This is a genomic window from Mycobacterium branderi (genome assembly GCF_010728725.1).
Taxonomy (GTDB): Bacteria; Actinomycetota; Actinomycetes; order Mycobacteriales; family Mycobacteriaceae; genus Mycobacterium; species Mycobacterium branderi.
Map to the genome: position 1 here is coordinate 268,325 of NZ_AP022606.1, position 450,668 is coordinate 718,992.

At 67.3% G+C, this 450,668-nt stretch carries 459 protein-coding genes, 4 tRNA genes, 9 pseudogenes and 3 riboswitches (2 of these 475 running past the window's edge); of the genes and pseudogenes, 194 read left to right on the top strand and 278 right to left on the bottom strand.

All coding sequences use genetic code 11. The features are described from left to right. The 6 genes from G6N47_RS01575 to G6N47_RS01600 form a co-directional block, all read right to left on the bottom strand. Positions 1-116: the beginning of a type II toxin-antitoxin system death-on-curing family toxin gene (locus G6N47_RS01575; protein ID WP_083129901.1), read on the bottom strand. 268 nt of this gene lie to the left of the window's left edge; 116 of the gene's 384 nt are visible here — the first part of the coding sequence; its start codon is at positions 114-116; the stop codon falls past the left edge of the window. Then, a complete protein-coding gene (locus G6N47_RS01580; RefSeq protein ID WP_083130468.1) occupies positions 113-319 on the bottom strand; it encodes a CopG family transcriptional regulator in 207 nt (68 codons plus the stop codon). The genes G6N47_RS01575 and G6N47_RS01580 overlap by 4 nt, the downstream gene beginning before the upstream one ends. Positions 320-394: 75 nt before the next feature. Next, positions 395-1,684 carry a fatty acid desaturase family protein gene (locus G6N47_RS01585; protein ID WP_083129902.1) on the bottom strand — a complete coding sequence of 430 codons (1,290 nt, stop codon included), beginning with the start codon at positions 1,682-1,684 and terminating at the stop codon, positions 395-397. An 81-nt stretch (positions 1,685-1,765) separates the two neighbouring features. Further along, positions 1,766-2,902: a ferredoxin reductase gene (locus tag G6N47_RS01590; RefSeq protein ID WP_083129903.1), complete on the bottom strand. Its 1,137-nt coding sequence runs from the start codon at positions 2,900-2,902 to the stop codon at positions 1,766-1,768. A 44-nt stretch (positions 2,903-2,946) separates the two neighbouring features. Then, on the bottom strand, positions 2,947-3,450 hold the full coding sequence (locus G6N47_RS01595) for a DUF6912 family protein (protein WP_083129904.1): 504 nt from the start codon (positions 3,448-3,450) through the stop codon (positions 2,947-2,949). After that, positions 3,451-4,866, bottom strand: a complete 1,416-nt coding sequence (locus G6N47_RS01600) for a WS/DGAT/MGAT family O-acyltransferase (RefSeq protein WP_083129905.1) — start codon at positions 4,864-4,866, stop codon at positions 3,451-3,453. It abuts the gene before it with no gap. A 170-nt stretch (positions 4,867-5,036) separates the two neighbouring features. On the opposite strand from G6N47_RS01600, the gene G6N47_RS01605 reads away from it, so the two are divergent. Beyond that, on the top strand, positions 5,037-5,516 hold the full coding sequence (locus G6N47_RS01605) for an Rv3235 family protein (RefSeq protein ID WP_083129906.1): 480 nt from the start codon (positions 5,037-5,039) through the stop codon (positions 5,514-5,516). A gap of 5 nt (positions 5,517-5,521) precedes the next feature. Here the strand turns inward: G6N47_RS01605 and G6N47_RS01610 are convergent, their stop codons facing one another. The 21 genes from G6N47_RS01610 to G6N47_RS01705 form a co-directional block, all read right to left on the bottom strand. Further along, the gene (locus G6N47_RS01610) at positions 5,522-6,679 is read right to left on the bottom strand and encodes a cation:proton antiporter (protein WP_083129907.1); all 1,158 of its coding nucleotides are present in this window, start codon (positions 6,677-6,679) and stop codon (positions 5,522-5,524) included. 3 nt (positions 6,680-6,682) lie between these two features. Continuing rightward, entirely contained in the window at positions 6,683-7,165 is a 483-nt protein-coding gene (locus G6N47_RS01615) for a cation:proton antiporter regulatory subunit (protein ID WP_083129908.1), read from the bottom strand. Between the two features lie 6 nt (positions 7,166-7,171). After that, entirely contained in the window at positions 7,172-9,988 is a 2,817-nt protein-coding gene (gene secA / locus G6N47_RS01620; RefSeq protein ID WP_083129909.1) for a preprotein translocase subunit SecA, read from the bottom strand. A gap of 128 nt (positions 9,989-10,116) precedes the next feature. After that, positions 10,117-10,764, bottom strand: coding sequence for a ribosome hibernation-promoting factor, HPF/YfiA family (gene hpf, locus G6N47_RS01625; protein WP_083130469.1), 648 nt, complete (start codon positions 10,762-10,764; stop codon positions 10,117-10,119). 277 nt (positions 10,765-11,041) lie between these two features. Continuing rightward, entirely contained in the window at positions 11,042-11,677 is a 636-nt protein-coding gene (locus G6N47_RS01630) for a ComF family protein (RefSeq protein WP_083129910.1), read from the bottom strand. Positions 11,678-12,293: 616 nt separating this feature from the next. Then, complete coding sequence (locus G6N47_RS01635) at positions 12,294-13,334, bottom strand: tetratricopeptide repeat protein (protein WP_083129911.1); 1,041 nt, start codon at positions 13,332-13,334, stop codon at positions 12,294-12,296. Further along, on the bottom strand, positions 13,331-14,557 hold the full coding sequence (locus G6N47_RS01640; RefSeq protein ID WP_083129912.1) for an AAA family ATPase: 1,227 nt from the start codon (positions 14,555-14,557) through the stop codon (positions 13,331-13,333). The genes G6N47_RS01635 and G6N47_RS01640 overlap by 4 nt, the downstream gene beginning before the upstream one ends. Positions 14,558-14,704: 147 nt before the next feature. Next, positions 14,705-15,259, bottom strand: coding sequence for a hypothetical protein (locus G6N47_RS01645; protein ID WP_139799308.1), 555 nt, complete (start codon positions 15,257-15,259; stop codon positions 14,705-14,707). A gap of 187 nt (positions 15,260-15,446) precedes the next feature. Next, positions 15,447-15,710, bottom strand: coding sequence for a hypothetical protein (locus G6N47_RS30130; RefSeq protein WP_083129913.1), 264 nt, complete (start codon positions 15,708-15,710; stop codon positions 15,447-15,449). Further along, a complete protein-coding gene (locus G6N47_RS01650) occupies positions 15,707-18,454 on the bottom strand; it encodes a WXG100-like domain-containing protein (protein ID WP_083129914.1) in 2,748 nt (915 codons plus the stop codon). Before G6N47_RS01650 ends, G6N47_RS30130 begins: the two co-directional genes overlap by 4 nt. Before the next feature lie 6 nt (positions 18,455-18,460). Beyond that, complete coding sequence (locus G6N47_RS01655) at positions 18,461-18,748, bottom strand: WXG100 family type VII secretion target (RefSeq protein ID WP_083129915.1); 288 nt, start codon at positions 18,746-18,748, stop codon at positions 18,461-18,463. A gap of 2 nt (positions 18,749-18,750) precedes the next feature. Continuing rightward, positions 18,751-19,053 carry a WXG100 family type VII secretion target gene (locus G6N47_RS01660; RefSeq protein ID WP_083129916.1) on the bottom strand — a complete coding sequence of 101 codons (303 nt, stop codon included), beginning with the start codon at positions 19,051-19,053 and terminating at the stop codon, positions 18,751-18,753. Between the two features lie 172 nt (positions 19,054-19,225). Further along, complete coding sequence (locus tag G6N47_RS01665; RefSeq protein ID WP_083129917.1) at positions 19,226-19,447, bottom strand: antitoxin; 222 nt, start codon at positions 19,445-19,447, stop codon at positions 19,226-19,228. Positions 19,448-19,466: 19 nt separating this feature from the next. Beyond that, positions 19,467-21,224 carry an MtrAB system accessory lipoprotein LpqB gene (lpqB, locus tag G6N47_RS01670; protein ID WP_083130470.1) on the bottom strand — a complete coding sequence of 586 codons (1,758 nt, stop codon included), beginning with the start codon at positions 21,222-21,224 and terminating at the stop codon, positions 19,467-19,469. Further along, complete coding sequence (mtrB, locus tag G6N47_RS01675) at positions 21,224-22,882, bottom strand: MtrAB system histidine kinase MtrB (protein ID WP_083129918.1); 1,659 nt, start codon at positions 22,880-22,882, stop codon at positions 21,224-21,226. The genes lpqB and mtrB overlap by 1 nt, the downstream gene beginning before the upstream one ends. Beyond that, the gene (gene mtrA, locus G6N47_RS01680; RefSeq protein WP_015354856.1) at positions 22,879-23,565 is read right to left on the bottom strand and encodes a two-component system response regulator MtrA; all 687 of its coding nucleotides are present in this window, start codon (positions 23,563-23,565) and stop codon (positions 22,879-22,881) included. Before mtrA ends, mtrB begins: the two co-directional genes overlap by 4 nt. Positions 23,566-23,589: 24 nt before the next feature. Continuing rightward, positions 23,590-24,240 (bottom strand): dTMP kinase, encoded by a 651-nt coding sequence (locus G6N47_RS01685; RefSeq protein ID WP_083129919.1) that lies wholly within the window; start codon positions 24,238-24,240, stop codon positions 23,590-23,592. Positions 24,241-24,283: 43 nt separating this feature from the next. Further along, positions 24,284-24,574: a WXG100 family type VII secretion target gene (locus G6N47_RS01690; RefSeq protein WP_083130471.1), complete on the bottom strand. Its 291-nt coding sequence runs from the start codon at positions 24,572-24,574 to the stop codon at positions 24,284-24,286. Positions 24,575-24,592: 18 nt separating this feature from the next. After that, the gene (gene esxG, locus G6N47_RS01695) at positions 24,593-24,886 is read right to left on the bottom strand and encodes a type VII secretion system protein EsxG (RefSeq protein ID WP_083130472.1); all 294 of its coding nucleotides are present in this window, start codon (positions 24,884-24,886) and stop codon (positions 24,593-24,595) included. Positions 24,887-24,889: 3 nt separating this feature from the next. Then, positions 24,890-26,470 carry a PPE family protein gene (locus G6N47_RS01700; protein ID WP_083129920.1) on the bottom strand — a complete coding sequence of 527 codons (1,581 nt, stop codon included), beginning with the start codon at positions 26,468-26,470 and terminating at the stop codon, positions 24,890-24,892. Beyond that, on the bottom strand, positions 26,467-26,778 hold the full coding sequence (locus G6N47_RS01705; protein ID WP_083129921.1) for a PE family protein: 312 nt from the start codon (positions 26,776-26,778) through the stop codon (positions 26,467-26,469). Before G6N47_RS01705 ends, G6N47_RS01700 begins: the two co-directional genes overlap by 4 nt. 126 nt (positions 26,779-26,904) lie before the next feature. Here G6N47_RS01705 and G6N47_RS01710 point away from each other — a divergent pair, with 126 nt between their 5' ends. Continuing rightward, on the top strand, positions 26,905-27,645 hold the full coding sequence (locus tag G6N47_RS01710; protein WP_163659520.1) for a DUF2275 domain-containing protein: 741 nt from the start codon (positions 26,905-26,907) through the stop codon (positions 27,643-27,645). Positions 27,646-27,687: 42 nt separating this feature from the next. Then, positions 27,688-28,242: an RNA polymerase sigma factor SigC gene (gene sigC, locus G6N47_RS01715; RefSeq protein ID WP_083129923.1), complete on the top strand. Its 555-nt coding sequence runs from the start codon at positions 27,688-27,690 to the stop codon at positions 28,240-28,242. 4 nt (positions 28,243-28,246) lie between these two features. Here sigC and ahcY read toward each other — a convergent pair whose 3' ends face one another. The 11 genes from ahcY to G6N47_RS01770 form a co-directional block, all read right to left on the bottom strand. Beyond that, positions 28,247-29,719: an adenosylhomocysteinase gene (gene ahcY, locus G6N47_RS01720; RefSeq protein ID WP_083129924.1), complete on the bottom strand. Its 1,473-nt coding sequence runs from the start codon at positions 29,717-29,719 to the stop codon at positions 28,247-28,249. 133 nt (positions 29,720-29,852) lie between these two features. Next, a complete protein-coding gene (alkX, locus tag G6N47_RS01725) occupies positions 29,853-30,479 on the bottom strand; it encodes a TetR family transcriptional regulator AlkX (RefSeq protein ID WP_163659522.1) in 627 nt (208 codons plus the stop codon). Next, a complete protein-coding gene (locus G6N47_RS01730) occupies positions 30,476-30,658 on the bottom strand; it encodes a rubredoxin (protein WP_083129926.1) in 183 nt (60 codons plus the stop codon). Before G6N47_RS01730 ends, alkX begins: the two co-directional genes overlap by 4 nt. Further along, positions 30,655-30,828, bottom strand: coding sequence for a rubredoxin (locus G6N47_RS01735; protein WP_083129927.1), 174 nt, complete (start codon positions 30,826-30,828; stop codon positions 30,655-30,657). Before G6N47_RS01735 ends, G6N47_RS01730 begins: the two co-directional genes overlap by 4 nt. After that, positions 30,828-32,039, bottom strand: a complete 1,212-nt coding sequence (locus G6N47_RS01740) for an alkane 1-monooxygenase (RefSeq protein WP_083129928.1) — start codon at positions 32,037-32,039, stop codon at positions 30,828-30,830. The genes G6N47_RS01735 and G6N47_RS01740 overlap by 1 nt, the downstream gene beginning before the upstream one ends. Before the next feature lie 96 nt (positions 32,040-32,135). Further along, the gene (locus G6N47_RS01745; protein WP_083129929.1) at positions 32,136-33,626 is read right to left on the bottom strand and encodes an amino acid permease; all 1,491 of its coding nucleotides are present in this window, start codon (positions 33,624-33,626) and stop codon (positions 32,136-32,138) included. A gap of 49 nt (positions 33,627-33,675) precedes the next feature. After that, on the bottom strand, positions 33,676-34,596 hold the full coding sequence (locus G6N47_RS01750) for a cation diffusion facilitator family transporter (RefSeq protein WP_083129930.1): 921 nt from the start codon (positions 34,594-34,596) through the stop codon (positions 33,676-33,678). After that, a complete protein-coding gene (manA, locus tag G6N47_RS01755) occupies positions 34,593-35,819 on the bottom strand; it encodes a mannose-6-phosphate isomerase, class I (RefSeq protein WP_083129931.1) in 1,227 nt (408 codons plus the stop codon). The genes G6N47_RS01750 and manA overlap by 4 nt, the downstream gene beginning before the upstream one ends. 9 nt (positions 35,820-35,828) lie before the next feature. Then, positions 35,829-36,836 (bottom strand): TobH protein, encoded by a 1,008-nt coding sequence (locus G6N47_RS01760; protein WP_276036689.1) that lies wholly within the window; start codon positions 36,834-36,836, stop codon positions 35,829-35,831. Between the two features lie 65 nt (positions 36,837-36,901). Continuing rightward, complete coding sequence (locus G6N47_RS01765; RefSeq protein WP_083129932.1) at positions 36,902-38,302, bottom strand: phosphomannomutase/phosphoglucomutase; 1,401 nt, start codon at positions 38,300-38,302, stop codon at positions 36,902-36,904. A gap of 79 nt (positions 38,303-38,381) precedes the next feature. After that, positions 38,382-38,807, bottom strand: coding sequence for a DUF3499 domain-containing protein (locus G6N47_RS01770; RefSeq protein ID WP_197945462.1), 426 nt, complete (start codon positions 38,805-38,807; stop codon positions 38,382-38,384). Between the two features lie 152 nt (positions 38,808-38,959). On the opposite strand from G6N47_RS01770, the gene G6N47_RS01775 reads away from it, so the two are divergent. Next, positions 38,960-39,382, top strand: coding sequence for a metallopeptidase family protein (locus G6N47_RS01775; RefSeq protein WP_083129934.1), 423 nt, complete (start codon positions 38,960-38,962; stop codon positions 39,380-39,382). Between the two features lie 66 nt (positions 39,383-39,448). On the opposite strand, the gene G6N47_RS01780 is transcribed toward G6N47_RS01775, so the two are convergent. Next, complete coding sequence (locus G6N47_RS01780) at positions 39,449-39,790, bottom strand: WhiB family transcriptional regulator (RefSeq protein ID WP_083130474.1); 342 nt, start codon at positions 39,788-39,790, stop codon at positions 39,449-39,451. A gap of 292 nt (positions 39,791-40,082) precedes the next feature. On the opposite strand from G6N47_RS01780, the gene cofD reads away from it, so the two are divergent. Genes cofD through G6N47_RS01795 form a run of 3 tightly spaced genes read left to right on the top strand, consistent with a single transcriptional unit; the run spans position 40,083 to position 42,945 of the window. Beyond that, complete coding sequence (gene cofD, locus G6N47_RS01785; protein ID WP_083129935.1) at positions 40,083-41,072, top strand: 2-phospho-L-lactate transferase; 990 nt, start codon at positions 40,083-40,085, stop codon at positions 41,070-41,072. Continuing rightward, positions 41,069-42,409, top strand: a complete 1,341-nt coding sequence (locus G6N47_RS01790; RefSeq protein WP_083129936.1) for a coenzyme F420-0:L-glutamate ligase — start codon at positions 41,069-41,071, stop codon at positions 42,407-42,409. The genes cofD and G6N47_RS01790 overlap by 4 nt, the downstream gene beginning before the upstream one ends. After that, the gene (locus G6N47_RS01795; RefSeq protein WP_083129937.1) at positions 42,406-42,945 is read left to right on the top strand and encodes an NUDIX domain-containing protein; all 540 of its coding nucleotides are present in this window, start codon (positions 42,406-42,408) and stop codon (positions 42,943-42,945) included. Before G6N47_RS01790 ends, G6N47_RS01795 begins: the two co-directional genes overlap by 4 nt. A gap of 46 nt (positions 42,946-42,991) precedes the next feature. Here G6N47_RS01795 and manB read toward each other — a convergent pair whose 3' ends face one another. Genes manB through rfbD form a run of 3 tightly spaced genes read right to left on the bottom strand, consistent with a single transcriptional unit; the run spans position 42,992 to position 45,769 of the window. Next, the gene (gene manB / locus G6N47_RS01800; RefSeq protein ID WP_083129938.1) at positions 42,992-44,059 is read right to left on the bottom strand and encodes a mannose-1-phosphate guanylyltransferase; all 1,068 of its coding nucleotides are present in this window, start codon (positions 44,057-44,059) and stop codon (positions 42,992-42,994) included. Beyond that, positions 44,059-44,901 (bottom strand): glycosyltransferase family 2 protein, encoded by an 843-nt coding sequence (locus G6N47_RS01805; protein WP_163659761.1) that lies wholly within the window; start codon positions 44,899-44,901, stop codon positions 44,059-44,061. The genes manB and G6N47_RS01805 overlap by 1 nt, the downstream gene beginning before the upstream one ends. Positions 44,902-44,911: 10 nt before the next feature. Then, a complete protein-coding gene (gene rfbD / locus G6N47_RS01810; protein ID WP_232080098.1) occupies positions 44,912-45,769 on the bottom strand; it encodes a dTDP-4-dehydrorhamnose reductase in 858 nt (285 codons plus the stop codon). A gap of 67 nt (positions 45,770-45,836) precedes the next feature. Here rfbD and G6N47_RS01815 point away from each other — a divergent pair, with 67 nt between their 5' ends. From G6N47_RS01815 to G6N47_RS01860, 10 genes are all read left to right on the top strand, one after another. Further along, positions 45,837-47,306: an LCP family protein gene (locus tag G6N47_RS01815; RefSeq protein ID WP_139799311.1), complete on the top strand. Its 1,470-nt coding sequence runs from the start codon at positions 45,837-45,839 to the stop codon at positions 47,304-47,306. A gap of 25 nt (positions 47,307-47,331) precedes the next feature. Continuing rightward, the gene (locus tag G6N47_RS01820) at positions 47,332-48,012 is read left to right on the top strand and encodes a TIGR03089 family protein (protein ID WP_083129942.1); all 681 of its coding nucleotides are present in this window, start codon (positions 47,332-47,334) and stop codon (positions 48,010-48,012) included. 155 nt (positions 48,013-48,167) lie between these two features. Next, positions 48,168-48,449, top strand: coding sequence for a DUF1490 family protein (locus tag G6N47_RS01825; RefSeq protein WP_045381500.1), 282 nt, complete (start codon positions 48,168-48,170; stop codon positions 48,447-48,449). Between the two features lie 31 nt (positions 48,450-48,480). Continuing rightward, complete coding sequence (gene ctpC, locus G6N47_RS01830; protein WP_083130475.1) at positions 48,481-50,577, top strand: manganese-exporting P-type ATPase CtpC; 2,097 nt, start codon at positions 48,481-48,483, stop codon at positions 50,575-50,577. 46 nt (positions 50,578-50,623) lie between these two features. Next, positions 50,624-51,397 carry a GAF and ANTAR domain-containing protein gene (locus G6N47_RS01835; RefSeq protein WP_083129943.1) on the top strand — a complete coding sequence of 258 codons (774 nt, stop codon included), beginning with the start codon at positions 50,624-50,626 and terminating at the stop codon, positions 51,395-51,397. Between the two features lie 26 nt (positions 51,398-51,423). Then, positions 51,424-51,601: riboswitch (cobalamin riboswitch) on the top strand. Positions 51,602-51,638: 37 nt separating this feature from the next. Further along, the gene (locus G6N47_RS01840) at positions 51,639-52,724 is read left to right on the top strand and encodes an ABC transporter substrate-binding protein (RefSeq protein WP_083129944.1); all 1,086 of its coding nucleotides are present in this window, start codon (positions 51,639-51,641) and stop codon (positions 52,722-52,724) included. Then, positions 52,721-53,737 (top strand): FecCD family ABC transporter permease, encoded by a 1,017-nt coding sequence (locus tag G6N47_RS01845; protein ID WP_083129945.1) that lies wholly within the window; start codon positions 52,721-52,723, stop codon positions 53,735-53,737. The genes G6N47_RS01840 and G6N47_RS01845 overlap by 4 nt, the downstream gene beginning before the upstream one ends. Next, positions 53,734-55,356: an ATP-binding cassette domain-containing protein gene (locus tag G6N47_RS01850; protein WP_083129946.1), complete on the top strand. Its 1,623-nt coding sequence runs from the start codon at positions 53,734-53,736 to the stop codon at positions 55,354-55,356. The genes G6N47_RS01845 and G6N47_RS01850 overlap by 4 nt, the downstream gene beginning before the upstream one ends. Continuing rightward, positions 55,353-55,913, top strand: a complete 561-nt coding sequence (locus G6N47_RS01855) for a DUF7676 family protein (RefSeq protein ID WP_083129947.1) — start codon at positions 55,353-55,355, stop codon at positions 55,911-55,913. The genes G6N47_RS01850 and G6N47_RS01855 overlap by 4 nt, the downstream gene beginning before the upstream one ends. Next, entirely contained in the window at positions 55,910-57,550 is a 1,641-nt protein-coding gene (locus G6N47_RS01860; protein WP_083129948.1) for a PPE family protein, read from the top strand. The genes G6N47_RS01855 and G6N47_RS01860 overlap by 4 nt, the downstream gene beginning before the upstream one ends. Positions 57,551-57,553: 3 nt before the next feature. On the opposite strand, the gene G6N47_RS01865 is transcribed toward G6N47_RS01860, so the two are convergent. Next, entirely contained in the window at positions 57,554-58,120 is a 567-nt protein-coding gene (locus G6N47_RS01865) for a cation transporter (protein ID WP_139799368.1), read from the bottom strand. A 132-nt stretch (positions 58,121-58,252) separates the two neighbouring features. On the opposite strand from G6N47_RS01865, the gene G6N47_RS01870 reads away from it, so the two are divergent. From G6N47_RS01870 to G6N47_RS30135, 7 genes are all read left to right on the top strand, one after another. Further along, positions 58,253-59,155, top strand: coding sequence for a class I SAM-dependent methyltransferase (locus G6N47_RS01870; RefSeq protein WP_083130476.1), 903 nt, complete (start codon positions 58,253-58,255; stop codon positions 59,153-59,155). Then, positions 59,152-60,321, top strand: coding sequence for a CoA transferase (locus tag G6N47_RS01875; RefSeq protein ID WP_083129950.1), 1,170 nt, complete (start codon positions 59,152-59,154; stop codon positions 60,319-60,321). The genes G6N47_RS01870 and G6N47_RS01875 overlap by 4 nt, the downstream gene beginning before the upstream one ends. Positions 60,322-60,488: 167 nt before the next feature. Continuing rightward, a complete protein-coding gene (gene lpqS, locus G6N47_RS01880; RefSeq protein ID WP_083129951.1) occupies positions 60,489-60,842 on the top strand; it encodes a putative copper homeostasis (lipo)protein LpqS in 354 nt (117 codons plus the stop codon). 89 nt (positions 60,843-60,931) lie between these two features. Beyond that, positions 60,932-62,062 carry a PPE family protein gene (locus tag G6N47_RS01885; RefSeq protein ID WP_083130477.1) on the top strand — a complete coding sequence of 377 codons (1,131 nt, stop codon included), beginning with the start codon at positions 60,932-60,934 and terminating at the stop codon, positions 62,060-62,062. Between the two features lie 103 nt (positions 62,063-62,165). Further along, complete coding sequence (locus tag G6N47_RS01890) at positions 62,166-63,587, top strand: HNH endonuclease signature motif containing protein (protein ID WP_232080099.1); 1,422 nt, start codon at positions 62,166-62,168, stop codon at positions 63,585-63,587. Then, on the top strand, positions 63,554-63,700 hold the full coding sequence (locus G6N47_RS29495; RefSeq protein WP_232080100.1) for a hypothetical protein: 147 nt from the start codon (positions 63,554-63,556) through the stop codon (positions 63,698-63,700). The genes G6N47_RS01890 and G6N47_RS29495 overlap by 34 nt, the downstream gene beginning before the upstream one ends. An 86-nt stretch (positions 63,701-63,786) precedes the next feature. Next, positions 63,787-64,182 carry a hypothetical protein gene (locus G6N47_RS30135; protein WP_083129952.1) on the top strand — a complete coding sequence of 132 codons (396 nt, stop codon included), beginning with the start codon at positions 63,787-63,789 and terminating at the stop codon, positions 64,180-64,182. Between the two features lie 24 nt (positions 64,183-64,206). Here the strand turns inward: G6N47_RS30135 and G6N47_RS01900 are convergent, their stop codons facing one another. The 3 genes from G6N47_RS01900 to G6N47_RS01910 are packed head-to-tail and all read right to left on the bottom strand — an operon-like array spanning position 64,207 to position 67,066. Continuing rightward, positions 64,207-65,376 carry an acyl-CoA dehydrogenase gene (locus G6N47_RS01900; protein WP_083129953.1) on the bottom strand — a complete coding sequence of 390 codons (1,170 nt, stop codon included), beginning with the start codon at positions 65,374-65,376 and terminating at the stop codon, positions 64,207-64,209. A gap of 15 nt (positions 65,377-65,391) precedes the next feature. Beyond that, positions 65,392-65,895: a 5-(carboxyamino)imidazole ribonucleotide mutase gene (gene purE, locus G6N47_RS01905; protein ID WP_083129954.1), complete on the bottom strand. Its 504-nt coding sequence runs from the start codon at positions 65,893-65,895 to the stop codon at positions 65,392-65,394. Next, positions 65,888-67,066, bottom strand: a complete 1,179-nt coding sequence (locus tag G6N47_RS01910) for a 5-(carboxyamino)imidazole ribonucleotide synthase (RefSeq protein WP_163659764.1) — start codon at positions 67,064-67,066, stop codon at positions 65,888-65,890. Before G6N47_RS01910 ends, purE begins: the two co-directional genes overlap by 8 nt. Before the next feature lie 132 nt (positions 67,067-67,198). Between G6N47_RS01910 and G6N47_RS01915 the strand changes: the two genes are divergently transcribed. Continuing rightward, the gene (locus G6N47_RS01915; RefSeq protein ID WP_083130478.1) at positions 67,199-67,852 is read left to right on the top strand and encodes a GtrA family protein; all 654 of its coding nucleotides are present in this window, start codon (positions 67,199-67,201) and stop codon (positions 67,850-67,852) included. Here G6N47_RS01915 and G6N47_RS01920 read toward each other — a convergent pair. Both G6N47_RS01920 and G6N47_RS01925 read right to left on the bottom strand, forming a co-directional pair. Then, complete coding sequence (locus G6N47_RS01920; protein WP_083129956.1) at positions 67,807-68,325, bottom strand: PH domain-containing protein; 519 nt, start codon at positions 68,323-68,325, stop codon at positions 67,807-67,809. The two genes, G6N47_RS01915 and G6N47_RS01920, sit on opposite strands and share 46 nt — an antisense overlap. 9 nt (positions 68,326-68,334) lie before the next feature. Next, entirely contained in the window at positions 68,335-69,141 is an 807-nt protein-coding gene (locus G6N47_RS01925; protein ID WP_083129957.1) for a biotin--[acetyl-CoA-carboxylase] ligase, read from the bottom strand. Between the two features lie 68 nt (positions 69,142-69,209). On the opposite strand from G6N47_RS01925, the gene G6N47_RS01930 reads away from it, so the two are divergent. The 9 genes and pseudogenes from G6N47_RS01930 (at position 69,210) to G6N47_RS01970 (ending at position 76,080) form a co-directional block, all read left to right on the top strand. Further along, positions 69,210-70,850, top strand: a complete 1,641-nt coding sequence (locus G6N47_RS01930; protein WP_083129958.1) for an acyl-CoA carboxylase subunit beta — start codon at positions 69,210-69,212, stop codon at positions 70,848-70,850. A 17-nt stretch (positions 70,851-70,867) separates the two neighbouring features. Continuing rightward, positions 70,868-71,077, top strand: a pseudogene (locus G6N47_RS01935) (acyl-CoA carboxylase subunit epsilon); the annotation flags it as partial. Then, complete coding sequence (locus G6N47_RS01940) at positions 71,074-71,703, top strand: Maf family protein (protein WP_083129960.1); 630 nt, start codon at positions 71,074-71,076, stop codon at positions 71,701-71,703. The pseudogene G6N47_RS01935 and the gene G6N47_RS01940, both read left to right, overlap by 4 nt. 88 nt (positions 71,704-71,791) lie before the next feature. Then, entirely contained in the window at positions 71,792-72,019 is a 228-nt protein-coding gene (locus G6N47_RS01945; protein WP_232080101.1) for a hypothetical protein, read from the top strand. Positions 72,020-72,100: 81 nt separating this feature from the next. Continuing rightward, entirely contained in the window at positions 72,101-72,985 is an 885-nt protein-coding gene (locus G6N47_RS01950; protein ID WP_083129961.1) for a sulfurtransferase, read from the top strand. Next, a complete protein-coding gene (locus tag G6N47_RS01955; protein ID WP_083129962.1) occupies positions 72,982-73,398 on the top strand; it encodes a SufE family protein in 417 nt (138 codons plus the stop codon). Before G6N47_RS01950 ends, G6N47_RS01955 begins: the two co-directional genes overlap by 4 nt. Before the next feature lie 58 nt (positions 73,399-73,456). Beyond that, positions 73,457-75,253 carry an acetyl/propionyl/methylcrotonyl-CoA carboxylase subunit alpha gene (locus tag G6N47_RS01960; RefSeq protein WP_083129963.1) on the top strand — a complete coding sequence of 599 codons (1,797 nt, stop codon included), beginning with the start codon at positions 73,457-73,459 and terminating at the stop codon, positions 75,251-75,253. Between the two features lie 43 nt (positions 75,254-75,296). Further along, positions 75,297-75,509 (top strand): hypothetical protein, encoded by a 213-nt coding sequence (locus tag G6N47_RS01965; protein ID WP_232080102.1) that lies wholly within the window; start codon positions 75,297-75,299, stop codon positions 75,507-75,509. Between the two features lie 127 nt (positions 75,510-75,636). Then, a complete protein-coding gene (locus tag G6N47_RS01970; protein WP_372517493.1) occupies positions 75,637-76,080 on the top strand; it encodes an STAS domain-containing protein in 444 nt (147 codons plus the stop codon). Here G6N47_RS01970 and G6N47_RS01975 read toward each other — a convergent pair. Next, complete coding sequence (locus G6N47_RS01975; protein WP_083129966.1) at positions 76,051-76,839, bottom strand: RNA polymerase sigma factor SigF; 789 nt, start codon at positions 76,837-76,839, stop codon at positions 76,051-76,053. The genes G6N47_RS01970 and G6N47_RS01975 overlap by 30 nt on opposite strands. Then, positions 76,836-77,273 carry an ATP-binding protein gene (locus G6N47_RS01980; protein ID WP_083129967.1) on the bottom strand — a complete coding sequence of 146 codons (438 nt, stop codon included), beginning with the start codon at positions 77,271-77,273 and terminating at the stop codon, positions 76,836-76,838. Before G6N47_RS01980 ends, G6N47_RS01975 begins: the two co-directional genes overlap by 4 nt. 104 nt (positions 77,274-77,377) lie before the next feature. Here G6N47_RS01980 and G6N47_RS29125 point away from each other — a divergent pair, with 104 nt between their 5' ends. From G6N47_RS29125 to usfY, 4 genes are all read left to right on the top strand, one after another. Next, entirely contained in the window at positions 77,378-77,527 is a 150-nt protein-coding gene (locus G6N47_RS29125; protein WP_169717232.1) for a hypothetical protein, read from the top strand. A 94-nt stretch (positions 77,528-77,621) separates the two neighbouring features. Then, positions 77,622-77,810 (top strand): hypothetical protein, encoded by a 189-nt coding sequence (locus G6N47_RS01985; protein WP_083129968.1) that lies wholly within the window; start codon positions 77,622-77,624, stop codon positions 77,808-77,810. 25 nt (positions 77,811-77,835) lie between these two features. Continuing rightward, positions 77,836-78,216, top strand: coding sequence for a phage holin family protein (locus G6N47_RS01990; protein ID WP_083129969.1), 381 nt, complete (start codon positions 77,836-77,838; stop codon positions 78,214-78,216). A gap of 41 nt (positions 78,217-78,257) precedes the next feature. After that, complete coding sequence (gene usfY / locus G6N47_RS01995) at positions 78,258-78,551, top strand: protein UsfY (protein ID WP_232080103.1); 294 nt, start codon at positions 78,258-78,260, stop codon at positions 78,549-78,551. Here usfY and G6N47_RS02000 read toward each other — a convergent pair. From G6N47_RS02000 to G6N47_RS02010, 3 genes are all read right to left on the bottom strand, one after another. Then, a complete protein-coding gene (locus G6N47_RS02000; RefSeq protein ID WP_083129970.1) occupies positions 78,540-78,926 on the bottom strand; it encodes a hypothetical protein in 387 nt (128 codons plus the stop codon). The genes usfY and G6N47_RS02000 overlap by 12 nt on opposite strands. A gap of 87 nt (positions 78,927-79,013) precedes the next feature. Beyond that, positions 79,014-80,372, bottom strand: coding sequence for an L-lysine 6-transaminase (lat, locus tag G6N47_RS02005; RefSeq protein ID WP_083129971.1), 1,359 nt, complete (start codon positions 80,370-80,372; stop codon positions 79,014-79,016). 52 nt (positions 80,373-80,424) lie between these two features. After that, positions 80,425-80,871 (bottom strand): Lrp/AsnC family transcriptional regulator, encoded by a 447-nt coding sequence (locus G6N47_RS02010; protein WP_083129972.1) that lies wholly within the window; start codon positions 80,869-80,871, stop codon positions 80,425-80,427. A 19-nt stretch (positions 80,872-80,890) separates the two neighbouring features. Between G6N47_RS02010 and hglS the strand changes: the two genes are divergently transcribed. Both hglS and amaB read left to right on the top strand, forming a co-directional pair. Then, entirely contained in the window at positions 80,891-82,129 is a 1,239-nt protein-coding gene (hglS, locus tag G6N47_RS02015) for a 2-oxoadipate dioxygenase/decarboxylase (protein ID WP_083129973.1), read from the top strand. Further along, complete coding sequence (gene amaB, locus G6N47_RS02020; protein ID WP_083129974.1) at positions 82,126-83,640, top strand: L-piperidine-6-carboxylate dehydrogenase; 1,515 nt, start codon at positions 82,126-82,128, stop codon at positions 83,638-83,640. The genes hglS and amaB overlap by 4 nt, the downstream gene beginning before the upstream one ends. On the opposite strand, the gene G6N47_RS02025 is transcribed toward amaB, so the two are convergent. Both G6N47_RS02025 and G6N47_RS02030 read right to left on the bottom strand, forming a co-directional pair. Then, positions 83,633-84,310 carry a phosphodiesterase gene (locus G6N47_RS02025; protein WP_139799370.1) on the bottom strand — a complete coding sequence of 226 codons (678 nt, stop codon included), beginning with the start codon at positions 84,308-84,310 and terminating at the stop codon, positions 83,633-83,635. The two genes, amaB and G6N47_RS02025, sit on opposite strands and share 8 nt — an antisense overlap. A 5-nt stretch (positions 84,311-84,315) precedes the next feature. Continuing rightward, complete coding sequence (locus G6N47_RS02030; RefSeq protein WP_083129976.1) at positions 84,316-86,424, bottom strand: catalase; 2,109 nt, start codon at positions 86,422-86,424, stop codon at positions 84,316-84,318. A 195-nt stretch (positions 86,425-86,619) separates the two neighbouring features. On the opposite strand from G6N47_RS02030, the gene G6N47_RS02035 reads away from it, so the two are divergent. The 5 genes from G6N47_RS02035 (at position 86,620) to G6N47_RS02055 (ending at position 93,636) form a co-directional block, all read left to right on the top strand. Further along, positions 86,620-87,276, top strand: coding sequence for a TetR/AcrR family transcriptional regulator (locus G6N47_RS02035; RefSeq protein ID WP_083129977.1), 657 nt, complete (start codon positions 86,620-86,622; stop codon positions 87,274-87,276). Positions 87,277-87,352: 76 nt separating this feature from the next. After that, the gene (locus tag G6N47_RS02040) at positions 87,353-88,015 is read left to right on the top strand and encodes a TetR/AcrR family transcriptional regulator (protein ID WP_083129978.1); all 663 of its coding nucleotides are present in this window, start codon (positions 87,353-87,355) and stop codon (positions 88,013-88,015) included. A 28-nt stretch (positions 88,016-88,043) separates the two neighbouring features. Continuing rightward, on the top strand, positions 88,044-92,528 hold the full coding sequence (locus G6N47_RS02045) for an ATP-dependent helicase (RefSeq protein ID WP_083129979.1): 4,485 nt from the start codon (positions 88,044-88,046) through the stop codon (positions 92,526-92,528). Beyond that, the gene (gene nei2, locus G6N47_RS02050) at positions 92,528-93,277 is read left to right on the top strand and encodes an endonuclease VIII Nei2 (protein ID WP_083129980.1); all 750 of its coding nucleotides are present in this window, start codon (positions 92,528-92,530) and stop codon (positions 93,275-93,277) included. Before G6N47_RS02045 ends, nei2 begins: the two co-directional genes overlap by 1 nt. 44 nt (positions 93,278-93,321) lie before the next feature. Then, positions 93,322-93,636 carry a DUF732 domain-containing protein gene (locus G6N47_RS02055; protein WP_083129981.1) on the top strand — a complete coding sequence of 105 codons (315 nt, stop codon included), beginning with the start codon at positions 93,322-93,324 and terminating at the stop codon, positions 93,634-93,636. Positions 93,637-93,647: 11 nt separating this feature from the next. Here G6N47_RS02055 and G6N47_RS02060 read toward each other — a convergent pair whose 3' ends face one another. From G6N47_RS02060 to G6N47_RS02085, 6 genes are all read right to left on the bottom strand, one after another. Further along, on the bottom strand, positions 93,648-94,685 hold the full coding sequence (locus G6N47_RS02060) for a PPE family protein (protein WP_083129982.1): 1,038 nt from the start codon (positions 94,683-94,685) through the stop codon (positions 93,648-93,650). Positions 94,686-94,771: 86 nt separating this feature from the next. Further along, positions 94,772-95,857 (bottom strand): phosphate ABC transporter substrate-binding protein PstS, encoded by a 1,086-nt coding sequence (gene pstS, locus G6N47_RS02065; protein WP_083129983.1) that lies wholly within the window; start codon positions 95,855-95,857, stop codon positions 94,772-94,774. Positions 95,858-95,962: 105 nt separating this feature from the next. After that, positions 95,963-96,886: a pseudouridine-5'-phosphate glycosidase gene (locus G6N47_RS02070; protein WP_163659524.1), complete on the bottom strand. Its 924-nt coding sequence runs from the start codon at positions 96,884-96,886 to the stop codon at positions 95,963-95,965. A gap of 163 nt (positions 96,887-97,049) precedes the next feature. Beyond that, the gene (locus G6N47_RS02075; protein ID WP_232080104.1) at positions 97,050-97,931 is read right to left on the bottom strand and encodes a pseudouridine synthase; all 882 of its coding nucleotides are present in this window, start codon (positions 97,929-97,931) and stop codon (positions 97,050-97,052) included. After that, entirely contained in the window at positions 97,928-99,661 is a 1,734-nt protein-coding gene (locus tag G6N47_RS02080; RefSeq protein ID WP_083129986.1) for a glycerol-3-phosphate dehydrogenase/oxidase, read from the bottom strand. The genes G6N47_RS02075 and G6N47_RS02080 overlap by 4 nt, the downstream gene beginning before the upstream one ends. Positions 99,662-99,713: 52 nt before the next feature. Continuing rightward, complete coding sequence (locus G6N47_RS02085; RefSeq protein ID WP_083129987.1) at positions 99,714-101,120, bottom strand: NAD(P)H-quinone dehydrogenase; 1,407 nt, start codon at positions 101,118-101,120, stop codon at positions 99,714-99,716. Between the two features lie 129 nt (positions 101,121-101,249). On the opposite strand from G6N47_RS02085, the gene G6N47_RS02090 reads away from it, so the two are divergent. Then, on the top strand, positions 101,250-101,723 hold the full coding sequence (locus tag G6N47_RS02090) for a gamma-glutamylcyclotransferase (protein ID WP_083129988.1): 474 nt from the start codon (positions 101,250-101,252) through the stop codon (positions 101,721-101,723). 16 nt (positions 101,724-101,739) lie between these two features. Here the strand turns inward: G6N47_RS02090 and G6N47_RS02095 are convergent, their stop codons facing one another. Next, positions 101,740-102,909 carry an amidohydrolase gene (locus G6N47_RS02095; RefSeq protein WP_083129989.1) on the bottom strand — a complete coding sequence of 390 codons (1,170 nt, stop codon included), beginning with the start codon at positions 102,907-102,909 and terminating at the stop codon, positions 101,740-101,742. Further along, positions 102,906-104,090, bottom strand: coding sequence for a M20 family metallopeptidase (locus tag G6N47_RS02100; protein WP_083129990.1), 1,185 nt, complete (start codon positions 104,088-104,090; stop codon positions 102,906-102,908). The genes G6N47_RS02095 and G6N47_RS02100 overlap by 4 nt, the downstream gene beginning before the upstream one ends. Positions 104,091-104,121: 31 nt before the next feature. On the opposite strand from G6N47_RS02100, the gene G6N47_RS02105 reads away from it, so the two are divergent. Further along, a complete protein-coding gene (locus tag G6N47_RS02105) occupies positions 104,122-104,919 on the top strand; it encodes a purine-nucleoside phosphorylase (RefSeq protein ID WP_232080296.1) in 798 nt (265 codons plus the stop codon). Continuing rightward, a complete protein-coding gene (locus G6N47_RS02110; RefSeq protein ID WP_083129992.1) occupies positions 104,916-106,508 on the top strand; it encodes a phospho-sugar mutase in 1,593 nt (530 codons plus the stop codon). Before G6N47_RS02105 ends, G6N47_RS02110 begins: the two co-directional genes overlap by 4 nt. On the opposite strand, the gene upp is transcribed toward G6N47_RS02110, so the two are convergent. Further along, positions 106,454-107,077 carry a uracil phosphoribosyltransferase gene (gene upp, locus G6N47_RS02115; RefSeq protein ID WP_083129993.1) on the bottom strand — a complete coding sequence of 208 codons (624 nt, stop codon included), beginning with the start codon at positions 107,075-107,077 and terminating at the stop codon, positions 106,454-106,456. The genes G6N47_RS02110 and upp overlap by 55 nt on opposite strands. Positions 107,078-107,126: 49 nt before the next feature. Here upp and G6N47_RS02120 point away from each other — a divergent pair, with 49 nt between their 5' ends. Both G6N47_RS02120 and satS read left to right on the top strand, forming a co-directional pair. After that, the gene (locus G6N47_RS02120; protein ID WP_083129994.1) at positions 107,127-108,023 is read left to right on the top strand and encodes an alkaline phosphatase family protein; all 897 of its coding nucleotides are present in this window, start codon (positions 107,127-107,129) and stop codon (positions 108,021-108,023) included. Between the two features lie 32 nt (positions 108,024-108,055). After that, positions 108,056-109,315, top strand: coding sequence for a protein export chaperone SatS (satS, locus tag G6N47_RS02125; RefSeq protein ID WP_083129995.1), 1,260 nt, complete (start codon positions 108,056-108,058; stop codon positions 109,313-109,315). A gap of 33 nt (positions 109,316-109,348) precedes the next feature. Here satS and G6N47_RS02130 read toward each other — a convergent pair whose 3' ends face one another. After that, complete coding sequence (locus tag G6N47_RS02130) at positions 109,349-110,128, bottom strand: ABC transporter permease (RefSeq protein ID WP_083129996.1); 780 nt, start codon at positions 110,126-110,128, stop codon at positions 109,349-109,351. Beyond that, the gene (locus G6N47_RS02135) at positions 110,125-110,793 is read right to left on the bottom strand and encodes an ABC transporter ATP-binding protein (RefSeq protein ID WP_232080105.1); all 669 of its coding nucleotides are present in this window, start codon (positions 110,791-110,793) and stop codon (positions 110,125-110,127) included. Before G6N47_RS02135 ends, G6N47_RS02130 begins: the two co-directional genes overlap by 4 nt. 203 nt (positions 110,794-110,996) lie before the next feature. On the opposite strand from G6N47_RS02135, the gene G6N47_RS02140 reads away from it, so the two are divergent. Further along, positions 110,997-112,319: a multicopper oxidase family protein gene (locus G6N47_RS02140; RefSeq protein ID WP_232080106.1), complete on the top strand. Its 1,323-nt coding sequence runs from the start codon at positions 110,997-110,999 to the stop codon at positions 112,317-112,319. A gap of 9 nt (positions 112,320-112,328) precedes the next feature. Here G6N47_RS02140 and G6N47_RS02145 read toward each other — a convergent pair whose 3' ends face one another. From G6N47_RS02145 to G6N47_RS02155, 3 genes are read right to left on the bottom strand one after another with little or no spacing between them, the layout of a single operon-like run. After that, on the bottom strand, positions 112,329-113,417 hold the full coding sequence (locus tag G6N47_RS02145) for an adenosine deaminase (protein WP_083129998.1): 1,089 nt from the start codon (positions 113,415-113,417) through the stop codon (positions 112,329-112,331). Then, positions 113,414-114,685, bottom strand: a complete 1,272-nt coding sequence (locus G6N47_RS02150; protein ID WP_083129999.1) for a thymidine phosphorylase — start codon at positions 114,683-114,685, stop codon at positions 113,414-113,416. The genes G6N47_RS02145 and G6N47_RS02150 overlap by 4 nt, the downstream gene beginning before the upstream one ends. Then, positions 114,682-115,077, bottom strand: a complete 396-nt coding sequence (locus G6N47_RS02155) for a cytidine deaminase (protein ID WP_083130000.1) — start codon at positions 115,075-115,077, stop codon at positions 114,682-114,684. The genes G6N47_RS02150 and G6N47_RS02155 overlap by 4 nt, the downstream gene beginning before the upstream one ends. A 306-nt stretch (positions 115,078-115,383) precedes the next feature. Between G6N47_RS02155 and sdhC the strand changes: the two genes are divergently transcribed. The 9 genes and pseudogenes from sdhC to G6N47_RS02195 all read left to right on the top strand — a co-directional run bounded on the left by sdhC (position 115,384) and on the right by G6N47_RS02195 (position 121,768). After that, on the top strand, positions 115,384-115,722 hold the full coding sequence (gene sdhC, locus G6N47_RS02160) for a succinate dehydrogenase, cytochrome b556 subunit (protein WP_232080297.1): 339 nt from the start codon (positions 115,384-115,386) through the stop codon (positions 115,720-115,722). Further along, the gene (locus G6N47_RS02165) at positions 115,719-116,186 is read left to right on the top strand and encodes a succinate dehydrogenase hydrophobic membrane anchor subunit (RefSeq protein WP_083130002.1); all 468 of its coding nucleotides are present in this window, start codon (positions 115,719-115,721) and stop codon (positions 116,184-116,186) included. Before sdhC ends, G6N47_RS02165 begins: the two co-directional genes overlap by 4 nt. Further along, complete coding sequence (sdhA, locus tag G6N47_RS02170; RefSeq protein WP_083130003.1) at positions 116,183-117,937, top strand: succinate dehydrogenase flavoprotein subunit; 1,755 nt, start codon at positions 116,183-116,185, stop codon at positions 117,935-117,937. Before G6N47_RS02165 ends, sdhA begins: the two co-directional genes overlap by 4 nt. Further along, positions 117,937-118,719 (top strand): succinate dehydrogenase iron-sulfur subunit, encoded by a 783-nt coding sequence (locus G6N47_RS02175; protein WP_083130004.1) that lies wholly within the window; start codon positions 117,937-117,939, stop codon positions 118,717-118,719. Before sdhA ends, G6N47_RS02175 begins: the two co-directional genes overlap by 1 nt. Before the next feature lie 10 nt (positions 118,720-118,729). Then, positions 118,730-119,341, top strand: a pseudogene (locus G6N47_RS02180) (carboxymuconolactone decarboxylase family protein); the annotation flags it as partial. A 34-nt stretch (positions 119,342-119,375) separates the two neighbouring features. Beyond that, the gene (locus G6N47_RS02185) at positions 119,376-120,137 is read left to right on the top strand and encodes an AraC family transcriptional regulator (RefSeq protein WP_163659530.1); all 762 of its coding nucleotides are present in this window, start codon (positions 119,376-119,378) and stop codon (positions 120,135-120,137) included. 46 nt (positions 120,138-120,183) lie between these two features. Next, positions 120,184-120,423: a class I SAM-dependent methyltransferase gene (locus G6N47_RS29380; protein ID WP_197945464.1), complete on the top strand. Its 240-nt coding sequence runs from the start codon at positions 120,184-120,186 to the stop codon at positions 120,421-120,423. Further along, entirely contained in the window at positions 120,423-120,710 is a 288-nt protein-coding gene (locus tag G6N47_RS29385) for a methyltransferase domain-containing protein (RefSeq protein ID WP_197945465.1), read from the top strand. Before G6N47_RS29380 ends, G6N47_RS29385 begins: the two co-directional genes overlap by 1 nt. Next, positions 120,695-121,768 (top strand): alpha/beta hydrolase, encoded by a 1,074-nt coding sequence (locus G6N47_RS02195; RefSeq protein WP_083130007.1) that lies wholly within the window; start codon positions 120,695-120,697, stop codon positions 121,766-121,768. Before G6N47_RS29385 ends, G6N47_RS02195 begins: the two co-directional genes overlap by 16 nt. A gap of 2 nt (positions 121,769-121,770) precedes the next feature. Here the strand turns inward: G6N47_RS02195 and G6N47_RS02200 are convergent, their stop codons facing one another. After that, a complete protein-coding gene (locus tag G6N47_RS02200; protein ID WP_179966421.1) occupies positions 121,771-122,229 on the bottom strand; it encodes a PPOX class F420-dependent oxidoreductase in 459 nt (152 codons plus the stop codon). Between the two features lie 13 nt (positions 122,230-122,242). Then, on the bottom strand, positions 122,243-123,166 hold the full coding sequence (locus G6N47_RS02205; RefSeq protein ID WP_083130009.1) for a sigma-70 family RNA polymerase sigma factor: 924 nt from the start codon (positions 123,164-123,166) through the stop codon (positions 122,243-122,245). Between the two features lie 26 nt (positions 123,167-123,192). Here G6N47_RS02205 and G6N47_RS02210 point away from each other — a divergent pair. The 8 genes and pseudogenes from G6N47_RS02210 to nagA form a co-directional block, all read left to right on the top strand. Next, a pseudogene (locus G6N47_RS02210) lies at positions 123,193-124,542 on the top strand (aspartate aminotransferase family protein); the annotation flags it as partial. A 30-nt stretch (positions 124,543-124,572) separates the two neighbouring features. Then, positions 124,573-125,583 carry an SMP-30/gluconolactonase/LRE family protein gene (locus tag G6N47_RS02215; protein ID WP_083130481.1) on the top strand — a complete coding sequence of 337 codons (1,011 nt, stop codon included), beginning with the start codon at positions 124,573-124,575 and terminating at the stop codon, positions 125,581-125,583. A gap of 83 nt (positions 125,584-125,666) precedes the next feature. Further along, positions 125,667-126,884 carry a D-alanyl-D-alanine carboxypeptidase family protein gene (locus G6N47_RS02220; RefSeq protein ID WP_083130011.1) on the top strand — a complete coding sequence of 406 codons (1,218 nt, stop codon included), beginning with the start codon at positions 125,667-125,669 and terminating at the stop codon, positions 126,882-126,884. After that, positions 126,884-127,120 (top strand): hypothetical protein, encoded by a 237-nt coding sequence (locus G6N47_RS02225; protein ID WP_139799313.1) that lies wholly within the window; start codon positions 126,884-126,886, stop codon positions 127,118-127,120. The genes G6N47_RS02220 and G6N47_RS02225 overlap by 1 nt, the downstream gene beginning before the upstream one ends. A gap of 10 nt (positions 127,121-127,130) precedes the next feature. After that, positions 127,131-127,469 (top strand): hypothetical protein, encoded by a 339-nt coding sequence (locus G6N47_RS02230; RefSeq protein WP_083130013.1) that lies wholly within the window; start codon positions 127,131-127,133, stop codon positions 127,467-127,469. A 51-nt stretch (positions 127,470-127,520) separates the two neighbouring features. Next, positions 127,521-127,667 (top strand): hypothetical protein, encoded by a 147-nt coding sequence (locus G6N47_RS02235; protein WP_163659445.1) that lies wholly within the window; start codon positions 127,521-127,523, stop codon positions 127,665-127,667. Further along, on the top strand, positions 127,640-129,028 hold the full coding sequence (locus G6N47_RS02240; protein WP_139799314.1) for a sugar porter family MFS transporter: 1,389 nt from the start codon (positions 127,640-127,642) through the stop codon (positions 129,026-129,028). The genes G6N47_RS02235 and G6N47_RS02240 overlap by 28 nt, the downstream gene beginning before the upstream one ends. Further along, positions 129,019-130,131 (top strand): N-acetylglucosamine-6-phosphate deacetylase, encoded by a 1,113-nt coding sequence (nagA, locus tag G6N47_RS02245; protein ID WP_083130015.1) that lies wholly within the window; start codon positions 129,019-129,021, stop codon positions 130,129-130,131. The genes G6N47_RS02240 and nagA overlap by 10 nt, the downstream gene beginning before the upstream one ends. Here nagA and G6N47_RS02250 read toward each other — a convergent pair. Beyond that, positions 130,087-130,662: a methyltransferase family protein gene (locus tag G6N47_RS02250; protein ID WP_083130016.1), complete on the bottom strand. Its 576-nt coding sequence runs from the start codon at positions 130,660-130,662 to the stop codon at positions 130,087-130,089. The two genes, nagA and G6N47_RS02250, sit on opposite strands and share 45 nt — an antisense overlap. Before the next feature lie 90 nt (positions 130,663-130,752). Between G6N47_RS02250 and G6N47_RS02255 the strand changes: the two genes are divergently transcribed. The 3 genes from G6N47_RS02255 (at position 130,753) to G6N47_RS02265 (ending at position 132,203) form a co-directional block, all read left to right on the top strand. After that, complete coding sequence (locus G6N47_RS02255) at positions 130,753-131,346, top strand: TetR/AcrR family transcriptional regulator (RefSeq protein WP_083130482.1); 594 nt, start codon at positions 130,753-130,755, stop codon at positions 131,344-131,346. A gap of 73 nt (positions 131,347-131,419) precedes the next feature. Next, positions 131,420-131,797 carry a nuclear transport factor 2 family protein gene (locus G6N47_RS02260; protein WP_083130017.1) on the top strand — a complete coding sequence of 126 codons (378 nt, stop codon included), beginning with the start codon at positions 131,420-131,422 and terminating at the stop codon, positions 131,795-131,797. A gap of 16 nt (positions 131,798-131,813) precedes the next feature. After that, positions 131,814-131,877, top strand: a riboswitch (guanidine-III (ykkC-III) riboswitch). An 11-nt stretch (positions 131,878-131,888) separates the two neighbouring features. Then, positions 131,889-132,203: a DMT family transporter gene (locus G6N47_RS02265; RefSeq protein ID WP_083130018.1), complete on the top strand. Its 315-nt coding sequence runs from the start codon at positions 131,889-131,891 to the stop codon at positions 132,201-132,203. Here G6N47_RS02265 and yhjD read toward each other — a convergent pair. Together yhjD and trpS are read right to left on the bottom strand one after the other, a co-directional pair. Then, positions 132,200-133,204, bottom strand: coding sequence for an inner membrane protein YhjD (gene yhjD / locus G6N47_RS02270; RefSeq protein WP_083130019.1), 1,005 nt, complete (start codon positions 133,202-133,204; stop codon positions 132,200-132,202). The genes G6N47_RS02265 and yhjD overlap by 4 nt on opposite strands. Beyond that, entirely contained in the window at positions 133,201-134,220 is a 1,020-nt protein-coding gene (trpS, locus tag G6N47_RS02275) for a tryptophan--tRNA ligase (RefSeq protein ID WP_083130020.1), read from the bottom strand. Before trpS ends, yhjD begins: the two co-directional genes overlap by 4 nt. An 82-nt stretch (positions 134,221-134,302) precedes the next feature. Here trpS and G6N47_RS02280 point away from each other — a divergent pair, with 82 nt between their 5' ends. Next, positions 134,303-135,136, top strand: a complete 834-nt coding sequence (locus tag G6N47_RS02280) for an alpha/beta fold hydrolase (RefSeq protein ID WP_083130483.1) — start codon at positions 134,303-134,305, stop codon at positions 135,134-135,136. A gap of 68 nt (positions 135,137-135,204) precedes the next feature. Here G6N47_RS02280 and G6N47_RS02285 read toward each other — a convergent pair whose 3' ends face one another. Together G6N47_RS02285 and G6N47_RS02290 are read right to left on the bottom strand one after the other, a co-directional pair. After that, a complete protein-coding gene (locus tag G6N47_RS02285; RefSeq protein ID WP_083130484.1) occupies positions 135,205-136,422 on the bottom strand; it encodes an NADP-dependent isocitrate dehydrogenase in 1,218 nt (405 codons plus the stop codon). A 35-nt stretch (positions 136,423-136,457) separates the two neighbouring features. Continuing rightward, positions 136,458-138,692, bottom strand: coding sequence for an NADP-dependent isocitrate dehydrogenase (locus tag G6N47_RS02290; RefSeq protein ID WP_163659532.1), 2,235 nt, complete (start codon positions 138,690-138,692; stop codon positions 136,458-136,460). A gap of 243 nt (positions 138,693-138,935) precedes the next feature. Beyond that, positions 138,936-139,057: riboswitch (SAM riboswitch) on the top strand. Positions 139,058-139,224: 167 nt separating this feature from the next. On the opposite strand from G6N47_RS02290, the gene G6N47_RS02295 reads away from it, so the two are divergent. Genes G6N47_RS02295 through G6N47_RS02305 form a run of 3 tightly spaced genes read left to right on the top strand, consistent with a single transcriptional unit; the run spans position 139,225 to position 142,432 of the window. Then, positions 139,225-140,577: a bifunctional o-acetylhomoserine/o-acetylserine sulfhydrylase gene (locus G6N47_RS02295; RefSeq protein WP_083130021.1), complete on the top strand. Its 1,353-nt coding sequence runs from the start codon at positions 139,225-139,227 to the stop codon at positions 140,575-140,577. An 11-nt stretch (positions 140,578-140,588) separates the two neighbouring features. Then, positions 140,589-141,704: a homoserine O-acetyltransferase MetX gene (gene metX, locus G6N47_RS02300; RefSeq protein ID WP_083130022.1), complete on the top strand. Its 1,116-nt coding sequence runs from the start codon at positions 140,589-140,591 to the stop codon at positions 141,702-141,704. Continuing rightward, positions 141,701-142,432 carry a class I SAM-dependent methyltransferase gene (locus G6N47_RS02305; protein ID WP_083130023.1) on the top strand — a complete coding sequence of 244 codons (732 nt, stop codon included), beginning with the start codon at positions 141,701-141,703 and terminating at the stop codon, positions 142,430-142,432. The genes metX and G6N47_RS02305 overlap by 4 nt, the downstream gene beginning before the upstream one ends. Positions 142,433-142,497: 65 nt before the next feature. Here G6N47_RS02305 and G6N47_RS02310 read toward each other — a convergent pair whose 3' ends face one another. Beyond that, positions 142,498-143,937 carry an FAD-binding oxidoreductase gene (locus G6N47_RS02310; protein WP_083130486.1) on the bottom strand — a complete coding sequence of 480 codons (1,440 nt, stop codon included), beginning with the start codon at positions 143,935-143,937 and terminating at the stop codon, positions 142,498-142,500. A 159-nt stretch (positions 143,938-144,096) separates the two neighbouring features. On the opposite strand from G6N47_RS02310, the gene G6N47_RS02315 reads away from it, so the two are divergent. Then, positions 144,097-144,468 (top strand): DUF732 domain-containing protein, encoded by a 372-nt coding sequence (locus tag G6N47_RS02315; RefSeq protein WP_083130024.1) that lies wholly within the window; start codon positions 144,097-144,099, stop codon positions 144,466-144,468. Here the strand turns inward: G6N47_RS02315 and G6N47_RS02320 are convergent. Together G6N47_RS02320 and G6N47_RS02325 are read right to left on the bottom strand one after the other, a co-directional pair. Beyond that, the gene (locus G6N47_RS02320) at positions 144,465-144,746 is read right to left on the bottom strand and encodes a DUF3017 domain-containing protein (RefSeq protein WP_083130025.1); all 282 of its coding nucleotides are present in this window, start codon (positions 144,744-144,746) and stop codon (positions 144,465-144,467) included. The two genes, G6N47_RS02315 and G6N47_RS02320, sit on opposite strands and share 4 nt — an antisense overlap. Further along, positions 144,743-145,591, bottom strand: a complete 849-nt coding sequence (locus tag G6N47_RS02325) for a bifunctional methylenetetrahydrofolate dehydrogenase/methenyltetrahydrofolate cyclohydrolase (protein ID WP_083130487.1) — start codon at positions 145,589-145,591, stop codon at positions 144,743-144,745. Before G6N47_RS02325 ends, G6N47_RS02320 begins: the two co-directional genes overlap by 4 nt. 39 nt (positions 145,592-145,630) lie before the next feature. On the opposite strand from G6N47_RS02325, the gene G6N47_RS02330 reads away from it, so the two are divergent. Together G6N47_RS02330 and G6N47_RS02335 are read left to right on the top strand one after the other, a co-directional pair. Beyond that, entirely contained in the window at positions 145,631-146,818 is a 1,188-nt protein-coding gene (locus G6N47_RS02330; protein WP_083130026.1) for an NADH:flavin oxidoreductase, read from the top strand. A 73-nt stretch (positions 146,819-146,891) separates the two neighbouring features. After that, on the top strand, positions 146,892-149,498 hold the full coding sequence (locus tag G6N47_RS02335; RefSeq protein ID WP_083130027.1) for an ATP-binding cassette domain-containing protein: 2,607 nt from the start codon (positions 146,892-146,894) through the stop codon (positions 149,496-149,498). A 3-nt stretch (positions 149,499-149,501) separates the two neighbouring features. On the opposite strand, the gene G6N47_RS02340 is transcribed toward G6N47_RS02335, so the two are convergent. From G6N47_RS02340 to G6N47_RS02355, 4 genes are read right to left on the bottom strand one after another with little or no spacing between them, the layout of a single operon-like run. Then, a complete protein-coding gene (locus G6N47_RS02340; RefSeq protein ID WP_045374643.1) occupies positions 149,502-150,083 on the bottom strand; it encodes a GTP-binding protein in 582 nt (193 codons plus the stop codon). Next, positions 150,064-150,435: a DUF742 domain-containing protein gene (locus G6N47_RS02345; protein ID WP_083130028.1), complete on the bottom strand. Its 372-nt coding sequence runs from the start codon at positions 150,433-150,435 to the stop codon at positions 150,064-150,066. The genes G6N47_RS02340 and G6N47_RS02345 overlap by 20 nt, the downstream gene beginning before the upstream one ends. A 17-nt stretch (positions 150,436-150,452) precedes the next feature. Beyond that, on the bottom strand, positions 150,453-150,869 hold the full coding sequence (locus G6N47_RS02350) for a roadblock/LC7 domain-containing protein (RefSeq protein WP_083130029.1): 417 nt from the start codon (positions 150,867-150,869) through the stop codon (positions 150,453-150,455). Beyond that, a complete protein-coding gene (locus tag G6N47_RS02355; protein ID WP_083130030.1) occupies positions 150,866-153,583 on the bottom strand; it encodes an ATP-binding protein in 2,718 nt (905 codons plus the stop codon). Before G6N47_RS02355 ends, G6N47_RS02350 begins: the two co-directional genes overlap by 4 nt. Before the next feature lie 253 nt (positions 153,584-153,836). Between G6N47_RS02355 and G6N47_RS02360 the strand changes: the two genes are divergently transcribed. Beyond that, the gene (locus tag G6N47_RS02360) at positions 153,837-154,298 is read left to right on the top strand and encodes a tRNA (cytidine(34)-2'-O)-methyltransferase (protein WP_083130031.1); all 462 of its coding nucleotides are present in this window, start codon (positions 153,837-153,839) and stop codon (positions 154,296-154,298) included. A 3-nt stretch (positions 154,299-154,301) separates the two neighbouring features. Here G6N47_RS02360 and G6N47_RS02365 read toward each other — a convergent pair whose 3' ends face one another. Next, positions 154,302-154,943, bottom strand: a complete 642-nt coding sequence (locus tag G6N47_RS02365; RefSeq protein ID WP_083130032.1) for a nitroreductase family protein — start codon at positions 154,941-154,943, stop codon at positions 154,302-154,304. Positions 154,944-155,018: 75 nt separating this feature from the next. Further along, entirely contained in the window at positions 155,019-158,300 is a 3,282-nt protein-coding gene (locus G6N47_RS02370) for an error-prone DNA polymerase (RefSeq protein ID WP_083130033.1), read from the bottom strand. Positions 158,301-158,497: 197 nt separating this feature from the next. Between G6N47_RS02370 and G6N47_RS02375 the strand changes: the two genes are divergently transcribed. Further along, on the top strand, positions 158,498-159,886 hold the full coding sequence (locus tag G6N47_RS02375) for a WS/DGAT/MGAT family O-acyltransferase (protein ID WP_083130034.1): 1,389 nt from the start codon (positions 158,498-158,500) through the stop codon (positions 159,884-159,886). Here G6N47_RS02375 and G6N47_RS02380 read toward each other — a convergent pair whose 3' ends face one another. Further along, positions 159,887-160,753, bottom strand: a complete 867-nt coding sequence (locus G6N47_RS02380; protein WP_083130035.1) for a universal stress protein — start codon at positions 160,751-160,753, stop codon at positions 159,887-159,889. It abuts the gene before it with no gap. Between the two features lie 50 nt (positions 160,754-160,803). On the opposite strand from G6N47_RS02380, the gene otsB reads away from it, so the two are divergent. Both otsB and G6N47_RS02390 read left to right on the top strand, forming a co-directional pair. Beyond that, on the top strand, positions 160,804-161,910 hold the full coding sequence (gene otsB / locus G6N47_RS02385) for a trehalose-phosphatase (RefSeq protein WP_083130036.1): 1,107 nt from the start codon (positions 160,804-160,806) through the stop codon (positions 161,908-161,910). Further along, positions 161,907-163,067 (top strand): serine hydrolase domain-containing protein, encoded by a 1,161-nt coding sequence (locus G6N47_RS02390; RefSeq protein WP_083130037.1) that lies wholly within the window; start codon positions 161,907-161,909, stop codon positions 163,065-163,067. The genes otsB and G6N47_RS02390 overlap by 4 nt, the downstream gene beginning before the upstream one ends. Before the next feature lies 1 nt (position 163,068). On the opposite strand, the gene G6N47_RS02395 is transcribed toward G6N47_RS02390, so the two are convergent. Continuing rightward, positions 163,069-163,242: a hypothetical protein gene (locus tag G6N47_RS02395; protein WP_163659447.1), complete on the bottom strand. Its 174-nt coding sequence runs from the start codon at positions 163,240-163,242 to the stop codon at positions 163,069-163,071. Positions 163,243-163,271: 29 nt separating this feature from the next. Continuing rightward, positions 163,272-164,144: a MaoC/PaaZ C-terminal domain-containing protein gene (locus G6N47_RS02400; protein WP_083130038.1), complete on the bottom strand. Its 873-nt coding sequence runs from the start codon at positions 164,142-164,144 to the stop codon at positions 163,272-163,274. Positions 164,145-164,221: 77 nt separating this feature from the next. Between G6N47_RS02400 and G6N47_RS02405 the strand changes: the two genes are divergently transcribed. The 4 genes from G6N47_RS02405 (at position 164,222) to G6N47_RS02420 (ending at position 168,638) form a co-directional block, all read left to right on the top strand. Continuing rightward, positions 164,222-164,926 (top strand): histidine phosphatase family protein, encoded by a 705-nt coding sequence (locus tag G6N47_RS02405; protein ID WP_083130039.1) that lies wholly within the window; start codon positions 164,222-164,224, stop codon positions 164,924-164,926. Between the two features lie 64 nt (positions 164,927-164,990). Beyond that, entirely contained in the window at positions 164,991-166,991 is a 2,001-nt protein-coding gene (locus G6N47_RS02410; protein ID WP_083130040.1) for an SDR family oxidoreductase, read from the top strand. Positions 166,992-167,040: 49 nt separating this feature from the next. Beyond that, complete coding sequence (locus tag G6N47_RS02415) at positions 167,041-167,685, top strand: 2OG-Fe dioxygenase family protein (RefSeq protein ID WP_179966423.1); 645 nt, start codon at positions 167,041-167,043, stop codon at positions 167,683-167,685. Continuing rightward, positions 167,682-168,638: a nucleoside hydrolase gene (locus G6N47_RS02420; protein ID WP_083130041.1), complete on the top strand. Its 957-nt coding sequence runs from the start codon at positions 167,682-167,684 to the stop codon at positions 168,636-168,638. The genes G6N47_RS02415 and G6N47_RS02420 overlap by 4 nt, the downstream gene beginning before the upstream one ends. A 58-nt stretch (positions 168,639-168,696) precedes the next feature. Here the strand turns inward: G6N47_RS02420 and G6N47_RS02425 are convergent, their stop codons facing one another. The 3 genes from G6N47_RS02425 to guaA form a co-directional block, all read right to left on the bottom strand. Continuing rightward, positions 168,697-170,262, bottom strand: a complete 1,566-nt coding sequence (locus tag G6N47_RS02425; protein ID WP_083130042.1) for a DNA polymerase Y family protein — start codon at positions 170,260-170,262, stop codon at positions 168,697-168,699. Next, positions 170,262-170,885 (bottom strand): hypothetical protein, encoded by a 624-nt coding sequence (locus G6N47_RS02430; RefSeq protein WP_083130043.1) that lies wholly within the window; start codon positions 170,883-170,885, stop codon positions 170,262-170,264. The genes G6N47_RS02425 and G6N47_RS02430 overlap by 1 nt, the downstream gene beginning before the upstream one ends. 163 nt (positions 170,886-171,048) lie before the next feature. Beyond that, entirely contained in the window at positions 171,049-172,602 is a 1,554-nt protein-coding gene (gene guaA, locus G6N47_RS02435) for a glutamine-hydrolyzing GMP synthase (RefSeq protein ID WP_083130044.1), read from the bottom strand. 46 nt (positions 172,603-172,648) lie between these two features. On the opposite strand from guaA, the gene G6N47_RS02440 reads away from it, so the two are divergent. Together G6N47_RS02440 and G6N47_RS02445 are read left to right on the top strand one after the other, a co-directional pair. Next, positions 172,649-173,407: a beta-phosphoglucomutase family hydrolase gene (locus tag G6N47_RS02440; RefSeq protein WP_179966424.1), complete on the top strand. Its 759-nt coding sequence runs from the start codon at positions 172,649-172,651 to the stop codon at positions 173,405-173,407. Positions 173,408-173,416: 9 nt separating this feature from the next. After that, positions 173,417-175,806: pseudogene (locus G6N47_RS02445) on the top strand (glycoside hydrolase family 65 protein). Positions 175,807-175,810: 4 nt separating this feature from the next. On the opposite strand, the gene G6N47_RS02450 reads toward G6N47_RS02445, so the two are convergent. After that, positions 175,811-176,374: a TetR/AcrR family transcriptional regulator gene (locus tag G6N47_RS02450; RefSeq protein ID WP_083130046.1), complete on the bottom strand. Its 564-nt coding sequence runs from the start codon at positions 176,372-176,374 to the stop codon at positions 175,811-175,813. Positions 176,375-176,442: 68 nt separating this feature from the next. On the opposite strand from G6N47_RS02450, the gene G6N47_RS02455 reads away from it, so the two are divergent. After that, positions 176,443-177,321, top strand: a complete 879-nt coding sequence (locus G6N47_RS02455) for a TauD/TfdA dioxygenase family protein (protein WP_083130047.1) — start codon at positions 176,443-176,445, stop codon at positions 177,319-177,321. Here G6N47_RS02455 and G6N47_RS02460 read toward each other — a convergent pair. From G6N47_RS02460 to guaB, 3 genes are read right to left on the bottom strand one after another with little or no spacing between them, the layout of a single operon-like run. After that, positions 177,318-179,054 carry a GMC oxidoreductase gene (locus G6N47_RS02460; RefSeq protein ID WP_083130048.1) on the bottom strand — a complete coding sequence of 579 codons (1,737 nt, stop codon included), beginning with the start codon at positions 179,052-179,054 and terminating at the stop codon, positions 177,318-177,320. The genes G6N47_RS02455 and G6N47_RS02460 overlap by 4 nt on opposite strands. 16 nt (positions 179,055-179,070) lie before the next feature. Further along, positions 179,071-180,198, bottom strand: coding sequence for a GuaB3 family IMP dehydrogenase-related protein (locus tag G6N47_RS02465; RefSeq protein ID WP_179966425.1), 1,128 nt, complete (start codon positions 180,196-180,198; stop codon positions 179,071-179,073). A gap of 20 nt (positions 180,199-180,218) precedes the next feature. Next, entirely contained in the window at positions 180,219-181,784 is a 1,566-nt protein-coding gene (guaB, locus tag G6N47_RS02470; RefSeq protein WP_372517494.1) for an IMP dehydrogenase, read from the bottom strand. A 130-nt stretch (positions 181,785-181,914) separates the two neighbouring features. On the opposite strand from guaB, the gene G6N47_RS02475 reads away from it, so the two are divergent. Next, positions 181,915-182,328, top strand: coding sequence for a DUF5319 domain-containing protein (locus tag G6N47_RS02475; RefSeq protein ID WP_045384891.1), 414 nt, complete (start codon positions 181,915-181,917; stop codon positions 182,326-182,328). Position 182,329: 1 nt separating this feature from the next. On the opposite strand, the gene G6N47_RS02480 is transcribed toward G6N47_RS02475, so the two are convergent. From G6N47_RS02480 to G6N47_RS02500, 5 genes are all read right to left on the bottom strand, one after another. Further along, on the bottom strand, positions 182,330-182,779 hold the full coding sequence (locus G6N47_RS02480) for a type II toxin-antitoxin system VapC family toxin (RefSeq protein ID WP_232080107.1): 450 nt from the start codon (positions 182,777-182,779) through the stop codon (positions 182,330-182,332). Then, positions 182,748-182,978 (bottom strand): CopG family transcriptional regulator, encoded by a 231-nt coding sequence (locus G6N47_RS02485; RefSeq protein ID WP_083130050.1) that lies wholly within the window; start codon positions 182,976-182,978, stop codon positions 182,748-182,750. Before G6N47_RS02485 ends, G6N47_RS02480 begins: the two co-directional genes overlap by 32 nt. A 61-nt stretch (positions 182,979-183,039) precedes the next feature. After that, positions 183,040-183,945, bottom strand: coding sequence for an anti-sigma-D factor RsdA (locus tag G6N47_RS02490; protein WP_083130051.1), 906 nt, complete (start codon positions 183,943-183,945; stop codon positions 183,040-183,042). Then, positions 183,938-184,516: a sigma-70 family RNA polymerase sigma factor gene (locus tag G6N47_RS02495; protein WP_083130491.1), complete on the bottom strand. Its 579-nt coding sequence runs from the start codon at positions 184,514-184,516 to the stop codon at positions 183,938-183,940. The genes G6N47_RS02490 and G6N47_RS02495 overlap by 8 nt, the downstream gene beginning before the upstream one ends. An 88-nt stretch (positions 184,517-184,604) precedes the next feature. Further along, positions 184,605-185,423, bottom strand: a complete 819-nt coding sequence (locus G6N47_RS02500; protein WP_083130052.1) for a tetratricopeptide repeat protein — start codon at positions 185,421-185,423, stop codon at positions 184,605-184,607. 342 nt (positions 185,424-185,765) lie between these two features. Here G6N47_RS02500 and G6N47_RS02505 point away from each other — a divergent pair, with 342 nt between their 5' ends. Beyond that, positions 185,766-186,074 (top strand): WhiB family transcriptional regulator, encoded by a 309-nt coding sequence (locus G6N47_RS02505; RefSeq protein ID WP_083130053.1) that lies wholly within the window; start codon positions 185,766-185,768, stop codon positions 186,072-186,074. Here the strand turns inward: G6N47_RS02505 and G6N47_RS02510 are convergent. Next, a complete protein-coding gene (locus tag G6N47_RS02510) occupies positions 186,071-187,600 on the bottom strand; it encodes an adenylate/guanylate cyclase domain-containing protein (protein ID WP_083130054.1) in 1,530 nt (509 codons plus the stop codon). The two genes, G6N47_RS02505 and G6N47_RS02510, sit on opposite strands and share 4 nt — an antisense overlap. A 114-nt stretch (positions 187,601-187,714) precedes the next feature. Here G6N47_RS02510 and G6N47_RS02515 point away from each other — a divergent pair, with 114 nt between their 5' ends. The 6 genes and pseudogenes from G6N47_RS02515 to G6N47_RS02540 all read left to right on the top strand — a co-directional run bounded on the left by G6N47_RS02515 (position 187,715) and on the right by G6N47_RS02540 (position 191,281). Continuing rightward, positions 187,715-188,029: a DUF732 domain-containing protein gene (locus tag G6N47_RS02515; protein WP_139799315.1), complete on the top strand. Its 315-nt coding sequence runs from the start codon at positions 187,715-187,717 to the stop codon at positions 188,027-188,029. Between the two features lie 48 nt (positions 188,030-188,077). Then, positions 188,078-188,728 (top strand): DUF1345 domain-containing protein, encoded by a 651-nt coding sequence (locus G6N47_RS02520; protein ID WP_083130056.1) that lies wholly within the window; start codon positions 188,078-188,080, stop codon positions 188,726-188,728. A gap of 19 nt (positions 188,729-188,747) precedes the next feature. Continuing rightward, entirely contained in the window at positions 188,748-189,509 is a 762-nt protein-coding gene (locus G6N47_RS02525; RefSeq protein WP_083130057.1) for an SDR family oxidoreductase, read from the top strand. Positions 189,510-189,625: 116 nt separating this feature from the next. After that, positions 189,626-189,989 (top strand): annotated as a pseudogene (locus G6N47_RS30140) (superoxide dismutase family protein); the annotation flags it as partial. Positions 189,990-190,083: 94 nt separating this feature from the next. Continuing rightward, the gene (locus tag G6N47_RS02535; protein WP_139799316.1) at positions 190,084-190,491 is read left to right on the top strand and encodes a hypothetical protein; all 408 of its coding nucleotides are present in this window, start codon (positions 190,084-190,086) and stop codon (positions 190,489-190,491) included. 328 nt (positions 190,492-190,819) lie between these two features. Further along, on the top strand, positions 190,820-191,281 hold the full coding sequence (locus G6N47_RS02540; RefSeq protein ID WP_083130058.1) for a DUF6941 family protein: 462 nt from the start codon (positions 190,820-190,822) through the stop codon (positions 191,279-191,281). Between the two features lie 62 nt (positions 191,282-191,343). On the opposite strand, the gene G6N47_RS29505 is transcribed toward G6N47_RS02540, so the two are convergent. The 4 genes and pseudogenes from G6N47_RS29505 to groES form a co-directional block, all read right to left on the bottom strand. Further along, positions 191,344-191,553, bottom strand: a complete 210-nt coding sequence (locus tag G6N47_RS29505; RefSeq protein WP_232080298.1) for a hypothetical protein — start codon at positions 191,551-191,553, stop codon at positions 191,344-191,346. A gap of 165 nt (positions 191,554-191,718) precedes the next feature. Further along, positions 191,719-191,790, bottom strand: a pseudogene (locus G6N47_RS29510) (hypothetical protein); the annotation flags it as partial. Between the two features lie 118 nt (positions 191,791-191,908). After that, complete coding sequence (gene groL / locus G6N47_RS02550) at positions 191,909-193,525, bottom strand: chaperonin GroEL (RefSeq protein ID WP_083130060.1); 1,617 nt, start codon at positions 193,523-193,525, stop codon at positions 191,909-191,911. A gap of 84 nt (positions 193,526-193,609) precedes the next feature. Next, positions 193,610-193,912 carry a co-chaperone GroES gene (gene groES / locus G6N47_RS02555; protein ID WP_045384501.1) on the bottom strand — a complete coding sequence of 101 codons (303 nt, stop codon included), beginning with the start codon at positions 193,910-193,912 and terminating at the stop codon, positions 193,610-193,612. 283 nt (positions 193,913-194,195) lie between these two features. On the opposite strand from groES, the gene G6N47_RS02560 reads away from it, so the two are divergent. Further along, a complete protein-coding gene (locus G6N47_RS02560; RefSeq protein WP_083130061.1) occupies positions 194,196-194,819 on the top strand; it encodes a C39 family peptidase in 624 nt (207 codons plus the stop codon). On the opposite strand, the gene tsaD is transcribed toward G6N47_RS02560, so the two are convergent. From tsaD to G6N47_RS02595, 8 genes and pseudogenes are all read right to left on the bottom strand, one after another. Further along, on the bottom strand, positions 194,816-195,838 hold the full coding sequence (tsaD, locus tag G6N47_RS02565) for a tRNA (adenosine(37)-N6)-threonylcarbamoyltransferase complex transferase subunit TsaD (protein WP_083130062.1): 1,023 nt from the start codon (positions 195,836-195,838) through the stop codon (positions 194,816-194,818). The genes G6N47_RS02560 and tsaD overlap by 4 nt on opposite strands. Beyond that, positions 195,835-196,266, bottom strand: a complete 432-nt coding sequence (rimI, locus tag G6N47_RS29515) for a ribosomal protein S18-alanine N-acetyltransferase (RefSeq protein ID WP_372517514.1) — start codon at positions 196,264-196,266, stop codon at positions 195,835-195,837. Before rimI ends, tsaD begins: the two co-directional genes overlap by 4 nt. A gap of 9 nt (positions 196,267-196,275) precedes the next feature. Continuing rightward, positions 196,276-196,908, bottom strand: a pseudogene (gene tsaB / locus G6N47_RS29520) (tRNA (adenosine(37)-N6)-threonylcarbamoyltransferase complex dimerization subunit type 1 TsaB); the annotation flags it as partial. Beyond that, on the bottom strand, positions 196,884-197,375 hold the full coding sequence (tsaE, locus tag G6N47_RS02575; RefSeq protein ID WP_139799372.1) for a tRNA (adenosine(37)-N6)-threonylcarbamoyltransferase complex ATPase subunit type 1 TsaE: 492 nt from the start codon (positions 197,373-197,375) through the stop codon (positions 196,884-196,886). The pseudogene tsaB and the gene tsaE, both read right to left, overlap by 25 nt. Before the next feature lie 19 nt (positions 197,376-197,394). Next, positions 197,395-198,495 (bottom strand): alpha/beta fold hydrolase, encoded by a 1,101-nt coding sequence (locus G6N47_RS02580; protein ID WP_083130063.1) that lies wholly within the window; start codon positions 198,493-198,495, stop codon positions 197,395-197,397. Continuing rightward, positions 198,492-199,649, bottom strand: a complete 1,158-nt coding sequence (gene alr, locus G6N47_RS02585; protein ID WP_139799317.1) for an alanine racemase — start codon at positions 199,647-199,649, stop codon at positions 198,492-198,494. The genes G6N47_RS02580 and alr overlap by 4 nt, the downstream gene beginning before the upstream one ends. 48 nt (positions 199,650-199,697) lie before the next feature. After that, complete coding sequence (locus G6N47_RS02590; RefSeq protein ID WP_139799318.1) at positions 199,698-201,083, bottom strand: glutamate decarboxylase; 1,386 nt, start codon at positions 201,081-201,083, stop codon at positions 199,698-199,700. A 5-nt stretch (positions 201,084-201,088) separates the two neighbouring features. Then, a complete protein-coding gene (locus G6N47_RS02595; RefSeq protein WP_083130065.1) occupies positions 201,089-202,504 on the bottom strand; it encodes an NAD(P)H-hydrate dehydratase in 1,416 nt (471 codons plus the stop codon). 109 nt (positions 202,505-202,613) lie between these two features. On the opposite strand from G6N47_RS02595, the gene G6N47_RS02600 reads away from it, so the two are divergent. Next, entirely contained in the window at positions 202,614-203,540 is a 927-nt protein-coding gene (locus G6N47_RS02600; protein WP_083130066.1) for a class I SAM-dependent methyltransferase, read from the top strand. Here G6N47_RS02600 and G6N47_RS02605 read toward each other — a convergent pair. Genes G6N47_RS02605 through G6N47_RS02615 form a run of 3 tightly spaced genes read right to left on the bottom strand, consistent with a single transcriptional unit; the run spans position 203,516 to position 204,875 of the window. Next, on the bottom strand, positions 203,516-204,145 hold the full coding sequence (locus G6N47_RS02605) for a rhomboid-like protein (protein WP_372517495.1): 630 nt from the start codon (positions 204,143-204,145) through the stop codon (positions 203,516-203,518). The genes G6N47_RS02600 and G6N47_RS02605 overlap by 25 nt on opposite strands. Then, entirely contained in the window at positions 204,142-204,525 is a 384-nt protein-coding gene (locus tag G6N47_RS02610; RefSeq protein WP_083130068.1) for a type II toxin-antitoxin system VapC family toxin, read from the bottom strand. The genes G6N47_RS02605 and G6N47_RS02610 overlap by 4 nt, the downstream gene beginning before the upstream one ends. Beyond that, the gene (locus G6N47_RS02615) at positions 204,522-204,875 is read right to left on the bottom strand and encodes a type II toxin-antitoxin system Phd/YefM family antitoxin (protein ID WP_083130069.1); all 354 of its coding nucleotides are present in this window, start codon (positions 204,873-204,875) and stop codon (positions 204,522-204,524) included. Before G6N47_RS02615 ends, G6N47_RS02610 begins: the two co-directional genes overlap by 4 nt. 109 nt (positions 204,876-204,984) lie before the next feature. Here G6N47_RS02615 and G6N47_RS02620 point away from each other — a divergent pair, with 109 nt between their 5' ends. After that, positions 204,985-206,922 carry a flavin-containing monooxygenase gene (locus tag G6N47_RS02620; protein ID WP_083130070.1) on the top strand — a complete coding sequence of 646 codons (1,938 nt, stop codon included), beginning with the start codon at positions 204,985-204,987 and terminating at the stop codon, positions 206,920-206,922. After that, on the top strand, positions 206,919-207,656 hold the full coding sequence (locus G6N47_RS02625; protein ID WP_083130071.1) for an SDR family NAD(P)-dependent oxidoreductase: 738 nt from the start codon (positions 206,919-206,921) through the stop codon (positions 207,654-207,656). The genes G6N47_RS02620 and G6N47_RS02625 overlap by 4 nt, the downstream gene beginning before the upstream one ends. On the opposite strand, the gene G6N47_RS02630 is transcribed toward G6N47_RS02625, so the two are convergent. Together G6N47_RS02630 and glmS are read right to left on the bottom strand one after the other, a co-directional pair. Further along, on the bottom strand, positions 207,637-208,269 hold the full coding sequence (locus G6N47_RS02630; protein ID WP_083130072.1) for a rhomboid-like protein: 633 nt from the start codon (positions 208,267-208,269) through the stop codon (positions 207,637-207,639). The two genes, G6N47_RS02625 and G6N47_RS02630, sit on opposite strands and share 20 nt — an antisense overlap. Before the next feature lie 85 nt (positions 208,270-208,354). Further along, positions 208,355-210,220 carry a glutamine--fructose-6-phosphate transaminase (isomerizing) gene (glmS, locus tag G6N47_RS02635; protein ID WP_083130073.1) on the bottom strand — a complete coding sequence of 622 codons (1,866 nt, stop codon included), beginning with the start codon at positions 210,218-210,220 and terminating at the stop codon, positions 208,355-208,357. A gap of 80 nt (positions 210,221-210,300) precedes the next feature. Between glmS and G6N47_RS02640 the strand changes: the two genes are divergently transcribed. The 3 genes from G6N47_RS02640 to G6N47_RS02650 all read left to right on the top strand — a co-directional run bounded on the left by G6N47_RS02640 (position 210,301) and on the right by G6N47_RS02650 (position 212,841). Next, positions 210,301-210,828: a nitroreductase/quinone reductase family protein gene (locus G6N47_RS02640; protein ID WP_083130074.1), complete on the top strand. Its 528-nt coding sequence runs from the start codon at positions 210,301-210,303 to the stop codon at positions 210,826-210,828. 95 nt (positions 210,829-210,923) lie between these two features. Beyond that, entirely contained in the window at positions 210,924-211,763 is an 840-nt protein-coding gene (locus G6N47_RS02645; RefSeq protein ID WP_083130495.1) for a dienelactone hydrolase family protein, read from the top strand. A 37-nt stretch (positions 211,764-211,800) separates the two neighbouring features. Continuing rightward, positions 211,801-212,841, top strand: coding sequence for an LLM class F420-dependent oxidoreductase (locus G6N47_RS02650; protein ID WP_083130075.1), 1,041 nt, complete (start codon positions 211,801-211,803; stop codon positions 212,839-212,841). Positions 212,842-212,851: 10 nt separating this feature from the next. Here G6N47_RS02650 and G6N47_RS02655 read toward each other — a convergent pair whose 3' ends face one another. From G6N47_RS02655 to rplM, 5 genes are all read right to left on the bottom strand, one after another. Then, positions 212,852-214,207 carry a hypothetical protein gene (locus G6N47_RS02655; RefSeq protein ID WP_083130076.1) on the bottom strand — a complete coding sequence of 452 codons (1,356 nt, stop codon included), beginning with the start codon at positions 214,205-214,207 and terminating at the stop codon, positions 212,852-212,854. A 4-nt stretch (positions 214,208-214,211) separates the two neighbouring features. Beyond that, positions 214,212-214,508: a type VII secretion target gene (locus G6N47_RS02660; RefSeq protein ID WP_083130077.1), complete on the bottom strand. Its 297-nt coding sequence runs from the start codon at positions 214,506-214,508 to the stop codon at positions 214,212-214,214. 38 nt (positions 214,509-214,546) lie between these two features. Then, on the bottom strand, positions 214,547-215,884 hold the full coding sequence (gene glmM / locus G6N47_RS02665; protein ID WP_083130078.1) for a phosphoglucosamine mutase: 1,338 nt from the start codon (positions 215,882-215,884) through the stop codon (positions 214,547-214,549). A gap of 98 nt (positions 215,885-215,982) precedes the next feature. Beyond that, the gene (gene rpsI / locus G6N47_RS02670) at positions 215,983-216,453 is read right to left on the bottom strand and encodes a 30S ribosomal protein S9 (protein ID WP_083130079.1); all 471 of its coding nucleotides are present in this window, start codon (positions 216,451-216,453) and stop codon (positions 215,983-215,985) included. Continuing rightward, positions 216,450-216,893 carry a 50S ribosomal protein L13 gene (gene rplM, locus G6N47_RS02675; protein WP_045384511.1) on the bottom strand — a complete coding sequence of 148 codons (444 nt, stop codon included), beginning with the start codon at positions 216,891-216,893 and terminating at the stop codon, positions 216,450-216,452. The genes rpsI and rplM overlap by 4 nt, the downstream gene beginning before the upstream one ends. A gap of 233 nt (positions 216,894-217,126) precedes the next feature. Between rplM and G6N47_RS02680 the strand changes: the two genes are divergently transcribed. Genes G6N47_RS02680 through G6N47_RS02695 form a run of 4 tightly spaced genes read left to right on the top strand, consistent with a single transcriptional unit; the run spans position 217,127 to position 220,245 of the window. After that, on the top strand, positions 217,127-217,450 hold the full coding sequence (locus G6N47_RS02680) for a DUF2563 family protein (RefSeq protein ID WP_163659536.1): 324 nt from the start codon (positions 217,127-217,129) through the stop codon (positions 217,448-217,450). 9 nt (positions 217,451-217,459) lie between these two features. Then, a complete protein-coding gene (locus tag G6N47_RS02685; RefSeq protein ID WP_083130081.1) occupies positions 217,460-219,043 on the top strand; it encodes a putative alpha/beta hydrolase in 1,584 nt (527 codons plus the stop codon). A 4-nt stretch (positions 219,044-219,047) separates the two neighbouring features. Next, complete coding sequence (locus G6N47_RS02690) at positions 219,048-219,743, top strand: hypothetical protein (RefSeq protein ID WP_211281492.1); 696 nt, start codon at positions 219,048-219,050, stop codon at positions 219,741-219,743. 28 nt (positions 219,744-219,771) lie between these two features. Beyond that, positions 219,772-220,245, top strand: a complete 474-nt coding sequence (locus tag G6N47_RS02695; protein WP_139799321.1) for a hypothetical protein — start codon at positions 219,772-219,774, stop codon at positions 220,243-220,245. A gap of 66 nt (positions 220,246-220,311) precedes the next feature. Here the strand turns inward: G6N47_RS02695 and G6N47_RS02700 are convergent, their stop codons facing one another. The 4 genes from G6N47_RS02700 to eccCa all read right to left on the bottom strand — a co-directional run bounded on the left by G6N47_RS02700 (position 220,312) and on the right by eccCa (position 225,829). Continuing rightward, positions 220,312-220,608, bottom strand: coding sequence for a WXG100 family type VII secretion target (locus G6N47_RS02700; RefSeq protein WP_083130083.1), 297 nt, complete (start codon positions 220,606-220,608; stop codon positions 220,312-220,314). 3 nt (positions 220,609-220,611) lie between these two features. Further along, positions 220,612-220,923 (bottom strand): WXG100 family type VII secretion target, encoded by a 312-nt coding sequence (locus G6N47_RS02705; RefSeq protein ID WP_264007077.1) that lies wholly within the window; start codon positions 220,921-220,923, stop codon positions 220,612-220,614. Between the two features lie 92 nt (positions 220,924-221,015). After that, entirely contained in the window at positions 221,016-222,191 is a 1,176-nt protein-coding gene (locus G6N47_RS02710) for a type VII secretion-associated protein (protein ID WP_083130084.1), read from the bottom strand. Further along, positions 222,188-225,829: a type VII secretion protein EccCa gene (eccCa, locus tag G6N47_RS02715; protein ID WP_083130085.1), complete on the bottom strand. Its 3,642-nt coding sequence runs from the start codon at positions 225,827-225,829 to the stop codon at positions 222,188-222,190. The genes G6N47_RS02710 and eccCa overlap by 4 nt, the downstream gene beginning before the upstream one ends. A gap of 93 nt (positions 225,830-225,922) precedes the next feature. Here eccCa and eccD point away from each other — a divergent pair, with 93 nt between their 5' ends. Continuing rightward, entirely contained in the window at positions 225,923-227,257 is a 1,335-nt protein-coding gene (eccD, locus tag G6N47_RS02720) for a type VII secretion integral membrane protein EccD (RefSeq protein ID WP_163659538.1), read from the top strand. Beyond that, the gene (mycP, locus tag G6N47_RS02725; RefSeq protein WP_083130087.1) at positions 227,254-228,612 is read left to right on the top strand and encodes a type VII secretion-associated serine protease mycosin; all 1,359 of its coding nucleotides are present in this window, start codon (positions 227,254-227,256) and stop codon (positions 228,610-228,612) included. Before eccD ends, mycP begins: the two co-directional genes overlap by 4 nt. Here mycP and eccB read toward each other — a convergent pair. Next, positions 228,580-229,929, bottom strand: a complete 1,350-nt coding sequence (eccB, locus tag G6N47_RS02730) for a type VII secretion protein EccB (protein ID WP_083130088.1) — start codon at positions 229,927-229,929, stop codon at positions 228,580-228,582. The two genes, mycP and eccB, sit on opposite strands and share 33 nt — an antisense overlap. A 166-nt stretch (positions 229,930-230,095) precedes the next feature. On the opposite strand from eccB, the gene G6N47_RS02735 reads away from it, so the two are divergent. Next, a complete protein-coding gene (locus tag G6N47_RS02735; protein WP_083130497.1) occupies positions 230,096-230,752 on the top strand; it encodes a cutinase family protein in 657 nt (218 codons plus the stop codon). 18 nt (positions 230,753-230,770) lie between these two features. Beyond that, complete coding sequence (locus G6N47_RS02740) at positions 230,771-231,427, top strand: cutinase family protein (protein WP_083130089.1); 657 nt, start codon at positions 230,771-230,773, stop codon at positions 231,425-231,427. A gap of 3 nt (positions 231,428-231,430) precedes the next feature. On the opposite strand, the gene truA is transcribed toward G6N47_RS02740, so the two are convergent. From truA to infA, 8 genes are all read right to left on the bottom strand, one after another. Further along, positions 231,431-232,294, bottom strand: a complete 864-nt coding sequence (truA, locus tag G6N47_RS02745) for a tRNA pseudouridine(38-40) synthase TruA (protein WP_372517496.1) — start codon at positions 232,292-232,294, stop codon at positions 231,431-231,433. 13 nt (positions 232,295-232,307) lie between these two features. Further along, complete coding sequence (gene rplQ / locus G6N47_RS02750; RefSeq protein WP_083130091.1) at positions 232,308-232,844, bottom strand: 50S ribosomal protein L17; 537 nt, start codon at positions 232,842-232,844, stop codon at positions 232,308-232,310. 30 nt (positions 232,845-232,874) lie between these two features. Then, positions 232,875-233,918, bottom strand: coding sequence for a DNA-directed RNA polymerase subunit alpha (locus G6N47_RS02755; protein ID WP_083130092.1), 1,044 nt, complete (start codon positions 233,916-233,918; stop codon positions 232,875-232,877). Between the two features lie 76 nt (positions 233,919-233,994). Then, complete coding sequence (gene rpsD, locus G6N47_RS02760; protein ID WP_083130093.1) at positions 233,995-234,600, bottom strand: 30S ribosomal protein S4; 606 nt, start codon at positions 234,598-234,600, stop codon at positions 233,995-233,997. A gap of 2 nt (positions 234,601-234,602) precedes the next feature. Beyond that, complete coding sequence (rpsK, locus tag G6N47_RS02765; RefSeq protein WP_083130094.1) at positions 234,603-235,016, bottom strand: 30S ribosomal protein S11; 414 nt, start codon at positions 235,014-235,016, stop codon at positions 234,603-234,605. 3 nt (positions 235,017-235,019) lie between these two features. After that, positions 235,020-235,394, bottom strand: coding sequence for a 30S ribosomal protein S13 (rpsM, locus tag G6N47_RS02770; RefSeq protein ID WP_045384535.1), 375 nt, complete (start codon positions 235,392-235,394; stop codon positions 235,020-235,022). A gap of 151 nt (positions 235,395-235,545) precedes the next feature. Next, positions 235,546-235,659, bottom strand: coding sequence for a 50S ribosomal protein L36 (gene rpmJ / locus G6N47_RS02775; RefSeq protein ID WP_003879483.1), 114 nt, complete (start codon positions 235,657-235,659; stop codon positions 235,546-235,548). A gap of 52 nt (positions 235,660-235,711) precedes the next feature. Next, positions 235,712-235,933: a translation initiation factor IF-1 gene (gene infA / locus G6N47_RS02780; protein WP_003418601.1), complete on the bottom strand. Its 222-nt coding sequence runs from the start codon at positions 235,931-235,933 to the stop codon at positions 235,712-235,714. A gap of 238 nt (positions 235,934-236,171) precedes the next feature. Between infA and G6N47_RS02785 the strand changes: the two genes are divergently transcribed. The 4 genes from G6N47_RS02785 to rfbC are packed head-to-tail and all read left to right on the top strand — an operon-like array spanning position 236,172 to position 239,521. Next, complete coding sequence (locus tag G6N47_RS02785; protein WP_083130095.1) at positions 236,172-237,023, top strand: LLM class F420-dependent oxidoreductase; 852 nt, start codon at positions 236,172-236,174, stop codon at positions 237,021-237,023. Between the two features lie 13 nt (positions 237,024-237,036). Beyond that, entirely contained in the window at positions 237,037-237,897 is an 861-nt protein-coding gene (locus G6N47_RS02790; protein WP_083130096.1) for an LLM class F420-dependent oxidoreductase, read from the top strand. Between the two features lie 26 nt (positions 237,898-237,923). Further along, on the top strand, positions 237,924-238,919 hold the full coding sequence (rfbB, locus tag G6N47_RS02795; protein WP_083130097.1) for a dTDP-glucose 4,6-dehydratase: 996 nt from the start codon (positions 237,924-237,926) through the stop codon (positions 238,917-238,919). Beyond that, entirely contained in the window at positions 238,916-239,521 is a 606-nt protein-coding gene (rfbC, locus tag G6N47_RS02800; RefSeq protein WP_083130098.1) for a dTDP-4-dehydrorhamnose 3,5-epimerase, read from the top strand. The genes rfbB and rfbC overlap by 4 nt, the downstream gene beginning before the upstream one ends. Here the strand turns inward: rfbC and G6N47_RS02805 are convergent. Beyond that, entirely contained in the window at positions 239,518-240,285 is a 768-nt protein-coding gene (locus G6N47_RS02805) for a DUF2127 domain-containing protein (RefSeq protein WP_083130099.1), read from the bottom strand. The genes rfbC and G6N47_RS02805 overlap by 4 nt on opposite strands. Before the next feature lie 50 nt (positions 240,286-240,335). On the opposite strand from G6N47_RS02805, the gene G6N47_RS02810 reads away from it, so the two are divergent. After that, positions 240,336-241,142, top strand: a complete 807-nt coding sequence (locus G6N47_RS02810; protein ID WP_083130100.1) for an SDR family oxidoreductase — start codon at positions 240,336-240,338, stop codon at positions 241,140-241,142. Here G6N47_RS02810 and G6N47_RS02815 read toward each other — a convergent pair. The 8 genes from G6N47_RS02815 to G6N47_RS02850 form a co-directional block, all read right to left on the bottom strand. Beyond that, positions 241,036-242,202: a methyltransferase gene (locus tag G6N47_RS02815; RefSeq protein WP_169717233.1), complete on the bottom strand. Its 1,167-nt coding sequence runs from the start codon at positions 242,200-242,202 to the stop codon at positions 241,036-241,038. The two genes, G6N47_RS02810 and G6N47_RS02815, sit on opposite strands and share 107 nt — an antisense overlap. Further along, positions 242,199-243,386 (bottom strand): FAD-dependent oxidoreductase, encoded by a 1,188-nt coding sequence (locus G6N47_RS02820; protein ID WP_083130101.1) that lies wholly within the window; start codon positions 243,384-243,386, stop codon positions 242,199-242,201. The genes G6N47_RS02815 and G6N47_RS02820 overlap by 4 nt, the downstream gene beginning before the upstream one ends. A gap of 168 nt (positions 243,387-243,554) precedes the next feature. Then, positions 243,555-245,216: a sulfatase-like hydrolase/transferase gene (locus tag G6N47_RS02825; RefSeq protein WP_083130102.1), complete on the bottom strand. Its 1,662-nt coding sequence runs from the start codon at positions 245,214-245,216 to the stop codon at positions 243,555-243,557. Between the two features lie 8 nt (positions 245,217-245,224). Next, positions 245,225-245,611, bottom strand: a complete 387-nt coding sequence (locus tag G6N47_RS02830; RefSeq protein WP_179966356.1) for a hypothetical protein — start codon at positions 245,609-245,611, stop codon at positions 245,225-245,227. Then, the gene (locus G6N47_RS02835; RefSeq protein WP_083130103.1) at positions 245,608-246,537 is read right to left on the bottom strand and encodes a metallophosphoesterase family protein; all 930 of its coding nucleotides are present in this window, start codon (positions 246,535-246,537) and stop codon (positions 245,608-245,610) included. Before G6N47_RS02835 ends, G6N47_RS02830 begins: the two co-directional genes overlap by 4 nt. Continuing rightward, entirely contained in the window at positions 246,534-246,965 is a 432-nt protein-coding gene (locus G6N47_RS02840) for a cupredoxin domain-containing protein (protein ID WP_083130104.1), read from the bottom strand. The genes G6N47_RS02835 and G6N47_RS02840 overlap by 4 nt, the downstream gene beginning before the upstream one ends. Before the next feature lie 51 nt (positions 246,966-247,016). Continuing rightward, entirely contained in the window at positions 247,017-247,697 is a 681-nt protein-coding gene (locus G6N47_RS02845) for a QcrA and Rieske domain-containing protein (RefSeq protein ID WP_083130105.1), read from the bottom strand. Beyond that, on the bottom strand, positions 247,694-248,233 hold the full coding sequence (locus G6N47_RS02850) for an RNA polymerase sigma factor (RefSeq protein ID WP_083130106.1): 540 nt from the start codon (positions 248,231-248,233) through the stop codon (positions 247,694-247,696). The genes G6N47_RS02845 and G6N47_RS02850 overlap by 4 nt, the downstream gene beginning before the upstream one ends. Before the next feature lie 145 nt (positions 248,234-248,378). Here G6N47_RS02850 and G6N47_RS02855 point away from each other — a divergent pair, with 145 nt between their 5' ends. The 3 genes from G6N47_RS02855 to mmsB are packed head-to-tail and all read left to right on the top strand — an operon-like array spanning position 248,379 to position 251,946. Then, entirely contained in the window at positions 248,379-249,899 is a 1,521-nt protein-coding gene (locus G6N47_RS02855; RefSeq protein WP_083130107.1) for a CoA-acylating methylmalonate-semialdehyde dehydrogenase, read from the top strand. A gap of 4 nt (positions 249,900-249,903) precedes the next feature. Then, the gene (locus tag G6N47_RS02860; protein ID WP_083130108.1) at positions 249,904-251,064 is read left to right on the top strand and encodes an acyl-CoA dehydrogenase family protein; all 1,161 of its coding nucleotides are present in this window, start codon (positions 249,904-249,906) and stop codon (positions 251,062-251,064) included. Positions 251,065-251,076: 12 nt separating this feature from the next. Continuing rightward, entirely contained in the window at positions 251,077-251,946 is an 870-nt protein-coding gene (gene mmsB, locus G6N47_RS02865) for a 3-hydroxyisobutyrate dehydrogenase (RefSeq protein WP_083130109.1), read from the top strand. 26 nt (positions 251,947-251,972) lie between these two features. On the opposite strand, the gene G6N47_RS02870 is transcribed toward mmsB, so the two are convergent. Then, the gene (locus G6N47_RS02870; protein ID WP_083130110.1) at positions 251,973-252,536 is read right to left on the bottom strand and encodes an HAD family hydrolase; all 564 of its coding nucleotides are present in this window, start codon (positions 252,534-252,536) and stop codon (positions 251,973-251,975) included. Positions 252,537-252,666: 130 nt separating this feature from the next. On the opposite strand from G6N47_RS02870, the gene G6N47_RS02875 reads away from it, so the two are divergent. Together G6N47_RS02875 and G6N47_RS02880 are read left to right on the top strand one after the other, a co-directional pair. Beyond that, on the top strand, positions 252,667-253,317 hold the full coding sequence (locus G6N47_RS02875; RefSeq protein ID WP_083130111.1) for a response regulator: 651 nt from the start codon (positions 252,667-252,669) through the stop codon (positions 253,315-253,317). Then, entirely contained in the window at positions 253,314-254,534 is a 1,221-nt protein-coding gene (locus tag G6N47_RS02880) for a GAF domain-containing sensor histidine kinase (protein WP_083130112.1), read from the top strand. Before G6N47_RS02875 ends, G6N47_RS02880 begins: the two co-directional genes overlap by 4 nt. Before the next feature lie 10 nt (positions 254,535-254,544). Here the strand turns inward: G6N47_RS02880 and G6N47_RS02885 are convergent, their stop codons facing one another. The 14 genes from G6N47_RS02885 to secY form a co-directional block, all read right to left on the bottom strand. Beyond that, on the bottom strand, positions 254,545-255,051 hold the full coding sequence (locus tag G6N47_RS02885; RefSeq protein ID WP_083130113.1) for a MarR family winged helix-turn-helix transcriptional regulator: 507 nt from the start codon (positions 255,049-255,051) through the stop codon (positions 254,545-254,547). Positions 255,052-255,085: 34 nt separating this feature from the next. Then, positions 255,086-256,117 (bottom strand): pyridoxal phosphate-dependent aminotransferase, encoded by a 1,032-nt coding sequence (locus G6N47_RS02890; RefSeq protein ID WP_083130114.1) that lies wholly within the window; start codon positions 256,115-256,117, stop codon positions 255,086-255,088. Continuing rightward, the gene (locus G6N47_RS02895) at positions 256,117-257,142 is read right to left on the bottom strand and encodes a 3-oxoacyl-ACP synthase III family protein (protein ID WP_083130115.1); all 1,026 of its coding nucleotides are present in this window, start codon (positions 257,140-257,142) and stop codon (positions 256,117-256,119) included. The genes G6N47_RS02890 and G6N47_RS02895 overlap by 1 nt, the downstream gene beginning before the upstream one ends. Continuing rightward, positions 257,139-257,774: an SRPBCC family protein gene (locus G6N47_RS02900; RefSeq protein ID WP_083130116.1), complete on the bottom strand. Its 636-nt coding sequence runs from the start codon at positions 257,772-257,774 to the stop codon at positions 257,139-257,141. Before G6N47_RS02900 ends, G6N47_RS02895 begins: the two co-directional genes overlap by 4 nt. Further along, positions 257,755-259,461, bottom strand: a complete 1,707-nt coding sequence (locus G6N47_RS02905) for a thiamine pyrophosphate-binding protein (protein ID WP_083130117.1) — start codon at positions 259,459-259,461, stop codon at positions 257,755-257,757. Before G6N47_RS02905 ends, G6N47_RS02900 begins: the two co-directional genes overlap by 20 nt. 48 nt (positions 259,462-259,509) lie before the next feature. After that, positions 259,510-260,283, bottom strand: coding sequence for an anti-sigma factor family protein (locus G6N47_RS02910; RefSeq protein ID WP_083130118.1), 774 nt, complete (start codon positions 260,281-260,283; stop codon positions 259,510-259,512). Continuing rightward, positions 260,280-260,819, bottom strand: a complete 540-nt coding sequence (locus G6N47_RS02915) for a sigma-70 family RNA polymerase sigma factor (RefSeq protein WP_083130119.1) — start codon at positions 260,817-260,819, stop codon at positions 260,280-260,282. Before G6N47_RS02915 ends, G6N47_RS02910 begins: the two co-directional genes overlap by 4 nt. A gap of 26 nt (positions 260,820-260,845) precedes the next feature. Continuing rightward, complete coding sequence (locus tag G6N47_RS02920) at positions 260,846-262,501, bottom strand: carotenoid oxygenase family protein (RefSeq protein ID WP_083130120.1); 1,656 nt, start codon at positions 262,499-262,501, stop codon at positions 260,846-260,848. Further along, positions 262,498-262,728, bottom strand: a complete 231-nt coding sequence (locus tag G6N47_RS02925; RefSeq protein ID WP_083130121.1) for a sigma factor-like helix-turn-helix DNA-binding protein — start codon at positions 262,726-262,728, stop codon at positions 262,498-262,500. The genes G6N47_RS02920 and G6N47_RS02925 overlap by 4 nt, the downstream gene beginning before the upstream one ends. Before the next feature lie 78 nt (positions 262,729-262,806). Then, positions 262,807-264,183 (bottom strand): FAD-binding oxidoreductase, encoded by a 1,377-nt coding sequence (locus G6N47_RS02930; RefSeq protein WP_083130122.1) that lies wholly within the window; start codon positions 264,181-264,183, stop codon positions 262,807-262,809. Continuing rightward, positions 264,180-265,370, bottom strand: a complete 1,191-nt coding sequence (locus tag G6N47_RS02935) for a flavin-containing monooxygenase (RefSeq protein ID WP_232080110.1) — start codon at positions 265,368-265,370, stop codon at positions 264,180-264,182. The genes G6N47_RS02930 and G6N47_RS02935 overlap by 4 nt, the downstream gene beginning before the upstream one ends. Before the next feature lie 56 nt (positions 265,371-265,426). Beyond that, a complete protein-coding gene (gene map, locus G6N47_RS02940; RefSeq protein WP_083130123.1) occupies positions 265,427-266,242 on the bottom strand; it encodes a type I methionyl aminopeptidase in 816 nt (271 codons plus the stop codon). A gap of 2 nt (positions 266,243-266,244) precedes the next feature. After that, positions 266,245-266,796, bottom strand: coding sequence for an adenylate kinase (locus G6N47_RS02945; protein WP_083130124.1), 552 nt, complete (start codon positions 266,794-266,796; stop codon positions 266,245-266,247). After that, positions 266,793-268,118 (bottom strand): preprotein translocase subunit SecY, encoded by a 1,326-nt coding sequence (secY, locus tag G6N47_RS02950; protein ID WP_045373430.1) that lies wholly within the window; start codon positions 268,116-268,118, stop codon positions 266,793-266,795. Before secY ends, G6N47_RS02945 begins: the two co-directional genes overlap by 4 nt. A gap of 218 nt (positions 268,119-268,336) precedes the next feature. Between secY and G6N47_RS02955 the strand changes: the two genes are divergently transcribed. Next, positions 268,337-269,266, top strand: a complete 930-nt coding sequence (locus tag G6N47_RS02955) for an SAM-dependent methyltransferase (protein WP_083130125.1) — start codon at positions 268,337-268,339, stop codon at positions 269,264-269,266. Then, entirely contained in the window at positions 269,263-270,168 is a 906-nt protein-coding gene (locus G6N47_RS02960) for a class I SAM-dependent methyltransferase (RefSeq protein ID WP_083130126.1), read from the top strand. The genes G6N47_RS02955 and G6N47_RS02960 overlap by 4 nt, the downstream gene beginning before the upstream one ends. A gap of 225 nt (positions 270,169-270,393) precedes the next feature. Here G6N47_RS02960 and G6N47_RS02965 read toward each other — a convergent pair whose 3' ends face one another. Next, a complete protein-coding gene (locus G6N47_RS02965; protein WP_083130127.1) occupies positions 270,394-271,740 on the bottom strand; it encodes a xylulokinase in 1,347 nt (448 codons plus the stop codon). A 21-nt stretch (positions 271,741-271,761) separates the two neighbouring features. On the opposite strand from G6N47_RS02965, the gene G6N47_RS02970 reads away from it, so the two are divergent. Then, a complete protein-coding gene (locus G6N47_RS02970; RefSeq protein ID WP_083130128.1) occupies positions 271,762-272,742 on the top strand; it encodes an NAD(P)-dependent oxidoreductase in 981 nt (326 codons plus the stop codon). Further along, positions 272,739-273,395: an L-fuculose-phosphate aldolase gene (locus tag G6N47_RS02975; RefSeq protein ID WP_083130129.1), complete on the top strand. Its 657-nt coding sequence runs from the start codon at positions 272,739-272,741 to the stop codon at positions 273,393-273,395. Before G6N47_RS02970 ends, G6N47_RS02975 begins: the two co-directional genes overlap by 4 nt. Positions 273,396-273,526: 131 nt before the next feature. Here the strand turns inward: G6N47_RS02975 and G6N47_RS02980 are convergent, their stop codons facing one another. Then, positions 273,527-274,378: a helix-turn-helix transcriptional regulator gene (locus G6N47_RS02980; protein WP_083130130.1), complete on the bottom strand. Its 852-nt coding sequence runs from the start codon at positions 274,376-274,378 to the stop codon at positions 273,527-273,529. A 72-nt stretch (positions 274,379-274,450) separates the two neighbouring features. On the opposite strand from G6N47_RS02980, the gene G6N47_RS02985 reads away from it, so the two are divergent. Next, on the top strand, positions 274,451-275,122 hold the full coding sequence (locus G6N47_RS02985; protein ID WP_083130131.1) for a class I SAM-dependent methyltransferase: 672 nt from the start codon (positions 274,451-274,453) through the stop codon (positions 275,120-275,122). On the opposite strand, the gene G6N47_RS02990 is transcribed toward G6N47_RS02985, so the two are convergent. Both G6N47_RS02990 and G6N47_RS02995 read right to left on the bottom strand, forming a co-directional pair. Next, positions 275,095-276,321, bottom strand: coding sequence for a zinc-dependent alcohol dehydrogenase (locus G6N47_RS02990; protein WP_083130132.1), 1,227 nt, complete (start codon positions 276,319-276,321; stop codon positions 275,095-275,097). The two genes, G6N47_RS02985 and G6N47_RS02990, sit on opposite strands and share 28 nt — an antisense overlap. Next, entirely contained in the window at positions 276,318-277,094 is a 777-nt protein-coding gene (locus G6N47_RS02995; RefSeq protein WP_083130133.1) for an SDR family NAD(P)-dependent oxidoreductase, read from the bottom strand. Before G6N47_RS02995 ends, G6N47_RS02990 begins: the two co-directional genes overlap by 4 nt. Positions 277,095-277,213: 119 nt before the next feature. On the opposite strand from G6N47_RS02995, the gene G6N47_RS03000 reads away from it, so the two are divergent. Genes G6N47_RS03000 through G6N47_RS03010 form a run of 3 tightly spaced genes read left to right on the top strand, consistent with a single transcriptional unit; the run spans position 277,214 to position 279,973 of the window. Next, positions 277,214-278,134, top strand: coding sequence for a class I SAM-dependent methyltransferase (locus G6N47_RS03000; protein ID WP_083130134.1), 921 nt, complete (start codon positions 277,214-277,216; stop codon positions 278,132-278,134). A gap of 11 nt (positions 278,135-278,145) precedes the next feature. Next, positions 278,146-279,051, top strand: coding sequence for a class I SAM-dependent methyltransferase (locus tag G6N47_RS03005; protein ID WP_169717234.1), 906 nt, complete (start codon positions 278,146-278,148; stop codon positions 279,049-279,051). A 7-nt stretch (positions 279,052-279,058) separates the two neighbouring features. Beyond that, positions 279,059-279,973 (top strand): class I SAM-dependent methyltransferase, encoded by a 915-nt coding sequence (locus tag G6N47_RS03010; RefSeq protein WP_083130135.1) that lies wholly within the window; start codon positions 279,059-279,061, stop codon positions 279,971-279,973. Here the strand turns inward: G6N47_RS03010 and sppA are convergent. Further along, positions 279,970-281,757, bottom strand: a complete 1,788-nt coding sequence (gene sppA / locus G6N47_RS03015; RefSeq protein ID WP_083130136.1) for a signal peptide peptidase SppA — start codon at positions 281,755-281,757, stop codon at positions 279,970-279,972. The genes G6N47_RS03010 and sppA overlap by 4 nt on opposite strands. 39 nt (positions 281,758-281,796) lie before the next feature. On the opposite strand from sppA, the gene G6N47_RS03020 reads away from it, so the two are divergent. Genes G6N47_RS03020 through G6N47_RS03030 form a run of 3 tightly spaced genes read left to right on the top strand, consistent with a single transcriptional unit; the run spans position 281,797 to position 284,631 of the window. Further along, complete coding sequence (locus tag G6N47_RS03020; protein WP_083130137.1) at positions 281,797-282,720, top strand: LLM class flavin-dependent oxidoreductase; 924 nt, start codon at positions 281,797-281,799, stop codon at positions 282,718-282,720. 8 nt (positions 282,721-282,728) lie between these two features. Then, on the top strand, positions 282,729-283,361 hold the full coding sequence (locus G6N47_RS03025) for an NUDIX hydrolase (protein ID WP_083130502.1): 633 nt from the start codon (positions 282,729-282,731) through the stop codon (positions 283,359-283,361). A 40-nt stretch (positions 283,362-283,401) separates the two neighbouring features. Then, positions 283,402-284,631 (top strand): serine hydrolase domain-containing protein, encoded by a 1,230-nt coding sequence (locus tag G6N47_RS03030; RefSeq protein WP_083130138.1) that lies wholly within the window; start codon positions 283,402-283,404, stop codon positions 284,629-284,631. Positions 284,632-284,691: 60 nt separating this feature from the next. Here G6N47_RS03030 and rplO read toward each other — a convergent pair whose 3' ends face one another. From rplO to rplN, 10 genes are all read right to left on the bottom strand, one after another. Beyond that, positions 284,692-285,132 (bottom strand): 50S ribosomal protein L15, encoded by a 441-nt coding sequence (rplO, locus tag G6N47_RS03035; protein ID WP_083130139.1) that lies wholly within the window; start codon positions 285,130-285,132, stop codon positions 284,692-284,694. After that, a complete protein-coding gene (gene rpmD, locus G6N47_RS03040) occupies positions 285,132-285,311 on the bottom strand; it encodes a 50S ribosomal protein L30 (RefSeq protein WP_083130140.1) in 180 nt (59 codons plus the stop codon). Before rpmD ends, rplO begins: the two co-directional genes overlap by 1 nt. Positions 285,312-285,314: 3 nt before the next feature. Beyond that, entirely contained in the window at positions 285,315-286,007 is a 693-nt protein-coding gene (gene rpsE / locus G6N47_RS03045; RefSeq protein ID WP_139799323.1) for a 30S ribosomal protein S5, read from the bottom strand. Positions 286,008-286,026: 19 nt separating this feature from the next. Continuing rightward, entirely contained in the window at positions 286,027-286,395 is a 369-nt protein-coding gene (rplR, locus tag G6N47_RS03050) for a 50S ribosomal protein L18 (protein WP_139799376.1), read from the bottom strand. Between the two features lie 35 nt (positions 286,396-286,430). Continuing rightward, on the bottom strand, positions 286,431-286,970 hold the full coding sequence (rplF, locus tag G6N47_RS03055; protein WP_083130143.1) for a 50S ribosomal protein L6: 540 nt from the start codon (positions 286,968-286,970) through the stop codon (positions 286,431-286,433). 9 nt (positions 286,971-286,979) lie between these two features. Next, positions 286,980-287,378 carry a 30S ribosomal protein S8 gene (gene rpsH / locus G6N47_RS03060; RefSeq protein WP_045373380.1) on the bottom strand — a complete coding sequence of 133 codons (399 nt, stop codon included), beginning with the start codon at positions 287,376-287,378 and terminating at the stop codon, positions 286,980-286,982. 67 nt (positions 287,379-287,445) lie between these two features. Further along, positions 287,446-287,631: a type Z 30S ribosomal protein S14 gene (locus G6N47_RS03065; RefSeq protein ID WP_003920619.1), complete on the bottom strand. Its 186-nt coding sequence runs from the start codon at positions 287,629-287,631 to the stop codon at positions 287,446-287,448. A gap of 4 nt (positions 287,632-287,635) precedes the next feature. Further along, on the bottom strand, positions 287,636-288,199 hold the full coding sequence (rplE, locus tag G6N47_RS03070) for a 50S ribosomal protein L5 (protein ID WP_083130144.1): 564 nt from the start codon (positions 288,197-288,199) through the stop codon (positions 287,636-287,638). A gap of 2 nt (positions 288,200-288,201) precedes the next feature. Continuing rightward, on the bottom strand, positions 288,202-288,519 hold the full coding sequence (gene rplX, locus G6N47_RS03075) for a 50S ribosomal protein L24 (protein WP_062541324.1): 318 nt from the start codon (positions 288,517-288,519) through the stop codon (positions 288,202-288,204). After that, entirely contained in the window at positions 288,520-288,888 is a 369-nt protein-coding gene (gene rplN, locus G6N47_RS03080; RefSeq protein WP_045373371.1) for a 50S ribosomal protein L14, read from the bottom strand. Positions 288,889-289,217: 329 nt separating this feature from the next. Between rplN and G6N47_RS03085 the strand changes: the two genes are divergently transcribed. Continuing rightward, the gene (locus G6N47_RS03085; RefSeq protein ID WP_083130145.1) at positions 289,218-291,008 is read left to right on the top strand and encodes a fatty acyl-AMP ligase; all 1,791 of its coding nucleotides are present in this window, start codon (positions 289,218-289,220) and stop codon (positions 291,006-291,008) included. On the opposite strand, the gene G6N47_RS03090 is transcribed toward G6N47_RS03085, so the two are convergent. Both G6N47_RS03090 and G6N47_RS03095 read right to left on the bottom strand, forming a co-directional pair. Further along, entirely contained in the window at positions 291,009-291,848 is an 840-nt protein-coding gene (locus tag G6N47_RS03090; RefSeq protein ID WP_083130503.1) for a formylglycine-generating enzyme family protein, read from the bottom strand. It abuts the gene before it with no gap. 40 nt (positions 291,849-291,888) lie between these two features. Then, entirely contained in the window at positions 291,889-294,240 is a 2,352-nt protein-coding gene (locus G6N47_RS03095) for an arylsulfatase (protein ID WP_083130146.1), read from the bottom strand. A 76-nt stretch (positions 294,241-294,316) separates the two neighbouring features. Between G6N47_RS03095 and G6N47_RS03100 the strand changes: the two genes are divergently transcribed. Then, a complete protein-coding gene (locus G6N47_RS03100; RefSeq protein WP_197945466.1) occupies positions 294,317-295,420 on the top strand; it encodes a CapA family protein in 1,104 nt (367 codons plus the stop codon). A 10-nt stretch (positions 295,421-295,430) separates the two neighbouring features. Here G6N47_RS03100 and G6N47_RS03105 read toward each other — a convergent pair whose 3' ends face one another. From G6N47_RS03105 to rpsJ, 12 genes are read right to left on the bottom strand one after another with little or no spacing between them, the layout of a single operon-like run. After that, positions 295,431-295,997, bottom strand: a complete 567-nt coding sequence (locus G6N47_RS03105) for an MBL fold metallo-hydrolase (RefSeq protein WP_083130147.1) — start codon at positions 295,995-295,997, stop codon at positions 295,431-295,433. Between the two features lie 45 nt (positions 295,998-296,042). Further along, the gene (gene rpsQ, locus G6N47_RS03110; protein ID WP_083130148.1) at positions 296,043-296,423 is read right to left on the bottom strand and encodes a 30S ribosomal protein S17; all 381 of its coding nucleotides are present in this window, start codon (positions 296,421-296,423) and stop codon (positions 296,043-296,045) included. Then, on the bottom strand, positions 296,423-296,656 hold the full coding sequence (gene rpmC, locus G6N47_RS03115; protein WP_083130149.1) for a 50S ribosomal protein L29: 234 nt from the start codon (positions 296,654-296,656) through the stop codon (positions 296,423-296,425). Before rpmC ends, rpsQ begins: the two co-directional genes overlap by 1 nt. Then, positions 296,656-297,072 carry a 50S ribosomal protein L16 gene (gene rplP, locus G6N47_RS03120; RefSeq protein ID WP_045373361.1) on the bottom strand — a complete coding sequence of 139 codons (417 nt, stop codon included), beginning with the start codon at positions 297,070-297,072 and terminating at the stop codon, positions 296,656-296,658. The genes rpmC and rplP overlap by 1 nt, the downstream gene beginning before the upstream one ends. Positions 297,073-297,075: 3 nt before the next feature. Further along, positions 297,076-297,915 carry a 30S ribosomal protein S3 gene (gene rpsC, locus G6N47_RS03125; RefSeq protein ID WP_083130150.1) on the bottom strand — a complete coding sequence of 280 codons (840 nt, stop codon included), beginning with the start codon at positions 297,913-297,915 and terminating at the stop codon, positions 297,076-297,078. After that, complete coding sequence (rplV, locus tag G6N47_RS03130) at positions 297,915-298,487, bottom strand: 50S ribosomal protein L22 (RefSeq protein WP_083130151.1); 573 nt, start codon at positions 298,485-298,487, stop codon at positions 297,915-297,917. Before rplV ends, rpsC begins: the two co-directional genes overlap by 1 nt. After that, a complete protein-coding gene (gene rpsS, locus G6N47_RS03135; RefSeq protein ID WP_045373356.1) occupies positions 298,484-298,765 on the bottom strand; it encodes a 30S ribosomal protein S19 in 282 nt (93 codons plus the stop codon). The genes rplV and rpsS overlap by 4 nt, the downstream gene beginning before the upstream one ends. 12 nt (positions 298,766-298,777) lie before the next feature. Beyond that, on the bottom strand, positions 298,778-299,620 hold the full coding sequence (rplB, locus tag G6N47_RS03140; protein WP_062540362.1) for a 50S ribosomal protein L2: 843 nt from the start codon (positions 299,618-299,620) through the stop codon (positions 298,778-298,780). A gap of 21 nt (positions 299,621-299,641) precedes the next feature. Then, the gene (rplW, locus tag G6N47_RS03145) at positions 299,642-299,944 is read right to left on the bottom strand and encodes a 50S ribosomal protein L23 (RefSeq protein WP_083130152.1); all 303 of its coding nucleotides are present in this window, start codon (positions 299,942-299,944) and stop codon (positions 299,642-299,644) included. Continuing rightward, entirely contained in the window at positions 299,944-300,594 is a 651-nt protein-coding gene (gene rplD / locus G6N47_RS03150; protein ID WP_083130153.1) for a 50S ribosomal protein L4, read from the bottom strand. The genes rplW and rplD overlap by 1 nt, the downstream gene beginning before the upstream one ends. Next, on the bottom strand, positions 300,594-301,247 hold the full coding sequence (gene rplC / locus G6N47_RS03155) for a 50S ribosomal protein L3 (protein WP_083130154.1): 654 nt from the start codon (positions 301,245-301,247) through the stop codon (positions 300,594-300,596). The genes rplD and rplC overlap by 1 nt, the downstream gene beginning before the upstream one ends. 14 nt (positions 301,248-301,261) lie before the next feature. Then, positions 301,262-301,567 (bottom strand): 30S ribosomal protein S10, encoded by a 306-nt coding sequence (rpsJ, locus tag G6N47_RS03160; protein ID WP_003873519.1) that lies wholly within the window; start codon positions 301,565-301,567, stop codon positions 301,262-301,264. 123 nt (positions 301,568-301,690) lie between these two features. Here rpsJ and G6N47_RS30145 point away from each other — a divergent pair, with 123 nt between their 5' ends. Beyond that, positions 301,691-301,876 carry a hypothetical protein gene (locus tag G6N47_RS30145; protein ID WP_083130155.1) on the top strand — a complete coding sequence of 62 codons (186 nt, stop codon included), beginning with the start codon at positions 301,691-301,693 and terminating at the stop codon, positions 301,874-301,876. A 57-nt stretch (positions 301,877-301,933) separates the two neighbouring features. Continuing rightward, positions 301,934-302,410 carry a hotdog fold domain-containing protein gene (locus G6N47_RS03165; RefSeq protein ID WP_083130156.1) on the top strand — a complete coding sequence of 159 codons (477 nt, stop codon included), beginning with the start codon at positions 301,934-301,936 and terminating at the stop codon, positions 302,408-302,410. Between the two features lie 6 nt (positions 302,411-302,416). Here the strand turns inward: G6N47_RS03165 and G6N47_RS03170 are convergent, their stop codons facing one another. After that, positions 302,417-304,048 carry a carboxylesterase/lipase family protein gene (locus G6N47_RS03170; RefSeq protein ID WP_139799324.1) on the bottom strand — a complete coding sequence of 544 codons (1,632 nt, stop codon included), beginning with the start codon at positions 304,046-304,048 and terminating at the stop codon, positions 302,417-302,419. A gap of 95 nt (positions 304,049-304,143) precedes the next feature. Here G6N47_RS03170 and G6N47_RS03175 point away from each other — a divergent pair, with 95 nt between their 5' ends. Then, positions 304,144-305,394, top strand: a complete 1,251-nt coding sequence (locus G6N47_RS03175) for a cytochrome P450 (RefSeq protein WP_083130157.1) — start codon at positions 304,144-304,146, stop codon at positions 305,392-305,394. Here the strand turns inward: G6N47_RS03175 and G6N47_RS03180 are convergent. Further along, entirely contained in the window at positions 305,360-305,971 is a 612-nt protein-coding gene (locus G6N47_RS03180) for a TetR/AcrR family transcriptional regulator (RefSeq protein ID WP_264007078.1), read from the bottom strand. The genes G6N47_RS03175 and G6N47_RS03180 overlap by 35 nt on opposite strands. Before the next feature lie 140 nt (positions 305,972-306,111). On the opposite strand from G6N47_RS03180, the gene G6N47_RS03185 reads away from it, so the two are divergent. Continuing rightward, a complete protein-coding gene (locus tag G6N47_RS03185; protein WP_083130159.1) occupies positions 306,112-307,710 on the top strand; it encodes an MFS transporter in 1,599 nt (532 codons plus the stop codon). On the opposite strand, the gene mftG is transcribed toward G6N47_RS03185, so the two are convergent. The 7 genes from mftG to mftA all read right to left on the bottom strand — a co-directional run bounded on the left by mftG (position 307,673) and on the right by mftA (position 314,140). Next, entirely contained in the window at positions 307,673-309,106 is a 1,434-nt protein-coding gene (gene mftG / locus G6N47_RS03190) for a mycofactocin dehydrogenase MftG (protein WP_179966357.1), read from the bottom strand. The genes G6N47_RS03185 and mftG overlap by 38 nt on opposite strands. A gap of 7 nt (positions 309,107-309,113) precedes the next feature. Continuing rightward, positions 309,114-310,526: a mycofactocin biosynthesis glycosyltransferase MftF gene (gene mftF, locus G6N47_RS03195; RefSeq protein ID WP_083130161.1), complete on the bottom strand. Its 1,413-nt coding sequence runs from the start codon at positions 310,524-310,526 to the stop codon at positions 309,114-309,116. After that, positions 310,523-311,269: a mycofactocin biosynthesis peptidyl-dipeptidase MftE gene (gene mftE, locus G6N47_RS03200; protein ID WP_083130162.1), complete on the bottom strand. Its 747-nt coding sequence runs from the start codon at positions 311,267-311,269 to the stop codon at positions 310,523-310,525. Before mftE ends, mftF begins: the two co-directional genes overlap by 4 nt. 132 nt (positions 311,270-311,401) lie before the next feature. Then, positions 311,402-312,613 carry a pre-mycofactocin synthase MftD gene (gene mftD, locus G6N47_RS03205; RefSeq protein WP_083130163.1) on the bottom strand — a complete coding sequence of 404 codons (1,212 nt, stop codon included), beginning with the start codon at positions 312,611-312,613 and terminating at the stop codon, positions 311,402-311,404. Beyond that, positions 312,586-313,755 carry a mycofactocin radical SAM maturase gene (gene mftC, locus G6N47_RS03210; protein WP_083130164.1) on the bottom strand — a complete coding sequence of 390 codons (1,170 nt, stop codon included), beginning with the start codon at positions 313,753-313,755 and terminating at the stop codon, positions 312,586-312,588. The genes mftD and mftC overlap by 28 nt, the downstream gene beginning before the upstream one ends. Further along, positions 313,752-314,060: a mycofactocin biosynthesis chaperone MftB gene (mftB, locus tag G6N47_RS03215; protein ID WP_139799325.1), complete on the bottom strand. Its 309-nt coding sequence runs from the start codon at positions 314,058-314,060 to the stop codon at positions 313,752-313,754. Before mftB ends, mftC begins: the two co-directional genes overlap by 4 nt. Next, positions 314,045-314,140: a mycofactocin precursor MftA gene (gene mftA, locus G6N47_RS03220; RefSeq protein WP_139799378.1), complete on the bottom strand. Its 96-nt coding sequence runs from the start codon at positions 314,138-314,140 to the stop codon at positions 314,045-314,047. The genes mftB and mftA overlap by 16 nt, the downstream gene beginning before the upstream one ends. A 78-nt stretch (positions 314,141-314,218) precedes the next feature. On the opposite strand from mftA, the gene mftR reads away from it, so the two are divergent. Both mftR and G6N47_RS03230 read left to right on the top strand, forming a co-directional pair. Continuing rightward, positions 314,219-314,815, top strand: a complete 597-nt coding sequence (mftR, locus tag G6N47_RS03225; RefSeq protein WP_163659540.1) for a mycofactocin system transcriptional regulator — start codon at positions 314,219-314,221, stop codon at positions 314,813-314,815. Continuing rightward, positions 314,812-315,861: a DUF2332 domain-containing protein gene (locus G6N47_RS03230; protein WP_083130166.1), complete on the top strand. Its 1,050-nt coding sequence runs from the start codon at positions 314,812-314,814 to the stop codon at positions 315,859-315,861. Before mftR ends, G6N47_RS03230 begins: the two co-directional genes overlap by 4 nt. Before the next feature lie 25 nt (positions 315,862-315,886). Here G6N47_RS03230 and G6N47_RS03235 read toward each other — a convergent pair whose 3' ends face one another. Both G6N47_RS03235 and G6N47_RS03240 read right to left on the bottom strand, forming a co-directional pair. After that, positions 315,887-317,065 carry an NAD(P)/FAD-dependent oxidoreductase gene (locus G6N47_RS03235; protein ID WP_083130507.1) on the bottom strand — a complete coding sequence of 393 codons (1,179 nt, stop codon included), beginning with the start codon at positions 317,063-317,065 and terminating at the stop codon, positions 315,887-315,889. Between the two features lie 59 nt (positions 317,066-317,124). Next, a complete protein-coding gene (locus G6N47_RS03240; protein ID WP_083130167.1) occupies positions 317,125-317,670 on the bottom strand; it encodes a TetR/AcrR family transcriptional regulator in 546 nt (181 codons plus the stop codon). Between the two features lie 188 nt (positions 317,671-317,858). Here G6N47_RS03240 and G6N47_RS03245 point away from each other — a divergent pair, with 188 nt between their 5' ends. Then, complete coding sequence (locus G6N47_RS03245) at positions 317,859-319,079, top strand: cytochrome P450 (protein WP_083130168.1); 1,221 nt, start codon at positions 317,859-317,861, stop codon at positions 319,077-319,079. Positions 319,080-319,085: 6 nt separating this feature from the next. Here the strand turns inward: G6N47_RS03245 and G6N47_RS03250 are convergent, their stop codons facing one another. The 7 genes from G6N47_RS03250 to G6N47_RS03280 all read right to left on the bottom strand — a co-directional run bounded on the left by G6N47_RS03250 (position 319,086) and on the right by G6N47_RS03280 (position 326,216). Then, entirely contained in the window at positions 319,086-319,904 is an 819-nt protein-coding gene (locus tag G6N47_RS03250; protein WP_083130508.1) for a mycofactocin-coupled SDR family oxidoreductase, read from the bottom strand. Positions 319,905-319,984: 80 nt separating this feature from the next. Then, complete coding sequence (locus tag G6N47_RS03255) at positions 319,985-320,812, bottom strand: SHOCT domain-containing protein (protein ID WP_083130169.1); 828 nt, start codon at positions 320,810-320,812, stop codon at positions 319,985-319,987. An 86-nt stretch (positions 320,813-320,898) separates the two neighbouring features. Then, positions 320,899-322,089 (bottom strand): elongation factor Tu, encoded by a 1,191-nt coding sequence (tuf, locus tag G6N47_RS03260; RefSeq protein ID WP_045382598.1) that lies wholly within the window; start codon positions 322,087-322,089, stop codon positions 320,899-320,901. A gap of 213 nt (positions 322,090-322,302) precedes the next feature. Continuing rightward, positions 322,303-324,408: an elongation factor G gene (gene fusA / locus G6N47_RS03265; RefSeq protein WP_083130170.1), complete on the bottom strand. Its 2,106-nt coding sequence runs from the start codon at positions 324,406-324,408 to the stop codon at positions 322,303-322,305. 82 nt (positions 324,409-324,490) lie between these two features. After that, entirely contained in the window at positions 324,491-324,961 is a 471-nt protein-coding gene (gene rpsG / locus G6N47_RS03270; protein WP_045382601.1) for a 30S ribosomal protein S7, read from the bottom strand. Further along, on the bottom strand, positions 324,961-325,335 hold the full coding sequence (gene rpsL / locus G6N47_RS03275; RefSeq protein WP_003879423.1) for a 30S ribosomal protein S12: 375 nt from the start codon (positions 325,333-325,335) through the stop codon (positions 324,961-324,963). The genes rpsG and rpsL overlap by 1 nt, the downstream gene beginning before the upstream one ends. Positions 325,336-325,580: 245 nt before the next feature. Next, positions 325,581-326,216, bottom strand: a complete 636-nt coding sequence (locus G6N47_RS03280) for a TetR/AcrR family transcriptional regulator (RefSeq protein ID WP_083130171.1) — start codon at positions 326,214-326,216, stop codon at positions 325,581-325,583. 156 nt (positions 326,217-326,372) lie between these two features. Here G6N47_RS03280 and G6N47_RS03285 point away from each other — a divergent pair, with 156 nt between their 5' ends. Then, a complete protein-coding gene (locus G6N47_RS03285) occupies positions 326,373-326,747 on the top strand; it encodes a DUF3060 domain-containing protein (protein WP_083130172.1) in 375 nt (124 codons plus the stop codon). Positions 326,748-326,785: 38 nt separating this feature from the next. Continuing rightward, on the top strand, positions 326,786-327,190 hold the full coding sequence (locus G6N47_RS03290) for a DUF3060 domain-containing protein (protein ID WP_083130509.1): 405 nt from the start codon (positions 326,786-326,788) through the stop codon (positions 327,188-327,190). 11 nt (positions 327,191-327,201) lie between these two features. On the opposite strand, the gene G6N47_RS03295 is transcribed toward G6N47_RS03290, so the two are convergent. The 10 genes from G6N47_RS03295 to G6N47_RS03340 all read right to left on the bottom strand — a co-directional run bounded on the left by G6N47_RS03295 (position 327,202) and on the right by G6N47_RS03340 (position 343,563). Then, positions 327,202-327,966, bottom strand: coding sequence for a crotonase/enoyl-CoA hydratase family protein (locus G6N47_RS03295; RefSeq protein ID WP_083130173.1), 765 nt, complete (start codon positions 327,964-327,966; stop codon positions 327,202-327,204). Next, entirely contained in the window at positions 327,963-328,685 is a 723-nt protein-coding gene (locus G6N47_RS03300) for a PaaX family transcriptional regulator C-terminal domain-containing protein (protein ID WP_083130174.1), read from the bottom strand. The genes G6N47_RS03295 and G6N47_RS03300 overlap by 4 nt, the downstream gene beginning before the upstream one ends. 2 nt (positions 328,686-328,687) lie before the next feature. Beyond that, positions 328,688-329,626 carry a crotonase/enoyl-CoA hydratase family protein gene (locus G6N47_RS03305; RefSeq protein ID WP_083130175.1) on the bottom strand — a complete coding sequence of 313 codons (939 nt, stop codon included), beginning with the start codon at positions 329,624-329,626 and terminating at the stop codon, positions 328,688-328,690. Then, positions 329,623-331,251: an acyl-CoA dehydrogenase family protein gene (locus tag G6N47_RS03310; RefSeq protein ID WP_083130176.1), complete on the bottom strand. Its 1,629-nt coding sequence runs from the start codon at positions 331,249-331,251 to the stop codon at positions 329,623-329,625. Before G6N47_RS03310 ends, G6N47_RS03305 begins: the two co-directional genes overlap by 4 nt. Positions 331,252-331,298: 47 nt before the next feature. Continuing rightward, positions 331,299-332,138 (bottom strand): extracellular catalytic domain type 1 short-chain-length polyhydroxyalkanoate depolymerase, encoded by an 840-nt coding sequence (locus tag G6N47_RS03315; protein ID WP_083130177.1) that lies wholly within the window; start codon positions 332,136-332,138, stop codon positions 331,299-331,301. Between the two features lie 2 nt (positions 332,139-332,140). After that, positions 332,141-332,893 carry a deoxyribonuclease IV gene (locus G6N47_RS03320; RefSeq protein WP_083130178.1) on the bottom strand — a complete coding sequence of 251 codons (753 nt, stop codon included), beginning with the start codon at positions 332,891-332,893 and terminating at the stop codon, positions 332,141-332,143. Positions 332,894-332,992: 99 nt separating this feature from the next. Continuing rightward, positions 332,993-336,943 carry a DNA-directed RNA polymerase subunit beta' gene (locus G6N47_RS03325; protein ID WP_083130179.1) on the bottom strand — a complete coding sequence of 1,317 codons (3,951 nt, stop codon included), beginning with the start codon at positions 336,941-336,943 and terminating at the stop codon, positions 332,993-332,995. Between the two features lie 36 nt (positions 336,944-336,979). Further along, positions 336,980-340,468, bottom strand: coding sequence for a DNA-directed RNA polymerase subunit beta (gene rpoB / locus G6N47_RS03330; protein ID WP_372517497.1), 3,489 nt, complete (start codon positions 340,466-340,468; stop codon positions 336,980-336,982). Between the two features lie 402 nt (positions 340,469-340,870). Then, positions 340,871-341,947 carry an ABC transporter ATP-binding protein gene (locus G6N47_RS03335; RefSeq protein WP_083130181.1) on the bottom strand — a complete coding sequence of 359 codons (1,077 nt, stop codon included), beginning with the start codon at positions 341,945-341,947 and terminating at the stop codon, positions 340,871-340,873. A gap of 116 nt (positions 341,948-342,063) precedes the next feature. Beyond that, entirely contained in the window at positions 342,064-343,563 is a 1,500-nt protein-coding gene (locus G6N47_RS03340; RefSeq protein ID WP_083130182.1) for a carotenoid oxygenase family protein, read from the bottom strand. 61 nt (positions 343,564-343,624) lie between these two features. Between G6N47_RS03340 and G6N47_RS03345 the strand changes: the two genes are divergently transcribed. Then, the gene (locus tag G6N47_RS03345; protein ID WP_083130183.1) at positions 343,625-344,326 is read left to right on the top strand and encodes a TetR/AcrR family transcriptional regulator; all 702 of its coding nucleotides are present in this window, start codon (positions 343,625-343,627) and stop codon (positions 344,324-344,326) included. 29 nt (positions 344,327-344,355) lie between these two features. Here the strand turns inward: G6N47_RS03345 and rplL are convergent, their stop codons facing one another. The 3 genes from rplL to G6N47_RS03360 all read right to left on the bottom strand — a co-directional run bounded on the left by rplL (position 344,356) and on the right by G6N47_RS03360 (position 345,915). After that, positions 344,356-344,748, bottom strand: coding sequence for a 50S ribosomal protein L7/L12 (gene rplL / locus G6N47_RS03350; RefSeq protein WP_045385028.1), 393 nt, complete (start codon positions 344,746-344,748; stop codon positions 344,356-344,358). A 29-nt stretch (positions 344,749-344,777) separates the two neighbouring features. Continuing rightward, positions 344,778-345,308, bottom strand: a complete 531-nt coding sequence (gene rplJ, locus G6N47_RS03355; RefSeq protein ID WP_083130184.1) for a 50S ribosomal protein L10 — start codon at positions 345,306-345,308, stop codon at positions 344,778-344,780. A gap of 187 nt (positions 345,309-345,495) precedes the next feature. Continuing rightward, positions 345,496-345,915, bottom strand: a complete 420-nt coding sequence (locus tag G6N47_RS03360; protein WP_083130185.1) for a DUF1772 domain-containing protein — start codon at positions 345,913-345,915, stop codon at positions 345,496-345,498. Positions 345,916-345,972: 57 nt separating this feature from the next. Between G6N47_RS03360 and G6N47_RS03365 the strand changes: the two genes are divergently transcribed. Beyond that, positions 345,973-346,410: a winged helix-turn-helix transcriptional regulator gene (locus G6N47_RS03365; protein ID WP_232080111.1), complete on the top strand. Its 438-nt coding sequence runs from the start codon at positions 345,973-345,975 to the stop codon at positions 346,408-346,410. On the opposite strand, the gene G6N47_RS03370 is transcribed toward G6N47_RS03365, so the two are convergent. The 4 genes from G6N47_RS03370 to G6N47_RS03385 are packed head-to-tail and all read right to left on the bottom strand — an operon-like array spanning position 346,311 to position 352,712. Further along, a complete protein-coding gene (locus tag G6N47_RS03370) occupies positions 346,311-347,195 on the bottom strand; it encodes an ROK family protein (RefSeq protein ID WP_083130187.1) in 885 nt (294 codons plus the stop codon). The genes G6N47_RS03365 and G6N47_RS03370 overlap by 100 nt on opposite strands. A 7-nt stretch (positions 347,196-347,202) precedes the next feature. Next, positions 347,203-347,808, bottom strand: a complete 606-nt coding sequence (locus tag G6N47_RS03375) for a DUF7158 domain-containing protein (RefSeq protein ID WP_083130188.1) — start codon at positions 347,806-347,808, stop codon at positions 347,203-347,205. Beyond that, the gene (locus G6N47_RS03380) at positions 347,805-351,923 is read right to left on the bottom strand and encodes a glycoside hydrolase family 38 N-terminal domain-containing protein (RefSeq protein WP_083130189.1); all 4,119 of its coding nucleotides are present in this window, start codon (positions 351,921-351,923) and stop codon (positions 347,805-347,807) included. The genes G6N47_RS03375 and G6N47_RS03380 overlap by 4 nt, the downstream gene beginning before the upstream one ends. A 9-nt stretch (positions 351,924-351,932) precedes the next feature. Beyond that, positions 351,933-352,712: an endonuclease/exonuclease/phosphatase family protein gene (locus tag G6N47_RS03385; protein ID WP_083130190.1), complete on the bottom strand. Its 780-nt coding sequence runs from the start codon at positions 352,710-352,712 to the stop codon at positions 351,933-351,935. Between the two features lie 18 nt (positions 352,713-352,730). Here G6N47_RS03385 and G6N47_RS03390 point away from each other — a divergent pair, with 18 nt between their 5' ends. From G6N47_RS03390 to G6N47_RS03430, 9 genes are all read left to right on the top strand, one after another. Then, the gene (locus G6N47_RS03390) at positions 352,731-353,285 is read left to right on the top strand and encodes a nucleotidyltransferase (RefSeq protein ID WP_083130191.1); all 555 of its coding nucleotides are present in this window, start codon (positions 352,731-352,733) and stop codon (positions 353,283-353,285) included. Between the two features lie 13 nt (positions 353,286-353,298). After that, the gene (locus G6N47_RS03395) at positions 353,299-353,901 is read left to right on the top strand and encodes a DinB family protein (protein WP_083130510.1); all 603 of its coding nucleotides are present in this window, start codon (positions 353,299-353,301) and stop codon (positions 353,899-353,901) included. Next, complete coding sequence (locus G6N47_RS03400) at positions 353,888-354,793, top strand: alpha/beta fold hydrolase (protein WP_083130192.1); 906 nt, start codon at positions 353,888-353,890, stop codon at positions 354,791-354,793. Before G6N47_RS03395 ends, G6N47_RS03400 begins: the two co-directional genes overlap by 14 nt. Positions 354,794-354,892: 99 nt before the next feature. Beyond that, positions 354,893-356,239 carry an ABC1 kinase family protein gene (locus G6N47_RS03405; RefSeq protein ID WP_083130193.1) on the top strand — a complete coding sequence of 449 codons (1,347 nt, stop codon included), beginning with the start codon at positions 354,893-354,895 and terminating at the stop codon, positions 356,237-356,239. Further along, a complete protein-coding gene (locus G6N47_RS03410; RefSeq protein ID WP_083130194.1) occupies positions 356,239-357,138 on the top strand; it encodes an alpha/beta fold hydrolase in 900 nt (299 codons plus the stop codon). The genes G6N47_RS03405 and G6N47_RS03410 overlap by 1 nt, the downstream gene beginning before the upstream one ends. 127 nt (positions 357,139-357,265) lie before the next feature. Continuing rightward, positions 357,266-358,129, top strand: coding sequence for a cyclopropane mycolic acid synthase family methyltransferase (locus G6N47_RS03415; protein WP_083130195.1), 864 nt, complete (start codon positions 357,266-357,268; stop codon positions 358,127-358,129). 56 nt (positions 358,130-358,185) lie between these two features. Then, complete coding sequence (mmaA4, locus tag G6N47_RS03420; protein ID WP_372517498.1) at positions 358,186-359,109, top strand: hydroxymycolate synthase MmaA4; 924 nt, start codon at positions 358,186-358,188, stop codon at positions 359,107-359,109. 86 nt (positions 359,110-359,195) lie between these two features. Further along, positions 359,196-359,894: a YciI family protein gene (locus G6N47_RS03425; RefSeq protein ID WP_083130196.1), complete on the top strand. Its 699-nt coding sequence runs from the start codon at positions 359,196-359,198 to the stop codon at positions 359,892-359,894. A gap of 3 nt (positions 359,895-359,897) precedes the next feature. Next, positions 359,898-361,190 carry an RNA polymerase sigma factor gene (locus tag G6N47_RS03430; protein WP_083130197.1) on the top strand — a complete coding sequence of 431 codons (1,293 nt, stop codon included), beginning with the start codon at positions 359,898-359,900 and terminating at the stop codon, positions 361,188-361,190. Here the strand turns inward: G6N47_RS03430 and rplA are convergent. From rplA to G6N47_RS03490, 12 genes are all read right to left on the bottom strand, one after another. Continuing rightward, entirely contained in the window at positions 361,177-361,884 is a 708-nt protein-coding gene (gene rplA, locus G6N47_RS03435) for a 50S ribosomal protein L1 (RefSeq protein WP_083130198.1), read from the bottom strand. The genes G6N47_RS03430 and rplA overlap by 14 nt on opposite strands. 59 nt (positions 361,885-361,943) lie before the next feature. Further along, positions 361,944-362,372 (bottom strand): 50S ribosomal protein L11, encoded by a 429-nt coding sequence (gene rplK, locus G6N47_RS03440; protein WP_045377452.1) that lies wholly within the window; start codon positions 362,370-362,372, stop codon positions 361,944-361,946. A 21-nt stretch (positions 362,373-362,393) separates the two neighbouring features. After that, a complete protein-coding gene (gene nusG, locus G6N47_RS03445; protein WP_083130199.1) occupies positions 362,394-363,110 on the bottom strand; it encodes a transcription termination/antitermination protein NusG in 717 nt (238 codons plus the stop codon). Between the two features lie 31 nt (positions 363,111-363,141). Next, positions 363,142-363,564 carry a preprotein translocase subunit SecE gene (secE, locus tag G6N47_RS03450; RefSeq protein WP_083130200.1) on the bottom strand — a complete coding sequence of 141 codons (423 nt, stop codon included), beginning with the start codon at positions 363,562-363,564 and terminating at the stop codon, positions 363,142-363,144. Between the two features lie 64 nt (positions 363,565-363,628). Next, a tRNA-Trp gene (locus G6N47_RS03455) sits at positions 363,629-363,701 on the bottom strand. Positions 363,702-363,834: 133 nt separating this feature from the next. Next, complete coding sequence (gene hadC / locus G6N47_RS03460; protein ID WP_083130201.1) at positions 363,835-364,335, bottom strand: (3R)-hydroxyacyl-ACP dehydratase subunit HadC; 501 nt, start codon at positions 364,333-364,335, stop codon at positions 363,835-363,837. A 2-nt stretch (positions 364,336-364,337) separates the two neighbouring features. After that, positions 364,338-364,766, bottom strand: coding sequence for a (3R)-hydroxyacyl-ACP dehydratase subunit HadB (hadB, locus tag G6N47_RS03465; protein WP_083130202.1), 429 nt, complete (start codon positions 364,764-364,766; stop codon positions 364,338-364,340). Beyond that, the gene (gene hadA, locus G6N47_RS03470) at positions 364,753-365,229 is read right to left on the bottom strand and encodes a (3R)-hydroxyacyl-ACP dehydratase subunit HadA (protein ID WP_083130203.1); all 477 of its coding nucleotides are present in this window, start codon (positions 365,227-365,229) and stop codon (positions 364,753-364,755) included. Before hadA ends, hadB begins: the two co-directional genes overlap by 14 nt. 12 nt (positions 365,230-365,241) lie before the next feature. Further along, positions 365,242-365,409 (bottom strand): 50S ribosomal protein L33, encoded by a 168-nt coding sequence (gene rpmG, locus G6N47_RS03475; RefSeq protein WP_003898538.1) that lies wholly within the window; start codon positions 365,407-365,409, stop codon positions 365,242-365,244. 35 nt (positions 365,410-365,444) lie between these two features. After that, positions 365,445-365,518: transfer RNA gene (locus tag G6N47_RS03480), tRNA-Met, on the bottom strand. A 15-nt stretch (positions 365,519-365,533) separates the two neighbouring features. Further along, positions 365,534-365,606: transfer RNA gene (locus tag G6N47_RS03485), tRNA-Thr, on the bottom strand. A 114-nt stretch (positions 365,607-365,720) separates the two neighbouring features. Beyond that, complete coding sequence (locus G6N47_RS03490; RefSeq protein WP_083130204.1) at positions 365,721-365,939, bottom strand: type II toxin-antitoxin system VapB family antitoxin; 219 nt, start codon at positions 365,937-365,939, stop codon at positions 365,721-365,723. 104 nt (positions 365,940-366,043) lie between these two features. Here G6N47_RS03490 and G6N47_RS03495 point away from each other — a divergent pair, with 104 nt between their 5' ends. The 5 genes from G6N47_RS03495 to G6N47_RS03515 all read left to right on the top strand — a co-directional run bounded on the left by G6N47_RS03495 (position 366,044) and on the right by G6N47_RS03515 (position 371,285). After that, the gene (locus G6N47_RS03495) at positions 366,044-366,760 is read left to right on the top strand and encodes an MBL fold metallo-hydrolase (RefSeq protein WP_083130205.1); all 717 of its coding nucleotides are present in this window, start codon (positions 366,044-366,046) and stop codon (positions 366,758-366,760) included. A gap of 61 nt (positions 366,761-366,821) precedes the next feature. After that, entirely contained in the window at positions 366,822-367,649 is an 828-nt protein-coding gene (locus G6N47_RS03500) for a hypothetical protein (RefSeq protein WP_083130206.1), read from the top strand. Positions 367,650-367,675: 26 nt separating this feature from the next. Next, positions 367,676-368,371, top strand: a complete 696-nt coding sequence (locus tag G6N47_RS03505) for a crotonase/enoyl-CoA hydratase family protein (RefSeq protein WP_083130207.1) — start codon at positions 367,676-367,678, stop codon at positions 368,369-368,371. 92 nt (positions 368,372-368,463) lie between these two features. Beyond that, positions 368,464-370,809: a molybdopterin oxidoreductase family protein gene (locus tag G6N47_RS03510; protein WP_083130208.1), complete on the top strand. Its 2,346-nt coding sequence runs from the start codon at positions 368,464-368,466 to the stop codon at positions 370,807-370,809. Then, entirely contained in the window at positions 370,806-371,285 is a 480-nt protein-coding gene (locus tag G6N47_RS03515; protein ID WP_083130209.1) for a hypothetical protein, read from the top strand. The genes G6N47_RS03510 and G6N47_RS03515 overlap by 4 nt, the downstream gene beginning before the upstream one ends. Here the strand turns inward: G6N47_RS03515 and G6N47_RS03520 are convergent. Genes G6N47_RS03520 through G6N47_RS03535 form a run of 4 tightly spaced genes read right to left on the bottom strand, consistent with a single transcriptional unit; the run spans position 371,282 to position 374,021 of the window. Beyond that, the gene (locus G6N47_RS03520; protein ID WP_083130210.1) at positions 371,282-372,277 is read right to left on the bottom strand and encodes a patatin-like phospholipase family protein; all 996 of its coding nucleotides are present in this window, start codon (positions 372,275-372,277) and stop codon (positions 371,282-371,284) included. The genes G6N47_RS03515 and G6N47_RS03520 overlap by 4 nt on opposite strands. Beyond that, positions 372,278-372,733: a cyanase gene (gene cynS / locus G6N47_RS03525; RefSeq protein ID WP_443677615.1), complete on the bottom strand. Its 456-nt coding sequence runs from the start codon at positions 372,731-372,733 to the stop codon at positions 372,278-372,280. A gap of 17 nt (positions 372,734-372,750) precedes the next feature. Continuing rightward, a complete protein-coding gene (locus G6N47_RS03530) occupies positions 372,751-373,500 on the bottom strand; it encodes a class I SAM-dependent methyltransferase (RefSeq protein WP_083130512.1) in 750 nt (249 codons plus the stop codon). A 5-nt stretch (positions 373,501-373,505) separates the two neighbouring features. Next, the gene (locus G6N47_RS03535; protein ID WP_083130212.1) at positions 373,506-374,021 is read right to left on the bottom strand and encodes a nitroreductase family protein; all 516 of its coding nucleotides are present in this window, start codon (positions 374,019-374,021) and stop codon (positions 373,506-373,508) included. 46 nt (positions 374,022-374,067) lie between these two features. Here G6N47_RS03535 and recC point away from each other — a divergent pair, with 46 nt between their 5' ends. From recC to G6N47_RS03555, 4 genes are all read left to right on the top strand, one after another. Then, positions 374,068-377,313, top strand: a complete 3,246-nt coding sequence (gene recC / locus G6N47_RS03540; RefSeq protein WP_083130213.1) for an exodeoxyribonuclease V subunit gamma — start codon at positions 374,068-374,070, stop codon at positions 377,311-377,313. Beyond that, complete coding sequence (gene recB / locus G6N47_RS03545; RefSeq protein ID WP_083130214.1) at positions 377,313-380,564, top strand: exodeoxyribonuclease V subunit beta; 3,252 nt, start codon at positions 377,313-377,315, stop codon at positions 380,562-380,564. Before recC ends, recB begins: the two co-directional genes overlap by 1 nt. Beyond that, positions 380,561-382,270 (top strand): exodeoxyribonuclease V subunit alpha, encoded by a 1,710-nt coding sequence (recD, locus tag G6N47_RS03550; protein ID WP_083130215.1) that lies wholly within the window; start codon positions 380,561-380,563, stop codon positions 382,268-382,270. The genes recB and recD overlap by 4 nt, the downstream gene beginning before the upstream one ends. A 106-nt stretch (positions 382,271-382,376) precedes the next feature. Next, the gene (locus G6N47_RS03555; RefSeq protein ID WP_083130216.1) at positions 382,377-383,174 is read left to right on the top strand and encodes an SDR family NAD(P)-dependent oxidoreductase; all 798 of its coding nucleotides are present in this window, start codon (positions 382,377-382,379) and stop codon (positions 383,172-383,174) included. On the opposite strand, the gene G6N47_RS03560 is transcribed toward G6N47_RS03555, so the two are convergent. Both G6N47_RS03560 and G6N47_RS03565 read right to left on the bottom strand, forming a co-directional pair. Further along, complete coding sequence (locus G6N47_RS03560) at positions 383,171-384,730, bottom strand: B12-binding domain-containing radical SAM protein (RefSeq protein WP_083130513.1); 1,560 nt, start codon at positions 384,728-384,730, stop codon at positions 383,171-383,173. The genes G6N47_RS03555 and G6N47_RS03560 overlap by 4 nt on opposite strands. Positions 384,731-384,783: 53 nt before the next feature. Beyond that, positions 384,784-385,380, bottom strand: coding sequence for a TIGR03086 family metal-binding protein (locus G6N47_RS03565; RefSeq protein ID WP_232080112.1), 597 nt, complete (start codon positions 385,378-385,380; stop codon positions 384,784-384,786). 54 nt (positions 385,381-385,434) lie between these two features. Here G6N47_RS03565 and G6N47_RS03570 point away from each other — a divergent pair, with 54 nt between their 5' ends. From G6N47_RS03570 to G6N47_RS03580, 3 genes are read left to right on the top strand one after another with little or no spacing between them, the layout of a single operon-like run. Continuing rightward, positions 385,435-385,707 (top strand): type II toxin-antitoxin system Phd/YefM family antitoxin, encoded by a 273-nt coding sequence (locus G6N47_RS03570; RefSeq protein ID WP_179966358.1) that lies wholly within the window; start codon positions 385,435-385,437, stop codon positions 385,705-385,707. Next, the gene (locus G6N47_RS03575) at positions 385,707-386,108 is read left to right on the top strand and encodes a type II toxin-antitoxin system VapC family toxin (RefSeq protein ID WP_083130218.1); all 402 of its coding nucleotides are present in this window, start codon (positions 385,707-385,709) and stop codon (positions 386,106-386,108) included. Before G6N47_RS03570 ends, G6N47_RS03575 begins: the two co-directional genes overlap by 1 nt. After that, a complete protein-coding gene (locus G6N47_RS03580; protein ID WP_083130219.1) occupies positions 386,105-386,944 on the top strand; it encodes an NYN domain-containing protein in 840 nt (279 codons plus the stop codon). Before G6N47_RS03575 ends, G6N47_RS03580 begins: the two co-directional genes overlap by 4 nt. Here G6N47_RS03580 and G6N47_RS03585 read toward each other — a convergent pair. Continuing rightward, positions 386,941-387,876 (bottom strand): class I SAM-dependent methyltransferase, encoded by a 936-nt coding sequence (locus G6N47_RS03585; protein WP_083130220.1) that lies wholly within the window; start codon positions 387,874-387,876, stop codon positions 386,941-386,943. The genes G6N47_RS03580 and G6N47_RS03585 overlap by 4 nt on opposite strands. A gap of 44 nt (positions 387,877-387,920) precedes the next feature. Here G6N47_RS03585 and G6N47_RS03590 point away from each other — a divergent pair, with 44 nt between their 5' ends. Beyond that, a complete protein-coding gene (locus G6N47_RS03590) occupies positions 387,921-388,628 on the top strand; it encodes a TVP38/TMEM64 family protein (protein ID WP_083130221.1) in 708 nt (235 codons plus the stop codon). 263 nt (positions 388,629-388,891) lie between these two features. Here the strand turns inward: G6N47_RS03590 and G6N47_RS03595 are convergent, their stop codons facing one another. Next, positions 388,892-389,230, bottom strand: a complete 339-nt coding sequence (locus G6N47_RS03595; RefSeq protein WP_139799327.1) for a hypothetical protein — start codon at positions 389,228-389,230, stop codon at positions 388,892-388,894. Then, on the bottom strand, positions 389,218-389,397 hold the full coding sequence (locus G6N47_RS03600) for a hypothetical protein (protein WP_083130223.1): 180 nt from the start codon (positions 389,395-389,397) through the stop codon (positions 389,218-389,220). The genes G6N47_RS03595 and G6N47_RS03600 overlap by 13 nt, the downstream gene beginning before the upstream one ends. 308 nt (positions 389,398-389,705) lie before the next feature. Between G6N47_RS03600 and G6N47_RS03605 the strand changes: the two genes are divergently transcribed. Further along, positions 389,706-392,237: an SEC-C metal-binding domain-containing protein gene (locus G6N47_RS03605; RefSeq protein ID WP_083130515.1), complete on the top strand. Its 2,532-nt coding sequence runs from the start codon at positions 389,706-389,708 to the stop codon at positions 392,235-392,237. Positions 392,238-392,270: 33 nt separating this feature from the next. Here G6N47_RS03605 and vapC read toward each other — a convergent pair whose 3' ends face one another. Further along, complete coding sequence (gene vapC / locus G6N47_RS03610) at positions 392,271-392,669, bottom strand: type II toxin-antitoxin system VapC family toxin (protein WP_083130224.1); 399 nt, start codon at positions 392,667-392,669, stop codon at positions 392,271-392,273. Further along, positions 392,666-392,863 carry a type II toxin-antitoxin system VapB family antitoxin gene (locus tag G6N47_RS03615; RefSeq protein ID WP_083130225.1) on the bottom strand — a complete coding sequence of 66 codons (198 nt, stop codon included), beginning with the start codon at positions 392,861-392,863 and terminating at the stop codon, positions 392,666-392,668. The genes vapC and G6N47_RS03615 overlap by 4 nt, the downstream gene beginning before the upstream one ends. A gap of 328 nt (positions 392,864-393,191) precedes the next feature. Between G6N47_RS03615 and G6N47_RS03620 the strand changes: the two genes are divergently transcribed. Further along, positions 393,192-393,626 carry a hypothetical protein gene (locus G6N47_RS03620; RefSeq protein WP_083130226.1) on the top strand — a complete coding sequence of 145 codons (435 nt, stop codon included), beginning with the start codon at positions 393,192-393,194 and terminating at the stop codon, positions 393,624-393,626. A 15-nt stretch (positions 393,627-393,641) separates the two neighbouring features. Here G6N47_RS03620 and G6N47_RS03625 read toward each other — a convergent pair whose 3' ends face one another. The 4 genes from G6N47_RS03625 to G6N47_RS03640 are packed head-to-tail and all read right to left on the bottom strand — an operon-like array spanning position 393,642 to position 397,401. Next, the gene (locus G6N47_RS03625; protein ID WP_083130227.1) at positions 393,642-395,072 is read right to left on the bottom strand and encodes a serine hydrolase domain-containing protein; all 1,431 of its coding nucleotides are present in this window, start codon (positions 395,070-395,072) and stop codon (positions 393,642-393,644) included. Next, a complete protein-coding gene (locus G6N47_RS03630) occupies positions 395,069-396,745 on the bottom strand; it encodes a patatin-like phospholipase family protein (RefSeq protein WP_083130228.1) in 1,677 nt (558 codons plus the stop codon). The genes G6N47_RS03625 and G6N47_RS03630 overlap by 4 nt, the downstream gene beginning before the upstream one ends. Before the next feature lie 5 nt (positions 396,746-396,750). Then, complete coding sequence (locus G6N47_RS03635) at positions 396,751-397,155, bottom strand: PIN domain-containing protein (RefSeq protein WP_083130229.1); 405 nt, start codon at positions 397,153-397,155, stop codon at positions 396,751-396,753. 3 nt (positions 397,156-397,158) lie between these two features. Next, positions 397,159-397,401: a type II toxin-antitoxin system Phd/YefM family antitoxin gene (locus tag G6N47_RS03640; protein WP_083130230.1), complete on the bottom strand. Its 243-nt coding sequence runs from the start codon at positions 397,399-397,401 to the stop codon at positions 397,159-397,161. Between the two features lie 61 nt (positions 397,402-397,462). Here G6N47_RS03640 and G6N47_RS03645 point away from each other — a divergent pair, with 61 nt between their 5' ends. Both G6N47_RS03645 and G6N47_RS03650 read left to right on the top strand, forming a co-directional pair. Further along, positions 397,463-398,614 carry an FIST signal transduction protein gene (locus G6N47_RS03645; RefSeq protein WP_083130231.1) on the top strand — a complete coding sequence of 384 codons (1,152 nt, stop codon included), beginning with the start codon at positions 397,463-397,465 and terminating at the stop codon, positions 398,612-398,614. A gap of 158 nt (positions 398,615-398,772) precedes the next feature. Next, complete coding sequence (locus G6N47_RS03650) at positions 398,773-399,066, top strand: hypothetical protein (RefSeq protein ID WP_139799328.1); 294 nt, start codon at positions 398,773-398,775, stop codon at positions 399,064-399,066. Between the two features lie 444 nt (positions 399,067-399,510). Here the strand turns inward: G6N47_RS03650 and murQ are convergent, their stop codons facing one another. Both murQ and G6N47_RS30265 read right to left on the bottom strand, forming a co-directional pair. Further along, the gene (gene murQ, locus G6N47_RS30260; protein ID WP_372517515.1) at positions 399,511-400,413 is read right to left on the bottom strand and encodes an N-acetylmuramic acid 6-phosphate etherase; all 903 of its coding nucleotides are present in this window, start codon (positions 400,411-400,413) and stop codon (positions 399,511-399,513) included. A gap of 87 nt (positions 400,414-400,500) precedes the next feature. Beyond that, positions 400,501-401,238 (bottom strand): annotated as a pseudogene (locus G6N47_RS30265) (BadF/BadG/BcrA/BcrD ATPase family protein); the annotation flags it as partial. Between the two features lie 67 nt (positions 401,239-401,305). On the opposite strand from G6N47_RS30265, the gene G6N47_RS03660 reads away from it, so the two are divergent. Together G6N47_RS03660 and G6N47_RS03665 are read left to right on the top strand one after the other, a co-directional pair. Continuing rightward, entirely contained in the window at positions 401,306-403,456 is a 2,151-nt protein-coding gene (locus G6N47_RS03660) for an McrB family protein (protein WP_083130234.1), read from the top strand. Positions 403,457-403,458: 2 nt separating this feature from the next. Continuing rightward, the gene (locus G6N47_RS03665) at positions 403,459-405,732 is read left to right on the top strand and encodes a DUF2357 domain-containing protein (protein ID WP_083130235.1); all 2,274 of its coding nucleotides are present in this window, start codon (positions 403,459-403,461) and stop codon (positions 405,730-405,732) included. 177 nt (positions 405,733-405,909) lie between these two features. On the opposite strand, the gene G6N47_RS03670 is transcribed toward G6N47_RS03665, so the two are convergent. The 8 genes and pseudogenes from G6N47_RS03670 to G6N47_RS03705 form a co-directional block, all read right to left on the bottom strand. Continuing rightward, on the bottom strand, positions 405,910-407,886 hold the full coding sequence (locus tag G6N47_RS03670) for a DUF2075 domain-containing protein (protein ID WP_332108275.1): 1,977 nt from the start codon (positions 407,884-407,886) through the stop codon (positions 405,910-405,912). A gap of 412 nt (positions 407,887-408,298) precedes the next feature. Further along, complete coding sequence (locus G6N47_RS03675; RefSeq protein ID WP_163659542.1) at positions 408,299-408,925, bottom strand: response regulator; 627 nt, start codon at positions 408,923-408,925, stop codon at positions 408,299-408,301. 215 nt (positions 408,926-409,140) lie between these two features. Continuing rightward, positions 409,141-410,211, bottom strand: a complete 1,071-nt coding sequence (gene hxsC, locus G6N47_RS03680; protein WP_232080114.1) for a His-Xaa-Ser system radical SAM maturase HxsC — start codon at positions 410,209-410,211, stop codon at positions 409,141-409,143. Between the two features lie 86 nt (positions 410,212-410,297). Beyond that, complete coding sequence (gene hxsB / locus G6N47_RS03685; RefSeq protein WP_083130238.1) at positions 410,298-411,752, bottom strand: His-Xaa-Ser system radical SAM maturase HxsB; 1,455 nt, start codon at positions 411,750-411,752, stop codon at positions 410,298-410,300. A 3-nt stretch (positions 411,753-411,755) separates the two neighbouring features. After that, positions 411,756-412,046, bottom strand: a complete 291-nt coding sequence (locus G6N47_RS03690) for a hypothetical protein (protein ID WP_163659544.1) — start codon at positions 412,044-412,046, stop codon at positions 411,756-411,758. A 90-nt stretch (positions 412,047-412,136) separates the two neighbouring features. Next, complete coding sequence (gene hxsA2, locus G6N47_RS03695; RefSeq protein WP_083130240.1) at positions 412,137-412,751, bottom strand: His-Xaa-Ser repeat protein HxsA2; 615 nt, start codon at positions 412,749-412,751, stop codon at positions 412,137-412,139. Positions 412,752-413,263: 512 nt separating this feature from the next. Continuing rightward, a pseudogene (locus G6N47_RS03700) lies at positions 413,264-415,542 on the bottom strand (GH92 family glycosyl hydrolase); the annotation flags it as partial. A 232-nt stretch (positions 415,543-415,774) separates the two neighbouring features. Further along, complete coding sequence (locus G6N47_RS03705; protein WP_139799330.1) at positions 415,775-416,161, bottom strand: hypothetical protein; 387 nt, start codon at positions 416,159-416,161, stop codon at positions 415,775-415,777. 276 nt (positions 416,162-416,437) lie between these two features. Between G6N47_RS03705 and G6N47_RS03710 the strand changes: the two genes are divergently transcribed. Next, complete coding sequence (locus G6N47_RS03710) at positions 416,438-417,103, top strand: helix-turn-helix domain-containing protein (RefSeq protein WP_139799331.1); 666 nt, start codon at positions 416,438-416,440, stop codon at positions 417,101-417,103. Then, a complete protein-coding gene (locus G6N47_RS03715; RefSeq protein WP_139799332.1) occupies positions 417,096-417,599 on the top strand; it encodes a hypothetical protein in 504 nt (167 codons plus the stop codon). The genes G6N47_RS03710 and G6N47_RS03715 overlap by 8 nt, the downstream gene beginning before the upstream one ends. Before the next feature lie 26 nt (positions 417,600-417,625). On the opposite strand, the gene G6N47_RS03720 is transcribed toward G6N47_RS03715, so the two are convergent. From G6N47_RS03720 to G6N47_RS03735, 4 genes are read right to left on the bottom strand one after another with little or no spacing between them, the layout of a single operon-like run. Continuing rightward, positions 417,626-417,934, bottom strand: coding sequence for a type II toxin-antitoxin system PemK/MazF family toxin (locus tag G6N47_RS03720; RefSeq protein ID WP_083130242.1), 309 nt, complete (start codon positions 417,932-417,934; stop codon positions 417,626-417,628). Then, positions 417,921-418,166: a ribbon-helix-helix domain-containing protein gene (locus tag G6N47_RS03725; RefSeq protein ID WP_083130519.1), complete on the bottom strand. Its 246-nt coding sequence runs from the start codon at positions 418,164-418,166 to the stop codon at positions 417,921-417,923. The genes G6N47_RS03720 and G6N47_RS03725 overlap by 14 nt, the downstream gene beginning before the upstream one ends. A 60-nt stretch (positions 418,167-418,226) precedes the next feature. Continuing rightward, a complete protein-coding gene (gene hepT / locus G6N47_RS03730) occupies positions 418,227-418,640 on the bottom strand; it encodes a type VII toxin-antitoxin system HepT family RNase toxin (protein ID WP_083130243.1) in 414 nt (137 codons plus the stop codon). Then, the gene (locus tag G6N47_RS03735; RefSeq protein WP_083130244.1) at positions 418,630-419,010 is read right to left on the bottom strand and encodes a nucleotidyltransferase domain-containing protein; all 381 of its coding nucleotides are present in this window, start codon (positions 419,008-419,010) and stop codon (positions 418,630-418,632) included. Before G6N47_RS03735 ends, hepT begins: the two co-directional genes overlap by 11 nt. Before the next feature lie 83 nt (positions 419,011-419,093). On the opposite strand from G6N47_RS03735, the gene tpx reads away from it, so the two are divergent. Beyond that, the gene (tpx, locus tag G6N47_RS03740) at positions 419,094-419,588 is read left to right on the top strand and encodes a thiol peroxidase (RefSeq protein WP_083130520.1); all 495 of its coding nucleotides are present in this window, start codon (positions 419,094-419,096) and stop codon (positions 419,586-419,588) included. A 3-nt stretch (positions 419,589-419,591) separates the two neighbouring features. On the opposite strand, the gene G6N47_RS03745 is transcribed toward tpx, so the two are convergent. Beyond that, entirely contained in the window at positions 419,592-420,158 is a 567-nt protein-coding gene (locus G6N47_RS03745; RefSeq protein WP_232080115.1) for a hypothetical protein, read from the bottom strand. A 345-nt stretch (positions 420,159-420,503) separates the two neighbouring features. Here G6N47_RS03745 and G6N47_RS03750 point away from each other — a divergent pair, with 345 nt between their 5' ends. Next, a complete protein-coding gene (locus tag G6N47_RS03750) occupies positions 420,504-422,870 on the top strand; it encodes a lysylphosphatidylglycerol synthase transmembrane domain-containing protein (RefSeq protein WP_083130245.1) in 2,367 nt (788 codons plus the stop codon). A gap of 4 nt (positions 422,871-422,874) precedes the next feature. Here G6N47_RS03750 and G6N47_RS03755 read toward each other — a convergent pair whose 3' ends face one another. Further along, a complete protein-coding gene (locus G6N47_RS03755) occupies positions 422,875-423,813 on the bottom strand; it encodes a class I SAM-dependent methyltransferase (protein WP_083130246.1) in 939 nt (312 codons plus the stop codon). A 68-nt stretch (positions 423,814-423,881) separates the two neighbouring features. Here G6N47_RS03755 and G6N47_RS03760 point away from each other — a divergent pair, with 68 nt between their 5' ends. From G6N47_RS03760 to G6N47_RS03775, 4 genes are read left to right on the top strand one after another with little or no spacing between them, the layout of a single operon-like run. Further along, positions 423,882-424,397 carry a hypothetical protein gene (locus G6N47_RS03760; RefSeq protein ID WP_083130247.1) on the top strand — a complete coding sequence of 172 codons (516 nt, stop codon included), beginning with the start codon at positions 423,882-423,884 and terminating at the stop codon, positions 424,395-424,397. Then, entirely contained in the window at positions 424,390-425,016 is a 627-nt protein-coding gene (locus G6N47_RS03765; RefSeq protein ID WP_139799333.1) for an RES domain-containing protein, read from the top strand. The genes G6N47_RS03760 and G6N47_RS03765 overlap by 8 nt, the downstream gene beginning before the upstream one ends. A gap of 32 nt (positions 425,017-425,048) precedes the next feature. Then, positions 425,049-425,534: a hypothetical protein gene (locus G6N47_RS03770; protein ID WP_083130248.1), complete on the top strand. Its 486-nt coding sequence runs from the start codon at positions 425,049-425,051 to the stop codon at positions 425,532-425,534. 15 nt (positions 425,535-425,549) lie between these two features. Then, the gene (locus G6N47_RS03775; protein WP_083130249.1) at positions 425,550-426,029 is read left to right on the top strand and encodes a hypothetical protein; all 480 of its coding nucleotides are present in this window, start codon (positions 425,550-425,552) and stop codon (positions 426,027-426,029) included. On the opposite strand, the gene G6N47_RS03780 is transcribed toward G6N47_RS03775, so the two are convergent. From G6N47_RS03780 to galT, 4 genes are all read right to left on the bottom strand, one after another. Beyond that, a complete protein-coding gene (locus G6N47_RS03780; RefSeq protein ID WP_083130522.1) occupies positions 426,026-426,772 on the bottom strand; it encodes a Mut7-C RNAse domain-containing protein in 747 nt (248 codons plus the stop codon). The two genes, G6N47_RS03775 and G6N47_RS03780, sit on opposite strands and share 4 nt — an antisense overlap. 115 nt (positions 426,773-426,887) lie before the next feature. Beyond that, positions 426,888-427,253, bottom strand: coding sequence for a hypothetical protein (locus G6N47_RS03785; RefSeq protein WP_083130523.1), 366 nt, complete (start codon positions 427,251-427,253; stop codon positions 426,888-426,890). A 202-nt stretch (positions 427,254-427,455) separates the two neighbouring features. Then, positions 427,456-428,541: a galactokinase gene (locus G6N47_RS03790; protein WP_083130250.1), complete on the bottom strand. Its 1,086-nt coding sequence runs from the start codon at positions 428,539-428,541 to the stop codon at positions 427,456-427,458. Continuing rightward, positions 428,538-429,614: a galactose-1-phosphate uridylyltransferase gene (gene galT / locus G6N47_RS03795; RefSeq protein WP_232080116.1), complete on the bottom strand. Its 1,077-nt coding sequence runs from the start codon at positions 429,612-429,614 to the stop codon at positions 428,538-428,540. The genes G6N47_RS03790 and galT overlap by 4 nt, the downstream gene beginning before the upstream one ends. A 119-nt stretch (positions 429,615-429,733) precedes the next feature. Here galT and G6N47_RS03800 point away from each other — a divergent pair, with 119 nt between their 5' ends. Further along, a complete protein-coding gene (locus tag G6N47_RS03800; protein WP_083130525.1) occupies positions 429,734-431,788 on the top strand; it encodes an FUSC family protein in 2,055 nt (684 codons plus the stop codon). On the opposite strand, the gene G6N47_RS03805 is transcribed toward G6N47_RS03800, so the two are convergent. Beyond that, positions 431,763-432,563 carry a glycoside hydrolase family 16 protein gene (locus tag G6N47_RS03805; protein ID WP_083130251.1) on the bottom strand — a complete coding sequence of 267 codons (801 nt, stop codon included), beginning with the start codon at positions 432,561-432,563 and terminating at the stop codon, positions 431,763-431,765. The two genes, G6N47_RS03800 and G6N47_RS03805, sit on opposite strands and share 26 nt — an antisense overlap. Before the next feature lie 132 nt (positions 432,564-432,695). Here G6N47_RS03805 and G6N47_RS03810 point away from each other — a divergent pair, with 132 nt between their 5' ends. Both G6N47_RS03810 and G6N47_RS03815 read left to right on the top strand, forming a co-directional pair. Continuing rightward, positions 432,696-435,881, top strand: coding sequence for an ATP-binding protein (locus tag G6N47_RS03810; RefSeq protein WP_083130252.1), 3,186 nt, complete (start codon positions 432,696-432,698; stop codon positions 435,879-435,881). Next, complete coding sequence (locus G6N47_RS03815; protein ID WP_083130253.1) at positions 435,878-437,581, top strand: hydroxysqualene dehydroxylase; 1,704 nt, start codon at positions 435,878-435,880, stop codon at positions 437,579-437,581. The genes G6N47_RS03810 and G6N47_RS03815 overlap by 4 nt, the downstream gene beginning before the upstream one ends. A 1-nt stretch (position 437,582) precedes the next feature. Here the strand turns inward: G6N47_RS03815 and G6N47_RS03820 are convergent, their stop codons facing one another. After that, a complete protein-coding gene (locus tag G6N47_RS03820) occupies positions 437,583-438,428 on the bottom strand; it encodes a DUF5995 family protein (RefSeq protein ID WP_083130254.1) in 846 nt (281 codons plus the stop codon). A 70-nt stretch (positions 438,429-438,498) separates the two neighbouring features. Next, positions 438,499-438,581: transfer RNA gene (locus G6N47_RS03825), tRNA-Tyr, on the bottom strand. An 80-nt stretch (positions 438,582-438,661) separates the two neighbouring features. Between G6N47_RS03825 and G6N47_RS03830 the strand changes: the two genes are divergently transcribed. From G6N47_RS03830 to G6N47_RS03845, 4 genes are all read left to right on the top strand, one after another. Next, positions 438,662-439,153, top strand: coding sequence for a YajQ family cyclic di-GMP-binding protein (locus G6N47_RS03830; protein ID WP_062540027.1), 492 nt, complete (start codon positions 438,662-438,664; stop codon positions 439,151-439,153). 11 nt (positions 439,154-439,164) lie between these two features. Next, positions 439,165-439,614: a hypothetical protein gene (locus G6N47_RS03835; protein WP_083130255.1), complete on the top strand. Its 450-nt coding sequence runs from the start codon at positions 439,165-439,167 to the stop codon at positions 439,612-439,614. 91 nt (positions 439,615-439,705) lie between these two features. Then, positions 439,706-441,217, top strand: coding sequence for a flavin-containing monooxygenase (locus tag G6N47_RS03840; protein ID WP_083130256.1), 1,512 nt, complete (start codon positions 439,706-439,708; stop codon positions 441,215-441,217). Between the two features lie 32 nt (positions 441,218-441,249). After that, positions 441,250-441,555, top strand: a complete 306-nt coding sequence (locus G6N47_RS03845) for a hypothetical protein (RefSeq protein ID WP_083130257.1) — start codon at positions 441,250-441,252, stop codon at positions 441,553-441,555. 2 nt (positions 441,556-441,557) lie between these two features. Here G6N47_RS03845 and G6N47_RS03850 read toward each other — a convergent pair whose 3' ends face one another. Together G6N47_RS03850 and G6N47_RS03855 are read right to left on the bottom strand one after the other, a co-directional pair. Beyond that, positions 441,558-442,016 carry a hypothetical protein gene (locus tag G6N47_RS03850; RefSeq protein WP_232080117.1) on the bottom strand — a complete coding sequence of 153 codons (459 nt, stop codon included), beginning with the start codon at positions 442,014-442,016 and terminating at the stop codon, positions 441,558-441,560. 70 nt (positions 442,017-442,086) lie between these two features. Further along, complete coding sequence (locus G6N47_RS03855) at positions 442,087-443,958, bottom strand: alpha/beta hydrolase (protein ID WP_232080118.1); 1,872 nt, start codon at positions 443,956-443,958, stop codon at positions 442,087-442,089. Positions 443,959-444,088: 130 nt separating this feature from the next. On the opposite strand from G6N47_RS03855, the gene G6N47_RS03860 reads away from it, so the two are divergent. Both G6N47_RS03860 and G6N47_RS03865 read left to right on the top strand, forming a co-directional pair. Next, the gene (locus G6N47_RS03860) at positions 444,089-445,111 is read left to right on the top strand and encodes an NAD(P)H-dependent glycerol-3-phosphate dehydrogenase (protein ID WP_083130259.1); all 1,023 of its coding nucleotides are present in this window, start codon (positions 444,089-444,091) and stop codon (positions 445,109-445,111) included. Between the two features lie 813 nt (positions 445,112-445,924). Next, a complete protein-coding gene (locus G6N47_RS03865; RefSeq protein ID WP_083130260.1) occupies positions 445,925-446,638 on the top strand; it encodes a YoaK family protein in 714 nt (237 codons plus the stop codon). Between the two features lie 7 nt (positions 446,639-446,645). Here the strand turns inward: G6N47_RS03865 and htpX are convergent, their stop codons facing one another. Both htpX and grcC1 read right to left on the bottom strand, forming a co-directional pair. Further along, positions 446,646-447,509 carry a zinc metalloprotease HtpX gene (gene htpX, locus G6N47_RS03870; protein WP_083130261.1) on the bottom strand — a complete coding sequence of 288 codons (864 nt, stop codon included), beginning with the start codon at positions 447,507-447,509 and terminating at the stop codon, positions 446,646-446,648. A 69-nt stretch (positions 447,510-447,578) separates the two neighbouring features. Then, the gene (gene grcC1 / locus G6N47_RS03875; protein WP_083130528.1) at positions 447,579-448,586 is read right to left on the bottom strand and encodes a nonaprenyl/(2E,6E)-farnesyl/geranylgeranyl diphosphat synthase; all 1,008 of its coding nucleotides are present in this window, start codon (positions 448,584-448,586) and stop codon (positions 447,579-447,581) included. A gap of 15 nt (positions 448,587-448,601) precedes the next feature. Between grcC1 and menJ the strand changes: the two genes are divergently transcribed. From menJ to G6N47_RS03890, 3 genes are all read left to right on the top strand, one after another. Beyond that, positions 448,602-449,828 carry a menaquinone reductase gene (gene menJ, locus G6N47_RS03880; RefSeq protein ID WP_139799334.1) on the top strand — a complete coding sequence of 409 codons (1,227 nt, stop codon included), beginning with the start codon at positions 448,602-448,604 and terminating at the stop codon, positions 449,826-449,828. 94 nt (positions 449,829-449,922) lie between these two features. Beyond that, positions 449,923-450,606: a class I SAM-dependent methyltransferase gene (locus G6N47_RS03885; RefSeq protein ID WP_083130262.1), complete on the top strand. Its 684-nt coding sequence runs from the start codon at positions 449,923-449,925 to the stop codon at positions 450,604-450,606. Positions 450,607-450,610: 4 nt separating this feature from the next. After that, a protein-coding gene (locus tag G6N47_RS03890; RefSeq protein WP_083130263.1) for a nitroreductase family deazaflavin-dependent oxidoreductase crosses the window boundary here: on the top strand, positions 450,611-450,668 show its 5' portion. 386 nt of this gene lie beyond the right edge of the window; only the first 58 of its 444 coding nucleotides appear in the window; its start codon is at positions 450,611-450,613; its stop codon lies beyond the right edge, outside the window.

The following is a 450,668-nucleotide window of genomic DNA, read 5'->3' on the forward strand; positions in this document are numbered from 1 at the left end:
GCCCGGGGCCGCGCCAGAGCTGACTCAAGCAAGCCGTAGTCTCCGACGACGACATCCGCGCCGAGGGCCCCGCGAGCAATGTCCAACACGTCGTCGAGGTCTAGATATTCGGTCACGCGTCCTTGAGGCGCTCCAGGACTCCGGCTTCCTCACGCACGACACGCTCCAGTGCCGAGGCAACCTTCGCCTTGTGCGCCCGCCGCGCGATGTACTCGTCGATGGCCGACAACGCGACCGACTGCATCGACCGCCCCTCTGCGGCGGCCTGCCTGCGCAGCGCTTCCGTCTGCTCAGCACTGGTACGCAGCGTCATACCCATGACCGACATGATACCAGATTGATACCGCAGCCCGGCGGTAACTATCGCGAGCCGAGCGTGCGCAAAGCCGGCTTGTTACGCGGCGTGTCGACCGGGACGCACGCCAGAGGGGCCAGAAGAAGCAGCGCGCTTGTTGCGGCGCCAGCCCCGCACCGTGGCGATCGCGGTCTTCAGGCCGCGGCGCCGGCCCGTGGCCGGGTCGGTGCCGCCGAAGCCCTCGAGCCCGGTGAACATCCGCTCGCTGCGCGTCTCCGGCGCGTTGTCGGCGGTGTCGCGCAGATACTTGTCGGGCAGTGAGAGCTTGGCGATCGTGCGCCACGTCTTGGCGTACTGCAACAGGAACGGGCCCGTCGTGTAGGGCAGGTCGTACTTGTCGCAGACCTCGCGCACCCGCACTGAGATCTCGGCGAGCCGGTTGCTCGGCAGATCGGGATACAGATGATGCTCGATCTGGTGGCACAGGTTGCCGCTCATGAACCGCATCACCGGCCCGGCGTGGAAGTTGGCGCTGCCGAGCATCTGCCGCAGATACCACTGACCCTTGGTCTCGCCGATCATGTCGGTCTTGGTGAATTTCTCTGCGCCGTCAGGGAAATGGCCGCAGAAGATCACCGCATTGGACCACAGATTGCGGATCACATTAGCCGTCAGGTTGGCCGTCAACGTGGACCGGTACGTCGCGCCGGGCGACAGCGAAGTCAACGCCGGGAAGGCAACGTAGTCCTTGAATACCTGGCGACCGGCCTTGGCCAAGAACTCGTCTATCCGCTGGCGGGCTTCCTCGTTATCCATCCGGCGCTTGACGATCTTGCCGATCTCCACATGCTGCAAGCCGACGCCCCATTCGAAGAGGACGGCGAGCAGGGTGTTGTACACCAGGTTGAAGAGGTTGAAGCGTTTCCAGGGCTGATCGCGGGTCACCCGCAGCAGCCCGTAGCCCACGTCGTCGTCCATGCCCAGGATGTTGGCGTACTTGTGGTGCACGAAGTTGTGGGTGTAGCGCCAGTGCTTCGACGACCCCGTCATGTCCCATTCCCACGTAGAGGAGTGGATCTCCGGGTCGTTCATCCAGTCCCACTGGCCGTGCATGACGTTGTGGCCGATCTCCATGTTCTCGACGATCTTGGCCACCGCGAGCGCGCTAGCGCCGGCCCACCAGGCCGACCGCCGCTTGCTGCCCAGCAGCAGCACGCGGCCGGCGACCTCCAGCGCGCGCTGAAAGGCGATGGTGCGACGGATGTAGCGGGCGTCGCGCTCGCCGCGCGAGTCTTCGATGTCCTGGCGGATGGCATCCAGCTCGGCGGCCAGATTCTCGACGTCGGTATCCGTCAAATGCGCGAATACGTCGATATCGGTGATTGCCATAGTCCTGCCTTCCCGCAGTCCTGCAGTCGCTGACCTACGTTATCGTAACCTACGAAACCGTAGGTTACCTGTGAGTAGCAGTTAAATTTCGAGTACACAATCGCCGGACGCCGCCGAAATACAGGTCTGCACCCGGGTTCCGGGTTCGTGTTCGGCGCCGGTTCGCAGGTCGCGGACGTGGCCGTCCACCAGCGCCACCACACAGGACTGACAGATGCCCATCCGGCAGCCGAACGGCATCTGCACGCCCGCCCGCTCGCCGGCATCCATCAGCGACGTCGCCGCGTCGGCGACCGCGGTCTTCCCGCTTTTCGCGAAGGTGACCTTCCCGCCCGCCCCCGCCGGCGCGGCGCGTGACACCGCGAACCGCTCGAGGTGCAACCGGTCGGCGATGCCGGCCGCCGACCAGACGCGCTCGGCGGCGTTGAGCATCGCTTCGGGCCCGCACGCCCAGGTCTGCCGGTCGCGCCAGTCGGCCACCTCGTCGTCGAGGCGGCTCAGGTCGAGCCGGCCCTGGCTGCGCGTGGTGCGCACCCGCAGCTGGTAGCCCGCCTGGACGCGGGCCAGCTGCTCGAGCTCGGCGGCGAACAACACGTCGGCGGCGGTGGGCGCCGAATGCAGGTGGACGACGTCGGTGATCTGGTCGCGGCGCACCAGCGTGCGCAGCATCGACATCACCGGGGTGATGCCCGACCCCGCGGTGAGGAACAGCACGGCCGGCGGCGCCGGATCGGGCATCACGAAGTTGCCCTGCGGCGCGGCCAGTCGCACGATCGTGCCGGGCGCGACGCCGGCCACCAGGTGGGTGGACAGGAAGCCCTCGGGCATCGCCTTGACGGTGATGGTCACGGTGCGCTCGCGGGTCACCGGGCTGGACGTCAGCGAGTAGGACCGCCACCGCCAGCGCCCGTCGACCAGCAGCCCGATCCCGATGAATTGGCCGGGCTGATAGTCGAAGGAAAATCCCCAGCCCGGCTTGATGACCAGCGTCGCTGAGTCCTCGGTCTCGCGGCGGACTTCCAGGATGCGGCCGCGCAGTTCCCGCGCCGACCACAGCGGATTGGCGAGATGCAGGTAGTCGTCGGGCAGCAGCGGGGTGGTGATCTGGGCGGCCAGCTGGCGCAATGCGTGGCGGACAGGATGCCGGTAGGTGCGAATGACGCTCGGACGTTGGGTGTCGACGACGTCGGCGGACGGCCTGGAGATCTTCTTGCTCATCGACAACCTACGCTACCGTAACCTACGCCCCCGTATCCAGTGCTTCAGAGCAGTTCGAGCAGGAACGGCAGCTCCTGGGTGGCGTACCAGGCCAGATCGTGGTCCTGGGCATCGCCGACCGCCAGCTCGGCGTCCTCGTCGCCGAGGTCGGCCGCATCGATGACCTCGATGGCCCTGGTCACGTCCGGCTCCGCGGCGGCGTTGTCGACGAACGCGGCCACCACGTCGTCGATGGCCACCGGCGCGCCGAGACGAACCACGGCGTCGTCGAGATCCGGCCGCAGCGTGACGGCTCCAGCGTCCTTGACGTCGGCGACCAGTACCGCACGCCGCGGCGGCAGCTCGTCGGTCGCGGTGGACAGCAACCGCAGCGATGCCAGTGCCGCATCGCGCAGGGCGACCTCACCGAGTTCGTCGTCGTCGCCCTCGGCGTAGGCCTCGCGCAGCGACGGCGTCACGGCGAACGCGGTGCCGTTGACCGGCCACAGCGACCGGTCCGCGACCAGTCGCTGCAGCATGGCCAGGGTGGCCGGGATGTACACCCGCATCTACTGCGCCGCTTCCAGCAGTTCGTCGAGCGATTCACTCAGCAGGCCCGGCAGCACGTCGACGTCGCTCATCGCGTCCCGGTCGGCGTTGATGCCGAAATACAGCATGCCGTTGTACGACGTGACCCCGATCGCCAGCACCTGCTTGTTCAGCAGCGGCGGCACCGCGTAGGTCTCCAGCAGCTTGGCACCGGCAACGTACATCTGTGCCTGGGCACCCGGCGCGTTGGTGATCAACAGGTTGAACGCCCGCCCGCCGAAGCTGGGCAGGCTGGTGGCGACCCGGATGCCCATCGCATGCAGGGTGGGCGGAGCGAAACCCGACAACGTCACGATGCTGCGGGCGTCGACCAGGTTGCCCGCGACCGGACTCGATTCGGTGGCGTGCGCGATCTGAGACAGCCGCACCACGGCGTTGCCCTCCCCGACCGGCAGGTCGACCAAAAACGGCGCCACCTCACTGATGGCCTGACCCGGGCCGGCCAAGTCGAACGATTCGTCGACGTACACCGACAGCGGAGCCATCGCGCGCACCGTCGCTGTCGGCGCCACCGCCTCGCCGCGGGACAGCAGCCAGTTGCGCAACGCGCCGGTGATCACGGCCAGCACCACGTCGTTGACGTCGCACTCGTAGCGGGCCCGCACCATCCGGTAGTCCTCCAGGCGTCCGCGCGCGACCGTGAACCGGCGGTTGCGCGACACCGTGGTGTTGAGCGGGCTGCTGGGCGCCCTGCCGCGCGCGAGTGTGCGGGCCACGTCTAACGCACGGCGCCCGACGTCGACCAGTTGCTCGGAATTGGTTGCCAGCTCGATGATTCCGGACCGGACCGCCTGCAGCTGCACGCCGGGACGGATAGCCCACTCGCCGACGGCGCCCAGCAGCAGCCGGGCAGTGCCGGGTTCGCGGGCCGGCACCCAGATGTCCTCGGGAAACGGCGGCGGGCGCCGCGTCCGGTCGGCGATGACGTGGCCGATCTCCAGCGCGCCCAGCCCGTTGATCAGCGCCTGATGCGACTTGGTGTACAGCGCGATGCGGTTCTTGGTCAGCCCCTCGACGAGGTACATCTCCCACAGCGGCCGCGACTTGTCGAGCGGTCGGGCGGCCAGCCGGGCGATCAGTTCGTGCAGCTGCTCGTCGCTGCCCGGCGACGGCAGGGCCGAGCGCCGAACGTGGTAGGTGATGTCGAAGTCGCGGTCGTCGATCCATACCGGACGGGCCAGGCCCATGGTGACTTCGCGGACCTTCTGCCGGTACCGCGGTACCTGCGGCAGCCGCTGCTCGATGGTGGCCAGCAGCGTCTCGTAGCTCAACCCGGCCCGCGGCCGGCGCAGGATCGCCAGCGACCCGACGTACATCGGGGTTGCCGTGTTCTCCAGCCGATAGAAGGAGGCGTCCGATGGGGACAGTCGCCTCACGTCCGGACTCCCTTGCGAATTCGCCGATATCGTCGCTCACGGTAACCGCCGCGCGGGTGCCTGTGCAGGGCGGGTACGCGGACGCGGCACTTGTGCGATGATCGTCACAGTCCTGCCACTCTCCAGCAGGCCTGTCCGGTTGTGCCCGTGCGACATCCCTGGAGAGTGCTGTGCAAAGTGTCCGGCCCGTCGTCGACTACGAACCGCCACCGCGAGACGTCCGGCAATGCCGGCCACCGTTGGTCAGCGCCTTGCGGCGCCCGAATACCCGTCCGCCGCAAGTGTTTCCGGCACGACCGCAGGCGACGAGCGTGCCCCCGCAGATGCGGCAGGCCGCGATTTTCGCCGACGCGGCGCTGCGTCGCGTCTTGGAAGTCATGGGCCGCCGCCGCCCGGCGGCGCAGCTGCTGGGCCTGCTGGACAGCGGTCTCGTCGACTCGGTGCTGGCCGCCACCCGGGCCACGGCCGGTCGGCTTGCTGCCCACGACGGCGCGGCGGTGTTGCGACGGCTGCGGGTGCAGGCGGTGGGCCCGGCCGCGGCCGAGGTGTTCGGAACCTACAGCCGCGGGCACCGCGTGCACGCCGTCGCCTGCCGGGTGGAGCGGCAGCCCGACAGCCGGTGGCTGGTGGTGGCGCTGCACATCGGCTAATTCCGTTACGCCGCAGCGCGTGCGGCCGCCGGCACCGGTCCGCCGGTGAACCGTGTCACCAGCGGGCCGACGATCGCCATCACGAACACGTACGACGTGGCCAGCGCCGCCATGCCGGGGATCGACGAGCCGACCAAGCCGATGATGATCAGCGAGAACTCACCGCGGGCGATCAGCGCCGTACCGGCGCGCAGCTGACCCCGTCGCGCCACCCCGTCGCGCCGGGCGGCGAACACTCCGGTGGCCAGCTTGGTGGCCGAGGTGACGGCGGCCAGCGCCAGTGCCACCGGAAGCATCGGCAGCAGGTGTTCCGGGTCCACCGTGAGCCCGACCCCCAGGAAGAAAATCGCGGCGAACAGGTCACGCAGCGGCCCGAGCACGCGGCGCGCCCGCGAGGCGGTCTCACCGGTCAGCGTGAGGCCGACCAGAAATGCGCCGACGGCCGCCGACGCGTGCACGGATTCGGCCACCGCCGCCACCATCAGCGTGATGCCGAGCACCCGCAGCACCAGCTGTTCGGAATCCGGGTGAGTCACCAGCCGGCCGACGTGATGGCCCCAGCGGTAGGACGCGGTGAATGCCACCGCCAGCGCGGCGATCGCTACCGCCATGCCGCCCAGCGCGTGCAGCCAGGAGCCGCCCGATGCCAGCACCGCGAACAGCGGCAGGTAGCCCGCCATCGCGAAGTCCTCGAGCACCAGCACCGACAGCACCGCCGGGGTCTCGCGGTTACCGACCCGGTGCAAGTCCTCCAGCAGCCGCGCGATCACCCCCGACGACGACACGGAGGTGACGCCGGCCAGCGCCAGGATGCCGACTCCGCCGAATCCCAGCAGCCAGCCCGCCACCGCGCCGGGCGCGGCGTTGAGCACGACGTCGACGGCGGCCGACGGCAGATGCCGGCGTAGGCTGCTGGCGAATTCGACCGCCGAGAATTCCAGCCCCAGCGTGAGCATCAGCAGCACGACCCCGATTGGGGCGCCCGTTGTGATGAAGTCACTGGCCGCGGCGACCTGCGCGATGCCGCCGTTGCCGAGAAAGAGTCCGGTCACCAAATACACCGGTATCGGCGACAACGCGAAGCGCCGCGATACCGCGCCCAAAACGGCGAGCAGGGTGAGGATGACGCCGAGTTCTAGCAGCGGCGCCACCGAAACCTGCATGGCTCAGCCCTTATCGACGATCTGCTCGACCGCGCCGATGCCGTCCTCGGTGCCGATGACCACCAGGACGTCCCGCGCCCGCAGGATCTCGGCCGGCCCCGGCGAGGCGAGCACCTCCTCGTTGCGGACGATCGCGACGATCGATGCCCCGGTGCGGGTGCGGGCCTGGGTGTCCCCGAGCGGACGGTCCACGAACGGGCTGCCCGGCGCGATGTGCACCTGACCGGCTTCCAGGCCGGGCACTTCGCGGGTGAGTTCGGTGAACCGCTCGGCGATCCGCGGGGCGCCCAGGATCTGAGCGACGGCGTCGGCCTCTTCGTCGGTGAGGCTGAAGACCGGCTGGGCCTGGTCGGGGTCGTCGCGCGCGTACAGGACGATCTCGAAGTCGCCGCTGCGCCGCGCGACGATGCCGATCCTGTCGCCGTCGCGGTTGGTGAACTCGTAGCGCAGACCGATGCCGGGCAGCAGCACCTCTTTGACGTCCACGACTACCTACCGGCGCTTGGTCGATTTGGGTGGTTTGGCCCCCCGGCCTTGCCGGCGCGCGGCCTCGCGCCGTTCGCGGCGACTGGCGCCGGCCGTCACCTTCTGCGCCCCGCCGCCGTTGTGCTGCACCTGCGCCGAGCCGTCCTCGGCCGGACCGGAGTAGGTCAGCGCGCGCGAGTGGTCTTCAATTCCCTTGGCGCGCAAGGCACTTGGCGCTGCCTGCCGCGGCTCGGCGCGCTGCTGGGCGCTGGCCGCCGCGGCGGTGGCGAACTCCGCCAAATCTTCCGGCTCGGCCACCGGGGCCACCTCCGGCGGCGGCACCGCTTCGACGGTGACGTTGAACAGGAAGCCGACCGACTCCTCTTTGAGGCCCTCGAGCATCCCGACGAACATGTCGTAGCCCTCGCGCTGGTATTCGACCAGCGGGTCACGCTGGGCCATCGCCCGCAGCCCGATGCCCTCCTTGAGGTAGTCCATCTCGTACAGGTGCTCGCGCCACTTGCGGTCGATGACGTTGAGCAGCACGTTGCGCTCCAGCTGGCGCATGGCGCCGGGACCGGCGAGCTCCTCGAGCTCGGCTTCCCGCGCGGCGTAAGCCCTTTCGGCGTCTTTGATCAGCGCGTCGAGCAACTCCTCGCGGGTCAGCTCGCCGGGCTCGCCCTCGGCGTCGGGGTCGAACAGGTCCTTGTGGTCGATCCCCACCGGGTACAGCGTCTTGAGCGCCTCCCACAGCTTGGCCAGATCCCAGTCCTCGGCGTAGCCCTCGGCGGTGGCGCCGTTGACGTAGGCGGTGATCACGTCGACGAGCATGTCGTGGGCCTGCTCCTGCAGGTTCTCGCCCTCGAGGATGCGGCGACGCTCGGCGTAGATCACCTTGCGCTGCTGGTTCATCACCTCGTCGTATTTGAGGACGTTCTTTCTGACCTCGAAGTTCTGCTGCTCGACTTGGGTCTGGGCGCTCTTGATCGCCCGGGTCACCATCTTGGCCTCGATCGGCACGTCGTCGGGCAGGTTGAGCCGGGTCAGCAGCGACTCCAGCGCCGCGCCGTTGAAGCGGCGCATCAACTCGTCGCCCAGCGACAGATAGAAGCGGGACTCGCCGGGGTCGCCCTGGCGGCCGGAGCGGCCGCGCAGCTGGTTGTCGATGCGGCGGGCCTCGTGCCGCTCGGTGCCCAGCACGTAGAGTCCACCGGCCTCGATGACCTGCTTGGCCTCCTCGGCGGCCTCGGCCTTGACCTGAGGCAGGGTTTCGTGCCAAGCGGCTTCGTATTCGTCGGGCGTCTCCACCGGGTCCAGGCCCTGCTCGCGCAGCCGCTTGTCGGTGAGGAAGTCGACGTTGCCGCCCAGCACGATGTCGGTGCCGCGGCCGGCCATGTTGGTGGCGACGGTGACCGCGCCGCGCCGGCCCGCCTCGGCGACGATGCCGGCCTCCTGCTCGTGGTACTTGGCGTTGAGCACGTTGTGCGGGATGCGTTTCTTGGTGAGCAGCCGCGACAGATACTCCGAGCGCTCGACGCTGGTGGTGCCGATCAGCACCGGCTGGCCCTTTTCGTAGCGCTCGGCGATGTCGTCGGCGACGGCGAGGTACTTGGCTTCCTCGGTCTTGTAGATCAGGTCGGACTGGTCGGTGCGGATCATCGGCTTGTTGGTGGGGATCGGCACCACGCCGAGCTTGTAGATCTCGTGCAGCTCGGCCGCCTCGGTCTGGGCGGTACCAGTCATCCCGGCCAGCTTGTCGTAGAGGCGGAAGTAGTTCTGCAGGGTGATCGTGGCCAACGTCTGGTTTTCGGCCTTGATCTCGACGTGCTCCTTGGCCTCGATGGCCTGGTGCATGCCCTCGTTGTAGCGACGGCCGTAGAGCACGCGTCCGGTGAACTCGTCGACGATGAGGACTTCGCCGTCGCGGACGATGTAGTCCTTGTCGCGCTGGAACAGCTCCTTGGCCTTGATCGCGTTGTTGAGGTAGCTGACCAGCGGCGAGTTGGCGGCCTCGTAGAGGTTGTCGATGCCGAGCTGGTCCTCGACGAACTCGACGCCGAGCTCGTGCACGCCGATGGTGCGCTTGCGCAGGTCGACCTCGTAGTGGACGTCCTTTTCCATCAGCGGCGCCAACCGGGCGAACTCGGTGTACCAATTGGAGCTGCCGTCGGCGGGCCCGGAGATGATCAGCGGGGTGCGGGCCTCGTCGATCAGGATGGAGTCGACCTCGTCGACGATCGCGAAGTTGTGCCCGCGCTGGACGCACTCGTCGAGCGAATGCGCCATGTTGTCGCGCAGGTAGTCGAAGCCGAATTCGTTGTTGGTGCCGTAGGTGATGTCGGCGTTGTAGGCGACGCGACGCTCGTCGGGGGTCATCTGGGCGAGGATCACCCCGACGTCGAGGCCGAGGAAGCGGTGCACGCGACCCATCCATTCGCTGTCGCGCTTGGCCAGGTAGTCGTTGACGGTGACGATGTGCACGCCCTTGCCGCCGATGCCGTTGAGGTAGGCCGGCAGCACCGAGGTCAGCGTCTTACCTTCACCAGTCTTCATCTCGGCGACGTTGCCGAAGTGCAGCGCCGCCGCGCCCATCACCTGCACGTCGAACGGCCGCTGGTCGAGCACCCGCCAGGCCGCCTCGCGGGCCACCGCGAAGGCTTCGGGCAGCAGGTCGTCGAGGCTTTCCCCGTCGGCGTGGCGCTTCTTGAACTCGTCGGTCTTGGCCCGCAGCTCGGCGTCGGTGAGCTTTTCGACGTCGTCGGACAACGTGCCTACATAGTCGGCGACCCGCTTGAGGCGCTTGACCATGCGACCTTCGCCAAGGCGCAGCAACTTACTCAGCACAGCTTTGTCCCTTGTGGGTAGGAGTCTTTGGCGACCCCCATCCTAGGTGACGTCGCTCTTTGGACGCCGTAGCGGCGACCGCAAGCGCGGCATTGCCGGGCGCAGCGGGTCGGCGCCATCAGACCCCGTCAGGCCAGCCGGATCAGCCCGTAGTCGTAGGCATGCCGACGGTAGACCACGCTGGCCTTGTCCGTCTCCTTGTCGTGGAAGAGAAAAAAGTCGTGGCCGACGAGCTCCATCTGCGAGAGCGCGTCGTCGACGGTCATCGGGGTGGCCGGGTGCTCCTTGACGCGCACGATGCGGCCGGGCTCGTGGTAGCCGTCGGCTTCGGGTGCCGGTTCAGTGCTCGTGGCCGGCGCCGGCGGTGGCACGGCCGCGGTGGCCGCCGCTACCGATACGGGGGTCTTGTCGCCGTAGTGGACCTTGCGGCGGTCCTTGACGCGACGCAGCCGGTTCTCGAGCTTGTCGACCGCGGACTCGAATGCGGCGTAGAAACTGTTGGCGCACGCCTCGCCGCGCACCACCGGGCCGCGGCCGCGGGCGCTGATCTCGACGCGTTGACACGATTTGCGCTGGCGCCGGTTGGGCGCGTGTTTGAGCTCGACATCGAACAGATAGATGGAGCGGTCGAATCGCTCTAGGCGAGCGAGTTTCTGCGAGACGTAGACGCGGTAGTGGTCGGGAATTTCGACGTTGCGGCCTTTGACGACGACCTCCGCACGCGGCGTGGGCTCGTCGGGCTCGTCGGTGTCCGCCAGCAGCTGGCCGGAATCCACGGTTTGCCTTGACATTCTGGACAACTCGTTTCTCTCGCGTCGCACGCGCCAGGCGTGCCCGGCTTTCAGATACACACGCCGACGGGGTTCGCATGGTGCCGTGGTCGCCCGCCGGTGCAAGGTGTCGAGAACTCACCCCCTACCGTTATCGGTGTCGTGGCGCCTCGATCTACTCGAAAAGCGCCGCCGTGAGGCGTTCACGGGTGCTTGATCCCGACCGTAGCCGGGGCCAGGAGCAAGTGCCAGTACTTTCCTGTTGCGAGTTCTTCACGATCTGTTACGCCGCCGCTACGGCCAGCACGGCGGCCACTTGGATGCCCGACGCGTGCAGGATGCGGACCGACTCGCATGCGGTTGCGCCGGTGGTGACGATGTCGTCGACGAGCAGTACTTCTTGTTGGATTTGTGCTCGCCGGGTCAGCACGACCCGGCCGGCGATGTTGCGCTCGCGCTCGGCCGTGCCGAGGCCGGCCGAGTCGCGGGCGAGGGCCTTCATCCTCAGCGCCGGCGCCACCGTGATCTCGGGGTGGTTTTGCACCGCGGCCGTGGCCATGCGGGTGACGGGGTCGCCGCCGCGTTTTCGGGCTGCGGCGCGGCGAGTCGGTGCCGGGACGATCGTCAGCGGCACGTCGAGCAGGCCCCAGGTGATGAGGCGATGGATGCCGAGGGCCAGGGCGTGTGAGAGCGGCTTGATCAGGTCGGTGCGGCCGCGGTCTTTCATCGCGACGATCGCGTTGCGGCGGGCACCGGCGTAACGGCCGAGCGCGAACACCGGCACCTGCGGGTCGACGCGCGGCGTTACGACGTGGGGCTGCTCCAGAGTTGGCGCGAGTTCGTTGGCGCAGGCGTCGCACCAGCGGGTCTTTGGCGCTCCGCAGCCGCCGCACTGCAGCGGCAGCACAAGATCGAGCATGGCTGCAGTGTGGCCGACAGGGGTGACAGGCGCGCGTCTAAACGGGGCGCACGATACGGAAATCGAACTCGCCGCTGTGTTGGCTTACGGCCGCTGGCGGGCTCAACTGGCTCGAAGTATGGCCGGAACTGGTGGAAGCCGCGCTGGCCAGGCGGCCAAGAATGCCCAGCAAGCCCAACACAAGCAGGACAGTGCCGATAGCAATCAGTGCCGTGCCCGGTGAAGCTCCGGGACGAGGGGGCGGAGGGTAGCCCTGATATGGCGTTGGAGGGTAGGGCATTTGGGGCTGTTGAGGCTGGTATGGGTAGCCACTGCCCGGCGGTGGTGGCTGCTGCGGCCACGGGCCGGGCTGGTACGGATAGCTGCTACCTCCTCCCGGCACTCCCGGAGGGGGCGGGTAGCCCGGCGGATACGGGCCCGGCTGCATTCGACTGCGCGAGCGCTGCTGCAACCCGATGATCAGCATCACCAAGCCTGCCAAAGGGATTCCGAACAGCCCGATCAGGTACCCGACCTGAACAGCGGCGTCTCGCTCGGCGAGGAATGTGACCACCACGCCGAGATTCTAGAGTGGGCCGAACGAATTCTGTTACGGAACCGTAGGAGGCCAAGGCACTCAGGTCCTCGTCCTCAGACCGATCGCAAAAAGAAGCAGACCGGCAAACATCACCATCAGGCCCGGGGCAATTATCCACCGAGAACCGTCAAAGACAGTCGCCCACGTCCCACACACCGCAGCGACGAGCGCGTGAAAGACGCGCGCGGCAGCAATAGTCCGATCGCGCAACACCGAAACCAACACCCGACGAGGTATCTCGCGAAGCAGCCGCGCCAGTAAGACGATCAGCGCGGTGGTCGCGATCCCACTGACCACTCGGTTCGCCGCGGTTGGTTCACCGTAGCTGTGGTCGTTTCCCACACTGGTGACAGTCCAGCCCACGATCGTTGCGATGGCGGTCAATCGCCTCGTTGCCCTCGCGAGGGCCAGACCAATGTTTCTGCGCGCAAGGTCGCCGAGCGAGGGGTCGAGTCCGGCGGCGCCGAGGAAACCACGCAACGCTCGCCGGAACTTGCCGCGCTTAAGCCGGTTGACAGCAATGTTGTTGACTGCTTCGGCGTTAGTGGAATCCAGTGAGAGCACTTCGCGATAGACCGCGGTGGATTCGTCTATTCGGCCCAGACCATTAAGGATCACGCCGCGCAAGACCAGCGCGTCGACATACGTAGGGTCGAGCCGCAGGGATTCATCGATAGCCTGCAGGGCAGAGCAAAGTTGGCGTCCTTGATATAAGAGTCGGGCGTAGACGTAGTGTTCGAGCGGCTCATTCGGATGGGCAATGACGGCGCGCCAGGCCACCCATAGTGCGTCGTAACGCCGCCCGAGGCCGTCGAGTGCCAACGCATAAATCCGCATGGCAAGCTCGTCATCCGGTGCGATGGATAGGGCGGCGTAGGCGCTCTGCGCGGCGCTCGCATAGCTTTTGAGCAGTAGTTCAGTCTGGGCGTAATGCGCCAGCAAGTCCGGATCGTTGGGGTTCGCCGACAAGTAGCGCTGCGCGATTTCGCGTGCACGCTCGTACTTGCGGGTGTCGATATAGGCCCGGATTATATGGATGGCCTCATTCGTCTCACCGCCGACCGCAGCGTCCGCGGTCACCGAAACTTCCTGCGGCGCAGGTACTTTGCGAGTTCGTCATAGGTTCCGTCGTTGTTCGCGAACTCGACGACGTTTCGGGCAGTCTCGAACCAGGGTCCAGTGCTGGCCTTGATCTGGCCGATCGCCGTGTCCACATCCGTCATAGTCACCGGACGGACTTCTCCGCTGCGAATGGAGTCGGCCATCGCGAATTGGGTTGCGGTGTCGCAGACATAGGCAAGATCTGCTCCCGAAAATCCGTCGGTGCGGCTTGCAATCGACTTGAGATCTATCCCTGACAGAGGCCGGTCTTTTAAGTGAACACGGACGATCCCGGCTCGGGCTTCGGCATCGGGCAGACCGACAAAACACATGCGGTCGAATCGACCTGGCCTCCGCAGCGCGGGATCAACGTCCCATGGGGCGTTCGTCGCACCAAGCACATACACACCCTCATTGCTGGACGTTGCCGAATCCAACTCTTCGAGTAAGCAGTTGACTATGGTGCGTAGGCCAGTGCTGTTGCTTAACCCGGAACGTCTGTGCCCCAAAGCATCTACTTCATCGAAGAACAGCACACAGGGGGTGTTGCGGCGAGCGGTGTCGAACACCGCGCGGACGGCACGCTCGCTGTCGCCGAACCAGTGGTGCATGACGTCGGCAATGCCTACTTGGTAAAAGTTGGCCCCCAGCTCTCCCGCGATAGCTTTGGCGATGTAGGTCTTGCCGCACCCAGGGGGCCCGTACAGCAGCAGTCCGCCGCGAGCGGAAACCTTGTATGCCTTCATCAGCTCCGGGTTGCGGATTGGGCCCAGCAGCGACAGCTCGAGCTGGCGTTTGACGTCGGCCATACCCGCGACATCGGCGAGACTGACCCCGCTGCGATGCACTCCTTCGAAGTCGTCTTCGGCGACGACATCGGCGGGCGCTTCGACAAACGCCGGCTGAACAATGTCGGCAACCTCTTTTTCTGCGCTGGACCAGTCGAAGCTTGCCGCCGATGGTTTTTCCTCTGCTGGAGTTCCGGCCGATGCCGAGGCCAACGCGGCGCTGCACTGCTGCAGGATGGCCAGCGCCTTCGCGTTTCCGGCCTCCTGTGCCAATGCCGCGCTGCAATGCCCCAGGGCCTCGGCATAGCGGCCTTGATCGGCCAGCAAGCCGGCCAGATGCAAGCGCAACTCGATCACATCGGGGCTACGGTCCACCGCAGTAGACAACTCTCGGATGACCGGGTCCTCGTCCACTGGTATCTCCTGACGTATTCGCGATCCTGCTGGCTCGATCGTAAGAGACGCACGCGCGTGTCAGGCTCGGCAATCAGGCGTGAGTGGACCCCAGCTCGGGAGTCTCGAACCAGCGTCGCGCAGACGGCTGACGTAGCCCAGAACCTATTACAGCCGCGAGGTTACCGATTCTGGCATCCCCTCCAAGAGCAATGCATCAAGCTCGTCATAGGACAATGGAAGCAACCGGTTTTCTGGCTGAACACTCCCAGCTTCCAGCACAAAGTATCTGCTTGGGTCGTCTTTCAATTCGTATTTCGACACGTAGGTATCGAGCGAAATCTGTTCTACCCGCGGGTCGAGCCCCTCGGCACGCCATGCCTGTCCGACAGAAGGGAGGCGAAGAGCCACCCGCGCCCCCACCGCCGACTTCAAAATAATGTATTTACCAGCGTCTTCCAAATGGGAAAAGAATGCGAGGAGGCTTTCAGCTGGCTCATTGCGGTGTTCGGTAGTAGCCCGAAGGACTTGATACCCCGTATCTTTGGGATCGAGAATATAAGCGGTCCAGCCCTCGTAGGGATAGCCGGACCGGAAGTTCAGCCTCCTGTTCTCCCATTCCGGCTCATCTGGAGCGGGTTGGCCGGCATTGGAATAGATCCGTCGCCATTTCTCGTATCGGCTGATCAGTTCTGCGAGATCGTCGCGTGAATCAGAAGTCATTGTAGCCCCTCCTGGCGTGGGGTCGCTTCTGGCTGGTCAATCGTGCCCCCGTCCAGTAACACCTCGACCGGTGCTGGATAGCCTGCGGTTTTGTCGATGACAGCCCGTGGAATCCTATTTCCCCACGAATGCCAGAGAATGTGCAGCAGCAAAGTTCATCGTGGTGCTCGACGGGTCATGCAACGCGCTACCTAGGAGTTCCTCTATCCCTCCCCGGTTCGTAAACGAGCAGATCGTCGTGCTCACGACGACGACAAGCCTCTGCAAATTCGAACGCTAAGTCTTGGTTTCTTAGGAAGCTTTCATATTGAGCGTCGTCGATCCAATAGAATTCGATGTAGTCAACCATGGCATTCGATATCGGAATCCCAAGGTAATGTCTACCGGATTCTTCTTCATTTCCAAGCCAATATCTCCCTTCTCTGGAGAAGTAAGTCTTCTCGAATCTCATTCATTTCCTCCCGGGTCTCGGAAATCTTCTATTATTAGATCTTCCGGCGGCACTTTCGATCCGTCGATGACCGCTTCAGGCATTCCGTGGGGCAAGAAACCGCCGGGGATCCAGTAATCATTGGCGCCGGCTTCATTACCCGATGGCATTCGCAAGCTATAGTGCTGTGGGTCGGAGATATCGACGCGAATTACGTTATCCTTTAAGTAACCGTTTGGTAGCCCAAGCGCTTGTTCGAGTGCGGTTGAGTCGCCCTTGGTTGCCTCCATAAGAGCATCAATTTCACTCGTCGGAAAAACAAAGCTTGTTCCGTCGACCTGCCCTATACCGAAGTCTTCAAAAGTATCTTTCAGCATAAAGCGAGTCGCGCCGTCATTGAATTTTTCCAAATGTCGCTCTATGTACTCAGGCGACAAGTATTCAGAAGGATCGGGCCGGGTGCCCTTATCCATCGCGAGGATTTCGTCACGTTTCTCATCGCTTAGCCCAGTTGATGATGTGTCGTCAGAATGCGATCCGCCGTGACCGCCGCCGTCGCCCCCGTGGCCGTCGCCAGCGTCACCTTGGCCACCTCCGTGGCTGTCACCGCCGCTACCACCGGCGGCATCTCCGCCGCCGTGATCACCACCACCGCTGTGACCACCTCCACTACCAGCACCGCCGCCATGGCCGCCACCGCTGCCACCGCCGCCGTGGCCATCGCCACCGCCGGCGTGGCCGCCACCTCCGCCTGGTCCCCCGGGATCGTGCGGTGGCGGTTCGGGCGGGTGCGCCCCGCCGGGGTATGAGTCGGGAATCGTTTCGTGCGCAGGGGACATCGGAGCACCCTCCGGCGCATGCGCGCTGGCAAGCGTCGGTTGGCCCGCGTACGCGTCAGTAGTCGCGGGCATGCTCGGAGCCGCGGCCGGCACATGCTCGCCCGACGCCGCAGCCGAACCCACCGGCACTGGTTCGTGAACACCACCGCCGGGGGTGGCGCTTGCCGGTGCGGTGTGGTCGGCTGCCGCCATCGGTACAGGTTCATGCGCGCCTCCACCGGGCGCGGCGGCTGCAGCTGGCGGGTGCCCGCCAGGAGGGCCAGATCCAGGCGGAGCGGTCACCTCGTTGCCGAGTGAACCATGTGGCACGTCGCCGCTAGGGGGAGGTGGAGTGCCATCGACCGGCGGTCGCCCCGCGGCTGCGCTGCCGCTCCCCGCACCTGCTCCCGGCGCTTGGGCGGGCGCCGACTCGGCCGGCCGTACCGACGGCCCCGGCTCTGGTGGTCGTACGGGCGGAGCAGGGGCTGCTACTTCGCTGGGCTTGACGTCGATCGAGTTGAGATCGCGCGCAATGCTCGAACCTTTTGCGGCAACTCCGGATTCCGTTCCGGCACCGAGGATTCCCTCACCTGCGCGTGCCGCTTGACTTTCGGCCCGAGCCGCTTGCGCCGCTTCGTCGGCGACCTTGCCGGCTTCGGCCCCTGCCTTGGCTTCCCCCGCACCGGGAATCAAGAACTGCGCGATAGTACCGCCGACGTACCCCGCTCCCCGCAACGGATGATCGCTGGTCCAGTCCTTCGCGTCGACCATGCCCTTGGCCATGTCGAGCTTCTGATCGAGGAAGCCTTTAGGATCATGGGCAAATTGCATCGCTTGCTCCGCAAACGCGTTGACTGCCATTGCGGGGTTGGCCATGGCCGCGAGCTTGGCGAGGTCTTTCGGATGGGTAGCCAAATCCTCCAGGCTGCCGACAGTGCTCACAACGCTCTTGACGCCACCCTCGGCCAAGTCGAGATCGGCGGTGAACACGCCGCCCACGAAGCCGCCGACGTCATCGCCCAGGTAGTAAGTGAACTCCTTTTGTGCCCAGTTCTCGAATTCCGTTGTCAGATTGTCGAGTTCGTTCATCGCGCCCTGAAACAGCGTCGAAACGCTGTCCGCCTCACGATTGAGGGTATGCAGAATCTCCTTGATGTCGTTGGCGATCTGCTTGATGTCGTCGATCGGGTTGTGCCCAGTGAAGAATCCCACTACCTCTTGAGCCATTCCCGACGGGCTCAGCTTGTGCAATAAGTCGCGGATCGCGTTCTGTGACGACTCAACCTCGCCCGCAAAGGAATCCAGCGACGACGCGATCGATTCGCATTGCTTGCCGAAGCCGCCCACACCGGAACTCATTTTCGTCACCGCTTCGGTGATCTTTGACAGTTCGGGGATGTCGTGGCCCGACAAGTCGGCAGAGCAGGCCCCGACCGCCGCGGTCATGCCCGACACCGCCGAACCGAAGTTCCGCCAGGCGGCCGCCGCAGCCCGCAATGTCGCCGGGTTGCCATCCGGCCATGGACTGCCCACGAACTGTCGGACCACCGCCCACAACATCGGTTCGCCGACCGCGGGTCCGAACGGATTGGGCATCGTCGGACCCGAGAACTTCGGCGGCTCACCCGGCGGCGGCACCGACGGCTCGGCTCCCCCGACGGTCGAGGCCGCCTCGCTATGCGCATAGTTCGACGCCGAGACCTCGATGCCGTAGCCGATCTTGCGGCATGCATTCACCGCCGCCTCAGCCGCCGAAAACAATGCCTGCCCACCTTGGCGATAGCTCAGCGCGAACGCCTTGCCGGCGGGGTCGTCGCCACACATTTGACCCGACGACGACAACGCCGACTCCAGCGCTTGCACCGCCGCCGCTAAGGCGTCGCCCTTTTCTGCGAGGTTCTTACCGTCGCCGGCAAGCCGGACCGGATCGACCTCATAGCCACCCACGAGGGGTCAGCCCCAGTTGCGGATATTCGTTTGTATTGCGCCGTGGTAATTCTCATGCGCGCCGACGGCGATACGACGCAGATCGGCCAACGCCTGGCGCATCTCCTGCGCACCTTCGGACCATCGCTGCTGCGCGGCGGCCTGAGCTTGTCCGCCGGCGCCGTCCCATGCCACGCCCAGCGACCGCTCCGCCGCTGTCACGTGAGCCAGCTTGTCTTCCATATGCTGCTCGAACTCCGACATCTGGTCTGCCGCCGCCAACAACGCCGCCGGATCGACCCGAAACGCACTCACGGCTACACCCCCGCCCCGTCGATGCCGGCGGCCCCGGCCTGATCAGTCTGCGCATACCGCGACGCAGCATCGGCCAACAAGGCCGACATCGTCGTCAGTCCCTGTAGCACTTTTGACGCGCCCTCATGCCATTCACGCCACACCGCTCCATACGACGACGACGCCTCGCCGGTCCAGGAACCACCCAGCAATTTGCCGACTTCGTCGTCAATGGACCCCAGACCCGCACGCAACTCCTGCGCCACCGCACCGAACTCTGCAGAGGCGTGAGTCAGCTGCTCCGGGGTCACCCGCAATTCGGACATCGCACCTCCCCTGAACGAACGACCATAAAACGCTACCCCACCCGCAAGACCCCGAGTGATACTAATTTTCGCATGTCAGCGCGATCTAGGTCACGGGATCGGGCTGCTCTATTAGGCGTGAAGTATCGCATTTGGAATAGCCCCGCGAGCGCCGCCGATGCGCCGCAGACGATCATCGCCTAGGGCGTTCGGCCTGCACATCGCCAGCCAGCGCGGTGGGATCAATGTCCAAGTCGGGCAACGCTCCCAACAGAGCAGGATTGTCTGCACGACGGGAAGCCTCCGCAAGTTCCTGGACTGCTATGGCGGACACCGACGTGTTGGCACGGGCGCCCAGCCGCTCTAACCGCTCGATGACGTCGTCGGGCACATTTCTGAGATATAAGTTTTTCATCCCGCCATCCGCCTCGACTCTAACCCGGCAACACCGGCACAGCGCCGCCGACCATGAACGGCGCGACGCCCAACCAGCCCTGCGGGCCTTCGGCGCCGGAGCCCGACAGCTGCAACACCCCACGCGGATCGGCGACGTAAACCGTCGACGGGTTGGCTGCGATCGTCGACACCGGAAGCTGCAAATTGCCGCTCGGCGCATCGGAATTCACCCCGTCGAGGTTCACATACGACACCGGATGCTGGGCGTCGGTGCGGCTCACCGCCAAGTCGTCGCCGGTGCGCCAGGACAACGACACTACCGATGAGCCCAGCCCGAAGCCCAGTCGCCGCGGGAAGGTCAGCGCGAACTGGCCGGCCTGCGTCTGCTCGATGCTGGCGAGAATCACCTGCCCCTCGATGACCATCGCGGCCCGCGTCCCGTCGCGAGACAGCTGCAGCTCGGTGATCGCGCCCGGGAAACGGCTCGACACCGCAGCCGAATCCACCGGCATGCGCGCAGGCTGCCCCGACGCCGTCTCCTGAATCGCGCGCAGCACGTTGTTGCCGTCGGCCACTACCCACACCGCGTCGTCCAGCGACCAGCTGGGCCGCGAAAGGCTGTGTCCGTCAGCGGCTTGCACGGCCTCGCCGCCCAGATCGCCGATCCACAACGACGCCTCCGCGTCGGGCGCGCCCGGCCGCAGCGTCACCACGGACGCCGCCCGGTGCCCGTTGCGCGACAGTGCCGCCGCGCTCTGGTTCGTCGGGCGGCCGAACGCGCCCGCGACCGGAGCCGAACGCTGCCCGTCCAGCGACACCATCGCCCCGCCGACCAGCGCGTGCACACCTGCCGCCGCGCCCTCGTCCACCCCCGGGTCGGTGGCGGCGACATCGGAGGCCTTCCACCCGTCGGCGAACCGGTCGTCCAGCGCAGCGCCGTCGGCGTTGATCACATAAGGGCCCTTGATGTCTGCCCGGGCCAGCGTCCAAATGATCTGCGCCGCAAGCAGTTGCCGACTGTGCGGGTCGGTGACCGTCGGCGCCTCCAACTCGATCCGAGCCCCGCCGTAGCCGCGACCCACACCGGTTTTACCGCCGTCGGCGCGAGTCACCGGACCGCGCAACCGCACCGGCGGGCCGAGCATGTTGTGCACGGCTTTCCCGATCTCCGGACGCGGTCCGGCGATCAGCTTGGAAACCAGCTCGGTGGCCAACTGATCCGGATCGGACACCGCGACGTAGCGCGGATCGGGAACCAGGGTCTTGCCGGTGGGGTCGGCGAAGTACAGCGTGTTGCGCTTATAGGTTGCCTGGAATTGCTGCCAGTCCAAGAACACTCCGTTGGGCAGGCGGTCGATGCGCCAGCCGCCGGGCGTCTTGACCAACTCGATCGGGCCTGGGTCGGGCAGCACGCCCTCGGCGGTCTCGAACACCCCCATATCCGACAGCGAACCCAGGATGTCGGCCCTCATCGACACCGAAACCCGGTCGGTGCCACGGGTTTCCACGAATACCACGTGGTCGATCAGCAACGCGCTGCCGGCGTCGTCCCAGCCGTTGGATGCCTTTTGCGTCAGGAACTGGCGGGCGGCCAGGTGCCGGTTGGCGGGATCCGCTGTGGCCTTGAGGAATTCGCGCAGCAGCAGATCGGGGTCCATCCCCGGTGTCGGTTTGGGCAGGTTCGACGGCGCAGGACGCTCGACGGTGCCGATGGCCTGCGGCGCCGATGAGCTGGGCACGCCGGCGCAGCCCCCCAAGACGGCCACGGCGAACAGCAGCGCGGCCAGCCGCCGCATCACGCGCCCCTCTCCGCGTGCTCGCGCTGGCGGACCTGACGCTCGTTGCGGTCGCGGTCAACGGGTTTCATCGGCAGCGGGCTGGTGGTGACCTTGTGTCCGCGCACAAGCGGAAGCGTCAGCCGGAAGCATGCGCCCTTGCCGGGTTCGCCCCACGCCTCCAGCCTGCCCTGGTGAAGCCGCGCATCCTCGACGCTGATCGCCAAACCCAGTCCGGTGCCGCCGGATCGGCGCACCCGTGACGGGTCCGAGCGCCAGAACCGGCTGAACACCAGCTTCTCCTCGCCGGGCCGCAGCCCAACTCCGTAGTCGCGCACCGTGACTGCGACGGTGTCCTCGTCCGCGGCCATCCGGATCCGCACCGGCTTGCGCTCGGCGTGGTCGATGGCGTTGGCGATCAGGTTGCGCAGGATGCGCTCGACGCGACGGGAGTCGACCTCGGCGATCACCTCCTCGGGCGGCATGTCGACGATCAGCTTGACGCCGGCGTCCTCGGCCAGATGCCCGACGTTGCCCAGCGCGCTGTTCACTGTCGAACGCAAATCGACTGCCTCGACGGACAATTCGGCCACACCGGCGTCGTGGCGGGAGATCTCCAGCAGATCGTTGAGCAGCGTCTCGAACCGGTCGAGCTCGTTGACCATCAATTCGGTGGAGCGCCGCAGCGCGGGATCGAGGTCCTCACTGTGGTCATAGATCAAGTCGGCCGCCATGCGCACGGTGGTCAGCGGTGTGCGCAACTCGTGGCTGACGTCGGAAGTGAACCGGCGCTGCAGGTTACCGAACTCCTCCAGTTGCGCGATCTGCCGCGACAGGCTTTCGGCCATGTCGTTGAACGACACCGCCAGCCGGGCCATGTCGTCCTCGCCGCGCACCGGCATCCGCTCGGACAGGTGGCCTTCGGCGAATCGCTCGGCGGTTCGCGCGGCCGCCCGCACCGGCACCACCACCTGCCGGGAGACCAGCAGCGCAATGCCGGCCAGCAGCACCAGCAGCACCACGCCGCCGGTGGTCATGGTGCCGCGCACCAGCGCGATGGTGCTTTGCTCGTTGGCCAACGGGAAAACCAGGTACAACTCCAGGTTGGTCACCCGCGACGACGCCGGGCTGCCGATCACCAATGCCGGGCCGGAGAAGCCCTCGGTGTGTACGGTCGCGTACTGGTAGGCCACCTGCCCGGCCTTGACGAATTCGCGCAGCGCCGTCGGCAGCTGGTCGACAGGCCCGGCGGCGGCCGCGGGCCGAGGACCGTAGCCCGGCACCACCAGCACCGCGTCGAACGCCCCGGCCGTCCCGGCGCCCGACGTCGGGTCGGTCTTCGACGTCAACGTGTTGCGGGCCAGCTGCAGGCTGGAGTCCAGCGAGCGCGCCTCCTCGCCGCTGACGATGCCGCTGACCGTGGTGCGGGCCCGCTCGATCTGTTCGATGGCCGCACGGACCTTCACGTCGAGCACCCGGTTGGTGACCTGGCTGGTCAGCACGAAGCCGAGCGCCAAGATGACGGCGAGGGACATTCCGAGAGTCAGTGCCACCACCCGCAGTTGCAGCGAACGGCGCCAGGCGACGGCTATGGCTCGACTCAACGCACTCATGCCCCGCATCAGTGGGCCAGACAGGCCCCAACGACCGCGAATGCGTCGCCGCGAGCCCCAGATCACGGGGGTCCGGCCTTGTATCCCACTCCTCGAACGGTCAGGACAACGGTCGGGTTCTCCGGGTCTTTTTCGACCTTGGCCCGCAGACGCTGGACATGCACGTTCACCAAGCGGGTGTCCGCTGGGTGACGGTATCCCCACACCTGTTCGAGCAGCACATCACGAGTAAACACCTGGCGGGGTTTGCGTGCCAGCGCCACCAGCAGGTCGAATTCCAGCGGTGTCAGCGAGATCTGCTCGCCGTTGCGAGTGACCTTGTGGGCCGGGACGTCGATGTCGACGTCGGCGATGGACAGCATCTCGGCCGGCTCGTCGTCGTTGCGGCGCAGCCGTGCCCGCACCCGGGCCACCAGCTCCTTGGGTTTGAATGGCTTCATGATGTAGTCGTCGGCACCCGACTCCAGGCCCAGCACCACGTCGACCGTGTCGGTCTTGGCGGTGAGCATGACGATCGGCACGCCGGAGTCCGCGCGCAGCACCCGGCACACGTCGATGCCGTTCATCCCGGGCAGCATCAGGTCCAGCAGCACCAGGTCGGGGCGCAGCTCGCGCACTGCGGTGAGCGCCTGGGTGCCGTCACCGATGACCGCGGTGTCGAAACCTTCGCCGCGCAGCACGATGGTGAGCATCTCGGCCAGCGAAGCGTCGTCGTCGACGACGAGAATCCTTTGCCTCATGGTGTCCATGGTGTCACCAGTTCGCGACAAAACTCAGTTCCCACACCCGTGTTTCTTCCAGTTCAGCCGGGCAGCAAGCTCCGCGGGGTCGACGTCGGCGTCCACCACCAGCCAGCGCCCGCCCCACCCGGCGGCGGCCAGGCCGGCGTACACGGCGCCGGTTCGCTGCTGCAAATCGTCGTCGCGCTCATAGGCATCGCGGGCGCGACCGGCTTCCTGATCAGCCCGCTGCCGCGCGCGCTGGCCGGCCAGTTCGGCCGAAACATCAAGCAGCACTTGATAATCCGGCCTAGGCAGGCCCAACCGCCGGTATTCCATCTCATACACCCAGCCCGCCACTTCCCCGTCGGCGCCCTGGTGGAGCCGGGCCGCGCTGTAGGCGGCGTTGGATGCCACGTAGCGATCCAGGATGACGACGTCGTGGTCGCGGCACAGCTCGCGGATGTGCTCGACGGCGCCGGCGCGATCCAGCGCGAACAGCATCGCCATCGCATAGACCGACGACGCGAGGTCGCCATGCTGCCCGTGCAGCGCCTCGTGCGCGACGTCCGCGGCCACCGACTGCCCATAGCGCGGGAACGCGCACGCGGCCACCGATTTGCCGGCCGCCTCGAATGCTGCCCGCAGGCCGTTCGACAGCGTCCGTTTGCCGGCGCCGTCGACGCCTTCAATCGCGATCAGCACGGCGCGAGCCTATCCCCCCGAGCGCCGGTCGGCCGTTAGCCCGTCAGCCGCCCCATTTGGCGGCTTCGGCTTGGTCGCGGGCCAGCATCGAGACGGTGTTGGTCTCGTGGGTGCCGGCCATCGCGTGATAGGCCCGCACCAGATCGGCCATCGCCTGATTCCACTGCGCCTGCCACGCCTGATACGTCATCCCGGTATCGCCCTGCCAGGCCGCCGACAACGCGGCCTGCTCGGACGCGATATCGGCCCCCAGGCCCTGCATCGTGGCCGCATAGGAGGCCATGTCCCCGGCATGCGCCAGCATCGCCGGGTAGTTGTACATAATCTGCGACACCTGCATTAACCCCTTCCCTTAGAACCCGGTGTAGGTGGACGCCGCGGCGGCATCGGCGGCCACATAGGTGCCCGCCGCATCACCCAAATTGGCCTGCGCGATATCCAGCAGCGCGTTCACCTTCGCCGCCACCTCCACAAACCGGGCATGGGCAGCCTGAAACGCCGCCGCCGATTCTCCGACATGAAACGCCTGCGCCGAGACCGCTTCCTGCTCGGCCTGACCGATCGTCGAGCGCATCAACCCCGCCTTAGCCGCAAACGCCGACTGCGACGCCACCAACTGCGGAATATGAGCATCCAACAAACTCATCACTTACTTCCTTTCCTCATCAACCACCCAACTACCCGGCACCATGGGAACCCTTGGGCCACCACCGAACTCATCACCACCCAACCTCGCCAACCCCCGCTCCACAGCATCACCACGCACCGTCCCGGCAAAACCCAACGGCCCCGCCCCCTGCTCGGAGGCCACCGTCGGCTCGTAGTCCATGTATTCGTAGCGGTGGCCACGATCCATCGCCGCCGACCGGCGCCGCCGGGCCCGCGCCTGCTCGCGAGCCGACCCGGCTGCCGGCGCCGCAGCATCGACGTCCTCCGACGACGATTCCTTGGTCCCCCGACGCGCGCGACTGCTGGCGCTGCTTTGCGCGGGCAACCCCGCCGCGTTCACCGCGTAAAAGCCTTCGGTCATTCCCGTGGTCGGACCGAAGCCGACTTCCGGGCCACCACCGGCCGGTCCCCCACCGCTCGGCATGGCCGAACTGGGCGTCGCAGTGCTCGACGTCGTCGGGGCGTTGCTCACGCTTGATTCCACACCGGTCGCCGTTGAGAACGCCGGCGCGGATCCCATTGGCGTCGGGATGGCCGCGGCCGCCGGCATGTCCGCTGCCGGAGGGACCGCGACGCCGGCGACGCCTGTGACTCCGGCCAGCCCCGCCAATCCCGCCAGCCCGGCGGCAGCGGCGCCGGCGACCGCCGGAAAAGCGGCCATCATCAAAGCCGGGGCCGTCTGCGCAAGGGCAAGAACGAGCATCAAATTATGGAAGACGAACCACGCGAGTGCCGAGGCGAGGGCTGGTGAGATTCCGGGGATTTGTGAAAAGAACGGCAAAATTGAATTGACGAATCCCATCGGGTCGATGGGATAGCCATTGGGAAAGAACAGCTTAGCCAGGGGATCGGCGAAGCCCATGTTGTAGTTGGTTATCAGCTGCGCAAGCTGGTCCTGCCACGACGAACCACTGGTCGCCGCCTGCTGGGTAGCCGAGGCGTCCGCGCTGTTGAGCTGCGAACCGGATTGCGAGGCGGGGGCCATGGCGGCCGATTGCGTTGTGGCAGCGGTGGCTTCACCGCCCGGCGCGACGATCTGCGGCGCCGGCACCGTCGGGGGGACGGCGGCCAGAGCCGATCCGGCAACGGCCTGATAGGTGCTCATCGTGGTGGCCGCCTGAACCCACATCCGCACGTAGTCGGCTTCGTTGAGCGCAATCGGGATGGTATTGATCCCGAAGAAGTTGGTCGCGACCAACGCCGCGTGCACAGCGTGATTCGCCGCGAGCTCGCCCAGCGTGGGCATCGCGGCCAGCGCGGTGGTGTAGGCACCGGCGGCGGTCTGGTGCATGGTCGCCGCGACCGTGCTCTTCTCGGCACTGTCCAGCAGCCAGCTCAGGTACGGGCCGTGCGCCGCCACATACTTTTCCGCGGTCGGGCCTTCCCACGCCGCCTGGGCCCCGGCCAGCACTGTGGTGAGTTCGTCTGCGGCCGAAGCGTATTCGGCGCTCAACGACGACCACGCCCCGCCTGCTGCCAACAGTGACCCCGGCCCCGGGCCGCTGCTCAGCAGCGTCGAGTGCACCTCCGGCGGGAAGGCCATCCAGATGGGCGCCGTCATAGGCCGCCGGCAACCGCGTACGACGACGCGGCGGCCGCGTCACCGGTGACGTAGCTGGCGGCGGCCTGGCCGACACCGGCACCGGACCGGCTCAGCTCCTCCACGCCCTGCGCGGCCGCGACGCCATGCTCGTTGCCGGACGCGCTGAAACCCACAGCCGTCTGCAGCGACACCGGATCGACGGCGGGCGGCAGCACCGCCGAAATCAGCGGCGCCGCACCGGCCTCCGCAGCGGCAAGCCGCGCTGTCAACGCTTCCACCGCAGCGCTGGCCGCGGTCAGGCCCTCGGGAACAACTCGCAGGGACACAGATACCTCTTCCGGTTGATCGTGCGTACCTACAAGTGGTCGGGCCGCGACGCGAATTAGTTCCCGGGGTTGTCGCGCGGCGACCCGCCCTTTGTGCGGGGCCCGGGAATGCGCGACGATACAGCGATGCGGTGTGAGGTTGCGCGCGAAGCGCTGTCGGCGAGGTTGGATGGTGAGGCTGCGCACGTGCCGGCCCAGCGGGTTGACGCCCATCTGGGTTCGTGTCACGAGTGCCGCGCCTGGCTGATCGGAGTGGCGGTGCAGACCCGCCGGCTGTCCTCGGTCGAGGCGCGCCGGGCACCGAACTTGGTCGAACAGATCATGGCGAGCGCCGGTGTGGCGGGGCAGCCGCCGTATCGCCGCTGGCTGCGGGATCTGGCGTCGGACTACCGGCGGTGCGGGCTGATTGTCGTGGGGGTGGTTCAGGTTGCGTTGGCGTTGGCTCAAATCGCCGGAATCGACTTCGGCCTGGTGTCCCACCACGCGCATGGCGCTGCGACGGGGGCACACCTGCTGCACGAGTCCACGGCGTGGTTCCTGGCGTTGGGCGTGGCGATGATTGCCGCCGGCATCTGGACCGCGGCGGCAGTCGGTGTCGCGGCGATCGCCGGCGCGTTCGCGGTGGCGCTGCTGGGCTACGTGGCCGTCGACGCCTGCACCGGACAGGTCACCGCGGCGCGCATCGCCAGCCACGTACCGATGCTGATCGGCTTGGTGTTCGCGTTGCTGGTGGCCCGCGAACGGGTCGGGTCGGCCAAGCCGGAGGCCGACGACGGCGTCGAAGCAACCGAGTTGGTGCTGACCCCACGCGCGCCGGCTGCTCGGCGCCGCGCCCATCTGTGGCCCGTCAACCGCTCCGCCGCCTGACCGTGCGATCTACGACAGTGCGTCGTACTAAGGTGGGTGGTCATGACCGCGCGTAGCGACGACGAGGCCCTTACCGCGCTCGCCCTCGCCGCTGCACGTGGAAACGCCGGGGCGCTCGAGACATTCATCAAAGCCACCCAACAGGACGTGTGGCGGTTTGTCGCCTACCTGTCCGACGGATCCCACGCCGACGATCTGACCCAGGAGACGTTTCTGCGGGCCATCGGCGCCATCCGGCGATTCTCCGGACGCTCCAGCGCCCGGACCTGGCTGCTGTCCATCGCGCGCCGCGTCGTCGCCGACCACGTGCGCCACGCCCAGGCCCGGCCGCGGACCGCGCACGGCGCCGATCCCGAGCAGCTGCTCAACCGCGACCGGCCCACCCGCGGATTCGAAGACGTCGTGGAAGTCACGACGATGATCGCCAACCTCACCGCCGACCAGCGCGAGGCGCTGCTGCTCACCCAGCTACTGGGTTTGTCGTACGCCGACGCCGCCGCGGTGTGCGGGTGTCCGGTGGGCACCATCCGGTCCCGCGTCGCCCGCGCCCGCGGCGCGCTGCTGGCCGGACTCGACGTCGACGAGGCGACCGGCTAGCAGTTCAGTAGCGGTAGTGGTCCGGCTTGTAAGGACCCTCGACGTCGACGCCGATGTACTCGGCCTGGTCCTTGGTCAGCTTGGTCAGCTGACCGCCCAGCGCCTCGACGTGGATGCGGGCCACCTTCTCGTCGAGGTGCTTGGGCAGCCGGTAGACCTCGTTGTCGTACTCGTCGTTCTTGGTCCACAACTCGATCTGGGCGATCACCTGGTTGGAGAAGCTGTTGCTCATCACGAACGACGGGTGGCCGGTGGCGTTGCCGAGGTTGAGCAGCCGGCCCTCGGATAACACGATGATCGACTTGCCGGTGTCGGGGAACGTCCACTGGTCGACCTGCGGCTTGATGTTCAGCTTGGTGGCGCCCGAGCGCTCCAGCGCCGCCATCTGGATCTCGTTGTCGAAGTGGCCGATGTTGCCGAGGATCGCCTGGTCCTTCATCGCCTTCATGTGCTCGAGCGTGATGATGTCCTTGTTGCCGGTCGCGGTGACGACGATGTCGGCTTCGGCGATGGCCTCCTCGACGGTCTTGACGTCGTAGCCCTCCATCAGCGCCTGCAGCGCGTTGATCGGGTCGATCTCGGTGACAGTCACCCGGGCGCCCTGGCCGGCCAACGATTCCGCGCAGCCCTTGCCGACGTCGCCGTAACCACACACCAGCGCCTTCTTGCCGCCGATCAGCACGTCGGTGCCGCGGTTGATGCCGTCGATCAGCGAGTGCCGGCAGCCGTATTTGTTGTCGAACTTGGACTTGGTCACCGAGTCGTTGACGTTGATCGCCGGGAACGCCAGATCACCGGCGGCGGCGAATTGGTAGAGCCGCAGCACACCGGTCGTCGTCTCCTCGGTGACGCCCTTGACCGACTCGGCGATCTTGGTCCACTTGGTCTTGTCGGACTCGAAGCCCTCGCGCAGCCGGTTCAGGAAGATCTTCCACTCGGCGGAGTCGTCCTCCTCGGCGGGCGGCACCACACCGGCCTTCTCATACTGCATGCCCCGCAACACCATCATCGTGGCGTCGCCGCCGTCGTCGAGGATCATGTTGGCCGGCTCGCCCGGCCAGGTCAGCGCCTGCTCGGCCGCCCACCAGTACTCCTCGAGCGTCTCGCCCTTCCACGCGAACACCGAGGTGCCCTTGGGCTCCTCGGGTGTGCCGTGCGGTCCGACGACCACCGCGGCAGCGGCGTGGTCCTGGGTGGAGAAGATGTTGCAGCTCGCCCATCGAACTTCGGCACCGAGGCTTGTCAAAGTCTCGATCAGCACCGCGGTCTGCACGGTCATGTGCAGCGACCCGGAAATGCGGGCGCCCTTCAGCGGCTGCACCTCCGCGTATTCGCGGCGCAGCGACATCAGGCCCGGCATCTCGTGCTCGGCCAGCCGGATCTCCTTGCGACCGAAGTCCGCCAACGACAGGTCGGCGACCTTGTATTCGATGCCGTTGCGCACGTCGGTGCTCAGCGCGTTCTCGGTGGTCGTCATCTCGGGCGCACTCCTCATCGGTCAACTAGTTAGCTTGCATACACATTAGTCCCCGATGCGGCGGGCGTGCGATGCCGGGTCAGGGGGCTCGGCTGATTACCCGCCTCCTCCTCGGCCGCACGCGGCCGCATCGTCACCGGGTGTCGATCACACCGTAGCGTTCGACGGCGGGCGTCATCAGCCGCGCAAGATCGGCGGCGACGTCGTGGTCGGCCTCGGGCGGCATCGACACGTAGCTCATCGCCAGCCGCACGATCGCGCGCGCGATGATGCCTGCGTCGTCGTCGCTGGCCTTGACCCAGCTGTGCTGGAACGTGTTGGTCAACCGCTCCGAGCAGTGAGTGATGATCGGCCCGCTGTCGGTGGTGATCAGCTGCAGCAGGTCGGGCTTGGCGACCCCGGTGAGCAGCGAGATCACCAGCGGGTCGGCGGCCGACTCGGTGAAGAACATCCGGAAGCCCTGCAGGAAGGCGGCGTAGACGTCGCCGACGTTGGAGTAGATGGCGTCGTCGACGGCGTCCACCAGCCGATCGGCCAGCCGCAGCGCGTAGCCCTGCGCCAGGCCTTGCCGGGAGCCGAATTCGTTGTAGATGGTCTGCCGGCTGATGCCCGCGGCGCGAGCGACGTCGGCCAGCGTGATCGCCGACCAGTCACGGCTCAGCAGCAGCTCGCGCGTGGCGTCGAGTACCGAATCGCGCAGTAGGACCCGCGAAGCCTCGGCATACGGGACCCGTTTCACATGCGCGAGAGTACTGGTCACGAACGCGCGACTTCTACCATCTCGAAGTCGGACTTTGCCGCGCCGCAGTCCGGGCAGCTCCAGTCGTCGGGGATGTCGTCCCAGCGGGTGCCGGGCGCGATGCCGTCTTCCGGCCAGCCCTTGGCCTCGTCGTACTCGAAGCCACACTGGACACAGACGAACAGCTTGTAGTCCGTCATTGGGTTACTCCTATAGGTTCGAAGTCGATCTTCTCGCGGACCCCGCAGTCCGGGCAGCACCAGTCGTCGGGGATCTGCTCCCAGCTTGTGCCGGCCGGAAAGCCTTCCCGCGCATTGCCTTTGGACTCGTCGTAGACGTAGTCGCAGACCGGGCAGCGGTACGACGACATCACGCCACCGCCCCGTAGCGGGCCAGCACCCGGTCGCGGACGCGCGGGTGGATGTTGGCTCGTGTGATGTCGCCGTCGTAGTGGGCCAGCACGCGGTGATCCATCAGCCTGCGCCACAGCGGCGGCAGGTAGGTCAGCCCAATCAACGACGCGTAGCCGCTGGGCAGGTTCGGTGCGCCGTCCATGCTGCGCAGCGTCTGGTAGCGCCGGGTCGGGTTGGCGTGGTGGTCGCTGTGCCGCTGCAGGTGGTACAGGAACAGGTTGGTGACCAGGTGGTCGGAGTTCCAGCTGTGCTGCGGCGTGCAGCGCTCGTAGCGGCCGTTGGCGGTCTTCTGCCGCAGCAGGCCGTAGTGCTCGAGATAGTTCACCGACTCCAGCAGCGAGAAGCCGTAGACGGCCTGGATGATCACGAACGGGATCAGCGCCGGGCCGAACACCGCGATCAGCACCGCCCAGAACACCACCGACATCGCCCAGGCGTTGAGCACGTCGTTGGAGGGGTGCCACGGGCTCTTGTTGAGCCGGCGCAACCGCTGGGCTTCGAGGTTCCACGCCGAGCGCAGGCTACCAATGACGCTGCGCGGGAAGAACTCCCAGAACGTTTCACCGAACCGCGCCGACGCCGGGTCCTCCGGGGTGGCCACCCGCACGTGATGCCCGCGGTTGTGCTCGATGTAGAAGTGGCCGTAGCAGGTCTGCGCCAGCGTGATCTTCGACAGCCACCGTTCCAGCGTTTCCTTCTTGTGGCCCATCTCATGCGCGGTGTTGATGCCGATGCCGCCCATCGCGCCGATCGAGAGCGCCAGCCCGATCTTGGCCGGCCAGCCCAGCGGCCCGTCGTAGCCGAGCCAGCTCAGGTCCGACGCAATGAACAGGTAGGCACCCAGGACGACGCTGATGTATTGGAACGGGATGTAGATGTAGGTGCAGTAGCGGTAGTACTTGTCGTTCTCGAGGCGCTCCATCACCTCGTCGGGCGGGTTTTGCCCGTCGGGCCCGTAGCGCAGGTCCAGCAGCGGTAACAGCACGTAGACCAGGAACGGACCGATCCAGAACAGCGCCTGCGACGCGGTGTGCCAGCCTGCCTGATTCATCGCCCACACGATCGGCAGCATCAGCAGCACCGCCGTCGGGGCGATCAAGCCGAGGAGCCACAGATGGCGCTTCTTGTCTCGCCACACCGCGGTGTCGGGGCTCGTCGTGGTGGTCATGTAGCAACCTCCGTTGTGAGTCACAGCACGTTGGAGTTGACAATATCGACGTTTGCGTCTCGTGTCTAGACATATGATGGCAATTTGTAAAGAAGGTCAGGAAGCAACCTGGACGACAGGCTGCTCGTCGGCCCGCCCCGCCAACACCGAGTGGCGGCGGCCATAGCCGTAGTAGATGGCGATGCCGACGACCATCCACACGCCGAACCGGATCCAGGTCACCCCGGTCAGGTTGAGCATCAGCCACAGGCACGCACACACCGACGCGATCGGCAGCAGCGGCACCCACGGCGCGCGAAAGCCCCGCGGCAGGTCCGGGCGGGTGCGGCGCAGGATGATCACGCCGGCGGACACCAGGACGAACGCGAACAGCGTTCCGACGTTGACCATCTCTTCCAGCTTGGCCATCGGGAACACCGACGCCGCCAGCGCCACCAACACCGCGACCAGCACGGTGATCCGCACAGGCGTGCCGCGCGAGCTGGTCTGCGCCAGCAGGCGAGGCAACAGCCCGTCGCGCGACATCGCGAACAGCACCCGGCACTGGCCGAGCATCAGCACCATCACCACCGTGGTCAGCCCGGCCAGCGCGCCGATCGAGATGACGCCGGACGCCCAATGCACCCCGTTCGCCGCGAACGCGGTGGCCAGGTTCGCGTGCTTGCCGCCGGGGCGGTCCCGAAGCGCGGTGTAGGGCACCATCCCCGACAGCACGACCGACACTGCGACGTAGAGCACGGTGACGATGCCCAGGGTGGCAAGGATTCCGCGCGGCACGTCGCGTTGGGGATGCTTGGTTTCCTCGGCCATGGTGGCGACGATGTCAAACCCGATGAACGCGAAGAACACGATCGACGCCCCGGCCAGCACGCCGAACCAGCCGTAGTGGCTGGTGTGCGCCCCCGTCATCAGCGACAGCACCGACTGGTCGACGCCGGTTCCTGCGTGGTCGGCCTCCGGCGCCGGGATGAACGGCGAGTAGTTGTCGGCCTTGACGTAGAAGGCGCCGACGAGCACCACCAGCGCCACCACCGACACCTTGATCGCGGTAACCACCGCAGAAAAATGCGCCGACAACCTGGTGCCCAGCGCCAGCAGCGTCGCTACCAGCGCCACAATCAGCAATGCACCCCAGTCGAGCTGGAAGGACTCGAAAGTGATTGTGCCCCTGGTGATTCCGAACATTGTGTCGAGGTAGCTGGACCACCCCTTGGCCACCACCGCCGCGCCGATGGCCAACTCGAGCACCAGGTTCCACCCGATCACCCACGCCAGGAACTCCCCGAACGTGGCGTAGGAAAAGGTGTAGGCACTGCCCGCCACCGGCAGCGTCGAGGCGAACTCCGCGTAGCACACCGCGGCCAGCCCGCAGGTGATCGCCGCGATCAGAAACGAGATCCAGATGGCCGGGCCGGTGATGTTGCCGGCGGTCGAGGCCGTAACCGTGAAGATCCCGGCGCCGATCACCACCGACACACCGAACACGGTCAGGTGCCACCAGCTGAGGTTCTTGTGCAGCCGGCTGTCCGGTTCGTCGGTGTCGGCAATCGACTGCTCGACGGATTTGATGCGCCAACGATCGGCCATGTCCCGGGACAGTACCGACTACCGGGCCGATACGCGCGCCGGCGCGGGGCTAGCGGATCAGCGTGCGATCCAGGTCGGGCTCGAGGTAGATCACCCGGGCGGCCGGCACCGCCGCGCGGATGTTGGCCTCGGCGGCGTCGATGGTGGCCGCCACAGTGGCCAGCTCGACCTGTGGGCCCACCGCGATCTTGGCGCCCACCAGCATCTCGTCGGGGCCCAGATACTGCGTGCGCAAATGGATCAGGCGATCGACATGTTCGGTGTTCTCCAGCGCCGCCCGGATGGCGTCGACTTCCGCGGTGGTGGCGCTCTCCCCGATCAGCAGGCTGTGCATCTCGACCATCAGGATGGTCGCGATCGCGCCGAGCAGCAGACCGATGGCGATAGTGCCGACGCCGTCCCAGACCGGGTTGGCGGTGACCGTCGTCAAGCCGACGCCGACGAGCGCGAACACCAATCCGATCAGCGCGCCGGTGTCCTCCAGCAGCACCACCGGCAGCTCGGGATTGCGGGAGTTGCGGATGAACCGCCACCAGCTGCCGCTACCCTTCAGCGGCCGAGACTCAACCACCGCCGTGCGAAAACTGAACGCCTCCAACGTGATTGCCACCACCAGGATCGCCAGTGCCACGACCGGAGACGTCAGCTCGGCGGGGTGGACGATCTTGTGGTAGCCCTCGTAGAGGGCGAACACCGCGCCGAGAGTGAACAACACCAGCGCCACCACGAACGACCAGAAGTAGCGGCTGCGGCCGTAGCCGAACGGGTGCAGCGCGTCGGCCTGTCTGCGCGCCGCGCGCTGACCGAACAGCAACAGCGCCTGGTTGGAGGTGTCGGCCACCGAGTGCACCGCCTCGGCGAGCATCGACGAACTCCCGGTGACCACAAAGCCGACGAACTTGGCGGCGGCAATGCCGGCGTTGGCGGCCAGCGCGGCCAGGATCGCGCGAGTACTGCTGCTGGTGCTCACAGGCCGACGGTGGCCCGGAACAACTTCGTCGGCTGATGCGCCACCAGCCGGATCGGCCCGTCGTCGGCGGCCACCCAGGCCGCAGCGCCGCGCTCGAGGGTCAGCGTCCCGGATTTTCCGTGCACGGTGGTGGCACCCTCGGTACAGAGCAGGATCTGCGGCCCATCATGCCGCGACGGCGCGTCCACCTCGTGGCCGACCTGCTCCCCGTCGATCCTCAGCACGCACACCGCGAACTCGTCAGTCGGGGTGTCGTAGACCAGCCCCAGACCGTCGCGGTGTGTCGGCGGGCGCAACTGGTCCTCGGTGGTGGGGGTGAAGTCCAGCACGCGCAGCAGCTCCGGCACGTCGACGTGCTTGGGCGTCAGGCCGCCGCGTAACACGTTGTCGGAGTTGGCCATAACCTCCAGCGCGACGCCGCGCAAGTAGGTGTGCAGGTTGCCGGCGGCCAGGAAGATCGCCTCACCGGGGGCCAGGCTGATGCGGTTGAGCAACAACGCCGCCAGCACACCGGCGTCGCCGGGATAGCGCTCACCCAGCTCCAGCACCGTCCTGGCTTCGGCCGCGAATTCCGTTGCGCCGCAAGTGATGTAGTTAATCGCGCCGTCGATGACGGCGGGGACCAGCACGTCGATGTCGGGCTGCGGGGCGGTGATCCAGGTAGTGAACAGCGCGCGCAGCCCGTCGGCGTCGGACTGGTCGTTGAGCAGATGGATGAACGGATCCAGGTCGGAGACAGCCAGCGCGCGCAGCAGCTCGACGGTGCGGGCCGCCGGGCGGAATCCGGCCAGCGCCTCGAACGGCTGCAGCGCCACCAGCAGTTCGGGTTTGTGACTCTTGTCGCGGTAGTTGCGCACCGGCGAGTTGACAGGGATGCCCAGCCGCTCCTCGCGCAGGTAACCCTCGGCGGCCTGCGCGGCGCTGGGATGCGCCTGCAGCGACAACGGCTCGTCGGCGGCAAGCACTTTCACCAGGAACGGCAGCCTGTCACCGAATCGGGAACGAGTCGCCGAACCGAGCTGGCCGTCCGGGTCGGCGAGCAGCGCGTCCAGCAACGACGTTTCGCCACCGGCGGTCTCCAACAACGCCGGATCGGCCGGATGCGCGCCGAACCAGAGTTCGGCTTCGGGGTGAGCGGCCGGGACCGGTCGCCCGGTGAATTCGGCGATGGCCGTACGCGATCCCCAGGCGTACGTCCGTATCGCTCCGCGTAGCAGTTCCACGTCTGTTGTCTATCCCCGCACCAGCCGCAAATAAACGGCGGCCATCTCCAGTCGAACGGCCAATATTGCCAGTTGCTGCTCGGCCCGCTGCGCACCGACCTGGCCGGCGGCGCCGACGGACACATCGGGCACGTCCTCGGCGCCGACGATGTCGACGTCGTCGAGCGGCGCGACCCTGGCGGCGACGACAGTCCGGTCGGCGGCCAGGGTCAGCGCCAGCACCCGCAGCCGCTCCGGCAGCGGGCCGTCGATCGCCTCGTCGTGAAACAGCGCATCCGCCGCATCGCCGAACGACGGCGTGGCGCGCAGCGCCACCAGCGCGTCGGCAAGGCCGGTGGCCGCCACCACCTGATGGCCGAGCCGCAGCAGCGCCGACGAGCCGTGCCGGGCCAGCGCCAGCGTCGCGGCGCAGTCGCCGGCCAGCACGACGCTGCGCCCCGTCATCCGTTGGGCCAGCGCCTTGGCCGGATTGGTGAACACTTCACGTCCGGCGCTGTTGCGCAATGCCTCGGCGTCCAGCTCGTCGGCCAGCACACCGAGATCCGTCCGCAGTTTGGGGTCGACGCTTTCCAGCGCGGCCAGCCCGGCGGCCAGGTAGCGGGTTAGGGCGAACTCGTCGGGCACGCGCATCCGCGGCTCCAGCACCGCGACCCGCCCGGCCGTGCTGTCGCGCAACGGTCCTTCGTAGGGTGCCGCGACGACCACCCGAGCGCCGCGGCGGACCCCGGTGGCGGCGGCGCCAACCAGCGCCGGATCGCCCGGGTCGTCGCCGGCGACGATCAGCACGTCGAGCGCGCCGATCCACGGCGGCGCCTCGGCGGCGACCACGATCGGCGCGGCAGCTGTGCCGCCGAGCGTCGCGGCCAGCATGGTGCCGGCGGTTTCGGCGGCGCCGCGGCCGCTCACCCAGATCAGCGTGCGGGGGGTGTCCCCGCCGACGGGGTCAAGGGCGCCCTCGTCGGACGCGGCGGCGGTGGCCCGCACCTGCGCGCCGGCCATCGACGCGGCCCGCAGCATCCCGTCGCGGTCGGCGGCGATCAGGGCGTCGGTGTCGTCGAGGTCGATGGTGGCGTGGATGGCGTTCACGTGACTGCCTGTGTCAGCCCGGCTGTTTCGGCTCGAATTGTTGCACTGATCTGCTGGACCACCGCGTCGACGTCCTCGGTGCAGCGTCCTTCCACGTTGAGCCGAAGCAGCGGCTCGGTGTTGGAGCTGCGCAGGTTGAACCAGCTTCCGTCGCCGAGGTCGACGGTCACTCCGTCCAGATGGTCGATGGAGTGAATGCGGCTGCCGAACGACTTCAGCACCGCTTCGGTGGCCGAGGCGGCGTCGGCGACGGTGAAGTTGATCTCGCCGGAGGATTCGTAGCGCTGGTAGTCGGCGGTGAGCTCGGACAGCGGCCGGTCTTGCTCGCCGAGCGCGGCCAGCACGTACAGCGCGGCCAGCATCCCGGAGTCGGCGCCCCAGAAGTCGCGGAAGTAGTAGTGCGCGGAGTGCTCGCCGCCGAAGATCGCCCCGGTGTCGGCCATCAACGCCTTGATGTAGGAGTGCCCGACGCGAGAGCGCACCGGTGTGCCGCCGCGTTCGACCACCAGTTCCGGCACCGCGCGGGAGGTGATCAGGTTGTGGATCACGGTCGCGCCGATCTCCCGTTGCAGTTCCCGGGCGGCCACCAGCGCGGTCACCGTCGACGGCGACACGGGCCGGCCGCGCTCGTCGACCACGAAGCAGCGATCGGCATCGCCGTCGAAAGCCAGCCCGATATCCGCGCCGCTCTGCTGCACGTAGGCCTGCAGGTCTTTGAGGTTCGCCGGGTCCAGCGGGTTGGCCTCGTGGTTGGGAAACGAGCCGTCGAGCTCGAAGTACAACGGCAGCAGCGTGATCGACTCGATCGCACCGAGCACCGCCGGCGCGGTGTGGCCGGCCATTCCGTTGCCGGCGTCGACGGCCACTTTGAGCGGACGCAGCGACGACAGGTCCACCAGCGAGCGCAGGAATTGGCCGTAGTCGGCGAGCACATCCTGGTCGGCGATGCTGCCCGTCGGCCCGTCGTAGCCCGGCACGCCGGCGATCAAGTCGTCGCGGATGGTGCTCAACCCGGAGTCGGCGCCGACGGGCTTGGCGCCCGCCCGGCACAGCTTGATGCCGTTGTAGGCGGCCGGGTTGTGGCTGGCGGTGAACATCGCGCCCGGGCAGTCGAGCAGCCCGGATGCGAAGTAGAGCTGGTCGGTGGATGCCAGGCCGATCCGGATCACGTCGAGCCCCTGCCCGGTGACCCCGGACGCGAAGGCTGCGGCCAACGCCGGCGAACTGTCCCGCATGTCGTGGCCGAGGACTACCCGCCCGGCGCCCTCGTCACGCATCAGCCTTGCGAACGCGGCGCCGACGTCGGCGGCAAACGTCTCGTCGATCTCGTCGCCGACGACGCCTCGCACGTCATAAGCCTTGATCACACGGTTGACAGCCGCGGCGGGCCGAGACATGACAAAGCTCCTGACTATCGGGACTGTTGGTGGTCAGCCTAATGGTTTTGAGGGGACCGGCTGACAGCTAAGCAGGCTTCTACTCGGCGGGGTCGGGCAGCACCCGCAGATGGCCGCGGCGGCGGCCGGTGCCGGCGGGGCGCGGTGCGGCCGGGGTCAGCACGGCGCCGCTGGGACTGGGGACCGGGGTCGCGTCGGGGTCGGCAAAGCCGTTGACCGGTGGTCCGGCGGGGACCGCGGCGCGGCCCTCGCGCACCGCCTCGGCCAGCGCGACCAGATCGTCGTCGTCGGACGGGACGGACAGCGGGCCGGAGTGGCGGACGAGCTCCCAACCCCGCGGCGCGGTGATGCGACCGGCGTGGCTGACGCACAAGTCCCAGGAGTGCGGCTCGCGGGCGGTGGCGAGCGGGCCGATCACCGCGGTGGAGTCGGAGTAGACGAACGTCAGCGTTGCCACCGCGTAGTGCGGGCACCCGGGCCGACAGCAGCGACGCGGAACATTCACGATCGAGAGGCTATCGTGCGCAAACGTCCTCGCATCGGGTGACACGCGCATTGGTCCGGGCTGCGATGTGCAACCGTTACCATCGGCGCGTGAGCGATTCGCGCAGCTCTGGGCGCTCGATGCGCAGATCTGCGTCGCGGCGGGGGCGCGAGATGCGCGGTCCGCTGCTGCCGCCGACGGTGCCAGGATGGCGCAGCCGCGCCGAGCGTTTCGACATGGCAGTGCTGGAGGCCTACGAGCCGATCGAGCAGCGCTGGGCCGACCGGTTGTCCGGGCTCGACGTGGCCGTCGACGAGATCCCGCGGATCTCGGCCCGCGATCCCGACAGCGTGCAATGGCCGCCCGAGGTGATTGCCGACGGGCCGATCGCGCTGGCCCGGTTGATCCCCGCGGGAGTGGACGTGCGCGGTAATGCCACGCGGGCGCGGATCGTGTTGTTCCGCAAGCCGATCGAGCGGCGCGCCAAGGACACCATCGAACTCGCCGAATTGCTGCACGAAATTCTGGTGGCTGAGGTGGCCACGTATTTGGACGTCGAACCCTCGGTCATCGACCCGACGATCGACGACGACTGACGCGCGGGCGATCGCAAGCGCGGCGCAGCCGGGCGCGGCGGGTCGCCCGCTGACTAAGCCTGCGCGTTAGACGATGCCGCGCTTGAGGCGACGGCGTTCCCGTTCGGAAAGCCCGCCCCAGATGCCGAACCGCTCGTCGTGCGCCAGTGCGTACTCCAGGCACTCGGTGCGCACCTCGCAGCCCAGGCAGATCTTCTTCGCCTCCCGGGTGGAGCCGCCCTTCTCGGGGAAGAACGCCTCGGGATCGGTCTGCGCGCACAGCGCGCGGTCTTGCCATTGGTCGGCGCTAACCGGCGCCGGCTCAAAGACTTCCGGCACTTCGGGTGCGCTGGGCACCAAACTCAAGTGGGGTCGAGCTGCGGCCCCCGCCGTCGCCGCGCCGGTATTGGTGTGCGGTGTGCTTCCCATCAGGCCCCGTAGGTGCTCATAGGACATGCTCCGCCTCCTCACCTGATTTCGTTGATTCGTGAAACTCGCCCACTGTTTTGATGTGCGGCCATCTCAATTCGAACAGATGATCGAATCTCGGTCTGCGACACCGAATCCGGCCGGCCAACCGGGAAATGACACTGATGAGATTACACACGTGTTATCAGCCGTGGTCAAGCGATTGGGAAGATTTCCATACCATCTCGTGACCGTTTTTTGACGGCACTGCCGCCAATTCGGCCCTCGGCGTGTCGGCGTAGGGTCGTCGGATGTGAAGGTCACGGTTCTGGTCGGCGGGGTCGGCGGCGCCCGCTTTCTTCTCGGCGTGCAGCACCTGCTGGGCTTGGGCCAATTCGCGGCCGAGGGCGCGGCCGGCGATCACGAGCTGACGGCGGTGGTCAACATCGGCGACGACGCTTGGATGCACGGCGTGCGGATCTGCCCTGACCTGGACACCTGCATGTACACCCTGGGCGGCGGGGTCGACCCGCAGCGCGGCTGGGGTCATCGCGACGAATCCTGGCACGCCAAGGAGGAACTGGCCCGCTACGGCATGCAGCCCGACTGGTTCGAGCTCGGCGACCGCGACTTGGCGACCCACCTGGTGCGCACCCAGATGCTGCGGGCCGGCTACCCGCTCACGCAGATCACCGCCGCACTCTGTGACCGCTGGCAGCCCGGAGCACGCCTCCTGCCGGCCAGCGACGACCGATGCGAAACCCACGTTGTCATCACCGATCCCGCCGACGGCAACCAGCGCGCGATCCACTTCCAGGAGTGGTGGGTGCGCTATCGCGCGCAAGTTCCGACCCACAGCTTCGCCTATATCGGGGCCGAAAACGCCCATGCCACAACGGACGTGCTCGACGCCATCGCCGACGCCGACGTCATCATGGTGGCGCCGTCGAATCCGGTGGTGAGCATCGGTGCCATCCTGGCCATCCCCGGAATCCGCGGCGCACTGCGATCGGCGGATGCGCCCGTCGTCGGCTACTCCCCGATCATCGACGGAAAACCGTTGCGCGGCATGGCTCAGGAATGTCTTTCCGTGATCGGTGTGGAATCCACCGCCGAGGCGGTCGGCCGGCATTACGGCGCACGGTCGGGCACCGGCATCCTGGACTGCTGGCTGGTCCACGAGGGCGACCACGCCGACATCGACGGCATGACAGTGCGATCGGTACCGCTGCTGATGACCGATCCGAACGCGACGGCCAAGATGGTCAGCGCCGGACTGGAGCTCGCGGGCGTCGCAGCGTGAGCGAACACGGCACCGCGGCAGCGGTCGAGATCCTGCCCGTCACCGGCCTTCCCGAATTCCGTCCCGGCGACAACCTGGGCAACGCCATCGCCGAGGCCGCGCCGTGGCTGCGTGACGGCGACGTGGTGGTGGTCACCAGCAAGGTGGTGTCCAAATGCGAGGGCCGGCTGGTGGCCGCCCCCCACGACCCGCAGGCGCGGGATACGTTGCGGCGAAAGCTCGTCGACGCCGAGGCGGTCCGGGTACTTGCCCGCAAGGGTCGCACGCTGATCACCGAGAACCGGCTCGGGTTGGTGCAGGCAGCCGCCGGGGTAGACGGTTCGAACGTCGGGGTGACCGAATTGGCGCTGCTGCCAACAGATCCCGACGCCAGCGCCGCCGCGCTGCGTGCCGCGCTGCGCGAGCGGCTGGGCGTCACCGTCGCGGTGGTGATCACCGACACGATGGGCCGGGCGTGGCGCAACGGACAGACCGACGTGGCCGTCGGCTCGGCCGGCCTGGAAGTGCTGCACGGTTATGCCGGGGCGGTCGACGCCCACGGCAACGAACTGATCGTCACCGAGATCGCCGTCGCGGACGAGGTCGCCGCGGCGGCCGATCTGGTCAAGGGCAAACTCACGGGGATCCCGGTGGCCGTGGTTCGCGGATTGCCGGCGTCCGACGATGGTTCGACGGCACGGCAACTGGTGCGTTCGGGCACCGAGGACCTGTTCTGGCTCGGCACCGCCGAGGCAGTGGAACTGGGCCGCCGCCAGGCTCAGCTGCTGCGCCGATCGGTGCGCCAGTTCGCCGACGAGCCGGTGCCGCACGATCTCGTCGAGGACGCGGTGGCCGAGGCGTTGACCGCACCGGCCCCGCACCACACCCGGCCGGTTCGGTTCGTGTGGCTGCAGACTCCCGCGGTGCGCACCCGGTTGCTGGATCGCATGCGTGAGAAGTGGCGCGCCGACCTCGCCGGTGACGGCAGGTCGGCCGACGCGATCGAACGGCGGGTGGCTCGCGGCCAAATCCTTTACGATGCACCGGAAGTCGTCATCCCGATGCTGGTACCCGAAGGCGCGCACAGCTATCCCGACGCCGCCCGCACCGACGCCGAGCACACCATGTTCACCGTCGCGGTGGGCGCGGCGGTGCAGGCGCTGTTGGTCGCGCTCGCGGTCCGCGGCGTGGGCAGCTGCTGGATCGGTTCGACGATCTTCGCCGCCGACCTGGTCCGCGACGAGCTGGGGCTGCCGGCCGATTGGGAACCGTTGGGCGCCATCGCGATTGGCTATCCGACGCAACGCCAGGAGCCCAAAGACCCGGTGCCGGTGACCGACTTGCTGGTGCGCAAGTGAGCGTCCGGGAGTCGGCGATTGCGCTGCTGTCCGACTGGCAGGCCCCGGATCCGGCTCAGGATTCGGTGCGCCACGCCGTATTGGCGTTCCTGCTTGCCCGCGACGATGCCTGCCGCCGCGAGTGCGTGCCCGGTCACGTCACCGCCTCGGCCCTGGTGCTCGACGACGCCGGCGCCCGGGTGCTGCTCACCCTGCATCCGCGGCTGGGCCGTTGGGTCCAGCTCGGCGGGCACTGCGACGACGGCGACGACGACATCGCGGCGGCAGCGCTGCGGGAGGCCACCGAAGAGTCGGGTGTCGCGGGTCTGCGGCTCGCCGAGTTGGCGGCCATCCATGTCCATCCCGTGACGTGCTCGCTGGGTGTGCCGACCCGCCACCTCGACCTGCAGTTCGTCGCGCACGCCCCGCCGGGTGCGCAGATCGTGATCAGCGACGAGTCGACGGATTTGCAGTGGTGGCCGGTCGATGCGCTACCCGAAAGCGCCGACGATGCGCTGGCTTACTTGGTCGCCCGCGCGTCGAGTGCGGACTTGTGACACGCGTTCGTCGAAAAACCGTGCCTCAAGCCCACATTCGGCGCAACTAGACGTCGCTCGAGTAGCGGATTCCGCCGTCGGGAATCGAGACGCCGGGCCAGACCCGCGCGCCGCGCAGTAGCTCGCAGCGGGCGCCGATGTCGGCGCCGTCGCCGATCACGCCGTCGCGGATCAGCGCCCGCGGGCCGATCCGCGCGCCGAAGCCGATGATCGAACGCTCGATCACCGAGCCGGCCTCGACCTTCACCCCGTCGAAGATGACCGCACCGTCGAGCCGTGCGCCGGGCCCGATCTCGGCGCCGCGCCCGACCACCGTCCCGCCGATCAACACCGCGCCCGGGGAGACCGCCGCTCCGTCGTGCACCAACTGCTCGCCGCGCTGCCCGCGCAGGGCCGGCGACGGCGCAATGCCGCGCACCAGATCCGCCGAGCCGCGCACGAAGTCCTCCGGCGTGCCCATGTCCCGCCAGTAGCTGGTGTCGACGTATCCGCACACCTTGACCCCGTCGGACAGCAGCGCCGGGAACACCTCGCGTTCGACCGAGACCTCCCGGCCCCGCGGTATCCGGTCGATGATCTCGCGGGAGAACACGTAGCAGCCGGCGTTGATCTGGTCGGTGGGCGGATCCTGCGTCTTCTCCAAAAACGCTGTGACCCTGCCGTTTTCGGTCGGCACGCAGCCGAAGGCGCGCGGGTCGCCGACGCGCACCAGATGCAGCGTCAAGTCGGCCCCATTGGAGCGGTGGTAGTCGAGCAGCTGCCCCAGATCGGCCCCGGAGAGCACGTCGCCGTTGAACACCATCACCGTGTCGTGGCGCAACCGGCCGGAGACGTTGGCGATTCCGCCGCCGGTGCCCAGCGGGTGCTCTTCGGTGACGTATTCGATCTGCAGCCCCAGTTTGGAACCGTCGCCGAACTCCGCCTCGAACACCGCCGGCTGATACGACGTGCTCAGGATCACGTGCTCGATGCCGGCGGCGGCGATGCGCGACAACAGATGCGTGACGAACGGCAACCCGGCGGTGGGCAGCATCGGCTTGGGCGCGGACAGCGTCAACGGCCGCAACCGGGTGCCCTTGCCGCCGACCAGCACGACGGCGTCTACTGGTGCCACTACCGCCGCCTTTCTGCGCTGCGCACCATCAGGCGCGCCCGGATCGCCAAACCGGCGCGAAACGACCACCGCAACGGCGCCCGCCACCACCCGGAATGCCGGTCGGCGAGGAAGGTGTAGGTGCTGTTGTGGTGGGCGATCAGGTTGCGCGCCGACTGGCGACCCGTGGCGTGCCCCTTGTGGTGCAGGACTTCCGCCGACGGCACATACACGTTGAGCCAGCCTGCTCGGCCCAGCCGGTCGCCGAGATCAACGTCTTCCATGTACATGAAGTAGCGCTCGTCGAAGCCGCCGATCTGGTCGAACGCCGCCCGGCGCACCAGCAGGCACGACCCGGACAGCCAGCCCACCGGCCGCTCGCTGGGTTCCAGCCGCTCCTGGCGATACGCCGTCGACCAGGGATTGCTCTTCCACAGCTGGCCCAGGACGGCGTGCATGCCGCCGCGAACCAGGCTCGGCAGGTGGCGCGCCGACGGGTACACCGACCCATCAGGATCGCGGATCAGCGGGCCCAGCGTCGCCGCTCGCGGCCAGCGGGCCGCCGCGTCCAGCAGCGCGTCGATGCTGCCGGGCCCCCACTGCACGTCGGGGTTTGCCACCACGACCCATTCGTCAGCCTCCGGAAGCTGCGCAACCGCCCGGTTGACCGCGCTGCCATAGCCCAGGTTGGCGCCCGTGGAGAACAGCCGAACGTTCGGGTAGCGCTCGACGGCCGCCTCCGGCGCCCCGTCGGTGGAGCCGTTGTCGGCCATCAGGACGCTCAGCGGCCGCTCGGTGGCCAGCGACAGCGAGGCCAGGAAGCGGTCCAGGTGCGGGCCCGGCGAATAGGTCACCGTCACCACCGGCAGGACGTCACTCACGCATAGAGGGTAGCGACAACGCTTCGGCCAGCGCGTCGCGCCACGGCCGCAACGGCGTCAGCCCCGCCTCGGTCGAGACTCGGGCGCCCAGCGCCGAATAGTGAGGCCGGGGCGCCGGCCGCGGCTTCTTGTCGCTGCTGATCGGCCGCACCCGCTCCGGGTCGGCTCCCACACCGGCGAACACCGCGCGGGCCTGCTCGAACCGGCTGACCGCGCCCGCGTTGGCGGCATGCAGCACGGGCGCGCGCACGCCGTCGTCGACCACCTGCAGCAACGCGTCGGCCAGGTCGCCGACGTAGGTCGGTGAGCCGGTTTGGTCGTCGACAACCTCGACAGGCCCGTCCCCGGCGGCCAGTCGGCGCATGGCGGCGACGAAGTCGTTGCCGGTGCCGCCGGTGTAGACCCAGGCGGTGCGGACCACGATGGCCTCCGGCAGCGTTTTGCGGACGGCCACTTCGCCGGACAGTTTGCTACGCCCGTACACGCTCAGCGGCCCGGTTTCGTCGTCGGGCTCGTAGGGGCGGCGGGCCGAGCCGTCGAACACGTAGTCGGTGGAGATGTGGATCAGCCCCGCGCCTACGTCCGCGCAGACCCGCGCGATGTGTTCCGGGCCCTCGGCGTTGACCGCATGCGCTCTGGCCTCGTCGCTTTCCGCGCCGTCGACGTTGGTGTAGGCGGCGCAATTGACCACCACGTCGCCGCCTCGGATGATCCGCTCGGCGGCGCCGGGGTCGGTGATGTCCCACTGCGACGACGTCAGCGCCAGCACGTCGCGCCCCTGCCGGGCCGCCTTGGCCGCCAGAACGCTGCCGAGCTGTCCGCCGGCGCCGGTGATCACGAGCCTCTGCATGATCTTGAGTCTGGCACGCCGACGCATGCAGCTACCGGCGATACCGCTGTGACACAAGTAGTCTGAAGTGATGCCTGCGCAACGTGTGGTTCGTGTGGTTGCCACCGTGGCGGCCGTGGCCGTCGTGCTCGGTACCGGGGTGGCGTGGAGCCAGGTCCGCTCGTTCGAGGACGGGATCTACCACATGTTCGCCCCGTCGCTGGGCCAGGGCGGCGACGACGGCGCCGTCGACATCCTGCTGGTCGGCATGGACAGCCGCACCGACGCGCACGGCAACCCGCTGTCGGCCGAGGAACTGGCGGCCCTGCGGGCCGGCGACGAGGTGGCCACCAACACCGACACGATCATCCTGGTGCGCATCCCCAACAACGGGAAGTCGGCCACCGCGATCTCGATCCCGCGCGACACCTATGTCTCGGCACCGGGGTTGGGCAAGACCAAGATCAACGGCGTCTACGGACAGGTGAAGGAGGAGAAGCGGGTCAGCCTCGTCGAATCCGGCGTCGACCCCGCCCAAGCCGAGGCGCGCGGCACCGAAGCCGGCCGGGAGGCGCTGATCAAGACGGTCGCCGACCTCACTGGCGTCACCGTCGACCACTACGCCGAGATCGGCCTGCTGGGTTTCGCGTTGATCACCGACGCCCTCGGCGGCGTCAACGTCTGCCTCAAAGAGGCCGTGTACGAGCCACTTTCGGGCGCCGACTTTCCGGCCGGCTGGCAAAAGCTCAACGGCCCGCAGGCGCTGAGCTTTGTCCGCCAGCGCCACGATCTGCCCCGCGGCGACCTGGACCGGGTGGTGCGCCAGCAGGTGGTAATGGCCTCGCTGGCCCATCAGGTGATCTCGGGCAAGACGCTGTCGAGCCCGGCGACCCTGGAGCGGCTGCAGGGCGCCATCCAGCGCTCGGTGGTGCTGTCGTCCGGTTGGGACATCATGGATTTCGTGAAGCAGCTGCAGAAGCTGGCCGCCGGCAACGTCGCGTTCGCCACCATCCCGGTGCTCGACGAAGCCGGCTGGAGCGACGACGGTATGCACAGTGTGGTGCGGGTCGATCCGCACCAGGTGCAGGAGTGGGTCGGCGGCCTGCTGCACGACCAGGCGGAGGGCAAGACCGAGGAGATCGCCTACACGCCGGCCAAGACCACCGCGAGTGTCTTCAACGACACCGACATCAACGGGCTGGCCTCTGCGGTGTCGCAAGTGTTGAGCGCCAAGGGTTTTGCCGCCGGAACCGTCGGCAACAACGAAGGCGCGCACGTGACGGGCAGTCAGGTGCAGGCCGCCAAGGCCGACGACCTGGGCGCGCAGGCGGTGGCCAAAGACCTCGGCGGGCTGCCCGTCGTCGCCGACGCGTCGGTGCCGGCCGGCACGGTGCGGGTGGTGCTGGCCAACGACTACACCGGCCCGGGATCCGGGCTCGACGGCGGCGCCTCGCCGATGGCGGTGTCGTCGAATGCCGGCGGGGTCTCGAATCCCGACGCTCCCCCGCCGTCGCCGATCCTGACCGCGGGCACGGACAAACCGGAGTGTGTCAATTAACCTCAGCCAAGCGGTTCTCGACCCGATGCTGCGCGCCGACCCGGTCGGCCCGCGCATCACCTACTACGACGACGCCACCGGCGAGCGCATCGAGCTCTCCGCGGTGACGCTGGCCAACTGGGCCGCCAAGACCGGCAACCTGCTGCGCGACGAGCTCGGCGCGGGGTCCGGCAGCCGGGTGGCGGTACTGCTGCCGACCCACTGGCAGACCGCCGCGGTGCTGTTCGGGGTGTGGTGGATCGGCGCCGAAGTCCTGCTCGGCGGCTCCTGGGACGCCGACGTCGCGTTGTGCACCAAGGCGCGCCTGGACGAGGCCGACGCGACCGGCGCCGCCGAGGTGGCAGTGTTGTCGCTCGACCCGTTCGGCCGCCCCGCACCCGACCTGCCGGTCGGAGTCACCGATTACGCGACCGCGGTGCGGGTCCACGGCGACCAGATCGCCGCCGAACCCAACCCCGGTCCCGCGCTCGCCGGCCGCTCGGTCGACGAGTTGCTCGCCGACTGCGAAATCTCCGCAGCTACAAGAGGTTTGACGTCCACCGACCGGGTGCTTTCGTCGGTGTCGTGGGACCGGCCTCCCGGGCTGGTCGACGGGCTGCTGGCGGTGTTGGCGGTGGGCGCGTCGCTGGTACAGGTGGCCAACCCCGATCCGGCGGGGCAGCAGCGCCGGATCGAGACTGAGAAAATCACGCGCGTTTTCGACTAGCGCCCGCCGAACGTGGGGGGTATGGACGAACAGTGGCCGGTTTGTGTGCATACCCCCACGCTCGGCGCGCCGCCCACCCGCCAATCCATATTGGTATCGCAATATTTCTATGTTAGCGTCGAGTGCGAATCGACCTAAAGGAATGGAGTGTGGCGATGGTGGTGCACGGGCTACTCGCAAAGGCGGCCGGGACGGTCGTCACCGGGCTGGTCGGAGTAAGCGCCTACGAAGTGCTGCGCAAAGCCGTGCGCTCGGCTCCGATGCACAATGCGGCGGTGACCGCGACGGAGTGGAGCCTGCGCGGAACCCGGCGCGCCGAGGAAGCTGCGGAGTCCGCCCGGCTCAAGCTCGCCGACGTGGTGGCCGAGGCGCGCGAACGCATCGGCGAGGAGGCCCCGCCGCCCGCCGTCGGAGGCAACCACGACCACGAGCACTGACGTGCACGTCGTTTCCGACGCGGCCGGGCGGATGCGGGTAAAAGTCCCCTGGGTCCGTTCGAATTCGCGGCGCGCGGTCGCGGTCGAAGAGGCCGTCGACAAGCAAAACGGTGTGCGCACAGTGCACGCCTATCCGCACACCGGGTCGGTGGTCGTGTGGTATTCACCGAAGCGCTGCGACCGCTCCGCGGTCCTGGACGCCATCAAGTCAGCCGAACACGTTGCGGCCGAACTGATTCCCGCGCGCACGCCACGCTCGTCGGATGTCCGCAACGCCGAGGTGCTGCGCATGGTGATCGGCGGCGCGGCGCTGGCGCTGCTGGGGGTGCGCCGCTACATCTTCCAGCGCCCGCCGCTGCTCGGCCCGACGGGTCAGCTCGTGGCGACCGGCGCGACGGTGTTCATGGGCTACCCGTTCCTGCGCGGCGCGCTGCGCTCGCTGCGGTCCGGGCGCGCCGGCACCGACGCGTTGGTCACCGCGGCGACGGTGGCCAGCCTGGTGCTGCGCGAGAACGTGGTCGCGCTGACGGTGCTGTGGCTGCTGAACATCGGTGAGTACCTTCAGGATCTGACGCTGCGACGGACCCGGCGGGCCATCTCCGACCTGCTGCGCGGCACCGCCGACACGGCATGGATCCGCCTCGACGAGGGCAACGAGGTCCAGGTGCCTATGGACACCGTGCAGGTCGGCGACGAGGTGGTGGTGCACGACCACGTGGCGATACCGGTCGACGGCCAGGTGGTCGACGGCGAGGCGATTGTCGACCAGTCCGCGATCACGGGCGAGACGCTGCCGGTCAGCATCATCACCGGCGCACGGGTGCACGCCGGTTCGGTGGTACTGCGCGGGCGGCTGGTGGTGCGCGCCAGCGCCGTCGGCAACGAAACCACCATCGGCCGCATCATCGCCAGAGTCGAAGAGGCCCAACATGATCGGGCACCGATTCAGACCGTCGGCGAGAACTTCTCCCGTCGCTTCGTTCCCATTTCGTTCGTCGTCTCGGCGATCACCCTGGCGATCACCGGCGACGTCCGGCGCGCGATGACCATGCTGCTGATCGCGTGCCCGTGCGCGGTGGGGCTTGCAACGCCGACCGCGATCAGCGCCGCGATCGGCAACGGCGCCCGCCGGGGCATCCTGATCAAGGGCGGTTCGCACCTCGAGCAGGCCGGCCGGGTGGACGCCATCGTGTTCGACAAGACCGGGACGCTGACCGTCGGGCGTCCTGTGGTTACGAATATCATTGCACTGCACAAGGATTGGCAGCCTGAGCAGGTGCTTGCCTACGCGGCCAGCTCGGAACTGCATTCGCGGCATCCGCTGGCCGAGGCGGTGATCCGCTCGACCGAGGAACGCCGCATCATCATCCCGCCGCACGAGGAATGCGAAGTACTGGTGGGCCTGGGCATGCGGACGTGGGCCGACGGGCGGACGCTGCTGCTGGGCAGCCCGTCGCTGCTGCAGTCGGAAGACGTCGAGGTGTCCCCCGAGGCCGCGGAGTGGGTGGACAAGCTGCGGCGCCAGGCCGAGACGCCGCTGCTGCTGGCGGTGGACGGCACGCTGGTCGGGCTGATCAGCCTGCGCGACGAGGTTCGCGCCGAGGCGCGCCAAGTGCTGAAGCAGCTGCGCGCCAACGGGATCCGTCGCATCGTCATGCTCACCGGTGACCATCCGGAGATCGCCAAGGTGGTGGCGGCCGAGCTGGCCATCGACGAGTGGCGCGCCGAGGTGCTGCCCGAGGACAAGCTCGAAGTGGTACGCCAGCTCCAGGCAGACGGCCACGTCGTCGGGATGGTCGGTGACGGCATCAACGACGCGCCCGCGCTGGCGGCCGCCGACATCGGGATCGCGATGGGGTTGGCCGGGACCGACGTGGCGGTCGAAACCGCCGACGTGGCGCTGGCCAACGACGACCTGCAGCGCCTGCTCGACGTGCGGGACCTGGGTGCGCGTGCGGTCGAGGTGATCCGGGAGAACTACGGCATGTCGATCGCCGTGAACGCGGCAGGGCTGCTGATCGGCGCCGGCGGCGCGTTGTCGCCGGTGCTGGCGGCGATCCTGCACAACGCGTCGTCGGTGGCCGTGGTGGCCAACAGCTCACGGCTGATCCGCTACCGGATCGCATAGCGGCGATCCGATCCGCAACGCCGGGGGAAGCACGTACCCTGGGCCGATGAACGAGCAGCTTCATTCGCTCTCCCGCGAGTTGGCCGAAGTGGGCCGACTGGTCGACGACGACGACGTCGTCAGTGTCGTCGACCGGATGGTCAGGCGTGCGGTGCGCACAATTCCCGGCTGCGAGCACGCCACGGTCACCGTGGAGGTTGCGCCGGGCAAACTCGAGACAGTCGCCGGCGGCGAAATCGCCTCGCTGGCACACCATCCCGACGAGCCTCGCCCATGGGAAGGCCCGATCCTGGACGCGATCCGCTACCGCGAGCCGCGGCGGGTCGAGGACGCCGAGACCGAGCAACGCTGGGCGGGATTCGCCGAGCGGATGCGCAGCGCCGGTTTTCGCAGTTGCCTCGCGTTGCCGTTGCCTGCGTTTCGCCGGCCGTCGGTGGGATGCACGCTGTTCTCGCCTCGTCCCAACCAATTCACCCAGCACGTCATGGATTTGGTGATGCTCTTCGCGTTGCACGCCGGCGCCACCGTCGACAACGCCGCGCTCTATGACGACTCCCGCCGCCTGGTCGACCACCTGCATGCCGCGCTGGCCACCCGCGATCTGATCGGTCAGGCGAAGGGGCTGCTGATGCGTCACTACTCGTGCGACTCCGATGACGCGTTCGACCGGCTGCGGCAAGCCTCGCAACACCACAACGTCAAGCTGCGCCACCTGGCCGCCGAGCTGGTCGGGGCTCAAGAGCAGGGCCGGCTCGAGCCGCTGGTGAACCGGTGGTTCGCCACTGGCGAGGAGCCCAGCGTGGCGGCCACCGCGACCTGACCGCGCGCCGCCGTCGGCCACGTGCGAACGGCATGCAACAATGTCGCCCGTAAGGCGATGACGATGCAGGAAGCCGGTGCGAATCCGGCGCGGTCCCGCCACTGTCATCGGGGAGCGACCCTCACACGCCACGGCCCGCGGGTTGGAAGGCGAGGCGAGCAGCGATCCGAGAGCCAGGAGACTCGCGTCATCGCGTCCTGCGACCCGGGGCGGTGTACCCCGAGAGAGCTGACCGACGTCCGTGTCCCGCGTGTCATGGGCGGCCCTCGCCGCTGCCATTGCCTTGGCGCTGCTTCCGTGCGCCTGCGCTTCGCCTGCCGATACCAGCGGCCCACGCCGGAGCTGCATCACCGAATTCGACCCGGGCACCGATTACTTCCCGGATAAGTCGACGGTCACCGACGCCACCAACTTCACGCTCAGCTACCACCGCAGCTATCAGGTCCTGACCGTCAAGCAGCCCTACCCCAACGCCTCTCCCGAGTCGTACGTGCTCGTGCGCTGCGGCGCCCCGGCCCCGCAGCTGACCGGCGAGCTGGCCCACGCGCGGCAGATCACGGTGCCGGTCCCCAGCCTGTACGCGGCGTCGACCACCCACCTGGGCATGCTCGCCGAGCTCGACCAGACCGACGTGGTCAGCGGTGTCGCCGCCGCGCAGGTCGATGTCGAGGCCGTGGTCGCCGCGCGGCCCGGCGTGCTGGTGACCGCGGGCACCGACGACCCGGGCTACGCCAGACTGCGCGACGCCGGCATCGACGTGCTGGCCGACGCCGAATGGCTGGAGGCCACCCCGTTGGGCCGCGCCGAGTGGGTCAAGGTGTTCGCCGCGCTGACCGGCACCGAGAAGAAGGCGGGCAAACTGTACGGCAAGCTGCGCGACGACTACGGCACGATCGCCGAAAAGGCCTCCACCGCAAGGCCTGTCGAGGTGCTGTCCGGAACCATGCATCAGGGCACCTGGTCGATGCCCGGCGGCGGTGGCTACGCCGGGCAGCTCATCGCGGACGCCGGCGGCAGCTACCCGTGGGCCGGCGACTCCAGAACCGGCAGCCTGCAGTTGAACTTCGAATCGGTGTATGCCAAAGCCGGCCACGCGCCGCGTTGGCTGGTCACCAGCGACTGGAAAACTCTCGACGACGCGCTGGCGGCCGACATCCGGTACGGCCAGCTGACCGCGGTCCGCGAAGGCCAGGTGTGGTCGGCGAGCACCGACTACTGGGAGCGCGGTGTGGTCCGCCCGGATCTGGTGCTGGCCGATCTGGTGGCGATCCTGCATCCCGAACTCGACCCGGACCACCGGTTCGTGTTCTACCGGAAGCTGACATGAGCCGGGCCGCAGCGGTGTTGACCGCATTGGCCGGCGGGGTGGTCGTGCTGGGTCTGCTGGGACTAGCGCTCGGGCCGGTGCGGGTGCCGCTGGCCGACACCACCCGGATTCTCCTCGGCGCGGCGCCGTCCGATCCGCGCTGGCAGGTGATCGTCGCCGACATGCGGCTACCGCGAGCACTCACCGCGATCGCGGCCGGCGCCGGCCTCGGGGTCGCGGGGCTGCAGATGCAGACGCTGTTTCGCAACACGCTCGCCGACCCGTACGTGCTGGGCGTGAGTTCCGGCGCAAGCCTGGGCGTCGCGGTCGTGGTGATGGCCACCGGAACTGGTTTTTCCTGCGGTGGCCGGGCGGGCGTCGTCGTTGCCGCCGCGCTGGGGGCGGCGCTGGTGCTGGCTGTCGTTCTGCTGCTCGCGCGCCGGGTGCGTTCGGCGGCCAGCCTGCTGCTGATCGGGGTGATGGTCGGCGCGTTCGGCACCGCGATCGTCAGTGTCCTGCTGGCCTACGCCGATCCGCAGCGGGTCCAGCAGTACTTGCTTTGGGGGCTGGGCAGTTTCGCGGGCACCGGCTGGGCCGACCTGCGGCTGCTGTTGCCGCTCGTGGCAGTGGGGCTTGCGGCGTGCGCGCTGACGGTGCGTCCCTTGAACGCGCTGCTGCTCGGCGAGGGTTACGCCCGCACGATGGGCATCGACGTGCGACGGGTGCGGTTGATCACCGTGGCGTCGGGTTCGCTGCTGGCGGGGGCGACGACGGCGTTCTGCGGACCGATCGCGTTTCTGGGGCTGGCCGTACCGCACGTGACCCGGCTGGCGCTGGGCACCTCCGATCACCGACTCGTGCTGCCGGGTGTGGTGCTGACGGGCGCCGCGGTCGCGCTGGGATGCGGGATCGTCAGCCAGGTTCCGGGCCGCGACGCGGTGCTTCCGCTCAATGCGGTCACCGCGCTGATCGGGGCGCCGATCGTCGTCGCCGTGCTGCTGCGCAGCCGTCGCGGTGTGGGGATGGCGCCGTGATCGAATTGCGTGATCTGGCAATCGGTTACCGCAGCCGGGTGGTCGCGGCGGGCCTGCAGGGCCGGGCGAGCCGCGGCGAGCTCACCGTGCTGTTGGGCCCCAACGGCTGCGGCAAGTCCACGCTGATCCGTACCCTGTGCGGGCTGCAGCCGGCGCTCGACGGGCTGGTCCTGCTCGACGGCGACGACCTCGCCCGGGCGGGGTCCGGCGGGCTGGCCCGGCGGGTGGCGGTCGTGCTGACCGACCGGATCGAGCCCGGGCTGCTGTCGGCGCGGGAACTGGTTGGGCTGGGCCGCATTCCGCATCTGGGTGTCACCGGCCGGCTGACCCGGGCCGATCACGCCGTCGTCGACTGGGCGCTAACGGCGGTGGGCGCAGCGCATTTGGCCGAGCGGCCCGCCGCCGAACTCTCCGACGGCGAACGGCAGCGCGTGCTGACCGCTCGCGCGCTCGCCCAGCAACCGTCGGTACTGATCCTCGACGAGCCGACCGCCTTTCTCGACGTGCCGTCGCGCGCCGGCCTGGTCGAGGTGCTGCGTGCCCTGGCCCGCGACCACGGTCTGGCAGTCGTGATGTCCACGCACGACCTCGAATTGGCGCTGCGCGTCGCCGACCGGGTGTGGCTGCTGGGTCCTGACGGCACGCTGATCGACGCCATCCCGGAGGAACACCTGTTGTCCGGCCGCATCGACGAGCTGTTCGCGCTGCGGGACAACGGCGGACGGGCGGCGCGTGTCACCGCGCCGGATCCGTTGCGCAGCGCGCTGTACCGGATGCTCGCCCGGGAAGGTTGGGGCACAAGAGAACCCGCTGAGCTCGTCGTCACGGCAGCCGAGCCTGAGCGGATCACCGTACGCGCCGCCGGGTTTGCCGCGTCGACAACACTGAGCAGCCTGCCGGCGCTGCTTCGCGAGATTCCGCCGAGCACCCACCGGGCCGTACCGGAGTCGCAAACCACGGCGATGCTGACCGAATTGTCCACCGTCAGCCAGTATTTCGCGGTCGGCGTGGGGCCGGTCGATGGCGGTTGGCGGCCGCTGCAGCGGCTCTACACCGACACAGACTCGCTCGACGGGATCGTGCGCCGGGTGCAGGCGCGCATCGACGCCTCGGAGCACCGGGTCGCGGCCTCGACGCTGTTCCTAGGTTTCGCCGCTCGGCTGTGGTCGATCGGGCTCGGCGCGGTGGCCGGGTATGGGCTGCTGCCCGACCTTTTCCCCGGGCAGTTGCTGTTCCGGGAGACCGACGGGCAGATCCGGCTGCACCTCGAGCGCCCCGTCGCATGGCAGGGCGACGACCTCGAGCCGTTGCTGGCCGACACGGTCCTCGACGCGCACCTGGCCCCGCTGGCGGCGGCGTTGCGTCGGCTCGGCCCACTCTCGGACAAGGTGCTGCGCGGCAACTCGGCAGCGGCCCTGCTGGGCGCCGCGCGGGTCTTCGGCCGCGAGTCCGGCCGGCGCCTGGCTCACAGGTTGTGTTCTGACGAAAGACTCTCGGGCGCAATCTGTTTCGACGACGACGGCTACCGCCGTAACAGCTGCTGTCTGTACTACCGCACACCCGGTGGCGGGCTGTGCAGCGAATGCGTGCTCACGCGTGACAGAAAGGATGCGTCATGACCCAGACCGCCAGCCCGCCCGTCGTCGAGACCGAAGGCGGAGGGCGAGAACAGATCTGGCCGTTGCCCACCGACGAGCAGCGGCTCCTCGACCTGATCCACCTGTGCTTCGACGAGTACTGGGACGACATCTGGTTCGGTGTCCTGATCGAAGGTGCGGCCTGGGAGGTGGCGGCACCCTGCCCGCCCAAGCGCATCTCGATGTACGACGGGTACGCCACGGTCGACTTCGGCCGCTGGCACTTCCATCTGTGCATCGGCGAGCACACGGCGAGCGGGCCCGAGCTCGGCCGGATCCGGAAGTGTTCGCGGGCCGAGATGTATCGCCGGCTCGGCAGCGACGGATACCCCACGTCGTGGGGCGTGCGGCTCTACAACGGGCGCGACGAACAAATGATGACGCTGATGCTGCCGAATCCGTTTCTGACCAACGACCAGCAGATCCGCGACGAGCCCGCATGGGGCCAACTGGAGCTGTGGGACCGGCTGCGCGCCACCTACCTCGGGCTGGGCCCTGACCCGCTTGACCGCGCCGGCAAGGGATTTCGGCACGGATGACCGCACCCATCTGGATGGCCTCACCCCCGGAGGTGCATTCGACGCTGCTGCGCAGCGGCCCGGGCCCGGGCTCGTTGCTGGCAGCCGCGGGGGCATGGAACTCGCTGAGCACCGCGTACGCGGAGACGGCCGAGGAACTCACGGCGGTGTTGGACGCCGTGCGGGCCGGGGCGTGGGACGGCCCGACGGCCGAGGCCTATGTGGCCGCCCATGCGCCGTATCTGGCGTGGCTGATGCAGGCCAGCGCCGACAGCGCCGTCACGGCCGCGCAACACGAAACCGCGGCCGCGGCCTACACCAGCGCCCTGGCGACCATGCCGACGCTGGCCGAATTGGCCGCCAACCACGCCGCCCACGCGGTGCTGGTCGCGACGAATTTCTTTGGTATCAACACGATTCCGATCGCACTGAACGAAGCCGACTATGTGCGGATGTGGATTCAGGCCGCCACGGTGATGGCCACGTACCAGAGCGTCACCACCGCCGCGGTGAGCACCACGCCCGCCACCACCGCGGCGCCGGCAATCATGAAAACCGATGCGGCCGCGACGTCGTCCGACGCGCCGTCGGGCACCGACGACTTGTCTGCGATCGAGCAATTCCTGGACCAGATCGGATATACCGACTTCTACAACAACTTTCTGGAACCGCTGGCCAACCTGTTCTCGTCGCTGGCCTACCTTTATCCGGAGTTTCCCTGGCTCCCGGTGACCGGCAATCCGCTTTTTCACCTCAGCCCGACCAACATCGCGTGGTTTCTGGCCGTTCCGCTCGACCCGGGTTCGTATGCTGCGATTCTGGCCGGCAACTTCGCGACCAACGCGGCCGAGATCGCGGCGGCGTTGGCTACCGGAAACCCCGGAACTGTGCTCATCACACTGGGATTCGTCACTGTCGAGGCTATCGGCTTTACCGTGACCGACACCATCCAGTTGCTTCACTACCTGATCCAACAGACCGTCACACTGATCCCGGTCATTCTGCCGCTGGCCGCCGCCTCCGTGGTTCCGCTGGGCGCCGCTCCAGGTGCGGCGGGCGGCGTCGTGGGCTTGGCGGGGTTGGCTGGGTTGGCCGGTCTTTCTCCTCCCACCGTGGCGCCGGTTGCGCCGCCGCCTGTTGCGGCGCTCGCGCCGAGCATGCCTTCGGCCCCCGCTCCGGCTCCCGCCCCCGCACCAGCTCCGGCGTCGGCGCCCGCGGCTGCCCCCGCGCCACCTGCGCCCGGCGCCCCTCCGCCGACGCCGTCGCCGCCGACGCTGAACACGATGCACGCCTTCGGCTACATGGTTGGTGGCCTGAGCGCAGATGCCCGGCGAGCGGCCAGTACCCGTTCGCGCCAGAGGAAAGCGCCGGATCCCTACACCGCTGCGGCGCCGGTGGCCGCCGCCACGCCGGAGGAGGAGGCGCAGGCGCGTCGGCGACGGCGGGTGAAGGTCAGCCAGCTCGGCCGCGGCTACGAGTACATGGACCTCGAAGCGGACGAGCCGTTGGAGTCCGATCGGGGCGCGGGAAGCCTCGGCTTCGCCGGAACCGTCCGCAAGCAGACCGCCAGCGCGGCGGGATTGACCCGGCTGTCCGACGACTTCGGCGGAGGCCCGCGCATGCCGATGATGCCGGGCACGTGGGACCCCGAGGGTTGACGGTCAGCAGGCGCAGTTCTCGCCGCGCCAGGAGCGGACGCCCTGCCACACTGCGACGACGGCAACGGCCAGCCCGATCGCGGGGTCAAGCCACCAGCCGCCGGGCCACCACGCAGTCACCACCAGGCCGAGCATGACTGCGGCGGCCTGTGCTCCGCACAGGTAGTTCTGGGTGCCTTCGCCGGCGGTGGCCGCCGACCCCAACCGCACGGCCAGGATGTGCTTGGCCCGGCCGAGCGTCGGCATCAGGAGCAGGGCGAGCGCCGTCAAGGCAATCCCGATCACCGAGGTGTCGGCGTGGCGCTCGTCGAAAAGGTGGTGCAGGGATTCCGCGGCGATGTAGGGGGCGGTCAGCCAGAACGACAACGCGACGCCGCGCTGGGCGCGTCGTTCGGCGGTGTCGGACAGGGTGCGCCGGCCGCTGAACCGCCACACCACCATCGCACTCGCCAGCCCCTCCGGGGCGCTGCCCAGCGCCCAGCCGGTCAGCGCGATCGATCCGACCGCCAGGCCCTGCCATAACCCCACGACACCCTCGGCGAGCATCGCGACCAGGCTGACCCAGGCCAGCCGTCGCGCCCACCGGGCCCGTCGATGCCACGTCTCGTCGCGCGTGCAGCAGGTGTGGTCGACGAGACCGACGGGATCGTGGGAGTGAGAGACGGTCACCAGGCGATCGTAGAGGTCGTTACGCTGCTGAGCATGTCACGTACCGACAACGACACGTGGGACCTGGCAACAAGCGTCGGCGCCACCGCCACGATGGTGGCCGCGGGACGGGCCCGTGCCACCAGGGCCGGACTCATCGACGACCGGTTCGCCGAGCCGCTTGTTAGGGCGGTGGGCGTGGACTTCTTCACCCGGTGGGCCGCCGGCGAACTCGACGCCGCGGAGGTCGACATTCCCGGCCACGCGTGGGGCATGCAGCCGATGACCGACCTGCTGACCGTGCGCACCCGCTTTATCGACAGCTTTGTCGCCGACGCCGCGGCGGCCGGCGTCCGCCAGACGGTCATCTTGGCCTCGGGGCTGGATGCGCGCGGCTACCGGTTGTCGTGGCCCGCCGATATGACGGTCTACGAGATCGATCAGCCACAGGTCCTCGAATTCAAGGCCAGCACTGTGGCCGAGCTTGGCGCCGAGCCGACCACCGAGCTGCGCGCGGTCCCGATCGACCTGCGCCACGACTGGCCGGCCGCGCTGCGGGAGGCCGGGTTCGACGTGCGGCGGCCCGCCGCCTGGATCGCCGAGGGTCTGCTGGCGTTCCTGCCGCCGGAGGCTCAGGATCGCTTGCTGGACAACATCACCGCGCTCAGCGCCGAAGGCAGCCGGCTGGTCGCGGAGATTTTCCTGAATTCCCCGGAGTCCCTACAGGTGATGCATACCGCAGCGCAGAAATGGTACGAGCATGGTTTGGACGCCCGCATCGACGACCTGTGGTACGCCGGCGGGCGTCACGACGTGGCAACCTATCTGGACGAGCGAGGCTGGCGCACCACGCGCACGCTGGCCAGTCAGTTGTTGTCCGACAACGGTTTACCGATCCCGCCGCGCAGCGACGCCGAATCCGCCGAGAACTACTACTGCACCGCAGTTCGCTCGTGAATGCCAACGGCCCCAAGCCCCTCGACGGTTTCCGGGTGCTCGATTTCACCCAGAACGTGGCGGGCCCGCTCGCGGGGCAGGTGCTGGCCGACCTGGGCGCCGAGGTCATCAAGGTGGAGGCGCCGGGCGGAGAAGCCGCCCGGCAGATCACCTCCGTCCTGCCGGGACGCCCGCCGCTTGCGACGTACTTTCTGCCCAACAACCGCGGCAAGAAATCGGTCGCGGTTGACTTGACCACCGACGAAGGCAAGCAGCAGATACTGCGGTTGGCCGACACCGCCGACGTGGTCCTCGAAGGCTTCCGGCCGGGCGTGATGGAAAGGCTGGGGCTGGGCCCGAGCGAATTGCAGTCGCGCAACCCGCGATTGGTCTATGCGCGGTTGTCGGCGTTCGGCGGCAACGGTCCGCACGGTGACCGGCCGGGCGTCGACTTGATGGTGGCCGCCGAGGCCGGCATGACCACGGGCATGCGCACGCCCGACGGCAAGCCGCAGATCATCCCGTTCCAGCTGGTCGACAACGCCAGCGGACATGTGCTCGCCCAGGCAATCCTGGCCGCGCTGCTCAACCGTGAGCGCCACGGCGTGGCCGATGTCGTCACCGTCGCCATGTACGACGTCGCGGTGAGTCTTCAGGTCAACCAGTTGACTGTGCACCTGAACCGGACCGGCGGTGACCAGCCGCCGAAGCCCAAGGGGCGCAAGAGCGTTGGTTTCGCCACCCAACCGTCGGACGCGTTCCGGACGGCCGACGGCTACGTCGTCATCAGCGCATACATACCCAAGCACTGGGAGCTGCTGTGCCGAACGATCGACCGCCCTGATCTGCTCGATGACGAGCGGTTCGCCGACCAGCGTTCGCGGTCGATCAACTACTGCGAGCTGAGCGACGAACTCGAGTCGACGCTTTCTACGAAGACGTCGGCGGAGTGGGTGGAGTTGTTGCGCCGCAACGGCTTAATGGCATGCCTGCCGTACACCTGGAAGCAGGTCGTCGGCACCCCGCTGTTCGCGGAGAACGAACTGGCGCTTGAGATCGGCCGCGGCGACGACGCCGTCACGCTGATCCGCACTCCGGCCCGCTATTCGACGTTCACCGCCGCGGCGACCGATCCGCCACCGAAAGTGGGCGAACACAACGCCGAGTTCCTCACGGGCATCGATTAAATGAACAGCCGGTAGCCGGCCGGTGTCGTGGTGCTATGAACCGCTGCTCGATAAATATGAGCGCACATAGAATTGCGGTCGGCGAAAAATGGCCGCTGACGTGCTGTTATAGTTTCGCCACTGTGACTTTCAGCGACCGACCCAGACCACCAGGGTGGCAGTCTGCCGTGGCCGTCGTTGTCGCGATCTGCACCCTGGTTGGCGTTATCGGTTACGGGCTGGTGCAATTCGAGTTCGCGTCGTCCGCTCCGCCGTCATCGGTGTCACTGATTGCCGACGACGTCGAGCGCGCGGAGACGGACCACGATTCGTCGCCTGTCGCCCAAAAGGCGTTCGACGCCGTGGCGCTGCACCGCGCGCTACCACCGCGGCTGCGTTCGACGTCGCTGTGGCGGTGGACTGCGCTGTCGATCTCCTTGCAGGCAGCGTGGTCCCGGTTCGGCGTGACCCATCCAGGTGCGCCCCCGACTTTCCTTGCCGGGCAACAACTCTTGACTCACTTCTGCATCGCGCGCCGCTGATCGGTCGGCATTCGCCCGCTTGATCCGAATGCTCGTCTGCTTTGTGCAGCCACGAGCCGCTACCTCATGTCTTTTTCAAGGAGAAATCCATGGTCTTCGACTTTGGCTCATTACCGCCCGAAATCAACTCGGCGCGAATGTATTTAGGCTCCGGTTCGGGATCCATGCTGGCCGCCGCCGCAGCCTGGGACCAGCTGGCCGCTGAGTTGCACACTGCGGCCGCGGGCTACCGGTCGGTCGTCTTGCAACTCGCCGACGGGCCGTGGCTCGGGTCGGCGTCGGCGTCGATGGGGGCGGCTGTCGCGCCGTACGTCGAATGGATGCGCACGACCGCGAAGCTGGCCGAACAGGCCGGGGCTCAGGCCAGAGCCGCCGCGGGCGCTTACGAGTCGGCACGCGCGACGACGGTGCCACCGCTAGTGATCGCCGCCAACCGCGCGCTGCAGGCGTCGCTGGTGGCCACCAACGTCTTGGGGCAGAACACCCCTGCGATCGCGGCCACCGAATCCCACTACAGCGAGATGTGGGCCCAAGATGCCGCGACGATGTACGCCTATGCGGGCGCGTCCGCCGCGGCTTCCAAGGTGACGCCCTTCACGCCGCCTCCGCCTTCGACCAACCCGGCGGAAACACAGGCGGCCCTGTCGCGGTTGACGTCGGCCATCCCAATCACGTTGCAAGAGGCTGCATCTCCCTCGCGCGTGTGGGAGAACCTGGAGGAGATGTGGACGACGATCACGATGGATCCGCACTTCTGGTCCAGGACGGGTTCGACGATCACGTCGGTGATTTCGACCGGAAAGTCGCTGATGCCTGCGGCCAAGGCTGCCGAAACCGGCGCCAAGGCGTCCGGCTCACTGCTGGGCGGAGGGCTGGGCTCGCTGCTGAGCAGTAGTGCTGGCGCGGCGGGCTCGGCCGGCTGGGCAGGGGCGGCCGGACCGAGCGTCGCGGCGAGCCTTGGCCGGGCCGCGTCGATCGGGGCGCTGTCGGTGCCGCAGAGTTGGGCCGCGGTCGTGCCGGCGACGAATTCGGTTGCCGCGGCGTTGCCCACGGGCTCGGGCGGTTGGAACGCCGTGCCCGTCAGTGGCCCGGCGGGACCGGCCGGTGTGCCCGTCATGCCGATCACCGGAATGGCTGGCCACGGCGCCGGACGTCTGGCTGATGCTGCGCGGTTCCTGCCGCGCCCCAACATGCTTCCGCGCTGGCCGGCCGGCGGGTGAGTTTGGCCGGGCGACCTGTGGACAAAGTCGCGACTGTGGATAACCCAGGCCGGAACACTTCGGACGGGAGCTCGCGTCGGCGGCGGAGGGTAGGGTCGCTCGTATGTTCGATAATTCGCTGCCTGGTCTGGAGGCGCTCGAGTGTGCGGATGACGCGATGGTGGTGGCGGCGATCGCGGGGTGGGCGCGGGTGGAGGCCGCGGCGGCGGCGCGACGTCTGGCCGCGATCGGTGAGCTGGTCGAGCGGCGGGTGCACGGCGGGTCGCCCGAGGCTGGACGGTGGTCGTGTGACAACTGGGATGCGATGGCCGCTGAAGTCGCTGCCGCCCAGGGCCTTAGCCATGGCATGGCCTCGGGTCAGATGTATTTGGCGGTGGCCTTGCGTGACCGGTTGCCCCGAGTGGCGGCGTTGTTCGCCGACGGCATGATCGGCTATGGGCTGGTGCGCACGATTGCCTGGCATACCGATTTGATCAAGGACCCCGAGGCGCTGCGGCTCGTCGATAAGAGCCTGGCCGAGGACGCGGTGCGCTTTGGGCCGCTGTCGGCGAACAAGACGGTCCAGGCCATCGAGGCGATCGTCGACCAGTATGACCCGGGGGCGCTGCGCCGCACCCGTGCCAACGCGCGCAGCCGTGATGTGGTCATCGACTCGGCCGATCAGGAGTCGGGCACTGCGCCGATGTGGGGGCGGTTGTTCGCAGCAGATGCCGCGGTGTTGGATCGGCGGCTGATGCAGATGGCGCACGAGGTCTGCGATGACGATCCGCGCACCCTCGCGCAGCGCCGCGCCGATGCGTTGGGGGCGTTGGCTGCCGGTGTTGAGCGGTTGGCGTGCGGCTGCGGCAATGCTGATTGCCCGGCCGCTGGCGAGGGTGCCGAGCGGTCGGCCAACGTGGTAATCCACGTGGTGGCACAGGAATCGGCGGTGCAGGCGCAGGTCGATCCGCATCTGTCGGGGCAGCCCGCCCCTGCCCCGCTCGGGCCCGACGAACCACTGTCTGGGCCTCCTGAACCCGAGCCCGACGTGCCTGCGGTGAGGTTGCCGCCCGCCGTGCTCACCAGCGGCGCGGTGGTCCCCCCGGCGCTGCTGGCCGAGCTGATCCGAAATGGTGCCAAGCTTGAGCCGCTGTGGCACCCCGGCGACACCGCGCCGGAGTCGGGATATCGGCCCTCGGCGGCGCTACAGCGGTTTGTGCGCTGCCGGGACATGACGTGCCGATTCCCCAATTGTGATCGTCCGGCGGAATTTTGCGACCTCGACCACACCGTGCCCTACCCGCTCGGGCCGACGCATGCCTCCAACATCAAATGCCTATGCCGAAAACACCACTTGCTCAAGACTTTTTGGACTGCGTGGCATGACGAGCAATACCCGGATGGCACCGTGGTGTGGACTTCGCCGACCGGGCAGAAATACACCACTCGCCCGGGCAGCCGCCTGTTGTTCCCCAGCCTGTGCCTGCCCACCGGCCAATTGCCTTCTGCCCAATGCCGATGCAACCACCCGGCGAGCGCGGGGTGATGATGCCGTTACGCCGGCGAACACGCCAGCAAGACCGCGCCAAACGCATCGACGCCGAACGCGCACTCAACGCCGCCCACATCGCCGAACGCAACCAACCACCACCATTCTGACGGGATAGCCGATAACCGATGCGACGCAGTAGCTGCGGGCGCACAATCATCGTCAGCACGAACCCGCGCCGGAAGGGGCCAAGGCCATGTCACATTCCCGCGTCGTCACTAGGAGGATCGCTGCGGCGCTGGTGGCGGGTGGCCTCGCGGTGGTCGGTTTGGGGCTGGCAGGCACCGCAGGTGCGACCTGGGGCCCATTCACGTGGTGTCCAGGACAGTCGATGGATTCGCCGAGTGGACCCAATGTTCCCCGCGCCGTCGCCCAGAACTACGTCTGGGACATGAATGTGTGCCACACGTGGTACAGAGTCCCCGACGGGTGGGGCAATGTTCCTCGCATCGCCCTCAATGGGCAACAGACGCTACAGAGTTCGAATGTTTGGGACGGCGACAATCCACCGGGTGACAATCCCGGCAACGTGAATTGCGGCCTGATGTGGTGCCCCAACCCCGGGGGCCTCGATCCAGGCTTCCACGGATAGACGTCCGTCAGAACCTGTAACGCCTCAGCGCAGTAACGCCCGCGCCATCACCACGCGCTGAATCTGGTTGGTGCCCTCGTAGATCTGGGTGATCTTGGCGTCGCGCATGAAGCGTTCGACCGGGAAGTCGATCGTGTACCCGGCGCCGCCGAAGAGCTGTACGGCGTCGACGGTGACCTCCATCGCCACATCGGAGGCAAAGCATTTCGATGCCGCCGAGATGAACCCTAGGTTGGGCTCGCCGCGCTCAGCCCGGGCCGCCGCGGTGTAGACCATCAGCCGGGCCGCCTCCACCTTCATCGCCATGTCGGCGAGCATGAACTGCACGCCCTGGAATGTGCTGATCGACTCGCCGAATTGCTTGCGGCCCTTGGTGTATTCGATCGCCGCATCCAACGCACCCTGCGCGATGCCGACCGCCTGTGCGCCGATCGTCGGGCGGGTGTGGTCCAACGTCGCCAGCGCGGTCTTGAACCCGGTTCCGGGCTCGCCGATGATGCGGTCACCCGGAATGCGGCAGTTCTCGAAATACAGCTCGGTGGTCGGCGAGCCCTTGATGCCCAATTTCTTTTCCTTGGGCCCCACCGAGAACCCCTCGTCGTCCTTGTGCACCACGAACGCCGAAATCCCATTGGCGCCCTTGTCCGGATCGGTCACCGCCATCACCGTGTACCAGGTCGACTTGCCGCCGTTGGTGATCCAGCTCTTGGCGCCGTTGAGAATCCAGTCGTCACCGTCGGCGACGGCCCGCGTGCGCATCGACGCCGCATCACTGCCGGACTCCCGCTCCGAGAGCGCATACGACGCCATCGCCCCCTCGGTGGCCAGCGTCGGCAGCACCTGCTTTTTGAGCTCCTCCGACCCCCGCATGATCAGGCCCATGGTGCCCAGCTTGTTCACGGCCGGAATCAACGACGCGGACGCGTCGACGCGTGCCACTTCCTCGATCACGATGCAGGTCGCCACCGAGTCCGCACCCTGACCGCCATACTCCTCAGGCACATGCACCGCGTTGAATCCCGACGCGTTCAGCGCCGCCAACGCCTCCTCGGGAAAGCGCGGCGTCTCGTCTACCTCCGCGGCATACGGAGCGATCTCTTTTTCCGCCAGCGCCCGAATCGCCGCCCGCAGCTCCTCGTGCTCCTCGGGCAGCTTGAACAGATCAAACGACGGATTTCCACCCCACCCCGCCATCTCGGCCTCCTCCTATTACTCGCCGGTAACTTTACCGCGCAGCGCGTCGTCCTTGGCCAGCACCGACTCGGCCAGCTGATCCTGGAAGGCCACCACCCGGCTCCGCAGCGCCGAGTCGGATGCGCCCAGGATCCGCACCGCCAGCAGGCCGGCATTGCGGGCCCCGCCGATCGACACGGTGGCCACCGGCACCCCGGCCGGCATCTGCACGATCGACAGCAGCGAGTCCAGCCCGTCGAGCCGGGCCAACGGCACCGGAACCCCGATCACCGGCAGGGGCGTGGCCGAGGCGACCATGCCCGGCAGATGCGCGGCCCCACCGGCCCCGGCGATGATCACCTCGATGCCGCGGTCGGCCGCCCCCCGCGCGTAGTCGAGCATCCGGCCCGGCGTGCGGTGCGCCGAGACCACCCCGACCTCGAACGGAACGTCGAATTCGGCCAGCGCATGGGCGGCGTCCTGCATCACCGACCAGTCGCTGTCGCTGCCCATGATCACGCCGACTCTCGGTTCAGCCATGCGGGTCCCATCCGTCGGTCCACTGCCCATGCGACAACCAGTGTGCCGCCAGCGCGGCTCGCTCACGCAGCTTCGCCAGCTGCTCGCGGTCCTCGGCCCGGAAGTGCCCGAGGAAGTTGACGTGCCCGATCTTGCGGCCCGGCCGTTCGCCCTTGCCGTAGAGATGGACGCGAGCCTCGGGCATCCGCGCGAACAGGTGGTGCAGCCGCTCGTCGACTGTCATCGTCGGCGTCTGCGCGGCGCCCAGCACGTTGGCCATCACCGTCACCGGCACGGTGGCGTCCGTGTCGCCGAGCGGGTAGTCCAGCACCGCGCGCACGTGCTGCTCGAACTGGCTGGTGCGGGCGCCGTCCATGGTCCAGTGCCCGGAGTTGTGCGGCCGCATCGCCAGCTCGTTGACCACGAGGTCGCCGTCGACCGTTTCGAACAACTCGACCGCCAGCACGCCCACCACGCCCAGCTCCCCCGCCAATCGCAACGCCAGCTGCTGCGCCCCGGCGCCGACCTCGTCGCGCAGCTCCGGCGCGGGCGCGATCACCTGCACGCAGATCCCGTCGCGCTGCACGGTCTCGACGACCGGCCACGCCGCGCCCTGCCCGAACGGCGAGCGTGCCACCAGCGCGGACAACTCGCGGCGCAGGTTCACCTGCTCCTCGGCCATCACCGGCACCCCATCCGCCAGGAAGGCGGCCGCGATCTCGCGGGCGTGCTCGGGGTCGCGGGCCATGCGCACCCCGCGCCCGTCGTAACCGCCGCGCACGGCCTTCACGACGACGGGCCCGCCGACCCGCAACGCAAAGGCGTCCAGCTCGTCGACGGTCCGGATCTCGGCGTAGCGGGGCACCGGGATGCCGAGCGCATCCAACCTTCGCCGCATCACCAGCTTGTCCTGGGCATGCACCAGGGCTTCCGGGGGCGGCGCCACCGTGACGCCCTCGGCCACCAGCTTCTCCAGCAGCTCCGACGGCACGTGCTCGTGGTCGAACGTCAGCACGTTGGCCCCGGCCGCGACCCGGCGCAGGTCCTCGAGATCGGTATGCGAGCCGATCACCACGTCCGCACAGACCTGGGCGGCCGACTCGTCGGCGTTGGCGGCCAGCACCCGAAGGGTTTGGCCCAGCGCAATCGCGGCCTGGTGGGTCATCCGGGCGAGCTGGCCGCCGCCGACCATTGCGACCACCGGAGCAGCGGTGGGTGTACTCGTCACGCCAAATATGGTGTCATGGCCCGCCGACCGGGGTATTTAGCGGCGGTGACACCGATGCTTCGCGGAGGCAAGCGTCAATACGTACACTGCGACACTGTGTCCTTTGCCGATGCCACGATCGAGCGACTGCCCTCGCTGATCCGGCCTTATGCGGAACGCCACCACGAACTGATCAAGTTCGTCATCGTCGGCGCCACCACCTTCGTCATCGACTCGGCGATCTTCTACACGCTCAAGCTGACCATCCTGGAGCCCAAGCCGGTGACCGCCAAGGTCATCGCCGGCATCGTCGCGGTCATCGCGTCCTACATCCTGAACCGGGAATGGAGCTTCCGGCACCGCGGCGGTCGCGAGCGCCACCACGAGGCGCTGCTGTTCTTCGCGTTCAGCGGAGTCGGCGTGCTGCTGTCCATGGCGCCGCTGTGGTTCTCCAGCTACATCCTGCAGTTGCGGGTGCCGACGGTGTCGCTAACCGTGGAGAACATCGCCGACTTCATCTCGGCCTACATCATCGGCAACCTGCTGCAGATGGCGTTCCGGTTCTGGGCGTTCCGCCGCTGGGTGTTCCCCGACGAGTTCGGCCGCACTTCGGAGAAGGCGCTGGAGTCGGCGCTGACCGCGGGCGGAATCGCCGAAGCCATGGAGGACAACATCGAAGGCGGCGGCACCGTCACGCTGATGCGGGCGTGGCGGTCACGCCGGTCTCAGCTGGACGACTCCTCCGAGCCCAGGGTGTCGAAAACCTCGTGATACAGCAGCGCGTGGACTTGCTCCACGCGCGGAATATCGTTGAATTCCAACGGATCTTGTGACGCCGACTCGATGATCAGCGTCCCGGTCCGCAAGATCCGGTCGACGATGCGGTGCCGGAACTCGACGCTGTTGATCCGCGCCAGCGGGATGTCGATACCGCTGCGGGTCAGCAGTCCGTGCCGAAACATCACCCGCCGGTCGGTGATCACGAAATGCGTTGTGAGCCAGTCCAGGAAAGGCCACAGCGTCAGCCAGCCGACGACGACGAGCCAGACGGCCGAGATCACCGCGTAGACCACGTTTTTGGTGGTGGGATTCCAGTCGGTGGTGTTGACGACGGCCGACCCGAACGACGCCAGCCCGGTCGCCAGGACGAGCACGACGACGGCGCCAATCAGCCGCTTCCAGTGCGGATGGCGATGCAGCACAACCTGTTCGCCGCCGGCCAGCACATTGTCGGGATAGGGCACGGCTGCACTCTAAACGCCGGGCCGCAGATGGGTGATGTCTCCGGCCGAAACCGTCTCGACCTGCCCGCCGGTGTCGATGCAGAGTCGGCCCAGCTCGTCGATGGCCTGCGCGACGCCGACGACCTCGTGGTCGCCGGGCAGGATCGCCCGCACCCGGGTGCCCAGTGTCAGGCTGTGGTGCTGGTAGTCGGCGAACAGCGCCGGGTCGGCGCCTCCCGCGGTACGCCACGCGTCGATGCGGGCGGCCAATTCGCGAAGGATCCGGTGCGCCAACGCATTTCGATCGATAGCCGACGACCCCAGCATGAGCAGCGAGGTGGCCACCGGGTCGGGTGCCTCGTCGGCGGTCAGCGTCACGTTGAGGCCCAGGCCGACGACGATCACCGGCGCCGGTGCCGCGACTTCGGCGAGGATGCCGGCCAGCTTCCCATCGCCGACCACCACGTCGTTGGGCCACTTCAGCCCGGCGCTGATCCCGGCGACCGCGGCCAGCGCGTCGACCACGGCGACACCTGTGGCCAGCGGCAGCCAGCCCCATCCCGACCGGGGCACCGATGCTCCGCCCACTCCGACGGACAACGCGATCTGCGCGCGCGGCGGCGCCAGCCAGTGCCGGCCGTGCCGGCCCCGGCCGGTGGTCTGGTACTCGGCCATGAGCACGGCGCCGTCGATGTCCTCGCCGTCGCTCGCCCGGGCCAGCAGGTCGGCGTTGGTGGAGCCGGTTTCGTCGACCACGTCGAGCCGACGCCACGGCAGTCCGGGCCCGATCAGCCCGTCGCTGATGACCGCCGCGTCCAACGGAGCCCTGGGATCCATGGACACTCAGCCTAAGACGACGTACTGGATTGGGATCGGAATCTAAGGAACCGCTAAGCTCGACAGCCATGACAAGCGTTTCGGATGCCCATGTCGAAGCCAAGGCCGAGCACGAGATCGACATCCACACCACCGCGGGCAAACTGGCGGAACTGCGCAAGCGGACCGAGGAGACGCTGCACCCGGTTGGTGAGGTTGCCGTCGAGAAGGTGCACGCCAAGGGCAAGCTGACCGCCCGCGAGCGCATCTACGCGCTGCTCGACGAGGACTCGTTCGTCGAACTCGACGCACTCGCCAAGCACCGCAGCACCAACTTCGGGCTGGACCAAAAGCGACCGCTCGGCGACGGCGTGGTCACCGGCTACGGCACCATCGACGGCCGCGACGTGTGCATCTTCAGCCAGGACGTCACCGTGTTCGGCGGCAGCCTCGGCGAGGTGTACGGCGAGAAGATCGTCAAGGTGCAGGACCTGGCGATCAAGACCGGCCGCCCGCTGATCGGCATCAACGACGGCGCCGGCGCCCGCATCCAGGAGGGTGTGGTCTCGCTGGGCCTCTACAGCAAGATCTTCCACAACAACATCCTGGCGTCCGGGGTGATCCCGCAGATCTCGCTGATCATGGGCGCGGCCGCGGGCGGGCACGTCTACTCCCCCGCGCTGACCGACTTCGTCGTGATGGTCGACCAGACCAGCCAGATGTTCATCACCGGCCCGGACGTGATCAAGACCGTCACCGGCGAGGACGTCACGATGGAGGAGCTCGGCGGCGCCCACACCCACATGGCCAAGTCCGGTACTGCGCACTACGTCGCCTCCGGCGAGCAGGACGCGTTCGAGTACGTCCGCGAGTTGCTGAGCTACCTGCCGCCCAACAACTTCACCGACCCGCCGCGCTACCCCGTGCCGGTCCCGGAGGGCGCTATCGAGGACAACCTGACCGACGAGGACCTCGAGCTGGACACGCTGATTCCAGACTCGGCGAACCAGCCCTACGACATGCACGAGGTCATCACCCGCATCCTCGACGACGACGAGTTCCTCGAGGTGCAAGCGGGCTACGCCCAGAACGTCGTGATCGGGTTCGGCCGCATCGAGGGCCGGCCGGTCGGCATCGTCGCCAACCAGCCCACCCACTTCGCCGGTTGCCTGGACATCAACGCCTCGGAGAAGGCGGCCCGGTTCGTGCGGACCTGCGACTGCTTCAACATCCCGATCGTCATGCTGGTCGACGTCCCGGGCTTCCTGCCGGGCACCGACCAGGAATACAACGGCATCATCCGGCGCGGCGCGAAGCTGCTCTACGCCTACGGCGAGGCCACGGTCCCCAAGATCACCGTGATCACCCGCAAGGCCTACGGCGGCGCGTACTGCGTGATGGGTTCGAAAGACATGGGCGCCGACGTGTGCGTGGCCTGGCCGACGGCGCAGATCGCGGTGATGGGTGCCTCCGGCGCGGTCGGGTTCGTGTACCGCCAGCAGCTCGCCGAGGCCGCCAAGAAGGGCGAGGACGTGGACGCGCTGCGGCTGCAGCTGCAGCAGGAGTACGAGGACACCCTGGTCAACCCGTACATCGCCGCGGAGCGCGGTTACGTCGACGCGGTTATCCCGCCGTCGCACACCCGCGGCTACGTCGGGACGGCGCTGCGGCTGCTGGAGCGCAAGATCGCTCAGCTGCCGCCGAAGAAGCACGGGAACATTCCGCTGTGACAGATCAGCACGAGACCCACGAACCGCACATCGAGGTGCTCAAGGGCAACCCGACCGACGAGGAGCTGGCCGCGCTGATCGCGGTGCTGGGCAGCGCTGCCGGCGGCGGGGGCGAAACACACCAGCCCGAGCGCACGCGCTGGGGGTTGCCCGTCGACAGGCTGCGCTACCCCGTGTTCAGCTGGCAGCGGATCACGCTGCAGGAACGGACGCACATGCGGCGATGACCCGCCTCGTGCTGGCGTCAGCCTCCCCGGGCCGCCTGCGGGTGCTGCGCCAAGCCGGTGTCGACCCGCTGGTCGTGGTCTCCGGAGTCGACGAGGACGCGGTCATCGCGACACTGGGACCGAACGCCGCGCCGGCCGAGGTCGTCTGCACGTTGGCTCAGGCCAAAGCCAACCAGGTAGTGGTCGGCCTTGATCCGTCCATCGCATCGGATTGCGTTGTCATTGGCTGTGATTCGATGCTGGAGGTCGACGGCGAGCTGGTGGGCAAGCCCGGCACCGCGGATGCTGCACGGCGGCAATGGCATTCGATGGGTGGGCGGTCCGGGCACTTGCACACTGGACATTGCGTGCTGCGGGTGGACGGCGGCGCGGTGAGCGGATGTGAAGTCGAATCAGCCACTACCACAGTGCATTTTGCCAACCCGACGGAAGCAGACCTGCAGGCCTACGTCGCCAGCGGCGAACCGCTGCAGGTGGCGGGCGGGTTCACGATCGACGGGCTGGGCGGCTGGTTCGTCGACGGCGTCGAGGGCGACCCGTCGAACGTCATCGGGCTGAGCCTGCCGCTGCTGCGGCGCATGCTGGGCCGCGTCGGAGTCTCCCCCGCCGCCTTGTGGACCTGCTGATTGCCGGCCGCAACCGTGACCTAACTGCAATCTGGCGCGCCCGCCGCGGTTGCCGGCTTCGGCCGCAAACCACCCGCACACTGGGCCGATGCCAGTCGAAGAAACCATGTGGGACGTCGGCGTCCCGCGCGACATCGACCGCTACGACACCGAACGCCTTCGCGCCGCACTCGCCGACGTCGTCCGCAACCAGCTCTCACCCGGCAAGCGCCTCCTGCGAGTGGTCGCCTGGAGCCCCAACGGCGGCGCGCTGTTCCGGCCCAAGCCGGGCACCCGCCGCTTCGCGGTGGCGTACGAGGTCGCGCTGGGCATCTGACATCCTCCGTGGTGATCGCAAGCGCGGCGAAGCCGGGCGCAGCGGGTCACCACATAGTTTCCTGGCGGTAGGCTCGATACCGTGCCGCTACCAGCAGATCCCAGCCCCAGCCTGCAGTCCTACGCCCACCCGGAACGGTTGGTCACCGCCGACTGGCTGGCCGGCAATATGGGCAAGCCCGGCCTGGTCATCGTCGAATCCGACGAGGACGTACTGCTTTACGACGTCGGCCACATCCCCGGCGCGGTCAAGATCGACTGGCATACCGACCTCAACGACCCGCGGGTGCGCGACTACATCAACGGCGAGCAGTTCGCCGACCTGATGAACCGCAAGGGCATCTCGCGCGATGACACCGTGGTGATCTACGGCGACAAGAGCAACTGGTGGGCCGCGTATGCGCTGTGGGTCTTCACGCTGTTCGGCCACCCGGATGTCCGGCTGCTCAACGGCGGTCGCGACCTGTGGCTCTCCGAGGGCCGGGAGACGACGCTCGAGGTCCCGACCAAGACCTCGACCGGCTACCCCGTCGTCGAGCGCAACGACGCACCGATTCGCGCGTTCAAGGACGACGTACTGGCCATCCTGGGCTCCGAACCGTTGATCGACGTGCGCTCCCCCGACGAGTACACCGGCAAGCGCACCCACATGCCCGACTACCCCGAGGAGGGTGCGCTGCGCGCCGGACACATCCCGACGGCGGTGCACATCCCGTGGGCCAAGGCCGCCGACGACTCCGGCCGGTTCCGGGCCCGTGAGGAGCTCGAGCAGCTTTACGGGTTCATCAAGCCCGACGACAAGACCATCGTGTACTGCCGCATCGGCGAGCGGTCCAGCCACACCTGGTTCGTGCTGACCCATCTGCTCGGCATACCGGGCGTGCGCAACTACGACGGCTCGTGGACCGAGTGGGGCAACACCGTGCGGGTGCCGATCGTGGCAGGTGACCAGCCAGGAACTGTATGAGCATGCCCGCGCCGCTGGCCGAGGTGGTGTCCGACTTCGCCGAAGTCGAAGGCCAGGACAAGCTGCAGCTGCTGCTGGAGTTCGCCAACGAGCTGCCGCCGCTGCCGGCCGACCTGCAAGAAGCAGCGATGGAGCCGGTACCCGAATGCCAGACTCCGCTGTTTTTGCACGTCGACGCCACCGATCCGCAGCGGGTGCGGTTGCACTTTTCCGCGCCGGCCGAGTCCCCCACCACCCGCGGATTCGCCTCGATCCTGGCCACCGGGCTCGACGAGCAACCCGCCGCCGACATCCTCGCGGTGCCGGAGGACTTCTACACCGATCTCGGCCTGGCGGCGCTGATCAGCCCGCTGCGGCTGCGCGGCATGTCGGCGATCCTGGCCCGGATCAAACGACACCTGCGCGAGCCTTAGACTCTCACCGACAGACTTGTAAGAGAATTTCTTAGAGAAAGCCATCAAGGGAGGCGCAGTGCCTAGTCACGCCAGCTCGAAGATCGCCAAGGTCCTCGTCGCCAATCGCGGTGAGATCGCGGTCCGGGTGATCCGGGCGGCCAGGGACGCCGGCTACCCCAGCGTGGCGGTGTACGCCGAGCCCGACGCCGACGCGCCGCACGTACGGCTGGCCGACGAGGCGTTCGCGCTGGGTGGTCAGACCTCGGCCGAGTCCTACCTGGACTTCGGCAAGCTCCTCGAGGCCGCCGAGAAGTCCGGCGCCAACGCGATCCACCCCGGCTACGGATTCCTTTCCGAGAACGCCGACTTCGCCCAGGCCGTCATCGACGCCGGGCTGATCTGGATCGGGCCCAGCCCGCAGTCGATCCGCGACCTCGGTGACAAGGTCACTGCCCGGCACATCGCCGCCCGCGCGCAGGCGCCGCTGGTGCCCGGCACCCCCGACCCGGTCAAGGACGCCGACGAGGTGGTGGCGTTCGCCAAGGAATACGGCGTGCCGATCGCGATCAAGGCCGCGTTCGGCGGCGGCGGCAAGGGCATGAAGGTGGCCCGCACCCTCGAGGAGATCCCCGAGCTCTACGAGTCGGCGGTGCGCGAGGCGACCGCTGCGTTCGGCCGCGGCGAGTGCTTCGTCGAGCGCTACCTCGACAAGCCCCGCCACGTCGAGGCTCAGGTGATCGCCGACCAGCACGGCAACGTCGTCGTCGCCGGCACCCGGGACTGCTCGCTGCAGCGCCGTTACCAGAAGCTGGTCGAGGAAGCGCCGGCGCCGTTCTTGACTGACGCGCAGCGCAAGGAAATCCACGAGTCGGCCAAGCGGATCTGCAAAGAGGCGCACTACTACGGCGCCGGGACCGTGGAATTCCTCGTCGGCCAGGATGGGCTGATCTCGTTCCTGGAGGTGAACACCCGGCTGCAGGTCGAGCACCCGGTCACCGAGGAGACCGCCGGCGTCGACCTGGTGTTGCAGCAGTTCAGGATCGCCAACGGCGAGAAGCTCGACATCACCGAGGACCCCACCCCGCGCGGGCACGCCATCGAGTTCCGCATCAACGGCGAGGACGCCGGGCGCGGCTTTTTGCCCGCTCCCGGACCGGTCAGGAAGTTCGAGCCGCCGTCTGGCCCGGGTGTGCGGCTGGACTCCGGGGTGGAAACCGGCTCGGTGATCGGCGGGCAGTTCGACTCGATGCTGGCCAAGCTGATCGTCCACGGCGGCACCCGGGAAGAGGCGCTGGCCCGGGCCCGTCGCGCTCTGGACGAATTCCACGTCGAGGGCCTGGCCACCGTGATCCCGTTCCACCGCGCCATCGTGCGTGACCCGGCTTTCATCGGCGACGGCAACGGCTTCTCGGTGCACACCCGCTGGATCGAGACCGAGTGGAACAACACGATCGAGCCCTTCACCGGCGGCGAGCCGCTCGACGAAGAGGACGCCCGTCCGCGGCAGAAGGTGGTCGTCGAGGTCGGCGGCCGCCGCCTCGAGGTGTCGCTGCCGGCCGACCTGGCGTTGTCCAACGGCAGCGGCGGCGACGCGGCCGGGGTCATCCGCAAAAAGCCCAAGCCGCGCAAGCGGGGCGCGCTGGCCGGCGCCGCCGCGTCGGGTGACGCCGTGACCGCGCCCATGCAGGGCACCGTGGTCAAGGTTGCCGTCGAAGAGGGGCAGGAGGTCACCGCCGGCGACCTGGTCGTGGTCCTGGAGGCGATGAAGATGGAGAACCCGGTCACGGCACACAAGGACGGCGTCATCACCGGCTTGGCTGTGGAGGCCGGCGCCGCGATCACCCAGGGCACGGTGCTCGCGGAGATCAAGTAGGCGCGCGCTGGAGCCGGTCCAGATCAACGCGGGCGGGTGGTATTTGCTCCCGCGCGACGACGCCGACCGCTACGGGTGGTCGGTGTGCGAGGCGACGACGGGCGAACCGCAGGCCGATGTGACGCTTGACCCGGTCACCGGCGAGATCACCACCCGCGCCCGCGACGGCCATGACGACGCCGCGGCCGCGGCCGCCGAGGCGGTGCAGCGATTTGCTGTCGCATTGGGGATGCAAACCGGGTCGGCGCAGGAGTAAGGTCGAATCTGGTTGAGTTCACAGCCGCCCGGAAGAACGTCAATGACGTGCGGGGAGGCTTCCAACCAGTTCCCCGCCACGAGGGGCCACCGCTTGACGTGATCCACAGCACGACACTCGTTGACTGATGGAGTCACCAATGTCTACAACTGCAGGATTTGCGGCCACCGCATTTCCGTCTCAACCGTGGGAAAGCCACACCGCCCGTTTCACTGCTCACCGCGGCGCGACGGCGGCTGTGGTCAGCGCGAGCGGCGAGCTCGACGCATCCAACGCGAATCAACTCGCCGACTACGTAGTGCGCTGCGCTGCTTCTACCAAGTCACTGGTCGTGGACCTGAGCGGCGTGGAATTCTTTGGCACCGCTGGTTTTTCGGCGTTGCACACGATCAATGTCCGGTGCGCCGGCGCCGACGTGCGCTGGGCCGTGGTACCCAGTCACGCGGTCTCCCGGCTGCTGCGGATCTGCGATCCGGACAAGACGCTGCCGATCGCGGAGTCGGTGACCGAGGGGTTGGCCGACAACGAAGAGCCGCGTCGCCTACTCCAGCTGATCGCGCAGTCGCGTTAGCGATTTCGCCAGCAAGCGGGACACATGCATCTGTGAGATGCCAACCCGCTCGGCAATCTGCGTCTGCGTCATCGACTCGAAGAACCTGAGCACCAACACCGTTCGCTCGCGCTCGGGCAGCGCGTCCAGCAGCGGGCGCAGCGCCTCGCGGTTCTCGATCCGCTCCAGGCCGGCGTCCACATCACCGAGCGTGTCGGCGATGGCGCGGGCGTCTTCGTCGCCGCTACCGCCACCGCTGTCGATGGACAAGGTGTTGTAGGAGCTGCCCGCCACCAGACCCTCGATCACCTCGGTCCGGTCCATGTCGAGCTCGTCGGCCAGCTCCGACGCCGTGGGCGCCCGGCCGAGCCGCTGGGACAGGTCGGCGGTGGCAGTGCCCAGCCGCAGATGCAGTTCCTTGAGTCGGCGCGGCACCTTGACCGACCAGCTGTTGTCGCGGAAGTGGCGGCGAACCTCCCCCATGATCGTGGGCACCGCGAACGAGACGAAGTCCGATCCGGCGTCGACGTCGAAGCGCACGACGGCGTTGACCAGCCCGACCCGGGCTACCTGGACCAAGTCGTCGCGCGGTTCGCCGCGGCCCTCGAAGCGGCGGGCGATGTGGTCGGCCAGCGGCAGGCAGCGCTCCACGATCTTGTCGCGCTGACGCTGGAACTCCGGTGAATCGGCCGACAGGCTGGCCAACTCACGGAACATATCCGGAACGTCGGCGTATTCATTGGGCCGCGACCCCGAACCGCCGACAGCTCGCGCTGTCACCTGGCAGAGCCCGCCCGTCGCGTCGTCAAGGTGATGCCGAATACGCCACCGGACCCTTCGGGGCCGCGACCGTCGTGGAAGGTCTGGACGTCGTCGGTCAGCGAGGTCAGCACATGCCAGCTGAAACTGCCGGGCGTCACCACATCGGAGGTCTGGCAGGCAGCCGAGGCTTGCACCACCAATTCGCGCTCGCGCGGGTCGACCACCACAACCAGCGTCGCGTCCGGGGCCGCGGAGCGGATCAGCCGGGTACACACCTCGTCGACCGCCAGCCTCAGGTCGGCCACCGCATCGAAATCAAGGTCCTCGAAGGCACCGACCGCGCCGACCAGAGTGCGCAGCATCGCCAGATTCTCCAGCCGGGCGGCCACCCGAAACTCGATGGCACGGTCGCCTCGTTGCTGGGCGTTACCTGATGCTTCGGTAGCGGTCATCTGGCCTCCCGGCAATATTTGACTGAGACTACCCCCGCGTTCGAGCCGGTTAGTCATGAGCGCCCGCCGGTTAGTCGCGAGCACCGCCGGGTATTCCACCCGCCATGGAGGAGGCCGACACCACGGAAGTTCGCCGCACGCGACGACTTCGGCGCGCCGCGGTGATCGCGGTGATCACGCTGCTCGTCGTGGTCTTGGTGGCGATCGGGATCTACGTGATCGCGTTTGTGATTCTGGCCCCGATGCTCGGCTAGCCGGGGTGCTGCGCCGTTGCCGGCTGCTGTTGACGTCATCATTGTGTAGACCTGATACCCCTTCGCCGCGGCGAGCGAAACCCAGGAGTGTGCGATGGACAACCGCGATCCCCTGTCCGACGAGGTTCCCGTCGCCGACGCCGTCGAGCAGGAGCAGGAAACCACGCCCGAACCCGAGGTGCCCGAGGTGGAGATTCCACCGATCGAGACCAATGCCTCGGACTGGCAGGAGCAGCGTCAGGAGGTTGCCGACGAGGACGACCGCGACTTCTACCGCGAGTGAGCCCTCCCAGACCTACGCTGGTGCTATGACGCAAATTCTGGTGCGGGCGGTCGTGGTCATGGTGTCGTGGGCGATCGGGCTGCTGGTGGCCGCGTGGGTTGTTCCCGGTGTGGCCGTGTCGGCGTCGGGATTCATTGTCGCCGTAGCGCTTTTCTCGATCGCGCAGGCGCTGCTGTCTGCGTTGATCTTGAAGTTGCCCCATGCCTATGCGTCGCTGGTGCTCGGCGGCACCGGCCTGGTGTTGACGGTTGCCGCGCTGGGTCTGGCCGCGGCGTGGACCGACGGGTTGAGTTTCCGCGACATCGCCTCCTTCGCCGCGGCGACGGTCGTGGTGTGGCTGGTGACCACGATCGGCGCGATTTGCCTTCCCGAGGTGTTTGCCCGCACAGACGTAGGCCCTGTCTGAGTAGCATTTGTGTCACCTGGTCCGACGACGGAGGAGAGCTGATGGGCGACACGCATCACAATCCGACGGATCCATTCCGGACCACCCAGCCGCACGCCGGCATCACGATGAAAGACAACTTGTTCTGGCCCGGGTTCATCCTGCTCGCCGTCGCCATCGCCGGGATGATCAGCACGGTGGCCGTCGCCGCCTACCGACATTACGAGTGGCTCTCGGCAACCGTCGCGATCGCCGTGCTCGGAACGATCGCCGGAGCGCTGTGGTTTGTCATCGAACTACGCCGGGTGGCTCGCATAGAGCAGCAGTGGAAGTCCCGGCAGTCCTCAGCCAGCTAAGGCCGGACCCGCGATCGGCGGGGCGCCCATCGTCAGCGTGAGCAGCATCAGCATCAACAGGAACCATCCCGCGCCCTGCCACGCCCACCAGGTGCCCTCGTCCCGCCAAATGCGGTAGGTGCGGACGAATGCCCACAGCCCACCGGCCAACAAAATGGCCGGAGCACCGAACGCCAGCAACGTGCGCTGCGGCGCGCCGCAGGCCGCCGTGTCGACAGCCATCACACCGTTGCAGGTGCTGACCCATAGCGCCGCAACGATCAAAAACGCCACTCCGGCGACGCCAGCCAGCACAGCGAACCGCACGGCCGACTGGACGTCGCGGTCCTGAAGACCCAGGTGGTCGCCACCTGAGCGCTGACGTGGTTTTTGCATCTGCGAACCTCTATCTTGCTTTCGGCTGCTTTTTGATGCATCGGCAAACCGGCGACTTGGGTTACATCGCCGGGCCTAGACCCGACCTCAGCGAGCTTGCCGGGGGTATACCCGATGGTAGAAGGCGGTAAACACGTCGCGGACGGCGTCCAGCGCCTCGTTGATCTCGGCACGCGAGACGGTCAGCGCCGGCCGGAAGCGCACGCCGTCGGCCCCGCTGGGCAGCACGATCACCCCGCGTTGCCACAGCTCGCGGATCACCTCGTCGCGCTCGGCGGCGCCGGGCAGGCTGAACGCGCACATAAGGCCACGGCCACGGACGTCGAGCATGGCCGCGGGGAAGTCGGCGGCGAGTTCGTCGAGCCCTGACCGCAAGTACCGGCCCTGGGCGGCGGCGTTGGCGAACAGCTGCTCGGATTCGATCACCTCCAGCACGCGGCGCGCCCGGACCATGTCGGTGAGGTTGCCGCCCCACGTGGAGTTGAGCCGGGAGTTGACCGCGAACACATTGTCGGCGACCTCGTCGACGCGCCGTCCGGCCATCACCCCGCACACCTGGGTCTTCTTCCCGAACGCGACGATATCCGGCGCGACGCCCAATTGCTGGTAGGCCCAAGCGGTTCCGGTCAGCCCGCAGCCGGTCTGCACCTCGTCGAAAATCAGCAGGGCGTCGTGCTCGTCGCACAGTGCGCGCATGGCGGCAAAGAACTCCGGGCGGAAGTGACGGTCGCCGCCTTCGCCCTGAATCGGCTCGGCGATGAAGCAGGCGATGTCGTGCGGATGGGCTTCGAAAGCCTTGCGGGCCTGGCGAAGCGACTCGGCTTCGGCCGCAACCACATCGGTGTCCACGCGGATCACCGGCGCGTCGATACGCGGCCAGTCGAATTTCGGGAAGCGCGCCACGTTAAGCGGGTTGTGGGTGTTGGTCAACGACAGCGTGTAGCCGCTGCGGCCGTGAAACGCCCCGCGCAGGTGCAGAACCCGGGTGCCGAGCGCGGGGCCGATGCCGCGCGCCTCGTTGTGCCGGCTCTTCCAGTCGAAGGCGATTTTCAGCGCGTTCTCCACCGCCAGGGCACCGCCGTCGATGAAAAACAGGTGCGGCAGCGCCGGATCGCCCAGCACCCGCACGAAGGTCTCGACGAAGCGGGCCATCGGCACCGAGTACACGTCGGAGTTGCTCGGTTTGTTGATCGCGGCGTGTGCGAGTTCGGCGACGAAGTCGTCGTCGGCGGCCAGCGCCGGGTGGTTCATGCCCAGCGCCGACGACGACACGAACGTGAACATGTCCAGGTAGCGCCGGCCGGTGCGGGCGTCGACCAGATACGAGCCGGTTGAGCGCTCCAAATCGAGCACCAGGTCGAAGCCGCCGAGCTGGATGCTGCGGCCCAGCACGTCGAGGACGCGGTCGGGCTGCAGCTGTTCGTCGGTGGGCGCCAGCACGGTCATGCCCCGATTTTAGCAATATGTTTACGTTTTCAAGCGGGCCACACCGTAAGAGTTACGGCACAAACTGCCTGCTAGTGTAAAAAGTGCGTAGAATGATCGTGCTTCGCGTCCGAACGTTGGCCGTGGTCCGGATCCGCTGTAGGAGGTCCTCCAACGCCCGCGCGGACTCGACACGGACCAGCAGGATGTAGCTCTCCTCGCCGGCCACCGAGTGACACGACTCGATCGCCTCGATGTGTTCGAGGCGGGCGGGCGCATCATCGGGTTGGGAGGGATCGAGAGGAGTGATGGCCACGAACGCCGACAGCAGGTGCCCGACCGCTTCGGGGTCGACCCGTGCCGAGTACCCGGTCACCACGCCGCGCTCCTGGAGGCGACGCACCCGCGACTGGACCGCCGACACCGACAGGCCGGCGGTGGCGGCCAGGTCCGAGAGCGTCGCGCGCCCGTCGGCGACCAGCTCGCGCACCAGGGTCCGGTCGATGTCGTCGAGAGCCATGGCCGGACGATAGCCGACGATGAGTGCTGCGAAAAAGCTTGCGGCCTGGCAGCTGCGGGAGCGATTCGCCGCCGGGTTGTCGGCGATGTACGGCCGCGAGGTGCCGGCCTATCCGACGTTGGTGCAGGTCAGCACCCAGGTCAACCGGGAATACGTGAAGCGGCATCGCGATGCCGAACGTCTGGGGTCGTTCGACCGGGTGACCGCCGAGCGGCACGGGGCGATCCGGGTCGGCACGCCGGCCGAGTTGGCCGCCGTCGCCGACCTGTTCGGCGCGTTCGGCATGGTCCCGGTGGGCTACTACGACCTGCGTGAGGCGGCGTCGCCGGTTCCGGTGGTATCCACGGCCTTTCGACCGGTCGATGCAGAAGAGTTGGCGCGCAACCCGTTTCGGGTGTTCACGTCGATGCTGGCGCTGCGGGATGCGCGGTTCTTCAACACCGGCCTGCGTACGAGGGTGCAGGAATTCCTGGCGCGGCGGCAGTTGTTCGACCCGGCGTTGATCGCTAAGGCGCGCGTGATCGCCGCCGAGGGCGGATGCTTGGCAGGCGAGGCGGACGAGTTCGTCGGGCAGGCGGTGGCGGCGTTCGCACTGTCGCGCGAGCCCATCGACAAGTCGTGGTACGACGAGCTGTCTCGAGTGTCGGCGGTGGCCGCCGACATCGCCGGGGTGGGCTCCACGCACATCAACCACCTCACGCCGCGGGTGCTCGACATCGACGAGTTGTACCGGCGGATGACGGCGTGCGGTATCGCGATGATCGACGCGATCCAGGGACCGCCGCGCACCGACGGGCCGCAGGTGTTGTTGCGCCAGACGTCGTTTCGCGCGCTGGCCGAACCACGGCGGTTCCGCTGCGACGACGGCTCTGTTGTCGACGGCACTGTGCGGGTGCGCTTCGGCGAGGTCGAGGCCCGCGGGGTGGCGCTGACACCGAAAGGTCGCGAACGCTACGACGCCGCAATGGGGAGCGACGACCCGGCAGCGGTGTGGGGCCAGTACTTCCCGTCGACCGACGAGGAGATGGCCGCCCAGGGACTGGCCTACTATCGCGGCGGCGACCCGGCCAAACCCGTTGTCTACGAAGACTTCCTACCGGCATCGGCGGCCGGCATCTTCCGGTCCAACCTGGACCGCGACGCGTCGACCTGTGACGCCTCCGACGACTCCGGCTACAGCATGGACTGGATGGCCGGCTCGATCGGCCGGCATATCCATGACCCTTACACCCTCTACGACGAGGAGACCGCCGCATGAGCTTGCCCACCGCCGACGAACTGCGCACGCGGGTGCGCCACGCGCTGGGCGCGATCGGCGCTGACGTCGCGCTCGGGGAGCCGGGCGGGCACGGCCTGCCGGCCGGTACGCCGATCACGGGCGACGTGCTGTTCACCGTCGACTCGGCTGCCGACGCCGACAGCGCGATCAGCGCTGCGGCGCAGGCGTTTTCGGTATGGCGGGCCACCCCGGCGCCGGTGCGCGGCGCCCTGGTGGCCCGGCTCGGCGAGCTGCTCACCGCGCACAAGGAGGAGCTGGCCACGCTGGTCACCGTCGAGGTCGGCAAGATCACCGCCGAGGCGGCCGGCGAGGTGCAGGAGATGATCGACGTCTGCCAGTTCGCGGTCGGGCTTTCGCGTCAGCTCTACGGCCGTGTCATCGCATCGGAACGGCCGGGGCACCGGCTGCTGGAGACCTGGCATCCGCTGGGGGTGGTCGGCGTGATCACCGCGTTCAACTTTCCGGTCGCGGTGTGGGCGTGGAATACCGCGGTGGCGCTGGTGTGCGGCGACACCGTGGTGTGGAAGCCGTCGGAGTTGACGCCGTTGACGGCGCTGGCCTGTCAGGCGCTGCTCGAGCGGGCAGCCCGTGATGTCGGTGCGCCTTCCGGGGTGAGCGGTCTGGTGCTGGGTGATCGCGAGGTCGGCGAGCAGCTGGTTGACGACGAGCGGGTCGCGCTGGTGTCGGCGACGGGCTCGGTGCGGATGGGCCGCGAGGTCGGGCCGCGGGTGGCGTCGCGGTTCGGCCGGGCGCTGCTGGAGCTGGGCGGCAACAACGCAGCGATCGTCACGCCGTCGGCCGACCTGGATTTGGCGTTGCGCGCCATCGTGTTTGCCGCCGCCGGCACCGCCGGGCAGCGCTGCACCAGCCTGCGCCGGCTGATCGTGCATCGCTCGGTGGCCGACGACGTGGTGGGCCGCATCGCGGCGGCGTACCGGCAGCTGCCGATCGGCGACCCCTCGGCGCACGGCACACTGGTCGGCCCGCTGATCCACGAGACCGCCTACCGCGACATGGTGGGCGCGCTGGAGCGGGCCCGCGCCGACGGCGGGCAGGTAACGGGCGGTGAGCGCCACCATCTCGGCCCGGAAAGCGCCTACTACGTCGCGCCGGCGCAGGTGCGGATGCCGGCGCAGACGGCGATCGTGGCCACCGAGACGTTCGCGCCGATTCTCTACGTGCTGACCTACGACGATCTCGAACACGCGATAGCGTTGAACAACGGAGTGCCGCAAGGTCTTTCGTCGGCGATCTTCACCACCGACATGCGCGAGGCGGAACGCTTCATCGACGGCTCGGACTGCGGCATCACCAACGTCAACATCGGTACCTCCGGCGCCGAGATCGGCGGCGCTTTCGGCGGCGAGAAGCACACCGGCGGCGGCCGGGAGTCCGGCTCGGATGCGTGGAAGGGCTACATGCGTCGCGCCACCAACACCGTCAACTACTCCGACGAGCTGCCGCTGGCCCAAGGCGTGCAGTTCACCTAGCTTCGCGGCCCTGCCGGCTGCGCCCATAGGCGCCGCGCCGCAACTCGCTCAGCCAGGCCGGTGCCAGCCCGACGTCCACCGGACTGTGGATGGTGGGGTCGAACACAAGGTCGCGCGTTTCGTCGCCGGCCAGCAGGCGATTGAGCGTGAGCTGGCCCAGCATCTCGAAACATCCTGTTCCGCAGGCTTGGTCGACTGCGAACAGCAGTCCTCCGTCGTCGACCTGGTTGCGGACGCTGTCCAGCGACACCCCGGCGTCGGGAATTCCGGTGACCAGCCGGGCCCGGATCCACCAGTAGCTCTGCTCGTAGCGAAGCGGCATCAGGCTGGACAGCGTCACACCCGACCACGACGTCACCGGCCGCAACCCGACACGGGTGAGCAGCCTGTCACCGGTGGACGCCAACAGCACGTCCCAGCCGGTCGGCGGGTAGGAGGATGCCGGCATCTTCCAGGCCAGGCCGACGATGTCGGGCAGCGCACCCGGAGTCCCAATACCTTTGGAGATCCGGGCAACCACCTCGCTGGAGGTGATCGGCAGCCCCTGCCCTGGCGGGGCCCACCGCTCGATCCAGCCGCCGGCGAACACCCCGTCGGGGTGAAACACCCGGCGGCCGCGAAGCGCCGCCGCCCACCGAAATGGCGTGGTGACCAGGTCGGAGAACGCGATGGTCATCAGGCCGGCACCGAATCGGTTTCGCGGTCCCAGGCACGGTGCTTGGCAAGCGCGGCCGCGAACGCCGCGAAGAAGTCGTCGGAAAGGTCGTCCGCGGCTGCTGTCGTCGTCACAACGCCATGGGAGTCAACAACTTTCGCGTTCTCGGCGGTCTGCTCGGCGATCCCGGCTTTCGGCAGTAACTCGACTCCGGCGCCGAAGGCGCCGACCGGCTTGAGGTGCTTGTACGCCTCGGTGACGAAATGCATGGCGTCGCCGTCCGCGGCGAGTGCCTTGATGGCGTCCGGCCCGCACGGCACCACCACCGCGTCGTAGAGCACCGACGCCACGCTGTTGATGGCGCGGTCGACGGCAATCTCACCGCCCGAGCCGCCCGACAGGCTGCCGCCGCCGACCGGAGCCAGCACCTCCGGGATGGCGCCGCGCTGCCGCATCGCCCGGATGAGCCGGTCCGTGCCCGCCACGTCCACTCCGTCGGCGGCCAGCACCGCGATCTTGCGGCTCTCGATGCTGTCGGTGGCGGTGTTGAGTTGCGAAAGCGCCGGCGAGGCAGGCATTTTGTCGTCGACGGGCGCTTCGTCGGGCACCGGCAGCCCGAGTTGTCCCGCGACCTGCGCGGCCAGGTCGTGGTCAACCATGTTCAGCTGTTCGACCACCCGCGCCCGGATCTCGACGGTTTCCACGTGGCCGAGCTCGAACGCGTAGGCGGCCACGATGTGTTTGGCCTCGACCGGCGACATGCTCTTCCAGAACATCCGGGCCTGACTGTAGTAATCCTGAAAACTCTTGGCGCGCTGGCGAATCTTGTGCCCGTCCACCTTCTGGGTGTAATGGCGGAACACATCCTCGTCCGCCAGTGCCGGGCAGCCGCCGCCCAGCGAGTTCTTGTAGTAGCTCGACTTGCCTTTCGGAATGGCGATTTGGCCGTAGCCGTCGTGCTGGTTGGTGCGCACCTCGGCCACCGGCCGGTTGACAGGCAACTGAGCGAAGTTCGGCCCGCCCAGGCGGATCAACTGGGTGTCCAGGTAGGAGAAATTGCGGAACTGCAACAGCGGGTCGTTGGTGAAGTCGATGCCGGGAACCACGTTGGCGGTGTGGAACGCCACCTGCTCGGTTTCGGCGAAGAAGTTGTCCGGGTTGCGGTTGAGCACCATCTTGCCCACCGGTCGGACCGGAACCTGTTCTTCCGGAATGATTTTCGTGGCGTCGAGCAGGTCGAAGTCGAAGTTGAACTCGTCACTTTCCGGTACCAACTGCACACCCAACTCCCATTCGGGGTACTGGCCGGCCTCGATGGAATCCCACAGGTCGCGGCGGTTGAAGTCGGGGTCCTTGCCGGCAACCTTCTGGCATTCGTCCCAGACCAGGGAGTGCACACCGAGGCGCGGCTTCCAGTGGAATTTCACAAACGTGCCTTCGCCTTTGGCGTTGACCAGACGGAAGGTGTGTACGCCGAAGCCCTGCATCATCCGGTAGCTGCGCGGCAACGACCGATCCGACATCAGCCACATGATGGTGTGCAGCGTTTCCGGCTGCAGCGACACGAAGTCCCACAGCGTGTCGTGCGCGGACTGGGCCTGCGGAATCTCGTTGTGCGGCTCGGGTTTGACGGCGTGCACGAAGTCGGGGAACTTGATCCCGTCCTGGATGAAGAACACCGGAAAGTTGTTGCCGACGAGGTCGTAGTTGCCCTGGTCGGTGTAGAACTTGGTGGCGAAACCCCGCACGTCGCGCACCGTGTCCGCGGATCCGCGCGAGCCCGCCACCGTCGAGAACCGCACGAACACCGGCGTCTGCTTACCGGGCGTCGTCAGGAATTTCGCGACGGTGTAGTCGGCAAGCGAGTCGTCGTACGGCTCGAAATAGCCGTAAGCGCCGGCACCGCGGGCGTGCACCACGCGTTCGGGGATGCGCTCGTGGTCGAAGTGGGTGATCTTTTCCCGGGCGTGGAAATCCTCCAGCAGGGTGGGCCCGCGCTCGCCGATGCTCAGCGCGTCGTCGGTGTGGTCGACCCGAACACCTTGCTGTGTCGTCAGGTAGCCGGTGTCCCGTTCGACGCGGTAGTCGTCGAGCTGCTGCTGCTTCGGATTTGCGTTCTTGTCAGCCATTGCGTCCCTTCCCGGAATAGGAATCCCAGGCCTGAGTACCCAAGTGGGCCTTAGGCAAACGGCGCATGCTCACCGCCGCGGCCGGGTTTGCTCGCCGGGACCGCGTTATTGACGGACACGTAACCCGAGCAAACGGGCTGAACCTTGGCGACTATCTGAAGCCAGCGAAATCGGTGTGGAAGTACCATCGAGCGCATGCGAACGCCTAGGCGCCGGTTATCTCCTGACGACCGGCGATCAGAGTTGCTGGCGCTTGGCGCGGAGGTCTTCGGTCAGCGACCTTACGACGAGGTCCGCATCGACGAGATCGCCGAACGCGCGGGGGTCTCGCGCGCGCTGATGTACCACTACTTCCCGGACAAGCGGGCATTCTTCGCCGCGGTGGTCAAGGCGCAGGCCGATCAGCTGTTCGAGACCAGCCATAACCTGCCGTCGCCCGGCCAGTCGCTGTTCGAGGAGGTGCGGACCGGCGTGCTGGCCTACATGCAGTACCACCAGGAGCATCCGCACGCGGCCTGGGCCGCCTATGTCGGGCTCGGTCGTTCCGACCCGGTGCTGCTCGGCATCGACGACGAGGCCAAGGATCGCCAGATGGAGCACATCATGCGGCGCATCCTCGAGGTGGAGGGCCCGGACCACAAGCTCGAACCGGACGTCGAGCGGGATTTGCGGGTCATGGTCCACGGCTGGTTGGCCCTCACCTTCGAGGTGTGCCGGCAGCGGATCATCCACCCGTCCACCGACGCCGGCCACCTCGCCGACGCCTGCGCGCATGCGTTGCTCGACGCGGTCGCCCGCGTGCCCGGGATCCCCGAGCGGCTCGCCAAAGCGGTGGCGCCCGACCAGCGCTGAGTGCCCGCCCGAGGTTTGCCAGTTGAGGCCACGCTAATTCGGCAAACGTTCAACAGCTTCGACGTAGCATCGCAATATGGCAGGGCGCAGGCGTCGGTTGTCCCCGGATGACCGGCGCTCGGAGTTGCTGGCGCTGGGGTCGCAGGCCTTCGGCGAGCGCCCCTACGACGACGTCCGCATCGACGAGATCGCCGAACGCGCCGGGGTGTCCCGCGCCTTGATGTATCACTACTTCCCCGACAAGCGCGCGTTTTTCGCGGCCGTCGTCAAGCACGAGGCCGAGCAGCTGTACGCCGCGACCGAGAATCCGCCAGACCCGGGGGGCACGCTGTTCGAGCGGGTGCGCGCCGGTGTGCTGGCGTACGTGGACTACCACCAGAACCATCCGCACGCGGCCTGGGCGGTGTATGTGCGGGCCGGCCGCTACGACCCGGTTCTGGTCGAAATCGACGACGAGGCCAAGAACCGCCAGATGCAGCGCATCATGGGTGCTGCCTCCGCGCTGGTGCCGGGAGGGCTCAGCAACGGATTTGCGCCGGCGGTCGAGCGTGACCTGCGGGCGGCGGTGTTCGGCTGGCTGTCGTTCACCTTCGAGATGTGCCGGCAGCGGATCATGGACCCGTCGATCGACGCGAACTACCTCGGCGACACCTGCGCGCATGCGCTGCTGGATGCGATCGGCCGGGTCCCCGACATTCCCGCCGAGCTGGCCGCGGCGGTCGCGCCGGAGCGACGGTGATGTCGGTGCCTGTTGGCACCATGGTCAGATGAGCTCGGATCCGCTCGCACGGTTCAGCGCCGTCACCCGCGACTGGTTCGCCGGGACCTTCGCGGCGCCGACGCCCGCGCAGGCCGAGGCCTGGGCGGCCATCGCCGACGGCCACCACACCTTGGTGATCGCGCCGACGGGCTCCGGCAAGACGCTGGCCGCGTTCCTGTGGGCCATCGACCAGTTGGCCGGGTCCGCCGACCGCGGGCCGGGTACCCGGGTGCTCTACGTGTCGCCGCTGAAGGCGCTGGCCGTCGACGTCGAGCGCAACCTGCGCGCCCCGCTGGCCGGCATGACCCGGGTGGCCGAGCGACGGGGGCTGCCGGTCCCGCAGATCAGCATCGGGCTGCGATCGGGCGACACTCCGCCTGCGCGCCGTCGCCAGCTCGTCAGCACGCCGCCCGACGTCCTGATCACCACCCCCGAGTCGCTGTTTTTGATGCTGACGTCGGCGGCGCGGCAAACCCTGGCCGGCGTGCAGACGGTGATCGTCGACGAGGTGCACGCCATCGCCGGCAACAAGCGCGGCGCTCACCTGGCGCTGTCGCTGGAGCGGCTGGACTCGCTGACCGAGCGGCCGGCCCAGCGGATCGGGCTGTCGGCCACCGTGCGCCCGCCCGAGGAGGTGGCCCGGTTTCTGGCCGGTGCGGCCCCGGCGACCATCGTGTCTCCGCCGGCCGCCAAGACCTTCGAGCTGTCGGTGCAGGTTCCGGTCCCCGACATGACCAACCTGGCCGACAACACCATCTGGCCCGACGTCGAGGCCCGGCTGGTCGATCTGATCGAGGCGCACAACTCGACCATCGTGTTCGCCAACTCGCGCCGCCTGGCGGAGCGACTTACCGCGCGGCTCAACGAGATTCACGCCGAAGTCTGGGGCGACGGGTTGACGGCCGGGCCCAACCCGCAAGTCGCCGGCGGCGCGCCGGCACAACTGCTGGGCAGCGGTCAAAGCTACGGCGCGCCGACCCTCCTGGCGCGCGCCCACCACGGCTCGGTGAGCAAGGAGCAGCGCGCCGCGGTCGAGGAGGACCTGAAAAGCGGGCGACTCAAAGCGGTGGTCGCGACGTCGAGCCTGGAGCTGGGCATCGATATGGGCGCGGTCGACCTGGTGATCCAGGTGGAGGCGCCGCCGTCGGTGGCCAGCGGCCTGCAGCGCATCGGCCGGGCCGGGCACCAGGTCGGCGAAATCTCCCGGGGGGTGGTGTTCCCCAAGCACCGAACCGATTTGATCGGTTGCGCGGTCACCGTGCAGCGCATGCTCGACGGCCAGATCGAGACAATGCGGGTACCCACCAATCCGCTGGACATCCTCGCCCAGCACACCGTGGCGGCGGCCGCGCTCGAGCCGCTCGACGCCGACCGCTGGTTCGACACCGTGCGGCGCAGCGCGCCGTTCGCGACGCTGCCGCGCAGCGCGTTCGAGGCGGTGCTGGACCTGCTGGCCGGCAAATACCCGTCCACCGAGTTCGCCGAGCTGCGCCCGCGGCTGGTCTACGACCGCGACTCCGGGACGTTGACGGCGCGGCCGGGCGCACAGCGGCTGGCGGTCACCTCCGGCGGCTCGATCCCCGACCGCGGGCTGTTCACCGTGTGGCTGGCCACCGAAAAGCCTTCGCGCGTCGGGGAACTCGACGAGGAGATGGTCTACGAGTCGCGGCCCGGCGACGTGATCTCGTTGGGGGCCACCAGCTGGCGGATCACCGAGATCACCCACGACCGGGTGCTGGTGATCCCGGCACCGGGCCAACCGGCCCGCCTTCCGTTCTGGCGCGGCGACGACGTCGGTCGTCCCGCCGAGCTGGGCGCCGCGCTCGGTGCGTTCACCGGCGAACTAGCCGGCTTGGACCGGGTGTCATTCGAAAAGCGTTGCACAGAACTGGGTTTCAACGACTACGCGACCGAGAATCTGCGTCGGCTGCTGGAGGATCAGCGCGCCGCCACCACCGTCGTGCCCACCGACACCAACCTGGTGGTCGAGCGGTTTCGCGACGAGCTGGGCGACTGGCGGGTGATCCTGCACTCGCCCTACGGGCTGCGGGTTCACGGCCCGCTGGCGCTGGCGGTCAGTCGCCGGCTGGCCGAACGCTACGGCATCGACGAGAAACCCACCGCCTCCGACGACGGCATCGTGGTGCGCCTGCCCGACACCGATGCCGCCGAGCCGCCGGGCGCCGAGCTTTTCGTGTTCGACCCCGACGAGATCGACCCGATCGTCACCGCAGAGGTGGGCGGTTCGGCGCTGTTTGCGTCGCGGTTCCGGGAATGCGCGGCACGTGCCCTGCTGCTGCCGCGCCGCCATCCGGGCAAGCGCTCGCCGCTGTGGCACCAACGGCAGCGCGCGGCGCAATTGCTCGACGTGGCACGCAAATATCCCGACTTCCCGATCGTGCTGGAGACCATCCGGGAATGTCTGCAGGACGTGTACGACGTGCCGATGCTGGCCGAGCTAATGGGGAGGATCGCCCAGCGCCGGGTGCGGGTGGCCGAGGCCGAGACCGCGACGCCGTCGCCGTTCGCGGCCTCGTTGCTGTTCGGCTATGTGGGGGCCTTCATGTACGAGGGCGACAGCCCGCTGGCCGAACGCCGCGCCGCCGCACTGTCGCTGGATGCCACGCTGCTGGCCGAGCTGCTGGGCCGGGTCGAGTTGCGCGAGTTGCTCGACCCGGAGGTCGTGGCCGCCACGGCCCGGCAGTTGCAGCACCTGTCGGCAGACCGGGTGGCCCGCGACGCCGAGGCCGTCGCCGACCTGCTGCGGCTGTTGGGCCCGCTGACCCAAGAGGAGGTCGCCGCCCGGGCCGGCGGCGCCGATGTCGGCGGCTGGCTGGAGGGACTGCGCGCGGCCAAACGCGCGCTGACGGCGTCGTTCGCCGGACAGACCTGGTGGGTGGCCGTCGAGGACATCGGCCGGCTGCGCGACGGCGTCGGGGTGGCGGTGCCGGTCGGGGTGCCCGCGAGCTTCACCGATGCGGTCGCCGACCCGCTGGGCGAGTTGCTCGGCCGCTACGCGCGTACCCATGGCCCGTTCACCACCGCCGAGGCGGCCGCGCGGTTCGGTCTGGGCCTGCGGGTGGCCGGCGACGTGCTGGGCCGGCTAGCCGCTGACGGGCGGCTGGTGCGCGGCGAGTTCACCGTGGATGGGGACCAGTGGTGCGACGTCGAGGTGCTGCGGATTTTGCGGCGCCGCTCGCTGGCGGCGCTGCGCGCCCAAGTGGAGCCGGTCAGCACGGCCGCCTACGCGCGGTTCCTGCCGGCCTGGCAGCACGTCGGCTCGCCGGACAATGCGGGCATTGACGGGCTGGCCACGGTGATCGATCAGCTCGCCGGTGTGCCGCTGCCTGCGTCGGCGATCGAGCGGCTGGTGCTGGCGCCGCGGGTGCGGGACTACTCGCCCGCCATGCTCGACGAGCTGCTGGCTTCCGGGGAGGTGATCTGGTCGGGCGCCGGGTCGATCTCGGGTTCGGACGGCTGGATCGCTTTCCATGCGGCCGAGTCGGCGCCGTTGACTCTTCAGCCCGGGACCGAGATCGACTTCACCGACGCCCACCGCGCCATCCTGGACACCCTGGCCGGCGGCGGCGCGTTCTTCTTCCGCCAATTGGCTACCGACATCCCGGAGGGCGAACTGAAAGCCGCGCTGTGGGAACTGATTTGGGCCGGCTGGGTCACCGGTGACACGTTCGCGCCGGTGCGGGCGGTGCTCGGCGGCGGCCCGGGCACCCGCAAGCGGTCCAGCCCGGCGCATCGGCATCGCCGCGCGCCCCGGCTGAGCCGCTACAGCGTCGCTCACGCGGCCACCCGCGCCACCGACGCGACGGTGGCCGGCCGCTGGTCGGCGCTGCCGGCACCCGAGCCGGATTCCACGCTGCGCGCCCACTATCAGGCCGAGCTGCTGCTGGGCCGCCACGGCGTGCTGACCCGGGGCGCGGTCGCCGCCGAGGCGGTTCCCGGCGGGTTCGCCACGCTGTACAAGGTGCTGACGGCGTTCGAGGACGCCGGCCGCTGCCAGCGGGGCTACTTCGTGGAGTCCTTGGGCGGCGCGCAGTTCGCCGTCGCCTCGACGGTCGACCGGCTGCGCAGCTACCTCGACGGTGTGGACCCACAGCGGCCCGCCTACCAGGCGGTGACGCTGGCCGCCGCCGATCCGGCCAACCCGTACGGCGCCGCGCTGCCCTGGCCGCCCACCGACGGCGCGGCCCGGCCCGGCCGCAAGGCCGGGGCGCTGGTGGTGTTGGTGGACGGTGCGTTGGCCTGGTTTGTGGAACGCGGCGGCCGGACGCTGATGAGCTTCACCGACGACCCCGAAGCGGCCAATGCCGCGGCCGCGGCGCTGGCCGATCTGGTCGGTGCCGGACGCGCCGAGTCGATCCTGGTCGAGCGAGTCAACGGCGTACCGGTGCTGCAGTTGCAGGATTCACCGGTGCACGGGGCGCTCACCGCCGCCGGTTTCGCGCGCACACCCCGCGGGTTGCGGTTGCGGTAATGCCCGAGGGCGACACCGTCTGGCACACTGCCGCCGTCCTGCGCGACGCGCTGGCCGGAAAGACGCTGACCCGCTGCGACATCCGGGTGCCGCGGTATGCGACCGTCGACCTGACCGGGCAAACGGTCGACGAGGTGCTCAGCCGGGGCAAGCACCTGTTCGTCCGGGCCGGGCCGGCCAGCATCCACTCGCATCTGAAGATGGACGGCAGCTGGCGGGTCGGTCGCCATCGTGTCGATCATCGGGCACGAATCATCCTGGAAGCTGGCGGTATTCGGGCTGTCGGCATCGATCTCGGTGTGCTGGAGATCCTCGACCGGGAACACGACCAGGACGTGGTGGCACATCTGGGCCCCGACCTGTTGGGCGACGACTGGGATCCGCAGGTCGCGGCGGCCAATCTGACGGCCGACCCGCACCGGCCGCTCGCCGAGACGCTGCTGGACCAGCGGGTGATGGCAGGCATCGGCAACGTCTACTGCAACGAACTGTGTTTCGTCACCGGCCTTCGGCCCACCGCCCCGGTCAGCGCCGTCGCCAACCCGCAGCGGCTGGTCGCTCGGGCCAGAGACATGTTGTGGGCCAATCGTTCCCGGTGGGCGCGCTGCACCACCGGCGACACCCGCCCCGGACGCCAGCTCTGGGTGTACGGGCGGGCGGGACTGGGCTGCCGTCGCTGCGACACCCCGATCGCCCACGACCAGACCGGCGAGCGGGTTGCCTACTGGTGTCCAACCTGCCAACGCTGAATGACCAAGTCGCCCACACGGTTCTGGCATGCGATGATCCTCCCGTGCGTTCGCCACGGTCCGCGCGGCTTGTCCTCGCGGTTGCGCTAGTTGGCCTTGGAGGCCTGGCCGCTCCGACTGCGCATGCCGACGCCGTCGACGTCAACTTCCTGTCGGCGCTGAAGTCCAAGGACATCAACTTCGCGTCACCGCAAGCCGCGATCATCGCCGGTCACGAGGTATGCGATGAACTCGATCTCGGCAGGCAGAAAAGCGATGTCGCCTCCGACGTGATGAACAACAGCAATCTCGACGGCTACCACGCCGGGTTTTTCGTCGGCGCCAGCGTCGGAGCGTTCTGCCCGAGGCATGCCGGGTAGCGCTGAGCCGCTCACCCCGCCGACGGCGGTCGATGGATCACCGTGCCCTTGAGCTCCAAGCCGTATTCGAGATCGTCGTACTTCTGCTGTTTGCGCTTGCGCCAGCCACTGCCCGCCGACACCGGCGGCGGCATGATCGGCGGCAGCATGGGCAACCCGGATTCGCCTGCGGGAAGCGGTGACGCTGCTGACGCCAGTTGCACCGGCGCTTGGGAGGCCGGCAACAGCCCCACCACAGCGGGCGGTGCAGTCAGCTTGCCCATCGACACTCCGACACCGATCGCCGCCGTGGGCTCCGCTGAGAGTCCGGCGGCGCCCAACGAACCCAGCGATGGCACCAGAGCGGCCTCGCCCTCCGCGAGGCCCTGGCCGATCTCACTGCCCATGCCCTGCAGCGCCTGGGCCGACGTGTTCTGCGCCAGGTAGCTGAGCAGGTTGATGGGAAATCCGGACGAGATGAACTGATTGGCATAGGTATTCGCCAGCCCGAACCAGCCGCTGTTGGGGTCGAAGTCGGTGGCCGACGCCGCGGTAATAGAGGGCGGCGATGCGAATTGCGGCAACGCGGTGGCTTGTGCCGAAGCGGCCTGATAGCGACCGATCGCCGTCGAGTTGTTCGCCCACATCACCTGGTACTGGTCTTCGGTTTCGGCGATAGCCGGAAGGTTGGTCCCGAACCTGTTGGTAGCCAACAACTCCGCCAGGCGCGTCCTGTTGGCACTGACCTGTGCGGTGGGAACGACGGCCGCGCGAACAGAGTTGTATGCCGTCGCCGCGGCCTGCGCCGAAACGGCCAATTGCTGACACTGCTGCGCGGTGGTGCGAAGCCAGGACAGGTAGGGCTCGACAGCTCCGACCATCGCTGTCGCGGACGGGCCGTGCCACGCCGAAGTCAGTGACGACACTGCGGCAGCGTAGTTCTCGGCCGAATCTTCCAGGTGGGCGCCAAGGCGCTGCCACGCTGTGGAGGCCTCGACCAGCGACTGCGCACCCGGCCCGGAGTGGATCAGCGCGGACGTGACTTCCGGGGGCGCCGTCAGGAACTCCATGACGCAAAACTTCAGCTACCGTGGAAAAACTTTCGGAACATCGCGTTGACGAGAGTGAAAAGAACCCTGGAACATTGCGCGCCGGATCACGAGACAGCGTTGACCGCCGTCGACAATCGCGGCTTGAACTCTTCGGGAATCGGGATATATCCCTTGCCTGCCAGATCATTCTGGCCGGGGCCCAGCGCGCTATGCAGGAACGCCTTGACTGCCGTACCCGCCGCCGGATCCGAATACCGTGAGCAGACGATCTCGTAGGTCGCCTGCACGACGGGATACGAGCCTGGCTGGTTTGGCCGGTAGAACGAAATCGTGTCGAGCGCTAAGTCGTTGCCCTCCTTGACGAACCAGGCTGCTGAGATCGTCTTTCCCACCGACTCCGGGCTGATCGCTACCGGCTCAGGACCGGCCGACGTGACGACCTTGGCCACGTTGAGGTGCTGAGCCTGGGCGAACGACCATTCGATGTAGGTGATCGACCCTTCAGTGCCTTTGACGGCCGCGGCGGCGCCGTCGCTGCCGACGGCGCCCTCGCCCACACCGCCGTTGAACTTCTTTCCGGCTCCGTTACCCCAGGTGCCGTTGGACGCCGTGTCGAGATACCTCTGGAAGTTATCCGTGGTGCCGGACTCGTCGCTGCGGAACACGACCCGGATAGGTTCTGCCGGCAACGCGACTCCCAAGTTGAGCATCTGGATTGCGGCGTCGTTCCAGGTTGTAATTTGACCGTTGAAGATCTGGGCCGCCGTCGGACCGTCGAGGTTCAACGAAGGCAAGCCGTTGACGTTGTACGCGATGGCGATGGGGCCGAACACCATCGGCAGGTTCCACGCCGGCGAGCCGCACCGCTGCTGCGCCTTGGTGTATTCGCCTTTGCTCAGCGGCGAGTCGGAGCCACCGAAATCCGTTTGGCCGCTTAGAAATTCGCTGATCCCGACGCCGGACCCGGTGGCCGTGTATGTCAGCGACTGCCCCGGACAGGACCGTTCGAAAGCCGCGACAAACGTTGTCATTGCGTTTTCCTGGGCGCTGGACCCACTGGCCTTCAGAGTCGGCTTGCCGCCGCAGCCCAATTTCCCTTCGGCCGCATGGTTGTCACCGCCGCATGCCGACACCATCGCCGCACCGGTGGCCAACACGCACATTGCGACACCAAAACGATTGACTCTCAAAGAATTCCTTCGGCGATCTAGGCGACGGGCCGAGAGCGATGGTAGTAAGACCGCCCATCGCTGGGCATCGCCGTACTCAAGATTCAGCCACTGTTTGTGACCTGGCTACTGTCTCGACAGCGCGTAGGCAACGGCCACCTCGGCCGCCAGCGCAGCGTTGTCGGCGATCAGCTGCTGGTTGACCGCGACGCTGCGTCCACCGGTCAGCTCTTCGACCAGCGCCAAGACGGCCGGTGTCACCGCCTGACCGGTCACCCCGGCCCGCGCGACGCGGCCGACCGCCTCGGCGAGTACGGGCTCGATGTCCAGTTCGGGCTGCGGCGGCCGCCCCAGCAGCAGCCCGGACGGGCAGCCCAGCTTCCAGTGAAGGGCGGCGATTCGCGCGGCGTCGACGACACCGTCGACGCGTGCAGCCACAGGTGGGCCGCCCGCGCCGCGGTAGAAAACCGGAAGAGTGTCAGTGCGCCAACCCAGCACCGGCACGCTGAGCGTCTCGAGCAGCTCGGCCGTCGCGGGGACGTCGAGGATGGCCTTGGCACCCGACGACACCACCATGGTCGGCGTGCGGGCCAGCTCTACCAGGTCACTGGAGATGTCGAGGCTGTCGGCGAAGCCGCGATGCACGCCGCCGATGCCGCCGGTGCCCATGAACCGGACACCGAGGACGCGGCAGATGGCCAGGGTGCCGCCGACTGTGGTGGCGCCCAGCACGCCCTGGGCCACACACGCCGCGAGGTCGCGGGCGCCCGCCTTGCGTGCCGCCGTCCCGGCCTCGGCGAAGCGCTGAAGCTCGGCGGCGCTCAGGCCGGCCCGGACCTGTCCGTCCGCAATGCCGACGGTGCACGGCACCGCCCCGGCGGCGCGAACTCGCTGCTCGGCCTGCTGCGCGGCCACCAGGCCGCGTCCATCCGAGAAGCCGTGCGAGACCAGCGTGGTCTCCAGCGCAACGACAGGACGACCCGACGACAGCGCGTCGGCAACCTCAACGGCCACCCGCAGCACACCCTGGAGGCCGGCATCCGATCTCATGCCGTCCATCTTGCGGGAATAGAACCTGCGCGGCGGCTGTTGCACATGCGCGTGTTAACTCTGCAGAACCGCGTCAGCTTCACGGGCACATTGCGCACCGTCGCGCACGCCATGGCGCACGGCGTCGCCCGCAGGCCGGTACGCGACGACGCACACCGGACGGCTAGCGCAGCGACGCGGAATTCTGCACCGCCGCGGATCCTGCAGCGAGGTCTCGAGCGCTGCTGACGAACCGACGGCAAGTACCCGTGATCGGGTCGTCGAATTCGAGCGTGTGTGCCAGCAGCTGTAACGGTCGGCTGAAGTCGTCGGGCGCGACGTCAATGACCTTGGGATACAGCGGGTCTCCGATAATCGGCACACCCAGCGACGCCATGTGCACCCGCAGCTGATGTGTGCGCCCGGTTTTCGGTGTCAGCCGGTACAGGCCGTCACCGAGCGGCTCGACCAATGTTTCGGCGTTGGGCACGCCGGCTTCCTCGACCGCCTGTAAACAGCCGCGGCGCTTGACGATTCGGCTGCGCACCGTCAGCGGCAGCGTGACCGAAGCTACCCCGGCCGACCGGGCCAGATACGTCTTGCGCACCGCGCGGCGGGCGAACAGCGTCTGGTAAGCGCCGCGCAGCTCACGGCGGGTGGTGAACAGCAGCACGCCAGCGGTCAACCGGTCCAGCCGGTGAACTGGTGACAGCTCTGGCAGCTCGAGTTCGCGGCGCAACCGCACCAGCGCCGTCTGCGCGACGTGCCGGCCGCGCGGCATGGTGGCCAGAAAATGGGGCTTGTCGACGACCACGATGTCGTCGTCGCGGTGAAGCACCGGAATATCAAAAGGGACCGGAACTTCCTCACGCAGTTCGCGGTACAGGTAGACGAACGAACCCGCGGGCAGCGCCGTCGTCTCGTCGACCGGGGTGCCGTCGGCGTCGACGACCTCCCGTGGCCGCACGCCGAACCGGGAATTCAGCTCTGCCAATACGGGTCCGCCGCGTAACCGCACCCGCGCCGGCCCCAGCCCGTCGCGCACCGGCAATGGTGCCGGTCTCACGTTAAGGGCACCGGCTCGAGGATTTCGGCGCGGGCCTCGGGAGCGGCGGCCCGCAGCGCGTCGGCCGACGCGTCGTCGGGCTGGGCCTGCGAGAGTATCTCCGCTTCCACCCGCGCGGTGTAGGTCTCGACCTCCCGGTCGATGTCGGCGGACGTCCAGCCCAGAATCGGCGCGACGACCTCGGCCACCTCACGCGCGCAGTCGACGCCCCGATGCGGGTATTCGATGGAGATCCGCATCCGGCGGGCCAGGATGTCCTCGAGGTGCAGCCCACCTTCGGCGGCAGCGGCGTATGCGGCCTCGACCCGCAGGTACACCGGCGCCGCAGCGATCGGGTTCAGCAGGTCCGGACGGCCATCCGCCATCGTCAGCACCTCGCCGATCAGCGAGCCGTAGCGGTCCAGCAGGTGGCGCACCCGATAGGGGTGCAGGCCGTGCAGATCGCCGACATGCTCGGCCTGATTGACCAGCGCGAAGTAGCCGTCGGCGCCCAGCAGCCGCACCTTCTCGGTGATCGACGGCGCCACCCGGGCCGGAACATATTGCGCCGCAGCGTCAATCGCGTCGGCCGCCATCACCCGGTACGTGGTGTACTTGCCGCCGGCGATGGCGACCAGACCGGGAGCGGGCACGGCCACCGCGTGCTCGCGGGACAGCTTCGAGGTGTCGTCGCTCTCCCCGGCCAACAACGGCCGCAGCCCGGCGTACACGCCGTCGATGTCGGCGTGGGTCAACGGGGTGGTCAGCACCGTGTTGACCGTGCCGAGGATGTAGTCGATGTCGGCCTTGGTGGCCGCCGGGTGGGCCAGGTCGAGATTCCAGTCCGTGTCGGTGGTGCCGATGATCCAGTGGCTGCCCCACGGGATGACGAACATCACCGAGCGCTCGGTGCGCAGGATGATCGCGACGTCGCTGACGATGCGGTCGCGGGGCACCACGACGTGCACGCCCTTGGAGGCGCGGACCTGAAATCGCCCGCGCTGCTTGGACAATGCCTGAATCTCGTCGGTCCACACCCCGGTCGCGTTGACCACCACATGACCGCGCACGTCGGTGACCGCGCCGTCCTCGGAGTCACGCACCCGCACCCCGGTCACCCGGTCTCCGTCGCGCAGCAACGCGATCACCTGAGTCGACGAACGCACCACCGCGCCGTAATGCGCGGCGGTGCGCGCCACGGTCATGGTGTGGCGGGCGTCGTCGACCACGGTGTCGTAGTAGCGGATCCCGCCGATCAGCGAGCTGCGCCGCAGCCCGGGGCACAGCCGCAAAGCGCCTGCGCGTGTTAAATGCTTTTGCGCCGGAACGGATTTCGCGCCGCCAAGCTGGTCGTAGAGGAAGATGCCGGCCGCCACGTAGGGGCGCTCCCACCACCGCTTGGTCAACGGATACAAAAACGGCAGCGGCTTGACCAGATGCGGCGCCAGCGTCGTCAACGACAGCTCGCGCTCGTAGAGCGCCTCGCGGACAAGACCGAACTCCAGCTGCTCGAGATAGCGCAGCCCGCCGTGAAACATCTTCGACGAGCGACTCGAGGTGCCCGAGGCGTAGTCGCGGGCCTCGACCATCGCGACCTTGAGCCCGCGGGTGGCGGCATCCAGCGCGCAGCCGGAACCCACCACGCCACCGCCGATGACCACGACGTCGAATTGCTCGGCGCCGAGTCGCTCCCAGGCGGAGGCGCGTTGCGCCGGCCCCAGCGATGAAGCCGGCCAGAACCGATCGCTCACGGCGCAGGACTCCTGTTACTCGTCGGTAGCACTGGCCTAAGGCTACCGGCAGCTAGTCCAGATCGTCGTGCGCCATCAACCGCCGGGCCGCCTCGGTGATCGAACCCGACAGCGACGGATAGACCACCAGCGTGCGCGCCAACTGGTTGACGGTGATGCGGTTCTGCACGGCCACGGCGATCGGCAGGATCAGCTCCGAGGCGATCGGCGCGACCACCACGCCGCCGATCACCACGCCGGTGGCCTGCCGGCAGAACAGCTTGACGAAACCGTGCCGCAGCTCCGACATCTTGGCCCGCGCGTTGGTGCGCAGCGGCAGCATGATCGTGCGGGCCAGCACCGATCCGTTGTCGATGGCCGATTGCGGCACCCCGACCGCGGCAATCTCCGGCCGGGTGAACACCGCGGCGGCGACCGTGCGCAGCCGGATCGGTGTGACGGCCTCCCCCAGCGCGTGCCACATCGCGATCCGGCCCTGCATCGCCGCGACCGATGCCAGCGGCAGCAAACCCGTGCAGTCGCCGGCCGCGTAGATGCCGGGCACCGATGTGCGTGACACCCGGTCGACGGTCAGATAGTTGCCGCGGCCGAGCTCGATGCCGACCCGCTCCAGGCCGAGGCCGGCGGTGTTGGGCGTCGACCCGATCGTCATCAGGGCATGGCTGCCCTCGACTGTGCGGCCGTCGGTCATGGTCACCAGCACCCCGCCCTCGGTGCGGGTGACCGAGTCGGCGCGGGCATTCTTGACCAGCTTGACGCCGCGTTCGGCGAACGACTCCTCCAGCACCAGCGCGGCGTCGGCGTCTTCGTAGGGCAGCACCCGGTCCCGGCTGGCCACCACGGTCACCTCGACACCGAGTTCGGTGTAGGCGTTGACGAACTCGGCGCCGGTCACCCCGGAGCCGACCACGATCAGGTGATCGGGCAGCGAGTCGAGGTCGTAGAGCTGCCGCCAGGTCAGGATGCGCTCGTCGTCGGGCTGCGCCGACGGCAGGATCCGCGGGCTGGCGCCGGTCGCGATCAGCACCACGTCGGCGTCGAGCTCGGTGGTGGCGCCGTCGTCGGCGGTGACCTTGATGCAGTGCCGGGCCAGGCCGGGGCTGGTGTCGACCAGCTCGCCCCTGCCCGCGATCACCTCGACGCCCATGGACAGCAGCTGCGCGGTGATGTCGGCGGACTGCTCGGCGGCCAGCGTCTTGACCCGCTGGTGGATTTCCGGCAGCGAGATCTTGGCGTCGTCGATGTCGATGTCGAACCCGAGGCGGGCGGCGCGGCGCAACTCGGTGCGCAGCCCGGTCGAGGCGATGAACGTCTTGGACGGCACGCAGTCGGCCAGCACGGCCGCGCCGCCGATGCCGTCGGAGTCGACGACGGTGACCTGAGCATCGCGCGCGGCGGCCACCAGCGCCGCCTCGTAGCCGGCCGGTCCTCCCCCGATGATCACGATGCGGGTCGCCACGATCCCTAACCTAGCGGCGATCGCAAGCGCGGCGGAGCCGGGCGCTGGGGGCGCCCCCAGCCGCGCAGCGGCGAGGGGGACGGGTCGGCGCGCGATAATTTAGCCTGGCGTGGCGTTTAAGCTTTCCCCGTGCCGCTCTACGCCGCGTACGGGTCGAACATGCATCCCGAGCAGATGCTGCAGCGGGCACCACACTCGCCGATGGCCGGCACCGGCTGGTTGCACGGCTGGCGGCTGACGTTCGGCGGCGAGGACATCGGCTGGGAAGGCGCGCTGGCCACCGTCGTCGAAGACCCGAACTCGAAGGTGTTCGTCGTGCTCTATGACGTCACGCCGGCCGACGAGAAGAACCTCGACCGCTGGGAAGGGTCTGAGCTGGGAATCCACAAGAAGATCCGGTGCCGGGTGGAGCGATTGTCGTCGGACACCACAACCGATCCGGTGCTCGCATGGCTGTATGTGGTGGACGCGTGGGAAGGCGGCCTGCCGTCGGCGCACTACCTGGGCGTGATGGCCGACGCCGCCGAAATCGCCGGCGCGCCAGAAGAATACGTGCACGACCTGCGTACCCGCCCGGCCCGCAACATCGGCCCCGGCACCTAACCCCTTGCCGCAGACCCTAAAGGGAACCGGCCTGCTCGACGATGTTGACCATCACCCGCACCCCGATCGCCAGGGCCCGCTCGTCGAGGTCGAACGTCGGCTGGTGCAGGTCCAGCTGCGGCCCGTGACCTGACCACACGCCAAGCCGGGCCATCGCGCCGGGGACCTCCTCCAGATACCAGGAGAAGTCCTCGCCGCCGCCGGACTGCCGGGTGTCAGCGAGCACGTCGGGGCCGACGGCCTCGATGGCGTGCGCCAGGATCCGCGTCGACACCTCCTCGTTGACCACCGGCGGAACCCCGCGGTGGTAGGCCAGCGTGTACTCGACACCGAGCGGCGCCAGCAGCGAGGACACGGCCTCGCGGATGATTCCTTCCAAGCTCTGCCAGGTTTCCCGGCTGGCGGTGCGCACGGTGCCGGCCAGCACGCCGGTCTGCGGGATGGCGTTGGCGGCCACGCCGGCATTGACCGCGCCCCACACCAGCACCGTGCTCTTGCGCGGGTCGATGCGCCGCGACAACACACCGGGCACGCCGGTGATCAGCGTGCCGATGCCGTAGACCAGGTCGGCGGTCAGGTGCGGCCGCGAGGTGTGCCCGCCGGGCGAATGCAGGGTGATCTCGAGCCGGTCGGCCGCCGACGTGATGGGGCCGGGTTTGACCGCGACCCGCCCGACCGCCAGCCGCGGGTCGCAGTGCAGCGCGAAGATCCGGGTCACCCCGGCCAGCGCGCCCGCGGCGATCGCGTCGATCGCACCGCCGGGCATCAGCTCCTCGGCGGCCTGGAAGATCAGCCGCACGCCGACCGGCAGCTCGGGCACCGACGCCAGCGACAGCGCGGTGCCCAGCAGGATCGCAGTGTGCGCGTCGTGCCCGCACGCGTGGGCGACATTCGGCATCGTCGACTCGTACGGCGCGCCGGTCCGCTCGGCCATCGGCAGCGCGTCCATGTCGGCCCGCAACGCAATCCGCGGCTCGTGTTCGGGACCGAAATCACAAGTCAACCCCGTCCCGCCGGGCAGCACCTTGGGGTTGAGGCCGGCATCGGCCAATCGCTCGGCGACAAACTGCGTAGTCGCGAACTCCTGGCGACCCAGCTCCGGGTAGCGGTGGATATGCCGGCGCCACTCGACCAGGTCGTCGTGGTGGGCGGCCAGCCAGGACTCGGCGGCATCGATCAGGCTCATGACGCCGCCCGCAACTCACGCGCCGCGAGCACCCGGTCGCGTTGCTCCGGCGACTCGGCCAGGTGAACGACCGTGCGCGCCAACATGATTGCGCCGTCGACCACGGCCTGATCCGCACTGGGCCCGACCGCGGCCGCGGTGAAGGCGGGCTGGTGCAGTACCGCGCCGTCGGCGTCGACGGCGACCAGCGGATGGATTCCGGGCAGCAGCTGGGTGACGTTGCCCATGTCGGTGCTGCCCACCGGAAGCGCCGCCTCGAGCTGTTCGTCAACCGGGGTGCGCCCCAGCCGGGCCATCTCGTCGCGCACGGTCCCGGCCAGCCACGGGTCGGGCTTGAGCGCCTCGTACGTCGGCTCGAAGTGGCCGACGTCGTAGTCGCAGCCGGTGGCCACCGCGCCGGCCAGGAAGCAGTCGCCCACCCGCGCTTCCAGATCGCCCAGCAGCGACGAGTCGGGGGCGCGCAGCGCGTACTGCAGTTCGGTGTGCGCCGGGATCACGTTGCTGGCCTGCCCGCCGTCGGTGACGATGCCGTGCACCTGCTGGCCCGGCACCAGCTGCTGGCGTAGCAACCCGATGGCCACCTGCGCGACGGTGGCCGCGTCGGCGGCGTTGACCCCGAGAAACGGCGCGGCCGACGCGTGTGCCTCCCGGCCGGTGTAGCTCACCCGGATTCCCGCCAGCGCCAGCGAGCGGGCGGCCGCAATGTCCAGCGGCCCGGGATGGATCATCACCGCGGCCGCGACGTCGTCGAACACTCCGGCGTTGAGCAGCAAGACTTTTCCGCCGCCGGACTCCTCGGCGGGGGTGCCGATCAGCGCGACGGTCAGCCCGAGCTCGTCGGCGACCTCGGCCAACGCCAGCGCGGTGCCGACCGCCGACGCGGCGATGATGTTGTGGCCGCAGGCGTGTCCGATCTCGGGCAGCGCGTCATACTCGGCGCACACGCCGATAACCAGCGGGCCGCTGCCGAAGTCGGCGCGAAACGCGGTGCCCAAACCACCGGCGGCGGCGGTGATCTCGAAGCCACGCTCGGCGACCAGCGCCTGCGTCTTGGCGCAGCTGCGGTGCTCGTCGAACGCCAGCTCAGGTTCGGCGTGGATTGCGTGGGACAACGCGACCAGGTCGCTGCCACGGCGCCGCACCGCATTCTCGACGGCATCCAATGCGGTGGCTGTGGGCATTCTCGCAGTATCTCACCGGTTAGGCTGCCGCATTGTGACTGGTCCCGATGCCCTTGCGCAACGGGCGGCCGAGCTCATCGCCGAGGGCACCGGCGTCGCCGACCACGATGTCGCGGTCGTGCTCGGGTCGGGGTGGGCGCCGGCCGTCGCCGCGCTGGGCTCGCCCACCGCGGTGTTGCCGATGGCCGAGCTGCCCGGGTTCACTCCGCCCACCGCCGTCGGGCACACCGGTCAGGTGCTGTCGGTGCCGGTCGGTGAACACCGGGTGCTGGTGCTGGCGGGCCGCATTCATGCCTACGAGGGCCACGACCTGCTGCACGTCGTGCATCCGGTGCGAGCGGCGTGTGCGGCCGGGGCGCGCCTCGTCGTGCTGACCAACGCGGCCGGCGGGCTGCGCGACGACTTCGAGGTCGGCCAGCCGGTGCTGATCAGCGACCACCTCAACCTGACCGCGCGCTCGCCGCTGGTCGGGCCGCAGTTCGTGGACCTGGTGGACGCGTACTCGCCGCGGCTGCGGGCGCTGGCCCGTGAGGTCGACCCCGGGCTAATCGAAGGCGTGTACGCCGGCCTGCCGGGCCCGCACTACGAGACGCCGGCCGAGATCCGGATGCTGCGGGTGCTGGGCGCCGACCTGGTGGGTATGTCGACGGTGCACGAGACGATCGCGGCCCGGGCGGCCGGCGCCGAGGTGCTGGGGGTGTCGCTGGTGACCAACCTGGCGGCCGGGATCACCGGCGAGCCGCTCAGCCACGCCGAGGTGCTGGCGGCCGGCGCGGCGTCGGCAACGCGGATGGGGTCGCTGCTGGCCGATGTGGTCGCGCGCGTGTGAACCCGCAAGAGTGGATTGCGCACGACCCGGACCCGGTGACGGCCGCCGAGCTGGCCGCCTGTGACGCCGACGAGCTGGCCGCGCGGTTCGCCCGGCCGCTGAGGTTCGGCACCGCCGGGCTGCGCGGACCGGTGCGCGGCGGTCCCGACGCCATGAACCTCGCCGTGGTGCTGCGCGCGACGTGGGCGGTGGCGCAGGTCCGCCAAGCCGGCACCGTGGTTGTCGGCCGCGACGCGCGTCACGGGTCGGCCGAGTTCGCGGTGGCAGCAGCCGAAGTCCTTGCCGCCGCCGGGTTTTCGGTGGTGTTGCTGCCCGGCCCGGTGCCCACGCCGGTACTCGCGTTTGCGGTGCGCCACCTGGGCGCGGCAGCCGGCATCCAGATCACCGCGTCGCACAACCCGCCGGCCGACAACGGCTACAAGGTGTATTTCGACGGCGGCATCCAGATCGTCTCGCCCACCGACCACGACATCGAAACAGCCATGGCCGCGGCACCTTTCGCCGATCAGATACCCAGGCAGCCGGTTGAGCCCGCCGACACCGATCTGATCGACCGCTATATCGAGCGGGCCGCGGCGGTGCGACGCTCGATGGGTTCGGTGCGGGTGGCGCTGACGCCGTTGCACGGAGTGGGTGGCGCGGTGGCCGTCGAGACGCTGCGGCGCGCCGGCTTCGGCGAGGTACACACCGTCGGGGCCCAGTTCGCACCGGATCCCGACTTCCCCACCGTCGCGTTCCCCAACCCGGAAGAACCGGGCGCCACCGACGCGCTGCTGACGCTGGCCGCCGACGTGCACGCCGACGTGGCTATCGCGCTGGATCCCGACGCCGACCGCTGCGCGGTCGGGATTCGAAACCCCGACAGCTCGTGGCGGATGCTCTCCGGCGACGAAACCGGTTGGCTGCTAGGCGATTACATCCTGTCGCACACTGAAAGCCCCGAGACCAGCGTGGTGGCCAGCACCGTGGTGTCGTCGCGCATGCTGGCTGCGATCGCCGCGCAGTACGGCGCGCGCCACGTCGAAACCCTGACCGGTTTCAAATGGCTGGCGCGTGCCGACGCGGACCTGCCCGGCAAAACGTTGGTCTACGCCTACGAGGAGGCGATCGGGCACTGCGTCGACCCGGACGCGGTTCGCGACAAGGACGGCATCAGCGCCGCGGTACTGGTCTGCGACCTGGTGGCATCGCTCAAGCAGCAGGGCCGCTCGGTGCCCGACATGCTCGACGACCTCGCTCGCCGCCACGGCGTGCACATGATCGCGGCCGTATCATGGCCGGTCGCCGACCGGCACGAGGCGGCCTCCCTGATGACGCGGCTGCGAGAAGATCCGCCGACCCGGCTGGCCGGATTCGCGGCGACCATGACCACAAGCACCAATCTGCTGGTCTTCACCGGCGGTGACACCGACACATCGGTCCGGGTGGCACTGCGGCCGTCGGGAACCGAACCGAAAGTCAAGTGCTACATCGAGATTCGGTGCGGCGACCGCGACCGCGCGACTGCGCTACGTGACGAAGTGGTGTCCGAAATTCAGCGCGGCCCGAACTGGCGATCACCGGCGTCGCCGAGACCCGGCACAATGTAGGCGTTTTCGTTGAGCCCGTCGTCGACCGCCGCGGTGAACACTCGAACATAGGGTGCTGTCTTCTCCAGCGCCGCAATCCCTTCCGGCGCCGCCACCACGCACAGCACGGTGATGTCGCGGGCGCCGCGGCGGTGCAGCAAGCCGATGGTGTGGGTCATGGACCCGCCGGTGGCCAGCATCGGGTCGAGAACCATCACCGGCTGGGCGCTCAAATCGTCGGGCAGCGCTTCGAGATACGGCACGGGCGAAAAGGTTTCCTCGTCGCGGACCACGCCGACGAAGCCCACCCGGGCTTCCGGCAGCAGCGCGTGCGCCTGGTCGACCATCCCCAATCCGGCCCGCAGCACCGGCACCAGCAGCGGCGGCGTGGCCAGCCGCGCGCCGGACGTCTCGGCCAGTGGGGTGCGCACCGGGACGATGTCGCGCGGCGCATCACGGGTTGCCTCGTAGACCAGCATCAGCGTCAGGTCGCGCAACGCGGCGCGAAACGCGACGTTGTCGGTGCGTTCGTCGCGCAGTGTGGTCAGCCGGGCCGCGGCCAGCGGGTGGTCAACGACACGCACTTCCACGGGAAACGACCTTAGTATTTTCGGGCCGGACACGCCTTATACTCCCGGCATGCGGCGCCGCGGCCGGCGACACGGCAGACGACAGCGAGCGGTCAGCCTGTTCGGCGTCTTGGCCGTGTTGACGGCGGTGATGTCTTGGCCGCCAGCACATTTCGAGCCTCCCGCGACGCCGGTGAACGTCGCCGCCGCTATTCCGACGCCCGCGCACGTCGTCGTCGTGGTGGAAGAGAACCGCTCCTACGCCAACATCATCGGCAACCCGGCTGCCCCCTACATCAACTCGTTGGCCGCCGGCGGCGCGTCGATGACGCAGTCCTTCGCCGAAGTGCATCCGAGCCAGCCGAATTACTTCGCGCTGTTCGCCGGCAGCACGCTGGGGGTCAAGGAGAACAACTGCCCGGTCAGCGGCGGCACCACCCCGAACCTGGGTTCGCAATTGCTCAGTACCGGACGCACTTTCGTGGGCTACGCCGAAAGCCTGCCGGCCGTCGGCTCGCAGGCATGCAGCTCGGCCAAATACGCCCGCAAGCACGCGCCGTGGGTCAACTTCACCAACATTCCCCCCGCCTACTCGCTGCCGTTTTCGGCATTCCCGGCCAATTACGCCGCGCTGCCGACCGTCTCATTCGTCATCCCCAACGTCGACAACGACATGCACGACGGCTCGATAGCGCAAGGCGACACCTGGCTGTACCGCAACCTGTCGCCCTATGCGGAATGGGCGAAGGCCAACAACAGCCTGCTGATCCTGACCTGGGACGAGGACGACAACTCCCAGCGAAACCAGATCCCGACCATCTTCTACGGCGCACACATCAGGCCGGGGACCTACAGCGAGCCGATCAGCCACTACAACGTGTTGTCCACCCTGGAGCAGATGTACGGGCTGCCCAAGCTCGGCCTGGCCGCGCGGGCCCCGGCGATCACCGACATTTGGGCCTCGTAACCCGCTCGGGGCGGCGTCGTTATTCTGTGCCGATGGCTGCTGACCTCGTGCCTATCCGCCTGAGCCTGACCGCCGGCGACCGCTACACCGTGTGGGCGCCCCGCTGGCGCGACGCCGGCGACGAGTGGGAGGCGTTCCTGGGCCGCGACGAAGACCTCTATGGCTTCGAAACCGTCGCCGACCTGGTTGCTTTCGTACGGACCAACACCGAGCACGACCTGGTCGACCACCCCGGTTGGCAGGAGTTCAGCACGGCCAACGCACATAAGCTGGATCCCGCCGAGGACCAGCAATTCGACCTGATCGCGGTCGAGGAAGTGGTCGCGGAGAAGCCGACCGAGGAATCGGTCGCGGCGCTGGCGGGCACGCTCGCGATCGTGTCGTCGATCGGATCGGTGTGCGAGCTGCCGGCAGTGACGAAGTTCTTCAACGGCAACCCGACCCTGGGCACCGTGGCCGGCGGCATCGAGCACTTCACCGGCAAAGCCGGCCTCAAACGCTGGAACGCGATCGCCGAGATCATCGGGCGCGGCTGGGACGACGTGCTCGCCGCCGTCGACGGCATCGTCAGCACACCGGAGGTGGACAGCGCGGCGTCGGCGAAGGCGGCCGACGAATTGGCCGAACCGCCGGAGGAACCCGACGAGGTGGTGGCCGACGAGGACGCCGCCGAGGAGGAAACACCGGCCGAGGACGTCGAGGAGGATGCCCGCGCCGACGGCGACGCGGTGGTACTCGGCAGCGACGAGGACTTCTGGCTGAAGGTCGGCATCGACCCCGTCCGGATCATGACCGGCGCCGGCACGTTCTACACGCTGCGCTGCTATTTCGACGACCGGCCGATCTTCCTGGGCCGCAACGGGCGGATCAGCGTGTTCAGCTCCGAGCGGGCGCTGGCCCGCTATCTGGCCGACGAGCACGACCACGACCTGTCGGATCTGAGCACCTACGACGACATCCGCACCGCCGCCACCGACGGCTCGCTGGAGGTCGACGTCACCGACGACAACGTCTACGTGCTGACCGGGCTGGCCGACGATTTCGCCGAGGGACCCGATGCGGTGGACCGCGAGCAGCTCGAGCTGGCCGTCGAGCTGCTGCGCGACGTCGGCGACTACGCCGAGGACAACACCGTCGACAAGGCGCTGGCTACCGAACGCGCGCTGGGCCAGCTGATCGCCTACGTGCTGGAGCCCGGCTCGGTCGACAAGCCCACACCGCCGTACGCCGAGGCGGTGCGGGAGTGGGAGGAACTGGACCGGTTCGTGGAGTCGCGGCTAAGGCGCGAGTAGCGCCGCGAGACGCCGACGACATTCTCGTGAGCGTCAAGGCTGCGGCGCGAGTAGCGGCAGCAGCCGGTGATCGCGGGTGAACACCCGCCGCACCAGGCCGAGCGCGACCACGACGGTGGTCACCGCCACTGAACCCAGGATCAAAAACATCACTACGGCCTGCACGAGCACGGCCTGCACCGGGGAGACCCCGGCGAGGATCAGCCCGGTCATCGCGCCGGGCAGAAACACCAGCCCGGTCGCCTTGGTGGTTTCGATCTGCGGGGATACCGCCGAGCGCAGCGCGATCCGCAGATACGGCGCGGCGGCTTGCCGGTAGGGCTGCCCGAGGGCCAGCCGCGCCTCGACCTCGGCGCGTTTGTCGCGCAGCTCGTCGACCAGTCGCCGGGCCACCAGCACGGTGGCCGTCATCGAGTTGCCGATCATCATCCCCGCGATCGGTACCAGGGTGCGCGGCTGCAGCGGAAATACCCGCAGCCCGAATATCACTCCCAGAGTGACCACCGCCGCGGCGGTGAACGCGGCGACGGCCAGCACGCCCAGCCGCGGCACCTCGGGCGCGCGCCGGCGTGCAACGTCGCCCGCGTAGGCGACCATGCCCGCGGTCCATGCCCACGACCACCACAGCGAGCGGCCGGGCGCAAACAGTAGCGTCAGCGCTCCGCCCACGAGCAGCAGCTGGGCCAGCGCGCGGGTCGCCGCCCACAGCACCTGCCGCTCCAGACCGAGGCGCTGCCACAGCGAGATCGCCGCCGCGAACGCCACCAGGGCCAGCGACGTCGCCAGTCCCACCCAGCCGACTTCGCCGTTCATCGCGTCACCTCCTCCAGCCCGACACAGCGGCCGCGTTCGATGCGCAGCACCCGGTCGGCGATCCGCTCGAGCTGCGCGGCGTCGTGAGTGACCCACAACGCCGGTATGCCGTCGTCGTGGGCGAGTTCCCGCACCGCGGCCTCGATCACCGCCGCGGCGGCGGCGTCCACCGCGGAGGTCGGTTCGTCCAGCAGCAGCACCTGGGGTCGGGCAATCAGTGTGCGGGCCAGACACATTCGTTGCGCTTCCCCGCCGGACAGAGAGGCCGTGTCGCGGTCCAGCCACGAGCCGGTCAACGCCACCCGCGTCAATGTCTCGGCCATCGCAGACTCGGAGACCTGCGGGTCGGCGACACGCAAATTGTCGGCCACCGTGCCGGGAAACGGGGTGGGGCGCTGAAAGCACATGCCAACCCGGCGTCGCAGCCACAACGGATCGATGTCGGCAATGTCCTTGCCGCAGAACGACACTCGGCCGCTGGTCGGCACCTCCAGCCGATTGCACAGTCGCAGCAGGGTCGACTTGCCCGAGCCCGACGGCCCGAACACCACCGTGACGCCCTGCTGCGGAACAGCGGCGGTGAAGCCATCCAGCGCGCGGATTCCGCCCCGCTCCACCACGACGTCGGCGAAGTCGAACACCGTGTCGGGGTTCTTATCGACCACTGCGCCTCCTCGCCTGCAGACTGTATCGGGGTCGGTTAACGTGCTGCGAGTGCAAGCCGATGCGGCGCCGGTTGCTCGACGCGACTTCCTCAAGTGGAGCAGCCTGGCCATCCTGACTGCCGGAGGTCTCGCGACGGGAACGGCGTCGAGCTGTCTGCGGTCGCCGGGCAAGGCCGACTACACGTTGCGGATCGCGGTGACGGATGTGGAAGTTGCCCCGGGCAAGCTCATCACGACCGACCTACAACGGCCAATTCCCCGGACCGCTGCTGCGGTTCACCGCGGGCAAACCGACTCGGGTCGACGTGCACAACGACACCGACATTCCCCAACAGCTGCATTGGCACGGGCAGCGCCTGCCGGTGGATGTCGACGGTTCCGCCGAAGAAGGCACGCCGTTCATCCCGGCCCACGGCATGCGCCGAATTTCGTTCGTCCCAGGCCCGGCCGGTTTCCGCTTCTACCACACCCATCTCACTCCGGCCGCCGACATGACCGGCGGCCAGTACAGCGGCCTGGTCGGCCCGGTGTACATCGAGCCCAACAATGATCCCGGCTCCTATGACCGCGAAGCCTTCCTCACGCTCAAGGAATTTGAGCCCAGCCTCACCCAGAGCGAAGAGATGGACAGCGACTTCCTGGCCGGAGACGCCGTTGCCGAGCTGCAGAACACCGGCGAGCAAGCGATGGCCACATCGGTGGCGGCCGGCACGCCGCACGGTTACGAGGTCGGCTACGACACCTTCACCGTCAACGGGCGCACACTCGGCCACGGCGAGCCGATCCGGGTGAAAGCCGGTGAGCGGCTGCTGCTCCACGTGCTCAACGGCAGCGCAACGGAAAATCGAAGCCTCGCCCTGCCCGGCCACACGTTCACCGTCATTGCCCTGGACGGCAACCCGGTGCCCAAGCCTGCCAGTGTGCCGGTGCTGTGGCTGGGCGCCGGCGAGCGTGTCTCGGCGATCGTCGAGCTGACCCACCCCGGCATCTGGGTCCTCGGCGACCTGTCCGACGAAGATCGCCGGCGCGGTATGGGTGTGGTGGTCGAGTACGCCGGGCGCACAGGCAGCCCAGAATGGGCATCGCCACCTGTATTCCGATGGGACTACCGGTTATTCGCCGCAGCAGGCCAAACCCCGGCGCCCGTTGACCACGTCATCGACATGCTCATCGAAAAGCGCAACGCGGCTCACGACGGGTTCAACGTCTGGACCATCAACGGGACGGCGTTCACGATGGACAGCAAGCAACCGGTGCTCGACATCTCCTCCGGTAAGCGGTATCGGCTGCGGTTCCGCAACGCCAGCGACGACCTCCACCCCATGCACCTGCACCGGCACACCTTCGAAATCACCCATGTCGCAGGCACACCCACCGCCGGTATCCGCAAGGACGTCGCCATGCTCGGCGGCTACCAGACCATGGACGTCGACTTCCTCGCCGACCAGCCCGGCTTGTCGCTACTGCACTGTCACCAACAGCTGCACATGGATTTCGGGTTCATGTTGTTGCTGCACTGCTCCTGATGCGGGCCATCAGCCGATCAGGACGGCGAACCGCGGCTTGATCACCTCATCGATGATCGCCAGCCGCTCGTCGAACGGAATGAACGCCGACTTCATCGCATTGATCGTGAACCGCTCGAGGTCGCTCCAGCCATAGCCGAATGCTTCTACCAGCCGGTGCATTTCGCGGCTCATCGACGTGTCGCTCATCAGCCGGTTATCGGTGTTGATGGTCACCCGGAACCGGGCCCGGGCCAGCAGGTCGAACGGGTGCTCGGCGATGCTGGCTACCACACCGGAATGCACGTTGGAGCTGGGGCACAGCTCCAGGGGAATTCGCTTGTCCCGCAAGATCGATGCCTGCTGGCCGAGCCGCACGGTGCCGTCGTCGTCGACGTCGATGTCGTCGACGATGCGCACCCCGTGACCGAGCCGGTCGGCACTGCAGAACGCGATCGCCTCGTGAATCGACGGCAGCCCGAACGCCTCGCCGGCGTGAATCGTGAAGCGCGCGTTGTGGTCTCGCATGTATTCGAACGCGTCCAGGTGCCGGGTCGGCGGATAGCCGGCCTCCGCGCCGGCGATGTCGAAACCGACGACGCCCTTGTCCCGGAACCGGATCGCCAGCTCGGCGATCTCGCGGGACAGCGCGGCGTGGCGCATCGCGGTGACCAGGCAGCGGACGGTGATCGGACGGCCGGCCGCAGCGGCGGCCTTCTCGCCATCGGCGAATCCGGCCAGCACGGTGTCCACGACCTCGTCGAACGACAGCCCGCGGTTGATGTGCAGCTCGGGGGCGAACCGCACCTCGGCGTAGACGACGTTGTCGGCGGCCAGGTCCTCCACGCACTCGACGGCGACCCGGTGCAGCGCCTCGGGCGTCTGCATCACCGCCACGGTGTGCGCGAACGGCTCCAGGTAGCGCTCCAACGATCCGCTGTAGGAGCGAGTGTGAAACCAGCGAGCGAGCTCGTCGACGTCGGTGGCGGGCAGGTCGTCGTAGCCCAGTTCCCCGGCAAGGTCCAACACGGTGGCCGGGCGCAGCCCGCCGTCGAGGTGATCGTGCAGCAGCGCTTTGGGTGCCTGCTGGATGGCCTCCAGGCTCAGCGGCGTCGTCATCCGGTGATCCGATCGATGACCAGGGGCCGCGGGGCCGGCGGTACATCCCCGACGCTCCAGCCGCCGTCGAGCTCGGCCATTGCCGCGGGGAAGCGTTCGGGGGTGTCGGTGTACAGGGTGAACAGCGGCTCACCGGCGGCGACGGGCTCGCCGGGCCGGCGGTGGATGCGGATCCCGGCGCCGGGCTGCACCCGCTCGCCCGGGCGGGACCTGCCCGCGCCGAGCCGCCATGCCGTCATTCCCACTGCCATCGCGTCGATATCGCCCATTGTGCCGCCCCGAGGCGCGGTGACGCTCTCCGAACACGCGCCGACGGGCAACGGCACCGACAAGTCGCCGCCTTGCGCGGCGATCAGCGCCCGGAACCGGTCCATAGCGGTGCCGTCGCGCAGAGTCTGCGCCGGGTCGCGGCCGTCGACGCCGGCGAGCCGCAGCATCTCGGTGGCCAGCGTCACCGTCAGCTCCACGACGTCGGGCGGACCGCCGCCGGCCAGCACGTCCAGCGCCTCGGCGACCTCCAGCGCGTTGCCGGCGGTAAGGCCCAGCGGACGGTTCATGTCGGTCAGCAGCGCGTGCGTCGGCACCCCGTGCGCCGCGCCGAGCCGGACCATCGTGTGCGCCAGCTCGCGGGCACGGTCCTCGGAGGTCATGAACGCTCCGGTGCCGACCTTCACGTCGAGCACCAGCGCCCCGGCGCCCTCGGCCAGTTTCTTGCTCATCACCGAGCTGGCGATCAGCGGCAGCGACTCGACGGTGCCGGTGATGTCGCGCAGCGCGTAGAGCTTTGCGTCAGCCGGCGCTAATCGCCCGGCCGCGAAGATGGCTGCGCCGACGTCGCGAAGTTGTTGGCGCACTTGGCTGTTGGTGAGGTCGGCGGTGAAGCCGGCGATGGATTCCAGCTTGTCGAGGGTGCCGCCGGTGTGGCCCAGCCCGCGGCCCGACGCCTGCGGCACCGCCGCGCCGCACGCCGCCACGACCGCCACCAAGGGCAGGGTGATCTTGTCGCCGACCCCGCCGGTGGAGTGCTTGTCGACGGTGAGGAGGTCGCTGAAGTCCAGCCGTTCGCCGGAGGCCATCATCGCCGCTGTCCACCGCGCGGTCTCGTCGGCGTCCATGCCGCGCAGAAAGATCGCCATCAACAGCGCCGACATCTGTTCCTCGGCGATCTGCCCGCCGGTGTAGGCGTCGATCACCCAGTCGATCGCGGCGTCGGAGAGCCGACCGCCGTCGCGTTTGGTCTTGATGACCGTCGGCGCGTCGAAACTCACGGGAGGCTGTCCGGGCCGAACGCGTCCGGCAGCAGGTCGCCGAGCCGGCGCGGCCCGTCGGGATGGCCGATCAGCAAGTCCGGCCCGCCGTGCTCCAACAACACCTGCCGGCAGCGCCCGCAGGGCATCAGCGTTGCCCCGTCGGCGTCGACGCACACCAGCGCCAGAAGCCGGCCGCCGCCGCTCGAATGCAGGGCGCACACCACACCGCACTCGGCGCAGAGACCTAGACCATATGAGACATTCTCCACATTGCAGCCGGTGATCACGCGGCGATCGTCGACCACCGCCGCCGCCCCGACCCGCAATCGCGAGTACGGCGCGTAAGCGCCCTGTGCAGCTTGGATTGCCATGTCCCGCAGGCTATTCCAGTCGATTGCGGCTGTCGTCATGGCATTACCCGACATGTGTGGAACACATCAGCGAGCGCCGTTCACTGTTGGCCAATTCACAAGGCAACCCTAGGGTTTCTGGCCAGCGCCGACACCGGCAACCGCGAAGTGGTTTATCCGCAGCTACAAATGGGTTTAGAGTCCACCCGACGGTTCCATGTAGGAGGCGATCGCAAGCGCGGCGAAGCCGGGCGCAGCGGGTCGCCGACCAGCTACTGGAGGGGGCTGATGACGACGACGTCCGCGGCGGCGCCAGAATCGCGCGCTCGACCGCCGCGCCGGACCCTGTATCGCGGCGACCCGGGTATGTGGTCGTGGGTTCTGCACCGCATCACCGGCGCGACCATCTTCTTCTTCCTGTTCGTACACGTCCTGGACACCGCGCTGGTCCGGGTGGCCCCGCAGACCTACAACGAGGTCATCGACACGTACAAGACGCCGATCGTCGGGCTGATGGAACTCGGCCTGGTCGCCGCGGTGCTCTACCACGCACTCAACGGCGTGCGGGTCATCCTGATCGACTTCTGGGCGCAGGGTCCCCGCTACCAGCGGCTGATGTTCTGGGCGATCACCGCCGTCTGGCTGCTGGTGATGGTTCCGGCGACGGTCGTGATCGGTATCCACATGATCGGGCGCTTCCTATGACCACACCCGACCTCCAGCTGGGCCGCGGCGACATCGCCCCGGTGCGGCAGCGCAGCTACGACCGCCCGGCCGGACTGGACAACCCGCGGGCACCGCGCCGGCCCGGCGGAATGCCCAACTTCGAGAAGTACGCCTGGCTGTTCATGCGGTTCTCCGGCATCGTGCTGGTGTTTCTGGCGCTGGGGCATCTGTTCGTGATGCTGATGTGGGACGACGGCGTCTACCGCATCGACTTCAACTACGTGGCGCAGCGGTGGGCGTCGCCGTTCTGGCAGACGTGGGACCTGCTACTGCTGTGGCTGGCCCAGCTGCACGGCGGCAACGGCCTGCGCACGATCATCGGCGACTACACCCGCAAAGACTCCACCCGCTTCTGGCTGAACACCCTGCTGGCGCTGTCGATGATCTTCACGCTGGTGCTGGGCAGCTACGTCCTGCTGACCTTCGACCCGAACATCTCATGATCCAACAACATCGATACGACGTGGTGATCGTCGGCGCCGGCGGTGCCGGGATGCGGGCCGCCGTCGAGGCCGGGCCCCGGGCGCGCACCGCGGTGCTGACCAAGCTCTACCCCACCCGCAGCCACACCGGCGCCGCCCAGGGCGGCATGTGCGCGGCGCTGGCCAACGTCGAGGACGACAACTGGGAATGGCACACCTTCGACACCGTCAAGGGCGGCGATTATCTCGCCGACCAGGACGCCGTCGAGATCATGTGCAAGGAAGCCATCGACGCCGTGCTGGACCTGGAAAAGATGGGGATGCCGTTCAACCGCACCCCCGAAGGCCGCATCGACCAGCGCCGCTTCGGCGGGCACACCCGCGACCACGGCAAAGCCCCGGTGCGCCGGTCCTGTTACGCCGCCGACCGCACCGGCCACATGATCCTGCAGACGCTGTACCAGAACTGCGTCAAGCACGACGTGCAGTTCTTCAACGAGTTCTACGTCCTGGACTTGGTGCTCACCGAAACAGGCAGCGGCCCGGTGACTTCCGGCGTCGTCGCCTACGAATTGGCTACCGGCGACATCCACGTCTTCCACGCCAAGGCGGTGGTGATCGCCACCGGCGGCTCGGGCCGGATGTACAAGACCACCTCCAACGCGCACACATTGACCGGCGACGGCATCGGGATCGTGTTCCGTAAGGGACTTCCGTTGGAGGACATGGAGTTTCACCAGTTCCACCCGACTGGCCTGGCCGGGCTGGGCATCCTGATCTCCGAGGCGGTGCGCGGCGAGGGCGGCCGGCTGCTCAACGGCGAGGGTGAGCGGTTCATGGAGCGCTACGCGCCGACGATCGTCGACCTGGCGCCGCGCGACATTGTCGCCCGCTCGATGGTGCGCGAAGTGCTGGAGGGCCGCGGCGCCGGGCCTAACAAGGACTACGTCTACATCGACGTTCGCCACCTCGGCGAAGACGTGCTCAACGCCAAGCTGCCCGACATCACCGAGTTCGCCCGCACCTACCTCGGCGTTGACCCGGTCAACGAGCTGGTCCCGGTGTATCCGACGTGTCACTACGTGATGGGCGGCATCCCGACGACGGTCACCGGACAGGTGTTGCGCGACAACACGAACACCGTGCCCGGCTTGTATGCGGCCGGGGAATGCGCGTGCGTGTCGGTGCACGGCGCGAACCGGCTGGGCACCAATTCCCTGTTGGATATCAACGTCTTTGGCCGCCGGGCCGGTATTGCCGCCGCGAATTACGCACTGGGCCATGACTTCGTCGACATGCCACCCGAGCCCGCGGGCATGGTCGTCGGCTGGGTCTCCGACATCCTGTCCGAGCACGGCAACGAGCGCGTCGCCGACATCCGCGGCGCGCTGCAGCAGACGATGGACAACAACGCCGCGGTGTTCCGTACCGAGGAGACGCTGAAGCAGGCTTTGACGGACATCCATGCTCTCAAGGAGCGGTACTCCCGAATCACCGTGCACGACAAGGGAAAGCGGTTCAACAGCGACCTGCTGGAAGCCATCGAGCTGGGCTTCCTGCTGGAGCTGGCCGAGGTCACGGTCGTCGGTGCGTTGAACCGCAAGGAATCTCGTGGCGGGCACGCTCGCGAGGACTACCCCAACCGCGACGACACCAACTACATGCGCCACACGATGGCCTACAAGCAGAGCAGCGGACTGCTGTCCGACATTCGGCTGGATTTCAAGCCCGTCGTGCAGACCCGCTACGAACCCAAGGAGCGGAAGTACTGATGAGCTCGGTCGTCGACAAACCCGAACCCGGGGATCCGCCGCTGCCGCCGATCCCCGAGGGCGCGGTGATGGTGACGCTGAAGATCGCGCGGTTCAACCCGGAGAACCCCGACGCCGCCGGCTGGCAGAGCTTCCGGGTTCCGTGCCTGCCGAGCGACCGGCTGCTCAACCTGCTGATCTACGTCAAGAGCTATCTCGACGGGACGCTGACCTTCCGGCGCTCCTGTGCGCACGGGGTGTGCGGGTCGGACGCGATGCGGATCAACGGCGTGAACCGGTTGGCGTGCAAGGTGTTGATGCGCGACCTGCTGCCGAAAAAGCCGGGCAAGCAGCTGACCATCACCGTCGAGCCGATCCGCGGGCTGCCGGTCGAAAAAGACCTCGTGGTCGACATGGAGCCGTTCTTCGACGCCTACCGCGCGGTGAAGCCCTACCTGATCACCAGCGGCAACCCGCCGACCCGCGAACGCATCCAGAGCCAAACCGACCGCGCCCGCTACGACGACACCACTAAATGCATTCTGTGCGCGGCCTGCACGACCAGCTGCCCGGTGTTCTGGAGCGAGGGTTCGTACTTCGGGCCGGCCGCGATCGTCAACGCGCACCGCTTCATCTTCGACAGCCGCGACGAGGGTGCGGCCGAGCGACTGGACATCCTCAACGAGGCCGACGGGGTGTGGCGCTGCCGCACCACGTTCAACTGCACCGAGGCCTGCCCGCGCGGCATCGAGGTGACCAAGGCCATCCAGGAGGTCAAGCGCGCGCTGATGTTCGCGCGCTAAAGGTTGCCGCTCGTCACACCCTGGCGGGTTGCCTCGTCTAACGGGTATGACACAGAAAACCCGCATCGAACCGCTATCCCCCAAGCAAGCCAACCTGTTGACCCGCATCATGTACCGGGTTGCCAAGCGGCGCTTCGGTGAGGTCCCCGAACCCTTCACCGTCGCTGCCCATCACCCGCGACTGCTGGTCGCCAACGCCGTACACGAGTCCATGCTGCAGTCCGCCTCACGCAAGCTGCCGGCGAGCGTGCGTGAGCTGGCGGTGTTTTGGACCGCCCGTACCATCGGCTGCTCGTGGTGTGTCGACTTCGGGTCGATGCTGCAGCGCCTCGACGGCCTGGACGTCGAAAGGCTCAAGAACATAGACGGTTACGCAACTTCTCCGCTTTTCACCGACGACGAGCGGGCCGCGATCGCCTACGCCGACGCGATGACCACCGATCCGCACTCCGTCACCGACGAGCAGGTCGCCGATTTACGGGCACGCTTCGGCGACGCCGGCGTGATCGAGCTGAGCTATCAGATCGGCGTAGAGAACATGCGGGCCCGGATGTATTCGGCACTCGGCATCACCGAACAGGGCTTCAATTCCGGTGATGCCTGCCGGGTGCCGTGGGCCTAGCGACTCGCCGCGAAAACAGCGCTACAGTGACGCAATGCGCGTCTGGGACCTGGGCTCGGGCCGGTTCATGGTTGCCGGCGCGTTCTCGGATCTCGCGCTCCACCATCACCCTGCCGTTCAGGTCACGGTCGGCGGGCAGGGTGTTTTAACGGTCGGCGACGCCGGTGATGCGCACGACGTCTGCCGGGTGGTCGTGGTGGCGAGCGGTGCACGCCATGCCGTGCGGTCGGATCCGGAATCCGACGCGCTGACACTGTATTTCGGGCCACATACACCGCAGGGCGATGCGCTGAACACGTTGAGCCGTAGCCGCGGTCGCCGAGGTGTGTGGATCATCGACGACGGACAGCGACTGGCCGAGGCGACAGCCACGCTGCTCGACCGGAATGGTCCGCATGCCGCAGCCGACTTCCTCGTCGATCAGCTCCACGGAATGCCAAACCAATGCTCCAGCGAGCCACCGACCGTCCATCCGCAGCTACGGCAAGCGATCGAAGTCGTTTCGAGCCGCGTGCCCGATCACATCGACCTGGCTTCGGTGGCGGGGGCCGTCGCGCTGTCGCCCGACTACCTCGGGCGGCTGTGCAAGCAGCAGACGGGCCTCTCGTTCTCGGCCGCCATCCGCTGGCAGCGCCTAGTGACCGCCATCGGCCACCTGGTCGACGGCCGCTCCGTCACCGATGCCGCCCACCTGGCCGGATTCGCCGACGGCTCGCACGCCAACAAAGTGTGCTGGGAGATGACCGGAGCGGCCCCACGCGAGTTCGCGCAAGCCGTTCGCAAAACCCAGATCTGACGGATCCATACAAGCGTTCCCATCGTGGTTGACCCACGCTTGGGACATGCCCGTGATGTCACAATTCGAACGTGCCTACTGCTGCAGCGCCGCGTGGCGACTGGCCAGCTCGGCGATCGCGCGGGCACTTCGCGCCCAACGACTGGGCCACGACATCCTGGAAATCGGCGCGGGCAGTGGCTCCGTTGCCCAACAGATCCTCTCAAAGGATCCCGAACTTGCCTGGGTGGCAATAGATATCGACCCACACATGACGATTCGTTCGACTCCGTCGTCAGTTGTGTGATGCTGCATCACATCATCGATTGGGAACGCGCGGTCGCGGAGGTGGTACGCGTATTGCGGCCGGGCGGAACATTCGTTGGCTATGACCTTGCCCGCACACCGCTGGCCAGTCTGTTTCGCCGCATAGACGGCTCTGCGCATATCGTGCCTCGCAAATTTCGCACCGAGTGCGCGCGACAAGGGCTCACCGTCAGCGTCCAGTCCCAACTTCTCGGCCACGTCATGCGATTCGTCGGCCGCAAAGACACCAACGTCCAGAACGGAGAAATCTCATGGCAGCACCGTTAGGTACCCGCACTAAGGCAGCAGTCCTTCGCACGCTATTCAAGTTGCCCACGCCGGCACGCCGCCTACTGGCAGGCCCGCCGGTCCGAATCGACGGGCAGGAACAAGCGCTCGATGCCCAGCTCATGATCCGGATCAAAAACCGTTCCGGCTCAGATGTTTTCACCGACCCGATTGAGGAGGCGCGGATACGCTACGACGGCCTCCCGCGACTCCTCGGGTACCAATCGCCTTTACCTGTCGCGACGCGGGAGATCGTTATCCCCGCCGAGCACGGGTACATCCCGGCCACCTTGTACACCCCTGCCGGCCTCGCAACCCCGTCGGGCCTGCTGCTGTACTACCACGGCGGCGGCTTCTCCGTCGGCTCACGCATCAGCCACGACCCAGTCGCCCGTTTCTTTGCGATCAACGCCGCCGTGCAAGTGCTGTCGGTCGAGTATCGACGCGCGCCCGAGCACCGGTTCCCCGCTGCTGTAGAGGACGCGATGACCGCCTTCGACTATGCGTGCCAGCAGGCCGCTGACCTGGGTGCCGATCCGCACCGCATCGCGGTCGGCGGAGACAGCGCCGGCGGCAATCTTGCAGCGGTCACCGCGCAGCAGGCGACGCGACGTGGCGGTCCGCTTCCGAGGTTTCAGCTGCTGATGTATCCCCCGACCGACCTGAGCACCCGTCGGCCCTCGCGTGACCTTTTCAACCACAGCTCCACCTTCACCGACCAGAATTTGCAGTGGGCGCTGAGCAATTACCTGCCGCCGGGAACCGATCTGAGCGATCCGCGATTGTCCCCACTGCACGGCGACGTCAAGGGCTTGCCGCCCGCCTATATCGCCACCGCGGGTTTTGATCCGCTGCGCGACGAGGGCGAGGCATACGCGAATAAACTGCGTGCCGGCGGAGTCCCGGTAGTGCTGAGCCGCCAGGCCGACCTACCCCACGCATTCCTCAACTTCGTGGCCCTCGGGGGTCGGTTCGCCCAAGCCGCCGCCGAGGCGGCCGAGGCGCTGAAACTCGGCCTCGCCGTCGCTACCGAGACCGCAGTGGAGAACCGGTACTAATGCTAACCAGCAGGCGTGATTTCGATGTAGGCCATCGGGATGTGCAGCGCTTCGCTGCTTTTGTCGAGGCTGTGCTCCAACGCCTTCATGGGCCTGCTCCAGTTCGCCGCAATCACCTCGTTCGCATGCGCGTGTTCGGACTCCGGCAGGATTCGGGCGACCCCGGCGACGGCCGGGCCCTTCGGTTTCCCGCGCAGATTGCTCGGTGCGACGACGACGCGCGGATTGTTGCGGATCCGCTTGACCTTGCCGGTGGAGGCATCGGTGCGCACGTAGATCTTCCCGTCGGCGACACCATGATTGATCGGGCTCGGCATCGCCTCGCCAGAACGCTTGAACGTCACGAGCACGATCTGACGCGTCTTGTCGAAACCGGTGAAATCGGCGCCCTGAGGATCACCAAGGTCGAAGGCGCTGCGATGGCGCAGCTTGTCCATGCCGCGAAACATCAACGCATTCATCTTCTTTACGGCGTTACTGGTCATGCTCACCCTTCCATTCGTCACGCAGCGGAGAGCCGGTGAACTTGTCGGGATTGGCGATATCCCATATCGCGCAAACCTTTCCGTCGCGCACCGTCATCGCGGTGATGCGGGGCATCATCTCCCAATACTCGCCGTATCCCGGCGCCCCCGCGGTATAGGTGCCCAATTCGCCGTTGACCAGCGCCAGCTGGTTCGCCGCCACGAACGACGGCCCGTAGCGTTGCGCCAACCCGAACAGGAAGCGCGCCACCTTGTCGGCCCCGTGGATGACCCTGGCGGCCGTCGGCGCCCTGCGGTTGGAGTCGCCGGTGAACGTCACGTCCGGGTGCAGCAGGGCCACCGCACCGGCCATGTCGCCGGACGCGATGGCCGCCATCAGCTTGCCCACCACCTCGTTGTGGGTCGGGTCCGGTTCCGGTGGCGGCGCGTCGGCGACGGCCTTGCGGGCCCGCGACGCCAGCTGCCGGGCGGCGGCCGCACTGGTGCCCAGCACCTCGGCGACTTCGGGGAACGGCACCGAGAACCCGTCGTGCAGCACGAACGCCACCCGCTGGTCGGGGGAAAGCCGCTCCAGCACCACCATCGCGACAAATCGCGCGTCCTCCCCGGCGACGACGGTACACAACGGGTCGGCGCCGTCGAAACCGGTCACCACCGGCTCGGGCAGCCACTGGCCGACATAGGTCTCGCGACGACGCGCCGCCGACCGCAACCGGTCCAGCGCGAGTCGGCTCACCACCGTGGTCAACCACGCTCGCAGGTCCGCAATATCGGTATCGGCGGCATTCCACCGAAGCCAGGCTTCTTGCACCATGTCCTCGGCGTCGGCCACCGTCCCGGTCAGCCGATACGCGACCGCCAGCAGATGCGGTCGCAACGCTTCGAATTCGTCGACCTGCTGGGCCGAGGTCATCACCCGAGCGTAACGTTCGCGGCACGATGACCGAGAACCTCTGGCTCCACTTTGCCCGGCACGGCCCCGGGATCACCCCACCGATCATCGCCCGCGGCGAGGGTGTCCGGATCTTCGACGACCGCGGCAAAAGCTACCTCGACGCGCTATCCGGATTGTTCGTCGTGCAAGTCGGCCATGGACGCGACGAGCTCGCCGAGGCCGCCGCCAAACAAGCCCGCACACTGGCCTACTTCCCGCTGTGGTCGTATGCCACCCCGCCCGCGATCGAGCTCGCCGAGCGCGTCGCCCACTATGCGCCGGGCGATCTGAACCGGGTCTTTTTCACCACCGGCGGCGGCGAAGCCGTCGAGACCGCGTGGAAACTCGCCAAGCAGTACTTCAAGCTGACCGGCAAACCCGGGAAATACAAAGTGATTTCACGGGCCGTCGCCTACCACGGCACGCCGCAGGGCGCACTGGCCATCACCGGCGTGCCGGCACAGAAGGCGCCGTTCGAGCCGCTGACACCGGGCGCGGTGAAAGTACCCAACACCAACTTCTACCGCGCACCCGAGCCGTTCAACACCGACCTCAAGGCCTTCGGCCAGTGGGCGGCCGACCGTATCGGCGAGGCAATCGAATTCGAGCGACCCGACACCGTCGCCGCGGTGTTTCTCGAACCCGTGCAGAACGCCGGCGGCAGCATCCCGCCGCCGCCCGGCTACTTCGAACGAGTCCGCCAGATCTGCGACGACTACGACGTGCTGCTGGTCTCTGACGAGGTCATCTGCGCCTTCGGCCGGATCGGGTCGATGTTCGCCTGCGACGACTTCGGTTACGTGCCAGACATCATCACCTGCGCCAAGGGATTGACGTCGGGCTACTCGCCGCTCGGCGCGATGATCGCCAGCGACAGGTTGTTCGAGCCCTTCAACAACGGCACGACGACGTTCCCGCACGGCTACACGTTCGGCGGTCACCCGGTGTCGGCGGCGGTCGCGCTGGTCAATCTCGACATCTTCGAGCGCGAAGGCCTGTGCGACCGCGTCAAACACCAAGCGCCCCAACTTGGCAGCACCTTAGAGCGGCTGTACGACCTGCCCATCGTCGGCGATGTCCGCGGGGAGGGCTACTTCTACTCGATCGAACTGGTCAAAGACCAGACCAGCCGCCAGACCTTCACCGCCGACGAACGCCGCCGGCTGCTCCCTGCCTTGTCTTCGGCGCTGTACGACGCCGGACTGTACTGCCGCATCGACGACCGCGGCGACCCGGTGATCCAGCTGGCGCCGCCGCTGATCAGCGGCCAGGCCGAGTTCGACGAGATCGAGTCGATCCTGCGCGCAGTGTTGTCTGGCCGCGAAAGTGCAACTGGCGACGTGTTTCTCGAGTAACACCGTCGCGGAATGCACTTTCGCGGCAAGATGCGCATTGTGAGCAAACCACGTATCGACCCGGTGCGGTGGCAACCGCCACCGGTCGAGCCGCTGCCCGATGTCCCGTCGCCGGACGTCACCATCGTCCCGCTGCCGGGCAAGGGCCCCGAAGACGTCGTCGCCGACGCTGCCGGCCACATCTTGGCGGGCCTGGAAGACGGTTGCATCGTGCGGATTTCGCCCGACGGCGGCGAGCCCGTCGTCGTCGCCGACACCGGAGGCCGGCCACTGGGCCTGCACGTGGGCCGCGACGGGCGAGTGCTCATCTGCGACAGCTACAAAGGCCTGCTGGCATTGGACGCCGACAGCGGCGCGTTGGACGTGCTGGCCGATTCGGTGGCGGGCAGACCGCTGATGTTCTGCTCCAACGTCACCGAAACATCCGACAGCACAATCTATTTCACCGAATCGACGCGCGACTTCCGGTTCGAGCACTACACCGCCGCGGTCATCGAGGCACGCGGACGCGGCGGCCTGTTCGAGCTCGGCGCCGACGGCACCGTTACTCAGCTGCTCGACGGGCTGTACTTCGCCAACGGGGTGACGCCGACGGCCGACGAGTCGGCGCTGGTCTTCGCCGAAACCCAGGCACGACGGCTCTCGAAGTACTGGCTTTCCGGCCCGCAAGCCGGGTCGGTGACCCCGCTGGCCAGCCATCTGCCCGGGATGCCCGACAACATCTCCACCGGCGCCGACGGCCGGATCTGGGTCGCCATGGTGGCCGAGGTCAACACCGCGCTGGAATGGCTGGTGCCGCGGGCGCCGGTTCTGCGCAAGCTGGCGTGGCGGCTGCCCGAGCGGCTGCAACCGCAAATCAAGCCCGAAGTGTGGGCGGTCGCCTTCGACCCCGACAGCGGCCACGTCGTCGCCGGTCTGCGCACCAAACATCCCGATTTCGGCGTCGTCACCGGGGTCGTGGAGAGCGCCGGCAGGCTGTGGTTGGGCACGATCAACTACCCGGCGGTTGCCTACGTGGACGTGGCGGCCACCAGCGTGTAAGCCGAAGTCTTAGTAACTTCTGCAACATTAGTCACAGCGCGGCTCCGCGGAAAAACGCCGCCCATCGCCTAATCTGCACGACGATGGCCCTCTTACGATCCGCATTGTGCCTGGCAGGGGCGCTTTTCCTGGCGGCTGCGCCGAGCATGCCCGCCGCCGCTGCCGAGCCCAACGCCGCGACCGGCACCTGCCCGTACCGGGTGACCACGCCACCGGCGGTCGACTCCTCGGAGGTGCCGCAGGCCGGCGATCCGCCGGCTCCGCTGCCGGTACCCGCCGCGCCGGTCGGCGGCAACGCGCTGGGTGGCTGCGGCGTCATCGCGGCACCCGATACGCCGCCGGTACCCGGCGACGTCTCCGCCGAGGCATGGCTGGTCGCCGACCTGGACAGCGGCGCCGTCCTCGCCGCCAAAGACCCGCACGGTCGTCACCGCCCGGCCAGCGTCATCAAGGTGCTGGTCGCGATGGCGTCGCTTAACGAGCTGAGCCTCAACAAGACGGTGGACGGCACCCCGGAGGACGCCGCCGCGGAGGGCACCAAGGTCGGCGTCGCGCCCGGCGGCAGCTACACGATCAACCAATTGCTGCACGGGCTGCTGATGCATTCGGGCAACGACGCCGCGCACGCACTGGCCATGCAACTCGGCGGCATGCCGGTGGCGTTGGAGAAGATCAACACGCTGGCCCGCAAGCTCGGCGGCGGCGACACCCGCGTCGCGACTCCCTCCGGGCTGGACGGGCCCGGCATGAGCACGTCGGCGTATGACATCGGGCTGTTCTACCGATACGCCTGGCAGAACCCGACATTCGCCGACATCGTGGCCACCCGCACCTTCGACTTCCCCGGCCATGCCGACCATCCGGGGTACGAACTGGAGAACGACAACCAGCTGCTCTACCACTACCCCGGCGCGCTGGGCGGCAAGACCGGCTACACCGACGACGCCGGGCAGACGTTCGTGGGCGCGGCCAACCGGGACGGGCGGCGGCTGATGGCGGTGCTGCTGCACGGCACCCGCCAGCCGATAGCGCCGTGGGAACAGGCCGCGCACCTGCTCGACTACGGGTTCGCCACCTCCCCCGGCACCCGGGTGGGAACGCTGATCGAGCCCGACCCCGCGCTGGTGGCCGCCAAGCCTGATGCCGCCGACGACGGCACCACCAACCGGGCCGCGCCCATCGTGCCGCCCGCCGACGCGCTGCCGGTGCGGGTGGGCGTGGCGGTCATCGGAACGATCATCGTGTTCGGCTTGATGATGGCCGCACGGTCGCTGAACCGCCGACCCCAGCGCGAGTGCTGATGGCAACCCCCGTCGTCTCCGCTTCGACCGAGCGCTGGACCAGCGCCAATGGATTCGGCGCGTGCGAGTGGTGGCTACTCTCGACGAGCACCGGCCTGCTGCCGCTGGCCGTTGTCATCGCCACCGCGCTGGGAATCTTGCCGCATCGCTCATCGTGGGCGGGCGGCCGCAACGCTGCCGAAGACGTCGCCCGCGACCCGCGAGATGCGCTGAGCGACGGCCCGATCAGCCACTAAGCTTGACGGTGTGACTGACGCCCTCTACGACGACGGCGGCCTTCGGCTTGATGAAGATGGGGTTACGATCCGGCGCTACTACTTCCCCTGGGCCGGGCCAAAGCGGTTCGGCTACAACGCAATCCGTCATGTCGAGGTGCGACCGCTGAACTGGCTGAGCGGAAAGGGCCGCGGATGGGGAACAGCACATCCGGGCTATTGGTTTCCACTCGACATGCGCCGGCACGGCAAAAGCACCCTGCTGATATTCGATCTCGGCAGCCGGGTCAAGCCGTGCGTCACCCCTGACGAACCCGATCACGTGATGCAATTGCTTCGCAGCCGGGCTTCTGTTGGCGGTGACGGCTGAGCTCGCCGATAAGCAGCCGGCTTGCCGCTCGGGGACCTACCATCCTCTGATATGCAGCGGCTCAGCGGTCTCGACGCCAGTTTCCCCTACCTCGAAACATCCACCACACCACTGCATGAGCTGGAGTTGCGGGTCAAGGGAATACCCGAGTTCGGTCGCGCACTCGACGAATTGCTCGCCGCCAAGCCGCGTCGGTGAGCGGCAAGGGATTACTAATCGGTCTCGCCGCGGCCAGCCTCGGGGTCATCTACGGCTACGACATCTCCAACATCGCCGGCGCGCTATTGTTCGTCACCGACGATTTCGGCCTGTCCACCGGCCAACAGGAGCTGGTGACGACGGCGGTGGTGGTCGGTGAAATCGCCGGCTCGCTGGCCGGCGGAGTATTGGCCAACGCGATTGGACGCCAACGCACGATGGTGCTGGTGGCCGCGGGGTACGCGGCTTTCGCGCTGGCCGGCGCGGTGTCGGTGTCGGTGCCGATGCTGCTTGCGGCGCGGTTGCTGCTGGGCGTGACGATCGGCGTCTCGGTGGTGGTGGTTCCCGTGTTCGTCGCGGAATCCACGCCGGCCAGAGTCCGCGGCTCGCTATTGGTCGCCTATCAGGTGGCGACCGTCGTCGGGATTATTTGCGGCTACCTTGCCGCCTATCTGCTGGCCGGTCTGCACGCCTGGAGATTGATGCTGGGTCTGGCCGCGCTGCCGGCGGTGCTGACGATGCTGCTTTTGCTGCGGATGCCGGACACCGCACGGTGGTATGCCTTCAAAGGCCGCACCGAGGAAGCCCGCCGGGTGTTGCAGCGGGTGGAACCGGACACCGATGTCGACCGTGAACTCGCGGAGATCCGCAGCGCGCTAAGGGAAGAAAGCTCCGGCACGGTAGCGGAGATGCTACGACCGCCTTACCTGCGCGCCACCGCCTTTGTGATCGTGCTCGGGTTTTTCATCCAGATCACCGGCATCAACGCGATCGTGTATTACAGCCCGCGGCTGTTCGCAGCGATGGGGTTCACGGGCAACTTCGCGCTGCTGATTCTTCCGGCCTTGGTGCAGACCGCCGCACTAGTCGCGGTGCTCGTCTCGCTGGTTCTCGTCGACCGGCTGGGGCGGCGCCCAATTCTGTTGACTGGCATCGCAATGATGATCGCCGCCGATGTAATGCTTACCGGTGTGTTTGCGACGGGTTCCGGGCCGATGTTCGGATTGGTCGGGGTGTTGATGTTCACGGTCGGGTTCACCTCTGGTTTCGGCGCACTGGTCTGGGTGTTTGCCGGCGAAAGCTTCCCGACGCGGCTTCGTTCGATGGGTTCGAGCGTCATGCTCACCGCGAACCACACCGCCCACGCCGTCGTCGCCGCGATATTTCTGACGATATTGCAAACAGTCGGCGGGGCAACAACTTTCGCAGGGTTGGCCAGCCTTGCGTTGGCCGCGTTCGCCTTCGTCTACCGGTTTGCGCCGGAGACCAAGGGCCGCCAGCTCGAGGAGATCCGGCACTTCTGGGAAAACGGCGGCCGCTGGCCCGACGAGACGCCGACGGGTGCGCGGACATGCCCCTGATCGCAGCCGGCACAACGGTTCTCGGGCAGCAGGTCTGTCGGCCCGGGTGGGTGGACGTGTCCGGCCCGCGCATCGTCGACTGCGGGCCCGGTTTGCCGCCGCGCCCACCCGACGTTGACCTGCCCGACGCCGTGCTGGTGCCGGGATTCGTCGACATGCACGTGCACGGCGGCGGCGGAGCCTCCTACAGCGGACCGGACATCGTGCGGGCGGCCGAGTTTCACCGCCGCCACGGCACTACCACGACACTGGCCAGCCTGCTCACCGCGTCGCCCGGCGATCTTCTGACCAGCGTGCGGGCGCTCGCGGAGGCAACCCGGGCGGGCACCGTCGCGGGCATCCACCTCGAGGGGCCGTGGCTGAGTGCACAGCATTGCGGAGCACACGACCCCAGGCAGTGCCGCGACCCGCAGCCGGCCGAGATCGACGCGCTGCTTGCCGCAGGCGGCGGCGCGATCCGCATGGTCACCCTGGCACCGGAACGCCCCGGCGGCGACGACGCCATCACGCGTTTCGCCGACGCGGGAGTGGTTGTGGCCGTGGGACACACGGATGCCAGCTACGAGCAGACGCGGCACGCGGTCGCGCTCGGGGCGACGGTCGGCACCCATCTGTTCAACGCGATGCGGCCGCTGCACCACCGCGAACCGGGGCCGGTCCTCGCGCTGCTACAGGATGCCCGAGTGACCGTCGAGCTGATCGCCGACGGCGTGCACGTCCATCCCGCCGTGCTGCATGCGGTGATCGAGGCGGCAGGACCCGAGCGAGTGGCGCTGGTCACCGACGCCACCGCCGCGGCGGGCCGGGGCGACGGCTCGTTTCGCCTGGGAACACTCGACGTCGACGTCGTCTCCGGCGTGGCGCGGGTGCGCGGCACGTCGACCATCGCGGGCAGCACCGCCACCATGGATCAGCTCTTCCGTACGGTGGCGGCCGAGGCCGGGCTGGGCGCAGCGGTGCAGATGACGTCGACGACGCCGGCCCGCGCGCTGGGACTCGGCGAGGTCGGCCTCTTGCGCGCGGGTCTTTACGCCAATCTCGTTGTGCTGGACCGGGATCTAGAAGTGACAGCCGTGATGGCGGGCGGGCAGTGGCTCGGTTGACGCGTCCCAACCCGAGATTCGCGGTATCCACCGCGGAACATTGTGACGGTAGGTGTCGTATTCGTCCCCGTAGCGTTCGGCGAGATGCGGCTCTTCCCAGAACCGGATGGCGGTCGCCTGAAACGCCAGGAAGACCGCGAACCAGGCCAGCAGCGACGCCGACGCGGTAACCGCCGCTTCGCCCAGCAGGATGCACAGCACGCCGGTGATCATCGGATTGCGCACATGCCGGTACGGCCCGCGCACCACGAGGTGAACCGGTTCGCCCATCACGTTGCCCAGGCCGAGGGTGCCCTCGCCTACCCGGTCGAACAGCACCACCGTCCAGATCAGCATCCCCACCCCGCCGGTGATCAGCAACACGCCGGCGACCGCCAGCACGATGCCCAGCCCAGAACCGAAATCCGGCCCGCGCACGTCGCCGCCGCTCACGAGTAGCGCCGGGACGACGAGCGTGACCGTGGCGGGGAACAGCAGCACCGAGATCGCATGCCGCCACCACAGCCGTCGTTCGCGGGTGCCTGCCATCATCTCGTCCTCCTCAACTTCAACGCCTGCTGAAGAACTAACGTACGCCGCGGCGGCTCATAGGTCAACGCTTGTTGAAGTATGCTGCCGGGCATGTCAGAGGGCCGCCGCACGGGCCGGTGGCGCACCGGTCAGCAGAGCAGACAGCGCATTGTCGACGCCGCGCGCGAACGTTTCATGCACGACGGGTATGAGCGGGCCACTGTCCGCGCAATCGCCGCCGACGCGGGCGTCGACGTTGCGATGGTCTACTACTTCTTCGGCAATAAAGAGGGGCTGTTCGCCGCGTCGGCCCTGACGGGCCCCGAACACCCGCTGCATCAGCTGGCCACGCTGCTCGACGAAAGCAGCGAGCAGATCGGCCCGAGGCTGGTACGCCGCTTCCTGGAACACTGGGACCGGGGCGACACGTTCGAGCCGCTGCTCACCGTGTGGAAGTCGGCCGCTATACAACCCTTGGCGCGAAAAGTGTTGTACGACAGTCTCGCCGGCCCCATCGCCAACCGGGTCGCCGCCGAATTCGGGGTAGCCGACGCTGAGCTGCGAGCCGAGTTGGTGGCCAGTCACCTGATGGGCTTGGCATTCGCCCGCTACCAGCTGCGCATCGAGCCGCTCGCCTCGGCGTCCGTCGACGACTTGGTCGATTGGATCGGACCGACGATGCAGCGCTATCTCACCGGTACGTGACGACGGCATGTCACATGTGCGTGCGCTGCGGCGTCTTATCTAGGAATCACGCCCGATCCGGAGGTCCCAAGAAATGTCCGTGCACCCGTTCCGCGCCGTTGTCGAAGCCGGCGAAGTCAGCACCATCGGAAGACTGTTCACCGACGACGTGGTGCTGCACAGCCCCGTCGCACACCGCCCCTACACGGGCCGGGAGACGGTCGCGGCCATCGTCTCGGCGGTCGCAACCGTGCTGGACGGCTTTCACTTCGAGAGGGAAATCAGCGCCGACACCGCGGCTTTGATGTTCCGCGCCACGGTCGACGGCCTGGACATCCAGGGCTGTGACTTCATCCACAGACGGAACGACGGCTTGATCGACGAGTTGACCGTGATGGTCCGGCCGCTCAAGGCCGCTACGGTGTTCGCCGAGAAGATGGCCGCGGAACTCGCAAAAGGCGGGCGCCCGTAGGGTTTTGCTATCGTCGACCCGGTCGGCAATCGACACCGGACGAGGGGCACCGTACCCGGCCAGCGACAAGACGGCGCCGTGGAGGTGTGTGATGGCCTGGCTGGTGTTGGTGGTGTCCGGTGCACTGGAGGCGGTTTGGGCGACCGCGTTGAACCGCTCTGACGGCTTCTCGAGATTGGCGCCGTCGCTGGTTTTCGCCGTGTCACTGACGTTGTCGATGGCCGGTCTGGCGTTCGCGATGCGAAGTCTGCCGACCGGAACCAGCTACGCGGTGTGGGTGGGCATCGGCGCCGCACTCACCGTTGCCTACGCCATGCTGACCGGCGACGAAGCCGCATCCCTGGTGAAGATCGCGCTGATCACCGGCGTGGTCGGCTGCATCGTCGGTTTGAAGCTGGTCAGCTAACGTCGCCGAACCAGCCGCGAAATACCCAGCGCACCAACGGCTCCCGCAGCCGCAGCGGACAATGCTTGGCGCACGCTCAGGCCGTCGTCGACCTGCACCCGCGGGGTGATGACCGCCGGGGCGGGCGGCTCAACCGGTGTCGCAAGCAGGTTTTCCTGCGACGTCGCCGCCCACGCCGTGGCGAACAACAACAGCCGTGACGTGACGTAGACGAACACCATCAGGCCCAGCACCGGACCGAACGTGGCACCCGCCGGTGTGTGCAGCACCGACTGCAGATAGATCGATCCGACAAACTTGAACAGCTCGAAGCCCACCGCCGCAAGCAGCCCGGCGCGCACCGCGCTGGCGAAGCTGATCGACTCCCGCGGCAACCGGGCGATCATCCAGGTGAATACCAGCCACGACACCAGCACCGACATCAACACCGAGACAGCGCGCAGCACACCGTCGAGCACCGGAACGTTGTGAAGCCCAAGCCAGCCAAGCAGTTTGGCCATCGGCCGGGCGCTGGCCAGCGCGCTGAGAGCGATAGTGGCCAGGATCGCCACGAACGAGGACACCATCGCCGACAAATCCGACAGTTTGGTGCGGATGAAACCGGGCGGCTCGGCGCGCTGCTTCCACATGGCGCTGAGCGCTTCGCGCAGATTGGCCATCCAGCTCAGGCCGGCCCACCCGGCGGCGGCCAGGCCAATGATGCCGACCGACGCTCGCGAGTCGATCGCCGAATTCATGAGATCGATCACCTGCTGCCCCAGGCTGCCCGGGACGCTCGCCCTCACTTTGTTGTCGATCTGGTGCAATATGTCGGGACGCCGCGACAGCACAAACCCGGCGGTCGCGAAACTCACCATCAGCAACGGGAATAACGCGAAGATCGTGTAGTAGGTGAGCCCGGCGGCGAAGTAGTTGCCCTTGCATTCGTCGAAGCGTTCGTTGGCCAGCATGACGTGGTCGAACCACCCGTATCGCCTTCGCAGCCGGTCGAGAACGCTCATCGTCGCCGCGGCAGGAACCCGAGCCGGTCGTAGACCCGGTCGACTGTTTTAGCGGCCACGTCCTGGGCCCGTGCCGCACCGGTGGCGAGTATCGACTCCAATTCCGCTGGATCGGACAGCAATTCGTCGACCTTGGCCTTGATCGGTGACACGAATTCGACGACGGCCTCGGCGGTGTCCTTCTTCAGGTCGCCATAGCCGCGCCCGGCGTACCGCTGCACCAAGGTGTCCACGTCGGTTCCGGTCACCGCAGACTGGATGACCAGCAGGTTCGACACGCCGGGTTTGGCGTCCGGGTCGTAGCGGATGTCGCGTTCGCTGTCGGTCACTGCTGAGCGAATCTTCTTGGCGGACAAGGCCGGATCATCGAGCAGGTTGATCAGTCCGGCGTCGGTGGCCGCCGACTTGCTCATCTTCGACGTCGGGTCGGCCAGGTCGTAGATCTTGGCGGTGACCTTGGGGATGAGCAGCTCGGGAACCACGAAGGTGTCCGGGAACCGGCTGTTGAACCGCTGGGCGACGTCGCGGGCCAGCTCGAGGTGCTGGCGCTGGTCCTCGCCGACCGGCACCAGCTCGGCGTTGTATGCCAGCACGTCGGCGGCCTGCAGCACCGGATACGTGAACAGCCCGACCGTCGTCGACTCACTGCCCTGCCGTGTCGACTTGTCCTTGAACTGCGTCATCCGCGAGGCTTGTCCGAAACCGGTGAAACAACCCAGCACCCAAGCCAATTGAGTGTGGGCGGGCACGTGGCTCTGCACGAAGATCGTGCTGCGGGCGGGGTCGATTCCCAGCGCCAGGTACTGCGCGGCGGTGACGAGTGTGCGCTGCCGCAGCACCTCCGGGTCCTGCGGGATGGTGATGGCGTGCAGGTCGACGACGCAGAAGAAGGCGTCGTGGTTGTCCTGCAGGTCTGTCCAGTGGGTCACCGCCCCCAACGCGTTGCCGAGGTGCATCGAGTCGGAGGTGGGCTGCACGCCGGAGAAGACCCGGCGCAATCCGGTTGCGGTGCTCATGATGACTCGATCTTTTCACGCCGCCGCGCGGCCGCATGCCGCCTGCTTGCGGTACCGCCGGTATCACCTTACTGTCAGCTCCATGACGACGCGCGCACCGATCCACCTGGGCTCCGGCGAACCGGTCGTATTGCTGCACCCGTTCCTGATCTCGCAGATCGTGTGGGACACGGTGGCCCAGCAGCTCGCCGACACCGGCCGCTACGAGGTGTTCGCACCCACGATGGCCGGCCACAACGGCGGCCCCTACGCCGGCACGTGGTTCCTGAGCTCGTCGGTGCTGGCTGACCACGTCGAGCGGCAACTCGACGAGCTGGGCTGGAACACCGCCCACATCGTCGGCAACTCGCTGGGCGGCTGGGTGGCCTTCGAGCTGGAGAGTCGCGGGCGGGCACGCACCGTCACCGGCATCGCCCCCGCGGGCGGCTGGAGCCGGTGGACCCCGACGAAGTTCGAGGTGATCGCGAAGTTCGTGCTGGGCATGCCGGTCTGGGCGCTGGCCCGCTGGCTGGGGCCGCGGGCGCTGCGGCTGCCGCTGGCACGCCGGTTGGCCACGCTGCCGATCAGCGCAACACCGGACGGGGTCAGCGAGACCGAACTGCACGCGATCATCGACGACGTCGCGCACTGCCCGGCCTACTTCCAGCTTCTGCTCAAAGCGCTGGTGGGGCCCGGGCTGGTGGACTTGGCCCACACCGCGGTTCCCGCGCACCTGGTGATCTGCCAGAAGGACCGCGTGTTTCCCGGGCCCAGGTCCCACCGCTACTTCCGCTCCCACCTGCCCGAGGGAACGCAAGTGACCGAGCTCGACGGCCTGGGGCACATCCCGATGTTCGAGGCGCCGGGCCGGATCACCGAGGTCATCATCGACTTCCTCGATCAGTACAGCTGGCCGCCGATCCGGGCCGCCAACTAGACCGCGACTGTGAACGCTGCGACGCGTTCTCGGCGTGTCGCGTCGCGAAATTCACACTCGGCGGGCAATTAGCTCAAGGCCTTGGCCAGGTTGTCGGCGATCGTGTTGAGGAACTCCTCGCTGGTCTGCCACTCCTGGTCGTCGCCGATCAGCAGCGCGAGGTCCTTGGTCATCTGCCCGCCCTCGACCGTGGAAACCACGACGTCTTCCAGCTTCTGGGCGAAGTCGATCACCTCGGGGGTGTCGTCGAGCTTGCCGCGGTGCTGCAATCCGCGGGTCCACGCGTAGATCGAGGCGATCGGGTTGGTGGAGGTCGGCTTGCCCTCCTGGTATTGCCGGAAGTGCCGGGTGACGGTGCCGTGGGCGGCTTCGGCCTCCACCGTCTGGCCGTCGGCCGTCATCAGCACCGACGTCATCAGCCCCAGCGAACCGTAACCCTGAGCGATCGCGTCGGATTGCACGTCGCCGTCGTAGTTCTTACAGGCCCACACGTAGCCGCCCTCCCACTTGAGGCAGGCGGCAACCATGTCGTCGATCAGCCGGTGCTCGTAGGTCAGTCCGGCTTCTTCGAACTTGTCCTTGAACTCCTCGTCGTAGATGCGCTGGAACTCGTCTTTGAACATGCCGTCGTAGGTCTTGAGGATGGTGTTCTTGGTCGACAGATACACCGGGTAGTTCTCTTGCAGCCCATAGGCGAACGATGCGCGGGCGAAATCCTCGATGGATCGCTTGAAGTTGTACATGCCCATCACGACCCCGCCGTCTTCGGGGATCGACACCATCTCGTGCACGATCGGCTCACTGCCGTCGTTCGGGGTGAAGGTCAAAGTGACGCGCCCGGGCTTGTCCACCGCGAAGTTGGTCGCCCGGTACTGGTCACCGAAAGCGTGGCGGCCGATGATGATTGGCTTCTTCCAGCCGGGCACCAGTCGCGGAATATTCGAGATGATGATCGGCTCGCGAAAGATTGTGCCGCCGAGGATGTTTCGGATGGTCCCGTTGGGCGAGGACCACATGTGCTTGAGGCCGAATTCCTTGACCCGGGCCTCGTCGGGGGTGATCGTGGCGCATTTGACGCCGACGCCGTGTTTTTTGATCGCGTACGCCGAGTCGATCGTCACCTGGTCGTCGGTGGCGTCGCGGTTCTCGATGCCCAGGTCGTAGTAGGCCAGGTCGATGTCGAGGTGCGGGAAGATCAGCAGATCCTTGATCCAGGCCCAGATGACGCGCGTCATCTCGTCACCGTCGAGCTCGACAACCGTGCCTTCGACCTTGATCTTGGACATGAAGCCCACAGTACAAGCGGGCGGGACGCGGCAAACTAGCCCGCGGCGGCGAGTGCGGCGTTGAACGTTTTGCTCGGCCGCATGACCGCGGTGGTCATCGCGGCGTCCGGCGCGTAGTAGCCGCCGATGTCCACCGGCTTGCCCTGCGCCTCGTTGAGTTCGGCCACGATGTCGTCTTCGTTTGCGGTCAGCGCATCGGCCAGCGCGGCGAAGTGCTCGGCCAGCTGCTGGTCATCGGTCTGCGCGGCGAGTTCCTGCGCCCAATACATGGCGAGGTAGAACTGGCTGCCGCGGTTGTCGAGCTCGCCGGTCTTGCGCGACGGGCTCTTGTTGTTGTCCAGCAGCTTGCCGATCGCCGCATCCAGTGTGGTGCCCAGGACCTTGGCCCGCTCATTGCCGGTCTTGATCCCGATGTCTTCGAAACAGGCGCCCAGCGCGAGGAATTCGCCCAGCGAATCCCAGCGCAGGTGGTTCTCCTCCACCAGTTGGTGAACGTGCTTGGGCGCAGAACCGCCGGCCCCTGTTTCGTACATGCCGCCGCCGGCCATCAGCGGCACGATGGACAGCATCTTGGCGCTAGTGCCCAACTCCAGAATCGGGAACAGGTCGGTGAGGTAGTCCCGCAGGATGTTGCCGGTGGCGGCGATGGTGTCCTTGCCTCGGATCAGCCGCTCCAGGGTGTACCGCATGGCCCACACCTGCGGCATGATGCGGATGTCCAGGCCCTCGATGTCGTGGTCCTTGAGATAGGTCTGGACTTTTTTGCGCAGCTCGTTCTCGTGCGGGCGCTCGTCGTCGAGCCAAAACACCACCGGCATACCGGAATTGCGTGCCCGGGTAACGGCCAGCTTGACCCAGTCGCGGATCGGCGCGTCCCGCACGATCGGCATGCGCCAGATGTCGCCGGCTTCCACGTTCTGGCTCAGCAGCACTTCGCCGGTGGTGAGGTCGACGATGTTGGCGACGCCGTCCTCGGGGATCTCGAATGTCTTGTCGTGGCTGCCGTATTCCTCGGCTTGCTGGGCCATCAGGCCGACGTTGGGGACGGTGCCCATGGTGGCCGGGTCGAACGCGCCGTTGGTCTTGCAGAAGTTGATGATCTCCTGATAGATCCGGGCGAACGTGGATTCCGGGTTGACCGCCTTGGTGTCCTTTTGCCGCCCGTCGGCGCCGTACATCTTGCCGCCGGCGCGGATCATCGCGGGCATCGACGCGTCGACGATCACGTCGGACGGCGAATGGAAGTTCGAGATCCCCTTGGCCGAATCGACCATGGCCAGCTCGGGCCGGTGTTCGTGGCAGGCGTGCAGGTCTCGGATGATCTCCTCGTGTTGCGACGCGGGCAGCGACTCGATCTTGCTGTAGAGGTCGACGAGCCCGTTGTTGACGTTGACACCCAGTTCGTCGAACAGCTTCTGGTGCTTGGCGAAGGCGTCCTTGTAGAAGACCTTGACGGCGTGGCCGAACACGATGGGGTGGCTGACCTTCATCATGGTCGCCTTGACGTGCAGTGAGAACATCACGCCGGTTTTGCGCGCGTCCTCCATCTGCTCCTCGTAGAACTCGCAGAGCGCCTTTTTGCTCATGAACATCGAGTCGATGATGTCGCCGTCGAGCAGCGACACCTGGGGCTTGAGCACAATCGTCTCGCCGCCCTTGGTCTCCAGCACCATCTTCACGCCGCGCGCCCGGTCCAGCGTCATCGACTTCTCACCGTGGTAGAAGTCGCCGTGCTTCATGGTCGCCACATGGGTGCGCGACGCCATCGACCACTCACCCATGCTGTGGGGGTGCTTGCGCGCGTACTCCTTGACCGCCTTCGGTGCACGACGGTCCGAGTTACCTTGCCGCAGAACAGGGTTGACCGCGCTGCCCAAGACGTTGGCGTAGCGCTTGCGGACCTCTCGTTCCGCATCGGTCTTCGGGTTCTCCGGGTAGTCCGGAACCTTGAACCCTTTCTCCTGCAGCTCCCGGATTGCGGCCACGAGCTGCGGCACCGAGGCGCTGATGTTGGGCAGCTTGATGATGTTGGTGTCCGGCGACTGCGTCAGCTGACCCAACTCGGCCAGGTTGTCCGGCACGCGCTGCTCTTCGGTCAGGTGATCGGGAAACTCGGCCAGGATGCGCGTCGCGACCGAGATGTCGCTGGTCCGCACCTTGATGCCGGCCGGCTCGGTGAAGGCGCGCACGATCGGCAGGAAGGAGTACGTCGCGAGCAGCGGCGCCTCGTCGGTCAGCGTGTAGATGATGGTCGGCTGCTCGGCGCTCATTGGTTGCTCTCCCGGCGTTGGGTCGGATTCGAGGGCTCCCGCGGTGGGGTACGACGACCAGTATCGCGCACGGGGTGGTTGTCGAGCATTGCTGGCCACTGGGGCTAGACGGGGCTTGGCGCCGAAACCGGCGTTTTGCAGGCCATCTGTCGCGATTTGCCTGCAAAACGTCGATCTGGGCGATGCGTCGCCACCAAATAGCCCAGTGGCATCAGGTCGCCGACGTGCGATAAGCTGCGAATCGGTCATGAGCGCCAGCGCTAAGCCCCGGCTTGCTGGCCGGCAACCCTCCAACCGCGGTGGGGTGCCCCGGGTGATGACCAGGTTGATGTAGCCGAGAACCGGTTACGCGGCAAGCGCGGGTCCGCCGTGACGGGCCCCCCGAGTAGACAGGGAAACCTGATGCGCGCCTATTTGGGCCGGCCCATCGTGTCTCGCAGTTGCTGAACGCAGGCCTGCCGGTTGACGTCGTCTTGCGATGGCGTCCCGCAGCCCTGCGAGCAACCCGAACCTTCCAGCAGAAAGCATCCAGATGAGCGCTGAGCACACCACCGACGACGACCCGGCCTCGCACTGGTCATTCGAGACCAAGCAGATCCACGCCGGCCAGCGGCCCGACCCGGCCACCCACGCCCGGGCACTGCCGATCTACCAGACCACCTCCTACACCTTCGACGACACCGCGCACGCCGCGGCGCTGTTCGGGCTGGAGGTGCCCGGCAACATCTACACCCGGATCATGAACCCGACCACCGACGTCGTCGAGCAGCGCATTGCCGCGCTCGAGGGCGGGGTGGCCGCGCTGTTTCTGGCCTCCGGCCAGGCCGCAGCGACGTTCGCGATCCTGAACCTGGCCGGCGCCGGCGACCACGTCGTGTCCAGCCCGCGGCTCTACGGCGGCACCTACAACCTGTTCCACCATTCACTGGCCAAGCTCGGCGTCGACGTCACGTTCATCGACGACCCCGATGACCTGGAGTCCTGGCGTTCGGCGGTGCGGCCGAACACCAAGGCGTTTTTCGCCGAGACCATCTCCAACCCGCAGATCGACATCCTCGACACCCCTGCGGTGTCGGCGGTGGCCCACGAGCACGGCCTGCCGCTGATCGTCGACAACACCATCGCCACCCCGTACCTGATCCAGCCGATCGCGCAGGGCGCCGACATCGTGGTGCATTCGGCCACCAAGTACCTCGGCGGGCACGGCTCGGCGATCGCCGGGGTGATCGTCGACGGCGGCACCTTCGACTGGACCAGCGGCCGCTTCCCCGGCTTCACCACCCCCGACCCCAGCTACCACGGCGTGGTGTACGCCGAACTGGGTGCGCCGGCGTTCGCGCTCAAGGCCCGGGTGCAGCTGCTGCGCGACTACGGGTCGGCCGCCTCGCCGTTCAACGCGTTCCTGGTGGCCCAGGGCCTGGAGACGTTGAGCTTGCGCATCGAGCGGCATGTCGCCAACGCCCAGCGGGTGGCCGAGTTCCTCGCCGGCCACGACGACGTGGTGTCGGTCAACTACGCCGGGCTGCCCAGCTCGCCGTGGCATGAGCGGGCAAAGAAGTTGGCGCCCAAGGGTGTTGGCGCGGTGCTGGCCTTCGAATTGGCCGGCGGGGCGGCGGCGGGCAAGGCGTTCGTCAACGCGCTGAAACTGCACAGCCACGTCGCCAACATCGGCGACGTGCGGTCGCTGGTGATCCATCCGGCCTCGACGACGCACTCCCAGCTCAGTCCGGAGGAGCAGCTGTCCACCGGCGTCAGCCCGGGGTTGGTGCGGCTGGCCGTCGGCATCGAAGGCATCGACGACATCCTGGCCGACCTCGAGCTGGGTTTCGCCGCGGCCCGCGCGCACCGGGACTCCGCCGATCCGCAAGCCGTGGCGGCGTTCTGAGGAGGCTACAGGTGACGATCTCCGACGTGCCAACCCAGACGCTGCCCGCCGAAGGCGAGGTGGGGGTTGTCGACATCGGCTCGCTGAAACTGGAAAACGGCGAGGTGATCGACGACGTCTGTATCGCCGTGCAGCGCTGGGGCGAGTTGTCGCCGGCGCGCGACAACGTCGTGGTGGTGCTGCATGCGCTCACCGGCGATTCGCACATCACGGGGCCCGCCGGTCCCGGGCATCCGACACCCGGCTGGTGGGACGGTATCGCCGGGCCGGGCGCCCCGATCGACACCAACCGCTGGTGTGCGGTGGCCACCAATGTGCTGGGCGGCTGTCGCGGCTCGACAGGACCCAGCTCGCTGGCCCGCGACGGAAAGCCCTGGGGCTCAAGGTTTCCGCTGATCTCGGTGCGCGACCAGGTGGAGGCCGACGTGGCCGCACTGGCCGCGCTCGGGATCACCGAGGTGGCCGCCGTGGTCGGGGGTTCGATGGGCGGCGCCCGGGCGCTGGAGTGGATCGTCAGCCATCCCGACCGCGTCCGTTCCGGGCTGCTGCTGGCGGTCGGCGCGCGCGCCACCGCCGACCAGATCGGCACGCAAAGCACCCAGATCGCGGCGATCAAGGCCGACCCCAACTGGCAGGGCGGCGACTACTACGACACCGGGCGCACACCCGACGCCGGACTGCAGATCGCCCGGCGCTTCGCGCATCTGACGTATCGCGGCGAAGTCGAACTGGACACCAGGTTCGCCAACGACCTTCAGGACGACGGCCGGTATGCCGTACAGAGCTACCTAGAGCACCAGGGCGCCAAGCTGGTGTCGCGGTTCGACGCCGGCAGCTACGTGGTGCTCACCGAGGCTTTGAGCCGCCACGACGTCGGCCGCGACCGCGGCGGGGTGGCCGCGGCGCTGCGCGGCTGCCCGGTTCCGGTGGTGGTCGGCGGCATCACCTCCGACCGGCTTTACCCGCTACGCCTGCAGGAGGAACTCGCCTCGCTCTTGCCTGGCTGCACGGGCCTGCAGGTCGTCGACTCCATCTACGGGCACGACGGCTTTCTGGTGGAGTCCGAGGCCGTCGGCGACTTGGTGCGCCAGACGCTTGCGCTGACCGACGGGGTGCGGCCACGGTGACTCGCTCCCGGCAAGAGCGCTCGCTGTCGTTCGGCGCGGAGGCGGCGGCCTACGAGCGGGGCCGCCCGTCGTACCCGCCGGAGGCGATCGACTGGCTGCTGCCGACGGACGCCCGCGACGTGCTCGACCTAGGCGCGGGAACAGGCAAGCTGACCACCCGGCTGGTGGAGCGCGGGCTGGATGTGGTGGCCGTCGACCCGATCCCCGAGATGCTCGACGTGCTGCGCAGCTCGCTGCCCGACACCCCGGCGCTGCTGGGGACCGCAGAAGAAATTCCGTTGGCCGACAACAGTGTTGACGCGGTGCTCGTTGCCCAGGCGTGGCATTGGTTCGAACCGTCGCGGGCAATCCCCGAAGTGGCCCGGGTATTGCGCCCGGGCGGGCGACTGGGCCTGGTGTGGAACACCCGCGACGAGCGGCTCGGCTGGGTGCGCGAGCTGGGCCGCATCATCGGCAGCGACGGCGATCCCGCCCGCGGCCGGGCTACACTCACGGCGCCGTTCACCGGCGTGGAGCGTCATCAGGTCGAATGGACGAATTACCTGACGCCGCAAGCGCTTATCGACCTGGTGGCGTCGCGCAGCTACTGCATCACCTCACCGACCGAGGTGCGCACCAAGACTCTGGACCAGGTTCGGGAATTGCTGGCCACCCATCCGGCGCTGGCCAACAACAACGGCCTGGCCCTGCCGTACGTCACGGTATGCGTGCGGGCAACGCTGTCGTAGCGCCGAGTGGCCAGTTATTGCACGCTTTTTGGTGATTTGCGTGTCATAGGTGGCCACTCGGTGCCTTAGAAGTTCAAGCCCGAGAACATGATTCGGCCGGGGTCGTACTTTTGCCGCACCGCAGCGAGCCGGCCCAGGTTCGGGCCGAAGTATCGCGACGCGGGCTGGTTCGCCTCGAGGTAGTTCACATAGCCGCCGACCGAATACGGCCGCACCGCTTGGTGTGCGGTGCCCAGCCAGCCGGTAGCCGCCGAAGGGTCACCGGATGTCTCGACGTACCACTGGACCAGCGCGGACTGCCGCCGCCACGGGAACGCGGTGGCCGTCGGCGCCGCACTGGCGAGCGCGCCGTCGAGGGCATGCATGATCGCCAACATGCGGCCGGCGCCACGCGGAAACGCGTCGACCGCCGACGCGATCCCCTGCGCGGCGGCCGGCGTGATCGTCGTGAAAACATCGGACCCGCCGACATATCCCAGCGGCGACGGGTTGAGGTTGCCGACGGCCAGGTAGTTGACCAGGTCCAAGTAGTTGAAGGTGTGGTTCTCGATCCCGGTTGGTTGCATCCCAACGGCTTTGGTGATTGCGCCCGCCACGCTGCTGCCCGACCCTGCCGGGCAGGTGGCGAGGATACGACAGTGTGTGCCCATCGCGTCGACGGTGGCGTCGGCCAGCGCCCAGCTGCTTGCGTCGGCGGTCCGCAGCCAGTTCTGCCAACCGACCAGAACCTGCGCGAACGACTGCGGCGGGAAGTTGAGGTTCACCGCGTCGACGTCGCCGGCGGGGAACGTGGCGAAGGTCAACGACGTTGTCACGCCGAAGTTTCCGCCGCCGCCACCACGCAACGCCCAAAACAGGTCAGGATTATCGGTGGGCGATGCGGTGACCGCCTGGCCGTTGGGCAGCACAACCGTCGCCGATCTCAGCGCGTCGCACATCAGGCCCGCGTGCCGGGACTGCGCACCGAGCCCGCCGCCCAGGGCGTGCCCCGAGGCGCCGACGGACGGGCACGTGCCGGTCGGGATTCCGCGGCCGGCCGCGGCCAGCGCCTGGTGTATCGCGTGCAAACTGGTCGCCGGCGTCACCGTGACCAACCCGGTTCCGGCGTCGTAGTTGATTCCGCCGGGCAGCTGACGCAGATCGAGGACCATCGCGCCGTTGGCCGTGGACGCCCCCACATAGGAGTGCCCACCCCCGCGCGGGGCGACCTTCAGGTTGTGGGCGGTGGCGAACGCCATTGCCTTCTGGACATCGGCCGCCGAGGAAGGAACAACGACGGCCGCGGGGGTCGAGTCGTTGTAGTTGGTGTTGAAAACCTGCTTGGCCGCGGCGAATTGGCCGCCGTCGCCCGGTGTGAGCACCTGCCCGCCGATAGCGGACGAAAGACCGCTCCAGCCAGCGGGATTCGGCTCCGCCCGGGCCCGCACCGGGCCGAATACCGCACCGGCGGCCAATGCTCCGGCTGCACCGCGTAGAAATGTCTTGCGTGAGAACTCACGAGCCACCGCCGCATTGTCGACCACGGGACTGGCAAAAACCGGGCTGACGCATACCGTGTCAGGCGTGTCGGGCCAACCGTAGGCGAACCTTTACCTCGCCGTGTCGTAGACGTGATGCGGGTGACTCAGTGTTCGTTGGAACCCCTAACAGATGAGGAGCGCGACATGCGTCGCAATTGGACATCACCAGCAGCTGCCGCCGGCCTGCTTGCGGCGGCTGCGGCCATCGCGGCGCCGGCGCAAGCGGATTCGATCGACGAGTCATTTCTTTCGGCGCTGGGCGGCGCCGGGGTCAACTATCAGGACCCGGCGGGCACGGCCGCACTCGGCCAGTCGATTTGTCCGATGCTGTCGCAGCCGGGCGGATCATTCGCTTCCGCCGCGTCGAGCGTGGTCGGCCACAACGGCATGTCGCCGGCCATGGCGCAGATGTTCACCAGCATCGCCATTTCCATGTATTGCCCGTCGATGATGGCGTCGATCGCCAACGGCCAGATGCCGAATCTGCCGCAGGTGCCGGGGATGCCCAATATCTAACGCGTGCCCAGCGGGTCGATCGTCGACGCGATGTAGACCATCGCCGTCGCCACCACCGCCGTCGTCGCGAAGTCAATTCCCTTGCTGCGCACCACCAGAAGACCCGCGCGGTCGTCGGATAGCACCAACCGCAGCACGGCGGCCGCCCCCACCCCGATACCGATCAGCAGCGCGCCGCGGCGCCAGAAGTTCAAGCCCGCCAACGTGAATGCCGCCACGAAGATCAGCCCGACCGAGAGGATCGGCCACTGCGCCTGCAACCGTGCGCGCAGACTCACCGGGTGGCCTCGGCCAGTTCGACGACATTGGTCAGCAGAAATGCCCGGGTCAGCGGGCCAACCCCGCCGGGATTCGGCGACACGTGACCGGCCACCTCCCACACGTCCGGGTGCACGTCACCGACCAAGCCGTCGTCGGTGCGGCTGACGCCGACGTCGACGACGGCCGCGCCCGGGCGCACCATGTCGGCGGTCAACAGGTGCGGCACGCCCACACCGGCCACGACGATGTCGGCTTGACGAGTCAACTTGGCCAGATCACGAGTTGCGGTGTGGCACAACGTCACTGTGGCATTCTCGGAGCGACGGGTGAGCAGCAGGCCCAACGGCCGGCCCACCGTCACACCGCGGCCGATCACCACCACGTGCGCCCCGGCGATCTCGACGTCGTAGCGGCGCAGCAGGTGCACGATGCCGCGAGGGGTGCATGGCAGCGGGCCCGGCGTGTTCAGTACCAGCCGGCCCAGATTGGTCGGATGCAGCCCGTCGGCGTCCTTACCCGGATCGACGCGTTCCAGGGCGGCGTTCTCGTCAAGATGCTTGGGCAGCGGCAACTGCACGATGTAGCCGGTGCACTCCGGGTTGTTGTTGAGCTCGTCGATGGTCTCGTCGAGCTTGGCCTGGCTGATGTCGGCGGGCAGGTCGCGGCGGATCGAGGTGATGCCGACCTTGGCGCAGTCGGCGTGTTTGCCGCGAACGTAGGCTTGTGACCCGGGATCGTCGCCGACCAGAATGGTGCCCAGCCCTGGTGTGCGGCCTTGCGCGGTCAGGGCGGCCACTCTTTGCTTGAGGTCGACGAAGATCTCGTCGCGTGTCGCCTTGCCGTCTAGCGTGATCGCACCCACGCCTGACAGTGTGTCACGGCGCATAAGTACGCTGCCCGTATGTCTGCCGCCCCGGACGTGTTCGCCCCGGCCAAGCTCGGTCCGCTGACGCTGCGCAACCGCATCATCAAGGCCGCGACGTTCGAGGCCCGCACACCCGACGCGCTGGTGACCGACGACCTGATCGAATACCACCGGCTGCCGGCGGCCGGCGGTGTCGGAATGACGACGGTGGCCTACTGCGCGGTCTCCCCCGGCGGTCGCACGTCGGGCGACCAGATTTGGATGCGGCCGGAAGCCGTTGCCGGGCTGCGCCGGCTCACCGACGCCGTGCACGCCGAAGGCGCGGCGGTCAGCGCGCAGATCGGCCACGCCGGGCCGGTGGCCGACGCCCGCTCCAACAAGGCCACCGCGCTGGCGCCGGTGCGGTTCTTCAATCCGATCGGGATGCGGTTCGCCCGCAAGGCCACCCGCGACGACATCGACCACGTCATCGCCGCCCACGCCACCGCGGCGAAGCTGGCGATCGACGCCGGATTCGACGCAGTCGAAATCCATTTGGGCCACAACTATTTGGCGAGTTCATTTCTCAGCCCGCTGATCAACCGCCGCGACGACGAATTCGGCGGATCGCTGGAGAACCGCGCCAAGGTCGCCCGCGGGCTGGTCCAGGCCGTGCGCCGCGCCGTCGAGGGCCAGATCGCCGTCACCGCCAAACTCAACATGGCCGACGGCGTGCGCGGGGGTATCACTGTCGAGGAGGCGCTGACCACCGCCAGATGGCTGCAGGACGACGGCGGGCTGGACGCCATCGAGTTGACCGCGGGCAGTTCGCTGGTCAACCCGATGTATCTGTTTCGCGGCGATGCGCCGGTCAAGGAGTTCGCCGGTGCGTTCAAGCCGCCGCTGCGCTGGGGTATCCGGATGACCGGCCACAAGTTCCTGCGTGAATACCCCTACCGCGACGCCTATCTGCTGCGCGATGCCCGGTTGTTTCGCGCCGAGCTGACCATGCCGCTGATCCTGCTCGGCGGCATCACCAACCGCGAGTCGATGGAGCTGGCGATGGCCGAGGGCTTCGACTTCGTCGCGATGGCCCGTGCGTTGCTGGCCGAGCCGGATCTGGTCAACCGGATTCGCGACGAGCGCGACGTGCGCTCGGCGTGCATCCACTGCAACCGCTGCATGCCGACGATCTACAGCCGCACCCGCTGCGTCGTCACCGGCGCACCGGACAGCGCTGCGTGACGGCCGCGTCAAACCCGACTGCGCCACAATGGATACAGTCGGTTCGGTGAACCAACCAGCTACAGTTGTCTCGATGAGTCAAGCAGCACCGCCGGCGCTGACGGTTCGGTATGACGGATCCCAACGCACGTTCGCACCGGGCCATGACGTGGTTGTCGGACGCGACCTTCGCGCCGACATGCGCATCACCCACCCGCTGATTTCGCGTGCGCATCTGTTGCTGCGCTTCGACCAGGGCCGGTGGCTGGCGATCGACAACGGTTCGCTGAACGGCACCTTCGTCAACGGCCGCCGCGTGCCCGTCGTCGACATCCACGACGGCCAGAGCATCAACATCGGCAATCCCGACGGGCCGCGGCTGACCTTCGAAGTCGGGCGGCATGCCGGAATGGCCGGCCGGCCACCGCGAACCGCGTCGATGCGCGTCGTGCAACCGTCCGCGGCCCCCCGCCCGTCGCACCCGCAGCCGGCGCGCCAGCCGGGCGGGTCGTGGCCGTCGCAGCCGGCCCCGATGCGTCCCCACCCCCCGGGCAGCCACCCGCATACCGCGCCGGCGCCGCCACAGCCGATGTATCCGCCCAGCGGCGGACAGCGACCGGCGGCGGCATATCCAAGCAGCCCCCCGCCGCCTCCGAGCGTTCAGCCACAGACCCGGATGGCTCCCGCCCAAGCCAAGCCGCCCGAGGTGGGCAACCTGGCGACCAAAATGATCCAGGTCTTGCGCCCGTCGGCCGCGACGCCGGAGAAGCCGAGCGGGTCGCTGACCATCGGCCGCGCGACCGACAACGACATCGTCATCCAGGACGTGCTGGCGTCGCGCCATCACGCGTTCCTCGTGCCATCGCCACTGGGCACCGAGATCCGCGACGCACGCAGCATCAACGGAACGTTCGTCAACGGCGTGCGGGTCGGGTCCGCGGTGCTCAACGAGGGCGACGTGGTCACGATCGGCAACGTCGACCTGGTCTTCACCGACGGCACCCTGGTCCGCCAGACCGAGGCCGCGACGCGGACCGGCGGTCTCGAGGTCAACGGCGTGCACTTCAAGGTCGACGGCAAGCAGCTGATCGACAACATCTCGCTGACGGCTCGGCCCGGCACGCTGACCGCGATCATCGGCGGATCCGGCGCCGGCAAGACCACGCTGTCGCGGCTGATCGCCGGCTACACCCGACCCAGCCAGGGCACGATCCTGTTCGAAGGGCACGACATCCATCGCGAGTACGCGACCATGCGCAGCCGGATCGGCATGGTCCCGCAGGACGACGTCGTGCACCGCCAGCTGACGGTCAACCAGGCGCTCGGCTATGCCGCCGAGCTGCGGCTCCCGCCGGACACCAGCAAAGAAGAACGCGCCCAGGTGGTAGCCGGGGTGCTCGAGGAGCTCGACCTGACCAAGCAGGCCGACACCCGCGTGGACAAACTCTCCGGCGGCCAGCGCAAACGCGCGTCGGTCGCGCTGGAGCTGCTCACCCAGCCGTCGCTGCTGCTGCTCGACGAGCCGACCTCCGGCCTTGACCCGGCGCTGGACCGCCAGGTCATGTTGATGCTGCGGCAGCTGGCCGACGCCGGCCGCACCGTGCTGGTCGTCACCCACTCCGTGTCCTACCTCGACGTGTGCGACCAGATCTTGCTGGTGGCCCCCGGCGGAAAGACGGCGTTCTGCGGTCCGCCCAGCCAAGTCGAATCGGCCTTTGGTACCCGGAACTGGGCGGAAATCTTCGCCAGCGTGGGCGCGGACCCCGACGAGGCCAACCGGCGCTTCATGGAGCGGGAGGGCCGGCGTCCCGAACAGCCGCTGCGAGCCACCACCACCGAGCCCGGGGACTTGGGCGAGCCGGTGCACACCGACAGGTTGCGCCAGCTGTCCACGATCGCCCGACGGCAGGTCCGGCTCGTCCTTTCCGACCGTGGCTACACGGTGTTCCTGGCGGTATTGCCGTTCCTGATGGGCGCGTTGGCGCTGACCGTGAAAGGGCCAAAACCGGGACTCGGTGTCGCCGACCCACAGGGGCCCGCACCCACCGAGCCCCAGTACATCATGGTGCTGCTCTGCATCGGGGCTGTCTTCATGGGCACCGCGCTGACGATCCGTGACCTGATCGGCGAGCGCCCGATCTTCCGCCGGGAACAGGCGGTGGGCCTGTCCACCACGGCCTACCTGCTGGCCAAGGTCGTCGTCTTCTCCATTTTCGCGACCATCCAGGCAGCGATTGCGACCATCATCGTCAGACTCGGCAAGGGGGCGCCCACCGCGCATCCGCCGTTTTTCGACAATTCGACGTTCTCGCTCTTCCTGACCGTCGCGGCAACCTGTGTCGCGTCGGCTATGCTCGGCCTGCTGCTGTCGGCGCTCGCCCAATCCAACGAGCAGATCATGCCGCTGCTGGTGGTGTCGATCATGTCGCAGCTGGTGCTCTGCGGCGGGATGGGGATCCCGGTCACCGGCCGGTTCGGGCTCAACCAGCTGTCCTTTGTCACGCCGGGACGGTGGGGATTCGCCGCCGGGGCGTCGTCGATCGACTTCCCGAGCCTGGTTAAAGTCCCGCAAATCCCGACCAACGACCGCTGGTGGCAACACACCAAGCACATCTACGTGATCGACATGGCGATGCTGGCGGCGTTGTCGATCGCCTACACCGTTTACATCCGCTGGCACATCCGGCTCAAGCGGAAATAGCCCTCAGCCGCCGGCCGGTTCCAGGGTTGCCAGCGCGTATTCGCTGATGGCGATCAGCGCGTCGGTGGCCGACCGGCGATCGCGGGCATCGATGTTGATGATCGGGATGTGCTCGGGCAACGTCAGCGCCTTGCGCACCTCGGCAACGGGATACCTTGGGGCGCCCTCGAATTCGTTGACCGCGATCAGGAACGGCAGGTTGCGATGCTCGAAGAAGTCGACGGCGGCGAAGCTGTCCTGCAGACGACGGCAGTCGACCAGGATGATCGCGCCGATGGCGCCGCGCACCAGGTCGTCCCACATGAACCAGAAGCGCCGCTGCCCCGGCGTGCCGAACAGATAGAGCACCAGATCCTCATAGAGGGTGATCCGGCCGAAGTCCATTGCCACCGTGGTGGTCCGCTTGTCGGGGGTGGCCTCGAGCATGTCCACCCCGGCGGACGCATCGGTGACCATCGCCTCGGTGCGCAGCGGCATGATTTCCGACACCGCGCCCACAAAGGTCGTCTTGCCGGCGCCGAACCCGCCCGCGATGACGATCTTCGTCGAGGCGGTCTCCCGCGTCTCAGAGCGCTCGTAAGCCACGCAGCGTCCTTCCTATGAGTTCGCGGCGTTCATCGCGGGTCGAACGCTCAGTCAAAGTCCGGCTCACCTGAAGGTAGCCCGAAGTCACCAAGTCGCCGACCAGGACGCGCGTAACCCCCAGCGGCAAATCCAGCCGGGCCGAGATCTCGGCGACCGACGGACTTTTGATGCACAGCTGGACGATCTTGCCTCGCAAGTCACTGGCAGGCCATTTGTGAAACAGCGCCGACTGCAGCGTCTGCACCGGCGCCTCCATGGGCAGGTCGACGGTGGTGTCGGTCCGTCCGGCCGTGAGGGTGTACGGGCGGACAAGGCTCGCTTCAGTTGCGGGCGGCGGCTCGGGTCTTTCCATCGCGGCTCACGAGTGCTTCACGAGGGTTGCGGGGCTCGCCGGGACGACTGCACGACGCCGCCCACCCGTTCGACAAGGACCGCCATTTCGTATCCGATCTGGCCGATATCGCACGACGTCGCGGCCAGCGTGGCCAGATGCGAGCCGTCGCCGACGCGCATCAGCAGCAGATAGCCGTTCTGCATTTCCACCACCGACTGCAGCACCTGGCCGCCGTCGAACAGCTGCGCGGCGCCGGTGGCCAGGCTGGCAAGGCCGGATGCCACCGCGGCCAGCTGGTCGGCCCGCTCGCGCGGCAGATGCTCACTGGCGGCCATCAGCAGCCCGTCGACGGACACCAGCACCGCATGTGACACCCCGGGCACTTCGCGGGCGAAGTTCGACACCAGCCAGTCCAGCGAGTTGTCGTGGGACTGGCGTGACGGATAGCTCATTCGTGATCAGGTCCTTGATTACTCTCGCGGGCGTGCGACCGTCCGGCCCGCACACCGCCGAAGTGGCTGCTGATGGAAGCGCGGATCGCTTCGGGGTCCGGGGCTTGGTGCCGACCGGCACCAAATCCGCCGTTCGATGCTACCCCGTTGCCCTCGTCGGCCCGGTGGTGCGCTGCGCCGTTGACACGGTCGCCGGCCGGCTCGGGCATTGCCCCGCCGGGTACCAGGCGCGCGCCGGGTTCGCGCACCGGCAGGCCCGTGTCGGTGTGCGTGGAGACCGGCAGGCTCTCGGCCTCGGCGGCCGCCGACCAGCCGCGGTCCCACACCGTCTGCCAGTCCAGGTCGGCACTGTGGGCCAGCTCGTGCGGGTCGACCAGCCACTCGGAAAGCATCCGCTGATAGATCAGGTCCTCGGGCTCGGCCGGCTGGCTGACCGGCGCGGCGGCCTCGGTCGGCCAGTATTCGTCGGCCTCCTGGGGTTCCGACGCCTCGACCCGGGGCCGCGAGAAGAACGACGACGTATTCGAAACCGGTTGTGCCGCAGGCGCTTCGGTAGGCTGCTCCTGCTCGCCCCACCACTGCTGCTCCGGGGGTTCGGCCGGACGCGCCGGCGCGCCGGTGATGCCGCTGGAGCCGGGGGTGCGCCGCGGCAACAAGCTGGCCGGTGCTTCGGGCGGGTGCGACCCGTTGCGCTCGGCGGGTTCGGGCGGGGCGGCGAACTCGGCGGAGTCGTCGTAGTCCGCGGCGGCCACCGCCTCCTCGACCGTGGCCATCCGCCCCTGCGCCGGAGCCGGTCGCGGCCCGACGTAGTCGGCGCCCACCAGCACCGCCGGCGGCAGATACACCTCGGCCGTCGTGCCCGGACGGTGCCCGTCGCGCGAGGAATTGCGCAGCCGGACCCGAATCCCGTGCCGGTCGGCCAGCCGGCCAACCACGAACAGGCCCATGTGGCGCGCGTTGTCCGGGGTGACCTCGCCGCCGGCGCGCAGCCGCATGTTGGCGATGCGCCGGTCTCCGTCGGTCATGCCCAGGCCGGCGTCGACGACCTGGATGAGCACCCCACCGTCGTTGCGCCGCGTCGCCGACACCCGGACCGGTGACATCGGCGGCGAATAACGCAGCGCGTTGTCGATCAGCTCGGCGAGCAGGTGGACGATGTCGCCGGCAGCGGTGCCGAGGACGGTGCTGTCGGGCACGGTCGGCGTCTCGACCCGGCGGTAGTCCTCGACCTCCGAGGTGGCGGCGTTGATCAGCGTCGAGAGTGACTGCGGTGCGCGCTGGTCGCCCCGGGAGGTCTGCGCGCCGGCCAGCACCAGCAGGTTGGCGCCGATGCGGCGCATCCGGGCGGCCAGGTGGTCCAGCCGGAACAGGCTGTCCAGCCGCTCGGGGTCCTGCTCGTTGCGTTCCAGCCGGTCGATCAGCGACAGCTGTTGGTCGACCAGCGAGCGGTTGCGCCGCGACATGGTTTCGAACATGTCGTTGACCAGCAGCCGCAGCCGGGCCTCGTCGCCGGCCAGCAGCAGCGCCTGCGTGTGCAGCTCGTCGACCGCGTGCGCCACCTGGCCGATCTCCTCGCTGGTGTAGACCGGCAGCGGCTCCGGGGCCCGCTCGTCGCCGGCGCGTACCCGGGCGATCTCACGCTCGAGGTCTTCGTGGGCGACCTTGAGCGCGCCGTCGCGCAGCACCCGCAGCGGCTGGATCAGCGAGCGCGCCACCAGCAGCACGATCACCAGCGCGGCCACGATGGCCGCCAGCACCAGCACGGTGTCGCGGATCGCGGCGTCGCGCCGATCGTTGGCGCGATCCTCGACTGCCTTGGTCACCGACGAGGTGGTGTCCTTGATGATTTGCGCGGCGATCGCGTCGGTGGTCTGGATCGAGCGCAGCAACGCCGGGTTGTTGACCAGCAGGCTGGCCGGGTCGGACATGACCGCCATCCGCGTCACCATCTGCTGCTGCAGCTTCTTGGCCTCCGGTGAGCCGACGCCGAGCACCTCGGCCATCCCGAACAGCGTCGACGGCTCGGTGCCGGCCAGGGTCATCATCGAGGTGCGCAGCTCCGGCTCGGGCAGGTCCCCGCCGCGGGTCACCAATAGTTGCTGCATCATCATCTGGCCGCGGGCCCCGATCGCCCGGCTCAGCCCCTGCGCGGCGGCCCGAATCTTCTCGTTGTCGACGCGGACGGACCCGTCGATGGCGTTCTCGGCGGTCAGCAGGATCGGCGCATAGCCGGTCACCCGGTCGCGCAAACCGATGCTGTTCGACGCGACCTTGTCCAGCAATGCCTGGCCGCCATTGAGCAGGACGCCGACGCCGTTGCGCACGTCGGCGGCCACGTCGGTGTCCGCCAGCCGCGACTGCAGCTCGAATTTGCGGGCCTCGTAGTTTTTCTTCGCGCCCTCGGCATCACCACCGTTGGACGCCGACAACAACGCCACGTCGAGCGCCGACATGTATTTGGTAATGGCCGGAACCACTTCGGCGCGGTCGGCGGCCAATCGCAGTTCGCTGGCCTCGTTCAGCGCGCCATAGATGCGCAATCCACCGAAAACCATTGCCAGTATCAGTGGCACCGCGACAATCGCGACGACTTTCCATCGGACCGGCCAATTTCGCAGCGACCATGTCGGCGGCCGTTTAACCGGAGCAGTGGTTTCCGGGGTTTCGTCTATAGCCGGCGACACCGCCCGAGTCGGGCGGGCAAACAGGGTCATCGGACCGCGGTCGTGCTACCGACCGCTCCGCTGATATGCAGTGTTCGCGCGTCGTTCATAAGGCTTCCTGCTTATTGCACCCGCGCTCAGGGCAGACGGGCGAGCGATATGCGCCTGGCAATTCGACGAGTATGACAGCCTGCGGCCGCACTGACCACAATTCTTACTGAACAGACAGAGTTCGCCGGACCGTGCCAGACGCCGCAAAGGATAGCTGAGCAAATTGGTGACGGACAACTGCGATGATCGTCAGATGTTCCGGCTGCTGTTTTACTCGCCGCGGATAGCGCCTAACACCGGCAATGCGATCCGGACCGCGGCGGCGACCGGCGCTGAGCTCCACCTGGTTGAGCCGTTGGGCTTCGACCTGTCCGAACCCAAGCTGCGCCGGGCCGGGCTCGACTATCACGACCTGGCGTCGGTCACCGTGCACGCGTCGTTGGATGCGGCGTGGCACGCGTTGTCGCCGCGGCGAGTGTTTGCGTTCACCTCGCATGCGACGACGTTGTTCACCGACGTGGCTTATCAGGCCGGCGACGTGTTGATGTTCGGGCCGGAGCCCACCGGACTGGATGCGGCGACGCTGGCCGACGCGCACATCACCGAGCGGGTGCGCATCCCGATGCTGGCCGGACGACGGTCACTGAACCTCTCGAATGCTGCCACCGTCGCCGTCTACGAGGCGTGGCGGCAGCACGGCTTTGCCGGAGCTTGAGGTTTACCAGCTGTTCCAGTGCGTGACCTGCTCGGCGGGCAGTCGCTTGGCCGGCTTGAAGTCGGTGCCCTTGGTGTAAGCGATCGGGAACAGCCCGCCCTGGCTGTACTCGTCGAAGGGAATGCCGAGCACCTCGGCGGCCTGCTTCTCACCGTCGCCGACCAGATGCAGCGTCGTCCACGCCGAACCCAGCCCGCGCGAGCGCAACGCCAGCATGAAGCTCCACACCGCGGGCAGTAGCGATCCCCAGAACGACGCGCTCATGCCGGCGGGCGAATTGTCCGGTCGCCCTTGCAGACACGGGACGAGCATGACCGGCACCTCGTGGAAGTGCTCGTTGAGATACTTGGCCGACTCGTACACCAGCGGCCGGCGTTCGTCGCGACTATCGCCGTACTTGGGCTTGGGCAGGTCGAGGTATGCGGTCGCGTTGGCGCGATAGATATCGGCCAGCGCCTTCTTCTTGTCGGGGTCATCGACGAAGACCCACTGCCAGCCCTGGGCGTTGGAACCGGTCGGCGCCTGTAAGGCCAATTCGAGGCATTCCATCAGCACCTCGCGCGGCACCGGCTTTTCCAGGTCGAGGCGTTTGCGGACCGAGCGGGTAGTGGTGAGGACTTCGTCGAAGGACAAATTCAGGGACATGGCCTCATCTTGCCGCGAACGTGAATTTCACGACGCGGTTTGGGCGTGTCGTGTCGTACGTTTCACACTCGACGGCTAGCGGAAATCGCGGGACTTCGAGGCCATTCTTAAGGTGAGCTTGCCCAACCGCTCGGCCACGACAGTGACTGCGCCGCTGGCGTTTTGGACCTGACCGCGAACCAGTAGCGCCGACGCCGTCTGCGCCAGCTTGCGATGCCGCGCCCACACTCCCGGCGTGCAGAGCACGTTGACCATCCCCGTCTCGTCTTCGAGGTTGACAAACGTCACTCCCTGCGCCGTCGCCGGCCGCTGCCGATGGGTTACCGCCCCCGCGATCAGCACCCGGTCGCCGTCGGGAACGCTGGACAGCTTTTCGGCGGGGATCACCCCCATGGCGTCTAAGTCCTCGCGCAGGAACTGCGTCGGGTAGCTGTCCGGGGAGACGCCGGTGGCCCACACGTCGGCGGCGGCCAGCTCCAGTTCGCTCATCCCCGGCAGTTCCGGGATGTGCGACGACGAGCCCACCCCGGGTAGCCGGTCCGGCCGTTGAGTGGCCGCCGCCCCCGCCGCCCACAGCGCTTCCCGCCGCGACATCCCGAAGCAGGCCAGCGCACCGGCGGTGGCCAGCGCCTCGGTCTGCGGCACCGAGAGCTGCACCCGGGCCGTCAAATCCAGCAGAGACATGAACGGCCCGTTGGCTTTTCGCTCCTCGACCAGTTTCTCGGCCAGGTCGTCGCCGATATGGCGGACACTGCCCAGCCCTAATCTGACGGCGTTCCCCCCATCTTCCAAGGTGGCGTGGGCCAGGCTGGCGTTGACGTCGGGCCCGTGTACCGCCACACCGTGCCGGCGGGCGTCGGCCACCAGCGACTGCGGCGAGTAGAAGCCCATCGGCTGGGCGCGCAGCAGCGCCGCGCAGAACGCCGCCGGGTGGTGCAGCTTGAACCACGACGAGTAGAACACCAGCGACGCGAAGCTCAGCGCGTGGCTTTCCGGAAAGCCGAAATTTGCGAAGGCTTCCAGCTTTTCGTACACCCGGTCGATCACCTCGTCGGGTGCGCCGTGCAGTGCGCGCATGCCGTCGTAGAACCGGCCGCGCAGCCGTCGCATCCGTTCGGCCGAGCGCTTGGAGCCCATGGCGCGCCGCAGCTGGTCGGCCTCGGCGGCGGAAAACCCGGCGCAGTCCACCGCGAGCTGCATCAGCTGCTCCTGAAACAGCGGCACGCCAAGGGTTTTCCGCAACGCCGTCTCCATCGACGGGTGGTCGTAGACAACCGGGTCGATTTCGTTGCGCCGCCGGATGTACGGGTGCACCGAGCCGCCCTGGATGGGCCCGGGACGGATCAGCGCGACCTCCACCACCAGGTCGTAGAACTTGCGGGGCTTAAGTCTCGGCAGGGTGGCCATCTGCGCCCGCGACTCCACCTGGAACACCCCGACGGAATCGGCGCGGGCCAGCATCTCGTAGACCGCGGGCTCTGTCAGGTCCAGCTTGGCCAGGTCCACCTCGATGCCCTTGTGTTCGGCCACCAGGTCGATCGCATAGTGCAGCGCAGAGAGCATGCCGAGTCCGAGCAGGTCGAACTTCACCAAACCGATTGCCGCACAGTCGTCTTTGTCCCACTGCAACACGCTGCGGTTTTCCATCCGGGCCCACTCCACCGGGCACACGTCGGCGATCGGGCGGTCGCAGATCACCATGCCACCGGAGTGAATACCCATGTGCCGCGGCAGGTTGGCGATCTGGGTGGCCAGGTCGATCACCTGCTCGGGGATATCTTCCACATCCGGCGAATCGGCCAACCCGTTCCAGCGGCTGATCTGCTTACTCCACGCGTCCTGCTGGCCTTGCGAAAACCCGAGTGCACGGGCCATGTCGCGCACCGCGATTCGCCCTCGATAGGTGATGACGTTGGCGACCTGCGCGGCATAGTCGCGACCGTATTTGTCGTAGACGTACTGGATGACCTTTTCGCGCTGATCCGACTCGATGTCGATGTCGATGTCGGGCGGCCCGTCACGCACCGGCGACAGGAAGCGCTCGAACAGCAACTCGTTGGCCACCGGGTCGACGGCGGTGACACCGAGCGCATAGCAGACCGCCGAGTTGGCCGCCGAGCCGCGGCCCTGACACAAGATATTGTTTTCGTGGCAGAACCGGGTGATGTCGTGCACCACCAGGAAATAGCCCGGGAACTTCAGTTGCTCAATGACTTTCAGCTCGTGCTCGATCTGCGCATAGGCCTTTCGCGCCTGAGACGGCGGGCCGTAGCGATTGCGGGCGCCAGCCAGAGTCAGCTCGCGCAGCCAGCTGTCTTCCGTGTGCCCGGGCGGCACGTCGAAGGGCGGCAGCTGCGGGGCGATCAGTGCCAGGCCGAACGCGCACTGCTCGCCGAGTTCGGCCGCGGCACTCACCGCCTGGGGATGCCAGGCGAACAGCCGGGCCATCTCCTCACCCGAGCGCAAGTGCGAACCTCCCAGCGGGGCAAGCCATCCGGCGGCGTCGTCCAGGGATTGCCGGGCCCGGATTGCGCCCATCGCCATCGCCAGCCGAGCACGCGACGGCTCGGCGAAATGCGCGCCGGTGGTGGCGACCACGCTGACGCCGAATCGCGGCGCCAGTGCCGCCAACGTGACGTTGCGTTCGTCGTCGAGCGGCTGGCCATGGTGGGTCAGCTCAATGCTGACCCGGTGGGCGCCGAACCGGTCCACCAGATCGGCCAGCGCGTCGGCGGCGGCTTCCGGTCCTTGAGTGTAAAGTGCTTGCCGCACATGACCTTTGCGGCATCCGGTCAGGATGTGCCAGTGCCCGCCCGCCGCCTCGGTCAACGCGTCGAAATCGAAGCGCGGCTTACCCTTCTCGCCGCCGGCCAGGTGCGCGGCGGCCAGCTGTCGCGACAACCGCCGATAGCCTTCCGCTCCGCGGGCCAGCACCAGCAGATGCGGGCCCGGCGGATCGGGCGCCTCGGTGCGGGCGCCGGACCCTAAGGACAACTCGGCACCGAACACGGTGGCCATGTCCAATTCCGCGGCGGCCTCGGCGAACCGCACCGCCCCGTACAGGCCGTTGTGGTCGGTCAGCGCAATGGCGCGCAGATCCAGCCGCACCGCCTCCTCCACCAGCTCCTCCGGCGTGCTGGCCCCGTCGAGAAAGCTGTACGCCGAATGCGCGTGCAACTCGGCATACGGGACCGACGAGCGAACCGTCTGCCTGTCGCCGGGCGGCTGGTACTTTCCGCGCTTGCGCGACCACGGGCCGTCGTCGGGTGGTCCAGAAGACGCGCCGGGGCGACGCGGCTTGCCGTCGAGCACCCGCTCCATTTCCGCCCAGCTCGGCGGGCCATTACCCCAGCCCACCCGGGCGAGTATATCGAATCTTTGTTCGAATAGCTACAGCGGCCGTAACCCTCAAAACACCTGTGAAGTTTCGTGAACTGCATTGCCACACAACCGACCCCAGTTGTTTACGTGATTTAATCCCGCGGCCACCTCCCGCCCGCGGCCACAGCGGATACTCGTACGAAGTGCCAAGGACCGAACGGCGGTGATGAGTCGTGGAGCAACTCAAGACGCTGGATGCGAGTTTCCTGATGGCGGAAGATTCGGACCGCAACGTCAGCCTGGCGATCGGCGGGATCGCCATTGTCGACGGCGCAGCACCGAATCGCGATCAGTTCAAAGATACGCTTGCACAACGGATTAGAGCGATCCCCCGGTGCACTCAGATGCTGAGAACCCAGCCGTTCGACGTCGGCGCTCCGCAGTGGGTCGACGATCCGGGTTTCGACGTCAACCATCACCTGCGCCGAGTTGCGCTTCCCCGACCCGGCGGTGACGCCGAGCTCTACCGGGTTGCCGCCGACATCTTGGAGCGCCGCTTGGACCGGAACCGCCCACTATGGGAATGCTGGGTCATCGAGGGTCTGAAGGGCAATCGCTGGGCAGTGCTGATGAAGATCCATCACTGCGTGGCCGATGGAATATCGGCGACCCGCATCCTCACCCGGCTGTGCGATGACGTCGGCGGTGATGCGTTCGCTCGGCCCGTAGCCGCCAAGCGGACCCCTGTCGCACGGCCATATCTGAAACCTGTGCCTGATATTGCACCGCGCAGCAACCCGATTGACGATTTCTGGCGAACGATCGCCCGCATTGCCGATACAGCGGTGCGGACCGCCAGCGGCGCCGCAGAAATTGCAGGCGGCTTGATCCGACCATCCGCCGGCTCGTCGCTGGTAGGCCCGGTCACGGCAATGCGGCGTTACCGCGCGGTTCGCGTCCCCCTCGCCGACGTCGAACAGATACGCCGAAAATTCGACGTGACCATCAACGACGTTGCGCTCACGGCGATTACAGCAGGCTTCCGATCGGTATTGCTGCATCGCGGCGAGCAGCCCCGTGTGGACTCATTGCGAACCCTGGTACCGGCATCGGTGCGCTCCACGGACACGCTCGAGGAGCCCGGCAATCGCATCTCGATCATGCTGCCCTATCTTCCTGTCGAACAGGATGACCCGATCCAGCAATTGCGGGCCGTACACAGCCGATTGGCCCGCACCAAACACGGCGGGCAGCGCCAAGCCGCCAACGTGGTATCTTCGGCGGCCGACTACGTCCCGTTCATGTTGTCGTCGTGGCTGATTCGGATCCTCACCCGGCTGCCACAACGCGGCATCGTGACGCTGGCGACCAATGTCCCGGGACCGCGCCGCCAGTTAGAGATGATGGGCCACCAGGTAGCGCGGCTGCTGCCGATTCCACCGATCGCGCTGCGATTGCGCACGGGTGTCGCGGTTTTGAGCTATGCCGACGACCTGGTGTTCGGCATCACCACCGACTACGACGCTGGAGCCGATATCGAAACACTCGCCAACGGCATCGAAACGGCCGTAGCGCGTTTGGCAATGCTCAGCCAGGACTCCGTCTTGCTCTTCGCCAAGTGATCAGCTTCGTCGGGCCACGATCACCGGCGTGCGCGAGGCCTGCACGACCGCCAGGCTGACCGACCCCAGCAGCATCCCCGCGAAGCCGCCCCGGCCGTGGCTGCCCACGACAACCAGCTGCGCCGAGTGCGACTGCTCGATCAGCTGGTCGGCCGGCCGATCACCCACGACCACCCGCCGCACCGACACATCGGGGTAGCGCTCCTGCCAGCCCGCCATCTGCTCGGCCAGCACCCGCTCGCCGTCGGCCTGCATCGTGGCGAGGTCGATTCCCGGCACGTCGAACACGCCCGTGTCGCGCCAGGCGTAGACCGCGACGAGCTCCACGTCCCGCAACGACGCTTCCTCGAACGCCAGCGCCGTCGCCGCATCGGAGACCGGCGAACCGTCGACACCCACGACGACCGGGGAGCCGACAGGGTGAGCCGCCGGGTCTTCGTCATGGATGACCGCCACCGGGCAATGCGCATGCCGGACCAGGTTGGCACTGACCGACCCCAGCAGCGTGCGCCGCAACCAGCCATGCCCGCGGCAGCCGACGACGATCATCGCGGCTTCTTTGCTCAGGTCCACCAACGTAGGGACGGTGTGTCCGACCACGGTCTCGGCGTCGACCTGCGGCGGGTCGGCCGTGCCCTGCTCGACGATCGCGAACGCGTCCTGCAGATGGCGCTGGCCCTGCTCCTCCTGCCATTGCATATACCCGGGCGGCATCGGGGTCTCGGGGAACGTCATCACGACGGGCGGGGCGAGCACATGGACCAAGCTGAGCGGAACGCCACGCATCGCCGCATCGTGTGCCGCCCAGTCCACCGCCACCTTCGACGACGGTGATCCGTCGACACCGACCACAATTCCGCCACGCATCTCCTCACCTGCTCCCACGCTAATTCGCCGGCGCACCTAATGTCATTGGCATGTCGGTCATCATCGACCCGCGCCGTCACGACGCGGTGCTGTTCGACGTGAACGATCCGTCGACCGACGCGTTGACCGAGCAACTGCGCGACGCCGGTGTCGGGGCCGAGCGGATCGGGGCGGCGGTGCGGCCGGGCCGCTGTGCGGTCATCACCGCCACCGCGGATGGCGTCGCGAAAGCTCGGGCCGGCGGATTCGCGCTGGTGATCGGGGTCGACGCGACGGGATCGGGCGACGAGTTGCGCCGCCGCGGCGCCGACGCGGTGGTCGCCGATCTGCGCGACGTGCAGGTGCGCACCGGGGATCGCCGTATGTCGGAGCTGCCCGACGCCGCTGCGGCCCTCGACCTGATGGCCTCGCGACAACCCGCGGTGTTCTTCGACTTCGACGGGACGCTGTCGGAGATCGTCGACGACCCCGCCTCGGCCCGGCTCGCCGACGGCGCGGCCGACGCGCTCACATCGCTGACGGCGCGCTGCCCGGTCGCGATCCTGTCCGGTCGCGACCTTGCCGATGTCCGGCGGCGGATCGGCCTGCCGGGTATCTGGTATGCGGGCAGCCACGGTTTCGAGCTGACCGGACCCGACGGCGAACACCACCAAAACGAGGCGGCGGCGGCCGCAATCCCGGTGCTGGAGCAGGCCGCCGGACAGTTACGCGATCAGCTGCACCGGATCACCGGTGTTGCGGTGGAACACAAGCGATTTGGCGTGGCCGTGCATTACCGTAACGCCGCACGGGACCAGGTAGGCGCGGTGACCGCGGCGGTCCGCGCGGCCGGTCAGCACACCGGGCTGCGGGTGACCACCGGCCGGGAGGTCATCGAGCTTCGCCCAAACGTCGACTGGGACAAGGGAAGAACGCTGCGCTGGGTGCTCGACCACGTCCGCGACGTCGCACGCGACCCTGTGCTACCGATCTATCTCGGGGACGACATCACCGACGAGGATGCGTTCGACGCGGTGCACGACGACGGCATCGGAATCGTCGTGCGCCACACCGAAGATGGGGATCGCGCCACCGCGGCGCACTATGCGCTGGACAGCCCGGCCCGCGTCGTCGCATTCACCGAGCAACTGGCAGGCCAGATAGGACACCATCGATGACGACATTCTTCCGGCGGTTGGGTTCCGTGCTGTGCGCGGTTGCTGTGGTCGCGACGGGCTGCACGTCGAAGAGCCAGGCTCCCGCTCCCCCGTCGTCGGTCGATCCGGCCAAGGCCCAGGCGGTGCTGAAGGTCGTCCGCGACACGATGACGCAGGCTCATCTGAAAGCCGCGCTCGTCCGGGTCACAGTGGACGGCAAGGAGATCGTCACCCAGGCGCTCGGCGAGTCGATGACCGGCGTGCCCGCGACGACGAGCATGTTCTTGCGCAACGGCGACGTCGCGATGTCCTACGTCTCGACGCTGCTACTCAAACTGGTCGACGAGAAGAAGCTGCACCTCGAGGACAAGCTGTCCACTTGGCTCTCCGACATCCCCAACGCCGACCGGGTAACACTGGGCCAGCTCGCGCACATGACTTCGGGCTACCAGGACTACGTGCATGCCGATTTCGAAGCGGCCCGCGACGCAGACCCGTTCCGGCAGTGGAAACCCGAAGAACTGCTCGGGTATGCGGTGCACAAGCCGTTGCTCTACGAACCGGGCACCGATTGGAACTACGCCCGCACCAATTACGTGCTGCTCGGCATGGCGCTGGAAAAGGCCACCGGCACCGAGTTGCCGAAGCTGTTGGGCGACAAGGTACTTGTGCCTCTCGCGCTGATCAACACTGCCAACTCGTACACGCCGCAGATTCCGGTGCCAACCCTGCACGCGTTCAGCTCGGAGCGTCGCCGAGCGCTCAAGATTCCCGCCGGCACACCGTTTTACGAAGACGCCACGTTCTGGAACCCGTCCTGGACGATGCCCCGCGGTGCGGTCCAGACCACCAACGTCTACGACCTGGAGGCCACCGCGGTGGGCATCGGCTCGGGCAAGCTGCTCTCGCCCGAGTCGTACAAGGCGATGGTGACACCGGATCACGGCTACGGATTGGGAATCGTCGTCTCCGGTAAGTGGCTGCTGCAACATACGACGTTCGCCGGCGAGTCCGCCGTCGAGGGCTACCTGCCGTCGCAGAAGATCGCGATCGCCGTTGCAGTCACCTACGACTCCAACGCGTTTGACGACCAGGGCAACTACCGCAACGAGGCCGACGGCCTGTTCCGGAAGATCGGCGCCGAGCTGGCCCCCAACGACGCCCCGCCGGAGCGCTAACTCAGCTCTCGTCGTCTTGCGCTATTTCCAGGGTGGCCCAGTGACTGGGCGAGAGCAGCACCGTCCACTTGCCGGCCTCGCGGCCCATCTTCAGGACGCCGTTGTCGACTTCCCACTTGGTGTCGTCGTCGTAGTCGGTCTCTTGACCGTCGCTGTAGGTGAGTTTGAACGCCATGGCCGCAGAGTGCCGCAATGGCGGCCTCGTTAAACCTCGGTGTATTCCACCGCGCCGTCCTCGAGCACCAGCCGCGCGTCGCTGCCGTCGGCGCCAGCAGCCTCGGTCTGGAACACCGCCTTGCCGGGTTCGGTGCGCCAGATCAAGGTGGTCAGCGTCTCCCCCGGAAAGACCGGCTTGGTGAACCGTGCGCTAATCGCGGTGATCGCGGCCGCGTCGCCCTTGCCGAGCTCGGCGACCAGCGCGCGGCCGGACACTCCGTACGTGCACAGCCCGTGCATGATCGGCTTGGGGAAGCCTGCCAGCTCGCGGGCGAACCACGGGTCGCTGTGCAGCGGGTTGCGGTCGCCGGAGAGCCGATAGATCAGCGGCTGATCTTCCCGGGTGGGCAAGGGGATTCGGGCGTCGGGCTCGCGGTCGGGGATTTCCGGCGCGACGGGACGCTGACCCGGCTCGCCGCCGAAGCCACCTGCGCCCCGGATGACGAGCGTCGTGAGCGTCTCGGCGACCAGGGTCCCCGAATCGGGGTCGGTGCCGCGGCCGCGCAGCATGACGACGGCGTTCTTGCCTTCGCCCTTGTCCTGGATGTCGGCCACCTCGGTGACCACCGACAGCTTGCCGGCGGGCGGCAGCGGCTGGTGCAGGCGAATGCCCTGCGAACCGTGTAAGAGCATGGCCCAGTTGAACGTTCCGATCTTCCCGGCCGCCCCGAACGCGGGGCAACAGATCACCGCATAGGTGGGCAACACTTGCTGGGTGATGCCGTGGCTGTTCTCGGTGGTGAACGACAGATCCTCGGTCCCACAGCCCACACCGAGCGCGTAGAGCATGGTGTCGCGGTCGGTCCACTCGAACAGCATCGGCTCGGTCGTCGCGCCCACGGCCTTCGGGTCGATCGCCATGCGGTCTCCTAATCTCTCTTCGCCCCAACCTTGGCAAACCCGCCACGTCGAGGCCCCTGACAAGGCAGGCTATCGCCATGCGCAACCGCAGCTACATCTGGAAGGTGGCGGCCGCACTCGTCGCCGCCGTTGTCATCAGCGCCTGCTCGGGAACACCGCACGTGCGCACGATCACCCTGACCTTCGTCCGGCACGCCGAGTCCGAGGCCAACGCGGCGGAGATCATCGACACCGACGTGCCGGGACCGGGGCTCACCGAGCAAGGCGAGGGTCAGGCCGAACAGCTCGCCCGCCAGCTTGCCCGCAACAAATACGACGGCGTGTACGCCTCGAACATGACCCGCGCCGAGCAGACCGCCGCGCCATTGGCCAGACAACTCCACGAACACGTCCAGATCCTGCCCGGGTTGCGAGAAATCGACGCCGGCTGGTATCAGGGCACCCCGAAGAAGCGGGCCGACCTCACCTATCTGCTGGCACCCGCGGATTGGCTGAACGGCGACATTCAGGACGCCATCCCGGGCTCGATCAGCGGAAAACAGTTCAACGACCAGTTCACGGCCGCCGTCCAAAAGATCTACGACAGCGGCAACAACAAACCGATCGCGTTCTCCCACGGCACCGCGATCGCGTACTGGACGTTGATGAACGTCAAGAACCCCAACGACAGCCTGGCCAAGACCCACCCACTGCCCAATACCGGCCGCGTCGTGGTCACCGGTAGCCCCGGGACGGGGTGGACGCTGGTGGACTGGGACGGCATCCGCGACTTCAACTACTAACCCGGTAGACGATCACGTCACAGGGCATTGACGATTACCGGTACCAGCGGTCACGATTGCATGCATGCGTTATGTCGTTACCGGCGGTACCGGGTTTATCGGGCGCCGCGTCGTGTCACGCCTGCTGGCTGCTGCGCCCGAAGCCGAGGTATGGGTGCTGGTCCGCCGCGGGTCGGTCGGCCGCTTCGAACGGCTGGCAGCCGAGTGGGGTGAACGGGCAAAGCCGCTGGTCGGCGAATTGCCAGACCTCGAACTGAGCGATGAAGCGCTCCCGGCGGACGTCGAGCACGTCGTGCACTGCGCGGCTGTCTACGACATCACCGCCTCCGACGCCGAGCAGCGCGCCGCCAACGTCGACGGCACCCGCGCGGTGATCGAGCTGGCACGCCGGCTCGATGCGACGCTGCACCACGTGTCGTCGATCGCGGTGGCCGGCAACTTCCGCGGCGAGTACACCGAAGCCGATTTCGACGTGGGCCAGGAGCTGCCGACGCCGTATCACCAGACCAAGTTCGAAGCCGAGCAGCTGGTGCGCTCGGCGTCCGGGTTGCGGTATCGCGTGTACCGGCCCGCGGTGGTGGTCGGCGATTCACGCACCGGCGAGATGGACAAGATCGACGGCCCCTACTACTTCTTTCCGGTCTTGGCTCGGCTGGCCGTGTTGCCCCGGTTCACCCCGATCATGTTGCCCGACACCGGGCGCACCAACATCGTGCCGGTCGACTATGTTGTCGACGCGCTGGTGTGGCTGATGCATGCGGAGGGTCGCGACGGCCAGACGTTCCACTTGACGGCCCCGAAAACCATTGGGCTGCGCGGCATTTACCGTGGTGTCGCCGCCGAGGCGGGCCTGCCGCCGCTGCGCGGATCGCTGCCGCGGTCGGTGGCAGCGCCGGTGCTCAAGGTGCGCGGCCGAGCCAAGGTGTGGCGCAACATGGCGGCCACCCAACTCGGCATACCCGGCGAAGTACTCGACGTCGTCGACCTGGCACCCACCTTCGTATCCGACGAGACGCGGAAAGCGTTGCGCGGCAGCGGAATCGACGTGCCGGAGTTCACGTCCTACGCACCGAAGCTGTGGCGGTACTGGGCCGAGCACCTGGACCCGGACCGGGCGCGGCGCAGCGATCCGGCCGGCCCGCTGGTCGGCAAGCACGTGATCATCACGGGCGCGTCCAGCGGCATCGGCCGGGCATCGGCAATCGCGGTTGCCGAGCGGGGCGCGACGGTGTTCGCCCTGGCCCGCAACGGTGAGGCGCTCGACGATCTGGTCGCCGAGATCCGCGCCGCGGGCGGTCAGGCCTACGCGTTCACCTGCGACGTCACCGATTCCGCGTCGGTGGAGCACACCGTCAAGGACATTTTGGGCCGGTTCGACCATGTCGACTATCTGGTCAACAACGCGGGCCGTTCGATTCGCCGCTCGGTGGTCAATTCCGTTGACCGCCTGCACGACTACGAGCGGGTGATGGCAGTCAACTACTTCGGCGCGGTGCGGATGGTGCTGGCGTTGTTGCCGCACTGGCGGGAGCGGCGGTTCGGTCACGTCGTCAACGTGTCCAGCGCCGGGGTGCAGGCCCGCAGCCCCAAGTACAGCTCGTATCTGCCGTCCAAGGCGGCGCTGGACGCGTTCGCCGAGGTGGTGTCGTCCGAGACGCTGTCGGACCACATCACGTTCACCAACATCCACATGCCGCTGGTGGCCACCCCGATGATCGCGCCGTCGCGGCGGCTCAACCCGATGCGCGCGATCAGCCCCGAGCACGCGGCGGCCATGGTGGTGCGCGGTCTGATCGAGAAGCCGGCGCGCATCGACACGCCGCTGGGCACGCTGGCCGAGGCCGGCCACTACTTCACGCCCAAGTTGTCGCGGCGGATCCTGCACCAGCTCTATCTCGGCTACCCGGATTCGCCGGCCGCGCTGGGTATCGAGCCCGCGGATTCTGTTGCCCCGCAGCCGTCGTCGCAGCGGCGGCCGAAGCGCCCGGTGCGCGCCGTCACTCGCGTGCGGGTGCCCCGGCCGGTCCGGCGGGCGGTGCGTTTGGTACCCGGGGTGCATTGGTAATCCTCTTGGCGTGACCGCTGAGCTGTTGGCCGCGACGGGCGTGTGCGTGATGTCGCCTGCTGACGTGGCGCGCGGCCTCGGCGTCGACGAGGACGTGTGGACCGGGTTCGCCGCGCACTGGGAGGAGTTGGCCCCGGATCCCTACGCGGCAGAATTGGGCATTCAGCGGCTGCGGCGCTACGGCCATTACACGTTCACCGACGGCGTCGCCACGCCGATGCCCACCGGGGCGTTCGTGCAGCCACACGACTCCAACCCGCTCTACGTCGAGCGGGATCGCCACTTCGAGCCGCTGACAGAGGCGTTCGCTCGCGATCCGGTGTTGCGGCGGCTGCTGCGGCTGCTGGGCCGGTTCGCGACGGCGCTTGACGACGTTGCGCAGTGGACGGTCAAGGTGCATCCGTTCCGGGTCGTCGCATCGGCGGATGGCGACGGGCGGCCCACGCCCGAGGGGCTGCACCGCGACGGGGTCACGCTGGTCACCTCGCTGCTGATCGACCGCCGCAACGCGATCGGTGGCGAAAGCACGGTGTTCGACGGTGCGGGCCGGCAACTGCTGGCGACCACGCTGTCCGAGCCGGGCACGCTGCTGCTGGGCGACGACCGTCGCACCGTGCACGGCGTCTCGCCGATCCGGCCGGTTGACCGGTCAGCGCCCGCAGTGCGCGACGTTCTGGTAATCACGTTCGCGTGACCGCATTACCGATCTTCGCCGACGTCGACACCGGAGTCGACGATGCGCTGGCCCTGGTGTATCTGCTGGCCAGCCCGGAGGCCGACCTGGTGGGCATCGCCTCGACCGGGGGAAACGTTGGGGTAGACCAGGTTTGCCAGAACAACCTCGCTCTGCTCGACCTGTGCCGCGCGCCCGACATTCCGGTGGCCAGGGGCGCCGGCCAGCCGCTGAACTGCCCGATGTGCCCGCCCGGAAAAGCGCACGGGCCCAACGGCTTAGGCTATGCCTCGTTGCCCGCGAGTAATCGTCGGCTGGTCGGCTATGACGCCGCGACGGCCTGGGTACGGGCGGCGCGCACCCATCCGGGAGAGCTGATCGGGGTGGCCACCGGCCCGCTGACCAACCTGGCGCTGGCATTACGCGCCGAGCCCGAGCTGCCGTCGCTGCTGGGCCGGCTGGTGATCATGGGCGGCGCCTACGACTACCGCGGCAACACCAACCCGGTGGCCGAATGGAATATCCACGTGGACCCCGAAGCGGCGGCGGAGGTGTTCGCGGCGTGGTCTGATCCGATCTTGTGCGGATTGGATCTGACTCAGCACATTGCGATGACACCGCAGCACCTGGCGCGGTTGGGGACGACGGGTCCGTTGATCCGATTCATCGACGACGCAATGCGGTTCTACTTCGAGGCCCACGACGCCGCCGGCCACGGGTATTTGGCGCACCTGCACGACCCGCTGGCCGCCGCGGTGGCGCTAGATCCCGAACTGGTGACGACGCGGCCGGCGACCGTCGACGTCGAGCTCGCCGGCACGTTGACCCGCGGCATGACGGTCACCGACTGGACAGGGCGGTGGGGTCGAAAACCCAACGCGCTCATCGGCGTTGGCGTAGACCCAGACGTGTTCTTCGACCGGTTCATCGACCGGGTCGGCGCGCTCGCGCACTCTTTGACACCCCGAACGTGAAACTGTTGCGAGATTTCGACGCTTTTTTCGCAACAGTTTCACGCTCGGCGCCGCTGGGTTATTCGTAAATCCCCTCCAGATACCACCGCCGCCGGCGGTAGCACAGCAGCAGCGCCTTACCGGGGTCGCCGCCGACCAGCACCTGGGCCCGGGCTGTGCGGCCCTTGGCCCGGTCGGGATCCCACCAGCGTTCGTCGACCGGCCACGGTCCGGCCCACCAGCGCAACGGGTCGTCACGGCCGCGGGCGGCCAGCCGTGCGGGGTCGGCGGAAAACAAGCCGCGACTGGTCACCCGGATCGGATTGCCTTGGGAATCAAGCAATTCCACCGGGTCGTCGAGCAACACCGTCGGCGACGGTTCAGGCAACTGCCCCGGCCAGGGCCGGCGCGGGTCGGCCTGCGGCACCGGCTCGTCGCCCAGCGGTGTGAGCGTGATGCGCTCGGCGGGCCCGCGACCGCCGGACAGCACCGGCACCTGCACCGCCTCCGGACCGAGCAGGCCCTGCACCCGCACCAGCGCCCGTCGGGCCCGCAGCCGGTCGTCCTCGCCGAGACCACCCCACAGTGGCAGCTGCAGCGCCCCCGCCGAGACCACCTCCACCGCCTGCAGCCGCAGCTGGGTCACCGGCGCGGTGGGCCGGTCTTCGACGGTGCGCCTGTTCAACCAGCCGTCGAGCTGCCAGCGCACCCGGTCGGCGGTGGCGTCCTCGGTCAACGGCTCGGCGCAACGCCAAACCCGTTGGAGTTCTTCGCCGTTGGCGGTGACAGCGTGGATGGCCAGCCGGGTGCAGCCCACCCCGGCGGACATCAACGCCTGATGCAACGCGGCAGCCAGCGAGCGTCCCGCGAAGGCCGCGGCGTCGACCCGGTCGATCGGCGGGTCGGGATGCAGCACGGCGTCGAGTTCCGCCGGCGGCTCACGCCCGGACGGCCCGCGCTCCGGCTCGCCGCGGGCGAACCGGTGGGCGGTCACCGCGTCGGCGCCGAACCTGGACGCCACGTCGCTGCGGGACAGCGCGGCGAACTGCCCAAGCGTGCGAATCCCCAACCGCCACAACAGGTCCGCCAGCTCCTCGCGGCCCGGACCGGACAGGCTGGGCTCGGTGGCCAGTTGGCGGATCGACAACGCCGACAGGAACCGCGCGTCTTCGCCCGGTGCCACGACCCGGCCAGCCCGGGCCGCGAAGACGGCGGTAGACAGTTGATCGGCGATCCCGACCTGGCACTCGACGCCGGCGGCGGCCACCGCGTCGACCAGCCGCTCGGCCGCCTGTTGCTCGGAGCCGAAAAAGCGGGCCGCCCCGCGCACCGGCAACACCATCAGCCCGGGCCGCAGCACCTCGGCGCGGGGCACCAGGTCGTCCACCGCAGCGACGACGCCTTCGAAGAAGCGGGCGTCGCGGTCGGCATCCGCGGCCACCACGTGCAGGTCCGGGCATCGGGCCTGAGATTCTCTGCGCCGCAGCGCCCGTCGCACGCCCGCCGCACGGGCAGCCGACGAGCAGGCGATCACCCGGTTGGCCAGCGTGACCGCGACCGGAGCCGTCGCGGGCAGACCGGCGGCCGCCGCCGCGGCGACCGCCGGCCAGTCCATACACCAGATCGCCAGTACCCGGGAGGCCATTACCCGGCCCGTATCGCTCGCCCTCGGCCAGATATGTCGAGTCGCACCTTGCTGATCCGGCCAAAGCCGGGCGCGCCGGTCTCATACCCGCAGACCCGGGCCTCCAGTCGCATCGACGCCCCCTGCCAGTCGCCGTCGGTAACCAGCAGGGTGCAGCCCTTCTGGTGCGCGCGGGCCACCACCGCCCGCGCCCGGCTCTGCGGCACCGAGCGTCCACCGAGCCCGAGCAGCACCACATCCATGCCGTCCATGAGCACCGCGGCCACCTCGACCGGGTCGGTTCCGGCGTCCGGTATCACCGCGAGCCGGCTCAGGTCCGCCCCCATCTCCGCGGCGGCCAGCAACCCGATATCGGGCTGGCCGACGATTGCCGCGTTGCCGCCCGCGGCCGTCACTGCGGCCACCATGCTCAGCGGCAGCGACCGGGCCCCCGACAGCACCGCCACCGTCCCCCGCGGCAACGCGCCGGGCAACACCTCGGCCAGCATCGGCGGGATCGGCAGCCCGGCCTCCGGTTCCGGCGACGGTCCCCGGGAGCCGACCTTTCCGGACACCGCCGCCATCTGCCGTCGCAGCTGTTTCAGCTGGTCAGCGCGATCTTGGACTACCACGGCGGCCGTCATGTATCGAATGTATGTTCGAGGACCGACAACCGTCAAGAAACGGATTACTGCTGGGGCAAATGGTGTTTCTGTGGCTTCGGACCGCGGCCGAATTCGCCCAGACTTAACCCAGCGCGACCCTCGTCGGCGTGTCGTCGCAACGGGTTAAGTGTCGCGCGAAAACCTACTCCCACTCGATGGTGCCGGGCGGTTTGCTGGTGACGTCCAGCACCACGCGGTTGACCTCGGCGACCTCGTTGGTGATCCGCGTCGAGATGCGCTCCAGCACCTCGTAGGGCACCCGGGTCCAGTCGGCGGTCATCGCGTCCTCGCTGGACACCGGTCGCAGCACGATCGGATGCCCGTAGGTGCGGCCGTCGCCCTGCACGCCCACCGAGCGGATGTCGGCCAGCAGCACCACCGGGCACTGCCAGATCTGGTTGTCCAGCCCCGCCGCGGTCAGCTCCTCGCGAGCAATCGAATCAGCGCGCCGCAAGGTCTCCAGCCGCGCCGCGGTGACCTCGCCGACGATCCGGATCGCCAGGCCCGGACCCGGAAACGGCTGGCGCGCAACGATTTCCTCCGGGAGCCCCAATTCCCGCCCCACCGCGCGCACCTCATCCTTGAACAGCAGCCGCAGTGGCTCGACGAGTTTGAACTTCAGGTCGCCCGGCAGGCCGCCGACATTGTGGTGGCTCTTGATGTTCGCCGCACCCGCGCCGCCGCCGGACTCCACCACGTCCGGGTAGAGTGTGCCCTGCACCAGGAACTCAATCTCCTTGTCGCACACAATATCCCGCACCGCGCCCTCGAAGGCCCGGATGAACTGGCGGCCAATGATCTTGCGCTTGCCTTCGGGATTGGTCACCCCCGACAGCGCATTGAGGAACCGCTCGGCGGCGTCGACGGTCACCAAATGAGCTCCGGTGGCGGCGACGAAGTCGCGCTGCACCTGGGCGCGCTCCCCCGCGCGCAACAGCCCGTGGTCGACGAACACACACGTCAGCCGATCGCCGATGGCCCGCTGCACCAGCGCGGCGGCCACCGCCGAATCCACGCCGCCGGACAGCCCGCAGATCGCGTGGCCGTCGCCGATCTGTTCGCGCACCTGCTCGACCAGTGCGCCGGCGATGTTGGCCGGTGTCCAGTCCGCGCCCAGACCGGCGAAGTCGTGCAGAAACCGGCTGAGCACCTGCTGACCGTGCGGGGTGTGCATCACCTCGGGGTGGTACTGCACGCCGGCCAGCCGGCGGGCCCGGTCCTCGAAGGCGGCCACGGGAGAAGCCGCGCTGGCAGCCACCACCTCGAACCCCTGCGGTGCCGCGGTGACGGCGTCGCGGTGGCTCATCCACACCGGCTGAACATCCGACAGACCCGAATGCAATTCGCCGCCAAGGACTTTCAGCTCGGTTCGGCCGAACTCGCTGGTGCCGGTGGGCGCGACGGTGCCGCCGAGCGCCTGGGCCATGGCCTGAAACCCGTAGCAGATGCCGAACACCGGCAGCCCCAGGTCGAACAGCGCAGGATCGAGCTGCGGCGCGCCCTCGGCGTACACGCTGGCCGGCCCGCCGGAGAGCACCAGCGCCTGCGGGTCGCGGGCCTTGATCTCCTCGAGCGAGGCGGTGTGCGGTATCACCTCGGAGAACACCCGGGCCTCGCGTACCCGGCGGGCGATCAACTGGGCGTACTGCGCGCCGAAATCGACAACCAGCACGGGGCGGGGCGATGCTGAGTCCACCGGAACAGTCTATTGGCGAGCCGACAACGGACATGGTGGAGTAGTACTGCCAAAAACGAGGGGGTCTGCTGTGCTGGGTTTGCCGGAAACTGTGCACGCGTGTCTGTTCGACCTCGACGGTGTTCTCACCGACACCGCGAGCGTGCACACCAAGGCCTGGAAGGCCATGTTCGACGCGTATCTGAAACAGCGAGCCGAACGCACCGGCGAGCCGTTTGTCCCGTTCGATCCCGAAAGCGACTACCGCCAATACGTCGACGGCAAAAAGCGCGAGGACGGCGTGCGGTCGTTTCTGGCCAGCCGCGGCATCGAGTTGCCCGACGGCGGCGACGACGACCCGCCCGACGCCGAGACCGTGCACGGCCTGGGCAACCGCAAGAACGAGGCGTTCCAGCAGACGCTGCAGACAGACGGCGTCCAGGTCTTCGACGGGTCGCGGCGCTATCTCGAGGCGGTGGCCGACGCAGGGCTGGCCACCGCGGTGGTGTCGTCGAGCGCCAACACCCGCGAGGTGCTGGAGATCACCGGGCTGGACCGGTTCATCGGCCAACGCGTCGACGGGGTGACGCTGCGGGAGGAGCACATCGCCGGCAAGCCGGCGCCCGACTCGTTTCTGCGGGCAGCGCAGTTGCTCGACGTCGAGCCGGGCGCGGCGGCCGTGTTCGAGGACGCCCTGTCGGGGGTGGCCGCCGGGCGGGCAGGTAACTTCGGGTTCGTGGTGGGCGTCGACCGAGTGGGCCAAGCCGAGGACTTGCGCCGCAACGGCGCCGACGTCGTCGTCACCGACCTGGCCGATCTGCTGTAGGGACCGACCATGATCACTGAGGAATCCTTTCCCGTCGAACCCTGGCAGGTCCGCGAAACCCGCCTCGACCTGAACGTACTGGCGCAGTCGGAGTCGTTGTTCGCGTTGTCCAACGGGCACATCGGGCTGCGCGGCAACCTCGACGAGGGCGAGCCGTACGGGCTGCCGGGCACCTATCTGAACTCGTTCTACGAGGTGCGGCCACTGCCCTACGCCGAGGCCGGCTACGGCTATCCGGAGGCCGGCCAGACCGTCGTCGACGTCACCAACGGCAAGCTCATCCGGCTGATGGTCGACGACGAGCCGTTCGACGTCCGCTACGGCCAGCTGATCGACCACGAGCGATGCCTCGACCTGCGGGCCGGCACGCTCACCCGCCGCGCACACTGGCGCTCACCGGCCGACAAGCAGGTGAAAGTGACGTCGACCCGGCTGGTGTCGCTGGCCCAGCGCAGCGTCGCGGCCATCGAGTACGTCGTGGAAGCGGTCGACGAATTCGTCCGTGTCACAGTGCAATCCGAGCTCGTCGCCAACGAGGACCAGCCACAGACATCCGGGGATCCGCGGGTGGCGGCCATCCTGGAGCACCCGCTGGAACCGGTCGAGCACGAGCACACCGAACACCGCTCGCTGCTGATGCACCGGACCAAGGCCAGTGAACTGATGATGGCCGCGGTAATGGACCACGAGGTGGACGTGCCGGGCCGGGTCGAGGTTTCCACCGAGGCCCGGGCGGACGTGGCCCGCACCACGGTGATCTGCGGGCTGCGGCCCGGCCAGAAGCTGCGCATCGTCAAGTATCTGGCCTACGGCTGGTCGAGTCTGCGCTCGCGGCCCGCGCTGCGCGACCAGGCGGCGGCCGCCTTGACCGGCGCCCGCTACAGCGGATGGCAGGGCCTGGTGGACGCCCAGCGCAAGTATCTCGACGAGTTCTGGGACAGCGCCGACGTCGAAGTCGAGGGCGACCCGGCCATCCAGCAGGCGGTGCGCTTCGGGCTGTTCCACGTGCTGCAGGCCAGCGCTCGCGCCGAACGTCGCGCCATTCCCGGCAAGGGCCTGACCGGCAGCGGCTACGACGGCCACACCTTTTGGGACACCGAGGGTTTCGTCTTGCCGGTGCTCACTTACACCGCGCCGTACGCGGCGGCCGACGCGCTGCGGTGGCGCGCGTCGATCCTGGATTTGGCCAAGGAGCGGGCGGCCGAACTCGGCCTCGAGGGGGCGACGTTTCCGTGGCGCACGATCCGCGGCCAGGAGTGTTCGGGTTACTGGCCGGCCGGCACCGCGGCCTGGCACGTCAACGCCGACATTGCGATGGCGTTCGAGCGGTACCGCATTGTCACCGGCGACGATTCGCTGGAGGAGGAGTGCGGGCTGACGGTGCTGGTCGAACCGCGCGGCTGTGGTTGTCGCTGGGACACCATGACCGGCACGGTATTTGGCATCTGGACGGCGTCACCGGACCCGACGAGTACACCGCGGTGGTCCGCGACAACGTCTTCACGAATTTGATGGCGGCGCACAATCTGCGGGTCGCCGCCGATGCGTGCGCCCGTCACCCGTTGGCCGCACACGATTTGGGAGTCAGCACCGAGGAGATGGCCGCGTGGCGAGCCGCGGCCGATGACGCGCACATCCCCTACGACGAGGAATTGGGTGTGCACCAGCAGTGTGAAGGCTTTACCACGTTGGCGGAGTGGGACTTTGAGGCGCATACCACCTATCCGCTGCTGCTGCACGCGCCGTATGTGCGGCTGTACCCGGCGCAGGTGATCAAACAAGCCGACGTGGTGCTGGCCATGCAATGGCAAAGCCATGCGTTCACCCCCGAGCAGAAGGCGCGCAACGTCGACTATTACGAGCGGCGCATGGTGCGTGACTCGTCGCTCTCGGCGTGCACCCAGGCGGTGATGTGCGCCGACGTCGGACACCTCGAGCTGGCCCATGATTACGCCTATGAGGCGGCGCTGATAGACCTGCGCGACTTGCACGCGAACACCCGCGACGGCCTGCATATGGCGTCACTGGCCGGCGCCTGGACGGCGCTGGTGGGCGGGTTCGGCGGCCTGCGCGACGACGAGGGTGTGCTGTCGCTGGACCCGCACCTTCCCGACGGAATCGCTTGTCTGCGATTTCGGTTGCGCTGGAGAGGATCTCGCCTCACCGTCAGCATCACCCACCGCGACGTCACCTACACCCTGCGCGACGGGCCCGACGGGACGTTGACCATCCGCCACGCCGGCCAGGAGCTCGAGCTCAGCCCGGAGTCGCCGACGACACTCCAGCTGCAGCCCTGCGAACCGCTGCTGCCGCCGCCGCCCCAGCCGCCGGGCCGCGAGCCCACCCATCGGCGTACGCTGGCCCGGGTGCAGGTGGCTGCCCCGCCGATGGGACCCTAGCGCGTCAGTGCGGTTCGAGAACCCGCGCGACCTCGGCGCCGACGGCATTTTTCAGGTCTGAGTCGGGCAGCTCGTCGAGGCCCGCCGCCGAACGCAGGAACGGCTCGAAGAGCCGCCAACCCAGTTGCATCGCAACGGCATTGGCCACGGCCAGACGCGCGCTGCGGTCGTTGTCGTGTCGCGGCTGCACCCCGTCCAACAGGTGCGACATACCCGGAAACCGGCTCTGCAATTCTCCCACCGGGTAGCCGTCGAGCAGTGCGCGGGCAATCACTCGCATATGCCGGTCGAGGGCCCGCTCCACCTCCGGCGGCGGCGCGTCGGTCTCGAGTAGTGCGGTCGTGGCCGTTCCCAGGTGGTCGAGCACGGCACCGACCAGTCGTTCCTTGGATCCGAAGTGGCGAAACACCAAGCCGTGGTTGACCTTTGACCGGGCAGCGATGTCGCGGATCGACGTCGCCGCCGGACCGCGCTCGGCGAACAGATCCGACGCGGCGTTCAGGATGGCGGCCACCACCTGTTCCCGGCCGACGGGCGCCCGGTTGGCCCTTGACCCGGCTGTAGTCATGCGACTACAGTAGCGTACGACCCTGGTGTAGTCAGGTGACTACACATCGGATCGAGAGGACGACTTCAATGACGCTGACCGTGACCAAGCTGGGCGGCCGCATCGGAGCGCGGATCGACGGTGTGCGCCTGGGCGGCGACCTCGACGCCGCCACCACCGATGCGATCCATCAGGCGCTGCTGCGCCACAAGGTGATCTTCTTCCGCGGCCAGCAACACCTCGACGACGCCGAGCAGCTCGCGTTCGCGCGGCTGCTGGGCACTCCGATCGGCCACCCGGCGATCAAGTCGGACAACGCACCGGTCATCACGCCGATCAATTCCGACTACGGCAAGGCGAACCGCTGGCATACCGACGTGACATTCGTGGCGAACTACCCGGCGGCGTCGATCCTGCGCGCCGTCACCCTGCCGAGCTACGGCGGCTCGACGCTGTGGGCCTCGACCGCGGCCGCCTATACGGCGCTGCCCGAACCGCTCAAGCACCTCGCTGAGAATCTGTGGGCGCTGCACAGCAATCGCTATGACTACGTCGCCGCTGACGCCGTGTCCGACGAGCAGCGCGCGTTTCGGGAGGTATTCGAGAAACCGGACTTTCGCACCGAGCATCCCGTCGTGCGGGTACACCCCGAGACCGGTGAACGAACTTTGGTCGCGGGCGATTTCGTGCGGAGCTTCCTCGGCATGGACAGTCACGAGTCGCATCTGCTGCTGGAATTGCTGCAACGGCGAATCACCGTGCCGGAGAACACTATCCGTTGGAATTGGGAACCAGGCGACGTCGCGATCTGGGACAACCGGGCGACCCAGCACCGCGCCGTCGACGACTACGACGACCAGCACCGCCTCATGCATCGGGTCACCCTGATGGGCGATGTGCCCGTCGACGTGCACGGGCAGCGCAGCCGGGTGGTCAGCGGCGCGCCGTTGGAGGCCGTGGCGAGTTAGCCCGCCGAACGGGTCGGCTCGGTGGGCTGCCACCGCAGCGCGCCGGGCGCGTCGGCGGGTACCACAGGGTTCCTCGGGGCGATCGGGTCCAGGCGGCGATACGGCTCACCCTGGCGCGGACGCTGGTCGTCCTCACCCTTGTTGGGCCACAGCGACGCGGCCCGCTCGGCCTGCGCGGTGATCGAAAGCGACGGGTTGACACCGAGATTCGCCGAGATGGCCGCGCCGTCGTGCACCGACAGCGTCGGGTAGTTGTAGACCCGCTGATACGGGTCGACGACGCCGTGCTCGGGGTCCTCGCCGATCACCGCGCCGCCGAGGAAATGCGCCGTCAGCGGGATGTTGAACAGCTCACCCCAGGTGCCGCCGGCCACGCCGTCGATCTTCTTGGCGATGCGGCGGGTGACCTCGTTGCCGACCGGGATCCACGTCGGGTTGGGCTCGCCGTGGCCCTGCTTGCTGGTATAGCGGCGAATGCCGAGCCGGTTGCGCTTGGTGAACGTGGTGATCGAATTGTCCAGATGCTGCATGACCAAAGCGATCACCGTGCGCTCGCTCCACCGCCGCGGATTGAGCAGCCGTAATGTGCCGCGCGGGTCTTCCCGGGCGTTTTCCAGCAGCTGTTTCCACCGCGGCACGTCGGTGCCTTCGGGGCCGGGTCCGTCGGTCATCAGGGTTTGCAGGAGGCCCATCGCGTTGGAGCCCTTGCCGTAGCGGACCGGTTCGATGTGGGTGTCCGACGTCGGGTGGATCGACGACGTGATCGCCACCCCATGCGTCAGGTCCAGGTCGGGGCTGACCTGCAGGCGCCCGGCGCCCACGATCGATTCGGAGTTGGTGCGTGTCAGCTCGCCCAGCCGGTGCGACAGCTTGGGCAGCTTGCCCTTGTCGCGCATCTTGAACAGCAGCTTCTGCGTGTTGTACGTCCCCGCGGCCAGCACCAGATACTTGGCGGTGAAGGTGCGCGGCTTGCGGCGGACCCAGCGCCCGGTGTGTACGGTGCGGACTTCCCACATCCCGTCGGGCCGCTGCTCGAACCCGGTTACGGTCGTCATCGGAATGACTTGTGCCCCAGCGGTTTCCGCGAGGCCGAGGTAATTCTTCACCAGCGTGTTCTTGGCGCCGTAGCGACATCCGGTCATGCACGATCCGCATTCGAGGCAGCCGGTGCGGTCGGGTCCGACGCCGCCGAAGTAGGGGTCCGGCACCGTCTTGCCCGGCGTCTTGGTGCCGTCGGGCCCGAAGAACACGCCGACCGGGGTCGGCACGAACGTGTCGCCCACCCCCATCTCGTCGGCAACCTCCTTGACCACGCGATCCGCGTCGGTGAAAGTCGGGTTCGTCACCACGCCGAGCATCCGCTGCGCCTGCTCGTAATGCGGCATCAATTCGGCACGCCAGTCGGTGATGCCGCTCCACTGCTTGTCGTTGAAGAACGGGTCCGGCGGGACGTAGAGCGTGTTGGCGTAGTTCAGCGATCCACCGCCGACCCCGGCGCCGGCCAGGATCATGCAGTTCTGCAGGAGGTGGATGCGCTGGATGCCGTAGCAACCCAGCTTCGGCGCCCACAGGAACTCGCGCAGATGCCACGAGTTCTTGGCGAACTCGTCGTCGGCGAAGCGGCGGCCGGCTTCGAGCACCCCGACTCGGTAGCCCTTCTCCGTCAGCCGCAGCGCCGTGACGCTGCCCCCGAAACCCGAACCGATAATCAGGACGTCGTAATCCGGTTCCACCCGGCCAGCCTAGCTCTCAGCTGCCGACGGTCAGGCCGACCTTCTGGAATTCCTTCAGGTCGCAGTAGCCGGCTTTGGCCATCGAGCGGCGCAGGCCGCCGACCAGGTTCAGCGAGCCGAACGGGTCGTCGGACGGCCCGTTCAGCACCTGCCGCAGCGGCGGGCGCTCCCCGATCGCGACCTGCAGCAGCGCGCCGCGCGGCAGCGACGGATGCGCGGCCGCGGCCGGCCAGAACCAGCCGTCGCCGAGCGCCTCGGCCGCCTCGGCCAGCGGGGTGCCCAGCACCACCGCGTCGGCGCCGCACGCGATCGCCTTGGCCAGCTCGCCGGAGGTGTGGATGTCGCCGTCGGCCAGCACATGCACGTAGCGGCCGCCGGTTTCGTCCAGGTATTCGCGGCGGGCGGCGGCGGCGTCGGCGATCGCGGTGGCCATCGGCACGGAAATGCCGAGCACCTCGTCGCTGGTGGTCACGCCGCGCGTCGAGCCGTAGCCCACGATGACGCCGGCCGCGCCGGTGCGCATCAGGTGCAGCGCGGTGCGATGGTCGAGCACGCCGCCGGCCACCACGGGCACGTCGAGCTCGGCGATGAACGTCTTGAGGTTGAGCGGCTCGCCGTCGCTCGCGACGCGTTCGGCGGAGACGATCGTGCCCTGGATGACCAGCAGGTCCACCCCGGCAGCCAGCAGCGACGGGGTCAGCGCCTGGGCGTTTTGGGGGCTGACCCGCACCGCGGTGGTCACCCCGGCCTCGCGGATGCGGGCGATCGCGGCGCCCAGCAGCTCGGGGTCCAGCGGCGCGGCGTGCAGTTGCTGCAGCAGCCGGATCGCTGCCGACGGCTCGGGCTCCTTCTCTGCCGCCTCGATGACCTGGGCGATCTTGGCCTGCACGTCGGCGTGCCGGCCGATCAGCCCTTCGCCGTTGAGTATGCCCAGCCCGCCGAGCCGGCCGAGCTCGATGGCGAACTCCGGGGACACCAGCGCGTCGGTGGGGTGGGCGATGACGGGGATTTCGAACCGGTAGGCATCGAGCTGCCAGGCTGTCGAGACGTCTTGCGAGGAGCGGGTGCGCCGCGAGGGCACGATGTTGATGTCGGCGAGCTCGTAGGTGCGGCGGGCGGTGCGGCCCATGCCGATCTCGACCATGTCACGCATGTGCGACCCGTTCACCGCACGTAGTAGTTGGGCGCTTCGGCGGTCATCGTGATGTCGTGCGGATGGCTTTCCTTGAGGCCCGCCGCGGTGATCCGGACGAATTGCGCCTGCTGAAGCATTTCGATGGTGGCCGACCCGGTGTAGCCCATCGCGGCGCGCAGGCCGCCGGTGAGCTGGTGGATCACGGTCGCCAGCGGCCCGCGGAACGGCACGCGGCCTTCGATGCCTTCGGGCACCAGCTTGTCCTCGCTCAAAGCGTCGTCGGCGAAGTAGCGGTCCTTGGAGTACGACTTGCCCTCGCCCCTGCCCTGCATGGCCCCCAGCGATCCCATCCCGCGGTAGCTCTTGTACTGCTTGCCGTTGACGAAGATCAGCTCGCCGGGCGCTTCGGCGGTGCCGGCCAGCAGCGACCCGAGCATGGTCGTCGACGCGCCGGCGGCCAGTGCCTTGGCGATGTCGCCGGAGTACTGCAGCCCGCCGTCGGCGATCACCGGCACACCTGCCGGGCCGCACGCCGCCACCGCCTCCAGGATCGCGGTGATCTGCGGGGCGCCGACGCCGGCGACCACCCGGGTGGTGCAGATGGACCCGGGGCCTACCCCGACCTTGACCGCGTCGGCGCCGGCCTCGACCAGCGCCGCGGCCGCCGACCGGGTGGCGACGTTGCCGCCGACCACCTCCACGCGATCGCCCACCTCGGCCTTGAGCTTGCCGACCATGTCGAGTACCAGCCGGTTGTGGGCGTGCGCGGTGTCGACGACCAGCACGTCGACACCGGCGTCGACCAGGGTCATGGCGCGCACCCAGGCGTCGTCGCCGACGCCGACGGCCGCGCCGACCAGCAGTCGGCCGTCGCTGTCCTTGGTGGCGTTGGGGTGCTGCTCGGTCTTGACGAAGTCCTTGACGGTGATCAGCCCGGTCAGCCGGCCGCGGCCGTCGACGATCGGAAGCTTCTCGATCTTGTGCCGCCGCAGCAGGCCGAGCGCCGCGTCGGCGGTAACACCTTCCTGGGCGGTGATCAGCGGCGCCTTGGTCATCACCTCGGCGACCTGCTTGGACTGGTCGACTTCGAAGCGCATGTCGCGGTTGGTGATGATCCCGACCAGCTCGCCGGAGTCGCCGACCACCGGCAGTCCGGAGATCCGGAACCGCGCGCACATCGCATCGACCTGGGCCAGCGTGTTGTCCGGCCGGCAGGTGACCGGGTCGGTGACCATGCCGGCCTCGGAGCGCTTCACGGTCTCGACCTGCCCGGCCTGTTCGGCCACGGGCAGGTTGCGGTGCAGCACGCCCATGCCGCCGGCGCGGGCCATCGCGATCGCCATCCGCGACTCGGTGACCGTGTCCATCGCCGAGCTGACCAGCGGCACCTTCAGCCGGATCTTCTTGGTGAGCTGGCTGGAGGTATCGGCGGTGGCGGGCACCACATCGGAGGCCGCGGGCAGCAGCAGGACATCGTCGAAAGTCAGGCCCAGCATCGCGACTTTGTGCGGATCGTCGCCGCCGGTAGGCACCGCATCCTCGGGGATCCCACCGACGCGGGCGTACGGGCTGACAATGAGGTCGTCGGTGGACATCGCCGGGTCCTCCATACGCAGGCGGGGTGAGAATCCCATCCTATCGGCTCACCCCGCACCCGCGACGACGCGCGCCGGGCGGCCGGTGATCCGCTAGCGCGATGCCAGTGGGGCTGCGTAATGTGGAGACGTGCGCGACTACCTCCCACCGGGTTTGCCGCCCGACCCGTTTGCCGACGACCCGTGTGATCCGTCGGCGGCGCTGGACGCCGTCGAGCCGGGTCAGCCCCTGGACCCTCAGGAGCGGATGGCGGTGGAAGCCGACCTGGCTGACCTGGCGGTCTACGAGGCGTTGTTGGCGCACAAGGGGATTCGCGGGCTGGTAGTTTGCTGCGACGAGTGCCAGCAGGACCACTACCACGACTGGGACATGCTGCGCGCCAATCTGCTGCAGCTGCTGGTCGACGGCACGGTCCGTCCGCACGAGCCGGCCTACGACCCCGAGCCGGACGCCTACGTCACGTGGGATTACTGCCGCGGGTACGCCGACGCCTCGCTGAACGAGGCGACGTCAGACACCGAGGGGTTCCACGGGCGCCGCTGAGTCACGCGGCCAACGGATTGATCCAACGCAGGCCAGGAAACCGCGTGAAATCTGCATCCGCGGAAGCTAATTCGACTCCATGCTCGATTGCGAGCGCCGCCAGCTGTCCGTCAGGGACAAGATTGCCCGTGATTTCGACTTGTGCGCAGAGTCTCGCGTAAACCCGTGCAGTGGTGTCCGTCGCGGGTGGGATCCAGACCACGGGGATTGCGAGCCAGTCTTCGACGTAGCTCCACGCGTCGGCGGCCGGTAGTGGGTTCTCGGTAACTCGCGGATGCGTGACGATCCGGAGGAAAGCTCCGATGGTCTGCCACGGCAGTCCCACTCGGTTATCACCGTGAAGCGTTTCCTCTAGCCAGGTTGCGGCCGCTTTGTTGTGCCTGCTGCTCTCGTCCACCGCATAGAGCAACAGGTTCGCATCAACGATCATCGTCGAGTAGATCGAGCACATCTGCGACGTTTGTGACGTCAACCTTCAGCCCGATCTTCGCGGTTCGGTGCTGATAGTTGACCGTCTTGGAGGCGATGCTCGCTGTGGCCATGCCTCGTCGCGCCAACAGGTTGAGGGCCTTGCTAAGTCCTATTCCGCTGCGGCGAAGACGCTCGATTTCGGCGGCTACATCGTCATCGAGCACCACGGTCGTTCGCATAACACCATGATATCGAGCTACGCATCACGATGCATGACTGGCTGCATCGCAATGCCCCGCGTCAGGGGCTGGTGGACGTGGACGCCGAGGATGTCGGTTGGCTGGGCGTAGTTGCTGCGGCCGTGGACGGCTGGGTGGTGGCGCGCTCGGGGCTCGGCGACGCGCTGACCGAAGTGGTGGTTGCGCTGGTTGACGTCGGTGACGTCGTTGCAGCCTCCGATGCCGTCGACGTGTTCGTGGCCGGAGTGGACGACGTGGTCGTCGATGTCGGAAGCGACGTCGGCGTCGTCGTTGGTTCGGAACTGGACTCGGAGGCACTCACCGAAGTCGTAGTGGCCGAAGTTGCCGGTGCCACAACGGGATTCGGCGCAGAGCTGGGGGCAGCCGTCGCGTTCGGATCGCGGGTGGAGACCTTGGCGTTGAGCTGGTTCACCTGGTCGATCAGATTCTGTTTACGGGTGCTGTCGTTGACGCTCTGCACACTGGTACTAAGCGATGCGAGCTTGTCCTGGGCCTGGGCCCACTGACCCTGGTTGATCATCTGCTGGACCTGCTCGATCTCGGTTTTGGCGGCCAGCTCGACACGGTCGTCGTGCACCGAGGCCGGCTCACCGAACAACAGCGTGTGCACGCCGAAGAGCGCGTCACCGGGCTGGGCGCCGCCCACCATGGCGCCGAACCCGCCGAGCGTGAGCACGGCTGCGGCCACCGACCCGGCCAGGGCCAGGCGGCGACGGTTGGGCGGCCGCTCGGCCAGCCCCTGCTGCAGCGCCGCGAGCGCCTCTCGGTCCGACACCAGTGCGCTCGCCGGTGGCCACCGCAAGTCGTCGCGCCAGTCCGCCAGCAGCGCGGCCAGCGCCTCGTCGCCGGGTTCACTGAGGTCGACCGGGCTTCGGGTGGCGAGCGCGTCGAGTAGCCGATCGGTGCGTGCCACTGCGGCCAGGTCCGGCTGACTGAAATCAGGCATAGTCACGTCCCGCCGCGACGATCTCGGACTTCAGCCGCGCCAACGCGCGGTGTTGTGCCACCCGGACGGCGCCGGCGCTGGTGCCGACGGCCGTGGCGGTCTCCTCGGCGCTCAGCCCGACCACCACGCGCAGGATCAGGATCTCGCGCTGCTTGTCCGGCAACACCTCGAGCAGTTCGTTCATCCGGACGACAGAGTCGGCTTCGATCGCCACCTCCTCAGGTCCCGCCTCGACCGACCGCTGCTCCGGCAGCGTCTCCGCGGGATACGAAAGGTCGCGGCCGGCGGCACGATGCGCGTCGGCCACCTTGTGTGCGGCGATGCCGTACACAAAGGCCAGGAAGGGGCGTCCGCGATCGCGATAGCGCGGCAGCGCCGTGATGGCCGCCAAGCACACCTCCTGCGCCACATCATCAGCCGAGAGGCCGCCCCGCTCGACCGTGCCCACCCGCGCGCGGCAGTATCGAACGACGATCGGGCGGATCGTCTCCACCACTTCGCGAAGCGCGTCCCGATCTCCTGCCACGGCGTCCGCGACAACAGCGTCGAGACGTTCTTCTTGGATTGTCATCGACCGCGGCATCTCCAACGTTACGAACCGGACGTGGCCCGGCGCGGTGGCACAGCTAAACGATAAGGGGCGATATGCGGTTTCCGGGTTAGCCCGCGCTCCAAGCGCCTCCGGCGTGGCGCACTTGTTGCGCGCACGCGTCGCGGATGTCGCGTAGCTGTTGCGTTGTGCGCGTTGCGCTTCCGACGTCGACCAGCAAGCATGCCACCGCCCAGCACAGCGGCACCAGCCCCAAATTGGCGGTGGTTTCCAGCGCGGCGTCGCCGACGGCGCGTGCCTTTTCGATGTTCCCGGCGCTGCACAGCGCCGCGGCCAACACCACCTCGCTCTTGGTTTGATGGCGCTTCGAACCTGCCGGCACCGCCAATTCGATTGCGGTTTCGGCGCGTCTGACAGCAGTGTCGCCGTCGCCGGATGCCATCGCCAGCTCGGCAGCGACCCACGACCGGCGCACCTGCAGTCGAGGCACGCCGGCCTGTTTGGCCAGGGGCTCGGCACGGTCCAGCAACGTCGCCGACGCAGCCAACCGACCGATGCCGAGCGCGTCGGCGGCCAGCCCGATCAGCGCGTCGGCCGCGGCCTCGGGGTGATCGCCGGCGAGCGCCGACGCGCGACCGTCCCAGCCACGGGCCAGTCGGTGCCAGCCGAGCTGGCGCAGGAACGACCCTTGGGTGCTATGGGCCAGCGAGGCGAGTCGGCCCGTCGCCGTGACGCGCAGTAGCTTTGCCAGGTCGCTGCGGGCACTGCCGTAGCGGCCCTGCCCGCCTGCGGCGACCGCTCGCAGCCAGAGCTGCTGCGGCGTACTCGCGGTCGGCAGCGGCCAGCGGCCGGGTTGGTCGCCGAACGCGGCGGCGGCCAAGGATGATTCGACAGCCGCATCGGAAGAGATATCAATCACTGTGAGCATTAGTTAAAAGTCTGTGGTTTCTGCGTTACGGCGATATTAACCGTTGGGCAGGCGCCGGTAATTGCAAGCCCCATCCGACCCCTGCGCCAACAGGCAAATCGCGACATAGACCGAGTTCGCAGTAGCATGCAGCACCCTTAGTAAGAGCATCGCAGCGATGAACGAAAAGTAAATTCTCAAGGCACAGTTAGATATTCGGTAGCTTGCAGTGCTATTGACGGAATTTCATCGGCACCCCTACCTTTAACGGCGACGGGTAGTCATCGGCGACATCGCTCGAATCAGTTGACGATTTATGCGATCACAACTGGTCCCCACATGCGCGTGTAGAGAGGGATTTCCATGCCACAGCCGGAACAGCTACCGGGACCCAACGCGGATATCTGGGAATGGCAACTGCAGGGTGTTTGCCGGGGTGTGGATTCGTCGGTGTTCTTCCACCCCGACGGCGAGCGCGGCCGTGCTCGCATGCAGCGCGAGCGGCGGGCCAAGGAGCTCTGCCGACGCTGCCCGGTGATCGAGCAGTGCCGCAGCCACGCGCTGGAAGTCGGCGAACCGTACGGCATTTGGGGCGGCCTGTCGGAAACCGAGCGTGACCTGTTGCTCAAGCGCGACATGGGCCGCTCGCGCGGGATCCGCCGCACCGCTTAGCGAGCGGACGCAAACGAGTCACCCGCCAACTCGAGGCCGAAAACCTGCACGGCAGCGGACTTGCCCTTCAGCGCGTGGAATCCTCTGTCGGCCAGGCCGACTGGTCGAGAAACCAGCGCGTCGACTGACTGCTGGGTGAGAAGGATCGCGTCACCGGTGGTTTTCGTGAGCTGCTCGACACGGGCGCCGACGTTGACGGTGTCGCCGATCAGGGTGAACTCGAGCTTGCCTGCGCCACCGATGGTTCCGGCGATCACTAGGCCAGTGTTGATTCCGATGCCGATCCGCAGCTCGCCGCCGAATCGCTCGGCGACCGAGCGGTGAATCAGAACCGCTGCGTTGACGGCGGCGTCGGCATGATGGACAAGATCGTTGGGGGCGTTGAAGACGGCCAGCGCGCCGTCACCGAGGAACTTGTTGACATGCCCGCCGGCGTCGACAACAGCGGGCACGACGATCTCGAACAACGCGTTGAGTCGGGCGACGGTGTCCTCGGCGGTGTTCGCCTCGGCGAACGGCGTGAAATCGCGGATGTCGACGAACATCACGGTTACCTCGCGGCGCTCTCCGGTGAAAAGGTCGTCACCTTGCTCGAGCAGCCGCGCCGCCAAGGCCGGGTCGACGTAGGTGCCGAACGCGGCTTGAAGTCGTTGTCGCTCAGCCAATCCGGCCTGCATGCGGTTGAACGACGCCGCCAGTGCGCCGAGATCGTCATCCTGGACGACCGGCAGGCGTTGGCTGTAGTCGCCCGCCGCAACACGTTCGGTTCCTGCTGCGAGGTCGCGAATCGGTTGCAAGATAGGCGAAAACGAGGCGCCCACCGCGATCGGTATCGAGACGCCGAGCGTGTATGCACACGTTATCGCCACGGCGAGTGCGGGGCCGTACGCGGCCAGATCGAACACGGCTGCCAGCATTGCGCCCGCAATGACAGACGCGAACGCTGTCATGACCATGGACAGGTTCGTCCAATTGGCGAAAGTCGGGCGAGAGCGAGGCAGTGAGTCACCGATGCCTGTATCGCTGGCGATGGCCACCCGGGCCGGCCGCAACGCTCCTTCAGCGAAGCTGTGCACTGAGATCAGCATGTTGGCCACGCCCATCGCGGCGCCCAGGATCGCGTACTGGACCAACCGCGAGCCCGTTGCCCCTGCGATCGCACCCACACCGACGGTGAACAAAGCGGTCCACACCGCATCCGTCCCCACCGTTCGGGCAACCGCACGCCGGGCATAGGCATACGTCGCGCCCAATACCGTCGTCGGATCGGCCGCCCGCCCCGCAGCCCACTGCTCAACAGCGCGCATCTCTTTCATGCCAGGAAGGACCAGCAGGTAAGCCCGCACCAGCACGGCAACAACGGTGAAGACGGCCGCTTCGCCGTAGTGACCGGATCTTTCGAACGCCATAACAATGAATGACCAGAGCAAAAAGACCGGCAGCGACAGCGGATACATCACCGCGCAGAGCGCCCATGAGTATCTCGGCCCGTACCGATCCCATACCCACTGGAAGATGCGGTCCATGCTGGGAGACTAAACGCAAATAGCCGCTGACCTGCGGTTTTTGCGGAACAGCCCTCCTAAGGCAAGCCGGCTGTTACGGTCGCGTCAATGTCGGGCCGAGCAGGAGACATCACCGTGAGTAAACAGCTTCTAGCCGGAGCCATCGCCGCGGCAGGGTTCGCCGTTGGTTTGATCGGCGCGCCGGCGGCGCATGCCGACGATCAAGGATTCCTCAACGAACTCCGATCCAACGGCTTCGGGGGGTGGTCTGTCGGAGGCCAGCAGATGCCCGACGGCGTGCTGGTGGCGCAAGGCTATATGGCTTGCAACAGACTGCATCTGGGCGAGTCGCCGGACCAGCTGGTCGGACAGCTGAGCCCCAACGACGCCGGTACCGGCCGGATGCTGATCCAGGCCGCACAACACAACCTGTGCCCCGACACGCTGTAACGCTCTGAGCGCGGGTTTTCGACGCCTGCTGGTGCTTAAGTCGGGATTGTGAAATCCGTCGTTGTGTTGTTCCGCGACACGGTCGCGGTGCGGATAGCGGTTGCGGCCCTGCTCGGAGTTGTCGTCGCTCTCTTCGTGGGTAACGCCGTCGGCTGGCGATTCGCGCTGTCCGGCTGGGTCGTTGCCGCCGGTGTCTATGTGGTGTGGACGCGGCTCATCCTGGGCGGGATGGACGCCGATGAAACCCGCAGATATGCGACGCGGGAGGATCCCACCCGATGGGCATCTGACGCCCTCATCGTGTCGGCGAGCGTCGCGAGCCTCGGCGGGGTCGGTTACGTGGTCGCGGCCGCATCGCGGTCAGGGCCCGCGGCCATAGAAGCCGCCATACTCGGCATCCTGAGCGTCGCGGCATCCTGGTTTGCCGTGCACACACTGTTCACCGTGCACTACGCCCGGCTCTACTACTCGGGCGAGCCGGGCGGCATCAACTTCCACGACCCGGAGCCACCCCGCTTTCGGGACTTCGCGTATGTCGCCTTCACTGTGGGCATGACCTTTCAGGTGTCGGACACCGAGATCGGACTGACGTCCATCAGGGCAACGGTGTTGCGCCATGCGCTGTTGTCCTACCTCTTGGGCGCGGTCGTCTTGGCGGTCACGATCAACCTGATCGCGGGATTGGGGTCCAAGGTCTGATCGAGCGGAAAGGACCGTGATGAATCTCTTTGGGCTGCATGGCAAGAGCGCTCTGGTGACTGGCGCCTCGAGTGGTATCGGCAAGCGAGTCGCGCTGGCCTACGCGCAAGCCGGGGCTGCGGTGGCGATCGCGGCCCGACATCACGAGCCACTACAGGAACTGGCGGCAGACATCGCCGATGGCGGCGGGACGGCGATACCCATCACCTGCGACGTCACCCAGCCGGAATCGGTGGACGCGATGCTGAACCGAGTCGACCACGAATTGGGCGGTATCGACATCGCGGTATGCAACGCAGGGATCATCAACTTCGACGGCTTGCTGGATATGCGGCCGGAGGAATTTCAGAAAATCCAGGACACCAACGTCAACGGTGTCTTTCTCACCGCCCAGGCCGCGGCCAAGTCCATGGTTGCCCGGCAGCGCGCCGGCAGCATCATCACGACGGCGTCGATGTCGGGTCACATCGTCAACACCCCGCAACAGGTCGGTCACTACTGCGCCTCGAAGGCGGCTGTCATCCACCTGACCAAGGCGATGGCGGTGGAGTTCGCGCCCCACAACATCCGGGTCAACAGCGTCAGCCCGGGTTACATCCTCACCGAACTGGTGGAGCCGTACATCGCCGAGTACCAAGCGTTGTGGGAGCCGAAGATCCCGCTCGGACGCCTGGGCCGGCCCGAAGAACTCGTCGGCATATACGTCTATCTCGCGAGCGACGCGTCGAGCTACATGACCGGTTCCGACATCGTGATCGACGGCGGCTATACCTGCTGGTGAATGACGAAGCGCCCACAGCAGCAGCACCGTTTGACATTGGCCAATCAAGGTAGGCCGAGCCCATGGAAAAGAGCGCAGCCTTAGTGGTCGCCGCGCTTACCGCGACATCGCACTAGGTGGGCAGATGCGAGGCCGTCGAGGACTTCGACTCCGCCGGAGGCGTGTACCAGGCGCCGGGTCACAGCGGCTATCCCGCCCGCGGAGACCTGACCGCATTGCAAGTGCGCCCCGACGGCGCGGCGAAACTCGTCACAACAACTAGCTCGTTCACCGCCGCGGACCTCAGAAACACGGCTAGCCTGCGGTGTGATTTCCGCGGCGGCCGCCACGACGACCTCGTCCACCTCGGCGCCAACTACCGTCACCACGAGCACCACGACCACGGTCCCACCGCCGGCCACGAGTGCGAGCATTGTCACGGTCACCAGCACTCCGACCACCACGTCGACGCCAAGCACGACCCTGACGACTCCCATCTGAGTAGTGCGGAGCCCGTTCAACGGCACCCACCTAGTTGGCGTGCCGCCAAGCAATCACGAAATCACCTGGCGGGGTGCGACTCTAGACTTTTTGCATGCCCAAGGACGGACGACTGCTCATCGTCCGTTTTTCACCGTTCACCGCAGACGCATGCACGAAAAACGCTCAGGACACCTTCGATGACGACCTCGATGAGGGGCGGCCCGGTCGATATGGCGTATCAACCAGCGGGATTATCGTGCCTACAGCAGAAACAGTCGATGATGCGATCATTCGTCTACGTGCGATCGTTCCCCTCAGGGGAAGGCACATCGCGCCAGTTTGGGCGGACGACCTGGAACATAGCGGCTGGGTCGTGATCCCTGATATGCCGCCTGCGGCGCACTACCTGGTAGGGAAAGGTGACCTATCCGATATGCCCGACTTTACCGACCTAGCGCTAATCTGGGCTGACGCGAAGCGTGTATGCCCGACCTACAGAAAAGGAGGTGACCAGCGATGAGACGACTGCAGATCGACATAAACCGGCGTAACCGCGCTGGGCAAACTCCCACGTCCTACGTAGGTCCGACGCCCGTCATTGGTGAACGAGTCGTTGTCTTCGAGCCCGAGGACGGCGTTTGCGCCGATGCTGTGGTCGCTGCTGTAAACCCCAACCGATGCCTCGTTGTTCTTGACGTGGATTGGGACTCTATGCGGGATGACGTGCTCGTTCGCGATGTCACTACCGTCACTGGCCATGCGCTGCGTTCCGTGGGGCCAGTAAGCGTCCCAACCGGCGGAACCACCAAAGGGGTTGCAGTGCTTGTCGGCAACTGCTAGGGGCTTGCGTGAACCTGACGGTCCTACTCGCGGACTCCGCGCAGATAGACGCCAGCAACAAGGTCTCCGCGTTGGGGATGGGTTGGACTCACATTACTGCGCCGTCTCCCCCCATGGCTGTTGTTGGATTTGTGGAATTGGAGCAGAGCGACCTCCCGTTCACTCTTGCCATTCGAATGGAACTGCGGGATGCGAACGACGCCCTCGTGACGATGGAAACTCCGGAGGGACCGCGTCCTGTGGTGATCGAAGTCCAAGCGCAGGGCAATCCCTTAGACGAGTCCCGCGCGGGCGAGCCCGTGCTGGTGCCTATCGCCGCTCAATTCGGTCCGGGCATGTTCACCAAACCGGGCGTGTACGCCATCCATGTAACAGCGACTCGTGAGAAGGACGGCGAATCGGTCCACGGCATACGCGATTTCCTCGTTTTGCCGCCCGACACGGCTCCTGACACAGGCGCAAAAGACTGAGACCGTCTGGCATCTGCGCGGCAGTCAATCGCCCAACTAGTCGCAGTCGAGATGCTCCTGGCCTACTCGGAACCTAGATGGTCGAAAGTATGCGTGATTTCGTCTCGCTTTTTCGACAGCTCGTTCTCGATGTAGAAGGCGTTGGCCAGGGAGATGGCCAGGAGAATGCAGGCGACAACGCGGGCTGCTTTCGCGGCGCGCAAGAAGAACGCGAGAGCTACGGCACCGCCCACGACGGCAACCCCGGTCCAGACCGGTCCTGAACCGGTCATCAGGCTGACTGATTGCATCGACATGAATAGGCCGACGACAGCGAGGACGCCGACACCGATTGAAACAGCAGTTGTCCTGCCTCTGCTAGAGCCGTCCGCCGGAGACGCTGCCGATGGCAAGTTCGGCGCTGAAGCTGGCTGAGGGGGTCCGCTCCAAGCGGTGCCGTTCCAGTAGATTTGCCGCCCAGGGTCCGACGGATCGGGGTACCAACCGGGTGAAGGAGATGGCGTCGTCACGCCGACAAACGGTACAACTGGCCACCGACGACATGCGCCGTTTTTGGCCCTGCCACGGCGAGAACAGAGAACGGGGGGCCGGGACCCAGTGAAGGTCCCGACCCCCCTTCGTCAGTCATCAGTGAGCGTGACCGTGGTGGTGGTCGTGCTCGGCCTTTTCCTCCGGCTTGTCCACCACAGCCGTCTCGGTCGTCAGCACCATGCGAGCCACCGACGCGGCGTTGAGCACCGCCGAGCGGGTCACCTTGACCGGGTCGATGACACCGTCTGCGGCCAGGTCCCCGTAGCTCAGCGTCGCCGCGTTCAGCCCGTGCCCGGCGGGCAACTCGGCAACCTTGCTGACCACGACGGACCCGTCGAGCCCGGCGTTGGTCGCGATCCAGTACAGCGGCGCGCTGAGCGCCTCGGAGAACACGTCGACGCCCAGCGCTTCGTCCCCGGAAAGTGACGAGCGCAGGTTGGTCAGTGCCTTGCGGGCCTGGATCAACGCGCTGCCGCCGCCGGCCACGATGCCCTCCTCGACCGCGGCCTTCGCGGCGTGCACGGCGTCCTCGACGCTTTCCTTGCGCTCCTTGAGCGCGGTCTCGGTGGCGGCGCCGACCTTGATCACGGCAACCCCGCCGGCCAGCTTGGCCAGCCGCTCCTCGAGTTTCTCGCGATCCCAGTCGGAGTCGGTGGTCTCGATTTCCGAGCGCAGTTGCTTGGCCCGCGCGGCGATCGCCTCGGCCGTGCCGCCGCCGTCGACGATCACGGTGTCGTCCTTGGTGACCACCACGCGGCGGGCCGTGCCCAGCACGTCGAGCCCGACCTCGCGCAACAGCAGCCCGACGTCGGGGTTGACCACCTGGCCGCCGGTGACCACCGCGAGATCCTCGAGGAACGCCTTACGACGGTCACCGAAGTACGGCGCCTTGACCGCGACGGCCTTGAGCGTCTTGCGGATCGCGTTGACGACCAACGTGGCCAGCGCTTCACCTTCGACATCCTCGGCGACCACCAGCAGCGGCTTACCCGCCTCGGCGACCTTCTCCAGCAGCGGCAGCAGGTCGGGCAGCGAGCTGATCTTGTCGCGGTGCAACAGGATCAGCGCATCCTCGAGCACCGCCTCCTGTGCGTCGAAATCGGTGACGAAGTACGCCGACAGGTAGCCCTTGTCGAAGCCGATCCCCTCGCTGAACTCCAGCTCGGTGGTCAGCGTCGACGACTCCTCCACGCTGACGACGCCGTCGTGGCCGACTTTGGTCATCGCCTCGCCGACCAGCTCGCCGATCTGCTCGTCGCGCGACGACACGGTGGCCACCTGAGCGATGCCGGTCTTGCCGGCCACCGGGGTCGCCGCGGCCAGCAAGGCCTCGGACACCGCGTCGGCGGCCTTGCCGATGCCCGAACCCAACGCGATCGGGTTGGCGCCGGCGGCGACGAGCCGCAGCCCGCCCTTGATCAGCGCCTGCGCGAGCACCGTCGCGGTGGTGGTGCCGTCACCGGCGACGTCGTTGGTCTTGGTGGCCACCGACTTCACCAGCTGGGCGCCCAGGTTCTCGAACGGGTCTTCCAGGTCGATCTCGCGGGCCACGGTGACGCCGTCGTTGGTGACGATCGGTCCGCCCCAAGCCTTGGTCAGCACAACGTGGCGCCCCCGCGGACCCAGCGTGACCCGCACCGCGTCGGCCAGCTTGTCGGCGCCCAATTCCATGGCGCGCCGGGCGGTTTCGTCGTATTCAATCAGCTTGCTCATCAGTCTTTCCTGTCCCTGTAGAGCGGTCCGCCCCGGAAATCACCCGTACACAGCGGGGATTGCCGGGGCGGAACACGCCTTTGGTTACTTGGAGACGACGGCCAGCACGTCGCGCGCCGACAGGATCAGGTACTCCTCGCCGTTGTACTTGATCTCGGTGCCGCCGTACTTGCTGTAGATGACGGTGTCGCCCTCGGAGACGTCGAGCGGAATCCGCTTCTCGCCGTCCTCGTCCCAGCGGCCGGGGCCGACGGCGACGACGGTGCCTTCCTGCGGCTTCTCCTTGGCGGTGTCGGGAATGACCAGACCGGACGCGGTCGTGGTCTCGGCCTCGTTGGCCTGTACGAGGATCTTGTCCTCGAGTGGCTTGATGTTCACGCTCGCCACGATTGGAGCCCTCCACTAGTTGGTAGCAGGTCCGGGGCGGTCGCCCCGGACTGTCCGAATTACCAGGTGCTTCGGCATTCGTCCGTGCCCTCGCGTCGTCGTCGCGGGTGCCGACACCAGGGGTTGTCCGATTGCCACCTAGCACTCTATACACGAGAGTGCTAGCACTCAAGGCTCCCCCGGTGCTTCAGTCCCCCTGTGCCGCGATGGTGCGCAAATCCGGTGTTCACCCGCATGCGACTGGGGCACCCGCACGCTCGCGGACGGGGCTGATAATGGGGCCATGACTCGCCTCGCCGGCCTGGCCACGCTGATGCTCGCAGCCCTCATCGGACTGGCCGGGGTCGCGCACGCCGACCCGAACGGCCAGATGTACGGCGACCCTGGAGCCGCCGCCCCCTATTGGCGCTACCAGCATCAGGAAGACTGCGGCCTAATGGCCGTCGCCGACGTAGTAGGCCAACTGACCGGGAAAGAACCCACCCAAGTCGGCATCGAGTTACGCGGTGCGTTCACCAAGAGCGAAGTCCACCATGGCGGCATCTACCAATTCGACGGCACCGCACCCGAAGACCTGGTCGTCCTGCTGGAGAAGTACGGCATCCAGTCCGACCTCACCACCGGCAACACCATGGAGGGTCTCGAGCAGGACCTGGCCGGCGGCCACAAGGTGATCGCCGGGCTCAATGCCGAAACCATCTGGAACTATCCGCCGGGCAAGGGCCAGCGCACCAACGCCGACCACGCCGTCGTCGTAACCGGAGTCGACACCCGCACCGACATCGTGCACCTCAACGACAGCGGCACCCCGAACGGCCGCGACGAGCAGATCCCGATGGCCACGTTCACGCAAGCCTGGGCCACCGGCAACAATCTGCTGATCGTCACCCGGCAAACCGGCCGTTAGCGCACTTGGCCTTTCACCACGGGCAGGCCCGGGTCGCTGGCCACGTCAAGCGGTGACGGCGGCGCTCCGGCGGCCACCAGGTGCGCGGCGAACGAGGCGATCATCGCCCCGTTGTCCGTGCACAGCCGGGGCCGCGGAATCCGCAAGGTCAATCCGGCTGCAGCGCAACGTTCTTCGGCCAACTCCCGCAGCCGAGAGTTGGCGGCCACTCCCCCGGCGATCAGCAAGGTGTCCACGCCGAGTTCGCTGGCGGCACGCACCGCCTTCATCGTCAGCACGTCGGCCACCGCCTCCTGGAAGCCGGCCGCGATGTCGGCGGTCGACGCGTCGGGATGGCTCTCCACGTGGCGGGCGACCGCGGTCTTGAGCCCGGAGAAGCTGAACGCGTACGGATCGTCGCGCGGGCCGGTCATGCCGCGCGGGAACACAATTGCGTCACGGTCGCCAGTGCGGGCCAGGTCGTCGAGCACCTTGCCGCCGGGATAGCCGAGCCCCAATAGCCGGGCCACCTTGTCGTAAGCCTCGCCGGCGGCGTCGTCGACGGTGCTGCCCAGTTCGACGATCGGCTCACCGAGCGAGCGCACATGCAACAGGTGGGTGTGGCCGCCGGATACCAAGAGCGCCACGCTTTCCGGCAGCGGCCCGTGCTCGTAGACGTCGGCGGCAAGATGTCCGCCGAGGTGGTTCACGGCATAGAACGGCACACCCCAGGCGGCCGAATACGCTTTGGCCGCAGCCACTCCCACCAACAGCGCACCGGCCAGTCCCGGCCCTATGGTGGCGGCGACGACGTCGGGTTTCGAAACCCTGGCGGCTTCCATGGCGCGTCGCATGGCCGGTCCCAGCGCCTCCAGGTGTGCCCGCGAGGCGATCTCGGGAACCACGCCGCCGAACCGGACGTGTTCGTCGACGCTGGAGGCCACCTCGTCGGCGAGCAGGCTCACCGCGCCGTCGTCGTCGAGCCGGGCGATGCCGACACCGGTTTCGTCGCAAGATGTTTCAACAGCCAGAACGATCACTGTGCCTCCCGTCGCATCGTATAGGCGTCGGCGCCGCTGACCCGGTAGTAGCGTCGCCGCACGCCGACGTCGGTGAATCCGGCGCTGCGGTACAGCGCGATCGCCGCCTCGTTGTCGGTGCGCACCTCCAGGTGCACGACGCCGCCGTCGGCGAAGTCCAGCAGCTGGTTCAGCAGTCGGCGGCCGATCCCGCGGCCCTGGAACGCGGGGTCGACGCCGATGGTGTGCACCTCGTACTCGAACGGCGGTGTGCGGCCCAGCCGTGAGATGCCTGCGTAACCCACCAGCAAGTCGCCGGCGCGCGCGGCCACGTAGTGGTTGTGCTTGGCGGCGAGTTCGCGCAGGAACGCGGCCTTCGGCCAGGGATCGTCGCCGGGGAACAGCAATGCCTCCAGCTCGGCACACCGCCGCGCGTCGTCGGGCGTCAGCGGGCCGAACGTGACTTGTGCGGCAGGGGCTTTCGCGTCGGGACGACGCAGGTACAGCGGCACCAGCGGCGGCGGACTGCCCGACCAATCGGGCACCGCCGCGACCAGCCCGCTCGGCGTCGGGTAGGTCGGCCAACAGCGCGGCAGGTCGAACAGCGCCGCGTGCTCGGGTGAGCCGGCCACTGCGCGAACACCGGCGGGGTCGACGTCGGCCGGGGCATTCACGGCGGGACCCTCCACGCGGATCCCGTCGCGGTAACGCGCCCAATAGATCTCGCGCCGGCGGGCATCGGTGACAACCAGGGTCTCGCCTTTGGTCTGCCCCCCGATGGCGTCGAGGCTGCATACTCCGTACACGGGTATGCCCAGGGCGTGCCCGTACGCCGCGGCGGTCGCCATACCCACCCGCAGCCCGGTGAACGGCCCGGGGCCGCAGCCCACGACCACGGCGTCCAGGTCGGCCATCGTCAGGTCGGCATCGGCCAACGCCGCCAACACATTCGGGGTGATCCGCTCGGCGTGAGCGCGGGCGCCGACCGTGACCCGTTCGGCCAGTACCTCGCCGTCGCGCACGACACCAGCCGTCACGGCCGGGGTCGCGGTGTCGATCGCCAGGATCAGCACCGGCCGCTCCACCGCCACGTCGCGATCCGCACGTCGGAGTTGGTGACCCGCTCGAGGCGCACGTCGAGGTGACGCTCGGAAAGCCGTTCGGCCAGACCCTCGCCCCACTCGACCACCACGACGGCGTCCTCGAGGTCGGTGTCCAAGTCGAGCGAATCCAGCTCGCCGAGCAGGTCGGTGCCGCTGTGGTCCAGCAGCCGGTACATGTCGACGTGGATCATCGCGGGTGCGCCGGAACGCCGCGGCGGATGCACCCGGGCCAGCACGAACGTCGGCGAGGTGACCGGCCCGTCGACGTCCATCGCCGCGGCGATTCCCTTGGCCAGCACGGTCTTTCCCGCGCCGAGCGGACCGGACAGCACCACCACGTCGCCGGCGCGCAGCTGCGCGCCCAACTGTGATCCGAGCGCCAGCGTGTCCTCGACACGCTCGAGCGTCGCCGTGCCTTGCTGTGGCGATCGCAAGCGCGGCGAAGCCGGGCGCAGCGGGTCGCCACCACCGGACTCAGGCACGGCGAAGGACCCGCTCACGCCAGCGCTGACTCGCCGCGGCGAGCCGGCCCGGGGTGGCTCGCTTCACCAGCCGCACCAAGCCCTCGTTGATCGGGTCCGGCTTGCCCAGCAGCACAAGATGACCCGCCCGCCCGACGATGATCAGCTCGCAGTTCGGCAGCGCGCTGGCCATCCTGCGCGAGTATTCGTCGGGCGTGAGCAGGTCGTGATCGCCGCAGACGATCAGCGTCGGAATCCGGGCCAATGTGGACAGCGCCGCGGTCTCGTCGTGCGTTTCCAGGGCGTGCAGAAACTCGACCATGGTGGCAACGGGCGTGCCGTGCATCATCTTCTGCGAAAACGCCACCACGCTGGGGCTGACGTTGAAGTCGCCGTAGGAGGCCGCCCGCAGAATCGGCCCGATCAGTGACCGCGCCACATGGCGGCCGCGGTGGACCAGTTTGGGCGCCGACCGTGCGGTGAACCGGATGGCATCCAGCGCCGGGTTCTGCAGGATCTCGCCCAGCGGCGATTTCGCAACCCCTTCGGCGGCAGACGAAATCAGCGCCGCACCGACAATGCGGCTGCCGTAGTGCTGCGGGTATTGCCGGGCATGCGACAACACCGTCATGCCGCCCATCGAATGACCGACCAGCACGATCGGTCCGCGCGGCGCGATCACCTGCAGCACCGTCTCCAGGTCCTTGCCCAGCTGAGCGATCGTGTAGGTCTCCGGCGGCGCTTCCCCGGAGCGCCCGTGCCCGCGTTGGTCGTAGAAGATCATCCGGACCCGCGGGCCCCACTGGTCGCAGAGTCGCATCCGCTGAAAGTGGAAGGCGCCCATGCGAAGACAGAATCCGTGGGCGAACACAACCGTCAGTGGCGCATCGACCGGCCCGACCTCGCGCACCGCCAGCGGCACGCCGTCGGGTGTGGTCACCACGTAGCTGCGGTCGCCGTCGATCGCCTCGAAGTTCTCGTTGACATAGGGGTCGTCGACGACGGCCCGGCGAGTCACCTGCCGGGCGACCGACACCGCGGCGATAGTCCCCACCGCGCTCAGCCCGGCGGCACCCGCCAACCATCGACCCTTGCGCCCGTCATCACCGCTCAACGGTTTTCGGCCTCGCGGTAGGTCCTGGTGATGCGACCGCGCGGGCTGGTCACGACTTCGTAGTGGATGGTGTCGAGCATGTCGGCCCAGTCCTGCGCGGTAGGTTCGCCCTGGGTGCCGGGGCCGAACAGGATCACTTCGTCGCCCTCGGCGACGTCGGGCTGCCCCGAGCCTAGGTCGACGACGAACTGATCCATGCAGATCCGCCCGACGCCGCGGCGCAACCGGCCGTTGATCAACACGTCGAGACGTCCGCCGAGCGCCCGGAACACTCCGTCGGCGTAGCCGATTGGCAGCAGCGCCAGGTTGGTGTCGCGCGCGGCGATCCAGGTGTGCCCGTAGGACACGCCCTCGCCGGCGCTGACCGAGCGAACCAGTGCCACAACGGTTTTCACTGTCATCGCGGGCACCAGGTCCAGGTCGTCGCGTCGGGAGAATGGGTTGAGGCCGTAGACCGCGATACCGGGCCGGACCATGTCGAAGCCAAGGTCGGGCCGGGTCAGCGCCGACGGTGAATTCGACAGGTGCGCGACCTCGTAGGGCAGGCCATGCTCGCGTGCCTGCGCCAAAACCTCCCGAAACCGTTGCGCCTGTAGGTCGTTGGCGGGATGCTCGGGTTCGTCGGCGCAAGCCAGATGCGACATGACGCCCCGCAGCCGGATGGCGTCGTCGGCAAGGGCGCGGCGCAACGCGGCCAGCATCTCCGGGTGCTCCGCGGCGCGGACACCGTTGCGGTTCATCCCGGTGTCGACCTTGACCGTCACCGTCGCGGTTCGGCCGGTGCGGCGCACCGCATCGAGCAGTTCGTCGAGTTGACGTACCGACGACACAGCGATCTGGACATCGGCCGTCAGCGCGGGCGCGAAGTCGGTGCCCGGCCGGTGCAGCCAGGCCAGCACCGGCTCGGTGATGCCGTCGGCGCGCAACGCCAGCGCTTCCTCGATGGTGGCAACACCGAGCTCGGCTGCGCCGGCGCCCAGCGCGGCGCGGGCCACCCGGGTGGCCCCGTGCCCGTAGCCGTCGGCCTTGACGACGGCCATCACCTGCGCCGGGCCGGCATGCTCGCGCAGCACGCGCACGTTGTGCGCGATGGCGCCGAGGTCGACGACCGCTTCGGCGATCAGGCCCGGAGTTGTCACTATCATCCCGGCCATTGTCCCAGAGCCGCGAATGTGGGCTGCCGAGCGAGCCCGGCCAACGGCTCAGTGCGCGAAGTGCTGTTCGTCGAAGTGCCCGCCCGGCTTGAGCTTGTCCAGATGGCCGATCGCGGTGACGGCGTCGTCGTGCAGGGCCCGGGCCAGGTCGGCGGACAGGCCTTCACGCACAACGATCCGCAGCACCGAGACGTCGGTGGCGTTGTCCGGCATGGTGTAGGCCGGCACCTGCCAGCCGAAGGTCCGCAGTTCGTGGGAGACGTCGAACTCGGTGTAGCCGCGGTCCCCGGTCAGCCGGAAGGCGACGACGGGGATGGCCGATCCGTCGGAGATCAGCTCGAAGTGCTCGCTCGCGGCCAGCCGCCCGGCCAGCCACCGCGCCGTCCCCGACAGCGTCTGCATCACCTGCGTGTAGCCCTCCCGACCCAGGCGCAGGAAGTTGTAGTACTGGCCGACGACCTGGTTGCCCGGCCGCGAGAAGTTCAGGGTGAACGTCGGCATGTCGCCGCCGAGGTAGTTGACCCGAAACACCAAGTCCTCGGGTAGGTGCTCGGCGGACCGCCACACCACGAAACCGATGCCGGGATAGGTCAGGCCGTATTTGTGTCCGCTGACATTGATCGACACGACTCGCGGCAGCCGGAAGTCCCACTTCAGGTCGGGGTGCAGGAACGGCACCACGAAACCGCCGCTGGCCGCGTCGACATGCACTGGGACGTCCACGCCGCCGCCTGCGGCCAGGCGGTCCAATGCGGCGCAAATCTGGGCGATCGGCTCGAGCTCGCCCGTGTAGGTGGTGCCCAGGATCGCGACGACGCCGATGGTGTTCTCGTCGACGGCGTCGACGACCTGCTCGGGAGTGATGACGTAGCGGCCCTCCTCCATCGGCAGGTAGCGGGGCTCGATGTCGAAGTAGCGGCAGAACTTCTCCCAGACCACCTGCACGTTGGAGCCCATCACCAGGTTCGGGGTGCGCTTCTCCCAGCCCTTGCCGACCCGCTGGCGCCAGCGCCACTTCAGCGCCAGCCCGCCGAGCATCACCGCCTCCGACGAGCCGATCGTCGACACGCCGATCGCGCTGGACGGGTCGTCGTCTTTGAGGCCCTCGGCGTGGAACAGGTCGGCCACCATGCACACGCAGCGCTGCTCGATGGCCGCGGTCGCCGGGTATTCGTCCTTGTCGATCATGTTCTTGTCGAACGTCTCGGACATCAGCTTGCCGGCCTCGGGATCCATCCAGGTCGTCACGAAGGTGGCCAGGTTCAGCCGGGAGCTGCCGTCGAGCATCAGCTCGTCGTGGATGAATCGGTAGGCAGCCTCCGGATCCATCGACTCGTCGGGCATCCGCAGCGCCGGCACCGGCGCGGTGAACAGCCGGTTGGTGTAGGCCGGCGCGATCGAATGCGCCGGGACGGAGGGGTGCGGCATGGGGATCCTTCCTATAGGCCCGCGAGAGCGGTTCGGATGTGGCCGATGATGCGCGACGCCGACGTGGGCGCGTCACCGGGACCGGGATCACCGGCCGACAGCGCCGCCGCGCGGGCGTGCACGAACGCCGCCGCGGCGGCCGCCTCGGGTGCGGGCAGCCCGGCGGCCAACAGCGCGCCGATCATCCCGGAGAGCACGTCGCCCGAGCCGGCGGTGGCCGCCCAGGATTGTCCGGCCGGGTTGAGGTACACCGGGCCGTCCGGCTCGGCGATGACGGTCACGTTGCCCTTGAGCAGCACTGTGGCGCCGAACGCGTCGGCGAGCTTGCGGGTGGCGCCGATGCGGTCGTCGCCCGGTGGGGCGCCGGCGAGCCGGGCGAATTCGCCGGCGTGCGGCGTCAGCACGGTCGGCGCCTCCCGGTTGGCGACCAACTCGGGGTGCGCGGCCAGGATGGTCAGGCCGTCGGCGTCGACGATCACCGGAAGGTCGGTGTCCAGCGCGAACCACAACGCCGCGGCGCCGGCCTCTTCGGTGCCCAATCCCGGCCCGACGACCCAGGACTGCACCCGCCCGGACGCGGCGGGAGTGGGCGCGGCGACGACCTCCGGCCAGTGCGAGAGCACCTGGTCCAGTGCGCTGCCGACGTAGCGGACCATGCCCGACGTCGCCGCGACCGCGGCCCCGGTGCACAACACGGCCGCCCCCGGATAGGTCGACGACCCCGCCAGGATGCCCGTCACGCCCTGGGTGTACTTGTCGTCGTTGGGTCCCGGCACCGGCCAGCGCGCCTTGGCGTCGGCCGCCTCGAAACTCAACAGGTCGGTGTCGGGCAGGTCCAGGCCGATGTCGATCAGCCTGACCCGGCCGCAGTCGGCGAGCGCATGCACGGGCTTGAGCCCGCCGAAGGTGACGGTCAGCGCGGCGTGCACGGCCGGCCCGGTGATCGCGCCGGTGTCGACGTCGATGCCGCTGGGAATGTCGACGGCGACCACCGGGATGTCACCGACTTCGGCGAACACCTCGGCAGCCGCCGGCCGCAGCGGCCCGGAACCGGAGATGCCCACGACGCCATCGATCACCAGATCGGTCGCGGCCGAAACGCTTTCGACGATGCGGCCCCCGGATCTGCGGAACGCGGCCAACCCCTTGCGGTGGGCGCGCTCCGGGTTGAGCAAGATCGCGTCGCACGCGGAGCCGCGACGCCGCAGGAACGTCGCCGCCCACAGCGCGTCGCCGCCGTTGTCGCCGGAGCCGACGACCGCGCACACCCGCCGCCCGGCCACCCCGCCGGTGCGGGCGGTCAACTCGCGAACGATCTCGGTGGCCAGGCCGAAGGCCGCGCGCCGCATCAGCGCGCCGTCGGGCAGGCTGGCGAGCAGCGGCGCCTCGACCTCGCGGATGGTCTCAGCCGAGTAGTAATGCCGCATTCGCTTGCATACCCTCCTCGTCCAGCCCCGCGCGTCACCAAGATTACGTGGCCGGGCTGCCGAGTACGCTCGATTAAGTGAGCTAACTATCGACTATGGGAGGGCCGATATGCCGCGAACCGAGGACGACACCTGGGATCTGGCGAGCAGCGTGGGGGCCACCGCGACCGGCGTCGCGGTAGGGCGAGCGCTGGCCAGCCGGGGTGCCAGCCCGCTGATCAACGACCCGTTCGCCGAGCCGTTGGTCCGCGCGGTGGGCGTGGACTTTTTCACCCGGTTGGCCAGCGGCGAGCTCAGTCCGGCCGAGGTCGACGACAACGGCGAGTTCGGCATGCAGCGGATGCGCGACATGATGGCCGTTCGCACACGCTTTTTCGACGACTTCTTCCTCGAGGCGGCCAGCCGCGGGATCCGTCAGGCCGTGATCCTGGCGTCGGGACTCGACTCCCGCGCCTACCGGCTGCCCTGGCCGGCCGGCACCGTCGTCTACGAAATCGATCAGCCTCGGGTCATCGAGTTCAAGACCGGAACACTGGCCGAGCTGGGCGCCACGCCCACCGCCGACCGTCGCTCGGTGGCTGTCGACCTGCGCCACGATTGGCCGACCGCACTGCGCGGCTCCGGCCTGGACCCCACCGAACCGACCGCCTGGAGTGCGGAAGGCCTGCTGCCGTTCCTGCCGCCCGAAGCCCAGGACCGGCTGCTGGACAACATCACTGCGCTCAGCGCCGCGGGAAGCCGGCTGGCCACCGAGAACCTGCCGGACGCCGCCCGGTCCGTGCCGATGATGGCCGAGCGGATGCGGGAGGTCGTCGAACGCTGGCGCACACACGGCCTCGACGTCGACATGACGGACCTGTGGTACGAGGGCGACCGCAGCGACGTGGTCGACTACCTCAACGGCCACGGCTGGGCGGCCAGCGTCACCGATGCTACCGATCTATTTGCCGCTCACGGGCTTTCGATCGAGCCGGACGACGACAACGACGCGGCAATGTTCGGCTCGCTGGGCTACGTCACGGCTGTGCGGAGCTGACGAGTGGCCCCGCGGGCCATCGGGTAGAAGCACAGTCCGATGAAGATCGCCGAGAAATGCCCGATTGCAGTGAAATTCGGATCGGTCACCAGACCGATGCCGTAGTAGGCGATCAACGCCGCCAAGTAGACCCATCGCCACGGCGGTGCAATGCGATAGGTGAGCACCGCCATCACACCGACCATGAAGTAGCTGACGCCGACATCTCGCACGTGCACCATCTTCTCGGGTTCCAGGTGCTGCTGGATCGCGAGATACAGCAACCCTTCGCTGATATAGGTGGCGACGATGTGCGCGATGAGACCGACTGTGAGCCAGCGCAATTGGCCCAGCCACCGCTCGGCCGGCGCGAGAAACAGTGTGAACAGGACCAGGCACGTCAGCCAGTCCCCGCCGTCGACCCAGAACAGACTGGTGAACAGCACGTAGAGCGGGTCGGTGCTCAGGTGCGCGATGTTGGTGGAGCGGTGAACGAGCACCGTATGCAACTCGTGACGGCTGAGTTGGTGTTGCACGATCGTGGTGATCAGCAATACCGCCAGCCACAGGTAGGTCAGCGGCGCGCTGCGCACGAACCGCCACGCGGTGGCCGGCCACGCTTTCACGGCGATACGACCGGAAGCCCTTGCGAGCGGGCGACATTGGCCAGCCGTCGGTCGTAGGTGACAAAGGCGACTAACTCGTCGCCAAGTGTCTCGGCGGTTGCTACATGGATCGCGTCCAGCGTCTTCAGTCCGCCCGGCAAGACCGCTGCCCGGTCACGGATCTCGGAGGTCAACTGAAGCTCGTCGTAATCGCGAAGAAGCTGGGTCATCAAACCTGGGAAGTCACCCGCGCGATCGCAATTGCGTACAGTCTCGACGAACCCCACCGTGCTGGTGGCCCCACAAAGCTCAGGACGAGCCGCGAGAAACGCGCGCAGTTCGGCAACGTTCGGCCGTTCAAGCACATACGTCACCAGCGCCGACGCGTCGAGGTAGATCACGGTTTGGTGTCGTCGTTCGTGTTGCGCTTGGCTTCCAGTTCTTCCCTGAGCTCACGCTCCCAATCGCTTTCGGTATAACGCTCCTCAAGCAGAAGCCGAAGTGGATCCGGAGCCCCTTCGGGCAACGTGAAATGTGTGAACGTATCCAGATCGGCAAGCGTCTTTCCGGACCGTCGCAGTGCGCCCGAGGCTTCTAGCTCCTCGATCCGGCTCCGCTTCTTTTGCTCGGCAGGAACCAGCCTGGCGATGACCTTGCCGTGACGGGTGATTTCGATCGTCTCGCCCCTCTCCGCCCGAGCGAACATGGCGCTCGGATTGTAGGAAAATTCGCGGACCGAAACCGTCGTCATTCCACACCCAGCCTGGGTTGTGCCTACGTGTACCTACATGAGGATACGCCCTTGATCAATAACGCAACTGCCAGTAGCGTAATTAGGCAACCCACGGGAAGGAGAGCTCTTGACCCGCAGCCGCTACGCCGGCCAGCCCTTCACCACCTCGACGGCCGACATCGCCGCGGCGCTGGAACAGGTCAGCATCCCCACGCTGCTGCTCTCGTGCGTGCACATCACCGGCGACCCGCGGTTCATCCGCGAGTTCAAGCCGGCCGGGATCTTCCTCAACGAAGTGCAGGGCTTCATGTCCGAGGAGGACAAAGCCCGCGCCCGGCAAGCGGCACTGCCGGTGATCACCGACTACCGCGACCGCGGCTGCCCCGAGCCCGCGGCGCTGCCTCGCGAACTCGTCAAGGAAATGATGGACTGGGCCGTCTGCGAACCGGTGCCCGACGACTACGTCGCGCTGCTGCTCGAAGAGATGGACCTCGAAGGGGTTGATCCGCGCCGACCCGCGCCGCTGGACCCCGACCGCACTGCAGCGTCGCCCGTCATCGTGATTGGTTGCGGCGAATCAGGCATCCTGGCCGGAATCCGCTTGAAGCAAGCCAACATTCCGTTCACCATCGTAGAGAAGAACGCCGGTCCCGGTGGAACCTGGTGGGAGAACAACTATCCGGGTGCACGCGTCGACGTCGCCAACCACTTCTACTGCTACAGCTTCGAGCCCAGCAACAACTGGACGCACTTCTTCGCCGAACAGCCCGAGCTGCAGGCGTATTTCACTGGGCTGATCGACAAACACGCTCTGGGCGAACACATCCGATGGCAGACGGAGGTCACCACCGCGACGTGGGACGACGACGAAGGCACCTGGACGGTGGCCGCCCGCACATCCGACGGCCAGACCACCACGATGCGGGCACGCGCGGTCATCACCGCGGTCGGCCAACTCAACCGTCCGTACGTCCCCGACTTCGACGGCGCCGACACATTCCGGGGGCCGTCGTTTCACTCCGCGGCCTGGGACCACTCCGTCGACCTGACCGGCAAGCGGGTTGCGCTGATCGGCGCCGGCGCCAGCGGCTTTCAGATCGCGCCGGCGATCGCCGACGATGTGGCGCAGCTGACCGTCTTCCAGCGCACCGCGCAGTGGATGTTCCCCAACCCGATGTATCACGAGTCGGTCGGCGACGGAGTGCGCTGGGCGATGGACCATCTGCCGTTCTACGGCCGCTGGTACCGGTTCCTGGTGTTGTGGCCCGGCGCCGACAAAGGCCTCGACGCCGCACGGGTCGATCCCGCCTACCCCGACCAGGACTACGCGGTCAGCGAGATCAACGCCGCCGCCCGGCTGATGTTCACCGATTGGATCACCAATCAGGTTGACGGAGACTCCGATTTGTTGGCCAAGGTGCTGCCGGACTATCCGGCCACCGGCAAACGGACCCTGCAGGACAACGGCACCTGGCTGCGCACACTGCGCCGCGACAACGTCGAGTTGGTGCGCACGCCCATCCAGCGGATCACTCCCAGCGGCGTCGTCACCACCGACGGCGTCAGCCACGACGTGGATATCATCGTGTACGCCACCGGTTTTCGGCACACCGATGTGCTGTGGCCGATGACGATCACCGGGCGCGACGGGATCGACCTGCACAGCATCTGGGGGCAGCGCCCATACGCCTATCTGGGCATCACCGTCCCCGGATTCCCGAACTTCTTTCTCATCTACGGGCCGGGCGCCCACCTTGCGCACGGCGGAAGCCTGATCTTCAACTCTGAGCTGCAGATGCGCTACATCAACACCTGCCTGGCGAAACTGGTTGAGGCGAACCTGCATTCCGTCGAACCGACCGCCGAAGCGGCCCGCGAGTGGCATCAACGCACCCAGACCGAGATCAAGAACATGGTGTGGTCGCACCCGGCGGTCAAGCACTCCTACTTCAAGAACGCCGACGGGGAGATCCACACCGTCAGCCCGTGGCGGCTCAACGAATACTGGTCGGCGGTGCGAGAACCCGACTGGTCCCAGTTCGTCATCCGGAAAGGATCAGCGTGAGTGGAGTAGTGGTAACCGGTGCCGCGTCGGGCATCGGCCGGGCCTGCGCGGAGGCGCTGGTTGCCGACGGCCGGCGGGTTGCGCTGTGGGACATCGCCCCGGCGGTACGGGAAGTCGCCGACGGCATGGGGATGCCGGGCGCCGTTGTCGACGTCTGCGACGATTCCGCGCTGGCCGAGGCGGTTTCGGCCGCCGACACCGCGCTAGACGGGATCGACGGCCTGGTGCACGCCGCGGGCCGAGTGCTGGCCGAGCCGATCGGCGCCTACACCGGCGAGTCGTGGGACGCCGTCGTCGACGTGAACCTGCGAGCCCAGGCGATGCTGGTGCAGCTGCTGTTGTCACACCTGGAACGCTCTGCGCGCGAAGGACTTTCACCCGCTGTGGTGGGCATCTCGAGCATCGAAGGGTTGTCCGCGAACCCGTTCATTCCGGCCTACTGCGCGTCGAAGGCCGGTCTGCTCGGGCTGACCCGGTCGATGGCCGCGCAGCTCGGCCCGGCCGGTATCCGGGTCAACGCGGTGTGCCCTGGGTTCATCCACACGCCGATGCTGCAAGTGGCGCTCGACGTCGAAGAGGTCCGCGCCGGTTTCGTGCAGGCCGCGCCGCTGGGCCGAATTGGCGAGCCGGGCGAGGTCGCTGCCGCGGTGGCGTTTTTGATGTCGCCGCGGGCGTCGTTCATCACCGGTACCCACCTCGTCGTCGACGGCGGCGTCACCTGCCGGCATCCTTGAGTTGTGCTGACCGGGCCATCGGGTAGAAGCACAGCCCGATGAGGATCGATGCGAGATGCCCGATCGCGGTGAAGTTCACATGGATGATCAGCGGGACGGTGAAGACCAGGATCAGTATCGCGAGATAGCCCCATCGCCACGGCTTCGCGATGTGGTAGGCCAGCACCGCCATCACCCCGACCATGAAGTAGCTGACGCCGATGTCGCGGGCATGCACCAGCTTCTCCGGCTCCAGGTGATGCTGGATCGCCAGGTAGAGCAAGCCCTCGCTGATATAGGTCGCGCCGATGTGTGCGGTCAATCCCACAGTGAGCCATCGCAATTGGCCAAGCCAGCGTTCAGCGGGCGCGAGAAACAGCGTGAACAGCACCAGGTACGGCGTCCAGTAGCGGCCGTCGATCCAGAACAGGCTCGCGAAGAGCACCTCCAACGGATCGCGGGCCAAGTGGTAGAGGTTGGTGGAGCCGTGCACCAGCACCGTGTGCAGCTCTCGCCTGCTCAGCTGGTGCTGGATGATCGTGGTGACCAGCAGTACGGTCAGCCATGCGTAGGTCAGCGGTGCCGTGCTGACCCACCGCCACGCAGCTGCCAGCCAGAGTTTCAGACGTCGCATGCCTACACCATCGTGTCGCCGACACTGTAACCACGTACACGACACGCCGAGAAACTCCGCAGTGGTTACAGTTTCGACGCGAGAATTATTCGACCGTGACGGACTTGGCCAGGTTGCGTGGTTTGTCGACGTCGTACCCGCGGGCCTGCGCCACCGACGCGGCGAACACCTGCAGCGGGATGGTCGACAACAGCGGCTGGAAAAGCGTTGACACCGCGGGGATTTCGATCAGGTGATCCGCGTAGGGCCGCACTGTGTCGTCGCCCTCCTCGGCGATCACGATGGTGATCGCCCCGCGGGTCTGGATCTCGCGGATGTTCGACAGCAGCTTGGCGTGCAGGGTCGCGGAGTTCTTCGGCGACGGCATCACCACGATGACCGGCAAGTCGTCTTCGATCAGTGCAATAGGCCCGTGCTTGAGCTCGCCGGCGGCGAAACCCTCGGCGTGCATGTAGGCAAGTTCCTTGAGTTTCAGCGCGCCTTCCAGCGCCACCGGATAGCCGACATGGCGGCCCAAAAACAGCACTGTCTGCGACTGCGCGAACCGGTAGGCCAGATCGGCTACCGGCTTGATGCCGGTGAGCACCCGGGCCACCAGGTCCGGCATGGATTCCAGCTCCCGGTACTCGCGTTCGACCTCGTCCGGGTATTTGGTGCCGCGAGCCTGCGCAAGTGCCAGTCCGACAAGGTAATTGGCGGCGATCTGCGCCAGGAACGTCTTGGTGGACGCCACCCCGATCTCCGGCCCGGCGCGGGTGTAGAGCACCGCGTCGCACTCGCGCGGGATCTGGGAGCCGTTGGTGTTACAGATCGCCAGCACCTTGGCCTTCTGCTCTTTGGCGTGCCGGACCGCTTCGAGGGTATCGGCGGTCTCACCGGACTGCGAGATGGCTACGACGAGCGTGCTGCGGTCCAAAACCGGGTCGCGGTAACGGAATTCGCTGGCCAACTCGACCTCGACCGGCAGCCGGGTCCAGTGCTCGATCGCGTATTTGGCCAGCAGCCCGGAGTGATAGGCGGTGCCGCAGGCCACCACGAAGACCTTGTCGACCTCGCGCAGCTCCTGGTCGGAGAGCCGCTGCTCGTCGAGCACGATCCGGCCGTCGACGAAATGCCCGAGCAGCGTGTCGGACACTGCGGCGGGTTGCTCGGCGATCTCCTTGAGCATGAAGTACTCGTAGCCGCCCTTCTCGGCGGCGGCCAGGTCCCAGTCGATATGAAACTCGCGGTATTCGACGTCGGGGTTGCCGTGAAAGTCGGTGATCCGGTAACTGTCGGCGGTGATCACCACCGCCTGGTCCTGACCCAGTTCGACGGCGTCGCGGGTGTGCGGGATGAACGCGGCCACGTCGGAGCCGATGAACATCTCGCCGTCGCCGATCCCGACCACCAGCGGTGTGGAGCGGCGGGCAGCCACGATGGTGCCGGGCTCGTCGGCGTTGGCGAAGACCAGGGTGAAGTGGCCCTCCAGCCGGCGCAGCACGGACAACACCGAGCCGACGAAATCGCCGGCGGTCTCGCCGTGGCGATAGGCCTGCGACACCAGGTGCACGGCGACCTCGGTGTCGGTGTCGCTGGCGAACTCCACTCCGGCGGCCTCCAGCTCTCGGCGCAGGATCGCGAAGTTCTCGATGATGCCGTTGTGGACGACGGCGATCTTGCCGGCCGCGTCGCGGTGCGGATGGGCGTTGCGGTCGGTGGGCCGGCCGTGGGTGGCCCACCGGGTGTGGCCGAGGCCGGTGCCACCGGCCAGCGCGGCCGGGTCGGCCTCCTCGAGCGCCTGCTCGAGGTTGGCCAGGCGGCCGGCGCGCCGGCGGACGGTGAGCTTGCCGGCGCCGTCGAGCAGCGCGATGCCTGCCGAGTCGTAGCCTCGGTACTCCATCCGGCGCAGCGCCTCGACGACCACCTCGCAGGCAGACCGCTGCCCGACATAGCCGACGATTCCGCACATAGCTGACCAGGGTAGTGCAGGCGGCCCCCGCGGGTGCTAAACGCGCTGATCAATGGCATACATGCCAGTACAGTCGCCATATGTCTGGCGACACCGTCAACGGGATCCCCCGCGTCGACCCGCGGGCAGGCCGGGCAGCGTGGAAACGCGCAATGCTGGCCCTGGTGGCAACCAAGCCGGGCGCGGCGATACACCGCACGCTGGCCGCCCCGCTGGACGCGCCGCTCATGCGGCTTACCCGCGGGCGTGTGAGCCTGGCTGCGGGTGCCATGCCCCTCGTGGTGTTGACGTCGACCGGCGCGCGCAGCGGCCAGCGGCGCGAGACACCGCTCGGGTATTTCACCGACGGCGACGACGTCATCCTGATCGCGTCCAACTACGGCGGCACACGGCACCCGGCCTGGTACCACAACCTGCTCGCCCACCCGGAATGCGAACTGCATGTCGGCGAGCACGGCGGGCGATTCGTGGCGCGCGAGGCGACGGGCGCCGACCGGGACCGGCTGTTCGGCCTGGCCGTGGATTTCTACCCCGGCTACGCCAAATACGCAGAGCGTACCGATGGCACCCGGACGATTCGGGTGTTGCGGTTGACGCCGGCCGGCTAGGTGAGTTGCGACGCGCCCGTCGGTGCTTCCGATACGGCCCTAGTCGTCGGTGAGAGTGGTCCGAGCGCAGTGCCGCCGTGCGCTACCGTCAACGCGTGTCGAGCACCAAGAAGCTTGTCGCCGCCCTGACCCGACGGGGACCGCACCGCGTGCTGCGCGGTGACCTGGCCTTCGCCGGCCTGCCCGGGGTGGTGTACACGCCCGACGCTGGCTTGAATTTGCCTGGCATTGCCTTCGGTCACGACTGGCTTGCCGGCGTCGAGCGCTACTCCGGCCTGCTGGAGCATCTGGCGTCATGGGGCATCGTTGCGGCGGCCCCCGATACCGAGAAGGGCCTGGCACCCTCGGTGCTGAACCTCGCTTACGACCTGGGCACCGCGCTCGACATCGCCGCAGGCGTGCGCCTCGGTCCGGGCAAGATCAGCGTGCACCCCGGCAAGCTCGGGCTGGCGGGTCATGGGTTCGGCGGCTCGGCCGCGGTATTCGCGGCGGCCGGGATGCCGGCCAAACCCAAAGCCGTCGCGGCGATTTTCCCGGCGGTGACCAAACCGCCCGCGGAGCAACCAGCCGCGTCGTTGCACGTTCCGGGGGTGGTGTTCAGCGCGCCCGGCGACGCTAAGGCGTTGCATTCCAATGCAATTCAGCTCGCACAGGTGTGGGATGCGGCGACGCTGCGTGTGGTGAGCAAGGCCAAGGCCGGCGGCCTGATCGAAGGGCGTCGGCTGACGACGGTGTTCGGGCTACCGGGTGCCGATCGCAAGACGCAGAAGAAGGTGCGCGCGCTGCTGACCGGCTATCTGCTGTATGCGCTGGGCGGCGACAAGTCGTATCGGGAGTTCGCCGATCCGGAGGTTCAGTTGCCCCACACCGAGACGGTGGAGCAAGCGCAGCCGGTTACGCCCGAGGAGAAGATCGTCGCGCTGCTGAAGGGCTGAGGTTACCAACCAACCGGTTGGGTGCTATAAAGTCACGATGCGGATCGGCATCATGCTTGACTACTCGGGCGGCTTCCGTGAAGGCGTCGACCGGGTCGTCGAACTGGAAAAAGTCGGCATCGACGTCGCGGTGGTGGCCGAGGCGTATTCCTACGACGCGGTCAGCCAGTTGGGTTATCTGGCCGCCAAGACGTCCACCATCGAATTGGCGTCCGGCGTGTTCCCGATCTATACCCGCACCCCGTCGCTGTTGGCGATGACGGCCGCGGGTCTGGACTTCGTGTCCGACGGCCGGTTCCGGCTGGGCATCGGCACATCGGGACCACAGGTGATCGAGGGCTTTCACGGCGTGCCGTTCGACGCCCCGCTGGGCCGCACTCGCGAAGTCGTCGACATCTGCCGGCAGGTCTGGCGCCGCGACCGCGTCAACTACGACGGCAAGCACTATCAGCTTCCGCTGCCGGCCGACCGCGGCACCGGGCTGGGCAAGGCGCTGCACATCATCAATCATCCAGTACGCGAACGAATCCCGATCTCGATTGCCGCGCTGGGCCCGAAGAACGTCGAGCTCACCGCCGAGATCGCCGAAGGCTGGCAGCCGGTCTTCTTCTATCCGGAGAAAGCGCAGTCGGTGTGGGGCGATGCGCTGAAAGCCGGTGCGGCCAAGCGGGATCCGCAACTGGGCCCGCTCGACGTGATGGTGGGTGCGTCGCTGGCCATCGGCGACGACGTCGAGGACCGGCTGGCATGGGTCAAACCGCAGCTTGCCCTCTACATCGGCGGGATGGGCGCCAAGACCCGCAACTTCTACCACAACCTGGCAACCCGGTACGGGTTCGGCGACATCGCGAACCGGATCCAGGACCTGTATCTGTCGGGCCGCAAGAGCGAGGCGATTGCCGCGGTACCCGACGAATTGGTGCGGCAAGTTTCGCTGATCGGTCCGCGCGGTTTCGTCGCCGAGCGGGTGGCGGCTTTCGCTGAGGCGGGTGTGACGACGCTGTTGGCCACCCCAGCATCAACCGACCGCGACGAGTCCGTGTGTTACGTCGAGGAACTGAAGAGGCTGCTGCCCTAGGCGGTTCGGCTTACTGTCCCGCCTGCGGCAATTCGTCCGCCGCGATCTCGCATGGGGTGGATCCATCCGGAGGCGCGGCCAGCGGCTGCTCGGCGGGCGGTGGAGGTTCGGCCGGCGGCGGTTCTTCCATCGGCGGCGGTTCGGCGGGCGGCGCGGCGGCGTTGTCGGCGAGTTCGTCTGTTGCCGACGGGTTTTCATCTGCCGACGTGGTGTCCTCGTCGGCATTCTGGCCTTCTTCACCGGCCTCGTCTTTGTCGGGATCGTCGGTCTCGTCGTCGGCTTCCTCGTCGAGCGGCTCGTCGTCATCCACTGCGTCGTCGAACGGCAGGTCGTCCGGCGCCGACGAATCCGCAAGTCCCTCGGCCAGCGAGCCCAACAAGCCGCCGATGCCAAGGACGATCGCACCGACCACACCACCGATCCCGCTGGCCAGCCCGCCGACGCTACCCAAACCGCCTGCGCCAGTGGACATACCGTTGGCATCACCCAGCGGAGCTGCCAGGTCGGAGAGTGGCGCCGCCGGCGGCAGGTCGTCGGTCACGTCAGCTGGAATAGCAGCCGGAGCGCTCGGCGGCGGAGTCGATATGGCGGCGGGCACCGTGTCGACGGGCGGTGCCGCGACGGGCTCATCGGGCAACGACGGCGGCGGGGCCGGTTCGTCACGCAACGGCTGTGGCGGCGAGTCGCCCGGGATTGCAAAGCACGCATCCGGCGCGGCCGTCACCGCGTCCACGGCCGCGTCGTACGCAGCCGCCACCGATGCCGTGATCGAGCGCATGAGGATCAGCCACTCGTCGCGAATCTCCTTGTCCACGTAGGGCATCAGCTGCTCCCGAACCAGATCCTCGGCTGACGGGTCCGTCGAACCGGTCGTGACGGTGTGCGCCGCGGCCAGCCACGCCGGGCGCTGTACCGAACTGCGATCGTCGACGCCGATGGCCGTCGCGGCCTTGCCATCGACCGCGTGCCACAGCTTGTCGCGCAGCACACTGCAGCTCTCCGCCGCCGCACGCACGCGTGCGGCCACCACGCTGGCAGTCTCACAATGGCGCCGCAGGAACTGCATCGCCGCGTCGGCGCCCGCCCCTCGCCACGCCGCCGCGAGCTCACCGATTTGCTCGCGCTGCCGCGCCAGCGCTTCCTCGGCCGCGTTGACCGCGGCCCACAAGGCGGCGCAATCGTCGTCCAGCACTTGCAGATCCAAGCCGTCTTCGGTCTCATACCAATCGAGAACCTGCCCGTCGTGCGCGGTGAGGTCCGGATGCTGGTAACCCAACGCCCGGCAGGCACTCACATACGTTTGCGCGTGCTCGACGGCCGGTCGGCCCTGGGCCAGCCGCGCGGCAACATCGAATCGCGGGCTCACCAGCTCACCCGATCCGGGCCGCGCCGCGCCGATCGGCCTCGGCGTAGCGGTCGGCGCCGGCGCGCAGCGCGGCGGCGATTTCGAAGGACGCTCGTGTCCACTGCGATAACTCATCGGTGATCCGGCTGACCGCAGTGTGCAGCGCGTCGCCACTCGCGACGTGTGCCCGTCCGGCCACGGTCCCACCGAATCCCAACCCGGCCAACTGCGAACGAGCCGCGCCGGCAACGAGTTCCGCGGAGTCGTCCATCCGGTTCGCGACGGCACGCAGGGCCGCAACATCGATGAAGGCTTGTCCCATACCACTTTGGACGCGTCGGGCGCGGCCGCGGTTCCGGCTCAGCGCCCGGCGCGCACCGACTCCGCGATGCCGGTCGCCAGCCGGTGCGCGATGCCCTCCTCGGCCGCTTCCACCATCACGCGGATCAACTGCTCAGTTCCGGAGGGCCGCAACAGGATTCGTCCAGTGTCGCCCAACTCGGCCTCGGCTTGCTCGACCGCGGCCCGAACCGCGGGCGCCGCGACTGCGGCGGCTTTGTCGGCCACCTCGACGTTGATCAGGACCTGCGGCAAGGTGCGCATCGCCGATGCCAGGCCGGCCAGCGTCGAACCGGTCTGCGCCATCCGCGACATCAGCCGCAACCCGGTAAGAATGCCGTCGCCGGTGGTGGCCAGCGCGGGCAGCACGATGTGGCCGGATTGTTCGCCGCCCAGGCTGTACTCGCCGGCGCGTAGCTCTTCCAGCACGTAGCGGTCGCCGACTCCGGTGGTGCGTACGGTGACACCGGCCGCGCGCATCGCCACGTGTAAGCCGAGGTTGCTCATCACAGTGGCGACCAGGGTGTTGCCGGCCAGCTCACCGGCCTCGCGCATCGCCAGCGCCAGGACCACCATGATGTGGTCGCCGTCGACGACCTCACCGGCGGCGTCGATAGCCAGGCACCGGTCGGCGTCCCCGTCGTGGGCCAGACCCAGGTCGGCGCCGTGCGCGAGCACCGCGGCGCGCAGCGAGTCCAAGTGCGTCGACCCGCAGCCGTCGTTGATGTTGAGCCCGTCGGGTTCGGCGTTGATCGCGATGACCCGGGCGCCGGCCGCACGGTACGCGCGGGGCGCCGCGACCGACGCCGCACCGTGCGCGCAGTCGACGACGACGGTCAGACCGTCGAGCCGGTTGGTGCTGGCCTTGCCGACCTGGCGCAGGTAGCGGTCCAGCGCGTCCTCGGCGTCGACGACGCGCCCGATCGCGGCGCCGACTGGGCGCAATCCCGGCCCAGCAGCGACCAGCTCCTCGATCTGGTCCTCGGTGGCGTCGTCAAGCTTGTGGCCGCCCGGCCCAAAGATCTTGATCCCGTTGTCGGGCATCGGGTTGTGCGACGCGGAGATCATCACACCGAAATCGGCGTCGTAGGCGCTGGTCAGGTAGGCCACCGCCGGAGTGGGCAACACCCCGACCCGAAGGGCGTCGACACCCTCGCTGGTCAGGCCGGCGATCACCGCGGCTTCCAGCATCTCGCCGCTGGCGCGGGGATCGCGGCCGACGACCGCCACCGGCCGGCGCGGCCCACCCGGGCGGGCCAGCTGCCGGGCCGCCGCGCCGCCGAGGGCCAGCGCGAGCTCCGCGGTCAACTCGCGGTTGGCGGTCCCGCGGACGCCGTCGGTGCCGAACAGTCGACCCATAGCCATCCTTTATCCGCCGCGAGCGTGCGTGTCCTCGGTCCGACACGCCAGCCGGCAACCGTTTCTGCGCACGCTCGCGACCAGAAAGTGATACCCGATCAGCGCTTGCTGTACTGCGGTGCCTTGCGGGCCTTCTTCAGGCCGTACTTCTTGCGCTCGGTGGCCCGCGGGTCACGGGTCAAAAAGCCGGCCTTCTTCAGCGCGGGCCGGTCCTCGGGGGTGACCAGGATCAGCGCCCGGGCGATGGCGAGCCGCAGCGCGCCAGCCTGCCCCGACGGCCCGCCGCCGTTGAGGTGGGCGTAGATGTCGAAGCTTTCCAGCCGGTCGACGGTGACCAGCGGGGCCTTGATCAGCTGCTGGTGCACCTTGTTGGGGAAGTAGTCCTCCAGGCTGCGCCCGTCGAGGTCGAACTTGCCGGTGCCCGGCACCAGCCGCACCCGCACCACGGCCTCTTTACGACGCCCGACCGTTTGGATGGGGCGCTCGATGACGAAGGAGTCTGCGCGGGTGGCCGACGCCTCCGACGCGCTCTCGGCAGCCACGGTTTCGTTCTCTACCGCTTCGGTCATTGCGTCACCTGCTTGATCTCGAACGGAACCGGCTGCTGAGCGGTGTGCGGATGCTCCGGGCCGGCGTAGACGCGCAGCTTGCGCTTGATCTGGCGGCCCAGCTTGTTCTTGGGCAGCATCCCGACGATCGCCTTTTCGACAACGCGGTCGGGGTGGCGTTGCATCAGGTCGCCGATCGTGCGGCTGCGCAGACCGCCGGGATAACCCGAGTGGCGGTAAGCCAGCTTGTTCTGCAGTTTGTCGCCGCTGATGGCGACCTTGTCGGCGTTGACGATGATGACGAAGTCGCCGCCGTCGACGTTCGGGGTGAATGTCGGCTTGTGCTTCCCGCGCAGCAGGTTGGCTGCCGCGACGGCAAGCCGGCCAAGCACCACGTCCGTGGCGTCGATGACGTACCACGACCGCGTGGTGTCACCCGCCTTCGGCGTGTATGTAGGCACAGCGCTTACCTAACTTTCTCTCGGGTTGGATCCCGGTGCGACCCGGGTGCCGGTCAAGCGTCGACGGCAGGGGATGGTCTCGGCGACCGACATTGACCCGAGCCCCGGCGTACCGCACGCCAACGGAGCAGCTTACCGGCGGGCATCCAAGCAGGTCAAAACGCCGGTCGGCAAGCTCGACGGTTGGTATTTCGTGCTCCTTACTGCGCTTGCACGGTGTTAGCCTGCTAACCGTGGTCGCGGAGAAGTTTGAAGTCAACACCGAACACCTAATTGCAGGTGGTGACTTTTGCCGCTATGCCGCCGATTCGGCCCGCGAGGCGGCAGAACACCTCGCTGGCGCAGACGTGGCACCGGGAATCTTTGGTGACTTCGCTGAAGCGCATCAGGTTCACGGCAAACTCAGTGCTGCTCATCAGCAGCATCAGACCCAGCTGCAGGGCCATCACGCGACGTTGACTGGAGTGTCGGCCAAGGCGGACAAGGCGGCGCAGGTTTTCACGGCGACCGACGAGTCGGCAGCCGACGGCATCAACTCGGCCGGCGAGCAGTTTTAGCGGGCCGCCGTGGGGGCACCACCGGCTCTGAGCAACCTCGATATTGGCGAATTGTGTGGAGCCGCCGGCGGTAATCCGTGGAAACTCGACGACGAATTGCAGGCCGGCGATCCGCAGGCGATCAATAAGCTCGCCGATGCTTTTCACCAAGCCGGCAACCGCGTCAAAGAAGCGGACGATGACTTCGACAAGGCCAAGCAGAAATTCAACGCGGCCTATACCCGCAACCAGGGTGAGCACCCGATCAACGAGTCGGCCGAGGTGCAGCAGGCCACCACCGCGCTAGCCGGACACAAGGAAGCACTGCCGCGGATCGCCGCCAGCTTGGAGCAGACCGCTGCCTCACTGGCGACAGCGCAGCGTCAAAGCGACTCCGCCCTCGGGCAGGCCGATTCGGCGCTGCATGAGATCGACAATCAGATGTCGGTGGCCAAAGCGAATGATCAAGACACCGGAGCACTGCACGACCAGGCCGTCGGCGTGGTCAAATCGGCGTTGGGACAGGTTAACTCGGCCCGCAGCAACTATGTCACCGACTTGCATGCCGCCGAAACCGCGATGTCAGGTGCGGGCTACGTACCGGAGTCGCTGGGCAACCTCGACGCCATGCCCGGCGACGACGCGGCCAAGGCCGCCGCCCAATACGACAAGTCAGGTCAGCGTGCGCGCGATCAGGCCATGGTGGATAAGGCCAAAGCCGAAGGCCGGACCCACTACATAGCCAACGACGCGGGCCTACCTGGAAACATGACCGCCGAGGAGGCGGCCGCGGCACAGCGTCTCAAAGACTATGCGGCCATCACCGACCCGAACAGCCGCTTCGGACCGGGTTATAACCCCCATGAGGTTGCTCAAGCACGCCGATTGGCCGGAGAGCGGCTCGGCGACTACAACACGTCCAAAGTCATGGGTCCCTTGCCCACTGACACCGTCCTAGGCGGCGACGCCCGCACCCGTGCTCAGGCCAGGCTCAAACTCCAACAGGCTTTAGAGCAGGGCCAGGTCGCCGGCCACCCTCAATTTATGACGGCCGACGAGGCGACCCGACTCATGGACCAATGGGAAGCCGAGGGGCGGCAACAGGTGCTCGGGAAGCTCACTAGCCAACTCGAGGCCGCGGGGATGTCCCACACTGGGGCCGCCGAAATGGCCGACGCCATCCAACACGGCGCGGTTCCAAGCGAACTCGTCCGCGACGCCGCAAAAGGCATCGCAGCGCCCGTCGGCGCCTTTGGAGAAGGCCTCAAGGCGGATGCGGAAGCCCTCCACGGCGGCAGGCACTGGGGCGCAGCTCCTGCGTTTTCTGAAGCTGATGCGAAAGTTCTAAAAAACCTGGGCAGTAAGATCGGATTGGCTGGCACGGCTGTAGATGCCGCGGTTGCGATCTATGACTGGCAGCACGGCGAGTCACTCGTCGAAGCCGGCGGGAAATTCGCTGGGCGTACCGGCGGAGCGATGCTTGGCGGGTGGGCGGCTGGCGCACTGTGGGGATCGTTTGTCGGGCCCGAAGGCACACTCATTGTCGGTTTCCTTGGCGCAATGGCAGGCGGAATAGGCGGCGACAAGGCAGTAGAATGGATGTTAGGGCATTAAAACTATGAAGAATGTACTATTCATTTCACTGGCTTTATGCCTGGCCGTAGCCGTAATCCAATCGTTCTTCGATACTAGCCCCACTATCCACCGACGCATCTATTGGAGCTGCGCCTTCCTTGCGATGATACCGGCATTCTTTCTGGGCTATCCAAACTGGAAAGAAGGGTTGGGCGCCGGATTATTTGTGCTGGCAGCAATGATCATCGCCGCCTACGGCTATACACCGTATATTAAAATTAGGGGAAAGATTTATGCGCTTTCCGTGATAGATAGTCAACCTGATACCGATCACCCGTGCGCGCAGGCCACAGCCGATCCAAACAAGGACCCGGCGCCCGATGCATACAGCGGGATCCTCACAGCTAAAAAGCTGTGGTGGATCCTGGTACCAGTACTCGCCATTTCCAGCATTAATACATACGCTTTTATGACCCACGAAGGAGAAGGCTGGGTTGCCGGCATCGGAATAGGCTTACTCCTAGTACTCGCTACTGGAGCGGGCTTCAGTGATGGGAGTTGGGGATATCGCATTGCGCGCGGCCAGTACACACAATTTATTATCGTTACCGTCATTACCGTAGGCGTCTTCACGGCTATTTACCTTGGCGCGTATTTTGCAGCAAAGCATCGACCTTTGCGCCGCAGACAGTCCATGGAGTATCGAGCACATCCGCGCCACCAGAAGAAATATCCATAAGTGCGGCGGTCGTCGAAGTCACCAGCTAATGGACCAGCGCCCGATCCTCTATCCGCTTGTGTCGAGTGATACCAGCCCCGTGACAGCACGATTTACTCAAGTCCTGCTCGGCACAATATGGGCAATCAGTGGGGCCTTAATGGCCTTGAACCCGCCACCGGAAGGCTACCGCGCCTCTCGGAGGTTGCCTTTCGTCGGCATTGTCGCATTGGTCGGTGGAATCTATTTCGCCGTCAAAGCACTCCGCCCTGATAACGTTCCTGATAGTGGCAGGCCGCCACGACATGCCAGCGGAGAAGAACCGAGCATGCGCGACGCGATCAAGTTGATCCTCGCCCTGCCGGTCGGCGTTGTAGGCGGCGCTACCTGTATGTGGTGGGGGATCAACTCAGGATTGCTCTCGATCCTCGGACTGGGACTCGCCGTCTTTGGCATGTCGGTTCTTGTGATACCGCACGCGATACCCATCCTGAGATGGTTGCTGCGCCGGGCAAAGCGCTGAATGACCGCATTCGTATAACTGCGCGGCCCCGTCGTCTCTCCCCTCCGACGGGACCGCGCAGAGTCTCTATCGCGCCCAGACGCCAGCTGCCCGGTGGTCGGCGTCTGCGACGTCGTCAGCGCCGTCGCGGACGGCATTTCCCAGGCTGGTCAGGATTTCGTTGAGCGCGGTGGCCGCCTGATGCCATTTGAGCTGCTCGACGCGGTAGGCAGCGCCGGCTTCGCGAGTCCACAACTCCTGCAGCGGCGCGACCTGCGACCTCAGGTCCTGTAGCGCAGCATTCAAGCGGGCCGACGTGGCCTGGATCTCCTGGCGCACCGAGTATTCGATTTCGGCGAAGTTGTACGACAGCACCGGGTCCATGGGTCACAGACCCCCGCCGGCCGCAGCGATGCGGTGCGCATGGTCGTCGGCTGCTTCCCGCAACGTGGTCTCGTTGTAGCGAATGGTCTCCGCAATGCCGTGCAGCGCGTGGTGCAGTTTCATCGACTCGGCATTCCACCGATCGACCACCTCTTTGAAACGGGCGGCCGCGGCCCCGCCCCACACCGAGGGCGGCACACTGCTCATGCGCCCGATGAAGGCCTGCAACATCGCCCGGATCTCCTCGTTGCGAGTATCGGTGGTCGCGGCCACGGAGCGCATCAGGTCCAGATCGGTGCTCAGTGTGTTGGTCACATAGGTAGGACTGTGCAAGCCCGCGTCGGGTTCCACTCAGCATTCTGGTGGCGACCCGCTGCGCCCGGTTACACCGCGCTGGCGATCGCCACTCAATGCAACGCATGCGCGGACCGCACGGCCAGCTCGCACACGTCGTGCATGCCGCCCTCGTCGCCGCGTCGGTTCTGGCAGCCGATGGCAATGCGGACCTGGCCGTCGAGCACCACGCTCCATCGGATGTCGTGTTCGGCGCGCACCTCGCGGTAGGTCACCGCCGGGCGCCCGCCGCTGACCCCGGTCGGGTCGAAGTCGACAAAGACGCCCGCCGGCTCGGCATCGATTGCATGCTTCAGCGACTCGGCGGCGCCAGCCAGCGTCTCCGCGCCGACGGGCGATTGCGTGACATGAAGCGCCAGCTGCGGATCCGACGGCGACGTCACCTGGACCCGCGCCGAGCCGGGCCCGGCGATCACCCGCTGCGTCGTCCAGCCCGCCGGCACCTCCACCGCAACCCGGCCCTCGACCAGAAACGTGGTCGCCATGCCGCCACCGGGCGGCGGGCCGTGATGGCTGTAGGCGATCACCCCCAGCGCCGCCGCAATCAACGGAACCAGGACGATGAATCCCCGGTAGCGACGCCGGCCCCGAACGACGGCGTCGACAGCTTGCTCGTCGCCCGACACGGCGGACACCGCCAACCGCTGCAACCGTGCGTCGTCGACCTGGGTCACGGCTAGCCGGTCGGGCAGTCGCTCGGCAATCATCGTCGCGACCACGTCCGCTCCGGGCACCGAGCCGGGCGCGTCGATCACCACCGTCGCAGCGCGGTTGGCCATGCGGGCGATGCCGCGTGCGACGGCCTCGGCCACCTGCTCCGGTTCCCCGCGGCGTGGCTCAGCCTGCAGTGCTGAGCCGGTGATCACCACCAACCGATCGGCGATTTCTACGACAACCGTTGGCAATGGCGAACGCTGGGCCAGCAACCATGTTCGCGGTTTGAGCTCGACATCGTCGGCCAGACCCTGCGCCGCAGCGGCGACGGTCGCTATCCGCGTCTGCGTCCACCATGACGGGTGGATGAGGATAAGGCGCCCCGGATGCTGGCAGAGCAGCGACTGCAGGACCGTACGCCACAGCGACTCCACGGCAGCAGGGCGATCGTCGACCAATGCGACGGGGTCGTCGACGCCGTCCAGGGCCGCCGCACCGCTGTCGCCGTCCACTGTTCTGCCGCAACATAATTGGCGTATCGCGCCCGGGCCGGACTCGATGACGCACGCGTTCACGGCGGCGGGCTCCAGGCCACCTGCACCAATTGGTGGCCGCCGCCGCGAGTGATCAGCGTGCCGCGCCCCGGCGGTAGCGGTACCGGCCGGACCGATCCGATCAGCGGACCGTCGTCGGGGCTCGCGCTCATCATCAGCCCCATGCCGCCGGAGTCGCGCAACTCGGCGAGCAGCGGGTCGAACAGAGCGCGAGCGGCGCCGCCGCTTCGCCGGGCCACCACCAGATGCAAGCCGAGATCCCTGGCGTGCGGCAGGTATTCGAGAATCGGTGCCAGCGGGTTGGAAGCGACGGCCGCGACCACCTCATAGTCGTCGACCACGACATAGATGTCGGGCCCCGACCACCAGGAGCGTTCACGCAGCTGCGTCTGGGTGATGTCGAGCGGTGGCATCCGGCGGCGCAGCATGTCGAGCAACACGGGCAACACCACGCCGTGCGCTGCGGCGGACGCCGCATAGCCACCGAGGTGGTCGGACTCGACGACGCCCAGTAGCGTGCGCCGGAAGTCGACGATGAACAACCGCACCTGCGCGGCCGATGCGGTCCGCACGATTTCGCGGCAGAGGGTACGCAAGGTGGCCGTCTTCCCGCATTCGATGTCGCCGAGGATCAGCAGGTGGCCGTCTCCGTCGAAATCGACGGTGGCCGGTGCAAGTTGACGTTCCTCCAGCCCCAGCACGATCCGGTCGCTCAGCTCGAGGCCTGTGAGGTCGACGCGCGTGGGCAATACGGGAATCGGGGGTGCGGTTGTGGTGCCGCGACGGCATATCTCCGTACTGGGCAGCGCGATCACCATGTGCTGCCCATCGCGGGACAGACCCCGTCCCGGCCGGCCCTCCGGGACCTGCTGTGCGCGCCGGCGGTCCAATTCGGAATCGGCGGGATCGCCCAGCCGCAACTCGATGCGGGTGCCGATCTGATCCTTCAACGCCGGCCGCAACTCGGCCCACCGGGAAGCCGACACCACCACGTGGATCCCGAACGAAAGTCCTTGGGCGGCAAGGGCGGTGATCTGCGCCTGGTAGTCGGTGGGCAGGGCGGCCCAGCCGTCGACCACCAGGAACACGTCATCACCGAAGTGATGGCTGCGGTCGCGACAGCCAGTCGCCCGCGCCATCAGGAGGGACTCCAGTTCGGCGATCGTGCGGGCAACCAGATCGGCTTCGGCTCTACCGGCCACCACCCCGACGTGCGGTAGGCAACGCAGTGACGTCAGCGCGCCTCCGCCGAAGTCCAGACAGTAGAACTGCACCTGGCTTGGATCATGGGTGGCCGCGAGGGCGGTGATCAACGTGCGCAGGGCGGTCGACTTGCCGGACTGTGGCGCGCCGATCACGCCGACATTGCCTGCTGCTCCGGCTAATTCGACCGTCAGCGGTGTGCGGCGCTGCTCGAATGGACGGTCGACGATGCCGATGGGGACCGTCAACACCCCGGTGGTGGCGAAGTCCCGCAGCACGGCATCCAGCTCGGGAGCGGCTCCGAGCGGCGGCAACCACACTTCATGGGCCCGCGGGCCGAACCCGGATAGCCGGTCCACCACCGTCTGCAGCACTGTGCGCTGCCCGTTCGCATCGCTCGTGTGAGGCGACAGCCTGACCCGGCCTACCGGCACAATGGTGAACCGCCGAACCGGCGCCGTTTTGGTGCAGTGCGGTGTCGGTCGGGCGGTGGTAGGGCACGGTCCGGAGACGTATGCGCCGCGAAAGGGAATCGGTTCGCTTGTCGTGCCGCGAAGGTATCCCACTCCCGGAGTATTGGGCAGCTCATAGGCATCGGAGGTTCCCAACACGATGCGCGACTCGTTGGCTGACAGGGTTTTCAGGCATATCCGGTAGGACAGATGGGATTCCAGCCCGCGCAACCTGCCCTCGTCCAGGCGCTGGCTGGCCAACAGCAGATGCATACCCAGTGACCGGCCGAGTCGGCCGATCGCGACGAACACCTCGGCGAAATCGGGGTGCTGACTGAGCAACTCAGAAAATTCGTCGACAATGATGAACAGCGTGGGCAGCCGGGCGCCGGTGTGCCGCGCATGCTGGTATGCGCTGATGTTGTCGAGGTTGCCCGCCGCCCTAAGTAGCTCCTGACGGCGGTTCATCTCACCGGTCAGCGCCTCGCGCATCCGCGCGACCAGTGGCACTTCATCGGACAGGTTGGTAATGACCGCCGCGACGTGCGGGCTCTTCTCCAGACCGAGAAATGTTGCGCCGCCTTTGAAGTCCACCAGCACCAGGTTGAGCGCTTCGGGTGAGTGGCGGACCATCATGCCCAGCGCAATGGTGCGCAGCAGCTCGGATTTTCCTGAGCCGGTGGCACCTACGCACAATCCATGCGGGCCCATGCCGTTCTCGGCGGCTTCCTTGATGTCGAGTTCCAGCGGGGCGCCATCAAAGGTGGTGCCGATCGGAACCCGCAGCCGATCACGCCGAGACGATCTGTCCCACAACGCCGTCGGTGTAAAAGCGGCCAGTTCGCCGATGCTCAACAGCTGCTGCCAGGGCGGCGTGTCGCCGGGCGACGCGCCGGCATCCGCGGCGTGGTAGGCGGCCATCCGCTGCGCGCACGCAGTCGCGGCAGCCTGGTCCATGCGGTCCGGCCGCGCGATCGTGTCGTCGCCAATGGTCAGCTGTTCGGCACTCACCCGAAGCCAGGCGCCTGACGAGATATTGCGAGCGGCATCCGCCATAGTCAAACCGACAACCCCACCGCTGTCGACGACGACCACCGCCTGCGGCCGATGCTCAAGCTGCACCTCCGCGATCGCTTTCTCGGCTGCACGCAGCGTCGGATACACCATCCGCGCGGGGCCGACGTCGTCGGCGGCTTTCGGATGTTGGTGGTGCGGCAGCCATTTCAGCCAGTCCCAGTGAGCCCATTCGCAGTCGTCGATCGCGCCGACGAGCAGCAGCCGAGACGGACTGTGCATCACGGCGAGTTGGCAGATCATCGCGCGCAGCAATCCCCGTGCATCGTATTTGTCGCCGACGATCGTCACGGTGCCAATCTCACGCAGATCGAGCGCGACCGGCAGGTCGCGGATTGTCTGATGCGCCTGCAGGAAACGTCGCAAGGCAGTCACGGTGACCGGATCCACGCGATTTCCCGCGGGCAGCTGCGGGGGCAGCAGACGAGTGGCGAGTTGCTGCCGGCCGGTGCCGATCCGCACACAGCAGAAGTCGGGGTCGGCCGGTCGCCGCTCCCACATCCGGCTGCTGCCGACCAAGGTCCACAGCGCGTAGGGCTCCGGGTGCTGCCAGTTCAACGATACCCGTTGTGCGGCAGCGGTCTTCACTACAGTGCCGCGAAGGTCACTGAGATAGTCGAGATAGTCTGCGCGGTCGCCGTCGAGGTCGGTGCGCCATCTGTCACGGCCGGCGATCGCGGATACCACCGCCGAGATCAGCATCATCAGCGGGAAGGCCACGAACACCGGGCTACGCGCGATACCGGACCGGGTGTAGAAGACTACCGCCATCATCGCAACCGTGGCACCGGCCATCGCCACCGGCAACAGCCGGGTCACGACGCCGGTCTGCGCCGGCCGGGTGGGCTGCGGCGGTGCGGCCACCGCGATGTCGGCGGTATCGAACATCGGTGGTGCCAGTCGAGGCGGCGGCGCGAAACCCACGGTCATGGCGATTGCACGCTAAGCACCGCCGTGATCGCGGGCAAGTCAGCTGTGGATTGACGTCTGCACGTCACGGCGGCCACAGCTAGCGTGCCCAGCGTGCAGGAAGCAGATCTGCGCCGAGTGTCGATTCACACCGATGAGGTCCGGGTCGACCTGGCGCTGCCGGCGGCCGTGCCGATCGCAACCCTGATCCCGGCGATCGTGGACATTCTGCCGGCCGGACATGCCCTCGGCGACGGGCCGACGCGTTACCAGCTGTCGTGTCCGGGCGAGGTGCCTCTGGACGCGTCGACAACCTTGGCGCAACAGGGGATTCGCGATGGCGCGGTGCTGATTCTGTCCTGCTCGTCGACCGACATTTCGGCGCCGCAGTTCGACGACGCGGCCGAGGCCGTGTCCGCCTCACTCGCCACCGCGGCGCGGGCGTCGAGCGGTCATGGGCCTCGGATTACCGGTGCGCTCGCAGGGTTCTGCCTGGCGAGCATCGGTGCGGCGCTACTGACACGGCAATCGTTGTGCGACAACGGCTCCCGGCAGGCCGGTGCCGCGATAGCGGCCGTGGCCGGCGGTATCGCGCTGGCCGCGGCCACGCTCACGCAGCGTGGCTTCCGTGACAGCACCATCGCGCAAGCGCTGGCGTTGCTGGCGATCGGATTTGCCGCCGTCGCGGGCCTGCTGGCAGTCCCGGGCGGTCCGGGCGCCCCCAACGCGTTGCTTGCGGCGACGACCGCCGGCGTCACCGCTGTAGTAGTGGTGCGGCTAACCGGATGCGACACACCACTATTCACCGCGGCGGCCGGGTTCGCGCTGCTGTCAGCGATCGCAGCGCTGGCGGCGACCGTGACGAACGTGCCGTTACCGGCGATCGGCGCGGTCTGCGTCGTGGTGTCGCTCGCCCTGATCGCGGTGTCACCGCTGATCTCAATCTTGTTGACCGGGTTGTCGCCACGGTTGGCTGACGATATGCTCCCAGATACGCTGCCCGCCAAGGCGATCCGGGCCGATACCTGGCTGACCGGTCTGATCGGCGCATTCTCCACCACAGCGGCTTGCGGCGCTGTCACGGTCGCGAACTGTGCCCCGGGCGTCATCGGTGTGGTATTCGCCGCGGTGACCGGTGCGGTGTTGCTGGCACAAGCACGCTCACACCGCGACATGCCAAAAGTCTTGACGCTCGTCACCAACGGCACTGCCACTCTCAGCGCGGCATTGGTAGCCGGGGCCATCGCCTTCCGTCCGCCCGTCGCATGGCTCGCGGCGGCGACGGCGATGCTCACGGCCGCCGCTTTCATCGCCCCCACCGTGCGGCTCTCCCCCGTCGCGCAGCGGGGCTTCGAGTTGCTGGAGCGTCTCGCACTGGCGGCACTGGTGCCGCTGGGCTGCTGGCTCTGCGGACTCTACGGCGCGGCGCGCGGCCTCACCCTGTCATGACCGGGTGGGCGTCGCGGGCGGCAAGCTGCATCGCGGCGGTCACGCTCGCAACGCTGCCGCAGTGTGCCGCGCCGCTCGCGCACGCGGTGACGCCGCCGCCGATCGACCATGCCCGGCTACCGGAGCCGTCGCCGCCCGCCCCGTCGGCGCCCACCGTGCAGCGCGAGGTGTGCGCAGTACCGTCCAGAACCACCCACGATGGCAAGTCAACCCAGCTCAGCGGCGTTGACCTTCAGCGGGTGTGGCGGCTCAGTCGCGGCTCGGGTCAACGAGTCGCGGTCATCGACACCGGCGTCGCGCCGCACCCTCGGCTGCCCGATACGCTGGCCGGCGGTGACTATGTGTTCACCGGCGACGGCTTGCAGGACTGCGACGGACACGGCACTGCGGTGGCTGGAATCATCGCCGCCGCACCCGATCCCGAACACGACGATTTCAGCGGTGTGGCGCCCGATGTCACGTTGATCAGCATCCGGCAATCGAGCACCAAATTCGGCGCTTCCGCCGATGCGTCGACAACCGGGTTCGGCGACGTCGACACGTTGGCGAAAGCGGTCCGCACCGCAGCCGATCTCGGCGCTTCGGTGATCAACATCTCGTCGGTCGCCTGTGTCCCGGTTGATTCCCGGCTGGACGACCGCGCGTTGGGCGCGGCGCTGGCCTACGCCGTCGACACCAAGAATGCTGTCGTGGTCGCGGCGGCCGGCAACACCGGTGGCCCTGCCCAGTGCCCGGCGCAGCAACCCGAAACCACCTGGGACACCGCCACCGTCGCGGTCAGCCCGGCGTGGTACGACGACTATGTGCTGACGGTGGGATCGGTCAACGCGCGCGGCGAGCCGTCGCCGTTCACCCTCGCCGGGCCGTGGGTCGACGTGGCAGCACCCGGTGAGACAGTAATGTCGCTGAGCCTGACCGGCGACGGTACAGTGAATTCGCTTGGCGCGCCGCCTCACTCGGTACCGCTGTCGGGAACCAGTTACGCCGCACCCGTGGTCAGCGGGCTGGCCGCGCTGATCCGGTGCCGGTTCCCGACGCTGACCGCCCGGCAGGTGATGCAGCGCATCGAGGCCACCGCGCATCATCCGCCGCGCGGACGGGATCCGTTGGTGGGCAACGGTGTCGTGGACGTCCTCGCCGCCGTCAGCTCCGGGACCCCGGCCGACCCGCCCCCTCGTCCGCGTGACCGGCCGCCGCCGGTTGCGCCGCCAACGCCGCCGGCGGCTACGGACCGCAGCCCTCGCCACACCGCGTTCACCGGCGCGGCGATCTGCCTGACGGTGCTCGCGACGGCGCTGATTGCCGGCGCTGTGACGGCCCGGCTACGGCGCACCGAGGCTGTCCCGGACGACTAACGCGTTTGCCCTGCTCAGTTCCGGTCCCGCCGGCAGCGTCGCCAACACCGGCCAGGGCGCCGGAATCGCCGTCTGCGGCAGACCGAGGGCGCGCGCCGCGTCGTCGTCGGCGATACCGAAACGCACCCCGGTCTCGGTGACCAGAAATCGGGTACCGGCCTCAGGGTTCTCCCCGGACAGGCCGGTGGCGCGAACGTACGCGCTGCGACCGGGCGGAACGTAGACGGCGTCGACGGCAGGCCCGGCGCCGTCACCCTGCGACAGCGCCACCGGCAGCTGGCCCGCCGGAATGGGCGGTGCGCCGGCCGCAATCGACATAACGGCGTCATCCGCCGTGGGTGTCCACGTCGCGCACAGCGGCGTGTGCTCGACATCCAGCGGCGCCGAAGCCCGCTCGGGAAACGTGGAGACCGGCAGATCGGCCACTGTCGGAGCGGCGCGGATGACGTCGGGGGCCACCGAGATGATGCTGCGGGCGCCGCGTGCGTCATTGAGCCGCAGCAGATCTGCGGCGACCGGGCCGACGCGCTGAACCCCGCCTGCCAGAACGACGTAATGCTCGTCGCCGTCGGCGCGCGCGATGCGCAGCACACTGCCGATCGGAAATCCGGGCAGCCGGCCCGGCCCGCCGGCGCTGGGAATGCGCGGCGCGGTGATCGGCGGCGCCTCCGGGATAGCGTTCAGCAGTGCGTGCGAAACCCTATGCGGCACAATGCCTTCCAACCGCAGTACCCGGACCACCGCAGGCTGGGTCAAGTCGACCGTCGCCCGAACCCCCTCGTAGAGCAGGTAAGTCGAAGCGCCCGAATCGGCTGTCACCAGCACGGTCTGTGCGACGGCCAGGCGATGCGATGCGTGTGCGGAGCCGACGACGACCGTCGTGCCGGCGTCGCTGTCACAGACCGTCCAGCCGGTATCGTCCAGTGGCTCGGGCAGTAGTTGGGGAGCGCCGGGGATGCCCATCAGCGGACCGCGTTTGGTGTGGGCCAGCTCGGATTCGGCCACCGGCTGCGGATTGCTACCCGACGCCGCGATCAGCCGCGCCGACGCCAGATTCAACACCGGATGCCACGTGTCACCGACCCGGACGTAGAGCGCTCCGGACTGCCGGGCCATCACAATCGGCGCGTTTCCCAACGCCCCCGACGGCCGCAGCACGCCAAGAACCGCGCAGGCGCCAATCACGAGGGTCGCCACCAGAGCACCAGCCGCCAGTGCCCGCATCGGTCGTGGGCGAGCATCCCCGCCCACCAGCGCGCATTCGATGCGGCGCAGCAGAAACCGATACCCGCTGAGGTGCAGCTGGGTGGTGGCCATCTTTCCCCCGGAGTCGGCCTCACGATAAGCCGGTGGCCGGGCGTGATGTGCCGGTCCATCCACAGGAAATGAGGATTTCGCAGGTTACCGGTACTATCGCCTCGTGCTCTACCACCACACCCGTCGCTGGAACCGCCTGGGCGCCGCGGTTCTGGCCGCCGGCGCCATGCTGGTCGCCCCCAGCGCTCTCCCGGCCACCGTCCCGTCGGCCGCTGCCGTCGACTGCCCGGACGTCGAGGTCATCTTCGCCCGTGGGACCAGCGAAAAGCCCGGTCTCGGACGCGTCGGCGACGCCTTGGTCGACTCGCTGCGCCAGCAGACCGGCCTGAACATCGACGCGTACGGGGTGAACTACCCGGCGGGCAAGCTGCAATTAGGCGGGGGTGACGGCGCCAACGACACCATCAAGCGGGTCAAAGACGTCGTGCAAGCCTGCCCGAACACCAAGATCGTGCTCGGCGGATACTCCCAGGGCGCATCGGTCATGGACATCGTGGCGGGGGTGCCGGTGGGCGGCGTGACCTTCGGAAGTCCGCTGCCGCCCCAATACGCCGACAACATCACCGCGCTTGCCACCTTCGGCAACATCGCCGACCGGTCGGGCAGCCCGATCTCCGCCCAGAGCGCATTGCTGGGGTCCAAGGCCATCGACCTGTGCAACCCCGGGGACCCGATCTGCCACGCCGGTCCCGGTAACGAGTGGAGCGATCACACCGACGGCTACGTGCCCACCTACACCACGCAGGCGGCGACGTTCATCGCGGCCAAGCTGTTGGCGGCCCAGACACCGGCATCGTCGCAACCCGACGTGCACATCAATTAGACCGGCTAATATCGAGCTATGAGTCTGCGCTCGATATGCCCGCTGGTGCTTGCCGCGTTGTTTGCCACGGCGGCGTTGGTGAACGGCCCCGCACCCGCCGCGTCGGCGGCGTCTTGCTCGGATGCCCAACTGGTGTTCGCCCGCGGCCGTATGGAGCCACCCGGGCCCGGGCAGATCGGCAACGCGCTGCTCAGCGCGTTGCGGTCGAAATTGCCCAACAAGAACATCGGTCTGTATGCCGTCAACTACGCGGCCAACACCGACGTGCAACAGGGCGCCAACGACATGAGCGGTCACGTCCAGTACATGGCCAACAACTGCCCTGATACTCGGCTGGTGCTCGGCGGCTACTCGCTCGGCGCTGCCGTCACTGACGTGGTCCTCGCCGCGCCCGGCCCGATGTTCGGGTTCGACAATCCCCTCCCGCCCGGCATGGACCAGCACGTCGCCGCGGTCGCGTTGTTCGGCAACGGCAGTCAATGGGTGGGCCCCATCACCAACTTCAACCCCATCTACAACGACCGGACCATCGAGCTGTGTCACGGCGACGATCCGATCTGCAACCCGGCCGATCCCAAAACTTGGCAAAACAACTGGCCTCAGCACCTGGCGCCCGCCTACATCCAGGCAGGCATGGTGGGTCAAGCCGCCGACTTCGTCGCCGGCAAGCTCTGAACGTCAGCCGCGCGTACGCAGGTCGCGGGTGACCAGGGTCCGGGCCCGCAGTTCGTGGTCGGGCGGGTAGTCGACGCCGATCAGCGTCAAGCCCTGCGGCGGCGCGGCCGCGAAGTCGCTGGACCGGCGCGTCGCGGTGAGCAGGCCGCGGCACCAGTCGGCGGTCCGTCGGTGCTCGCCGACAGCCAGCAACGCCCCGACCAGCGAACGCACCATCGACCAGCAGAACGCATCGGCGCTGACATGAGCGGTGACCAGATCGCCGTCGCGGGACCAGTCGAGCCGCTGCAAGTCGCGAATCGTGGTGGCACCTTCGCGATGACGGCAGAATGCGGCAAAGTCATGAAGCCCCACCAGGTCTCGCGACGCTTGAGTCATCGCGTCCACGTCCAGCGGCCGCGGCCAGGCTGTTACGAACCGGGCCTGCAGCGGATCCACCCCATACGGCGCCGTCGAGAGCCGGTAGACGTAATGCCGGCGCAGCGCTGAGAATCGGGCATCGAAACCCGCTGGGGCGCGGGTGATATCGCGTACCCGGACGTCGGCGGGCAGCAACCGGCCCAGGCGTCGCACCAGCGGCACGAATTCCGGCTCGGCCGAACGCCGTGCGCGCGGATACGCATTGGGCAGCGCATCGACCGCGATGTCGGCATGAGCCACCTGTCCGGTCGCGTGCACGCCGGTGTCGGTGCGTCCGGCCGCCCGCAGGCGCACCGACGCGCGAAACACCGTCGACAGCGCCTCGTCGAGCACTCCGGCGACCGTGCGCTGACCCGCCTGCACGGCCCAGCCAGCGAAATCTGTTCCGTCATAGGCGATGTCGAACCGAAGACGAACGTGCCCGCCACCGGTCTCGGTGGCGGGCACATCCACAGGGTCGTCAGGACTCGTCGCCGTCAGCCTTCGGTTCCTCGTCCTCGGCGGGAGTCTCAGCATCCTCGGCATCGGGACCGACAACAGCCTCCGGCTCGACAGCGGCCTGCGGAGCGGCGGCAGCCGCCACGGGTGCCGCCTTCGATGCGGCAGCCCGACGGGCGCGGTTGGCCTCCGAGGTCACCGTCTTCTCCTGCACCAGCTCGATCACCGCCATCGGGGCGTTGTCACCCTTGCGCGCCTCGACTTTGATGATGCGGGTGTAGCCGCCGTTGCGGTCGGCGAAGTGCGGCCCGATCTCCGCGAACAGGGTGTGCACCACGTCCTTGTCGCGGATCTTCTTGAGCACCTCGCGCCGGTTGTGCAGCGTGCCTTTTTTGGCGTGGGTGATCAGCTTCTCGGCATACGGCCGCAACGCCCGCGCCTTGGGCTCGGTCGTCTTGATCCGGCCGTGCTCGAACAGCGCCGTGGCCAGGTTGGCCAGGATCGCCTTCTGGTGCGACGACGACCCGCCGAGGCGACGGCCCTTGGTGGGCTTGGGCATTGGGGACTCCCTTGGGTTAGTGCAACAGGTTTAGAGCTGTTCGGTTTCGGCGTAGTCCTGGTCGTCGTAACCGGCATCGTTGGACCAGGTGCCGGTGGCCACGTCGTAGCCCGCCACCTCCGACGGGTCGAAGTGCGCCGGGCTGTCCTTGAGCGACAGACCCAACTGGTGCAGCTTGACCTTGACCTCGTCGATGGACTTCTGGCCGAAGTTGCGGATGTCCAGCAGGTCGGACTCGGTGCGGGACACCAGCTCGCCGACGGTGTGCACGCCTTCGCGCTTGAGGCAGTTGTAGGAGCGCACGGTCAGATCCAGGTCGTCGATCGGCAGCGCGAACGACGCGATGTGGTCGGCCTCGGCCGGCGACGGCCCGATCTCGATGCCCTCTGCCTCGACGTTGAGTTCGCGTGCCAGACCGAACAATTCGACCAGCGTCTTACCGGCCGACGCCAGCGCGTCGCGCGGCGTGATCGAGTTCTTGGTCTCGACGTCGAGAATCAGCTTGTCGAAGTCGGTGCGCTGCTCGACACGGGTGGCGTCCACCTTGTAGGTGACCTTGAGCACCGGCGAGTAGATGGAATCGACTGGGATGCGGCCGATTTCGGCGCCCGACGCCTTGTTCTGCACGGCCGGCACGTAGCCACGGCCGCGCTCGACGACGAGCTCCACCTCGAGCTTGCCCTTGTCGTTCAGCGTCGCGATGTGCATGTCGGGGTTGTGCACGGTGACACCGGCGGGCGGCACGATGTCCCCGGCGGTGACCTCACCCGGGCCCTGCTTGCGCAGGTACATGGTCACCGGCTCGTCCTCCTCGGAGGACACCACGAGGCTCTTGAGGTTCAAGATGATGTCGGTGACGTCTTCCTTGACACCGGGCACGGTGGTGAACTCGTGCAGCACACCGTCGATGCGAATGCTGGTGACCGCCGCGCCGGGGATCGACGACAGCAGTGTGCGCCGCAGCGAGTTGCCGAGCGTGTAGCCGAATCCGGGCTCCAGCGGCTCGATGACGAACTGCGAACGGTTTTCGCTGATGGTCTCTTCGGACAGGGTGGGTCGCTGTGAGATCAGCATGGTGTTTCTTCTTCTCCTTCTCGGCACCCGCTATTTGATGCCGTTGGGGTTTCGAGCCGGCCGGCTCGAAAGTCTGTTACTTCGAGTAGAACTCGACGATCAGCTGCTCGGTGAGCGGGATGTCGATCTGCGCCCGCTCCGGCAGTTGGTGGACCAGGATGCGCTGGCGTTCGCCGACCACCTGCAGCCAGCTCGGGATCGGGCGGTCACCGGCGGTCTCGCGCGCGATCTGGAACGGCAGCGTGTTCAGCGACTTGTCCTTCACGTCGATGATGTCGTACTGCGACACCCGATAGCTGGGGATGTTCACCTTGACGCCGTTGACCAGGAAGTGGCCGTGGCTGACCAGCTGACGGGCCATCCGGCGGGTGCGGGCCAGCCCGGCGCGGTACACCACGTTGTCCAGCCGGCTTTCCAGGATCTGCAGCAGCTCCTCGCCGGTCTTGCCGGGGCGGCGCACCGCCTCTTCGTAGTAGCGGCGGAACTGCTTTTCCATCACGCCGTAGGTGAAGCGCGCCTTCTGCTTCTCCTGCAGCTGCAGCAGGTATTCGCTCTCCTTGATCCGCGCGCGGCCGTGCTGGCCGGGCGGGTAGGGGCGCTTCTCGAAGGCCTGGTCCCCACCGACCAGGTCGGTGCGCAACCGGCGCGACTTGCGAGTGACGGGGCCGGTGTAACGAGCCATTACTAAACCCTCCGACGCTTGGGTGGACGGACACCGTTGTGCGGCTGCGGGGTGACGTCGGAGATCGCGCCGACCTCCAGGCCCGCGGCCTGCAACGAGCGGATCGCGGTCTCGCGGCCCGAACCCGGGCCCTTGACGAACACGTCGACCTTGCGCACGCCATGCTCCTGCGCCTTGCGGGCCGCGTTCTCGGCGGCCAGCTGGGCGGCGAAGGGCGTCGACTTGCGCGAGCCCTTGAAGCCGACGTGGCCCGAGGACGCCCAGGCGATCACATTGCCCTGCGGGTCGGTGATGGTCACGATCGTGTTGTTGAACGTGCTCTTGATGTGGGCGGCACCGTGCGGGACATTCTTCTTTTCCCGCCGCCGGGTCTTCTGACCCTTCTTCGGTGCTGCGGCCTTCTTTGCGGGTGGCATGGGTTACCTGGCCTTCTTCTTGCCTGCGATGGTGCGCTTCGGGCCCTTGCGGGTGCGCGCGTTGGTCTTGGTCCGCTGGCCACGCACCGGCAGGCCGCGACGGTGCCGCAGGCCCTGGTAGCAGCCGATCTCGATTTTGCGGCGGATGTCGGCCTGCACCTCGCGGCGCAGATCACCCTCCACCTTCAAGTTGCCTTCGATGTAGTCGCGCAGCCGGGTCAGCTGGTCATCGGTGAGGTCCTTGGTGCGCTGATCCCGGTCGATGCCGGTGGCGGCCAGAATCTCGTTCGACCGGGTACGGCCGATGCCGTAGATGTAGGTCAGCGCGACCTCCATGCGCTTATCGCGCGGCAGGTCCACGCCCACTAGACGTGCCATAAGTGGCGTTCCTCTTTCTCCGCGGAGGTCTGATCCCAGTCCGTTCCCGGCTGACAGCTCCGGGGCCCGGCCTCCGTTCCGGGCGTGGGTGAGCGGCCTATCCGCTCAGTGGTGCTGGGAGGTCTGCATTCAGTTGTATGCGGCCGGTGTTCTAACCCTGACGCTGTTTGTGCCGCGGATCGGAGCAGATCACCATGACCCGCCCATGCCGGCGGATCACCCTGCACTTGTCGCAGATCGGCTTGACGCTCGGGTTCACCTTCACGGCTGTTTCGATCCTGTTCTGTCTTCTCGCTGGTCGGATGGTTCGGGTTTGGTCACTTGTACCGGTACACGATGCGGCCCCGGGACAGGTCGTAGGGCGACAGCTCCACCACCACCCGGTCCTCGGGCAGGATGCGGATGTAGTGCTGCCGCATCTTGCCGCTGATGTGGGCGAGCACCTTGTGGCCGTTTTCCAGCTCAATGCGAAACATCGCATTGGGCAGCGGCTCGACCACGCGGCCCTCGACCTCGATGGCACCGTCCTTCTTGGCCATAACCTTCCAGGGATCCTCGTCTTGGGGTTTCGTTCGAGTATGCGCCCGAACCGGCGCAGCATTCGCTCGACTTAAAACGTGGGCCGACGTTAGGAAAATTCCGCAAATTCCTAGGACAGGGCACGCAAAAAGCCGGCGCGGATGACGCACCGTTGCTCCACGATACCCGCATTGCGGCGCTGCGCCAAAACGGTTGACCAGCGGAATAGCAGCCGTCGGGCGTCGGGTTCCACACACCATGACTGACGCAACAGCACGTAAACCAAACCTCGGCCGGTTCGGATCGTTCGGCCGCGGTGTCACCCCGCAGCAGGCTAAGGAAATCGAGGCCCTGGGCTATGGCGCCGTCTGGGTGGGCGGCTCCCCGCCGGCCGAGCTGGAGTGGGTGGAGCCCATCCTGGAGCAGACGACGACGCTGCAGGTGGCCACCGGAATCGTGAACATCTGGACGGCGCCGGCCGAGGCGGTGGCGAAGTCGTTTCATCGCATCGACAAGGCCTACCCGGGCCGCTTTTTGCTCGGCATCGGCGTGGGCCACCCGGAGGCCCACAGCGAGTACCGCAAGCCTTACGACGCGCTGGTGAGCTACCTCGACCAGCTCGACGACTACGGCGTGCCCGCCGAGCGCCGGGTCGTCGCCGCGCTGGGGCCGCGGGTGCTCAAGCTTTCGTCGCAGCGCAGCGCCGGGGCGCATCCCTACCTGACCACCCCCGAGCACACCGCAAAGGCCCGCGACCTGATCGGCCCGTCGGCGTTCCTGGCGCCCGAACACAAAGTGGTGCTGACCACGGATGCCGAGGCCGCCCGGGCCGTCGGCCGCAAGGCCCTCGACATCTACCTCAACCTGGCCAACTACCTCAACAACTGGAAGCGGCTGGGCTTCACCGACGACGACATCGCCCGCCCGGGCAGCGACCGCCTTGTCGACGCCGTCGTCGCCTACGGCACCGCCGACGCCATCGCCGCCCGGCTGGGCGAGCACCTCGACGCCGGTGCCGACCACGTCGCTGTGCAGGTTCTGACCCGACCTGACAAGCTGGTCCCGGCGCTGGCCGAACTGGCCGGCGCGCTAGGACTGAACCCCGCCTGACTTAAGGATCTAGATGACCGAGGCCGTTTCGCTCAAACCGGACCTGGGCCGCTACGGCGTGTGGCTGGGCACCCGCACCCTGTCCCCCGAGCTGGCCGAACAGATCGAATCGCTGGGATACGGCGCGGCCTGGATCGGCGGATCGCCCGACGCCGACCTGTCGTGGGTGGAACCCGCGCTGGCCGCGACCATCTCGCTGCAGCTGGCCACCGGCATCATCAATATCTGGTCCTCACCGGCCGCGGAGGTCGCCGAGTCGTACCAGCGCATCGAAAAGGCCTATCCGGGACGATTCCTGCTCGGCGTGGGCGTCGGTCATCCCGAGCACACCCAGCAATACCAAAAGCCCTACGACGCACTGGTGAGCTACCTCGACGAACTCGACGCGGCCACCGTGCCGACCAGCCGGCGGGTGATCGCGGCGCTGGGTCCCAAGGTGCTGCGGCTGGCCGCTCAGCGCAGCGCCGGCGCCCACCCGTATCTGACCACGCCCGAACACACCGCACAGGCCCGCGAGCTGGTCGGCAACACGGTGTTTCTGGCGCCCGAACACAAGGTGGTGCTGAGCACTGACCCCGCCGAGGCCCGCCGGATCGGCCGCAAGAGCGTCGGCTTTTACCTGGGCCTGAGCAACTATGTGAACAACTGGCGCCGGCTGGGATTCACCGAGAGCGACGTGCGCGAGCCCGGCAGCGACAAGCTGATCGACGCGCTGGTGGCCTACGGGACACCCGACGCCGTCGCCGGCCGGCTCGACGAGCATCTGCAGGCCGGCGCCGACCATGTGGCGATCCAGGTTCTGACCCGGCCCGAGAATCTGGTGCCGGCGTTGACCGAACTCGCCGCCGCGCTGGGGCTGCCAGCCACGAGCTGACTGGTCCGCTCGGCTAGGGTTTGACCATGCGGCTGCTGGTCACCGGCGGCGCCGGTTTCATCGGCGCCAACTTCGTGCACAGCACGGTGCGCGAGCATCCCGACGACACGGTGACGGTGCTCGACGCGCTGACCTATGCGGGCAGCCGCGAATCGCTGGCGCCGGTCGAAAACGAAATCCGGCTGGTACAGGGCGATGTCACCGACGCGGAGCTGGTTTCCCGGTTGGTCGCCGAGGCCGATGCGGTGGTGCATTTCGCCGCCGAGACCCACGTCGACAACGCGCTCGCCGACCCCGAGCCGTTCTTGCGTACCAACGTGATCGGGACGTTCACCGTCCTCGAGGCGGTACGACGCCATGGCGTGCGCCTGCACCACGTTTCCACCGACGAGGTCTACGGCGACCTCGGGCTCGACGAGCCGCGGCGATTCACCGAGTCCACGCCGTACAACCCGTCCAGCCCGTACTCGGCCACCAAGGCAGGGGCCGACATGCTGGTGCGAGCGTGGGTGCGCTCCTATGGTGTGCGAGCGACGATCTCGAACTGCTCCAACAACTACGGGCCCTATCAGCATGTGGAGAAGTTCATCCCGCGCCAGATCACCAACGTGCTCACGGGGCGACGGCCCAAGCTCTACGGCAGCGGGGCCAATGTCCGGGACTGGATCCACGTCGACGACCACAACGCCGCTGTCCGGCGGATTCTCGAGAGCGGCGAGATCGGGCGAACCTACCTGATCGGTGCAGACGGCGAGCGTGACAACCTCTCGGTGCTGCGGACGATACTGGAGATGATGGGACACCAACCCGACGACTTCGACCATGTGGTCGACCGTGTGGGCCACGACCTGCGCTACGCGATCGATCCCACGCCGCTGCACGACGAATTGTGCTGGGCGCCAAAGCATACCGATTTCGAGGATGGCTTGCGCGCCACCATCGACTGGTATCGCGCCAACGAAGCGTGGTGGGGGCCGTTGAAGGATGCCGTCGAGGCCCGATACCAAGAGCGCGGTCAATGAAGGCACGCGAACTCGACGTCCCCGGTGCATGGGAGATCACCCCACAGGTGCATGGCGATTCCCGCGGGATGTTCTTCGAGTGGTTGACCGACCGCGAGTTCACCGCGTTCGCGGGTCACCGGCTGGAGGTTCGGCAGGCCAACTGTTCGGTGTCGTCGGCCGGGGTGCTGCGCGGGCTGCACTTTGCGCAGCTGCCGCCCAGCCAGGCCAAGTACGTGACGTGCCTGTCCGGCTCGGTGTTCGACGTCGTTGTCGACATCCGGGTCGGCTCACCGACATTCGGGCAATGGACTTCTGCGGTGCTCGACGACCAAGAGCGCAAGTCGGTATACATCTCCGAAGGTCTTGCACATGGATTCCTTGCGCTGCAAGACAATTCGACCGTGATGTATCTGTGCTCGGCGGAATACAACCCGCAACGCGAGCACACCATTCACGCCACCGACCCGGCACTGGGGATCGACTGGCCGGCCGGCTACGACCTGGTGCTGTCCGAACGCGATGCAGCTGCGCCTACTCTCGAGGAGGTCAGCGCGTCGGGTCTACTGCCCACCTGGGAGGCCACCCAAGCTTTCGTCGAGGGTCTGCGGGCCAAATCTTAAGTTCCGTTTTCTCCTAAGCCCGCTCGTTCGACCGTCAGCAGGCTTTCCGTGCGGTGTTCTTTCCAATAGGCTTCGGCTCCCCCGTTGAGGCCGAAGAGTCGCTTGCTCCACAGCAGCCAGACCACGGCCACGACGTTGACCAGGAACGCGACCACGCGCAGCGTCGTCACCTTCTCTGTCAGCTCGTAGATTTCCAGCGGAAGGAACACACTGGTCGCGATCACCGCGAAGTACTCGCCCCATCGTCGCACCAGCCACAATCCGACCGCCTCGACGAGTTCGATCAGCGCATATGCGGTGAAGCCCAGCGCGATCCACAGGAATGTCGACGACGACAGCGAGAACAGGTGCCCGATGTGGCGGACGATCTTGGAGTCGTCGGGATTCCAGCCGAGCTGATTGCCCAACGGTCGAAGCAGCGGGAGGTCTTGCTCGAATGCCTGTTGCAGCCGCTCGCGTGATCCGCGGACTTTGAGCACGCCGGCCGCCAACAGTAGGAAGACGACGCCTCGAACCGCACGTTCGACGGCGAGGGCGCGCATCAACGTCCGATCCCGCAGCAATCGTCCACGCGGGATCTCGGGCGCCGTATCCGCCGGACCGCTGCGGCGCGGCGGACCGACGACAAACGTCTCGCACCGCAGACAGCGCCAGGCCTCCCCCGCCGGAGTGTCGGCCTTCAGGCGCTCCCGCAACCTGGGCTCGTCGGGCGCAAACGTCGCGTGTCCGCGCAACCCGCACGAGCGCAGAGCGAAATCGACCATGTACGCACGCTAACGGTCACGACGCGGGCCCCGCATGGCAATCTGGCGATATGACGAGCACTGTCCTGGTCACCGGCGGCACCGGCACCCTGGGCCGCGTCGTGGTCGACCACCTCCTGACCGCCGACGCGACTGTCCGCGTCCTCAGCCGTGGGCGGCGGCCTCGCCGTGCCGACGTCGAACACGTCACCGGCGACCTGCAGACCGGCGCCGGGCTCGAGGCAGCGGTGTCCGGCGTCGACACGATCGTGCAATGCGCCGAGCACGTGCATCACCTGGTCGCGGCCGCCCAGCGAGCCGGTTCACCGCATCTGGTGTACACGTCCATCGTCGGCGTCGACCGCGTCCCGTTCGGGTTCTACCGCCGAAAGGTGGCCGACGAACAGTTGATCGCCACATCGGGTCTGCCGTGGACGGTGTTGCGGGCAACGCAGTTTCACGACTTGATCGCGGTGCTGCTGCGCCTGCTGGCCAAGTCGCCTGTCCTGACGCTGCCCGCCGGGTGGAGCTTCCAGCCGGTCGACGTGCGTGAGGTCGGCGAGCGGCTCGCCCGGCTCGCACTCGGCGAACCCGTCGGCAGGGCACCGGATTTCGGTGGGCCACAAGTACGCTCGGTTGCAGATCTCGCCCGAAGCTACCTTGCCATCGTCGGCAAGCGACGACCGATCGTACCGGTGTGGCTGCCCGGCAAGGTATTCCGGGCGTACCGCGCCGGCGGTCACCTGGCCCCCGACCATGCGGCGGGCACCGTCACCTTCGAGCAATATCTGACCGAGCAACTCGCCGCCGGCCACCTCCCGTACGCCGACGCTCTTCGCGCATACCTGCCCCGGCCGCCCTGGCCTCGACGACACTGAGCGGCGAGGCGGTGCGCACCACCCGGGTCATCCGGAAACCGGCCTGGCTGAGCAGTTCTCGGTACTGCGCGGCGGTGCGCTCGCGGCCTGCGAGATTCAGCAACATCTCCAAGTCCGCCCATTTTCCCGGAAAGTCGCGGTCGTGGTCCGGGATGACCAGTTCGACCAGCAACACCGTGGCCTGCGAGCCGGCTGCTGCGCGAACGTTGCGCAGGATCTGCACCGCCTGCTGGTCAGGCCAGTCGTGAACAATGTTCTTCAGGACGTAGGCGTCACCGCCGCCCGGAACGGCGTCGAAAAACGAGCCGGTCACGACGCGCACACGGTCGGCAATTTTACGCTGGCACAACAGGTTCGACGCCGCATCAACCACATTCGGCAGGTCGTAGAGTACGCCGCGAGAGGCAGGCGCCGCGTGTAAGATCGCCGCGAGCAGCGGGCCCTGCCCACCGCCGACATCGACGATCGTCGGGTAGCGACCCCAGTCGTAGCCGGTTGCCACCGCCGCGTCGGTCAGCTGTGAGATGCTCGTCATGGTGCGGTTGAACAGTTCGGCGTGTTCGGGATGGCCGGCGAAGTAGTCGAAGCTGCCGGTGCCGTGCAGCGCCGGGACGACGGCCTGACCGGTTCGCACCGAATCCGCCAGCAGGGTCCAGCGCTGCCGCTGTTCGGCAGACCCATAGAACCGTGCTGCCCACGCCATCGACACCGGAGCGTCCGAACGCAGCGTCCTGGCAAGGGAATTCAGCTCGTAACGGCCGCCGCGGCGATGACGGAAGATGCCCCGGCTGATCAATGCCCGCAGTAGGCGCTCCAATGCGTCGGCGTCGGCACCCACCCGGGCCGCCAACTCGGCGATCGGCAGCGGCCCGTCGGCAAGGGCGTCGGCGACGCCGAGTTGGGCGGCCACCGTGATCGCCTGCGACGTCCACCCCGCGATGATCATCTCCAGCATCGCCGCCGGCGCGGGCATCAGTTGTTGGTGGATTCGGCAGAGGTAGTGGCGAATCCACTCGACGATGCGGGCCACCCCGGGCGGCGGCACCATGGTGGTGGTCACCACCGCAGTCCCGCGGCCAAGGCGCCGGCCTCGAGCTCGCGGCTGATCGCGGCGGACATCCGGTGATGACTGACCGAGCGCAGAAACGTCGCCAGCGCCCAGGTCATGAAGCGGTCCGAGATGAGTGCCGCCGGTCGCAGCATCGACTCGCTGCGCGATACCTGTTGCGTGGTGACCCACGAGACGGCTTTGACCTTGCGCCGCCTGGTGTTCTCGTACCAGCGCAGTGCGTTTGGGGCGTGGTGGAATTCGCGCAGTGCCTTACGCAGCACCATCGTGTCGAGCAGCGCCTGATTGGTGCCCTGCGCAAGCGTGGGCGGCATCGTGTGCGCGGCGTCGCCGAGCAAGGTCACCGCACCGCGGCCCGCTCGCGGAATGGGGTGGCGAAAGTGTGGGAACGGCGAACAAGCCAGGTCGTCGTCGGTCAATACGGCCAGCACCCGGTCGACCGAGTCGGACCATCCGGTGAACTGCGACCGGATCAGCTCGATCGGGCGGTCCGGCCGGACGACGTCCGGTGACCAGGGCAGGTCGAACCACCACTGCACGGCAAAGCCTCCGGCCGGCCACAGACCGAGGTTGCCGTGCGCACCGATCATCATCAGCGCGACGCGTTGGTCGGTGACCTCGGGAAGGCTGACCAGGCCCTGCCAACTGCACCAGCCGGTCGGCTTCGCGTGTGGCGCGCCGAGCGTACGTCGGATCGTCGAGCGCAGGCCGTCCGCACCGATCACCACGTCGCCCTCGGCCGAGGTGCCGTCGTCAAAGTCGACCCGTACCCCATCTCGGGTATCGACCACTCCGGCCACCCGGACGTCGCAGTGAACGCGATCCACCGGAAAGCCGTCCAGCAGCCGTTCAAGCAACACCCGGCGCGGAACCATCCGAACGGGTGCGCCAAGCCGATCCATGATCGTCGTCAGGTCGAGGTTGGCGATCGGGCGGCCCGTCGAGGTCAGCACCCGCACGGTGGACAGCAGTTGACCGGCGCCTGCCATGTCGACGCTCAGCTGCCCGAGAACCGTTGCGCCATTGGGCCATATCGTCACCGCGCCGCCGCCCGTCGTCAGCTTCGGCCGCTGTTCGAACACGGTGACGTCGTGGCCGTCGCGCAACAATCCGCGGGCGACAGAGATCCCGCCCACGCCGGCGCCGACCACCAGCACCCGAAACGGCGCAGCCATCGGCTCAATCCTCGACGTGGCGCTCGTAGTCCCAGCGTTCGAGTCGCGCTTGCAGCTTCACCAGGCCCAGCCCGGCGATCGGTGCGCCCGCCGACAGGTAGAGCATCAGCAATTGGCTCATGCTGCTTACACGGTGTACTCCGGCGAGAAGTTCACCGCGGCCAGCAGTCAGCCTCCGCGCAGCGCGACGAGGTGGCGCATGTCGGCCAGGCCCTGCTGTTGCGCGTCGTTGAGGAAGGCCGGCAGCGGCGCCCGCACTTCGGGCAACACCTGGTGGTCGATGAGGGCCTGCAACGCTGCTTCCTTGCCGCTGCGCCCGGCCTGGTTGTCGACCTCTTGACGGCCCAACGGCGTTGAGTAGTCGTAAAGTTCGCGCTCGATCTGCCGGGTCGTGTCGATTTCCATGCCGCCGGGCTTCCAGTACGAGTACATGCTCAGCTTGGCGTCCGGGGTCCGCACGGCCACAATGTGATTCGGCGCTGACGTGGGAATGTTGGTCGGCAGGTCGGTCCCACCGAACACCGCGCGGATTTGCGGCGACTTCAGCAGGGTGGCCATCTCCTCGACCGACATGTCGTCGGTGACGTGCGCGATCCACGGCCGCCCCTTGGCCGCCGGTTCACTCGCGATCGCGGCAAGGTCCGCGCGGCCGGCCAGGTAGGAGTACCGGGGTTCGGCACGCCACCCGTTGCCGCCGTAGCCGATGGTGAGCAGCAGCGGGGCCAGGTCGACGCTGGAGGTCAGCTGGGTGCGGGTGTCGCCCGGTTTGGGCGTCAGATGCCCGTGCGGGTCGCGAACATACAGCGGTACGCGAATCGCCTCGTCGTAGGCCGCTGCGCCTTTGCCGCGCAAGCCGTGCGAGCCGCCGTACTCGCCGTGATCGGAGGTGAAGACGACGACGGTGTTGCGGTCGATGTCGGGGCGTGACGCCAGTTTGTCGAGCACCCTGCCGATTTGGGCGTCGACCTGCTGCTGCAGCCACAGGTACATGTCCAGGCAGCGCGCCCACTGCCGCGCCAGGTCTGAACCGGAGTACGACAGCGCGCCGGTCATCAGCGGCGACATGAAATTGACGTAGTCGATCTGCAGTTGCGGCTTTCCGCGCCGACGCAGATCGTCGGGTGTTTCGAAGTTGACCGGTGCCGAGTCGAACCAATGCGGAACATCCTCGGGCAGCGGGTTTTTCGGCCACCAGCAGATGTCGTGCGGGTTGACCAGCGAGACGGTGGCGCACCATGGGCCGTTGCCGGCGTTGGCGTCGAACCAGTGGGAGAACTGGTCGACAATGCCGGGATCCTTGTGCAGTCCCTGGTTGGGTGAGCCGTTCGGCGACGGATACGTGCCGCCGGAAAAGCCGTGTTCCTCGAGGCCTTCGGGGGTGGTGTCGCCCGAATGCCCCAGATGCCACTTGCCCCACCACCAGGTGCGGTAGCCCTGCTCACGCAGCATGGTGCCCCACGTCGGGAACCGTGGCGCCAGCGTCGACTCGCTGGGTCCCTCGCCGGTGAACAGGCATCCGGTTTGATGCGAATACAGCCCGGTGGTCATCACGCCGCGCGACGGCGTGCACATGTTCGACGCGGCGTAGTGCGACTCGAACGACACGCTGTTACGTTGCAGACGGCCGAGATTGGGCAGCAGGGTGTTGAGCCGCTGCGGCTCCGGAAACCATTGCGGTGCCCGCATCTGGTCCACGACGATCACCAAGATGTTGGGCTTGTTGCCGCCGACGGGCTTGCGCAGGAATTCGTATCCGGCGAATCCCGCTGCGGCGACACCTGCCGCCGTTGCCGCACCGGTCAGTACCGTGCGTCGATTGATCGAGGCCATGCCTCAATCTACGGCCGGGCCGATCTGAGCCGCCCACCGACCACCCATACCGCCCACAGCACGATCGTCAGCAGTTCCGCGACGGCGCTGACGGCGGTGTGCGGCCAGGGCTCCCAGCCCCGTTCGGTGAACCCGAAGAGCCCGACAGTGCGGGACAAGCCGAATGCGACCAGTGCGCCGCTGGCCACCATGGCCGCCGCCCAGCGCAGCCACGCCGGGCCGCCCACCAGGATTAGCGTCGCGATGGCGAACGCGACACTGGCTTGCAGCGCGAAAGCGCCGCCGATCGTCGGGATATGCCGATAACCGTGCACATAAAGGTAGGCGTGGCTGATGCCGCTGGCCGCAAGTGTTGCGGCGATGCCGATCCTGGTCGCGATGTCCGCGAAATTCACTGCAGCGTCCGTTCTTTCAGTGCAAGGGCATGCTGGCCGGTGGTGTAGCTGACCTCGCGGATGCCCAGCGCGTCGTGCAGTTTGCCCGCCGGCAAGGTCAGCGGCTTGGGCGCCGGCCCGTCGCCGGGATGCGGCAGCGGATAGGCCGTCGTGGTCGCGCTGTAGAACGTCACATTGCCCTCGGTCTTGCAAAACAGTTGGTGCACATGCCCGTTGAGGCAGGTGACCGACGAGAAGCGCCGCAGATGGCTCAGCGCCTGCGCGGCGTCGTCGGTGGCCCAGCCCCAGTCCGGGTACATCGCGAACAGCGGGATGTGGCTGAACACGATGATCGGCGTGTCGCTGGGCAGTCCCGCGACGTCCTTTTGGACGAACTCCAGCTGGTCGACGCCCAAGTGGCCCAGCTTATTGAGGTTCAGCGTGTTCACCAGCGCGATCACGTGCACCCCGGCGATGTCGAAGCTGTACCACCCGTCGCCGCGGGTGCCCGCGCCGAAGGCGTTGCGGTATTTCTGCCCGGCGTCGTCGACCGAGTCGTGTTCGCCGGGCACGGTGAACACATGCGGGGTGCGCAGCCCGGCCATCATTTGCTTGACCTGGTCGAATTGGTCCGGGGTTGCCAGATGCGTGAGGTCGCCGGTGTGGATGACGAAATCCGGTGCGTATCCGAGCTGGTTGATCCGGTCGATCGCCTGGCCGAACGAGGCGGCGACGTTCGGGTTGGCCGTGCCGGAAAATCCGATGTGGCTGTCGCTGACCTGGGCGAAGCGCACAGTCGGCCGGGTCTGGGTCTGCTCGGCTGATGCGGTGTCCCCGAGGTGCGAGACGACCTCGCCGCCGACCACCGCCAGGCCGACCGCCGCGCCGAACCATGCCGTGTGCCGGATGAGCTGGCGGCGGCTCATCGCGGGCGCGTCGCCGGTCATTGCGTCACCACGACGGTGCCGTGCATGAACGGATGGATCGAGCAGATGTAGTCGAATGTGCCTGCCGTCGAGAAGGTATGGGTGTACGTGGCTTGGGAGCCCATCCCGGGCGAGCGGAACGAGCCGTCGCTGGCGGCCACGGTGTGGGGTTCTTCGTCGCGGTTGGTCCAGGTGACGGTGCTGCCGGCGGCGACGGTCAGGGTCGGCGGCACGAAGGCGAAGTTGTCGATGGCGACCGCGTCGCCGGCCACCGGCGCGGCCGGTCCGGTTTCCGTCGTCGGCGGCATCGACGGCATGGCGCTCATGCCCGGTGTGCCGCCCGATCCGAACGTCACCGACGGATGGGTGTCGGGTCGTGAATGCGCGCAACCCGCAAGCAGCAGAATCCCGGCCAGCGCAATTCCGGCGCGCCGATGTCGTCTGGGCATGGCGATGCACCTCCGTAAATACGAGCTGTCGCCAACAGATACGGCGGCGGGTTACACCGCTCGGCCGGCAGGCGGCGGGGCGAACACCTCGATGACGCCGCTCTGTTCACGGACCATCAAGGCGGGCAATGGTTTTGGTGCAATGGGTAGCTGATGGGTGAGCACCTGTCCGGTGGGCGCAAACGACGTCGAGTGGCACGGGCAACGCAGCCGGTCGTCTGATGCGTCGAACCAGAGCCGGCAGCCCTGGTGGGTGCACACGCCCGATACCGCTGTCACTTTGCCGTCGACCCGGCGGACGAATCCGCTGACCGAGCCGAGATCGAAGGGCCGCGTAGCCCCTTCGGGCACCTCCGCGCTGGCCGCCACCCGCATCCAGCGGCCGGCATTGGGAGTCAGCTGTTCGGCAACCTCGGTCGGGCCGCCGCGCATGGCTCGATCGATCGAGACGGCCGCCACCGCAGCGGTCGCGGCGGCCGACGTGCCGACGATCACCTGCCTGCGGGTGGTGTTCGGCGTCGGGTGCGGGGGCGCACCGTCGAGCTGTGCGGCCAGACGGTCGCGAAGGTCGGCGAGGAACTCCTGGCGGGGTGCGTCGCTGCCGAGCCGGGCCGCCTGCAGATCGATGGCGGTCCGGATCTGCGCCGCCTCGAAGTCGTCCGGACGGAACGGCTTCGGCCGGCGGCCGCGCAGCAAGTCGTCGACGTAGCGGCGCAACTTCCCCGCGTTCATGGCTCGCCCTTCTCGTTGACCTGTGCCGCGAGCCGCAGCGCGCGATGCTGGAGCACTTTGGCGTTGGCGACGCTGACTCCGAGCTCGACGGCGGAGTCCTTGATCGAACGGCCTTGCAGGAACCGCAGTTCCAGGATTCGCCGGTAGTGGTGCGGCAGCGTGTCGAGGACCTCGGCGACGCGTTGCGGAGCGGTGCTGATCGCTTCCTCGCTGTCGGGCGGCTGCTCGATGTCGTCGATCGAGGTGATTTCACGTCCCATCGTCTCGCGCCAATGCGCCGCGAGCACCGTTCGTGCCGTCGCGCGCAGATAGGCGCGCACCTCGCCGACGCTGGCCGTCAGTCGCAGCGGCCGCAGCGCCGCCAGGAAGACTTCGGCAGTGAGGTCCTCGGCGTCGGCGCGGTTGCCGACCCGCGCGAAGATCGTCCGGTAAACCCAGGTCGCGTTGTCCTGGTACACGGCCTCCCAGTCGGGGTAGCCGCCGCTGGAAACCACGCGCAGGGGCGCCGGATCGATCGGTTCGCCGGGTGCCGTCACATAGTGCCTGCCTGTCGGTTGGCTGCGCCGAGAATATGCCGCATCACCGGTCTATAGCGGTTCGGGTTACAGCACCTTGCCACCCCGTCCCGTCGATACTAGGATGTCCTAGTATCCACTCTTTGCATATTCGTTAGGGCACCCCATGACCGCACAGATTCCGCATTTCCTCGATGGGCAGCGCAGCGCCGGGCAGTCCGGGCGCACCGCCGAGGTGTTCGACCCCAATACCGGGCAGGTGCAGGCGCTGGTGCCCATGGGGAGCAAGGCCGACGTCGACGCCGCAGTGGCATCGGCCGCCGAGGCACAGAAGGGCTGGGCGGCGTGGAACCCGCAGCGCCGCGCCCGGGTGATGATGCGGTTCGTCGAGCTGGTCAACGAGCACATGGATGAGTTAGCCGAGATGCTCTCGCTCGAGCACGGCAAGACGCTGGCCGACTCCCGCGGTGACATTCAGCGCGGCATCGAGGTGATCGAGTTCTGCATCGGGATCCCGCACCTACTCAAGGGCGAATACAGCGAAGGCGCCGGCCCGGGCATCGACGTGTACTCGCTGCGCCAGCCGCTGGGCGTCGTCGCCGGGATCACCCCGTTCAACTTCCCCGCGATGATCCCGCTGTGGAAGGCCGGGCCCGCGCTGGCATGCGGAAATGCCTTCATTCTCAAGCCTTCTGAGCGCGACCCGTCGGTGCCGGTACGGCTGGCCGAGCTGTTCGTCGAGGCCGGCCTTCCCCCCGGGGTGTTCCAGGTGGTGCACGGCGACAAGGAAGCCGTCGACGCGATCCTCACCCACCCGGACATCCAAGCCGTCGGGTTTGTCGGCAGCTCCGACATCGCGCAGTACATCTACGCGACGGCGGCGAGTACCGGTAAGCGCGCGCAGTGCTTCGGCGGCGCCAAGAACCACATGATCGTGATGCCCGACGCCGACTTGGACCAGGCGGTGGACGCGCTGATCGGCGCCGGCTACGGCAGTGCGGGCGAGCGGTGCATGGCAATCAGCGTCGCCGTGCCAGTCGGCGAGCAGACCGCAGACCGGTTGCGCGCCAGGCTGATCGAGCGCGTCAACAATCTGCGGGTCGGCCACAGCCTCGACCCGAAGGCCGACTACGGCCCGTTGGTCACCGGTGCCGCACTGAACCGGGTGCGCGACTACATCGGCCAGGGCGTCGCCGCCGGCGCCGAGCTCGTCGTGGACGGGCGCGAGCGCGCCAGCGACGACCTGTCCTTTAGCGACGCGAACCTGCAGGACGGATTCTTCATCGGGCCCACGCTGTTCGACCGCGTCACCGCGGATATGTCGATCTACACCGACGAGATCTTCGGGCCGGTGTTGTGCATGGTTCGCGCGCACGACTACGAAGAGGCGCTGCGGCTGCCCACCGAGCACGAATACGGCAACGGCGTGGCGATTTTCACCCGCGACGGCGACACCGCCCGCGACTTCACCTCACGGGTGCAGGTCGGCATGGTCGGGGTCAACGTGCCGATCCCGGTCCCGGTGGCCTACCACACGTTCGGGGGGTGGAAGCGCTCCGGCTTCGGCGATCTCAACCAGCACGGGCCGGCGGCGATCCAGTTCTACACCAAGGTCAAGACCGTCACCTCACGCTGGCCGTCGGGCATCAAGGACGGTGCCGAATTCGTCATCCCGACCATGAAGTAGCGTCATGTTCACCCTCAGCGACGACGAGCGAGAGATCGCCGAGACGGCGGCGGCGTTCGCCGCGAAGCGCCTGGCGCCCTACGCGTTGGAATGGGATGCGTCCCAACATTTCCCGGTCGACGAGCTGCGGGAGGCCGCGCAGCTCGGGATGGCGGCGATCTACTGCCGCGACGACGTCGGGGGCAGCGCATTGCGCCGGCTCGACGGGGTGCGCATCTTCGAGCAGCTCGCCATCGCCGACCCGACCACCGCGGCGTTCTTGTCCATCCACAACATGTGCGCGTGGATGATCGACACGTTCGGCACAGCCGAGCAGCGCAAGAGCTGGGTGCCGCGGCTGGCGTCGATGGATGTCATCGCCAGCTACTGTCTGACCGAGCCCGGGGCCGGATCGGACGCCAGCGCGCTGCGCACCCGCGCGGTCAGGAGCGGCTCAGACTACGTGCTCGACGGTGTCAAGCAGTTCATCTCCGGCGCGGGCGCGTCGGATGTGTATGTGGTGATGGCGCGCACCGGCTCAGAGGGGCCGCGCGGGATATCGGCGTTCGTCGTCGAAAAGGGCAGTCCCGGGCTGAGTTTCGGCGCCCATGAGCAGAAGATGGGCTGGAACGCGCAGCCCACGGCACAGGTGGTGCTGGACGGGGTACGGGTGCCGGCCGATGCGATGCTTGGCGGCGCCGACGGCGAGGGCGGCGGCTTCTCGATCGCGATGAACGGGCTCAACGGCGGCCGGATCAACATCGCGGCGTGCTCGCTGGGCGGGGCGCAGGCCGCGTTCGACAAGGCGGTGTCCTACGTGTCCCAGCGGGAGGCGTTCGGTGCCGTGCTGCTCGACGAGCCGACCATCCGGTTCACGTTGGCCGACATGGCCACCGCGCTGGAGACCTCGCGAATGCTGTTGTGGCGCGCGGCAACGGCGTTGGATCAGGACGCCGACGACAAGGTCGAGCTGTGCGCGATGGCCAAGCGGTATGTCACCGACGCCTGTTTTGACGTCGCCGACAAGGCGCTGCAGTTGCACGGCGGATACGGCTATCTGCGCGAGTATGGTCTGGAGAAGATCGTGCGTGACCTGCGGGTGCATCGCATTCTGGAGGGCACCAACGAAATCATGCGCGTGGTCATTGGCCGGGCCGAAGCTGCCCGGGCCCGCGCCGGCACGTAGGAAGGGCATCAGGTGTCCACGATCGCGTTCTTGGGGCTGGGCCACATGGGCGGGCCGATGTCGGCGAATCTCGTTGCGGCAGGCCACACCGTACGGGGTTTCGATCCGGTGCCCGCAGCATCGGCGGCGGCCGCCGACAAGGGTGTCACGGTGTTCGACAGCGCCGCCGCAGCGGTGGCCGACGCCGAGGTCGTCATCACGATGCTGCCCAACGGCGATGCGGTCAAGCGGTGTTACGCCGACATCCTGCCGGCGGCGTCCGAAGGCGCGCTGTTCATCGACAGCTCAACGATTTCCGTCGACGACGCCCGTGAAGTGCACGCGCTGGCCGGCTCGCATGGCTTCGCTCAACTCGACGCACCGGTCTCGGGCGGGGTGGCCGGCGCGGTGGCCGGCACGCTGGCGTTCATGGTCGGCGGCGACGCCTCGGCGTTGGAGCATGCGCGGCCGGTGCTGGAACCCATGGCGCGCAAGGTCATTCACTGCGGCGGCACAGGCGCCGGTCAGGCCGCCAAGGTCTGCAACAACATGGTGCTTGCGGTCCAGCAGATCGCGATCGGTGAGGCGTTCGTGCTGGCCGAAAAGCTCGGGCTGTCGGCGCAATCGCTGTACGACGTCATCACCGGGGCGACCGGCAACTGTTGGGCCGTGCACACCAACTGCCCCGTGCCGGGGCCGGTGCCGACGTCGCCGGCCAACCACGACTTCAAGCCGGGTTTCGCGGCCGCGCTGATGAACAAGGATTTGGGTCTGGCAATGGATGCCGTCGCGTCGACCGGGGCGTCGGCGCCATTAGGCAGCCACGCCGCCCAGATCTACGCCGAGTTCGCGAAAGACAACGCCGACAAGGACTTCAGCGCCGTCATCGAGATGCTGCGCTAGCCGGTCGGCCCGTCGCGAACCACAAGCTATGGTCGCGATTCGGCCGCGTCGGCAGCCCTGGCTTCTGTCTCGCGGCACGCCCCGACGCGCTTTTGCCGGATCCACCAGCGCCGGTGCAGTTGCTGGCAGCCGTCGGCGGACTCCTGGCCGCCGATGTAACCGTTCGTGACGACCGTCGTGGGCAACCCGGCGGCCATGGCCGCGTGGAAGCCACGGTCCGAACCCGCGAACGCCAAGGCGCTCTCGGGCGTAATCCCCAGCTCCCACAATGCCAACCGGAACAGTTCGGCGTCACGGCCGGGCCGAGCCACATCGTCAACGGTGACAATCGTTTCGACGAGCCCGTCGCCGACCAATTGGCGGACCAACGGCTCTACCCGTACCCGCTGGCACGGGCTCACCACGCCGACCCAGATACCCGCGACGAACAAATCCATGACCAGGTCAACGAGGCCGTCTCTCGGCTCACGTTGGCGATCTGCCATGGCATCCAGGTCGAAGATCACCGCACGCAGGGGATTGACGTCGGAGTCCACCGCAGGGGCGCGGTCCCACCAGAACGTCCGTCGGGCCGTGGTCTGCACGCCCATAGCCTGCCCAGAGGCCGCAGCGTCGGGCGTCCCCCATTAGGGGGATTGGCGTGGCGAATTGGTCTTCGCGGCGATCGCAAGCGCGGCAAAGCCGGGCGCAGCGGGTCGCCGCCATGCTTAGGGTGAGGGCATGGCTGTGCGGCTTGTGCTGGTCGACGACCACGAGATGGTCATCGAGGGGCTCAAGGCGATGCTGGCTGCGTTCAAGGACCGGGTACAGGTCGTCGGACAGGCAATCGGCGCCGAGCGCGCAGTCAGCGTGATCGACGAACTCGAGCCCGACATCGTGCTGTGTGACGTACGCATGCAGGGCTCCAGCGGCCTGGACCTGTGTCTGGAGCTGCGCGAACGGCAGCCCGACCGCAAGGTCGTGATGTTGTCGGTGTACGACGACGAGCAGTATCTGTTTCAGGCGTTGCGGGTCGGGGCGTGCGGCTACCTGTTGAAAAGCATCAGCAGCGACGATTTGGTCCGCCAGCTGGAATTGGCCCACAGCGGCGAAACGGTGATCGATCCCGGCATGGCGGCGCGCGCTGCGGACACCGCGGCACGCTTGCAGCGCAACGAGTTCTGGCCGGGCGCCCGCCAAGGTCTGACCCAACGCGAAAGCGAGATCCTGTCGTACATGGTGAGTGGGCTGTCCAACCGCGGCATCGCCAACAAACTCGTCATCGGCGAGGAAACGGTCAAGAGCCACCTGCGTTCGATCTACCGCAAGCTCGGTGTCGCCGACCGCACCGGCGCGGTGGCCACGGCACTGCGCGAAGGCATTTACCAATGACCCCACGCAACCGTCCGTCGAACGCAGTGCGCGATCTTGTTGACGCCGACCGCGAATTGGTGCTGCTGCGCGAGCTCATCCAGGCCGCCTCCAGCGGACCCGCAGTAGAACCACTGGCCGCCGCGGCCGCCCGGATGATCACCGCGGCCACCGGGACCGATGTGTGTTTCGTGCACGTCCTCGACGACAGCGACCGGTCGCTGACCCTGGCCGGTGCGACGCCGCCGTTCGACGGCCAGGTGGGAAAGATCCGGCTGCCGTTGGGCTCCGGGATTTCCGGTTGGGTGGCGCGGCATCGCGAGCCGGTCGTGATCACCGACGACAAGGAAGCCGACCCGCGGTATCTGCCGATCCAGTCGCTGCGCGGACGGGACTTCACCTCGATGGTGTCGGTGCCGATGGAAACCGACCCGGGCGGGCTGGTCGGCGTGCTCAACGTGCATACCGTCGCGCGACGCGAATTCACCGACGGCGACGTGGAATTGCTGCGTGTCATCGGCCGCCTGATCGCGGGCGCGTTACACCAGGCGCGGCTGCATCGCCAGCTGGTGGCCCGCGAACGCGCCCACGAGCTGTTCGTCGAGCAGGTGATCGAGGCGCAGGAAATCGAACGTCGCCGGCTGGCCGGCGACATTCACGACGGGATCTCGCAGCGCCTGATCACGCTGTCCTACCGGCTGGACGCCGCGGCCCGCGCCGTCAGCACCGATCCGGTGGAAGCCTCCGGGCAACTCGACGAGGCCCGCCAACTGGCCCGGCTGACCTTGGAAGAGGCCCGCGCCGCGATCAGCGGCCTGCGCCCGCCGGTGCTCGACGACCTCGGGCTGGCCGGCGGGCTGGCCAGCCTCGCCCGCTCGGTGCCGCACCTGGATCTCGAGCTCGACCTGTCCGATACCCGGCTGCCCGAGCACATCGAGCTCGCGCTGTACCGCATCGCCCAGGAAGGGTTGCAGAACATTGTCAAACACGCCCACGCGACCACGGCGCGGCTGCGGTTCGCGGTCGACGGCGATACCGCCCGGCTCGAAATCGTCGACGACGGTGTCGGTTTCGATACGTTCGAGAATCCACTGGGCGGCGACGAGATGGGTGGCTACGGAGTGTTGTCGATGGCCGAGCGGGCCGAGTTGGTCGGCGGGCAGCTCAACATCCGGTCACGACCCGGCGCCGGGACCGCGGTCACCGCGACGATCCCGGTGCCGCCGGTGCTGGAGTAGTGGCGAGCCATCAGAAGTCGCCGGCGTTGTGGCGCAAGGTTTCGATCGACGACACCAGCGCCCGCGCCTCCTGCTCGGACATCCCGATGTCGCCGAACACCTGCTCGTTGAGCGTGACGGTGGCGTCCTCGACCGTCGAGCGGCCCAGGTCGGTGATCTGCACCAGCGTGGTGCGCCCGTCGGTGGGGTGCGGCACCCGCTGCACCAGCCCGTCGGCCTCCAGCCGGCGAATCGCATGGGTGACGCTGGTGACGTGAACCTGCAGCAGGTCGGACGCCTTGGTAATCGGCAACGCCCCGGTGCGGCTGAATGCCAGCAGCCGCAGCAGCTCGTACCGCGAAAAGCTCAGATCGTAGGGGCGCAACGCGTTCTCGACGCGGGCCAGCAGAATCTGGTGGGCCCGCATCACGGACGTGACCGCGACCATGCCCTGCGCGACGTCGCCCCAGCCGGCGCGCTCCCAGTTGGCCCGCGCCGCAGCGATCGGGTCGCGACTCTCGGAGCTCGAAGCGGCCACGCCCTTTCTTACCGCACTTTCGAGCGGATTCGGGTCAGCAGCGCGACTTTGCCACCGCGGACAGCACCGCCCGCGTCGATGCCCGGTTGCCGACGGTGATGCGCGCGCCGCCGTCGGCGTAGTAGCGGACCCGCAGCCCACTGTCCGCGAACACCTCGTGCCACGGCCGACCCCTCGGCGGCAGGAACACGAAGTTGGCGTGCGCATCGGTGCTGTAAACCCCCATCGCGGACAACCGGGTCCGCAGATGGCGGCGCTCGTCGGCGATCCGCCGAATACGCTGTCCCAGTTGGTCTTCCGCCTGATACGACGACGCCACCGCTAACAGGCTGGTGATCGGCATGCCGAACGGCAACTGCTTGCTCCACAGCGTTCGGATCAGGCTCGTCGACCCGAGGCCGTAGCCGATCCTCAGCCCGGCCAGCCCGTACGCCTTGGAGAAGGTCCGCACCACCACCACGTTGGGAAACCGGTCGACCAGCGTCCTCACGTCGATGCGGTGCTGGGGAGCGACGAACTCGATGTACGCCTCGTCGAGCACGACGATCACCTCCGGCGGCACCCGGTGCAAAAATCGCACCACCTCGTCGGCCGGCTCCAACGTGCCGGTCGGGTTGTGCGGCCGGCACAACACCACCACCCGGGCGTTCGCGGCGGCGACGGCCATGGCGCCGAGGTCGTGGTGGCCATGCTCGTCGAGTGGCACGGTCGTCGAAACCAGCCGGGCGATCTGGGCGAAGATCGGATACCCGTCGAACGTCGGTGACGTCATGACGATCGTGTCGCCCGGATCGGTCACCGCGTGCAGCGTCTGCATCACCACACCGGTTGCACCAGCACCGAGCACCACCTGTTCCTCGCCCACGCCGATACGATCGGCAATCAGCCGGCGCAACCGCTCGGGCAGAAATTCCGGATAGCGGTTGGCCGCGTCGATCGAGCGGATCAGCGCAGAGCGCACCGCCGGCAGCGGCGGAAACGGATTTTCGTTGAGCGACAAGGCGAGTGGATCGATTGCGTCGGGCAGCCCGTCGTCGATCATCACCGAAGCCGCCGGCGCCGACATCAGTCTCGTCCGCCCCACCGGACGGCGGCCGCCCCGGCGAAGTCACCGGCATGCGCGAACGCGGCCATCAGCACCACATCGCCCGCCGTGACCTTGCCGTCGGATATCGCGCGGTCCAGGTTGATCGGGATGCCGGCGCCGAACAGGTTGCCGCACTCGTCGAAGGTATCGACGTGTGACGATTCGGGCACCTCGAGGGCTTCCCGCCAGTTGCGCAGGAACACCCGGTTGGGCTGATTAGTGACCAGCAGGCCAATATCCTTGGAGCTCAGCCCGATTCGATCGCACACTGCGAGCGCGACTTCGGGAACCTGGCGGTTGCCGCGGGCCAGCACCTTGGCGATCTTGGTTTCGGTGAACCCGATGCAACCTTCCCCCGGGCCGGGCTGCCACCACTTACGGGGCGGATCCATCGCGATCGTCATGTCGCCGGCGTATTCGCCGTAGGTACGGCATTCGACGTCGAGGATCGGTGATCGCTCGGACAGCGTCACCAACGCCACCGCGGCGCCGTCACCCGGAACTGCCGACTGCGCTTTGCGGCGCACACCGGGTTGGTCGAAGACCTGCCCCGCGGCGTTCTGCGCGATCGCGATCAGCGCGCTGGCCCCTTCGCCGGATGCCAGGAGTCGGCGGGCCACGTTGAGCGCCAACACAAATGCCGCGCATCCGCCGTTGTGCAGGTCGAGTACCCAAGATGGCCGCATGCCCAAGCGGTGTGCGATGCCACCACCCGCGCCGTAGAACGGCATGTCGGGCATCTGCGTGTGGGTGATGAGTACGTCGATGTTGGAGACCGCGTCATGACCATGACGCTCGATCAGCCCGGCGGCGGCGCGTTCGATCATGTCGACGGCGGTTTCGTCGGGTGCGACGTGATGGCGGAATTCGGGTGCGCGAAACATCAGATTGTCACGCAGCTCGTCGGATTCGGCGAATTGCGCGTAATAGTCGGCGCCGATCGGCTCGCCAGGTAGGTACGTGGAGACGTCGACGAGGCTGACTTGGCTCATGGCGGTGTTCATCTCATCCAGGCTGGGGTGATCGGCAAACCGTTGCGATGCCGGTATTCGGCGATCGCCTTCAGGTTGTTCAGCTCTAGCCCGTGACCCGCGCCGAAGAGGTCCCAGAAGTCGCCCACCCAGCCGGTGCGACCCGCCGGTGCGGCCTCGGGATACGGGTTGTGGTCGTAGAACGGGTGGCGGCAATTGGTCCACAGCACAACGGAACCCGGCTTGTTCAGCACCACCTGCGCGTCGAGGACCCGCATCACGTAGATCATCCACAGATGCTTGCCCTGATCCCACGCGCAGTGGTAGTCGACGGTGCGCGCCTCGGAGTTGGCATACGTGCGGGTGTAGATCTTGGTGTCGGGAAGCAGTCGGTCGTAGGCCTCCCACAGGCCCGGCTCCTCGGTGGGAGTGAAGCCGCGCAGGGTGTAGGTCCACTCCTCGAGGCTGCGGGTGTCGGATAAGTACTCGAACAGCTCGTCCGCTGGGCAGTCGACGTAGTCGTTGACCGTGCAGTACTGGCCGAACACCTCGTCGTGCGGGTACACCGAGCGCATCTTGGCCATGAACATCGGCGCGGTTTCTTCCAGCGGCGAGGTCTCGATGCGGACCACCCCGTCGATATCGTCAAGCGCTGGCAGGGACATGGGTTCGGTCCTCCTCATGGTTCGTAATACGTTGTCGACCAATCTGATTCAGGAACGCCGCGAAAGGCGGGATCTCGTCGGCCGAGCATGCGACGCTGACTACTGATGGCCCGTCGACGTCCATCGCGTGCTGGATCGCCGCGGGTAACGCGTCGAGGTCGGCGACGTCGACCGAGGACAACCCGGGGAACATGGCCGCCAGCCCGGCGCCGAGATTGCTGGGGCTGAACCGGTTGTAGCTGTAGAGGTCGTCGTAGAAGAGCTGCTCGCGGGTGACGCACATGGCGTGGGCGTTGTTGTTGAACAACACGAACGTCACCGGCAGCCGGTATTGCACCGCGGTGTGCACCTCCATGCCGTGCATGAAAAACGCTCCGTCTCCGGCGATGACGACGGTGCGCCGGGCCCGGCCGAACGCCATCCCGATACCGGCACCGAAGCTGTAACCCATCCCGCCCATGCCGAGCGCGACGGCGAATCGGCCGCCGCGCCGCACCGGCAGGTAGTGGATTGCGGCCGCTCCGGTGTTGCCGGCGTCGACCACGATGTCGGCGCCGGCGGGCAGCGCAGCGTCCAGCACCGCCATAGCGTCGCGGTAGCGCACACCCGGACCGTCGACGGCCGGGGGCCGCAGTTCGGTACGCGCCACGACGTCGGGCACCCGCAGGCCGGTGGGCCTCCCGCCGCCGGACAACTCCCGGGTCAGCATGCTCAGCGACAGGCGCACGTCGTCGGTATGCACGTGCGTGCACGGCAGGTACGGCGGCGCCGAGCCGATCGAGATCGTTCGCGTCGCCGCCAGCGCGTCGTCGAGGCCGGCGCGCGCGGTCACCGACAGCCGGGTGCCCACCACCAGGCACAACGCGCTGCCCGCCACCGCCTCGGCCACGCCGGGATGACCCATCACGCCGGTGAGTCCGAGCGCCGACGACGATCCGAAACCCGGTGTACCGGCAACGTCCTTGGCATCGGGCACGCACGCCACCCGGGCACGCAACAGGGCGCGCAGCTCCTCGAGCTCTCGGCGAGCGTCATCGCGGGCCACCTGCTCGCCGGCGACGATCGTGACCGGTCCGTTGGCGCGGCGCAGGGCACGCACAATCGGATGCAGGTCGCCGATCCGCGGCGCCGCAGCCTCGAGTTCGTAGCCATTGGCGGCGACGAGTCCTTGCTGAATGTCCTTGGGCAGCAACAACACCGCCGGACCCCCGGTTCGCGCGGCGGCGACTGCGGCAGGCAGGGCCGACGCGATGTCGCCGGGTGCCATTACCCGTCGGCAGAACACCGATACCGCGGAAAACAACGCCTCGGCGTTCAGCGAACCGTTGCGGCCGCTGGTGTCCTGAAAACTGCCACGGCCGTCCATCGTCGTCGCAGGCTGACCCGCCAGCGCCAACACCGGCACCCGGCTGGCGAACGATTCCCCCAGTCCCGGAACGAGATTCAGCGCACCTCCGCCCGATGTCGCCGCCACCACGCCTAATCGGGCGCCGCCGCGGCTGTAACCGTCGGCCATCGCCGCGGCGGAGAATTCGTGCTTGGCCAGCACAGCGGTGACGTCGGAGCGGAAATGCGCTGCATCGTAAAGGTCTTCGATGTTGGCGCCGTCGACACCGAAGATGTAGTCGACTCCGATCCGCGCGAGATATTCGACGATGTGGTCGACCACCCGGTGTTGCCTGGCCATACCGGTAATACGACTGCCGGGTGGCCTTGGTTCACCCTGGCGCGGAATTTACAGCGAACGCTCCAGCAACACGTTGCCGTTGTCGGCGGAAACCACTTGCACCGCGGCGATTTGGTCGACAGGCGTGGAAATACTTCCGGCGGGCGTCGCCGTGTGGCCGGGTTCGGCCACCCAGGTGGCCAGCCGAGTGCGACTGCCGTCCCGGCCCACCACCACCATCGCCAACCGGTCGTGGTGGGCGTACACCGGCGCCAGGCAAACGCATTTCATGTCGATATAGGTTCCCCAGTTCTGGCCGCTGACCGACACGGTCGATGCCAGCGCTTTGGTCCCTACCTGCGCCATCTCCAGCGTCGACGCGCTCGGCTGGGGCGCGGCGGGGGCGCTTGCCTGCGGCGGCGCGGGCACAACGGCCGGGGAGTGCGGCTTGACGCCGACGAACACGCCGATCGCCAGCACCGCGGCCGCTGCGCCCGAGGCTGTCCACGTGATCACACGGGAGCGACGCCGCCGCCAGGCCACCTTGGCCAGCAGTGACGGCAGCATCTCGGGAGGCACGGATGCATCGCCGGTGTGGTCCGCCGCCTCGATCGCGGCCACCACGTTGTCGTCGAGCCGCGAGAGCAGGGCCGGCATGCCACTGAGTTCGGCGACAGCGCTGCGACACGACGCGCAGCCACGCAGGTGCGCCTCGAATTCCTGCCGGTCGGCGTCCGACAGCGAACCCAGCACGTAGGCGGCGTCCCACATCGCGTACTCGTGGTCGTCGCCCGGGGCTCGCCCACCGTCACCGGTTGGGCCGGCGCCCCATCGAGTAATCATCGGGTAACCCCCATCTCCTGAAGGGTGAGTCGTAGGGCTCGCAGGGCGTAATGCAGGCGTGATTTCACGGTACCCTCGGCAATCCCGAGGTCGGCGGCGATCGCAGATGTGGTCCAGCCCCGGTAGTACGAGCGGGAGACCACGGCGCGATGCTCGGGCGACAATTGCGCCATCGCCTCCGCGATCAGCATCCGGTCCAGGGCCGAATTGACCTCGTCGGGACCGGCCTGCTCCGGCGCGGCGTCCAGCGAGCTGACTTCGTTTCGCGAACGCGCACTTCGGCTTTGGTCGATGATCATGTTGCGGGCGACGGTGAACAGCCAGGCCCGCGCCGAGCGCTCGCCGTCGCCGACGACCTCGGGATGCTGCCAGGCCCGCAGCAGCGTCTCCTGCACGACGTCTTCGGCCCGGGCCCGGTCACCAGTCAACCGGACGGCAAAACGCCACAACGCCGCGGCGTGCTCGTCGTAGAGCGCTTTCATCAACGCCTCTTCCGGAGCCGCCCGCCCGGTGGCATCCCGGACCCGATCGTCCATCACCAGCCTCACTGTGAGTACACGAATCAAACGCCTGTTTCGTTCACGTGGCTAACCTCTGCTGCGTCGGTGATCCAGTTGCCGTGGAAGCCGTGCGGCACCCGCCGCGGCATCCGCACGCGGGCAACCGGTTCCCCACCGAAATCCGACGCGTCGAGGATCACCAGATCGCTGCCGTCGCGAACCGGGTCGTACACGTAGCTCAGGTACCAGCCCGCCGACTCGTCCGACTGTTCGCCCGCGGGCACGAACACCGCCTCATCGGCAGTGCCGCGACTGCCGAACCGGTGTTCTTCGGCCGTATCGCGTAAGAGGTCGTAGCGCACCAGGCAGTTGGTGCCGACCGCGACGGAGTAGCGAGCCGGCCGGCCGGTTCGCCTGTCGTCGATCCGGGGGAACTCGATGGCGCGGTCGTCGAGTTGTTGCTCGTCGACCTTGCCGGCGTCGGTGTCGATGGTCCATTGCCACAGTGCCGCGCCAGTGTCGAACACACTGTCCTCTCGCCACAATTCTGGGTAGCGAACCACCTGCAGCACAATGGAATTGACACTGTCGTACGCATTGGCAAGGTGGAAGACGTAGCACGGGTCGACGTCGAACCAGCGCACCGCGCCGTACGGGTCGTCGCGGCGCAGCACACCGAGACGCGCGCCGTAGGAGTCGTCCCACCGGTAGGGCACGTCCTGATCGGCTTGCATGGTCAAGGCAACGCCCAGGTCGAATACCAGTGGCAGGTCGAAGAACACGACATGTTCGGCGGTCAACGCGAAGTCGTGCATCAGCGTGAGCGCCGGGACGTCGACGGGGCGGCTGATGGTCAGCTCGCCGTCGGCATTCGCCCGGTGGTAGGTGACGTGCGGGGCGAAGATGCCGCCGTAGCCGAAGAAGTGCAACTCGCCGGTATCCGGGCAGATCTTCGGGTGTGCCGTCATCGCGTCAGCCAGCTTGCCGCCGAAGTCGTAGGCGCCCAACGTTTTCAGATCGTTGGTGATCTCGTACGGCAGCGACGTCTCCATCAGCGCCAGCGTTTTGCCCGCGTGCCGGACGACGTGGGTGTTGGCGACGCTGGAGCGCAGGTTGCGGGTGCCGTCGGCGTTGTATGTCGGGAACGGATCGGCGAAGCTCTCGGTGCGCACCCAGCGGTTGCGGTACCACGCGACACGGCCGTTCTCGAGCCGCACCCCGTGCACCATGCCGTCGCCGACGCACCAATGTCCCTGGGCCTCGCGCGGGTTCGGGCCGTTCCGCAGGTACCAACCATTGAGCTCGCTGGGAATGTGTCCCTCGACCGGGAGATCCAGGACGGTCAGCTCGTCGGGCACCGGCGCATAGTTCGCGGTGCGAAAGACCGGGAACACAGTCTGCTCCGGCACGGCGTTGGCCGCCGACCGGCTTGCGGGCGTGCCGACCTTGTCGAGCACAAGCAGGGGCGCAGCATGTGCAGGTTGCTCGTCGAGCGCGGCCACCTCGTCGGGAGAGAGCAGGGCCAGCAGAGCCGGCATGTCGGCCAGTTCGTCAACGGCCTGCCGGCATGACGCGCAGGCACCCAGATGCGTCTCGAATTCCCGCCGCTCGGCTGCCGACAGCGACCCCAGCACGTAAGCCGCGTCCCACGTCGCATAGTCATGGCCGCCGTAGGGTTCACCGTTGTGGGCCATGCCGTGGCCGTGTGCGCGCGTCATGGCGTCACCCCCATCTCCCTCAACGTCTGTCGCAAGGCGCGCAACGCATAGTGCAGCCACGACTTCGCGGTTCCCTCTGGGATCCCCAGCTCGGCCGCGATTTGCCCGATAGGCAGCCCCTGGTAGTAGGCGCGGTGGACCACCGCGCGATGTTCGGGGGACAACCGCGCCATCGCATCGGCCATCAGCGCCCGGTCCAGCCCGGCATCGGCTTCGGGAATATCCATCACCAGCCCTCCGGTGAAATACGACTCAAACGCCCATCTGGTTCACCGGCGCTGTACACGTGGGTCAGCCAGTCGAGGTCACCGCCACGATGTGTGTTCCCAGTGTGGACCCGATGGAGTTTGGGCGCCAGACATCCAGCTGTGGAATCGGCCGTCGGGGTCGTAGGCCGCGCGCACCTGGTCCAGCCGTGCCATGGTGGATTCGGTGACGAATCGCGCCGGTCGCCGGCACAAGTTCTCGTCGGCGAGCGAGATGCCGGTCGACAGATGCGACATCGCCGCCATGTTCGACGCGGCCCAGTCCCGGTACCGTTCGTCGTCGGCCGGATCCCGCCAGATGGTGTAGAGCGCCAGGTAGATTTGGTCCTCCAGGCCGTACACCTCGTCGTCGCGTTCCGGGGACGTGTTCCACCCGGTGAAGATGAAATGCGACGGGTGCGGTGGCATGGTTTCGATGATTTTGCGGATGCCGGGCAGTAGTTCCTCGGCCGAAGCCGACGTGAACATGCTGTCGGCGATATAGCGGTAACCCTTGGGATAACTGGCCATCACGGCGCCATACCAGTTGGCCAAGGTGGTGGGCGCGTACGGCAGGTTGACGATCGCCTTGTCGATGACAGGGCAAGTCCCCAGCGGCGCAAGGGCTTTGACAGCTTCCTCTTCGGACTTGGCGAACACGGGTGAGGCGATCGTGATGCCGGGCTCGTCCCGCCCGGCCGCCGGAAGGCTACGCGCGGTGTGGATCTGCAGTTCGACGCTGGCGTCGATCTCGCAGCGGACAGCACGTCCCCAGCTGAAGACCTCGTCGGCGACGTCGATCGGGTACATGTACAGGCAGGTGCCCCAGACCGGCGGGCGCGGGTAAAGCCGCAACCTGAAAGAGGTGACCACGCCGAAGAAGCCCGGACCCGACCCGCGGGCCGCCCAGTACAGGTCGGGGTGGTTCTCCGGGTCGCAGTAAACCTGGTCACCGTCGGCGGTGACGACCTGCAGCCCGAGCACGCTCTCGCAGGCCGGCCCGAGCGCCGGGCTGTTCCAGCCGTATCCGCCCTGCAGGAGATAGCCGCCGAGGCAGATGCCTTCACAGTGGCCGGCCGGGAAGAAAAGCCCCTGCGCATCCAGTTCGGCGGCGAAGACGCTGGCGACCTTGCCCGGCCCGACGTCGGCGGTCATCCGATCCGGGTCGACGCTGCAGTGATCGAGGCGGCTGACGTCGAGCAGCACGCCGCCGTCACGGAGGTGGCTGGCGGTCCAGCTGTGTCCGCCGGACCGTACGCCGACGCGATGCCCGTTCGCGCGCGCATAGCGTAGGGCTGCCACTACGTCGTCGGTGTCGTGCGCCTGCACGATCACATCGGGAAAGCGGTCGGGCACCAAACCATTCCATACCGTTGCGCGGCGAGCTGCCTCATACCCGTCGGAGCCGCGACAGAAGACCTTGTCGGCGGATATCATTGCAGCACCTCGCTTTTAGCCCGCCGCGGCGCCGTTGAAAGATAGGCCGCGACTTGGCTCGCCAGCGGCGTCGCAGCGAGCCGAATGGCCCGCAGTGGGCCATTGGGCGGGATGCCGTATCCGATGGCGAACATTCCGTCGGCGAGGTGCGAGGCAAAGCCGCCGCGCGGGTTGCCGCGCTCGTCGAGTACGCCCAGGTGGCCGACCAGACCGTGAAGGTCGGTGCGAAACCCGGTGGCAGCGATGATCGTCTGCGGCGTTACCGATGTGCCGTCGGTCAGGATCACACGGTCGGATTCGATCGCCTTGACGGCGGCCACGACGGCCACGTGCCCGGCTCGCACAGTGTCGACGAGCTCGTCGGCCAGCGTGGGGATCCGGCCGCGCGTTTCCACCGTCGCCTTCAGTCCGAGCGGCGGCCGGCCAAAACCGCAGGCCGCCAGGTCTTTCCACATCAGGCGGTTGAGCCGCCCGATCACCGGGTCGACCAGCCGCGCCGGGACCCGCGCAAACAGTTCGAGGAAGATGTCCGACGGAACCGGCCCGATGGCCCGCCGCACCAGGTGCGGCGGGGTACGTATCGCAAGCCAGATCCGACGGGCGCCGGCGGTGGCGAGTTGGACGGCGATGTCGGCGCCCGAATTGCCGGCGCCGACAACCAGGACGTCGCGACCGCGGTAGGGCCAGGCATTGGTGAAGTTCCCGGAGTGCACGAGCTCGCCCGTGAAGCCACTCAACCCGGGCCAGGGCGGGACGGTAGGTGCGCTGTAGTTTCCGGTGGCGAGAACGACTGCCGCGGTTCGGATTTCACCCGACGACGTGTCCAGGTGCCACGCTCCCCCGGCCCGGTCGATGCGACGGACGTCGCACCCGAGCCGCAGCGCGATGTTTTGCTGCGCAGCGTAGTGGTCGAAATAGCGGACCATGTCCTCTTTGGTCGGCCAGCGGCCGGCGTTCAGCGGAATCCGTTGCCCGGGAAGATGCGACAAGAATCCGTTGGTGTTGAGCCGGAAGTTGTCATAGCGCCTGCGCCATGAAATCGCCGGCGCCGCCGCTCGATCGAGGACGAGCGCCGTGACGCCGTGCCGATGGCCGAGTTGGCGCGCCACCGCCAGGCCGGCGGGCCCCGCCCCGACGACCACAGCCTCAGGTTCGTCGTCACTGGGCAGGCGAGGACCTCGGGTCACAGCAGTAATACGAGCCGCGACCGATGATGGTTCAGTCGGTCAGGTGGTCCACCGGTTCAGCGCCGGACCGGCCCGGCCAGCGTGAGGATCCGGGGACCGTCCTTGGTCACTGCGACAGTGTGCTCCCAGTGTGCGGCGCGCGACCCGTCGGCGGTGATGACCGTCCATTCGTCGTCGAGCACCTTGGTTTTGGTGGTGCCCAGCGTCAGCATCGGCTCAATCGCCAATACCGATCCGACGGCCAGCAGCGGGCCGCGTCCCGGGGCGCCTTCGTTGGGCAGGAACGGATCCATGTGCATGTGCCGGCCGATGCCGTGACCGCCGTAGCCCTCGACGATGCCGAACCCGCGGCCGAAGCGCTTCTCGGCGGCGTGCGTGGCGGTTTCGATGGCGTGCGAGACGTCGGTCAACCGGTTGCCGACCACCATCGCGGCGATCCCGGCCTCCAACGACTCCCTGGTCGCCTCCGACAGCGCCTCGTCGGCGTCGGTAAGCTGCCCGACCCCGAACGTGACCGCCGCGTCCCCGTGCCAACCGTCGAGGATGGCGCCGCAGTCGATCGACACCAAATCGCCGGGCGCCAGGATCTCTTCGGCGGACGGAATGCCATGCACCACACGGTCGTTCACCGAGGAGCAGATCGACGCCGGATAGCCGTGATAGCCCAGGAACGACGGCGTGGCGCCGGCGTCGCGGATCACCGATTCGGCGACTTCATCGAGGCTGCGGGTCGAGACCCCGGGCGCGGCCGCATCCTGCACCGCCCGCAGTGCGGCGGCCACCACCGCACCCGCCGCGGCCATCGCGTCGAGCTCACCGGCGCTGCGCTGCGGCACGACCTTGCGGCTGCGCAGCCCGGCCAGGGCGATCACGGTTACTTACCGAGGGCTTGCAGGGCGCGGGCGAACACCTCGTCGACGGTGCCGACGGCGTCGACCGTCTTCAGCTCGTGCTCATGCTGGTAGTACTCCAGCAGCGGCGCGGTCTCGTCGCGGTAGACGTTCATCCGGTTCAGGATGACCTCGTCGTTGTCGTCGGCGCGTCCGCGGCCTTTGAGCCGCTCGAGCAGCTCGTCTTCGGGCACGCGGAACTCAAGCACCGCATCGAGTTTGGTGCCCCGGCGTTCGAGCATGTCGTGCAGTGCCTTGGCCTGCTCCAGCGAGCGGGGGTAGCCGTCCAGGATGAAACCGGCCGCCGCGTCAGGGTGGTCGAGGCGGTCGTCGACGAGCTTGTTGGTCAGCTCGGAGGGCACCAGGTCGCCGGCGTCGAGGTAGCGCTTTGCTTCCAGGCCGAGTTCGGTACCCTCGCTGATGTTGCTGCGGAACAGCTCCCCGGTGGAAATCTGTGGGACTCCGAGTTTTTCGGCCAGCTTGACCGCCTGGGTGCCTTTTCCGGCGCCGGGCGGCCCGAGCAAAACGACTCTCACTTCAGGAACCCTTCGTAGTTGCGCTGCATGAGCTGGCTTTCGATCTGTTTGACCGTATCCAAACCGACGCCGATCATGATCAAAACCGCAGTACCGCCGAACGGCAGGTTCTGCACCTGGCCGGTGTTACCGATCTGCAAGAACAGGTTGGGCAGCACCGAGATCACGCCAAGGTAGATCGAGCCGGGCAACGTGATGCGGCTCAGCACAAAGCGCAGGTAGTCCGCCGTTGGCTTGCCCGGGCGGATGCCAGGAATGAAGCCGCCGAATTTCTTCATTTCGTCGGCGCGTTCGTCGGGATTGAACGTGATCGACACGTAGAAGTACGTGAAGAAGATGATCAGCCCGAAGTAGAGGCCGATGTAGACCGGGTCGGCGGGGTTCGACAGGTAGTTGCCGACGAACTTGTCCCACCAGGTGTTGCCGACGCCGCCGGTGCCGCTGCGGATGAGCTGGGTGATCAGATGCGGGATGTAGATCAGCGACGACGCGAAGATGACCGGGATAACGCCGGCCTGGTTGACCTTGAGCGGCAGATATGTCGAGGTGCCGCCGTACATCCGCCGGCCCACCATCCGCTTGGCGTATTGCACCGGGATGCGGCGCTGGCCCTGCTCGACGAACACCACGCCGACGATGATCACGAGCGCGGCCACCAGGACGGCGGCGAAGATCGGGCCGCCGCGGCTGTCCAGGATGGACTTGCCCTCGGCGGGGATGCGGGCGGCGATGCCGACGAAGATCAGCAGCGACATGCCGTTGCCGATCCCGCGCTCGGTGATCACCTCGCCCATCCACATCACCAGCGCCGCGCCTGCCGTCATCACCAACACGATGACGACCAGGGTGAAGATGCTCTGGTCGGCGATGATGTCCAGGCTGCAGCCCTGCAGCAGCCCGCCGTTGGCGGCCAGCGCCACGATGCTCGTGGCCTGCAGGATGGCCAGCGCGATGGCCAGATAACGGGTGTACTGCGTCATCTTGGCCTGGCCGGATTGACCTTCCTTGCGCAGCTCTTCGAAGCGAGGGATCACCACGGTCAGCAGCTGCACGATGATGCTCGCGGTGATGTAGGGCATCACCCCGACCGCGAACACGGTCAGCTGCAGCAGCGCGCCCCCGGAGAACAGGTTGATCAGCGAGTAGATCTGCGCCGCTTCGCCACCACTGACCTGGGCGATGCACTTCTGCACGTTCGGGTAGTCCACGCCGGGCGACGGGATCGACGCGCCGACCCGGTAGAGGATGACGATGCCCAGTGTGAACAGGATCTTCCGTCTCAGGTCGACTGTTCGCAGCGATGAGATGAAAGCCGAAAGCACTCTTCCTCCTGCGCAGCCGGGCTCTGGTCGCGGCGTGCCGATGGGGCTGGTCTGGCCAGCGTCGGTTGGTCCTGCGTTACGCGCCGACCCGCAGGCCAGGATATGCAGAGTCGCGCGTCAAGCAGTCTACGAGAGTAACAGCGCAGGCAGCGGTCCCCCGCATGCAGGCGTACAGTTCCTGCTGTCATTACATTGGCTAAGTATTCGAGGGGCGGCGAGTGAGCAGCACACGCTTTGAGGGAGACACCTGGGACCTGGCTTCCAGCGTCGGGGTGACGGCGACGATGGTGGCGGCCGCCCGGGCTGTGGCGACCCGGAGCCCCGACGCGCTGATCAACGACCAGTTCGCCGAGCCGCTGGTGCGGGCCGTCGGCGTCGACTTCTTCACCCGGATGGCCAGCGGTGAGCTCGATCCGCAGGATCTCGACGAGGACGAGGCCCAGGGCCTGCGCCGGTTCGCCGACGCGATGGCCATCCGCACCGAATTCTTCGACGGTTTCTTCGCCGACGCGGGTCGCGCTGGGATCCGGCAGGCGATCATCCTGGCCGCAGGGCTGGACTCTCGGGCCTACCGGCTGCCGTGGCCGCCCGGCACCACGGTGTTCGAGGTCGACCAGCCGCAAGTGATCGACTTCAAGACCGCCGCGCTGGCCGAGCTCGGCGCTCAGCCGACGGCGGATCGGCGCGTGGTGGCAATCGACCTGCGCGACGACTGGCCGGCCGCGTTGAAAGAGGCCGGCTTCGACCATGCGCAGCGCAGCGCGTGGGTCGCCGAGGGGCTGCTGGGCTATCTGCCCGCCGCCGCCCAGGACCGGCTGCTCGACCAGATCACCGAGCTGAGTGTGCCCGGCAGCCGGTTCGCCACCGAAGGCTTGGTGGACGTCAACGACCTCGGCGAAGCGGAACTGCGGCGCCGCATGCAGCGCCAAACCGACCGCTGGCGCAGCCATGGCTTCGAGCTAGACATGGCCGCACTGGTCTATTTCGACCACCGCACCGACGTGGCGACCTATCTGGCCGGCAAGGGCTGGCACACCGCCGGCGCCAGCGCGACGGACTTGCTGACCAAACATGGCCTGCCGCCGATCGACCCCGACGACGCCCCGTTCGGCGACGTCGTCTACCTCCGCGCGGAGCTGACCCGATGACACGCTCGGAACGCGACAGCTGGGATCTGGCGTCGAGCGTGGGTGCGACGGCGACGATGGTCGCCGCCGCCCGGGCGTTGGCGACGCGCGCCGAGCCCCCGCTGATCGACGATCCGTTCGCCGAGCCGCTGGTGCGGGCGGTGGGCATCGATTACTTCGTCCGCCTGCTCGACGGCGAGATCGCTTCGGGCGACCCCGCTCTGCCGGTGGATCCGCGCCACGTCGTCACGAACATCGCCGTGCGCACAAGGTTTTTCGACGACTTCTTCACCGCGGCGGCCAACGACGGTGTGCGGCAGGCGGTGATCCTGGCAGCCGGGTTGGACACCCGGGCCTACCGGTTGCCGTGGCCGGACGGCACGGTCGTCTTCGAGCTGGACCAGCCCGCGGTCGTCGACTTCAAGTCGGCGACGCTGTCGAAGCTGGGCGCCCAGCCGAGTGCCGAGCGGCGAACGGTGCCGGTCGATCTGCGGGAGGATTGGCCGGTTGCCTTGCGGGCCAACGGCTTTGACGAGAGCAAGCCGACAGCGTGGATCGCCGAGGGCCTGCTGTTGTACTTGCCGCCGGAGGCGCAGGACCGGCTGTTCGACATCATCACCGCGCTCAGCGCACCTGGCAGCCGGCTGGCCACCGAGTACCACCCCGACGGCGGCGCGGCGATGGCCGAGCGCAGCAAGACGATGGCACCGCACTGGCGGGAACACGGGTTGGACCTCGACCTGTCCGAGCTGGTGTATCACGGCGAGCGCAAGGCCGTGCCGGACTACCTGGCCGCGCACAACTGGACGATCGCTACCAGCAGCCGCGCAGAGCTGTTGAGCAGCTACGGCCTCGAGCTGCCCGACGACGCCGCGTCGGCGCCGATGCGCAACACCGTCGCGGTCACCGCCTTGTTGGGCTAGCGCCGGCGAGAACACCTCATCTCTCACACCCGCCTAGCCCCTTGTCGCTGATAGCCGGGCACGCCGAATCGGGGCTATCTACTGTCACCCGCGTTGCTGACGTGGCGGCAGTGGCATCAGTGAACTATTTGACGACGCTCGTCCCGGCTAAACCCCATGTTGTCGCTAGGAGGCGGGCACATCGCCATATCCCAAACTTCTTGAAACCGTTGGGAATACTGAGCTTCAGTCCAACGCAAGCGATGGCCGTTCGGCCAATTCCAAAAACCGGTGGTAGCGGTCGTCGGTCGCGCTCTCCCACGCCCGGTCGGGTTCGATGACACGCTCGATGCCCGCCCACCGAGCGGCGTCGGTCATCGACGACTCCAGCCCGACGGCCATTCGCGCCAGGAACGCCGCTCCCAGCGCCGCACCTTCCGCGACCGCCGACACCTGAACCGGCCGACCGGTCGCGTCGGCGATGGCCTGCATCCATGGCGCGACCCGGGTACCGCCGCCGGCGGCCACGATGCGCGACACCGGCGCGCCGCTGCGCTCGACAAGCTGCCGCACGACGAAACCCGACGCCTCGTAGGCAGCCCGGCGCAGCGCGGCGGCGTCGTGGGTGAGGTCCAGCCCGTCGAGCACCGCCCGTCGGTCCGGGTCGTGGTAAGGCACGCGCTCGCCACGCACATACGGCGACCACACCGGCACCCGTCGTGGCTCGACCGCCGCGGGGTCTGCCGGCGCAAGAAGACGGTCCACCCAGCCGAGGAACAGCCCGCCGGCATTGCTGGGGCCGCCGATCTGACTCTTGCCGGCGGCAGTGTGCGGGATGGTCCACAGGCCCGGCACCTGCCGGTGTTCGGAAATGGTCACCCAGACGATCAGCGTCGTGCCGCACAGCACCAGCACGTCGCCCTCCTGGTCGGCGCCGGCCACCAGTTGCTCGCACAACGCGTCGATCGCCCCGACCGCCAGCACCGTGTCCGTGTGGCGCACCTTGCCGGCCGCCGCGCCCGGGGCATCCACCCGCGGCATCCGGTCGACGGTCGCGCCGCAGTCCGTGCATGCCTGTTCGTTCCAGCCGGTGCCGTCGAACAACGGAAGGGTGGTGTAGGCGGTGGCGAAGTCGACTACCGCGTCGCCGGCCAGCGCGTGGTTGGCCACCGCCGGGGCCGGCCAGTAGCCGGCCGCGTCGGGCGCCTCGGCGGCTGTCCAGCGCAGGAACTCGGCCGCTTCCCCGGTCGGCGGGAACGACGCATCGCCGGCGACAACTACCCGCCCGCGGCCGTCGCCGTACAGCAGCCCGGGCGTAATCGGCCGGCCCGTGGAATCGACGGCGGTCAGCGACGGCACCATCGCCGACACCGCGGCGGCTTTTGCGTCAGGCCGCGCCAGCCGGTCCAGCGCGGCCAGTGGGCCGCGCCGCCACGCCTCGTCGGCGTCGTGCTCCAGCCGGTCCGGGGCGGGGACGCGCAGTTGGTGCGGAATGCGTGCCCGCGCGATGACCCGGCCGTTCTCGTCGGCGGCCACGGCCTTGACGGCGGTGCTGCCGATGTCGATGCCGAGTGTGACCTCTTCGCGTGACACGCGCGTCACCGTACGCCAGCATTGGCAGTCGTGACGCGTGCTTTGGTGACGGCGCCGCTGCGTGGCGAGGGATTCGACAAGTTGCGGCGGCTGGCCGACGTGGTCTACGACCCGTGGATCGATCAGCGGCCATTGCGTATTTATGGCGCCGAGCAACTCGCCGATCGGATTTCGGCTGAACGCGCCGATGTCGTTGTGGTGGAAGGTGATTCGGTCAGCGGTCCGGTATTCGAGCTGGGGCTGCAGGCGATCGCCTCCACGCGCGGGGATCCCAACAACGTCGACGTCGCCGGCGCCACCGCCGCCGGGATACCGGTCCTATTCACGCCTGGCCGCAACGCCGACGCCGTCGCGGAGATGACACTAGCGCTGCTGTTCGCCTGTACACGCCATGTGCTGACCGCCGACGCCGACGTGCGGGCCGGGGAAGTGTTCCGGGACGGCACAATTCCTTACCAGCGATTCCGGGCCTGGGAACTGGCCGGCTTGACTGCCGGGCTGGTCGGTCTGGGCGCGGTCGGGCGCGCGGTGCAGTGGCGGCTGGCCGGGCTGGGGTTGCGGGTCATCGCCTACGACCCGTACAACGACGAGGCCCGCCACGACCTCGACGAACTGCTCGCCGAGGCCGACATCGTGTCGCTGCACGCGCCGGTCACCGAGGAGACAACCGGGCTGATCGGCGCCAAGCAGTTCGCGGCCATGCGCGACGGCGTGGTGTTTGTGAACACCGCGCGGGCGCAGCTGCACGACACCGACGCTCTGGTCGCGGCGCTGCGCAGCGGCAAGGTCGCCGTGGCCGGCCTGGATCACTTTGTCGGGGAATGGCTGCCGGTCGACCATCCATTGGTGGGCATGCCGAATGTGGTGCTCACGCCACACATCGGGGGCGCGACGTGGAACACTGAGGCGCGGCAGGCCCAGATGGTCGCCGACGATTTGGAAGCACTGTTTGCGGGCCGTCGTCCCGTGCACATCGTCAATCCGGAGGTGTTGTCCTCGTGAGATTCGTAGACAATCCGGAGGCCGCCGTACTGGCCGCGGCCAAAGACATGCTGCGACGCGGGTTGGTCGAGGGGACGGCGGGCAACATCTCGGCGCGACGGGAGGACGGCAACCTGGTCATCACTCCGTCGTCGGTCGACTACGCCGAGATGACGCTGGACGACCTGGTGCTGGTCGACCCCGACGGCGAGGTGCTGCACGCCGCCGAGGGCCGCTCCCCGTCGACGGAGATGAAACTGCACCTGGCGTGTTACAAGGCATTCGACGACATCGGCGCTGTCATACACAGCCACCCTGTGTGGGCGACGATGTTTGCCATTGCGCACCAACCGATTCCGGCCTGTATCGACGAGTTCGCCGTCTACTGCGGCGGGGACATCCGCTGCACCGAGTACGCGGCATCCGGTACGCCCGACGTCGGCGCCAACGCGGTGAAGGCGTTGGAGGGCCGGGCGGCCGCGCTGATCGCCAACCACGGCATGGTGGCGGTCGGCCCGCGGCCGGACAAGGCGCTGCACGTCACCGCACTGGTCGAACGCACCGCGCAAATCGTCTGGGGCGCAAAAGCTCTCGGCGGTCCTGTGCCGATCCCCGAGGACGTCAACGCAGGCTTCGCGGGCATCTATACGTATCTGCGGGCGAACCCGATGTAGCGCGCCCTAGCTCGCGGCTCGTCGAACGTGGGCAATATGGACGAAAAGTGGTCGGATTGCGTACATTTCCCCCACGCTCGGCGCGCTAGCTCGCAGCGACTCGGTAATCTCCACCGTCGTCCGCATGCACTTCATCCTACGGCGGCCCGCCAGCTGCGGGGCGAAGTGCCGTGCGTCCGGCGGAACAGCCTGGCGAAATACCCGGGGTCGACGATCCCCACCCGCCCGGCGACGGTGGCCACCGGAAGGTCGGTGTCGGTCAGCAAGCTGCGGGCTTCGGCCATGCGGCGCTCGATGATCCACTCTTGCACGGTGCGCCCGGTGCGGCGGCGCACGACCGTCGTCAGGTGCCCCGGCGTCATCCCGAGCTCCGACGCGACATCGCGCAGCGACAGCGGCTCGCCGTAGCGCCGGTCGATCACCGCGAACACCTCGGCCAGCAGCGGTTCACCGCTGCGCCGCAGATCGCCCACGACGTCGCCGGCCAGCCGTGCCAGATCGATCAGCAGCAGTGTCAGATGCGCCAGCACCGCCTGCCGATAACCCTCCTGCCGGCTGGTCAGCTCAGTCTCGATGGACCCGATCGTCACGTCCCATACCGGCCGGCGCGCCGCGGGCACCGTCAGCTCCAGCAATGCGCCGGACTGTCCATGCAGGAACGGGAACAGCAGCGGGTGCGTCCGCCACGCCGGCCACGGAGATCGCCCGTCGCCGCCCAGCGCGGCTGGGTCGAAGAACACGCCGACGCCATCGGTGCGGCGCACTCGTGCTGGGTCGATCACCTGGCCCGCCGCCACGACGTAGACCAGGCCCGCAGCACCCGAGTACCACAGCGCCGGGAAGTCGTGAATGTGGCGGCCATGTTCGAGCAGGTCGTCGCGCCCGCCCCGGACCACCGACACCGGCGGCGTGTCCATGTCGGCCCGGTATGCGTAGACCGGCACTCCGGCGCGGTGGCGAACAAGCCGAGCTGCTGCGGTCATCGCCTTAAAATAGTCCTACTTTTACTGAGTATTAGCCAATTCACGTCGTTGCCAACGGTTCACCATGGAAGCATGACCAAACATCGTCTACATCGACTCCTTGACAATCACCGCGATTACCTACCCGCGGCCGGCCGCGACATCTTCCTTCCCGGTTACGACCTCATCTCCCGGCTGCTCGGCATGACCAAGGTCCATGACACCCTTATCGGGCAGGCCGAACTTGACGACAATCAGCGGGTTCTGGAAATTGGCTGCGGGACGGGCAATGTCGTTTTACAAGCCAAGCGTGGGCATCCCGGCATCGAGTTGGTCGGTTGCGACCCGGACCCGCGGGCGCTGACCCGGGCGCGACGAAAGGCGCAGGAGCTCAGCGGCATTCGCTTCGATCAGGGCTACGCGCAGCAGCTGCCTTACCCGGACGGCGAATTCGACCGGGTGCTGTCGTCGATGATGTTGCATCATCTGCCCGACGACGTGAAAGCCGACGCGGCGGCCGAAGTCTTTCGTGTGCTCCGACCGGGCGGCAGGTTCCACGTGGTCGATATCGGCGGCGATATGACCGCCCGCTACGGCCTCGGGGCGCGGCGGATGTTGCGCAGCAGCCACATCGCCGGGAACCTCGGCGACGCGATTCCGCGCCTGCTATCCGCGGCCGGATTCGACTGCCGCGAGGTCGCCAGCCATCGTCATCGCTTCGTCGGACGACTCACCTACTACCGCGCCACCCGCCCCTCGCGCTGATCGAATGCCACCTTGACCGCCCCACTCTCGCCCTGGTTGGCAATCGCGAGGAACGCCTCGCGCCACTGCTCCAGCGGAAAGGTGTGAGTCAGCATGGGCCGCAAGTCAATCCGGCCGTCGACGGCCATGTCGAGGTAGTGTGCGATTGCGTGCTTGCGGACACCATGCACCTCCTCCACCCCAAACGCATTGGAGCCCACCCAGCTGATCTCCTTGAAATACAGCGGACTCCACTCCCACCGGCCGGGCGCATGGACCCCGGCCTTCACCAAGGTCCCGCGCGCCCGCAGGACCCGCACCCCGACTTCGAACGTTTCCGGCTTGCCGACGGTGTCGTAGACGACGTCGACCGCACCCGGGTGGGCCATCGGCAGTCCTTGCAGCGGCTGGCGTAGCCGGCCACCGCCCCAGCCGACAAGCTGCTCGATCACCGCCAGCCGCGGCTCGTGCGCCAGCACAAGCTCGGCGCCGAACCGGCGGGCCAGCTCCGCCTGGGCGTCGAAGCGTGCCACCACCGCCACCGCCGCATCCGGGTACAACGCCTGAAGGATGGCGACCGCGCACAGCCCCAACGACCCCGCGCCGTAAACCAGAACCCGGCCGGATGCGGGCGGCGGGTGACGCGTAATCGCATGCAGCGAAACGGAAACCGGGTCGGCGAACACGGCCAGCTCGTCGGGCACCGACTCGGGGACCGCGAACAACATGCTGTCGTGGGCGGGCATCAACTCGGCGTAGCCGCCCGTCGCGTCGGCCGACACCCCGCTGTGAATGCCGGGCTTGATGTCGCCGTCGCAAAAGCTCCAGCACAGGCTGTAGTCGCCGGACTGGCAGGATGGGCATGGCGGGTCGATGCCGCGCGGCCCGCACGACAACCACGGGTTGAGCACGACGCGCTGCCCCACCTCCAGTCCGCGGGCCTTCGGGCCCAGCGTCACGACGTCGGCAACCACCTCGTGCCCCATCACTTGCGGGAACGAGCAGAACGCGGCCATCGCATTGTCGGTGTCGCCCTCGCCGAAATCCAGCAGAATCTGTTTGGAGTCCGACCCGCAGATACCGGTCAGCCGGGGCCGCGTGATCACCCAATCGTCGTGCAGCAAGCCAGGTTCCGGGATATCTTGCAGCGCAACGGGACTGCGGGCCAGAGCATCGTCATACCCTTCGACCGGCGGTACGCCGAAGACCAGCGCCTTCATTGTCGGGCCATCGCTGCCGCGCCGGCGATGTAGGCGTCGAGGTCGGAGTTCTTGAGGTCCACCACTGCCTTGATGTCGGGCAGGTAGTGCTCGAACCCGTCGCTGCCCAACGCGGCGATGATGCCGTCGGCCACGTGGTCGGCGGGCACCTTGGGCCCGTCGTAGAGCGGATCGTCGTTGTCCGGCTGGTCCCAGATCTCGGTGTCGACCGGTCCCGGCTCGATCAGCTTCACCGAGACGCCGGTGTCGTGCAGGTCGACGGCCATCGACTCGGTCCAGCCGCACAACGCGAATTTGCTTGCGCAGTAAGCGGCTTCGTGAGCGATGCCCAACCGGCCGCCCATGCTGGACACGTTGACGATCACGCCGTCGCCGCGTTGCAGCATCCGCGGCAGCACGGCCAGGCACAAGCGCATCGGCGCAAAGAAGTTGACCCGCATCACGGCCTCCACGGAAGCCGGGTCCAGCTCGGTGACCGCGCGGCGCTTGGGTATCGCGGCGTTGTTGACCAGGATGTCGATGCCACCGAGACCGTCCCAGGCCCGTCGCGCCACCTCGTCGATGGCCGCGGTGTCGGCGAGGTCGGCGACCCACATCTGCGACGCGGGCGTGCTGCGGCGGCAGTCGGTCAGCACCGCGTCAAGCCGCTCGCGCCGGCGCGCGATCAGCCCGACCACTGCCCCGCCGGCGGCGAGCCGCCGGGCCAGCGCGGCGCCCACCCCCGACGACGCCCCAGTGATCAGGACCCGCTTGCCCGCCGTCGAGTACGCCATGGCCAAAAGCCTCGCGCGCGTGACCAGGCGGTGACGCGGGTTTCGCCAAGATCACCGAGTGGCCGGCCACCCGACTTTAAGTTATATTGACTAAGTAACGACTTGAAGGGGACTCGAAAATGCCACGTACGGACAACGACACCTGGGATCTCGCATCGAGCGTGGGGGCGACCGCCACGATGGTCGCGGCGGCTCGGGCCGTCGCGACGCGCAGCGAGCGCCCGTTGATCAACGATCCGTTCGCCGAACCTCTGGTGCGCGCCGTCGGCGTCGACCTGTTCACCCGGCTGGCCACCGGCGAGCTGAACCCCGCTGACTTACAGGACGACGACCAGCCGGGCGTGGACCGCATGACCGACAACATGGCGGTACGGACCAAGTTCTTCGACGAGTTCTTCCTCGACGCCACGAAGTCGGGGATCAGACAGGCAGTCATTCTGGCGTCCGGGCTGGACGCCCGCGCCTACCGGCTGCCCTGGCCGGCCGGCACCATCGTCTACGAGGTCGACCAGCCGGACGTCATCGAATTCAAGTCCCGCACCCTCGCCGAGTTGGGCGCACAACCAACCGCCATACGCCGGGCGGTGGCCATCGATTTGCGCGACGACTGGCCAGCGGCACTGCAGGCGGCCGGGTTCGATCCGAGCCGGCCGACGGCCTGGAGCGCCGAGGGCCTCCTGGGCTACCTGCCCCCCGACGCGCAGGACCGCCTGCTGGACACCATCACCGCACTCAGCGCACCAGGCAGCCGAATCGCCACCGAAAGCGCACCTACTCCGGCTCCCGGGGACCAGGAGCGGATGAAGGAGCGGATGCAAAAGGCGTCCGAACGCTGGCGCGAGCACGGCTTCGACCTCGACATGACCGACCTGGTTTACTTTGGTGACCGCAACGAGGCGGCCTCCTACCTGTCCGACCACGGGTGGCAGATGACCGGCAGCACCCTGCGGGATCTCTTCGCCACCAACGGTTTTCCGCCGATCGACGACGATCTGCCCTTCGCTGACATGCGCTACGTCAGCGGCATCCTGACCTCCTAGGAGCGATTCGCATGCCACGTACTCACGACGACACCTGGGATCTGGCTTCCAGCGTGGGGGCCACCGCCACCATGGTTGCGCTCTCGCGCGCGCTGGCCTCACAGGGACCCGACGCGCTGCTCGACGATCCGTTCGCCGACCCGCTGGTCCGCGCGGTCGGGGTGCCTCAGTTCGTGCGCCTGCTCGACGGTGAAGTCAGCCTCGACGACGACGACCCGGTGCTGAACCGCAAGACCCGCACGCAGCAAATCACGGTCCGCACCAGGTTTTTCGACGACTTCTTCACCAGCGCCGCCGACGCCGGCGTGCGGCAGGCGGTGATCCTGGCGTCCGGTCTGGACACCCGGGCCTACCGGCTGCAGTGGCCCGCAGGGACGGTGGTTTACGAGATCGATCAGCCGCAGGTCATCGACTTCAAGACCACCACGCTCGCCGACTTCGGCGCCACCCCGGCTGCGGAGCGCCGCGCGATCGGCATCGACCTGCGTGACGACTGGCCCGCCGCCCTGCGAGAGGGTGGGTTCGACACCGGCCGGCCGACCGCGTGGATTGCCGAGGGGTTGTTGCCGTATCTGCCGCCGGAGGCCCAGGATCGACTGTTCGACAACATCACTGCGCTCAACGCCCCGGGTAGCCGGCTGGCCACCGAACACGTTCCCGACCCGGCCGCCTTCACCGACGAACGTGCAAACAAGATCAGCGAGCGGTGGCGCCGACTCGGATTGGACCTCAACGCGAGCGACCTGTTCTACCAAGGCGAGCGCAGTGTCGTCATCGATTATCTGACCCGCCACGGCTGGCAGGTGACTGAATACCCGGTCCGGGAGTTGTATCGGCGCAACGGCTTTGAGTTTCCCGAGGACGAGATCATGGCCACCTTCGGGGAAATGAGCTACGTCTCGGCGATCCTCGGATAGGACCCACATGTCACGCACACACGACGACACCTGGGATCTGGCGTCCAGTGTCGGGGCAACCGCAACCATGGTCGCGGCGGCGCGGGCGTTGGCGACCAAGGATTCCCGCGGCCTGATCGACGATCCGTTCGCCGACCCGTTGGTCCGCGCGGTGGGGGTGGACTTCTTCGTCAAGATGATCGACGACGAACTCGATCTCTCGGCCATCCCGAATGCGTCACCGGCCCGGGTGCAGGCGATGATCGACGGAATGGCGGTGCGCACCAAGTTTTTCGACGACTACTTCTGCGACGCCATGGACGCAGGCATCCGCCAGGCCGTGATCCTCGCGTCCGGCCTGGACTCGCGTGCCTACCGGTTGCGCTGGCCGGCCCGGACCGTGGTCTACGAAATCGACCAGCCACAGGTCGTCGACTTCAAGACCACCACATTGGCCGCTATCGGCGCCGAGCCCACCGCGGAGCGGCGCACGATCCGTATCGACTTGCGCGCGGATTGGCTGACCGCCTTGCGCGAGGCGGGATTTGACGCCACCGCCCCGACAGCGTGGCTGGCCGAAGGCCTGCTGATCTACTTACCGCCCGAAGCCCAGGACCGGCTGTTCGACGACATCACCGCACTCAGTGTGGCGGGCAGCACGATCGCGACCGAATATGTGCCGGGAATCAGGGATTTCGACGCCGACCGGGTCCGGGAGATGTCTGCGCCGCTGCGTGAGCAAGGCATCGACATCGATATGGCGTCGTTGGTGTACGCCGGCGAGCGCAACCATGTCGTCGAGTACTTGCGCGGCAACGGCTGGGATGTCAGCGGCGTCTCGCGCGAGCAGTTGTTCGTGCGCAACGGAATCGAAGTCCCGGCGTTCGAGGACGACGACCCGCTGGGCGAGATCATCTTCGTCAGCGGCACATTCGGCGGTTAAAACCGCGACTCCCCCAGCCACAGCACGCTGGTGCCGGTGAACGTCCGCTCTACCTGGTCGACGAGCCCGGCGACCGACTGGACGATCAACGCGCCCACCGCATCCGGCAGCGACGCCGCGGCGGGCTGCGACGACGGGCGCGGCCGCAGGAATTCCCACAGCGACGATCCTGGGTAGCCGACCAGACGGGCGTCGTCGTCGGCGTCCAGCCCGGCCAGCACCTTGGCCCGGCGCACTGCCGTCCGCAGCCCGCCGAGCTCGTCGACCAGTCCACGCTCGAAAGCGTCCGCACCGGTCCAGATTCGGCCGCGGGCCACCTCGTGCACCGCCTCGGTACTCAGGTGACGGGCTTCTGCCACCCGTTGCACGAAGTCGGCGTAGAACAGGTCCGCCTCGGCTTCGACCTTGGCGTGTTGTTCTGGTGTGAAGGGCGCGTTGATCGACCACGCGTCGGCGTTGGCGTTGGTGCGCACCGCATCCGATCCGACGCCCAGCCGGTCCTTCAGGTTTCGCGCCACCAGCTTTCCGCTCAACACGCCGATTGACCCGGTGATGGTGCCGGGATTAGCCACGATCGCGTCCGCCCCCATCGCGATGTAGTAGCCGCCCGACGCGGCGACTGCACCCATCGACGCCACCACCGGCTTGCCGCGACCGCGGGCCTTCGCCACCGCGCGCCAAATGGTTTCCGACGCGTTGATCTCGCCGCCCGGGCTGTCCACGCGCAGCACGATCGCCGACACCGCGTCGTCGGCAGCCGCGTCGCGCAGCGCCGCCGAGATGGTGTCTGCGCCGCAGCTGGGTGTGCCGAACGGCAGCACCCGCGGGCCGCCGCGGCCACTGACGATCGGGCCGGCCACGGTGACCACGGCGACGGCCGGCTTGGGCCGTCGGCCGGGAACAGGCGGCATCGGTCGCGGTCCGCCGGCACGCGCGTAGCGCGACAGATACAGCCGCGGCGGGGCAGCGTCGTCGTCGGCGTCTCCGGTTTCGGGCGAGATCCCTTCGGCGCCAACCAGTTCAGCGATCCTGGCGTACGCCTCGTCGCGGTAGCCGATGCGATCGATCAGCTTGGAGCTCACCGCGTCGTCGCGCAGCAGCGGCGCCCGGTCCGCCAGCACGTCGACCTCGTCGGGATCGATCTTGCGGGATTCGGCGACGGCCTGCCACACCTGGGCGTGCAGGCTCTCCAGCAGCCGGCTGTCCGCTTCCCGATGCGCGTCTGTGTAGCGGTCTTGAGTGAAACGGTTTACCGCCGACTTGTATTCGCCGCGAGCCACGAATTGTGCTTCGATGCCGGCCTTGTCCAGAGCATCACGCAGGAACATGGCGTTGGTGGCGAATCCGACCAGCCCGACGGTCCCCGACGGCTGCATCCACACCTCGCCGAACGCCGAAGCCAGGTAGTACGACAGCGTTCCCGGATACGTCTCGGCCCATGCCAGCGACGGCTTGACGGCCGTGAACGCGGCGACGGCCTCGCGCAACTCCTGGACCGGCCCCGCTGCGGCGGCCGGAAGCTGCACGCGGGCAATCAGGCCTGCCACCCGCGGGTCGTCGGCGGCGCGGTGAATCGCCGCAACGGCCTCGCGCAGCAGCAATGGCCGTCCGCCGCCGCTGATGATTGCCAGCGGGTCGAAGCCGCCCGTCTCGGGCGGGGTGGCGTGCAGGTCGAGTTCGAGCACGCAGCCCTTGGGTACGCCGTGGTGCCGGGCGGTGTCGACCCGGCGTGCCAGCGTGCGCGCGTCGTCGATCCCGGGTGGGTCGGGCAGAAAACCAAGCATGCCGTCGAGCCTACCGATGGCCGGGCCTACGGTGATGGGATGCGCTTGTCCATCTCCATACCTCAGCTGGCCGATCCGTTCGATGCCGCGGGTGTGCGTTCGTATCTCGCCCGTGCCGAAGAGCTCGGCTTCGAGGGCGCCTGGACGGTGGATCAGGTCGTCGGCGAGGCGCCGCTGCTGGCGCCGCTCGAACTGTTGGCGTTCGCCGCCGCGTGCACCGAGCGGCTGCGGCTGGGTGTCGCGGTACTTGTTGCGTCCCTGCATGATCCGCTGCAGCTGGCGGCCGCGGTGACGGCGGTCGACCAGATCAGCAACGGCCGGCTGGACGTCGGGGTCGCGCCCGGCGGCGGCCGTCACCAGTTTTCCGCTTTCGGGGTGGAGAAGGCCACTTTCGTGCGGAGTTTCACCGAGGGCCTGCAGTTGATGAAAGCGGCGTGGTCCGACGAGCCGCGGGTGACGTTTCACGGCCGGTTCCGTCAGGTCGACGACCTGCCGATCCAGCCGAAACCCGTGCAGCGGCCGCATCCGCCGATCTGGTTCGGCGGCCAGGCGCCCAAGGCCCTGGCCCGCGCGGTGCGCCACGGCGACGCGTTCCTGGGCGCGGGCTCGTCGACCACCGCCGCGTTCGCCGAAGCGGTCACAACCGTGCGCCGCGAGCTCGCCGACCAGGGCAAAGACCCCGCGACCTTCGACATCGGCAAGCGGGTGTACGTGATGGTCGACGACGACGTCCAGCGGGCGCGCGAGCGGGTCCTCACCGGGCTGCACCGCATCTACGGCCAGATGCGGGGCATCGACGAGGTGCCGGTGTTCGGCCGGCCCGACGACGTGGCGCGCGGATTGCGTGAGGTGATCGACGCCGGAGCGGCGATGATCCTGCTCAACCCCGTCGGCGACGACGTCGCAGCGGACCGCGAGCAGATGGAACGCCTTGCCGCCGAAGTGATTCCGAAGCTGGCTTAGGTGTGGCGATGGACGCTGCCGATGCAATCCGCCGGATAGGCATCAAGCTCGCTGCGCTCGCCCAAGACGGGCTGACCTTCGCCACCAACGAGTACGACGAGGAGCGCTACCGGCAGGTGCGCGGGCTTGCCGCCGAGCTGATGTCGGCGCTCAGCGGTCGGGCCGCCGACGAACTCACGGTCGAACTCGGGCGCGACTCGGGCTACGCCACACCCAAGATCGATGTGCGCGGCGTGATCTTCGACGAGCAGGAGCGTGTGCTGCTGATGCGTGAAAAAGCCGACGGCCGTTGGTCATTGCCCGGCGGGTGGGCCGACCCCGGTGACTCGCCGTCGGCCGCGGTCACCCGTGAGATTCTCGAGGAAACCGGCTATCACAGTTCGGCGGTGAAGCTGATCTCGTGCTGGGACCGCGAGTTGCAGCACCACCCACCGCCACTGCCCGTGCACGTCTACAAGCTGTTCTTCCTGTGCCGCGCGCACGAGGCGGTGCAGTCGCCGGCCGCGCTGGAGACTCTGGCCGTGGGATGGTTCGGGCTCGACGAGCTGCCGGCGCTGTCGCTTGGCCGGGTCAACCAGCGCCAGCTGGAACGGGCGCTGGCCCACCATCGCGATCCCACGCTGCCGACCGAGTTCGACTGAGAACCCTCGCCGCGTCCACCGATCACGGTATAACCGCCTAATGGTTCTCAAAGTGACGGTGGCGCCGGAGCTGATCGGCGGAGACGTCGACGAGGGTTACGGCAAGGTCGCGGACGCCTTTCGCGCCAACTTCGTCCGCGGCCGCGAAGTCGGCGCCGCCGTGGCGGTCTATCGCGACGGCGTCAAAGTCGTCGACCTGTGGGGCGGCTACCGCAACGGCATCACCAAGGCACCGTGGCAACAGGACACCATGGTCAACATGTTTTCGACGACGAAAGGCGTTGCTTCCCTTGCGGTCGCGGTGGCCGCGTCCCGCGGCCTCATCTCCTACGACACCAAGGTCGCCGACTACTGGCCCGAGTTCGCGCAAGCCGGCAAGGACGACGTGACAGTGCGGCAACTGCTGTCGCATCAAGCCGGACTGCCGGTGCTGGATGCGCCGCTGCGGCTGGCCGACCTGTCCGACCCGGACAAGGTGTCGGCGGTGCTGGCGGCACAGGCCCCGGTCTGGCCGCCCGGAACCCGGCACGGCTATCACGCCCTCACCCTCGGCTGGTATGAGTCCGAGCTGATCCGGCACACCGATCCGGCAGGCCGGACACTGGGCCGATTCTTCGCCGACGAGGTCGCCGCGCCGCTTGGTCTGGACCTACATATCGGATTACCTGCTTCGGTGGACCGCGACCGCGTCGCACATTTGCATGGCTGGCGCCGCGTCGAGGCACTGCTTCACCTCAATACGCTGCCGCCGCGTATGGCGTTGGCCTTGCTGAATCCCGTCGGCCTTACCAGCCGAGCCACTCTGCTGCCCAACGATGTCGACGCGATGCGCGACTACAACCGCGAAGACGTACGTTCCGTCGAGATACCGGCCGCCAACGGCATCGGCACTGCGCGTTCGGTCGCAAAAGCCTACGGTTGCGTGGCCACTGGTGGCAGTGAAATCGGTTTGACGCCAACCACTCTCACCGCACTGACTCAGCCGGCGATCACACCCAGCCGCGGACTGCGAGACAAAGTGCTACACATCGATTCGGTGTTCTCGCTGGGCTACTGCAAACCGGTCCCGCACTTTTGCTTCGGCTCGTCCGACAAAGCGTTCGGAACTCCGGGCCTCGGCGGGTCGTTCGGTTTCGCCGACCCGGATACCGGTATCGGATTCGGCTATGTGATGAACCGGTTGGGTTTTCACCTCTATAGCGATCCACGCGAACTCGCGGTGCGCCAAGCGCTGTTTCGCGACGTGCTAAGGGTGCGCGAGCAGACGTAGAATCGCACGATTCCACCTCGCGGAGTGCGATTCTACGTCTGCTCGCGCCAGAGTCTCGCCCTACAGCTCGGTGACCGAACCGCCTGCGGCGGTGATCTTCTCGCGCGCGCTGCCGCTGAACTTGTGCGCGGTGACGTCGACCTTGACGGTGATCTTGCCGTCGCCGAGCACCTTTACCAACGAGTTCTTCCGCACTGCGCCCTTGGCCACCAGCTCGTCGACGCCGATCGAACCGCCTTGCGGGAACAGCCGACCGATATCCCCGACGTTGACGATTTCGTACTCGGTGCGGAATCGGTTACGGAAACCCTTGAGCTTGGGCAGCCGCATGTGGATGGGCATCTGCCCACCCTCGAACGTCACGGGCACGTTCTTGCGGGCCTTGGTGCCCTTGGTGCCGCGGCCCGCGGTCTTGCCCTTGGAGCCCTCACCGCGACCGACGCGGGTGCGCTTGGTCTTCGCCCCGGGCGCGGGCCGCAGGTCGTGAAGTTTGATTGTCATCAGGCCTCCTCGACCTCAACCAGGTGGCGCACGACCGCGATCAAGCCACGGGTCTGAGGATTGTCCTCACGGACCACCGACTGGCGAATCTTCCGCAAACCCAAGGTGCGCAGGCTCTCCCGCTGCTTCCAGCGGGCACCGATCGTGCTGCGCACCTGGGTGATCTTCAGCTCTGCCATGGCCTATGCCGTTCCCTCACGCGCTGCGCTCGCCGCCAGCGCTTCGCTCTCCCGCCGCGCCTTCAACAAGCTGGCCGGAGCGACGTCCTCGATCGGCAGGCCGCGCCGGGCCGCCACCTCCTCGGGCCGCTGCAGCAGCTTGAGCGCCGCCACCGTGGCGTGCACCACGTTGATCGCGTTGTCGCTGCCCAGTGACTTGGCCAGGATGTCGTGCACCCCAGCGCATTCCAGCACCGCGCGCACGGCACCACCGGCGATCACCCCGGTACCGGGGCTGGCCGGGCGCAGCAGCACCACACCGGCGGCGGCCTCGCCCTGCACCGGATGCGTGATGGTTCCGCCGATTAGCGGCACCCGGAAGAAGCTCTTGCGTGCCTCCTCGACGCCCTTGGCGATCGCGGCCGGGACTTCCTTGGCCTTGCCGTAGCCGACGCCGACCATCCCGTTGCCGTCGCCGACGATGACCAGCGCGGTGAAGCTGAACCGCCGGCCGCCTTTGACCACTTTGGAGACGCGGTTGATCGCCACGACCCGCTCGAGGTAGTTGCTGCCGTCGCGGTCGCGCCCGCGTCCACCGCGGTCGTCGCGCCGGCCCCGGCCCTCACGCCCTTCGGCGCGTCCCTCACCACGTCCTTCGCTGCGGGGCGCGCTGCCGGTGTCCGGAGCGGCGCCCCCTGAAGTCGGCTGCTCCGTCATCACAGAGTCCCTTCGTTCATCAGAATTTCAATCCGCTCTCGCGCGCGGCGTCGGCAAGTGCCGCGATCCGGCCGCCGTAGGTGTAGCCCCCGCGGTCGAACACCACGGTGTCGATGCCGGCGGCCTTGGCCCGCTCGGCGATCAACTGGCCGACCCGCACGCTGCGGGCTTTCTTGTCGCCCTCCACACCGCGCACATCGGCTTCGATCGACGAGGCCGCCGCCAGCGTGGTGCCGTTGAGATCGTTGACCAGTTGCACGTGAATGTGCCGTGCCGACCGGTGCACCACCAGCCGCGGACGTTCCGGCGTGCCGGAAATCTTCTTGCGCAGCCGTGCGTGCCTGCGCAGCCGGGCGGCCCGTCGGGCAGCGGATACGCTCTGCCCCACCGGCTTCCGCGCGTCTGCTTGTGTTCCAGCCATGACTACTTACCTGTCTTTCCGACCTTGCGGCGGATCTGCTCGCCCTCGTAACGCACGCCCTTGCCCTTGTACGGGTCGGGACGGCGCAACCGGCGGATGTTCGCCGAGATCTGGCCGACCTTCTGCTTGTCGATCCCTGAGATCGAGAACTTCGTCGGTGTCTCCACCGCGAACGTGATGCCTTCCGGCGCCTCGATCACCACGGGGTGGCTGTATCCCAGCGCGAACTCCAGCGTGTTGCCCTTGAGCTGCACGCGGTAGCCGACGCCGAAGATCTCCATCTTGGTGGTGTAGCCCTGCGTCACGCCGGTGACCAGGTTGGCCACCAGGGTCCGCGACAGCCCGTGCAGCGAACGGTTGCGCCGCTCGTCGTTGGGCCGCGTCACCACGATCGCGCCATCGTCGTTGCGCGACACCGTGATCGGTTCGGCGACCGAGAGCTCCAGGGTGCCCTTGGGGCCTTTCACCGATACGTTCTGGCCGTCGATCGTGACGTCGACGCCAGAAGGAACCGGGATCGGCTGCTTACCAATACGCGACATTGCTACCCCTCACCACACGTACGCGAGGACTTCGCCGCCCACGCCCTGTCTGGCCGCCTGGCGGTCGGTGAGCAGGCCCGAGGAGGTCGAAATGATCGCCACGCCCAGGCCGCCGAGCACTCGCGGCAGGTTGGTGGATTTCGCGTACACCCGCAGACCCGGCTTGGACACCCGGCGCAGACCCGCAATGCTGCGTTCCCGGCTGGGGCCGTACTTGAGCTGCACCACAAGGGCTTTGCCGACGCGGGCGTCTTCAACGTGGTAGTCGCTGATGTAGCCTTCGCGCTTGAGGATCTCGGCGATGTTGGCCTTGATCTTCGAGTGCGGCAGCGTCACCTCGTCGTGGTAGGCCGAATTGGCGTTACGCAGACGTGTCAAGAAGTCTGCGATCGGGTCCGTCATAGTCATTTAGCGCTGCTCCTCTTCATCGCTGCGCTCTGCATCGTCGACAACGCGGTCATAAGCGGCCCGCTCCTCACCAACTGCTCTTCTGCACGCCCGGCAGCTCGCCGGCATGCGCCATCTCGCGCAGGCAGATCCGGCACAGCCCGAACTTGCGGTAAACCGCATGCGGGCGGCCGCATTTGCTGCAGCGGGTGTAGGCGCGCACCTTGAACTTCGGCTTGCGCTGCGCCTTGTTGACCAGTGCCTTCTTCGCCATCTGCTCAGTTCTCCTTGAACGGAAAGCCGAGGGCCCGCAACAGCGCTCGTCCTTCGTCGTCGGTCGTCGCCGAGGTGACGACGGTGATGTCCATGCCACGGGTCCGGTCGATCGAGTCCACGTCGATCTCGTGGAACACCGACTGCTCGGCCAGCCCGAACGTGTAGTTGCCCGCGCCGTCGAACTGCGTGGGCGAAAGGCCGCGGAAGTCGCGGATACGCGGCAGCGCAATCGAAGTGAGCCGGTCGAGGAACTCCCACATCCGATCGCCGCGCAACGTCACCCGCGCCCCGATCGGCATGCCCTCGCGCAATTTGAACTGCGCGATCGACTTGCGGGCACGACGGATTTCGGGCCGCTGCCCCGTGATCAGCGCCAGGTCGTTGACCGCGCCGTTGATCAGCTTGGCGTCGCGGGCGGCGTCGCCGACGCCCATGTTGACGACGACCTTGACCACGGTCGGGATCTGCATGACGTTGCGGTAGCCGAATTCCTTGTTCAGCGCGTCACGGATCTCGTCGCGGTAGCGCACCTTCAGCCGGGGCTGAACCTTTTCTGCCGTCGTCATCGTTAGATGTCCTTGCCGTTGCGCTTGGAGATGCGGACCTTCTTGCCGGTTTCCTCGTCTCGCCGGTAGCCGATCCGGGTGGGCTTGCCGTCGGAGTCGACCACCATCACGTTGGAAACGTGAATCGGCGCCTCCTGCGTGACGATGCCGCCGGACCGCGCGCCGCGCTGATTGGTCGAGATCGGGGTGTGCTTCTTGATCCGGTTGACGCCCTCGACGAGCACCTTGTTGCGGGCCGGGTAGGCCTGCAGCACCTTGCCCTTGGCGCCCTTGTCCTTGCCGGAGATGACCAGCACGGTGTCGCCCTTGTGGACCTTCATCTACAACACCTCCGGGGCCAGCGAGACGATCTTCATGAAGCGCTTCTCGCGCAGTTCGCGACCGACCGGCCCGAAGATGCGGGTGCCGCGCGGGTCGTTGTCGGGCTTGATGATCACGGCTGCGTTCTCGTCGAACTTGATGTAGCTGCCGTCGGGGCGGCGGCGCTCCTTGACGGTGCGCACCACCACGGCCTTGACGACGTCACCGCGCTTGACGTTGCCGCCCGGGATGGCGTCTTTGACCGTCGCGACGATGACGTCACCGATGCCGGCGTAGCGCCGCGACGAGCCACCGAGCACGCGGATGCACAAGATCTCCTTGGCGCCGGTGTTGTCGGCCACCTTCAGCCGCGATTCCTGCTGAATCACTAGATCTCCTGACCTGGTTTCGCGTGTGCACGCCCATGTGTGCCGTCGCGGCGTGACGTGCGTAGTTTCATCACCGAAGGGCACGCGGGGCCGACAAAATCGCCGGCCGAGGTCTGCCCACGGCAACCCCTAGAGTCTAGGGGATCGCCTGCTCAGCGCCAAATTGCGGCCTGATCCGGTGCCACCGCGTGACCGGCCAGAGATCTAGCTGACAATCGCCACAGTTGGTGACGAGCGCCACGGTCTCTCGGCTGCGCAGATTGTTAGATTGTTTATTAGATTTGATCCATGGTCGGGATCCGCTGTGCGACAACCTGGTTGCGCCAACAATGAAAATCGAAGACTGCTTCGACGCAGCAGGCAACATCGTCTTGCCCGACGGAATCACGTTGCCGTCGTGCCTTGAGGCGACCGTCGCCGAGAACCGAGACGCCCCGGCCTACCGGTTCATGGACTACACCCGCGAGAAGGACGGGGTGGCCGCCGAGCTGACCTGGAAGCAGCTGGGCGCCACACTGCGCGCGGTCGGCGCACGGCTTCAGCAGGTCACCCGGCCCGGTGACCGGGTGGCCGTGCTGGCTCCGCAGGGCCTGGACTACGTCGCCGGTTTCTTCGCCGCTATCCACGCCGGCAACATCGCGGTGCCGCTGTTCGCGCCGGGGCTGCCCGGGCACGCCGAACGGCTGGAGGCGGTGCTGGCCGACTGCTGCCCGACGGCCGTGCTGACCACCACCGGTGCAGCCGAGGCCGTCGGCGCATTCCTGCGCAAGCTCCCCCGGTCGCGCCGTCCGCGGGTCATCGCGGTCGACGCGGTGCCGGACTCGGTGGGCTCGACGTTCGTCCCCGCAACGCTGGGCACCGACGACATCGCCTACCTGCAGTACACGTCCGGGTCGACCCGAACCCCGGCCGGTGTCGAGATCACCCACCGCGCGGTGTGCACCAACGTCTTGCAGATGATCATCGCCGGCGAGCTGGACATGAACATCCGCAGCGTGAGCTGGTTGCCGCTCTATCACGACATGGGCCTGATGATGATCATGTTCCCGGCGCTGTTCGGCAACTACATCACGCTGATGTCGCCGCTGGCGTTCGTCCGGCGACCGTATCGGTGGATCAAGGAGCTGGCCGCCGAATCGGTGCACGGCCGAATCTTCGCGGCCGCACCGAATTTCGCGTACGAGCTGGCCGCCAAGCGCGGATTGCCGGCCGACGGTGAGCACCTGGACCTCAGCAACGTGACCGGCCTGCTGAACGGATCCGAACCGGTGACGATGTCCGCCATCGACGAGTTCGTCGCGGCGTTCGCGCCCTACGGGCTGCCTGCGACGGCCGTCAAACCGTCCTACGGCATGGCCGAAGCGACGTTGTCGGTCGCCAGCATCGCCCAGGCGGCGCAAGCGAGCGCGATCCACGTCGACCGCGAAGCGCTCGGCGCCGGCCGGGTGGTGACCGTGGCACCCGACGCCCCCAACGCCGTCGCCCTGGTTTCCTGCGGCCAGGTGCTGCGCAACCAGTGGGCCGTCATCGCCGACCCGGACAACGACGCCGAACTGCCCGACGGCACGGTCGGCGAAATCTGGCTGCACGGCGACAACATCGGCCGCGGCTACTGGGGCAGGGACGACGAGACCGAGCGGGTCTTCCACAACAAGCTGCAGACCCGCCTCGAGGCAGGCAGCCACGCCGAGGGCTCGCCGATGAACGGGCTGTGGCTGCGGACCGGCGACCTGGGGTTCTACCTCGACGGCGAGCTGTACATCGCCGGGCGGATCAAGGATCTGGTGATCGTCGACGGGCGTAACCACTATCCGCAGGACATCGAGGCCACCGTCTCGGAGGCGTCGCCGGCGGTGCGCGCCGGTTATGTCGCGGCGTTCGCGGTGATGGGCGAGCGCGGCGAACAGTTGGTGGTCATCGCCGAACGTGCCGCGGGCGCGGGCCGGGCCGACCAGGCGCCGGTCGCCGACGCCATCCGGGCCGCGGTCTCGCGACGGCACGGTGTGGCGGTGGCCGATGTGCGCCTGGTCAACGCCGGCGCCATTCCCCGCACCACCAGCGGCAAACTGGCCCGCGGCGCTTGCCGCGCCGAATACCTCGCCGGACAATACGACCGGTGATTACCGATCCGCCACGCAGCGGAACCCGATGTGGGTGGTGGCGGTGTCCTGCGACTGCGGCGAGCGCGCCGCCGGCCGGTAGCGGTGGCAGTACTCCGGCGCGCACAAGTGCGAACCACCCTTGAGCGTTTGCGCCACAGTCGGATCGGCGGGGCCGGTTGGTGTGCAGCAGGCCTTGGGTGGCTGGTTCGGGCGGTGATGCGCCGAGAATTCGGTGGCGGTCCATTCCCACACGTTGCCGATCATGTCGAGCAACCCAAACCCGTTGGGCGGGAACGTCCCCACCGGCGACGTTCCGGCCCAGCCGAGCGCGCCGTCGTTGCGGTACGGGAATCGGCCCTGCCACGTGTTGGCCATCAGCTGCCCGCCGGGCTTCTCCTCGTCACCCCACGCGTAGGTGGCGGTGGTTCCGCCACGCGCGGCGTACTCCCACTCGGCCTCGGTGGGTAATCGGCGCCCGGCCCAGCGCGCGTACGCCGCGGCGTCGGGATAGGCCACCTGCACGACGGGATGGTCCGCCTTGCCGGAGATGTCGCTGTCCGGGCCGAATGGGTGACGCCAGCTGGCGCCCGGCACCCAGTGCCACCACTGCCGCCAGTCCCGCAGGTCGACCGGACCCGGCGTCGGCCGGAACACCAGCCCGCCGGGAACCAGGTCTGCCGGGTCGGCGCCGGGATACAACGCGGGATCGATCTGTTGCTCGGCGACGGTCAGATATCCTGTCGCAGCGACGAATTCGGCGAATTGGGCGTTGGTCACCGGGTGACGCTCGACCGCAAACGCGCCCACCGTGGCGGTATGGATCGGCGCTTCCTCCGGGTAGAAGCGGGTGGACCCCATCCGGAACGTTCCGCTCGGAAGGTCGACCAGCTCGGTTAACTCAGTCACGCGAAAACGCCAGTGCCAGTTTCTTTTCCAGGTCTTCGTACGGTGTGCCGGAGATGTCGACCGTGACCTGCGCGATGGCGCCGCCGGTGAACGCGAAGGGCGCCTTGTAGCGGCTGGACACCGCCGAGCCGCTGTTGCGCCCGACGCTGATGGTGGCGCCGGCCAATCCGAAGGTGCCGGGCTGGGTGGTCATTTCCGGCAGCGACGCAACAGCTTGGTCGTCGACGTACAGCACGGCTTCGCCGAGCGGGGTATGGCTTCCCGGCACCGTGCCAGACCGAGTGTAGCGGACACCGAACAGGTGACGGCCCAACGGAATTGCGCCGGGTGAGGAGATCGCGTGTTGCCGCTCACCAAGGAAGTTGTACACGTAGTGCAGCCGGCCATCCTGGATGAACAGGACGTGGCCGCCGTGCGCCCCGCCCTGCTTGAACAGCACCCCTTCGGCGCCGGTGCTGTCCACGGTCACGTCGGCGACCACCGAAAACGACTGGCCGCGGATCTCGACGGCGGCGCCCATGCCGACCTCGGCCGCATCGGGATAGTACGTGTAGGTGGACCGCTCGCCGGACAGATACGGCCGCCACCGGGTCACTGTTTCGAAGAGGTTCAGGTCGGCCAGTGGTAGCCCGTTGTACTTGGCGGCCTCGGAAAACCACAGCGCCTTGAGTTCTTCGAGCTTCTCTGGTTGTTCGGCGGCCAGGTCGTGGCACTGGCTGCGGTCGGCCGCGATGTGAAACAGTTCCCAGCGGTCGGCGTCGAAATGCGACCAGCCCGCCGGGGTGGCGGCGTGCACGGTGTTGGCGAACCAGCCGTCGTGCCAGATCCCGCGGGTGCCCAACATGGTATAGAACTGGGTGTCCTTGCCAGTATCTGCTGTCGGATCCTGCAGCGCCGCTTTGAAACTCACGCCATCCAGCGGTCTTTGCGGGATTCCCTTGACGGTTTGCGGAGGGGTGATGCCGAGCAGCTCGTAGACGGTGGGGGTGATGTCGCAGACGCTGACGTAGTTGTCGCGAACTTCGCCGTGGGCCGCAATCCCGTTGGGCCAGGAGATGATTGCGGTGTCGGCGATGCCGCCCTCGTGCGAGGCGTAGCGCTTGAACAGTTTGTACGGCGTGTTGAACGCCATCGCCCAGCCGATCGGGTAATGGTTGTAGGTCTCAGGGCTGCCGAGGCGGTCGAGAAATTTCATGCTCTCTTCGACGGTGTCGATGTAGCCGTTGAAGAATTTCCCCTCGTTGACAGACCCGTTCGGCCCGCCCTCGCCGCTGGCGCCGTTGTCGGAGATCACCACGACGATGGTGTTGTCCAGCTGGCCCGATTGCTCGAGATAGTCCAAGACCCGGCCGATTTGGGCGTCGGTGTAGCTCAGGAAGCCGGCGAACACCTCGGCCATCCGGCAAAACAGCTTCTTCTCGTCGGCGTCGAGCGAATCCCAGGGCCGCACGGTGTCCTGCAAGGGCCACGGCTCCCCGTTGGGGCCCGTCACGTCGAGATACGGATTGACCGGCGACAGTTCGGTTTCCGGCGGGACGATGCCCATCGACTTTTGCCGTTCAAGCGCGATCTCGCGGTAGCGCTCGTAGCCCATGTCGAAGCGGCCGGCGTACTTGTCGGCCCATTCCTTGAAGACGTGGTGCGGGGCGTGTCCGGCGCCGGGGCACACGTAGGCAAACCACGGCTTGTCCGGCGCAATCACCTTGGCGTCGCGGATGAATTCGATTGTCTTGTCGGCGATATCCTTCGACAGGTGATAGCCCTCCTCGGGCGTGGCCGGCGGCGGCACGGGATGGTTGTCGTAGACCAGGTCGGGGTACCACTGGTCGGTCTCGCCGCCCATGAAGCCGTAAAACCGTTCGAATCCGCGGGAGAGCGGCCAGTGCCGCTTGGTCGACGCGAGGTTGGACTCCTCGAGAGGAGTCAGATGCCACTTGCCGGTGCAGTAGGTGTTGTAGCCCCGTTCGGCAAGTACTTCGGAGAGCAGCGCGGTGTCGGCGGGGATGCGGCCGTTGCAGTTGGGGAATCCGTCGGTGAACTCTTCGATGGTCGCCATGCCCACCGTGGTGGCGTTGCGACCGGTCAGCAGCGACGCCCGGGTCGGCGAGCACAGCGCGGTGGTGTGGAACTGCGAGAGCCGCACCCCGCGCTCGGCGATACGAGTCATCGCCGGCATCTCGACCAGTCCGCCGAAGCAGTCCCAGGTCGCGATGCCGGCGTCGTCCCACACCAGATAGAGGACGTTCGGGGCGTTGTCGGGTGCGACGGGCGCGGCGTACGGGCCCCAATCCGGTTCGGAGCCCCGAATGTCCAGTTCGATCTTGCCCTGAAACTCCGTGGCCATCACCGGCTCCGTTCCGCTTGTCGGTGCGGCGAGACTATACCGATTGGACCAACAGCGCAGCGGCTACACCTGATACGTGACCCGCGGCGACCTGACGCTTTTCCTGGGCGGCGACGTGATGACCGGCCGCGGCATCGACCAGATCCTGCTGCACGGAGGCGATCCCACGCTGCGGGAGCCGGCGGTAACCGACGCGAGGAACTACGTGCGGCTGGCCGAGCGCGCCAACGGCCCGATTCCCGTTCCGGTCGACGACGCCTGGCCGTGGGGCGAGGCGCTGCCGGTGCTCGACGACTTCGCTCCCGACGCCCGCATTCTCAACCTGGAGACCGCCGTCACCGCCGACGGCGACTTCGCCCCCGGCAAGGCGGTGCACTACCGGATGCATCCGGACAACGTGGGATGCCTGACCGTCGTCCGACCGGACATTTGCGTGCTGGCCAACAACCACGTCCTGGACTTCGGTCCCACCGGGCTCGCCGACACGCTGCGCGCGCTCAGTGCCGCCGGAATACAGCCCGTGGGCGCCGGACGGAGCGCCGACGACGCGAAACAGCCTGCGGTGCTCGAGGTTTCGGACGGAGCACGGGTGGTGATCGCCGCTGCCGCCATGACCTCCAGCGGTGTTCCGCGAGTTTGGGCCGCCACCGCGAATCGGCCCGGCGTCGTCGTGTCAGAGGTCTCGGAGCGGGCGGCCGTCGAGCTCGCCGAGCGGCTCGTCGCCCTCAAACGGCTGGGCGACATCGGGGTGGTGTCGCTGCACTGGGGGTCCAACTGGGGATACACCGTCGAGTCGGAGCAGGTTCGCTTCGCGCACCGATTGGTCGACGCGGGGGTCGACGTCGTGCACGGGCATTCGTCGCACCATCCACGACCGGTCGAGGTGTACCGCGGCAAGCTGATCCTCTACGGCTGCGGCGACACCATCAACGACTACGAGGGCATCGGCGGATACGAACAGTACCGCGACGAGCTGCGGCTGCTGTATTTCGCGACGATCGAGCAAGACCGCGGCGCCCTTGGCACGCTGCGCCTGGTTCCGATGCGGGCGCGCCGGATGCGCCTGGAGCACGCCTCACCCGGGGACGCCGAATGGTTGCGCCGCACCCTTGAAGACGCCAGCCGACCGTTCGGAACAATGTGTCACGCCGAGGCAGACGGCACCTTCACGGTGCGCTGAGCAGGGTCGCTCAGCGCAACCGGAACACCGCGCCGTCGCTGCCCCACTGGCCGAAGGGCGGCAGCTCACCCCGGTCGATCGCCCGGATGGCGGGCCGGCCGATGTGAGCGAAGATCAGCCGCCGCACACCGGCACCGCGAGCGGCCTCGGCCACGTCGCGCACGCAGGCGTGGCCCCCGGCGCCGCGGGCGAACCTGATCGGCCGGTTCCACCCGGCCGCGTCGGCGAATATCAGATCCGATCCGCTTGCCCACGAAGGGAATTCCCAGAACTCCGGTGCCCACACCGCACGCTGACGCGTCGTCTCGATCAGGTAACCGACGGTCGGGTGCGACGTGTGTCGCACCGGGCGCGGCCGCAACCGCACGTCGCCGGCCTCATACGTGTCGACGCCAGGGCGTACGCCCAATTGCGCTGCCCGTCGCCGGATTTGGGGCATCAGCTCGGCGCGCTCGTCGCAGACAAGCCAAGCGTTCAGCGGTAGACCGGGATCTGCGCCGGCGCCGCCGTCGAGCATGACGCGGTGGCCACGCCAGGCCACAAGTAGGCCGGCCGGACGGTAGCGGGGGGAGTTCATCGCCCCGACGCCAAGGAGGACCAGCCGCGGCAACGGCCGGCGAAACTACTTGGCCTTCTCCAGGATTTCGACAAGCCGCCAGCGCTTGGTCGCCGACAATGGGCGGGTCTCCATCAGCGAGACCCGATCGCCGATGCCGGCGATGCTGTTCTCGTCGTGCGCCTTGACCTTCTTGGTGGTGCGGATGATCTTGCCGTAGAGCGGGTGCTTCACCCGGTCCTCCAGCTCGACGACGATGGTCTTCTGCATTTTGTCGCTGACTACATAGCCGATGCGGGTCTTGCGCCGGCCCCGCGGCTTCGGCGTGCGCGGAGTGTGCTTGGGGCCCTTGTCCTTCGGGGCTTCTGCGGATGCAGTCTTGGACGCGGCCTTGTTCGGAGCGGCCTTCTTCGGCGCGGCCTTGGCGCCGGTCTTCGCCTCTGCCATTACGATTCCTCACCCTCGGGCCCGGAAGCCAGGCCGAGTTCACGTTCGCGGAGCACGGTGTAGATGCGCGCGATTTCCTGACGCACCGTGCGAAGTCGACGGTTGTTGTTGAGCTGCCCGGTCGCCATCTGGAAGCGCAGGTTGAACAGCTCTTCCTTGGATTCACGCAGTTTGTCGATCAGCTCTTCGCCGGTGAGCTCGCGCAGTTCGCCAGCGGAAACGCCCACTGCCATCAGAACTGCTCCTCTCGGGTAACGATGCGTGCCTTGATCGGCAGCTTGTGGATTGCTCGGGTCAGCGCGGCCCGCGCGATCGCCTCGTTCGGGTAGCTGAGCTCGAAGAGCACCCGGCCCGGCTTGACGTTGGCCACCCACCACTCCGGTGAACCCTTACCCGAACCCATCCGGGTTTCCGCCGGCTTCTTGGTCAGCGGGCGGTCCGGGAAGATGTTGATCCACACCTTGCCGCCACGCTTGATGTGGCGGTTGATGGCGATACGAGCGGACTCGATTTGCCGGTTGGTGATGTAGGCGTGCTCCAAAGCCTGGATGCCGTAGTCGCCGAAGCTCACCGTGGTTCCGCCGCTGGCGATGCCGCGCTGACGCGGATGATGCTGCTTGCGGTGCTTGACCTTGCGGGGAATCAACATGATTCAGCTCTCCGTGCTCTGCGTTTCGACGGCCTGCTCCTCGGCCGAAGCCGCGGTGACCGCGGCGTCGTCACCGCCCGAAGCGGCCCGCCCGGCGTCGGTGCTGGTGGCCGTGGTGCCGGCGGCGCCACTGCGGCGTGGACGGGTGCCCGACGGCCGCTCGCGGCGCGGACGCTCGGCGCCGCCTGCCGTCGGAGCGGCCAGCTCGCGCTTGCCACCGACGATGTCGCCCTTGTAGATCCACACCTTCACGCCGATCCGGCCGAACGTGGTCTTGGCTTCATACAGGCCGTAGTCGATGTCGGCGCGCAGCGTGTGCAGCGGGACGCGGCCTTCCCGGTAGAACTCCGAGCGGCTCATCTCGGCGCCACCGAGACGCCCGGAGCACTGCACCCGGATGCCCTTGACGTTGGGCTGGCGCATCGCCGACTGGATGGCCTTGCGCATTGCGCGCCGGAACGCCACCCGGTTGCTCAGCTGCTCGGCGACGCCTTGGGCCACCAACTGTGCCTGTGACTCAGGGTTTTTGACCTCGAGGATGTTGAGCTGGACCTGCTTGCCGGTCAGCTTCTCCAGGTCCGCGCGGATGCGGTCGGCTTCGGTGCCGCGGCGGCCGATGACGATGCCCGGCCGGGCGGTGTGGATGTCCACCCGGACCCGGTCGCGGGTGCGCTCGATCTCCACGTCGGCGATCCCCGCGCGCTCCAGGCCGGTGGACAGCAGCCGGCGAATCGCCACGTCTTCCTTGACGTATTCGGCGTACTGCTTGTCGGCGTACCACCGAGACTTCCAGTCGGTAGTGATGCCGAGCCGGAAGCCGTGCGGATTGATCTTCTGGCCCACTACTGCGAGCCTCCCTTCGCTTCAGAAGCCTCATCGGTCTTCTTGGCCGCTTCCGCGGACTTGGCGGCGGATGCCTTCTTCGCCGGCGCCTTCTTGGCCGGCGCTTTCTTGGCCGGGGCCTTGTCCGCAGCGGCCTTCGCCGGCGCCTTCTTGGCGGCGGCCTTGCTCGCCTGGGCGCGACGGGACCGCGCCGACTGCGACGAGCGTTCGTCTTTCACCGGACGGCTTTCCACCACCACAGTGATGTGGCTGGTGCGCCGACGGATCCGGAACGCGCGGCCCTGGGCGCGCGGGCGGATCCGCTTGGCGGTGGGGCCATCGTCGGCGCAGACACTGGCCACCACCAGCGTCGCCGGGTCGAGCCCGTTGTTGTTCTGCGCGTTGGCCGCCGCGCTGGCGATGACCTTGGCCACCGGCACGCTGGCCGCTTGCGGCGCCCAGCGCAGGATGTCGAGTGCTTCGGACACCGACTTGCCACGGACCAGGTTGATCACCCGGCGCGCCTTGGTCGGCGACACCCGCACAAAGCGCGCTTTGGCTGTCGCAGAAGGAAATTCGGTCGTGGTAGTCATCGCCGCTTGGCTTTCCGGTCGTCCTTGATGTGTCCCTTGAAAGTGCGCGTCGGCGCGAACTCACCAAGCTTGTGGCCGACCATCGCCTCGGTGATGAACACCGGCACATGCTTGCGTCCGTCGTGGACGGCGAAGGTGTGGCCGATGAAATCGGGGATGATCGTCGACCGCCGCGACCAGGTCTTGATGACCTGCTTGGTGTTCTTCTCGTTCTGCGCGTCGACCTTCTTGAGCAGATGGTCGTCGACGAACGGACCCTTCTTCAGGCTGCGTGGCATCGGCTACTCCTCTTAACGCCCGTGCTTCTTGCCGGTGCGCCGGCGGCGGACGATGAGCTTGTCGCTGGGCTTGTGCGGTTTGCGGGTGCGGCCCTCGGGCTTACCCCACGGGCTGACCGGGTGACGACCGCCGGAGGTCTTGCCTTCACCACCACCGTGCGGGTGATCGACCGGGTTCATCACCACACCGCGGACGGACGGGCGCTTGCCCTTCCACCGCATGCGGCCCGCCTTGCCCCAGTTGATGTTGGCCTGCTCGGCGTTGCCCACCTCGCCGACGGTGGCGCGGCAGCGCACGTCGACGCGACGGATCTCACCGCTGGGCATCCGCAACGACGCGTACGTGCCTTCCTTACCGAGAAGCTGGATGCTCGACCCCGCCGAGCGAGCCAGCTTGGCGCCGCCGCCGGGCCGCAACTCCACGGCGTGGATCAACGTACCGGCCGGAATGTTGCGCAGCGGAAGGTTATTGCCCGGCTTGATGTCGGCGTTCGGACCCGACTCCACGACGTCACCCTGCGAGAGTCCCTGCGGCGCAATGATGTAGCGCTTCTCGCCGTCCAAGTAGTGCAGCAGTGCGATCCGGGCGGTGCGGTTGGGGTCGTACTCGATGTGGGCGACCTTCGCGTTGACGCCGTCTTTATCGTTGCGACGGAAGTCGATCACCCGGTAGGCACGCTTGTGGCCGCCGCCCTTGTGCCGGGTGGTGATCCGGCCGTGCGCGTTGCGGCCGCCGCGGCCGTGCAGTGGGCGTACCAACGACTTCTCCGGAGTGGAGCGGGTGATCTCGGCGAAGTCGGACACGCTGGCACCGCGGCGACCCGGAGTCGTCGGCTTGTACTTGCGAATTCCCATGGCTTGTCTTTCTATCCTCGACTACGCCGGTGCACCGAACAGGTCGATCGGCTTGCTGCCCGGCGCCAGCGTGACGATGGCGCGCTTAGTGCTCTTCCGCTTGCCGTAACCGGTCCGGGTGCGCTTGCGCTTGCCCTGCCGGTTCGCGGTGTTCACCGCCGCCACCTTGACCGAAAAGATCTTCTCGATGGCGATCTTGATCTGCGTCTTGTTCGAGTCGGGGTGAACCAAAAACGTGTAGACGTTGTCGTCGATCAACCCGTAGGACTTCTCCGAGATGACCGGCGCCAAGATGATGTCGCGGGGGTCAGTGACGGTCGCCATCAGGCCGAAACCTCCTCGGAAGTGTTGGCGGCGATGTAGGCGTTCAGCGCCTCGACGGAGAACACCACGTCATCGGCACGCAGCACGTCGTAGGTGTTGAGCTGGTCGGGTGCCAGCACGTGCACCCCGGGCAGGTTGCGCACACTCTTGACGCCGGTCTCGTCGCTGCGCTCGGTCACCACCAGCACCTGCTTGCGGTCGGTCAGCGTGGCCAGAAAAGCCTTGGCGCTCTTGGTCGACGGGGCCTGGCCCGACACCAGCTCGGTGATGGCGTGGATGCGGCCGTTGCGCGCCCGGTCCGACAGCGCGCCGCGCAGCGCGGCGGCGATCATCTTCTTCGGGGTGCGCTGGCTGTAGTCGCGCGGCTTGGGACCGTGCACGACGCCACCGCCGGTGAACTGCGGGGCCCGCACCGAGCCCTGCCGAGCCCGGCCAGTGCCCTTCTGCCGGTAGGGCTTCCGTCCGCCACCGCGGACCTCGCCGCGGGTCTTGGTCGAATGCGTGCCCTGCCGGGCGGCCGCCCGCTGTGCGGTGACCACCTGGTGCATCAGAGCGATGTTCGCCGGCGCGTCGAACAGCTCGGCCGGCAGCTCCACCGAGCCGCTCTTCTTGCCGTCCGGCGTCTTGACGTCAATCTTGATGCCAGCCATTACTTTTCACCTCGTTTGATCGCGCAACGGACCATGACGAGCCCACCGTTGCGGCCGGGGACAGCACCCTTGATCAGCAGCACGCCGTTTTCGGCGTCGACCTTGTGCACCAACAGGTTCTGCGTGGTCACCCGGTCGTTACCCATCCGGCCGGCCATCCGGGTCCCCTTGAACACCCGCGCCGGGGTGGCGCAGCCGCCGATGGAACCGGGGCGGCGGTGCACCGCCTGCGCGCCGTGGCTGGCGCCCTGGCCACGGAAACCGTGCCGCTTCATCGTGCCGGCGAAGCCTTTGCCTTTGGAGGTGCCGGTTACGTCGACATAGCTTCCCGCGTCGAAGATCTCGGCCGTCAGCTCCTGGCCGACCTCGTATTCGGCGGCCGCCTCGGCGTCGTCGAGACGCAACTCGGCCAGGTGGCGACGCGGGTTGACGCCCGCGGCGGCGTACTGACCGGAGAGCGGCTTGTTGACCTTGCGGGGACTGATCTCGCCGTAGGCCAGCTGCACCGCGCTGTAGCCGTCACGCTCCGGTGTGCGGATTCGGGTCACCACGTTCGGCCCGGCCTTGACCACGGTCACCGGAACCACCCGGTTGTTCTCGTCGAACACCTGCGTCATGCCCAGTTTGGTGCCGAGAATTCCTTTTCTCGCCATTGCTCGCAGATCTCCTACTGGATGTTGACGTCGACGCTGGCCGGCAGGTCGATACGCATCAGCGCATCAACGGTCTTCGGGGTCGGATCGAGGATGTCGATCAACCGTTTGTGCGTGCGCATTTCGAAATGCTCCCGCGAGTCCTTGTACTTGTGCGGAGAGCGGATAACGCAGTACACGTTCTTCTCTGTCGGCAGCGGCACCGGACCCACCACGCTGGCGCCGGTCCGGACGACCGTCTCGACGATCTTGCGCGCCGAGGCGTCAATGGCCTCGTGGTCGTAGGCCTTGAGCCTGATGCGGATCTTTTGTCCCGCCACGCTTCTCCTACCTCACTCTCCAATGTCCGGACCTAGGTCCCACGGCGCGCCGGTGGTCTGGCGTCGCGCCGGATGTTGCGCCGCTGTTTACCTGTCTTGGTCCACCGGCCCCCGCGGTCGGGTGTGTCGCCCTCACGCAGCCTTGTTCGCGGCCAAATCGTCGCGCTCCAAGGATGGGACCGGACGCGCCCGTCTGGGCGCCGGTCGTATGCCCGGCCAGGCGCTAACCCGGCGCAAGGCAACCTGAACAGTATGCCCCAGATCGCGGCATCGGCCAAATTCCGCCGGCCTGCCGACCGCCCCGGCTGATCAGCGGCGACGCACGCCGCGGCGCCAGTTTCTTACTCCAGAGTAAGGTATGTCGATATGACCGCCCCGACCAGCACGTATGCCGTATGGAAGCGCCTGTCCGGCCGCCCGGGCGGAACCCGGCTGTTCTCCGCGGCGGCGATGGCGCGGGTCCCCTACTTCGCCTCGGTACTACCGCACGTGGTGCGGATGGAACCCGGGCTGGCCGAGGTGCGCGTGCCCAAGTGGTTTTTCGTCTACAACCATCTGCACACCGTCCACGCGATCGCGTCCTGCAACGCCGCGGAGGTCGCGATGGGCATGTTGATGGAGGCCACGGTGCCGCGCAGCCACCGCTGGATTCCCAAGGCCATGAACGTGCAGTACCTACAGAAGGCGACGACGTCGCTGCGAGCAGTGGCCCGGCTGGACCCGCCCGACTTCACTCAGCTCACCGGCGGCGTCGAATTGGTCGTGCCGGTCAGCGTCACCGACCGCAACGGTGTCGAAGTCGTGCACGCCGACATCACCACGTGGGTCACGCCGGTCGGCTGATGCCGCTCACGACTTACCCTTCAGCGTGGCCCAGAACGGGCATTGGTGGGCCTCCGCGAAACTCGTCATGACCCGGTTGCCGTCGGGGCGCAACGACATCCACCGCGGGTGATCGCCGCCGACCGCCGGCCAGGCGGGCTGGCCCGCGGCCTTCGGTGCGCCGGTTGTCACGAATTGGCTCCAGTAGGCGATCATCTGGTCCGACAGCGCGTGTTGCTCAGGATTCAGCGGCGGCGCTCCGCCCACATTGAACAGGTAGCGCAGCTCCAGTGAGTGACTGGCGCCGACCGGAAAAGGCGCGTGCCGCAACGGGTCCGGCGCCGGCGCGTGCGGATCGTCGAACTCGTAGGCGTAGACCGGTGCCGTCCGGCTCAATGCGACGGCCATTCGGTCTGCGACACAGGCGAAGACGCCGTCGGTGACCGCGGCGGAGTAGGCAAGCGACACGTCGCCGCCATAGCGATCGGGGGGATAGTGCGTCAGCACTCCTCGCCCGTCGGCGCCGAAGATGTCGGTCAGCACGGCGGGATACTCGGCCGGCGTAACACCGTGGCCGCGCTTGAGATAGCGCAGCGCCGCGAACATCGTGAACTCGTCGTGGTTGACGCCGAGCAGAACCGGCACCCGCGCGGCTCGCCCGGCCGACATCGCCGCGACGGGACCCATCGGCAGCGTCGCCGTGCCGGTCACCGGGCCGGTGAGCGCGTCGGAGTCGCCGATGAAGGCATACCACGGCGGTCGCGTGAACTTACCGGCCGGCAGCGCGCGCAGACACTCGGCGGCAATGGCCGAATCCGGGCAACCCACCGAGGCCGCGTAGGTCACGCTGGTGTGTTGCGCGGCCGGCAATTCGGCCTGCGCCTGGCACGGCGCGCTCTGGATGATCGCCGCGCGGAAGAGTCCCGCCGATCCCGGCGCGACCAGGTGATCGCACACCGACATGCCGCCAGCGGACTCGCCGGCAATGGTCACCTTGGCCGGGTCCCCACCGAACGCGGCGATGTTGTCTCGCACCCAGCGCAGCGCAGCTTGCTGATCGGCCAGCCCGTAGTTGCCGACGTCGTCACCGGTCCCGAGTGAGGGGTGGGCCAAAAATCCGAGTGCACCCAGCCGGTAGTTGACCGTGACGACGATGATGTGGCCCTTGGCGGCCAACCAGCGCGCGTTGTAAATGTCGCCGCTGCCGTTGACGAACCCGCCGCCGTGGATCCACACCATCACCGGGCGCTTGTCCGCCCGTCCCGCGGTAGGAGTCCACACGTTGAGCGTCAGGCAGTTCTCGCCGGTCTGCTTGACCGTGCGGGCCTCACGCGGCGTGTCCTGAACACACTGCGGGCCCGGCTTGCTGGCCTCCAACGTTCCCGGCCACGGCGCCGCCGGCCGGGGCGGCTGCCAGCGCAGTGCACCCACTGGTGGTGCCGCATACGGAATGCCTTGGAACAGGCGGTAATCCGCGGCGACCAACCCGCGCATCGGCCCCACCGGCGTACGCACCACCGCGGCGTCCAGCGGGCCGGCATACGCCGGCTCCGACTTCCGCGGTGCGGTACTGCCGCCGTGACCGCAGCCCACCACCAGCGTCGCCGCCAGCAGCAGGGCGGCCCACGCTCGTCGGCGGTCAGGCAATCGGATCGGCACGAAACTCCAATTTACGGATCGGCCCAAATCGCCTCCCGGATATCCGCCGCCGTGCGAAAATAAAAAAGTTGACAGGTGTCAAGTCTAGGAGCCGCATGAGCACACCGATCATCGACGAGGCCGCCAAGGTGTTCGCCGACCCCACCTCCTACACCGACGAGCCGCGGCTGCACGCGGCGCTGACCCACCTGCGGGCCCATGCGCCGGTGTCGTATGTCGACTGTCCGCCGTACCGGCCGTTCTGGGCGATCACCAAACACGCCGACATCATGGACATCGAGCGGGACAACAACCTGTGGATCAACGAGCCCCGGCCGCTGCTGGCCACTGCCGAGCAGGATGACTTTGCGCGCGCGCAGCTGGACTCCGGGATGGGGCTGCGCACGCTGATCCACATGGACGACCCGCAGCACCGGGTGGTCCGCGCGATCGGTGCGGATTGGTTTCGGCCTAAGGCGATGCGCGCGTTGAAGGTTCGCGTCGATGAGCTGGCCAAGATCTACGTCGACAACATGATGGCCGCCGGTACCGAATGCGACTTCGTGCAAGAAGTCGCGGTGAATTATCCGCTGTACGTGATCATGTCGCTGCTGGGGATTCCCGAATCGGACTTTCCCCGCATGCTGCGACTCACCCAGGAGCTCTTCGGCGGCGACGACGAGGAGTTCAAGCGCGGCAACACCCCCGAAGAACAGCTCCAAATCTTGCTCGACTTCTTCGGCTACTTCAACGCAATCACCGCGTCCCGCCGGGAGCAGCCGACGGAGGACTTGGCGTCGGCGATCGCCAACGCCCGCGTCGACGGCGAACCGCTCTCGGACCTCGACACCGCGTCCTACTACGTGATCATCGCCACCGCCGGCCATGACACCACCAGCGCCACGATCTCCGGCGGCCTGCAGGCGCTGATCGAAAACCCCGACCAGCGCGCCAGGTTGACCGAGAACCTCGACTTGATGCCGCTGGCCACCGAGGAGATGATCCGCTGGGTCACCCCCGTCAAGGAATTCATGCGCACCGCCACTGCGGACACCACCGTGCGCGGAGTGCCGATCGCCGAAGGCGAGTCTGTGTACCTGTCCTACGTTTCGGGCAACCGCGACGAGGAGGTATTCGACCATCCGTTCCGCTTTGACGTCGGCCGGGATCCCAACAAGCATTTGGCATTTGGGTACGGCGTGCACTTCTGTCTGGGCGCGGCGCTGGCCCGCATGGAGGTGAACAGCTTCTTCACCGAACTACTGCCGCGACTGAAATCCATTGAGCTGAATGGGGAACCGGAGCTCATCGCGACCGTATTCGTCGGCGGACTCAAGCACCTGCCGATTCGTTACGAGCTGCGCTGACCGACTTACCCTGGGTGCGCTGCACGTGCAGGAAGCCGTCGACGGCGGCGCGGGCGCACTCCTGGTAGTCGAAATCCGGCAGCGTGCTCAGCCGGCCGACCACCATCGGGCCGATCAAGAGGGCGATCGCCCGAGTGCGGTCGATCTCGCCCAGCTCGGCCGCGTCCGGGCTGTCGAAAATGGCGTCGAACGGTGCAGCGTACTGCTGTGCGATCCGCTCGCGCAGGGTGCTGATCGCCGCGCTGTCCGCGGCGGGCGTGCGGGGCGCTTCGGGTAGCTGTTCCAAGTCACGGCCCAGCGCCAGCCAGGACATCGCGGTCAGCATGCCGGGCGCCTCGGCGATCAACTGGCCCTGGGCCACCACCAACTCGATCAGCCGATCGCGCAGTGTGCCCTCGTTGGACGGCATGGGGGCCGGTGGTATCAGGCTGTTGAAAGCCGCTGCGAGCAAATCGTTTCCACTCGGAAAGTGCCGATACAGGGTCGCGCGGGCCACGTTGGCGCCTCGGGTGACCGCGTCGACGGTCACCGCGCTGGGGCCTCCCGAACGCAGCAGCGCGGTGGCCGCTTCGAGCAAGCGGGCTCGAGACCGCGCCGGTCGGGGATCGGTACTGCCGGTGATGGCTACCACCTCCCGTTCACCGACAAGACTATCGGTCTCTCTACGAGACTGTTAGTCTCGAAACTTGCCTGGCCGCCGAAAGGAGGCACGCCACGGTGGTCGATACCTTCGTCCGGCCTGATCAGCGTACCGATGGACTGACCGCGCTCGGTTCACGCCGCGCCCGTATCTGGACAATGGCCGTCGCCTGTATGGGTGTGTCGCTGGTCATCGCCTCGATGGTGGCGCTCAACACGGCTCTGGGCGACCTCGCGGTGGCGACCTCGGCGACGCAATCCCAGCTGACGTGGGTGGTCGACGGTTACACGGTGGTGCTGGCCTGCCTGCTGTTGCCCGCCGGGGCCATCGGCGACCGCTACGGCCGGCGTGGGGCGCTGCTGATCGGCCTGGCGACATTCGCGATCGCATCGCTAGCACCGACCTTGTTCACCACTCCCCTGCAGATCATTGTGGCGCGCGGAGTGGCCGGCGCCGGTGCGGCATTCATCATGCCTGCCACCCTGTCGCTGTTGACCGCCGCTTACCGCAACGACGAACGCATGAAGGCGGTAGGCATCTGGGCGGGTGTGGCGGGTTGCGGTGGGGTCATCGGGATGCTCGGATCCGGTGCGCTGCTGTACTTCTGGCCGTGGCAGTCCATTTTCTGGGCATTCACCGGCGGTGCGACGCTGATCTTCGTGTTGGCGTGCACGGTGTCGACCTCCCGCGACGAGAATGCCACTCCGCTCGACTGGCCGGGTGCGGCCCTGATCGGCGGCGCCGTCGCGGTTTTCGTCTTCGCCGTCATCCAGGCACCCGAACGGGGCTGGAGCGACCCATTGGTTTGCGGTTTGATGGCCGCCAGCGTGGTATTGGCGGTGGTCTTCGGATTTGTCGAGGTGCGACGCCGTCATCCCCTGCTCGATGTTCGGCTGTTCGGCAGGCCCGACTTCGCCACTGGCGCAGCGACAATCACCGTCTTCTTCATGGCGATGTTCGGCTTCTTCTTCGTCATGATGCAGTACGTCCAGTTGGTAATGGGCTATACCCCCGTTCAGACCGCATTGGCGTTCAGCCCGTTGATGCTGCCGATGCTGACGTTTTCGGTGCTGTCTCAGTGGTATGTGCCTCGTCTTGGTCTGCGGCTGGTGGTGTTCATCGGCTTGCTGTTGATAGCGGCCGGATTTCTGTGGGTCCGTGTGCTCCACGTCAATTCGCCGTATTGGGACATGGTGGGCCCGTTGTTCGTGATCAGCAGCGGGATCGGCTTGTGTACCGCGCCGACCACGTCGGCCATCATGGCGGCGGTGCCCGACGAGAAGCAGGGTGTCGCGTCGGCGGTCAACGACGCCACCCGCGAGGTGGGCGCGGCACTCGGGATCGCCCTGGCCGGTTCGATTCTGGCCGCACGCTACAGCCACCTTGTCACGCCGCATCTGCACACACTTCCCGAACCGCTGCGCGGCCCGGTGTCTCATTCGCTGGCTCAGGCGCTGGAGGTCTCCAAAACCCTTGGCCCGCAAGGTGAAGAATTAGCTGCCGTCAGTCGCGACGCCTTCCTGCAGGCCATGGACGCATCGTTTCTGGTGCTGGCAGTCGTTCTCGCCGTCGCGGCCGCGTTGATCGGCGCGTGGGCGCCGGGACGCGATGGCCGGCAAGTGCGCCCGGTGCGCCAACTCACTCGACGAATTCGGCGGCCCGGTGGCCGAACATGACGATGCTGGCGTGCGGTCCGCGGCTGGTGATGTTCGGCAGTGCGGAGCCGTCGATCACCCACAGGCCGTCGACGCCGCGCACCCGGCAGCGCGAGTCCAGCACAGCGGAGTCGTCGGCGTCGTCGCCCATCGGCGCCGTTCCACACAGATGTTGTGACGTCGACCAAGCCGGTGCTCCGACTTTGGTTGTCCGACCTACCAATTCGCGGACCAGTTCGCTGCCGCGCTGCAGCAGCGCGACGTCGTGCGGGTCGCTGTCGTAACGATGCTCGATGAGCGGAGGAACCCGATAATCGGCCGAGGCCACCGTGATTCGGCCCCGAGCCCGTGGTTGCATCAGCGCCACCCCGATGTGCGGCCAGTCGGGATGACCGGCGGTGCCGTCGCCCACCATTGCGACGAATCCACCGGTGTAAGGCCGGATCTCGAGATCGTCGACGGTGCTCAACACCACCTCGAGCACCGGGCGCTTCGGGGCCACCGTCCAGTCGGTTCGCAACACCCATTCGGGGTGGTCGGCGAATCGCTTGCCGACCGGCAGCGACACCTGCACCGGGATGCCCGCACGGCGCAGATCTGACGCGGCGCCCACCCCCGACAGCATGAGTAGGTGCGCGGTCTCAATCGCACCGGCACACAACACGATACGGTCGGCATCCAGGGACACCGGCCCGCCGGCAGCCATCGCATCAACGCCGACCGCCCGGCTCTGGCTGAATCGCACCCGAACCGTCCGCGTGCGCGCGAGCAACGTGAGGTTCGGCCGCCGCAAAGCAGGTTGCAAAAACGCGGCTCCGGGCCCGGTTCGTACACCGTCGACGATGTTGAGCGGCACCGCACCGATTCCGGGCACGCTGTCTGCCCCGTTGAGGTCGGCAATCCACGGAAATCCCGTGCGTAGCGCGCCATCGACGAATCGTGCTGTGGTGTCGCTTATTTGATGAGAGCGACGGACTTGGATGGGACCGTTCTCGCCGTGCAGCGGATCGCGAAAATCCAGGTCCGTTTCGATTGCGCGGAAATGACCGAGCACGTCGGGCCAGGACCAGCCCGGAAGACCGATGTTGTCGAAGTCGCGGGGCAACCCGCGGCAGAAGTAACCGCCGTTGACCGCGCCGGACCCGCCCACCACGGCCCCCCGGACGATGTGCACCCGTCGTATCCACTGCTCGGTCAACGTGGTCACATAGCGGTGCGCCAGCGGACTGGCCGCGCCGATCGGCAACTGCAGGCCATTGGCGATCTGGTCCTGCACGGCGGGATCAGCGGCGCCCACACCCGCTTCGACCACCGTGACGGTACGGCTCGGGTCGGCGGAAAGCCGCTCGGCGACAACCGATCCAGCGCTGCCCGCACCGATGATCAGCACATCGCTGTGCAGGGCGGCTGTCGTCAACGGGGAATCAGACCCGGATCTGCGGCTTGAGCGGCCCGATAGTGCGTTCCCGCACGACTCCGCACCACAACCCGATCCCATACGCCAGATCGTCGACGCGTTTGAGCAGTAGGTAGGTCAGCAGCCCGATCGGTTTGGCGTCGTCGTCGGTGGCTCCTCTGCGCCGCAGCCAGTCCACCACGCCGTCGACAATGGCGGCGATCACCACCACCCGGCGGCAATGTCGGGACACGATGGCGGCGAGCAGCGCGACGGGCCAGTAGTGGCGGCAGATCGCCGACGCCAGCTGCAGCGCCGCCGACCAGAGCCCGCGGGTGGCCACCGCCAGCACGTCCCAGATCTGCGTGTCGGGGCCCTCCAGGGTCTTGGCGATCTTGCGACCGGTCACGGCGGCTATCAACAGCGATGCCAGGTAACCCAGTCCCGAGCCGACCGTCATCAGGATCCAGGCCGCCAGCGCCCAGCCGGAGATCACCAACGGCGCCGTCTTGTCGGGGTGGCGCGCCGACAGCGGAGCGGCCGAGCCACCGTAAAATGCTTTGCGCGCAACCCAATTCCGCAAATCGGTGCGATGATCGTGTGCCACCAACGCAATTGGCTCGTACCGCAGCCGCGCACCGGCTTCCACCAGCCGCCAGCAGAGGTCGACATCCTCACCGGAGTGCAGACTTTCGTCGAACCCACCGACCTCGCGCAGCGTCGATCGCCGGCAAATGATCGCCGCACTGGGAACGTACGCGACATTCGTGTAGGGGACGACGGGCGCCTCGTGCTGGCCCAGATCCAGCGACGAACGCACCGCCTCGTAGCGTGCCACCAGATGGTCACTTTGGGCCAGGCCGATGATGCGCGGGGCAACCAGCGCCACGGTGGGGTCGCAGAAGTGGCCGAGCAGGGCTTCCAGCCAGCCACGGCGCGGGACCACGTCGGAGTCCAGGAATGCGACGAAGTCGGTGGTGCAGGCGGCTAGTCCGGTGTTGCGCGCCGCCGCGGGCCCTTTGCTCACGGCGTGGCGCAGCACCTCGATGTCACAGTGCGCGTCGGTGAAGTCGTCCCGGTTGATCGGCTGGATCGAGCCGTCGTCGACGACGATGACACGCAGGCCGCGCAGCGATGCCAGCAAGCGCCGCAACCCAGATACGTTGTCCCGCACCGGAATTACCACAGTGACATCGCGATGCGACGGGCCGCCGGCTGGCCTGGGATGGGCCACCGTCGCGTCCAGCAGGGTGCGCGCCAGCTCGGCGCTGACCGCGTCGTGGACCTTCAGCCGGCCGTCGGCAAGCATGTCCTGCGCGGCCGGCGCCAACCGCAGCAGCCGGGTGGGCGACCCGCCCAGCAGAGCCGAGCCATGGCCGAGCACGCGCACGCGTCTGTCGACCTGCACAGCAAACCCGTCCGGCAACCGGGTCTGGGTCATGTCAGCATCCCGTCGGCGCCTGGTGTCCAGCGCGCGACCCGGCGCGCGCAACCGTCGACCATCTCGGTGAAGATCCGTTCCCCCTCGGCCGCGGTCGCCGTCGTCGGATCCCCCAACACGCCCACCTCGCTGACCGCCGCGACTCCCCCACTTCGCATCGACGGTAGCAGGTCGGCCAACGGGGCGCCGTTTCCCGCACACCACCGGTCGGTGAGCACGTCTGCGGGCGAAATATGCAGCAATACCGATGTTTCGGTGTGCCCTGCGTGCGCGTCGGCGCCGCTGGCCGTGCAAGCACACCAGGCGGCGTCGCGTCCTTCCGATCGCAACAGGCGTACCGCGCGGTCCAAGGCGACGACGTTGCCGCCGTGGCCGTTGACGAAGAGCAGCCGCTGCGCCCAGCAGGTCGCCGACCTGCCGAACTCGACGAGCAGCGTGGCCAGCGCCTCGGTGCCGATGGAGATCGTTCCGGGGAAGCTCTGGTGCTCGCCGCTGTCGCCGTAGCCGATGGCCGGTGCCACCAGCCACTGCAGCCGATCGGATGCTTCGAGGAGGCGGGTAGCGACCGCTCGTGCGACCGCGCCGGCGATCCGGGTGTCGGTGTCCAGCGGCAGGTGCGGCCCGTGCTGTTCGGTGGATCCCACTGGGACCATCACCGCCGCCGACATGCCGTGTAGCTGGTTCGACGTCGTGCTGCCAAGTTCGCCGAGGACGGCCACTCGCCGATGGTAGGACGAATTCACCTGGCGTGCACCGGTTGTTGGGTGACTCGGCGAACTTTTTCGAGGGTTTTCGTTCGATGAGTCACGACCGGTCACCACAGCCACGTCTGCCACGCGAGTATCAGAGTCGCCGACGGGGTCGTCGCGGCGCCGTCAGGCTCCGCCCGACGCGGGCACTCCGAGCGCTCGGGCAAACTCCGGCGGGACCACGATGTCGTCCGGACTCAGGTCGTGCACGGCGCCGTGGCCGAGCCCCATCAGCGCGCAGTCGATGCCGGCCCGGAGGATGTCGAGCACGTTCTCCACCCCAGGTTGTCCGGCGGCGGCCAGGCCCCACAGGTAGGCGCGACCGATCATCACCGCACGCGCACCCAGCGCCAACGCCTTGACGACGTCGCTGCCGCGCCGGATGCCACCGTCCAGCAACACCTCGATCTGATCACCGACCGCGTCGGCCACCGCCGGCAGGGCACGGATCGCCGCCGGGGTACCGTCGAGGTTGTTGCCACCGTGGTTGGACACCGAAATCGCCGAAACACCGGCGTCCACAGCCCTTTTCGCGTCGTCGACCCGCATCACGCCTTTGAGCATGAACGGCCCGCCCCACAGTTCGCGCAGCCACGCGATGTCTTCCCACGTGGGTGGTGGGGTGCCCATCCACTCCCCGTAGGCGGCGAAGAACGGCGGACCGGGCTCGCCTTTGGGCGCCTGGTTGGGCACCCGCAAGTTCGGCGGGCGCAGCGTCTTGCCCCATTGCCAGAGCCAGGCCGGGCGGGTGACGGCCTGCGGGGACAGCCGCAGGATGGTCGCCAGGTTCATCTGCTCGGGGATCTTGGGGCTGCCCCAGTCCCGCCCGTGCGAGAACGTCCAGTCGGTGGTGACGATCAGCCCGACGGCGCCGGCCGCGCGGGCCCGCTCGACGCGCTCCGCGATCGCCTCGCGCCCGCCGAGCCAGTACACCTGGAAGAACAGTTTGGGGTTGGCGGCGATGACGTCCTCGATCGGCTTACTGGCAAACGAGGACAATCCCATCGCGGTGCCGCGCGCGGCGGCGGCCCGGGCCACGGCCACCTCGCCGTCCGGGTGCACGGCCTGCACCCCGGTGGGCGAGATGATCACCGGCAACGAAATGTCTTGTCCCATAACGGTAGTCGCCAGTTCGCGCTTTTCGACCGCGCCGACCACATGCGGCGCGAATCCCAGCTCGCTGAATGCCTCGACGTTGTCGGCGACGGTGATGCCCTTTTCGCTGGCCGCGATCAGCGCGGCGTAGACCGACTTCGGCAGCCGCCGCTTGGCGCGCTGCTGCGCGACGGCGACCGTCTCGAACCATGCGCTCACGACTGCACCGGGCTTTCGTTGCAGATGCGTCGCGGTGGACGCGTGGACAGGGTCAGCGGCACCGGAGCGCGGCGGGAGTGGTCACCGGCCGGGCGGGGTTTGTCGCGGTCGCGGGCCAGCGCCGGCGCGCCGTGGCCTTGCACGCATTCCGGGTCCGGGCCGTCCATCGGCAGGCCGGTGAAGAACTTCGCGGCCATGCAGCCGCCGCGGCAGCTGTCGTAATGCCCGCAGCTTCCGCAGGCACCCGCGGACTGTGGTTCGCGGAGTTCGCGGAACAGCGGCGCGTTCTTCCACACATTGTCAAACCCCCCGTCGGACAGCACATTTCCGGCGAGGAATCGGTCATGGATGGCGAAGGGACAGGCATAGACGTCGCCGACCGGGTCGATCAGGCAGACCACCCGGCCGGCCCCGCACATGTTGAGGCCGGCCAGTGCGCCGGGTTCGCCGAGCGCCGACAGGTGGAAGAAGGAGTCGCCGGTCAGCACCCGCTCCCCCTTGGCCACCAGCCAGTCGTACAGCTGCACCTGCTGGGCGGCGGTCGGGTGCAACTCGTCCCACACGTCGGCGCCGCGGCCCGACGGCCGCAGCCTTGTGATGCGCAGCGTGGCACCGTAACGGCTTGCCAGCGCGGCGAATTCGTCGAGCTGGTCGACGTTGTGGCGGGTGACCACCACCGAGATCTTGGCGTCGGCGAAGCCGGCGGCAGCCAGGTTCTCCAGCGCGCGGATGGCCATGGCGTACGAGCCGGGTCCGCGCACGGCGTCGTTGACCTCCGCAGTTGCGCCGTCGAGCGAGATCTGCACGTCGACGTAGTCGCTGGCGGCCAGCCGCGCGGCCACCTCGGGGGTGATCCGCACCCCGTTGGTGGAGAACTTGACACCGACGTGGTGCGCGGTGGCGTAGTCGACCAGCTCCCAAAAGTCCGGCCGCACAGTGGGTTCCCCGCCGCCGATGTTGACGTAGAACACCTGCATGCGTTCGAGCTCGTCGATGATGTCCTTGCATTGCCGGGTGGACAGCTCGCGCGGATCGCGCTTGCCCGACGACGACAGGCAGTGCACGCACGCCAGATTGCAGGCGTAGGTCAGCTCCCAGGTCAGACAGATGGGTGCGTCGAGGCCCTGCTCGAATTGCTCGATCAGCCGCGGGACGACAGTTGTCATTGAATCTCCTTGCGCACCAGCATGTTCGAGTCGGCCAGCACACCCAGCGCGTGCATATAGGGCCGCTGCTCGCCGTCGGCGACCCCCGCCGCGCGGCAGGCGGCCCAGACGTCGGTGTGATCGGCCAGCGACTGCACCACCGCGAGGATGGTGCGGTTCTTCAAAAACGACAGCTTGCGGGTACCGAAGTGATAGAGCAGTGCGCCGAACGGTTCCGGGCGCACTGCCACTTGCGGGTGCAACCGCCAGCCGGCGTCGGGATCGAACCCGCCCGGCGGGCTGGGCACGGTCAGTAGACCCCGCACATCCCGTCGATGGACACCTCTTCCACCAGGGTCTCGGTGACCAGCTCGGTGTCGGTGTCGATCTGGTTGTTGGGCTCCATAAACTTGCCTTTCATCGTCAAGGGTTCGACAATCTCGGTCAGAATATGGCATCGAGTGCCGAAATGGAAGGGCGGGTCATGCTGACTCAGTCGCGGGTGGGCCGGCGCCGCTCTACGACGCCGCACCACATCACCGACGTCGCCCTCGGCTTGTTCGCTGCCCGCGGTTTCGCGGAGGTCAGCGTCGACGACGTCGCGGCAGCCGCCGGCATCGCCCGCCGAACCCTGTTCCGCTACTACGCGTCCAAGAACGCGATCCCCTGGGGCGACTTCGACGCCCATTTGCAGCATTTGCGGGAGCTGCTCAACCAGGTCGACGCCGACGTGCCGCTCGGCGAGGCGTTGCGCTCAGCGCTGTTGGCGTTCAACACCTTCGACGAGTCGGAGACCGCCCGGCACCGGCAGCGCATGCGGGTGATCCTGCAAACCGCTGAGCTGCAAGCGTATTCGATGACGATGTATGCCGGTTGGCGTGCGGTCATCGCCGAGTTCGTCGCGCACCGAACGGGTGTCGAACCGCACGATCTACTGCCCCAAACCGTCGCGTGGACCATGCTCGGAGTGGCGTTGAGCGCCTACGAGCATTGGCTCGACGACGAATCCGTGTCGTTGCCGCAGGCCCTCGGGAATGCGTTCGACGTCGTGGGCGCCGGGCTGGACCGACTGGGCCGGTGAGCACCGGCACCCGCCTGCAGAGGTCCCTGCGTTTGCAGGCGCAGGCGTGCGCCGAGCTGGGCTCCCCCATGTACGGCGAGCTGCTCGAGCAGGTGGCAGACGACGTCGAGGCCGGCGGCGTGTTCGCCGGCATCCTGGCCGGGCACGAACACGATCCGGTGCGCCAGGCGCTGCCGCTGCGACTGCTGGGCGGATTGCACCGGCTGGTGCTCGACGGGCGCGCGCCGACGTTACGCCAGTGGTATCCGAGCACCGGCGGCCGCTGGGACGCCGGTGCGGCCTGGCCGGAGATCACGCGCGTCGTTGACGAGCAGGCCGACATGCTGCGCGCTGCTCTCGACCGGCCGCCACAGACCAACGAAGTGGGCCGGTCCGCCGCGCTGCTCGGTGCGCTGCTGATCCTCGCGCGCCGATTCGCGTTGCCGATAAGGCTTTTCGAGATTGGATGCAGTGCCGGGCTGAACCTGCGGGCAGACCATTACCGCTACCACCATACCGGCGGGCTGTGGGGTCCGGCCGACTCGCCGGTGCGCATCGACGACGCCTGGCGCGGCAACCTGCCGCCGGCTGCCGCCGTGCAGATCGTCGAACGGCGCGGCTACGACATCGCGCCCGTCGACGCCACCAGCCGCGACGGGGAATACACGCTGCTGAGCTATGTCTGGCCGGACATGACCGCCAGGCTCGAGCGGTTGCGCGGCGCGATCAACATCGCCCGGCGGGTGCCCGCGCAGCTGTTGCGCCGCGGGGCCGCCGACGCTGTCGCCGAGCTCACCGTTGCGCCGGGCGCGGTGAGTGTGCTGTGGCATTCGATCATGTGGCAGTACCTTTCCCGCGACGAACAGCAAGCCACGACGAACGCGATCGACACCCAGGCGGACCGGGCGACCGCCGAGTCGCCGTTTGTTCACCTCAGTTTGGAGCCGCAAAGGCGCACACCGGATTCCCCGGTCGAGTTCCTCGTCCGCGCCCGCAGCTGGCCCGCCGGCACCGACGAGGTTCTGGCGGCGTGCTCGCCGCACGGCCCGCCGGTGACGTGGGAATAGCCTCCACCCCCCCTTGCGCGAGCGGTTACTCCAGCACGTCGGAGATCGGTGCTCCCGCAGCGATTTTGGCCCTGGTCTTCATCACCTTGGCGGGCATGCCGCCGCCGACAACGCCGACCACCACGCCGTCGCGCTCGTAGTACGCCAGGAACCGTCGGCCGTCGTCCTCGACGAGGTGCACGATGTCGGTGGCGTGCGGCTCGCCCAGACACTGAATTTTGACGTCGTACTGGTCGCTCCAGAAGTACGGCACCACAACGTTCGACGGCGTTTCCCGGCCCAGCATCGCCGGCACCACCACCCGGGCCTGTTCGGCGACGTTGCTCCAATGCTCAACCCGCACTTGATGTCCCGCAGGGTTACGCCAGGAGGCGACGTCGCCGAGCGCCCACACGTTGGGCACGCTGGTGCGCCCTGCCGCGTCGCAGAGCACGCCGTTGTCCACCTCGATTCCACTGCCGTCCAGCCAGTCCGTCGCCGGCCGCGACCCGATCCCGACCACCACCAAATCGGCGCCCACTTCGGCGCCGTCGGTCAGCACCACCGTGTCGACGTGTCCCTGGCCGCGGACCTCTGCCACACCGAGCTCGGTGCGCACGTCGACACCCTCGGCCCGGTGCAGCCGCGCCACCAACTCGCCGATCTGGGCGCCGAGCACAGCTGCCAGCGGCGCGGGCTGCGGTTCGACCAGCACCACCTCCACGCCCAGGCCGCGCAGGCTGGCCGCCACCTCGCAGCCGATGAAGCCGGCACCGACGACGACGGCACGCTGCGCGGCCGATGCGTGCCTGCGCAGCGCCAGACTCTCGTCGAACGAACGCAATACCCGGATGCCCTCCAAGTCGGGGAAAGCCGGAATACGCCGCGGCACAAGGCCGGTGGCGATGACGAGTTCGTCGTAGCCGAGCGCCGTTCCGTCGTCGAGGGTCACCGTCTGCGCCGTGGTGTCAAGACTGGTTGCGGCCGAACCCAGTCGCAGCGTGATGTTGTTCTCGTCGTAGAACTCTCGCGGTTTGAGGGTGACGTCGTCGACCTCGCTGCGCAGCACCTCTTTGGACAGCGGCGGCCGGTCGTAGGGCAGATGCACCTCGTCGCTGACGATGGTCAGCGGACCGGCGTAGTCCGCCCGTCGCAGTTGTTCGGCGGTCCGTGCGGCGGCCAGCCCCCCGCCGACGATCACGATGCCTTTTTCGCTAGTCCCCACGTGGAGTTCATACACGATCGCGGCGGCCAACGGCGCACCACCCCGCCTCCCGCGTCAAACTAGTCGAACGCGGGCGTAACGAAGCGCCTCAGCATTTCCTCCTCACGACGGCTGTCGCCGATCGGCCAGTACGCCAGCGACATGACCACCCGCACGATCCATTGCGCGGCCTGGGAGTCGTCGTCGGTAATGCCGGTGAGATCGGCGGCAAGATGAGCCAGCATCGGCGACGAGTGCAAGTCCCCCAAATCGGCTGCGGTGGTGGAGTCGAGCATCAGGCGGCGCATCGGATCGGACCTGATCTCTTCCAGCGCCACGGTGATCGCAGTGATCATCCGTTCCGACCCGCTCAGCCCATCTACGGCGCGCCGAACAGTGTCGACAATGCGAGCCGCCATGCGCATCAGAACGGCGTCGCGGATTTGGGCTTTCCCACCCGCATAGCGATAGATCGTGGCGCGAGAACAGTGGACGTGGGCTGCCAAAGCGTCGATGTCGAAAGCGTCCAGTCCTTTGCGGACAATAAGTTCCGTTGCGGCCGCATAGATGCGCTCTGCGGCAACCCGGCGGCGATCGCCGCCGACGACCCAATCTTCCCGAACCATCGCTACAAGCCCTCCGCGCCCGACGACTTTCATCTTCTCAAATCTGAGACAAAAAGGGGCTCGCGTATCACAGTTCGTCCTGGACAGAGAACACCTCCTGAGACGACGGCGATCACCTGCGGCCACCAGTGATTTCAACTTGGCCCCAACCGCTTGACGCCGCAGGTTGGGCCGCTCAGGTTGAACATATGACGTCGGTGGACGCCCGCCTGGGCATCGAGCTGTTCCACGACCGGTTCGTTCAGGACCCCTACCCGCTGTACGAGCGCATGCTGGCCGCGGGGCCGGTGCACCGGATCGGCGATTCCGGCTTCTACGCGGTGTGCAGTTGGGAGGCCATCAACGACGCCATCGGCCGTCCGGAGGATTTCTCCTCGAACCTGACCGCGACGATGATCTATCAGCCCGACGGTACGGTGGCCGCTTTCCCGGTGGGAGAGCTCGGCGGGCCGACTCAGGCGCTGGCCACGGCCGACGACCCCGCGCACGCCATCCATCGAAAGATGCTCACGCCGCAGCTGGCAGCGAAACGCATTCGCGCCTTCGAGCCGTTCATCGCGGCAACTGCCGATCAGTTGTGGAATGCCCACTTGCGCGACGGGCACATCGAGTGGATGAGTGCCGTGGCGAATCGTCTCCCGATGATGATTGTCGGACGGATTATCGGGGTTCCCGACGAGGACATCGACAGGCTCGTCCAATGGGGTTATGCCGCAACCCAGGTCGTCGAAGGACTGGTCGACGCCGAACAGCTCACCGCCGCAGGCATCGCGGTGATGGAACTCGGCGGCTACATCACCGAACAATTTCAGCGAGCTGCCGCCGACCCTCGCGACAATCTGCTCGGCGACCTGGCCACAGCCTGCGCAGCGGGCGAACTGCCCGAGTTGACGGCACTGGCGATGATGATCACGCTGTTTAGCGCCGGAGGTGAATCCACCGCCTCGTTAATCGGTTCCGCGGCTTGGATTTTGGCGACCCGGCCCGATATCCAACAGCAGGTGCGCGACCAACCGGAGCTGCTCGGCACGTTTCTCGAGGAAGTATTGCGCTACGAACCGCCGTTCCGGGGCCACTACCGCCACGTCGTCCGCGACACCACCTTGTGCGGTGTCGACCTCCCCGCGGGTTCGCGACTACTCCTGTTGTGGGGGGCGGCCAACCGCGATCCGTCCCATTTCGAAAGCCCTGACGAATTTCGGCTCGACCGTCCCGGCGGGAAGGGGCACATCACGTTCGGCAAGGGCGCCCACTTCTGCGTTGGCGCTGCACTCGCGCGACTGGAAGCCCGCATCGTGCTCGGTCGGCTCCTGGAGCGCACCTCGAAAATCGAAGCGGCTGAAACCGGCCGGTGGCTGCCGAGCCTTCTGGTGCGCCGCCTCGAACGTCTGCAACTGGCCTGCGAATAGCGCCGGTCAGTACTTCAATACGCCCTTGTCGACGGGGATCTGCGCACCCGACAAAGTGCCCGAACCGTCACCGGCCAGCCACACCACCACATCGGACACCTCGTCGGTCGTCATAAACCCGTTGGGCTGCAACGGCATTGGCGCAAAGCTGTGAATGTAATGCGGGTGCTTGGCGAAGATCTGCGTCATCGCTTCCGGCTCGATCATCGGCGTGTCCACCGAATACGGGTGGATCGAGTTGACCCGGATACCGAATTCGCCGAGCTCGAGTGCCAGCGTGTTGGCCAGCCCGACCAGCCCATGCTTGGACGCCGCGTAATGCCCGTTGCCGGGTGTGGCCTTCAGCCCGGCCGACGAGCTGACCACCACGATCGAGCCGCCGTTACCGGCCTCGATCATCGCGGGGACCACTGCCCTGATGGTGCGCCACGTGCCCGTCAAGTTGACGCCGATGACGGCGTCCCACTGGTCGTCGGTGAGTTCCCAAACCCGGCCCCAGCTCAGCACACCGGCATTGGCCACCAGGATGTCGAGCCGGCCGAACTGCTCGACGCCGTCGGCAACCAGCTGCCGCAGCGAGGCGTCGTCACGAATGTCGACCTCGCGCGCCAGCACCTTGCGCCCTTCGGCCTCCACGGCGCGGACGGTCTCGGCAAGGTCCTCGGCGGTGGCCGCCGGATAGGTGATGCTCGTGGAGACCGGTGCGCAGATGTCCACGGCGATGATGTCGGCGCCCTCGCGCGCCAGCCGGATTGCGTGCGAGCGTCCCTGACCGCGGGCGGCACCCGTGACGAACGCCACCCGGCCGTGCAACGTAGCTGACAACGACGTCCCTTCCACTGACTGCCGATCAGGCTAGCAGCCGAACTGAAACGTGTTCTAGTGGGGCCGATCCGTTGCCGGGCTCAGAGTTCGGCGATGATCTGGGCGCGTTTGCTGGCATACTCCTCGTCGGTCACCGCGCCCGACTGGTGCAGGCGCTCCAACTCCTGCAGGCGTTCGCCGATCGACTGCTCCGGCACGGTGTCCACCGGCCCCGCTGCCGAGGCGACGGCGGCCGCGGGTTGCGCGGCCTGGCTTGCCGCGCGGCGCACCACCGCCTGAATCTGTTGGCGAAGCACCGGGTTGGACCGCACATCGACCATCCGGTTCACCGGAATGCCGTTGGCTTTGAGGATTTGCAGGATCTCCATCAACGGACCCGCTTGGCCGCTCAGGTCGTAGGTCGTGTTGTCCTCCGACACGGTGAACTGGGCCGGCACCAGACCGTTGACCAATGCGCTTCTCTCCCAGTCGATTTGGTATTGCTGCGTAGCAGGATCGACGAGAACCACCAATTTGCGCGCGGTGATGTTACCCAGCCGGGTGACGCTGGCGATGACCCGGTCTTCGCTGTCGAACGGTGTGAAGCCGGGCCCGGAGATATGCAGCTGCAATTTCACCAACGGTTGGTCGTTGATACGGGTACCGGTTTCGGTGATTCCCATGATCTGGGCGAGCGCCAGGACGCCGCTTTGTTCGAGCGCGGCTGCTCTGGCCGCCGACTTGGCGCCGTAGTTGGCCAGCGCGAGGGCAATCAGAACATCGGCTGCCGTCACCAGCAAGCCGACGTAGAACATCCACTTCAGCAAGCTCTCCTGGCCGGTGGCGAAATAGACGACCAAAAAGATCGGCCCGACCAGGCCGCCGCACAGCAGCACGAACAACTGCGATTTCACATAGCGCCACAACACGCGAGTGAGAGTATCGCGCCACGGTGGCGCACAGACGCAAAAGCCCCCGACGCGCAGGGCGTGCGGGGGCTTTGCGCCGTACGGAACTACTTGATGATCTTGGTGACCCGGCCAGCGCCGACGGTACGGCCACCCTCGCGGATGGCGAACCGCAGACCCTCGTCCATGGCGACGGGCTGGATCAGCTTCACCGAGATGTCGGTGTTGTCGCCGGGCATCACCATCTCGGTGCCCTCCGGCAGCGTCACCACACCGGTCACGTCGGTGGTGCGGAAGTAGAACTGCGGACGGTAGTTGTTGAAGAACGGCGTGTGGCGGCCGCCCTCGTCCTTGGACAGGATGTAGACCTGACCCTCGAACTCGGTGTGCGGGGTGGTGGTACCCGGCTTGGTGACCACCTGGCCACGCTCGACGTCCTCACGCTTGACACCACGCAGCAGCAGACCGACGTTGTCACCGGCCTGGCCCTGGTCGAGCAGCTTGCGGAACATCTCCACGCCGGTGACCGTGGTCTTGGTGGTCTCCGGCCGGATGCCGACGATCTCGACTTCCTCGTTGACGTTGATCACGCCGCGCTCGACACGGCCGGTGACGACCGTGCCGCGACCGGTGATCGTGAAGACGTCCTCGACCGGCATCAGGAACGGCTTGTCGGTGTCGCGGACCGGGTCCGGGATCGACTCGTCGACGGCGTTCATCAGCTCCTCGACGGACTCGACCCACTTCGGGTCGCCCTCGAGCGCCTTGAGCGCCGATACCTTGACCACCGGGGCGTCCTCGTCGAACTCCTGGGCGGCCAGCAGCTCACGGACCTCCATCTCGACGAGCTCGAGCAGCTCCTCGTCGTCGACCATGTCGGCCTTGTTCAGTGCGACCAGGATGTAGGGCACCCCGACCTGACGGGCCAGCAGCACGTGCTCACGGGTCTGCGGCATCGGGCCGTCCGTGGCGGCGACCACCAGGATCGCGCCGTCCATCTGGGCGGCGCCGGTGATCATGTTCTTGATGTAGTCGGCGTGGCCGGGGGCGTCGACGTGCGCGTAGTGACGCTTTTCGGTCTGGTACTCCACGTGGGAGATGTTGATGGTGATACCGCGCTGACGCTCCTCGGGCGCATTGTCGATCTGGTCGAATGCCCGCGACTCGTTCAACTCCGGGTACTTGTCGTGCAGGACCTTGGTAATTGCCGCGGTCAGCGTGGTCTTGCCGTGGTCAACGTGACCGATGGTCCCGATGTTGACGTGCGGCTTCGTCCGCTCGAACTTCGCCTTCGCCACTTCTGTGTCCTCCTGGACTTGTTGGTGCTTAAAAAAGCAGTGTTGATGGTTTCAGTTGTGCCCCGGTAGTGACCGGGCAAGGTTACTCCCCCGGTGAGATCACTCGCCCGTCGCCTTCGCTTCTGACGATTGCTCGGCTCCGCGCTCGTGAGCTTCTGCTGATTGCTCGGCTCCTCACTCGTGAGCTGTGCTCACTCGCCGTCGCCTCGCGACTCACTCGCCCGTCGCCTTCGCGATGATCTCCTTCGACACGTTCGCCGGCACTTCGGCGTAGGAGTCGAACACCATGGAGTAGTTCGCCCGGCCTTGAGTCTTCGACCGCAGGTCGCCGACGTAGCCGAACATCTCCGACAGCGGCACGTGCGCCTTGACGACACGTGCACCGCCGCGCTCCTCCATGGCCTGGATCTGGCCACGGCGGGAGTTCAGGTCGCCGATCACGTCGCCCATGTAGTCCTCGGGCGTGGTGACCTCGACGGCCATGATCGGTTCCAGGATCACCGGCTGCGCCTGGCCGGCCGCCTTCTTCAGCGCCTGCGAACCAGCGATCTTGAACGCCATTTCCGACGAGTCCACCTCGTGGAACGCGCCGTCTTCAAGCGTCACCTTCAGGTTGACCAGCGGGTAGCCGGCCAGCACACCGTACTGCATGGCGTCCTGGGCGCCGGCGTCCACCGACGGGATGTACTCGCGGGGCACGCGGCCACCGGTGACCTTGTTCTCGAACTCGTAGGTGGCGCCGTCCTCGCCGGTGAACGGCTCGACGGTGATGATGACCTTGGCGAACTGGCCCGAGCCGCCGGTCTGCTTCTTGTGGGTGTACTCGACGTGCTCCACCTTGCGGCGAATGGTCTCCTTGTACGCCACCTGCGGCTTACCGACGTTGGCCTCGACCTTGAATTCGCGGCGCATCCGGTCGACCAGGATGTCCAGGTGCAGCTCGCCCATCCCGCCGATCACGGTCTGGCCGGTCTCTTGATCCAGGTGCACCTTGAAGGTCGGGTCCTCCTCGGCCAGCTTCTGGATCGACGCCGAAAGCTTCTCCTGGTCGCTCTTGGTCTTGGGCTCGATGGCCACCTCGATGACCGGGTCGGGGAAGGTCATCGACTCCAGGACAACCTGCTGGTTGGGGTCGGAGAGCGTGTCGCCGGTGGTGGTGTCCTTCAGGCCGATCACCGCGTAAATGTGGCCTGCGCTGGCCCGCTCGACGGGGTTTTCCTTGTTGGAGTGCATCTGGAACAGCTTGCCCAGCCGCTCCTTCTTGCCCTTGGTGGCGTTGATCACCTGGCTGCCGGAGTCCACCGTGCCGGAGTAGACCCGGATGTAGGTGAGCTTGCCGAAGAACGGATGCGTCGCGATCTTGAAGGCCAGCGCCGAGAACGGCTCGTCGGTGGACGCGTGCCGGACGATCTCTTCGTCCTCGTTGCCGGGGGCGTGGCCGGTTGCCGGCGGCACGTCCAGCGGCGACGGCAGGTAGTCGACGACGGCGTCGAGCATCGGCTGTACGCCCTTGTTCTTGAACGCACTGCCGCACAGCACCGGGTAGATCTCGCTGGCGATCGTCAGCTTGCGGATCGCGGCCTTGATCTCGTCGACGGTGATCTCCTCGCCGCCGACGTACTTCTCCAGCAGCTCCTCGTCGGTCTCGGCGACGAGCTCCAGCAGCTTGGTGCGGTATTCCTCGGCCGTCTCGGCCAACTCGGCCGGGATGTCGATGGTGTCGTAGGTCTCGCCGAGCTTGGTTTCGCCGCGCCAGACCTTGGCGTTCATCTCGACCAGGTCGACGACGCCCTCGAACTCGCTCTCCGAGCCGATCGGCAGCTGGATCGGCACCGCGTTGGCGCCGAGCCGCTCTTCCATGGTCTTGACCGAGAAGTAGAAGTCGGCGCCGATCTTGTCCATCTTGTTGACGAAGCAGATCCGCGGCACGTTGTACTTGTCGGCCTGCCGCCACACCTGCTCGGACTGCGGCTCCACGCCCTCCTTGCCGTCGAACACGGCCACGGCGCCGTCGAGCACGCGCAGGTTGCGCTCCACCTCGACGGTGAAGTCGACGTGACCGGGCGTGTCGATGATGTTGAGCTGGTTGTCTTTCCAGAACGTCGTGGTGGCCGCGGAGGTGATGGTGATCCCCCGCTCCTGCTCCTGCTCCATCCAGTCCATCGTGGCCGCGCCGTCGTGGACCTCACCGATCTTGTAGTTGATGCCGGTGTAGTAGAGGATGCGTTCGGTCGTCGTGGTCTTGCCGGCATCGATGTGCGCCATGATGCCGAAGTTGCGGACCTTGCTCAGGTCGGTTAGCACGTCCTTCTGTGCCACAGAAGTCTTCCCACTCTCATCGTTGCTTGGTTGCTGTCTTTCGGGCCTCTGGCAGCCCGGCTCCGGGCGCGCGGCGCCCTATCTACCAGCGATAGTGCGCGAAGGCTCGGTTGGCTTCGGCCATCTTGTGGGTGTCCTCACGCCGCTTGACGGAAGCGCCGAGGCCGTTGCTGGCATCCAGGATCTCGTTTGCCAGACGCTCGACCATGGTCTTCTCCCGCCGTTGCCGGGAGAAGCTGACCAGCCAACGCAGCGCCAGCGTGGTGGACCGGTCCGGGCGTACCTCGACGGGCACCTGGTAGGTGGCACCACCGACGCGGCGGCTGCGGACTTCCAGCGCCGGCTTGACGTTGTCGAGAGCCCGCTTGAGGGTGATGACCGGGTCGGTGCCGGTCTTTTCGCGGGCCTGTTCGAGCGCACCGTAGACAATGCGCTCGGCGAGGGATTTCTTCCCTTTCAGGAGAACTTTGTTCACCAGCTGGGTGACCAGCTGCGACCCGTAGACCGGGTCGTTGACCAGCGGACGCTTCGGCGCGGGGCCCTTGCGCGGCATCAGCTCTTCTCCTTCTTGGCGCCGTAACGGCTGCGGGCCTGCTTGCGGTTCTTGACGCCCTGGGTGTCGAGCGAGCCGCGGATGATCTTGTAGCGCACGCCGGGCAGATCCTTCACCCGGCCGCCACGCACCAGCACCATCGAGTGCTCCTGCAGGTTGTGACCCTCGCCGGGGATGTATGCGGTGACCTCAACCTGGCTGGTCAGCTTGACGCGCGCGACCTTCCGAAGCGCCGAGTTCGGCTTCTTCGGGGTGGTGGTGTACACGCGCGTGCACACGCCACGGCGCTGCGGGCTGCCCTTGAGGGCCGCGGTCTTGACCTTGCCGATCTTGTCGCGGCGCCCCTTGCGGACCAGCTGCTGAATGGTTGGCATCTACCGGCTTTCTGTGTTGCTGTATTCAAGTCTCTGTACTGCAGTTACGCCCCGCCGCAGTACCCCGCGACCGGGCGTGTCGCACGCGCCCGCCTCGAACACACCGCAGCGTCATCCGTTGCGTCATGGACATGCGAATTGGCCCGGCGGCACGCCTTACGTCACCGAAGGCGCCGTACGAGGCCAGGCGCGAGCATCAACAATACCCGCCGCTGGTCGGGCAGGTCAAAGCGGCGATCAACCGCCTACCCGGCGTTGGCTCCGCTTCGACGTTCCAGGCCGGCCGCCAGTCGCAGCACCATGTCTGAGAACACCGCGTCGGTGTCGATCTCGTCCATCACCCCGGTCATCTCGAGCAGAACGAACCCGTGCAGCGCCGACCAGAACTCCAGCGCCGCATAGAAGGCTTCCTCGCCGTCGAGGCCGTAGGAGGTCAGCACCGAGATGACCGGCGCGGCCGCGGCCCTGGTGGCCGCGGTGTATTCCGGGTCGTCGCCGCCGAGCGGCATCCGGGTGAACGCGGAATAGCGACCGGGGTGGTGATGGGCGTAGCTGCGGTAGGCGCCGGCCATGACCAGCACGGCGTCGTCGCGGGCCCGGCCCTCGCCAACCCTGTTCAGCATCGTGATGATGTCGTCGATCACCCGCATGCGCACCGTGCGGCGCAGGTCTTCCAGGCTGTGCACGTGGTTGTAGAGCGACGGCCCCTTGGTTCCCAGCTGCGTCGCCAGCGCGTTGATGGTCAGCGCGTCCCAGCCCTCCCGGTCTAAGAAGGTGAGCGCGGCGTTGATGATGATGTCGCGGCTCAGCTTCGCGGGGCGGGCGGTCGACTTGGTCGCGGCGCGCGAGCGACCACCGGCTGCTTCCGGCTCTGCTGCCATGGTGATCGCCCTTCGGTTTGCCTCGACCCGCTTCCCAATTGGACCGGGGTCAGCGAAGAACTCTAGTTGACAAATCCGGGAAGCCGGCCATTGCACAGGGCATTGCACGTAGGCTCTCCTCGAGCAGATCACCCGCCACGGCGAGAGGAACGCGCGGTGAAATGGACGACCCTTGGCCGCACGTCGACGGCCTGTGCGATCGCCATTGGTTTCGCATTGTTCGCCGGGGCCCCAACCGCATCCGCCAAGAACGGTGACACGCACATCACCGGCGAAGGTGTCGAGCAGACCGTGGACTGCAACAACGCCACGCTGATCGTCAACGGCACGTCCAATTCCGTCAACGCGCTGGGAACCTGCTGGGCGGTGACGGTCATGGGTTCGGGCAACACCGTGGTCGCCGACACTGTCGTCAACGACATCACCGTCTACGGTTCCGACGAGACGGTGTACTTCCGCAACGGCGACCCGGTCATTTGGGATCGCGGTCGCGAACTGGGCATGGTCAACCGGATCAACCGTGCAGCGTGAGTTTTTTGCACAGCCACAACCGGAGAATCGAGGAACAAATGCGCGCGTACACGATTCTGGCGCTGTCTGCGGCAGTGGTGGTTTTCGGGCTGGCCGGCTGCGGATCGCATGAGAAACACGCGACGCCGTCGACCAGCACCACGAGCGGGAGCACCGGCGCACAGTTCGAGGTCGGCAACACGATCAACTACGGATCGTTCGGAACCACAACCGATCTCGACTGCGCCGACGGGAAGTCGCTGAATGTCGGCGGTTCCAACAACACGCTGACCGTCAAGGGCACCTGCGGGACGGTGAGCATCGGCGGCGCCGACAACAAGATCACCTTCGACAAGATCGACAAGCAACTCAGCGTCGTCGGTCTCAACAACACGATCACCTACAAGAACGGCGACCCCAAAGTCGACAACCTGGGTTCGGGCAACACGATCAACAAGGGCTAGGTTCTTCCGCGTCAAGCGCTGGCGCCGTGGCGGCCCGCGCCGGCCGCGAAGCGTCCCGCACCTTCCATCGCCTCGGCGCTGACGCGGGAGATGCTGGCGAATTCGTAGTCCAGCGCCTCCGATTCGGTTGCGCCCCATTGGTGTAGCGCCGAGAGTCGATCCGATCGCATGCACTGCTGCGGCAGCGCGGCCAGCTGCGCGGCCAGCTCCTCGGCGGCCTGGCGGGCCTGCCCCTTGGGCACGACGCGATTGGCCAGGCCCATCGCGTGGGCTTCGGTGGCGTCGACGCCGCGGCCGGTGAGGATCATGTCCATCGCCCGGCTGTGGCCGATCAGTCGGGGCAGCCGGATGGTGCCGCCGTCGATCAGCGGGACGCCCCAGCGCCGGCAGAACACCCCGAAGACCGCGTCCTCCTCCGCGACCCGCATATCGCACCACAGCGCCAGTTCCAGGCCCCCGGCCACCGCATACCCGCTCACCGCGGCGATCACGGGCTTGGACAACACCATTCGCGTCGGGCCCATCGGCCCGGGGCCGGTCCGGTGCACCTGGTTGGCGTCCGGTGTGCCGAATGCCTTCAAATCGGCTCCCGCGCAAAACGTTCCACCGTCCCCCCACAGCACCGCCACCGACGCGGCATCGTCGCGGTCGAACTCCTCGAACGCGGCGAACAGGGCGGCAGCCGTCGGGCCGTTGACGGCGTTGCGGGCCTCCGGCCGGTTCAGGATCACGGTGGTCACCGGGCCATTGCGCTCTACCCGCACAGGCTCGCTCATCTCGCCTCCACTAGTTGGATGCCGTCACGCCGCTTGGTCAGTTCGGCGGCGAAGTCGTGGTAGGCGGCGCGCAACTGGGCGCCGGGCCAGTCGGCAGGCAGCAGTTCGCTCGGCAGCATGGGGTCGCTCAGCAGGTGGCGAACGATCGCGGCGGCCACCACGAACCGGCCGGGAATGTCGGAGGCGGCGGCCATCTCGTCGAGCAAGCCGTGGCCGGCCTGCGACCACCCCGGCAGATCCCACAGCCGCCCGGCCAGGTCCGCGGGCTCGTCGTCGCGGGCCTTGAGGATGCGCAGCCGGCAACGGATCTCGGCGTCCAATTCGAGCGCCATGTTGTCCGGCCGCATCCACACCCCTTCGCGCAGTTCGCCGAACCGATTGTCGTGCAATGTGGTTCGCAGGGTGGCGCGAGTGCGTGCGTCGGTGCCGATGCTGGTGACGATCAAGGTGGTCCAATAGCCGCGCCACGGCTTTACCCGCAGGCTGATCGCCTCGTCTTGGCGGCGCTGGCGGGCCAGCAGCCGGTCGGACAGGCGGTACCCGTCGGCGGAGCGGATGAGGTCCCCGCCGCTGACCATCCTGGTCAGCGCGACCCGTAGTGTGGGCTCTTTGATACCGAAATCACTGGTGAGCCTGATCAATTCGGCAGCGCTGGCCCATGCGGGGTGAGCGCCCAGCAGCACCGACAGCACCACCGAGCGGGCCGTCATCTTGCGCATGCCTAGACCCCGGATGCTTGGCGGCCGTAGTCGCCGAACGGCTGGTCGCGATGCTTGACAGCGTCGCGGAAGCCGTGCTCGACGGCGTCGGCGACGAACGCATGACCCTCCGGGGTGTGCCGGGCGATGCCGTCGAACACGGTGCTGACCATTCTGCTGGTCGCCACACCTTGTTGCAGCAGCGCCGAATTCAGCGCGAGCTTGACCATGATCAGCTGGTTGACCGGTACCGCGGCGATGCGCTCCACGAGTCTCTCGGTGCGCTCGTCGAGATCCTTCGGATCCGGCGCCTCGACCGCCAGGCCCCACTCGGCGGCTTGCGTGCCGGTGATGCAATCCCCGGTCAGCAGAAGGCGTTTGGCGCGCTGGTCGCCGAGCCGGTGGGCCCACAGCCCCGCTGCGGGCACTCCCCAGACCCTGGTCGGCGGGTAGCCGATCTTGGCGTCGGAGGCGGCGATCACCTGGTCGGCGTGCAGCGCGATGTCGGTGCCGCCGGCCACGCAGTAGCCGTGGATCTTGACCACCGTCGGCTTGTCGGCGTGCATCAGGGACGAGAACCCGCGCACGAAGCGGCTCATCATCTGGTAGTCGATCATCGGGTCCCACGGCTGGTTGGGCAGATGGTTGACGGCCTGGGTCTTACCGTCCAGCACAGTGCCCTCGTACGGCCCGGTGCCGCCGGCCGAGGAGGTCCGGTCGGCATACGCGCTCAAATCGAAACCGGCGCAAAACCCTTCACCCCGCCCGGAGACCAAGATGACGTGCACATTGGGGTCCAGGTCGGCGCGCTCGACGAGCGCCGAGAGTTCCAGCGGGGTGTCGGCGATGATCGCGTTGCCCTTCTCGGGGCGGTTGAAGGTGATTCGCGCAACCCGGTCGGTGACCTCGTAGGTCATCGTCTTCAGGTTGTCGAAGTCGACCGGCCTGATCGCGTGAGTCATCCCTTGACCATCGCACGCTCGAGGATCGGCGCCAGATCCAGCCCAGTGGGCATGGTGCCGTAGGCGCCGCCCCACTGGCCGCCGAGCCGGGTGGCCAGGAACGCTTCGGCAACAGCAGGATGGCCGTGACGCACCAGTAGCGAGCCCTGCAGCGCCAGGCAGATGTCCTCGGCGACCCTGCGGGCCCGGTACTGGATCGTCTCCAGATCCTCCAGCTGCGGTCGCAGACGCTCGACATGCGCGTCCAGCCGCGGGTCCTGGCCCGCACTCTTGGCCAGGTCGGCGAACAGCACCTCGACGCATTCGGGCCGAGTTGCCATGGCGCGCAAGGTATCCAGCGCACTGACATTGCCGGAGCCCTCCCAGATGCCCATCAGCGGCGCCTCCCGGTACAGCCGCGGCATGCCGAAGTCCTCGATGTAGCCGTTGCCACCCAGACATTCCATCGCCTCGGCGGCGTGCGGGGTGGCTCGCTTGCACACCCAGTACTTGGCGGCGGCCAACCCGATCCGGCGCAGCAGCGCCTCGGTCTGGTCGCCGCGCACCGCGTTGTCGGTGGCGCCGGCCATGCGCATCGCGACCATCGTGGCCGCCTCGGCCTCAACCGCCAAGTCCGCCAGCACATTACGCATGAGCGGCTGGTCGATCAGATACGCGCCGAACGCCTTGCGGTGCTGGGCGTGATGGACAGCCCGGGTCAGCCCGCTGCGCATGCTGGTGGCGCTGCCCAGCGCACAGTCCAGCCGCGTCAGGTTGACCATCTCGATGATGGTCGGCACGCCGCGACCCTCCTCGCCGACCAGCCAGGCGACTGCCCCGTCGTACTCGACCTCGCTGGACGCATTGGCGTGGTTGCCCAGCTTGTCCTTGAGCCGCTGCAACAACATTCGGTTGCGGCTGCCGTCGGGCAGCACCCGCGGCAGCAAGAAGCACGACAGCCCGCCCGGCGCCTGGGCCAACACCAGGAAGATGTCGCACATCGGCGCCGAGGTGAACCACTTGTGTCCGGTGAGACGATAGCTGCCGTCGGCGTTGCGGGTGGCCTGGGTGGTGCCGGCGCGAACGTCGGAGCCGCCCTGCTTTTCGGTCATCGACATGCCGGCGGTGATTCCGGCCTTGGCCGTCGGCACCTTGAGTTCCGGGTCGTAGACCCGGCTGGTCAGCAGCGGCTCGTAAACCTTTGCCAGCTCCGGGTTGTGCCGCAATGCCGGGACGACGGCGTAGGTCATCGAGATCGGGCACATATGGCCGGGTTCGGCGGTCCAGACGCTGGTCTTGGCCGCCCGCACCACATGCGCGCCGGGCTTTGTTTCCGCCCACGGCGCGGCATGCAGGCCGTGCGCGATAGCCGTGCGCATCAGCTCGTGATACGCCGGGTCGTACTCCACCTCGTCGATGCGGTGGCCGTAGCGGTCGTGGGTGTGCAGGATCGGCCGGTTGCGGTCGGCCAACTCGCCCCAGCGCTGGGCTTGGGCGCTGCCGGAGATCGCGCCGAGTTCGGTGACCTCGTCGAGACCCCACTGCCCGCCCTCGCGGATCAGCGCCTCGACGAGAACCGGCGACGTGGCGGGGTTGTGGTCCTCCAGTGGCGGGACCTGGTTGGTGACGACATGCGTGTCTGGCATACGCCCAGTGTTACACTTTTCCGACAGTCGCACAAGAGACGTAATATTCAGTCGGCGTGTGCCGCGAAAAACCGCCACAGCGTCGACGTCGCGAATTGCGGCCACTCGTGCCCACCACCGTCGACGGTCATCAGGACCACGCTGCGGTTGTCGGGACACTCGGCGGTCGAGGTGGTGACCCGGCGCTCGGTGCTGGTGGTGGGCGGCGCGCAGTGGTCGACGTTGCGCCAGAAGGCATTCACCTGCGGCACCGGTGGGCCGTCGATGTGCGCGACGCCGGCGCCGCGTCCGCCGTTGTAGCGGATGTTCTGGTCGCCGGTCCCATGGATGTGCATCACCGATGTGCGATGCGGCGACGAGCAGGGGTCGAGTTGGGTGGCCGCATCGGGACCGATGGCCGCGAACATGCCGGTGTGGCACGCCAGCGTGTAGGCCATGATGCCGCCGTTGCTGATCCCGGTGGCGTAGATCCGCGATGCGTCGACCCCGATCGCGTGGCTGATCTCGGTGACGGTCGCGATGATGAAGCCGACGTCGTCGACGCCGTCGCGGCTGGGTTGGCCGCAACATCCGCCACCGGTGTTCCAGGCCCGCCCCACACCGTCGGGGTAAGCGACCAGAAATTTCATCGTGTCGGCCAATTGGTTCCAGCCGTAAGCCTTTTCGGCTTGCCGCGCGCTACCGAACCCGCCGTGAAGCATGACCACCAGCGGTGCCGACTCCGGGAGCCCGGCCGGCTTGTACACCCGATAGGTCCGGTCCAGGCCACCGACGCTGATCGTGTGCACGCTGGTACCGTCCGGCAACGCGGCCGTCGCGGGCGGGGACGCCGCACATGCCGCCACCGTCGCGAGCACACCGAGCAGCGCAGCGAGCCGGGCGATCATGGCTAGCCGACGCGGTCGCGCAGGAAGGCGATGTCGTCCTTGCGGCCTTCGTCGGCGGTTTCGCAGACGACGGGCGCGTTGGCCGCTTTCACCACGGCGACCAGCAGCTCGGGATCGATCTGGCCGGAGCCGATGTTGGCGTGGCGATCCGCGCCCGAGCCCGCCGCGTCCCTGGAGTCGTTGCAGTGCACCAGATCGATGCGGCCGGTGATCGCCTTGATGCGGTCGACGGCATCGATAAGCGCCTCGCCGGCCGCCCACGCGTGGCAGGTGTCCAGGCAGAAACCGATACCCGTGTCGCCGATGTGGTCCCAGAGCCGGGCGATGGTTTCGAAGTGGCGGGCCATCGCGTGGTCACCGCCCGCGGTGTTCTCCAGGTAGACCGGCACCTCGGTTTCCAGGCGCTCCATCGCCTTTCGCCAACGTTCGCAACCGGCGGCGATGTCGTCGTCGTCAACGTGGCCCCCGTGCACGATCACGGCCGTGGCCCCGACCTCGGCAGCCCCATCGCAGGTGTCCTGGAGAATTTTGCGCGACGGGATCCGTACCCGGTTGTTCGCCGACGCGACGTTGATCAGGTAGGGCGCGTGGACGTAGAGCGGGATGCTCGACGCCTTCAGCTCGGCCGCGTCGTCGCGTGGTTTCGGCTTCTTCCAGCTCTGCGGATTGCCGAGGAAGATCTGCACCAAGTCGGCGCCGTCGGCCGCGGCGGCGCCGAGCGGATCTTTCGGGCTTACATGCGAACCGATGAGCACGCGGCAAGTGTAGTGCGTGCGCTCATCCCCGCCGAGTGTGAATCCGACGACGCGACACGCGGGGAGCGCGTCGCCAGATTCACGCTCGGGCGAGAGGGGTTACCGGTAGTCGGAGTACCCGTAGTCGTCCAGCGGGACCGCGGCACCGGTGGCCTGGCCGAAGTCCGGGCTGTAGTACTGATCCTCGTAGCTCGGGATCGTGTACGCGGCGGCCCGGGCCTCCTCGGTCGGCTGCACCTGGATGTTGCGGTACCGGCTGATCCCGGTCCCGGCCGGGATCAGCTTGCCGATGATCACGTTCTCCTTCAGACCGTTGAGCTTGTCGCTGCGGCAGTTGATCGCCGCATCGGTCAGCACTCGCGTGGTCTCCTGGAACGACGCCGCCGACAACCACGAGTCGGTGGCCAGCGACGCCTTGGTGATACCCATCAGCACCGGGCGACCGGCGGCGGGCTCGCCGCCCTCGGCCACCACCCGACGGTTCTCGGCCTCGAACTCCGCGCGGTCGATCAGCGAACCGGGCAGGAACTCCGTCGAACCCGAGTCGATGATCGTCACCCGGCGCAGCATCTGCCGGACGATCACCTCGATGTGCTTGTCGTGGATCGACACACCTTGGGCCCGGTAGACCTCCTGGACCTCCTTGGTTAGGTGGATCTGCACCTCGCGCGGGCCCTGCACGCGCAGCACCTCGTGCGGGTCGGCGGAGCCTTCCATGAGCTGCTGGCCCACCTCGACGTGGTCGCCGTCGGCGAGCAGCCGCTCGGTGCCGTCCTCGTGCTTGAACACCCGCAGGCGTTGCCGCTTGGAGAGCTTGTCGTAGACCACTTCCTCGCCGCCGTCGTCGGGGACGATCGTGATCTTGTAGAACCGCTCGCCCTCCTCCAGGCGCACCCGGCCGGTGACGTCCGCGATCGGCGCCTTACCGCGCGGCACCCGGGCCTCGAACAGCTCCTGCACGCGGGGCAGACCACCGGTGATGTCCTCACCGACACCACCCTGGTGGAAGGTGCGCATGGTCAGCTGGGTGCCGGGCTCGCCGATCGACTGTGCGGCAACGATTCCCACCGCTTCGCCGATGTCGACCAGCTTGCCGGTCGCCATCGAGCGCCCGTAGCAGGTCGCGCACACGCCGGTGCCGGTGGCACAGGTCAGCACCGACCGCACCTTCACGTGAGTGATGCCCGCCGCCAGCAAGGCGTCGATCTCGGGGTCACCGAGGTCGTGCCCGCGGGCGACGACGACGTTGCCCTTCTCGTCCACCGCGTCGGTGCCCAAAGTGCGGGCGTATGCGGAGGTTTCGATGAACGGGTCGCGGATCAGGGTGCCGTCGGCTGCACGCTCGGCCAGCTCGACGGTGATGCCGCGCTCGGTGCCGCAGTCGGCTTCGCGGACGATGACATCCTGGCTCACGTCCACCAGACGACGGGTCAGATAACCCGAGTCGGCGGTACGCAACGCGGTGTCCGCCAAGCCCTTTCGGGCGCCGTGGGTGTTGATGAAGTACTCCAACACCGTCAGGCCCTCCCGGAACGACGACTTGATCGGCCGCGGGATGAACTCGCCCTTCGGGTTGGTCACCAGACCCTTCATGCCGGCCAGCGTCCGGGTCTGGGTGAAGTTACCGGTGGCACCCGAGTCGACGATCGTGATGATCGGGTTGTCGTCTGGGTAGTGCTCACGCAGCGCCTGCCCGACCTCGTCGGTGGCTTCCTTCCAGATCTCCACCAGCGCCTCGTTGCGCTCGTCGTGGTTCAAAGCACCACGCTGGAACTGCTTTTCGACCTTGTCGGCCCGCTCCTCGTAAGAGTCGAGGATCTCCTGCTTGCGCGGCGGCACCAACACGTCGGCCATCGACACCGTCACACCGGAACGCGTGGCCCAGTAGAAGCCGGCGTCCTTGAGCTTGTCGACCGTCTGCGCGACGACGATCATCGGGTAGCGCTCGGCCAGATCGTTGATGATCGCAGCCTGCACCTTCTTGTGCATCTGCTTGTTCACGAACGGGTAGCCCACCGGCAGCAGTTCGTTGAACATCACCCGGCCCAGCGTGGTCTCGGCCATCCAGGAATCCCCTGGCTGCCAACCATTCACGCCGAACAGCTCGGCCTCCACCTCGGCGGGCGGGCGCAGCTGCGAGAGCCGCACCTTGATCTTGGCGCGCACGGACAGCACGCCACGGTCCATCGCCATGATCGCCTCGGCCGGCGAGGCGTACACACCCGACTCGGGACGGTCCTTCGCGGCCGGGACGTATTCGCCCTTGTCGCCGGGAACTTCGGTGGTCAGGTAGTACAGCCCGGTCACCATGTCCAGCCGCGGCATGGCCAGCGGGCGGCCCGACGCCGGCGACAGGATGTTGTTGGAGGACAGCATCAGGATGCGGGCCTCGGCCTGCGCCTCGGCACTCAGCGGCAGGTGCACCGCCATCTGGTCGCCGTCGAAGTCGGCGTTGAACGCCTCACACACCAACGGGTGCAGCTGAATTGCCTTGCCCTCCACCAGCATCGGCTCGAAGGCCTGGATACCCAGCCGGTGCAGGGTGGGTGCGCGGTTCAGCAGCACCGGGTGCTCGGCGATGACCTCCTCGAGCACGTCCCACACCTGCGGACGCTGACGCTCCACCATCCGCTTGGCGCTCTTGATGTTCTGCGCGTGGTTGAGGTCGACGAGCCGCTTCATCACGAACGGCTTGAACAGCTCGAGCGCCATCAGCTTGGGCAGACCACACTGGTGCAGCTTGAGCTGCGGGCCCACCACGATGACCGAACGGCCGGAGTAGTCGACACGCTTACCGAGCAGGTTCTGGCGGAACCGGCCCTGCTTACCTTTCAGCAGATCCGAAAGCGACTTCAGCGGACGGTTACCCGGCCCGGTGACCGGGCGGCCGCGGCGGCCGTTGTCGAACAGCGCGTCGACCGACTCCTGCAGCATCCGCTTCTCGTTGTTGACGATGATCTCGGGCGCACCGAGGTCGATCAGCCTCTTGAGCCGGTTGTTGCGGTTGATCACCCGGCGGTACAGGTCGTTCAGGTCGGACGTGGCGAACCGGCCACCGTCGAGCTGCACCATCGGACGCAGCTCCGGCGGGATCACCGGGACGGCGTCGAGCACCATGCCCATCGGCGAGTTGCCGGACTGCTGGAACGCAGCCACCACCTTCAGACGCTTCAAAGCGCGAAGCTTCTTTTGCCCCTTGCCGTTTCGGATGACCTCGCGCAGCGCCTCGGCCTCGGCGTCGATGTCGAAGTTCTCGATGAGCTTCTGGATCGACTCCGCACCCATGGCGCCGGTGAAGTACTCGCCGTAGCGGTCGACGAGCTCGCGGTAGAGGTTCTCGTCGACGATCAGCTGCTTGGGGGCCAGCTTGGTGAAGGTGTTCCAGATGTCCTCCAGCCGGTCCAGCTCGCGCTGGGCCCGGTCGCGGATCTGGCGCATCTCCCGCTCGCCGCCGTCGCGAACCTTGCGCCGCGCATCGGCTTTCGCGCCTTCGGCCTCCAGCTCGGCCAGGTCGGCCTCGAGCTTCTGGGCGCGGGCCTCCAGGTCGGCGTCGCGCTGGTCCTCGACCGCCTTCTTCTCGACGACCATCTCGGCCTCGAGCGTGGACAGCTCGTTGTGCCGCATCTCCTCGTCGACAGACGTGATCACGTACGCCGCAAAGTAGATGATCTTCTCGAGGTCCTTGGGTGCCAGGTCCAGCAGGTAGCCCAGCCGCGACGGCACACCCTTGAAGTACCAGATGTGGGTCACCGGCGCGGCCAGCTCGATGTGGCCCATCCGCTCACGGCGCACCTTGGCGCGAGTCACCTCGACGCCGCAGCGCTCACAGATGATGCCCTTGAAGCGCACCCGCTTGTACTTGCCGCAGTAGCACTCCCAGTCGCGAGTCGGTCCGAAGATCTTCTCGCAGAACAGGCCGTCCTTCTCCGGCTTCAATGTGCGGTAGTTGATGGTCTCCGGCTTCTTGACCTCGCCGTAGGACCACTGCCTGATGTCGTCCGCGGTGGCCAGGCCGATGCGGAGTTCATCGAAGAAGTTGACGTCTAACACGTAACTCCCTTTCGGGTTGCAGAACTAGAAAACAAATTAGGCCAAGTCCTCAACGGACGCAGATTCGTTGCGGGACAAGTTGATTCCCAGATTCGCCGCAGCGCGCTCGAGATCCTCGTCGTCGCCGTCGCGCATCTCGATGGCCGCACCGTCGCTGGAGAGCACTTCGACGTTGAGGCACAGCGACTGCAGCTCCTTGAGCAGCACCTTGAACGACTCGGGGATGCCCGGCTCGGGAATGTTCTCGCCCTTGACGATCGCCTCGTACACCTTGACCCGGCCGACCGTGTCGTCGGACTTGATGGTCAACAGCTCCTGCAGCGTGTACGCCGCGCCGTAGGCCTGCATGGCCCAGCACTCCATCTCGCCGAACCGCTGGCCACCGAACTGCGCCTTACCGCCCAGCGGCTGCTGGGTGATCATCGAGTACGGCCCCGTCGAGCGGGCGTGGATCTTGTCGTCCACCAGGTGGTGCAGCTTCATGATGTACATGTAGCCGGTGGTCACCGGGTACGGGAACGGCTCACCCGAGCGCCCGTCGTACAGGATCGCCTTGCCGTCGCCGTCGACCAGCACATCGCCGTCGCGGTTGGGCAGCGTCGAGGACAGCAGGCCCTGCAGCTCCTCTTCGCGGGCACCGTCGAACACCGGCGTCGAGACGATCTTGTTCGGCTCGGCCTCCAGCAGCTCCTCCGGCAGCTTGGACGCCCAGTCGGGCTTCCCGTCGACCTTCCAGCCACTGTGCGCACACCACCCCAGGTGGGTCTCCAGGATCTGCCCGATATTCATCCGTCGCGGCACACCGTGGGTGTTCAGGATGATGTCCACCGGCGTGCCATCCGGGAGGAACGGCATGTCCTCGACGGGCAAAATCTTGCCGATCACACCCTTGTTGCCGTGCCGGCCGGCCAGCTTGTCGCCGTCGGAGATCTTGCGCTTCTGGGCCACGTAGACGCGGACCAGCTCGTTGACACCGGCGGGCAGCTCGTCGTCGTCCTCGCGGGAGAACACCCGAATGCCGATCACCTTGCCGGACTCGCCGTGCGGCACCTTCAGGGAGGTGTCGCGGACCTCGCGGGCCTTCTCGCCGAAGATCGCCCGCAGCAGCCGCTCCTCCGGGGTCAGCTCGGTCTCACCCTTCGGGGTGACCTTGCCGACCAGGATGTCGCCGTCGCGGACCTCGGCGCCGATGCGCACGATGCCGCGCTCGTCGAGGTCGGCCAGCACCTCGTCGGAGACGTTCGGGATGTCCCGGGTGATCTCCTCGGCGCCCAGCTTGGTGTCACGGGCGTCGATCTCGTGCTCCTCGATGTGAATCGAGGTCAGCACGTCCTCCTCCACCAGGCGGTTGGACAGGATGATGGCGTCCTCGTAGTTGTGGCCCTCCCACGGCATGATCGCCACGAGCAGGTTCTTGCCCAGCGCCATCTCGCCGTTGTCGGTGCACGGTCCGTCGGCGATCACCTGGCCGGCCTCGACACGCTGGCCGGCGTCCACGATCGGACGCTGGTTGGCGCAGGTGCCGTGGTTGGACCGGGCGAACTTGCGTAACCGGTAGCTCTGCCGGGTGCCGTCGTCGGCCATCACGGTGATGTAGTCCGCCGACACCTCCTCGACCACGCCGCTCTTGTCGGCGACGACGACGTCACCGGCGTCGATCGCGGCGCGCAGCTCCATGCCGGTACCGACCAGCGGACGCTCGCTGCGCACCAGCGGAACCGCCTGGCGCTGCATGTTGGCACCCATCAGGGCCCGGTTGGCGTCGTCGTGCTCGAGGAACGGGATCATCGCGGTGGCCACCGACACCATCTGGCGCGGCGAGACGTCCATGAACTCGACCTCGGACGACGACACGTACTCGACCTCGCCGCCCTTCCGGCGGACCAGGACGCGGTCCTCGGTGAACCGGCCCTCGTCGTCGATCGGCGAGTTGGCCTGCGCGACGACGTGGCGGTCCTCCTCGTCGGCGGTCAGGTACACCACCTCGTCGGTCACCCGGCCGTCGACCACCTTGCGGTACGGGGTCTCGATGAAGCCGAACGGGTTGACCCGGGCGTACACCGCCAGCGACCCGATCAGACCGATGTTCGGACCTTCCGGGGTCTCGATCGGGCACATCCGGCCGTAGTGGCTCGGGTGCACGTCGCGGACCTCCAGCCCGGCCCGCTCCCGCGACAGACCACCCGGGCCCAGCGCGTTCAGGCGACGCTTGTGGGTCAACCCGGACAGCGGGTTGTTCTGGTCCATGAACTGCGAGAGCTGGCTGGTGCCGAAGAACTCCTTGATCGCCGCCACGACCGGGCGGATGTTGATCAGGGTCTGCGGCGTGATCGCCTCGACGTCCTGGGTGGTCATCCGCTCGCGGACCACCCGCTCCATCCTCGACATGCCGACCCGGATCTGGTTCTGGATCAGCTCGCCGACCGTGCGGATGCGCCGGTTGCCGAAGTGGTCGATGTCGTCGGTTTCCACCGGCACCTCGACACCGCCCGGGACGGTCATCGTGGCGTGGCCCTCGTGCAGGCGCACGAGGTACTCGATGGTGGCGACGACGTCCTCTTCGGTGAGCGTCGTGGTGGTGATCGGGCTCTCGGTGTTCAGGCCGAGCTTCTTGTTGACCTTGTAGCGGCCCACCCGGGCCAGGTCGTAGCGCTTCTCCTTGAAGAACAGGTTCTCCAGCAGGGTCTGCGCGGACTCCTTGGTGGGCGGCTCGCCCGGGCGCAGCTTGCGGTAGATGTCCAGCAGTGCCTCGTCGGTGCCGACGGTGTTGTCCTTCTCCAGCGTCGACATCATGATCTCGGAGAAGCCGAACCGCTCGGTGATCTGCTCGTTGGTCCAGCCCAGCGCCTTGAGCAGCACGGTGACCGGCTGGCGGCGCTTGCGGTCGATGCGCACACCGACGGTGTCGCGCTTGTCGACGTCGAACTCCAGCCACGCGCCGCGGCTGGGGATCACCTTGACAGAATGCAGCGTCTTTTCGGTCGACTTGTCGATGGTCTCGTCGAAGTACACACCGGGAGAGCGGACCAGCTGGCTGACGACGACGCGCTCGGTCCCGTTGATGATGAACGTGCCCTTCTCGGTCATCATCGGGAAGTCGCCCATGAACACCGTCTGGCTCTTGATCTCGCCGGTGTTGTTGTTGATGAACTCCGCGGTGACGAACAGCGGGGCCGCGTACGTCATGTCCTTGTCTTTGCACTCGTCGACGGGCGCCTTGACCTCGTCGAAGCGCGGGTCGGAGAAGGACAGCGACATCGAGCCGGAGAAGTCCTCGATCGGCGAGAGCTCGTCGAGCACCTCTTCGAGCCCGCCCTTGGGCGCGACGTCGCCGCGGGCGGCCGCTTTCTCACGCCACTCCGGCGTGCCGATCAGCCACTCGAACGAGTCGGTCTGCACGTCCAGCAGGCCGGGGACCTCGAGCGGTTCACGCAGCTTCGCAAAAGAAATTCGGTTGGGTGCTCCGGGAACGGAGCTATTGGAGGAAGTTTGACGGTTTGTCTTGCTCTGGCGGGAGACTGCCAAGATGCATCCTTCCAGCACCTCGTGCGACTAACGGGAGCCGGCGGCCACCGGACCTTTCGCCGCGATAACTGTGTCGGTTCGGCTGGCGGACGAACTGTCCAAATCTCACGCACGCGGCTAGATCGCTGAGCCGGAAACGGGCTCAGGCTAGGACCACGGTGTCAAGTGGCGGGTGAGATGGGCAGGAGGCAGCCAGCGCAACGTCCAACGATAGCGCAGGACTGCGCATTCCTCAACTACCGTGCTCGGGAACCTCGGCGATCCGGGCGCTGGCCGCCGCTTCGGGATTCCCCTGCACACATGCTGCCCAACAGACTGACCCCTTCCGGCTCGTCCGTCAAGGGTTGACGCGCCAACTTGTCAGCGAGAACTCCTTCCCGGCACTGCCGCGGCGTGGCCCGACTATTGCGTGCGGATGGTCTCGGTGGGCGCGTCGTAGTCGCGGTGGCGGCCACGGTCCTCGCCGCCGAAGTCCCGCTCGTGCGCCGGGTAGTCCTGGGCGCTGCCCTCGAGGGACTCGAGGATGGCTTGCTGCGCATTCTTGGGCAGCAGGTGCAGGTTCTCGCGGACGCGGGCCTGACGGCGGGCGACGGCCTTGCGCTCCGGCATGCCCGGGGTGGCGGTGATCTGCGGCGGCACGCCCTCGATCTCCTCGACACCACCGCCGTGGTGGCCGGCCTCCAGGTGGGCCTGCTCCTCGGCCATGGTGGCCTCGTCCTTTTCCTCCGACATACCGATCGGCCCGATCCGCCGCCCGTTGAGGAACTGCTTGACGACGGGCTCGTCGGACGTCAGCAACACCTCACGCGGGCCGAACATGACCAGCTTGCGGCGGAACAGCATGCCCATGTTGTCCGGCACCGTGCGCGCGATGTTGATGTTGTGCGTAACGATCAAAATCGTGGCGTCGATCTGGGCGTTGATGTCGATCAGCAGCTGGCTCAAATACGCGGTACGCACCGGGTCCAGACCGGAATCCGGCTCGTCGCAGAGGATGATCTGCGGGTCGAGCACCAGCGAACGGGCCAGCCCGGCACGCTTTTTCATACCGCCCGAGATCTCACCGGGGAACTTCTTCTCATCACCGGCCAGACCGACGATCGCCAGCTTCTCCATGACGATGTCACGGATCTCGCTTTCCTTCTTCTTAGTGTGCTCGCGCAACGGGAACGCGGTGTTGTCGTAGATGTTCATCGACCCGAACAGAGCACCGTCCTGGAACATGACCCCGAACAGCGTGCGGATCTCGTAGAGCTCCCTGGCCGAGCACTCGGTGATGTCGACGTCGTCGATGATGATCGAGCCACGCTCCGGGCGCAGCAGCCCGATCAGCGACTTCAAGAACACCGATTTACCGGTACCAGACGGGCCCAGCAACACGCTGACCTCGCCCGGCGGGATATCCATCGTGACGTCTTCCCAGATTCGCTGGGATCCGAAGGACTTGGTGAGTCCTTCAACCCGGATTGCCTTGCCCATGCGAATCCTCCCGGTGACGTTGCCGACTGGCCTGTGGTTTCAGTCACTTTAGCTTACGCGGGCGAGCGGCAACACGCCTATCGCTGGCTACCCGCGGGTAGGTGTGTCACCTCTACTTAGACGCGCGGCGACCAGTTGCCGTGAAAGCCCATCGGCACCCGCTGCGGCAGGTGCACTGTGGCCACCGACTCGAGGGTTTGGGCGTCGAACAGCAGCAGCTGACCCTCGTCGCGACCGCGGTGATAGCCGTAGCCCATCAGGATGCCGTCGTCCTCGGACCGACCGGCCGGGTTCGGTACAAAAGACATCTCGCCGAGCAAAAGGCCGGGGTCCAGTGCGGCGCTGGTGGCCGATCCGGTCGCGTAGTCGTGCTTGTACAACGCCGACGTCATCTCGGAAGCTTCGTCCAGGAATCCGCCGTCGAGGCCGACGGTGTAGCCGAACCGGTGCTTGGCGCCCAGCAGGCCCTCGTTGATCCGGGGGAATTCCTGCGAGCGGTCGTCGCGGCATTCGGCGGACACCGCTCCGGTCGCCAGGTTGATGGTCCAGCGGTCCAGGCTGGGCCGGCTGTCGCCCGGGCCCCGCCGGTCGCGATCGAACATGCGCTGGTATCGCACCACGTCGAGCACCAGGATCTCGGCGCCGTCGCGCGTTTCCGAGTACGCGTTGAGCGGGTGGTAGACGTAGCAGGGTTCGATCTCGAACCATCTGACGTCGTTGTTGCCACCCTCGCGCGGCATGACGCCGATGCGCGCCGGGTAGTGAGGATTCCAGCCGTAGGGCATCTGGTGGATGGGCTGGCGATTGCGGTTGATCATCGCGGTGACCGGGCTGGGCATCCTGACGCGCCCGAGCAGCGACTGCACCACCAGCCGGGCGGGCAGGCCGAGCCAGCCCGGGACGGTCGCCTGCAGCACCTGCAGCGCTTCGAAGGTCACCGGCAGGTCGTAGATCACGACGTACTTGTCGGTCAGCGAGAAGTCGTGCATCATCGGCGACCCGCTCACCGCGATGTCGACGGTGCGTCGCGCCCGTCCCCGGGTGTCGATCACCGAGTACTGCACGGTGTGTCCGCGCGCGAAAGAGTAAGAGACGGCATGCAATTCGCCGGTAGCCGGGTCGCGGTGCGGGTGAGCGGTGTAACCACCGGCCAGGGTGCCGTCGAAGTCGCACGTCCCCACGGTGTCGAGTTCCTCGGTCAGCCGGTAGGCGGCGCCGCCTCCCTCGACCAGCGCCAGGGTTTGCCCGGCGTGGCTGAGCACGTTGGTGTTGGGACCGACGGACAGCATCCCGGCTTGCGGGTTGAGCCCGGCGGGCGTGGGCTCGCCGAGGGCCTTGCACACGGCAGCGGTGCGGACCCAGCGGTTGCGGTACCAGCGGGCTTGCCCGTCGCGCAGCGCTACCCCGTGCACCATGGCGTCGCCGCTGAACCAGTGGTAGGTGGCCGGGTCGACCTCGCTAACCGGGTTGGGCCCGTTGCGCAGATAGCGACCGTCGAGGTGTTCGGGGATGTGACCGGTGACCGGCAGATCGGTCGCCGTCACCTCGGCGCGCACTGGCGCCAGGAAACCCTCGAGATACGGATTGGCGGATGCAGTGGTGGCCGTAGTCGTCACGTCTAGCTCCTATAACGTTGATATTATGGTGTTATAGGGACAGTACGCGTGCAGTGGCAGGATGGCAACGATGAATTTCCCGCAGGCCCAACGCAGCGTGCGCGACGAGTTGGTGCACGCCGCGGTCAGGCTGCTCAACGACGAGGGACCCGACGCGCTGCAGACCCGAAAGATCGCCGGCGCGGCCGGGACGTCGACGATGGCGCTGTACACCCATTTCGGCGGGATGCGGGCATTGATCGCCGGGCTGGCCGAGGAGGGTCTGCGGCAATTCGCCGACGCGCTGACCGTGCCGGAGACCTCGGATCCGGTCGCCGATCTGGTTGCCACCGGAATCGCCTACCGCCGCTTCGCGCTAGAGCATCCGCACATGTACCGGCTGATGTTCGGCAGCACCAGCGCGCACGGCATCAATGCGCCGGCGCACAACGTCGTGAGCCTGAGCGTGGCCGAGATCAGCGAGCACTACCCGAGCTTCGCGCGCGTGGTGCGCCCGGTGCACCGGTCGATGGTGGCGGGCCGGATCACCGCAGGTTCGGCCGACGACGATGCGTCGGTGGTGGCCATCGCCGCGCAGTTCTGGGCGGCGATCCACGGTTTCGTGATGCTGGAACTGGCGGGCTACTGCGGCGACGGCGGCGCTGCCGTCGGGCCGGTGCTGGCCGGGATGACGACGAATCTGCTTGTCGCGCTGGGCGATTCGCGCGAGCGCGTGGAAGAGTCGCAGCGGCTGGCGATACGCGAAGCCCCCGGGACGCCTTAGGCGATCCCGGGGGCTTTCGACGAGTCGAACTACTTGACGGTGACCGTGGCGCCGGCGGCCTCGAGCTTGGTCTTGGCCTCGTCGGCGGCCTCCTTGGTGACCTTCTCCAGCAGCGGCTTGGGCGCGCCGTCGACCAGGTCCTTGGCCTCCTTGAGGCCCAGGCCCGAGACGATCTCGCGGACGACCTTGATGACGCCGATCTTCTTGTCGCCGGCGCCCTCGAGAATGACGTCGAACTCCGACTGCTCCTCGGCAGCCTCGGCCGCGGCCGGGGCAGCGCCAGGAGCGGCGGCCGCGACGGCGACGGGAGCGGCTGCGGTGACCTCGAAGGTCTCCTCGAACTTCTTCACGAACTCCGAGAGCTCCAGGAGGGTCAGCTCCTTGAAAGCGTCGAGCAGCTCGTCAGTAGACAGCTTGGCCATGGTTGTGGGTCCTTCCTCGGTGGTGTGGGTTATTCGGTTGATGTCTCGGCGGACTTCTTCTCCTGCAGCGCCGCAGCAAGGCGGGCCACCTGCGATGCCGGCTCGTTGAACAGGCCGGCCGCCTTGGACAAGTTGGCCTTCATCGCGCCGGCCAGTTTGGCCAGCAGCACCTCGCGCGACTCCAGGTCGGCGATGCGCTCGACCTCGGCGACGGTCAGCGGGCGACCGTCCATGTAGCCGCCCTTGATGACCAGCGTCTTGTGGTCCTTGGAGAAGGTCTTGATCGCCTTGGCGGCGTCGACGGCCTCGCCGGTGACGAATGCGATTGCGGTGGGCCCGACGAACAGCTCGTCGAGGCCTTCGATGCCCGCCTCGGTGGCGGCCCGCTTGATCAGCGTGTTCTTGGCGACCGCGTAGGTGGCCGACCCGGCCAGCGACCGGCGCAGCTCGGCCAGGTTGGCCACCGTCAGACCCCGGTATTCGGTGATCAGGGTCGCAGTGGATGCCTTGAACTGCTCGGCGATGTCTGCAACGGCGGTGGCTTTGTCAGCCCGGGCCATGCATACCTCCTTGGCGTTACGGCCCGGAAACGACGAACGCCCCGACGCAGGAAGCGGTCGGGGCGTGCAGTATCGGCGTGCCTCGTCCTCCTGCGTGGGCCGCCGGGAATTCCCGGACCTTCAACCGATTGCTCGGTGACCGACGGTCTTCGGTGGATCGGCCACCACAATAGCGTTTGCGCCGCGATCAGCCAAAACAGGCGGCGGCCAGCAAGACGAAAATCGCCGCCAGAAGCGCCACCCGCAGCCAGTGCAGGCGGTCCCAGCGGCGCGCCAATTCGCGGGAGAAGTCTCCCGCACCGATGCGGTTGTTGATCGGTACCAGCATCGTCACCGACAGCACGACGACGGCGGCCATCAGCACGCCGGCGATCCCGGTGAGCCAGCTGCGCGCGACTGCCGTGACAAAGACCAACGCCGCCAGCGCCCCGAGGTACCAGAACGGCATCACCCTGCCGAGCAGCCGGCTGGCGTCGCTGCGCGCCGCGCGGAAGGCGTCGTCGGGCAGGCCGGCGAACACCGGGTTGGTGAACGCGGCGACGCAGAACTCGGCGCCCACCAACGAGCCGGTGACCAAGACGGCGAGGATTTCGAGGATTTCTGTCATGTCGGCGACTCTGGTTGCTAAGCTGACAAAAATCAAGGTACTGACAAATTAGTCAGCATGGGAGTTGCGATGGCGGTGTCGAAAAAGGTCGAGAGCGACTGCCCGATCGACGCAGCGCTGTCGGTGATCGACGGCCGTTGGAAAGGGACGATCCTGTGGCGACTTTGCGACGGCCCGATGCGGACCGCCGAGTTGAGGCGCAGCATTCCGGGCATCACCGAGCGGATGCTGATCCGCCATCTGCACGAGCTCGTGGACGACGGAATCATCGAGCGCCATGACGCGCGCACTGTCCCGCCCTGCGTCCACTATTCGATTTCGGATTACGGTTTGACCCTTGGCCCAGTGCTCGCGTCGCTGTGCGACTGGGGCCGAAAGCACATGCAGCGCCGCGGTCAGCGGTCGGCAAGCCTGGCGGCCCCGACCAGACCGGCATCGCCGCCGAGAGCAGCCGGTACCACCCGCAAGTCGCGAATGAAGTCCAAGCCCGCATGACCGGCCACTGCCGCGCGCAGCGGGTCGAACAGCACCCCGCCGGCGTTGGCCACTCCCCCGCCGACGACCACCACGTCTAGGTCGCAGACCGCCGCCACCGAGGCGATCATCGCGGCCAGTGCATCGGCGCCGCGCTGAAATGCGCGCAGCGCCAACGGGTCTCCGGCCGCGGCTGCCTCGGCCAGGGCCACGGCATCGGCGCCCGACCAGCCGTTGGCCTGCGCCCAGCGCGTCAGCGACGGGCCGGCCGCGACGGTCTCGACGCAGCCGTGACCGCCGCACGAGCACGGCTGGCCGTCCGGGTCGACGACGACGTGACCGACATGACCGGCGTTGCCGGTGCGGCCGTGATACGGCGCGCCGTCGAGCACCAGTCCGCCACCGACGCCGGTGGACACCACGATGCCGAGCAAAAAGCGTGCGCCGCGGCCCGCGCCGCGCCAATGCTCACCGAGTGCCATGCACAGCCCGTCGCCGCCGAGGCGGACCGGCACACCCGGCACCGCGGCTGCGACCCTGTCCCGCAGCGGGAATCCGCGCCAGCCTGCGATATTCACCGGGCTGACGGTCCCGGCGGCAAGGTCGATCGGCCCGGCCGACGCCACACCGACGCCGCCGACCGCACCGCCGGCGACGGCGATCTCCTCGGCGATCATCGCCTCGACCACCGCCCACACGTCGCGGGCTGGTGTCGGGCGTCTGGCCGAATGCACCACTGTGCCAACGGAATCGACCAGCCCGGCCGCGATCTTGGTGCCGCCGATGTCGAGAACCAGGGTGAGCATGCGGTGGTCAGTGCCGGTGGGTGTTGTCGGGTTGGCGCGGATCGCCGGGATGCTCGTAGCCGGGGGCCAGCCGCACCAGCGTGGCCCGGCGAGCATCCAGCCAGACCCGAAACGCCTTGCGGCGCGCGGCGGCTCGTAAATGGTCGGCGATCTGCGGGCGAACGTCCGCTAGTGACGGCGCAGTGGCGGGGCCGCGCCAGCCGTCGCGGGTGGGCGCTGGTGTGGCGAATCGCAGCGGGTTGCGGGCGTGGTAGGCGGCGACGTCGGCGTCGCTGACGTCGACGTCCGCCGTGACGCGAGCGAATACCTTACGCGCCAATGGGTTAGCCAGTGCCGCAGCGGCCACGCTGCCGATCTCGAGGCGGGCCGTCGCATCGGGCAGCAACTCGGACTCGGTGGGTGCGTCCGCGTCGGTCAGGTCGAGCGCGGCGGCCTCGGCGGCGATCACCCGCTCGGTCACGATCAGCTGGGTCAGCCAGCGCCGCAGTTGGCGTCCCTCGCTGGTGTCCGCCTTGGGCAGCGCTGCCGCCAAGGGGCTGTCGCGCAGCCGGGCTTCGCGGGCGTCGACCTCGTCGACCGGGACGTCGGCGCCGCCGACGGTTGCGACGATCATCGGACCGTCACCCTTACCGCGGGCGAATAGAGCAGGTGGCCGGCGCAGCCCACCCGGACCAGCGCCCACCACTCGCCCGGCTCGACCCGGGCAGGCGGCCCGACGTCGAAGCCGAGCTCGACGGCGCCGCGCGCGGGCAGCACCGCGCCTTGCGTGGCCGGGCCGAGCCATTCCCAGGTGTCCCACGGGCTGATCAGGTGGGCCTCCAGCGCCAGCTCCGCGCATGCCTCGGTGCCGACGGTGACGGTCAACCGTGCCGAATCGCCTGCGCTGACGTCGATGTCGGACAGCTCGTCGACGAAGTAGGCCAGCCGGCTGTCGACGCCGCCGACGGTCACCACGGCGATGTCCTCGACCACCTGGCGCCAGGCGGGCGGCACATCATCGCCGGTGACGTGCAGCTGTGCCCGCAGCGGGTATAGCCCGGGTTCGGCGCGTGGTGGAATCGCCACCCTCACATCGGTTTCCCGGTATTCGCCGGGCTGCAAGGTGAATGGCAGCTCGGCGGGCGTGGCCGTCCAGCCGGGTGGGCAGCGCAGTGCGACGCGGCCCGTCATCGGTGCGTCGGTGCAGTCGCTGGCCACGGTCAGGCGCAGAACGACCTCGTCGCCGGCGGCGTTGAGCCGCTGCGGGTGCAGGTGAGCGACGGCAGGCAGGCCGCCGAGCGGGGCCGGCCCCCGGTTGTGCAGCCAGTACCGGGCATACAGCGGTTGGGCATTCTCGGCATCCAGCCCGTGGGCGGTGCCGCCGGAAATCCTGGCCATATCGAGTCGAGCCAGCGCAGTGGCGATCTGGTAGCCGTGCAGCGCGGTGAGGTGTCGATGCTGCCGGGGTGTTTCCAGCAGGTCGGCCGGTCGAAGCTCCGAGAGCGTGCCGAGCGGCGAGCGTATGTCGACTTTGGTTGCGGCGCCGTGCATTTCGACGAGCCGCAGGGCGATCGAATGAGGGTCGACGGGTCGGGCGCTGCCGCGGGCCAGCGGGTTGCCCGCGGCTTTCAGCGCGCCGAGCTGCACGGCGCCGGCGGGCTCGATCTGCAACAGGGAGCCGGTCGCTGGCAGGCCACCGGTTGCCCCGAGACACGCGAGCAGTGGATGCCCGAATTCTGCGCTACGCGAGGGGATTTGGGTTTGGCGCCAATCGCTGGTCCCGGAGACCAGCGCGTAGTCGAAGGTGTGGGTCCAGTGCTGCAGCTGAAAGTTGGACCCGTCCGGCGCGGTGCGGCGCGGTTCGTCGGTCCAGACGCCGGACGGCCACCCGGTGCACGATCGCATCAGCGCGGTGTGCAGTGTGCCGTCGGCGTCGACGGCGAAACTGGGTACCCCGCGGTTGAGCAGGGCGACGGTGCGCGAATCGAACGGCTGCATCCCCGACGGGGCCTGTTGGGTGACAACGATTTCGGCGTCGGCGAGATCGTCGGTCACCGACGCGATCGCGGGGCCGAGGTCGGTGTCGTCACGGCCGGCGATCACCAGTACCGGCAGCGCCCGCGGGTCGCGCAGGTCGGCGTCGGGCACCCATGTCGTCGCCAGCGGTGCCGCTGCCGGCACCCAGACCCGGGCCCGACCGGTCTCGGCGAGCTGGCGGTCCAGCTCGACGCTGTACGCCGGATCTGCAGCCGCCAGAACGGCTTTGGTGAACGCATTCTGGCCCGGCCCGCCCAGTGCGATGCGGGTGTCGGGGAGATTGGAGTCGACGTTGAGGTAGCCGTAGCGTGGCTTGTCGGCGCTGCTGCAGGTGGCGGTGACCCCGGCACGGACCAGCGCCACCATCAGTTCGCGGGCCAACTCACCCGACCACGCTTCGCTGGGCGACACCACCTCGGCCACCGACACCGCGTGCACGTGGTCGCCCAAGCGAACCCGCACGGCCGACGACAGCCCGAACCAGCCGTAGGCGGGGTTGTCCAGCGTCCACGGATGCTCCGCCGTATCGACCGACCGATCGCCGTTGTGCAGCAACGCGAAACCGCGCCCGACGACGGCGTCACCGACCTCGCTGACCGGCATAGCGCCGGGCACCGGACACGGCCAGCGCAGCCGCAGCAGGCGGTCAGCGCCGGTGAACTCGTGCACTGTCGTACGGCAGTCCACCCGGGCAATTCCCTGCCACAAGGTCAGCACCTGGGTGTAGCGCAGCAGCGTGCCGATCCGGCCGCGCACGACCAGCCGCTGGCCGACGGGGCTGCGATACGCCTGCACGTCGGCCGAGGCTTCCGACGAGCACACCACCGGCCCCTTGGGCAGTAGGTGCCACGGGCCTTCGCCGCCGGTCGGATGAGCGGGGTATTCCTCGTAGACGGCAAGCTCGTTGCCCACCCGGCCGTCGGCGATCAGCTCCCGGCCGCCAACTCGTAGTGTCGACACCCCGCCGCCGCGTGCCGGGTCCACGGCCAGCCGGTAGTGGTCGTTGGCAATTTGGTTGCCGGCCAACGGCTCCCAGGCACCAGGCGAGCCGGCGGCCACTCGATACGCCCGCCACCCCAGTGACGGCACGTCGCGGGCCACGAACGTGACCGAGCCATTGTCGACAACCGACGGCACCTCTGCTCCGTCGGAAGTCATGATGCCGCTGCTGACAGGGACGGTGACTACGTCGGTCCGGTTGTGCGCCAACGGATTCCACACGACCACGTCGCCGTCAACCGCGCCGGACAGCACCGCCAGGGACCTGTCCCGGACAGCGCGGCCGAGTTCCCACGCGTCGCGCCAGCCGGTCAACAGGTCAAGGTAGACCTGGTCGGATTCCGAGCCCGTGATGGCGTCGTGGTGGGCACCGTATGCCAGCTGCACCCACGCCTTGGCCAGCGCCGCCTGCGGGTACTCGACACCGCCCAAAACACCTGCGAACACGGCAAATCGCTCGGCCTCCAGGACCGCGTGCTCGGCTGCCCGGTTGGCCTGCTTGGTGTCGATGAACGACACATCCTTGCCGGTGTAGATCGGGTTCATGTCCCGGGTCTGCGGCGACGGCGCCAGCCCGCGGCTATCCAGCTCGGAGCGGACGGCGGCAAAGAATTCCGATGGCAGCGCGCACACGAACCGCGGCCAGGTGTAGCGCGCAGCCCAGTCGCGGTGAATCTCGGTGACCCACTTGTTCGGTGGCGTGTAATCCGTGCCGACCGGCAGCAGCACGTTGCGGGTCAAGGCGACTTTGCGCAAATCCTCGAACAGCCGGTAGGTCGCTTGCTCGGCGTCGGCCAGCGACGTGGCTTCGTCCATCCACCAGCCGGCCGAATAATGCGCGGGCATGTAATGAGTGAGCAGGCCGCGCCCGGACGGGGCGATCCACTCGAACTCGCTGCAGAACTGCATGCCCGAAAGACCGCCGTCGCTGTGCATCGGACCCCACTGGTGGTGCGGCCCACGTGCCCACGAACTCGACGTCAGGCCGGCGTCGGCGGCCATCCCCGGGAACTGCGGGTCGTGGCCGAACACGTCGAGCTGCCAGGCGGTGGCCGGGTCGCTGCCCACCACATCACGCTGAAAACCCATGCCGTGCACCAGGTTCCGGATCGTCGTCTCGGGGCTGGTGAGGTTGGTGTTGGGCTCGTTGTAGGTGCCGCCCATGATCTCGACGCGGCCCTCGTCGATGAACCGCCGCAGGTCGGCGCGATCCTCCGGATGGGTGTCCCAGTACGGCTTGAGGTAATCCACCTCGGCCAGCACGAATTTGTACTCGGGCTCGCGACGGGCCATCTCCAGATGCGCGTGCACCAGCTCGAAGCCGTTGGCCTGCCGGCACCTGCCCGGCGGATCCTCGCGCCACTCGCTGGTGTAGGCACCCTGGGTGTTCCACCACACCGGGTCGTAGTGGAAGTGGCTGATCATGAACATCGTCCAGCCCGGCTCGGCCACGGTGAACGCGAACCCCAGCGAGCTGTCGTCGGCGTGCACCCGCGCGGTGCGCCGCTCACCGACCACCGGATTGTCAACCGCCACAGGCACTTCGACAATAGTTTGGCCGGCCTCGATCCGCGCTTCGCCGGCCAGTCCGGCGCCGTCGACCCATATCGGGATCGGCTCGGCGCAGCCGCTGACCATGATCCGGGCCAGTTGCAGCGGTGCGTCCGGCGGGCCGACGAACAGTTCCGTCGACTCTGCAGCGATGACCTGCACTCCCGCACCCTACGAGGTTGCGCTCGCCCTCGTCACGTCAACGACGACCGGTAGGTGATCCGAAATCGGCAACGGCGGCGTCGCACACGAATCGACGAGCAGGCGGGCGTCGTCGGTGAGGATGTGGTCGAGTTGCCGGTCGGGCGCATCGATCGGGAACGTCTTGGCGGCGGCCAGCGGGCGCATGCCAGTCCAGCGCTGAGGTGTGGGCGGGCTCATGTTGAGGTCGCCCATCAGCACCCGCGGGCCGGGGAAGCCGCGCAGGTCGCGGATCAGCCGCCGCAGCTGCACCCGATTCCAGCCAGGGACGAACGACAGGTGGGTGTTGGCGACGGTCAGCTCGCCCAGGTCGGTGTCGAGCCGGGCCAGCACCGCCGCCCGCGGCTCTTCGTCGACGATCTGCACCCGGCCCGGCCCGGGCAGATACATCGGGAACTTCAGCGGGATCCGCGGCAGCCGCAGCACCTGCCAGCTCAGCGCCGGATACCGGGACAGCAAGGCGATCCCGTAAGCGGCGGTGCCGGGCTGCTCGTCGCCGGTGGCGGCCATCCAGGTCGCCCCCGGCGTCCCGGCGATCGCCGCGACGAACCGGTGGCTGACCGCGCCCATCGCCTCGGCCGCGACGGCGGTGAGATCGGCCCTCGCCGAACGCGGCTGATCGCAGTCCACCTCCTGCAGCGCCAGCACGTCGGCGTCCAACCGCCGGACGCAGTCGGCGAGCCGGTTCACGTCGACGTCGCCGTCGTGCATGCTGCGGCCGTGCAAAATGTTGAACGTCGCCATCCGCATGGGTACTACCTACCCACCATGACCGTATTCGCATCCAATGACGAATTGCGGGAGGCACTGCGGCGCGCGGCCTCGGCGCTCAAGGCGCACGGACCGCAGTTCGCGCTGGCCGGCAGCTACGCGCTGTGGGTGTACGGCGCGCCCGAACCGGTGCACGACGTGGACCTGATTGTCGCCGAGTCCGACGTCGAAGTGGCCGTCAAGACACTCGCCGAGGCCGGCTTCACGATCGACCGCACGCCGGAGGACTGGCTGTTCAAAGCATGCGTGGACAACGCCGTCGTCGACGTGCTGCATCGGATCAACGGCGTTCCGGTCGATGCGGACCTGGTCGGTTCGGGCCAGGAGCGCGACGTGTTGGCCATCCGGATGCCGGTGCTGGCACCGACGCAGGTGGTGATCCAGAAGTTGTGCGCGCTGACCGAACACCATTGCGACTTCGCGTCGCTGCTGCCGTCGGTGCGCGCCGTCCGCGAGCAGGTGGATTGGTACCGGGTGCGCGCCGACACCGTAGGCAACGACTTCGCAGTGGCGTTTCTGGTACTCATCGAGCGGCTCGGGATCACGGCGTGATAAGCACTGACGCATGCCCGCTCTTGCCCCGCCCGTCGCCGACGAACGCAGCGCGCTGCGCGAGTACCTGGCCTATCACCAAAGCGCATACTTCGCGGTGTCCTACGGGCTCACCGACGAACAGGCCCGATCCACGCCGACGGTCAGCGCGCTGTCGATCGGCGGGCTGGTCAAGCACGCCACGGGCATGCAACGCACCTGGATGGCGCGGGTCGCGGCCGCGCCGGACGCGCCGCCCAAGGATCCCCGGCCCTTCGAGGAGATCGCCAAGGAGTACGGCGACCAGCACGTGATGCGGCCCGACGAGACGCTGACCGGGCTGCTGGACGCGTTCAGGGCGCAGAACGCAGAATCGCTGCGGCTGGTGGAGACCGCGGATCTGGATGCGAAAGTTCCTGTCCCCCAAGATATTCCGTGGTTCCCTGAAGGACTTGAGGCGTGGTCGGTGCGCTGGGTGATTCTGCATGTGATCAACGAGCTGGCCCGCCACGCCGGGCATGCCGACATCATCCGGGAAGCCATCGACGGCGCGACGATGTACGAGCTGATCGCCGGCCTGGAGAACTGGGAACCCCGGCCGTGGGTGACGCCCTGGCGCAAAAGTGCTGACGCGTAGCGGCCTCACACGAGGCGACGTCGAGCTGTACTACGAGGACCTCGGCGACCCGGCGGCTCCGCCGGTGCTGCTGATCATGGGCCTCGGCGCGCAGCTTCCGATGTGGCCCGACGGCTTCTGCGCGCGGCTGGTCGACGCCGGCTACCGGGTGATCCGGTTCGACCACCGCGACACCGGCCTGTCGGCCAAGCTGCACGGGCTGCGCGCCGAGGGCTCGGTCTACCGGCGGGCGTGGCGCTATGTCCTGGGCCGGACCAGCCCGGTGCCCTACACGCTGGTTGACATGACGCGCGACGTCGTCGCGCTGCTCGGTCACCTCGACATCGACCGCGCCCACGTCGTCGGCGCCTCGATGGGCGGCATGATCGCCCAGATCCTTGCCGCCACCGAGCCGCGGCGCGTCGCCTCGTTGGGCCTCGTGATGTCTGCCACCGGCAAGCCGTTCTCGGCGCTGCCGGCCTGGCGGGTCATCAAGCTGAGGTTCGACGCGCCGGGCAAGGACGCCTCCGACGAGGACAAGCTGGCCTACGAGGCACGCAACGTCGCGGTGTTCAACGGCCCCCACTTCCTGCCGCCGGCCGACGAGCTGCGCAAGCGCGTCGAGCAGCTCGCCGAGCGCTCTAACTATCCGCCCGGCCGGTTGCGCCAGGTCGACGCGTTGCTGGGCACCGGCAGCCTGCTGGCCTACACCAAGGCGATCACCGCGCCCACGGTGGTGATCCACGGCTCACACGACCCGATGGTGCGCCCGCGCAACGGCCGGGCGCTCGCCGCCGCCATCGGCGGCGCACGGTTCGTCGTGGTCGACGGCATGGGCCACGACCTGCCCGAACCGGTGTGGCGCCCGATCGTCGAGACGCTGCAGGAGAACTTCGCGCGCCGAGCCTCTTAGGCCGCGAACGTGCGCGTTTGCACGTCAAAACGCGGCAAAACACGTACAACTGCGCACGCTCGCGGCGAGTGGACCTGGCACATTTGGCACACTGCACTGATGAGTTCCAACAATCATCGCGAGCTCGCCAAGCTTGACCGGGTGCCGTTGCCGGTCGAAGCGGCCCGCATCGGCGCGACGGGTTGGCAGCTCACACGCACCGCCGCCCGCGTCGTCACGAAGCTCCCCGGCCGCGGCCCCTGGCAGCAGAAGGTGATCAAGCAGCTCCCCCAAACCTTCTCCGACCTGGGCCCCACCTACGTCAAGTTCGGGCAGATCATCGCCTCGAGCCCGGGCGCGTTCGGCGAAAACCTGTCGCGGGAATTCCGCGGGCTGCTCGACCGGGTGCCGCCGGCCGACCCGAAAGAGGTGCACAAACTCTTCGTCGAAGAACTCGGCGCGGACCCGAAAGAGCTGTTCGCCAGCTTTGAGGACGAGCCGTTCGCGTCGGCGTCCATCGCCCAGGTGCACTACGCGACCCTGCACAGCGGCGAGGAGGTCGTCGTCAAGATCCAGCGGCCCGGGATTCGCCGCCGGGTCGCCGCCGACCTGCAGATCCTCAAACGCTTCGCCCAAGCCGTCGAACTGGCCAAGCTGGGCCGGCGACTCTCCGCCCAGGACGTCGTCGCCGACTTCTCCGACAACCTCGCCGAGGAGCTGGACTTCCGCCTCGAGGCGCAGTCCATGGAGGCCTGGGTCTCGCACCTGCACCACTCCCCGCTCGGCCGCAACATCCGGGTGCCGCAGGTGTACTGGAACTTCACCACCGAGAAGGTGCTGACGATGGAGCGGGTGCACGGCATTCGCATCGACAACGTCGCCGAGCTCCGCAAGGCCGGGTTCGACGGTGTCGAGCTGGTCAAAGCGCTGATCTTCAGCCTGTTCGAGGGCGGGCTGCGGCACGGCCTGTTCCACGGCGACCTGCACGCCGGCAACCTCTACGTCGACGCTGACGGCAAGATCGTGTTCTTCGACTTCGGGATCATGGGCCGCATCGACCCGCGCACCCGCTGGCTGCTGCGCGAGCTGGTGTACGCGCTGCTGGTCAAAAAGGACCACGCGGCGGCGGGCAAGATCGTGGTCCTGATGGGCGCCGTGGGAACGGTCAAGCCCGAGGCGCAGGCCGCCAAGGACCTGGAGAAGTTCTCCACCCCGCTGACCATGCAGACGCTGGGTGAGATGTCGTACGCGGACATCGGCCGGCAGCTCTCCGCGCTGGCCGACGCCTACGACGTCAAGCTGCCCCGCGAGCTGGTGCTGATCGGCAAGCAGTTCCTCTACGTGGAGCGGTACATGAAGCTGCTGGCGCCGAAATGGCAGATGATGTCCGATCCGCAGCTCACCGGCTACTTCGCCAACTTCATGGTCGAGGTCAGCCGCGAACACCAAAGCGACGTGGAGGTCTAGTGCAGGTCCGCAAAGGCACCGCCCGGTCCGCCGATGTGGACCTCTACTACGAGGACATGGGCGACCCGAACGACCCGGCTGTCCTGCTGATCATGGGCCTGGGCGCGCAGCTGCTGCTGTGGCGCACGGCGTTCTGCGAGAAACTCGTCGCCGAGGGCTACCGCGTCATCCGCTACGACAACCGCGACGTCGGCCTGTCCACCAAGACCGAGCGCGTCAAGTCCGGCCCCAAGCTTCCCCGGATGATCCGGTTCTGGCTGGGCCTGCCCGGCAACGCGCCCTACCGGCTCGAGGACATGGCCGACGACGCCGTCGCCGTCCTCGACCACCTGGGCATCGAGCGCGCCCACGTCGTCGGCGCCTCGATGGGCGGGATGATCGCCCAGATCGTCGCCGCCCGATACAGCGCAAGAACCCGGTCACTGGCGGTGATCTTCTCCAGCAACAACCGCCGCTTCTTGCCGCCGCCGGCGCCGCGCGCGCTCTTCGCCGTCATCCAGGGCCCGCCGCCGAACTCGCCGCGCGACGTCATCGTCGACAACGCCGTGCGGGTCACCCGGATCATCGGTAGCCCCGCCTACCCGGCGCCCGAGCAGCGGATCCGCGAGGAAGCCATCGAAGGCTACGAGCGTAGCTACTTCCCGTGGGGGATCGCCCGGCATTTCAACGCAGTTCTGGCCAGCGGCAGCCTGGTCCGCTACGACCGGCAGATCACCGCGCCCACCGTGGTCATCCACGGCCTGGCCGACAAGCTGATGCGGCCTTCCGGCGGGCGCGCGGTGGCGCGGGCCATCCGCGGCGCGCGCTTGGTGACCTTCGACGGCATGGGCCACGAGCTGCCCGAGCAGCTGTGGGACCCGGTGATCGGCGAGCTCACGAAAACTTTCGCCGAGGGTTGAACCAAAGGCGCGCCGTATTCGTATTCAGTGAGTCAGTACTGATCGATTAGCATCTCTGGCGGGTATAGGGTCGTCGTCCCGCTCGGTCGATGCGGTGACGTGAGACCACCAGAGAGGCGCAACGTTTATGGCGCAAAAACTAAAACCCCATTTCAAAGACGTGCAGGCCCACTACGACCTGTCCGACGAGTTCTTCGCCCTGTTCTTGGACCCCAGTCGCACGTATAGCTGCGCCTACTTCGAGCGTGACGACATGACGCTGGAAGAGGCGCAGCTCGCCAAGATCGACCTGGCGCTGGGCAAGCTGGGGCTGCAGCCCGGGATGACGCTGCTCGACGTCGGCTGCGGCTGGGGCGCCACCATGCGCCGCGCGATCGAAAAATACGACGTCAACGTCGTCGGCCTGACCCTGTCGAAAAACCAGGTCGCCCACGTGCAGAAGACGTTCGACGAGATGGACACCTCACGCAGCCGGCGGGTGCTGCTGCAGGGCTGGGAACAGTGGGACGAGCCCGTCGACCGGATCGTGTCCATCGGCGCCTTCGAGCACTTCGGCCACGAACGCTACGACGACTTCTTCAAGATGGCCCACAACGTCCTGCCCGACGACGGGGTCATGTTGCTACACACCATCACCGGGCTGACCGGGCCGCAGTGCATCGAGCGCGGCGTCCCGCTGACCTTTGAGATGGCCCGCTTCATCAAGTTCATGGTCACCGAGATCTTCCCGGGCGGCCGGTTGCCGTCGATCGAGATGGTCGAGGAGCGCTCCGCCAAGGCCGGATTCACCCTGACCCGCCGCCAGTCGCTGCAGCCGCACTACGCCCGAACCCTCGATTTGTGGGCGGCGGCGCTGGAGGCCAACAAGGACAAAGCCATCGAGATCCAGTCCGAAGAGGTCTACGACCGATACATGCGCTACTTGACCGGCTGCGCCAACGGATTCCGGATCGGCTACATCGACGTCAACCAATTCACCCTGGCAAAGTAGGTGGGGAACACCAAGCGCGCCCTCCAAGCCGGGTATTGTGCTTTCACCAGTCGAAGATGTGCGGCAGGAAGGGCGACGAGACACTGATGCCTGACAAGCAGATCAGTCCCGTGAACACGCGGACGCGCTTCGAGGACATCCAGGCGCATTACGACCTGTCCGACGACTTCTTTGCGCTGTTCCAAGACCCCACCCGGACCTACAGCTGCGCCTACTTCGAGCCGCCCGACCTGACCCTCGAGGAAGCCCAGCTCGCCAAGGTCGACCTCAACCTGGACAAGCTGGACCTGCGGCCCGGCATGACGCTGCTGGACATCGGCTGCGGCTGGGGCACCACGCTGAAGCGCGCGGTCGAAAAATACGACGTCAACGTGATCGGCCTGACCCTGTCGAAGAACCAACACGCCCGCGCCCAGCAGGTGCTGGACAGCATCGATACCACTCGCTCGCGGCAGGTGTTGCTGCGCGGCTGGGAGGACTTCAGCGATCCCGTCGACCGGATCGTGTCGATCGAGGCGTTCGAGCACTTCGGCCACGAGAACTACGATCCGTTTTTCAAGAACTGCTTCAACATACTGCCCGACGACGGGCGGATGACCGTGCAGAGCAGCGTGAGCTACCACCCGTACGACCTCAATGCACGGGGCAAGAAGATCACCTTCGAGACGGCGCGATTCATCAAGTTCATCGTCACCGAGATCTTTCCCGGCGGGCGACTGCCGTCCACCGGCATGATGGTGGAGCACGGCGAGAAGGCCGGTTTCATTGTGCCCGAACCGCTTTCGCTGCGTCTGCACTACGTCAAGACGCTGCACCTGTGGGGCGACGCGCTCGAGGCCAACAAGGACAAGGCCATCGAGATCGCCTCCGAAGAGGTCTACGAGCGCTACATGAAGTACCTGCGCGGCTGCGAGCACTACTTCCGCGAGGACATGCTCGACTGCAGCCTGGTCACCTACCTCAAGCCGGGCGCCGTTTAGGTCCCGTGTCGGATTAGCGTCGCCTCGTTCGTCGGACAGGTAGAGAGTGGAGCACAGGGTTCCACTCACTACCGGAGGAGACCACGATGCAGTACTTGGCCCTGTTGATGAGCAAGGAGCGGCAGTACACGCCCGACGAGCAGGCCGCGATGATGACGGCGTTCGAGAACTTCCACGCCAAATCGGCCTCGGCAATCCGGGCGGGTGATGCGTTGACGCCGCAGGCGACCGGGGTGCGCATCAGCGGCGGCCCGGACGCCCCGGTTGTCACCGACGGCCCGTTCGCCGAAGGCGCCGAAGTCGCCTGCGGCTACTACGTGTTCGAAGCTGAGAACCTCGACGAGGCGCTGGCGCTCGCCCGCGACGTCCCGGTCGCTGCGCACGGCGCGATCGAAGTCCGGCCCACCTACCACACGTTCGACCCGGATTGGTCACTCTCCGGCGCGGGGTGGCTGGCGCTCCTCCTCGAGCCGCCGGGATCGGTCAACACACCCGGAACGCCCGAGTGGGAGGCCGAGGCGGCCCGACACGGCGAATTCGCTGCCAGCGCAGGCGATCACATCGTCGGCGGAGCCGCGCTGCATGAGCCGGCGACGGCGACGACGGTTCGGGTCCGCGACGGCGAGGTGCTGTTGACCGACGGTCCGTTCCCGGAAAGCGCCGAGATCGCCACCGGCTTCTACCTGCTTTCGGCCGCCGACCGCGACGAGGCCGTCAAGCTGGCGTCGATGATTCCCGCCTCGACCGTGGAGCTGCGCCAGCTGGCGGGAGTCTCCCACCTGTAGCGCATGGCCAACCTGGACGGCGTCTTCCGGCAGGAATGGGGCCCGACCGTGGCGGCGCTGGCCCGCTGGTCGGGCGACCTGACCGTCGCCGAAGACGCCGTCCAGGAAGCCTGCGCCGAGGCGCTGCGGGCCTGGCCCCGCGACGGCATGCCCGACAACCCGGGCGCCTGGCTGCTGACGGTGGCGCGCAACCGCGCCCGCGATCGGCTGCGCCGCGAATCCATCCGTCCCGGAAAAGAATTGGCTGCAGTGATGGACGAGATCGTGGCACGCACCGACCGCGCCGAACCTCACCCGGTTCGCGACGACGAGCTGCGGATGATGTTCACCTGCGCCCACCCTGCACTCGACCGGGTCTCGCAGCTGGCGCTGACGCTGCGGCTGGTGTCGGGGCTCACCGTCGCGGAGATCGCCCGCGCGCTCCTGCAGACCGAGGCCGCGGTCGGTCAGCGAATCACCCGCGCCAAGAACAAGGTTCGGCACGCCAACATTCCGCTGCGGGTGCCGCCGGCCGAGCTGCTGCCCCAGCGGGTGCCGCATGTGCTGGGCTGCATCTACTCGGTGTTCACCGAAGGATACTGGTCGACGGCGGGACCGTCGGCGATCCGTGACGAGCTGTGCGACGAGGGCGTCCGGCTGGCCGGCGAGCTGTGTGAGCTGATGCCTTCGGAGCGCGAAGCCCAAGCACTGGCAGCCCTTGTGCTGCTTCATGATTCGCGGCGGTCCACTCGCGTCGACGCTGCCGGGGCGCTGGTCCCGCTGGACGAGCAGGACCGCAGCCGGTGGGATCGCGGCCGCATTGCCCGCGGCCTGGACCGGCTGCGGCGGGCGGAGGGATCGAGCGGGCCGTATCTGCCTCAGGCGGTGATCGCGGCCGTGCATGCGACGGCGCCGAGCTGGGAGCAGACCGACTGGACGACGATCTGCACCGCCTACGACCGGCTGCTGGCCATCGCCGACTCGCCGGTAACACGTGCGAATCGTGCTCTGGCCGTGGGCTTTCGCGACGGCTATGCTGCCGGCTTGGCCGCGCTGGACGCCGTGGCCGACGACCCGCGGCTGGCCCGAAGCGCGCTGGTGCCGTCGATCCGCGCGGATCTGTTGCGCCGTGACGGCCGGCCCGCCGAGGCGGCTACCTGGTATCGAAAGGCGTTGACCTACACCGGCTCCGAGCCGGCCCGGGCGTTCCTACAGCGCCGCATCGCCGAACTTTCTGCCCCGAGTGTGAACCTCACGACGCGACACGCCGGCCGGCCGTCGCCGGATTCACACTCGGCAGAGACTACTCAACAGTGAAGTTGCGGGTGATCGACGGGTCGACCGGAATGCCCGGTCCGGTGGTCGTCGAGACGGTGACCTTCTTCAGGTAGCGCCCCTTCGACGACGAGGGCTTGAGCCGCAGCACCTCGTCGATCGCCGCGCCGTAGTTCTCCGCCAGCTTCTTCTCGTCGAACGACGCCTTGCCGATGACGAAGTGCAGGTTGGCCTGCTTGTCCACCCGGAAGTTGATCTTGCCGCCCTTGATGTCGGAAACGGCCTTGGCGACGTCGGGGGTGACGGTGCCGGTCTTCGGGTTGGGCATCAGGCCACGCGGCCCGAGCACGCGGGCGATCCGACCGACCTTTGCCATCTGATCCGGCGTGGCGATCGCGGCGTCGAAGTCCAGGAAACCGCCCTGGATCTTCTCGATCAGGTCGTCGCTGCCGACGATGTCGGCGCCGGCGGCCTCGGCCTCCGCCGCCTTGTCGCCCACCGCGAACACCGCCACTCGGGCGGTCTTACCGGTGCCGTTCGGCAGGTTGACGGTGCCGCGGACCATCTGGTCCGCCTTGCGCGGGTCGACGCCCAGCCGGATGGCCACCTCGACCGTCGCGTCCTGCTTGGTCGACGACGTCTCCTTGGCCAGCTTGGCCGCCTCCAGCGGCGTGTACAGCCGCGACCGGTCCACCTTCTCGGCGGCGGCGCGATATGCCTTGCTGTTCTTGCTCATTGGATTTCCTATCTGTGGTTGTTAAAGCGGGCCGAAGCTAGCCCTCCCACTCGGTCGAATTACTCGACCGTGATACCCATCGATCGGGCGGTGCCGGCGATGATCTTGGCGCCGGCCTCGATGTCGTTGGCGTTCAGGTCGGCCTTCTTGGTCTCGGCGATCTCGCGGACCTGGTCCCAGGTGACCTTGGCGACCTTGTTCTTGTGCGGCTCGGAGGAGCCCTTGCCCACACCCGCGGCCTTCAAAAGCAGCTTGGCGGCCGGCGGCGTCTTCAGCGCGAACGTGAAGCTGCGGTCCTCGTAGACCGTGATCTCCACCGGGATCACGTTGCCGCGCTGGTTTTCCGTCGCCGCGTTGTAGGCCTTGCAGAACTCCATGATGTTGACGCCGTGCTGGCCGAGCGCCGGACCGACCGGCGGCGCGGGGTTGGCCTGCCCGGCCTCGATCTGGAGCTTGATCAGCCCGACGACCTTCTTCTTCGGGGCCATGAGGTGAAGGGTCCTTTCGTGTTAGATCTTGGAGACCTGGTTAAAGGTCAGTTCGACAGGTGTTTCGCGGCCGAAGATGGACACCAGCACCTTGAGCTTCTGTTGTTCGGCGTTGACCTCGCTGATCGAGGCCGGCAGCGTAGCGAACGGCCCGTCCATGACGGTGACCGATTCGCCGACTTCGTAGTCGACCTCGACCGGAGCCCGTTCCAGCCCGCCCTCGGCCGGAGCGGCCGCGGCCGCCGCACCCTTGGCGGGTTTCTTCGCCGCGCCCTGCGGCAGCAGGAACTTCACCACGTCGTCCAGCGACAGCGGCGACGGGCGCGACGTGGCTCCGACGAATCCGGTCACGCCCGGGGTGTTGCGCACCGCGGCCCACGACTCGTCGGTCAGGTCCATGCGCACCAGGATGTAGCCCGGCAGCACCTTGCGGTTGACCTGCTTGCGCTGGCCGTTCTTGATCTCGGTGACCTCTTCGGTGGGCACTTCCACCTGGAAGATGTAGTCGCCGACATCCAGGTTCTGCACACGGGTCTCGAGGTTGGCTTTGACCTTGTTCTCGTAGCCGGCGTAGGAGTGGATGACGTACCAGTCGCCGGGCTTGGTGCGCAGCTCCGCTTTCAGCGCAGCGGCGGGGTCGACCTCTTCGGCCGGCTCTTCAGGGGCAGCGGCCTCCGGGCTGGTCTCCTCTACGTCGACCGTTTCACCCGTGGGCGTATCGCCCTCGAAGGTAGTCACGGGTTCAGTCCTTCCTATAACTTCTGCTCGCTCAGCGATTGCCGAACGCGAGCATCACCAGCTTGGCCAGGCCGAAGTCGGTCAGCCCGATCAGCGCCACCATGAAAACCAGGAACGCCAGCACCACCGAGGTGTAGGTGATCATCTGCTTGCGGTTCGGCCAGATCACCTTGCGCAGCTCGGCGACGACCTGCTTCAGGTAGTTGTAGACGTAGACGAACGGGTTGGGGCCTCGCGACTCCCCGGCCTTCTTGGCCTTCTTCGCCTTCTTGGTCTTGTCGGCCTCGTCCCCGGTGAGCTCGATCGCCCCCGAGGTCTCCTCGGCCTCCGCACGCTGACGGGACCGCTTGCCGGTGGGGCGTTGCGGTCGCGTCACCACAGCCGTCCGCCCGCCGCGCTGTCCCTCGGTCTCGTTGGCGTCGGCTGCGTCGGCAACGTCGCGCTCGTCGCTCACCGCATGCTCCTTAAGTTCGACTAGGTGGTCGCCTTCCAGTGTCCACCATCTCCGGCTCCCTCAGCAGGGGCGACAGGACTTGAACCTGCAACCTGCGGTTTTGGAGACCGCTGCTCTGCCAATTGAGCTACGCCCCTTCGCCGGTTGGCAGGCCAACCCGCACGGGGCTTCACATGACGCGCGCATCCGCCTGGTCAAAGCCCGAAAGCGTGCTGATGATGGGAAAACCCCGAGGTCCGAGTGTACATCGGCGCCGCGGCTAGGTACTAATCACGCGGTCCTGACGACCTGCCCGGACTCCATGTCCCACTTGAGCGCAACCGAGTCGGTGGCCTCGGTGCCCATCATCGTGGTGTAGGCCTCCAACACCACCTCGCCGGCGTCGTTGGTACAGATGTTCCTGGTGACCACGATGTCGGCGCCGAACCGCTCGTCGACGGACTGGATCTCCATCCGGGCGTGCAGCACCTCGCCGTCCAGAATCGGCTTGTGATAGATGAACTTCTGGTCGACCTGGACAATGTTCATCGTCTCGTACCCGGTATCGACGCTGCGCATGAAGTCGCTCTGGACCAGCTTGGCGAAGATCGTCGCGAACGTCAGCGGCGCGACCAGTCCGCCATAGCCCAGTTCGGCGGCCGCCTTGTCGTCCAGGCAGGCCGGGTCGTCGGCCTTGATCGCTTTAGCGAATTCCCGGATCTTCTCTCGACTGACCACGTAGGTGTCGGGATACTCCCACACCATGCCGCGGATGTCGGTCTTGATCGCCATGACTAGGCCAACTTCGCTGACGCGATCGCGCGGCCGAAGATCTTCTTGCCGCCGGTAGTGGCCGTCAACGCGATCGTCACCGTCTTGCTGTCGGGATCGAGCGACTTCACCTTGCCGCCGAACACGATCTCGGCGCCCTTGCCGTCGTTGGGCACCGGCACCACGGCGGTGAACCGCACGTTGTACTCGGTCACCGCCCCGGGGTCGCCGACCCATGAGGTGACGTAGCCGCCGCCCAGGCCCATGGTCAGCATGCCGTGCGCAATAGCGGTGTCCAGACCCACCGCCTTGGCGATCTCGTCGTCCCAGTGAATCGGGTTGAGGTCGCCCGAGACGCCGGCATAGTTCACCAGATCCTGGCGGGTCAGCGGGTAGACCTTCTCGGGAAGCTGGTCACCCACCTTGACCGAATCGAACTCACGCAGTGGCATCGCTGAAACCCTCTTCTCCTTCGCCGGCACGACCCGCCAGGGTCGTGTAGGTCTCCTGTACTACTTCGCCTGCTTCGTTGGTGACGATGTTCTTGGTCACGATGATGTCGGTGCCGTGCGCCCGTCGCACCGAGTCCACGTGCACGTCGCAGTAGAGCTTGTCGCCGACCCGGATCGGTTTCAGGAACTTCAGCACCTGGTCGACCTGCACGATCTGCGCGTCGTTGGTCGCGATGTTGGCGTGCTCGAAGAATGCCGCCTGCGCGGTGTAGCCGAACACCGAGATGAACGTCAGTGGCGCCACCAGGCCGTCGTAGCCGAGTTCCAGGGCCGCCTTTTCCTCGAAGAACGCCGGGTGGTCGTTTTTGACGGCGACTGCGTACTCCCGGATCTTCTCCCGCTCGACTTCGTAATGGTCGGGGTAGCGGTAGTGCTTCCCGACGATCTTGTCGCCCAAGGACACTGCTGCCAGAACCTAACGGGTTTCGCGGTGCGCCTGATGCTTGCCGCAGTTGGGGCAGAATTTCTTCAGCTCCAGCCGGTCGGGGTCGTTGCGGCGGTTCTTCTTGGTGATGTAGTTGCGGTGCTTGCACACCTCGCACGCCAAAGTGATCTTCGGCCGTACGTCGGTACTGGAGGCCACGTCAGTTCTCTTTCAGGAGTCTCGATGTTGTCTTGTAGCGATGGCCGGACTCGAACCGGCGACCTAACGATTATGAGTCGTTCGCTCTAACCGACTGAGCTACATCGCCTCGGGGTGTCCGCCGAGCCCCCTAACGGAATCGAACCGTTGACCTTTTCCTTACCATGGAAACGCTCTGCCGACTGAGCTAAGGGGGCGCTCACCCGTAGCGACCAGGTCGGGTCGTGCCGCGGGCCTAAAAGAGGGTACAGCCCGCGCCGCGACGCGGCCAAACCGCGTGGCGGGCACGCGGGCGCGTCGCGCGACCAGGATCAGCCGGTGCGCCCGTATCGGCGGGGATCCAAGACACCGAGGTCGAACGGGTCTACCTCGTCCGCGGTGTCTGGCGAAGGTTCCGCGGGGTCAGAACCGTTGACGAGCATCCGAAGCGCAAGATTGACCGCTTCCCGGGCACTTCGAAGGTGATACCGATGTATCACCTCGTCGACCAGGGTCTGATCAACCTCGATCTCAACCGTGGCAAACGACATAATCCAACGATACCCAGTCGGACAGCACGTCAACCAGCAAAATCCGGGCCAAAGCCGCAGGCAGGCGCCGTGGGCCAGCACACCGCACGTCGTAGTCTGGGGGCGTGCCTGACTCGGACCGCTTGTACTTTCGGCAACTGCTTTCCGGTCGCGATTTCGCCCCCGGCGACATGTTCGCGACCCAGATGCGCAACTTCGCCTACCTGATCGGCGACCGCCAGACCGGCGACGCCGTCGTGGTCGACCCCGCCTACGCGGCCGGCGATCTGCTCGACGCGCTCGAGGCCGACGGCATGCACCTGTCCGGGGTGCTGGTCACCCATCACCACCCGGACCATGTCGGCGGCTCGATGATGGGCTTCGAGCTCAAAGGCCTGGCCGAGCTGCTGGAACGGACCAGCGTTCCCGTGCACGTGAATTCCCATGAGGCACAGTGGGTTTCACGAGTGACCGGGATCTCTATGGGAGACCTGACGGCACACCAGCACGGCGATGTGGTCAGCGTCGGCGACATCGACATCGAGCTGCTGCACACCCCCGGCCACACGCCGGGCAGCCAGTGCTTTTTGCTCGACGGCCGGCTGGTCGCCGGCGACACGCTGTTCCTGGAAGGCTGCGGGCGCACCGACTTTCCCGGCGGCGACTCCGACGAGATGTATCGCAGCCTGCAGCAGCTCGCGCAGCTTCCCGGTGACCCGACGGTGTTTCCCGGGCACTGGTATTCGGCCGAGCCCAGCGCGTCGCTCTCAGAGGTCAAACGCACCAACTACGTGTACCGGCCCGCGAACATCGACCAGTGGCGCATGCTGATGGGCGGCTGAGCGGGCCTTTAAGATCGCACCAACGTAGGACCACGGCGGCCAAGGCGGAGGGTGGATTCTCTTGAGCTGGATCCAGGACCGCTGGCATGAGCTGATCACGGCGGGGTCGACGACGTGGCTGGCGCTGGGCACGTGGGCCGTGCTGGCGGTCGGGGTGTTCGCGCTCTTCTGGGCCAATCGGCAGGTCCGGCGCAACCGCGAGCTGTCCATCGAAGAGACCCGCCCGCACGTCGGCATGTTCATGGAGCCGCACGCCGCGGATTGGCACGTGATGGAACTGGTGGTGCGCAACTTCGGCAAGACCGCCGCCTACCACATCCGCTTCGCGTTTCCGCACCCGCCCACCGTCGCCGCCTACGAACACACCTCCGACGGCTACGCGGACGTCGTCGAGCTGCACCTGCCCGACGAGCTGGCGACGCTGGCGCCCAACCAGGAGTGGCGCACGGTGTGGGATTCGGCGATCGAGCGCGCCGAGCTCGGCGACGAGATCGAGTCGCGTTTCACCGGCATGGTGACCTACTACGACCGCCCCGACGACCGGCCGCGCTGGAAGTTCTGGCGACCCGCCCGGCGCCGCTTCGAGACCGCGGTGGTGCTGGATTGGGGTGCGCTGCCGCCGGTTCAGCGGGTCGAGCTGATGTCCAGCCACGACTTGGCCAAGCGGGAAAAGCAGAAGCTGGAACTGCTGCGCGGTGTGCTGAGGTACTTCCACTACGCCAGCACCGAGCCCCGCCCCGATGTGTTCCGCAGCGAGATCGACCGGATCAACCGCGCGGCGGACGAAACCCAGGAACGGTGGCGCGCCCGCCAGCAGCTCGACGACCCGACCGACGTCCATCTGCGCTGGGGCCACACTGAGGAGACGGTCGGTAAGCACCGGGTCTGAGTCGCGCCGTGGTTCAATCGACTCCCATGGGCAGCCCGGTCAGCTATCGCCACGACGAATCCATCGCAGTCATCACGATGGACGACGGCAAGGTCAACGCGTTGGGCCCTGCCATGCAGCAGGCGCTGAACGAGGCGCTCGACAACGCCGACCGCGACGACGTCGGCGCCGTGGTGATCACCGGCAACGACCGGGTGTTTTCCGGCGGGTTCGACCTGAAGATCCTGACGTCCGGCGAAGCGCAGCCCGCGATCGACATGCTCAAGGGCGGATTCGAGCTGAGCCACCGGCTGCTGTCCTACCCCAAGCCGGTGGTGATGGCCTGCACGGGCCACGCGATCGCGATGGGCGCGTTCCTGTTGTCCAGCGGCGACCACCGGGTGGCCGCGCCGGCCTACAACATTCAGGCCAACGAGGTCGCGATCGGCATGACGATTCCCTACGCGGCGCTGGAGATCATGAAGCTGCGGCTCACCCCGTCGGCGTATCAGCAAGCCGCCGGGCTGGCCAAGACGTTCTTCGGCGAAACCGCCCTCGCCGCGGGCTTTATCGACGAGATCGTGTTGCCCGACATGGTGCGCGACCGCGCCGTGGAAGCCGCCCGCGAGTTCGCCGGTCTGAACCAGAAAGCCCACGCCGCGACGAAGTTGCGGACCAGGGCCGACGCATTGGCCGGCATCCGCGCCGGAATCGACGGCATGGCAGCCGAGTTCGGGTTGTAGGTCCATCGGCGACGACCCGCCGCGCCCGGCTACGTCGCGCTTGCGATCGTCGCGCGACGTTTCGGAATGCCCAGGTCGGGTACGCCTCGGGCATGGCCGCGCCGGATCCGATCGCACAGCCGTGGGGGCTGCGAACCCCGTATCAGCCCGGCCAGCCGTGGCCGCAGCGCGTCGACCACTTTCTTGCCGACGGCATCACGCCCGAGTCGGTGGACCGCTGGGCGCAGTCCGCGGCGGTGTTGCATTCCAACGGCGACGGCCTGGACATCGCGGTCAAGGACGGGCGCATCGTGGGGGTGCGCGGCCGCGGCGTCGACCGGGTCAACCACGGCCGGCTCGATCCCAAGGACATGTTCGGCTGGCAGGCCAACGCGTCGGCCGACCGGCTTACCACGCCGTTCGTGCGCGACGGCGGCCGGCTGCGCCCGTGTGATTGGGACACCGCGATGGACCGCATCGTGCGGCGCAGCCGCGAACTGCTCGACGGCCACGGCCCCAGTTCGATCGGCTTCTACACGTCGGGCCAGCTGTTCCTCGAGGAGTACTACACCCAGGGGGTCATCGCGCACGGCGCGATCGGCACCAACCACGTCGACGGCAACACCCGGCTGTGCACCGCGACGGCCGCCGAGGCGCTGAAGGAATCGTTCGGGTGCGACGGGCAGCCCGGCTCCTACACCGACGTCGACCACGCCGATGTCATCGCGTTGTTCGGGCACAACGTCGCCGAGACGCAGACGGTGTTGTGGATGCGCATGTTGGACCGGCTGGCCGGCGACGAGCCGCCGGCGATCGTCTGCGTCGACCCGCGGCGCACCCCGGTGGCTCTGCACGCCACCGTGCATCTGGCCCCGCTGCCGGGCACCAACGTGGCGTTGATGAACGGCCTGCTGCACGAGATCATCACGCACGACTGGGTCGACCATTCGTATATCGACGCGCACACAATCGGTTTCGACGAGCTCCGTAAGCGGGTGTGCGAGTTCCCGCCGGAGCGGGTCGCCGAGATCTGCGGAGTCGACATCGACGACATCCGCGAGGCCGCCCGGCTGATCGGCACCGCAAAGCGGCTGCTCTCGACGGTGCTGCAGGGTTTCTACCAGTCGCACCAGGCCACCGCGGCGGCGGTGCAGGTCAACAACATTCACCTGATCCGGGGCATGCTCGGCAAGCCGGGCTGCGGGGTGTTGCAGATGAACGGCCAGCCCACCGCGGAGAACACCCGGGAATGCGGCGCCGACGGGGACCTGGCCGGTTTCCGCAACTGGGCCAACGGTGACCACATCGCCGAGCTGGCACGGCTGTGGAACCTTGAGCCGCAACAGATTCCGCATTACGCGCCGCCCACCCACGCGATGCAGATCTTCCGCTTCGCCGAGGAGGGCACGCTGCGGATGCTGTGGGTGACGGCGACCAACCCGGCGGTGTCCATGCCGGAGCTGGCCCGCATCCGCGACATCCTGACGGACCGGCGGCTGTTCTTGGTCGTCGAGGACATCTTCATGACCGAGACCGCGGAGCTGGCCGACGTCGTGCTGCCCGCGGCGGCCTGGGGCGAGAAGACCGGCACCTTCACCAACGCCGACCGCACCGTGCACTTGTCCGAAAAGGCCGTCGAGCCACCGGGTTCGGCGCGGTCGGACCTCGATATCTTTCTGGACTACGCGCGGCGGATGGACTTCCGCGACAAGGACGGGCGGCCGTTCCCGCCGTGGACCGACCCCGAGTCGGCGTTCGAGGCGTGGAAGGAGTGCAGCGCCGGCCGGCCCTGCGACTATACTGGGCTGAGCTACGCGAAGTTGCGCGGCGGCAGCGGCGTCCAATGGCCCTGCAACGCAGAGAGTCCCGACGGCACCGAGCGGCTCTACGGCGACGCCGCATTCTGGGCGCATCCGGACTACTGCGAGTCCTACGGCAAGGACATGGTCACCGGCGCGCCGCTGGAGCCCAGCGAGTACCGGGCGATGAACCCCTCCGGCAAGGCGATCATTAAAGCGGCGCAATACCTTCCGCCGCATGAACCGCCGACGTCGACCCACCCGTTCACGCTGATCACCGGCCGCACCCTGTATCATTTCCACACCCGCACCAAAACGGCTCGGGCGCCGCAACTTCAGCGCGCCGCACCCGAGGTGTGGGTGGAGGTCGCGGAGCGCGACGCCCGACGGCTCGGCATCCAGGACGGCGACGTCGTCGAGGTGCGCACCCCGCGCGGCAGCGTCCGCTGTGCGGCCCGCATCGGCGGTATCCGAGACGGGGTGCTGTTCGTGCCGTTCCACTACGGCTATTGGGACGCTCGCGACCGTCGCGGGCACCACCGGGCCGGTAACGAGCTCACACTCACCGATTGGGATCCGGTGTCCAAGCAGCCGATCTTCAAAACCGCGGCAGCGCAACTGATGCCGGTCGCGGCGAAAGTCCTGGCAGGTCAATCGTGAAAATCAAGCTGGCGCTTCGGCAGCTGCACCGCTCGGAACGCAAACTGGCCCACGAGCTCAACGTGATGGCCGCGCGGCATCGCAGCGACCAGGACATCTTCCACCTCGCCCACGACCTGGCCGGCTGGTCGCAGAGTCATCTCGAGGAGTTGGCCACGCATGGCCGCCACTACGGTGTGCGGCTCAACAGCGATCCGCGCACCGGCGCGCTGACCGGTTTCCTGCAGTCCCGGATGAGCGGCATGTTGCGCAAGCGCCCCGAACCGGGCCTGATGCTGCTCGCGGACCTGCGACGCATCCACCGCATGGCCGCCGCGACCTCGGTGGACTGGGTGGTGCTGGGGCAGGCCGCGCAGGCCACCAAAGACGAAGAGCTGCTTGACCTTACGACGCGCTGCCATCCGGAGACGCTCCGGCAGATGCGGTGGGCCAACGGCATGCTCAAGGAGCTCTCGCCGCAAGTGTTGACGAGCTAAGACCGTCGATAGCTTTCCCGATACTGCGTCCAGTTCCAGGTGGACAGGAACGCCTGCGCCGCCTCGTAGCCTTTTTGGTAGAGCGCTTCCATTTGTTCACGGGAGATGTCGAAGTCGAGGAAGCCGACGTCGGTGGAGTCGACCCGGATCGCCCGGGCGCTGACCCACGGCTGGTTGAGGTAGGCCTGATCGCGGCCGACGATCATCGTGGTGAGCAGATCCTCGAGCAGGGTCGGCCCGCCGAACCAGTGCAACGGCGCCAGGGCGGGGATCACTTTGTCGTTGCCCTGCGGCAGATTCGGCAACACGGTGACGCCGATCGTGGGCCAGCGCGGCGGTTTGCCATCGGGCCGGTCGAACGAGTCGATCGGGAAGTTCGACAGCATTCCGCCGTCGACCAGAGTGGACGTCAGGCCGCTGGCGCTGGTGAGTTTCACGGTGCGGAAGAAGAACGGAATCGACATCGACGCCCGCACGGCGTCGGCGACCTGTTGCTCGTCCGGGTCCAACCCGTAGAGCCGGCGGTAATCCCATGGCAGCCGCACCAATTGGCCCGTGGTCACGTCGGCGACGGTCACCACCAGCCGGTAGCGCCGCTCCGGCAGCACGTAGTCGTCGTCGATGGCCAGGTCCCCGAAGGTGCTGACGCCCAGGTTCTTCAGCTCCGAGCGGATCCACTCGTGCGCGAAATCGCCCTTGTAGATGCCTTGTTCGCTGAGCAGACCCCAGGCCGGGCCCAGTAGCGGGATTCGTTCGATCGGCCCGGGGTCGAGGAACTTGCGGTACGGCAGCGTCATCGTGAGGTGCCGGACATCTTCCGGGGTCAGCTGGTCGTGGCCGGCTGCCAGGATGGCGCCGACGATCGAGCCGGCCGATGTACCTGAGACGCGCGGGATTTCGTAGCCGGCCTCCATCAATGCGACGACGGCGCCGACCAGGCCGATGCCTTTGACGCCGCCGCCGGACAGCACCAGATCCGTCTTGGTGACCATTCAGTCCTCTCCGGAAACCCAGTCGTAGGGAAGGAATTTCCCGTCGAACGTGACCACCACCCGATCGCCGGTCGGGTGTGGTTTCTTCTGCAGGTCGACGCTGAAGTTGATGGCGCTCATGATCCCGTCGCCGAACTGCTCGTGGATCAGCTCCTTGAGCGCCGGCCCGTAAACCTGGAGGGCTTCGTAGAACCGGTAGATCGTCGGGTCGGTGGGCACCGCGGTGGGCAGGCCGCCGCGCATCGGTGCGGCGGCCAGCACCGCGACCGCCGACTCGTCGAGCCCCAGCATGTCGACGAGCACCTTGCCCAGCTCGGCGGGAATCGGATGCTGGCCGAGCAGCGCCGAGGTGGTCCACACCACCGGCCGGTCGATGGCGTCGGCCAGCTCCTGCCAGCTCAACCCTTTGGCCAATCGCGCGACGACGATCTGTTCGGTGATCTCGTTTCTGGTCATGGCTACCAGCATGCCCCCTAGCCGGGCTTGGTGGCGGTCACCAGACGTGTGGCCGCCCACGGTCCGCCGTACCACATCCGCCATCCGAGGTTGCGGCGTTGTACATCCGGCCAGCCCAGCCGGCGCAACTCGGCTGCATGCTGCCGGGTCTCCCAGAGGTCCGCGATCGCAAGCCGCCCGCCCGGGCGCAGCACCCGAACCGCCTCGCGCAGCGCTCGACGGCGGCCCTCGCGGCTCGGAATGTTGTGAATCGCAAGGCTACTCACGACCGCGTCGACGCTGTCGTCGTCGAATGGCAGCGCGGTCATGTCGGCGGTGCGCACCTCGATGCGATCGCCCACCTTCTCCAGGTCCGCGTTTTTCAGCGTGGCCGACGGCGAGTTGTCGGTCTGGTCGGGGCGCCACAGGTCGATTCCGATCACGCGGCCGCGCGGCAGCCGCTTGGCCGCGGCGACCAGCACGGCGCCGCGGCCGCAGCCCATGTCGAGCACGGTTTCGTCGCCCTGCAGCCGCAGCCCGTCGAGGATCCGGTCCCACACCACGAACTTGCCGGTCCGCGTCGCATAGAGGTAAAGCGTTGTGTGGGCGGCGATTCCAAGGCCGCCGGCGCCGGCCAGCGCTGCTTTACGCCGCTTTCCCTTCGCCCAGCTGACGGCGGCCCACAGCGACAGCGCGGCGGCCTGGACGGCCAGAGCACCGAACTGCGCGCCGGCCGGGATCGTCTTGAACGATCCGTCGATTCCGTAGTCGCCCTTGTGCTGGTGCATCGCGGTCACCAGCGGCCCTGGTGGACGACCTCGGCGAACGGCCGCCTCTTGGGCTGGCGGATCGGGGCGAGCGGGCGATCGGCCGGATAGCCGATACCGAGCAGGTAGGCCACCAGGTAATCGTCGGGCACGCCGAGGATGCTGCGCGCTTTGTCCTGATCGCCCACCGACGAATGCCCGGTGCCGATGCCGAGGTCGGTGGCCGCGAGCATCATCGCCATGGTGGCCTGACCGACGTCGTACTGGTCGGTGACCTTGCGGCGTTCGCTGGGCGGCTCCGGCACCACCAGGGCGATCGCGGCCGCGGCCGAGGCGATATGGCCGGCGCCCTGCCACACCGTGGAAAGGTCCTGCAGCTGAGTCCGATCGGTGACAATCACGAAGTCCCACGGCTGGCGGTTCTTCGCCGACGGCGCCCGCCATCCGGCCTCGGCGATCCGGTTCAGGTCGGCTTCGGACACCGGCTCCGGCCGATACTGGCGCACGTTGCGCCGAGCGCGAATCGCATCCCAGGTTTCCATCTCAATCGCTCCCTCATCGTCGCCGGCCGTCTATGGTGGCACCGCAATGGCGCTTCATCTCCACCGTGCCGAACGTACCGATTCGCTCGCTGACGGGCTCGGTGCCCTGCTGGCCGACCCGCTGCCGGACCCGTTCGCCGAGGAACTGGTGCTGGTCCCGGCGCGCGGGGTCGAGCGGTGGCTGAGCCAGCGCCTCGCACAGCTGCTCGGTGTGTGCGCGGGGGTGTCGTTTCGCAGCCCGGCTTCGCTGATCGCCGAGATCACCGGGATCCTCGACGACGATCCGTGGTCGCCGGAGGCCCTGACGTGGCCGCTGCTGGAGGTCATCGACTGCTCGCTCGACGAGCCGTGGTGTCGCACGCTGGCAACGCATCTGGGCCACTTCGACAGCGACGACTTGCGGCGCGGCCGGCGCTATTCGGTGGCGCGACGGCTCGCGGGACTGTTCGCCTCGTACGCCCGGCAGCGCCCGCAGTTGCTCGTCGACTGGCTCGACGGGCGCACCGGCGTCGATCCCGACCTGGCCTGGCAGCCGGAATTGTGGCGGGCGCTGGTCGCGGCGGTGCCAGCCGACCCGCCGCACATCCGGCATCAGAAAACCGTCGCCCGGCTGCGCGAGGGCCCGACCCATCTGCCGGCACGGCTGTCGTTGTTCGGGCACACCCGGCTGGCATGCACCGAGGTGGAGTTGCTCGACGCGCTCGCCACTCACCACGAACTGCACCTGTGGCTGCCGCATCCCAGCGACGAGCTGTGGCGGGCATTGCACGGTCTGCACGGCCCCGTGCCCCGCGCCGAGGACACCAGCCGCCACGCGGCGCGCCATCCGCTGCTCGAAACGCTCGGCCGGGATCTGCGCGAGCTGCAACGCGGCCTTCCGGCTCACCCCGCGACCGACGAATACCTCAGCGGCACAACGAAACCCGGCATGTTGCTAGGCTGGCTGCAGTCCGACATCGCGGCCAACGCGCTGCGCCCGCACGGCCGCGTACTGGCCGCCGGTGACCGCTCTGTGCAGGTGCACAGCTGCCACGGCCCGGCCCGGCAGGTCGACGTCCTGCGCGAGGTGCTGCTCGGCCTCCTGCAGGACGACCCGACGCTGGAGCCGCGCGACATCGTGGTGATGTGCCCGGACATCGAGACCTATGCGCCGTTGATCGTCGCCGGCTTCGGGCTCGGCGAGACCGCCGGCGACAGCCACCCGGCGCACCGGCTGCGGGTTCGGCTCGCCGACCGCGCGCTCACCCAGACCAACCCGTTGCTCGCGACGGCCGCGGAGCTGCTCGCCATCGCGGGCGCCCGGGCCACCGCCAGCCAGGTGCTCAACCTCGCCCAAACCCCGCCGGTGCGTGCCCGATTCAAGTTCACCGACGACGACCTCGAGGCCATCGCCGACTGGGTACGGGACGCCAACATCCGCTGGGGCTTCGACAAGGCCCACCGCGCGCCCTACGGTCTCGACCACGTCGTGCACAACACCTGGCGGTTCGGGCTCGACCGCATCCTGGTCGGGGTGGCGATGTCCGACGACTCCCCGGACTGGCTGGACACCGCGCTGCCGCTCGACGACGTCGGCAGCAACAAGGTGGAACTCGCCGGCCGGCTCGCCGAGTTCGTCGCCCGCCTGCAATCCGCCGTCGACGCGTTGACCGGCGCCCGGCCACTCACCGAATGGCTCGACGCGCTGCTGGCCGGGGTGGCGCAGCTCACCACCGCCGAAGAGGCGTGGCAGGCGGGACAGCTCCAGCGCGAGTTCGCAAACGTGTTGCAGCAGGCCGGTTCTCGCGCTGACACGCTGCTGCGGCTGCCCGACGCGCGGGCGCTGCTGGCCGGGCATCTGGCCGGACGACCCACCCGGGCGAACTTCCGCACCGGCACGCTGACGGTGTGCACGATGGTGCCGATGCGCTCGGTCCCGCACCGGGTGGTGTGTCTGCTCGGGCTCGACGACGGGGTCTTTCCGCGGGTTCACCTGCCCGACGGCGACGACGTGCTGGCCCGCCGCCCGATGACGGGTGAGCGCGACATCCGGTCGGAGGACCGGCAATTGCTGCTCGACGCCGTCTGCGCGGCAAGCGAGACGCTGGTGATCACCTATACCGGCGCCGACGAACACACCGGCCATCATCGCCCGCCGGCGGTGCCGCTGGTCGAGCTGCTCGACGCGCTGGACCAGACCACCGAAGAGCCGGTGCGCGGACGCATCGTCGTCGAACATCCATTGCAGCCGTTCGACCTTCGCAACGTCACCCCCGGCGCCTTGGTGCCCGATCAGCCGTTCACCTTCGATCCCACCGCACTGGTGGCAGCGAAAGCCGCTGCCGGGCAACGATATCCGAAGCAGCCATTCCTGGCGAACCCCTTGCCCGAGCCGCCACCAGATGACGTCGTGCTGGCCGACCTGCTCAGGTTCTTCAAAGATCCGGTCAAGGGCTTCTTCGGCGCGCTCGATTTCGCCCTGCCCGCCGACGTCGACGAGATCAAAGACGACATGCCCGTCGACATCAATGCCCTGGAGGCGTGGACGGTCGGCGACCGGATGCTGCACGACATGCTGCGCGGCCTGCACCCCGACACCGCGGCGCACCGCGAGTGGCGTCGCGGAGCGCTGCCGCCCGGCAAGCTCGGCATGCGCAAAGCACGCGAAATCCGCGACCAGGCAAAGCAATTAGCGGCGGCTGCCTTGACGCTTCGCCACGGTGAGCCCGACGCGCACGACGTCGACGTCGAACTTGACGGTGAGCGCCGGCTGACCGGCACCGTCTCGGACGTCTTCGGCGACCACACGGTCTCGGTGACGTACTCCAAGCTGAACTGCAAGCATCTGCTGCAGGCGTGGATCCCGTTGGTGGCGTTGGCGGCTCACCAGCCCGAGCGGCCGTGGCGGGCGTCGTGCATCGGCCGCGACAAGCGAGCCAACCGGATCCTGCACCGGGTGCTGGTCCCACCACCGGACCCGGTCGGCGTGCTGCGCGACTTGGTCCTGCTCTACGACAACGGCCAGCGCGAGCCGCTGCCCCTGCCGCTGCGGGCCTCATACGCGTGGGCCGACGCGCGCGAGCACGGAAACGACCCGTTGGATGCCGCGCTGCGGCGGTGGAAATCCACCAACCACTACAAGGGGGAAGCCGAAGACGAGGCGCACAAATACGTGTGGCCGCATGGGCGGCTCGAGGACATCCTGGGCACACCACGCCCCGGTGAGGAAGTCGACGGCGAGGACACCCGGCTGGGCGCGCTGGCCGCACGGCTATGGCTGCCGCTGATTCGGGCCGAACGGGACCCGCACTGATGGACCGCTTCGATCTGCTCGGCCCACTCCCCGCAGCCGGTTCCACGACGGTGCTGGAGGCCAGCGCCGGCACCGGCAAGACATTCGCACTGGCCGGCCTGGTCACCCGCTACATCGCCGAGGGCGTCGCAACCCTGGACGAGATGCTGCTGATCACGTTCAGTCGCGCGGCCAGCCGCGAACTGCGCGAACGGGTCCGCTGCCAAATCGTGGAAATCGTTGTCGCGCTGTGTGGCTCGCCGGAGCATGCGCCCAACGACTTCGTGGCGTATCTGTGCCGCGGCACCGTAGCCGACCGTGACCGGCGCTGCGCCAGGCTGCGGGACGCGCTGGCCAACTTCGACGCGGCCACGATCGCCACCACGCACCAGTTCTGTCAGCTGGTGTTGCGCTCGCTCGGGGTTGCCGGGGACACCGACGCCGGCGTGACGCTGGTGGAAAGCCTCGACGACCTGGTCAGCCGGATCGTCGACGACCTGTATCTGGTGCACTTCGGTTCCGACCGCGACGAGGCGGCTCTTACCCACGCCGACGCGCTGAAGTTGGCCCGCGCAGTGGTCGCCGATCCCTGCGCCCAGCTGCGGCCGACGGACCCCGTCCCGGAATCCGTTGCGGCAGTGCGATTGCGGTTTGCCCGTGACGTGCTTTCTCAGCTCGAGTTGCGCAAGCGCCGGCTGGGCATCCTCAGCTACGACGATCTGCTGACCCGGCTCGCCGACGCCCTCGAAGACGACGACTCCGACGCGCGGGACCGGATGCGCAACCGCTGGCCGATCGTGATGGTCGACGAGTTCCAGGACACCGACCCGATTCAATGGCAGGTCATCGACCGCGCCTTCAACGACCACTGCACGCTGGTGCTGATCGGCGATCCCAAGCAGGCGATCTACGGCTTCCGCGGCGGCGACATCTACACCTATCTGCAGGCCGCCCGCACGGCGGGCCAACGGTGCACGTTGAGCGTGAACTGGCGCAGCGACAAGGTTCTCGTCGACGCCCTGCAGGTTGTCTTGCGCGGGGCGGCGTTGGGCGACCCGGACATCGTCGTGCGCGATGTCGAGGCTTCTGTTGCCGGGCATCGGCTGCGAAACGCGCCGCGCAATGCGCCGTTTCGGCTGCGGCTGCTGGGCCGCGCCATGTTCGGCCGCCCGGGCGCCAAGACGATTCCGATCGCGGCGCTGCGCGACTACATCTCGGCCGATCTGGCCGCAGACATCGGGGTACTGCTGGCCAGCGAGGCCACCTTCGACGGCAATCCCGTGCAAGCCGGCGACGTCGCGGTCATCGTCGAAAGAAGCGAGGACGCCCTGGCATGCCAGAAAGCCTTGACAGCGGCTGGGATTCAAGCGGTCTACACCGGCGACTCCGACGTGTTCGCCTCCGATGCCGCCAAAGATTGGCTGTGCCTGCTCGAGGCGTTCGACCAGACGCACCGCAACGGCCTGGTGCGTGCGGCCGGGGCGACGGTGTTCTTCGGCCACACCGCCGACGACCTCGCCGCCGGCGGCGACCAGCTGACCGACCGGCTGGCCGTCACGCTGCGAGACTGGGCGGACCATCTGCGGGCCCGCGGGCCGGCCGCGGTCTTCGAGGCGGCGCAGCTGGCGGGGCTGGGCCGTCGGGTACTGGGCGAGCCGGGCGGCGAGCGGACGATGACCGATCTGGCCCACGTCGCCCAGCTGCTGCACGAGGTGGCGCACCGGCAGCGATTGGCCCTTCCCGCGCTGCGTGATTGGCTGCGCCGTCAGCGTGAGGAGCGCGACGGCCCGCAGGAACGCAACCGGCGCATCGACAGCGACGCCGCCGCGGTGCAGATCATGACGGTGTGGGGCGCCAAGGGCCTGCAGTTCCCGATCGTCTATCTGCCGTTCGCATTCAACCGACACGTGTTCGTCGACGACATTCCGCTGTATCACGACGACGGGATTCGCTGCCTGTATGTCGGCGGCCGCGACAGTGCCGGTCAGGTGGACGCGCTCAGCCGGGCGGAGGCGGCGCGCAACGACATCCGGCTGACCTATGTGGCGCTGACGCGGGCGCAGTCGCAAGTGGTGACCTGGTGGGCGCCGGCCTGGGACGAGCCGAATGGCGGTCTGTCGCGGCTGATGCGGGGACGGCGGATGGGTGAGGCGCTGGTGCCGGATTCCTGTGAGCCCAAGACGATTTCGGACGAGCAAGCGTTGGCGCTGATGCGTGAATGGCAGGCCGCGGGCGGGCCGGTGATCGAGGAGCCGTCGGTGACCGCCGTCGCGCCTGTTCCGCCGTCCGCGCCGCCGACCGACCTCGAGGTGCGACATTTTCACCGGTCGATCGACACCGACTGGCGACGCACCTCGTATTCGGCGCTGATCCGCGGTACCGAGGCGGCCGGAGTGAGCAGCGAGGCGGAAGTCACTGCCCGCGACGACGAAGTGGAGGTGGTTCCCGCCGGTGCACCGGGCGACGCGGGTGTCCCGTCCCCGATGGCGGAGCTGCCGTCGGGCGCCGCATTCGGCTCGCTGGTGCATGCGGTGCTGGAAAATGCCGACCCGTCCGCCGCGGATCTGGCCGCCGAGCTGGAAGCGCAGGTGCGGTTGCACAAGGCGTGGTGGCCGGTCGATGTCGAGCCTGCTGCGTTGGCCGCTGCGCTGGTGCCGATGCACGACACGCCGTTGGGTCCACTGGCCGCCGGCCGGACGCTGCGCCAGATCGGCGTGCCAGACCGCTTGCGGGAGTTGGACTTCGAGATCCCGGTGGCCGGCGGCGACGCCCGCGGCCTGGCGCCGGACATTCGGCTCGCCGATATCGGCGCACTGCTGCGTGACTACCTGCCCGCCGACGATCCGTTCGCGCGATATGCAGAGCGGTTGACGTCCGACGGGCTCGGCGGCCAGCCGCTGCGGGGCTACTTGTCCGGATCGGTCGACGTCGTGCTGCGCTTGCCCGGACCGCGTTATCTGGTGGTGGACTACAAGACTAACTTCCTCGGTGGGGCCAGCGCCGATTACAGCTTGCCGCGGCTGACCGAGGCGATGCTGCATTCCGACTATCCGTTGCAGGCCTTGCTGTATCTGGTTGTGCTGCACCGCTTTCTGCGGTGGCGGCAGCCGGATTACGACCCGTCGACGCATCTCGGCGGAGTCTTGTACCTGTTTGTGCGGGGCATGTGCGGCGCAAAGTCACCAGGGTCCGGAGTGTTCGGCTGGCAGCCGCCGGCCACACTGGTGCCGGCGCTGTCGGATCTGCTCGACGAGGGGCGGCAGGTCGCATGACGGTAACCGACATCGAAATGGCGATCGGCGTGTCCGGCCTGTTGCGCGAATTCAACGAGGCGGGCGTGCTGGAGATCGCCGACGTCCATGTGGCACAACGGGTTACCGCGCTGGCCGACGAGTCTGACGAGACCGTGGCTTTGGCGGTGGCATTGGCGGTTCGGGCGCTGCGCGGCGGATCGGTGTGCGTAGATCTGACGACGGTGGTTGCGGATTCCCCGGACCTTCCCTGGCCCGAACCGTCGTCATGGCTTGCCGCCGTGCACGCATCGGGATTGGTCCGCACGGTATTGCGGCTCTACGACGACCGGCTGCTCTACCTCGACCGGTATTGGCGGGAGGAGGAGCAGGTCTGCGCGGACTTGCTCGGCCTGCTGGTATCCGGAGCAATGGTCGAAAGCCCGGCCGTCGCACGGCTTTTTTCGGTCGGCTACGAGGAGCAGCGGGCTGCCGCGGAAATCGCGCTGTCGCAGTCGGTTACGGTGCTGACCGGCGGGCCGGGCACCGGGAAGACGACGACGATCGCGCGGCTTTTGGCGCTGCTCACGGACCAGGCGGAGCTTTCCGGCCGCGCGGGCTTCCGGATCGCGCTGGCGGCGCCGACCGGCAAGGCGGCCGCCCGGTTGACCGAAACGGTGAAGTCCGAAGTGGAAAGACTCCCGGACATCGACCGTGACCGGCTGACCGGCCTGCAGGCGGTGACGCTACACCGGCTGCTGGGTAGCCGGCCCGATACGTCGGTGCGGTTCAAGCACAATCGCGGCAACCGGCTGCCGCACGCGGTGATCGTCGTCGACGAGACGTCGATGGTGTCGCTGACCATGATGGCCCGACTGCTGGAAGCGGTGCGCCCGGATGCGCGGCTGATCCTGGTGGGCGACCCGGACCAGTTGGTGTCGGTGGAAGCCGGGGCCGTGTTGGCGGACCTAGTGGACGGGCTGTCGGCGCGCGCCGACGTACGGGTGGCGGCGCTGCGGACGTCGCATCGGTTCGGCGAGTCGATCGGCGCGTTGGCGGACGCGATCCGCGAAGGCCAAGCCGACCGCGTGGTCGAGCTGCTGCGGGCCGGCGATGAGCACATCGAGTGGATCGACGACGAGAACCCGGCGGCGCAGTTGCGGTCCATCCTTGTCCCGCATGCGATCCGGCTGCGCGAGGCCGCCATGTTGGGGGCGGATATGGTAGCGCTGGCGACGCTGGACGAGCACCGGCTGCTCTGCGCGCATCGGAGAGGCCCGTTTGGCGTCCAGCACTGGAACCGGCAGGTGGAGCAGTGGCTGTCCGAGGAGACCGGCCTGCCGCCGTGGTCGGAGTGGTACGCCGGACGGCCACTTCTGGTGACTGCCAACGACTATGCGTTGAAAATCAACAACGGCGACACCGGCGTGGTGATGTCCGGCGCGGATGGTTTGCGCGCCGTCATCTCCGCAGCCACTGGGCCGCTTGACTTTTCGACCAGCCGGCTAGCCGACGTCGACACCATGCATGCGATGACGATCCACAAATCCCAGGGCAGTCAGGTCGACGAAGTCACGACGCTGATCCCGTCGGAGGATTCGCGGCTGTTGACCCGGGAGCTGTTCTATACCGCGGTGACCCGCGCGAAGCGAAAGGTGCGCGTGGTGGGATCAGAGGCGTCGATTCGGGCTGCGATCGATCGGCGGGTCGCGCGAGCGAGTGGCTTGGCGAGGCGGCTTGGAGCGTAATCACGTCTGCCCCAGGTGTCCCTGCTCCAGGCGGCACCCGTTGCGCCCGGTTACGAGCGACAAACGACCTGTTGTCCATCACGCCGGCTGCGCCTACGCTCCCGCCATGACACTTCCTCCGCCCTCGGCAGGGTCGGTCGCCGTCGTCACCGGCGCGTCCTCCGGCATCGGCGAACAATTCGCCCGCCAACTCGTGGCCCGCGGCTATCGCGTCGTCGTCACTGCCCGCCGGGAAGACCGGCTGCAGGCACTGTGCACCGAGCTTGGCGGCGACGAGCACGCCGTCGCGGTGGGCACCGACCTCGCGGTGCCGGAAGACCGCGACCGGCTGGCCGCGCGGATCGACGAGTTGGGCGCTCAGGTCGACATCCTGGTCAACAACGCGGGCCTGGGCATCTACACGAAGTTCGGCGCCGAAGGCCGTGACAAGGAACTGCAGATGCTGCGCGTCGATGTCGAGGCGGTGGCGGATCTGATGCTGCGCTATCTGCCCGGCATGGTCGACCGCGGCAAAGGCGCGATCATCAACCTGTCGTCGGTGTCGGGATTTCAGCCGGCGCCGTACAACGCCGGCTACGCCGCGGCGAAAGCGTATGTGCTGTGGCTGTCGGAGGCGGTCAACGCCGAGGTCGCCGGCAGCGGGGTGACGGTCACCGCGGTGTGCCCCGGGCCGGTGCCCACGGAGTTTCAGGCCGCCGCCGACGCCGACTACCTCCTCGACCGGGTTCCGTCGTTCGCCCGGGTTTCCCCGGAGCGGGTCGCCGCCGACGCGCTGAAGGCCGCCGAGCATGGTCGCGGGTCGGTGGTGCCGGGTGGGCCGCACGTGCGGGCTTTCCTCGGATCGTCCCGGTTCGCGCCGACGCCGTTGGTGCTGCCGGTCATCGCGCGAATGTACAAGCGCTAGAACGTGTTCACCAGCCTGCGCTGTTCGGCCATCTGGCGCGACATCGTGTAGTGGTGGTAGTGCATCGCGCACTTGATCACACAGATGAACAACAGATTCGGATCGGGCCGTCGGCGCAGCATGGTCGTCATCCGGCGGCGATAGATCCGGCGCAAGCGCGGGTCCGGAATGGTGCGCATCAGCCGCAGCAACAGTCCAGCCGCCCGCAGAGCATCGATCGACTGCGACGTGAACTTCTTCCACGGATGCCGTCGCCAGTAGGCGTTGCGGGTGCGGGCCCAGTCGAATCGGCGCTCCAGGTAAAGGTTCTCGAGCCGCTCGAAGTAGAAGTCGGGGTCGTAGAGGTCCCGCATCAGCTCGATGTAGCCGTCGCGCAGCTCGTCGCGCGTCATGCCAAGCGGAATGACGTTGGTGCCGTATGTCTGTTCGTCGTCGAGGTCGAGGCGGCCCTCGTTCTTCAGTCGGGTGTGCAGAGGGGTTTTCGGGATGGCCGCGAGCATGCCGACCATCGCGTGCATGATGTCGGTCTGGCGCACGAGTTCCCGCTGCGCCTTGAAGATCCGGGTGTCGTCGTGGTCGAACCCGACGATCATGCCGCACCAGACTTCGATGCCGGAGTCCTGCACTGTGCGAACGCGATCGACGATCGTCCCGCCCTTGCGGACGTTTTGGTATTTCTTCGTTTCGCGCAGCGATTCTTCGTTGGGGCTTTCGATGCCGATGAAGACGGTCACGATGTTGGCCGCGTCCATCAACTGCATCAGCTCGTCATCTTCGGCGAGGTTGAGCGACGCCTCGGTGAAGAACATGAAGGGATATCCCTCGGCGGCCTGCCATGCGGCCAGGTCGCGCAGCAATCTCTTCACCGCGACCTTGTTGCCGATCAGGTTGTCGTCGACGACGAACGCAATGTGCATGTGCTGCTTGCGCATTGCTTCCAGCTCGGCGATCACCTGCGCGCTGGTCTTCAGCCGCGGCCGGCGGCCGAAGATGAGGATGATGTCGCAGAACTCGCACTGGAACGGGCAGCCGCGGGAGAACTGGATGCTGCCGAACAGATAGTCCTTGATCTTCAGCAGGTCATATCGCGGCACCGGCACTCGTGTCATGTCGGTGGGCTCGCGTTGCTCGTACCGTTGCCGGTGCCGCCCGTGGGACCATTCGTCGAGAAACTGCGGCCAGGTCGTTTCGGCTTCACCGACGAAGATCACGTCGGGCAGTCCGTCGAAGTAGTCTTCCTGCACGCTGACCCACGGCCCGCCGACGACGGTGAAGACGCCGCGGGCTTTGAGTTCGCGGAGTATCTCGCGCATGCGATGGCGCTGGACGATCATGCCGGTGAGGCCCACGATGTCGGCCCGCGCCAGCCGGTCGTAGTCGAGAGGCTCGACGTTCTCGTCGACGATCGTCACGGAATGGCCGGCGGACGTCACCGCCGCGAGCAGCGGCAGGCAGGCGGTCGGCAGGTTGCACTTCTTGCCCAGCAACGGAAGTGCGTATTCCAGCCCCCAGTACGACACCTCGAACCGAGGGTTGACCAGGACGATATCGGCCATGATCGCCCCATCGTCGCGCACCCGGCGCCGCCGCGTGTAGGTAGCGAACTACCTCAATTGTCAACCGACCGCCCGAGAAAGGCCATCAGCCGGGCAGTGGGCGTCGCGCCCTCGGGCGCCGGCCGGGCCGGACCGAACCCGCCCGGGCGCCGCAGCATGTCGTCGGGCACCGACTCCACCAACTGGCGGCAGAACTCCAGCAGGTGCTCGGGCAGCTCGAAGGGCTGCTCGCGTGAGCGGTAGAGATCCCAGCTGTGCAGCGCCAGATCGGCGACGGGATAGGCCAGCGCCCGGTGCAACGGGACTTCGCCCTGCGGCGACGGCCGCAACGCGTCGAGGTCCGCGCCGGGCAGGGCGTCGTGCAACCGGGCGGCGAGCTCACGAAGCCGCGCGGCCGGGTCGTCGGATTTCCAGTCGTCCGGTTGGGACGGCCGTTGCCAGATGTCGCCGCCCTCCACCAGCGTCACGACCTTGGTCGCGCTGCCGGTGACGTGACCGACCAGGTCCCGGATGCTCCAGCCTTCGAGATTGGATGGGAGATCCCAACTTTCGGAGGGAATCTGCTCTACCGCGTCAATGAGCAAGCCGATCGCCTCGGTGGCGCGCAGGCCGACCTGTGCGGTGGCGTTCATGACTTCGTGGTCGCTCACTGATTCCTCCCGCGGGAAAGCTCTGTACTACGTAAATGTAGTACGATCGATGGCGTGGCTGAAGTGCCCGTGCGTGAGTTGAACCAAAACACTGCCGGCGTGCTGGCACGGGTCAAGCGCGGCGAACACATCGACATCACGGAACGCGGTGCCGTCGTCGCCCGTCTCGTGCCTGCCGAGGACAATCCGCTAGCCGAAATGATCAGCGCCGGAAGGCTTCATCCCGCCACTCTCAGCGGAGCGGCGCCCCGTCCGTCCGGGCCGGTCCAGACCGACCACGAGGCCGGCCAACTGCTACGCGAGCTGCGCGACGACGAGCGCTATTGATGCTTTACCTCGACACGTCGGCGCTCATCAAGCTGATTCGGCACGAACCCGAAAGCGATGCTCTCGCTGACTGGCTCGACGGGCAAGCGCCCGCGCCGTGGGTGTCGTCGGCGTTGGTTGAGGTTGAGCTTCCGCGAGCTGTCCGCTGTGTCGATCCGTCGCTGCTTGTCGAGGTTCCGGCGATCGTGGCTCGCGTATCCCGGTATGAAGTCGACGAGGTGGTCCGAGCCGCCGCCGCGGCGTATCCGGATCCCAAGCTGCGGTCACTGGACGCGATCCATCTCGCTACTGGCGACGCGATTTTCGGCACCAGATTGACTGCGTTTGTCGCCTACGACGGACGCCTGCTCGCGGCCGCCGAGGCAGCCGGCCTCCCCACAGCTGCACCGGGGCTCTCATGACAGATGCCGATGCGGGACGTGTCGCGGTCTACCTGGACTTCGACAACATCGTGATCTCTCGCTACGACCAAGTCCACGGCCGCAATTCGTTTCAGAAGGACAAGGCCAAGGGGCTGGACAAGGATCGGCTGGCCCGGGCCACCGTCGACGTCGGGGCCATCATCGACTTCGCGTCGTCGTTCGGCACGCTGGTGCTCACCCGCGCGTACGCGGACTGGTCGGCCGAGGTCAACACCGGCTACCGCGAGCAATTGGTGGGCCGCGCGGTCGATTTGGTGCAGCTGTTCCCGGCGGCGGCCTACGGCAAGAACGCCGCCGACATCCGGCTGGCCGTCGACGCGGTCGAGGACATGTTCCGCCTGCCCGACCTGACCCATGTGGTGATCGTGGCCGGCGACTCCGACTACATCCCGCTGGCACAGCGCTGTAAACGGCTGGGCCGCTACGTGGTTGGCGTCGGGGTGGCCGGGTCGTCGAGCCGGGCGCTGGCGGCCGCGTGCGACGAGTTCGTCACCTACGACGCGCTGCCCGGTGTTCCAGTCCCTGAGCCAGTGGCGGCGCCTAAGCGGCGCAGCAAGGACGCCGACGAGCCGCTACCGCCCGACCCGCAAGCCGCGGCCACCAGTCTGCTGACCCGCGCGCTGCGCATCGGGATGGAAAAGGATGACGCCGAATGGCTGCACAACTCGGTGGTCAAGGCGCAGATGAAGCGGATGGACCCGTCGTTCAGCGAAAAGTCCTTGGGATTCAAGTCTTTCAGTGATTTCCTGCGGTCGCGCTCGGATCTGGTGGAGCTCGACGAGAGTTCGACGACGCGGATGGTGCGGCTGCGTTAGGACCGCTGCCCGTTGACGAATAGGTTCCACGGCGCGGCCTGGTCGGAGTCCTTGGCGGGTTCGCGGCCGTAGCCGGCCATCAGCTCGTCGGCCGGCGTCACCGTGACCTCCCAGCCGTGGCGGCGCAACCAGTCGCCGACGTCGTCGCGCTCCTCGAAGTACCACAGCTGGTCGCTGCGGGGGACCTGACGCTGCGGATCCACCTTGGCCATCAACTGCTGGACGCGTTCCATGCGCTCGCGGCGCTGCGCGATGGCCTCGGGGTCGGCGAAGTTGGGCGCAAGCGCCTCGACGCCAATGCGGCTGCCGGCGGCAGCGAGCTCTTGGATGCGGGCGAACAGCAGGTCTTGGGCCGACGCCGGCAGGTACATCAGCAACCCCTCGACCGACCAGGCGCTCGGCGCCGTGGCGTCAAAACCGGCCTGCAGCAACGCTTTCGGCCAGTCATGACGCAAATCCACCGCGACCTCAACCCGATGGCAGGTCGGCTTGTGCTCCCGCAGCGTCGACGACTTGAACTCCAGCACTCTGTGCTGGTCGAGTTCGTAGACCGTCGTGCCGTCGGGCCACGGCAGCCGCCAGGACCGCGCGTCCAGGCCGGCGGCCAGAATCACCGCCTGACGGATGCCCGCGCGGGTGGCGTCGAGGAAGAACGCGTCGAAAAAGGCGGTCCGCGAGGCGAAGTAGTCGACCAGCGACCGCATCCGCGCCGGCAACTCGGGTTCGGCCTCGACGACCTCGGGAGGCAACTGCGGGGCCTCGTACCAGTTCCACACGCCGTCGCCGACGGTGTCGAGGAACACCCGCGCGAACGGATCGCTGATCAGCGGGTTGTCGCTCTCGGTTTCCGCCGCGCGGGCGGCGGCCACGCCCAGCGCCGTCGCGCCCACGCTCTCGGTGATGTCCCAGGTGTCGTTGTCGGTTCTCGCCACTCTTCGACCCTACGTCAGGCCTGTGCGGCACAATCGCGGTCACCATGAGCAACATCGCCTCGCGACGACGGCACATTGTGCGGCTCGCCGTGTTCGCCGCCTTCCTGCTCGCGATGTTCTACCTGATAGCCGTCAGGCACATCGTCGACGTCGACGCGGTGCGGCGCGCGGTCGCGGCGACGGGGCCGGCGGCGCCGCTGATCTATGTCGTGGCGTCGGCGGTCCTCGGCGCGGTGTTCGTGCCGGGCCCGGTGCTGGCCGCGGGCAGCGGGGTGCTGTTCGGTCCGCTGCTGGGCATCTTCGTGACGCTGGGTGCGACGGTGGGCACCGCGATCGTCGCGAGCCTCGTTGGCCGCCGGCCGGGTCGAGACAGTGCGCGGGCGCTACTCGGGACCGAACGCGCCGAACGCGTCGACGCGCTGATCGAACGAGGCGGACTGTGGGCGGTTGTCGGTCAGCGCTTCGTTCCCGGCATATCGGATGCGCTGGCCGCCTATGCGTTCGGGGCGTTCGGAGTTCCGTTGTGGCAGATGGCCGTTGGGGCGTTCATCGGTTCGGTGCCGCGCGCGTTCGTCTACACCTCGCTGGGCGCCTCGATCGCGGACCGGTCGGCGCCGTTGGCCTACGCGGCGATCGCGGTGTGGTGCGTGACGGCCGTCATCGGCGCGTTCGCCGCGCACCGCGGGTACCGAAAATGGCGTGCGCACGCCCGCGCCGGTGGGGACGGCGTTCCGGATAACGAGGCGCGCTGAGCGTCCGGCGCGCTTCGGTCACTTCCATCCCATCAGTCACGGGACGGAACCACTATGCGAGTTGCCCGCCTACGCGCGACAAATCCCTTGGGCCCCTAATTGTCGCTGTGAGCCGTGCACATTGCGGTCTGGCCAGACCGAGGGATTGGTGTGGCAGATGAGATTCGCACAACTAAATGCTGTCCGATCAAGCCGCGACGGCTGTGCGCGGCGGACCGCCCCCGGGGCCGTTGGTTGCTCCGCAACTATTGCGGCGGCTAATGCTATTTGGTATGGGACTTTATGCGTGACGCAATGGTGTCATTGGCGTCATCGGAGTCGAGCGTCAAATCCCAGTTGGTGTGCTCGACCAAGTAGTCGTAAATGCTGCGGGAAAGGGCTTGGCGGTCAGCAACCTCACCGGCGTGATAGACCTCGGCAAACCACTGCCCGGGACTGTCGTCGTCCGCATACATCGTGACCTGGCTGCGGTCCCCCACCAGCAGGTAGGGACGGCCGTCATCAAGCATCGAGACGGGTACTTCCAGGAAGGTGGAAATGGCGTCTGCCGCAGCACGCATCGACGATGCGCCAGCAATGTAGACGGCATCTACTGCAGCCACTGCGGCACCTCCTCTCCTACGATTCGAATCTGCACCGCTCCACCTGCGCGCGACTCGTCAATGACCAGAATAGTGGCGATCTGATCGTCGGGAAACGCGTCGTAGAGCTGTTGGGCAAGGGAAACAACTCGCTCGATCAGCAGCGGCGATTCGCTGGTATCGAGCACGTAGCGTGGTCCTTGCTTTTTCCTGCCTCTAGTAATTCGGCGCTTCACGTTTCCCGGGTTGGACGACGATGACCATTGAACTCTGTTCGCATGCCATTGACATAGGCGTCAGACGTGTGCTGACCTCGCGGTTGTCGGAACACAACATCGAAGCCAAGCTTTGCCAGCCGTTCGGCTGTATCGAGCTCATGCTCACGCACCTCCCCCGAACAAGTGGACGGTCATCAGTCTCCCCCGGGGGTCCGACACCCTCGAAGCCGTCGACTGATGACTTCACGACCCACTAGCCGCGGCATAGGGTGGTCGGCGTGGCTGACGCACCCGGCGCAACGCTCGAGGGAATTCTGGCCGAACACGGCCCACTGGACGAGGACGACATCGCACGACGGCTACGCGATGCCGGCGTCGCCGATCCGGATGCCGTACTCGAAGAGCTTCAGCTCGAAATCGCATTCCCGGCAAGACAATTGGTCGACGACCGGTGGGTATGGGTGCCAAACGTAGTGACCGGGCGGGTGCTCACCCACCGGGTCACCGCAGACGAGTTGGCCCACGACATTCTCAACGTGTGCCCGGACCTGGAGCCCATCACCACGCTCTGCGAACACGACCAATGGTTCGCCGACGGGTCGCCGGCCCAAGTCGTGATGTTCGATTACGACGACGAGCTGCTCGAGGAGCGCGGCATTCCGGACGAGGCGGTCGCCGAAGGGGGTGCACTGCTGTTGGCTGCGGGCACGCTGGCGGGATTGGGCGTGGCCGAAGGCGATCTGGTCGGCGTGCGGCTGACCAAGCAGGGACTCGTTGTCGAGCGGGTCAGTGACGTCGCGGATCCCCCGGTGGGCGAGCGACTGGCCGCGATGCTCGACGCCGACGAGCCTATCTACATCGACGCGGCGGTGTGGACGGCGTGCCTCGAAGACCCGGCATTGTTCACCCAGCCGCTGCCGCCGCTGTCCGAGATCATCGACGACCATGGGCTGGTGCGCAGCCTGGATTTGTTCGCGCCGGCCGGGTTCGACTTCGACGCTTGGCGTTTGGAGCTGCGGTCTGCGATGCTGGCCGAGCGCCATGACCTCGACCTCGACGACGCATTCGCGCTGTGCACACTGGTCAAGCTCTACGAGCAGATATCGGCTCTGGTCGAGGCCGTCGACGAGCTGCCAGCCGATGCGCCGGCCCCGATCGCCGAAGGGGCGGAACCACCCGAGGACGATGAGTTCGCCGACCTCCTCGGCGAGCTGGGGGCCGCGCTCGCCGACCCGCGCCTGGCGGACCTCCTGGTTGCCGAGACGGTGGGCCTCGACAGCTCCGGGGCGCCCGCACTCGGACTGTTCGCCGACGTGCTGGAGCCGAAGGTGCCGCGTGCGGCGCGAGTGGCGTGCCGGTGGTTGCGCGCGATAGCGCTGGAGCGCATCGGCGACATCGAGGCGGCCGAGCGGGAGCTGTTGGCGGCGGAGTCGATGGATCCGGATTGGCCGCTACCGCTGCGCGAACTGGCCCGCATTGCCTCCGACCGCGGCGACGCCGAACGAGGGTTGGCGTTGTTGCGCCGGGCCGGCGCCGAGCCGGACCATCCGCTGGTGGAGCTGCTCGAGCGCTACCGGCCCGAGCCTAGAACCGACCTCGGCCGAAATGAGCCGTGCTGGTGCGGTTCTGGCCGCAAGTACAAGAAGTGCCACCTTGGGCGTGAGCAGCTGCCGCTGGCTGAGCGAGCGAAGTGGTTGTACGCCAAGGCTATTCAGCACGTGCTGCTAAGCGGATGGGATGAGCTGCTGGCCGAGGTGAGCTACGAACGCTGCCGCTACACCGACGATGCTCCCGATGCGCTGGAGGATCCACTGGTGCTGGACGCGGTGCTGTTCGAGGGCGGCGCGTTCGAGGAATTCCTCGAGACACGCGGGTCGCTGCTGCCCGACGACGAGCGGCTGCTGGCCGAGCAGTGGCTGCTGGCGGAGCGGTCGGTGTTCGAGGTCGAACAAGTGCAACCCGGGCGCTCCGTCACGCTGCGCGACGTGCGCACCGGCGACACCCAGGAGGTGCAAGAGCGCACGGCCAGCCGACAGCTGAAGGAAGGGCAGCTGATCTGCGCACGCCCGATACCCGTCGGCGACGACACCATGCAGTTCTTCGGCGGGCTGGAACCCGTTGCGCTGCATGAGCGTGACCGGCTGATCGACCTGCTCGACACCGAACCCGACGCCGCCGAGCTGGTGGCGGAGCTGAGCCGCCGGTTCGCGCCGCCGATGCTGGTCAACAGCGAGGGCGATCCGCTGGCGATCTGCGAGGCCACCGTGCGCGTCAGCGACCCGGACCGGATGCAGGCCGCGCTGGACGACACCTACGACCGCGTCGACGACGACGAGCCGCAGTGGTTCGAGCACGTGGAAATCCAAGGCATGCAGCGGCTTCGGGCCTCGATGAGTCTCGAGGGCAGGACGCTGGACGTAGCGGCCAGCAGCGAAAAGCGGATGGACCGGGTGCTGGCCACGCTGGCGCGCCTGGATCCGGAGATGAAGGTGCTCGACGATTTCCGCCGCCCGGTGCGCGATGCGCGCGACGCCGCCGAGCTGGCCGAGGAGTTCGGCGTCGGCGACGAGGACGAGCTCGATGACGACGATCCGAAAGTGGCGGCGGCACTTGAGGAGTTCATCCGCGACTACGAGACCAAGTGGCTCGACCAGCCCATCCCGGCGCTCGACGGCCACACGCCCCGGCAGGCCGCCGACGACCCGACTAGACGCGGCGACTTGATCAAGCTGCTGGACAGCTTCCCGTCCGGTGCAGCGGCTCGCGGGGGCATGGACGTCGACCGGTTGCGCGCCGCGCTGGGCCTGTAACAAGCGGGTTTTCAGCCGGCAACTTGGCCGCCCTCAGCCACCCCAGATTCGAAGCGATGTACAGCTGGCCAGGTGGTCGAAGTCCTGGTCGGCGTGCAGCAGCGGGGCACCGGTACGCACACAGGGTGCGGCGATCAGACAGTCGAGTGTTTTGCGAATCGTCACACCGGCACAGCGCGCCGCGCGATACAGCTTGGCCGCCAGTAGGAAATCATCGAGGTCCTCCAGGCGAAGGATCGGGAAGGCGCGCAGATGGCGCTCCACCAACGTCGCCTCCCGATCCGTGCGCAGCCCTTGCAGAATTTCGGTCAGGATGACATCAGTGAGTGCGACGGGTTCTCCCGACTCAATCAGCTGCACGCAACGTTGAGCCTGCGGCGTGGGTCTGTCATTCAGGACGTCGATCCAGACGCTGGTGTCGACGACGATCACGGCCGGCCGCGACGACTCTGGCCGAGGTCACCCTCCCAGTGCACCTTCCCGCGCAGGTCAAGAATACCGATTTGGCGGTGACGGGCGACGAGTTCACGCAGCGCAAGGTTGACCGTCTCGCGCTTGGTCCGCGTCCCGAGCAGGCGCTGGGCCTCGCGCAAGACGTCGTCGTCGATCTCGATGTTCGTGCGCATACACACGAGCATACACCAGCTGTTGTGTATAGCCGCGTGGTCACGCTCAATTCGAGGATTTCGAAACGAGACGTGACAGCGCGGCGTGTCGTATGCCCGCGAGGGACGCGTACTTCGCTTGGCAATGGAAACCGACGTCCGCGTCACACCAGCCTCAATAATCACGTCGCGGAACCACTATGCAATTTGCCCGCCTCACAGCGACAATCCGTTGTGTGCCTTGAGTTGTCGCTGTGAGGCGGGCAAATTGCGCACCGGCCGGCCGAGAAATTCGCGTGACAGAAGTGATTTCCACCCGACACTGCGCGGAACGTCGTAGGCTGCGGCCATGCGTTCGAGCCGTTATGCGGTGGGTGTGATTGTCAGCTTGCTATCGGCCGGCATGGTGGCGGCGGGATGCACTACAATCGCCGGAACGCCTGTGGCAGAAAGCAATCGCGCTCCGATCACTTCGCTGGCCACGACAACATCGACCCCGGCGGGGCCCACCGGCAAGCCAGTGGGTACGGCAGTGATGAAGGTCAGTGGCGGTAGCGCACCCGTGACCATCCGGTACCGGATCAACGGCGGTCCAGAGCAGACCGAGACCAACGTGACGCTGCCGTGGGAAAAGGAGTACACCGTCTACAACGAAGTGGAGTCGGAGGTAACTGCCGACGGCGGGGACACAGACCTCACCTGCTCCATCATCATGGACGGCGACAAGCTGGCCTCATTCAAGAGCGAACCCCGGCCTACATGCAGCTTCGCCTACTACGGCTAGACGTGCCAGCATGCGTCAGCTGCCGTAGAGGTGCAACGCCTGGGCTGCCGCCGTCGCCACTTCACCGCGCAGATCCGAGATCGGTGAACTGCCTCGGATCAGGATGGAGTTCGCGAGCAGGATTACGTAGGTATTCGAGCCGGGGTCCATCCACAGCGACGTTCCGGTAAAGCCTGTGTTGCCGAAACTTCCGACGGGAACGATCGTGCCTCGCGGCTGGGAATAGGCCGTGTCGATGTCCCAGCCGAAGCCAAAAAGGTTTTGCCCCTTGATCACTGGATAACGCGGAGCGGCTGTCTTTGCCCGGGCTTCACGCGCTGCTTCGATTTGTTCAGCGGTATGTCCGGGCTGCTGCGGAGTCGTCATCAACTCCAATGTCGCTTGCTTCAGCGGAAACTCGCTCGGCCGGCCCGCGAGCCGATCAAGCAGGGCCTGCGCGTAGACGCCGACATCGTGCGCCGTCGAGAACACACCGGCATTCCCCGCCACTCCCCCCATGCGGCGCGCCGTCGGGTCATGCACGGTCCCCCGAAGCAGGTGTCCATAGTCGGGGTTCTGGCTCGGGTCGCCGCTGTTTTCCTCGTCAAGAGCGGTCGGTGCGATGCGCGGCAAAAGACTCGTGCTCCAGGTACCTGCCGGGCACGCGTGCGCTTGCGGCCCCGGCGCCCAGGCAATGGCCGCTCCTCTCACCGTATGGGGACCGCATGCTTTGGCCGGAGGTAGATAACCGGTGTCTGTCATGCCAAGTGGCGCAAAGACATTGCGCTGAATGTAGACGTCTTCTGTCTCGCCGGTGACCTTTTCGAGTAGCGCGCCGAGCAGAACGTAGTTGATGTCGGAGTAGCGGAAAACCTCGCCGGGGCCCGATTGCAGCGGCGTGGTGAGCGCACGGTGAATACCTTCGGCTTTGTCGGCTCGGCTCAGTCCCCACGGGTCTTGAAGGTTGACATCTATCCCTTCGCCGGAGGTGTTCGTGAGCAGCATGCGCACGGTCACCTTGGCGCGCTGCGGGTCGTTGGTCCTGTTGAAGTCGGGCAGATAATTCTGCACGGGATCGTCGAACGCAACCTTGCCTTGTTCGTAAAGCTGCATGACGGCGGTCGCCGTTGCGAGGCATTTTGTCAACGACGCGAGGTCGAAGATGGTGTCCTCGGTCATCGGCTCTGCAGGTGCCGGCGACCCGTCCAGCCCCGGCTCGCCGGCAAGCGTGCGAGAGCCAAAAGCCTTCTGGAAGACAACCTTGCCGTCATGCCCGATCGCAACCACGCCACCTGGCAGCCGCTCAGCCGCAATCGCATCCGTCATCAGCTTGGAAACCGCCGCGAAGTCAGGGGTGTCAGCCGGCGTCGGCGTGGCCGGCGCACTGCCGTTTACTGTTTTGTGCGCCGCACAGCCCGCCGCCACGAGCGTAAGCACAACAGTTGCAACAGCCTTCCGCAGCTTCATGTCAACCGGTTTCGCCACCGCGCAAAGCGACTCGTCGGAACCTGCATGGCAGCCATGACCGCGCTCATCGGCGATGCCACCGATTTCGCACGCGTCGCGGGCCCAGCAACGGGCGGACCGTCACCTTCCCACCACGTCGGCTCCAACAGCGCCGACGTCACCGGAAGAGCCTTCTCGACGCTTCGCCGTCCCCATCGGCTCGCTCGGTCGATGGCCGCGACGGAGGGCGCCAGATTCGCCGGCGACAGGGTCGGCCCGAAACGGACCAGATGGTCGGCGTAGGGCAGGTTGCGCATCATCTGCAACTGGACCGCCTGGGTGATCGGCACCAGCCACAGGTGCCGCGGATCCCATTGCGGGTGAAAGCAATCGAACGCCAGATAGCACGCGTTACGGGTGCCCAGCCGGCCGTCGCGGATGCGCTTCCACGCCAGTTCGATCGGCACGTTGCTCGCCGTCCCACCGTCGACGAGGGCCGCGACGTCCTTTTCTTCGCAGAGCTCGTCGAGCAGAGGGATCATCCGCGGGTCGCTCGTTTCGTGGTGCAGCACACCGGGAATGGCCGCCGAGAAGGACGCCGCGTCGACGACGTCGAAGTCGCGGGCCGGGTCGTCGCCGCCGATGACGATCGGCTTGACCACCCGCAAGTCGATGAACGCGGCCACTTGCCACATCCGCGCGCCAACCTGCGCACCGATGCCGATCGGACGGAACGGCATCGCCCGCAACTGCAGCGCCGCCACTTCGGGACGGCGGAACCGCGACGGCAGCGCGGAATACGGCTGCTTGCGCACACCGGCGACCACGACGTCGAACGGAATTGCCAAGTCGGACATGCGCATTCGCTGGCCGTCCTCGCGGCTGAGCATGGCGCCGGCGAACCGGTCGAAGCGCAGCGCGAACATGCCGGCCAACCCGTGGCGGCGGCGCAGCCGCTCGGGCCCGAGGATGGCCCGATACGACACCGTTTTCGCCCAGGCGATGTACTCCTCGATCGGCACCGGCAGGGCCCGGCTGACGAGGCTGCCCAGGATCGACCCGATCGACGAGCCGATCATGTAGTCGGGCACGTGGCCGGCCTCCAGCAGCCGCTGCATGCCGCCGATGTAGACGAAACCCGCTCCCCCGCCGCCGCCGAGGACCGTGACCAGCTTCTTGTACCCGACCTCGGCGTCCAGTTCGGCGGCGGAGAAGTCGCTGCCGTGGCGCTCGAGAAGCACACAGCGCTGGTCGTCCTGGTCCGGCGCCAGAACCGCCAAAGCCTCTCGTGCCGCGGTCAGCGCCGTGACCGGATCCGGCTCCTCGCGCAGCGGCCCGAACAGGGTGTCGGCGACGCGGGAGCGCCACGGCGCGATTTCGGCGCCGACCGAGATGTCGCCGCGCCCGCGGCTTCCACCCGGCCCCGCGGCGCCCGGTTCGAAGTCGGCGAGCCGGGCGAAGTTGAGGATGTAGCGCAGCCGGCGCAGCTGCTCGGCGCTCAGCACGTCGGGGTTGGCGAGGTGGTGGCGGACGAGCCGGTTTTCCATCTTCTGCAGCAGCAGGGCCGGTTCGGCGGGCGGTAGCTCGGCCGTATCGGAGTCGACGGCCTCGTCCTCGATCTCCTCGACGGCCTCGAGCGCGGCCTCGCGGCGGCCGAGTCGGCCGAGCACCGCGTCGGCGAACGGGATCTGCATGAGGATCAGTCTCGTCGCCGGGTCGAAGTTGCTCCAGGCTGGCGAACGTCGACCAGATCACCGATGATCTGAAAGTCGCCGGTGTTGTGGGTGAGCAGCGGCACGCCGTAAATGTTTGCGGTCGCAGCGATTACGAGATCGATTGAGCGACGCCGCGGCTGGCCGCCCCGGTTGCTGACGGCTGCCGACAACCGACCCCACTCTCGAGCGATCTCGACCGTGATCGGAAACGGGTCAAACGCGGATTCGATTGCACCTAGCCGTTGGGTTCGAACCGCCCGTTCGTCGTCGTCGCCGGCGACGAGGACACCGAAGTGGAGTTCGGCTATCGAGGCGACGCTGATCGCGGCTTCGACGTGCGAAGGCGGTTCCTCTCCGATAAGCACGGAGGTGTCAAGGATTGCGCGCATCTGCTACTTGAACGGGTCGGCAATCGAAGCGGGAAACCGTTCAAGGTCTGCGCCAAGCGTTTTCGGGGCGGGACCGCGCCAGACCGCGCGCAATGCAGGCCCGCTGACCCATCGCCTCGGCGTGGCCGGGCCAAGCTGCGCAACCGGCCGGCCTGCAACGGTGACGGTGATCTCTTCGCCTGCTTCCGCTCGACGCAGCACCTCGCCGACGTTATTGCGAAGTTCCTTCTGGGGAATGGTCGCCATAGGACAATGGTAGCAGAACTGCTACCAGAGCGTGCTGGCGCCGACGGCGCATCATGGAAGGGTGCGCATTGGAGTCGGAGTTTCCACCGCGCCCGACGCACGGGAGGCCGCGGCGCAGGCGGCAGCGCATGCACGCGACGAGCTCGCGGGTGAGGCGCCGTCCCTGGCCGTGCTGTTCGGATCGCGGGCACACACCGACCAGGCTGTCGACGTACTCAAGGCGGTGCAGGAGATGGTCGAGGCGCCCGCGCTGATCGGGTGCATCGCGCAGGCGGTCATTGCGGGCCGTCGGGAGATGGAGCGTGAGACTGCGGTGGCGGTGTGGCTGGCGTCCGGCCTGGCCGCCGAGACATTCCAGATGGACTTCATCCGCACCGAGACGGGTGCGCTGATCACCGGCTACCAGTTCGACCGCACGGCGCACGATCTGCACCTGCTGCTGCCGGACCCGTACACGTTTCCCGCCGACCTGCTCGTCGATCACCTGAACGCCGATTTGCCGGGAACGACGGTCGTGGGCGGCTTGGTGAGCGGGGCGCGGCGGCGAGGCGATACCCGGATGTTCCGCGACCACGAGGTGCTGTCCTCCGGGCTTGTCGGCGTGCGACTGCCGGGCGTGCAGTGTGTGCCGATCGTGTCGCAGGGCTGCCGGCCGATCGGCTTCCCCTACATCGTCACCGGCGCCGACGGCACGGTCATCACCGAACTGGGCGGCCAACCGCCGCTGGTGCGGCTGCAGGAGATCGTCGCAGGGATGTCGGCCGACGAGCAGGAGCTGGTCAGCCGCGGCGTGCAGGTCGGGATCGTGGTCGACGAGCACCTGGCGGCTCCGGCCCAGGGGGACTTCATCATTCGCGGCTTGCTCGGTGCTGATCCCTCGACCGGGGCGATCCAGGTCGGCGAGGTTGTGGAGGTCGGCGCGACGGTGCAGTTCCAGGTCCGCGACGCGGCGGGCGCTTCGACGGACCTGCGGGCTTCCGTGGAGCGGGCTGCGGCGGAGCTGCCGGGTCGTCCGGTGGGCGCGCTGTTGTTCACGTGTAATGCACGGGGGCGGCGGATGTTTGGGGTCGCCGACCATGATGCGTCGACGATCTCCGACTTGCTGGGCGGGATTCCGCTGGCGGGATTCTTCGCCGCCGGGGAGATCGGCCCGATCGCGGGCCGCAATGCGCTGCACGGGTTTACCGCGTCGATGGCGCTGTTCGTCGAATGAGCGGTGGTCAATGGCCTGGCCAACCTGGTGCTGGCGTGGGCTCGCTTGTAACGGCGACGGAGCGGTGTAGTGTCAGCGCCGTCGATTGTCGACCGACTTGTGGAAAACATGCCTTCTCGTCATACAAAGGCTGATCAGCCCAATTAGAATCTAGATCAATGAGTCAGGCTGTTGCTGAACCGCCACATCTGCCGCCGGCGACCGAGGTGCAGGTGCGGTCGCATGCTGCCCAGCTACGAGAATTGGGGGGGAGATATGGCGTCACTGAACTGGCGTTCGCATCCGCAGGCAGACTGATCGGACGGATCGACAATGACCGTGATCTCTTCGACATGTTCGAGTTGCAAAGGGCCGCAACGGACTTGGTTGGCGGCGAGATCGTTTTGTTTTCTGCCGACGCTCTTGCGAACGAAAACGTGAGTCCAGACCTGCAGTCTGCCGCGCGTATGTGAACGCCGACCACCGGCCAGATCTCCATGCGTTACTCGAGCTCGATGCTCTTCTAACGGAGATCGTTTCGCTTCGTGACGCGGGCGACTCGGCCCGCTATTCCGCCGAAGCTCACTATCGATGAGTGCTGCACCGCTTGTGGAGTGCCGTCGGTAACGAAGCGCTGGCCTGCGCCATCGCAACCAAGAGGTCCATCAGAGCCAATCGGCTCTGGGCGAACCTGTACGACCTGCGCAACCATCTTGCGCACTCGCGGCTTCCCGACATCGACGAAGGAATTGTCCAACGATTCACATGGGCTCGCGCTGACTCATTGCGTTCGACGATCGGAGAGATGCTGCGGCTCATGCAGTAGCCGCTGAGTAGTGGACGGTCGGCTGCTTATCCCCACTCCATCGAGACCCACGTGATCGGCCGCACCACTTCGCGTTGGAATCGACAAGGGATTAGTGCTTCTTGATCGCGTCCCGCACGCGTCCGCGCGCCCGGTCGAGTCGGGCGGCGGCCTCGGCCGCGTCGACGCCCGCGAGCAGCGCGACGATCGCGGTCTTGGCCTGACCTCCCGCGGCAGCGAGTGCCGCGGCCGCGGTCTTTTCGTCGACGCCGGCCGCGTCGCGAACGATGCGCACCGCCCGACGGCGCAGCTTCTCACTGGTCGGGCGGACGTCGACCATCCGCGGTCCGTAGGCCTTGCCGAGCGCGATCATCACGCTCGTCGAGAGCGCGTTGAGCACGACCTTCTGGGCGGTTCCCGCGGTCAGCCGGGTGGATCCGGCGAGAAGCTCAGGGCCCGTGAGTAATTCGATCACGACATCGGCCGACGCCTCGCTGCCCGGGTTGTTGACGATCGCGACGGTCAGCGCGCCCACCGCTCGTCCGTGCTCGAGCGCCCCGAGCACATACGGTGTGCGGCCTGACGCGGTGATCCCGACGAGTGCGTCGGCGGCGGTCAGGTTGGCGAGATCGGTTGGGTCAAAGGTGTCTTCGGCTCCCTCGATCGCCTGGGTCAGCGCCACCGGCCCGCCGGCGATCACGCCGCGTACGAGGTCGGTGTCGAACGTGGGGCCGCACTCGGCTGCGTCGAGCACGCCGAGGCGACCGGGCGTTCCGGCACCGACGTAGATGAGGCGGCCGCCGCGTTCGAGCCGCGCGGCGATCGCCTCGGCTGCGGCCGCGATCTGCGGAACGGCCGCGGCCACCGCGTGGTGCGCCTCGCCCTCGGCGGCGACGAGCAGCGCGACGATTTCGGCGATGGGCCGTGCGTCGAGGTCGTGCAGGTCTGGCCTGACGGCCTCCGTGGCAAGCGCATCAAGCCCTTGCGAGGCAACGGTTTTGGCGGCCGCCTGCACGCGGATCACGTGCGGCTCGTGGATCGCACCGAGGCGCAGCGCACCGTCGAGTGCGTCGCCGTCGGCGGGGACCAGGTCGAGGTGCTTTCGCAGCGCCTCGAAGCGCGCCAGACCGCCGACCATCGCGACCGGGCCGTCGCCAGCCGCGCGGGCGGTTGCGGCGAGCGCCTCGGCGGCGGCGGCGACGATCCTCTGTGCTGCGGCGTCATCCTCGGCGGCGAGGACGTCGGGCGCGAAGGACGCGAGGGCGGCGGCGGCGGTGAGCTGCGTGGGCCAGGTGTGCGGGGCGCCGAAGCGGGCGCGGGCGGCGTCGAGCAGCGTGGTGGACGGGCCGCGGCCGTCGTGGGCGCGCAGTGCCGCGCGCAGCCCGGCGGCGCCGATCCAGGCGCCGCTGCCTTCGTCGCCCAGCCAGGGGCCCCAGCCGTCGGCGGTTCGCAACGCGCCGTCAGAGCCGATTGCGAGCGCGACGACGCCGGTGCCCACGATGAGCATGACGCCCGGCTTTCCGTTCAGCGCACCGGCGTGGGCGATGACGGCGTCGCTAGTCACCGCAACGTGTTTCGCAGGTAACGAGCCAAGCAGCACATTGGCCAATGCGCGGGCCGCGTCCGGTGCAGCCAGCGCCCCGGCGGCACCCACGATCACTTCGTCGACGGGGCCGAGTTCGCGCGTGGCGGCAAGGATCGCTGCTTCCGCGGCCCGTACGCCGCCGGGCGCCGCAAGCCCGGGCGCGCCCGCGCCCTTGGTCCGCTGGCCGCCTGCTGCGGCGCGGCAGGATGTCTTGCCGAGGTCGACGGCGAGGATCAAGGCACCCCTATTCGCCACAGTTGTTCGCGGTAGCGGCGCGCGCCGTAATCTGCGCGCAGCCGGACTGTCCAACTAGCCTAAGACCGTGCTGGCCATACCGACCCTCAAGTTCAGCTACGGCAATCTGCTGCTTGCCCGCCTTCGCGAGCTTGGCTCGGCGAGTATCGAGGAGCTCCTCGGCGACGATCCGGGGCAGCTCTTCAAGTCCGAGGGACCGTTCGAGAATCCGGAGCGACGAGCTCGCGATTGCCTGCGTTTCGCACGGATGGTCGGTCTGGTGGTGGAGGACGAGCGCAAGTGGAACCTCACCGAGTCGGGCATCGCATACGCCGAAAATGTCGATCGAAGCAATCCTTGGATTGTTAATGACATCCAGGCTGAGGTCCTTCGTGCCCGGCTAGCCGGTGATGCTCCACTGGCTGAGGACGCTCGTATCGCTCTTCAAGTTGTTCGTGACTTGCCCGCCGGCTTCTCTAACGACGACTTAGGGCGCGCGCTAGCTGAGCATGCGAACACCGGCCAGTGGCAAAAGGACCGGACCTTCGAATCCCAGGGCGCTCGCTACCGAGAACTTCTCATAGAGAGCAGGCTGATCGATAGGAACGGTGAAGTAACCGAGCAAGGGTTCACCTTCCTGGGTCGACAGGCTTCAGTCTGGTGGGTGAATCAGGGCGCCACGTACACGAAGGAGCGCGATGGGGGGTTCCTTTGGGCGCCGATGCTGAATAAGGCGGGCCGCCCGCAATATCACTGGGACACAATGGATGAGGTCCGCGAAGGTGACGTTGTTCTGCATTACAGCGGTGGCTCGTTGCGAGCCGCAAGCCATGTAAAGGCAGCAGCTAGGCCAGCGCCGAATCCGCTCGACGACCAAGCCTGGGAGGATGCTGGCCGGCTGGTCGAGACGCAGTATCAGGAGCTGAATGAGCCTGTTGCACTCGGCGCCATCGACGAGGCTGCCCGCCGCAGGCAGGGTTCACCGTTCACAAGCACTGGATCTGTCCAGCAGGTCTATCTGGTCCGCCTGCAGGGAGAGTTCGTCCATGAACTGGCCCAGCGGTTCCCCGAGCTCGCGGCGCACCTGCCTTCGATCCCGGCCACTCCGCGTTCAAATTCAACATCGTCGGAGGCGCCGATGCCGGCAGAACTGTTTCGTGACTTTGCCGACGCGGTCGAAGCTTCAGGACTGCGCTTCCCAGCAGGCTCGAACCTCGTTCGATCGTTCGTGAGCAGTCTGCTTGCCAAACCCTTCGCGATACTGACGGGACTCGCAGGGTCGGGCAAAACTCAGCTCGCGATGAGACTCGGTGAATGGTTCGGCACAGATGAACACGGCCGTCATCGACACGTCGTCGTACCCGTGCGGCCTGACTGGACGGGCCCGGAATCCATCTTTGGTTACGAGGATGCGCTACGTACGTCGGCGTCCGGGGCGCCAGTGTGGTTCGTTCCCGAAGCGTTCGAGTTTGTTCTCCGCGCAGCGAACGACCCCGAACACCCGTACTTGCTGATCCTCGACGAGATGAACTTGGCCCACGTCGAGCGGTACTTCTCGGACTTTCTGTCCGGCGTCGAATCGCGGCGTCCGGTCTTGCCGGATCTGGTCTTCGATCAGCGATCTCGTCAATGGGTCCTGCGCGACGTAGAAGCGCAGAGGCTGCCGTTGCCACGGAACCTGTTCGTAGTCGGCACAGTGAACGTGGACGAGACGACCTACATGTTCTCGCCAAAAGTTCTCGACAGGGCCTCCACCTTTGAATTTCGGGTGACCTCCGATGAACTCGACGGGGAGCTCCAGCGGCCCATTGCCGCGCAGGCCGCAGAGGACCAGCGAGTGCGTGCCTTCGCGTCGCTGGCGGAAAATGACGATTGGCAGCGCGAGCATCCTCATCCTGCTCGCGACGAGATTATGAGGACGCTTCGAGAAGCGCACACGATCTTGGCTGGCGCCAACCAAGAATTCGGGCACCGCACACTGTACGAGATCCTGCGTTTCTGCGCGTTCTTCGCGGCGACGGGAGACACCGATGTCGATACTGCGCTCGACCTCGCGATGATGCAGAAGGTACTACCGAAGGTGCACGGATCGCGCCGGCGGATCGAACCTGTTCTCAACGCGCTCGATGCGCTAGCGGTAGGGACCGGCCCTTCCCCGCGACTACCAATCACGCATCACAAGATCGCCCGCATGATCGACTCCGTTCGCGCGAATCAGTTCGTCAGCTTCGCTGAGTAGCCATGCCTAGCGATGGGGCGCAATTCGAGCTTCGAAATAACGAAGGTCGCGTCGTCGGCGAACTGCTGGTCGCGAACCTTCCGGGTCGGCGCGACACGACTTTGTCGGGCGGTGAGGTCGCATTGCGCGAAGCGGCGATCTACCGTTACGAAATATTCACTGATGCAAGGAATGTCGACCTTGAGCCGCGTGAGTTGTTCGATCCTGATGATGCGAGTTGGAAGCAAGGCCGGTTACGTCCCGGTGAAGCCGTTGGGCGTCTCCGTATCCAGGTGGTGGATCCCGCGACAGGGCAAACAGGGACGACCGACGTCGATGTCCTAGCCGTCAAGCTCAACCACGAGACTGAGTATCGCCAAATGCTTACCGACATCTCTGCCTTCGCTGCTGAGGCAGTCTTGCAGGGATTTGCACCAAGCTTGTTAGATCTTGCGCCAAGTGAGCTTCCCGCCGAACTGTTGTACCTCCGTTTCGCGATGATCGCGTCGTACCTGCAAGATCCAGCGTTCGAGGCCGCGATTGCGCGTGTTACCTCGCAACCGCACCGCACATGGGTATCTGAGCAAGAAATCCGTCCAATTGGATCACCGTTTCCAGCTGGGGCCGCTTTCCGTCGCGCGGTGTGCGCACCCGGTCCCCGGGTGCCGTGGACGGGAGGGGCGGCCGCACTCGCATCGTTGCCCGCTGCTCTAACACGTGATCGCGCCGAAGCGAGCGTCGACAACTCGGCTAACCAGTTCGTCAAGTTTGCTTTGGAGCGCTGGCGAGCCGTCGCGCTCGAATTGCTCGATGTGCTATCCCAGGCCTCGCAGAAGGTCGAGTCAGGACCGCTCCGTCGCGGTCAGCAGATCGCTGCTGACGTCGGTGCCCAACTCGACGAATACCTAGCGCACCCGCTCTTCCGAGAGGTCAGCTCACTAAGGAGAATGCCGACGTCCGACCAGGTGTTACTCAAGCGCGCGGGCTACCGCGAAGTCTTCCGGACATTCGCGATGACTGAGTCGGGCCCTACCCTGCGAATTGATCGCGGAGACATGACCGATGTCTTCGCAGCTTCGCAACGCAACATCGCAACGCTGTATGAGTTCTGGTGCTTTCTTGCGCTAGTAGATTCACTGGGGCGAGTGTGCGGGGAGGAGCAGACAGCGCGGGCCTTCACTGTCGCTGGCGATGGCATCTCCATGACTATGCGATCAGGTCCCGCGTCGAAGTTGTCGTGGTCGGTCCGGCGAGGAGACCGGCCACTTCTTGTCGAGGTCTTCTTCAATCGAACCTTCGCTGGAGCAGACGATCGACGCGGGTCATGGAGCCAAGCGATGCGACCTGACTGCTCAGTGCGCATTCGACCAGAAGGCAGCACGCCATCGCGCGTCTCTATAAACGAGCTCGAGATCTGGCTGCACTTCGATGCAAAGTACCGTGTCGACAATCTCCTCGCGCAGCTGACATCAGCTCCTGCTGCGGATGGGCTGCTCGACGAATCGACGAACTCTTTCAGTGCTAAGCGCGACGACCTGCTCAAGATGCACGCATACCGAGACGCGATCTCGCGGACGGCGGGAGCGTACGTGCTGTATCCCGGATCAGAAATCAAGGACATTCGACGACACCCCGGCTTCAAAGAAGTGTTGCCTGGTCTCGGCGCCTTCCCGCTCAGACCGAGTAGTGACGGTCTGCGGTCGTCATCGAAGACCCTCGATCGTTTCTTGAGCGACGTGCTCACACATGTTGCTAGTCAAGTCACGCGCGACGAGCGGCATCGCTTCTGGACCGCGACTGTGCATCGACCTGGTGAACCCAACCTCAACTCATCACTGATAACCGATTTTCTGGACGAACCTCCTGCGGATACGGATGTGCTTCTCGGTTTCGTCCGGAATGATGAGCACCTTCGCTGGATAGAAGAGTTGCGGCAGTACAACATTCGTGCGGGAGATCGATCTGGCGCCGTCGAGATCGGCGGACGAGAGCTCGGCGCCAAGCTCCTTCTTTTGTACGAGAACCGCAATGGCTCCCTCCACGTAGTCCGCGCTGCAAAGGTAACGCGCTGGCGGCCAGCAACGGCCGCCGATTTGATGGCGACTGGGTATCCCAGTCCTCGCGGTGACATTTACTTCGTGGCCGACCTCGAGTTCGTCGAACATCTGCCTCCGTGGGCCGACTCGATCGACGTGGCGGTTCTGACGGCGAACGTCCGTACTGGGGCGCCGGTTGTCGTTACTTGGTGGGACGTTATCCGTGCAGCGTCGATCGTCGAACCTCGAGGCGAGCGGTGATCCCTCGGGCAGGGTGCGCTCGCATGGCCGAAACATGCTGGAACTCAAGGTAATCCTTGTCCCCGCTCGCGGTGCGCTGCCCCGGCCACGGACTATCGCGGATAGATTCTTATCCCGCCTCTTGCGCCGGCCGCACGAGGCCAGTTCCCCAGCAGCCGAGGGGACGGTCGTTCGGTGTCAGTCACCAGCGCTATGGTGTTGCGCATCTCGACTGAAATTGGGATCGCTGGTGTCTGTGGAGGCCGCAACCCCTGCGATAGGCCAGGAATGCTCCACGCGTTGAGTAGCGCCGACAAGCGCGCCCAGCGCCTCCCGCGTCTCGCGGTCGGTGGAGTAGATGACTGTACCTATCATCCCGCGCGTCAGAAGGACTTTGTAAACGTGACGCACGAGGATATCGAACCTGTTGTCGGGCACTGTCTTCGAGTTGCGGAAGTCGGGGTCTTTGTTCGCACTGCGGACTGTCACGAACCGCCCGTCGCGCCACACGAGATCGGGCCCGAGAATCACACCGCTCCAGTCGAATTCGAAGCCCTGGGCGGTGTAGATGCAGCCCACCTGTCCGAATCCGCCGTCGTCAGTCGCCCATAGTGCGCTGGGGGGCGCCTCTCCGATCCGCCGGTCGCTCTTGCTGTTCCACGGTCGGGACCACGTCCCGATCTGAACGTCTGGCACGAGCGTCCCGTCTTTCCGTGCGTCGCTCCATGGCCAGCAATACCCGGCGGTGATACGTGCCGAATATCCCTGTTGCGATTGGCTTAGCAGATAGTGCTCCATCTCCTCAGGAGTCTCAGCGAGTCGGACGTGGAACTGGGGATCACCGGACCACGCCACCGGTGGATGATCGCCGTCGAGTCCAAGCAGCCGGACGACCCAGTGCACGTATTCCTCACTCCCACCGCAGCGGAACTGTTCACCGAGCTCAATATGGTGAAAGTCGAGTCCGAGGTGCTGTGCGTGGTGCTCGATCTGCTTAAGGGTTCCCATCTCACCGGGGCGCACCACTTGGTGTTCGTCGAGCAGAAAGACCGGGACCCGTGCAGCGGCGATGAGTTCGTCGATCTGCGGGCGATCAGTGCGCAACTCCGCGCGGGTGTACCGGTCGACCGACGTTTGCCGGATGCGATGAGCCTCATCCATGACCAAGACATCCAAGCCGTTGGGATCAGCCGTGACGAATTGATTGAAATACTTGAACAGCCTTCTGACCTTCGGAGCCCTGACGGCGGCGACCTTCCTGAGCGTCTGGGTGAAGGAGCGCGACCCCGTCGCATGGATGACGGTGCGGCCCCTTCGTGCCAGCTCGCCGACCAGAGACAGCGCTATTACGCTCTTGCCGCTGCCGGGGCCACCGGTTACAGCGATCACCCGCTTGCTATTTCCGGCACGCGCATGCTCGACGGCGTGCATGACCAAATCGACTGCCAGCTGCTGGTTTCCGATCAAGCGGAACTGCGGCCGCTCGCGGATCTCCGCGGCAGCGAGCTTCAGCAGCTGTTTGGACGGAGCCACCGGAGAGTTCATCAACAGATCGGCTGCCTGCCGCCCGGGCCCCGGAGCAAGGCGGGACCGAAGGAAGTCGAGCATGGCCCCCTTTTCACCGGCGGTAAAAAGGCGGCCCGACGTGGAGATCGGCACGGCCAGCAAATCTTTGACCAGAGCGGGATTTGAGGCGTTGTGCAGGTAGGCCATCCCGGCCACCGAATCGGGATGATCTGCCACCACGCGTGCGAAGTCCAGGAGATACTCGCAATAGCCGCGCACCTGAATCACCGGATGCAGCCGCGGTCCCCCAGGGATCCCGGGTACTTCAACGATCTCCGGGTCGCCTTCAAAGGTGTAGGCCGCTGACCACTGCTTCAACTCGACAACGACGTATGAGACCCCACCTGTCCGGGGGTGAGTGCCAGCGAGGACGACATCGGCGCGTTGAGATGTCAATGGAAGGTGATACTCGACCAGCATCTCGACCTCGCCGAGACCAGCATCGGCAAGGTCGGCAGCCAAGACCGGAAGACTCCGCTTCCACGAGGTCTGCTCGGCTGGTGCAGCCCGACGGCCAGTCCGATACAGCATCTGCTCCAGCAACTGCTCGACCAATGACTCAGGCGGCATTTCACAAACACGAGCCGCAGTCGTCCGAATGAGTGTCACGTCGAGGTCCCCAGAGCAGCACGAATACAGTCGTGCGGGTGGGGACATATCCGTGCCGGCTACAGAAGGCCGGGGAAGTCCGTCGGGCCGCAGAGGTCATGCTAGGGCAGTGTGGCTTTGAAACGCCGCAATATGCCGTCCGAACGGGCCGCACTAGCGTCAACTCTCACTCGGGTCGTGGATCGCCCGCCGAACGCTGCCCGTGGCCCACCCATCTATGGGAACCGCTGAGTCCGTTGGCTCACATAGCCACAATGGGTGCGAATCGGAATCGACCGGCAACAAGATAGGGTTGCGCTACTCGAGAGGTCCGGAGATTCCCTGCAATACAACCAATTTCATCCGGATGCCCGACGCTGGGAAATTGGCGTCTCTCGTTGGTCGGTCGCTCCACCAGCACCACGCGCCTTAACTACGGCCTCATTCTCAAGGCCCTACCGATTAGTGCGTCCGGTGAATCTTCTACCGCGGTAGCACCCGCTCTGACGAGGCCGGCTCGGTGTTTGCTCGCATGAGCTGTGTAGACAACCACAGGTAAGTGCGGTTTCTCGGCATGGAGTTCCGCAACTAACACCGCGCCGTTGTCTGGGTCAGACCCGCGGCCAATATCTGTAATAACCAGATCGAACGCTGCTTCTGCCAGGCAGTAACGCGCAGCTTCATTCGATGTAACGTTAGTTATCGCGAACCCTAAGTTCAGCAATGCCTTACTCTCGTAAATGTTGTTTTCAGGATGGTCATCGACCCACAGAACCCTCGTGAGGCGTACTGTCTGTAGGTCGGCGATCTGTGAACGAATCTGGTCAGATACACGACGCGACTGGTCGTGTTTCTGAACCGCCTTCTCGGCAGCCTCTATCGCCGTCTTCTTGTCGTCCGCTGACACATCAACCACAATACCCGCAAATCGCAGCTTAAACTTTGTTCCGCGCGCGGCGATATCCAACAGTGGACGGCGAAAGATCGACGCGAGGACAACGGCTGCAATAGGCCAAGCTAGCGATCCGAACAAAGCTGCCACGAACTGAAGAACGCTCACCGCTGTGATCGTGCCACCCACGATGCCTAGCTCACACGACGACACGCCGCTCGAGGTGGCGGGGCAAAATGAGGCGAACCCAACCAAATGCCCGAGCGCCGCACACCTGCAACCCACGGCATCTCACATTATGGGCGACAGTGAGCATATGTCGAACTTGGTCCGCGTCCCGAGGTGTGCGACAACGAAGTTTTTCGACGGAAGCGTCAATCGAATTAAATAGCCGCAATTCCGCGACTGAACTTTGGTCGCCCTGTCGAGAAAAAGCCTGCGCAGTGCTGGCGGGCCGAACAACTCTTGCACTCCTCGACATAGGCGTTCTTCCAATCCGAGATCGACCGCACCGCAAACGGCCGAACGCTGGGGTCGAGTACGCAGAGGGGCAGGTTATAGACCGAGACGTTCATACTAGCCGAAGACAGGATGTCAACGGCGGCGGCCAACTGCTCTCGATAATCCAGCGGATCAATCCAAAGCACATCATCGTTCGCGATCGCAAAGCCGGTGTTTTCTAGGCCCATTAGCGCCACGTGATCCACGAAGGGGAGATTTCGCGCGATCCACGAGCAAGTTTCCCGCAATCGCGGGGCGGTGATGGCGTGGAGCACAACACGGATCTCAACCGGCTGACCATGATCCTTTAGACGCAGCACACCCAGGACCGTCTGATCGAATGCGCCCTTCGCTTGCACGACGTAGTCGTGGATGTAGTCAATGGCCGCATAGATCGGTATGCCCGCCGAAAGCTTCGGATGGTGAACCGCTGCCCAAGCGCTCGCCGTGTCAGGAGAGGCAAAGGCGCGGCCGTTCGTCAACACGTGCACCGCTGTCTCGGGGAGCAGATCGCGAGCCAACTCCAGTAGATCGATAAACCTGCGCCATTCCGTGAGTGGTTCGCCGCCGGTAAACGTGAGGGAGGGGGTGGCTGGATCGACTAGCGGAAGAGTGTCCGCGATTTCATCCATTAACCAGCCATCGTTCACTGACTTCGGGGGCTGCGAGCACATCAAGCAGTAGTTGTTGCAGCGCTCCGTCACAAGGAAGAAATTGTGTCTGGAAGACCGGCGGTAGAGCACCCGCACCCGGCCGGTTTCAGGCTGGATACGCACTACGTCGCCTTCCGTGAGTTCGGCGAATTCATCGGGCAAGCGGACGTATCTCAAGGCAGTGTGGGCCGGACGGTCATTGCGACTGATGGCGAGTTTGTAGCCACGCGCGTGCGCCAGCTTCCAATCGTCATGGCCTGCAATCAAAGCGGCGTCGCGATCGCCCGCCGGAAGATTCACTGGGGATCGAAGTCGCCAAGATTGCCGCTCTGCCCTCAGGCCGGCGAGGTCGGCCGCTGGTGCACGCGCGGAAAGGACAAGCGGTCTCACTGGGCCCATCTCCGGAGGACCGCAGCGTCTTCAGGTGAATGTTCCAGCAGCTCGAACAGGTGCGTGATGACCGCCTTCTGGCGCCTGCAGAACTCCGATAATGGCTTCATTCCCAACGTATCTTGCTGGGTCGCATGATGATAAACGGGATCAGCACCGCAATGAGGCTCAAAGACGCAGCTTGAGCACTGCGGCGCAGTTTGAGTTAACGAATCCGCGATGGCCGAAACCAACGTGTCGGATAACACGAGATCTCGATAGGAGTGCTCGTGTACGTTGCCAAGCTCGAAGGTGCGGTCCCCCATCTCCGCAAGCATTCGAGCCTCGTCGGAGGCGAATACAATGCCGTCGTAGTTGTAGACAAGGGCTCCTAGGCCGATCCCGGCTGGGCTTCTGAGATCGACGTACCCGATCGGCTCGTCGCTCAGCATCCGCCGAAGTATTAGGGCCGAATAAAACTCGGGAAAGTGCCGGCCAGACTTATTAATGTCGAGGATATAGCGGAGGCCGCGTTTCCAGAAGCGTACCCAATCGTCGGCACGATATTTGTGGAACTGCTTGGTCTTGATCGCGAAGCCGTACGGGGAGAGTGGCCGAAGGAAGATGCCGTCGAGACCCTGACGGAGGTATTCGTCAACGATCTCCTCGACGCGATCCAGGCTTGCCGCGGTGGTCGTCATCAACGCACCGACCCTGTCCGGCCCGAGGCGCTTTTGGGCGCGCTCGATACCCGCCACTGCGAGTTCGTAGCTGTTTTTGCCCGGCCGTGGTCGGTTCCGATTGTGGAGGTCGCGAGGCCCGTCCAACGACGTGGACAAAAGGACCTCGTGCTCAGCGCAGAAGTCCAGCACCTCATCATCGAGGAGTGCCAAATTAGTCGCGATCACGAACTGAAGGCGCTTCTCGCGGTGGATCGCCCGATCCTTCGCAGTCAGGACAATCCACCGGATGAGTTCGAAGTTGAGGAGGGGCTCGCCCCCTTGGAACTCAATCTTGATAAGCGGCGCCGGTGCAGAAAGCGCAATATCCAGTGCTTTTGAGGCCGTAGCCTGGTCCATGTCATAGCGGGCGCGGTTCATGCTTTGCCGGGAGACTTGACAGTATGGGCAGGAGTGCTCGCACCGCAGCGTGACGACGAACAGGTGAAGGGGCGTGGCCGCTCGGAGAAAGCTAAGGCGACTTCGCAGACGGAGCGCTAGGAGTTGCTGCTGACCGCGGTGTTCACCCGAGCCGATGAAAAGCTTCTCAAACGCGCGCTCGTACAAGCCGTCACCAGGCGCAAGATCAAGGGCACAAAGGCGGTTCAGTTCCGCTTCTGTCATCTCGGTCATGTCGCCAACCAGGTTGCCGACGAGGAATCGATCCGTATCGAGCCGTTCGAAGCGGATAGGTAGCAGTTGCAGCGAGGACCCTACGGGCATAAAGGAGTCCAGTCGGGCGAAGCCGGCCACGGGTCAACCGTCCCGCGCCAGAGACCCAAATGCCAGAGCGACAATGACGTCGCGGAGCCGCTCGGTCTCTCGACTCACTTTCTCGCGAAGGTTCTCGTCTGTAACGAGGTTCAAGAAGTGAGCTCGCAGCTCATCATCCTTGATCTGCGGCTGAGATGGTGAGAGCCGGCAAACGTAACGCCCGTTCGCTTCGTCAATTTGGCAGGCGGCCTGGCCCATCAACCGGTACGCGGCCTCCTGCAACGCGCCGAGCGACTGCACCGACGCGCTGAAGTCAACGACGATTTCAGACATTGAAAGGTCGCTCATCTGGACCATTTGGTGGTAGCGCACAACGCGGCACCGGTAATATCTCCCAGCGCTCTTGACGCCGACGATGCAACTTCATTCTTCGGTCGCGTGGTAGCCGTCGCAGTAGTGTCCACCGACAAGTACGGAGGCCAACGCTTGCTTGGCAATGTTCACCGCCTTGTCCTCTGGTACGCCGTAGACCCGTTCTAGTTCGCTTGCGATTTCATTCACGCCAAGGCCATTGCTCGCCCGCGTGCAAGCAAGGTAGGTGATATCGGAGGTATAAATCGGCGGTGTCGTCGCCGGCGCGGTCGGTGGCACGGCTGGCGGAGCCGCGACCGGCGGCCCTACGATCGGCGGACCCACGATCGGCGGCGCGTAAATCGGATTCGGTGCGTCCGGCAAGCCATATCCCGGGCTGGAGGACGCATGCGATACATGCGACGAATGCGACGCATGCGATGCATGCGATCCATGCTGCGGGAACATCACGCCGCCGCTGCTCTTGTGTACGGTGAAGCTCATTAGCTCCGTGCCGCGCGGCAGGTTAGGCCCGGCCTCTGCTTCAATCTCCTCGTTCGTCCCGGACGCCGTGGCGCTGTGATCCCCCTCGGAGTATGTCGCGTTAGCGATCGGCGGAGCGGCCGCCGGAGCCACGAGAGCAGCAAGCGCCGAAGCGAGGTTCAGGATTTTGGCAGTCTCACGCATTTCGACCCTCAGATTTCGATCCAGAGTCAGCCGCGATGTTAGCAACTAGTGACGCGGCCATCGGCACTTTTCGTCGCACAAATAAAACCAGCTGAACGACTCGCAAAAACCACAGACTGGGCGCCAACCCAGCGCGTCATGCCGCTCCGCTGCAACTCTCGACGTTCTAGAATTCTGTCCTCGTCCGGTAGGTCTCTCCTGCCGGCATCAGTCACCGTCGGCAAGGCCTCAGAGTTGGCCGCAAGGGCGTCAGACAACACGTGGCCCGAACTGCCATACGTCGGGACGTTCAGAAGTTCGAACATGGCCGGGCCAATATCCGGATCGCTTCATACCAACGTTGGATCAGCGCCTGCACCCGCGTCTTCATCGCCGCCTTGCCTTTGCTCTTGAAATGGACTTCGAAGTTACTCTAGGACAAATGTCCGGAAAGTTGGATAAGAATCCGAGAGAGTAGACAACCGGATGCGCGCGTACGGCCCTAGAAGAGGCCAACGTCACTCCAAGCCGCTCGCACCAAATGACGGCGGCGCCGAAGAGCCCGCGGTTCCCCACACCGTGTCGGGGATCGCCGAGAGCGAGAAGGTGACATCGCCACCGGTGCGGATGATCGACTCCGGCAGGCACGTCTGATCGGTCGGCTTGCCGTCGACACTCAGGCCGCTGATGTACTTCATCCCGCTCGATGCCCCGGGCGCGGCTATCCGGATGAATTGGCCTGCAGGAAGCCTAATCTCGGCTCGATCGAACAGTGGTTTGTTCACCGTGAGGATCGATGCCCCCGGCGTCGCTGGATACAGCGCGAGCGCAGCCCAGACATACCAGCTTGACATCGCCCCGAGGTCGTCGTTGCCCGGTTCGCCGTTGGGCCTCGGACCGAACAGTTGGCGCCGCACCCGGTCGACCGTCTCCTGGGTCTTCCAAGGCTGACCGATGTAGTTGTACAGCCATGGCACCCCGAAGTTCGGCTCGTTCCCGACCCAGAGGTAGGGCTCGTCGGGCCCCGCGTTGAGCTCCGTCGTGAACCGGTCGAGTCGCTCAGCTACCGCCTCCCGGCCGCCCAATGCGGTCACCAGCCCGCCGATGTTCTGCGGCACCATCCACAGGTACTGCTCGGAGTTGCCCTCGTCGAATCCGTCCTCTCCCAAGTCCGACGTCGGGCCAGTGAACCCAGGGTTGTCAAGGAAAGCACCGTCGGCCCCTCGCGGTGTGATGCGGCCCGTCGCCGGGTTGAACAGGTGCTGCCAGAACTGCGCCCGCCGCAAGAATTCCGCGCCAATCACCTTCTCGCCCAAGGCATCGGCGAAGCGGGAGATCGCGAAGTCGTCGACCGACCACTCCAGCGTGATCGAGGCGCCGTCGATCCCGTGATCGCCGCGGAACTCCTCGACCTGCGGCGCATACCCATGCTTCAAGAAGGTGCCGATTCCCGGCCGCTCCACACCGCCGTCCGTCGCGCCCTTCACCATGTAGTACAGCGCCCTTTTGACGTCGAAGTCCTTGGCGCCGAACGCATACAGGCTCGCGATCAGCGGCACCACGTTGTCCCCGGTCATCTCCCCCGTCGCCGAATTGGCCAGCGCCCACCGCGGCAGCGACCCGCTCTGCTCCGCGTCGTTCACCAGCGACTGAGCCATATCGCTGGCCCGATCCGGAAACAGCAGTGCCTGCAGCGCCGCCAGGCAGCGATACGTATCCCAGTCGGAGAAGTTCGTGTACTGCGTGTGCCCCGCGGCCACGGTGTGCACCACGCCGTCGAATCCGATGTAGCGGCCGTCCGCGTCGTTGAACATGTTCGGGTGCAACAGCGATCGATACAGCGAGGTATAGAAGGTCTCGATGTCGCCGGCATTGCTGCCCGCCACCGCCACCCGCGACAGCGCCGCGTTCCATTCCGCCGATGCGGCGGCGCGGACGTCGTCGAAGCTCCCGCTGCTCTCGGCGGCCAGGTTGGCCCGCGCCCCGTCGACGCTCACATACGACAGCGCGGTCCGCACCTCGAGCATCGAGCCGGCCGGAAACTCGACGTATCCCCCGCTGCTCCACGAATCCGCCTGGCGCGCACCGGGAAACACCGACTCACCGTCCCAGGTGCCGAAGGACGTGAACGGCCGGCTGAAGCTCATCGCGAAGTACACCGTGTAGATGTTGTCCTTGCCGCAGAATGCCCCGGTGGTCGCCGATCCGGTGATGGTGGTGTTGTCCTCGCCGATCTGGATGCTCGCCGCGTAATTGCCCGCAAGCGACCCGCCAGGACGCACATGGAACAGCGCAGGCCGGCCGTCGTCGGGGAAGCTGAACCGGCCGACGCCGGTGCGGGTGGTGGCGGTCAGTTCCGCTCTCACACCGGTGTCGGGGAACCGCACCGTGTAGTAGCCGGGCACGCCGACTTCGGTGTCGTCGTGGGCGATCGTCTCCCAGGCGGTCCAGGGCTGCGCGCCGATCGGCGTCGTCGTCGGCAGCATCGGGATGTCGCCGAACGCGGCGCAGCCCACCGAGGCGTGGGTCATGGAAAAGCCGGTGGAGCGGTCGTTGTCGTGGTCGTAGCCGGCGTAGGTGTCGGTGGTGTCCGGCGAGTACTGCACCATCCCGAACGGCACCGAGGCGCCCGGGAAGTTGTTGATCTCCCCCGCTTCCTCGCCACCTGTCCCGGTGCCGTTGAGCGTGTCGACGTGCTCGACCGGTTGGCGACGAAGGCAGCCTCTTCGGCACGCGCTATCGGCGCCGGCCACACCGTCATGCAAGCAACCGCCGCCGCGACCCACGTGGCGAGCTGCCGTCGCGACCGCATAGCTGTCTCTTACTGCATAGGCGCCACATCGGGCAGCGTTTCGGGATGCATCAGTTCCCGGACGTGGACGTCGCGCACTGACCCGCGATAGTCCAACACGGCGATCACTGTCTTTGGGGGTGTCGATACCGCCACGACCAGGTTGCGACGCGACGGGCGCTGGTCGGGTGCCGGATTTGTCGCGTTAGTGGCCGTGGCTGCGGCGACTGATCCGTCGGACCACGTCTGACCGTCAGTATCTTCCAGTCGATCGAAGCCAGTACGCGAGGTAGGGCGCCACGAAAAATGCAGCGACAGTAAGCGGTAGGCCCAACCACACCCACGCGGCACGCCATCGCATCACGGCCACAACAATCACGGGCACCGCCGCTGCGACCACCGCCGAGGCAAACGCGAGCACCGGCAAAATCATCGCAAAATGTTGACCCTGCGGTGTGCAGATGTCGCGGGTGTCGCCTTGATGACAATCGTCGCTTGCAAAGGCAGCCGCGTAAAGCCACATAAACGTCACCACTGCAGCGAACACCAGGAGGAGACAAACCGCCGCAGCGTACAGCACAAAATGGGTTGTCCGCCGCCCCGCGGCGCCGGACGGTTGCGGCGATTCCGCCGGTTTCACAGTGACCAGTCTCGCATCAGCGCCGTGACCATTGTCTGCACTCACTGGGCGAGCTGCCGTCGCGACCGCATACCTGTCTCTTACTGCACGCAGCCACGTCCCGCGGGAGTTTCGAGAGGGATCCCGGTATTGCTATTCATCGCGGAACCGGACGGCGAAAGCGGTCAGCCGCCGACCACCTTCACGTGCGGAAATCGCTTCGTCAGCTGTTGCGTGCGGCAAGCTGGACAGCCTTCAGAGATTGACAGATAATTTCGCAAAAGCGAATATATCTGTATGGACCTCGTGGCCGTCAAAGATGCCGCGGAGCAACTCGGCGTGACTACACGGCAGGTTCAATACCTTGTGGCGCGCGGGGAATTGCGCCCGGTCGCGCGTGGCCTGATCGACCGGGCTTCCCTCGATCGGCATATTGCAACTCGACAAGCTTCTCGGCGTCGCGCTTGGTCGGAAAACACCGCGTGGGCTGCCGTCGCGATGCTCTCAGACCTACCGACGCCATGGCTGGGCCCGGCGCAACGCTCGAGGCTAAGGACCGCCCTCCGGCAGTTGACAGGAGCCGAACTGGTCAGCCGTACTCGCGGCCGCGCGAAAGTGCAACGATACCAAGGTCATTCGCGTACGGCTGAACGGCTCCGACAGGAAGTGGTCGATACCTCCGGTGCGGTCGCTCTGCTCGGGTTGGTGGAGGCCCCGAACTACGTGGACGGTTACATCGCTGCCCACAACCTCGACAAGATCGTTGCCCGCCACGCTCTCATCGAGGATGCCGGCGGTACCTACATCCTGCGGGCGACCACCATGGATTTGGCCACTGTCCGTGCCCTTGCCGACGAGGCGCCGGTGCTCGCAGCCCTCGATCTCGCGGAATCTCTTGACATCCGGGAGCGGCGGATCGGGCTGAATTTTCTCGACGACACATTGAAGCGTCTCAATGGCTGAACGGACCACGATCGACGTCGTCGCGATACCAGGCGGCTGGCCAAAGCCGTGGCCGAATGTCGCCGAAATCGCCGATCACTTGCCGGGCGACCGGTGGACCCTCGTCCGCGCAATGGTGAAGATCGAAGGCGGAACCCAGGCCCTGCGCCGCACTATCAACGCCCGCCTGCAGATCGCCACGGGCCAGACAACCACCATCAGCGTTCCCGACGCCTTCGGTGCGCTGATCCTCAAAATCGCCGCTTACCAAACCGATTCCCGCGACAGAGACCGACACCTCTATGACGCCGCCGTCCTGCTGTGCTGCATCGAAGACCCGTACGCTCAACGAGAACGGTTTGCGGGATCCGACAGAAAACGACTGACGTTGCTCGCGAAATCTCTTTTACCGGAACATCCTGCGTGGCATCCCAAGCGACATCCGTCGCGACGGGCAAGCCGCGCTTCGGCTGCTCGCCGCGCCCTGATCCTTTCTTTCGCGCCCCAGCCACGCTGAGCTGTCCGCACCGAATGACGCGATCGTTAGCAGCCAGTGCTTGCGCGCAATGTGCGGCACACTTGGTGGAGCCGTGCCGCAGACAACCGGGTGATCCTGCGGCGAAATGCGCTACGCGGCAACGTATGAAGGTTGTCGAAGTTGACGACGCAGTCGCTTGGCACGCCATCTTCAGCAGCCGTCAGTTCCAGTTCCGACACCAGTCCTCTGCGGGTTCGGGTCAGTGAGGCGACGACGACCGCGCCGATCCGGTCGGCGACGGGATCCCTGGTGAGGACGAGCACCGGGCGATCACCGCCGGGCGTGGCGGCGAACCAGAGTTCACCGCGCCGCATCGGCCCAGTCAGCCCAGTCCTCCGCGGGGCCCCACTCGGCGACCTCAGCGAGCGCCATTTCCTCGCCCGTGACGGGCTGCTCGGCGTATGCGCGCACGTCCTCGTCGGCCGCGAGCTGAGCCAAGTGGCGTCGCAGCGCGTCGCGAATGAGCTCGGACCGCTCGACGTGCAGCCGCCGCGCCCATTGGTCTATTTCGGCGGCGTCCGCGTCGTCCACGCGAAAGCTGATCATCGTCATACGTCGATTCTAGCCTGTATGACAGCGGGCACCGAGGCTTAGCTGGGGCCGGGGTTATTCAGTGACGAATGCGGCGATTTGCTTGACGAAGCCCTCGAGGTCGCCGACATCGCTAAGCCGTGCGATTACGATCTCGTCCGACACCTCCACATATTCGTGAACGAGGACATTCCGAAAGCCAACGGCTTTGCGCAGTGCGTCAGCCAGGTCAGCCGCGAGGACCCCATGACTGCCGAGCAGACGCATCGCGTCGCCGTTGTCGGCCGGCGGGCCCCAGCCCTCCGCCGCGCAAATGTGCTGCGCAATGTCGATACACGCCTCAATCGCTGTTACGAACGTGTATTTGATGCCGCGCAGCCAAATCGGGTCCGTGCGCCGAGCGTCGTCGGCCGCGGATTCTCGATGCAGTATTGCCAAGTCGTCGGTGACGCCACGCAGGAGCCGCAGGACTCGAGTCTCATCGACCACGACGCACCGCTTCGGCGAACTCGCGGTGGGCCCGCGTGATTCGCGGCAGTTCGTCGAGGTAGATCTTGCGGGTCGTCGCTTCCCAAGCCACTCGCCTCGCGCGATCGGTCTCGAAAAGAAGTTTTCCCCGCAGCGCGATGCGGCCCGCAAGTTCGAGGGGAGCGTTGTCCAGGACCAGGAGGTCGACGCCGGCGGGCAATAGAATCTCGAACGCCTCCGGTTGCTGCCCGCCGAAGTACGCGGCAATGTCGATGTCGGAGGTTGGCCGCGCCGCGTTGTCGGCGCGGCTGCCATGCAGGTAGGCGAACACGGCGCCATGACGCCGCAGCACCTCGCCGGCCTCGGCGGTTCGTTCCGCGACATCGGTCACATGGGCAATTGTCTCATCACTGCCCGGCCGTGCGGCCCACCCGCATCCAGCACGACCGCCGCGCCTTGGCAGACTATGACCCCATGGCACAGATCACGTTGCGCGGAAATCCCATCAACACCGTCGGCGAGCTGCCGGCCGTCGGCTCCCCGGCGCCCGACTTCACGTTGACCGGCACCGACCTCGGCGCGGTCAGCAGCGACCAGTTCCGCGGTAAGCCGTTGTTGCTCAACATCTTTCCGTCCATCGACACCCCGGTGTGCGCGGCCAGCGTGCGGACCTTCAACGAGCGCGCCGCCGGCAGCGGTCTCACTGTGCTGTGCGTGTCCAAGGACCTGCCGTTTGCCCAACAGCGGTTCTGCGGCGCCGAGGGCATCGAGAACGTCACCACCGCATCGGCGTTCCGCAGCAGCTTCGGCGACGACTACGGCGTCAGCCTGGCCGACGGTCCGATGGCCGGGCTGCTGGCCCGGGCTGTCGTGGTGATCGGCGCGGACGGCAAGGTCGCGCACACCGAGCTGGTGCCCGAGATCGCCCAGGAGCCCAACTACGACGCAGCGCTGAGCTCGTCGGCCTAACAGTCACCCGGGTTCGGGCGCCGGCGCTTCGCCGAATCGGCCCAGCACCAGCGCTCCGGCGACGGCGACGGCGAATCCCACGGCGACCATCCAGCCGAGTCCTTCCCGGCTACGATCGCCGAGCCACGCCACCCCGACCAGCGCGGGCCCGACGGTCTCCCCGATCACCATTCCGGCCACGGCCGTCGTGACCGATCCGCGGCTCAGCGCCGACGTCAGCAGGAGAAAACCGGCCAGCCCGCCGGCGATCACCGCGTACAGCGACGGGTTGGCGTAAAACGCGGCCTTGGTCGGATCGATCGGATCGACCAGGCGCACCCCGACCTCGACGACCCCGAAGCCGACACCGGCCGCCAAGCCCAGGACCAGCGCGCGCGAGCGGTCGTCCAATCGGCCGGCGGCGGCGCCAGCGACGAACACCGCCGCGACCACGCCCAACAACGCCCAGGGCAGCCCCGCGGGCCCATGCCCGGAACCCTCCGGCCCGGCCGCCATGCCCAGCATCGCGAGGCCCACACAGACCACGCCCACGGCCGCCCATTCCACCGGTGCCAGCTGCGCCGACAGCATCCGCACCGCCCACGAGGGCGGTCACCGCGAGGGAGGCAGCCAACGCCGCGGCGACGACGTAGATCGGCACCAAGCGCAGCGCCGCCACCTGGAACAAAAACCCAACGCCGTCAAGGCCAAAGCCCGCGATGTAGCGCCACTGCCGGATCGCACGCAACAGCAACGCGGCATCGACTCCCGACCCGCTGCCCGGTTCGACCGCTCGCGTCGCCACCGCCTGCAATACCGTCGCGGTGCCGTAGCAGAGCGAACAGCCCAGAGCCAGCAGCAATCCGGTCAGCACACGCCGACGATACGGGATGACGCGCACGCGCCACTGACAGCGAATCAGTTAAGTTGTCGGCCATGCGAGTCGACGGGCGCGACGTCACCGTCTCCGGCAGCCTGCTGCAACCGCTGACCCGTCGCACCAACGACATCTTGCGGCTCATCCTCGCGGCACTGTTCCTCGCGACCGTGGTCACCAGCTCGCTGATCACCCGCACCCAGTGGGTCGCGCTGGAGAAATCCGTCTCGCAGATCGTCGGGGTGCTCTCCCCCGCGCAATCCAACCTGGTCTATCTGATCTACGGCATCGCGATCCTGGCGCTGCCGTTCGTGATCCTGATCGGGCTGATCGTCGCCCGGCAATGGAAACTGCTCGGCGCCTACGCGGCCGCCGGCATCCTCGCCGTGCTCTGCCTGTCGATCAGCGGCAAGGGCATCGCCGCGCCGCGCTGGCACTTCGACCTCTCCGACCGGCTGTCCACGCTGCTGTCCCAGTTCCTCGACGACCCGCGCTGGATCGGGATGCTCGCCGCGGTGCTCACCGTGTCGGGTCCCTGGCTGCCCGCGCGTTGGCGGCGCTGGTGGTGGACGCTGCTGCTGGCGTTCGTGCCGATCCACCTCGTGGTCAGCGCGATCGTGCCGGCCCGCGCTTTGCTGGGGCTGGCGGTCGGGTGGTTCGTCGGCGCGCTGGTGGTCCTGGTGGTGGGGACGCCGGCGCTGGAGGTGCCGCTGGACGGCGCGGTCCGGGCGCTGGCCCGGCGCGGATTCGTCGTGTCCGCGTTGACGGTGATCCGGCCGGCCGGGCCTGGGCCGCTGGTCCTTTCGGCACAGTCGGACGATCCCGCGGTGATCGAGTTGTACGGCCCGCACCAACGCAGCGGCGGCGCGCTGCGCCAGCTGTGGCGCAAGCTGCGGCTGCGCGGCACCGAGACCGCGCCCCTGCACGCCTCGATGCACCGCGCCGTCGAGCATCGCGCGTTGATGGCGATCGCGATCGGCGACGCCGGCGTGGCCAACACCTCGACAGTTGCCGTCGCGTCGCTTGAGCGCGGCTGGACTCTGTACGCGCACAGGCCCGTTCGCGGTCGGTCAATCACCGAATGCGCGACGACGACGCCGGTCGCCTCTGTCTGGCAGTCGTTGCGGCGCTTGCACGATCAGCAGATCTCGCACGGCGACTTACGCAGCAAGGAAATCACGGTCGACGACGGCGCCGTGCTGTTCGGCGGTTACGGCAGCGCCGAATACGGCGCCACCGACGCCCAACTCCAATCCGACATCGCTCAGCTGCTGGTGACGACGTCGTCGCTCTACGACCCGCAGTCCGCGGTGGCTGCCGCGATCGACACGTTCGGCAAGGAAACCGTGCTGACCGCGTCGCGCCGTCTTACCAAAACGGCTGTGCCGAAACGGGTCCGGGACTCCGTAAGCGACGCAAAGGCTGTCATCTCCAATAGCCGCGCGGAGGTGATGCGCCAAACCGGCGCCGATCAGATCCAGGCCGAGACGATCACCCGGTTCACCCGCAGCCAGCTCATCCAGTTGGTGCTGCTCGTCGCGCTGGTCTATGTCGCCTACCCGTTCATCAGCACGGTGCCGACGTTCTTTTCCGAATTGCGCACGGCGAACTGGTGGTGGGCGCTGCTGGGGTTGGCGGTCTCGGCGCTGACGTATGTGGGCGCGGCCGCCGCGTTGTGGGCCTGCACCGACGGGTCGGTGAGCTTCGTCAAGCTGTCAATCATGCAGGTGGCCAACACCTTTGCCGCCACCACCACTCCGGCGGGGGTCGGCGGGCTGGCCCTGAGTACCCGGTTTCTCCAGAAGAGCGGCCTCAGCGCGATACGTGCGACGACGGCGGTGGCGCTGCAGCAGTCGGTGCAGGTGATCGTGCACGTCGTGTTGCTGATCATCTTCAGTACCGCCGCCGGTGCGGGCACCGACCTGTCGCACTTCGTCCCGAGAGCCACCGTGTTGTATCTGATCGCGGGTGTGGCGCTGGGCATCGTCGGCACATTCTTGTTCGTGCCGACGCTGCGGCGCTGGCTGGCGACGGCGGTGCGCCCGAAGCTTGCCGAAGTCTCCCGCGACCTCGTCGAGTTGGCCCGCGAACCGTGGCGACTGGGGCTGATCGTACTGGGTTGTGCCGGAACGACTCTCGGTGCGGCGTTGGCGCTGTGGGCCAGCGTCGGGGCGTTCGGCGGTGACACGACGTTCGTCACCGTCACCGTGGTGACGATGGTCGGCGGCACCCTGGCCTCGGCGGCCCCCACGCCCGGCGGCGTCGGCGCCGTCGAAGCCGCGCTGATCGGTGGGCTGGCCGCGTTCGGTGTCCCCGCGGCTGTCGGCGTGCCGTCGGTGCTGCTGTACCGGGTATTGACGTGCTGGCTACCGGTTTTCATCGGCTGGCCGGTGATGCGTTGGCTCACCAACAACGAGATGATCTAACGCCCTACACCCGCTGCGCGGACACAAACACACTGCGCGGAGACGAGTCCTCGACGTCGGCGGGCGGGCGGCGGTAACTGGCCATCAATTCCTCGGCCGGGATCACCGATGCCTCCCAGCCGTGGCCGCGCAGCCAGTCGCCGACGTCGGCGCGGTCCTCGAGGTACCACAGGTCCTGCACGTCGGGGATGTCGGGCTGCTCGCCGAGTCCGGCCGCGAGATCGCGGATGCGCTGCATCTGCGCACGCTGGCGGGCATGAACCTCGGGGTCGTTGAAATCGGGGCCATGCGCCTCCACGGCGATGCGGCTGCCGGGTGCACTCAGCGCGGTCACCCGCTCGAAGAGCAGGTCCTGAGCGGCCGCCGGCAAGAACGGCAGCAGCCCCTCGGCCGACCAGACGCTGGGCGCCGACGGGTCAAAACCCGCGTCCTGCAAGGCCTTCGGCCAATCCTGGCGCAGGTCGACGGCGACATTGACCAGCCGCGCCGTCGGCTCGACGCCGTGTTCTCGAAGCGTCGACGCCTTGAACTCCAGCACCTTGGGCTGGTCGAGTTCGTACACCGTCGTGCCGTCCGGCCACGCCAGACGCCACGTCCGCGAATCGAGCCCGGCCGCTAAGATCACCGCCTGGCGCGCCCCGGCCTTGGTGGCCGCGAGGAAGAACTCGTCGAAAAACGCTGTGCGGGAAGCCATATAGTTGCGCATCGACTGAATCCGCAGCGGCAGGTCCGGCTCGGCCTCGACGATCTCGGGCGGCAGCTCGGGCCCTGCGAACCAATTCCACATGCCCTCGCCGGCCGCGTCGAGGAAGACCCGGGCGTACGGGTCCTGAATCAGCGGGTCCTCGCTCTCGGTCTCAGCGGCGCGGGCGGCCGCCACGCCCAGCGCCGTCGCGCCCACGCTCTCGGTGATGTCCCAGGTGTCGTTGTCGGTTCGTGCCATGGCCTCGACCGTACGCGAGCTTCCTGTGTGCGTGTTTCAATTGTTTCAATCGGTGGTAGTATTGGGGCATGCCCACCGCCGTTGCCCCGCTTGTTCGCCAGGTCGCCGAGCGCGCCCGGAAGGATTCCGGCTTCGCCGAGGTGCTCGACGCCATCCTGGAGGCGCCGACCGCCCCCCAGGGGACGCTGGAGCGCGTCGCCGCGCGGAGCCTGAACGACGAGCGTCGCGGCGCTTTGGTGCGCGAGTTCGTCGAGGGCTCGCTGCCGACGCCCGCCGTGCAAGCCCGGCTGGGGGTGAAATCGCCGCAGGCGGTGCATCGACTGCGCAGCCGCGGCAGACTCATCGGGTCCGCTGTCGGCAACCAAACCTGGTTTCCGGCTTGGCAATTCGACGACGACCGGTTGCGGACGGATCTGCCGCAGATCCTGGAGTTGCTCGCGCGGTTCACGTCGGACCCCCTGGCCGCCGACCGGATCATGCGGCTGAAGCACGACGAGCTGGGCGGCTCGTCGATCGCCGAGGCGCTGCGCCGCCCGAAGACCGCCGAGACCGCGTGGCGGATGCTCGCCGCCGTCGGTGCCTGACCTTCCCGACGGTTACCGGGCGCCGTTGCCGGAGGCCCGGCCGGTCGGTCTGCGCCGTCGCCGCGTCGAGGCCGACACCGAACTGTGGCGCGTGGAAGCGGCCCCGCCCGCGGAGTGGACGTGGAACGGCTTCCCCACCCCGCGGTTTCGCTTCGACCCCAAATCCGGTGCGTTCCGAACCCGTTATGCCGCAAGCACACTCGTCGGCGCCTTCCGGGAGCGCTACCGGCCCACCGGGCTGGTGATCCCTTCCGACCACGCCGGGCACTATCTGGTGCGGCTGGTCGCTGCCCGGCACCTGCGGGTGCTCGACCTGCGCACCGAGGCGAACCTCGACGTCCTGCACGTCGACGACCAGATCAACACCGGCCAGCATCCCGACGTGTGGGACACCTGTCACCGGCTGGCCGACGCCGTGCGGCAGTGGTGGACCGGGCCCGACGCCCTTGACGCCATCGTGTACCGGCCGCGCACCACCCCGGAGACGTCGATCAACTACGCATTCTTTGGCCTCGACGCCTTTACCGCCTCGTCATGGACATTGGCCGAGCGCACTGACGTTCTCACCGAACTTGTGCTGCGCCATGGGTTTACCGTCGGCTGGGATATCGGCGGCTAGCGCTGCGGCGCCGCACGCTTTACCGTGTTGCCATGGCAGAACAGTCACTCGCGATCACCGAGTCACACCCCCCGCAGGCAGCACTCCGGATACTCAACCCCATCATGCGGTTGCTGCTGCGCACGCCGCTCCCGGGTCCGCTGCGTAAGCAACTGATGGTGGTCAGCTTCGCGGGACGAAAGACCGGGCGCAATTACTCAATCCCGTTGAGCGCGCACTGGATCGACAATGATCTGTATGCGCTGACCGGCGCGCCCTGGAAGCGGAACTTCCGTGGTGGCACGACCGCCCAGGTGCTGCACGACGGCAAGACGACGACCATGCGTGGGGAACTGATCGAAGGCAGCGCAGCCGTCGCGGGTCTCTACCATCGCAGCGCGGAGTCCTACGGTGCTAAGGAGGCCCAGCGCGCGATGGGATTGAAGTTCCGCGATCAGCGGGTACCGACCCTCGAGGATTTCGCCCAGGCGGTCGACCAGCTCCATTTGGCCGCTATCCGCTTGACGGCGACAACGTAAAGCCACGGTATTGGCATGGCCGAACAGTCACCCGCGATCACGGTTTCTCACCACCCGGCGGCAGTGCTCCGTGTCATCAACCCGGTCGTCCGGTTCTTGCTGCGTCTTCCGATCGGCAGAGCCCGCAAGCAGCTGATGTTGTTGAGCTTCACCGGACGAAAAACGGGACGGCAGTACTCAATTCCGTTGACAGCGCACCGCCTCGGCGACGAGCTGTACGCACTGACTGACTCGCGCTGGAAGTGGAACTTCCGCGGCGGTGCTCCTGCGCAGGTTCTCCACGACGGCAAGACCAGCAAGATGCGTGGCGAGCTCGTCGAAGACCCGGTGGTCATCGCAGATCTCTACCGCCGCTGTGCGCAGTCCTCTCCGGGCAAAGACCCGCAGCGCACAATGGGATTGAAGTTCCGCGATGGCGAGATCCCGTCGGTCGAGGCCTTCACCGAAGCGGTGGATCGGCTCAATCTGGCCGCTATCCGATTGACTCCGACTTAAAGCTGCTCGCGAAGCCGCTCGACCAGCCGGAGCAATCCGGTGTGGTGCGAGCCGGGCCAGTAGATCCGTCCGCATTCGGTGCAGCGCCGAAAGTCGTTGTAGTAGCGGCGAGTCAGCGGCTCCAAGTGCTCGATCACCTCCTCCTTGGAAACCGTGGCCAGGGTGCCGTTGCATCGCAGGCATCGGGTCAGCGGGGCCACGCGTTGCGCCAAATCCAGTCGCCGGATCACTTCCAGCGTCTGCTCCTCGGCGTGCTCCGAGTACACGAACAGACCATGGGTGATCGCGCGTCGCTTCAGCAGACCGCGGTCACGGGTCAGCAGGATCCGCTGCTGGCTCAGGCTGATGTCGGCCAGGGTCTGGTCGTCGGCGTCGTTCGACCACCACACGTCGAAGGCAAGGACGCGCAGCAGGCGCGCCAGCCTGCCGAGGTTGACGTCGATGACGAAGCGCGGATCACGCAGCGGCACCGGCCGCAGCCGGGCCGTCGACCCGACGTCGAGCGCCTCGAACATCGGGTAGGCGGCGATGCGGTCGCCCACCGCCGGGCGGTGCGCGAACCCGACCGGATCCCCGTTGACGAGGATCAGGTCGACCTCGGTGTGCGGGACGCCCATCGCCTCGAGGATGTCCTTGACCGTCTGGTGCGAGCGAAACGGGCGGCGCACGGTCACCCCGCGCGACTCGGGCCCCAGGAACTCGTTGAGCTCGGCGTATGCCCGGACGTCCACGTAGCCGGCCATGCCCCCATGCTCTCCCCGCGGCATCGGCGGACACAAGAATAGGTGGACGTCGATGTGCCCGCCTCGCAGCGACAACCGCCGGTGCGACACTCATCGACGCGCGCGAATTGTTCACCTACGCCACTGGTGACTCGCCAGGCACACCAGTGGTCCCGAAAAGGGCGGTTTCGGCCTGCCCGGCTACCAGCGACAACTTGGCTTTGTCGCGCAACGCCAGCACCCGCTTGTGGATCCGGTATTCGGTGCCACGCGGCATTGCGCCCGGGCCATAACGACCCCGACCGAGCCGGCGCACGCGGCCGTATCCCATCTCCCAGCGCAAGGCATCCGAGATCGCCTTCGACGCGCGCCCGCGCACGGCAAAGCCGTGCCACCTGAGACTGTCCGCCAACTCGGTGATGGTTGCCGGCCCGTGCAGAGCCAGCTGCCAGGTCAGTACATAGCGGAGTTCGGTGCCCCGCAGCTGCAGTGGTTCATTCATCATCCGACCCTCGCACGTGGCACCGACAGGTCGCCTCGTTGTCGCTGATAGCCGGGCCCCCCGAAATGGCCGAATCTGCGGAAACAGGTGTGGCTCACTAGCTTTGAGTGCCTGGAGTGACGAATGCGTCGGCGGCTCAGCCCGCAAAACCCCCCTTGTCGCTACGAGGCGGGCACATCGTGCATCCCTTGTCGCCGGTGACTCATGTGACACGTGGGACGCCGGCGCCCTGGGCGGCATACGTCCGGGTAATCACCGGCTGCTCATAGCCCGCTTCGTGCACCGCCCCTCGAACCGCCGAAGCGACGGCGTCCACCCGCTCAGTCGGAACCAATGCGATCACACAGCCCCCGAACCCGCCGCCCGTCATACGCGCACCAAACGCGCCCGCTCTCAGCGCCGCGTCGGCGATCACATCGATGTGCTCGGTGGTGATTTCGAAGTCGTCGCGCATCGAGGCGTGCGACGCTGTGAAGATGCGGCCCGCCGACACGAAATCCGAGTCATCCAGCGCCGCAACAAAATCCAACACCCGCTGGTTCTCCGTCAGCACGTGCCGGGCACGACGGGCATCAGCGGGATCGCCCACCGCCCGCAGCGCAGACACGTCATAAACCTCCCGCAGCGACGGCACCCCCACCGCGGCGGCCGCCCGTTCGCACGACGCCCGACGGGCCGCGTACTCGCCGCCCGCGTGCGTGTGCCGCGCCCGCGAGTCGATCAACAGCAGCGCAACCCCCGCCGCCTCGGGGTCGAACGGCACCGGCCGCACGGTCAGCTCCCGAAAGTCGATCAGCAACGCCGTCGACGGCTCCCCGAACAGCGCCGCCAACTGGTCGAGCAAACCCGTTGGTGCGCCGACGTATTCGTTCTCCGCACGCTGCGCCAGCCGGGCCTGCTCCAGCCGGTCGATATGCACACCACACGCCAACGCCCCCACCACCGCACACTCCAGCGCGGCCGACGACGACAACCCCGACCCGATCTCGACGTCACTGGTGACCGACATGGCACCGCCCGGCACGCGGTAACCCGCGCTACCTAACGCCCACACCACCCCCGCCACATAGCCGGCCCAACCGCTGACGTCACCCGGAACCGTGTCAAGCGGAATCCGCACCACGCCGTCCATGCGGTCGCTGCGCACGGTAATCACATCTGCATCCGACGGCTCGAACGTCACCGTGGTGCGCTGCGGCAGCGCGATCGGCAGCGCGAAACCCAGGTTGTAGTCGGTGTGTTCACCGATCAGGTTGATCCGCCCCGGCGCGGCGTATCGGATCGTCACCCGAGTTCTCGCAGCCGCTCGGCCACGGCTTCCGGCATCACGTCGCTGATGAATGCGTCCATCGCCGACTCGGAGGCGGCCAAGTACTTCAAAGCCGTAGCGCTGCGCCGGATCGACATCAGCTCGACGTGGAAGTAGCCCTCCCGTTGCGCGTCGGTGTCGGCGTACTGGTGCAGTGCCGACATATAGGGCAGCGGAGCGGAATACATCCGGTCGAAGCGCCGCAGCAGGTCGAGATAGATCTGCGCGAAGTCGTCCAGTTCACCGTCGGAGAGGTCAACGAGGTTGTGCACGAACCGGTTCGGATAGACGTGCACCTCCACTGGCCAGCGCGCCGCGAACGGCACGAACGCCGTGAACGACGAGGTCCGCGCGACGACACGACTTCCGTCGGTTACCTCGCGTGCCAGCAGGTCTTCAAACAGGTTGCGGCCAAACCGGTTTCGATGCTCACGCGCTTGCTCCAGCATCACGGCAGTGCGCGGCGTCAGATACGGGTAGCCGTAAATCTGACCATGCGGATGGCTCAGCGTCACCCCGATCTCCTCGCCGCGGTTCTCGAAGCAGAACACCTCCTCGACGCCGGCCAGACCCATCAGGTCGGCCGTGCGATGCCGCCACGCATCGACGACAAGGCGGGCGTGCGACGCCTCCAAGTCGGCAAACGAGCCGGTGTGATCCGACGAAAAGCAGATCACCTCGCAGCGGCCATAACCAGGCACCGGCACAAACCCGTCCGGCACGGCCAGCGTCGAACCGGTTCCGCACAGGCTCGGGAACCGGTTCTCGAAAACCACGACGTCGTAATCGGGAACGGGCACCTCGCTGGTCAACCCCGTCGGGCCCGGGCACAACGGACACTGGTCAGCGGGCGGCTTGTAAGTGCGGTCCTGGCGAAGCGCCGCAATGATCACCCACTGCCCGGTCGTCCGGTCGAACCGCAACTGCGACTGGGCAGGGTCACGCTCCGGCAGCGGCCGGCGGTCTACAACCGGCGCCGGAGTGTGACCGGGCAACGAGAAGAACAGCAGGTCGCGGCCGTCGGCCAGCTTCGCCCGGGTCGGCGCCGTCACGATGTCGAAGACTAATCGACCGGCGCGTTTGGGCCACGGCGCCACAGTGCAGTAACCATGAGGAAGGCAGAAGGAGGCGGTCAGGAGTGCGCGGTCGATTCGAGCGAGCACTGAACTGGCTGATCGGCTCCGACCCTGGGGCGTTGCGGCTGCGGATGGCCATACGGACGACGGCCGCGCTGGCATGCGCGCTGGCGATCCTGTTCCTGCTGACCAAGGCCACCGGACAGCCCGTGACCGTCGCGCTGCTCGGCGTGCTGATCACGATGGTCGCGGCGCGTTCCGTCAACGAGCCCGATCCCCGTCAGCAGAAGATCACGATGGCGCTGCTGCCGCTGCCCGCCGCGGCAGCCATCTCCGCCGGCGCGCTGCTGGCGCCCCACAAGCTGGTCAGCGACATCGTGTTCGTGGTGATCGTGTTCGCCGCGGTCTACATCCGCCGCTTCGGCCCGCGCGGACGAGCGCTGGGCATGGTCATGTTCATGGCCTACTTCTTCACCCTGTTCCTCCGGGCCACGACCGCCGAGCTGCCCTGGCTGATCGGGGCCGTGCTGGTGGGCACGTTGTGCAGCTTCGTCTTCGGCACCTATGTGCTGCCCGACCGACCCGAACGCGTGCTGTCAGCGAGCCTGCGCGCCCTGCGGGCCCGAATGGCCATCGTCGTCGACACCACCGCCGAGGCGCTGAAGACCGGCCGGCTCGACGAGCGACGCCGCCGCCGACTGCGAGCGCGGATCGCCCGGCTCAACGAGACCGCGTTGATGGTCCAGAGCCAGCTCGAAGACAAGGTCAACCCGGCGACGCTGCCCGGCGTCACCGGCGAGCAACTGGCGCTGTGGCTGTTCGACGCCGAACTCACCGTCGAGCGGGTGGCCACGGCCGGGGCACGCGCCGCCGCGGCCGACATCCCGGCCGCCGACCGCGCGGAATTGGCCGCCGCGCTCACCCAGCTGGCCAGTGCCATCCGGCTGCCGGAGCGCGGCGGCCTCGACCAGGCCGCGGCCATGGCTCAGCGAGTGCTCGACCAGCGGCCACCTGACCCGCTAAGGCGCCTCGCAATGGCGATAATCGCTACGGCCACAACCACTTCCGAGGTCCGCGCACGTGTCGAACATCCGGGAAGCTGGGCACCCACGCCCGTCGACACCGAACCGCCCGAGCCCGGTCTGCGGCCGACCACCCGGCAAGCCATTCAAGTCGCCGTCGCCGCCTCGCTCGCGATCGTCGTCGGCGAACTGGTATCCCCAGCCCGCTGGTACTGGGCGGTGATCGCTGCGTTCGTGATCTTCGCCGGCACCAACTCCTGGGGCGAAACGCTCACCAAGGGCTGGCAGCGGCTGCTTGGCACGGCGCTCGGTGTGCCGAGCGGCGTGCTGATCGCCACGCTGGTCTCCGGCGACCGCGCCGCGTCGCTGGTCCTGATCTTCGTGTGCCTGTTCTGCGCGTTCTACTGCATGAAGATCGCCTACAGCATGATGACGTTCTGGATCACGACCATGCTGGCGTTGTTGTACGGCCTGCTCGGCCAATTCACCGTCCACCTGCTGTTGCTGCGCATCGAAGAGACCGCGATCGGCGCGGTGATCGGCGCCGCGGTCGCCGTCCTGGTGCTGCCGGCCGACACCCGAAAAGCCATCCGCGACGACGCCCACACCTTCTTGACGACGCTGTCGAACCTGATCGACGCGTCGGCGTCGTCGCTGCTGGGCAAGGCCAGCGGCAACCCGACCGACCTGGCCCGTCAACTCGACCGCAACCTGCAGCAGTACCGGCAAACGGCCAAGCCGTTGATGGCCGGCGTCGCCGGCCTCTCCGGGCGCCGCAGCATCCGGCGTGGCCTGCGGATGCTCGCCGCCTGCGACCACTACGCGCGGACCCTGGCCCGCAACAGCGCTCGCTACGACGACGCGCCGCCTGAGCTGGCCGACGCCGTGAGCGCCGCGGCCGCGCAGGTTCGCCGCAACATCGACGCGCTGGACGCCGCCCGCGACGGCACCGCACAGAGCGTCGCCCCTGCTACCGACTACCTTGACGCCGCCGAGACTCTTGCCAGCCAAAACTCCAGCCTGCTCGCCGCCCTGCACGCACTGCGTCAGATCGACCGGGCCGTGATCACCGCCGCCGTCGAGCTGGGCGCCGACGACGCTGCTACCAGACCCGTATCCAGTCGATGAGCATCTCCGCCGGATAGCTGCCCGGCCCGGGATCGCCGCCACCCGACCCGGCGACGGCCAGGTTGAGCACCGGAAACACCTGGTAGCCGGGGTCGTTGAACGGCCAGTCCGCGATCGAGCGGGCCGGAACGGTGAAGTAGGGCGCCGCGCCGTCGGTGTAGTCCTGCCAGAACCGCATGCCGGCGTCGTCCCATTGGCATCGCCAGGTGTGCCACGCGCTGTCCAGCGCGATGTTGTGCGTCGCCCATTCGGCGCCGTTCGCCTTGGTGTGGACGGTGGTGGCCGACGGCCAGTTGCCGTTGCCGTACCACTCCATGACGTCGATTTCGCCGTTGTTGTCGTTGCCCAGCCAAAACGCGGGCCAGCAGCCGGCGGTCAGGCAGTTGAGCTTGATCCGGGCTTCCCACGTGTGGCCGATGCCGCCGCGCCACGAGCCTTGCACTTTGCCGCTGTAATAGGTGTTGCCGTCTTTTGCGGCGCGCAGCACCAAATTCGAGTTGCCGTCGAGGAACACGTTCTTGCGGTCGTCGCGGTATTGGCCGACGTTTTCCGGCCGTTCCCAGTACGTCGGGTCCTTCATCGTCTCGCGGGCCCGCGCCACCATCCACTTCGACCGGTCGGGGGCTGAGCCGGCCGGGCCGTCGAACTCGTCGTGGAACAGGTAGTTCCCGGATGCCGCAGGTGGCGCGGCCTTAGCTGTGGAAACGGGAACCGCGGCGGTCAGCAGGCCGAATCCCGTCATCAACATCATGCTGCGTCGGTCCATCTCAGGCAGACTACCGATTCGAGTACCGGCGGACCGCGAAGCGGGTAGACACCTACTCTACTTGCGTCGATTTGCTGAACATCGCTGGTCACACGCGTACCCTTAGCCCCGCGGGGGAGCCTTCGGGGGCCGGAGGCGTATGTGAGCCCTGACCAATCCAATACGACGATTAACGAATTGCTGGACCGCGCGGTGCGGGCCATCAATGCGGGCGACCGCACGACTGCGACCACCCTTGCCGGACAGGTGCTTTCCGTCGACCACGGCAATCTTGAGGCCGAGGACCTGCTCGCCGCTCCCGCTCGATACGGCGAAATCCGCCGCCTCACAATCATGTTCGCCGATTTGGTGGATTCGACGGTGCTGTCCACCCGATTGGAACCGGAGACCTACCGCACGCTGGTCGGCCGCTACCGCGACGAGGTGGCCCGGCTCATCGACCGCTACGAGGGCCACATCTGCTCGATCAAGGGCGACGGGTTGCTGGCGGTATTCGGCCACCCCAAGGCACACGAGGACGACCTGCGCCGGGCCATCGCGGCGGGGCTGGACATCACCCGGGCGGTGGCGCAGCTCAGCGAGCAGGCCAGCCGCAAGTTCGGGGCGCCGATCAACGTGCGGGTCGGCATCCACCGCGGCCTGGTCTACCTCGACACCGACCAGGACGACGTGTACGGATTCGCCGCCAACCTGACCGCCCGCATCTCCGGTCTGGCCGAGCCCGGCACCGTCGCGGTGTCCGACGCCGTCGCGCCGCTGGTGCGCGACGCGTTCGAGCTCAGCGCCCGCCCGCCGGCCCCGGTGAAGGGCGTCGACGGGCTGATCCCCCATCACCGGGTTGTCGCCGAGCGGCCGGGCGCCCCGCCGCTGCGCCCGCTGCCGCTGATCGGGCGGGACCGCGAACGCGACTGGCTGCAGCAGAGCTGGCAGCGAGCGTGCGACGGCGCACTGACCATTCCCGGTGTTGCACTGCGCGGCGAGCCCGGAATCGGCAAGACCCGGCTCGCCGGCGAGGCCACCGAATTGGCCCGGGCCGCAGGCGCGCCGGTGGTCGAGCTGATCGGTTCGCCGCTGCACACCGAGACCGGCCTGCACCCGGTGCACACGCTTTTGGAGCGGCGTTGCGGCATCACCCGGCTCACCGAGGGTGCCCAGCGACTTCGGCTGTTGCAGGACGAATTAGCCACCCGCGCAATGGATCCCGACGCCACTGTGCCGCTGCTGGCGCCGGTGCTGGGTGTCGGCCCCGAACACGGCTATGCCCCGGCCGCGGTGGAAGGGCGCACACTTTACGAGTCGATCGGCGCGGCCGTGCGCCAGTATGTGTTGGCCAGCATCGGCGATCAACCGGGGTTGGTGCTTGCCGAGGATGTGCACTGGTTCGACCCGTCCACTCTGGAGCTGATCACCGCGTTGCTGGCGGCCGCCGACGGGCGCCTGCTCGTGGTCCTGACGGGCCGCGAAGACGGCTGGTTGCAATCCGATTGGCCGGTAACACTTTTCGACCTCGCGCCGTTGACCGACGAGCAGTCCGACGCCCTGATCGACGCATTGGATCCGGCCCTGACCGATGCGCAGCGGGCCGCGGTGCGCCGACGGTGCGACGGGGTGCCGTTCTACCTCGAGCATGTCGTCGGCGAACTCGACGCCAAATTCGGCGTACCCGAGGCGTTGTACGAGCCGCTGTTCGCCAGGCTGCATCGCCCGCACGCCGATGCGGTGCCGGTCGCGGAAGCGGCCGCCGTCATCGGACGTTCCGGCGACATCGCCTTGCTTCGCGCGGTGGTCGGCCGCGACGCCGAGGACGTCGACGACATTGCCGCCGAACTCGTGCGGGCGCGGGTGCTCGAACTCACCGGAAACGACAGCTGGCGGTTTCGCCACGAGCTGCTGCGCGAAGTGGCCGCCGAATTGGCACCGCCGTCGCTGCGCCGCGACCTGCACGCCCGGGCCGCCCGCGCGCTGGTCGAGGCGGCGACCACCGTCGAGCCGGATTGGCGTGTGGTCGCAGACCATTTCGAGCAGGCCCACTTGTACGACGAGGCCGTCGCCGCCAGCCAGAAAGCATCGGTCGACGCCCGTCGCCGCGGCGCCATCGCCGAAGCCCGCGCCTGCCTGACCGACGCCGTCAACCAGCTCGCCCACTGCGCCGAAGGACCGGAGCGCGACCGCAAGGAGATCGCGATCCGGCTGGAGCGCGGCTTCTTGGCCGGCGCCGTGCAGGGCAGCATGAGCGGCGAGGGACCCGCCGAACTCGAACGGTGCCTGCAGCTGGCGACCAGCGGCATGTACGACGACGAGCTGTTCCTGACGTTGATGGCGATGATCGCCTACTACTACAACAGGGCCGAGCTGCGCCGGCTTCGTGAACTCGTCGATTCGCTGTCCAACCGAATTCCGTCGGGCTGGCTGTGGAGCTATCCGGCCATCGAGTGTTCGCTAGGCGGGATCGCCTGGCTGGAAGGCGATTTCGCCACAGCTCGCAAGCATCTGCTGCGCGTGCTGGCCGACCCCTCCGCCGCCGATCCACACGAATTGGGTGCGGCGTGGTGGATCGCCGACGACGTCCTTGCGGCGACCCACATCTACCTGGCGCGCACGCATATGGTGTACGGCGACCTGGACCATGCCGAGGCCGAGCTGGCGAACGCCGCCCGGCGCTGCGACAGCCTGGCATTCCCGCAGAACGCCTACAACCGGGCGCACCTCGACTTCGCGACAATTTGGCTTTGCCTGGAGGCGGGCCAGATTGAGCGGGCAGCCACTATGGTCGGCGATCTTCGTCGGCTGAGCGAGCAGTCGGGACTCGACCTGTGGCGAGGCGTCAGCGCAACCCAGCATGCCACCGTCAAGGGACTGACCGCATTGAGCGCCGGCGCCGACCCGGACACCCTGATCACCAGGGCCTGGAAAATAGCTGGATGGGTGGACGGCTCGCGACACCTGCACCTCAATATCTATCTCACTTTCCACGACGCGGTGATCGGCCGGTTGTTGATTGCCGCGGGCCTGCCGGAGCAGGCGCGCAACCGGTTGGACTGGGCGTTGCAGCATGCCCAAGACACCGGCATGCACTTCCACGACGCCGAGCTGATGCGCGTGCGGGCCCACACGTTCGCGGACCTGTCGCAGCAGCGCGAAGCGCTCAGCGCCGCGCTCGAGTTCGCCCGCAAGCAAGGCGCGACGTTGTTCGAATTACGTTGTCTGCTAGATAGTTTCGAGTTGTGCGGCGACGGCGACCGGTCGGCGCTGGCCGACGTCGTCGCCCGCTTTCCCGGTGACGCGCGCTGGCCGGAATACGTACGAGCGGAAAAGATCCTGTCGTGACGTCGGTCGCGGTGCTGGGCGGCGGAGTCGGCGGGCTGACCGCCGCACACGAACTTGCCGAGCGCGGATTCGACGTCACCGTCTACGAAATGCGCGACGCGTTCGGCGGCAAGGCGCGCTCGATGCCGGTGCCGGGCTCGGGAACGGGACACCGTGAAGACCTGCCGGCCGAGCACGGATTCCGGTTCTTCCCCGGCTTCTACCGCCACATCCCCGACACCATGTCGCGAATCCCGGCCGCGAACGGCACAGTCGCAACGCATCTCACCGCGTCGACGCGAATGTTGCTGGCGCAGGACGGTCATCGCAACGAGATCGTCGGGATTGCCGAGCGGCCGTCGTCGCTGGACGACCTCGAGGTGATGATCCGGTTTATGTGGGAAACCGGTGTCGGCCTGGGCATTCCACCGGGCGAACTGGCGTGGTTCTTCGACCGCCTGCTGACCCTGATGTGCTCGTGCGACGAGCGTCGCTTCGACGAGTGGGAGCAGGTCAGCTGGTGGCAGTTCATGGGGGCCGAACAGCGCTCCCCCGCGTTCCAGAAGTTCCTCGCCGACGGGATGACCCGAACCCTCGTCGCGGCACGGGCGCGCGAAATGTCGGCACGCACAGGCGGATTGATCCTGTGCCAGCTTTTCTACGACCTGGTGCGCGGCGACGGGCGGATGGACCGGGTCCTGGACGGCCCGACCAGCGAGGTGTGGTTCGACCCGTGGCTCAGCTACCTGCGCGGCATGGGCGTCACGTTGCGCGGCGGCTGCGAGGTCGACGAAATCGACTGCAAGGGACATCACATCAGCGGTGTGACCATCTCCGGCCCCGGCGGCGCGGAGCGGGTGCGCGCCGACTATTACGTGGCGGCGCTGCCGGTCGAGCGGCTGCGCATGCTGGTCTCCCCGGCCCTGCGCGCCGCGGAGCCGCGACTGGCGGCGCTGCCGGAACTGGTCGTGCGCTGGATGAATGGCGCCATGTTCTACCTGTACCGCGATGTGCCGCTGGTCCACGGCCATGCGATTTTCATCGATTCGCAGTGGGCGTTGACCGCGATCTCGCAAGCCCAGTTCTGGCCCGGCATCGACTTGGAGAAGCGAGGCGACGGACTGGTCAACGGCATCCTGTCGGTCGACATCTCGGAGTGGAAGCGCAAGGGCGCACACGTCAAGAAGATCGCGATGGACTGCACCCGCGACGAGATCCGCAAGGAAGTGTGGGGCGAGCTCGTCGACGCCATCGACGACGGCTCGCTCGACGTGGCCAACGTGCACAGCTGGTTCCTGGACCCCGCCATCCAGTTGCCGAACCCGAGCGGGGCGACCAACCTCGAGCCGTTACTGGTCAACACCGCCGGCTCGTGGGCGAATCGGCCCGACGCGGTCACCGCGATACCCAACTTTTTGCTGGCGGCCGACTTCGTCCGCACCTACACGGATTTGGCGACGATGGAGGCCGCGAACGAGGCGGCGCGCCGCGCAGTCAACGGCATCCTGGACGCGGCCGGTTCGCCGGCGTCGCGCTGCGCGATCTGGAAGCTGCGCGAACCCGCCGTGCTGGCGCCGTTCCGCAAACTGGACCAGCTGCGTTGGCGGTTGGGCCGAAACGTCGTCAAGCCGCCCATCCGGGTCGACCAGCACGGCAAACCCCGGCACAGCGGCCCGCTGGCCCGTGTGCTGCTGGCGATCACTCGTCGCGGGCGACGATAGGTCAGAGCAGCTTTTTGATCAGCGGGTGCGGTTTTTCGGCGATCCCCGCGAGTGCGGCTACGTTAGCGCCGACGTCGTGGCTTTCCCGCTTTTTGACGACATTGACGATGTGGTGGAACGGTTTCCATTTTTCGGGCGGGTCGAGGTACCAGGCGCCCAGCGCCGACGTCCACGCCGACTGATTGACCGTCTTCTGCTTCGCCTGGGCCGGATTTTCGGCCAGGGCGACGGCGAACCACCAAGCGCCGGTGCGGAACTTGACGATCAGCCGTCGGATCCAAAAGATCTCGTTCGGCACCGCCCGGCGAACCCAGCGGAATGCCGGTGAAAGTTTTTGGATGATGTCGAGCAGATCGGGGACCTGGCTGCCCAGCAAAGCGTTGACGTGGAAGAAATCCGGCTCCAGATCGCGCAGCGTGTGCGGGGCGACGGTGGCGGCGCTGACGCCCAGATCGAAGCAGATGTGGGCGTTCAACCCGGTCATCATTTGCTGAATCATGGTGGCGTCGCTGTCCGCCTGGCCGACGAACGAGACCTCCCACGGCGCTGTCAGCCCGTTGAAGGTGCGCGGGTGGAAATAGGCATTCAACGCGTCGAAGTAGCGCTTGGCGAAAACGAGATCGAACCGCTCCATCCGTTTCGGATCCTTGAACGCGCCGGTGTCGAGGCCGTGACGAACGGCGAAGGTCGCGCGTTTGTACAGCACGGCGAAGTAGCCGATGGTGCTCTGAGCATTGATCGACCAGTCGATGATCTGATCGAGATTGCGCGCGACGTCGTCGACGCTGTGGGGTTCGGGCAGCCGCGGTAATGGCCCCGGCGGGGGCGTAGACAGTGGAACAGCCATGCGAGGGATTGTCACCACGCGCCCGAGAGCTGACTAGGGTATTCGGCTACTCCAACTGTGGTGAGGAGGGTGGCAGGTCCAGGATTCGAACCTGGGTAGGCATACGCCGACGGATTTACAGTCCGCTCCCATTGGCCGCTCGGGCAACCTGCCTTGGTGCGACTAGCACCCTACAACGAGGATGTACTCAGGATACAAACGGCCAAGCAACCAATCGAGAGGGGACGGATCCAATGGCGGATTCATCGTTCGACATCGTCAGCAAGGTCGATCGCCAGGAGGTCGACAACGCCCTCAACCAGGCGGCCAAGGAGCTGGCCACCCGGTTCGACTTCCGCGGCACCGACACCAAGATCGCCTGGAAGGGCGACGAGGCCATCGAGCTGACCAGTTCGACCGAGGAGCGCGTCAAGGCCGCCGTCGAGGTGTTCAAGGAAAAGCTGATCCGCCGCGACATCTCATTGAAGGCCTTCGAGGCCGGCGAGCCGCAGGCCTCCGGCAAGACCTACAAGGTGACCGGGACGCTCAAGCAGGGCATTTCCAGCGAGAACGCCAAGAAGATCACCAAGCTGATCCGCGACGAGGGCCCCAAGAACGTCAAGACGCAGATCCAGGGCGACGAAGTCCGGGTGTCCAGCAAAAAGCGCGACGACCTGCAGGCCGTCATCGCGATGCTGAAGAACGCCGACCTCGACGTCGCGTTGCAGTTCGTCAACTACCGGTAGGACTGGTCGCTATGAGCACCGGAGAGGACTTGGCCGTCGCGACGCAGCGCATTCGCCAGAGCGCCCAGGCCGTCCAGGCCGAACACAACCTCTACCGGCGCATCGACGCGGAATTCGGCATGCTGACCGGCGCCGCGGTCGGCAAACGAATGGGGTCGCGGTCGCGCGCCCCACGCAATCTCGCTGCGAGTGCGCACCGCAATAACCACCTGATCGCCATCCGCCAAGGCAATCACCTCGTTTACCCGGGCTTTCAGTTCGGGCCGGACGGGCGTCCGCTTGCCGTGATCGGCCGACTACGCGAGATCGCGGAGGCCAACGACTGGTCGGAGGTGGGCTTGGTGCAGTGGCTGTGCTCGCCGACGACGTACTTCGACGGCGACAGACCCGTCGATCACCTTGTCGAGGATCCGGACGGCGTCGTCGCCGTGGCCGCCGACGACATGGCTATCGAGTGGTAAAAGCACCACCGGTAGACGCTCTGGCCCAATCAACCGGTGGGTGCCTAATCTGGTGACCACGACCACACCGTCGCCGGAAGCGAGGTTCGCGATGAGCGTGACGCCCCAGGAGGCCCCCGAGACCGCCACTGTGTCGGATGACGGCGGGTACTACGACGTCGTCATCATCGGCGCCGGCATCTCCGGGCTCGGCGCGGCCTACCGGCTCACCGAACGCAACCCCGGGCTGAACTACGTGATCCTCGAGCGGCGCGAGCAGATCGGCGGCACCTGGGACCTTTTCCGCTACCCCGGCGTCCGCTCCGACAGCAGCATCTTCACGCTGTGTTTCCCCTACGAGCCGTGGACCCGCAAAGAAGGAGTGGCCGACGGCGTCCACATCCGCGAGTACCTGACCGAGACCGCGCACAAGTACGGCATCGACAAGCACATCCGGTTCAACAGCCATGTGCGGTCCGCAGATTGGGACTCCTCGACTGACACCTGGACGGTCACCGCCGAGCACGACGGCGCTGAGACGACGTACCGCGGCCGGTTCGTGTTCTTCGGCTCGGGCTACTACAACTACGACGAGGGCTACACCCCGGAGTTCCCCGGCATCGAAGAGTTCGCCGGCACCGTCGTGCATCCGCAGCACTGGCCGGAGGACCTCGACTACACCGGCAAGAAGATGGTAGTGATCGGAAGTGGCGCGACGGCGATTTCGCTGATTCCCTCGCTGACCGAAAAGGCGTCGAAAGTCACCATGCTGCAACGCTCCCCGACGTACATGTTCTCGGCGTCGAGGTACAGCTGGTTCGCCGACGGGCTGCGAAAGCTGCTGCCGCGCAAGGTCGCCCACCCCATTATCCGGCTGCGCAACGCGCTGTTCGAGGGCGCGATCTGGTTTCTGGCCCGCAAGACGCCGGCCTTCATGAAGTGGTGGATCCGTCAGATCGCGCTCCGCAACCTGCCGAAAGGTTACGACGTCGACACCCATTTCAAGCCGCGGTACAACCCGTGGGATCAGCGGCTGTGCCTGATCCCCGACGCCGATCTGTACGTGGCGATCAGCGAAGGCCGCGCCGACGTGGTCACCGACCACATCGACCACTTCGACGAGACAGGCATCGCGCTGAAATCCGGCGGGCACCTCGACGCGGACATCGTCGTCACCGCCACCGGTCTGCAGTTGCAGGCGCTCGGAGGCGTGACGCTGTCGTTGGACGGCGCCGAGATCAAACCGCAGGACCGCTTTGTCTACAAGGCGCACATGCTCGAGGACGTCCCGAACCTGTTCTGGTGTGTCGGCTACACCAACGCGTCCTGGACGCTGCGCGCCGACATCACCGCCCGCGCGACGGCAAAGCTGTTGGAGTACATGCGAACTCGCGGCTACACGCACGCCTACCCGCATCTGGGCGGCGAGCCGATGCCCGAAAAGCCGTCCTGGGACATCCAGGCCGGCTATGTGTTGCGGTCGCTGCACGCGCTGCCGAAGTCGGGTACCAAGCGGCCGTGGAACGTGCGGCAGAATTACTTCGCCGATGCCATCGACTACCGGTTCGACCGCATCGACGAAGCGATGGTTTTTGGTCGGTGTCGCCAGTCACAAGTTGCTTGAAACCGACACCATCGGTTGTGCATTATTAAGGAATGCTAAGCACACGGAAGTTCGTCAGATCGACCGTCATAGCGGCAGCGGCCGCGACAGCGATCGCGGCCGGACCTATGGCCGTGTTGTTTTCGCCCGCACCGGTTTCCGACCAGGTCGTCGTCGCCGATCCCGGCACCGAGGGCGGCGGCGGCCCCGACGGCCAGGGCGGCGGCGGTGGCTGCGGCAGCGGTCCTGGCTGGAACGGCTGCGGTAGCTGGAACCCCTTCCAGGGCGCCATTGTCAACGCATGCACCAACGGCGCGTGCGGCGGGTGGGACGGCCAGCGCGGCTGGGGCCACTTCTAAATTCAGCCGCCGGCGATCTCGTCGGTGATGTCGTGCCAGCCGCTGTCGTTGCGGTGGTCGTTCATGTTGCGGCACTCGCCGAGTAGCTGAATACTGCCGCCGTTGTTTGGGGCCGGGCCCATCGTGATCGTGATGTTGTCTTTGTGCAGGTTCTCCCCATGCGGCCGCATGCCGGGCGCAGCACCGGTGCCCCAGCCGGGTTGCTTGGCCATCGTCGCGCTGATCTGCCGGAAAAAGGCGTTTCGATCAGTACCTTCCGGAATATCGAACGTCATGTCGACGCGGCCGTGGTAGGGAGGCTCGCCCTGGTCGTTGCACCACTCCCACGCGAACGTCGCATAGGCGACATGCAACCCGGTGGCTTTGACGATCTCCTTGGCCGGGTCGACTACCTGGGCTCGGGATTGCTCGTCGGAGAGCGGCGCGACGTCAGGTGAGGCGCGGTGCCGGGACGGAAACATCAGCGAGCATCCTCCTAGGACTAGGACCAGCGTAAGGCCAACCAGCAGCGCGCATCGCCGCCGAAGGTGGCTAATTCGGTTTGTAGTCATGGCCAAGGGTTCCCGGTCGGTCCCATTCCGGGTCGTAGATTGGTGATTCGAGTCGCGGTACAGGGATGTCGCCGAACGGAGTATGCACGTGGCCAGTCGCCACCGGTGGCACGTCGACCCGCGGTTTGGCCAGCAGTCCTTCGTTTCCCAGGTTGTCGCCGTGGCCGGTGGCGATGTCGGTCATGCTGCGCAGAGATTCGCTGCCGAGGTGGTAGTAGAACGAATGGTCGCTCGGGTTGAGGTGGGTGGTGCCGGGAACTTCGGCTTGAAACCGCGTTGCTCCGAAACCGTCATGCGCGGGGTCTGCGCCCAATCCGGCCGAGGCTCCAATCGGGTGACCCAACAAATCGTTGAGCGGGTTCGTCAAGCCGTGGCCTTCGCCGATCCAGCCAACGGGATCGGTGGAGGCGTCACCGACGTAAAGCTTGCCGCCGTTGAGGTGGAAATCGGCGGCGCTGTGCGCCATATCGGTTCCGGAGCAACCCAATAGGACGGCGTCGTTGGCGTGCATGCCGCTGCGGGCGAACGCGTCGGCCACCGTTGTGGAGCCGTAGGAATGTCCGATCACGGTGACATGCTGTGGAATTCCACTGTCGTGGGTCACCCCGAGCCCGTTGACATCCCATGCCAGCAGATCGCCACCCGCTCGCGCCAGTCCCGGGTTGGCAATGTTGGGGTCGGTGAAGTCCGCGGGGGTGTCATAGCCCATCCACGCGATCACTGCGGTGGGATGATCCGGATCCGCATAGTAAGACTGCCTCCATAGGTTGATCGCATCGTTGTGACCGTCAGAGAGCCAGCCGCCCTTCACACTGCTGCTGGTACCCGGCACGATCACCGCGGTATTCGGCGATTTGTCGGGATTGCCTATCGCGATCGCCGCCTTGCCCTTGCCGTTGAAGGCGGTGGGGTCGTACGCCCACAGCATGGTGGGTGGCAGGTGCCGCGCCATCTTTTCCTGGTCGCTGATCTCGCTGTAGCGGCGGTGGTCCTTGCTGGTATCGATGCCGAGATCATGCAAGAGGCCCTCTTGCGTCTTCTGCGCATTCTGATAGCGGGTGATGTCGTCGGCCGAAAGCCCATAGCGCCCTGGGTCTTTCACGACGTCAGCAGGGGACACCCCGTGCTGTTGTGCGGTGCGCTCGACCCGGTTGAGGTCGTCGTCCATGACCTGCACGTTGACCTTGTCACGCACGTCGGCCGGAATACCGTTGAGGTTGCCCAGGATCGGCGGATGTTGCGCGATGAGAGCCTGCCGCTGCTCGTCGGTCAACGAATCCCACCACTTCTTCACATCCTCGGGGCTGGTGTCCTGGGACGGGATCTGAATGTCTTGCCCCGACACCTTGACCGGCGGATTGGGAATCGACGGGCCGCACGCTTCCGCAATTGCGGCCGCGGTGGATTGGTCGGTTTCATCGAACACCTGCAGGAGCTTCTGGAGAAACTTCGTGAACTTGTCCGCCAGCCCGTTCAAGAACCTGCCGATCAGCCACTGGTGCGGTTTGACCACGCCGTCGTCGCTGACCGAGAAACCCATGGTCTGCAGGCTCTCGACCAAGTCCAGGATGGCTTTGCGCAGGGCCGACAGTTGGTCGCCGCCGTTTTGCAGCGCCGATTGCAGTTCTTGCAGCCGGGTGTGGAACCGTTCCTGCTTGCCCAGGATCTGCAGACCTTTGGCGATCGCGGCCTGCGCGGCGTCGCCCTGCCAGGACTGCTGAAGATAGGACAGCTCTTCGCGCTCGCCGGCCATGACGGTTTCCAGCTGGGTGATCTTGCCGCCCAAGGCACTGGCAGCATCGAGCAGTCTGTCCGGATGCGACGCCCTCACGGTCGAAACCGATACGCTCACGTCGCTAGATCTCCCCGGCCCGGCGTCGAACTGCAGGTTTTCTGAAGTTACCATCGGTTTGCCCGGTGTCCGCGCAGCAATTTCGGCGCACTGGCACCAACGCGGCAGTTGCGGCAATACGCTGATCGCCATGGCAGCTTTGCGCGAACCGAAGGTCGTCGTCCTGGGCGGCGGCTCCTGGGGCACCACCGTCGCGTCCATCTGCGCGCGACGCGGACCGACGTTGCAGTGGGTGCGCTCGGAAGACACCGCCAAGGACATCAACGACAACCACCGCAACACCCGCTACCTGGGCGACGACGTCGTGCTCAGCGACACCCTGCGAGCCACCACCGACTTCTCCGAGGCCGCCAACGCCGCCGACGTCGTCGTGATGGGGGTGCCTTCGCACGGGTTCCGCGGGGTGCTCACCGAACTGGCCGCCGAGCTGCGGCCGTGGGTGCCGGTGGTGTCACTGGTCAAGGGCCTCGAACAGGGCACCAACATGCGGATGTCGCAGATCATCGACGAGGTGCTGCCCGGGCATCCGGCCGGCATCCTGGCCGGCCCGAACATCGCCCGCGAGGTGGGCGAAGGGTACGCGGCGGCGGCAGTGCTGGCGATGCCCGACCACCACCTGGCCGCCAGGCTCGCAGAGTTGTTCCGCACCAGGCGTTTTCGCGTATACACCACCGACGACGTCATCGGTGTCGAGATGGCCGGTGCGCTGAAGAACGTGTATGCGATTGCCGTCGGCATGGGCTACTCCCTGGGCATCGGCGAGAACACCCGCGCATTGGTGATGGCCCGATCGGTGCGCGAGATGTCCAAGCTCGGCGAGGCGATGGGCGGGCAGCGCGACACCTTCGCCGGCCTGGCCGGCATGGGCGATCTGATCGTCACTTGCACCAGCCAGCGCAGCCGTAACCGCCACGTCGGCGAGCAACTCGGCGCCGGCAAGCCAATCGACGAGATCATCGCGTCGATGAACCAGGTGGCCGAGGGAGTCAAAGCCGCCAGCGTGATCATGGAGTTCGCCGACAAATACGGGCTGAACATGCCGATCGCCCGCGAGGTGGACGCGGTGATCAACCACGGCTCCAGCGTCGAGCAGGCCTACCGCGGCCTGACCGCCGAAAAACCCGGACACGAGGTGCACGGCGCCGGTTTTTGACAATCGCCGTTGTGCGTATGCATCTTCTATGTATTGCACCGGTGCGGTTGTTGTCCCGTGGAGCCGATAACTATGCTGGCCCAGAGCAATTGGAATTCGGCGCGCGGTGATCGTAATCACAGTATCCGTAAAGTGTTGTGCGCGAACCGTTTTACTTCGCCGCAACGTTGGATAGCAAAACGTTAACGCCGGGCCGTTATCCTTACGCTCATCCTGTCGATATGGGTTGGGAGTCAGATGATCGCCGTGGCCGGCGCAGCCAATCATTCGCGGTTGTGGCCGATTAGCGCGCTCGCAGTTGCGATATGCGTGCTCACTGCGGCAATCGGGTACGGGGTGGCGCGGGCCGACCATGCGGTGTCGCCCGCGCCGCAGCCGGTATCGACAGCCTCGAGCGGTCCCAACATCGCCGACGAACGTCCTGATCACCATGTCGCAAGCGCCTCTTCAGACGCTATTCACGCGGCGTTACACATGGCGGTCCTGCATCGGACTCGGCCATCGACCTTTTCACCGTCGGTGCAATTGCATTGGTGGTCACCGTCGCATGCGTTCCCAGCCACATCCTGGTATCGGCCCGGCGTGGCCGCCTCGTGTTCGGCCGCCACGTCCCTTGGCGGTCGAGAACGCTTGACCCGGCTCTGCGTCGCCCAGCACTGATCAGCCGCAGTCGTCCTGAAATTGCCTGCACCGCAACGCTGAATACCTCGCGTTGTGCGGTCGCGTCCATTGGCGGGCCACTAGCCCAAGTCTTTTGACGAGAAGTTCGAGAAGGGGATAGCTCACTTTATGACTGAGCGCACTACAACGGTGATGGGACAAGTCGATTCGAGATCCCGGTCAGCGCTACGTGAAATCTTCGACAGCGAGGCACGGTTGTCGTGGATCCTTGCCTGGCTTGCCGGCCTTGTCGGCGCGGTGGCGTTCACCCACTCCGCGGGTTACTTCGTGACGACCGCCACCGGCAACACGCAACGGGCAGTGGCGGGTTTGTTCATCGAGGATCCGTGGCTGTCGGTATCGGCCACATTGCTGGTGGCGTGCTTTCTGGGCGGCGTGATTTTCGGGTCGTTGTGCCGTCGGCGTATCTGGCCAGCGCATCCGCACGGGCCCACCGTGATCACCACGGTTTGCCTTGCGATCGCGACTGTCGGCGATGTCCTGCTGCAGGGCTGGTCGACGACGGGGCCTGTTGCCTTCACGCCAATTTTGGTTGTTGCCTTCGGTATTGGCGCCTTGAATACCACGTTCGTCAAGAATGGTGAAGTGTCGATACCGCTGAGCTACGTGACGGGGACGGTTGTGAAGCTCGGTCAGGGCATCGAGCGCCACCTCAGCGGCGGATCGGTTGCCGACTGGCTCGGCCACTTCCTGCTCTTCGCCAGCTTTGTCGCCGGCGGGCTGACGGGCGGGGGCATTTGCTCACTGGTCAGTGGTTCCCAGCTGCTGGCGGCCGCCGCCGTGGTCTGTGCGTTCACCACCGGATACACCTACTTCTTCACCGACCGGCGTGCGGTGGCGCAGTAGGCGCGACTTACCCGCGCGCCATGGCCTCGAGCCGGCGAATGCGGTCTTCGATCGGCGGGTGCGTGGAGAACAGCGACCCGATCCGCTCGCCCGCCCGGAACGGGTTGGCGATCATCAGGTGGGCCTGGCTGGCCAGCTGCGGCTCCGGCGGCAACGGCGCCGCCTGCACGCCGCCGGAGATCTTGCGCAATGCCGACGCCAAGGCCAGCGGGTCACCGGTCAGCACCGCACCGGACTCGTCGGCCTGGTACTCGCGCGAGCGGGACACGGCCAGCCGCACCACCGTCGCCGCGATCGGGCCCAACAACGAAACCAACAGAATCGCAAAGGGATTGCCGCCGTCGCGGTTACCGCCCCCGAACATTCCGGCGAACATCGCCATATTGGCCAGCGCGGTGATCACCGACGCCAGCGCGCCGGCCACACACGAGATCAGGATGTCGCGGTTGTAGACGTGCGAGAGCTCGTGACCCAGCACGGCGCGCAGCTCGCGCTCGTCGAGGATTTGCAGGATGCCGGTGGTGCAACACACCGCGGCGTTGCGCGGGTTGCGGCCGGTGGCGAAGGCGTTGGGCGCGTTGGTGTCGCTGATGAACAGGCGCGGCATCGGCTGGTGGGCGCCGGTAGCCAGCTCGCGCACGATCCGGTACATCGCCGGCGCCTGTACTTCCGACACCGGCTGGGCGTGCATCGCCCGCAGCGCCAGCTTGTCGCTGTTGAAGTACGTGTAGGCATTCATGCCGACGGCGAAGAGCACCGCCAGCCACATCATCGTCTTCCCGAACAGCGCGCCGACGAACACGATCAGCGCCGACATGACGACCAACAGCGCGAAGGTCTTGAACCTGTTGGCGTGCGGATGCCAGGTCATCAGCTTCCTCCTACGAACCCCCGGGTCTTTCTCATTAAACGCTTAGGACGAGCCGGCGGGTTCCGCAATCTAGCCGTGCCGGTTGATGGTGTAGTCGACCAGCGTGGCCAGGGCGTGGCGTCCGGGCAGGTCGGGCAGGGCGGCCAGCTCCTCGCGCGCCTGCGCCGCGTACCGCGCCACAGTGTCCTTGGCCTGCGCCATGCCCGCCGACGCCCGTAGCAGCGTCAGCGCCTCGGCCAGCACCGCGTCGTCGGTAACCGGGCCGGCCAGCAACTGCCGCAGCCGGTCGGCGTCCGGCCCGGTCTCGCGCAGCGCGTAGAGCACCGGCAGCGTGTGGACCCCCTCACGCAGGTCGGTGCCGGGCAGCTTGCCCGACTCGTCGGGGTCGCTGTCGATGTCGATGATGTCGTCGGAGATCTGGAAGGCGGTGCCCACGATGCCGCCGAGCCGGTCCAGCCGCTCGATCTGGTCCTCGTCGGCGCCGGAGAACATCGCCCCGAACCGCCCCGCGGCGCCGATCAGGCAGGCGGTCTTCTCGTGTACCACCTTCAGGTAGTGCTCGATCGGGTCGGCGCCGTCGGCGGCGCCGCGGGTCTCGCGCATCTGCCCGGTGACCAGCTGGGCGAACGTCTCGGCGATCACCCGCACCGCTTGCGGGCCCAGCCGGGACACCAGCCGCGAGGCCGTCGCAAACAGATAGTCGCCGGCCAGGATCGCGACGTTGTTGCTCCAGCGGGCGTTGGCGCTCTGCGCGCCGCGGCGCACCTGGGCCTCGTCCATCACGTCGTCGTGGTACAGCGTCGCCAGATGCACCAGCTCGATGACCGCCCCGGCGATCGTCACCTCAGCGGCATCCGGGCGCGGACCCAGCTGCGCCGACAACACGGTGAACAGCGGACGAAACCGCTTGCCGCCGGCCTCGAACAGGTGCAGCACCGCCTCGGTCATCAGGTCGTCGGCGCCGCGCAGTTCGGTCTCCATCAGGCGCTCGATGCGGTCCACACCGTCGCGCACGTCAGCGGCGAATTCGGCGTCGCCCAGGTCGACGCCCGCCACCACAGTCGCCGGAGTTCTCACCCAACCAACATACTGGTGAGCATGGGGACCAGCGCGGACGTGGTGGTCGTCGGCGCCGGACCGGCCGGCTCGGCGGCGGCGGCCTGGGCCGCGCGGGCAGGCCACGACGTGCTGGTGATCGACGCCGCGAGCTTTCCTCGCGACAAGGCCTGCGGCGACGGGCTGACCCCGCGCGCGGTCGCCGAGCTGGAGCGGCTGGGGCTGGGTGACTGGCTGGATGCCCGGATACGGCATCGCGGCTTGCGGATGAGCGGCTTCGGCGGCGCGGTGGAAGTGGACTGGCCCGGCCCGTCGTTTCCGTCGACCGGCAGCGCGGTGGCGCGAGTTGAGCTGGACGACCGGATTCGCAAGGTCGCCGAGGAATCCGGCGCTCGGATGCTGTTGGGCGTCAAAGCCGTTGGCGTACATCATGATTCGTCGGGACGGGTGGCGTCGGTGGCGCTGGCCGACGGCACGTCGGTGGGGTGTCGGTCTTTGATTGTGGCCGACGGCGCCCGCTCGCCGTTGGGCCGCGTGCTGGGCCGACGCTGGCATCAGGAGACGGTGTACGGCATTGCCGCCCGCGGATATCTCGCGACGCCACGCAGCGAGGAGCCGTGGCTGACGTCGCATCTGGAGCTGCGCGGACCGGACGGCTCCAAGAACAAAGTGTTGCCCGGCTACGGCTGGATTTTCCCGCTGGGCAACGGCGAGGTGAACATCGGCGTGGGCGCGCTGTCGACGTCCAAGCGGCCGGCCGAGTTGGCGTTGAAGCCGCTGATGAACTACTACACGGATCTGCGCCGCGACGAGTGGGAGTTCGACGGTCAGCCGCGGGCGATCTCGTCGGCCCTGCTGCCCATGGGCGGCGCGGTGTCGGGAGTGGCCGGGCCCAACTGGATGCTGATCGGAGACGCCGCGGCCTGCGTCAACCCTCTGAATGGCGAGGGCATCGACTACGGGCTGGAGACCGGGCGGCTGGCCGTCGAACTGCTCGGTTCGGCGGAGCTGTGGCCGTCGGTGCTGCGGTCGCATTACGGGCGCGGGTTCTCGGTGGCGCGACGGCTGGCGTTGTTGTTGACGTTCCCGCGGTTCCTGCCGGCGACCGGGCCTCTCGCGATGCGCTCGACGAGGCTGATGAGCATCGCGGTGCGGGTGATGGGCAACCTGGTCACCGACGACGACGCCGACTTTGTCGCCCGCGTGTGGCGCGGCGGCGGGTGGGCGTCGCGGCTGGCCGATCGCCGAAAACCTTTTGCCTGACCCCTTTCTGGCCTTCTGGCGCGAGCGGCAGAAAGGCGACGCCCCGCATATCAACCCTCTTGACATATATCAGCCAGCCTGATATCTATGGGTGATGACTGAACCCCTGGACTTCGAATTCGAATCGGCCTACCGCGGCGAGTCCGCGCAATTCGGCCCCGGGGCTAAACCGCCCTGGAGCATCGGCGAACCACAGCCCGAGCTAGCCGCGCTGATCGACGCCGGCAAGTTTCACGGCGAAGTGCTCGACGTGGGCTGCGGCGAAGCCGCCATCTCGCTGCACCTCGCCGAGCGCGGGTACACCACGGTCGGCATCGACCTGTCGCCGACCGCGATCGAGTTGGCCTGGCGCGAGGCCAAGAAGCGGGGCCTGACCAACGCCAGCTTCGAAATGGCCGACATCAGCTCGTTCACCGGCTACGACGGCAGGTTCGACACCATTGTCGACGGCACACTGTTCCACTCCATCCCGGTCGAGGCGCGCGAGGGCTACCAGCGCTCGATCGTGCGGGCCGCCGCGCCGGGGGCGTCGTACTTCGTGCTGGTATTCGACAAGGCGGCAATGCCCGACGGCCCGGCCAACGCCGTCACCGCCGACGAATTGCGGGCGGTGGTCTCGAAGTACTGGGTGATCGACGAGATCAGGCCGGCCCGCCTCTATGCCAACGCGCCGGACGGCTCGACCGACCTGTCCGCGTTGATGGGCGCCGAGTTCCGGCCCGAGCCCAACGGCCGCATGTCGGTGGCCGGCTGGCTACTCTCTGCACACCTGGGGTGATCGAATGACTGATCCCAAGCCGCCGCGCTGGCTGAAGCTAACCAACAAGGTCATGATTGCGA

What these genes read in the sequence shown, in the direction of transcription:
- G6N47_RS01580 (WP_083130468.1), bottom strand. Translation starts at nt 319, where the DNA reads ATGGGTATGACGCTGCGTACCAGTGCTGAGCAGACGGAAGCGCTGCGC.
- G6N47_RS01585 (WP_083129902.1), bottom strand. Translation starts at nt 1,684, where the DNA reads ATGGCAATCACCGATATCGACGTATTCGCGCATTTGACGGATACCGAC.
- G6N47_RS01590 (WP_083129903.1), bottom strand. Translation starts at nt 2,902, where the DNA reads ATGAGCAAGAAGATCTCCAGGCCGTCCGCCGACGTCGTCGACACCCAA.
- G6N47_RS01595 (WP_083129904.1), bottom strand. Translation starts at nt 3,450, where the DNA reads ATGCGGGTGTACATCCCGGCCACCCTGGCCATGCTGCAGCGACTGGTC.
- G6N47_RS01610 (WP_083129907.1), bottom strand. Translation starts at nt 6,679, where the DNA reads ATGCAGGTTTCGGTGGCGCCGCTGCTAGAACTCGGCGTCATCCTCACC.
- G6N47_RS01630 (WP_083129910.1), bottom strand. Translation starts at nt 11,677, where the DNA reads ATGCTCGATCTTGTGCTGCCGCTGCAGTGCGGCGGCTGCGGAGCGCCA.
- G6N47_RS01645 (WP_139799308.1), bottom strand. Translation starts at nt 15,259, where the DNA reads ATGACTTCTGATTCACGCGACGATCTCGCAGAACTGATCAGCCGATAC.
- G6N47_RS30130 (WP_083129913.1), bottom strand. Translation starts at nt 15,710, where the DNA reads ATGAGATTCGAGAAGACTTACTTCTCCAGAGAAGGGAGATATTGGCTT.
- G6N47_RS01660 (WP_083129916.1), bottom strand. Translation starts at nt 19,053, where the DNA reads ATGTCCGAATTGCGGGTGACCCCGGAGCAGCTGACTCACGCCTCTGCA.
- G6N47_RS01665 (WP_083129917.1), bottom strand. Translation starts at nt 19,447, where the DNA reads ATGAAAAACTTATATCTCAGAAATGTGCCCGACGACGTCATCGAGCGG.
- lpqB (WP_083130470.1), bottom strand. Translation starts at nt 21,224, where the DNA reads ATGCGGCGGCTGGCCGCGCTGCTGTTCGCCGTGGCCGTCTTGGGGGGC.
- mtrA (WP_015354856.1), bottom strand. Translation starts at nt 23,565, where the DNA reads ATGGACACCATGAGGCAAAGGATTCTCGTCGTCGACGACGACGCTTCG.
- esxG (WP_083130472.1), bottom strand. Translation starts at nt 24,886, where the DNA reads ATGAGTTTGTTGGATGCTCATATTCCGCAGTTGGTGGCGTCGCAGTCG.
- G6N47_RS01700 (WP_083129920.1), bottom strand. Translation starts at nt 26,470, where the DNA reads ATGACGGCGCCCATCTGGATGGCCTTCCCGCCGGAGGTGCACTCGACG.
- G6N47_RS01710 (WP_163659520.1), top strand. Translation starts at nt 26,905, where the DNA reads ATGCGGTGTGAGGTTGCGCGCGAAGCGCTGTCGGCGAGGTTGGATGGT.
- sigC (WP_083129923.1), top strand. Translation starts at nt 27,688, where the DNA reads ATGACCGCGCGTAGCGACGACGAGGCCCTTACCGCGCTCGCCCTCGCC.
- ahcY (WP_083129924.1), bottom strand. Translation starts at nt 29,719, where the DNA reads ATGACGACCACCGAGAACGCGCTGAGCACCGACGTGCGCAACGGCATC.
- G6N47_RS01730 (WP_083129926.1), bottom strand. Translation starts at nt 30,658, where the DNA reads ATGACGGACTACAAGCTGTTCGTCTGTGTCCAGTGTGGCTTCGAGTAC.
- G6N47_RS01735 (WP_083129927.1), bottom strand. Translation starts at nt 30,828, where the DNA reads ATGTCGTCGTACCGCTGCCCGGTCTGCGACTACGTCTACGACGAGTCC.
- G6N47_RS01740 (WP_083129928.1), bottom strand. Translation starts at nt 32,039, where the DNA reads ATGACCACCACGACGAGCCCCGACACCGCGGTGTGGCGAGACAAGAAG.
- G6N47_RS01745 (WP_083129929.1), bottom strand. Translation starts at nt 33,626, where the DNA reads ATGGCCGATCGTTGGCGCATCAAATCCGTCGAGCAGTCGATTGCCGAC.
- G6N47_RS01760 (WP_276036689.1), bottom strand. Translation starts at nt 36,836, where the DNA reads ATGCTGCGGGCCGCGTCGATGGCCGGCGCGCAGGTGCGGGCCACCGCC.
- G6N47_RS01765 (WP_083129932.1), bottom strand. Translation starts at nt 38,302, where the DNA reads ATGTCTCGGCCCGCCGCGGCTGTCAACCGTGTGATCAAGGCTTATGAC.
- G6N47_RS01775 (WP_083129934.1), top strand. Translation starts at nt 38,960, where the DNA reads ATGCGCGGTCCGCTGCTGCCGCCGACGGTGCCAGGATGGCGCAGCCGC.
- G6N47_RS01780 (WP_083130474.1), bottom strand. Translation starts at nt 39,790, where the DNA reads ATGGGAAGCACACCGCACACCAATACCGGCGCGGCGACGGCGGGGGCC.
- rfbD (WP_232080098.1), bottom strand. Translation starts at nt 45,769, where the DNA reads ATGCAGAGGCTCGTGATCACCGGCGCCGGCGGACAGCTCGGCAGCGTT.
- G6N47_RS01820 (WP_083129942.1), top strand. Translation starts at nt 47,332, where the DNA reads ATGCTGCGCGCCGACCCGGTCGGCCCGCGCATCACCTACTACGACGAC.
- G6N47_RS01825 (WP_045381500.1), top strand. Translation starts at nt 48,168, where the DNA reads ATGGTGGTGCACGGGCTACTCGCAAAGGCGGCCGGGACGGTCGTCACC.
- ctpC (WP_083130475.1), top strand. Translation starts at nt 48,481, where the DNA reads ATGCGGGTAAAAGTCCCCTGGGTCCGTTCGAATTCGCGGCGCGCGGTC.
- G6N47_RS01835 (WP_083129943.1), top strand. Translation starts at nt 50,624, where the DNA reads ATGAACGAGCAGCTTCATTCGCTCTCCCGCGAGTTGGCCGAAGTGGGC.
- G6N47_RS01845 (WP_083129945.1), top strand. Translation starts at nt 52,721, where the DNA reads ATGAGCCGGGCCGCAGCGGTGTTGACCGCATTGGCCGGCGGGGTGGTC.
- G6N47_RS01855 (WP_083129947.1), top strand. Translation starts at nt 55,353, where the DNA reads ATGACCCAGACCGCCAGCCCGCCCGTCGTCGAGACCGAAGGCGGAGGG.
- G6N47_RS01860 (WP_083129948.1), top strand. Translation starts at nt 55,910, where the DNA reads ATGACCGCACCCATCTGGATGGCCTCACCCCCGGAGGTGCATTCGACG.
- G6N47_RS01870 (WP_083130476.1), top strand. Translation starts at nt 58,253, where the DNA reads ATGTCACGTACCGACAACGACACGTGGGACCTGGCAACAAGCGTCGGC.
- G6N47_RS01885 (WP_083130477.1), top strand. Translation starts at nt 60,932, where the DNA reads ATGGTCTTCGACTTTGGCTCATTACCGCCCGAAATCAACTCGGCGCGA.
- G6N47_RS01890 (WP_232080099.1), top strand. Translation starts at nt 62,166, where the DNA reads ATGTTCGATAATTCGCTGCCTGGTCTGGAGGCGCTCGAGTGTGCGGAT.
- G6N47_RS29495 (WP_232080100.1), top strand. Translation starts at nt 63,554, where the DNA reads ATGCCGATGCAACCACCCGGCGAGCGCGGGGTGATGATGCCGTTACGC.
- G6N47_RS30135 (WP_083129952.1), top strand. Translation starts at nt 63,787, where the DNA reads ATGTCACATTCCCGCGTCGTCACTAGGAGGATCGCTGCGGCGCTGGTG.
- G6N47_RS01900 (WP_083129953.1), bottom strand. Translation starts at nt 65,376, where the DNA reads ATGGCGGGGTGGGGTGGAAATCCGTCGTTTGATCTGTTCAAGCTGCCC.
- purE (WP_083129954.1), bottom strand. Translation starts at nt 65,895, where the DNA reads ATGGCTGAACCGAGAGTCGGCGTGATCATGGGCAGCGACAGCGACTGG.
- G6N47_RS01910 (WP_163659764.1), bottom strand. Translation starts at nt 67,066, where the DNA reads ATGGTCGGCGGCGGCCAGCTCGCCCGGATGACCCACCAGGCCGCGATT.
- G6N47_RS01925 (WP_083129957.1), bottom strand. Translation starts at nt 69,141, where the DNA reads ATGGATCCCAGGGCTCCGTTGGACGCGGCGGTCATCAGCGACGGGCTG.
- G6N47_RS01930 (WP_083129958.1), top strand. Translation starts at nt 69,210, where the DNA reads ATGACAAGCGTTTCGGATGCCCATGTCGAAGCCAAGGCCGAGCACGAG.
- G6N47_RS01940 (WP_083129960.1), top strand. Translation starts at nt 71,074, where the DNA reads ATGACCCGCCTCGTGCTGGCGTCAGCCTCCCCGGGCCGCCTGCGGGTG.
- G6N47_RS01945 (WP_232080101.1), top strand. Translation starts at nt 71,792, where the DNA reads ATGCCAGTCGAAGAAACCATGTGGGACGTCGGCGTCCCGCGCGACATC.
- G6N47_RS01955 (WP_083129962.1), top strand. Translation starts at nt 72,982, where the DNA reads ATGAGCATGCCCGCGCCGCTGGCCGAGGTGGTGTCCGACTTCGCCGAA.
- G6N47_RS01970 (WP_372517493.1), top strand. Translation starts at nt 75,637, where the DNA reads ATGGAGTCACCAATGTCTACAACTGCAGGATTTGCGGCCACCGCATTT.
- G6N47_RS01980 (WP_083129967.1), bottom strand. Translation starts at nt 77,273, where the DNA reads ATGACCGCTACCGAAGCATCAGGTAACGCCCAGCAACGAGGCGACCGT.
- G6N47_RS29125 (WP_169717232.1), top strand. Translation starts at nt 77,378, where the DNA reads ATGGAGGAGGCCGACACCACGGAAGTTCGCCGCACGCGACGACTTCGG.
- G6N47_RS01985 (WP_083129968.1), top strand. Translation starts at nt 77,622, where the DNA reads ATGGACAACCGCGATCCCCTGTCCGACGAGGTTCCCGTCGCCGACGCC.
- G6N47_RS01990 (WP_083129969.1), top strand. Translation starts at nt 77,836, where the DNA reads ATGACGCAAATTCTGGTGCGGGCGGTCGTGGTCATGGTGTCGTGGGCG.
- usfY (WP_232080103.1), top strand. Translation starts at nt 78,258, where the DNA reads ATGGGCGACACGCATCACAATCCGACGGATCCATTCCGGACCACCCAG.
- G6N47_RS02000 (WP_083129970.1), bottom strand. Translation starts at nt 78,926, where the DNA reads ATGCAAAAACCACGTCAGCGCTCAGGTGGCGACCACCTGGGTCTTCAG.
- lat (WP_083129971.1), bottom strand. Translation starts at nt 80,372, where the DNA reads ATGACCGTGCTGGCGCCCACCGACGAACAGCTGCAGCCCGACCGCGTC.
- G6N47_RS02010 (WP_083129972.1), bottom strand. Translation starts at nt 80,871, where the DNA reads ATGGCTCTCGACGACATCGACCGGACCCTGGTGCGCGAGCTGGTCGCC.
- hglS (WP_083129973.1), top strand. Translation starts at nt 80,891, where the DNA reads ATGAGTGCTGCGAAAAAGCTTGCGGCCTGGCAGCTGCGGGAGCGATTC.
- amaB (WP_083129974.1), top strand. Translation starts at nt 82,126, where the DNA reads ATGAGCTTGCCCACCGCCGACGAACTGCGCACGCGGGTGCGCCACGCG.
- G6N47_RS02030 (WP_083129976.1), bottom strand. Translation starts at nt 86,424, where the DNA reads ATGGCTGACAAGAACGCAAATCCGAAGCAGCAGCAGCTCGACGACTAC.
- G6N47_RS02035 (WP_083129977.1), top strand. Translation starts at nt 86,620, where the DNA reads ATGCGAACGCCTAGGCGCCGGTTATCTCCTGACGACCGGCGATCAGAG.
- G6N47_RS02040 (WP_083129978.1), top strand. Translation starts at nt 87,353, where the DNA reads ATGGCAGGGCGCAGGCGTCGGTTGTCCCCGGATGACCGGCGCTCGGAG.
- G6N47_RS02045 (WP_083129979.1), top strand. Translation starts at nt 88,044, where the DNA reads ATGAGCTCGGATCCGCTCGCACGGTTCAGCGCCGTCACCCGCGACTGG.
- nei2 (WP_083129980.1), top strand. Translation starts at nt 92,528, where the DNA reads ATGCCCGAGGGCGACACCGTCTGGCACACTGCCGCCGTCCTGCGCGAC.
- G6N47_RS02060 (WP_083129982.1), bottom strand. Translation starts at nt 94,685, where the DNA reads ATGGAGTTCCTGACGGCGCCCCCGGAAGTCACGTCCGCGCTGATCCAC.
- G6N47_RS02070 (WP_163659524.1), bottom strand. Translation starts at nt 96,886, where the DNA reads ATGAGATCGGATGCCGGCCTCCAGGGTGTGCTGCGGGTGGCCGTTGAG.
- G6N47_RS02095 (WP_083129989.1), bottom strand. Translation starts at nt 102,909, where the DNA reads ATGAGCCTGATCGATGCCGCCGAGTCCTGGCTGGCCGCCCACCACGAC.
- G6N47_RS02100 (WP_083129990.1), bottom strand. Translation starts at nt 104,090, where the DNA reads ATGCCCACAGCCACCGCATTGGATGCCGTCGAGAATGCGGTGCGGCGC.
- G6N47_RS02120 (WP_083129994.1), top strand. Translation starts at nt 107,127, where the DNA reads ATGCGGCGCCGCGGCCGGCGACACGGCAGACGACAGCGAGCGGTCAGC.
- satS (WP_083129995.1), top strand. Translation starts at nt 108,056, where the DNA reads ATGGCTGCTGACCTCGTGCCTATCCGCCTGAGCCTGACCGCCGGCGAC.
- G6N47_RS02130 (WP_083129996.1), bottom strand. Translation starts at nt 110,128, where the DNA reads ATGAACGGCGAAGTCGGCTGGGTGGGACTGGCGACGTCGCTGGCCCTG.
- G6N47_RS02140 (WP_232080106.1), top strand. Translation starts at nt 110,997, where the DNA reads ATGTGGAAGTTGCCCCGGGCAAGCTCATCACGACCGACCTACAACGGC.
- G6N47_RS02145 (WP_083129998.1), bottom strand. Translation starts at nt 113,417, where the DNA reads ATGACGACGCCGCTGAGCCTGGAGGCCATCCAGCAGGCACCCAAAGCG.
- G6N47_RS02155 (WP_083130000.1), bottom strand. Translation starts at nt 115,077, where the DNA reads ATGACGACAGCCGCAATCGACTGGAATAGCCTGCGGGACATGGCAATC.
- sdhC (WP_232080297.1), top strand. Translation starts at nt 115,384, where the DNA reads ATGTGGTCGTGGGTTCTGCACCGCATCACCGGCGCGACCATCTTCTTC.
- G6N47_RS02165 (WP_083130002.1), top strand. Translation starts at nt 115,719, where the DNA reads ATGACCACACCCGACCTCCAGCTGGGCCGCGGCGACATCGCCCCGGTG.
- sdhA (WP_083130003.1), top strand. Translation starts at nt 116,183, where the DNA reads ATGATCCAACAACATCGATACGACGTGGTGATCGTCGGCGCCGGCGGT.
- G6N47_RS02175 (WP_083130004.1), top strand. Translation starts at nt 117,937, where the DNA reads ATGAGCTCGGTCGTCGACAAACCCGAACCCGGGGATCCGCCGCTGCCG.
- G6N47_RS02185 (WP_163659530.1), top strand. Translation starts at nt 119,376, where the DNA reads ATGCGCGTCTGGGACCTGGGCTCGGGCCGGTTCATGGTTGCCGGCGCG.
- G6N47_RS29380 (WP_197945464.1), top strand. Translation starts at nt 120,184, where the DNA reads ATGCCCGTGATGTCACAATTCGAACGTGCCTACTGCTGCAGCGCCGCG.
- G6N47_RS29385 (WP_197945465.1), top strand. Translation starts at nt 120,423, where the DNA reads ATGCTGCATCACATCATCGATTGGGAACGCGCGGTCGCGGAGGTGGTA.
- G6N47_RS02195 (WP_083130007.1), top strand. Translation starts at nt 120,695, where the DNA reads ATGGCAGCACCGTTAGGTACCCGCACTAAGGCAGCAGTCCTTCGCACG.
- G6N47_RS02200 (WP_179966421.1), bottom strand. Translation starts at nt 122,229, where the DNA reads ATGAATGCGTTGATGTTTCGCGGCATGGACAAGCTGCGCCATCGCAGC.
- G6N47_RS02205 (WP_083130009.1), bottom strand. Translation starts at nt 123,166, where the DNA reads ATGACCTCGGCCCAGCAGGTCGACGAATTCGAAGCGTTGCGACCGCAT.
- G6N47_RS02215 (WP_083130481.1), top strand. Translation starts at nt 124,573, where the DNA reads ATGCGCATTGTGAGCAAACCACGTATCGACCCGGTGCGGTGGCAACCG.
- G6N47_RS02220 (WP_083130011.1), top strand. Translation starts at nt 125,667, where the DNA reads ATGGCCCTCTTACGATCCGCATTGTGCCTGGCAGGGGCGCTTTTCCTG.
- G6N47_RS02225 (WP_139799313.1), top strand. Translation starts at nt 126,884, where the DNA reads ATGGCAACCCCCGTCGTCTCCGCTTCGACCGAGCGCTGGACCAGCGCC.
- G6N47_RS02235 (WP_163659445.1), top strand. Translation starts at nt 127,521, where the DNA reads ATGCAGCGGCTCAGCGGTCTCGACGCCAGTTTCCCCTACCTCGAAACA.
- nagA (WP_083130015.1), top strand. Translation starts at nt 129,019, where the DNA reads ATGCCCCTGATCGCAGCCGGCACAACGGTTCTCGGGCAGCAGGTCTGT.
- G6N47_RS02250 (WP_083130016.1), bottom strand. Translation starts at nt 130,662, where the DNA reads ATGATGGCAGGCACCCGCGAACGACGGCTGTGGTGGCGGCATGCGATC.
- G6N47_RS02255 (WP_083130482.1), top strand. Translation starts at nt 130,753, where the DNA reads ATGTCAGAGGGCCGCCGCACGGGCCGGTGGCGCACCGGTCAGCAGAGC.
- G6N47_RS02260 (WP_083130017.1), top strand. Translation starts at nt 131,420, where the DNA reads ATGTCCGTGCACCCGTTCCGCGCCGTTGTCGAAGCCGGCGAAGTCAGC.
- G6N47_RS02265 (WP_083130018.1), top strand. Translation starts at nt 131,889, where the DNA reads ATGGCCTGGCTGGTGTTGGTGGTGTCCGGTGCACTGGAGGCGGTTTGG.
- yhjD (WP_083130019.1), bottom strand. Translation starts at nt 133,204, where the DNA reads ATGAGCGTTCTCGACCGGCTGCGAAGGCGATACGGGTGGTTCGACCAC.
- trpS (WP_083130020.1), bottom strand. Translation starts at nt 134,220, where the DNA reads ATGAGCACCGCAACCGGATTGCGCCGGGTCTTCTCCGGCGTGCAGCCC.
- G6N47_RS02280 (WP_083130483.1), top strand. Translation starts at nt 134,303, where the DNA reads ATGACGACGCGCGCACCGATCCACCTGGGCTCCGGCGAACCGGTCGTA.
- G6N47_RS02285 (WP_083130484.1), bottom strand. Translation starts at nt 136,422, where the DNA reads ATGTCCAAGATCAAGGTCGAAGGCACGGTTGTCGAGCTCGACGGTGAC.
- G6N47_RS02290 (WP_163659532.1), bottom strand. Translation starts at nt 138,692, where the DNA reads ATGAGCGCCGAGCAGCCGACCATCATCTACACGCTGACCGACGAGGCG.
- G6N47_RS02295 (WP_083130021.1), top strand. Translation starts at nt 139,225, where the DNA reads ATGAGCGCTGAGCACACCACCGACGACGACCCGGCCTCGCACTGGTCA.
- G6N47_RS02315 (WP_083130024.1), top strand. Translation starts at nt 144,097, where the DNA reads ATGCGTCGCAATTGGACATCACCAGCAGCTGCCGCCGGCCTGCTTGCG.
- G6N47_RS02330 (WP_083130026.1), top strand. Translation starts at nt 145,631, where the DNA reads ATGTCTGCCGCCCCGGACGTGTTCGCCCCGGCCAAGCTCGGTCCGCTG.
- G6N47_RS02335 (WP_083130027.1), top strand. Translation starts at nt 146,892, where the DNA reads ATGAGTCAAGCAGCACCGCCGGCGCTGACGGTTCGGTATGACGGATCC.
- G6N47_RS02345 (WP_083130028.1), bottom strand. Translation starts at nt 150,435, where the DNA reads ATGGAAAGACCCGAGCCGCCGCCCGCAACTGAAGCGAGCCTTGTCCGC.
- G6N47_RS02350 (WP_083130029.1), bottom strand. Translation starts at nt 150,869, where the DNA reads ATGAGCTATCCGTCACGCCAGTCCCACGACAACTCGCTGGACTGGCTG.
- G6N47_RS02355 (WP_083130030.1), bottom strand. Translation starts at nt 153,583, where the DNA reads ATGACCCTGTTTGCCCGCCCGACTCGGGCGGTGTCGCCGGCTATAGAC.
- G6N47_RS02360 (WP_083130031.1), top strand. Translation starts at nt 153,837, where the DNA reads ATGTTCCGGCTGCTGTTTTACTCGCCGCGGATAGCGCCTAACACCGGC.
- G6N47_RS02365 (WP_083130032.1), bottom strand. Translation starts at nt 154,943, where the DNA reads ATGTCCCTGAATTTGTCCTTCGACGAAGTCCTCACCACTACCCGCTCG.
- G6N47_RS02380 (WP_083130035.1), bottom strand. Translation starts at nt 160,753, where the DNA reads ATGCGTGGCGGAATTGTGGTCGGTGTCGACGGATCACCGTCGTCGAAG.
- otsB (WP_083130036.1), top strand. Translation starts at nt 160,804, where the DNA reads ATGTCGGTCATCATCGACCCGCGCCGTCACGACGCGGTGCTGTTCGAC.
- G6N47_RS02390 (WP_083130037.1), top strand. Translation starts at nt 161,907, where the DNA reads ATGACGACATTCTTCCGGCGGTTGGGTTCCGTGCTGTGCGCGGTTGCT.
- G6N47_RS02395 (WP_163659447.1), bottom strand. Translation starts at nt 163,242, where the DNA reads ATGGCGTTCAAACTCACCTACAGCGACGGTCAAGAGACCGACTACGAC.
- G6N47_RS02400 (WP_083130038.1), bottom strand. Translation starts at nt 164,144, where the DNA reads ATGGCGATCGACCCGAAGGCCGTGGGCGCGACGACCGAGCCGATGCTG.
- G6N47_RS02405 (WP_083130039.1), top strand. Translation starts at nt 164,222, where the DNA reads ATGCGCAACCGCAGCTACATCTGGAAGGTGGCGGCCGCACTCGTCGCC.
- G6N47_RS02410 (WP_083130040.1), top strand. Translation starts at nt 164,991, where the DNA reads ATGCGTTATGTCGTTACCGGCGGTACCGGGTTTATCGGGCGCCGCGTC.
- G6N47_RS02415 (WP_179966423.1), top strand. Translation starts at nt 167,041, where the DNA reads ATGTCGCCTGCTGACGTGGCGCGCGGCCTCGGCGTCGACGAGGACGTG.
- G6N47_RS02425 (WP_083130042.1), bottom strand. Translation starts at nt 170,262, where the DNA reads ATGGCCTCCCGGGTACTGGCGATCTGGTGTATGGACTGGCCGGCGGTC.
- G6N47_RS02430 (WP_083130043.1), bottom strand. Translation starts at nt 170,885, where the DNA reads ATGACGGCCGCCGTGGTAGTCCAAGATCGCGCTGACCAGCTGAAACAG.
- G6N47_RS02450 (WP_083130046.1), bottom strand. Translation starts at nt 176,374, where the DNA reads ATGACTACAGCCGGGTCAAGGGCCAACCGGGCGCCCGTCGGCCGGGAA.
- G6N47_RS02455 (WP_083130047.1), top strand. Translation starts at nt 176,443, where the DNA reads ATGACGCTGACCGTGACCAAGCTGGGCGGCCGCATCGGAGCGCGGATC.
- G6N47_RS02465 (WP_179966425.1), bottom strand. Translation starts at nt 180,198, where the DNA reads ATGGTCGAGATCGGCATGGGCCGCACCGCCCGCCGCACCTACGAGCTC.
- guaB (WP_372517494.1), bottom strand. Translation starts at nt 181,784, where the DNA reads ATGTCCACCGACGACCTCATTGTCAGCCCGTACGCCCGCGTCGGTGGG.
- G6N47_RS02480 (WP_232080107.1), bottom strand. Translation starts at nt 182,779, where the DNA reads ATGTGCTCGATCTACTCGACGATGATCGTTGATGCGAACCTGTTGCTC.
- G6N47_RS02485 (WP_083130050.1), bottom strand. Translation starts at nt 182,978, where the DNA reads ATGCGAACGACCGTGGTGCTCGATGACGATGTAGCCGCCGAAATCGAG.
- G6N47_RS02490 (WP_083130051.1), bottom strand. Translation starts at nt 183,945, where the DNA reads ATGCCTGATTTCAGTCAGCCGGACCTGGCCGCAGTGGCACGCACCGAT.
- G6N47_RS02495 (WP_083130491.1), bottom strand. Translation starts at nt 184,516, where the DNA reads ATGACAATCCAAGAAGAACGTCTCGACGCTGTTGTCGCGGACGCCGTG.
- G6N47_RS02500 (WP_083130052.1), bottom strand. Translation starts at nt 185,423, where the DNA reads ATGCTCACAGTGATTGATATCTCTTCCGATGCGGCTGTCGAATCATCC.
- G6N47_RS02505 (WP_083130053.1), top strand. Translation starts at nt 185,766, where the DNA reads ATGCCACAGCCGGAACAGCTACCGGGACCCAACGCGGATATCTGGGAA.
- G6N47_RS02510 (WP_083130054.1), bottom strand. Translation starts at nt 187,600, where the DNA reads ATGGACCGCATCTTCCAGTGGGTATGGGATCGGTACGGGCCGAGATAC.
- G6N47_RS02525 (WP_083130057.1), top strand. Translation starts at nt 188,748, where the DNA reads ATGAATCTCTTTGGGCTGCATGGCAAGAGCGCTCTGGTGACTGGCGCC.
- G6N47_RS02535 (WP_139799316.1), top strand. Translation starts at nt 190,084, where the DNA reads ATGCCCAAGGACGGACGACTGCTCATCGTCCGTTTTTCACCGTTCACC.
- G6N47_RS29505 (WP_232080298.1), bottom strand. Translation starts at nt 191,553, where the DNA reads ATGACCGGTTCAGGACCGGTCTGGACCGGGGTTGCCGTCGTGGGCGGT.
- groL (WP_083130060.1), bottom strand. Translation starts at nt 193,525, where the DNA reads ATGAGCAAGCTGATTGAATACGACGAAACCGCCCGGCGCGCCATGGAA.
- G6N47_RS02560 (WP_083130061.1), top strand. Translation starts at nt 194,196, where the DNA reads ATGACTCGCCTCGCCGGCCTGGCCACGCTGATGCTCGCAGCCCTCATC.
- alr (WP_139799317.1), bottom strand. Translation starts at nt 199,649, where the DNA reads ATGGCCGGGATGATAGTGACAACTCCGGGCCTGATCGCCGAAGCGGTC.
- G6N47_RS02595 (WP_083130065.1), bottom strand. Translation starts at nt 202,504, where the DNA reads ATGCGGCATTACTACTCGGCTGAGACCATCCGCGAGGTCGAGGCGCCG.
- G6N47_RS02600 (WP_083130066.1), top strand. Translation starts at nt 202,614, where the DNA reads ATGCCGCGAACCGAGGACGACACCTGGGATCTGGCGAGCAGCGTGGGG.
- G6N47_RS02615 (WP_083130069.1), bottom strand. Translation starts at nt 204,875, where the DNA reads ATGACGACGGTTTCGGTCCGCGAATTTTCCTACAATCCGAGCGCCATG.
- G6N47_RS02630 (WP_083130072.1), bottom strand. Translation starts at nt 208,269, where the DNA reads ATGCGACGTCTGAAACTCTGGCTGGCAGCTGCGTGGCGGTGGGTCAGC.
- glmS (WP_083130073.1), bottom strand. Translation starts at nt 210,220, where the DNA reads ATGTGCGGAATCGTCGGCTATGTCGGGCAGCGGTCTGCCTGCGAGGTG.
- G6N47_RS02640 (WP_083130074.1), top strand. Translation starts at nt 210,301, where the DNA reads ATGTCTGGCGACACCGTCAACGGGATCCCCCGCGTCGACCCGCGGGCA.
- G6N47_RS02650 (WP_083130075.1), top strand. Translation starts at nt 211,801, where the DNA reads ATGCGGATCGGCATCATGCTTGACTACTCGGGCGGCTTCCGTGAAGGC.
- G6N47_RS02660 (WP_083130077.1), bottom strand. Translation starts at nt 214,508, where the DNA reads ATGGGACAAGCCTTCATCGATGTTGCGGCCCTGCGTGCCGTCGCGAAC.
- glmM (WP_083130078.1), bottom strand. Translation starts at nt 215,884, where the DNA reads ATGGGTCGACTGTTCGGCACCGACGGCGTCCGCGGGACCGCCAACCGC.
- rpsI (WP_083130079.1), bottom strand. Translation starts at nt 216,453, where the DNA reads ATGACCGAAGCGGTAGAGAACGAAACCGTGGCTGCCGAGAGCGCGTCG.
- G6N47_RS02690 (WP_211281492.1), top strand. Translation starts at nt 219,048, where the DNA reads ATGAAGAATGTACTATTCATTTCACTGGCTTTATGCCTGGCCGTAGCC.
- G6N47_RS02695 (WP_139799321.1), top strand. Translation starts at nt 219,772, where the DNA reads ATGGACCAGCGCCCGATCCTCTATCCGCTTGTGTCGAGTGATACCAGC.
- G6N47_RS02700 (WP_083130083.1), bottom strand. Translation starts at nt 220,608, where the DNA reads ATGGACCCGGTGCTGTCGTACAACTTCGCCGAAATCGAATACTCGGTG.
- eccCa (WP_083130085.1), bottom strand. Translation starts at nt 225,829, where the DNA reads ATGACCGTGGGTTTCGCGCCGCCGCCTCGACTGGCACCACCGATGTTC.
- mycP (WP_083130087.1), top strand. Translation starts at nt 227,254, where the DNA reads ATGACCGGGTGGGCGTCGCGGGCGGCAAGCTGCATCGCGGCGGTCACG.
- eccB (WP_083130088.1), bottom strand. Translation starts at nt 229,929, where the DNA reads ATGGCCACCACCCAGCTGCACCTCAGCGGGTATCGGTTTCTGCTGCGC.
- G6N47_RS02735 (WP_083130497.1), top strand. Translation starts at nt 230,096, where the DNA reads ATGCTGGTCGCCCCCAGCGCTCTCCCGGCCACCGTCCCGTCGGCCGCT.
- G6N47_RS02740 (WP_083130089.1), top strand. Translation starts at nt 230,771, where the DNA reads ATGAGTCTGCGCTCGATATGCCCGCTGGTGCTTGCCGCGTTGTTTGCC.
- rplQ (WP_083130091.1), bottom strand. Translation starts at nt 232,844, where the DNA reads ATGCCCAAGCCCACCAAGGGCCGTCGCCTCGGCGGGTCGTCGTCGCAC.
- G6N47_RS02755 (WP_083130092.1), bottom strand. Translation starts at nt 233,918, where the DNA reads ATGCTGATCTCACAGCGACCCACCCTGTCCGAAGAGACCATCAGCGAA.
- rpsD (WP_083130093.1), bottom strand. Translation starts at nt 234,600, where the DNA reads ATGGCTCGTTACACCGGCCCCGTCACTCGCAAGTCGCGCCGGTTGCGC.
- rpsK (WP_083130094.1), bottom strand. Translation starts at nt 235,016, where the DNA reads ATGCCACCCGCAAAGAAGGCCGCAGCACCGAAGAAGGGTCAGAAGACC.
- rpsM (WP_045384535.1), bottom strand. Translation starts at nt 235,394, where the DNA reads ATGGCACGTCTAGTGGGCGTGGACCTGCCGCGCGATAAGCGCATGGAG.
- infA (WP_003418601.1), bottom strand. Translation starts at nt 235,933, where the DNA reads ATGGCCAAGAAGGACGGTGCCATCGAGGTCGAGGGCCGCGTGGTCGAG.
- G6N47_RS02785 (WP_083130095.1), top strand. Translation starts at nt 236,172, where the DNA reads ATGACTGACGCAACAGCACGTAAACCAAACCTCGGCCGGTTCGGATCG.
- G6N47_RS02790 (WP_083130096.1), top strand. Translation starts at nt 237,037, where the DNA reads ATGACCGAGGCCGTTTCGCTCAAACCGGACCTGGGCCGCTACGGCGTG.
- rfbB (WP_083130097.1), top strand. Translation starts at nt 237,924, where the DNA reads ATGCGGCTGCTGGTCACCGGCGGCGCCGGTTTCATCGGCGCCAACTTC.
- rfbC (WP_083130098.1), top strand. Translation starts at nt 238,916, where the DNA reads ATGAAGGCACGCGAACTCGACGTCCCCGGTGCATGGGAGATCACCCCA.
- G6N47_RS02805 (WP_083130099.1), bottom strand. Translation starts at nt 240,285, where the DNA reads ATGGTCGATTTCGCTCTGCGCTCGTGCGGGTTGCGCGGACACGCGACG.
- G6N47_RS02810 (WP_083130100.1), top strand. Translation starts at nt 240,336, where the DNA reads ATGACGAGCACTGTCCTGGTCACCGGCGGCACCGGCACCCTGGGCCGC.
- G6N47_RS02820 (WP_083130101.1), bottom strand. Translation starts at nt 243,386, where the DNA reads ATGGCTGCGCCGTTTCGGGTGCTGGTGGTCGGCGCCGGCGTGGGCGGG.
- G6N47_RS02825 (WP_083130102.1), bottom strand. Translation starts at nt 245,216, where the DNA reads ATGGCCTCGATCAATCGACGCACGGTACTGACCGGTGCGGCAACGGCG.
- G6N47_RS02835 (WP_083130103.1), bottom strand. Translation starts at nt 246,537, where the DNA reads ATGACCGGCGACGCGCCCGCGATGAGCCGCCGCCAGCTCATCCGGCAC.
- G6N47_RS02840 (WP_083130104.1), bottom strand. Translation starts at nt 246,965, where the DNA reads ATGCCCAGACGACATCGGCGCGCCGGAATTGCGCTGGCCGGGATTCTG.
- G6N47_RS02845 (WP_083130105.1), bottom strand. Translation starts at nt 247,697, where the DNA reads ATGAACGCGGGGAAGTTGCGCCGCTACGTCGACGACTTGCTGCGCGGC.
- G6N47_RS02855 (WP_083130107.1), top strand. Translation starts at nt 248,379, where the DNA reads ATGACCGCACAGATTCCGCATTTCCTCGATGGGCAGCGCAGCGCCGGG.
- G6N47_RS02860 (WP_083130108.1), top strand. Translation starts at nt 249,904, where the DNA reads ATGTTCACCCTCAGCGACGACGAGCGAGAGATCGCCGAGACGGCGGCG.
- G6N47_RS02870 (WP_083130110.1), bottom strand. Translation starts at nt 252,536, where the DNA reads ATGGGCGTGCAGACCACGGCCCGACGGACGTTCTGGTGGGACCGCGCC.
- G6N47_RS02875 (WP_083130111.1), top strand. Translation starts at nt 252,667, where the DNA reads ATGGCTGTGCGGCTTGTGCTGGTCGACGACCACGAGATGGTCATCGAG.
- G6N47_RS02880 (WP_083130112.1), top strand. Translation starts at nt 253,314, where the DNA reads ATGACCCCACGCAACCGTCCGTCGAACGCAGTGCGCGATCTTGTTGAC.
- G6N47_RS02890 (WP_083130114.1), bottom strand. Translation starts at nt 256,117, where the DNA reads ATGTCGGCGCCGGCGGCTTCGGTGATGATCGACGACGGGCTGCCCGAC.
- G6N47_RS02895 (WP_083130115.1), bottom strand. Translation starts at nt 257,142, where the DNA reads ATGAACACCGCCATGAGCCAAGTCAGCCTCGTCGACGTCTCCACGTAC.
- G6N47_RS02900 (WP_083130116.1), bottom strand. Translation starts at nt 257,774, where the DNA reads ATGTCCCTGCCAGCGCTTGACGATATCGACGGGGTGGTCCGCATCGAG.
- G6N47_RS02905 (WP_083130117.1), bottom strand. Translation starts at nt 259,461, where the DNA reads ATGGCCAGGCAACACCGGGTGGTCGACCACATCGTCGAATATCTCGCG.
- G6N47_RS02910 (WP_083130118.1), bottom strand. Translation starts at nt 260,283, where the DNA reads ATGATTACTCGATGGGGCGCCGGCCCAACCGGTGACGGTGGGCGAGCC.
- G6N47_RS02915 (WP_083130119.1), bottom strand. Translation starts at nt 260,819, where the DNA reads ATGGACGATCGGGTCCGGGATGCCACCGGGCGGGCGGCTCCGGAAGAG.
- G6N47_RS02920 (WP_083130120.1), bottom strand. Translation starts at nt 262,501, where the DNA reads ATGACGCGCGCACACGGCCACGGCATGGCCCACAACGGTGAACCCTAC.
- G6N47_RS02925 (WP_083130121.1), bottom strand. Translation starts at nt 262,728, where the DNA reads ATGGATATTCCCGAAGCCGATGCCGGGCTGGACCGGGCGCTGATGGCC.
- G6N47_RS02930 (WP_083130122.1), bottom strand. Translation starts at nt 264,183, where the DNA reads ATGATATCCGCCGACAAGGTCTTCTGTCGCGGCTCCGACGGGTATGAG.
- G6N47_RS02960 (WP_083130126.1), top strand. Translation starts at nt 269,263, where the DNA reads ATGACACGCTCGGAACGCGACAGCTGGGATCTGGCGTCGAGCGTGGGT.
- G6N47_RS02980 (WP_083130130.1), bottom strand. Translation starts at nt 274,378, where the DNA reads ATGACCGCAGCAGCTCGGCTTGTTCGCCACCGCGCCGGAGTGCCGGTC.
- G6N47_RS02985 (WP_083130131.1), top strand. Translation starts at nt 274,451, where the DNA reads ATGACCAAACATCGTCTACATCGACTCCTTGACAATCACCGCGATTAC.
- G6N47_RS02990 (WP_083130132.1), bottom strand. Translation starts at nt 276,321, where the DNA reads ATGAAGGCGCTGGTCTTCGGCGTACCGCCGGTCGAAGGGTATGACGAT.
- G6N47_RS02995 (WP_083130133.1), bottom strand. Translation starts at nt 277,094, where the DNA reads ATGGCGTACTCGACGGCGGGCAAGCGGGTCCTGATCACTGGGGCGTCG.
- G6N47_RS03000 (WP_083130134.1), top strand. Translation starts at nt 277,214, where the DNA reads ATGCCACGTACGGACAACGACACCTGGGATCTCGCATCGAGCGTGGGG.
- G6N47_RS03005 (WP_169717234.1), top strand. Translation starts at nt 278,146, where the DNA reads ATGCCACGTACTCACGACGACACCTGGGATCTGGCTTCCAGCGTGGGG.
- G6N47_RS03010 (WP_083130135.1), top strand. Translation starts at nt 279,059, where the DNA reads ATGTCACGCACACACGACGACACCTGGGATCTGGCGTCCAGTGTCGGG.
- sppA (WP_083130136.1), bottom strand. Translation starts at nt 281,757, where the DNA reads ATGCTTGGTTTTCTGCCCGACCCACCCGGGATCGACGACGCGCGCACG.
- G6N47_RS03020 (WP_083130137.1), top strand. Translation starts at nt 281,797, where the DNA reads ATGCGCTTGTCCATCTCCATACCTCAGCTGGCCGATCCGTTCGATGCC.
- G6N47_RS03025 (WP_083130502.1), top strand. Translation starts at nt 282,729, where the DNA reads ATGGACGCTGCCGATGCAATCCGCCGGATAGGCATCAAGCTCGCTGCG.
- G6N47_RS03030 (WP_083130138.1), top strand. Translation starts at nt 283,402, where the DNA reads ATGGTTCTCAAAGTGACGGTGGCGCCGGAGCTGATCGGCGGAGACGTC.
- rplO (WP_083130139.1), bottom strand. Translation starts at nt 285,132, where the DNA reads ATGACAATCAAACTTCACGACCTGCGGCCCGCGCCCGGGGCGAAGACC.
- rpmD (WP_083130140.1), bottom strand. Translation starts at nt 285,311, where the DNA reads ATGGCAGAGCTGAAGATCACCCAGGTGCGCAGCACGATCGGTGCCCGC.
- rpsE (WP_139799323.1), bottom strand. Translation starts at nt 286,007, where the DNA reads ATGACGGAGCAGCCGACTTCAGGGGGCGCCGCTCCGGACACCGGCAGC.
- rplF (WP_083130143.1), bottom strand. Translation starts at nt 286,970, where the DNA reads ATGTCGCGTATTGGTAAGCAGCCGATCCCGGTTCCTTCTGGCGTCGAC.
- rpsH (WP_045373380.1), bottom strand. Translation starts at nt 287,378, where the DNA reads ATGACTATGACGGACCCGATCGCAGACTTCTTGACACGTCTGCGTAAC.
- G6N47_RS03065 (WP_003920619.1), bottom strand. Translation starts at nt 287,631, where the DNA reads ATGGCGAAGAAGGCACTGGTCAACAAGGCGCAGCGCAAGCCGAAGTTC.
- rplE (WP_083130144.1), bottom strand. Translation starts at nt 288,199, where the DNA reads ATGACGACGGCAGAAAAGGTTCAGCCCCGGCTGAAGGTGCGCTACCGC.
- rplX (WP_062541324.1), bottom strand. Translation starts at nt 288,519, where the DNA reads ATGAAGGTCCACAAGGGCGACACCGTGCTGGTCATCTCCGGCAAGGAC.
- G6N47_RS03085 (WP_083130145.1), top strand. Translation starts at nt 289,218, where the DNA reads ATGAAAATCGAAGACTGCTTCGACGCAGCAGGCAACATCGTCTTGCCC.
- G6N47_RS03090 (WP_083130503.1), bottom strand. Translation starts at nt 291,848, where the DNA reads ATGGGGTCCACCCGCTTCTACCCGGAGGAAGCGCCGATCCATACCGCC.
- G6N47_RS03095 (WP_083130146.1), bottom strand. Translation starts at nt 294,240, where the DNA reads ATGGCCACGGAGTTTCAGGGCAAGATCGAACTGGACATTCGGGGCTCC.
- G6N47_RS03105 (WP_083130147.1), bottom strand. Translation starts at nt 295,997, where the DNA reads ATGAACTCCCCCCGCTACCGTCCGGCCGGCCTACTTGTGGCCTGGCGT.
- rpsQ (WP_083130148.1), bottom strand. Translation starts at nt 296,423, where the DNA reads ATGGCAGAGGCGAAGACCGGCGCCAAGGCCGCGCCGAAGAAGGCCGCT.
- rpmC (WP_083130149.1), bottom strand. Translation starts at nt 296,656, where the DNA reads ATGGCAGTGGGCGTTTCCGCTGGCGAACTGCGCGAGCTCACCGGCGAA.
- rplP (WP_045373361.1), bottom strand. Translation starts at nt 297,072, where the DNA reads ATGTTGATTCCCCGCAAGGTCAAGCACCGCAAGCAGCATCATCCGCGT.
- rplV (WP_083130151.1), bottom strand. Translation starts at nt 298,487, where the DNA reads ATGACTACCACGACCGAATTTCCTTCTGCGACAGCCAAAGCGCGCTTT.
- rpsS (WP_045373356.1), bottom strand. Translation starts at nt 298,765, where the DNA reads ATGCCACGCAGCCTGAAGAAGGGTCCGTTCGTCGACGACCATCTGCTC.
- rplB (WP_062540362.1), bottom strand. Translation starts at nt 299,620, where the DNA reads ATGGGAATTCGCAAGTACAAGCCGACGACTCCGGGTCGCCGCGGTGCC.
- rplW (WP_083130152.1), bottom strand. Translation starts at nt 299,944, where the DNA reads ATGGCGACCGTCACTGACCCCCGCGACATCATCTTGGCGCCGGTCATC.
- rplD (WP_083130153.1), bottom strand. Translation starts at nt 300,594, where the DNA reads ATGGCTGGCATCAAGATTGACGTCAAGACGCCGGACGGCAAGAAGAGC.
- rplC (WP_083130154.1), bottom strand. Translation starts at nt 301,247, where the DNA reads ATGGCGAGAAAAGGAATTCTCGGCACCAAACTGGGCATGACGCAGGTG.
- G6N47_RS03165 (WP_083130156.1), top strand. Translation starts at nt 301,934, where the DNA reads ATGACCGCCCCGACCAGCACGTATGCCGTATGGAAGCGCCTGTCCGGC.
- G6N47_RS03175 (WP_083130157.1), top strand. Translation starts at nt 304,144, where the DNA reads ATGAGCACACCGATCATCGACGAGGCCGCCAAGGTGTTCGCCGACCCC.
- mftF (WP_083130161.1), bottom strand. Translation starts at nt 310,526, where the DNA reads ATGACCCAGACCCGGTTGCCGGACGGGTTTGCTGTGCAGGTCGACAGA.
- mftC (WP_083130164.1), bottom strand. Translation starts at nt 313,755, where the DNA reads ATGACAACTGTCGTCCCGCGGCTGATCGAGCAATTCGAGCAGGGCCTC.
- mftA (WP_139799378.1), bottom strand. Translation starts at nt 314,140, where the DNA reads ATGGAGCCCAACAACCAGATCGACACCGACACCGAGCTGGTCACCGAG.
- mftR (WP_163659540.1), top strand. Translation starts at nt 314,219, where the DNA reads ATGCTGACTCAGTCGCGGGTGGGCCGGCGCCGCTCTACGACGCCGCAC.
- G6N47_RS03240 (WP_083130167.1), bottom strand. Translation starts at nt 317,670, where the DNA reads ATGGTTCGGGAAGATTGGGTCGTCGGCGGCGATCGCCGCCGGGTTGCC.
- G6N47_RS03245 (WP_083130168.1), top strand. Translation starts at nt 317,859, where the DNA reads ATGACGTCGGTGGACGCCCGCCTGGGCATCGAGCTGTTCCACGACCGG.
- rpsG (WP_045382601.1), bottom strand. Translation starts at nt 324,961, where the DNA reads ATGCCGCGCAAGGGCCCCGCGCCGAAGCGTCCGCTGGTCAACGACCCG.
- rpsL (WP_003879423.1), bottom strand. Translation starts at nt 325,335, where the DNA reads ATGCCAACCATTCAGCAGCTGGTCCGCAAGGGGCGCCGCGACAAGATC.
- G6N47_RS03280 (WP_083130171.1), bottom strand. Translation starts at nt 326,216, where the DNA reads ATGGCAGCAGAGCCGGAAGCAGCCGGTGGTCGCTCGCGCGCCGCGACC.
- G6N47_RS03290 (WP_083130509.1), top strand. Translation starts at nt 326,786, where the DNA reads ATGCGCGCGTACACGATTCTGGCGCTGTCTGCGGCAGTGGTGGTTTTC.
- G6N47_RS03295 (WP_083130173.1), bottom strand. Translation starts at nt 327,966, where the DNA reads ATGAGCGAGCCTGTGCGGGTAGAGCGCAATGGCCCGGTGACCACCGTG.
- G6N47_RS03300 (WP_083130174.1), bottom strand. Translation starts at nt 328,685, where the DNA reads ATGCGCAAGATGACGGCCCGCTCGGTGGTGCTGTCGGTGCTGCTGGGC.
- G6N47_RS03305 (WP_083130175.1), bottom strand. Translation starts at nt 329,626, where the DNA reads ATGACTCACGCGATCAGGCCGGTCGACTTCGACAACCTGAAGACGATG.
- G6N47_RS03310 (WP_083130176.1), bottom strand. Translation starts at nt 331,251, where the DNA reads ATGCCAGACACGCATGTCGTCACCAACCAGGTCCCGCCACTGGAGGAC.
- G6N47_RS03315 (WP_083130177.1), bottom strand. Translation starts at nt 332,138, where the DNA reads ATGATCGCCCGGCTCGCTGCGCTGCTCGGTGTGCTCGCGACGGTGGCG.
- G6N47_RS03335 (WP_083130181.1), bottom strand. Translation starts at nt 341,947, where the DNA reads ATGGGCAAGGCAATCCGGGTTGAAGGACTCACCAAGTCCTTCGGATCC.
- G6N47_RS03345 (WP_083130183.1), top strand. Translation starts at nt 343,625, where the DNA reads ATGGCAACGATGAATTTCCCGCAGGCCCAACGCAGCGTGCGCGACGAG.
- rplL (WP_045385028.1), bottom strand. Translation starts at nt 344,748, where the DNA reads ATGGCCAAGCTGTCTACTGACGAGCTGCTCGACGCTTTCAAGGAGCTG.
- rplJ (WP_083130184.1), bottom strand. Translation starts at nt 345,308, where the DNA reads ATGGCCCGGGCTGACAAAGCCACCGCCGTTGCAGACATCGCCGAGCAG.
- G6N47_RS03360 (WP_083130185.1), bottom strand. Translation starts at nt 345,915, where the DNA reads ATGACAGAAATCCTCGAAATCCTCGCCGTCTTGGTCACCGGCTCGTTG.
- G6N47_RS03365 (WP_232080111.1), top strand. Translation starts at nt 345,973, where the DNA reads ATGGGAGTTGCGATGGCGGTGTCGAAAAAGGTCGAGAGCGACTGCCCG.
- G6N47_RS03370 (WP_083130187.1), bottom strand. Translation starts at nt 347,195, where the DNA reads ATGCTCACCCTGGTTCTCGACATCGGCGGCACCAAGATCGCGGCCGGG.
- G6N47_RS03375 (WP_083130188.1), bottom strand. Translation starts at nt 347,808, where the DNA reads ATGATCGTCGCAACCGTCGGCGGCGCCGACGTCCCGGTCGACGAGGTC.
- G6N47_RS03385 (WP_083130190.1), bottom strand. Translation starts at nt 352,712, where the DNA reads ATGCGGATGGCGACGTTCAACATTTTGCACGGCCGCAGCATGCACGAC.
- G6N47_RS03390 (WP_083130191.1), top strand. Translation starts at nt 352,731, where the DNA reads ATGACCGTATTCGCATCCAATGACGAATTGCGGGAGGCACTGCGGCGC.
- G6N47_RS03395 (WP_083130510.1), top strand. Translation starts at nt 353,299, where the DNA reads ATGCCCGCTCTTGCCCCGCCCGTCGCCGACGAACGCAGCGCGCTGCGC.
- G6N47_RS03405 (WP_083130193.1), top strand. Translation starts at nt 354,893, where the DNA reads ATGAGTTCCAACAATCATCGCGAGCTCGCCAAGCTTGACCGGGTGCCG.
- G6N47_RS03415 (WP_083130195.1), top strand. Translation starts at nt 357,266, where the DNA reads ATGGCGCAAAAACTAAAACCCCATTTCAAAGACGTGCAGGCCCACTAC.
- mmaA4 (WP_372517498.1), top strand. Translation starts at nt 358,186, where the DNA reads ATGTGCGGCAGGAAGGGCGACGAGACACTGATGCCTGACAAGCAGATC.
- G6N47_RS03425 (WP_083130196.1), top strand. Translation starts at nt 359,196, where the DNA reads ATGCAGTACTTGGCCCTGTTGATGAGCAAGGAGCGGCAGTACACGCCC.
- G6N47_RS03430 (WP_083130197.1), top strand. Translation starts at nt 359,898, where the DNA reads ATGGCCAACCTGGACGGCGTCTTCCGGCAGGAATGGGGCCCGACCGTG.
- rplA (WP_083130198.1), bottom strand. Translation starts at nt 361,884, where the DNA reads ATGAGCAAGAACAGCAAGGCATATCGCGCCGCCGCCGAGAAGGTGGAC.
- rplK (WP_045377452.1), bottom strand. Translation starts at nt 362,372, where the DNA reads ATGGCCCCGAAGAAGAAGGTCGTCGGGCTGATCAAGCTCCAGATCGAG.
- hadC (WP_083130201.1), bottom strand. Translation starts at nt 364,335, where the DNA reads ATGGCGATCAAGACCGACATCCGCGGCATGGTGTGGGAGTATCCCGAC.
- hadB (WP_083130202.1), bottom strand. Translation starts at nt 364,766, where the DNA reads ATGCCACTGCGTGAGTTCGATTCGGTCAAGGTGGGTGACCAGCTTCCC.
- G6N47_RS03490 (WP_083130204.1), bottom strand. Translation starts at nt 365,939, where the DNA reads ATGTCGTTTGCCACGGTTGAGATCGAGGTTGATCAGACCCTGGTCGAC.
- G6N47_RS03505 (WP_083130207.1), top strand. Translation starts at nt 367,676, where the DNA reads ATGGGCAGCCCGGTCAGCTATCGCCACGACGAATCCATCGCAGTCATC.
- G6N47_RS03510 (WP_083130208.1), top strand. Translation starts at nt 368,464, where the DNA reads ATGGCCGCGCCGGATCCGATCGCACAGCCGTGGGGGCTGCGAACCCCG.
- G6N47_RS03520 (WP_083130210.1), bottom strand. Translation starts at nt 372,277, where the DNA reads ATGGTCACCAAGACGGATCTGGTGCTGTCCGGCGGCGGCGTCAAAGGC.
- cynS (WP_443677615.1), bottom strand. Translation starts at nt 372,733, where the DNA reads ATGACCAGAAACGAGATCACCGAACAGATCGTCGTCGCGCGATTGGCC.
- G6N47_RS03530 (WP_083130512.1), bottom strand. Translation starts at nt 373,500, where the DNA reads ATGCACCAGCACAAGGGCGACTACGGAATCGACGGATCGTTCAAGACG.
- G6N47_RS03535 (WP_083130212.1), bottom strand. Translation starts at nt 374,021, where the DNA reads ATGGAAACCTGGGATGCGATTCGCGCTCGGCGCAACGTGCGCCAGTAT.
- recC (WP_083130213.1), top strand. Translation starts at nt 374,068, where the DNA reads ATGGCGCTTCATCTCCACCGTGCCGAACGTACCGATTCGCTCGCTGAC.
- recB (WP_083130214.1), top strand. Translation starts at nt 377,313, where the DNA reads ATGGACCGCTTCGATCTGCTCGGCCCACTCCCCGCAGCCGGTTCCACG.
- recD (WP_083130215.1), top strand. Translation starts at nt 380,561, where the DNA reads ATGACGGTAACCGACATCGAAATGGCGATCGGCGTGTCCGGCCTGTTG.
- G6N47_RS03555 (WP_083130216.1), top strand. Translation starts at nt 382,377, where the DNA reads ATGACACTTCCTCCGCCCTCGGCAGGGTCGGTCGCCGTCGTCACCGGC.
- G6N47_RS03560 (WP_083130513.1), bottom strand. Translation starts at nt 384,730, where the DNA reads ATGGCCGATATCGTCCTGGTCAACCCTCGGTTCGAGGTGTCGTACTGG.
- G6N47_RS03575 (WP_083130218.1), top strand. Translation starts at nt 385,707, where the DNA reads ATGCTTTACCTCGACACGTCGGCGCTCATCAAGCTGATTCGGCACGAA.
- G6N47_RS03580 (WP_083130219.1), top strand. Translation starts at nt 386,105, where the DNA reads ATGACAGATGCCGATGCGGGACGTGTCGCGGTCTACCTGGACTTCGAC.
- G6N47_RS03590 (WP_083130221.1), top strand. Translation starts at nt 387,921, where the DNA reads ATGAGCAACATCGCCTCGCGACGACGGCACATTGTGCGGCTCGCCGTG.
- G6N47_RS03615 (WP_083130225.1), bottom strand. Translation starts at nt 392,863, where the DNA reads ATGCGCACGAACATCGAGATCGACGACGACGTCTTGCGCGAGGCCCAG.
- G6N47_RS03620 (WP_083130226.1), top strand. Translation starts at nt 393,192, where the DNA reads ATGCGTTCGAGCCGTTATGCGGTGGGTGTGATTGTCAGCTTGCTATCG.
- G6N47_RS03625 (WP_083130227.1), bottom strand. Translation starts at nt 395,072, where the DNA reads ATGAAGCTGCGGAAGGCTGTTGCAACTGTTGTGCTTACGCTCGTGGCG.
- G6N47_RS03630 (WP_083130228.1), bottom strand. Translation starts at nt 396,745, where the DNA reads ATGCAGATCCCGTTCGCCGACGCGGTGCTCGGCCGACTCGGCCGCCGC.
- G6N47_RS03635 (WP_083130229.1), bottom strand. Translation starts at nt 397,155, where the DNA reads ATGCGCGCAATCCTTGACACCTCCGTGCTTATCGGAGAGGAACCGCCT.
- G6N47_RS03640 (WP_083130230.1), bottom strand. Translation starts at nt 397,401, where the DNA reads ATGGCGACCATTCCCCAGAAGGAACTTCGCAATAACGTCGGCGAGGTG.
- G6N47_RS03650 (WP_139799328.1), top strand. Translation starts at nt 398,773, where the DNA reads ATGAGTCAGGCTGTTGCTGAACCGCCACATCTGCCGCCGGCGACCGAG.
- G6N47_RS03665 (WP_083130235.1), top strand. Translation starts at nt 403,459, where the DNA reads ATGCCTAGCGATGGGGCGCAATTCGAGCTTCGAAATAACGAAGGTCGC.
- G6N47_RS03690 (WP_163659544.1), bottom strand. Translation starts at nt 412,046, where the DNA reads ATGTCTGAAATCGTCGTTGACTTCAGCGCGTCGGTGCAGTCGCTCGGC.
- hxsA2 (WP_083130240.1), bottom strand. Translation starts at nt 412,751, where the DNA reads ATGCGTGAGACTGCCAAAATCCTGAACCTCGCTTCGGCGCTTGCTGCT.
- G6N47_RS03710 (WP_139799331.1), top strand. Translation starts at nt 416,438, where the DNA reads ATGGACCTCGTGGCCGTCAAAGATGCCGCGGAGCAACTCGGCGTGACT.
- G6N47_RS03715 (WP_139799332.1), top strand. Translation starts at nt 417,096, where the DNA reads ATGGCTGAACGGACCACGATCGACGTCGTCGCGATACCAGGCGGCTGG.
- G6N47_RS03720 (WP_083130242.1), bottom strand. Translation starts at nt 417,934, where the DNA reads ATGCGGCGCGGTGAACTCTGGTTCGCCGCCACGCCCGGCGGTGATCGC.
- G6N47_RS03725 (WP_083130519.1), bottom strand. Translation starts at nt 418,166, where the DNA reads ATGATCAGCTTTCGCGTGGACGACGCGGACGCCGCCGAAATAGACCAA.
- tpx (WP_083130520.1), top strand. Translation starts at nt 419,094, where the DNA reads ATGGCACAGATCACGTTGCGCGGAAATCCCATCAACACCGTCGGCGAG.
- G6N47_RS03745 (WP_232080115.1), bottom strand. Translation starts at nt 420,158, where the DNA reads ATGCTGTCGGCGCAGCTGGCACCGGTGGAATGGGCGGCCGTGGGCGTG.
- G6N47_RS03750 (WP_083130245.1), top strand. Translation starts at nt 420,504, where the DNA reads ATGCGAGTCGACGGGCGCGACGTCACCGTCTCCGGCAGCCTGCTGCAA.
- G6N47_RS03755 (WP_083130246.1), bottom strand. Translation starts at nt 423,813, where the DNA reads ATGGCACGAACCGACAACGACACCTGGGACATCACCGAGAGCGTGGGC.
- G6N47_RS03760 (WP_083130247.1), top strand. Translation starts at nt 423,882, where the DNA reads ATGCCCACCGCCGTTGCCCCGCTTGTTCGCCAGGTCGCCGAGCGCGCC.
- G6N47_RS03770 (WP_083130248.1), top strand. Translation starts at nt 425,049, where the DNA reads ATGGCAGAACAGTCACTCGCGATCACCGAGTCACACCCCCCGCAGGCA.
- G6N47_RS03775 (WP_083130249.1), top strand. Translation starts at nt 425,550, where the DNA reads ATGGCCGAACAGTCACCCGCGATCACGGTTTCTCACCACCCGGCGGCA.
- G6N47_RS03780 (WP_083130522.1), bottom strand. Translation starts at nt 426,772, where the DNA reads ATGGCCGGCTACGTGGACGTCCGGGCATACGCCGAGCTCAACGAGTTC.
- G6N47_RS03785 (WP_083130523.1), bottom strand. Translation starts at nt 427,253, where the DNA reads ATGAATGAACCACTGCAGCTGCGGGGCACCGAACTCCGCTATGTACTG.
- G6N47_RS03820 (WP_083130254.1), bottom strand. Translation starts at nt 438,428, where the DNA reads ATGGCTGTTCCACTGTCTACGCCCCCGCCGGGGCCATTACCGCGGCTG.
- G6N47_RS03830 (WP_062540027.1), top strand. Translation starts at nt 438,662, where the DNA reads ATGGCGGATTCATCGTTCGACATCGTCAGCAAGGTCGATCGCCAGGAG.
- G6N47_RS03835 (WP_083130255.1), top strand. Translation starts at nt 439,165, where the DNA reads ATGAGCACCGGAGAGGACTTGGCCGTCGCGACGCAGCGCATTCGCCAG.
- G6N47_RS03840 (WP_083130256.1), top strand. Translation starts at nt 439,706, where the DNA reads ATGAGCGTGACGCCCCAGGAGGCCCCCGAGACCGCCACTGTGTCGGAT.
- G6N47_RS03845 (WP_083130257.1), top strand. Translation starts at nt 441,250, where the DNA reads ATGCTAAGCACACGGAAGTTCGTCAGATCGACCGTCATAGCGGCAGCG.
- G6N47_RS03850 (WP_232080117.1), bottom strand. Translation starts at nt 442,016, where the DNA reads ATGTTTCCGTCCCGGCACCGCGCCTCACCTGACGTCGCGCCGCTCTCC.
- G6N47_RS03860 (WP_083130259.1), top strand. Translation starts at nt 444,089, where the DNA reads ATGGCAGCTTTGCGCGAACCGAAGGTCGTCGTCCTGGGCGGCGGCTCC.
- G6N47_RS03865 (WP_083130260.1), top strand. Translation starts at nt 445,925, where the DNA reads ATGGGACAAGTCGATTCGAGATCCCGGTCAGCGCTACGTGAAATCTTC.
- htpX (WP_083130261.1), bottom strand. Translation starts at nt 447,509, where the DNA reads ATGACCTGGCATCCGCACGCCAACAGGTTCAAGACCTTCGCGCTGTTG.
- G6N47_RS03885 (WP_083130262.1), top strand. Translation starts at nt 449,923, where the DNA reads ATGACTGAACCCCTGGACTTCGAATTCGAATCGGCCTACCGCGGCGAG.